Raw genomic sequence first — 454,270 nt, 5'->3', positions numbered from 1 at the left:
GTTCAACACAATCGATATTGCGGTCGAGTCGCATGCGGACGGAAATTCAGGCGAATTCGAGCGCCCCGCCTCATTCGCGCGTGAGCCGCGCCGACGCCTGCTATAATCCGCCGCTCATTGGGGAGTAGCCGCCCCGCGGCACGTCCGCCCGGCAATCAGCCCGGGCTCGGGAACGTGCGTTCGCGGGGGCGCCTGTCAACAGACTTGGCCGTTACGGCCATGGCAGCCGCAGCCTCTGGCCTGGCGAGACCGATGACCCACACCCCGTCGCAATTGGGCCCGGCGTGTCGTGGGTCGTCGCTCGTTCATATCTCGGCCCGAGGAATCAAAATAACGTGAACCACGCTTTTCTCATTTCGACCGGAGCGGTCGCGCTCGCCGAGATCGGCGACAAGACGCAACTTCTTTCGCTCGTCCTGGCCGCCCGTTATCGCAAGCCGCTGCCGATCATTCTCGGCGTGCTGGCGGCCACGCTCGTCAACCATGCGTGCGCGGGCGCGCTCGGCGCATGGCTCGGCTCGCTGCTCACACCGACCATCATGCGCTGGGCGCTGGCTATTTCCTTCGTCGGAATGGGCTTGTGGATTCTCGTGCCGGACAAACTCGGCGACGAAGAAGCCAATACCAATCGCACGCACTTCGGCGTGTTCGGCGCCACCGTGGTGACGTTCTTTCTCGCGGAAATGGGCGACAAGACGCAGATCGCAACCGTCGCGCTGGCCGCGCGCTTTCACGATTTCTTCGGCGTGGTGGCCGGCACCACGCTCGGCATGATGATCGCCAACGTGCCGGCGATCCTGCTCGGCGACCGCTTCGCGCACCGTCTGCCGACCGGGCTCGTGCACGGCATTGCCGCGGTGCTGTTCGTGGTGCTCGGGACAATGGCGCTGTTCGGCGTGGGCGTTTAAGCGCGGTGCTGATAAGCGGAGCGCTGACCGCCGCGCTTCTGCCGCTTCTGCCGCTTCTGCCGCTTCTGCCGCTTCTGCCGCTTCTGCCGCTTCTGCCGCTTCTGCCGCTTCTGCTGCTTCTGCCGCTTCTGCTGCTTCTGCCGCTTCTGCTGCTTCCGCTACTGAGACGCCTTCGCGCCCGACGCCGCAGCGGCGGGAACGGCGGTTTCGTTGGACGCGCCCGCGTTCTTGCCGAGCGGAATCTTGACCGTACGCACGACGCCATTGCCAAGCGGAAAATCGGCGAGCGCGCTGCGCGCCAGATACGGCATGGCCCGAACCAGCGACGACTCGCCACCCGAGTTGCGCGCCGTCACGTTGTAGACCTCCTTGCCGCTCGCGCGCTCGACGATCCGCACGCCGAGCAGATGCGTGAAGATCGGATAGCTCTGGTTCACATAGCCAGCCGGAAACGGACCCCACGGCCCCCACGGATCGAACGGACGGCCCCAGCCCCAGTAAGGCGCCGGCCACGGGTTGTAGTAGACCGGCTCGGCGACCGTCACCATGTCCGAGCGAATGCCGTACGAGAGACCGACCAGATAGCGCGCCTCCGCTTTGTCGACCTGGCGAAACGCATGCGTGGCGAGTTCGTTCGCGACAATGCGTTCGTACGTGGTGAGTTCCAGATTGCTCCGCTGATCGGGCTCGCGCGTGAATGCGTAGGTGCGGGTCGCGTCGCTGCCGCTCCAGTCGGAGAACGCGGTGACCTGCGTGCTCACGTAAGTCGTGCAACCGGACAGCAGCATGGTCAGCGCCGCAAGCAACAGCATGGCGCGGCGTGTCCATCGGTTCGTTTTCATGGTCTGCCTCGTGAAGCGTTGGTCCTGCTCGTATTTGTATTGTACGCAGACCGTCAGCCCTGTCGCGGCGTTGCGGTCCAGCGCCGTGCCGGGCTCTTTTGCACGGGCGCCCGCTCATACGCGGGCCTCGCCACCCCGTAAAAGGTCGGTCCGCACGATTCGCCGAGGCTTTGTACAATGGCTCGACAAGCCCGGCTCGCGTGCCCTGGTGCGCTGGCCGCTCGAGTACCACCACTACAGAACGCCATGGCCGATACCGCAACGCCCAATGTGATCCGCCGCGCCGATTACGCGCCGCCCGCTTTTCTGATCGACACCGTCGCGCTCGAGTTCGATCTGCTTCCCGAACGCACGCTCGTCAAGAACACCATGCGCGTGCGCCGCAATCCGGATGCGTCGCGCGCCGCGCACCTGGAGCTGATGGGCGAACAACTGGAGTTCGTCAGCGCCGCGATCGACGGCCAGCCGTTCGGCAACGCGCACCCGCACGAGCACGGCCTGCTGCTCGATAACGTGCCGGATCACTTCGAACTCACGCTCACGAGCATCTGCAATCCGGCTGCGAACACCACGCTCTCGGGCCTGTACGTGTCGAGCGGAAACTTCTTCACGCAGTGCGAGGCCGAGGGCTTTCGCCGCATCACCTATTTCCTCGACCGTCCGGACGTGATGGCGACCTACACCGTCACGCTGCGCGCCAACAAGGCCGACTACCCGGTGCTGCTTTCGAACGGCAATCTGCTCGAGGAAGGCGATCTGTCCGACGGCCGCCATTTCGCGCGCTGGGAAGATCCGTTCCGGAAGCCGAGCTATCTGTTCGCGCTCGTCGCCGGCAAGCTGGTCGCGCTCGAAGAGCGGGTGAAGACCAGCACGGGCAAAGAGAAACTGCTGCAAGTCTGGGTCGAGCCGCAAGATCTGGACAAGACCCGTCACGCCATGGATTCGCTGATCAACTCGATCCGCTGGGACGAGACGCGCTTCGGGCTCGAACTCGATCTGGACCGCTTCATGATTGTCGCCGTGAGCGACTTCAACATGGGTGCGATGGAGAACAAGGGGCTCAACATCTTCAACACGAAGTACGTGCTGGCGAACCCCGAAACCGCGACCGACACCGACTTCGCGAACATCGAGGCCGTGGTCGGGCACGAGTATTTTCACAACTGGACCGGCAACCGCGTGACGTGCCGCGACTGGTTCCAGCTGAGCCTGAAAGAAGGTCTGACGGTATTTCGCGATCAGGAGTTTTCCGCCGACATGGCGGGCGGCCAGACCAACGGCAACGACGAAGCCGCGCGCGCCACGAAGCGCATCGAAGACGTACGCGTGCTGCGCCAGATGCAGTTCGCCGAAGACGCCGGCCCGATGGCTCACCCGGTGCGCCCGGAAAGCTACGTCGAGATCAACAACTTCTACACGATGACGGTCTACGAGAAGGGCTCCGAAGTCGTGCGGATGTATCAAACGCTGTTCGGCCGCGAAGGTTTTCGCAAGGGCATGGACCTGTACTTCAAGCGCCACGACGGCCAGGCCGTGACCTGCGACGATTTCCGTCACGCGCTCGCCGACGCGAACGGCCGCGATCTCGCGCAATTCGAGCGCTGGTATAGCCAGGCGGGCACGCCGCGTGTGTCCGTGCGCACTCGTTACGACGCAGCACAGCAGCGCTATAGCGTGACGCTCGCGCAAGGTTACGGCGAGGCCGCGCCAGCCGCGCGCGACACGCAAAAGGGACCGCTGCTGATTCCGTTCGCGATCGGGCTGATCGGCAAGGACGGCAACGATCTGCCGCTGCAACTGGAAAACGAGGCGAAGGCGTCGGATTCCACCACGCGCGTGCTCGAACTTACCCAGACCGAACAGACCTTCACGTTCGTCAATGTGCAGCAGGAACCGCTGCCTTCGCTGCTGCGCAATTTCTCGGCGCCGGTGATCGTCGAATACGATTACTCGGCGGATCAACTGGCTTTCCTGCTCGCGCACGACAGCGATCCGTTCAACCGCTGGGAAGCCGGCCAGCGGCTCGCCACGCGCGAATTGCTGACGCTCGCCGGACGCGCCGCGACGGGCGACGGGCTGCAACTGGACGACTCGGTGGTCGCCGCGTTCGCGCGCGTGCTGACGGACGAATCTCTCTCGCCGGCGTTCCGCGAACTCGCGTTGATGCTGCCGTCCGAAGCGTACTTGGCCGAGCAGATGGCCGAGTCGAATCCGGCGGCCGTGCATGCGGCGCGGCAATTCGTGCGCAAGCGTCTTGCCAACGCGCTCAAAAACGAGTGGCTGAAGATTTACGAGCAGCACCGCACGCCGGGCGCGTATGAAGCCACGCCGAAGGCGGCCGGCCACCGCGCGCTGAAGAATCTGGCGCTCTCGTATCTCACCGAACTCGACGATCCGGCCGACACCGTGCGTCTCGCGTCCGCGCAATACGATGCCGCGAACAACATGACCGACCGTGCGGCGGCGCTCTCGGCGCTGCTCAACGCGTCGGCGGCCGCGGGCGGCAGCGGCGCGGCGCAAGACGCGCTCGACGATTTTTATCGGCGCTTCGAGAAGGAGCCGCTCGTGATCGACAAGTGGTTTGCGTTGCAGGCCACGCAGCGTGGCAGCGCGCAGCGTCCGGTAATCGAAATCGTACGCAAGCTGATGACGCATCCGGCGTTCAATCTGAAAAATCCGAACCGCGCGCGCTCGCTCATTTTCAGCTTCTGCGCGGCGAACCCTGCGCAGTTTCACGCCGAAGATGGCTCGGGCTATGCGTTCTGGGCCGATCAGGTGATCGCGCTCGACGCCATCAATCCGCAAGTGGCCGCCCGCCTCGCCCGCTCGCTCGAACTGTGGCGCCGCTTCACGCCAACGTTGCGCGAAGGCATGCGCGCGGCGCTGGAGAAAGTGGCCTCACAGGTGAAATCGCGCGACGTGCGCGAAATCGTCGAGAAGGCGCTCGCGTGACGCGCGCCTGAACCGCTTTGCACTGGGAAGAGCCGGCACGTGTTGCCGGCTTTTTACTGATTTCCAATCTGCCAATCGCCGACGATCCGCGCACCGCCACGGCAGCGGCGGGCGAGCAGCTCGAACCGTGCCTAAGGCAGATCGTCCGAAATTGCCTAAGGTATCGGCGGAACATGCATGGGCCGCGGCGCTCGCCGCGTGCGTGAGCGGCAGCGCCGCGCGCGTGAGCGGCAGCGCCGCGCGCAGGCACACGCCGGCGTAGAGCCTGAGCGCACTGCTCATTGCTTTTGTTCGCCACTACACCACGCGCCGTTTCGATGTCCGTCCAGTTGCTAAAAGCACGGAGCCGACACACCGAGCGGTTAAAATCGAGATATTCCTCAAGCCTCTGGAGTACAGCAATGTCCTTGCAACGTCGTACCACTCTCACGAAATACCTGATCGAGCAGCAGCGGGAAACCAATAACCTGCCGGCCGATCTGCGCCTGTTGATCGAAGTTGTCGCGCGCGCGTGCAAGGCGATCAGCTATCACGTCAGCAAGGGCGCGCTGGGCGATGCGCTCGGCACGGCAGGCAGCGAGAACGTTCAGGGCGAAGTGCAGAAGAAGCTCGACATTCTGTCCAACGAGATCCTGCTCGAAGCAAACGAATGGGGCGGCAACCTCGCGGGCATGGCGTCCGAGGAAATGGAACAGTTCTTCCCGATTCCCGCCAACTATCCGAAGGGCGAGTATCTGCTGGTGTTCGATCCGCTCGACGGCTCGTCGAACATCGACGTGAACGTGTCGATCGGCACGATCTTTTCGGTACTGCGCTGCCCGGACGGCCAGCAGCCCACCGAACAGTCGTTTCTGCAACCCGGCACGCAGCAGGTCGCGGCGGGCTATGCGGTGTATGGGCCGCAAACCGTGCTGGTGCTCACCACCGGCAACGGCGTGAACTGCTTCACGCTCGACCGCGAACTCGGTTCGTGGGTGCTCACGCAAAGCGACATGCGCATTCCGGTCGAGACGCGCGAGTATGCGATCAATGCGTCGAACGAGCGTCACTGGTATGCGCCGGTCCAGCAATACGTTGGCGAACTCAAGCAAGGCAAGGAAGGCCCGCGTCAGAGCGACTTCAACATGCGATGGATCGCTTCGATGGTCGCGGACGTGCACCGCATTCTGAATCGCGGCGGCATCTTCATGTATCCGGCCGATAAGCGCACGCCTGAGAAGCCCGGAAAACTGCGTCTGATGTACGAGGCGAACCCGATGGCATTTATTGTCGAACAGGCCGGCGGCGCGGCAACCAACGGCGAAAAACGCATTCTCGACGTTCAGCCGAAGGCGCTGCACGAGCGTGTGGCCGTGTTCCTCGGCTCGAAGAACGAGGTCGACCGGGTGACCCGCTACCATCTCGAAACAAAAAAGTGATCCAAGGGCTTGCCAAGCCAATAAAGAAGTCCCTATAATCTCGTTTCTCCTGATGCCGGAATAGCTCAGACGGTAGAGCAGCGCATTCGTAATGCGAAGGTCGGGGGTTCGATTCCTCTTTCCGGCACCATCAAGATTCAAGCAAAAAGCCCAGTCCTCGCGACTGGGCTTTTTGTTTTTCATCGCCGCAATGTGCTGCCCGTGGTCCGCGTGCCTGCCGGATTTGTCATGGGCCGACGAGGTTTTGGCATAAACCGACTACGCTCCTTTCCCCACTTTAAAAAGTGTCGCTCGCCGTCAACGGCGCTGGCCGTCGGTCGTTTACCCAAGTAATAGGGTTAATCCATGGAAAATGGCTGATCGGTAACAAACGAACGTTCGCCTTTAACCGGGGAAAATGATTCCGATGCGGCATCGCACAAATCGGATGTGAATGGGAATACTCGAAACGAATCAGCGCCGGTTCGGCAGAAAACCTCCGACGCATTGTGCGAGAGGCCCGTGCCACAAGCGTTACAGCCAATAAACCGAAGAATAAACGCGCGAACTGTACGCAGGACCGCAGAACACGAACTCGAAGGAATCTATAAATTTAATCAAAGACTCTGTTGGAATGGTGCGCTGTGCCGTTAAAGCAACAAAGACGCAGGAATGCGGTTCGGACACTGGTGCAAAACGGGGAACGAGGCCGATAATCAGTTTGTAAAGGAGAAAGATCATGGATGCCAAACCGCCGAAGATTCCGACCCCGGATAAAGTTTTTAGCCCGGATCCGGAACCTGCAGGTGTCGAATTCCTGGGGGCCGAACTGCCTGAGCATGTGCGCGCCTTTTTCGACGAACAACGCAAGTCGTGCGACTCGAAGTAACGGTTGTGCAGTGGCGCAGTGCGTTAGCGTTCCTTGTGCGTGTCGCACGAGGTGACGTGGCGCGCGCTCCGCAACTTCTTCAGCGCGCATTCTTCAACCGGACGGACCGGACGATCTAGCGTGCGCGCGCGCATAAAACGCATCGGGTGACGAGGCGCGCGCGTCCACGGTCGCCTCGCCGCTACAGGCAACCATGGCCCGCGAGGCGGCGAGAAGAGAACGCCAGAGTGAAGACGCATCGTCTATTCTTCTGGTTTTCTTTTGCGGCCGCCCGGCCAACGCCTAATCCATGAATCGTTCGTTCCGTTTTGGCGCGCCGTGCGCGCTCGTGTTGCTGCTCGTCACTTCCGCATTCGCGCCCACCCCTGCCCTCGCCGACGGCGACGACACTGCGCTGACCAACCTCATCGCGCTCGCCTCACAGCGCCTCGCACTCGCGGAGCCCGTTGCACGCTGGAAGTGGGCAAATCATCAGGCGATTACAGACACGCCGCGCGAAAAAGCGCTGCTCGCCGATGTCGAGAAACGCGCGGCAACGGCCAATGTGGACCCTGCGTTCGCGCACGCCTTCTTTCAGGATCAGATCGACGCCAGTAAAGACGTCCAGAACGCGCTGTTCGCGAACTGGCGCGCCACTCAGGCGCCGAAGGAGCCGGCGCCCGACCTCGCAACCAGCACTAGGCCGCAACTGGATCGCCTGACGAAATCGCTCATTGCCGGTCTTGCCCGCGTTCAGCCGATGCGCGGCGCGCCGGATTGCCCGTCGCGCGTGGCACAGTCGCTGGCTAACTGGAAGTCGATGACACGCTACGATTCGACGCGCTCAAGCGCGCTGACTCGCGCGCTCGGCCATGTGTGCGAAACCGGCGGCGTCGGCGCAACCGGCTAAAAGACGAGTTGAGCGGGAGACCCGCAACCCGCGCGTCGTCAGACCACGCCTGCAACGGGCACGACGCTCGACACGCTGAGCGGCATCACCCGCAAACCGCGCGCAAGGTGGCTTTGCAGAATACGGTACGTCGACAGTTCAAATGCGCGCGTCAGGTTCGATGCGTGCAATTCCGCCGCTTGCGCCAACGAAGGCGCATGGCCGATGTAGCACCAACGGTCGACCACATGAAACGCGCGCGCCGCTGAGGCCTCTTCACGCTCTTCGAAAACCACCGGGCCCTGGAACGGCCACGGTGCGTCCGCCGGATCGCTCTTCGCGACGCGCGGCACGCGGTTGTGCCCCGGTCGAAGCGTCGCGATCCACTGCGCCTCGGCGAGCATCGCGCCCAGTTCGCCACCCGTCGCGCGCCACTCGACACGTCTTACCTGCTGAGCGAGCCGAATATCTTTCGACGAACGCCGCTCACCTGTCAGATGCGCACGAAGTCTCTGACGGACGCGCACGCTGCGCCCGACATACAACGGCAGATCGCCCTCTCCATAAAACGCGTAGACGCCGCATCCGGCAGGCGCGGTATCGAGCAGATCCTCGGTGATGTCGCCCGCCAGCCGGTAACGCCGCGTGGTGCGGTCGATCTGCGCGCGCAAAACGTCGAGCGGCACGAGGCCGTGCAGACGCTGCCAGAACTGCCAGATCAGGTCGGCGTCGGCGAGCGCGCGGTGACGGTCGGACGGCACGAGCGCATGACGCTCGACCAGCGCATCGAGCCCGTGACGCTTCTCGGATGGAAACAACGCGCGCGACAGGCGCACCGTACACAGCACGTCCGGGTCGAATGCGAACCCCGCGCGCCGGAATTCTCCGCGCAGAAAACCGCGATCGAAGCTGACGTTATGCGCGACGAATAGTTTGCCATTGAGCCGCTTGAACAGTTCGGGCGCGATGACGTCGAACGTTGGCGCTCCGCGCACCATTGCGTTGGTGATGCCGGTGAGCTGCTGGATGAACGACGGGATCGGTTGCTGGGGATCGACGAGGCTGCTCCAGCGCGTGACGCCGGCCGGCCCGATTTCGACGACACCCACTTCGGTAATGCGGTGCTCGGTGGTCGAACCGCCGGTGGTTTCAAGGTCGACGAAGACGATTGGATCTTGCAGGGCCGGTTCGGCTAGAAACTGTTCAGACATGAAAGGGATGCTTGGACGCGTGGCTTTGCGGCAAGTATGCACTAGTTATTGGCCGTTTGAGCCGACGAGCATGTCGACGGGCGCATCGGGGCGCGTGTCGGGATTATCTGGCGGAAATTAAAAAAGCCCCGCGACATACGCGAGGGCTTTTCGTAGCCGGGTGCCTTGCGCGGCGCCTCGGTTCCTGAAGGCTCACAACGACTGGATGTTCGCCGCTTGCTTGCCCTTCGGACCTGCCTTGATGTCGAAGGAGACGCGCTGATTTTCCTTCAGCGATTTGAAGCCTTCCGCACGGATCTCCGAGAGGTGCGCAAAGAGATCGTCGCCACCCGAATCCGACGTAATGAAGCCAAAACCCTTAGCATCGTTAAACCATTTGACGATACCTGTTTCCATTTCCAGTTTTCCTTCGACGATTTATCAAAATCGGGCATTGCCCTCAATACCTGAATTCATTGCGGCTTTATCCACAGAGATATTCAAGCCCGACTGCGCAGCGAGAACGGCCACTGAACTTCGGTGTTGCCGTTAGACGGGGAGCCGAGATCATCGTCAAGTGAATTTTATGTCTTCTATAAACCGTGCTTTAAACAAGTAATTTCTGCATGAAAACGAAAAAGGAAGACGATATTGCCGCCCCCTTATCCGTCTTAATTACTGATATTCAGGGAAAAATCGAACGATCAGCAATATTTCCTCGCCCTATGCGCTGGAATTCGATCCGGTTTGGCACGGGGACCATCGGCAAAACCTGCTGTCGTCGCCCAAGGACGCGCGCCGCTATGTCATGGAAGACTGGAACGCACCAACGTGCCATCGAATGGTCGAATGCGGACCCTACGGCGCCAGCACGTTAATCGCTCCCTTCACGCTATCGCGAAATCGCGGGCAAAAAAAAGCGCGACTGGGAAGTCGCGCCGACAAAGGTTTGGAGATCTTTTTCGTCAACGAAAAAGTCTGCTTCGAAAAGCAGAACTTCCAGTATAGCCGCCTGATTGCAATTTGATTATTCACACAAATAACAATCGTCTGTTGCAGCAATAACAATAATAAGGGACACGATTGCGGCCTGTTGTTTTTTTACATCGATAAATACGTCGCAATTTAACAACGCGGCTCTCCTGAAATCATTGCGCGCCTTTCTGGCACACCCTCAAACCCTTATGCCACGGGGCTTGAGCAGAATTCGCATATCGTTTCCGCTGACGTAATACTTTATTGCACAAATCGAAACGTCCACTGGCTAAAGCACATCTCTACACTCTGCGTAACCGGAAACCAGCGCACTGTTTCAGCCGCGCACTTCACACGGATTACGCCTCTCGCAGCGCCCGCGTGAAGGGTTCCCGAAGCTGGATTCACTGCCCACTCTTGCTCTCGGAGTAACAAGATGAAAAAGACACTTATGGTCGCGGCCCTCACCGGCGTATTCGCAACCGCGGCGCACGCTCAAAGCAGCGTCACCCTGTACGGCCTGATCGACGCCGGCATCACCTACACCAACAATCAGCACGGCCATAGCAACTGGCAACAGACGAGCGGCTCGGTGAACGGCAGCCGTTGGGGCTTGCGCGGTTCTGAGGACCTGGGCGGCGGTCTCAAGGCAATCTTCACGTTGGAAAACGGCTTCGGCATCAATGATGGCTCGATGAAGCAAGGCAGCCGCGAGTTCGGCCGTCAGGCATTCGTCGGTCTGGCCAGCGAACAGTTCGGCTCCGTCACCCTCGGCCGTCAATACGACAGCATGGTCGACTTCGTCGGCCCGCTCGCGCTGACGGGCACGCAGTACGGCGGCACGCAATTCGCCCATCCGTTCGACAACGACAACCTGAACAACTCGTTCCGCGTCAACAACTCGGTCAAGTACACGAGCGCGAACTACGGCGGCTTCAAGTTCGGCGGCATGTACGGTTTCTCGAATCAGGCTGACGGCTTCGCCAACAACCGCGCTTACAGCGCCGGCGCGTCGTACAACTGGGGCGGCCTGAACGTCGGCGCGGCCTACCTGCAACTGAACAGCAACGGCGCGACCGGCGCGGCTGCAGCGTTCAACTCGGGCGGCGCGGTGTCGAGCGACAACACCTTCTTCGCTCGCCGCCAGCAAACGTGGGGCGCAGGCGCCAACTACGCGTTTGGCCCGGCAACTGTCGGTCTCGTGTACTCGCAAACGAACCTGCAAGGCCTCGCGGGCATCGGTGCGGGCGCATCGGGCCAATCGAACGGCATCGGCTTCCCGAGCAACAGCGCGCACTTCCAGAACTTCGAAGCCAATGCTCGCTACGCTCTGACGCCGGCCGTCAGCATCGCCGGTTCGTACACGTACACGCGCGGCAGCCTGGCCGGCACGCGTCCGCACTGGAACCAGTTCAATCTGCAAACCGCGTACGCACTGTCCAAGCGCACGGACGTCTACCTGCAGGGCGAATATCAGCAAGTCAACCAGAACGCGATCGTGGGCGCCGACATCAATGGTCTGGCGGCTTCGAGCAACAACAAGCAGGTTGCTGTCACGGCGGGTCTGCGTCACCGCTTCTAAAGCAGCGCGCAGGACTCATCGCAAGGAAGGCGCCGTTCGCGGCGCCTTTTTCTATTGCCCGTCGGCAGCGCGTGGCTTTTTGCTTGGCCGAGACGCCGGCGAACTCGCGCGCCGCTAGCCTCCGCTGTCGGGAGGTGGATATTTGACGTCGAGTATGTCGATGGGCTGCGGTCCAGCCGGCGTGAACAGCGTGACCGTATCGCCGATCTTCGCCTTGAGCAACGCCCGCGCGATGGGCGAAATCCAGCTCACGTGTCCGATGTCCAGATCGACCTCGTCGATGCCGACAATCGTCACGTTGTGCTCGTCGCCGTCTTCCGTTGCATAGTTGACGGTCGCGCCGAAAAACACCTGATCGACGTTCTCCTGCTTGCTACTGTCGACGACTTCCGCGAGGTCCAGACGTTTGGTCAGAAAGCGGATGCGCCGGTCGATTTCGCGCAGGCGGCGCTTGCCGTAAATGTAGTCGCCGTTTTCCGAGCGGTCGCCATTCGACGCCGCCCATGACACGAGCTTGACGACCTCCGGCCGCTCGACATCGATGAGATGCAGCAGTTCGTCACGCATGCGGCGGTATCCCGCTGGCGTGATGTAATTCTTGGTACCCGCGGGGATGTCCGGCTGGGCGACGTCGAGGTCGTCGTCGTTTTCTTCACTCGACTCTTTGACAAAGGCCTTATTCATGATGATCCATAAGCTGCAGCAAACGACTGTCTGACTAGGGTACACGATCATGGCAATGAGACAAATCGCAGTTACACCCTTCCATTTTGTGAAACCTTTGCTATAATCTCGTTTCTGCGTGCGGCTGTAGCTCAGTTGGATAGAGTACTTGGCTACGAACCAAGGGGTCGTGGGTTCGAATCCTGCCAGCCGCACCACTTATTCGAGGGCTTCCCTCCGGGGAAGCCCTTATGTTTTACCCAGTTTTGTTTTACCCAGTTTTAATGCATTAACTGCATCATCTGTTTCGCGTGCGGCTGTAGCTCAGTTGGATAGAGTACTTGGCTACGAACCAAGGGGTCGTGGGTTCGAATCCTGCCAGCCGCACCACCTCTGAAGGGCCTTCCAATCGGAAGGCCCTTTGTTTTTGTCCAGTCGATCCTGGTCCTTGGCGACGCAGTGATTGTCGCGCCACGCTTTTACTGGCGCGGCGGCGACTGAATATCGCCGATGTGCCCGTCCGGGCTCGGCAGGTCTTCATAGGCATCGTCTGCGGAGGCTTCGCCGATGCGCCGCGCCTTCGCGCCGGTCAACATTTGCGGTTCGTGCAGCATCTCGTCCACGCTGTCGCCAAACCGGCTTTCCACAAAAGCCCGCAATAGCGCCACCCGCAGCGAGTCCGCGCGCCCTTCCACGGCCCCACGGCCGCCTTCGAACTCCGCGACAAGATGTGCCGGGCTGTCTTCGCTGCGATCGAGCACTTCGAGCCGGCGCGCGCGCTCCAGCACCGCTGCCGCGGCGTCCCATGAAGCGCAAGGGGTGAAACGGCCGTCCCACGGGCGGCCGCGGTCGTTACCGCGAATCGCGACGGTCTCGCCGCTGTCGGTGAACTGGATTTCGCGCACGAAATCGTGGAGGCTGCGGGCCACCCAATAATCGAGCGCGAGGCCTTCGAGGTCAGCTACTTTCATCGGCGTTCTCCCTGAGTTTCCAGGTCAGACTCGCCGATGGCCGGCGCGTTCCGGCAGAACTCATGAGGTTTTTCGGATGCGGGCGCCGAAGCTCAATAATCGGCCCGCTCGCGCTCGATACGCATGCCGCCGTCATGCCGGTGATGCCCTTCGTCGCTCGGCCGTTCGCGCGCAATGCGCATCACGTCGGGATTCGTACGCACGCGGCGCATGACGTTGGCCAGATGGACACGGTCGCTGACCTGGATCACGAAGCGCAGAATTGTGGATTCCTGCGACAGGTCTTCGTCCATCGCGATGTGCACGATGTTTGCGTCCGCCGAGGTAATGTCTGCGGCCACGCGGGCAAACACGCCCTTGGTGTTCTTCACCAGCACCTTGACCGCGACATCGAACAGACGCCCCGGTTGCGGCGCCCACGCGACGTCGATCCAGCGGCCCGGATCGCGACGATGGATGCGTTGCGCGACGCGGCAGTCGGTAGTATGAATGGCCATGCCGAGGCCAATGCCGATATAGCCCATGATGTTGTCGCCCGGAATTGGACGACAGCACGCGGACAGTTGCACCGACATGCCCTCGGTGCCGGTGATGACGACCGGCGGCGCGTGAGGCAAACCCGACTCGGAACGCGAGCCGTCGTCGTCGGCATCGCGGCCGCTCATCAGCACTTCGATGCGCTTGGCCATGACCGCCGCGACGCGCCGGCCGAGACCGATGTCCGCGAAAATTTCCTGACCGTTCTTGTTGCCGGTCCACTGCACGAGCTTTTCCCATGCTTCCGGCGTCACGTCCGAGAGCGCGAGGCCGTAGCCCTTCAACGCCTGATCGACGAGGCGCTCGCCCAGCTGCACGGACTCGTTCAGGCGCATCGTCTTCAGATAATGGCGGATCGCGGAACGCGCCTTGCCGGTGCGCACGAACCCGAGCCACGCCGGATTCGGCTTGGAATACGGCGCCGTGATCACCTCGACGATATCGCCGCTCTTCAGCTCCGTGCGCAGCGGCAGCAGTTCGTTGTTGATCTTCACGGCGACGCACTGGTTGCCCAGGTCGCTGTGGATCGAATACGCGAAGTCGAGCGCGGTGGCGCCGCGCGGCAGCGCCATGATTTTCGACTTCGGCGTGAACACGTAGACCGCGTCCGGGAACAGATCGATCTTCACGTGTTCGAGGAATTCGCTCGAATCGCCGGCTTCGCTCTGAATGTCGAGCAGCGACTTGAGCCACTGATGCGCGCGCTTTTGCACGTCGTTCAGATCGGCGCTGCCGTTCTTGTAAAGCCAGTGCGCGGCGACGCCCGCTTCGGCGATTTCATGCATCTTGCGCGTGCGCACCTGAAACTCGATCGGCGCGCCAAACGGGCCTACGAGCGTGGTGTGCAGCGACTGGTAGCCGTTCACCTTCGGGATCGCGATGTAGTCCTTGAACTTGCCAGGCACCGGCTTATAGAGCGCATGCAGCGCGCCGATGCACGTGTAGCATTCCAGCGCGCTGTCGACCACCACGCGAAAGCCGTACACGTCGAGCACCTGCGAGAACGACAACTGCTTGTCGCGCATCTTCTTGTAGATGCTGAAGATGGTTTTCTCGCGGCCGGTGACCTCGGCGTCGATTTTCGCGTCGGCGATGGCGCGCTGCACCGACTCCAGAATCTTGCCGACCACTTCGCGCCGGTTGCCGCGCGCGGCCTTGACAGCCTTTTCGAGCGTGGCGTACCGATGCGGATTGAAGTTCGCGAAGCTCAGATCCTGAAGTTCGCGATAGGTATTGTTCAGACCGAGCCGGTGCGCGATCGGCGCGTAGATGTCCAGCGTTTCGCGCGCCACGCGGCGGCGCTTCTCGGGCGGCACCGCGCCGAGCGTGCGCATGTTGTGCAGCCGGTCGGCGAGCTTCACCAGGATCACGCGGACGTCGCGCGCCATGGCGAGCAGCATCTTGCGGAAATTTTCCGCCTGCGCTTCCTCGCGATTGCGAAACTCCATCTTGTCGAGCTTCGACAAACCGTCGACCAGTTCCGCGACCTTTGCACCGAAACGCTCGGCGAGCTCGGCCTTGGTCACGCCCTGGTCTTCCATCACGTCGTGCAGCAACGCGGCCATGATCGACTGGGCGTCGAGATTCCAGCCCGCGCAGATTTCCGCGACGGCAACCGGATGCGTGATGTACGGCTCGCCGCTCTGCCGGTACTGGCCGAGGTGGGCTTCGTCGCTGAAATGGAAGGCCGCCTTGACCTCCTTGATCTCTTCCGGCTGCAGATAGCCGGACAAGGCGGAGGTCAGCTTGGCAATGGAGACGACGTCATGCCGGCGCGGCTGCTCCGGCGTGGCGGTCGGCCCGAACAGATGGCGAAACGACTGTTCGAGGACAGCGTCGATGTACTTGCGTGCAGACGAGGGCGAGTCGGCGTCGTGCTCCACTTCCGTGGCGGTGGGCGGGGTGGTACTCATGTTCGCCTCCGTAGCGGTTGGGGGTGGACGCCGGTCTGCAGGGTAATGCAATCAGTACGGGAAACGAGTGCAGCAAGCGGGGTGTGACAGATCAGCGTGACAGCCCCGATCGAAAACGGAAACGGTGAGCCTTAAACAGGCACCTTCTTCAGCATTTCGACGCCGACCTGGCCGGCCGCGATTTCGCGCAGCGCGACGACCGTGGGCTTGTCACGGCTTTCGATCTTCGGCGTGTGACCTTGCGCGAGCTGACGCGCGCGATAGGTTGCGGCAAGCGCGAGTTCGAAACGGTTCGGGATCTGTTTGAGGCAGTCTTCGACGGTAATGCGGGCCATGTTGGGTTCCTTCTCAGTATGTTGCTTATTCTACCTTATGTGCTCGACACGCCACCGCGCTCAGGGGTGCGGGAGGTGAATGCCGAGCTGCACAAAAAGCTGCGTATGACGTGCGTATTGCGAGGCGAAGCGCGAACGCGTCGCGGCCACGAGACACTGCAGTTCGCCAAGCGCGCGATCGAAGTTCTCGTTGATCACCACGTACTCCGCTTCGGCCGCGTGCGCCATTTCGCTACCGGCCGCAAGAAGGCGGCGCGTGATCACATTCGGTTCGTCCTGGCCGCGCTTTTTCAGACGCTCTTCGAGCGCGTCGAGCGACGGCGGCAAGATGAAAATCTCGACCGCGTTGTGAAACTGTTTCTTCACCTGCTGCGCGCCCTGCCAGTCGATTTCGAGCAGCACGTCATGGCCGCTTTTCATCTGCCCCTCGATCCAAACGCGCGAGGTGCCGTAGTAGTTGCCGTGCACTTCCGCGCTTTCCAGGAACTCGCCCGCATCGTGACGCGCCATGAAGTCGTCGACGGTGGTGAAGTGATAGTGCTCGCCGTCCTGTTCCTTCGGACGCGGCGGGCGCGTCGTGTACGAGATCGACAGACGGATTGCGTCGTCGCCGGCGAGCAGCGCGTTCACGAGCGTCGATTTGCCCGCGCCCGAGGGGGCGACGACCATGAACAGGTTGCCGGGATAGGCGCCGGCGTATGGGTTGCGCGGCGCGCCGCTTTCGCGTGTGTGGTGGTCGGTCATGGTGATGCTCCAGCCTTATTCCAGATTCTGTACTTGCTCGCGCATCTGTTCGATGAGCAGCTTCAGGGTCATCGACGAATCCGCGAGTTCCTTCGCGGCCGCCTTCGAGCCGAGCGTGTTCGCTTCGCGATTGAGCTCCTGCATCATGAAGTCGAGTCGCTTGCCGACCTTGCCGCCCTTCTGGATCACGTGACGCGTTTCGTTCAGGTGAGCCGTGAGGCGCGACAGTTCTTCGGCGATGTCGATGCGGATGCCGTACATTGTCACTTCCTGGCGAATCCGCTCGTTGATCTCTTCGCGCGACACGATGGTCGCGGCCGTGTCGGGCGACGCGATGCCGAGCGCTTCCTGCAAACGTTCGACGATCTTCTGCTGATGTTTCGCGATCAGTTCCGGCACGAGCGGCGTGATCTTCGTGACGATCGCTTCCATCTCGGTGACGTTGGCGATCAGCATCGTGGCCAGTTGCGCGCCTTCGCGGGCCCGCACGTCGATCAGATCCGCGATGGCCTGCTTGCCGCACGCGAGCACCGCCTCGCGCAGCACCTCCGGCGCCACGCCCGTCTCGGCGAGCACGCCGGGCCAGCGCAGAATCTCCCCGGTGCGCAAACGCCCCGCGTCCGGAAACGTGGCGAGCACGGTGCGCTCGAGCAACGCGAGCTGCGTGAGCGCGTCATGATTGATCGAACCCGCGTTCGCGGTCTGTTCGCTGCGCTGCAGATTGATACGGATATCCACCTTGCCGCGCGACAGCTTGTTCATCAGCATTTCGCGCAGCGTCGGTTCGCAGACGCGCACGTCTTCCGGCATGCGGAAGTTGAGGTCGAGAAACCGCGAGTTTACCGTGCGCAGTTCCACCGACACACTCACGCCACCCGTGCCTGACGCCGCGACGAGTTCGCGGGTCGCGCTCGCATAGCCAGTCATGCTGTAGATCATCGTATTTCTCGCGATTGTGGCCCTGCGTGAGACGCCGGCCGAAGAGTCGAATCGCCCGGCGTGTACGAGACGCGAGGCGGGGAATCCGCATTATCCCATTTTTGGCGGCAAGACCCGTTGGAGAGCCATGGTGGACGCGGCTGGCCGCCCCACGCATGGCCGCCCCGATCGGCTGTAAAATCTCGCTTTCCCTTACGCATTTTTCCTGACCGAATCCAACATGACCGACACCACTCAACGCCCCAGCGGCCGCCCGGCCAATCGGCTGCGCGACGTGCGCATCACGCGCCACTACACGAAGCACGCGGAGGGCTCGGTGCTGGTCGAATTCGGCGACACGAAAGTGATCTGCACGGCGAGCATCGCCGAAACCGTGCCGTCGTTTCTGCGCGATCGCGGCCAAGGCTGGCTCACGGCGGAATACGGCATGCTGCCGCGCGCCACGCATACGCGCAGCGACCGCGAGGCCGCGCGCGGCAAGCAGACCGGGCGCACGCAGGAAATCCAGCGTCTGATCGGCCGCGCGCTGCGCTCGGTGTTCGACCTCGAAAAGCTCGGCGCGCGCACGCTGCATATTGACTGCGACGTGATCCAGGCCGACGGCGGCACCCGCACGGCGAGCATCACGGGCGCCTTCGTCGCCGCGCATGACGCGGTGAGCAAACTGCTGGCCGCGGGCCGCATCGAAACCACGCCGATCACCGATTTCGTCGCGGCCATTTCGGTGGGCGTGTACGACGGCGTGCCGGTGCTCGATCTCGATTACGACGAAGACTCGCAATGCGACACCGACATGAATGTCGTGATGACGGGCGCGGGCGGCTTCGTCGAAATTCAGGGCACCGCCGAGGGCGTGCCCTTCTCGCGCGACGAGATGAACGCGCTGATTGACCTCGCGAGCGACGGCATCGCCACGCTATTTGCGAAGCAGAAAGAAGCATTGGAGCATCGAGGTGAATGAAGTTCGTGAAGGCAATGGCGCGCCTCGATCGGCGTCGCCGTTGAACAAAGTGGTGCTCGCGTCGAACAACGCGGGCAAGCTGCGCGAGTTCGCGGCGCTGCTCGGCGCGGCGGGCATCGAGCTGATCGCGCAGGGCGAGCTTGGCGTGCCGGAAGCGGAGGAGCCGCATCCCACGTTCGTTGAGAATGCGCTCACGAAGGCGCGTCATGCGGCGAAGCTCACGGGCCTGCCCGCCCTCGCCGACGACTCCGGTCTCTGCGTGCGCGCGCTGCGAGGCGCGCCGGGCGTTTATTCGGCGCGTTACGCCCAGCTCGCCGGCGGCGAGAAAAGCGACGCCGCGAACAACGCGCGGCTGGTCGGCGCATTGCAAGGCGAGACCGATCGCCGGGCGTACTACTACTGCGTGCTCGCGCTCGTGCGTCACGCGGACGACCCCGAGCCGCTGATCGCCGAAGGCCGCTGGCACGGCGAGATGCTCGACACGCCGCGCGGCTCGCACGGCTTCGGCTACGACCCGTACTTCTTCCTGCCGTCGCTGAACGCGAGCGCCGCGGAACTCGAACCGGCGGTGAAAAACGCCAGCAGCCATCGCGCGATTGCATTGCGCCAGCTGCTTGCGCGTCTGACGGAGGATGCGTGATTCCGATCAAGCCGACACCCGCCGATATCGGCAACGGCGTCATCAAGGCGTTCACGTCGCCGGGCAGCATCCGCCTCACGTCGCTGCCGCCGCTTTCGTTGTATGTGCATTTTCCGTGGTGCGTGCGCAAGTGTCCGTATTGCGACTTCAACTCGCATGAATGGAAAGGCGACACGTTTCCCGAGAACGACTATCTCGACGCGTTGCGCGCCGATCTCGAGATGGCGCTGCCGCTCGTCTGGGGACGGCAGGTGCATACGGTGTTTATTGGCGGAGGCACGCCGAGTCTGCTTTCGGCAGCGGGGCTCGACCGCATGCTGTCGGACGTGCGCGCGCTGCTGCCGCTCGACGCCGACGCGGAAATCACGCTCGAAGCCAATCCCGGCACCTTCGAGGCCGCCAAGTTCGCGCAATTTCGCGCAAGCGGCGTGAACCGGCTCTCGGTGGGCATCCAGAGTTTCAACGAAGCGCATCTGAAGGCGCTCGGCCGGATCCACGATTCGACGCAAGCGCGCCATGCCGTCGAAGTGGCCGCCAGCACGTTCGACAATTTCAACCTGGACCTGATGTTTGCGCTGCCGCGGCAGACGCTCGCCGAGTGCCAGGCGGACGTGGAGACGGCGTTGTCGTTCGCGCCGCCACATCTTTCGCTGTATCACCTGACGCTCGAACCGAACACGCTGTTTGCAAAGTTTCCGCCCGCGCTGCCGGACGACGATGCGTCCGCCGACATGCATGACTGGATTCACGAGCGCACGGCCGCCGCGGGATATGAGCGCTATGAGGTGTCGGCGTATGCGAAGCCGCATCGGCAGAGCAGGCACAATCTGAATTACTGGCGCTTTGGCGACTACCTCGGCATTGGCGCGGGCGCGCATACGAAGCTGTCGTTTCCGAACCGCGTGTTGCGTCAGGCGCGCTACAAACATCCGGCCACGTTCATCGAGCAGGCGAAGACCGGCTCGGCGGTGCAGGAAGAAAACGAAGTGGGCGCGCGCGACCTGCCGTTCGAATTCATGCTGAACGCGCTGCGGCTGGTGGAAGGGTTTCCGGTGCACCGGTTCATCGAACGCACGGGTCTTTCGCTGACGTCGATCGAGCCGGCTTTGCAGGAAGCCGAACGCCGCAAGCTGATCACGCGCGACCATGAGAAGATTGCGCCGACGCCGCTTGGGCAAGCGTTCCTGAATGATCTGCAGGCGCTGTTTCTGAAAGATCCGCATTGATTGCAGACCGGGAGTGCGCCGCAGCGAATGTTTTTCAGGTTACAATTTGCGGCTTGGAGGTGTGGCCGAGCGGTTTAAGGCACCGGTCTTGAAAACCGGCGAAGGAGTGATCCTTCCGTGAGTTCGAATCTCACCGCCTCCGCCAGACATCCAATTAATACGGGCCTGTTGGCCCGTTTTTCATTTCTACCCGCCAAAGAACCCGCCAAAACCAAAATCGCCTTTCGCGGCTGATACCAAGTACAGTTACGCCCTAGAAGTAACAACTAAGGCCAGACGGGGAAGAGCATGGCTCTAATAAAGTGCCGGGAGTGCGGCACGGAGATAAGCGATAAGGCCGCAGCGTGCGTGAAGTGTGGTGCTCCTCCGCTGAAGCTAGCGAAGCCGAAGGGCAAGACCGGCTGCCTGCCAGTGATATTCGGCATCGTAGCGGTGTTCGCCGTGATCGGCGCGCTGTCGGGTGGTCATTCGGACGACAAGTCCAGCGGAAACAGCGCGCACGCTCCGAAAACCGAGGAATGCAAAGAGGATGATCTGCAGTGCCTTGGCGACAAGGGCATCGTGGGCGCCAGCGTGTACTGCAAAGATCATGTCGAGCGCATGGCCAGCCACAGCGTACGCTGGACTGACGGGACGTTCGAATTGAAGTTCAGCCGGTTTCGCTGGGCCAACCAAGCACCCGGCGAGATCACCTATATCGGCGACAAGGCAGAATTCCAGAATGGATTCGGCGCCTATACGCCCGTCACCTATGAATGCGACATGGCCGCCGATAACAAGACGGTCCTCGACGTCCGGGTCCGTGAAGGCCGACTGCCGGGCTAGCAGTGATCGTTGCATCGCGTCCCCGCGCGTTGCACGTCCCGATTCCGGACACCCGTCCCGATTCGGGACTAGCCAAGCCGTTGCTTCACCGTTACCGAAGCGTTACCGCTGCGATATCGAGGTGATATCAAGCCATCACCGAAGCCTACCTTTGGTGCGACCATGCTCGGAGCATTGCTTGGAGCACTGCTGTCCCATGGATGTCCCGTAGCTGTCCTGTGGGACAAGCGCTTGCGTCCTTGGTGACAACCTCTGTCACAGAGCGGCGACAGACTCTGTCACGGCGCTCGGATGCGGGATTGGCGCCTTTCTGGTTGCCAGATCAGCACCCGTCGTCAAAACAATAACCGTTGTTGAATCGACAACTGTTACGGCAGCGACGGATAACCGTCAACTCCGCGTCAGAGATGGCGTCAAGATGCCAAGTAATGGTCGTGCCGTCGTCGAATGCGACGAAAATGTCGTCGCCAACAACAGCTTGCTCCGTCGTCTCGAAGGTGATCCACTCACCAACAATGTGCCGCGGGTGCATATTCGCCTGGACGATCTTCGCCGCGTATGATGCGGCTTGAGCGAAGTGACGAGCATCGTTATGCATGGCAAACCTCCTCGGATTTGCAAAAAGCTTGGTCGCTTTTGAATTCGTTCCACGCGTCAAGATCCATAGGCCGCAAATAACCGTGCTCTGCGAAAAAAGAAAGCGCTGTGGTTATGCGATTGAGACCGTATTCGTCGATGCGATCGGCGGCCAGCAACGCCTCCCTCAATGAAACCATCCGCGAACGTCCGCTCTGGTCACTGAGGTTGATGAAAATCGGGTGATCGTTATTCATGCCGATATCGTCGCCAAGCCACTTGAGCGGTCCGACGAGATCAACGCAAAACGGACGATGCCTTGCAGACACGACGCCGATGACTGAGACGTCGTTGTCTGTAAGCTCAAACCCGGAGCGATCCGGAGATGTGTATTCAAAATATCGAACGCCGCGGCGAATGGTGAGTTTCATCAGCGATTGAAAACCATCTGAGGCGACGATCACAAAATCGCCATCCTCCGGGACGCGATCCGAGTTCACAGCAACGGTGTCACCCACCATGAACGAATCGCGTGGATGGGCCGCGTTGTACATGCTGTCCGAGGTAACCCGAAGAAACCTCGCAGGCTGAGTACTCTTAAACATGTCCGACCTCCATCTTCGCGATCATCGCGACTTCGATGAGGGCCGCGCCAGTGATGTCGAGCGCCGCCATGTATGTCGGTGCCATAGCTGCACGGCGAATGGCTTCGCGCGTGATCTCATCGATCAGCGCATGTCCACGATTGCTAGGGGTTGTGCTCATGTTATGCTCGCGCATGTTGATGCTCCTTTCCAGAGGGGACTTCTTCAGTTCACAACGCCTCGCCGGTTCCCGCCAGCGGGGCGTTTCCTTTTTCAGCGTCCAAATCGACGCCTGCCAACGAACTCTTTTCTAGCCGGAACACCACTTCAGCGTTGACGCTTCTACGATTGACCTCTGCCTGAGAGGTCAGCCAGTCTTTCAGCGTCTCCGGCAATCGAAGCTTCATCTGCGGAAGCTGTGCGGCCGTACTCATTTACACCTCCATTAAATGGACCACCGTGGTCCGTCAACTGAAAGATAGACCACCGTGGTCCTATTGTCAAGACCACGGTGATCCACCATCATTCGGCTTATGACACGCGAAGATCCACAGATGAAGCTTCGGCTCCCGCCTGATCTCAAGGATCGGCTTACCGAGGCGGCAGCAGCAAACAATCGGTCATTGAATGCTGAGGTTGTCTCTCGCCTCCAGGAAAGCTTTAGCGACCATGTTGGTCGAGCTGGACGAGTTAGCGAACACGCGCTCGACCTGTTCGCTGAAAAGGTCGGCCAGGTGTTAGATGAGCGGGAAAAAAAGCGTGCAAAGCGCTGATGACCAGATGAAATTAGACCGGGCCTATCAACGGAAATTGTTAGAAGAACTGGCGGCCAGCTACCCAGATCGGGTGAACTGGCGAAGCCGAGTAACGGACATGGACCCCAACGCTGTGGCGAGGTATCAGGCGAACCTTGCCTACCTGCACGAACACGGATTAGTGTCGTCGGAACTCGACGCCGGCCTTCAGTTTGACATGTCGAACAATCCGAAGATCACAGCTCGTGGCATGGACTTTCTTGCGGACGATGGTGGTCTGTCGGCAATCCTGGGTATGGTGACCGTCAAACTCCATGAGGACACGCTGAAAGAACTGATCGGCCAGCGGATAGTGGAATCCGATCTTCCGCAACCGGAAAAGAGCCGACTGCTCGATCAGCTTAAATCGCTGCCCGGGGAGACTATCAAGCATTTAACGCTCAAACTGGTCGACGCGGGCTTAGCGAATTGGCCCTTGGCCGTTCAAGCGATTGAGCATTTCGTCCACGCTCCCAAGTAGGAATATTTGGAGGGTTAATGGCGGGTCGGATAGGAAGACCAGCGCAGCGCTTGCGCCGATATTGTAGGTAAGGCGGAAGCAGGCTCAGCCCAGAGGCTGCATTGTCTACGAGCAGCCCAAGGATGCTATTGCATCGCCGATATAGCGAAGTGCCCGGAACGAGATGTCTTCGCACTGCGAAGCACAACGCAGCACCGAACACAGCGTTGAGATTGGCAAAGTCTGGCCAATCAAAGACGTGCGTCCGGCTTTAACGTGCAGAGACAAGTCGTATGAATCGAGAATCCTGACGCTATTAAACTCAACCCAGGATTCTTGAGGCAGACTGCCGCCCGGAATCCCTACAAAATAACCGGCCCGAGGCTCGCCAAGCGAACAGGCGGGGCTAACCGTCAAGCCGTTGGGTTTGGTGGTAAAAACGGCCGTTACGGCATCGTCGCCCTTCTCATTAACCGCCAGAATTAAAACGTATTTTCGCTCACAGGCGTTTGTTTCTTGATTCAGGTAATAGCAGTCATCACGCCAAATCTGACCGCATTGCAGCGCAATTTTTGTCATTGAACAGCATTCTGTTTTCGGGTTTCCTGAAGAGCGACTTGGTACATCTCTTCCTGTTGAGCGATGGCGAGGATATCGGCCCTGTTTTCCGCATCGTCGGGGATCGACAAGGCGTAAGGAATTTCTTTGAACCTTCCTTGGCCATCGTGCCAGATCTTGTCCCACGCACCGTTCTGCGCGTGGGTGACATCGATCATTGCGGGCGCGCGAGTACCGTGGAACTGTTCAACCAATTTCTGCATTATCCGCAACTCACGAGGCGTAAACTCGTCAGGGTCAAATTCGACGCCATGCTTAACCTTAACCGTTTGCCGGACGTAATCAATGACTCTTTCTTCTTCGATATAGACGACCCGCGCCAAATCTTCTCCGAGTTGTTCCCATTCTTCCATTAACTGGATAGGAACCGGGCCAAACTTCCACGCTTGATAGTCGGCGCCAGTGACGCTTTTCCCCGTCCTGCGGAACGTCTCAAAATCCATGAGATAAAGAAGCTTGAAAAGCTTGATTTTCCCGCAGGCATCCGTGTTTTTCGCGAAATAGATAATCGCATTTATAAGCCGATTCCGATTTATCGCATGCATGAAATCCCCCTTCTAGCGATTGCCGAACTAAGATCAGCAACCCACTGATTTTCCACAATTTTAGCACGCAGCCGCCTACTGTGCAGTAGCCGCCCGAAGGCGGCCCGCATCAGTCAAACGTCAGGCCCAAACAACGGCCTGCACGGCCGCCACATTCGTCGCCGCTTCGATCTGCGCCTTCAGCGTCGTGCGCTTCTGGAAGGCCGCCCATCCTTGCGCGAGGATCGTCGTATAGAGGCCCTGCAGATCCGCGAGCGTGAAGGGAACCAGCGTGTTGTCGGCCGCCTTCCAGTAGAAGCCGGCCGGCGTCGCGCCCGCGATCTGATAGCCCTGCGTCGCCTGCATCACTAGCGTCTGGCTGTCAGCGTCCGCCTGGAATGTCTTTGTGACGCCGGCTGCTGTCTTGAATGTGACGTTCTGCTGGATCGCGACGTAGTAGGCGGCATCGATGAGCGTGGACTGGCTCGCCTGCGCCGCTGAGAGTAACTGAGCGGGCGTCAGCGCTGCCGGCGCGTTGAGCGCACCGTTGGAAACGGTCCAACCGGGATTGGTAATGCACGTCTGCCACTGGGCATCAGTGATCTCGATGACCGTTGCTCCGGCCGGCGCCGGACTGTCCTCGGCGTCATAGAAGCCGGTGATTGCGCCGGTCGTATCGTATGCTGCAAATTTTTGACCCATATCGAACCCCTTAGCGACCGATTGCAATGTAGGAAGCGCCCAGACCGGTCGCTCGCGATCCACCGGCGTTCCAGGTGGAATATGGGAAACCGGTCAAAGTCGCTCCGCCATCCTGGGTAGCGAAAACGCCAGCGCCTGATGCCGAGACACTTCCGATCGACACCATGTAAAGAGAGTTCGGAAATGCGATCGGGAAGTTCACCGTGACCGCGCTGGACCCAGACGCGCCGGTGGGGCCCCACTGGACAATCAGGCCGCTAGGGAGCTTTTGATAACCTGCTGTGGCGAGCGACGAGCCGAACTGGCCTAGGTTCACTGCATGCAAGGTCTGAGTGCCTGCGGCGACTTGCTGTGCTCCTCCCGCACACTCCGTGAGCACGGCGATCGGGTTGCCGCTGTTCACGCTGGCGATGGTCGCGTGCATCAGCACGGCCGTACCGTTCAACGCGAGTTCGCCACCTTGCAACGGCTGAAGGCCGAGGCCATAGATCGGAATCGCGGTCAGTCCATCCGGAGCATAGGTCGACGCGCCTGTGTTGGCATGGGCGATCTTGACTTGCTGGATCACGCCATCGACCCAGGTTCCGGCGATGAGTGGGGGCGCATTGACTGCGGTGTAGGCGTTGGCCGCGCCGGTGTCGGCAAGGATGACGCCCGTCTTCGTCGCACTGCGGATCGCCGCTACGAGATTTGCTTCAAGCGTCGCGGTCGTGCCGTCATCGGTCGAATTGTTGCCCGAGTAGTCGGCGGCGAACTGAGCGAGCACGGCGGCCATGATGGAGCTTTGGCGCCATGTCTTGTTCATCTGCGCCGAGTTGGCGACGCCAGACTGATAGCCGCCAGACAGAACCGAAGTGAGCGCGACATACTGCGCTTGCGTCAGGACGTTGGCGCCGCCGCCATAGGCAAATGGCAGGAAGTCGTTAGTTGCCATCGCCAGCCTCCTTGCCATAGTTCGCGTCGGTCAGGGGCCGATCGAATCCGCCGCTAGGGTCGTCGAACGACATCATGTCGCGCCAAGAAAGAATTTCGCGCACCATGCTTACCTGGTAGCGCTGCAGGCCCAAGATGCCGACGGGCGCTGGAATGGCGCCGTCAGCGATCCGTCGGCGGATGGTGACATCGGAGACGTCAAGAAGCGCCGCCAATGTGCCGACTGACACGTAGGCCGAGTCAGGCATTAGATCAAAATTCAGCACGGCCGCATCAATGCCCGCTGCTTGTGGGTTGCTCATTGTTAGCTCACGCAACAGCTATTCGCGGGCTGAGTGTTTCTTTGTGCGTTTGCTGCCGCTAGTGGTCTAAAGTCTCAGCTTGATAGCGATAATATTGACCAGCATTCCAGATGGATAAAGGAGCTTAACCAGCTAAAACGCATGAATAACCTCCTTATTTTGGCGGGTTCTTTGGCGGGTATGCGACGATTGCGAGCACCCGTCCATTTGACGGCGGACCAACGCGGCGGAACGATGGTCCGCATATCAGGCGGCCACCGCCACGGATTGTGATTGGTCGGGTGCCGACGCATCGACAGCTAGGCAGATGAGATCGACGTACCACTCATTACCCCTGGTATCGCCGGTAAATTCAGCCGTCATTACGCGATACATGCCCGCGACAGTGGCAAGCGTCGCGCTCGGCAATGTGTTCGGGGCGGTCAGTCCGAACTGCTGCTGGGTGATGTGATTGATGTCGCCCTGTGCGATCCTGACGAGGCAGCCAATGCGGATCTTCGGATTGAGCAACGCCCGCGCCCTCACTCCGCCATCGCAGGCCTCAGGCACTCCAACAAGACCGGTGTCGGGCGACAGCACGACTGCCTCGCCGGGGCGGTAGCCGGTGATGGGCACAACGACGAACTCGCCGTTCTGGATCGACCACCGATAGCCATACTTGTCTGCCCAGTCGCGCAAATAATCGCGAGGCAGGCCAAAGATAGCCTTCCCCCTTGAGAGGCTCCGCTTCAGACCAGGTCCAACACCGACAATCAGCCCATCAACATCCTGAGCGAATTTGACGGGAGGCGTGCCGTTGATTGAGGGAGTATTGACGATCGCGTTGACGACCTGTTGGGGCGTATGTCCCGCTGCTAGCGACACACTGATAGCTGAGAAATTGTAGAAAGAATCGCCGTCTGCAGCCCACACATCCAGATAATTGTCGACGTTGCGCTCGCGACCTTTGGCGGTCTGCTTGATGGTCCCGCTGAAGATTATTCCGTAGCTATTTCCGTAGCCGGCCTGAAGGGTGATCGTGCTGAACTCGGCTCTTCCGTAGGTCCCGATTTTCGCCACCGTATGCGGCGAGAGGTTGTAGATCCGCACATACAGCGTGTTGGGCGTCTGCGCATCCGAGTTCGACGTCTTGAACGTGAAGCGGAGTTCTGAGAGATCCAGCCCGATCGTTCCCGTCGAGACTACCAGTGTCGCTTTGCGGCCCCATAGCGCGCTTTTCGGGACGGTCATTGTTGCTCCCCAAAGATCGAAAGCAGGGGCACTGAAAGCGGCGCGTCGAGTTCCGCGACCATCCTAATGATCGGGCCGTCCGGATTCTCAGCCCAAAGTTGAATATGCAGCGCACTCGCATCGGCCGCACTCATCGGGCCGTGGATCTTTCCATCGGCGTCGACCACCTTCCACAGTTGCTCGTCCAAACTGATTCTCCTAAGTTAAGGGATGCCGGCCGCGGCGTTTCCATGACGCCCGCCGGCTGTCGGGGTTTTCTTCTGGGGCGGCACTCGCCGACTAATCCGCCTGGACATCTCTAGCGCCTTCCCTTGGTTCGCAAGTGCGCGCGCATCATCGTCGGGATCTCGTCGACGTTGATGTGCAACGACGTCTTAGCGGCGCGATCAGCGGTGCGTCGCCGACGCGGAGTGCATTTCTCGCACTTCGGCGCGTTCGGACGTCGCGAGCAACCGCATGGCTTGCAATCGGTCGTGAAGGTCATGCGAAATCCTCCCTCACGGCGTTCGGATCGTTGCGAAGCGCGGCGCTGTATCGATGCCACGCCGCGGCTGCGGCGTCGACCGATAGGATTTCGATGTGCATCGCGTTCTGAGCCTCTATCGTTACCGGCACGTCGCTATACCGTGCAGCATCGATCGCGCTCGCGAGGGCTTGGTATTCGGCTTTGATGTCAATAAGGCGCTTCGTCATGGCATCGACGTCGGAGCGCTTCACAAACAGAACAGCGAGGCGCAACGCTGTCTCCGCGGATCTCAGCGCGCCTTCGGCCGCTTGCTGCTCCGTCTTCAGGTGGTCGAGCGCTGACCGTGCCGTGTCGCGGCGGATCTCAGCGTTGGCCACGGCGCGGCTATCGATGCACCGCTCCGCCTCGAGGACCGCGGCGCCCGTCTTCAGTGCTTCAGCCAAGTTCGCGCCGCTCGCCTCGATCTCGTTATCGCGCGCAGCCGTCAGGACGTCGAGCTCAAGCTGACGAGCGTCGACAAACGCCCTCGCCCGCTCCACAGCCTGGCCGGCGTGCGCAAGGCAGTCAGATGCCTTGCGATGCGCTTCGATCGCCTCCCGAAGAACCTCACGTTCCCCGCCGGGCTCGATCGTCGACAGCGCTTTAGAAACCGCCTGCTCTGCCGCGAATGCAGCCGCAATGGCGGGCGTCATGGCGTCCGCGTTGGCAGGCGGTGTGGCATCCATGCGTTCGCTGCGAAGGCCGGGAAATTGGCCGCCGCCCAGCATGATCGACATGAAAGCGTCGCACTGCGCCGAGGTCACACGACTGTGGTGCACGACGCCGGCTGCGTCGACAATCCGGAAAATTGCCGGTTCTTGCATATCAGACCTCCGCCTGCATCTGGTGCAGCGTTACTTGAATGTTGTGATGCTGAAACGTCGCCAACACGTCCGAAACCATCGACCACGCCAGGTGATCCGCCAGGATGCGGCCGTCCACGTCGCGGATTTGCCAGTAGGATTTCATTGCGTACTCCAAAATTTAAGTGATTCGGTAAGGCGCTCGAAAAATGAGTGCTTGGTGCGTTCGGCGCCTTCCAGCCGCACGGCACTGTCTACGTCGATTACGATCTGAGGTAGCTCACCGACGATCGGATTGGGCGAAAACGCCATTGACCCGATGATGCGCACGCGATCGCCGTGCCGAAGCGTCAGGACGTCCGCATAGCTGGCGCTGCGTGCTCGCGTGACGAGCTTCACGCTGATCTGGTTTCCTCTTGCGTCGAGCGCGATCAGTTTTGCCCGCAGCGTTCTTTGCAGCGGACTGCGTTGATGCGGGTCGTTGCGAAGCGTTCCCTCAATCGCCGCCCACATGCTGGCGTTGTTCTGGAGTTCGCTCATTGCCCACCCCTCTTCGAAACATCCCCATCAGATGGCATATCTAGAGGGTCACCGTCTGGCGGTGTAGAGAGAAGCCAGAAAACAGGCCTGATTGCACCGTCTCCCGGTGTAAGAGAGATGGCCTCTACACCGTCTCCCGGTGCAATGGAGAGGCTGTCTACACCGCCTGTCGGTGTAAGGGCTGTGTTTTCAGATAGGCGCTTCGCACAAAGCCGGCTGGCGCTCCTTGGTCGTACCCGTCGAGCTTGTCCAGGCTGAGCCATGTGAGCGCATACCAGCTCGCACGGTTCGGCCGACGACCCTTCACCGTCTCGTAAATGAGGCCAGCTTCCAGCAGTTCCTGCTTCGCCCGCTGTATCGTGTCGTAGGACGTCCAGCCCCGCGGCTTGAGGTGCGCTATGGTGACGATCATCCGCCCGTTGTCGTCCCCGTGAAACTGCCGTGCAATTTCCATGAGTAGCGCTTTGGCGGGATGCGAGAGGCCGAGATATGCGGGACTGTCCAGCACCATCCACGGTACCGGCACAAACCCTCCGGCATCGCGGCTCGACGTGCTGTGTCGCTTCGATTTGGCCATACATCACGCGGCCTCCATCATGTCGACGAGATCGAATTCGCGATCAATCAGGCTGTAGCGGGCGACGTTTGCATGGCTGAAGCCGTCGCTATCGATCGCAGTGACGCGATTCGAGTAGATGCGATAGCCAAGCTTGATAAGCTCTTTGACGCGCTGCGCGGGGTGGCTGATGCCTTTGGCGCGCAGGCTGTAGGTCGTCTGGCCATCGGCCTTCAGGTATTCAAGCACGCGCCTGCATTGCGCGGCGGCCGACATGTCTCTATGATTGACCGCGGTGGTCTTCTGGGTCGCGCTCTTGCCGGAGCTGCGGCCCTTTTCATTTGCGTTGGTGGTCATGCGCGCGCCTCCTTATGACCTATAGGCGGCTGCGCGCGATGCAAGCCAGTCGTTCAACTGCGATTCGAAAAAGATCGTGCAGCGAGGCGACAGCTTGACCGGCCTAGGGAAGTCGGGGATGGTTTTGGCGTAGCGCCAGAAGGTGGAGACGCCAATGCCGAGGTGTTCGGCGGCCTTCGAGGGGCGCAGGGCGCGCCCTTGTGCTTCTGCTGACATTCGAAACTCCTGTTCGTATCAGGTTGTTTCCCAAGACAATCAGTCTTGGTTGTCAGCAGTTTGGATTTTGTGCTGTCTTTAATCTAAAGGAGCTTAAAGCGCTATTTCTGCGCAATTCTCTCCTTAAACGATATCTCGGCTTCCCGAGCGTAGGCCGCAGGGCTGGCTTCAATGCGAAGTGCCTGAAACACGTCTTCGACAAGCTCAAAGAACGACCCGACACGCTCCCCGGAAAATGGATCGGTCGCCACCGCCGGGGTTTTTCCGGTCAACGTCCAGTAGTCGTGAGCCAAGATGTCGGCTACGCCTGTAGCCAAGTTATTTCTTGGCCTGCCGCGTCCTTGCACCTCCGGAACGTCCGAAAGATTTGCGCTCGCGGCTATCGCAGACACTTTGCGCAAGACTGCCTGTAAATCATAGGTTTTGGCATCGGTGATGCGTTCGCCGTTCGGCCCCAAAACAACCGCGACCTCGCGATGCTGCATCTGCAATAGGCCGCCATCGGCCAAAGCGATGATTGCCGGCTCGCAAAGGACGTCGAGCGCGCCCGCGAGCTTGTCAGCAAGAGCTGCGATCTCCTGAAGGTCTTTGCGCACGGCCTCGCGTCCTTTCAAACGAAACTCCGGCGGCGCAATGCCACTCTCGCCTTTAGGTATCAGAGATAGCGCGTGAACCATCACAGGAAGTTGCGATTCTGCGTCGGGGCCAATGTGTAATTTTCGGAACGCCGCTTCTATCTGCGAAGAGATATCTGTAGTCATTGCGCCCTCACGCAATAGCCCTCATTAGGGACCGCGCCAACCGGCGAGGGAGCCGGCTTTCGGGGATCAGCCTAGGCGCGGTTTGATCGGTTTAAGCGGTACGTTGCATAGATATCACGTTGCCGCTTGGAAACGGCCGCGAAATAAACGAAGCCCAGTCGTCCATCATGCGGCGCCGCTTCTCGAGTACGTCGCTACGCCAGTATGCTGCCTCAGTCGCATCGCCTTTAACGTGCGCTAACGCGACTTCTGCCAACTCGCGCGGGTAAGCGGTCATTTCGCCGGCCCAATCTCGGAATGTGCTGCGGAAACCGTGCGGTACGGCGTCGAGACCCATTCGACGAACGATCATTAGCAAGGTCATGTCGCTCATGGTCTTGCCGCGCGGACTTGGGAAAATCAGGTCTTGGTCCTTCACTCGTGGCATGGCTTTGAGCAAAGACACGGCGGCGCTCGAGAGCGGCACCCGATGTTCTTTCTTCGCTTTCATGCGGTCGGCCGGGACCTTCCAGACGGAGTTTTGCCAATCCATCTCACCGAATCTGGCGCCGCGGACCTCGCCCGATCGAGCCGCCGTCAGGATCGCGAACTCCAGACAGCGAGCGCCATTAGCTTCGATACCTCGCAGCGCAACCATAAAGTCGTGCATCGCCGACAAAGCGAGCGCCGGGTGATTGCGGACCTTCTGGACCTTGGAAGGGCGGGAAAGCAGGTTTTCGAGGTTTCCTCGCCACGAGGCCGGATTTTCGCCCGTGCGATAGCCCTTCACCTTCGCCCAATTGAGAATTGCCTCGATCCTTCCGCGGAGTCTCGATGCTGTCTCGTTCTTGGTTAGCCAGATTGGCTCCAAGACCTGCATCACGTGCTCTTGCTGAATGTGCCGAACGTACAAGCGCCCTATGAACGGGTACGCGTACTCACGCAGAGTATTGCGCCACTGATCACCGTGCTTCGGATTCTTCCACTCGGACGACTTGGCATCCATGAAGCGTTTGGCGGCGTCCTGAAACGTGATCTCCAGCGCCTGGCTCGCTTTAAGCCTGCTCGCCGCCTCCCGACGTTGCAGGATCGGATCGACGCCAGCGCTAATCTTATCGCGCTCGGCTTGCGCCTTCATCTGGGCGTCCTTGAGTGAAACGGACGGGTACGGCCCGAGGCCTATTTCCCGACGCCTCTCGCCCACCTTAACGCGCAAGATCCAAGAGCGGGCATTGGAGGCGCTGATCTGCAGATACAACCCGGCGACCTTACCGACCGGATGCATGCCCGGCTCACTCAACTTCGAAACCGCCAGAGCGCCCAGCTCTTTCGCGACCTTCGGCATGTTTACCCGCCTTCGTACCCGCCATTGATATTGAGATTCAATGATGCCACCGAAGGTCAAGGGAGACAATCAATATCGTGAATGCGCCGCTGGGTAAGGACTTTCAATCCCCCCTCGTTGTCTCTCTACATCTAAATTTGGCGGACACCGCCTCCGCCAGAACACCTCTACAAATACGGGCCGCGAGCCCGTTTTTTGTTTTTGGCGGCCATCCCGGTGAATCACCGCGAACCGACCATGCAAAGGCGCCTCGCGCCTTCACACACTCACCGCCTCAAGCCTCTCCCGCGCATCGGCGCAACGCCGGTTCAGGTCTCGATGCATCAACTGGCTCTCGAGCAACGCCGATACGTCGGTCAAACCGTAATCAAAGCGCAAGACATATTCGATGTCCGTGTAATCGTGATAGGCGCCGCTGTCGGCCAGCTTCTGCGCCTCGGCGAAAGCAGCGTGTTGCCGTTCGCCGTTCATCAAATCCCTGATCGCCATGATTGCCGCTCCGAGGAACAGTGCCCCCATCATAGCAACGCAAATCAACGCACAAGGTAGCGTGCGCGCAACACCTGGTGTTTTCCGGTAGAAGCGCGGGCTTTCACCGCGCGCGGCAGGCGCACGGCAGCGGGCATCGCGGCACGGCCTTTTCACGCCATCATTTTTGCGTCGTCTTCAGGCGGCCGCGACTGGCGCCTTCGTCCCATGCCATCTGACGACCAGAATCCGGCCGACGTAACACAGCGATCCCGCCACGCCCACCACGACGCCCATGCCTTTCGGCGAACCGTCCTGCCACAGTCCGACCGCGAGACTCGACAGCGCGCCGAGCGCCAGCTGCACTGCGCCGAACACAGCCGCCGCCGCGCCCGCATTCACCGGATAGCGATGCATCAGGTCGGTCGTGCAATTGGCCGAGAGCAGCCCCACGACGCCGACGACGAAGAAAAGGCCCGCCACGATCGACCACAAGCCGCCCCATCCCATGAGCGAAACAAGGCACACGAACAGCGACGCAATGCAGCTCACGGTCGCGGCAAAAGAAATGATCGGCAAGGAGCCGAGCTGCCCGACGAGCCGCGTATTCATGAAGTTGCCGAACATGATGCCGACGATGTTCAGCGCGAACAGAAACCCATAGTGTTGCGCCGACACGTGAAAGTACTGAATGTAGACAAACGGCGTCGCGGTGATGTACGCGAACATCGACGCGAACGCCATGCCGCCGCACAGCATGTGCCCCCACGCGACCGGATCGCGCAGCAATCGGCCATAGGCGGCGAACGATTGCAGCAGCGCCGAATGCGCCCGCTTCTCGCGCGGCCAGGTTTCCGGCACCTTGAGAAACGCGGTGATCGCGCACACCGTGCCGAACAGCGTCAGCGCGACGAAGACAACTCGCCAGCCGCCGAGCAGCAGCAACTGCCCGCCGATCAGCGGCGCGAGCAATGGCCCGATCGACGTGACGATGGCGAGCATCGACAGCACGCGCGCAGCGTCGGTCGGGCCGTGCGCGTCGCGCGCAATGGCGCGCGCGAGCACGGAGGCCGCGCCCGCGCCGAGCGCCTGCACGAAACGGCACGTGACGAGCGCGCCAATCGAAAACGACAGCGCGCACGCGACGCTCGCGAGTGCATACATGATGATGCCGCCGAGCAGCACCGGCCGGCGGCCATAGGTATCGGAAAGCGGTCCATAAAGCAACATGCCGATCGAAAAGCCGAACATGAAACTGGTGAGCGTGGTTTGCGCTGCGGCAGTGCTGATCGCAAACGCCTGCGCGATCGTCGGCAAGCTCGGCAAATACATGTCGATGGAAATCGGCCCGCATGCGGCAAGCGCACCGAGCAACAGAATCAGCCGGCCATCTGGCCGGCGTCCGTTGACGTGAGACATGGGAATCCAGGTGATGCGCGCGCCTTGATGCAAGCGGCGCGCGGCGAGATGAAAACCGCAAATGAGCGCCTCGATTGTACGCGACGGCTCACGCGTTCGCGGCGCCAGGCAGGCGCGGCCTATGACGGCTCGAGGCCTGCGGCAAGCGCGCCGGCGATCGGTTAAGCTGCCGCGTGAGCGATCGAGCGTCGCGCCAATAGGTTGCGGCGCCCTTCTCCATTCTTCCCGTGCAAAGCTGCGATGACTGCCTTCCTGCTGATCTGGAGCCCCAAGAAATGGCCGTGGCCCGAGCTGCCCGACGTGGCGAAACGCGTTGCCACGGGCGTCGCGGTCGCCGATGTCTGGGGCTGCGGTTTCGCGCGCGGCATTCTGCCCGGCGATCGCGTGTTTCTGCATCGGGTCGCCATGGAGCCGAAGGGCATTTTCGGCTCGGGCTATGTGACGCGCGCACCCTACGAAGTCCCCGACCCGGCGACGAAACGCGGCTACCGCCTGTGCATCGACTTCGTGTACGACTGGCTTGTCGATGCACATGACGCCGTGGTGATTCCGCGCGACGCATTGCGTGTGCATCCCTTTTCCGTGCAGACGTGGGACGCGCAAAGTTCAGGCACGGTGATCAAGCCGGTTGCCGAAGGCGCGCTTGAAAAACGCTGGGCCGAACTCACGGGCAAACGCAAGCCGCTCCGATTCGACGCGCCGCCGGGCCCGGCGCGCTCCGGCAAAGCCACGGCGCATGCGGCGGCGGCATCCGCGAACAGCCCGCCTGCAAGGACGTCGGCACGAAAACGGGCGCCGCAACGCTGAGCCCGCGTTCGACCAGGCTGCCCGCGCGCGAAACCCGTTCACACCGACTCCGGTACAATTTCCATCACCTGTTCAAGCGCCGCGCGAACCGCCCGAAAGGCAACCCGAAAGGCAACCCGAAAGGCAACCCGAAGGACAGCCCGCGCCGCTCTGCAACCCACTTCCAGTCATCGCCATGTCCAACAACCAGACCCTCTTCGACCGCGCACAACGCACCATTCCCGGCGGCGTGAATTCGCCCGTTCGTGCATTCCGTTCGGTCGGCGGCACGCCGCGCTTCATCGAACGCGCGCAAGGCCCGTATTTCTGGGACGCCGACGGCCAGCGCTATACCGACTACATCGGCTCATGGGGACCCATGATCCTCGGCCATGTGCACCCGGAAGTGCTGGAAGCCGTGCAGCGTGTGCTGGGCAACGGCTTTTCGTTCGGCGCGCCGACCGAGTCGGAAATCGAAATCGCCGAGGAAATCTGCAAGCTCGTGCCGTCGATCGAACAGGTGCGCATGGTGTCGAGCGGCACGGAAGCGACCATGAGCGCGCTGCGTCTCGCGCGCGGCTTCACGAATCGCAGCCGCATCGTCAAGTTCGAAGGCTGCTATCACGGCCATGCGGACAGCCTGCTCGTGAAGGCCGGCTCGGGCCTGCTGACATTCGGCAATCCGACCTCGGCGGGCGTGCCGGTCGACATCGCGAAGCACACCACAGTGCTGGAGTACAACAACGTCGCCGCACTCGAAGAAGCGTTCAAGGCGTTCGGCAACGAGATCGCCTCGGTGATCGTCGAGCCGGTTGCGGGCAACATGAATCTGGTGCGCGCCACGCCCGACTTCCTGCAAGCCTTGCGGCGCCTGTGTACCGAATATGGCTCGGTGCTGATCTTCGACGAAGTGATGTGCGGCTTTCGCGTCGCGCTCGGCGGCGCGCAAGAGGTCTACGGCATCACGCCCGATCTGACGTGTCTCGGCAAGGTGATCGGCGGCGGCATGCCGGCGGCGGCTTTCGGCGGACGGCGCGACATCATGGCCCACCTTGCGCCGCTTGGCGGCGTCTACCAGGCGGGCACATTGTCGGGCAATCCGATCGCGGTCGCCGCGGGTCTGAAGACGCTGCAACTCATCCAGGCGCCGGGTTTCTACGACACGCTCGCCGCGCGCACCCGCCGTCTCGCGCAAGGTCTCGCCAATGCCGCTCGCGAAGCCAACGTGCCGTTCTCGGCCGATTCGCTCGGCGGCATGTTCGGCCTGTACTTCACGAATGCGGTTCCGACGAGCTTCGCCGAAGTCACGAAGAGCGACGTGCCGCGCTTTAACGCGTTCTTCCACAAGATGCTCGACGCGGGCGTCTACTTCGCGCCGTCGGCGTACGAGGCGGGTTTCGTTTCGATTGCTCACGACGACGCGATCGTCGACGCGACGATCGAAGCCGCGCGTGGCGCGTTCGCGTCGCTCCTCGCCTAAGCACCGATGTTTTCGCAAACCGACTTCGTTCATATGGACCGCGCGCTCGCCCTGGCGAAGGGCGGCATGTACACGACCGACCCGAATCCGCGTGTGGGCTGCGTGCTCGTCAAGAACGGCGAGGTGATCGGCGAAGGCTTCACGCAACCCGCCGGCCAGGACCACGCCGAAATTCGCGCGATGAAAGACGCGCGTTCGCGCGGTCATGATCTGCGCGGCGCCACCGCTTACGTGACGCTCGAACCATGCAGTCACTTCGGCCGCACGCCACCGTGCGCGAGCGCGCTGATCGACGCGCAGGTCGCGCGCGTGGTGGCCGCGATGGAAGACCCGAATCCGCAGGTGTCCGGACGCGGTCTCGCCATGTTGCGCGACGCCGGCATCGAGGTGCGCTGCGGCCTGCTCGCCAGCGAGGCGCATGAACTGAACATCGGTTTCGTGTCGCGCATGACGCGCGGCCGCCCGTGGGTTCGCATGAAAGTGGCCGCCTCGCTCGACGGCCGCACCGGCCTGCCCTCCGGCGTCAGCCAGTGGATCACCGGCGAAGCGGCGCGCGCCGACGGCCATGCGTGGCGCGCCCGTGCATCGGCAATTCTGACGGGCATCGGCACGGTCAGGGAGGACGATCCACGCATGACCGTACGCGCCGTCGACACGCCGCGCCAGCCGCAACGCGTGTTGATCGACAGCCAGTTGGACGTGCCGCCGCAGGCGCAGATTCTGGCCGGCGCACCCACGCTGATTTTCTGCGGCAATCTGGATCAACGGCATGCCGAGCGCGCACAGGCGCTGCGCGATCGCGGCGCTGAAATCGTCGAGATGGCGAACGCAGCCGGCAAGGTAGATCTGCCGGCCATGCTGAAAGTGCTCGGCGAGCGCCAGGTGAACGAACTGCATATCGAGGCGGGCTACAAGCTGAATGGCTCCCTGCTCCGCGAAGGCTGCGTGGACGAACTGCTGGTTTATCTCGCGCCGAGTCTGCTCGGCATGGACTCGATGAGCATGTTCAGTCTCGGCGCGCCCGACACCCTCGAAGGCCGCGTCAAGCTGATTTTTCACAACGTCGAGCGGATCGGCGAAGATTTGCGGATTCTCGCGCGGCTGCTGCCGCCCGGCGCCGCCGCGCCCGGAACCGACAGCACGTCCCAACCCGTTTCGTTTTGATCAAGGATTAGCACGATGTTCACAGGAATCGTCGCGGCAGTGGGCCGCATCGAGTCGGTCAAGCCCCTCGGCACGAACGGCGACGCGGGCGTGCGCCTGAACGTGCAAGCCGGCGGCCTCGATCTCGCCGACGTACAACTCGGCGACAGCATCACCATTCAAGGCGCCTGCATGACCGTGGTCGCGAAAACCGACCACTCCTTCGAAGTGGACGTGTCGCGCGAAAGCCTGAATTGCACGGCGGGCCTCGGCGACGTGGGCGAAGTCAACCTCGAGAAGGCGCTGCGCGCGCACGACCGGCTGGGCGGCCATATCGTCTCCGGCCATGTGGACGGCTTAGGCCAGGTCACGCATTTCGCGCCGGTCGGCGAATCGCACGAACTGCGCGTGCTGGCGCCGCGCGAGATCGGCCGCTATCTGGCGTACAAGGGTTCCATCACTGTCAACGGCGTGAGTCTGACCGTCAACTCGGTTAAAGATCGCGACGATGGTTGCGAGTTCTCGATCAATCTCATTCCGCACACAGTCGAAGTGACCGCGCTCAAGCATCTGCGTGAAGGCACGCCGGTGAATCTGGAAATCGATCTGATTGCGCGCTACGTGGAGCGGATGCTCAACGCGCCGAAGTAACCGGCAATATCGCGGCAGCAACCCGGCAACAAGCTGCCAACAACGGCCACGCATGGGCTCCCGGCGGCGCCTTGCCGATTTCGGCCGGTTCATGCGTCTATCGTTTTCCCGAGCATAGCAACCGCGGATGGCTCATCGCCAGTCGGCCAAACGGCATATGCCATCCGGCGGAGGCGACTTGGCACCGCGCGTGGCGTAAAATACGCGCTTTCCCGAAAATCTCGCCAACATGACGCTCGCCTCCACTCCAGAGATCATTGCCGAACTCAAAGCCGGCCGGATGGTGATTCTCGTCGACGAAGAAGACCGCGAAAACGAGGGCGATCTCGTGATCGCCGCCGAATTCGTCACGCCGGAAGCGATCAACTTCATGGCTCGCTACGGCCGCGGCCTGATCTGCCTGACGCTGACGCAAGAGCGCTGCAAGCTGCTGAACCTGCCGCTCATGACGTATCGCAACGGCACCCAGTATGGAACCGCGTTCACCGTCAGCATCGAGGCGGCGGAAGGCGTGACCACCGGCATTTCCGCCGCCGACCGCGCCCGCACGATCGCTGCCGCGGTCGCACCGGACGCGAAGGCCGAGCACATCGTGCAGCCGGGCCACGTGTTTCCAATCATGGCCCAGCCGGGCGGCGTGCTGGTGCGCGCCGGCCACACGGAAGCGGGCTGCGACTTCACCGCGCTGGCAGGGCTCACGCCGGCCGCGGTGATCTGCGAAGTCATCAAGGACGACGGCACCATGGCGCGCCTGCCGGACCTGATGGAGTTCGCAAAAGAGCACGATCTGAAAATCGGCACGATCGCCGACCTGATCCACTATCGCAGCCGCACGGAATCCATCGTCGAGCGCATTAGCGAGCGCACCATGCAAACGGCGCACGGCGCGTTCCGGGCGGTCATGTACCTCGACCAGCCGAGCGGTCAGCCGCACATCGCGCTGGTGCGCGGCACCCCGAGCCCCGACCAGGAAACGCCGGTGCGCGTGCATGAGCCGCTCTCGGTGCTGGATCTGCTCGAAGTCGGCGAATCCACTCATTCGTGGACGCTCGACGCCGCCATGAAAGAAATCGCGTCGCGTGAACTTGGCGTGATCGTTCTGCTCAATTGCGGCGATTCGAAAGACCATCTGGTCGACGTCTTCAAGGCATTCGACTCGAAGGAAAAAGCAGACGCGCTCAAGCGCCGGCCAGTCGACTTCAAGACGTACGGCATCGGCGCGCAGATCCTGCGCGAGCTTGGCGTCGGCAAGATGCAGGTGCTGTCGAACCCGCGCAAGCTTGGCAGCATGTCGGGCTACGGGCTCGAAGTCACGGGCTTCATCCCCATGCCGGGCAGCACCGCGCAAGCTCCACAGCAAGGCTGATCCGACCATTCACGCGCCTCGCGCCCACCCAACACACTACGGAATTCACATGGAAATCGGACAATACCAACCAAACCTAGACGGCGACGGACTGCGCATCGGCATCGTCCAGGCACGCTTTAACGAACCGGTCTGCAACGGCCTCGCAGACTCCTGCATCGAAGAACTGGAACGCCTCGGCGTCACGGGCGAAGACGTGCTGCTCGTCACGGTGCCGGGCGCGCTGGAAATTCCGCTGGCGCTGCAAAAGCTCGCCGAAAGCGCGCAATTCGACGCGCTGATCGCGCTCGGCGCGGTCATTCGCGGCGAGACGTATCACTTCGAGCTGGTCTCGAACGAAAGCGGCGCGGGCATCACGCGTATCGGCCTCGACTTCGGCATCCCCGTTGCGAATGCCGTGCTGACCACGGAAAACGACGAGCAGGCGGTCGCCCGCATGACCGAAAAGGGTCGTGACGCGGCGCGCGTCGCTGTCGAAATGGCGAACCTCGCGGTCGCGCTCGAACAACTCGGCGGCGACGACGAAGAAGACGAAGAAGAGGAAGAGGCATGAAGAGCGCACGCCGACGCTCCCGCGAACTGGCCACGCAGGGGCTTTATCAGTGGCTGCTGTCGGGTTCGCCCGGCGGTGAGATCGACGCGCAATTGCGCGGCGCGCAGGGCTTCGACAAAGCGGACCACGAACATCTGGACGCCATTCTGCACGGCGTGATCCGCGATTCGGAGGCGCTGTCCGCCGACATCGCGCCGTGTCTGGACCGTCCGATCGAGCAGCTTTCGCCGGTCGAACGCGCGGTGCTGCTGGTGGCCGCGTTCGAACTGAAGAATCACGTCGATATTCCGTATCGCGTGGTAATCAACGAAGCCGTCGAACTCGCCAAGACGTTTGGCGGCGCCGACGGCTATAAGTACGTGAACGGCGTGCTGGACAAGCTGGCGGCGCAATTGCGCGTCGCGGAAACGGAAGCGGCTCGCAAGCGCTAGCGGCGGGCAGGCGGCGGGTCGTTGTGTGTGTCAGTATGGAACGCCCGCCGCAGCCGGATGGACCGTTTCAAAGACATCGTGCAGCGCGTGACTACGCGCAAGGCGCCGTCCTGCTTAAGTTTTGCATGTGCGTTTGAACTGGATCTGATCGTATGAACTCCGTGACCGAACCTCTTGTGCGGCTTGCCGCGCGCGTCGACTCCATTCAGCCTTTCTATGTGATGGAGCTTGCGAAGGAGGCGGCTGTCCTTGAGCGCAACGGGCGCGACATCATTCACATGGGAATCGGCGAACCCGATTTCACCGCGCCCGAACCGGTGATCGAGGCTGCGGCCAACGCGCTGCGTCGCGGCGTCACGCAATACACCAGCGCGCTCGGCCTGCACGCGCTGCGCGAAGCGATTTCGGTGCATTACGCGGATGTCTACGGCGTGACTGTCGATCCCGCGCGGATCGTCGTGACCGCGGGCGCTTCCGCTGCGTTACTGCTCGCCTGCGCGGCATTGGTCGATCGCGACGACGAAGTACTAATGCCCGACCCGTGCTACCCGTGCAATCGCCATTTCGTGATCGCCGCCGAGGGCAAGCCGGTGATGGTGCCAAGCGGCCCCGCCGAACGTTTCCAGTTGACCGCCGCCGACGTCGAACGGCTGTGGAACGAGCGCACCCGTGGCGTGCTCCTCGCGTCGCCGTCCAATCCGACCGGCACGTCGATCGAGCCAGCAGAACTCGAGCGCATTGTCAAGGCGGTACGCGCGCGCGGCGGCTTCACCATCGTCGACGAAATCTACCAGGGTTTGAGCTACGACGCGAACCCCGTGTCGGCGCTGTCGTACGGCGAGGACGTGATCACCGTCAACAGTTTCTCGAAGTACTTCAACATGACCGGTTGGCGGCTCGGCTGGCTCGTGGTGCCGCCCGGCATGGTCGGCGCATTCGAGAAGCTGGCGCAGAACCTGTTCATCTGCGCGTCGGCGCTCGCGCAACATGCCGCGCTCGCCTGCTTCGAGCCGGAAACCATCGCGACATACGAAGCGCGCCGCCTGGAATTCAAGCGCCGCCGCGACTTCATTGCGCCAGCGCTGGAATCGCTCGGCTTCGGCGTGCCGGTCATGCCGGACGGCGCCTTCTATGTCTACGCGGACTGCCGCACGGTCGCTCATCCGGCCGCCGGCGACAGCGCGGCCCTGACGAAGGCCATGCTGCATGACGCGGGCGTCGTGCTCGTCCCGGGCATGGACTTCGGCACCCACGCGCCGAAGGAATATATCCGGCTGTCATACGCAACCGCCTATCCGAAGCTCGAAGAAGCCGTCGAGCGACTTGGCCGGCTTTTCGGGCGACACTAGCCGGACACTCGGCCGTTGCGTCGACATGCGACGCATAGACGTAAAAAAGGACACCCTTGTGGGTGTCCTTTTTTTCTGGCGGCCACGCTCGGCTCAGACCATCAGGTTGAAGTCGGCCAGGCGATTCAGGCGCCCAACTCCGAATTCGACGCCACGTGCTTAGGCGCATTGGCGCTCGCGTCGTCCTGTTCCGACGCCGGTGCCTTGACGGGCGTCGAGGCGCTCAGCGGATGGCTTCCTTCGAGCGTAACCTGCACGCGCTTGTTGTTCGCGGCAGCCGACGCATTGTTCGATGCCGTGATCACGGGAGCCTGGGGCGCATTGATCGGCACCTTGCGGCCACGCGCCACGTCACGCAGACGACCGCGCTCGGCCATGACCTTGGCGCCGTAGCCGCCGTCGTCCTGCGAGGTCGAGCCCACATACAGGCGCAAGCCGCCCGGCAGCGAACCGCCGCGCGCGATGCAATCCTTCAGAACGAGCGCGCCCACCTTGATGTTCGCGACCGGTTCGAGCGCCGCGCTTTCGCCGCCGAAATACTGGAATTTGTCCGAATGCACCTTGGACATCACCTGCATCAGGCCTTGAGCGCCCACGCCGCTCTCGGCGTACGGGTTGAAACCGGATTCGATCGCCATCACCGACAGCAACAGCAGCGGGTCGAGACCGACTTCGCGGCCAGTATCGAACGCGGCCTTCACCAGCTCGCCGACCGGCTCCTGCGCGACGCGGTAGCGACGCGCCAGGTAGGAAGCGACCAGATTCTGTTCACGCGACGAAACCAGCACGCGGTCGTCGCGTGCGTCGGCGGAAACGCGCTGGGCCGGAATCAGGCGGGCCAGTGCGGCCACACTTTGCATGGTGCGCGGGTCGAGACCGTTCAGCGCCGCGATGCCCATGCCGGACGAGCCGGTGCCGTCGAACGCGCCGTCGTAGCTGGTGTTGGTGACGGTCACGGGAGCGTAGTTGACGCTATTTGCAGCATCCGCACCGTTCGAATTCGAGGACAGCGTTTCGTCTGAAACGTTGTGTCCCGGCGGCCCGAAAGCGGGCAGCGGGTTGCCTTGCAGCAGCCGCGCGGGGCCGGCTTGCACGGCGGCGGACAGGACCGGCATCAGCTTGGCCGCGAGGGTGCCGCGCCAGGTTGGCATGAGCCACAGTGCGAGTGCGAGCACAACCGCAACGCCACCGACGATGCTGAATAGGTGATGACTCATTCGCGTCCCGCGACGCACTACGCCGCGCATGATCTGCGCGATACGTTCGTCGGGACGCCACGATAACCAGGCGTTCATTCAGATCTCCCATGTTGCATGATCCGCGAATTTCGCCTGACAAATAGGCGGTAACACACATTCGCAGAGTCAAGACATCGCGCGCTCTGTCTGGTTAGGGCAGCAGCGACGTCGGGAAAACGGCAAATACCGTTTGTGGGGAGCCGTCCGAAAAGCGGTCCGCGGCATGCCAAAACATGCGGGCGGTGGCTCCCACGCGAAAAACCAGCGACAGTTAGCGCTGGTGAGGACATCAATAAGACCGACGGTACCGTGCAGGAATTCGGTAAGCGGTGACGCGTTGCGTCTGATGAACTTGGGGCGGTGGTAAAAAGGTTAGCGCCCTGCAACCAATGTGGACGGATTCTAGGGCACTGTTTTATAGATCGTCAACACTACAAATAGTCAAAAGTATAACTAATTGTAATAAGGAGGCCAACTCAGACGGGTCAAAACGCCGTACCAAGCGCCTTGACGGCAATTTCGCCTGCTCTTCCTTTCCTATGCCATTCGGCCGATCTACGTGCGCTAGCCAACGCAGGTAAAATCGACAATCTTTTCGGGCGCCTCGAACACCGTCGCGCCTTCCCTTTCTGCCGCTCGCGGCACTGAATCGCAACAGATGAAATACAAAGATTTGCGCGACTTCGTCGGCCGTCTCGAAACGACCGGAGAACTGCGCCGTATCCCGCAAAAGGTCTCGCCGATCCTGGAAATGACCGAGCTGTGCGACCGTGTGCTGCACGCGGGCGGCCCGGCTTTGCTGTTTGAGAACCAGGAACGGCATGCGTTCCCGGTGCTCGGCAACCTGTTCGGCACGCCGCGCCGGGTGGCGCTCGGCATGGGTATCGACGCCGACGCGGAACAAGGCGACAGCGCCGCGCTGGAATCGCTGCGCGACGTCGGCCGCTTACTGTCCGCGTTGAAGGAACCCGAGCCGCCCAAAGGGCTGAAGGACGCGGGAAAACTGCTTTCGCTGGCCAAGGCCGTGTGGGACATGGCGCCGAAAACCGTCAGCGCGCCGCCCTGCCAGGAAATCGTCTGGGAAGGCAGTGATGTCGACCTCGAAAAGCTGCCCATTCAGACCTGCTGGCCAGGCGACGCCGGGCCGCTGATCACGTGGGGTCTGACCGTCACGAAAGGCCCAAAGAAGAGCCGACAAAATCTCGGCATCTACCGCCAGCAATTGATCGGACGCAACAAGCTCATCATGCGCTGGCTCGCGCATCGCGGCGGCGCGCTGGATTTCCGCGAGTTCGCGCTGAAAAATCCGGGTCAGCCGTATCCGGTGGCGGTCGTGCTGGGCGCGGACCCGGCAACCATCCTCGGCGCGGTCACGCCGGTACCCGACACGCTTTCCGAATATCAGTTCGCCGGCCTGCTGCGTGGCGGCCGCACTGAACTCGCACGATGCCTCACGCCGGGCGTCGATGGCTTGCAGGTGCCCGCGCGCGCGGAGATCGTGCTGGAAGGCTTCATCTATCCGCAGGAAGGCGCGCCCTCGCCCGCTCCCGCCGGCGCGCCGCCGCGGCCCGCCAAGGGCGCGTCCGCCGCCTACGAGCACGCACTCGAAGGCCCATACGGCGATCACACCGGCTACTACAACGAACAGGAGTGGTTCCCCGTCTTCACCGTCGAGCGCATCACTATGCGCCGCGACGCGATCTATCACTCCACCTACACAGGCAAACCGCCCGACGAACCCGCCGTGCTCGGCGTCGCGCTGAACGAAGTGTTCGTGCCGCTGCTGCAGAAGCAGTTCACCGAAATCACCGACTTCTATCTGCCGCCCGAAGGATGCAGCTACCGCATGGCCATCGTGCAGATGAAGAAGAGCTACCCCGGCCACGCGAAGCGCGTGATGTTCGGCGTCTGGAGCTTCTTGCGGCAGTTCATGTACACGAAGTTCATCGTCGTGGTGGACGAAGACGTGAATATCCGCGACTGGAAAGAAGTGATCTGGGCCATTACCACTCGCATCGATCCGGCGCGCGATACGGTGCTGGTGGATCGCACTCCGATCGACTATCTCGACTTCGCGTCGCCGGTCGCCGGACTCGGCTCCAAGATGGGGCTCGACGCGACGAACAAATGGCCCGGCGAAACCGATCGCGAATGGGGCCGCCCGATCGAGATGGACGCGGCCGTCAAGCAGCGAATCGACGGTTTGTGGAACGAGCTGGGCCTCTGAGCGCGTCAAGCCGCAGTCAAAAAAACAGATTCCGGGAGCGGTTGCGCGCATGCATGCCTTTTCGATGATGTCGGACGGTTTTTTCCTGTCCTTGTCGCTGTGCCTCGACATCGGGCTCGTCAACGTCGCGATGATTTCGCTCGCGCTGTCGCACGGTTTCAAACCGGGCTTCTGGCTTGGCCTGGGGTCGTGTGTCGGCGATCTGATTTACGCGGCGCTCGCGCTCGCCGGCATGGCCGCGCTGCTCCAGTTCGAATCGGTGCGCTGGGTGGTGTGGATCGGCGGCGGCGCGATCCTGCTGTTTCTCACGTGGAAGATGGCCCGCGAAGCGATCTTCCCGGCCTTGGCGCCGCCGGTCGCCGGTGAGGCCAACGCCAATGCGCCGCATCTTTCGCCATGGCGCGGCTTTCTACGCGGCGTGCTGCTCGCGGTGTCGTCGCCGTCGGCGATTCTGTGGTTCGCCGCGGTGGGCGGCGCATTGATCGCGAAGGCCGGCGCCACGAGCGTCACGACTGCACCGGTGTTCCTTGGCGGTTTTTTTCTCGGCGGCCTTTGCTGGACGATCTTTATCTGCGGGCTCGGCAGCCACGGCCGCAAGCGCGCCGGCAGCGGTTTGCTGCGCGCCTGCCATGTGCTGTCCGCGCTGCTGTTCGCCTATTTCTCGTATAGCGTGATCGTGAACGGCTACCACGATCTGATTCTGCAAACCGCGCAACGCGCGTCGGCTGCACAAATGGCGAGCTGAAAAAAAGACCAGGAATAACGGCCCGCGTGGGCGGGCCGTCAACGGGCTTATCTTCGAGTAGATCAGGCGAGGTACTGAGCGAGTTTCTCGAGATCGACGTTACCGCCGCTCACCACCACGCCCACGCGCTTGCCCTTCACGGGCAACACGCCGTTCAGCACGGCTGCCGCGGCGAGGCAACCGGTCGGTTCGACCACGATCTTCATGCGCTGGGCGAAAAAGCGCATGGTTTCGATCAACTGCTCGTCGGTGACGGTTTCGATTTGCGCCACCAGTTTGCGAATGATCGCGAACGTGTAGTCGCCGAGATGCGTGGAGGCGGCGCCGTCGGCGATAGTGCGCGGCGTGTCGATATGCACGATTTCGCCGCGCGCGAGCGATTGCTGGCCATCATTGCCCGCTTGCGGCTCGATGCCGATCACGCTGCACGTCGGGCTCAATGCCGCCGCCGACAAAGCGCTTCCGCTAATCAGCCCGCCGCCGCCGAGGCACACGAACAACATGTCGAGCGGCCCGGTTTCGTCGATCAACTCCTTCACCGCGGTGCCCTGCCCCGCGATCACATGTGGATGGTCGTAAGGCGGAATCAAGGTCATGCCGCGCTCCTCGGCGAGCCGGCGGCCGATCTCCTCGCGGTTTTCCCGGTAGCGGTCGTAAGTGATGACTTCGCCGCCATAACCTTTGGTGGCGGCGACTTTAGCCGCGGGGGCGTCGTGCGGCATGATGATCGTCGCGCGGATGCCGGCAAGGCGCGCCGACAGCGCGATGGCCTGCGCATGATTGCCCGACGAATAGGTCAGTACGCCGGCCTTGCGTTGCTCCGCGTCGAAATGCGAGATCGCGTTGTAGGCGCCGCGAAACTTGAAGGCGCCCATCCGCTGGAAGTTTTCGCACTTGAAAAATACCGACGCTCCGGTGCGCTCGTTGAACGTGCTCGAACTCAATACCGGCGTACGATGGGCGACCCCTTCGAGGCGCGCGGCGGCGTCGAGTACGTCATCGTAAGTGGGAGAGGGAAGTGACTGTGCGGGCAGCATTGACGGAATTCCTGGGAGCGGTGAAGTAGCCATTCTCCCAGCTTCGCCATGGCTTTGGAACGGCGATAAACAGGCCACCGATAGTCAACCGATAGTCAACCGATGCTGCAAAAAAACAGCGTAACCCAGCGATCAAGCCCGCGTTACGCTGTTATTCCTTTTGGCTGCCCGAAGCGCTAAACCGGGCCATGCAATTCAGTTAGCGGCGATAGTAGCCGTGCCCGTAACCATAGCCGCGATAGTAGCCGTGGCGATAATACGGGCGGCCATAACCGTAGTAGCCGCCGACCACAACCGGCGGCGGCCCGTAGACCACCGGCGGCGGCGCGTACACGACCGGCGGCGGCGCATAGTACACCGGCGGCGGCGCAGCATAGACCGGATAAGCGGGCGCGATCGGCACCCCGATACCGATACCCACCGAAACATGCGCCTGCGCGGCAGAGGCAAGCCCCACGCCGAGTGCGGCAGCAACGACAAACGGAACTATCTTTTTCACTTTGTTCTCCTGGCGCGGCCCAGTGAAGGTCGCCGACTTCGCATGCCTTGCATGCTACGAAATCAATTTATCCAAAAAGGCCTCGTGACGCTGTTCGCATTTGTTGCAAATTGCAATTTATGGGAAGGCGAGGCGGCGCGGACCGTCGCACGGCGCCTTCGCGGGACTGTCAAGTTTGTTAGGAATCAAGGAACTGCGCGGACCGAAACCGGCGAGTGGAATGGCGGAATTGACCGATGCCGCTTCGACGGGCATCGCGTCGGTAATGTTTGATTACAAATTAGTTTCCACGCCGATGGCGCCGCGCAACGCCCAATAAAAATGCCCGGCGCGAGGCCGGGCATTCTCTGTCAGAAGAGCGATCGACTCAGCCGACTTTCACATACGCAAATTCGCGGGACACATTGGGCGGCACGTATGCGCCGCTGATCCGGACCCGTGGACTCAGGCGCTTTTTTTGATCCCACCAGCGACGGCGTTGGGCGTGCGTCAGAAACCGCAAGTGCTTCCGGTAAGAAAAGACGTTCATCGTTACCTCCCCGAATCCGATTGCGAAAATTGCGAAGCGAGTACCTATAAACAGCCACGTCCAAATCAGTCATGCGGAAATTGTGAGCAGTTTTCAAGCCTGCGGGGCGAACGGGGCGCCATGACGGACTGCGAGCGCCATATCGCTGGCGGACTCATCTGACGACCGCCGCGCCGCGTGTCCGCGCTCCAGCCGATGCGCGATACTGCTGCTTTTCCGTTCACGCCTCGTCTGGAGCACCTCGACATGTCCCAGTCTCATTTGCCGCGCGTCGGCTTCATCGGTGCCGGCCGGCTGGCGCGCTGCCTCGCGCTCGCCTTTTCGCGCGCCGGCTACCCGGTGACGGCCGTGGCAAGCCGCACGCCGGCTTCCGCCGCCCGGCTCGCCGCTCAAATTCCCGGATGCGCGGGATATGACGCCCCGCAACAGGTCGTCGACGCCGCCGATGTCGTCTTTTTAGCCGTTCCCGACGACAGCATCGGTACGACAGCGCACACATTGCGGTTCGAGCCGCGCGAAGTGTCGGCCAAGGCGCTTGTGCATTGCAGTGGCGCGTCGCCGGTCGAACTGCTCGCGCCCGCGCGCAGTCAGGGCGCGGCGATCGGCGGATTTCATCCGCTGTACCTGTTCGGCGGCGAGGCGGCGGATCTCGAACGCATCGCCGGCTGTTCGGTGACGATCGAGGCCGACGGCGCGCTGAAGGACACGCTGACGGCGCTCGCCGTGGCGCTGCGCTGCCACCCGCTGTCGATCCCGCCGGGCGGCCGCATGCTGTACCACGCGTCCGCGCACTATGCCGCGAGCTTCGCGCTGTGCAGCCTGGCCGAATGCGTCGCACTGTGGCGCACGCTCGGTTTCGCCGAGGACGACGCGCTCCGCGCGCTGCTGCCGATGCTCGCGGGCACCATCGAAACCGCTCGCGACAAGGGTTTGCCCAACGCGCTCGCCGGTCCTGTCTCGCGCGGCGACACGGGCGTCGTGCAGAAACAGCTGGCGCTACTCGAGGGCTTGGGCGGCGACCACGCGGCGCTCTACGGCTTGATGTCGCGACGCGCGGTCGCGCTCGCGCAGCGCCGCGTCACGCCACCGGCGGCGATCGGCGACATCGCCGAAGTGGTCGAAGAATCGTTGAGCCGCTCGCTGAATCAGGCCGCGGCAGGTGCAAGCGTCAAGTAAGCCGTGATAATGTGACGTCCGGCGCCGCGCGCCATCCGCCGGCGCCGCGCTTTAAGACCAACCGACGAGAACACACAATGATCAAGGTCAGCATCCTCTATCCGTACCGGGAAAACGGCCACTTCGACGTGGACTATTACTGCGCCACGCACATGCCGCTTGCGGCCGAATTGTTCGGGCCGTTGCTGAAGGGCTGGTCCGTCGACGTGGGCATCAACGCGGGGCCGCCGGGCACGCCGCCGCCGTACGTGGCCGCGGGCCACTTCCTGTTCGATAGCGCGGACGACTTCTACAAGGTCTTCAAGCCGGCGTCCGAGCGCCTTCTCGCCGACATTCCGAATTACACCGACGGCGGCAACGGCGCGATTCTGATCAGCGAGATCAAGATTTCGGTGTAACGCCGCGCGGCTGAGACAGCTTTCGCGGCGCGCGGCGCCCGCCCGTCGGCAAGCCGGCAAGTCAGAATGGGCGTGAAGCCGGACTCACGCCGCGTTGCCTCAGCCACTGTGCAATGCACGCGGGCGCACACACGGCAACCTGACGCGCGTGCAAGCTAACGAAACGCCGGCGCGCCAAACGGACAGCGCCAGCGCCCAGGCCGGTCAACGGCCGTCATCAGAAGCATAAGGACACGAGATGTTTGGCGATATCGCCCGTTTTCTGCTCAATACCGTATTCACCCTGTTCGGCGCGGCGTTGCTGCTGCGCGCCTGGCTGCAGGTCGTGCGCATGCCGCCGTACAACCCGGTCACGAACGCGGTGCTGCAGGCCACCAACTGGATCGTGCTGCCGCTGCGGCACATTCTGCCGAGCACGCGCAACATCGACTGGGCGAGCCTTGTCGCGGCGCTGATCGCGTCGATTGTTTATGTCGTGCTGATGGTGGTGCTCACGGGCGCCGATCCGCTCACGCTGTTGCCGACGCTGCTGATCGTCGCCGTGCTGACCGTGGTCAAGTGGGCGCTGAATCTGATCATCTGGATGACGATTTTGATGGCGCTGTTGTCGTGGCTCAATCCGCGTTCGCCGGCCATGCCGATTCTGTATCAACTAACCGCGCCGTTTCTGAATCCGCTGCGGCGTGTCGTCCCGCATCTCGGCGGCATCGATCTTTCGCCGATCCTTTTGTTCGTGATCGTGCAGGTGCTGCTGATGGTGGTCACGCGCGCGGCCGTGCAACTGACTTACTTCGTCATCTGACTTTCGATTTGATGCGACACAAGAAAAGGCAGCAGCGCAATTTGCGTTCGCTGCCTTTTCGCGAGTAAAATAGCGCGCTCTGCGGGCGTCGTATAATGGTAATACCCTAGCTTCCCAAGCTAGAGCCGTGGGTTCGATTCCCATCGCCCGCTCCAGAATTTTCTGGTTGTATCTCAGCCAATCCCCAGCGGCAAATCTCCCGAAAGCTTCAAATCCAGTCATTCGCCTCCCACGCCAAACGCGCGGACGCGGCATGGTGATAATGGCCAGGCGCCTATCGAATACCACTGCGGAAATCATCCACCGCATGTCCGGATAATTCGATTCCATTCGGATTCAACGCATATTGCGCAGGCAGCAATTGAAAAAGCCCGCGCGCGCCGGACTTCGGATTGCGCAGATTCACCGCGCCGCCCGACGCCCGCGCCATCGGCCACTGCAAATCGTTCGAATGCAATGTCAACGGTGGCCGCAATGGCCGCGTGCGGTGTTCACGAACCCGCGCCCTGTCTGGACGCACCCATTTGCGTTGTGCTACCTTACGCGCACTTGCAACGCCCGCTCCACCTTCCTGCTGAGCCTTCAGCGGAATCCAAGTACGAGCCGCCTCCACGAAGGCGGCTTTTTTATAGCGACGGCTGGCCGGCGCGGCAACTTACGGCGACGCGCGTCCCCGCAACCGGCACGCCCAAAGCGCGGCCCGGGCCGCGAGTTGCGACGAGGCGCCAGCACACGCCGCGCGCCGCGCCTGTCGCGAAGCCTTCACCCTTGTAGCAGCATCGACCATGATCCACGATCCAAACGACGCCGGCTTGCCCGACGAACTCCCGACGCCAGCAGCCGAAACCGCACCCGACACCGGACCAGAAACCGAAACCGCACCTTCCGACGCAGCTTTGCATCGTCGCCGTATCCGCAGCTTCGTCACGCGCGCGGGCCGCGTCTCGACCGGCCAGCGCCGCGCCATGGACGAATTCGGCCCGCGCTTCGTCGTGCCGTTCGCGCCGCAGCAGCGCGACTGGAACAGCGTGTTCGGCCGTGAAGCGCCGCGCGTGCTGGAAATCGGCTTCGGCATGGGCGCAACGACGGCGGAGATCGCCGCGCACCGTCCCGGCGACGATTTCCTCGGCGTCGAAGTGCACGAGCCGGGCGTCGGCGCCTTGCTGAAGCTGATGGGCGAACAGGCGCTGGCGAACATCCGCATCATCCAGCACGACGCCGTTGAAGTGCTCGAACAGATGATCGCGCCCGACAGCCTCGACGGCGTGCACATCTTCTTTCCCGATCCGTGGCACAAGGCGCGTCATCACAAACGCCGCCTGATTCAGCCGAAGTTCGTCGCGCTGCTCGCATCGCGTCTCAAACCCGGCGCCTATCTGCATTGCGCGACCGACTGGCAGAACTACGCCGAGCAGATGCTCGAGGTGCTGAGCGCCGAGCCGACGCTGCACAACACGGCGGACGGCTATGCGCCGCGCCCGGAGTATCGTCCGGTAACGAAGTTCGAGCGACGCGGTTTGCGCCTCGGTCATGGCGTGTGGGATCTCGTGTTCCGCAAACGCGACGCCGCCTGACAGCGTGCGCGGCCCGAACTTCGGCCGCCTATAACAAGGCTGCATCAAGCGAAAAGGTCCGCCAGCGTCACTGGCGGACCTTTTTTCATGGCCGCGCAAAGCGCGCGATAAGACTCAATCGGTCCAGCTCAGCGCGCCGCTGTAGCCGACCAGCAGAATCAGCAATCCGAAGCCGATCCGATACCAGGCGAACGCCGTGAAATCGTGCGCGGCGATATAGCGAAGCAGCCAGCGCACGCAGAAAAACGCGCTGACAAACGCCGCCACGAAGCCCAACGCGAAGACGCCGAGCGCGTCGACGGATAACGAGTGCCAGTCCTTGTACATCTCGTAGGCGGTCGCGCCGAACATGATCGGGATGGCGAGGAAAAAGGAAAACTCCGTGGCCACGCGCCGGTCGAGCCCGAACAGCATCCCGCCGATGATCGTCGAGCCCGAGCGCGACGTGCCGGGAAACAGCGCGAAACATTGAGCGAGACCGACTTTGAGCGCGTCCATCGCGCTCATGTCGTCCACGTGATGCACGCGCGCGACCTCTTTGTCCTGCCCGCCCTGCCCACGATGCCGCGCCTCGGCCCATAAGATCACGACGCCGCCCACCACCAGCGCGAACGCCACCGGCACCGGCGAAAAGAGCGCGGCCTTGATGGCTTTTTCGAACGACAGTCCGAGCACGACCGCGGGAATGGTCGCGATGATCACATTGAGCGTGAAGCGCCGCGCCTCCGGCCGGCTCGGCAAGCCCGCGACCACGCTGCCGATGCGCCGGCGAAACTCCCAGCACACGGCGAGAATCGCGCCGAGCTGAATCACGACGTCGAAGGTCTTCGCATGTTCGTCGGTGAAATTGAGCAGCGTGCCCGCGACGATCAGATGCCCCGTGCTAGACACCGGCAAAAATTCCGTCAAGCCCTCGACGACGCCCAGAACCAGCGCCTTGCAAGCCAATAACCAGTCCATCCATGCCCCTCTTCGCTATAGATTGTCGGAAGGAACAGGACCGGCACGATAACGCTGTGACGCTGCGCGCGGCCCCGCCGGCCGCGCGCAGCGTCATTTCTCGACGATCTGCACACGTATGCCGTTTGTAAGGATGGTGATTGTACCGGGTTCGTAATTCACTCCGGCAAATTGCAGTTGCTCGGGCTTGAATGTGTAGATCGGATAGTTAGTCAGCAACTGCGTGGCGAGCACGGCGGCGGCTGCGTTGATCTGTTGCGTATAGGCTTGCGCCTGCCCGCTCACGCTGACGTTGACCACATTCGGCGATTTCAGCACGACGGATCGGCTGGCGGCGTCGTACGCGAGTTCGCTCGACAGCGTGAACACGCCGTCCACCGGCTGCGGCATGAACGGGCTTTCGAGGTGCGCGTCGAGCTTCACCGAGACGCGGTTGGCGTCCGGCAGGAAACCGACCACCGGATGCGCCAGCGCGACATCGAATACTTGCGAAACCGTGCGCTGATACGGAAATTTCCGCTGCACGGCCTCCTGGACCTGCTGCTGTGAGAACGTGTAATGCGACGGGATGAACGGAAATGTCGGCGTGGCGCAGGCCGTCAGCGAGACGATACCCAGCGCGCCGCAACCGGTCAGCGCGGCGAGCAGGAAGCGGCGCCGTGCGGGCGCAGCGAGTCGAGTCATACGGAAACTCCAGATACGTGTTTGTTATTCGGGTCCAGGCTCATGTTCCGTGCTTTTCGCGCCTGACGTCACGAACGCCCGACCGCGTGCGGCCGGGTCTGCGCTTCCAGTTGCGTGAGCCACACGAGCGCTTCGTGCCGATTCGATCCGCACATGTCCGCCTGCGGTTGCAGCCCCGAGCAACAGGCCGGCCGCTCGGGCTGACCGAAGATCGCGCAGCGCAGGTCGTCGCCGAGTTGCACACAGCGCACGCCTGCCGGTTTGCCGTTCGGCATGCCAGGAATCGCACTCGAAATCGACGGCGCGATACAACAGGCGCCGCAATCGGGGCGGCACGCATGATCGGCGATATTGAATGCAGCCGCGCCTTTCACCTCGCGCTTCACCGGACGATTCGTCACATCACTCACAACCATTTTCCTGAACTCGAAGAAAGGCGCGAAAGCGCCAGACCCGCATTGTGCCACCGCATCGCGTGCGACCTTTTTACACAATCGGGCGCCCGGCGGCTCACGTAAACTCGGCTGAACCTCAAGGCCACGCAAAAGAGGCGCCCGCGCCGTTCCGGCCATATTGTGAAGCGTGCGCGCTCGCGCCTCTGACACGGCGGCCGTCAGACACGAGCCTCTCATGACCACCGCACATTCGCTGTTTCGCCCCGACCTGCTCGCCAAATACAGCGCGAACGGCCCACGGTATACGTCCTACCCAACGGCCCTTCAGTTCCGCGACGACTTCGACAGCAACGATTATCTGCGCGCTGCCGCCGACCCCGGCGCATCCGTTGCGGACCTCTCGTTGTACTTCCACATTCCGTTCTGCGACACGGTGTGCTTCTACTGCGGCTGCAACAAGATCGCGACAAAAAATCGCGCGCATGCACGCCCCTACCTCGACCAGCTCAAGCGCGAAATGGCCTTGCAGGCCGCGTGTTTCGACGCGCGCCGCCCGGTGTCGCAATTGCATCTGGGCGGCGGCACGCCCACGTTCATGTCGAACGATGAACTGGCCGAGTTGATGAGCGCGGCTCGCGAGCACTTCACCTTGTTGCCCGATGCCGCCGCCGAATATTCGATCGAAGTCGATCCGCGCGAGGCGTCGCCGGAGACCATCGCGCATCTGCGCAAGCAGGGCTTCAATCGCCTGAGTCTCGGCGTGCAGGATTTCGATCCGCTCGTGCAGCAGGCCATCAACCGGATTCAGCCGCTCGACATGACCGCGTCCGTCATGCAGGCCGCGCGGCACGCGGGCTTTCACTCGATCGGCGTCGATCTGATTTACGGGCTGCCGCATCAAACGGTGGAGAGCTTCAGCCGCACGCTCGACACGATGATCGAACTTGCGCCCGACCGTCTCTCGGTGTTCGCGTACGCGCACATGCCGCAGCTCTTCAAGATGCAGCGTCAGATGGACGCGGCCGCGCTGCCTTCTCCCACGGTGCGGCTCGCGATTCTGCAACGCGTGGTCGAGCGTCTGACGGCGGCGGGCTATGTCTACATCGGCATGGATCACTTCGCGCTGCCCACCGACGAACTGGCGCGCGCGCAGGCGCAGCGCACCTTGCATCGCAATTTTCAGGGCTACAGCACGCGCGCGGAATGCGATCTGATCGGCTTTGGCGCATCGTCGATCGGCAAGGTCGGCGACCTCTACGCACAAAACGCGAAAGATCTGCACGCGTATGGCGCGGCCATTGACGCCGGCCGGCTCGCGATCACACGCGGCGTGCGGCTCAGCGCCGACGACCGTCTGCGCCGCGACATCATCACCGAGTTGATGTGCAATCTGGAGTTGCGCTTCGACGAATTCGAAGCCATGTACGGCATCCGTTTCGCCGATACGTTCGAGCCCGAACTGGAGCACCTGCGCGGCTTCGAGCGGGACGGCCTTGTGTCGCTGAGCCATCGCAAGCTCGAAGTGCAGATGGCCGGGCGCATGCTTGTGCGCAACATCGCGATGGTGTTCGACCGCTATCTCGGCCAGCAAACGCTCGAACGATTTTCGCGCACGGTTTGACGGCGTTGCCGAGGGCGGCTGCAAGCGGCTTGCCCGTCGCCGGATTTTCGGCCATAATCTCCGTCTTCGCCGCGCGCCAGCTTCTCGCGCGCGTGCCGCAAGATCTGCCCAGGTGGTGAAATTGGTAGACGCAGGGGACTCAAAATCCCCCGCCGCAAGGCGTGCCGGTTCGATTCCGGCCCTGGGCACCAAGAACTCTCCCAACGCTCACAAGCGTTCGCAATTAAACCCCGCCGGACTTGGCTCCGCGGGGTTTTTTGTTGCAAAATCCCACAAACCTTTCCAACAGGAAACAACCCCTATCTGGGGGTTGCTGTGGGGGTTGCCTGCCACATCGCCCGCTCGCGACTCGAAAACAACCCCCGTACCGGACCCTCCGCACAGGAACCTGCATGGCTCTCACCGACCTGAAAATCCGTACAGCCAAGCCCACCGAAACCCAGCAAAAACTCTATGATGCCGGAGGCCTGCTGCTGCTGGTCACGCCTGCGGGAGGCAAGCGCTGGATCTTCAAATACCGGATTGGCGGCAAGGAAAAGAGTCTCGCGCTCGGCGTCTATCCGGATGTGTCGCTTGTCGAAGCCCGCAAACGGCGCGATGGCGCGCGCGAGAAGCTGGCGGCCGCCATCGACCCGAGCGAGGCCAAGAAGGCGGACAAGCGCGGCGCAAAGCTGGCGGCCACCAACTCGTTCGAAGCCGTCGCCCTGGCGTGGATGGAAGAACGCCGCTCGTCTGTCGAACCGGCTCAATACTCCAAGACGCTGGCGCGCTTCAAGGCCGACGCCTTCCCTTGGCTCGGCAAGCGGCCCATTACCGAAATTGACGCGCCGGAGATTCTGACGGCGCTCAAGCGGGTGGATGCACGCGGCGCGCGCTTTACCGCCCATCGGCTCCGCAGCGAGATCAGCCGGGTATTCCGCTATGGCATCAAGGAGGGGTATTGCAAGGCAGACCCGGCCAAAGACCTGACTGGGGCTATTCCGGCAGCGGTCACCACGCACTTTGCATCCATTACCGAGCCTGCCAGGGTCGCGGAAATGCTCCGGGCATTTGACGGATTCTCCGGCACCTTCCCGGTTCACTGTGCGCTCAAGCTTGCGCCGATGCTATTTGTGCGGCCGGGCGAGCTGCGTAAGGCAGAGTGGACGCAGATTGACCTGGACAAGGGCGAGTGGCGTTATCTGGTCACGAAGACGAAGACCGAGCACTTGGTGCCGCTGGCAACTCAGGCGGTGGCGATCCTGCGAGAACTGCACGCGCTGACCGGCAAGGGGTGCTATGTCTTTCCCGGTGCCCGTTCGGCATTGCGTCCGATGAGCGAAGCGGCGATCAATGCCGCGCTCCGACGTCTCGGCTACGACACCCGTACAGAGATAACCGGCCATGGCTTCCGGGCGATGGCGCGCACGATCCTGCACGAGGAGCTGGAGCAAAAGCCAGAAGTGATCGAGCATCAGCTTGCGCACACGGTGCCGGATAACCTCGGTTCGGCTTATAACCGTACCAAGTTCATCAAGGAGCGTCGGACCATGATGCAAAAGTGGGGCGACTACCTGGCCCAGCTCAAAGCCGGAGCACAGATAATTCCGATCGGGGCGGCCGCCGGCTGAGGCTGCTATCCACAGGATTCAGACCTTCCCGGCCGATACTGATGCGGGAGGTAGCGGCGGCCGCTCTTACTAGGAACTCTCGCCGCAGCAGCAGTCGGGCACGAGCGCGCTCATACCGTCCGGATGCTTGGCGATGTAGTTGTGCGCGAATCCGACGCAGCCTTGCAGTGTCAGGCACAGTGCGACGATGGCGGCGGTTTTCATTGCTCGTCGCCCTCTTCCGGATCGAACGGATAGGCTGGCGGCTCGCGCGGATACTTCTCGTCGCTGACCGCCTCGTCGTCGGTTTCCCACGGCAGGCCCAGCACGGCAAACGTCGCCATCTCGATTACGCCGTCGATCATCCATCGAAAATCATCTAGCCCCCGTTTCTCCGCACCGTCGATCACCTTGTAAACCTCGCCGAGATAGGCGAGCAGCACCGTAAAAGCCGCATGGTCTGCGCTTTGCAGGCCGTACGCCTCTTTCAGGTACTCGCCCATCTGCTCGACGCTGTTCCACAGCTGCACCGTGTACTCATCGGCCACATCACCCTTGCCCTCTAGCAGCTCGCCCAGTGCGCGCATGTCAGCCACGTCCTGCGCCGCCGCTTCAGGCGCATTGCCCGCGAAGTAATCGCCACGACGCGCGATCGCTTTCGCGAACGCGGCCCGGATTAGCTCGCTCACCACGTCGACCGAGGTGAGAGGCGGCTTCGCTGTCACAGGCTCCCGCTCTCGAGTCATCGGCTCAAGCAGCGCCTCACCCACATCGTCGTCCCTGGGCAGTCCAAGGAAAAACTCAGTGAAATCGCCCGCCACCGCCTCAAGCGTATAGACAATGTCTGCTGTATCAGCGGTTGGCGCGAACTGGCCCATATGCTTGTAAACATCGCGCAGGAGAATCGCGACCGCCTGCCGAATGGCGTCAACATCATCGTCTGCTGCGGGTTTGTGAAGATGCGCAGCGAGGATCCGGCGCACAAAGGAGGCGAGCCCATGTGGGTTCCAGTCGCCAGCCGTTTCATAGTTCGCGTTCTTGCCGGCGAGGATATCGGCGAGATCGAGGACCGCCGCCTTATCTGCCGCGATGGCGGCGGCGCGCCCGAGCGTGCCGCTGGCAACTTCTCGGACGCGGGTTGCGGACGCACCGACAAGCTGGCGGGTGAGACCGCCAATCACTTGCGGATCGCCAAGGTAAGGCTTGCCGCTGTTCGCGTTGGCGAGGTAAAGCCCGGATGAACCGGATTTTGTGGACGTGTCCATGCTGTCCCTTGCAGCCCGGCTGAGCAGGCGAGATATTGGGAAGGCCCGTCAATCGTGCTGGCAGCGGCTACCTTGTTGATTGTATCGTCTCGTGCACGATCGCGCCGCGCTGCCAGCATTGCCGGGACCTGCGTCTGCTCGTTGGGCTCCTACGCACGGCTGCCGATGGCTGCATGGCCGAGGATAGGAGGAAGCTCCTCGGCGATGTCTAGCCGCCTTTTAATTTGTGAGGCTCGGCGCAGGGAGATCAAAGGACACCCAACTCAAGGGCGAGCTCGCCGCAGAGAGCGCGCGTCTGGATCATATCGAGGCTAACCGGTTCGACACAACGGCGCGGATCTAGCGAAGGGCGAGCCGGAAGGTTTTCAGTGGGCGTTCGGCGAGAAGTGGGAATACACGGGAACGCAGAGCCTGCGCGTGGCGATCGACAACGAGATCGAGCTCGCCGCGGCAAACCCTGCCGGCGAACCGGTGATCACGGACGCCGATCGCGCAAAGGTGGCGCACATGCCGACCGACGAAGGTGAAGTTTCTTCGATACACCCGATCACTGCCTCGAGCACAAGGGGCAGCAATCGCCGGTACTGGCGCCGCGCCTCGTCGACGGCGAGATTGAGCGCCTGCGCCGCGTGGTGCGTGAGCGGGCCGGAGCCTGCGCGCTGGAAATGGGAGTACTCAGGTGCCGCGCAGCACGGCCGACCAGCTGGATCTGTTCTAACTGCAGGGGCTCGCCGGATCGGTGGCGAGGCGCACGAGATCAGCGCCTGTCACCGATCTGGTGTAGTAAGGCTGAACGCCCGCACGAACGCGCGTCGCGCCATCGCCAGCCGCGGCGATCACCACACGGCCGAGCACATGATCATTTCTCGCCTGAAACATGGCGCCTACGAGATAGAGATCGATCGTCTGCTCGCTGATATCCGGATAGAACTGCCCGTCAGGGATGCCCTTGCCAAACGAGCCACAGCGCCGCGCGCGCTCCATCACGCCGCGAAACACCTGCGCGGGTGTGGCTGATACGGTGGCTTGTTCCCACTTGAAGTCTGCGTCGGTGAGCTGGCCGGCGGGCGTAGCGCACGCGGCGAGCAGGGGCGGCAAGGCGAGCAGTGCGAAACGTTTCATCATCATCTCATTCGAAGTTATTGTCGGATGGCGATTATTGCGTCCGGCTGCGCAAACCTCCAGTCCATTCTTTCCCCGTTATGCGATATGCGCCCGGCCCCACCTTCCTTTTTACGGGTGTCAAATTTGGAAAGGCCATGAATTTGGCCGAAATACCGCCACACATACCTCTCGGCCGGTTTAGGTGTGTTTTTGCCTATGTTTTGGCGAAGTACCGCTCATTGGCCATCAAAACCCCTCGCCGCGCCACACCCACCTAGCGCGGCCCTCGCTACGGTCTCAGAACGCGCCGCCAGCCGCCGCTCATTGAAAGCGGTGAAGAGGCTGGTATCAGGTCCGACAGCGGGCCGCGAATGGCGCTGATTAGCCTGTCATCGCGGTAGCTGTCCGGTCAGCCCTCCAAACCGGCCCGCGCCTCGATCTTCGCCACCAGCTCCGCGCGTCTCCCGCACGTCGCCCGCCGTCATGCATGGCCCGCACCGGGCCCGTACTTTCTAACGTTTTCCCTTTCGATGCGTTCATCGTAGATTCCCGAAACGCTATATGTGTATGAAAACGACCGCCAACACCGCCAAACCGCCAACTCGGTTCACAAACCCTTATCCAGCAAGGGTTCGCTGTTGGCGATAGGTTGGCGGTCCTCGATTTCCACCGCCCACACGATCGCCGATGACAGTGCAAAATGTGATGCATCATAGTGAAACCGCCAACACCGCCAACAAACCGCCAACAGAGAAACCCTTACCCGGTAAGGCTTAGAGAGTAGAGTTGGCGGCTTGGCGGTGTGGGCGGTCGTTTCTCGCGTATACGTGCGCGAGAGAGCGAGGGGAGAGAGGCGACGCCGCAGCGCCTATTCGCCGCTTCCCTCCGTGTCGCCGTCCGCCTTGCGCAGATGCACCCGGTACACCATACCGGCCGGTTTGCCTCCATTGACCGTCCATGAGTCCCGCCGCCCCCGATCCAGCATCCCGGCCTCATGCAGCACCTGGCAGGCACGGCGCGGTTCGTAGCCAGCAATGACTTCCCCCTTGAACCCTGCGGGCAGCACCAGATATACCGGATCACCGTCGACATAGCGCCGATAGCCAAGGATGTTGTGCGTGGTCGGCTCGGCGGCCGGATCGATGGGCAGCAGCACGAAGCGCCCAAGCTCGTTGGCGCGGAGGATGCCGTCGACCTGCTCCAGCAACCGTTCGTTGTCTCGGTCGTGCGTTCCGAAGGCGTGCAGCCACCGCACCCACGCGACCATCACCCATGTACGCGCCTCATCCCGCGTCCATCCGGTGAGGCCTGCCTCAGACGCCATCTCGGCGGCGGCAACCAGCACGCCCCACTTGCGCGTAGCCCGCTTGGCTGGCGGCGCGGCTTCGGGGTGTTCCTCCTCCACGGCTTGCAGCAGTTCCGCCTGGGTCGATTCCACCCAATCCTTGACCTCGCCGCGATGCGCCGTCAGCCATTCGACAAAGGCCCGCCCCGTCGTGCCGTAGCTGGCGCGGGCGGCGGCGGTGAGCTCCTTCGCGAACACGTCGCCATCCTTGTACCCGTGGATGCTATCAAAGGCGCGGTACGCGCCCATGTCAGCAGGAACGTCGAGCAGGCGGATTTCCTGCCCGCCGCGCGGCGTCTGCCCCCCTTCAGCGAGGTATTGCGCCATGCTCACCTCGCCCGTGCTGACCATCGTCAGACGCCACGAGCGCGACGCCACCACACCGCCATCCTTGGTGCCCTGCAAGCGAGAGGTGCCATTCAACATGCTGTAAATCGCCGGACCGATTTTGCGGGCATCCCCGGCCCCGATTTCGTCCAGGTACAACAGCCCATCGTTGGCATATTCCGCCGTGCGGGTGAGGCCGTAGGAAGTGCCGTCCCATGTGTGCATCACTTCGGCAGGATTGCCCCAAACCGACGCGGCACAATCGCCCGCCGTACTTTTGCCGCTCGATGTCGTGGTGTACAGGTGCAGCCCGATGCCATCACGCGCCCCGATCAGCGACAGCAGCGGCCCGGCGAGCGCGCACGCAATAGCGGCGGCTATGAGCGGATTCTCCCGCGCCATGCTGCCTACGGTATCCCGCCACGTTTCAAGCGAGCCAGCGAGCTTGTAGGCCGATTGCTTTGGCGTTCCGCCGTTATAGAACAGCGGTCGCTCCGGTGTGCCGACGAACTCCCCGGACGGAAGGACATACGCGCCGTGCTGCCAACCGGTCAAACTGACGATTTCGTACCACGTCGCACCGCCCTCGCGCTGGATGTATTCGGCCAACTTGTACCGGGGGCGCTGCTCCGCTGCGACGTGCAAACCCAAGCCGCGCAGCACCGCCCATCCATCGCGCTCGCCTATCTCGCGTGCAGGCATGGCATGGCGGATGACCTCGCCGCTTCCGGCCCGCCTGAACTCCATCAGCCGGTATTGCTGCCCGCTGTCGTCCCGCCCCGTGCCGATCATTTCGAGCGGGCTACACAGCCACAGCGGCACCGTGTAGGAAGTCGCGCCGCTGTCCTTGTCACGCTTGACGCCGATGTAGTGCAGGCCACCGCTGAGGACGGCGTAGTAAGGCTCCGGCTCGCCAGCGTGCTCCCCTTCGCTCACGGTCGCCGCGCGGTCGTGCATTGACGCGGGCGGCGCGCGCCTGCCTCGTTTAGCGCTGGCCGGAAGCTCGGCGTCCACCTCTCGCACCGCCTCAATCACAGCCTCAATCGCCGCTTTCACGGCGTCCGCGCCGCGCACCGCGTGCATGTCGTTGAAGTCGGTCTGCGCTGGCTCGCGATTCGCACCGAAGGCCGGCACGGCCAGCTTGCAGCCGACCGCCTGCGCGGCCTTCACGGCTGTTTCGTGGGGTTCGCCGCTCGCCTTGTCCAGATCCGCCAGCAGCACCACTTCGGCATCCGGGTAACGCTCGCGCATCGCTTTCCCCGCCGCCACCATCTGGCCCACCGATAGTGACGCAATCGCCGGATAGCCCGTGCATTGGCTGGCGGATAGCGCCGTGGCGACGCCTTCCGCGATCAGCACTACCTCAAGCACATCCGGTATCTTCTGCGCGGCCCAGTAGCCCCCGGCCTTCACGCCGCCCGCCAACGCCGACTTCAGACCGTCGCCATCGATCATTTCGAGCGTGGACAGCTTGCCGCCTACCTTCACAGGCGCGATCAGGATGCGCGCCGCCAGCAGGTCGTCGCCGCGCTTCGGCGGATACCCGATCAGCGAGGCCAGGTTGCCCGCGTCAATCTCCCGCAGCGCGTCCACGGGTTGAACGCCCTTGCGCATCAGGTAGGGATGATCGGCACGGGCCGGCGTCGCTGCGCGCCACACCGTTTCGGCCAGCCCTGCCGCAGTGATGGCGCGCGTTTCGCGGTCACGGACTTCCTGCTCGGCGCGCTTCTCCCGCCCGATACGGCGGCGCTCCAGCTCGACAGGATTGACCGTCGCGATACCGGTGGCGCGGGCCTCGAAGCCTTGTTCTTTCGCGACGAAAAACAGCGTGGCAATCGTGATGCCACCGCCCGCCGACAGCGAACGCCATGTGCTGCGCGCGTCTGCTGCGCTGTAGTTCTCGCTGCGCTGGCTCCACGCATCGAACAGATCGAATCCGGCATCGCCCAGCTCATGCTTGAGTGCAGCACCAATTCGCGCCCACACATCGCGCGGCAAGTCAGCGGGGATGCAGGCAAGCGCCGCCTCAATGCGGTGGTTGTCAAGGACCTCGCTCATACGCAGTGGGCCTCCGTGCGATTGAGCCAGCCAGTCAGCGACTCCGTGAGTTCTTCGGCGGCCTCGTTGGCCTCCTGTGCGAGCTCGGCCAGAAGCCCCAGCAGCTCGGCGTGGAGATGCCGCGTAAGCGTGTCCGCCTCACTGCTGGCGGCGATGGTGGCGATTGCTGCAAGACGCGCAACCAGCGTTTGTAGGCTCTCGGCGGCCTCATACGGATCGGCTGCCTCTGGCATGGATGGAGCACCGACGAAAGCTGTGCACGGGTGATTACGCAGCATGGACTACTCCCATTTTCGAGAGTTCAGCAATGGCGATGAGCGCGCCGCCAAGAACGTCGATAGCGCCGTTGGGTGTAGGCTGTACAGCCGCGTCCCGCAGGGCGCGATTGATCTGGGTGAGGTCTTGCGGTTGCTCAGGACGAGCGGAAATTGGGCGCATTAAGCAGCCTCCGTGTGTGTTCATGGAGGCCCGCCGCTCATTTCCACATGAGGGGTGGCGGACCAGACGGCAAGGAGGTGGAAAAGAGGCACACACGGCGACCTCCCCAGCCGAAGCTGGCTCCTTACCCGGCCCGCCATTGATCGTGGGCGTGCTGGTGCGAACGGACGAAAAAAATGCCGCAATGGCGGCTGTCCGCCGTGTGTATCTCAGGTTTCCACGCCCGGTGCCCGTTGTCTCGGGCACGGCTGAAGTATAGCGCGCCGCCAAGGGCTTACAAGTACCGGCAACGTTCAGCATGTTCCGACCTCCGTCGCCTGGCTCAGGAAGTACACGCCGACCTTGTGCTGCACGCCTGATTCCGTTTCCTCGGCGCGCATCACGGTCGTGATTGCGTAGCCCGCCTTGCGCAGTTCGTGGATGCGCGGACGCGGATCGAACACGTCGAGATAGCGCATTGCCTCGAAGGTCGTCACGCTGCCAAGTTCCTGCTGCGCCATAAGCATCCGGACGCGCTGCATTGCGCTATCATTACCAGGCATCCGAGCAAGGATGTTTTTCAGGGCTGCTTCGCGTTGCGGGGCGGCCTTTTTATTTTCGTCCATCGCGCTTAGCCCTCCACCGTCTCAGCCGGCGTCCAGCCCGCCGGATCACTCATCCACGCATGGATTTCGCGATTTTTCCAGCAGCTTGATGCACCGATTTTGGTTCTCCGTGGGAATTTTCCCGCCAATTCCATTTGGCGGACCCACTCGCCCGAAAAGCCGATGTAGAGCCTGATCTGCTCCCAACGCGAAATTCCGTCCAGCGGCAGCGTGGCGGGCGTGGCCTGTGCTTCCAGTGCTTTTGGGCGCTTCGAGTGCTTCCCTCGCAACTTCCCTAGGCGCTGTTCCTGTTCGCTCGTTTCAGGCGTGCCCGTACCGGCGCGGCGCAGTGGGGCATCAATGTGGTGGGCGAGGGCCGAAGCGGCTTTGGGAGTGTGAGCCGCCTTCGCGGCGATATTCTTTGCAGGCATGTGTTTATCCCGGCCCGCGCAGCAATGCACGGGCGTTTAAAAACATCGGAAACCAACCGGCACCGTGCGCGCACGCGTGCGTACACGCAGCGACGGTTGATCGCTAACTGGATTTAACGGGGAGCCTGTGAAGAACTTCTACTGGCGCACGGTAGGGTTGACCTAGCCGCGATTCATTGCCAGTGGCCGAAAACGAAGATAAAACCTAGCGAAGGAGATAGTGCGGACTCAATGTGAGCGCAGACACCGGGGCGTATCTTAGACTAGTTGGGGCGGTTTGTGTCAGTTGGCACGCCATGCCTGCATGTGGCGCAGGATGGTGGCGGTTGTGCGCAAGGTTCAGCGCGCCGCCACGCCTGAGGCAGGTGATCGGGCGCGGTCTGTCAAACCTGCGCCTTCAGGTCGAGCGGCACCACGTGGGTACCAGCCCTCTGGTCGATGAAGCCTGCCCACCACTGCATCAGGCGGTGCCGCTCCGGGATCTATTTGGCGTAGTTATATGCGCCTTCCGTCTGGCTTTCTCCTTGTGCAATAGCTGCGCCTGCTTCAGCCTGAAGCGCCGCTTTCGCCGTCTTCTCTGAACGACCAGGTGCTTTTTGGTCGGTATTGGAATCGGCGGCGTATTGGTCTAGCCGAACAGCTTGCGAAGGTGCCCGATAGGCGTGGGCATTATCGCCTTCGGCAATATCCGGCTCTGCGTGCGGGCATATCTGGCCAAAGTCCGCCAAGCACCCCATATTCGGGGGTTGCTTTGGGGGTTGTTTCCGCCAGCAGCGGATGCCAAATCAATTCACATAATGGTTTCCGGAGTTTGTTTCATTCCGGCCCTGGCACCAAATACTTGTCGAGTCGATCACCGAGTCGGCCAAATGCTTGATCAAGGCTGCTTGATCAAGACTGCTTTATCAAGACTGCTTTATCCAGAATTTATCCCGCATTACCTGAGACGTACCGCCAAACCCGCGAGAGCATCAAGCTACGCGGGTTTTTTGTTTGAGTCGGCCGATCACGTTGAACAACCGCCGTCAGCGCGAGCGCAAACCCTCCGCGCTCGCGCCGCTCCGCACGCTTACCGCCCCGCCACCCGCGCCCCACTCTGCGTCGCCGCGCGACGGCGCTTGAACGCGTAGCCCGCCCACATCACCACGAGCCACACCGGCACGAGCCACACGGACACCGACAGACCCGGCGTCATCGCGAGGATCACGAGAATCAGCGCCATGAACGCGAGGCAGATCCAGTTGCTGACGGGAAACCAGAACGACCTGAAGACGAGCGTCTCGCCCGCCGCGACCATCGCCTTGCGCGACTTCAGATGCGTGAGGCTGATCAGCGCCCAGTTCAGCACGAGCGCCGCGACGACGAGCGCCATCAGCAAGCCCAGTGCTTCGGCGGGAATCAGATAGTTGATGATCACGCACGTGAACGTGGCGAGGGCCGACAGGCCGATCGCCATGTACGGCACGCCGCGCCGGTCGACCTTCATCAGCGCGCGCGGCGCATTGCCCTGCTCCGCGAGACCGTACAGCATGCGGCTATTCGCGTACACACCGCTGTTGTAGACCGACAGCGCCGCGGTCAACACGACCACGTTGAGCACGTTCGCGGTCAGCGTCGAACCGATCTGCGAGAAGATCATCACGAACGGGCTGCCGCCCGCCGCGACCTCGTTCCACGGATACAGCGAAAGCAGCACCGCGAGCGAGCAGATGTAGAAAATCAGAATCCGGTAGATAACCTGATTCACGGCCTTCGGAATGCTTTTTTGCGGCTCGTCCGCTTCGGCCGCCGTGATGCCGATCAATTCCAGCCCGCCGAACGAAAACATGATGGCCGCGAGCATCGTGAAGAGGCCATGAAAGCCGTGCGGGAAAAATCCGCCGTGGCTCCAGAGATTGCTGATCGATGCCTGCGGGCCGCCGTGGCCGCTAAAAAGCAGATAGCCGCCGAACAGAATCATGCCGATCACCGCCACGACCTTGATGATCGCAAACCAGAATTCGGTTTCGCCATAGGCCTTGACGTTGGCGAGGTTGATCGCGTTGATGCCGACGAAGCACACCAGCGCCGATACCCACGTCGGCACGTGCGGCCACCAGTAATGGACGTACGTGCCGACCGCCGTCAATTCGGCCATGCTGACGAGCACGTACAGCACCCAGTAATTCCAGCCCGACAGAAAGCCGGGGAAATCGCCCCAGTATTTGTACGCGAAGTGGCTAAACGAGCCGGCCACCGGCTCCTGCGCGACCATTTCGCCCAACTGCCGCATGATCATGAACGCGATGATGCCGCCGATCGCGTAGCCGAGAATCATCGACGGGCCGGCGGCTTGCAACACGCTCGCGGAGCCGAGAAAAAGGCCGGTGCCGATGGCGCCGCCCAGCGCAATAAGCTGGATATGGCGATTCTTGAGCCCGCGCTTCAGGCCGTCCTGCTGTAGTGCATTGTCCAAATTGCGCCCCAGTGTATGGATGTCGATCGCCCGAGCGGACTTGTGATCCGCCCCGGCAGAACCGCAAATTTTACCGCGGCCGATATTGTCCAAATACTGGTGTCAACCCGCGCTTGGTTGTGCGCCGCACTTTCGCGCGAGGATAGTGATTGTCACTGCTCTTTTGCTTCTGTATGTTGCCCTATTCGGTTTTGTGCTCCGGAGATTCGACATGTCGCCCAAACGTTTGCTGTGCGCCGCTGCCTTGTGTCTGTGCTTCGGAGGGACCGGCGCGTTCGCGCAAAATGCCACGCCGAACGCCACGCCGAAAGCGGCGAGCGCCGCTGCATCTCCCGCGCCGGATAAGGCGAGCGCCGCTGATTCAGGCACAGCCGCCAGCACAGCCCCCAACCCAGCCGCAGCCGCTCCCGCGAGCCCTGCCGCGGCGTCCCCCGCGCCGGCCGTCAAGTCTGCCGCCGCCGCGCCGATGGCCGGCCCCGTGCGCAACATCGTGCTGGTTCACGGCGCGTTCGTCGACGGGTCGAGCTGGAACGGCGTGGTCGCCAAACTGCAGCAGAAGGGTTATCGCGTGAGTTCGGTGCAAAATCCCCTGACTTCGCTCGCCGACGATGTCGCCGCCACGCGCCGCGTGCTGGCCCGCCAGGAAGGGCCGACGATTCTGGTTGGCCACTCGTGGGGCGGCGTCGTCATCACCGAAGCGGGCGCGAACGCGCCAAACGTCGCCGGCCTCGTGTATGTCGCGGCCATCGCGCCCGATCTGCACGAGTCGACGGCAGATCTGCTGAAGCGCGGCGCGCCGATGCCGTCCGGCCAGGACATCGCGAAAGACGCAAGCGATTTTCTCTGGCTCGACCGCGCGAAGTATCGCGCCGATCTCGCCGCCGACGTGCCCGAGAATCTGACGCGCGTGCTGGCCGCCGCGCAAGCGCCGATTTCCGCGAAGGCGTTCGGCGAAGCGGTCAGCCAGGTCGCGTGGAAGGAAAAGCCGTCGTGGTACGTGGTGACCACGAAAGACCGCGCGGTGTCGCCGGACGTCCAGCGATTCATGGCCGAGCGGATGGGCGCGAAAGTGGTGCCGGTCGCGTCGAGCCATCTTGCGCCGGTGTCGCATGCCGACGCGATTGCCAGCGTGATCGACCGCGCGGCGCGCGAGTGGAGCCGGCAGCAGTAGCCGCGCTATCAACGCTATCAGGCGATACAGCGATGCGCGTGAAGCCCGGCTGCCGGGCTAACGCAGCATGAACGACATCGCCGACAAACAATTGAGCATGCGCACCGCATGTTCCGCCGACGCCGCGTCAAAGCGCAGCGTGACCGCATCGACGCGCGTGACGGTGGGCCATTGGCAGAACAGATCAGCGAGCGCGCTGGTCTGCACGCGCAACTCGCATTCAACCGGTTTCGCGGCCACGCGCGTCGCATGCGGCGCATGACCGCTTGCGCGACGCTGCCGCACGACCTCGCGCGCGGCAGCTTCAATGGCTTCGCGGGCGCTCGCCGGCGATTGCGTGACGCCGCTCGCATGCCCGGTCGCGTTCTTGGTGACGACGAAACGCGCGCCCGGAAAACGCGGCGCGGTTTCTTCAGCGAAAACATCGTCGCCGGATAAAAGCGCGACCTGGGCGCCATATTCTTCCGCCAGCGCACCATACAGACCCGCTTCGCCGACCTCCACACCGTTCAGCGACACGCGCGCAAACGCGAAGCTGTTGATGGTGTGCGCGAGAATGCCGCGCGTTTGCGACATCGCGTGATAACCGATCATGAAGACGAGCGCCGCGCCGTATTCGAGCCCGGCCATCATGCCGAGCGTGCGCGGCTTGCCGAGCACGAGCTGGGCGCGCGCATCGAGCAGATCGGGCAGCAGATTGCGAAAGCCGCCGTGCGAATCGTTGACCCACACGTGCGTCGCGCCGCCCGCGAACGCGCCTTGAATCGCGGCGTTGGCTTCGAGCGTCATCCAGCGGCGCGCGGCGTCGTATTCGCCGTTGCCCGCGCGCGTCTGCTCGGGATGAAACACGCCGGCAATGCCTTCGATGTCGGCGGAAATGAGGACTTTCATCAGGTTGTGTGCTTGAGTAATCGCGCGAGGTCGGGGACGCTCTCGCGCAGTGATAGACGCCGATGGCTGTCGCGGCCGCTCACGGAATCGGCGCTCCATAACGCATCGACAATGGCCTGCTCGACGCTGTCCGCGCAGCCGCGAAAGAGCGGGTCCATCCGTTGATCGGCCAGCAACGGCGGGAGCGTGAAAAAATCCGCGCTGTGCGGCACCGTGTAGGCCGTTGAAAACGCGAGCGCGATGTCACCGCTGCCGTGGCCATACACCGAGCCGGTTCGCGCGAGACCCGCGGCGGCGCGCAACGAAAGACGCTTGAGCTGACGCGTGTCGAGCGGCGCGTCTGTCGCCACGATCATGATGATCGAGCCCTGCTCGGGCTTCGCGGCGTTCGTTGTCTGCGCGGCGGCATCTGCTTCGCGCTGCGTGAGGATGCGGCCAAGCGGCATGCCGTCGATCACCAGCATCGGCAAGCGCCCGAAGTTCGCCAGCACGAGCGCGCCGACGGTATAACGGCACCGCGCTATCTCGACCACGCGCGAAGCGTTGCCGATGCCGCCCTTCAGATCGAAGCACGACATGCCGCGCCCCGCCCCGACCGAACCGCTCGCCACGTTCGCGCTCGCCGCCGCGTAGGCCTGGTCGAAATGCTGTTCGCCGACGGCAAGCGCCCGAATATCGTTCAGGTACCCGTCATTGCATTCGAACACGAGCGGATTGACCGTCGGCCACTCTCGCCCGATGTGCGGATGCGCGGCGCACGCCGCGCGAATCTGCGCCTGCGCAACAGCCGCGACGCCGAATGTATTGGTCAACGCAATCGGCGTTTCGAGCGTGCCGAGTTCGTCGAGTTGCACGAGTCCAATGCTCTTGCCGAAACCGTTGATCACCGACGCCGCCGCCGGCACTTTATCGACAAACGGATCGCCGGCATGCGGACGAATCACCGTCACGCCGGTTTGCAGCGCGCCTTGATCGAGCGTGCAATGACCGACCGTCACGCCGTCTACGTCGGCAATCGTGCCGAGCGGGCCGCGCGGCAATTCGCCGATATGCGGCGCGGCCTGTGTGCCTTGTACACCTCGCGAGCGCGCGGCATTCATGCGCGGTCGAGCTTCGGATCGAGCGCGTCGCGCAAACCGTCGCCGAGCAGATTGAACGCCAGCACGGTCAGGAAAATCGCGAGACTCGGAAACAGCGCGATATGCGGCGCCGTGACCATATCCGCGCGCGCTTCGTTGAGCATCGCGCCCCACTCGGGCGTGGGCGGCTGCGCGCCGAGCCCGAGAAACGACAGGCTCGCGGCCGTGATGATCGACGTGCCGATACGCATCGTGAAATACACGACCACCGACGAAATCGTCCCCGGCAAGATATGACGCACGATGATGGTCCAGTCCGACGCGCCGATACTGCGCGCCGCCTCGATATAGGTGAGCTGCTTGAGCATCAGCGTATTGCCGCGCACAAGCCGCGCGAAGGCCGGGATACTGAAAATCGCCACCGCGCAGATCACATTGATCATGCCGTTGCCGAGAATCGCCACCACGCCGATGGCCAGCAAAATGCCGGGAAAAGCGAACAGCACGTCGGCCACGCGCATCGTGATGCGGTCCCACCAGCCTTCGTAATAGCCGGCGAGCAGCCCGAAGAACGTGCCGATCACCGCGCCGATCGCAACGGACAGAAAGCCGGCTTCGAGCGAGATGCGCGAGCCCGCCAGAATGCGGCTGAAAATATCGCGGCCCAGAGAATCGACGCCGAACCAGTGCGCCGCCGATGGCCCCGCGTTCAACGCGTCGTAGTCGAAGTAATTCTCGGGGTCGTACGGAACGAGATGCGGCGCGGCGATTGCGAGCGCCACCAGCAGCAGCACGAAAATGCCGGCGGCAAGCGCCACATGCTGCTTGCGGAACTTGCGCCAGAACTCGCTCCACGGGGTGCGGATCGCGCGTTCGGCGCGGGCGGGTTTGGCCGCATCCGGCTCGGTGGCTGTCGTGCTCATGCGGACCTCACTTGAAACGGATAGTCGGATTGATCACGGCGTACAGCACGTCCACGACCAGATTGATGATGATGAATTCGAGCGAGAACAGCAGCACCTCGGCCTGAATCACCGGATAGTCGCGCATGGAAACCGCATCCACCAGCAGACGTCCGAGGCCCGGCCAGTTGAACACGACTTCGACCACGATCGAGCCGCCGAGCAGGAAGCCGAACTGAAGTCCCATCATCGTGACGACGGGAATCATCGCGTTGCGCAGACAGTGTTTGACGATCACGAGCCGCTCGGGCACGCCTTTCGCGCGCGCGGTGCGCACGAAGTCTTCATTCATCACTTCGACGAACGACGCGCGCGTGAAGCGCGCCATCACTGCGGCGACGGCCGCGCCGAGCGTGAGCGACGGCAGGATGTAACTCTGCCACGAGCCGTCGCCGACAATCGGCAACCAGCCGAGCTTCACGGAGAAAATCTCCATCAGCAGCATGCCGAGCGCGAAGGCGGGAAACGAAATGCCCGACACCGCGAGCGTCATGCCGAGCCGGTCAGGCCAGCGATTGCGCCAGACCGCCGAGACGATGCCGATGCCCATGCCGAGCACGACCGCCCACGCCATGCTCGCGAGCGTGAGCAGCAGCGTCGGCATGAAACGCTCGCCGATTTCCTCGCTGACGGGCCGCTTGCTGCGCGTCGACGTGCCGAAGTCGCCGTGCGCGATCTTCACGAAGAAGCGCGCGAATTGCTGCGGCATCGGCTTGTCGAGTCCGAGGTCGGCGCGCACCAGCGCGACCGTCGCTTCGTCGGCATCGGGACCGGCGGCGAGCCGCGCCGGATCGCCCGGCAGCAGATGCACGAACAGAAACACCAGCACCGCGACGATGAAAAGCGTCGGCAGCAGGCCAAAAAGACGTTTGACGAGGAAGTTCAGCATTGAAGCTCATCCGGCAATGATGCAGACAACGAAGGATCGCTTGCGACACGAAAGCGGCGCGCCGCGCGAGCGCGCCGCAGGCTCATCACTTGATGGCGATGTCGTCGAAGTTGAACGAGCCGTCCGGCGCCACGTATGCGCCCGACAGACGCTTGCTGCGCGCATACACGACCTTTTCCTTCACGAGGAAAATCCACGGCGCGTCGGCCCAGATGCGCTTTTGCGCGTCGGTGTAGAGCGTGGCCTTCTGCTTGCGATCGGTGGTTTCGAGCGCCTGCTTCAGATCGCTGTCGACGGTATCGTTCTTGTAGTACGCGGTGTTGACCATCTTCGGCGGGAACGAGACGGACGCGAGCAGCGGCGTGATCGCCCAGTCGGCTTCACCCGTCGACGAAGACCAGCCCGCGTAGTACATGCGCACCGGCGCGGTCGCGGCGTCTTGCGCGCTTTCGACCTTGGCCACGCGCTGGCCCGCTTCGAGCGCTTCGACTTGCGCCTTGATGCCGACTTGCGCGAGCTGCTGCTGCACGAACTGGATCACCTTCTGCGCGGTCGAGTAGTTATACGCGGACCACAGCGTGGTTTCGAAACCGTTCGGATAGCCGGCCTCCTTCAGAAGCGCGCGGGCCTTCGCCGGATCGTACGGCCAGGGACCGAGCTTCACCGCATAATCGACGCCTTGCGGCACGACGCCGTCGGCCGGCGTTGCGTAACCCGCGAACACGACCTTGGTCAGCGCATCCTTGTTCACCGCGTAGTTCAGTGCCTCGCGCACCTTCGGATTGTCGAACGGCTTCTGGTTCACGTTCAGGCTGATATAGCGCTGAATGATCGACGGCGAAGCAATCAGATCGACCTTCGGGCTCGATTGCAATTGCGCGGCCTGCTCGAACGGCACCTGGAACGCGAAGTCCGCTTCGCCGGTGCGCATCAACGCGGCGCGCGTGTTGTTGTCGACCACCGGCTTCCAGTCGATTGCATCGATTCTGGGGTAGCCCTTCTTCCAGTAGCCGCCGAACTTCTTCACCGTCAGATCGCCTGCCGGGTCCCACTTCACGAGTTCGAACGGACCCGTGCCGACCGGATGAAACGCAATGTCCTTGCCGTATTTCTTCAGCGCGTCCGGCGAGATCATCACCGCCGACGGATGCGCGAGCACGTTGACGAATGCCGAGAACGGCGCCTTCAGCGTGATCTTCACCGTGTACGGATCGACCACTTCGGTCTTCTCGATGCGGTTGAACATGTTGTAGCGCTTGAGCTTGTTCGCCGGATCGGTCACACGGTCGAAATTCGCCTTGACCGCGGCCGCGTTGAAGTCGGTGCCGTCCTGGAACTTCACGCCATGACGCAGCTTGAACGTGTAGACGCGCGCGTCAGCGCTTGCTTCGTAACTGTCCGCCAGCACGTTGACGAGCTTCATGTCCTTGTCGAAGCCGAACAGCCCCTGATAGAACGACTTCGCGACGGCTTGCGAGAGCGTGTCGTTGGCGTCGTACGGATCGAGCGTCGTGAAGGTCGAGGCAACGGCCATCACCGCCGTGCTTTCGGCGTGCGCCACATTGCCCGCGAGCATGGCGAACACCATCGCGCCGCCGCTGACGAGCGCGCGCAAACGAAACGAAGAAGACGGGACCAGCAGGTTCATGAGTTGGCTCCAGGCTGCGAGTTGGAATGGTTCAGGTTAATACGCACCGCCGACGCGATGCTGTGCGACGAAGTGATCCGGTCCCACCGCGACGAGCGGCGCCACGGCGGGTTCATCGTTCAAGGCGCGGATCGGGCTCGGGATTTCATCGGCGGCGAGCATGCGTTTCGCGTGACGCCGCGCGGGATCGGCAACCGGCACCGCGCCCATCAGCTTTTTCGTATACGGATGCTGCGGCGCTTCGAACACCGCGCGGCGCGGACCGATTTCGACGATCTGCCCGAGATACATCACCGCGACGCGATGGCTGACGCGCTCGACCACCGCCATGTCGTGCGAGATGAACAGATACGCGACGCCGAGTTCGCGCTGCAAATCGAGCATCAGATTGACGATCTGCGCTTGCACGGAGACGTCGAGCGCGGAGACGGATTCGTCGGCGATCACTACTTTCGGATTCAGCGCGAGCGCGCGCGCAATTGCGATGCGCTGGCGCTGGCCGCCGGAAAATTCGTGCGGATAGCGGCGCGCGGCCTCGGGCGGCAAACCGACTTTGTCGAGCAGCCACGCCACGCGCGCCTGGGCCTCGGCACCTTGCGCGACGCCATGCACGAGCAACGGCTCCATGATCGAGAAGCCGACCGTCAAACGCGGATTGAGCGACGCGAACGGGTCCTGAAAAATAAACTGGATGTCGCGGCGCAGCGCCTGCAACGCGGGCCCCGTCAGCGAACTGATTTCCTTGCCGTCGAATTCGATCGAGCCGCTCTGGCTTTCCACGAGCCGCAGCAATGAGCGGCCTGTGGTCGATTTACCGCACCCGGATTCGCCGACGAGCGCGAGCGTCTCGCCCGGCCGCAAATCGAAGCTGACCTTTTCGACCGCATGCACGCGGCCCGTCAAGCGGCCAAAGAGACCGCTTTTGACCGGAAAGCGCGTGACCAGATCGCGCACGCGCAGAACAGGCGGCGTGCTGTCGGCGACCACCGGCTGCGCCTCCTTCGCCACGGCGGCGGCGGGCCGCACGGCTTCGTCCGCGCCGCCCGCGTCGGCCTGCTCGACCGTCAGAATCGGAAACTTCGCGGGTTGATCGGTGCCTTGCATCGCGCCCAGGCGCGGCACCGCCGCGAGCAGCGCCTTCGTATAAGGATGCGACGGCGCAGCGAAAAGCGCGTCGGACGCGCCCTCTTCCACCTTCTCGCCGCGATACATCACAAGCACGCGATCTGCCACTTCGGCGACCACGCCCATGTCGTGCGTGATGAAGATCACGCCCATGTTCATCTCGTCCTGCAAGCCGCGAATCAATTGCAGGATCTGCGCCTGAATGGTCACGTCGAGCGCGGTGGTCGGCTCGTCGGCGATCAGCAAGGCGGGCTTGCACGACAGCGCCATCGCGATCATCACGCGCTGACGCATGCCGCCCGACAGTTGATGCGGAAAGCGCGCCGCCACGCGCCGTGCCTCGGGAATCCGCACGAGTTCGAGCAGGCGCAGCGTTTCCGCGAAAGCCGCGGAACGGCTCTTGCCCTGATGCAGCGAAATCGCCTCGCTGATCTGATCGCCTACCGTGAAGACCGGATTGAGCGACGTCATCGGTTCCTGAAAGATCATCGCGATGTCGGCGCCGCGAATCGAACGCATCGTGCCGGACGACGCCCGCGCGAGATCGAGCACGCTGCCGTCGCGGCGCCGGAAAGCGATGCTGCCGCCGGCAAGGCGCCCACCACCATGCTCGATCAGCCGCATCAACGCGAGCGATGTCACCGATTTGCCCGAACCGGATTCGCCGACGATCGCGAGTGTTTCGCCGCGCTCGACAGTGAGCGACAGATTGCGCACCGCGTTGACCGTGGCCTCGCCGCTGCGAAACGCGACCGACAGGTTGTCCACCGCGAGCACGCGTTGCGGCGGCATGTTTTCGATGAGCGGACGGACAGTGTGCGATAAGCTCGGCACGGTGGTTCCTTTGAATTCTGGCGCTGACGGAGATTCGACAATAGTTAGGGTGACGAACTAACGATAGATCGCCGTCACCGGCGTTTCGCCGACTCGCGCGAACCCGCGGTACATGCCCTCGGTATTGAACGGCAGCGCGATGTTGCCGCGCGCATCGACGGCGATCAGACCGCCGCGTCCGTCGATTTTCGGCAGGCGGTTCATCACGACATCGTGCGCCGCTTCCTGCACCGAGACGTTGCGGTAAGCCATTTGCGCGGCGACGTCGTAAGCCGCGACCATGCGCATGAACATTTCTCCGGAACCCGTGGTCGAGACCGCGCACGTTGCATCGTCGGCATAGCAGCCCGCGCCGATCAACGGCGTGTCGCCGACGCGGCCCACCTGCTTGTTGGTCACGCCGCCCGTCGAAGTGGCCGCCGCCACGTGGCCGTGTTGATCGAGCGCTATCGCGCCCACGGTGCCGAACTTGCGGTTCGGATCGATCGGCTCGTGCGGCGTCGGCTCGTGCGGCGTCGGCTCGTTGCGGTTCGGGCCGGCGTTCGCGGTGTTCGAGTCGTTGTCCGTCGCGGACGACGAAGCGGCCAGCGTCGCGCCGTCGTGATCGAGCATCGCGCGTTGCTGGCCGCGCGCGAGCAACCATTGCCGATGACGCGCCTCGGTATGGAAATACGCCGGCTCGACGATTTCGAGCCCCTGCGCCGACGCGAACGCTTCCGCGCCCTCGCCGGTGAAGAGCACATGATCGCTGCGCTCCAGCACGCGGCGCGCGGCCAGAACCGGATTGCGCACGCGCTTCACGCAGCAGATCGCGCCGGCGTCGAGCGTGCTGCCGTCCATGATCGCCGCGTCGAGTTCATGCGTGCCGGCCGCCGTATACACCGCGCCGCGCCCCGCGTTAAAGAGCGGACAGTCTTCGAGCAGCCGCACGGCTTCGCTGACCGCGTCGAGCGCGCTGCCGCCGTCGGCGAGCACGCGCTGGCCGGCGCTGAGCACCGCATGCAAGGCCGCGTGATATTCGGCTTCGGCGCTCGCCGACATCGACGCGCGCAGGATCGTGCCCGCGCCGCCATGAATGGCAATGACTGCGTTTGTGTTCATCGTTTGTGTTTGGCTTTTGCTGGAGTAGTGCGAACGGTGCGCGACCCGGTGCGCTTGCTCGCGCGGGCCGTTTCGCGCGCGGCCTGTCCCGCCGGATTCGCGGATGCCGTTTGCGGATCGGTGAGCCAGGGCAACACGAATTCGGTGACTTCGGCGGCCGCCTTCACCGAGCGTTTCGCGCGATACGCCACGGCGTCGCACAGCGCTTCGATCACGGCGAGCACGGCGGCGTCGGCATTCGCCGCGAGACGCCGTTCCGAGCGCACATACAACGAGAGATCGGCGAATTGCGCGAGCGGTGAGCGCGGACCGTCGGTCAGCGCCAGCACGCGCGCGCCGCGAGTGGCCGCGCGGCGCGCGAGTTCGATGGTGTCGTCGACATAGCGCGGAAAGGCAATGCCGATCACGAGATCGCCCTTGTCGCAATTGAACAGACGGCGCGCCGCATGCGACGGTCCACCGATGAACGCGAGCGACTGCACGTTGTCGTGATACGCCATCAGGTTGTGTTCCATCAGCCCCGCGAGAAACGCGCTCGTGCCCGCGCCGAGCACGAAGACGCGGCGCGCGGCGAGGATCGCTTCGACGGCGGCTTCGGCGGCGGCGCGGTCGATGGCCGTGCGCGTGGAGTGCAGATTGCTGGCCGCCTGTTCGAGCGACGCATCGACGACGTCGTCGCCCGCGGCCAGCGACTCCTGCGCGCTGCGCAGCCGCTCGACCGGCGCGAGCGTCGCCTCGAAGCCGCGCACGAGCGCGTCACGAAACTGCGGATAGCCGTCGAAGCCGAGCGCGCGCGCAAAGCGATTGGCCGTTGCCACGGACGCGCCGACCACGCTGGCCAGTTCGTCGATCCGCATGGTGGCCGCGCGGAACAGATTGGCCAGCACGTATTCGCCCATGCGCCGATGAATCGGCGTGAGGATGGGCATGGCCGCCTCGATGCGCGCGGCGATGGCCTGCTCCGCAGCATTGGACACATGCGAAGCAACGGACGGTTGATGAGTCATGCAAGCGGCGCAGTGAGATCGATTTGTCCCGATCGCACTGCGCTCGGGCTGTCATGAAAATGCATGAAAGTATATTTACATGGAAACCTTCCAGAAAAAAATTCATTTTCATTTTCGAGGGTTTGTCCCGACCTCGTTTGCACAGGAAGCTGACCTTCAGCAAGCCGCCGCGCGCGGCTCGGGAATGGCGGCGAGCCGCGCCGCCGGCGACATCACGATGATCGACGCCTGCACGAGAAAGGCCGCGGCCGCCGCGACGAGACATGCGTCCACGTTCCAGCGCGCGCTGATCGCCGCGCCGAGCAGTGCGCCGAGCGGGCGGGCTCCGTAGGTGGCGGTGCTGTTGAGCGCGGAGACGCGGCCCATCATCCGTTGCGGCGTGATGGCCTGGCGCAGGGTGGTCGATCCGACCACCCACAGAATCGGTCCGACGCCGAGCAGGAAGAAGCTCAGCATCGCGAGCCAGAACGACGGCGCGACGAGCGTCGCCATCATCACGAGCGAGGCAAGCAGACCGCACGCGGGACCGATGATCAGCACGCGGCCGAATGCAAGGCGTCGCGCGATGGCAGGCGCGGCGAGTGCGCCGCATACCATGCCGACGCCATAGGCGCCGAGCGTGATGCCGACCGCCGACGCGGACAGTCCGAGCCGATGGACGGCATACGGCACATACACCGCTTGCAGCACGAAGAAGCCGAGGTTGAAAAACACCGCCGTCGCGAGCATGGGAAAAAGCAGCGCGTCGTGCAGCACGAAGCGCGTGCCGTCGCGCAACTCGTGCACGAAATGGCGCGCGGGCGTCGCGGCGCGCGCCGGTTCGCGCAAGCCCGCGAGCAAGGCGACGGCGAGCACGGATAACGCGGCCGCGCAACCATATGCCCAGCCCGCGCCGATCCAGCCGACCAGCAAGCCGCCCAGCGCCGGTCCAGCCGAATACGCGACGCTGCGCGCGAGTTCGAGACGGCCGTTGGCGCTCGCGTACGCGTCGCGCGAAACGATCGCGGGCACGAGCGACGGCGCCGCCACGTTGTAGGCGACCGTGCCGGTTGCGGCGATGAAGCCGAGCGCGGCGAGGAGCGGCAGGTTCAGCGCATGCGTCGTCAGGAGCAGCAACACGCACAGCAGCGCCGCCACGCGCGTGCTTTCGGCGAGCGCCATCAACGTGCGGCGCGAACGGCGGTCGGCCCAGACGCCAAGCGGTATCGACAGCAGAAGGAACGGCAGCGTCTGCGCGGTTTGCAAAAACCCGGTGCCGCGCGCATCGGCGCCGAGCGTGAACACCGCGACGAGCGGCGCGGCGGCCAGGCTGATCTGCTCGGCGGATTGCGCGACGAGATTCGACCACGCGAGCCGCTGAAAAGCAGCCGGCAAACGGACGCGGGATGAAGACGGCGTGGCGTGCATCGATGGCTCCTGCAACGGATTGGGAAGTGACCATCGTGAGCGCGAGCGCGCCGCGGCACGCTCCGCTTCTTGCGGTGTTATTCTTCGCTCGCCATGAATCTCGAAAGCATTCTCTTCACACAAGGCTTCGGCTCGCGCCGCCAATGCCGCGCGCTGATCGCCGATGCGCGCGTGAGCATCGGCGGCACGCTGTGCACCGACGCCGACGCCAATTTCCCGACCGACAGCGCCTCGCTCACCTTCAGCGTGGACGGCGTGCCTTGGCCGTATCGCGAGCGCGCTTATCTGCTGCTCAACAAGCCGGCGGGTTATGAGTGCTCACGCGATCCGCAGCATCATTTGAGCGTGTTCAGCCTGCTGCCGCCGCAGTTCGCGCAGCGCGGCGTGCAATGCGTGGGGCGGCTCGATCAGGACACGACCGGCCTTCTGCTTCTCTCCGACGACGGCAAATTCGTGCACCTGTTCACGTCGCCAAAACGCAAGGTGCCGAAGGTGTATGTGGCGACGACCCGTCATCCGGTCGACGACGCGCAGTTAAGCGCGCTGCGCGACGGCGTGCTGTTGCACGGGGAGTCGAAGCCGGTCGCGGCCGTGGAGGCGGACGCGCGCGGCGAGTGCTCGTTGGCGCTCACCGTGATGGAAGGCAAATACCACCAGGTCAAGCGGATGATCGCAGCGGCCGGCAACCGTTGTGAAGCGCTGCATCGCGAGCGGATCGGGGGGCTCGCGTTGCCCGCGACGCTCGCGCCGGGCGCGTGGCAATGGCTCGACGAAACCGACCTCGGATCTTTACGGAGCGGGTAAACCGCTAGAGGCCGCTTAAGCGTTTGACCCCATTAGAAAACCCATGTGCGCCGCCGCACATTCGGCCCGCGCGGCTCACGCCGGACGCTGCGCCGCAGCATGCCCTTCCTTGAGGCTCGCTCTATACTCGTTTAAACAAAGACTACAAAGCGTACAAGGAGGGGCCATGATCATCCTTAACGGAATCATGATCTCGTACACGATGGTGGCTTTCGTCTGCTTCGGGGTACTGTTGATCGGCGGATTGCTGATCACGATGCGGCTACGGCACAGCTACCATCCGAATCTGATCGGCGCGCTGATCGGCGCATTGCTGTGTTTCCTGCTGCTGGAGGCATTGCCGGCGCTGACGTGAGCGACGGCGCGCAAGGTGGCGCCGGCTCGCAGCTCTTCCGGGCAACGCCCGGCGCCGTGACTTTTTACCCTCCGCTTTGACTCTCTCTGCTTTGACTCTCTCTGCTTTGACTCTCTGCTTTGACTCTCTGCTTTGACTCTTTGCTTTACCCGCGCATGGCAGGCGTTTTCGCGTCAATGCGATGGCGTTATGTCCGCCTCGCGCTCACGGCTTCGCGCAAGAAATCCTCGACACGCGGATAGCGCAAGCGCACGCGCAACTCTTCTTTCAACCTGCGATTCACGAGCCGCCTCGACTCGCGCATAAACGACAGCAAGGTCGGTTCGATCTGCTTTTCCGCTTGAGCCCGCGTAATGCGCGGCGCGCGCGCGAGGTTGAACGCGTCGGCGACCCGATCGAAGTACTCGCCCATTTTCAGCGACGAGTCGTCGGACGCATGGATCACGCGCGCCGGCCGGCCATGTGTGGCGAGGCGCACCAGTATCGCGGCGAGGTCGTCGGCATGAATGTGATTGGTGTAGACGTCGTCGGCATCGACGAGCGCAGGCGTGCGTTTTTCGAGCCGCGCGAGCGGCAGCCGGTTCTCGGCATAAATGCCCGGAATCCGCGCGATGCAGGCCGCGACCGCGCCGCGAGCGGTCGCGCGCCGCAATTGCCGCTCGGCCGACACGCGGCGCTTCGCGCGCGCATTGGCCGGTTGCGTGGCGCGCGTCTCGTCGATCCACGCGCCGCCACAATCGCCGTACACGCCCGTGGTGCTCGCGTAGACGAAGCGCACGGGCGCGCGCGAAGCGGCGGCGCGGCGAAGACCGTCGGGTACAATATTGCGTGATTCAGCTTGTGCGCCTGCTTGTGCCAAGGCCCCGCGCGCGCGACGCAAACGCCCTACCGGCGCCATCGCGGCATGTGCGGCGCGCGCCGGTCGCAAACGCCGAAGCGCATTCGCGCCACGTGTGCCGAGGGTCGCGAGCAAGGCGCGGGTACGGCAGTCGTCGTCACCGGCTTTTTGCGGCGGCGCAAGATGCAGCACCGTCGGCGCAAGACCCGCGAGCCGTTTCAGGCTGCGGCGCTCGTCGAGGTCGCCGACTAGCGGCGAGACGCCCGCGGCGCGCAATTCGGCGCTGCGCTCAGCGTGACTCGTGAGCGCGAAGACGTGGGCGCGTGGCCGCAGCAGGGGCACGCAGCGCATGCCGACATCGCCGCAACCTACGATCAGCACGCGCGGTCGGCGGAAGTTTCGTGTCGCATTCATGGTGCACGCATTGTAGCCGTCAAGGGCGGCGGGCACCGGGCGGCTCGATCGCCTGTCCAATAACGATTACCGACTTTTCGATTTCGAACACTCTATGGCATTTAACGTCACGCTCCGGCAAAGCGGCCGGCAGTTTCAGGTAGAACAGGACGAACCGGTGCTCTCCGCCGCCTTGCGTCAAGGCATCGGCCTGCCGTACGGCTGCAAGAACGGCGCGTGCGGCTCGTGCAAAGGCACCGTGGCCAACGGCGAGATCGAGCAGCGCGCGCACTCGTCGTCGGCTTTGTCGAACGACGAAAAAACGCGCGGCATGGCGCTCTTCTGCTGCGCGACCGCGTGCTCCGATCTCGAGATCGATATCCGCGAAGTGGCGGGCGTCGGCGACGTGCAGGTCAAGAAGCTGCCCTGCCGCGTGAACGCCATTGAGCGCAAGGCCGACGACGTCGTCGTGCTCAAGCTGCAACTGCCCGCGAACGAACGTCTGCAATATCTGGCCGGCCAGTACCTCGAATTCATTCTGAAAGACGGCAAGCGCCGCAGCTATTCGATGGCGAGTGCGCCGCACGCCGAAGGCCCGATCGAACTGCATCTGCGCCACATGCCCGGCGGCGCGTTCACGGACCACGTGTTCAACACGATGAAAGAGCGCGACATCCTGCGCTTCGAAGCGCCGCTCGGCACGTTCTTCCTGCGCGAAGAGTCGGACAAGCCCATCGTGCTGCTCGCCTCGGGCACGGGCTTTGCGCCGCTGAAGGCCATCGTCGAACACGCGGTGCACAAGAACCTGAATCGCCCGATGACGCTGTACTGGGGCGCGCGTCGCAAGAAAGACCTGTATCTGCTCGAACTCGCCGAACAGTGGGCGCGCGAGATTCCGAACTTCAAGTTCGTGCCGGTACTGTCGGAGCCGGACGTGAGCGACGCGTGGACGGGCCGCGTCGGCTTCGTGCATCGCGCGGTAATTGAAGACCTGCCCGATCTGTCGGCCTATCAGGTGTATGCCTGCGGCGCGCCGGTGATGGTCGAGTCGGCCCAGCGCGACTTCACGCAGCATCACGGCCTGCCCGAAGACGAGTTCTATGCGGACTCGTTCACGAGCGAGGCCGATCTCGCGAACGCGGTCTGATATCGGCGTGAAGACAGGCGCGCATCTGGCCGGCCTCGCGCGCCTTGCCGTGAATCATCCAAATTCATGTGAATTCATGGTTTACACCAGCGCTTTCCTTGTCGTATTCTTTCGCGCATGAACCGCATCCAGTCCGAACTTCGACGTCGCCGCTCGCCGCTTCCCTAGGGACGCCGCCGGCTTCGTCACGGATTCGCGCTACAACAATGCGCTAGCTGTTCGAATCATGAAAGCCACGGCATGCCGTGGCTTTTTTGTTTTTCCGGCCCGTTCGCTGCATGGCTGACGGGCGCCAATGCCTCATCCACCCCTTACCCGCTGCCTGGAGCCTGCCGCTATGAATTTCAATGAGTATCCGATCGAGTCGCTGATGTACATCACGAACCGGCCCGAAATCGTTTTCACGCACGGCAAAGGCTCGTGGATCTACGACAACAACGGCCGGCGATATCTGGACTTCATTCAGGGCTGGGCAGTCAACTGCCTCGGTCATTGCAACGAAGGCATGATCGAAGCGCTGAACACGCAGTCGAAGCTGCTCTTCAATCCGTCGCCGGCGTTTTATAACGAGCCGATGGCGAAGCTCGCGGGCCTGCTCACGCAACATAGCTGCTTCGACAAAGTGTTCTTCGCGAACAGCGGCGCCGAAGCGAACGAAGGCGCGATCAAGCTCGCGCGCAAGTGGGGCAAGAAGTTCAAGGACGGCGCGTTCGAAATCATCACGTTCGATCACAGCTTCCACGGACGCACGCTCGCCACCATGTCGGCAAGCGGCAAGCCGGGCTGGGACACGATCTACGCGCCGCAAGTGCCGGGCTTCCCGAAGGCGGACCTGAACGACATCGCGTCGGTGGAAAAGCTCATCAACGCGAAAACGGTCGCGGTGATGCTCGAACCGATCCAGGGCGAAGGCGGCGTGATTCCCGCCACGCGCGAATTCATGCAGCAACTGCGCGAGCTGACGAAGAAGCACAACGTGCTGCTGATCGTCGACGAAGTGCAAAGCGGCTGCGGCCGTGCCGGCACCTTGTTCGCGTATGAACTGTCGGGCATCGAGCCGGACATCATGACGCTCGGCAAGGGCATCGGCGGCGGCGTGCCGCTCGCGGCGCTGCTCTCGAAGGCGCAAATCGCCGTGTTCGAAGCAGGCGATCAAGGCGGCACGTACAACGGCAACCCGCTGATGACGGCGGTCGGCTACTCGGTGATCTCGCAACTGACGGCGCCGGGTTTCCTCGAAGGCGTGCGCGCGCGCGGCGACTATCTGCGCGCGAAGCTGCTGGAATTGTCGGAAGAGCGCGGCTTCGAGGGCGAGCGCGGCGAAGGTCTGCTGCGCGCGCTGCTGCTCGGCAAGGACATCGGCAACCAGATCGTCGAAAAGGCGCGCGACATGCAGCCCGACGGCCTGTTGCTGAACGCGGCGCGCCCGAACCTGCTGCGCTTCATGCCGGCGCTGAATGTGACGAACGAAGAGATCGACCAGATGATGGCGATGCTGCGTTCGATTCTCGACACGCTGTAACACGCAATAAAACGCAATAAAACGCAGCCAGGAGGCACACATGACGACGACCGCGACGCTCCTGATCCGCCGCTTCGACGCGAGCGACACCGACGCCGTGGTCGCCCTCTGGCAAGCGGCCTTTCCCGAGTATCGCGACCGGACGAAGCCGCAGCGCAATCCGCATCTGTCGATTGCGAACAAGCTCGCCACGCAGCCTGAGCTGTTCTTCGTCGCGGTGCTGGGCGAGCGGATCGTCGGCACGGTGATGGGCGGATACGACGGCCATCGCGGCTGGCTCTACTCGCTCGCGGTGGACGAATCCGTGCGGCGGCATGGCATCGGCTCGCGTCTTGTCACCCATGTCGAAGCGGCGTTGACCGCGCTCGGCTGCCCGAAGCTGAATCTGCAGGTGTTGTCCGCGAAGCGCGACGTCCGCGCGTTTTACGAGGCGCTCGGTTATCGCGCGGATGCGGTGGTCAGTTTCGGCAAGCGTCTCGGCGCGCTGGCCGATCCGTCGGCGGCTTGACGGCTTGATTGCTTGAACTGTCGCGCGCCCTGCCTGAAAGAGAAAGGCCGCATGCGTTCGATTCACGCATGCGGCCTTTTTTTATCGGCAGATCTGTGCGGGCTTATTCACCCACTCATTCTCCGAGATAAGCCGCCCTCACCTTCGGATCATCCAGCATCTGCTTCGCGTCACCCGACATCGTGACCAGACCCGAATCCATCACATAACCACGGTTCGCGGCCTGCAACGCGAGACGCGCGTTCTGTTCGACGAGCAGCACCGTCATGCCTTCGCCCGAAATCGCGCGCACCACTTCGAAGATCTTCTCCACCATGATCGGCGAGAGACCCATCGACGGCTCGTCCAGCAGCAACAGCTTCGGACGCGAGATGATCGCGCGCGCCATCGCCAGCATCTGCTGTTCGCCGCCCGAAAGCGTGCCCGCGTATTGCGTGGCGCGCTCCTTCAGACGCGGGAAGAAACCGAACATGCGATCGACGTCCTTCTTGATGCCGTCCGCGTCGTTGCGCAGATACGCGCCCATCTGCATGTTCTCGACAATCGACATGCGCGCGAAGATGCCGCGCCCTTCCGGCACCATCGCGAGGCCGCGCTTGAGCAGCTCGTGCGGCGGCACGCCCTTGATCGACTGGCCGAGATACTCGATGTCGCCCGCCGAGTACGGCTTCAGACCCGTGATCGCCTTCATCGTCGTGGTCTTGCCCGCGCCGTTCGCGCCGATCAGCGTGACCAGTTCGCCCTGCCCGACTTCGAGGTCGATGCCCTTGACCGCCTGAATGCCGCCGTAATTGACCTGAAGGCCCTTGATTTTCAACATTGCTTGCGTCGTGGACATCAGTGGACTCCCGCACCCAGATAAGCTTCGATCACCTTCGGATCCTTCTGCACGTCTTGCGGCAGACCTTGCGCAATCACCTTGCCGTAGTCGAGCACCGTCATCTGGTTGCACAGACCCATCACCAGCTTCACGTCGTGCTCGATCAGCAGAATCGTCTTGCCATCCGCGCGAATCTTGTCGAGCAGGCGCGTGAGTTCCACTTTCTCCGTCGCGTTCATGCCGGCGGCGGGTTCGTCGAGGGCGAGCAGTTTCGGATCGGTCGCGAGCGCGCGCGCGATTTCGAGCCGGCGCTGGTGGCCATACGACAGGTTGCGCGACGTATAGTCCGCGTACTGCGCAATGCCGACGTACTCCAGCAGTTCGATCGCGCGTTCCTTGATCTCGCGCTCTTCCTGACGTTCGGCCGGCGTCTGGAACACTGCGCCGAGCAGGCCGTGTTTGGTGCGCACGTGACGGCCGACCATCACGTTTTCCAGCGCAGTCATGCCGCCGAACAGACGGATGTTCTGGAACGTGCGCGCGATGCCCGCCTTCGCCACCTGATACACCGCGGTCGGCGTGTAGTTCGTGCCGTCGAGCTTGAAGTCGCCCGAGTCCGGCGTGTAGAGGCCCGTGATCACGTTGAAGAACGTGGTCTTGCCCGCGCCGTTCGGGCCGATGAGACCGTAGATCGTGCCGGCCTCGATCTGAAGGCCGACGTCCGACAGCGCCTGAAGGCCGCCGAAGCGCTTGTTCACGCCCTTCACGGACAGACGGATTTGTTTGTCGCTCATATGTTTTCTCCTTGTCGACCAGAGTTGGCGCTTCAGCGCCTTACTCTGGTCCCATGCAGGGCTTCGCCCTGCACTGCCCGTTACGCGCGCGCCGGTTTCTTGCCGGCCCGCTTCGACAGTTTCGCAATCTTGTCTTCATGCTTCGGCGACGGCCACAGGCCTTCCGAGCGATACAGCATGATCAGCACCATCGCGAGTGCGTAGACCAGCTGACGGATCACTTCCGTATCGACGATTTCATGGCCGAAGATCATGTGTTGCAGCGGACCCATCGTCGAGCGCAGGAATTCCGGCAGCACCGCGAGCAGCACCGCGCCGAGAATCACGCCCGGGATGTGACCCATGCCGCCGAGCACCACGCACGCGAGCACCACGATCGACTCCGGCAGCGTGAACGATTCCGGCGACACGAAGCCCTGGAACGCGCCGAACATCGCGCCCGACAGACCGCCGAACGATGCGCCCATCGCGAACGCGAGCAGCTTCACGTTACGCGTGTTGATGCCCATGGCTTTCGCGGCAATTTCGTCTTCGCGGATCGCGGCCCACGCGCGGCCGATACGCGAGTGCTGCAGGCGCGTACACACCCAGATCACTACCAGCGCGGCGAGCACGAACAGGTAGTAGTACGAGTACACCGACGGAAACTGGAAACCGAACAGCGAGTGCGTCTGCGCGAGGCTGAAGTCGCCGACATGCACCGGGTCGATCCCCGTGATGCCCTTCGGGCCGTTGGTGATGTTCACCGGACGGTCGAGGTTGTTCAGGAAGATCCGCACGATTTCCCCGAAGCCCAACGTCACGATCGCGAGGTAGTCGCCGCGCAGACGCAGCGTCGGCGCGCCGAGAATCACGCCGAAGAACGCGGCGACGCCCATCGCGCACGGCACGATGATGAGGAACGGCACATGCAGCCCGTTCGGCGCGAGATGCGCGATCCACTCGAACTGCGAGCCGAGGTGCGGCGAGGACAGCAGCGCGGCCGTGTAGGCGCCGACCGCGTAGAACGCGATGTAGCCCAGGTCGAGCAGGCCGGCGAAGCCGACCACCACATTGAGGCCGAGCGCGAGCATCACGTACAGCATCGCGAAGTCGAGCACACGAACCCAGTAGTTGCCGCCGGCCGTGCCGATGATCATCGGCGCGGCGATCACGAACACGGCGGTGATGATGCCCACCGTCAGCGTCTTCGCCAGGTTGCGTTCGGGGATGAGCGTCGTGGACGGCTCGATCGGTTGAATTGAGGTCATTTGGTTTACTCCTTGGCCTGGATCAAGCGCGATCCGCAACGCGTTCGCCGAGCAGACCCGACGGACGGAACACCAGCACGATAATCAGCACGATGAATGCAAACACGTCCTGATAGTTACTGCCGAACACACCTCCCGTCAGGTTGCCGATGTAGCCGGCACCGAGCTGTTCGATCAGCCCGAGCACCACGCCGCCGACCATCGCGCCGCCGAGGTTGCCGATACCGCCGAGCACCGCCGCGGTGAAGGCCTTCAAACCGGGGATGAAGCCCATGTAGAAGTGCGCGTTGCCGTACTCGGACGCGATCATCACGCCGGCAAGAGCAGCAAGCGCCGAGCCGATCATGAAGGTGGCCGAGATCACGAAGTTCGGGTTCACGCCCATCAGCGAGGCGACGCCCGGGTTTTCGGCGATGGCGCGCATGGCGCGGCCGAGCTTGGTCTTGTGCACGAGCAGCAGCAGACCGGCCATCACGAGGAATGCGACCACGATGATCACGATTTCAGTCATCGAGATCACGGCGCCAGGTGTCGTGTCGGTGGCCTTGATCACGTTCAGCGGATCGGTGGGCAGAAGCTGCGGGAACGGCAGCGGGTTGCGCGACCAGATCATCATGGCGAGCGTCTGCAGGAGGATCGACACGCCGATTGCGGTGATCAGCGGCGCGAGACGCGGCGCCTTGCGCAACGGCCTGTACGCGAGCCGCTCGATCGCGTAGCCGACTATCGCGCAGACGATGGCGGCAATCACCAGCGCGATGCATAGCGTCGGCACATTGCCTAAGCCGGGGAAGTGGTTTTGCAACACGCCTATGGCGGACAGCGCAACCATCGCGCCGACCATCAACACATCGCCGTGAGCGAAGTTGATGATGCCCAGAATGCCGTAAACCATCGTATAGCCCAGTGCGATGATGGCGTAAACGCTGCCAAGCACCAGTCCGTTTAGGACCTGCTGGATGAAGATATCCATTTATTGCTCCTTAGCCCGTGCAACTGGATTCACGTTCTTCATCAGCCGGTGGGCGGTGATGCGTTACGCAATCTCAACGGCACTGCGGGTACTGATGTAAAAGACCGGTAAGGGTTTATCCGCCGCCGGTTTGCCCTCACGACTGGGTCACAGTCGCAGGCTCGCCTCAAGCGGATGCAAAAACGGCACCGTTGGGTGGTTCGGTGCCGTCAGGCTGAACGTCCCGTCATTACATCTTCACGACGTCGAGAACCGCTTTTTTGCCGTCCTTGAAGTCATAAAGCGTAATGGCGCCCTCTTTCAAATCACCCTTGTCGTCGAACGCGATGCGGCCGATTACCCCGTTGTAATCGGTGGACGGCATCGCAGCCAGCACCTTGGGCGCCTCGATCGAATTAGCGCGCTTCATTGCATCGACAATCACGTACACAGCGTCATACGTGAACGGCGCGTAAATCTGCACCGGCGTGTGGAAGCGGTCCACGTACTTCTTTTCGAAGTCCGCTCCCCTGTCCATTTTCGAAAGCGCGAGTCCCGCCTCCGAACAGACCAGGTTTTGCACGGCGGTTCCCGCCAGCTCACCCACCTTGTCGGTACACACGCCGTCGCCGCCAAGGATTTTTGCCCTGATACCGAGCGCCGCCGCCTGTTTGGCAAACGGCCCGCCCGTCGCGTCCATTCCGCCGAACATAATCGCGTCCGGATGAACACTCTTGATCTTTGTGAGAATGGCCCGGAAATCCGTGGCCCGGTCGTTCGTCGCTTCGCGCGCGACGACTTTCGCTCCGTTTGCCTCGGCGGTCTTCGCGAATTCGTCCGCGAGCCCCTTGCCGTAAGCGGTTGCATCGTCCACGACGGCGATGCGTTTGGCGCCCAACGCCTTCGTGGCGTAATTGGCGAGCGCCGGACCCTGCTGCGCGTCGGTCGCGACCACGCGATAGGTCGTCTTGAAACCCTGCTGTGTATACGCGGGATTCGTCGACGACGGCGAGATCTGCACGATGCTCGCATCGCTATAGATCTTCGAAGCCGGAATCGAGACGCCCGAATTCAGATGCCCGACGACCGCCACCACGTGATCGTCCACCAGCTTTTGCGCGACCGCCGTACCCACTTTCGGGTCGGCGGCATCATCTTGCGCGTCCAGTTGCAAGTCGATCTTGTGGCCGTCGATCGTCAGACCCTGAGCATTGATCTCCTCGACCGCCAGCCGCGCGCCGTTTTCGTTGTCCTTGCCCAGATGCGCAATGCCGCCCGTCAATGGGGCCGCATGGCCAATCTTCACGACAATCGCTTCGCTTGCCGGAGCCGCCGACGCCGCCACTGCCGCCGACGCACCTGCTCCCGCCTCGCCATCCTGTTTTTTGCCGCACGCGGTCAACATCGCAACCGCGGCCGCGATGGACACGGCGTAAGCAAACTTGACTTGCATTAAATAGGTCTCCCGCGCCTTGCAAAATCTATTGTTCGGGGCCCTAAGGCTTTGAGAACGCGCGCATTGTAACTCCAATTTTGCGACGGGCAATATTGTTGAAACGGCAGGGTTTTCCTGCATTGCAACCATATTTCGAGACAGAAATAACGCAAAAGGCGCAACCAGGTTGCGATTATTTTTCGTGCATCAGTTGCACCGCCATGGGAGCCCATGGCATCAACTGTTGCGAGTCATTCTTTCGAGGCCCGATGGCGCCGCGCTTTGCGTTACGTCGTACCTGAACGCCGCCAAGGGAAGCGACGCACCACGTTAGTGCGCGAAAGTTAACGGCACGTACAAAAAGAGCGTTAAAAACGGGGCCCCATCACCCGTAATTTAAAAAATACCCGATCAGTCTTCAAAAAAGATTATGCGGAAAATGGCCCGAAACCAAGTTTCTCGAATGATCTGGCACCTATAAAACGCGCCGACGTGAACATGAGGGCGAAAAAAAACGCGCCCGAAGGCGCGCTTTTGGCGATGGCCGCCTGGACCGTCACACAGGCAGGCCCAACCCGCGGGGCAGCGGGAATGCGATGTTTTCCTCGATGCCTTCGAGCGCACGCACATTGCGCACGCCCAGTTCACGCAAGCGGGCGATCACCGCCTGAGCCAGCACCTCAGGTGCCGACGCGCCGGCCGTCACGCCGATCCGGCGCTTGCCTTCGACCCATGCCGGGTCGATCTGGTCGGGCGAGTCCACCATATAAGAAGGCACGCCGAGCTTTTCCGCGAGCTCGCGCAGCCGGTTCGAGTTCGAGCTGTTCGGGCTGCCGACCACGATCACGACGTCGCACTGCGGCGCCATGAACTTGACGGCGTCCTGGCGGTTCTGCGTGGCGTAACAGATGTCCTGCTTCTTCGGCTCGCGGATCGCAGGATATTTGGCCTTCAGCGCGTTGATGATTTCCGCGGCGTCGTCGACCGACAGCGTGGTTTGCGTGACGAACGCAATCCGCTCCGGATCGGCCAGTTGCAGCGCTTTGACGTCTTCGATGTCTTCGACGAGATGCATGCCCTCGCCCGCCTGCCCCATCGTGCCCTCCACTTCCGGGTGTCCCTTATGGCCGATCATGACGATGTCGAAGCCGTCCTGGCGCATCTTCGCGACCTCGATGTGCACCTTGGTCACGAGCGGGCACGTGGCGTCATAGACGCGCAGCCCGCGCGACTGCGCCTCGCTGCGCACCGCTTTCGACACGCCGTGCGCGCTGAAGATGACCGTGTTGCCGGCCGGCACTTCTTCCAGCCGCTCGATGAAAATCGCGCCTTTCTTGCGCAGATCTTCAACGACGTAGGCGTTATGGACGATTTCGTGGCGCACGTAGATCGGCGAGCCGTGCAGCTTGATGGCGCGCTCCACGATCTCGATAGCCCGATCGACGCCGGCACAGAACCCGCGCGGCTGCGCCAGCAGGATCTCGGTTTCGGCAAGGGTCGTATCCGCGATGCTCATGTTTACAGAATCCCGATGATTTTCACTTCGAACGCCAGCGCCTGGCCAGCAAGCGGGTGATTGAAGTCGAACAGGGCCGACGTCTCGTTCACTTCTTTCAGAACGCCGGCGTAACGGCCGCCACCTGGCGCGTTGAATTCGACCAGGTCACCCGGCGAAAAATCCTCGCCGATCATGCTGTTTTCCCGCAGCGTGGCCAGCGACACGCGCTGGATCAGGTCCGGATTGCGCGGACCGAATGCAACGCCGGGGGCTAGCTGAAAGGTCGAATGGTGCCCGACCTTCAAACCCAGCAAAATGTCTTCCAGCGGCGGCGCGAGTTGGCCGGCGCCAAGCAGAAGCGTGGCGGGCTTGTCGTTAAAGGTGTTGATGACTTCGGCGCCATCGGCAAGGGAAAGCCGGTAGTGAAGCGTGACGTGTGAACCCGGCTTCACTTCGGAAATGTCGATGATGCTCATGCAATGCTCGCTCAGTCGAAGCGCGCTCTCACGCGTGCGCCGCGGGCGCAGCCGACGCGTGCGGCAAACCGTCGGTGTGCCGTGCGCAAAGCGTCTATTGTAAGCCACATAGCGGGGCTCGGCTTGCGTCCGTCGTGCGCATCAACCTGGAACCCGAGCGGAGGAATTGTCTGAATATGTCTGATTACGCGTCCACAATCGACGAACCACGGCCGGCTTTGGTCCGATCACCGCCCGCTCTACCGGCTCCTGAAGCGGCCGGCGCGCGTCGAAGACGCAAATGGCACAAGAGCGATATGCCGCGCGAGCGCCTGATCGACCTGGGGCCGGGCGTGCTGTCGGATACCGAAATGATCGTGCTCGTGCTCGGCTCCGGCCTGCCGGGTCACGATGTCTTCAGCATGGCCCGCGACCTGCTCGACCGCTTCGGCTCCTTGCGCGCGATGCTCGATGCGACCTATAGGGATTTCGACGGCCTGCGCGGCATCGGTCCCGCAAAAAAGGCGCAACTGCTCGCGATCATGGAAATGGCGCGCCGCTCGCTCGTCGAAAAAATGCGCCGGCGCTCGCTAATGAATTCGCCCGAAGCCGTGGAGAACTATTTGCGGCTCCTGATCGGCGGCCGTCCGCAGGAAGTATTCGTGTCGCTTTTTCTCGACGCCCGGCATCGGCTGATCCGCAGCGAGGAAAGCGCGCACGGATCGCTCACGCGAATGGCCGTGTATCCGCGCGAAATCGTGCGGCGCGCGCTGACGCTCAATGCAGCGAGTCTGATCGTCGCGCATAATCACCCGTCCGGCGCGGTGCGGCCGAGTTCGAGCGACTGCACGCTGACGCGCAGTCTGCGCGAAGCGCTGGCGCTGATAGACGTGCAGCTGGTCGATCATCTGGTGATCGGCGCCGACAGCGTTTATTCGTTCGCGCGCGCCGGCTGGCCTTGATGCCGGCCCGGACAGTGCGAGAAACGCGAGAACCTGGATGGGAAAGGCGTTGCGCCGTGTGGTGCTGCCGCAAATAAGGTTTGATTTTGCGGCTTTTTTTCTGCTAGAATTCCGGTTTGCCTATTTCCAACCCCCTGTTCCGAAGCCACCAAGGCGTTCCGGAAAGGATACGTGCCTGATTTCAGCGCGACTCTTTTCGGGAAACTTTCACGGCGTTCGAACTCAGAATTAGCGTATTAGGAGTGCTCTCATGGCACGCGTATGCCAAGTAACTGGGAAAGCGCCGATGAGCGGCAACAACGTTTCCCACGCGAACAACAAGACCAAGCGCCGGTTCCTGCCGAACCTGCAAAGCCGCCGTATTTGGGTGGAAAGCGAAAACCGTTGGGTGCGTCTGCGTATTTCGAACGCCGGCCTGCGCCTGATCGACAAGAACGGTATCGACGCTGTGCTCGCGGATCTGCGCGCACGCGGTGAAGCCTAAGGAGTAAATCATGGCGAAAGGCGCACGCGACAAGATCAAGCTGGAATCGACCGCAGGCACGGGTCACTTCTACACGACTACGAAGAACAAACGCAACATGCCGGAAAAGATGCTGATCAAGAAGTTTGATCCGGTCGTCCGTAAGCACGTTGACTACAAAGAAACCAAGATCAAATAAATCTTGGCTTCAGCCTGACGAAGGCAAAAGACATGCAAAAAGCCTCGCATTCGTGCGAGGCTTTTTTGTTTTCAGCTTGCGTTTTTCGCATTCGTTTTCATTACGCTTTTATAGCAGGCCAAAGCGTCCGGCCAATTCCACTTTTTGCGCGACAGCAACGTCTTAACACGTTCGGCCAGCTTTCCCTCGTCCGTCGCGGCGCGTATCCTCTCTCGTTTTAGCAGCGCGTGAACATCGGGCTGTCACAGCAAAACGATAGACGGAGATGCAAGCAATGGAATTCGATGTGGCGATTGTCGGTAGCGGTCTGGCCGGACTGAGTGTTGCGCTCAATCTGGCGCAGACGCGGCGGGTTGCGGTGATCGCCAAGCGGTCGATAACTGACGGCGCGAGCGACTGGGCACAAGGCGGGATCGCCGCAGTGCTCGATTCCGCGGACAGCATCGAAAATCACGTCAGCGATACGCTGATTGCCGGCGGCGGCCTGTGCGACGAAGCGGCGACGCGCTTCATTGTCGAACACGGGCGTGCGGCGATCGAGTGGCTGATCGAACAAGGCGTGCCGTTTACGAAAGACGACGCAGCCGAACTCGGCTTCCATCTGACGCGCGAAGGCGGCCACAGCCATCGGCGGATCATTCACGCTGCGGACGCAACGGGTCACGCGGTGGTCGCCACGCTGAGCGAGCGCGTGCGCCGGCATCCCAACATCACGCTGCTCGAAGATCACTACGCAATCGATCTGATCACGTCGGACCGCCTGGGGCTGCCTGGCCGCCGCTGTCACGGCCTGTATGCGCTCGATCTGCAAAGCGGCCGCACGGTCACGATCGAGGCGCCGCACACGGTGCTCGCCACGGGCGGCGCCGGCAAGGTGTATCTGTACACCACCAATCCCGACACCGCGACGGGCGACGGCATCGCAATGGCGTGGCGCGCAGGATGCCGCGTGTCCAACATGGAATTTATCCAGTTCCACCCGACCTGCCTGTTCCATCCGTACGCGAAGTCGTTTTTGATTTCCGAAGCCGTGCGGGGCGAAGGCGGCATTCTGAAGCTGCCCGACGGCACGCGCTTCATGCCGAATCACGACGAACGGGCTGAACTCGCGCCGCGCGACATCGTCGCGCGTGCGATCGACTTCGAAATCAAGAAGCGTGGCATCGATTGCGTGTATCTGGACATCAGCCATCAGCCGGCCGACTTCCTGCGCGAGCATTTTCCGACAATCCTTGCTCGCTGCCTCGAATTCGGCATCGACATTACGAAAGAACCCATTCCCGTGGTGCCGGCCGCGCATTACACGTGCGGCGGCGTCGTAACCGATCTCGCCGGCCGAACCGACCTCGCGGGTCTCTACGCGGTCGGAGAAACGTCCTGCACGGGCTTGCACGGCGCGAACCGCCTAGCCAGCAATTCGCTGCTGGAGTGCCTCGTGATCGGACGCTCCGCCGCGCGCGCCATCGAGGAAGAAGGCTTCAGCGCGGCCGTCCACGCGCCGTTGCCGGACTGGGACGAGAGCCGCGTTTCCGATCCGGACGAAGAAGTGGTGGTCGCGCACAATTGGGACGAGCTTCGCCGGCTCATGTGGAACTACGTCGGCATTGTGCGCACCGACAAACGGCTCGCGCGCGCCAAGCACCGGCTCGCCCTGCTGCGCGATGAGATTCACGAGTATTACGCGAACTTCAAGGTGAGCCGCGATTTGCTCGAACTGCGCAATCTGGTGGATGTGGCGTCGCTGATCGTCGAAGGCGCGCGGTCGCGGCGCGAAAGCCGCGGGCTGCATTTCAGCCGCGACTGGCCGGCGACTTTGCCCAAAGCGCTGCCCACGGTTCTATCGCCGGAGCATGTGCGCAACCGCAACGTGTAATCCAACGTGCGACTGAAACGAAAACGCCATCGCGGGCATGAACCGGCGATGGCGTTTTTCCTCTGTCCCGCTTTATTTTATTTCACACGATTCGCAACGAGTAGTCCGTCGCGCGAACGTCTTTCGTCAGCGCGCCAATCGACACACGGTCCACGCCCGTTTCCGCAATGGTTCGCACGGTCTCGAAGTTCACGCCGCCCGACACCTCCAGCACGGCGCGCCCAGCAGTGAGGCGAACCGCTTCGCGCATTGCGTCGAAAGAGAAATTGTCGAGCAGGATGGATTGCGCCCGATGCGCCAAGGCCGTTTCCAGTTGTTGCAGCGTTTCGACTTCGATCTGAATCGAGACGCCCGCATTGAGCGCAAGCGCCGCGTTCATGGCCGGCCCCACGCCACCGGCAGCAGCAATGTGGTTTTCCTTGATCAGGATGCCGTCGTAGAGAGCGAGCCGTTGATTCGCGCCGCCGCCCACCCGCACCGCGTACTTTTGCGCGAGCCGCAAGCCGGGCAACGTCTTGCGCGTGTCGAGAATGCGCGTGCGCGTATGGGCGACCGCGTCGACGTAGCGTCGCGTCGCGCTCGCCACGCCCGACAGAAGCTGAAGAAAGTTGAGCGCGTTGCGCTCGGCGGTGAGCAGCGCGCGGACCGGGCCGCGCAATTCGCACACTGGCGTATTCGCGGTCATCCGGTCGCCTTCGCGGTAACCCCACTGCACCTCGATCCGCGGATCGACTTGGCGCAGGACGGCGTTGAACCACGGCACGCCGCACAACACCGCATCCTCGCGAACGATAACCCGCGCGGTGCGCACTTCATCGGCGGGAACGAGACGGCCGGTCTGGTCGCCCGTGCCGATGTCTTCCGCCAGCGCGTCCGCGATGTTTCGCGCGAGTGCCGCGTCGAAAGCCGCGCCGTACTGCGCGTGAATCTCGCCGAACAGCGGCGACACCGCCTCTGCCGGGCTCAATGTTGCCGAGCTGGCCGTTGCCGAACATTCGACCGCCGAATTCATCACGCGGCTCCCACGTTCGAGTACAGCTGCGCGTCACGCGCGAGATCACCGCTGGCTTGCACGCGCTTCTTGTGACGCGCCGCAAAGTCCAGCATGCGGTCGATCGGCACGCGCGCCCGCTCGCCAATAGCGCGGTCGACGAAAATCTCGTTGTGACCGCGCTCGATCACATCGGCGAGATTCGCGAGGCCGTTCATGGCCATCCACGGACAGTGCGCGCAGCTCTTGCACGTCGCGCTGTTGCCGGCCGTGGGCGCGGCGATCAACGTCTTGCCAGGCGCAGCGAGTTGCATCTTGTGCAAGATGCCGAGGTCCGTTGCCACAATAAAGTGCGTCGCATCGAGCTTCTGCGCGGCGTCGATCAGTTGGGTGGTCGAACCGACCACGTCGGCTAGCGCAACGACATTGGCCGGCGACTCCGGATGCACGAGCACCTTCGCGCCCGGATATTCGGCACGCAGCAAATCCAGTTCGATGCCTTTGAATTCGTCGTGGACGAGACACGAGCCTTGCCACATCAGCATGTCGGCGCCGGTCTTGTTCTGAATGTAACCACCGAGGTGACGGTCCGGCGCCCAGATGATTTTTTCGCCGCGCGCGTGCAGATCGGCCACGATCTCCAGACCGATCGACGATGTCACCATCCAGTCGGCGCGAGCCTTCACGGCCGCGCTCGTATTCGCATAGACGACCACGGTGCGATCCGGATGAGCGTCGCAGAAGGCCGAGAATTCATCCACCGGGCAGCCGAGGTCGAGCGAACACGTCGCGTCGAGATCCGGCATGAGAATGCGCTTGTTGGGGCTCAGAATTTTCGACGTCTCGCCCATGAAACGCACACCTGCCACCACCAGGGTTTGGGCTTCGTGGTCGCGTCCGAAACGGGCCATTTCCAGCGAATCCGCGACACAGCCGCCTGTTTCGTCGGCGAGTTCCTGCAATTCGGCATCGACATAATAATGTGCGACGAGCACCGCCTTCTCGCGCTTGAGCAATGCGCGGATGCGCTCCTTCAACGCCGCCCTCTCTTGCGCCGACGGCCTGTCGGGCACCTTCGCCCACGCCTGCCCGATCCCGCAGGATGTGCCCTGCGCCTGTGGCCGGTCGTATTCGACGGTCCTGATCGCCTGCTGATCCATGATCTCCTCTGCCTCGCTCTGCCGCCGCGGACTGCCAATCAAGTCACGCTGCAATTTCCGCGTCCCAAAAAGCAAAACCCCGCCAACGCGGGGTTTTGTGACGTAACGAAATTTTAATGGATTTCGCGATCAAGCATAACGGCGCAGTCGCATCGCAAATTCCTGCAGCGCCTTGATCCCGCTTTGCTCGGCGCGATGGCACCAGTCCTGCAACTGCACCAGCAACTGGTCGCGCGACGCGTTGGAACGTTCCCACATGGCAGCAAGTTCATTGCGCATGTCGATGTAGGTCTTCAGCTTCTGGCTGTTCGCGAAAATCTGCGGCAACTGGCGCTTCTGCGGCTCGTCGAGCCCTGCTTCTTCCTTGTGGAACCAGCTACGCGCCCCGCGCATGACCTGATACTTTTCACGCGCGCCGACTTCCTTCAGATGCGCGAGTTCCTGACGATACGCGCGCTTGAGCGCCTTGCCATAGCGCGCCATCACTTCATAGCGATTGGCGAGAACGGCTTGCAGCGTGTCCTGATCCAGCACCAGCTTGCCCGTGGTGAGACGCGGCGTGGGCGCCACCTTCTTCACCTTTGCAAGGCGGAAAGCGGACATGATGCGGATGTACATCCAGCCGATGTCGAACTCGTACCATTTGTTCGACAACTTGGCCGACGTCGCGTAGGTGTGGTGATTGTTGTGCAACTCTTCACCGCCAATGATGATGCCCCACGGGAAAATGTTCGTGCTGGCGTCCGACGAGTTGAAGTTGCGATAGCCCCAGAAGTGCGCGAGGCCGTTGACCACGCCGGCCGCCCAGAACGGAATCCACACCATCTGCACGGCCCAGATCGTCAGGCCGGCCACGCCGAACAGCGCAATGTTCAGCACCATCATCAGGCTGACGCCGAGAATCGGGTACTTGGTGTAGACGTTGCGTTCCATCCAGTCGTTCGGCGTGCCGTGACTGAACTTGCGCAGCGTTTCTTCGTTTTTGGCTTCCGCGCGATACAGCTCCGCGCCTTCGAGCAGCACCTTCCAGATGCCGCGCGTTTGCGGGCTGTGCGGATCTTCTTCGGTTTCGCATTTGGCGTGATGCTTACGGTGAATGGCCGCCCATTGGCCAGTCAGCATGCCGGTGGTCATCCACAGCCAGAAGCGGAAAAAATGACTGACGACGGGGTGCAACTCCAGCGCGCGGTGCGCCTGGCAGCGATGCAGATAAACCGTCACGCCGATGATGGTGACGTGCGTCACCGCGAGCGTGTACAGCACAAGTTGCCACCACGAGAAATGCATCAGACCGTGGGCAAGGAAATCGAGCAAGGAATTCAACAAGGCAATTTACCTGTGGAACGAGAGACACGAGACACCCGCGAACTGCGCGTGTCAAGAAAGTGAAAGCATACAGCGGGATTGGACGACATTCTACTGGAAGCGTTCCAAGTGTTTGTAACAAATAGGGATTTTTTGTGCGGCATCAACAGGAAGAACGCGCGGCGAACGCTTTTTCGCTGCGCCGCGCGCTTGCTGAAGCCCGTCAGAGGGCGTTGTCCGCCTGATTGGCCGCCGCGGCGGTCATTGTTACCGTCTGCGGCAGCGCGCCGCCAACTTCCGCAAGGTTTCCCAGATTTCCAACAATCCGTACTTCGCGTTGCGCGAAGGGAATCGAGATGCCGTGCGCGGAAAAGAGCTGCCAGATATTGCGATTGACCGCCGAGCGCACCGCCGACGTGCCCGTGGCCGCATCCGCGATCCAGAAACCAAGCTCCAGATTGATGCCGTCCGCGCCGAAGCCGACCAGATAGGGAGCGGGCGCCGGCTCCGCCAGCACGCGCGGCACGCCTTCGGCGGCTTGGGCGAGCAGCGACATGGCGTGCTCGACATCGGACGTGTACGCGATCTGCACGGCCGCCTTCGCGTAACCGCGCGTCAGATACGAGGACTGGTTCTGCACGACATCCGTGATCAGCTTTTCGTTGGGAATCAGCGTTTCGATGCCGTCGAGGCCGCGCACCACGGTATAGCGCGTGCGGATCTGCGTGACCATGCCTTGCAGGCCGCTCACGTTGATCGTGTCGCCGATCCGCAGAGACCGGTCGATCAGAATGATGAAGCCCGAGACATAGTTGCTGGCGATCTTCTGAAGGCCGAAGCCCAGCCCCACGCCCAGCGCGCCGCCGAACACGCCGAGCACCGTGATGTCGATGCCCACCAGCGACAGGCTGATCAGCACCGCCGCCAGCACGAAGGCCGCGCGGCCGACACGCGCCACCACGACTTTCAGGTTGGCGTCGAGCGTCGTGGCGCGCATCAGGCGCTCCTCGAACGCGGAGCCGAGCCACATCGCGACGATCATCGTCACGCACACCCATAAAAGCCCGGTGACGAGCGACAGCAACGTCATATGCGCGTTGGCGACGCGAAAGTGCACGCTCGCCATCCACGCGATCACGTCGTCCTGAATGCCCATGACGGTCAGCGCCATGGCGACCCACACCGCCAGCGAGACGATCTTTTCGACAAGAAAAAGCCACGCGTGCGTCTCGCCGTCGTGGCTGAAAACGCGTCGCGCGAAGAAAAACACGATGTAAATCAAGCCGATGCCAAAGAGCGGCACCAATGCCAGCGCGAGCAGCGACGTGTGGATGAATTGGCCCGCGACGGCCCGCGCGAGCCACACGAGCACCGCGCCGATCAGCGGGAAAAACGCACGGTTCAGGCTTTCCGCGCCGAAATGCAGCGTCTGGTAGCGCGTTTGACGGCGCAGATCCAGCGTCCGGCGCAAGAGGCGCGCGAGCAGCCACGCGAGCGCGAGCGTCGCGGCCAGCACGCCGACCTGCCAGAGCATGACCGGTTGCCCGAAGTCGCGCGCGAGGTCGCCGAACAGATGGGAAAAAATACGGTTTTGCATGATGTGGACGAGGCGGCCGCGAGGGCCGGGATCACCGGCTCACGGTTCAGATAATCGATCCGCGAGCCGGCTGACGTACTCTCGCGCTCAGCTCTGGCGCTCGAGCACGGCGGCGAAAAAGCCGTCGGTCGCGTGGCGGTGCGGCCAGAGCGACAGGTAGTCGCCCATGTCGAGTTCGATGCGCTGGTCGGCCAGCACCTCGCGCGCCGGCACGAGCGCGAAATCCGGATGATCCGCGAGAAACTGCTGCACGACCGCTTCGTTTTCCGCTTCCAGAATCGAGCAGGTCGCGTACACGAGGCGGCCGCCCTTCTTCACGAGACGCGCCGCGCTCGCGAGAATCGACGCCTGCTTGGGCGCGAGTTCGGCAACCGATCCCGGCGACTGACGCCATTTCAGGTCCGGATTGCGGCGCAGCGTGCCGAGACCGCTGCACGGCGCGTCGACCAGCACGCGGTCGATCTTGCCCGCGAGCCGCTTGATCTTGGCGTCGTGTTCACTGTCGATCAGCACCGGGTTCACGTTCGACAAGCCGCTGCGCGCAAGCCGCGGCTTCAGTTTGGCGAGTCGCCGCTCGGAAATGTCGAATGCGTACAGACGACCGGTCGAGCGCATTGCCGCGCCCAGCGCCAGCGTCTTGCCGCCCGCGCCCGCGCAGAAGTCGACGATCATCTCGCCGCGCTTCGGCGCGACCAGCGAGCACAACAACTGGCTGCCCTCGTCCTGCACTTCGACCCAGCCTTGCTGGAACGCGTCGAGCTTGGTGAGCGGCGGCTTGCCGACCACGCGCACGCCGAACGGCGCGAACGGCGTGGCGCCCGCTTCGATGCCGGCCTTCGAGAGCGCGTTCAGCACGTCGTCGCGGGTTGCCTTGATCGGGTTCGCGCGCAGATCCAGCGGCGCGGGATAGTTCAGCGCGGCGGCCAGTTGCGCGAGTTCCGGGGCTTCGAAACGCTTCGCGAGCGCCTGATAGATCCAGTCGGGCAAATTCAGGCGAATGCGCAGCGGCAGGCTTTCCGGGTCGATCATCGCGACGTGCTCGAGCCATTTCGACTCCGCCTCCGACACGAACGGCTTGAGCGCGCTGCGGCCCGCCGTCTGCATCAGGCCGAGCAGCGCCATGCGGCGCGCGGGGCTGCCGGCGCCGCTTTCGGCCAGATGCGCGAACTCCATGCGCCGGCGCAGCACCGCGAAAACCGCCTCGGCGATCACGCCGCGCTCGCCGTGCCCGAGCTTCGGATGCGCGCGGAAAAAGCGGCTTGTGGTGGCGTCGGCGGGACCGTTCAGCCTTAGGACTTCGGCCAGCAAAGTCTCAGTTTGTCCAATCAGAAAACCATGTAATCTCATGCGCCCTCTCCGGCGGTGTGACCGGCAAAGAGCCATTGCGGCTCTGGCGGCGTGAGCGTGACACGCAGGCCGTCGAGGGCAAGACGCCCTTCGACGAACCAGCGCACCGCGCGTGGATAAATAATGTGTTCGGTTGCCAGCACGCGCTCGGCGAGCGTGGCGGGCGTGTCGCCGGTTTCGACGGGCACCGCCGACTGTACGACGATCGGCCCATGATCGAGCTGCGACGTGACGAAATGCACCGACGCGCCGTGCAGGCGCACGCCGGCGTCGAGCGCCTGCTGATGCGTTTTCAGACCCGGGAAGCTTGGCAGCAACGACGGATGCACGTTCAGCATGCGCCCCGCATAACGATCGACGAAACGGGCCGTCAGCACGCGCATGAAGCCGGCGAGCACGACGAGATCCGGCGCGAAGCCGTCGATCTGTTGGGCGAGCGCCGCGTCGAAGCCGTCGCGGTCGGGGTACTGGCGGTGGTCGATCACCGCCGTGGCAATGCCGTGCGACGCCGCGAACGCAAGGCCCGCGGCGTCAGGACGGTTGGCAATCACGGCGACGACCTGAGCCGGCCAGCCTTCGCGCTCGCAGGCGCGCACGATGGCTTCCATGTTGCTTCCCCGCCCCGAAATCAGGATGACGAGTTTTTTCATCCGCGGATTTTATCATTCGGGGACATCCAAACCGTGACGCGCCGCCGTCCGCTGCGCCGAGCGTTTATAATCGTTTGTTTTGCGGCACCCCGGCCGCCCTACCCCAACGCGCTATCGTGAGAGTCTTCCGCGGTCTTCCCAACGCTGAAAGCCGTGCGCCCTGCGCACTGACCATCGGCAATTTCGACGGTGTCCACCGCGGCCATCAGGCCTTGCTCGCCCATGTGCGCGCGGCGGCCGACGCGCGCGGCCTGCCCGTCTGCGTGATGACCTTCGAGCCGCACCCGCGCGAGTTCTTCAATCCGGCCGGCGCGCCGCCGCGCATCGCGATGCTGCGCGACAAGCTGGAGGCGCTGCGCACCAACGGCGTGGACCGCGTGGTGGTCGAGCACTTCAATCACACGTTCGCGGGTCAGTCGCCAGATGGGTTCGTCGAGCGGATCATCGTCAACGGGCTGCACGCGCGCTGGGTCATGATCGGCGACGACTTCCGCTACGGCGCGAAGCGCGCGGGCGACTTCGCGTCGCTGAAGGCCGCGGGGCAGCAGCACGGTTTCGAAGTCGAGCAGATGGCCACCGTCGCCGATCCCTCCGGCGCGCGCATTTCCAGCTCGGGCGTGCGCGCGGCACTGGTGGCGGGCGACCTCGACTCGGCGCGCGCCGCGCTGGGCCGCGACTATCTGATCAGCGGCCACGTCGTGCACGGCATGAAACTCGGCCGCGATCTCGGCTTTCCCACGCTCAATCTGCCGATCGCGCACAAGCGTCCGGCGCTCGCGGGCATTTTCGTCGTGCGCGTGCACGGCGTGGCGGACGAGCCGCTGCCTGGCGTCGCCAGCCTCGGCCTGCGCCCCACTGTCGACGACTCCGGCCGCGTGCTCCTCGAAGTGCATCTGCTCGACTGGCACGGCGACGCGTACGGCAAGCTCGTGCGCGTCGAATTCCTGAAAAAGCTGCGCGACGAGGAAAAGTTTGTCGACCTCGAAACGCTCACCGCCGCCATCGCGCGCGACGTGGCGAACGCCCGCGCGTGGTTCGCGGCCGTCGGCGCCGGCACGCCGGGCAGCCGCTCCACCGGTTTCGCCACGTCGGCCACCGACCGAATTAGATAACCGCCGCGGTTCATGTGCGCGCGCCGCGTGCCGCATGGACCTTCGCTGTGCGCATCGAAGGGCGTCCGTGCATCGCGCGACATGCCCGCCGGGCGCGCCCAACGCTCTCGCGCATCGTGCGCAACCCGCGCCCCGCTGCGCTTATAAAGAATTCACCGCGACCACATCATGAGCAACAAGAAAGCCGATTCGAAACCGCAATCACGCTACCCCGTGAACCTGCTCGACACACCGTTCCCGATGCGCGGCGACCTGCCCAAGCGCGAGCCGCAATGGGTCAAGGAATGGCAGGAACACAAGATCTACGACAAGATCCGCGCCGCCTCCAAAGGCCGCAAGAAGTTCATCCTGCACGACGGCCCGCCGTATGCGAACGGCGACATCCACCTCGGCCACGCGGTGAACAAGATCCTGAAGGACATGATCGTCAAGGCGCGCAACATGGCGGGCTTCGACGCGGTCTATGTGCCGGGTTGGGATTGCCACGGCATGCCGATCGAAATCCAGATCGAAAAGCAGTTCGGCAAATCGCTGCCTGCCGCCGAAGTGATGCAGAAGGCGCGCGCCTACGCGACCGAACAGATCGAGAAGCAGAAGGTCGGCTTCCGGCGCCTCGGCGTGCTCGGCGAGTGGGACAACCCGTATAAGACGATGAACTTCACGAACGAGGCCGGCGAAATCCGCGCGCTCGCGAAGATCCTGGAGAAGGGCTATGTGTTCCGCGGCCTGAAGCCGGTCAACTGGTGTTTCGACTGCGGCTCGGCGCTGGCCGAAGCGGAAGTCGAGTACAAGGACAAGACCGATCCGACCATCGACGTGCTGTTCAGCTTCGCCGAACCGGAAAAGACCGCGCACGCGTTCGACCTGAAGGCGCTGCCGCGCAACGAAGGCGGCATCGTGATCTGGACCACCACGCCGTGGACCATTCCCGCCAACCAAGCGCTGAACCTGCATCCGGAAATCGTCTACGCGCTCGTCGACACGCCGCGCGGCCTGCTGATCCTCGCCGAAGAACGCGTGGAAGCGTGTCTGAAGCTGTACGGTCTGGAAGGCTCGATCGTCGCCACCACGCCGGGCGAAAAGCTCGTCAACCTGCGCTTCAACCATCCGCTCGCGTCCGCGCATCCGGCGTACAAGCGCACCGCGCCGGTCTATCTCGGCGACTACGTGACAACCGAAACCGGCACGGGTGTCGTGCACTCGTCGCCGGCGTATGGCGTGGAAGACTTCGTGTCGTGCAAGGCGCACGGCATGGCCGATTCGGACATCATCAATCCGGTGATGGGCGACGGCCGTTACATCGAATCGCTCGCGCTGTTCGGCGGCCTGTCGATCTGGGCGGCCAATCCGCAGATCGTCGAGGCGCTGCAAGGCGCCGGCTCGCTGCTGCGCACCGAGAAATACACGCACAGCTACATGCACTGCTGGCGCCACAAGACGCCGATCATCTACCGCGCGACGTCGCAGTGGTTCGCGGGCATGGACGTGAAGCCGAACGACACGGACAAGACGCTGCGGGAAACCGCGCTCGAAGGTATCGAGAACACGGCCTTCTATCCGGCATGGGGCAAGCAGCGCCTTTTCAGCATGATCGCCAATCGCCCGGACTGGACGCTCTCGCGTCAACGCCAATGGGGCGTGCCGATGGCGTTCTTCGTGCACAAGGAAACTGGCGAGCTGCATCCGCGCACGCTGGAATTGCTGGAGGAAGTCGCTCAACGCGTCGAGAAATCGGGCATTGAAGCGTGGCAAACGCTCGATCCGCGCGAGCTGATCGGCGACGACGCCAATATGTACGAAAAGAACCGCGACACGCTCGACGTGTGGTTCGATTCGGGCACCACGCACTGGCACGTGCTGCGCGGCTCGCACAAAGACGAACTGCAATTCCCGGCCGATCTGTATCTGGAAGGCTCGGACCAGCATCGCGGCTGGTTCCATTCGTCGCTGCTCACGGCGTCGATGCTCGACGGCCGTCCGCCTTATAACGCGCTGCTCACGCACGGTTTCACCGTCGACGGCGAAGGCCGCAAGATGAGCAAGTCGCTCGGCAACGGCATCGATCCGCATGAAGTGGCGAACCGCCTCGGCGCGGAAATCATCCGCCTGTGGATCGCATCGACCGATTACTCGGGCGAGCTTGCCATCTCCGAGGAAATTCTGAAGCGCGTGACGGAAGGCTATCGCCGCATTCGCAATACGCTGCGCTTCCTGCTCGCGAATCTGTCGGACTTCGACTACGCGAAGAACGCGCGCCCGGTGGAAGACTGGCTGGAGATCGACCGTTACGCGGTGGCGCTCACGGCGAACCTGCAAAACGACATCCTGTCGCACTACGACAAATACGAGTTCCACCCGGTGGTCGCCAAGCTGCAAACGTTCTGCTCGGAAGACCTCGGCGGCTTCTATCTGGACGTGCTGAAGGACCGCCTGTACACCACGGCGGCGGATTCGGTCGCGCGCCGCTCTGCGCAGACGGCGCTGTACCACATCGCGCAAGGGCTGCTGCGCCTGATGGCACCGTTCCTCTCATTCACCGCCGAAGAAGCGTGGAAGGTGTTCCAGCCCAACAGCGAGACCATTTTCACCGAGACGTATCACGCGTTCCCGGCCGTGCCGGACGCCGGCGCGCTGCTCGACAAATGGACGCTGCTGCGCGCCGCGCGCGGCGACGTGACGAAAGCGCTGGAAGAAGCGCGGGTCGCGAACCTGATCGGCTCGTCGTTGCAGGCGGAAGTGGAAATCCGTGCGAGCGGCGCGCGTTACGACGCGCTGACGAGCCTCGGCGACGACCTGAAGTTCGTGCTGATCACCTCCGCGGCGACGCTCGTGAAGGTCGACAGCGAAGAGGAAGAAGGCGTCGAAGTGATCACGTCGAAGTATCTGAAATGCGAGCGCTGCTGGCACTATCGCGCGGACGTTGGCGCCGACGCCGAACACCCCACGCTGTGCGGCCGCTGCATTAGCAATCTGTTCGGCAACGGTGAAACGAGGAGCGCGGCATAATGGCGAGAACCATGGCGAAAACCCCATCCAAAGCTTCCGCCGGAAACGGTTCGCTGGCGCCCTGGCTGGGCATCGCGCTGATCGTCATTCTGTTCGATCAGTTGACGAAAATCGCGGTGCAGAAGGTCTTTGCCTACGGTGTCGCGCACGAGGTCACGTCGTTTTTCAACCTGATTCTCGTGTACAACCGCGGCGCGGCCTTCAGCTTCCTGGCCATGGCGGGCGGCTGGCAGCGCTGGGCGTTCACGGCGCTCGGCGTGGTCGCCGCGCTCGTGATCAGCTATCTGCTCAAGCGCCACGGCGCGCAAAAAATGTTCTGCACCGCGCTCGCGCTGATTCTGGGCGGCGCGCTCGGCAACGTGATCGACCGGCTCGCCTACGGCCATGTGATCGACTTTCTCGATTTCCATGTGCGCACGTGGCACTGGCCGGCGTTCAATCTTGCCGACAGCGCGATCACAGTCGGCGCGATTCTGCTCATCGTCGACGAGTTGCGGCGCGTACGCGGCTCGCGCTAACGGCGCCTCTTATAAACATAAACGCCCGAGGGCCGGGTCCGAGGTCCGCTTCGGCGCTCCGGCTCCGCGCCAGAAGTCCGCTTTGACGGCCGGCCACGGTGCGAGCGCGCCGCGAGCGGCCACCACGCTTTGTCGGAGGCTTTCGTTGGCAACCGCAGAACTCGCAGGAAAACATCTCGTCCTCGGCATGACGGGCGGCATTGCCTGCTACAAGATCGCCGAACTGACGCGGCTGCTGACGAAGGCCGGCGCGACTGTGCAGGTCGTCATGACGGAAGCGGCCACGCAGTTCATCACCCCGATCACCATGCAGGCGCTGTCGGGCCGTCCGGTCTACACGAGCCAGTGGGACGGGCGCGTGCCCAACAACATGGCGCACATCGATCTCTCGCGTGAAGCCGACGCGATCGTGATCGCGCCCGCCTCCACCGACTTCCTCGCCAAACTCGCGCACGGCATGGCCGACGACCTGCTCGCCACGCTGTGCGTCGCGCGCGATTGTCCGCTGCTCGTGGTGCCCGCCATGAACCGGCAGATGTGGCAGAACCCGGCCACGCAACGCAACGTCGCGCAACTGCGCGCGGACGGCATCGAAGTGCTCGGCCCCGACTCCGGGCCGCAGGCGTGCGGCGAAATCGGCGACGGCCGCATGCTCGAAGCGGCTGCAACCTATGAAGCAATCGCCGCCTTCTTTGCACCGAAGATCCTGTCCGGCCGCCGCGTGCTGCTGACCGCCGGGCCGACATTCGAACCGCTCGACCCGGTGCGCGGCATCACCAATCGTTCGAGCGGCAAGATGGGTTTTGCGCTCGCCCGCGCCGCGCAACAGGCGGGCGCGGAAGTGCATCTGGTGGCGGGGCCCGTCGCGCTCGAAACACCATGGGGCGTGTTCCGCGAAGACGTGCAAACCGCGCAGCAGATGCACGACGCCGTGATGCGCGCGGTCGCGGATACGGACATTTTCATCGGCGTCGCGGCGGTGGCCGACTGGCGCGTCGATCAGGCGAGCGACCACAAGATCAAGAAGACCGCCGCTCGGGCGCTGCCCACGTTTTCGTTCGTCGAAAATCCGGACATTCTGGCCACGGTCGCGAACCTGCCGCATCCGCCGTTTACAGTCGGATTTGCTGCGGAAAGCGGCGACCTCGAAGTGCACGGCGAAGAAAAGCGCGTGCGCAAGAACGTGCCGCTTCTGATCGGCAATCTCGGGCCGCTCACGTTCGGCATGGACGACAACGAGGTCATCCTGTTCGAAGCTGGCGGCGCCACCCGGCTGCCGCGCGCCGACAAGCAGACGCTCGCGCGCGCGTTGATCGAGGAAATCGTCAAGCGTCTGCCCGACACCAGTCTGATTCGCTGAGCTTGCCGCGCGGCGTTCATTCGCACTCGCCGCGCGTCGTCCTCGCGAGTGGATTCATCTGGAGCACACTGACATGACGCGACTTTCCGTGCTCGATCAAACGCCCGTGATCGCCGGACACTCGGCAGCGGATGCCATTGCCGCCACCGTCGAACTCGCGCAACTGGCCGACGACCTCGGCTACACGCGCTACTGGTGCGCCGAACATCACGGCTTGCGCGGCGTATCGAATCCCTGTCCCGAAGTGATGCTGGCGCGCCTTGGCAGCGTCACGCGACGCATCCGGCTGGGCTCGGGCGGCATCATGCTGCCGTACTACAGCCCGTTCAAGGTCGCCGAGCAATTCATGATGCTGGAGGCGCTGTTCCCCAATCGCATCGATCTCGGCGTGGGACGCGCGCCGGGCGGCGACATGCACACGGCTCAGGCGGTCGCCGCCGGCGACTACAAACGCGGCGAGCTTTTCCCGCAGCAAACAGCCGATCTGCTCGCGCTGATGCACGGCACCTTGCCTCCCGGCCATCTCGCGCAAGGCGCACTGTTGCAACCGCAAGTCCCGACCCGTCCGCAACTCTGGATGCTCGGCTCCAGCGAGTTCGGCGGCCTGCTTGCCGCGCAGTTGGGCATTCGCTTCGCGTTCGCGCATTTCATCAACGCGCATTTCGGGCATCAAGTGGCGCACGCTTATCGCGAGCGCTTCAGCCCGAGTCCGGAAGCGCAGCAATCGTATCTGGCCGCTGCCGTGTTCGTGATTTGCGCGGACACGGATCAGGAAGCGGCGGACCTGGAAAAGGCCGTCGATCTGCGTCGCGTGCAAATGGCGTATGGCCTGAACGAGCCGATCCCGACCATCGAGCAAGGCGTCGCGCAGGAGTACGGCGAGCGCGAGCAACTGGTGATCGACCGGGAGAAGCCGCGCAGCATCATCGGCACGCCGCCGGTCGTGACGGAGCGGCTACGTGCATTGCAGGAACAATTCAACGCCGACGAACTGATCGTGCTGACCGTCGCGGGCAGCTACCGCGCGCGTTTGCGTTCCTATGAACTTCTTGCCGACGCGTTCGAACTCGGGCGCGAGGCTCCTACTCCCTAAACCTTCGAACCTGCATGAAACTCGACCTGAAGATTCTCGATGCGCGCATGCGCGAACAACTGCCCGCCTACGCGACCACCGGCAGCGCGGGCCTCGATCTGCGCGCGTGCCTCAACGAACCGCTGACGCTCAAACCCGGCGAGACCACGCTGGTGCCGACGGGACTCGCGATTCACGTCGGCGATCCCGGCTATGCCGCGCTGATTTTGCCGCGCTCGGGTCTCGGCCATAAGCACGGCATCGTGCTCGGCAATCTGGTCGGCCTGATCGATTCGGATTATCAAGGGGAACTGATGATTTCGACGTGGAACCGCGGCGAGACCACGTTCGTGTTGAATCCGATGGAGCGTCTTGCGCAACTCGTGATCGTGCCCGTCGTGCAGGCCAGATTCAATATCGTCGACGATTTCGCGCAAAGCGAGCGCGGCGCGGGCGGCTTCGGCAGCACGGGCAAGCATTAAGCCAGCTTTGGGCTCGGGCTCGGGCTGCACAAAGAAAAACGGCGTGGACCTGGTCCACGCCGTTTTTGTTTTGCCCAGAAGGCTTCTTGCGCTTACTCGACTTCCACTGCTTCCGGATTCGGATTGCGCGGCGCCGGATGCTCGTCGAAGGTCAATTGCACCTTGTCTTCCGCATCCACGTCGACCGACACCCGGCCGCCGTTCATCAGTTTGCCGAACAGCAACTCGTCGGCCAGTGCGCGACGGATCGTGTCCTGAATCAGGCGCTGCATTGGCCGCGCGCCCATCAGCGGATCGAAACCGTGCTTGGCGAGATGCTTGCGCAGCGCGTCGGTGAAGAGCGCGTCGACCTTCTTCTCGTGCAGTTGATCTTCCAGCTGCATCAGGAACTTGTCGACCACGCGCATGATGATTTCCTCATCGAGCGAACGGAAGCTGATGGTCGCGTCCAGACGGTTACGGAACTCCGGCGTGAACATGCGCTTGATGTCGACCATCTCGTCGCCGGTTTCGCGGCGGTTCGTGAAGCCGATCACCGACTTGCCCATTGCCTCGGCGCCCGCATTCGTCGTCATGATGATGATGACGTTGCGGAAATCCGCCTTGCGTCCGTTGTTGTCCGTCAGCGTGCCGTGGTCCATGACCTGCAGCAGCACGTTGTAGATGTCCGGATGCGCCTTCTCGATTTCATCGAGCAGCAGCACGCAATGCGGCTTTTTCGTGACAGCTTCCGTCAGCAGGCCGCCCTGGTCGAAACCGACATATCCCGGCGGCGCGCCGATCAGACGGCTCACCGCGTGACGCTCCATGTACTCCGACATGTCGAAGCGGATCAGCTCGATGCCCAGCGTGAACGCCAGCTGCTTCGCCACTTCCGTCTTGCCGACGCCCGTGGGACCGGAGAACAGGAACGCGCCGATCGGCTTGTCCAGCTTGCCGAGACCCGCACGCGCCATCTTGATGGCGGCCGACAGCGCGTCGATAGCCGGATCTTGCCCGAACACCACGCTCTTCAGATCGCGATCGAGCGTTTGCAGCTTGCTGCGGTCGTCTTGCGACACGCTTTGCGGCGGCACGCGCGCGATCTTCGAGATGATTTCCTCGATCTCGTTCTTGCCGATGGTCTTCTTCTGCTTCGACTTCGGCAGGATGCGCTGCGCGGCGCCCGCTTCGTCGATCACGTCGATCGCCTTGTCCGGCAAATGGCGATCCGTGATGAAGCGTGCCGACAACTCAGCCGCCGCCGACAGCGCGCCCGACGAATATTTGACGCCGTGATGTTCTTCGAAACGCGACTTCAGGCCGCGCAGGATCGCCACGGTTTGCTCGACCGACGGCTCCGTCACGTCGACCTTCTGGAAACGGCGCGACAAGGCCGCGTCTTTTTCGAAGATGCCGCGATATTCCGTGAACGTCGTCGCGCCGATGCACTTGAGCGTGCCCGAGGACAGCGCCGGCTTCAGCAGATTCGAGGCGTCCAGCGTACCGCCCGACGCGGCGCCCGCGCCGATCAGCGTATGAATTTCGTCGATGAAAAGAATCGCGTGCGGACGTTCCTTCAATTCCTTCAGGACTGTCTTGAGGCGTTGTTCGAAGTCGCCGCGATACTTCGTGCCGGCGAGCAGCGCGCCCATGTCGAGCGAGTACACCTGCGCGTCGGCCAGGATGTCCGGCACTTCGCCGCGCGTGATGCGCCATGCGAGCCCTTCGGCGATCGCGGTCTTGCCGACGCCGGCCTCGCCGACCAGAAGCGGGTTGTTCTTGCGACGGCGGCACAGCACCTGCACCACGCGCTCCACTTCCGACTCGCGCCCGATCAGCGGATCGATGCGGCCGTCTTTCGCCATCTGGTTCAGATTCTGGGTGAACTGGGCCAGCGGCGTTTCTTTCTGGGCGGCGGCTTCGTCGGACTCGGCATTCGTGTCGCTCGCTTTCGCGGCGTCCGTGCTGCTCGTCTTGGCGATGCCGTGCGAAATGAAATTGACCACGTCAAGACGTGTCACGCCCTGCTGTTGCAGGTAGTACACCGCATGCGAATCCTTCTCGCCGAAGATCGCGACCAGCACATTCGCGCCGGTCACTTCCTTCTTGCCATTCGAGGTGGACTGCACATGCATGATGGCGCGCTGGATCACACGCTGGAAACCCAGCGTGGGTTGCGTGTCCACGTCGTCCGTGCCGGGCACGGTAGGCGTGTTGTCATGAATGAAGTTGCGCAGGTTCTGGCGCAGATCCTCGATATTGGCCGCGCATGCACGCAACACCTCCGCCGCTGTCGGATTGTCCAACAGTGCCAGCAAAAGATGTTCGACCGTTATGAACTCGTGCCGCGCCTGGCGTGCTTCCATGAACGCCATGTGCAGGCTGACTTCCAGTTCCTGGGCAATCATGCTTCCTCCATCACACACTGCAGCGGATGCCCGGCCTGCCGTGCGTGGGTAACGACTTGCTCGACTTTGGTCGACGCGATGTCCCGCGTATAGACCCCACAAACTCCCCTGCCCTCGCGATGCACCTTCAACATGACCTGCGTTGCGGTTTCACGATCTTTATTGAAGTATTCCTGCACGATCATCACGACAAATTCCATTGGCGTGAAGTCGTCATTCAGCAGCACCACCTTGTACATGGCCGGCGGCTTGAGCTTTTTCTCCTGCCGCTCCAGTACGGTGCCGTCCTGCTTGTCCGGGATAATCGCCATACACCCATTCTAAACAACTAGGACAGGCCCGCAATCCTGTCAAAACCCGGCCAACCGGCCAGTGAGCCCGAACGCTGCCGCCCGGCGGAAACTCACCGCCCGCGTGCGCCATTCACGAGCCGATTGCGGAGCCGGCCCCGATCCTGATCATGCGTCGCGGCCTTGTTGCGCCGCGGTCGGATCGAGTATCGCACAACCTGCCGGAGCTGGCTGACAGCAGCTCGCCATCGAAACACGGCGGGAACGGCCGGCAGAACAGCATGTGAGACGATTATGCGACTTTTCAAGATCGCCCGCTTGCGCAACCGCACATTACGAAAGCGGGAAAAACCCTGAAAACTGCCTGTTTGCAACGCCCGCCACGATGTCTCAAAATTTTCTTGACACTCGAATAAAGAGCCTCAACAATCAAGCTGGCACTTTTTTCACTGCGCCAAATTTCGAAAAAATGCCGATGGTGAGCTTGTGAGGAGGGGCGGCTGCATCGCGCGGTCGTCGAGCTTTTCGAGGGCTCGTGGTAGTGACATGAGTTACAGGGGAAGTTGGAATGGCAACTGGTACGGTCAAATGGTTCAATGACGCAAAAGGATTCGGATTCATCACGCCTGATGAAGGTGGTGAAGATCTGTTTGCACACTTCTCGGCCATCCAGATGAATGGGTTCAAGACCCTCAAGGAAGGCCAAAAGGTGACTTTCGAGGTCGTGCAAGGCCCGAAGGGCAAGCAGGCATCGAACATCCAGGCACCCGCCTGATACTTGTTCGATACCCGTCCTTTGAAACCCGGCCTCGCGCCGGGTTTCTTTTTGTGCGCCCGGTTTGTGATCCGTTGCGGATACATCTGCGTTGCGGATACATCCGTGTCCCAGATATCGGGCATGACCGCACGCTACCGCGCGATGCCGTGTGTCATTGCGCGCTGCACGGCGAGGCTGCGGGCGAGATCGCCCTCATAAACCGCGATGCCCTGGTGGCTCAGGTTGGAGCGCGTGTCGATGGCCGGCGTGATGCCAATGCGCGCGACAAGATCACAAAACCAGTAGTCCTCCGACAGATACACCCGTGTTTGCGGACAGATGCCCGTATCGAAAAACGCATAGAGAAATCCGGCGGGCTTGCCCTCGTCGAGTTCAGGCCGGCCGACAAACGGTGAGCGGTATTGCAGCTCCGGATAGCGCGCGATCAGCGCCAGAAAAACCTCGCGCCGGATCAGCATGAAACCGGTCGGCGCGTAGCGCGCGTCAAGGAAACCGTCCGCGTCCGGTTCGAGCGAAGCGCTGCGCGCCACGGCGGGATAAGTCGCATGGAGCGCGCGGAAATCGGCTTTGGTCGAACCCGCCGGCAGCGCCTGCGCGAGTCCGGCTGCCGGCCAGCCATCGTTCTTCAACGGATAGACGCCGGCCACGACGGGCCGCTCCGCTTGCAACAGACGCACCACGTCTTCGCCCTTGAAACCGATATCGCTATCGATCCACATCAGATGCGTGAAGCGCTCGTCCGCGAGGAACTCCGCGACCATGGTGTTGCGCGCCCGCGTGATGAGGCTGTCGAAACTGTTGAAGTTCACGCGGATGCCGAAGCCGTACGCCGACGACATATCGTAGAGATCGAGCAGTCCGAGTGTGTAGCCGGTGGTGACCACCGCGCCATAGCTGGGCGTGGCGACGTAGACGTTTGCGGCGATGGAGCCTGGGTTCATAGAGATCGTTATCTGAATTGCATGCGCAAGGCGGTTGCCATTCGCCGCGGCGTAACCGCGGCATAACTTAACCGAGCCGCCGCGCCACGCATCTCAATAACGGCACGCGAGCGGATGCAAGCCGATGCACGCGCATAAAAAAGCCCCGGCCGCGTAGAGCGCAACCGGGGCTTCCCGCACCGCACGCCAGGCTTCGGCCTGGCAGCGCGCGCACTCACATATTCTCGATCATCACCTGCCCGAACCCGGAGCACGAGACTTGCGTCGCGCCTTCCATCAAACGCGCGAAGTCGTAGGTGACGCGCTTTTGCAGGATCGACGTTTCCATCGACTTGATGATGAGATCCGCCGCCTCGAGCCAGCCGAGGTGACGCAGCATCATTTCAGCCGAGAGAATTTCCGAGCCCGGATTCACGTAGTCCTTGCCCGCGTATTTCGGCGCCGTGCCGTGAGTGGCTTCGAACATCGCCACCGAATCCGACATGTTCGCGCCCGGCGCGATGCCGATGCCGCCCACTTGCGCGGCGAGCGCGTCCGACACGTAATCGCCGTTCAGATTGAGCGTGGCGATCACGTCGTATTCGGCCGGACGCAGCAGGATCTGCTGCAGGAACGCGTCGGCGATCACGTCCTTCACGACGATGTCGCTGCCCGTTTTCGGGTTCTTGACCTTCATCCACGGACCGCCGTCGATCAGCTCCGCGTTGAACTCCTTCTGCGCGAGCGCATAACCATAGTCACGGAACGCGCCTTCCGTGTACTTCATGATGTTGCCCTTGTGCACGAGCGTAACCGAACGGCGGTCGTTGTCGATCGCGTACTGGATCGCCTTGCGCACCAGACGCTCCGTGCCCTCGCGCGACACCGGTTTGATGCCGATTCCCGACGTTGCCGGGAAACGGATCTTCTTCACGCCCATCTCATCCTGAAGGAACTTGATGACCTTTTTGGCCTGTTCCGATTCGGCCGGCCATTCGATGCCCGCGTAGATGTCTTCCGAGTTCTCGCGGAAGATCACCATGTTGGTTTTCTCCGGCTCGCGCACCGGCGAGGGCACGCCCTTGAAATACTGCACGGGACGCAGGCACACGTAGAGGTCCAGCTCCTGGCGCAACGCGACGTTCAGCGAACGGATGCCGCCGCCCACGGGCGTGGTGAGCGGACCCTTGATGGACACCACGTATTCCTTCAGCACCTGCAGCGTTTCTTCCGGCAGCCACACGTCCGGGCCGTAGACCTTGGTCGACTTTTCGCCCGCGTAGATTTCCATCCAGTGAATCTTCTTTTTGCCGGCGTAGGCTTTTTCCACCGCGGCGTCCACGACCTTGATCATGACCGGCGTGATGTCGAGACCGGTGCCGTCACCTTCGATAAACGGAATGATCGGCTGGTCGGAAACGTTGAGCGAGAAATCCGCATTAACGGTGATCTTGTCACCGCCGGTCGGAACCTTGATGTGCTGATACGGCATGATCGGACTCCAGTGAAGGCTGTGCTAAAAGCTGATGGGAGACTGCGAAAAAGGGCGCTCCTCGCTACGCGCTATGCCGGACGCTGCAAGCGGCCTGGCAGTTATTCTAGCCCACGAGACCGCCGCATCGAGACCGCTTCGGCTTGGGGTTTTCCAACATGAAGCAACGACGACGCACAAGCGCGGATTCATTGAGTCTTGTATAAGACTCGCGGGCGTTTCAGGCGCATTATGCTTTATCATCGCGCCTTGACTACAGGCACTGGCGCCTTCCAGTTTAGCGTGGGCGCTTGCCGCCGCGATGGGCGCCGCACGACTTCCATCAATCCTTATGCATCTTCTCGCCCTGAACAAGCCGTTTGGCACTATCTGCCAGTTCTCCGCGCACGAGACGCGCGCGTCGCTGGCCGACTGGGTGAAGGTGCCCGGCGTTTATCCGGCCGGCCGTCTCGATTCGGACAGCGAAGGCCTTCTCCTTCTCACCGACGACGGCGCGCTGCAAGCGCGTATTGCCGAACCGCGTCACAAGCTGGTGAAGCGTTATTGGGCGCAAGTGGAAGGCGCGGTCGATGCCGCGGCGTTGCAGAAGCTCGCGCGCGGCGTGGATCTCGGCGACTACGTGACGAAGCCGTGCCGCGCAACCCATGTCGAGCCCACCGATATGGCGATGGACAAGCTCTGGTCACGCACGCCGCCCATCCGCTATCGCGCGGCGATTCCCACCACCTGGATCGAGTTATCGATCACCGAGGGCAAGAACCGTCAGGTGCGCCGCATGACAGCGGCGGTCGGTTTTCCGACGCTGCGTCTCGTGCGCGTCGGCATTGGCGCGCTGGATATTTTTTCGCTCGGCCTGCAACCGGGTGAGAGCGTCGAATTGCCGCTCAATGCACCATGGGAAGGCGTCGCGTAATTCGCTTGTTCGCGCGCTAACTCGTTGTATGGGCGAACAAAACCGCCCGTGAAACTGTTTAGCACGAAGCCGTGAAACATTGACATGCGCACGCGCAAGCCAAAGCCTGGTTCACCTCAATGTCCGGCAGCGAAACTTTCTCGAAAATTTTCGTCAACCGGTGTGCGCGCTCACGCGTTATTCGACGCAGATGCCGCCCGAAGCTGTCCGGCATTCAGCCTTAAGGGCCTTGGTACAAGCCGCTCGCGCGGCAGGTGCAGGCAGTCTGAGCGCTCGGCAGACGTGTCGAAAATTTGTTCGATGCGGCTGTCAACCGAAAGGTGGATGGCACGTTTACCGACATGACTCAAACATAACCGGGTCATTTGGTTAATTAACTAAAGCTGAGGATTTTCAAAATGAACAAACTGATCGCCGCTCTGGTCGCTGGCCTCTTCGCAACGGCAGCATTCGCACAAGCTTCGGCACCGGCAGCAGCTTCGGCAGCTCCGGCAGCTCCGGCAGCAGCTTCGTCGGCAAAGAAGACCACGAAGCACGCTCACAAGAAGTCGCACAAGAAGGCAGCTGCTGCTGCAGCCGCTTCGGCAGCTTCGGAGTAAGTTTGTTGTAAAAACGCAGTCAAGAACTAGCTTCATTGCCGTTCTTACGGCGTTGAAAGGCAGATCACCGAAAGGCGATCTGCCTTTTTGTTTTTGACGCGCTCGCGTAACATTCCCCGGTTAAATTAAGCAAGGAGTCATGCCGTGCGATTTCCCATGCGCTCGTTGATCGCGCGTTTCGTCGTTGCCGCGATCCTGCCGTTCGCGGCCGTCTCGTTCACCGTCCTGAACGCGCTGCCCGCTCACGCGCAGCAAATGCCGGCCGGCGCAAAACAGCCGGGCGAGTTTCCGCGCGTGAAACTGACCGCCGGCATGTTCGTGATCGACGCAGCCGTCGCCGCCAACGATGCGGATCGCGAGCAAGGCCTCATGTATCGCACGAAGCTCGCGCCGAACGAAGGCATGCTGTTCGTCTTCAATGAAAATGCGGTGCATTGCTTCTGGATGAAGAACACGCTGATTCCGCTCTCCATTGCGTTCATGCGCGCGGACGGCACCGTGACCGACATCGACGAGATGCAGGCCGAAACCACCAACAATCACTGCCCGAAGAACAATGGCGTCTATGTGCTCGAAATGAGCAAAGGGTGGTTTACGTCAAAGGGCATCAAGCCGGGAATGAAGATTCAGGGCTTGCCGGCGGCACAGTAAGTTGCGATATAAGTCACGCGTCGATTCGCACGTCGAGCCGCGCTAACGAACCACCACTGAACCACCGCCCCACCTCGCCACCCATCGCAAAAGCCGGCGTCCTTTTTAGCAAGGCGCCGGCTTTTTTTGTTTCACGATGACTCCGGCCCCGGCACTTCGCTGAACTGCGCTGAAGCTAGATACAGCAGGTTTATCAAAACTTACGCGCGCCCCTCATATGCCGGTACTTTCTGAAACCTGATCCGGCATCCCCTCTCGCCGCTCCGATGTGACTCCTGGAACCGGGCCGTTCCGAAAAGTCCTCATGGCAAGCTACACCGGCCGATCGATTTATATCCGGATGTTATTGACAGTCACTTTTTACCCGGATAATATTCAATCATGCGCTTCGCACCGTGAAGATCAGTCGAGACATCGCTTTGTTTGAACGGCCGGCAATAGTCCTTTTTTTGAAGACGCGAGCCGAGCCCGGTTTTCGGATGACCTCCAATTGCTGAAAAGAGCTGGTCGCAAAATGGCCTTCAGGCGTTGCAAACAAAATTATCGTGCAGGCTGCTGAAGCATGTGCCGGGCACACACTCACCTCAAATGCGAGGAAGTCATGATGGACAAAGTCAGGCGAAAAGAACTCGCCAATATTTATAAACTCTCATTCCCATGCATGGGAATCTACTCAATTAGAAACAAAATAACTGGCAAACAGTTGATAGGAAAAAGCACCAATTTAAACGGCGCATTAAATCGCCATCGACTGGAGCTGCGGCTAGGCGTTCATCGAAATCCTGATTTATTGGCGGACTGGCGTTTGCTCGGTGAATCTCAATTCGCGTTTGAAATCATAGATCAGATCAAAGAACGCCCAGAACCGGATTTTGACTATCCATCCGAATTGGATAAGTGCATGGCAGTCTGGCGAGCAAAAATTCCGCCTGGCTCGTCACTCTCGTACCTTTGACATTCTGTTGGCCTGCCCTTTTGCCCTCCAATATTTTGGGTCCTGTGGGCATACCTTCCATAAGCAGCCCTCAGGGTTCGGAATCTCATCGCTGCATGGCCCCGCGATGTGCGCGATCCCGCCGCGCGACTTTCATTGATAGAAGAACCGCGTGGGTCATTGACCGCCGTTTCGGCCGCTGACATCAAGGAATCAAACAAATGACTATTTCATTTCCACATCCGCGCTATCTGGAGCCTACGCAGGAATCGGGTCGCGCGTTCGTAATGCGAGGAATACAGGGCAGCGTCATTATGCTAAACCTATTGCGCTTCCGCGAAACTGCCGATTATTCCGCCAATCCAGAGTTGGCACCAAAGACGCCGATCAGCGGTGCTGAGGCTTTTGATTGCTACATCCGCCACACGCTCCCATTCCTGCACGAAAGTGGCGGTGAACTTCTATTTCTCGGTGCCGGAGGTCTTCTCCTGGTCGGCCCCGAGCACGAACGATGGGATCTGATCATGATGATTCGTCAAAGCAGCGCTCAGTCGTTCCTCGCTTTTGCAGACAACAAAGACTACCTCGCAGGAATGGGTCACAGGACGGCTGCAATTGAAGACTCACGCATTCTTCCCATCACTCAGGTTGGTGGAGCCCAATTTCACAAGGAATAAGACTAATGGAATTCGTAAAAACAAACAGCGTTACCGTGGGCTATGAAAGTTTTGGCGATGAAGACGCCGAGGTCATTCTGTTGATCTCAGGCCTTGGCGCTCAGATGATTCGGTGGACAGCGCCGTTCTGTGAGAGCCTGGTGGCTAAAGGTTTTCGTGTGATCCGATTCGACAACCGCGATGCAGGTAGCTCGACGCATTTCACGCACTCCCCGGCACCCGATTTTTCGGCTTTGGCAAGTGCAATCGCAGCAGGCCGAACGCCGGATGTGCCTTACACACTCTACGACATGGTTGGGGACGCCATTGGGCTACTCGACGCCCTGCAAATCGACCGGGCACACGTCGTCGGAAGATCAATGGGCGGGATGATTGCCCAATTGATGTCCAGTGAGTATCCAGAACGGATTTTGTCGTTGACATCCATCATGTCCAGCACGGGGAATCCGAATCTTCCCTCTGCTGCACCAGACATCATGGCCATGCTAACGAAGCGATCGCCTCACCCATTCGAGGATGAAGCAGGGTTCCTGGAGCACAGCCTCGCATTTGCGCGGCGCATCGCAAGTCCTGGTTATCCCCTCGATGAGGAAGTACATCGAATCCTGGTGTTGGAAGAAGCCAGGCGTGCTTACGATCCGGCCGCGTTCGGAAGGCAAATCGGTGCGATAGCTGCAACCGGCGACATCCGCTCAAGGCTTGCCCGGATCGTAGCTCCGACCCTGGTTGTGCATGGGGTTGATGATCCATTGATACCTCTGGACTGCGGCAGGGACACGGCCATTTCCATCCCCGGAGCCGAATTCATGGCTGTTAACGGTATGGGCCACGATCTTCCCTCCGCGCTGTATCACACAGTAGCGGATGCGATTGACAGGACTGCGCGCCGGCAGAACCCAGGAAAGCCGGCCGTGAGTAGAGCGATGAGCCACTAGGATCAGCATGGCTTCGCCTGAGAGGTTGGACAAGGCGCTGCCCGCCTATTCGGTTGGCGTCAACAATGGCGTTACGTCACCTTCGTTGTTTTCTTGCGGCGTCCGAAGGGTTCCACTTCGCCCGTGCCGCTGAACGGCTGCACATCGAGCACTCTTCGCTATCGCGAGCGATCAAGGAACAGGAAGAAGGATTGGGCGTGGTGCTGTTCGCCCGCACCACGCGCAGCACGCGGCTGGCCCGTGCTGGCACGCTGTTCCTGGAACACGTGCGCCGCTGCGCTTTGTCGTTAGCGTGATGGTAGATTCGTCAGGACTGTTTGGGCGGGGCAACCTCGGCTGACGTTCCTTTCCTGAATTCCCGATCGCCAGCCCTGAACGCCTCCAGTATCGGCGGGATCAGTGTGGCCGCGTCCACCGCCTCGCCATACGGCTTGCGCGTATTGCAGCGTCGCGAACCGCTGTCCGGCATGGCCAGCGCGGCCTGGCAACATTCCTGCAAAAGACGGGCCGACGCGCTATCCTAGTATTCTCAGCAACCCAGCATCCCGCGGTCCGGGCAGCACAGACTGCCGCCCGGAAAGCGTTTCAGGCGCGCTATTCCAAGGAGGTTCACGTGCCCCGCAAGACTCCCATCGAGCGCTACCGGAATATCGGCATCAGCGCTCACATCGATGCCGGCAAAACCACCACCACTGAACGCATCCTGTTCTACACCGGCGTGACCCACAAGATCGGCGAGGTTCACGACGGTGCGGCGACGATGGACTGGATGGAACAGGAGCAGGAGCGCGGCATCACGATCACCTCGGCGGCCACCACCGCTTTCTGGAAAGGCATGGCCGGCAATTATCCGGAGCATCGGATCAACATCATCGACACGCCGGGACACGTGGATTTCACGATCGAGGTCGAGCGCTCCATGCGCGTGCTCGACGGCGCCTGCATGGTCTACGACTCGGTCGGCGGCGTGCAGCCGCAATCGGAAACCGTGTGGCGTCAGGCGAACAAGTACAAGGTGCCGCGCATCGCGTTCGTCAACAAGATGGACCGCGTCGGCGCGGACTTTTTCCGCGTGCAGCGTCAGATCGGCGAGCGCCTGAAGGGCGTCGCGGTGCCGATCCAGATTCCGGTCGGCGCGGAAGAGCATTTCCAGGGCGTCGTCGATCTCGTCAAGATGAAGGCGATCGTGTGGGACGACGAGAGCCAAGGCATCAAGTTCGAATACCAGGACATTCCGGCCGAACTCGCGGCCACGGCGAAGGAATGGCACGACAAGATGGTCGAGGCCGCCGCCGAAGCCAGCGAAGAACTGCTCGACAAATACCTGGGCGGCGAGACGCTGACCGAAGAGGAAATCAAGCACGGTCTGCGCGCGCGCACCATCGCGAATGAAATCGTGCCAATGCTGTGCGGCAGCGCGTTCAAGAACAAGGGCGTGCAGGCGATGCTCGACGCGGTGATCGACTACCTGCCCTCGCCGGTGGACGTGCCCGCGATTCTCGGCCACGACGAGCACGACAACGAAGCGGAGCGTCATCCGAACGACGACGAGCCGTTCTCCGCGCTCGCCTTCAAGATCATGACCGACCCGTTCGTCGGCCAGCTGATTTTCTTCCGCGTGTATTCGGGCGTGGTGAATTCCGGCGACACGGTCTACAACCCGGTGAAGGAAAAGAAGGAACGCCTCGGCCGGATCTTGCAGATGCACGCGAACGAGCGCAAGGAAATCAAGGAAGTGCGCGCGGGCGACATCGCGGCGGCCGTCGGCCTGAAGGAAGCGACCACCGGCGACACGCTGTGCGATCCGAACAAGGTCATCATCCTCGAAAAGATGATTTTCCCCGAGCCCGTGATCTCGCAGGCCGTCGAGCCGAAGACCAAGGCCGACCAGGAGAAGATGGGCATCGCGCTCAATCGTCTCGCGCAGGAAGACCCGTCGTTCCGCGTGCAAACGGATGAGGAATCCGGTCAGACGATCATCTCCGGGATGGGCGAGTTGCATCTGGAAATTCTCGTGGACCGGATGAAGCGCGAGTTCGGCGTGGAAGCGACCGTCGGCAAGCCGCAGGTGGCCTATCGCGAAACGGTGCGCAACAAGGTCGAAGACGTGGAAGGCAAGTTCGTCAAGCAGTCGGGCGGGCGCGGCCAGTACGGCCACGCGGTGATCACGCTCGAGCCCGCGGCGCAAGGCAAGGGCTACGAATTCGTCGACGCGATCAAGGGCGGCGTGATTCCGCGCGAATTCATTCCGGCCGTCGACAAGGGCATCGTGGAAACGCTGAAGGCCGGCGTGCTCGCGGGCTATCCGGTGGTCGACGTGAAGGTGACGCTGACCTTCGGTTCGTACCACGACGTCGACTCAAACGAAAACGCGTTCCGCATGGCCGGCTCGATGGCCTTCAAGGAGGCGATGCGCAAAGCGAAGCCCGTGCTGCTCGAACCGATGATGGCCGTCGAAGTGGAAACGCCGGAAGACTTCATGGGCAACGTAATGGGCGATCTGTCGAGCCGTCGCGGTCTCGTGCAAGGCATGGAAGACATCGCGGGCGGCGGCGGAAAACTGGTTCGCGCCGAAGTGCCGCTCGCGGAAATGTTCGGCTATTCGACGTCGCTGCGCTCGGCCACGCAAGGCCGCGCGACCTACACGATGGAGTTCAAGCACTACGCCGAGACGCCGAGCAACGTCGCCGAGGCGGTGATCAGCGCGAAGCACAAGTAAGCGCTTGCGCGGCCAACCGGGCTTAAAGCTCGAAAGCCCGTCCTTCGTGGACGGGCTTTTTTTGATCGTGTGAAAATGCCCAAGGCGTGCCAGCACGGCGCCACGGCCATCGCCGGAACTCACTCTCACGAGGAGACATGTCATGAGCCAGGATCACGAACATCCGCATTACAGCAACGAAAAGAACAAGGAGGCGGCGCCCGTCGATTGGCGCGAGCACGGCGTGAAGGTGATTCGCGGCGATCAGCTCGACGCGAACACGGCACAAACGCCAGGCATGAACCGCGCCGCCGCGATCAACGCCGCCCGCGTCGGCGCGCAAAAAATCTGGGCCGGCACGGTCACGATTCATCCGAACGCGAAGACCGGCGCTCATCATCATGGCGCGCTCGAAAGCGTGATCTACGTGGTGCGAGGCCACGCGCGGATGCGCTGGGGCGAGCATCTGGAATTCACCGCCGAAGCCGGTCCCGGCGACTTCATCTTCGTGCCGCCCTATGTGCCGCATCAGGAAATCAACGCGAGCACCGACGATCCGCTCGAATGCGTGCTCGTGCGAAGCGACAACGAAGCCGTCGTGGTCAACCTGAACATCGACGCCGTCGAAGCACCGGAGACCGTGTATTGGGTCGATCCGATTCACAAACATCCGCACGATCACTGATCCGCTTTCACGCGACTCATGACGCCGACCGCTTCGCTGCGCCCTCGCCTTGTCACGCTGTACACCGTTCTGATCGTCGCCAGTCTGGCCGCATGGACGTGGGCGCTGATCGCGTTTCGCCATTACCCGCTGCTGCTCGGCACCGCGTTGCTCGCCTACGGTTTCGGTCTGCGTCACGCGGTCGACGCGGACCACATCGCCGCCATCGACGCCGTCACGCGCAAGCTGATGCAAAGCGGCAAGCGGCCGCTCGGCGTGGGACTGGCGTTTTCGCTCGGGCATTCGACCATCGTGATGCTCGCGACGCTCGGCATCGCGTGGACCGCGCATTCGCTGCATGGGCGCTTCGACAGCTTCAGGGCCGTGGGCAGCATGATCGGCACGCTCGTCTCGGCGACTTTCCTGCTCGTGCTCGCCGCGGTGAACCTCGCGATTCTGCACGACGTGTGGCGCCGCTATCGCCGCCTCCAGCATGACGGCGAAGCCGCTGCTCACGCGCCAGATAGTGTCGCGCCTGCCGGCTTGCTCGCTCGCGCATTGCGCCCGCTCTTCCGGCTCGTGACGAAAAGCTGGCACATGTACCCCGTCGGCGTGCTGTTCGGCCTCGGCTTCGACACCGCGACCGAAATCGGTTTGCTCGCGATTGCCGCGTCCGAAGCAGGCAAAGGTCTGCCCGTCTATTCGATACTCGTCTTCCCTGCGCTCTTCACCGCGGGCATGACGCTTGTCGATTCGACGGACAACGTATTGATGGTCCACGCCTACGGCTGGGCAATGGACGACCCCAGGCGCAAGCTCTGCTACAACGCGAGCATCACGTTCGTTTCGGCGGTGGTGGCGATCGTGATCGGCGGCGTGGAAGTGCTGGGACTGCTGTCGGACAAGCTCGGCCTGAACGGCGGCTTATGGCGCGCGGCGGTCAGCGCGAACGAGCAGTTCGGCATGCTGGGCTACGGCATCGTCGCTATGTTCACGGCGTGCTGGATCGGCTCGGTGCTGCTTCATCGCTGGCGGCGGCCGGGCATCGAGGCGCGGTAATTGCAACCGCGTCGAAGCCACGCGAGCGGAGCGGCCGGTAAGCTTTCCACGCCGACTTGCCGGTTCATTCGCCGGAGCGTCGGCGGGCCGCAAGCGTATCGTGAGGAACGCGCTACACGCATCCGCTCAAGGCCGCCCCGACCGTTGTCCTGACGACACACAGCCGCCCTTTTATCCACCGATAGCAAACCTGAGGCGTCCTCAAGCGCTCCAATCCACGAGCAATCGCTTAAACTGAAGCGGCTTTGCATCGCCAGAAGCAACAGCGTCGCCTCGCAGTCAGCCTGTCGCGCATCCGGCGCGGCTTCTCAGAACCGGCAACCGAACGGACTGGACATTCAATCAATGAAGACTCCCGCTGACCGATTCCCCGCTCTCGACCTGGCCCGCCGCACCGCCGACGCCTACGGCAACCACGCAATCGACGAATTCCTCGCCGGCCGCATCACGCGCCGCGATCTGCTGCGCTATGCGAGCGTGATCGGGTTCTCGCTGGTGGGCGGCGGCGTGCTGAATGCGCCGCGCGCGTTCGCGCAAGGCGGCGCGAAACCCGGCGCGCCTTCCAGTCAGACGATTCGCGTCGCGCATCTGACGCCCGCGGGCGCAGTCGATCCGCTGACCGTGACCGACGCCGCGAGTCTCGCGCTGCTGAATCAAACAGGCGAATTCCTCATCGACGACGACGGCGAAAAGCTCATCCTGAAGCCCGCCCTCGCGCTCTCCTGGAAGCCGAACGACAAAGGCGACGTGTGGACTTTCAAGCTGCGCGAGAACGTCAAGTTCCACGACGGCCAGCCCTTCACCGCGAAGGACGTGGCCGCCACCTTCGACCGTCTCGCCGATCCCGCGAGCGGCTCGGCGGCGCTCTCGGTGTTAAAGGGCGTGCTCTCGAAAGGCGGCGCGAAAGTCGTCGACGACCACACGGTCGCGTTTCACCTCGACGCGCCCAACGGCAACTTCCCGTACTACGTTTCATCGGACAATTACAACGCCGTGATCCTGCCCGCCAACTACGCGGGCGGCTATGAAAAGAGCTTCATCGGCACCGGTCCCTTCAGGTTCGAAAAGTATCAGCCGAAGGTCGGCGCGTCGTTCGTGCGCAATTCCGATTACTGGGGCGACAAAGCGTTACCGCAGCGCGTACAGTTTTCCTTCTATGCCGATCAGCAGGCGCAACTGCTGGCACTGCAAGGCCATCAGGCCGACGTGATGGGCACCTTCACCGTGCAGGGCGGCGCGGCGATTCTGAACAATCCCGACTACAAGGCCGTCGGTGTGAAGTCGAGCGCGCATCGGCAGATTCATATGCGCAACGACAATCCGTTGTTCAAGGACAAGCGCGTGCGCCAGGCGCTCGCGTTATCGCTCGATCGCGACGTGCTGGTGCGCGGCCTCTTCAAGGGCCGCGCGCAACTCGGCAACGACAGTCCGTTCGCGCCGGTGTTTCCATCATCGGATGCGGGCGTTGCGCAACGCAAAATCGACATTGCGAAAGCCAGGCAACTGCTCGCGCAAGCCGGCGTGCCGAACGGTTTCGACGTCACGCTGACCACCGAAAAGTACATGGAGATTCCCGATCTCGCCGTCGTCGTGCAGAACGCGGCGAAGGCAATCGGCGTGCGCATCAATCTGAAAGTCGAGAGCCAGTCGCTGTATTACGGCGCGGGCACGCCGGGCAAATCCGACTGGCTCGACTCGCCGCTCGGCATCACCGATTACGGTCATCGCGGCGTGCCGAACGTGTTTCTGAATGCGCCGCTCACGAGCACCGGCACATGGAACGCGGCGCACTTCAAGAACCCGCAATACGATCAACTGGTCGCGCAATTCGTCGCGGCCGTCGACCTCGCATCGCAGAAAAAAATCTCCGGGCAGATCCAGACACTGCTGCTCGACGAAACGCCGATCATCATTCCGTTCTTCTACGACCAGTTGATCGCGATGCGCAAGGGCGTGAACGGCGTGCGCTTCACCGCGCTCGCGCAGCTCTATTTCGACCGCGCGGTGTTGAGCGCGTAAGCGGCTCGCGCAAGCGCCGCTATTCACCGGCCAGACGTTCACGATGTCGAGCACAGTGAATCCTCCCGCCTCCGCGCCGAACGGCAACGCCGGGCGCGTCGCGCGTTTTCTCGCGACGCGCGTCGCGCTCTCGCTGATCACACTGTGGCTCTTGTCCGTGATCGTGTTCGCGGGCGGACAACTGCTGCCGGGCGACATCGGCCGCGCGGTGCTCGGCCCGCTCGCCGACGCGCGCGCGGTTGCCGCGCTGAATCATCAACTCGGCGCCGACCGTCCGCTGATGACGCAATACGCCGACTGGATTTCGCATTTCGTGCGCGGCGACATGGGGCTCTCGTACGCGTATCGCGAAGCCGTGGGCCCGTTTATCGCCGACGCCCTCGCGCATTCCGCGAAGCTCGGCTTGCTTGCGTTCATCGTGGTCGTGCCGCTCGGCATCGCGGGCGGCGTGTGGTCCGCCATGCACGCGGGACGCTGGCTCGATCGCACGATCAGCATTGCCGGATTATCGGCGACCGTGGTGCCGGAATTCGTGTCGTCGATCGTGCTGATTCTCGGGTTCGGCGTGTGGCTGCGCTGGCTGCCGATTGAGGCTTCGTATCCGCCCGACGCTGGCGCGCTCGAACAATTGCGCCATCTGATTCTGCCGGTGCTGCCGCTCGTGCTGGTGTTCTTCGGCTATATCGCACGGATGGCGCGCGCCGGTACTGTCGAAGCGCTCGACGCCGATTACACGCGCACCGCGATCCTGAAGGGCTTGCCGCGCCACATCGTGATCTGGCGGCACGTGTTGCGCAACGCGTTGCTGCCGACCATCACCGTGGCCGCCACGCAGCTAGGCTACATGATCGGCGGGCTCGTGGTGGTCGAGACGCTGTTCCGCTATCCGGGCATCGGCTCGCTGATCTACAACGCCGCGAAAGCGAAGGACTTCCCCATGCTCGAAGCCGGCGTGCTGACCATCGGCGTGGTCTACACCGTCGCCAATCTGATTGCCGATGCGTTGCACGTGCTGCTCAATCCGCGCCTGCGCGTGAGGAGCGCCGAATGAGCACGATCGTCCCGCCCGCCGCGCCGCGTGTCGCGAGCGAGCCGCGCTTTCATCAGTTGCGTGTGCTGCTGCGCTCGCCGACATTCGTGGTGGGCGCGGTCATCGTGTTGTGGTGGATCGTGTGTGCGATTGCCGGGCCCTGGTTCGTGCCCGTCGATCCGTATGCGTCCGATCCGCTCAATTCGCTGACGCCGCCCGACCACGCGCACTGGTTCGGCACGGATCAACTCGGCCGCGACGTGTTTTCGCGCGTGATCGTGGGCGCGCGCGACATTCTCACCATCGCGCCGCTCGCGACGCTGCTCGGCACCGTGGCGGGCACGGCGCTGGGTTTGATGGTCGGCTACTTCGACGGCTGGGTCGACGACGTGGTGGGCCGCGCAATCGACGCCGTGCTCGCGTTGCCGCTCGTGATCGTCGCGCTGCTCGCGCTGGCCGCCGTGGGCGCGTCGAACTTCACGGTGATACTCGTCATCGGCATCACGTTCACGCCGATCACCGCGCGCACCGTGCGCGCCGCCGTGTTCGCCGAGCGGCATCTGGACTACGTGGCCGCCGCGCAGCTACGCGGCGAGCGCGCGCCGTACATCATGTTCGCGGAAATTCTGCCGAACGTGCTGCCGCCGATCATCGTCGAGGCCACCGTGCGGCTCGGCTACGCGATCTTCGCGGTGGCCACGCTGTCGTTTCTCGGCTTCGGCATTCAGCCGCCGTCCGCCGACTGGGGCCTCACGCTGTCCGAGTCGTACACGCTGATGGCGGGCGGCGCATGGTGGACCGTCGTGTTCGCGGCCGGCGCGATCGCCACGCTGGTGGTCGGCGTGAACCTGATCGCCGACGGCGTGCAAGGTGTGCTCGACCGATGAACGGACCGCCGCCCTCCTCTTTCCCCGCCTTCGACGTGTCGAAGAGCGACCGCACGGATGCGCTGACCGTGGTCGGCCTCACGGTCACCTACCGGATGCGCGGACGCGACCGCGAAGTGCTTCAGGACGTTTCATTTCGCGTGCGGCGTGGCGAAGCGTATGGCCTCGTCGGCGAATCGGGCTGCGGCAAATCCACGGTTGCGATGGCGGCGCTGCGCTATCTGCCGCGCAACGGCAAGGTGAAGGCGGGCAAGATCGTGATCGCCGGCGCGGATGTGCACAAGCTCGACGCCGACGCGCTGCGCACGATGCGCGCCAATACGATCTCGATGGTCTATCAGGACCCCGGCCGCGCGCTGAATCCTTCGCTGACGATTGCGCGGCAAGTGTCCGAAGCCTTCGAGGCCGCCGGGCTCGCGCGCGACGAAGCCTTGCAACGCGCGCTGGAGATGCTGCACCGCGTGCGCATTGCATCGCCCGAACGCGTGATGGACAGCTATCCTCATCAATTGTCGGGCGGCATGCAGCAGCGCGTCGTGATCGCCATGGCGCTCGCGTCGAACCCGGCGCTCCTGATTCTCGACGAGCCGACCACCGGCCTCGACGCCACCGTCGAAGCGGAAGTGCTCGACCTCGTCGCGCACTTGCGCGCGGAACTCGGCACGGCCATTTTGTTCATCAGCCACAATCTCGCGGTGATCGGGCGCATGTGCGAGCGCGTCGGCGTGCTGTACGCGGGCAAGCTCGTCGAGGAAGGCGCGACAGAAGACGTGTTCACGCGGCCGCGTCATCCGTACACGGTCGGGCTGTTGCGCTGTCTGCCCACGGCGGGCCGCAGCAAGGACATCGAGCGGCTCGACACGATTGCCGGCGGCCTGCCGCCGCCGGGTTCGGTGACGCAAGGCTGCATCTACGCGGAGCGCTGCCGTCTCGCCGACGACCGCTGCCGCCGCGAAGCGCCGCCGCCGTATCGCGTGAGCGCGGCGCATGGCGATCAGATGTCGCGTTGCCACTATCACGAGCGCGCCATCGAGCTGCCGCGCGCGAGCGCGCAAGCGCTGCCTCGGCAAGACGGCGCGGACGCCGGCGCGAAACCGCGCGTGCCGGTGCTGCGCGCCGAACAATTGTCGAAGACGTTCCATGTGTCCGGCGCCGCGCTGCGCGCCGTCGATCGCGTCTCTCTCGACCTCGCGGCCGGCGAGACGCTCGGGCTCGTCGGCGAATCCGGCAGCGGCAAGACCACGCTCGCCAAGCTGATGCTCGGCCTGCTCACGCCCGACGCCGGCAGCGTGCTCGAACTCGACGGCGCGCCGCTCGCCGCGCGCGTCACGCGGCGCAACGGCGAGCAGGTCAAGTCGTTGCAGATCGTGTTCCAGAATCCCGACTCCGCGCTGAACCGCGCGCATTCGGTGAAGCGGCTGATTGGCCGCGCGTTGTCGCGTCTGGCCGCGCTGCGCGGCGCCGCCATCGACGAACGGCTGGCCACGCTGACCGCCGCCGTGCGTTTGCCGGAGCGTTATCTCGGCGCGCGCACGCGGCAGCTTTCCGGCGGACTCAAGCAGCGTGTGGCGATTGCGCGCGCGTTCGCGGGCGAGCCGCGCGTGGTGGTGTGCGACGAGCCGACGTCCGCGCTCGACGTTTCCGTGCAGGCCGCGATTCTGAACCTGCTCGCCGAACTGCAACGCGAGCGTGGCGTGAGCTATGTGTTCATCTCGCACGATCTGCATGTCGTGCGCTATCTGGCGGATCGCATCGCGGTGCTGTATCTCGGCAGGCTGCTCGAAATCGGACCGGCCGCGGCGGTGTTCGGCGGCCCGCAGCATCCTTATACGGAGGCGCTGTTGTCTTCCGTGCCGACACTCGACGGCCCCGCAAGCAAGGCTCGCATTTGCCTCTCGGGCGATCTGCCGAGCGCCGCGTCGCCGCCGTCCGGCTGCGTGTTTCATACGCGCTGCCCGCGCAAGCTCGGCGCGATCTGCGAGCAGCAAGATCCGCCGTTTGCCGAGGCCGGCGACGGCGCCACGCATCTGATCCGCTGCCACATTCCCGCCGATGAGTTGCGCGTGCTGCAAGCCGCCTCGCGCGACGAGGCGAACAACGTTCCGGACGACAGCCAGCCGGTTCGGTAAAAACGCCGGACGCGGCGCGTCGGCGAAGGTGCACGGCGCTCGCCGCGCCTGGAACCAAAGCGCGGCAATTGCCTCATATCAGATTCAACGTTCGATATGAGGGCACCACAACATGCAACGAAACGTCCCCCGCTGCGCGCCGCGCGCGGTCACCGGCCTCGTCATGGCCGCGGCACTCGGCCTCGCATCGCTCGCTCATGCGCAAACCGGCGCGCAACCAGCCGCACCGGCGGCTCAGCCGATGTCGCCCACGTTGTCGCAAGCCGCGCCGCCAGTCGATCCCAGCTTCTCCGCCTATTCGCTCGCGCAAACCTGCAAGCAGAAAAGCGATAACGTCGCGCAAGGTCAATGTGTCGGCGCGATCCGCGGCATCATTCACGGTTATCAGTACGGCGTGCTGTTCCTCGGCCAGCGCACGGCCTTGCCCGCCAACGAAACGCAGCGCGTGTCGCTGTGTCTGCGCAATACGCCAGTCTCGTCGATCGTCGACGAATTCGTCGCGGACGCGGGTCAGGTCAACGAAGATTCCCTCAAGCACACGCCGGCCGAAGTCGCGGTGCTCGGTTCGGTCCACATGCATCACAGTTGCAACTGACCGTGCGCGGCGAACCTCACGCGGCGAGCGCCGCGCTCACAGCATTTCCAGCGGACGCTTGCCGCGCGGCGGCTTGAAGTAGCCGTCGATGGCGGCGACTTCTTCCGGATCGAGCCGCAGTTGCAGCGCGCGATAGTTGTCGCGCACATGCTCGACGCGGCTCGCTTTCGGAATCGCGACCACGTCCGGCCGCGTCAGCACCCACGCGAGCGCCACCTGAAACACCGAGACGCCGCGCGCGCTTGCAATGTCGTCGAGCGGCGAGCGCTTCGGCAGACGCGCGTGATCGACGGGGCTGTAGGCCATGGCCGGCATCCTGTGTGCTGCGAGCCACGGCAGCAGGTCGAACTCCGGCCCGCGCCGCGCGACGTTGTAGAGAATCTGGTTGGTCGCACATGCCGCGCCGCCGGTCGTCGCGACGAGTTCTTCCATGTCGTCGGTATCGAAGTTGCTCACGCCCCAGTAGCGAATCTTGCCCGCCTCGCGCAGCGCCTCGAAACCCGCGACCGTCTCCGCGAGCGGCACCGACCCGCGCCAGTGCAGCAGATACAGATCGAGCCGGTCGGTCTTCAGACGTTTGAGACTCTGCTCGCACGCCGCGATCACGCCGCGCCGGCTGGCGTTATGCGGATACACCTTGCTCACGAGAAAAACCTGTTCGCGCAGTCCCGCTAGCGCTTCGCCCAGCAGCGACTCCGTCGCGCCGTCGCCGTACATTTCGGCGGTGTCGATCAGCGTCATGCCGAGTTCGACGCCGCAACGCAGCGCGTCGATTTCAGCCGCGCGGCGCGACGGCTGCTCGCCCATTTCCCACGTGCCCTGGCCGAGTTTCGGAATGCGCTCGCCGTCGGGCAAGCTCACGTTTGCGATATCGCTCGTCATGCTGACTCCCTGAAGTGGCTGAAGGTGGCTGCGGTGGCTGAATAGGCGGCTGCAAAATTCGTATCGACGAGTTTAGCGGTTGCGGCGGCATCGAACCGGGCACCAGGCAAAAGCCCGCTATAACGCGCGGCGCCGATGTCTTAGAATTGCTCCTCGCCCTTCTTGCGTAAGCCCCATGACCTCTGCCTCGGAAGACCGCTGGCGCGACCTGCGCCCGGACCCGGAAAACGACACGCCGCTCTATCTGCAACTTGCTCGCAAGCTCGGCACGGCGATTCACGAAAACCGCTGGAACGCCGGCGAAGCGCTGCCTTCGGAGCGCGTGCTCTCGGAAGCGCTCGGCGTCTCGCGAATCACCTCTCGCAAGGCGATCGCGCTGCTCGTCGAGCAAGGCTTGATCCGGCGCACGCAAGGCGCCGGCAGTTTCATCACGCCGCGCTATGAAGATCCGCTATCGCGTCTGTCGAGCTTCAGCGAAATGCTGCGGCGGCGCGGTTTCACGCCGAGTTCCCAGTGGCTCTCGCGCGAAATCCTGCCGGCCAATCGCGAAGAAGTGATCCAACTCGGGCTTTCGCCGGCTGCGGCCGTGACGCGTCTAAGGCGCTTGCGTCTAGCCGACGGCATTGTGATGGCCGTCGAAAATTCGACTTTTCCGGCAGCGGTGATTCCCGATCCGCAGGCTATCGGCGATTCGCTGTACACGTATCTCGAACATCGCGGACTGACGATCGTCCGCGCGCTGCAACATTTCCGTGCGGTGAACGCGAACGAAGAGATCGCGCAGCAGATGAGCATCGCGCCGAACGAAGCGCTGCTGCTCATCACGCGCGTGGGCTACACCGCCGATCAGCGCGCGATCGAATTGACCGACACGTATTGCCGCAACGATTACTACGACTTCGTGGCGGAGTTGCGCAAGTAGTCGCGCGGCGGCGCATCAAACCCACTTCGCCTCATGCGCGCCGATCCGCGACGGCGGTAGCGCGAAGAATGCCGGTGTCTCTTCGAGCTGTTCGGCCGGCCGCACGGCCTCGACACGGCCGAATTCGGATTGCACGGTATCGAGGCAATCGCGCACGCCATCGTGCGAGACATCGGGCGCTCTAAAGCCCTCGGCCATTTGCCCGAACGATTGCAGCCAGCGGCCTGTCTGCGCGAGCGACACCTTCACGTGCCAGCTTCCGCCTTCGGCCGCGCGCCGCGCCAACGCGGCCATTGCGCCGAACGCGGCGAGATAGCCCGTCGCGTGATCGAGCGCCTGACAAGGCAGGTGCTTCGGCTCGCGCCAACCCGCCGCCTGCTGTTCGGTAAAGGCAATGCCGCTCGCGGACTGCACGAGACTGTCGAAGCCGCGCCGCGACGCCCACGGTCCCTCGTATCCATACGCGCACACCGACACATAGACGATGCCGGGGCGCAAGCGCGCGATATCGTCGGGACCGAAGCCGCGCGCGGCCAGTGCGCCCGGACGATAGGCCTGCAGAAAGACATCGGCATCGCACGTCAACGCGCCCAGCGTTTCACGCCCGGTTGCGTCGCGCAGATCCACCAGGGCAGAGCGCTTGCCGCGCCCATTGTCGATCACCAGCGGCGCGATGTTCGGCAGATGCGGACCGTTGATAGTCAACACCTGGGCGCCATGCTGCGCGAGCGCCCGCCCGGCCACCGGTCCCGCGATAATGCGCGACAGATCCAGCACGCGCACGCCCGACAGCGGGCGGCTTGCGCCGTTAAGCGAGGGCATTGCGGACGTTGCGGGTGGTTCGGACGGTTCGGCGCCGATTCGCTCGATCTCGAAGAGCGGCATGCGCGCGATGGCTTTTGCCTGGTCGAGCGCGGCCCATTCGTCGAGCGTGCGGATCAGCGCGGCGCACAGGCCCGCATCGGCGAGCGTCTGGTCGAGCGTCGCGCCGTCCCAGCCGCGAATTGCCGCCGCCACCGCCGCGCGGTCGTTCCCGCAGCCGAGCACCGTCAACACGCCTTGCAGATGATGCGCGAAATTCGTATGCAGTTGAATCCAGCGGCCGTCCCGCGTCTCATAGAAGCCCGTGACGGGATCGCGCAGCACGGGCGGCGGACCGTCGTCGATACGCAGATACCGCTCGCTGCGAAACGAAGCGAGCGCGCGCCGCATGTCGACCGTCACGCGCTGCCTGCGCCCCGTTCGCAACCGATGAAATTCCGCCGCCGCCAACCCCGTCGCGCCGATGGTCGCCAAAGCCAGCGCGCCGACGCGATAAACCGACGGCAGCCCCGGCTCCGAGCCGATGAGCGAAATCGAGCGAAGCGCGGCGGGGTCGCAGCCGGCGAGCGTCCAGATGTGGTCGAGCGCGAGTTCGGGCGTCATGGTCTTTACGCTTGAGCAGAGGGCGTGACCTGAGTGTAGGCCAGGTTTCAGGCCGCGCCGAGCCAGCGCGGCAACCGGTCCCGCGCCGGCACGCCCGGCTTCGCCTTCGTCTTGCCTCGCTCCGAACCGCTGGCGAGCGCGAAGCGCGCGCCAGCTTGCCCGGCGCTGATCCACGCCACCGCCCGCCGGGACAGCTCGACCGATTCGCCGGTCGCGAGCCAGTAATCCGCGCTGTCGCCTTCGACGGTCAGCCAGATTTCGCCCGAAATCACCTTGAAAGTCGACGGGCGCGCGACACGCCACGCCGACGTGGGCTCGTCATGTTCCAGCTCGAAAATTCGCACTTCACGCATGGCCGTTCTCCTTCAAAGAACTTTTCTGTTGTACCGATTATTGACGTGCGATGATCGGAGACCCATGCACACTTCCGAACACTTTCATCGGAACTGTTCAGTCGAAAAACCGGACAGTTGGCCACGCGCCATTGTTCGGAGAAGGAAAAACGTATGCGACTCCAGATTCAGCTTGATCGAGAGAATGGCGTACCGCTCACCGAGCAGATCGTGGCGGGCGTCACCACTTGGATACGCTCGCGCAGTGCGCATCCCGGCTCGAAGTTGCCGTCGATCCGCCAGTTCGCCGCCGATTTCGGCGTGAGCCGCTTTCCGGTTATCGAGGCTTATGACCGGCTGGTGTCGCTCGGTTACGTCGACTCGCGTCACGGTTCGGGCTTCTATGTGGCCGACCGGCCGCCGGGCGGCACGCCGTGCGACGGCACCTCGGACCCGCGTCGCGCCGAGGACGAATCCGACCATTTGCTCCAGCAGTTCAACCATCCCGGCGAAACGCTGAAGCTCGGCAGCGGCTTTATTCCCGAAACGTGGCGGGACACGGACGGCATCGCCCAGGCGATCCGGCACGTGTTGCGCACCGACCCCGCGAGCATGGTCGACTACGCGACGCCGCTCGGCAATCTGAGCTTGCGCGAACATTTGCAGGCGCGAATCGCGCAACTGGGAATTCGCGCGGACACGTCGCAGATTGTGATCACCAACGGAGCGAGCCAGGCGTTCGATCTGCTGATGCGCTACATGCTGAAGGCGGGCGACACGATCTTTGTCGAAGACCCCGGCTACTACAACCTGTACGGCCTGCTGAAGCTGCACGGCGTGCGGCTGATCGGCATTCCGCGCACGCGCAGCGGTCCCGATCTCGACGTGATGCAGGCGCAATTGAAGCTGCACCGGCCGAAGCTCTTCTTCATCAACACGGTGTTCCACAATCCGACGGGAACCACGGTTGCGCCGCCCGTGGCGTTCCGGCTGCTGCAACTGGCACGAGAGCACGGCTTTACGATCATCGAAGACGACATCTACGCCGATTTTCAAACCGACATCACGGACCGGCTCGCCACGCTCGATCAACTCGAACATGTGATTTATATCGGCGGGCTGTCGAAGACGCTGTCGTCGTCGTTGCGGATCGGCTGCGTGGTGGCGAGCCACGCGATCATCAAAGATCTCGTCGACATCAAAATGCTGACGAGCATCGGCGGCTCGCTCTTCGCGGAAGTGGTGACGGCGTCGTTGCTGGAGCGCGGCGCCTATCGCAAATACCTCGAACGATTGCGCCGCCGCATGCGCGACGCGCTCGGCTCGACGATCCAGACGCTCGAAGATTGCGGCTGGGAAGTGTTCGAGAAGCCGGTGGGCGGCAAATTTCTGTGGGCGCGGGTGCCGCACGTGGACAATGCCGAACGTCTCGTGGAATGCGGCGCGCCGTTGGGCGTCACTGTTGCGCCGGGCAGCTACTTCCGGCCGGCCATGGAAGTGAGCCCGTGGATCCGAATCCATGCGGCCTTCGGCAATGAGCCGCGCGCGCAGGCGTTTTTTCGGGCGGCGGCGGCGTTGGGGGGATAGAGGGCGAGGGTTTGGGGTTGGCTTGACACCCTTCGCCCGGTTCCCGACGCGTGGCCTTCCCTGCGTCGGCAGCGGCTTTTCCCTAGAATAGCGAGTCCTCGCCCGCCCCTCTGCGTCTATGCCTACGCCGCCGACTTCGCCCGCCTCCGCAACTGCCGCACCCATCGCGGCTTCCGCCCGCTCGCTCACAGTCATGCTGTGGCTCGTCGCCACCGGCTTTTTCATGCAGACGCTCGATTCGACCATCGTCAACACCGCGCTTCCCGCGATGGCGACGAGCCTCGGCGAGTTGCCCTTACGCATGCAGTCAGTGGTGATCGCCTATTCGCTGACGATGGCCGTGATGATTCCCGTGTCCGGCTGGCTCGCGGACAAACTCGGCACTCGGCGGGTGTTCTTCAGCGCGATCCTCGTGTTCGCGGTCGGCTCGCTGCTATGCGCGAACGCCCATACGCTGAACCAGCTTGTGGTGTATCGCATCATGCAAGGCGTGGGCGGCGCCATGCTTCTGCCGGTCGGGCGGCTCGCGGTGCTGCGCACCTTTCCGGCAGAGCGCTATTTGCCGGCGCTTTCCTTCGTTGCCATCCCCGGATTGATCGGTCCGCTGATCGGTCCGACGCTGGGCGGCTGGCTCGTCAAGTTCGCGTCGTGGCACTGGATCTTTCTGATCAACGTGCCGGTGGGCGTCGCCGGATGCATCGCCACGTTCGTCTTCATGCCGGATAGCCGGAACGAACAGGTCAGCAAGTTCGACGTCAAAGGCTATCTGCTGCTGATTGTAGGCATGGTGGCGATCTCGTCCGCGCTCGACGGTCACACCGAATTCGGCATCCAACACGCCACCGTGCTGGTACTGCTGATTCTGAGCCTTGCCTGTTTTGTCGCTTACGGCTTGCATGCCGTGCGCGAACCGGCGCCCATTTTTCCGCTCGATCTCTTCAAGATTCACACGTTCAGCGTCGGACTGCTGGGCAATCTCTTTGCGCGGATTGGCACCGGCGCGATGCCTTATCTGATCCCTTTGCTCTTGCAGGTGAGTCTTGGCTATAGCGCATTCGAAGCCGGCATGATGATGCTGCCGGTCGCGGCCGCGGGTATGGCGTCGAAACGGCTCGTGACGAAACTGATCGTTCGGTACAGTTATCGCAGCGTGTTGATGGTCAACACCATCCTTGTCGGTTTGATGATGGCAAGTTTCTCGCTCACAAGTTCGGGGCAGCCTCTGTGGCTGCGGGTTGTACAACTGGCGATCTTCGGCGGCGTCAACTCGATGCAGTTCACCGCGATGAACACATTGACGCTCAAGGATCTCGGCACCGGCGGCGCAAGCAGCGGCAACAGCTTGTTCTCGCTAGTGCAGATGCTCTCGATGAGCCTCGGCGTGACCGTTGCCGGCGCGCTGCTCGCCACTTTCACCGGCCTTTTGCCGCGCGTGACTGCAGCAAACTCGCTGCCCGCCTTTCACGCGACGTTCCTGTGCGTCGGCATCATTACCGCGGGCTCGGCGTGGATCTTCGCGCAACTGTCGCCAGACATTCGCACTCCGGCCAAGAAGACGGACCCGTCCGAGCGCACCTAACCTTTTCCCGCCGTACTCACCTCTGACTCACAACGGGGCGCTACCCGCACCAGCACGGTGCGAATAACGACGCCAGCGCCCTTCTTGACGCACAATTGACAGGGCGCGCGCCGACCATGGCGCTCGCACGCGGTCTTTCTGCATGCGCATAAATCTTGCTCGGCTATCCTATAAACTTACGTATCACGCGTGCACGCCTCTCCTTCAGCGTGCAATGGCGGCGCCACTCACACGACTGACATGATGAGCATGATCGAACTCGATCCTCCCGGCTTCCAGCCTCCCCGTCCGATGGCCGGCGACGAGGGCTCCCGGCGCACCGTTCTGTACGGCGGCTACACCGTCTTCAGCGTATTTCAGCCGGTTTTCTCCGTGTCGCACCGGCGCGCGATCGGCTACCACGCATCGCTGCGCGCGCACGACGAACATACACACCAGGTTCCCTCGCACGAGGTCTTCACTCAAGCCGCGCGCCGCGGCGACCTGCTCGAACTCGGCCGGTTGGCGGAGTCGCTCCATCTCGGCAACTTCAATGCGTTCGACAGTCACGACGAATGGCTCTTTCTGAGTCTGCATCCTGCCGCGCTGATGGACACCAGTTACGGCGACGCGCTCCTCGCCGGTCTCAAGGCACTGGGTTTGCCACCGCAACGGGTGGTGCTTGAGGTGTCCGAACAGGCTGGCGGCGAGACCACGCGATTTGCTGAAATCATCGATGCGTTGCGCAAGTCCGGCTTCCTGATCGCGCTGGACGGTTTCGGCGCGAAGCATTCGAACATTGACCGTGTGTGGAATCTGCGCCCGGACATTGTCACGCTCGATCGCTGCATTCTTGCTCAAGCCAGCGAGCACTCGCACATTGAACGCGTGCTGCCCGGACTGGTCTCGCTGTTGCATGAGTCCGGCCAGCTGGTGCTGATGGGCGGGCTGACGACTGAACGCGATGCGCTGATCGCCCTCGAATGCAACGTGGATTTCGTGCAAGGCGCGTTCTTTGCAGGCCCGAGCGTCGAGCCGGTGAAGCAGCAAACGGCGACCGGCTTGATGGACGCGCTCTCCGCAGCGCTGCGCAAGCGCGTTGCAGCGCGCGAGCGCGCGCAGTCGGCGCGTCTCGCACCGTACGTGAGCGCGCTCGAAACAGCAGCAGCACAGCTGGTGGCCGGTCATTCTGCCGCCGACGCGACCGCTCCTCTGCTCCATCTCGGCGAGACGGCGCGTTGCTTCATTCTGGATGGTTCCGGCCGGCAGATCGGCGATAACGTGCTGCCGCCAGGACGGGCCTCCCAACGCGCCAAACGCTTTCGCCCGCTGTTGCATTCGGAAGGCGCAAGCTGGGAGCGCCGGCCCTATTTCATCCACGCGATGCGCGTGCCCGGTCAGGTGCACCTCACTCCTCCTTATTTGTCGATCAATGAAGCGCATCTGTGTGTGACTGCCTCGATTGCCGCGCACACGCCAGGCGGCACGCAGGTGCTATGCGTAGACATCAACTGGGACGTCGCGGCTCATCGCAACTGAGTTCAGCGGCCGCTGCCTGATTCGCTCCAGCAGGTTCGTGACGGCCGTGCGGCCCAGCACGCGGTTTGCGGCCTGCAATCGCGCGGCGCTCGTCACGGCGCGCAACGAAACAATCTTTTGAGAGCCACCGATCGGGCCACAGCCCGCACCTGGCAGTTCGTCTTTCGTCGCGCGCCGTTTGCCGCCTGTCACACCGTTCTGCCAAGTTTCCGTGGACACGTCGATCAGCGCGACGACCTGGCCCTCGACAAGCAACGCGATGGACGGCGCTCCGTCTACCGACACCAGTTCAGCATGACTCGCCTGACGCGCGAGCGACGTCAACCGCTCCATCCAATCGCCTGACGCGGATTCGTGATCGCAGGTGAACGCGTGCGTCGACGCGAGGGCGATGGCCTGCGCTCGTGCGCTTGCCGCCGCATGGGCTGCGGCCTTTGCCGGCGCAAGTGCCGACGTCAGCGCGCGCGAACCTGCCGGCCTATTCATCAGCCCATCCACCGGCTCGTCGCTGACCACTTCCGGCGCGTCGCTAAACAGGTTGAGCAGGCCCGCGCGGTCTTGCGCCTCAAGCGCCGTACGCAAGCGTTCGACGATCCGTGCATGCGCCTCCGGATCGGGGCGCCGCAACGGCGCACCCGCGCGCTGCAAACGCGTTCTTGCACGATGAACTAACTGCCGGCAACTGGCCGACGTGCGCTCCAGAATTTTGCCGATCTCCGCGTAGTCGCAATCGAACGCTTCATGCAGCACGAAGGCAGCTCGCTCGTCCGGTTTAAGACGCTCCAGCAACAGCATCACGCCGTACGACATTTCCGCCGCGCGCAAAGCAAGTTCTTCCGCCGATGGCGCGACTTCGTCAAGCCAGGGCTCGGGTAGCCAGCCCGTGGATTGAGTCGCCCGTTCGCGCTGCACGTTTCGCAAACGGTCGATCGCCGCGCGCGTGGTGAGCGTGGTGAGCCACGCAGCCGGGGTCTGCACCCCGCGGGTATCGGCAAGATGCCATTTCAGCCAGACGTCCTGCACAACGTCTTCCGCTTCCGCGCGACTGCCGAGCATTCGGTACGCCAACGCGAGCAGACGGGCGCGCACCGCCCCGAAGCTGGATGCCTTGTCGATTTCCTGTTCTTTCATGCGTGGACCTCCAGATCGTGCGTGGTGAAAAGCGCGTGCGCTGCCTTGACTCTCCGGCGCGCGCCGCAAAAAGGCATCCGTTGCAGCTTGACGGTTGGGCGCGGCGCTGCGTGACACGCCTGCGAAAAAATATTTTCTGTCACATCGCCGCCGGCGGGAACGTCATAGGGACAGCAGCCCACTTCCACGAGGCAAACATGCATTCCAGCCATCCACCTATCACCGGTCTCGGTCTCGTGCCAACCGTGATCGAGCAATCCGGCCGCGGCGAGCGGGCGTATGACATCTATTCACGTCTGCTGCGCGAGCGCATCGTGTTTCTGGTCGGGCCGGTCAGCGAGCAATCGGCCAGCCTGATTGTCGCGCAATTGCTGTTTCTGGAATCCGAAAATCCCGACAAGGACATTTCGTTGTACATCAATTCGCCAGGCGGGTCCGTGTACGACGGCCTCGCCATTTACGACACCATGCAGTTCATCAAGCCGGAGGTGTCCACGTTATGCACCGGCTTCGCGGCCAGCATGGGCACATTCCTGCTGTGCGCGGGTCAGCGCGGCAAGCGATACGCATTGCCCAACGCGCGCATCATGATCCATCAACCTTCGGGCGGCGGGCAGGGCACGGCGGCGGACATCGAGATTCAGGCGAAGGAAGTGCTCTATTTGCGAGAGCGCCTGAATGCCATGATGGCCGAACGCACTGGGCACAGCATCGAAGAAATCGCTCGCGACACCGACCGCGACAATTTCATGTCGGCGCTTGCTGCAAAAACATATGGCCTCGTCGACGAGGTTCTGAATACGCGAGCGGCGCTGAGTTCCCCGCCAATTGCATCAGGCACACGTCATGACGTGTAGTCTGCCGCTCAATTCGCCGATCGCATGGTCGAAACGCTCATGGCCTGGAGGGTCGCTGGGCGCGTCATCGGCACACACGCCGTTCAGACAAAAGCTGATCACCTTCGCTGGAATCGCTATCATGGTCGCGATTCGTCGAACTTCGACGACCGCTTCAATGGAGATATACATGGCGGCATCCAACGAAACCGTCAGCATGGCGCTGTTTTGCGACTTCGAAAACGTCGCGCTGGGCGTGCGTGACGCGAAGTACGACAAGTTCGATATCAAGCTGGTGCTCGAGCGTTTGCTGCTCAAAGGCAGCATCGTCGTGAAGAAGGCGTATTGCGACTGGGACCGCTACAAGAGCTTCAAAGGCGCAATGCACGAGGCCAATTTCGAGTTGATCGAGATCCCGCACGTGCGCCAATCGGGTAAGAACTCAGCGGACATCCGGCTCGTGGTCGACGCGCTCGACCTTTGCTACACGAAGTCACACGTCAATACATTCGTGATCATCAGTGGCGACTCTGATTTTTCGCCGCTGGTCTCGAAACTGCGTGAGAACGCCAAGCAGGTGATTGGGGTTGGCGTGCAGCAATCCACTTCAGACTTGCTAATCGCAAATTGCGACGAGTTCTTTTTCTACGACGACCTCGTGCGGGAAAGTCAGCGCGCCGTCGCCAAACGGGAATCGTCGCGTCCGCAGAAAGCCGCCCAGCCGACAGCCAAGCCATCACCGGACGAAGAGAAAAGCCGGAGCAAGGAAGACCTCGAAAAACGCCGCACCAAAGCCGTCGAGATCGCGGTGCAAACGTTCGACGCGCTCGCGTCCGAGCGAGGCGACAGCGGCAAGATCTGGGCATCGGTACTGAAGAACGCGATAAAGCGCCGCAAGCCTGATTTCAACGAGACGTACTATGGTTTTCGCGCATTCGGCAATCTGCTCGAAGAGGCGCATGCGCGTGGGTTGCTGGAATTCGGCCGTGACGAAAAGTCAGGCGCGTATGTATATCGGAGCACGGGCCCGCACTTACCGAGTGAAAACGCGGGCGAGGCTGTCGATACTGCAGACGTACCCGAACAGGTTGATGAGCCGCAGCTTGTGGAAGCAGTGACCACGGAGACGACCGGAAAGCAGGATTCGCGCCGTCGCGGCCGAGGCAATCGAAAAGGAGGCCGGACCCACGAAGGTGCTGTCGAAGGTGCTGTCGAAGGTGCAATCGAAGGTGCGCCTGAAGCTGCGCAGGATGTCGCGAAAAGGCCAGTTCAAGCCGGACGCGCTGAGAATGAGTACAGTGCGACGGCCCATCGCAATGCGGATACCGAGCCTGATCACAGGCAAGCGCACCTCAGCGCAAAGCGTTCGTCCGAGTCCGAGTCACCGCAAGCGCCGGCAGGCGCGGAACTCCTGACCGATTTACCGCAAGCACATGCGGTACAACCGGACAACGCGCTCGCTCAAGCAGATATCGCCGCAAGCGCCGAAGTGCACAATGCCGAGAACACGCCGCGGGGGCGTCGCAAGCCGCGGGAACCACGCAAGCCGGCGGCGAAGAACACAAAAAGGACGAAAGCCGGAGAATCGGCTGACATCGTGGAAACCGCGCTACCCGTAGCGGAGCCTTCAGCCATCGAGCAGGAAGCTCCCGCGCCAAAGAAGAAAGCCGGGCGCAAAACAGCGCCGCCTCGCAACCGCCGGCCGCGCAAGACTGCGGTAAGCAACGACGCCGAATAAGCGCAACGAGAGAGTAGACGCATCGTGCATGTAGTCCCATGCAGTCCCATGCACGATGCTCCACTTGAAACCCCGCTGCATCCCAAGCGCCGCGATCTCGCCTAATCGCTCAGCGGCTCACCATCAGTAGTACGGATAAGGCGCATAAATGACAGGCGGCGGCCCGTAATAGCGCGGCCGCGGCGCCATATAGACCGGCGGGGGTGCATACATGGGCTGCGGCACATAGACCGGCACTTGAGGCTGCGAGATCGTGTTGCCCTTGGACGTCATGCACTGCGCGTAGGCGGCGTCGTAGCGTGCCTGCAGGCTGTTCGCCGAATACTGCGCGCCGTTTGCGCCCGCAGCGCCGCCGACCAGCAAGCCACTACCCGCGCCGATTGCCGCGCCCGCCCCCGCGTTTCCGGCTGCGGCCCCAATCAGCGCGCCGACGGCCGCGCCGCCCCATGTGCCGACGGCTGCGCTGTTCACGCTATTCGTGGTCGCGCTCTGCGAGGCTCCGGTGACATCGGACGAATGGAAGGCGTAGTCACGACAAGCGTAGTCGTCTTGCTGGAACTGACTCAGCGGCTCGCCGCTATGCGGCATCGCCACGATCGAAGGGCCGTTTGGCGGGACGACGGCACAGCCGCCAAGCAGCGCGAGCGCAACGGCCCCCACAGGCAGCGCGATGCGTACCGGCTTTAGAGTTGAAATCATGATGGCGCGGATAGCTTGAGTTTGGAAAACACACGTTAGGCCAATCTACGCGAATGATGTTTACCGAACAGTTACCGTATGTTTGGCGCTACCGCGCAAAGCAGCGCCAATGGATCGAGCCGCGCGTCGCATTTTCCGGCGAGGTTACGAACGGTGACAAAGATTGTGTAAGCACAGGAACCACCGCACACAGGCAACGCGTCCGAAAAGCAAAAAGCCCTCACATGGAGGGCTTTTCTTCGTGCATGCAGTGGTGGTCAGCGCGAGGAACACAACGACGCCGTAGCCAGGCGCTTGTCAGCAACTCACGCGAAATTCTTCGACGCGAATTCCCAGTTGACGATGTTCCAGTAAGCTTCAACGAACTTCGGACGCGCGTTGCGATAGTCGATGTAGTAAGCGTGTTCCCACACGTCGATCGTGAGCAGCGCCTTGGCGTCCGTGGTCAGCGGCGTAGCGGCGTTGCTCGTCGACACCAGGTCGAGCGAACCGTCCGCCTTCTTCACGAGCCATGCCCAGCCCGAACCGAACGTGCCGACTGCGGTCTTCGCGAACTCTTCCTTGAACTTGTCGAACGAACCCCACTTGGCGTTGATCGCGTCAGCCAGCGCGCCGGTCGGCGCACCGCCACCTTGCGGCGACAGGCTGTTCCAGAAGAACGTGTGATTCCACACTTGAGCTGCGTTGTTGAACATGCCGCCCGACGACTTCTTCACGATTTCTTCGAGCGACAGGTTCTCGAAGTCCGTGCCCTTGATCAGATTGTTCAGGTTGGTCACATAGGTCTGATGATGCTTGCCGTAGTGAAACTCAAGCGTCTCTTCCGACATGTGCGGAGCGAGTGCGTTTTTCGCGAACGGCAGCGGCGGGAGCGTATGTTCCATGGTGCTTTCCTTCTCGGTATCTGTTGTGGGGAGTCTGCGGATAACGCTGTAGAGCACTCGATTGTAGGCGACTTGGAATAACCCCGCAAACCAACGGACTTTATGCCCGGCATCCGCGATGAGCCCGTAAAAACCGCGTAATTCCTGCTTGCGCGCAGCGTGTCGCTGCTCGCGCGGACAGTCAAAAGTACGCGCGCGCAATGTGTCGGTGCAATGTCAGAAACCGTCGGCGAGACGCGGCTGCACGTCGGCAAGTGAGACGTCCGCCGTGCCTTCGGCGAGATGCACCGTCAAGCGTCGCCCCGGTTTCAGTGACGATGGCGCACGCACCGCGCGGCCGGTTTGCGCGTCGAGCACCGCGGCATAGCCGCGCTCCAGCGTACGCTGCGGACTCAGCACTTCGAGCCGCGCCGCCAGCGTGGCGATACGCGCGCCCTGGCGTTCATGCTGACGCAACAACGCGGCGTCGAGCCGGTGTGCGAGATTGCCGAGCTTTGCCTCATGCGCGGCGAGGTCGGGACGCCAGCGCTGCCAACGCATCTGCAGCAGCGAAAAGCGCGCGCGCGCATCGCGCACCGGTCTCGCACCCGCGGACGCCAGCCGCGCGCTCAATTGCTGCAAGTGCGTGCGTTGCCGTGCAAGACGCTCGGCGGGCGAGACGAGCCGCCGCGCAAGCCAGTCGAGTTGCTGCGCGCGCCGCTCCATCATGCGGCCAAAGCCGCGTGCCAGTGTGGCGTGCCGATGGTCGAGTTCGCGCAACAACAGCACGCGTTGCGGGCTCACCAGTTCGGCTGCGCCTGTGGGCGTCGGCGCACGCACGTCGGCGGCGAAATCGGCAATCGTGAAGTCGGTTTCGTGACCTACGCCGCTCACGACCGGAATCGCGCTCTCAGCAATCGCGCGCGCCAGTACTTCTTCGTTGAAGGCCCAGAGATCCTCGATCGAGCCGCCACCGCGGCACACGATCAGCACGTCGACCTCGCGCCGCGCGCTGGCCGCCTCGACCATCGCGGCGAGCTTCGCGCTCACGCCGACGCCTTGCACCGGCGCGGGATAGACGATCACCGGAATATGCGGCGCGCGACGCGACAGCGTAGTGAGCACATCGCGCAACGCGGCCGCCTGCAACGAGGTGACGATACCGATGGCTCGCGGATGCGTCGGCAGCGCGCGTTTGCGTTCCGCGGCGAAGAGCCCTTCGGCTTCGAGTTGCGCCTTCAGCCTCAGGAACGCTTCGTAAAGACGACCCTGGCCGGTCCGCCGCACGGCTTCCACGTTCAGTTGCAGCTCGCCGCGCGGCTCGTACATCGTGACGAGCGCCCGCACTTCGATACGGTCGCCTTCCTTCGGCGTGAACTCGGCGTACTGCGCGCGGCCGCGGAACATCACGCAACGCATTTGCGCCTGCGCGTCCTTGATCGAAAAGTACCAGTGACCGCTCGCGGCGCGCGTGAAGTTCGAGACTTCGCCGGCGACCCACACGAGCGGAAACGAGCGTTCGAGCATCGCGCCGATTGCGCGATTGAGAGCGGAAACGGGAACGACGACGTCGCCGCCGGGCATCGTCGACGAAGTAAAGGGGCTATCGGAATTCATGCGGAGGATCTATGTGACTGGCCGGACAGACGATAGACCGAGCGGCCAGTCACGTCCAGCAGGGCACGCAAATTGTTAAAAGTGTCCACATGTCGGGAGCGGCAAGGCAGATCCCGCCAAAAGGCTCGGCAAACGCCAAAAAGACGCAGCATCCCATTGATTTATATGCGTTTTATAATCAATCAACGACGCATGCCGCCGATACAAAGCGCGTCCAACGGCACTTTCGGCCCTGCGCCCGGCCTATTCTCCACAGAGTTATCCACAGGACGCGGACACGGCGCGCGCCGAAGACGAGGCGTAGCGCGCCGCGCCGGCGACTTGCAGCCCGGGACGCGTGCGCGCTAGAGTGGCGGGTTTGGCAGGACGACAAAGTTGCGCGGCGTCGTGCGCATCGGGCGATGCGTGCATCGCGCACTGTTGCAGCTCCCTCTCTCGCTTCATTGTTCGACCGTCCGGAGAATCGCGTTGATGCCTGTCCCGCGCATTGCGCCTCGCGCGCCCTCTTTCCCCATCCGGCGCCCGCGCCGACCCTCGAACGGCGCGCACCTCGCCCGCCCGGCCTGCCGATGAGCGGAATCCTCGATCGCCTGGAAACGCGTTTCGCGCGCGAATGGCAACAGCGCGGACCGTTCGCATGGTCGCTGACGCCGCTCGCCTGCGTGTTCGGCGCAATGGCCGCGCTGCGACGCACCGCGTTCCAGCTCGGCTGGTTGAAATCGGTGCGCGTGGGCGTGCCCGTCGTGGTGGTCGGCAATGTGACCGTCGGCGGCACGGGCAAAACGCCGACCGTCATCGCGCTCGTCGAAGCCTTGCGCGCCGCCGGCTTCACGCCCGGCGTGGTGTCGCGCGGCTACGGCGCGCGCGTGAAGGCGCCGACGCCGGTCATGGCGGCATCGGCCGCGAGCGTCGGCGGCGACGAACCGCTGCTGATCGCGCGTCGCACGGGCGCGCCGGTCTGGGTGTGCCCCGACCGCGTCGCGGCCGCGCAGGCGCTGTGCGCGGCGCACCGCGACGTCGACGTGATCGTCAGCGACGACGGCCTTCAGCACTACCGCCTCGAACGCGACGCCGAACTGGTCGTGTTCGATCACCGGCTCGGCGGCAACGGTTTTCTTTTGCCGGCCGGTCCGTTGCGCGAGCCGCTGTCGCGTCGTCGCGACGCGACGCTGGTCAACGATCCCTACGCACGCACCTTGCCGCCCTGGCCGAACACCTTCGCGCTGCAACTCGCTCCCGCCGACGCGTGGCATCTCGACAGTCCCGCGTTGCGCCGTCCGCTCGCGCAGTTCGCGGGCGAGCGCGTGCTGGCCGCCGCGGGCATCGGCGCGCCGGAGCGTTTTTTCGCCACCTTGCGCGCCGCGGGACTCACGCCCGAGACTCGCGCGCTGCCGGATCATTACGCGTTCGAGCGCAATCCTTTTACGGATGTCGTTGCCGACGCGATCCTGATTACGGAAAAGGATGCGGTAAAATTAGGGTCTTGGCGCGACGCGCGCATCTGGGTTGTGCCCGTCGAAGCCGCGCTCGATCATCGCCTCATTGCATTAGTTGTGGAGAAAGTCCGTGGACGCTCGCCTGCTTGAAATTCTCGTCTGCCCGATCTGCAAGGGCCCGCTCAGCTACGACCGTTCCGCGCAGGAGCTGATCTGCAACGCGGACAAGCTCGCGTATCCGATCCGCGACGGCATTCCGGTCATGCTGGTCGACGAGGCACGACAAACGGTCGAAGGCACGCCGGTCGATTTGAATCCGGGCTCCGTGGCCTGAGCGAGCCGCGCCGCTTCAGCGGAAAGCGTCTTCGCTTGCGTTGATCCGCGCGGCCCGCGCCTCGGCCCCCGTTCAGTCATCCTGATCCGCAGTGTTTTCCCGGCGCGTGCGTTGTGCGTTGTGCGTTGTGCGATGTCTGCGCGAGCGCCTGACGCCGGACCCGCTGTCCGTTCGTGTGTCGTCCGGTTAGCTTGCCTTCCGCCTCACGAGCATTCAACTTCATCCTTCCGCTCATCTCTCCGATGACTCACGCCAACTCCGCCACTTCCCCGTTCGTTGCCGTCGTGCCCGCGCGTCTCGCGTCGACGCGCTTGCCCAACAAGCCGCTCGCCGACATCGGCGGCAAGCCGATGGTGGTGCGGGTCGCCGAACGCGCGCGCGAGTCGGGCGCCGAGCAGGTGTTGATCGCGTCGGACGCGCAGTCGGTACTCGACGCGGCTCGCGAGCATGGCTTCGAAGCCGTATTGACCCGCGCCGATCATCCGTCGGGCACGGACCGTCTCGCTGAAGTCGCGGCGCGCTACGGTTGGAGCGACGAAACGATCGTCGTCAACGTGCAAGGCGATGAACCGTTGATCGATCCGGCTCTGGTGTGCGGCGTCGCGTCGCACCTCGCGGCAACGGGCGATTGCGCGATCGCCACCGCCGCGCATCCCATCGCCGACGCGGCCGACATCTTCAATCCGAACGTGGTGAAAGTCGTGCTGGACGCGCGCAGCGTGGCGCTCTACTTCTCGCGCGCGCCGATTCCATGGGCGCGCGACGCCTACCAGCCGCACTGGCCCAATGTCGCGTCGATGCCCGCGCCGCCCGCGCCCGCGGTGGTTCATCGGCATATCGGGCTCTATGCATATCGCGCGAAATTCCTGCGCACGTATCCCGATCTCGCGATCTCGCCCATCGAACAGGTCGAGGCGCTCGAACAATTGCGCGCGATGTGGCACGGCGAACGCATCGCGGTACTGGTCACCCGCGATGTCCCGCTGCCGGGCGTCGACACGCCCGCGGATCTCGCGCGCGTACGGGCTTTATTCGGGTCTTAAGCGCAAAAACCCATGGCATAATCGGACGCTTGTGCGCGCCTCCCGTTGTTCGTCGTTATTTGCGAGTACCAGGGTTTGCCCGGTCGCACCGCACTTGTCTTGCAGCGCCGTCATGAACGTGCAGCGCGAGATCTGAACGGTAGCCGATGCGGGTCCCTCGCGCCTCGTGGGATGCCCCAGCGCCACCAAGAATTCACATAGTTCTGGAGATACACATGCGTTTGATCCTTTTGGGTGCACCCGGCGCGGGCAAAGGCACTCAAGCAAACTTCATCAAGGAAAAATTCGGGATTCCGCAAATTTCCACCGGCGACATGCTGCGCGCGGCCGTCAAGGCAGGCACGCCGCTCGGCCTCGAAGCAAAACGCTTCATGGACGCGGGCGAACTGGTCACAGACGAACTGATCATCAATCTGGTGAAGGAACGTCTGCAACAGCAAGACTGCGCCCACGGCTATCTGTTCGACGGCTTTCCGCGCACCATTCCGCAAGCCGAGGCCATGAAGCAGGCCGGCGTCGCGATCGACTACGTGCTCGAAATCGACGTGCCGTTCGACGAGATCATCGTGCGCATGAGCGGCCGCCGCTCGCACGCCGCGTCGGGCCGCACGTATCACGTCAAGTTCAATCCGCCGAAGGTCGAAGGTCTCGACGACGTGACCGGCGAGCCGCTGATCCAGCGCGAGGACGACAAGGAAGAAACGGTCAAGAAGCGTCTGCAAGTGTACGAATCGCAAACCAAGCCGCTGATCGAGTACTACAACGGCTGGGCAAAGAGCGGCGACGCCGCGACTTCGCTGAAAGCGCCCGCGTACCGCCGCATCTCCGGCCTCGGCACGGTCGAGGAAATCCGCGACCGCGTATTCGACGCGCTGAAATAAGCCCTGCGCAGCATGTGCTGGCAAGAAAAACCCGCCTTTTCTGGCGGGTTTTTTGTTTTCAGCACGATCGTTCTAATTTAATCTTGTGCCATCGCGATGTGGGATTATCAATGCAATGGGCGAACAGACGTTCGATCTGAATTGTGATTAACGTTTCAAAGGAAAGGAGAAGACATGGAGATTCGTGACAATGCATTTCTGATCACCGGCGGCGCGTCCGGCCTCGGCGCGGCCACGGCGCGCGTGATCGCCGAAAACGGCGGCAAAGTCGTGCTGGCCGATCTGAATCAGGATGCAGGCGAGGCGCTCGCGAAAGAGCTCGGCGGTGTCTTCGTGAAATGCGACGTGAGCCGTGAAGACGACGCGACGCAGGCAGTCGAAGCCGCGACGAAACTCGGCACGCTGCGCGGCCTCGTCAATTGTGCGGGCGTCGCGCCCGCCACCAAGACGGTCGGCAAAGACGGCCCGCATCCGCTCGACTCGTTCACGCGCACCGTCTCCATCAATCTGATCGGCACGTTCAACATGATTCGTCTCGCGGCCGCGGCCATGTCGAAGAACGAGCCGAATGCGAACGGCGAGCGCGGCGTGATCATCAACACAGCCTCGGTTGCCGCCTATGACGGCCAGATCGGTCAGGCGGCTTACGCGGCGTCGAAGGGCGGCGTGGTCGGCATGACGCTGCCCATCGCGCGCGACCTCTCGCGCAACGGCATCCGCGTCATGACGATCGCACCGGGTCTGTTCGAAACGCCGATGCTGCTCGGCATGCCGCAAGAGGTGCAGGACGCGCTCGGCGCCATGGTGCCGTTCCCGCCGCGACTCGGAAAGCCGGTGGAATACGCGATGCTCGCCAAGCAGATCTTCGACAACCCGATGCTCAATGGCGAAGTGATTCGCCTGGACGGCGCGATTCGGATGCAGCCGAAGTAACCCACGCGCCGGGTTGCGATTTCGCAGCTGTCAAAATAAAAACGCCTGCGCATGTCTCATGCGCAGGCGTTCTGTTTTGAAGCGCTCAGAAGCGCGCGTGCTAGTCGCGATCGTTGTGCTGCGTGCGCTGCCGCAGTTCCTGCAACTGCGATTCGACGACCGTCGCATCTTCGGCATCCGGACACTCGCCGAGATAACGCTCAAGGTCTTCGAGCGCGGGCCGCAGATAGTCGAGGCGTGCGTAGGCGAAACCGCGATCGCGCACCTCGTCGATACTTTCCGGCAACAGAATCACGAGACGCTGCTGCACGGCAAGCAGGCGCTGCCAGCGCTCGGTCTGGAGATAGGTGGACTTCAGATTGCGCAACATCCGCGCGATGATCTCGCGGCGCGTGGCCGGCTGAAGCAGCATGCGCAACGCCCGGCTCACCGATTCGCCCGCCGACGCGACATAGGGCTCCAGCATCTCGACCATCTCGGACTCCGAAAGCGAATGTCCACTCGTGGGATCGAGCATGACGTCGCCGTCGGGCGTGGTGACACGCAGCAGGAAATGGCCTGGAAACGATACGCCGCGCACCGGAATGCCGATCTGCTCGGCCATCTCCAGATACAGCACCGCCAGCGAAATCGGAATGCCGCGGCGACGCTTGAGCACGGCATTCAGATGGCTGTTGTCCGGGTCGTAATAGTCGTTCAGGTTGCTGGCGAAACCCAGCTCGCGGAAGAAAAAGCGGTTCAGAATGCCTACCTTCTGACGGATGTCCGCGTCTTCCGGCATGCGGCGCTGCAGGCGCACCACGAGTTCGTCGATCTCGGCCAGCGTGCCTTGCAGATCGAGGTCGGGATAAGCGTCCTGCGCGAGCGAGAGCGCCGCCTCTGTCAGGGGCAAGCTGTCGTCTTCGGCCACGAGCGTGCTGAAATAGTCGAGAACCCGCGTCATCGTTATCACTTCACTCGCCTTTTGAAATACGCGTATTTGAAGCCCATCAGCCAAAGCATACCGAAATACAGCGCGGCGAACAGCACGAGGCAGGCGGCGAGGAGCGCGATGCGATCGAGCGGCCGGTCATGCATGCCGATCCAGTCGAAGTTCAGCGCGAGCCAATGCATGACGCCCGCGAGCACGAGACACGCGCCCAGCAATTGCACGAAAAACTTGAGCCAGCCACTCGACGGCGTGTAGATGCCGCGCTTGCGCAAACCGAGGAACAACAGCAGCGCGTTGCCGCAAGCGCCGAGTCCCACGCTCAGCGTGAGCCCCGCGTGCGCGAAGATCGGCACGAACACGTAATTGCTCAACTGCGTGAGAACCAGTACGCCGATGCCGATCTTCACCGGCGTCTTGATGTCCTGCTTCGCGTAAAAACCGGGTGCGAGAATCTTGATCAGAATCAGACCGATCAGGCCGACGCCATAAGCGGCCAGCGCGCGCCCCACCATGACGACCGCGTTGCCGTCGAACTTGCCGTAGTGAAACAGCGTGGCCGTCAACGGCTGCGCAAAAAAGAACAGCGCGACCGCGCTCGGCGCGGCGAGCAGGAACGTCACGCGCAAGCCCCAGTCGAGCAGCGACGAATATTCGTGCGTGTCCGCATCGACGTGCGCCTTCGAGAGACTCGGCAGCAGGATCGTGCCGAGCGCGACGCCGAGAAGCGCGGTGGGGAATTCCATCAGCCGGTCGGCGTAATTGATCCACGACACGGCGCCCGGCCCGATGCGCGAAGCAATGTTCGTGTTGATGATGAGACTGATCTGCGCGACGGACACGGCGAACATCGCCGGCACCATTTTCGACAGGACGCGCTTCACGCCGCGATGCGCCAGGGCCCGCACGGGGTTCAGGCCGATGCGCGGCACCATGTCGATCTTCCTCAGCCCCGGCAATTGCACGACGAACTGCAACAAGCCGCCGACGATCACCGCCCATGCGAGCGCATAAACCGGCGTGTGCAGCCGCGGTGCGACGAACACGGCGGCGACGATGAACGCCACGTTCAGCAAGACCGGCGCGAATGCGGGCAGCGAAAAATTCCGGTACGTGTTCAGGACGCTCGACGCGAGCGACGTCAGCGAAATGAAAATGATGTACGGGAACATGATGCGCGTCATGGTGACCGCGAGCGCGTACGCCTGACCTTCATGCGCGAGGCCCGACGCGACCACGAACACGACGCCCGACGCGCCCAGCACGCCGATGATCGACAGCACCGCGAGCGCCCACGCGAGCACCGCGGAAGTGGCGTCGACGAGCGCTTTGGTGGCGTCGTGGCCTTGCTGGTTCTTGAACTCCGCGAGGATCGGCACAAAGGCCTGCGAGAACGCGCCCTCGGCGGAAATGCGGCGCAGCAGGTTCGGGATACGGAAGGCGACGTAGAACGCGTCAGTGTATTGACTGGCGCCGAACGCGCGAGCGATCAGCGTTTCGCGGGCCAGTCCGGTCACGCGCGACAACAGCGTGAAGCCGCTGACCGTCAGCAGGGCTCGGAATAGATTCATGGGGCGCTTATTATACGGGTGCCGCAAAGGCGGACGACGAGCCGGGAAGCGATTCGGACCGATTTGCTCCGCAGACGTTCGGTTCGGGCAGCGAATTCCGTCGTTTTTATTGCGCGCCGCGATAAAGGCCACGCATCCGCCGCGTGGGCGGTTCCGCTTTGAAGCGCTTGCGCTTTGCGGCTGCGGTGTCAGGCTCGCGGCCGCGGCCGATTGAGCAGCGGCGGATTTCCGTTGCCACGTCCCTGATTTTGTTGCTATAATCGCCGGTTTCGAAGCTCGCTCAGTTCTCGGGCGGTTCTCGGACAATGTCCGGTCAAGGTTCAAGTCGGCAACCAGGTTGCCTGCCCGCATCCTTGAAAACACCGGAAACCGGAACACCGTCAGTTCGGGCGCGCCTTCGCGTAGTTCGATCGTTTTTCGACACTTTTGCGCTCTTGGGCAATCGCTTCCAAGAGTTCGGATCTAAAAGCAGCACCTCACCACTTGAAGGTCAGGTACTGGAAACAGGAACAGGATAAGGAACCGTCATGGCTAACTCCGCACAAGCACGCAAGCGCGCCCGCCAGGCCGCCAAGGCAAACTCGCACAACTCGGCACTGCGCTCGAAGTTCCGCACGGCTATCAAGGCTGTCCGCAAGGCGATCGACGCCGGCGACAAGGCTAAGGCCGCAGAAATCTTCCAGGCATCGTCGAAGACCATCGACATCATCGCCGACAAGAAAATCGTTCACAAGAACAAGGCTGCTCGTCATAAGAGCCGCCTCGCCGCAGCCATCAAGGGTCTGCAGGCGTCGGCAGCACAGTAATTCCGGTCAGCCCGCTTCGGCGGGCTACCTCCTGTTTCCGCTGCACGGAAAAGCCCGCTTTGGCGGGCTTTTTTGTTTGGGCCGCACATATCGGCACCGTTGCCGCAGCGATTCGTCGCGGCGCGCTCGCGAGTTGAAACGAACCCTGTCGCTCCAACAGCGCGCATAAAAAAACCCGCTGATCGATCGCGGGTTTTTGTTTTTCGGAGCCGGCGCGGCTTGCCTCAGATGATGTGCCGCTTGGCTTGCGGCGCGGGAGCGTGCTCGAGTTCCAGCTCGCACGCTTCGGTCACGACGAGGTCATTGTCTTTCGCGAAGTTAAGGACGAAGTCGAAAGCCATGGGTTCGATGTCGCGCAAGCGCGAGTCGAGAATCACGCACTTGAGGTCGCCAATCATGGTTGGCCGGACATACAACGAGTACTGCATGTAGGCGTTCGGACCCTTTCGCGCGCCCGGGCCGAAAGATGACATTACGCCCGCGAGTCGCTCCGACCAATCGCTCGGCCGGAATTTTCTTCCCGTCGATGTAATGCCCTGGATGAAATATTCGGTTGGAGCTGCTTCGGCCATGTAGGAATACCTGTGTGACTGCTCAGCGGATGACGACGACAGCAAGCGAAAAGACAGATTTCGAAACTGCGCCCGGCGCGTACGCCGCTTTCCTGTGAGCCGCGCCGCCGGAACCACGAAGGGCCGGCCGAGCCGCTGTGGCGCACACCTTGACGGCGTGCCGCGAACTCGCTCGGCGCACGGCGCGAGTGATGAGAACCGTGCCCCGCCAAGCGGAGGACTGGTCTGCTGAGCCTTGGAATAACCCGCAGATTATAGCGCAGCACGACTTTTTCCGCAGTGCACACAAGCTTGATCTGACAGGCGCATGAGGCTTTCAAAGCGCTTTCCCGGCCTTTTGGCCGACTCGTCAAACGAGGCGAAATCCTTTATGCTGCATTGAGTTACCACATAACGACGGCGGCGCCGTCCGGCAATCCTGCCGGGTGAGACCGCCGTATTTGTTTCATGACCGCCAAGAAAATTCGCCACTATCTGCAGTTCAAGGATTTCTCGCTCGACGACTACGAGTACGTGCTTGAGCGCGCGCGAATTCTCAAGCGCAAGTTCAAGAACTACGAGACTTATCATCCGCTGCACGACCGCACGCTGGCCATGATCTTCGAGAAGAATTCGACGCGCACGCGCCTGTCGTTCGAAGCAGGCATTTTCCAGCTGGGCGGACACGCCGTCTTCATGAGCACGCGCGACACGCAACTGGGTCGCGGCGAACCGATCGAAGACGCGGCGCAGGTCATCTCGCGCATGGTGGACATCATCATGATCCGCACGTTCGGTCAGGACATCATTCAGCGCTTCGCCGAAAATTCGCGCGTGCCGGTGATCAACGGGCTGACCAACGAATATCACCCCTGTCAGGTGCTGGCGGACATTTTTACGTATTTCGAGCATCGCGGCCCGATTCGCGGCAAGACGGTCGCATGGGTCGGCGACGCGAACAACATGCTGTACACGTGGATCGAAGCCGCGCAGATTCTCGGCTTCAGACTGCGCCTGTCCACGCCGCCGGGCTACAAGCTTGATCGCGCGCTGGTCGCCGCCGAAAGCGCCCCGTTTTACGAAGAATTCGACGACCCGAACGAAGCCTGCGCGGGCGCCGATCTCGTCACCACCGACGTCTGGACGAGCATGGGTTTCGAAGCCGAAAACGAAGCGCGCAAGAAGGCTTTCGCCGACTGGTGCGTTGACGCGGAAATGATGGCGCGCGCCCATGCAGACGCGCTCTTCATGCACTGCCTGCCGGCCCATCGCGGTGAAGAAGTGAGCGCGGAAGTGATCGACGGCCCGCAAAGCGTCGTGTGGGACGAGGCGGAAAACCGCCTGCACGTGCAAAAGGCGTTGATGGAATATCTGCTGCTCGGCAAGCTCAATCACTGAGCCAACGGCTGCGCAGCACTTGCGCGAAGCGCGACGGGGCCTTGATTACGAGGCAAGGCATCCACGTCGGCGCCGCGCATCCGGCCGGCGCGCACCGCTGCAAAGCGATCCCGGCAATCTTCGTCGCCAACGCCCAAAAAAGCGGGCAAGCGCCGATTTAGTGTCAAAATAGTTGTTTTCCGCGCTCCGGAACCGCCGGCGCGCCTTGTTTTCCCGCTTTCTCCAGCTACGAGTTCACCATGAGCGATATCAAGAAAGTCGTGCTCGCCTATTCGGGCGGTCTCGACACCTCCGTCATCCTGAAGTGGTTGCAGGACAACTACGACGCCGAAGTCGTCACGTTCACGGCCGACATCGGCCAGGGCGAAGAACTGGAGCCGGCGCGCAAGAAGGCACTGCAACTCGGCATCAAGCAGGACAACATCTTTATCGAAGACCTGCGCGAGGAATTCGTGCGCGACTTCGTGTTCCCGATGTTCCGCGCCAACACGATTTACGAAGGCGAGTACCTGCTCGGCACGTCGATCGCGCGTCCGCTGATCGCCAAGCGTCAGATCGAGATCGCGCGCGCCACCGGCGCGCACGCGGTGTCGCACGGCGCGACCGGCAAGGGCAATGACCAGGTTCGCTTCGAACTCGGCTACTACGCGCTGGAACCGGGCATCAAGGTGATCGCACCGTGGCGTGAATGGGATCTGCTGTCGCGCGAAAAGCTGCTCGCGTACGCGGAAAAGGCCGGCATTCCGATCGAAATGAAGCACAAGCAAGGCGGCGCACCGTATTCGATGGACGCGAACCTGCTGCACATTTCGTTCGAAGGCCGTCACCTGGAAGACCCGAAGGCGGAAGCCGAAGCCGATATGTGGCGCTGGACCGTGTCGCCGGAACAGGCGCCGGACCAGGCTGAATACATCGACATCGAGTACGAGCACGGCGATCCGGTCGCGCTCAACGGCAAGCGCCTGTCGGCGGCTGAAATGCTGACCGAACTGAACCGTCTGGGCGGCAAGCACGGCATCGGCCGTCTGGATCTGGTGGAAAACCGCTACGTCGGCATGAAGTCGCGCGGCTGCTATGAAACGCCGGGCGGCACGATCATGCTGAAGGCGCACCGCGGCATCGAGTCGATCACGCTCGACCGTGAAGTGGCGCACCTGAAAGACGACCTGATGGCCCGCTACGCATCGCTGATTTACAACGGCTACTGGTGGAGCCCGGAGCGCCGCGCGATCCAGGTGCTGATCGACCACACGCAGGATAAGGTCAACGGCTGGGTTCGCGTGAAGCTGTACAAGGGCAGCGTGTCTGTTGTCGCTCGCGATTCGAAGGAAACGCTGTTCGACAAGACCATTGCCACGTTCGACGACGACGGCGGCGCCTACAACCAGGCCGACGCCGGCGGATTCATCAAGCTGAACGCGCTGCGTATGCGCATTGCGGAAAACGCGCGCCGTCAGCGCGGCTAACGGCAGGCGTTTCAGCAGACGTAAAAAAGGCGCCGGGGTGGAAACCCCGGCGCCTTTTTTACTTCCTACGTGACGGACATCATATGCAAACCGGCTCGGCCTCCAGGGCCACGCCGAATCGCTCCAGCACTTCGCGCTGAATCGCGCGGGCAAGCGCCAGCACTTCAGCCCCGCGCGCGCCGCCACGATTGACCAGCACCAGTGCCTGACGCTCGTGCACACCGGCCGCGCCCATCGCGCGCCCCTTCCAGCCGCATCGGTCGATAAGCCAGCCCGCCGCGAGCTTCACCCGCCCGTCGGGCTGCGCATAAGAAACCAGGTCCGGCTCGCGCTCTTTCAGCGCCTCGAACTGTGCGGCATCCACCACCGGATTCTTGAAAAAGCTCCCCGCGTTACCCAGCTCGAGCGGATCGGGCAGCTTCGCGCGACGCACCGCGACCACGGCATCGAATATGGCCTGCGCGTCGGGCTGCTTACCATCCGCAGCAAGTTCCCGCGCGAGATCCGCATAGCCGGCGCGCGGCTCCCACGCCTTCGGCAAACGAAAAGTGACTGACGTAATCACAAAGCGATCGCGCCCTTCCCGCTTGAAAAAACTGTCGCGATAACCGAACGCGCAAGCCTGCGCATCGAGTTCGATTGTCTCGCCGGTGGCAAGCTCCACCGCGCGCAACGACGCGAAGCGCTCGCACATTTCCAGCCCGTATGCGCCGATGTTCTGGATCGGCGCCGCGCCCACCGTGCCCGGAATCAGCGCGAGGTTCTCCAGGCCCGGCACACCTTGCGACAACGTCCACGCAACGAACTCATGCCACGGTTCGCCGGCGGCCGCCTCGACATACACGGCGTCGGCGTCCTCGCGCAAAATGCGGCGTCCGCGCAACGCCACCAGCAGCACGAGTCCCGCGAAGTCGCCGGTCAGCACGACATTGCTGCCGCCGCCGAGCACGAGGCGCGGCAAGCCGGCCGCGCGCGGATCGCGCACCGCGGCCATCAGTTGCGCTTCGCGCTCGATGCGGCACGCCCACTGCGCACGGACGTCGAAGCCGAAGCTGTTATGCGCCTTCAGCGGATAAGCGGCAATGAACCCGGCGGAATCGGTTTGAGACATCGGCGTGGAAACTATGAGACGGACAGGGAAACGGCTTCGGACTTCGGCGCGCGTATCGCGCGCCGTCCTTGGGCAAATGGAAGCGGCGTCGGTAAAATGACGTCGGTCCGTGATTATAGCGAGTGCCCCGCGACGAGCCGCCCGGCTGCGTCAGCCACCGCTGCACTATTGGGAGAAAACAATGCCATCGTTCGACGTCGTCTGCGAAGCGAACATGATCGAAGTGAAAAACGCGATCGAGCAATCCAACAAGGAAATTTCAACCCGCTTCGACTTCAAGGGGTCGGACGCGCGCGTCGAGCACAAGGAAAACGAAATCACCGCCTATGCGGACGACGACTTCAAGCTCGGCCAGGTGACAGACGTCCTGCTGTCGAAAATGGCCAAGCGCAATGTGGACGTGCGCTTCCTCGACTACGGCAAGATCGAGAAGATCGGCGGCGACAAGGTCAAGCAAGTCATCAAGATCAAAAAAGGCGTGTCCGGCGACCTGTCGAAGAAAATCGTGCGCCTCGTGAAGGACAGCAAGATCAAGGTCCAGGCGAGCATTCAGGGCGACGCCGTGCGCATCACCGGCGGCAAGCGCGACGACCTGCAAAGCGTGATCGCGATGCTGCGCAAGGACGTGACCGACACCCCGCTCGACTTCAACAACTTCCGCGACTAAACCCTGCGGCCAGGCCTTTGTCGCAACCCGGCGCCTGGCCTCACCGGCGCGGCGGTTGCAACGGGACTCGCCGCCGCTCAGCGATCTTCACTGGCCGGACTCGCAGCCGCGGGCGCCTTTTTTTTGTCGCCGATGCGGCTTTCCTCGCCGCGCATCAGCTTGGCGATATTGCCGCGATGACGCCACACGAGCAGCGAACTCATCACGACGATAGCCAGCGCGATGATGTGCGGCCCGAACAGGAAGCCGTCGAAGACCGGCGCGAACACGGCTGCCGCCAATGCCGCCAGCGACGAATAGCGCGTGAAGAACGCCACGATCAGCCAGGTCAGCAAGGTCGCCACGCCGAGAATCGGGTTGGTGGCGAGCAGCACGCCTGCCGCCGTCGCCACACCCTTGCCGCCCTTGAAGCGGAAAAACACCGGGTAAAGGTGGCCGAGAAACACGGCGACGGACGCGATGGCCACCGAAGTGTCGTCGAGCCCAAAGCGCGCGCCGAAATGCACGACGAACCACACGGGCAGCCAGCCCTTGAAGGCGTCGCCGATCAGCGTGAGAATCGCGGCCTTCTTGCTGCCGCTGCGCAGCACGTTGGTCGCGCCGGGGTTGCCGGAGCCGTACGAGCGCGGGTCGTCGAGCCCCATCGCGGCGCTCACGATCACGGCGAACGACACCGAGCCGATCAGGTAGGCAACGACGGCAACGATCAGGTTTTGCATCTGTGACTCTTATAAGGACCGGCGGTCTGCAACTGAACAGCACAACCGCCACAGGAAACGGAACGCGAAACAAAGCGGCGCACATTCTACCGAACGCGCGCGTCCGGGAAACATTCAGACAAACGTCAATCCACGCTCGCGCACTGCACCGCCTTCGCCGCCAGCAATTGCGTGAGCACTTTCGGCTCGATGCTGACGAGAAAGCCGCGCCGGCCGCCGTTCAGCCAGATTCTGTCCATCTCGAGGATGCTCGACTCCACATACACCGGCATCTGCTTGCGCGTGCCGAAGGGCGACGTGCCGCCGATCAGATAGCCGGAATGCCGGTTCGCCACCTCGGGCTTGCACGGCTCGACGCGCTTCGCGCCGATCTGCCGCGCGAGCTTCTTGGTGCTGACGGTACGGTCGCCGTGCATGAGGACGATCAGCGGCTTCGCGTGCTCGTCTTCCATGACGAGCGTTTTCACCACATGATGTTCGTCCACGCCGAGCTGGCGCGCCGATTCGCCGGTGCCGCCGTGCTCGACATACTCATAAGGATGCTCGCCGAACGCGACGCCGTGACGGCGCAGAAGCTGCGTCGCGGGCGTTTCGGAAACGTGTCTGGATTTGCTCATCGGCGCATTGTAATGGCGAGTTTGCGCAACGGCTATTTGCCGAACGGCCGATTGTGCGGGCCGAACCGTTGTGGCACGATCGTTCGCAAATCTTCCGGCGCGACGTACGCCGGGCCTTTCAGGAGACAACGTTGAGCGCCATTTCGTCTGCCCGTTCCACTCTGGACATTCCCGCATTGCTGGCCGCGCTGCCCGCGCGCATCGCCGACATTCCGGCGCTGGCCGCCGCGCGCGATCCGCAGCACATCGCGTTGATCGAAGATGCGCGTCGCCTCTCGAACGCGCAGCTGCTGCAGGCCATCGATGCCACCGCCGCCATGCTGCAGGCGCACGGCGTGCGCGGCGGCGACCGCGTGATGATCGTCGCGGAAAACAGCATCGCGCAAATCGTGCTCCTGTTCGCCGCCGCGCGGCTCGACGCGTGGGCGATCGTGTCGAATGCGCGCCTCTCGGCGGCGGAACTCGACGCGATCCGCGCCCACGCGAGGCCGCGCGTGACCGCCTACGTGGTGGAAAGCTCCGCAGAGGCCGGCCAGCACGCGCAGCGTCATCAGGCAATCCAGGCGCCCGTGATCGAGCCCGACATCGGCGCATGGTCCTACACCGTGGATGCCGCCGCGCAAGCCGAACCGGTCGAAGCCGCAAACCACCGCCAATGCGCGGCGCTCATCTATACGACCGGCACCACGGGCGCGCCGAAGGGCGTGATGCTGTCGCACCGCAACCTGCTGTTCATCGCCGCGGTGTCGAGCCGTCTGCGCCAGGTGCGCCCGGAAGATGTCGTGTATGCCGTGCTGCCCATCTCGCATGTGTACGGCTTCGCGTCCGTGTGTCTCGGCAGTCTGCACGCCGGCGCGACCTTGCGCCTCGCGCCGCGCTTCGCGCCGGAAGCTGTGCGCCGCGCGCTCGCCGGGGAACGCGTGTCGATCCTCCAAGGCGTGCCCGCCATGCACGCCCGGTTGCTCGAACACATGGAGACCCACGGTCACACGTGGTCCGCGCCGCATCTGCGCTTCGTTTATTCGGGCGGCTCGCCGCTCGACGCGGCGCTGAAAGCGCATGTCGAAAGCGTCTACGGTCTGCCGCTGCACAACGGTTACGGCATGACGGAGAGCAGTCCGACCGTCTCCCAGACCATGCTCGACGCGCCGCGCAGCGACTGTTCGGTCGGAGAAATCATTCCGGGCGTCGAGGTGCGCTTCGTCGGGCTCGACGGCGCGGACGTGGCGCGAGGCGAAGTCGGCGAACTCTGGGTGCGCGGCCCGAATGTCATGCTGGGCTACTACCGCAATCCGGAGCAAACGCGCGCCGCCGTGACGGAAAACGGCTGGCTCAAGACCGGCGACCTCGCGCAGCAGGGCGCGGACGGCGCGCTGCATATCGTGGGGCGCAGCAAGGATCTGATCATCCGCTCGGGCTTCAATGTCTATCCGGCCGAAGTCGAGCATGTGCTGAACGCGCATCCGCAAGTCGTGCAGTCGGCGGTGATCGGGCGTCCGGTCGAGGGCAATGAAGAAGTGGTCGCGTTCGTCGAGCTGACGGCAAGCGCGAGCGTGACCCCGGCCGAACTGATTGCGTGGTGCGCCGAGCGGCTCGCGCCGTACAAGCGGCCCGCCGAAGTGAAAGTGCTGGCCGCGCTGCCCGCTGCATCAACGGGGAAAATCCTCAAGCACCGCTTGCGCGACTTTGTTTGAAGCCCCTGTAGCGGCAAACACAACGATTGCCGCTCAAGCCAGCATCACCCGCGCGGATGATGCTGCGCGTGCAGCGACTTCAGCCGTTCGCGGGCCACGTGCGTGTAGATTTGCGTGGTCGAAATGTCGGTGTGGCCGAGCAGCAGTTGCACCACGCGCAGGTCGGCGCCGTGATTCAGCAGATGCGTCGCGAACGCGTGCCGCAACGTGTGCGGCGACAGCGGCGCATGCACGCCCGCCGCCGCCGCGTGCCGCTTGATGATGTTCCAGAACTGCTGGCGCGTCATGCCCTCCGCGCGGTTCGTGACGAACAGCGCGTCCGCCGCGCGCGCGCCGAGCAGCGCCGGCCGCGCGTCGCGCAGATAGCGCTCGATCCACCCATGCGCCTCTTCGCCGAATGGAATGAGCCGCTCTTTCGAGCCTTTGCCCATCACGCGAACCACGCCTTCGTTCAGCCCGACTTCCACGGTTTTCAACGTGACGAGTTCGGTGACGCGCAAACCGCTCGCGTACATCAGCTCCAGCATCGTGCGATCGCGCAGGCCCAAGGGCGTGTCAATGTCGGGGGCGCCGAGCAGCGCCTCGACTTGCGCTTCACTGAGCGTGGACGGAAAACGCGGCGGCTGTTTGGCCGAACGGATGCGCAGCGTCGGATCGACTGTCGCGCGATGCTCGCGCACGGCCCAGCCGTAATAACGGCGAAACACCGAGAGGCGCCGGTTCGCGGACGTCGATTTGTCTTGCCGGCGCGCCGCGCTGTAGGCGTTCAGATCGGCTTCGCTGGCGGTGTCGAGCGACGCATTGCGAGCTTGCGCGAGCCATTCGCTGAACAGACGCAGATCGCGGCGGTACGCGTCGAGCGTGTTGCGCGACAAGCCGTGTTCGAGCCACAGCGCGTCGCAGAACGCGTCGATCGACGCGGAGCTCGTCGCGAACAAAGGCGACGACAAAGCGGCGGCGCTCGCGTCTCCAACCAGGGTATCGCTCATGCGTAGGGAATGCCTTCATGCGCCAGCAGCCAGCGCTTGACGTTGCGAAAGAAACCATCTTCGGCGTGATGCGCGAATCCGCCGATGCCGCTCGAACTCACCACCCGATGACACGGAATCACAATCGGAAAACAGTTATCGCCGCACGCCTGGCCGACCGCGCGCGGCACGCTGCCGAGTTGCTTCGCCAGTTGGCCGTAGGTCACGACAACCCCGGGCGGAATCTCGCGAAGCGCCTGCCAGACGCGCCGCCGGAACTCGGTGCCCACCGGCGCGAGCGGCAATTCGAAGCTCGCCGAGGCCTGCTCGAAGTAGCGCCGGATCTGTTGCGCCGCCTGTTGCGCCAGCGGCGTGTCGGGCGCGACGCTCTGCATCGACGCCGGCAAATAGACGATCTCGCGCACGGCCTCGCCTTCGAGGCAAATGCCCACTTTGCCGAACGGCGCGTCGATCACTGCGTTGAACATGTCGCCTCCTTGCCCGCCGCAACGGACTCGCGAATTGCCGATACTTTACGCCGCTTCGAGCGCCCATTGCACATGCTCGCGCACCACGGCGGAAGCGTCGTCGGCACGCCTGACGAGCGCCTCCACAATCGCCTCGCGAGCGGCGGCGCGCAACGTTTCACGCGGCGCGCGCAGCGCGTTGCCCATGCCCACGGCGAGATTGCGCAGCCAGCTTTCATAACCGATACGTCGAATCGCGCTGCCCTGCATGCGCGTGTCGAAATCTTCCGCGCTCCAGCCGAATAGTTCCACCAGCGACGCGCGATCGAGACCATGCCGCACATCGAAATCGTCGACCGGCGCGGCCTGCGCGAACTTGTTCCATGGACACACGAGCTGGCAATCGTCGCATCCATACACGCGGTTGCCGACGAGCGGACGCAGCTCGACAGGAATGCTGCCCTTCAGTTCGATCGTCAGATAGGAAATGCAGCGGCGCGCATCGACCTTGTAGGGTCCGACAATCGCACCTGTCGGACATGCGCCGATGCAGCGCGTGCAACTGCCGCAATGCGAGCCCGGCGTTTCGGGCGCGACTTCGGGCGACGTGTCGGCGTCGGTCGGCAAAGGCAGGTCGACATAGATCTCACCGAGAAAGAACAGCGAACCCGCATCGCGTTGCAACAGCAGCGTGTGTTTGCCGCGCCAGCCGATGCCCGCCTTCTGCGCAAGCTCGACTTCGAGCACCGGCGCGGAATCGGTAAACACGCGATAACCGAAGACGCCGATCTCCGCCTGAATTTTCTCTGACAGATGTTGCAGACGGTTACGCATCACTTTGTGATAGTCCCGGCCGCGCGCATAAATTGACACCACGGCCGCCGTCGGATCGGCGAGCCGCGCATGCTCGGCGGCCCGCCAGTCCTGCGTGAGCGGCCCTTGGTGCGCCTCGCTTTCGTGCGGTTTTCCGCTCGATGCATGAGCGGGCAAATAGGCGATGCGCGCGGTGATCACGCGTAGCGTGCCGGCCACAAGCTCGGCAGGCCGCGCGCGTTTCATGCCGTGTTTCGCCATATAATCCATCTCGCCGTGGCAACCCGCTTCCAGCCACGCTGCAAGCGGCGCTTCGGCAGCGGAGAGATCGGTATCGCTAATGCCGATTGCCCCGAAACCCAGTTCACGGCCCCACGTTTTGATGTTCCGCGCGAGCGCATGCAGCGCCGCTTCATCAAGTTGACGCTCGGCACGCGCATCGTCGCACGATGCGGGCGCAGGTGATCTTGCGGATACAGGGGACTGCTGACGTTGGTTCATCACGCCATTTTACGAGAATGCCCGACAATTCCGATCGCGCAATCGCGCCGCCCGCCGAAGTTCTGCTCGACCGCTTCTTCGCGTTCGCAGACGAAGCCGCCACACTCGCATTCGGCGAGCGCTTCGCGCGGGCAATCGAAGGCGTGGCCTTTGGCAGCAACGTCCAAGGCTCCGTCCGCGGCTCGGGCACTCAGGCATTCCACGGTCTGCAAGTACAACTGGTCGGCGATCTCGGCGCCGGCAAAACCACGCTCGTGCGCGCCACGTTGCGCGGGCTCGGCCACGCCGGCCGGGTGCGCAGTCCCACGTACACGCTGGTCGAGCCCTACGTGCTCGAACGGCCTGCCGGGGAACTCACGCTCTATCACTTCGATCTGTACAGATTCACCGATCCGGCCGAATGGGCCGACGCGGGCTTTCGCGAATATTTCGACAGCGGCGCGGTTTGCCTCGTCGAATGGCCGCAGCGCGCGGGGCCGCTTCTGGGCGTACCGGATCTCGTCTTCTCGCTCGACCTGGCCAGCGAGGGCGACGGCCGCGTACTCGTCGCACGGGCCTACAGCGCAACAGGAAAGGCATGTCTCGAAAGATGTTGATCAAACCGTTCCGCTCGATCGAATCGGCGGCCACCGCAACGCATAACTGGCGGCGTCGGCAGATTCTGCGCGCCGGCGCGTCGACGCTCGTGCTCGGCCTCGTCGCTCCGCGCCTCGCGCACGCCAGTTCGGTGCTCGGCGTGCGCGTGTGGCCCGCGCGCGACTACACGCGCGTGACGATCGAATCCGATCAACCTCTGCAGAACGCCCAGCAATTGCTTCAGAGCCCGGACCGGCTCGTGGTCGATCTGAACGGGCTCGATCTCGACCAGGCGCTGAAAGATCTCGTATCGAAAATCACGCCGAACGATCCGCAGATCCAGTCGGTGCGCGTCGGTCAATTCCAGCCGCACGTCGTGCGCATGGTGTTCGACCTGAAGGGCTCGGTGAAGCCGCAGGTGTTCACGTTGCCGCCCGTCGGCGCGTACAAATACCGGCTCGTGTTCGACCTGTATCCGGCCGTCGCGCCCGACCCGCTGATGGATCTGCTCGCGCAGAGCGAGCGCAAGCAGCAAACGCTGAACGAAGAAAACAACGCGACGCCCGCGCCGCCGCCCGCGACGTTGAGCGGCCCCGGCACGACGCCGCCCGCGGGCGACAACAGCGAAGCGTTCTTCGAGCGTTATGCGCAGAACGGCGGCAGCGGGTCGTCGTCGAACGCGCCGCATGCGCCTTCGCATGGCGCGCCGCCCGCGCCGCCCATTCTCGCGAAACCGTCCATGCCGGGCGCGCCTGCCGCGCCGCCCACGGCGATTGCGCGCAACAAAGGCAGCGGCGCCAGCACGGCTAAGCGTCCCGACAATGGCGACCATACCGAGGACAGCGACACCGAAGACACCTACGCGTTCACCGCGCCGAAGTCGGGCAAGAGCAACACGGTGCGCCTTCTGACCGTCGCGATCGACCCCGGCCATGGCGGCGAAGATCCTGGCGCGATCGGCGGCTCGGGCACTTACGAAAAGCATGTCGCGCTCGACATCGCAAAGAAGCTGCGCGCGAAGATCGATGGTCAGCCGAACATGCGCGCCATGATGACGCGCGACGCCGACTTCTTCGTGCCGCTGAACGTGCGTGTGCAAAAGGCGCGGCGCGTCGGCGCGGATCTGTTCGTGTCGATTCACGCCGACGCGTTCACCACGCCCGAGGCGCGCGGCTCGTCGGTGTTCGCGTTGTCGGAGCACGGCGCGACGAGCGCGGCCGCGCGCTGGATGGCGAACAAGGAGAACTCGTCGGATCAGATCGGCGGCATCAACATCAAATCCGCCGACGCCACCGTGAATCGCGCGCTGTTCGACATGTCCACCACGGCGCAGATTCGCGACTCCATGCGTTACGGCAACTTCGTGCTGAAGGAGATCGGCGGGATTAACAAGCTGCACAAAGGCTCGGTCGAACAGGCCGGCTTCGCGGTGCTGAAGGCGCCGGACATTCCGTCGATCCTCGTGGAAACCGCGTTCATCAGCAATCCAGACGAAGAGCGGCGCCTTAACGACGACGCGTATCGCGACAAGATGGCCGACGCGATCATGAGCGGCATCAAGCGTTATTTCGCGGCGAATCCGCCGCTCGCCAAGAACCGCATGACCTGATGCGCTCGCAGACGGGACAGACGGTACATCCGGCCCCTAAGGCACCTACGACACGCCAATGAAAAACGGCCGCAGCAATGCGGCCGTTTTCTGTTTGCGCCGGCGATTCAACGCATTGACGAGTCAACGCGCCGGCGAAAGCCGCTGCACGACCCAGCCGCCGAACACGTTGACCGCGAGGCCCGCCATGACCAGCACCGCGCCGGCCACCTGCGCGGCGGACAGTTGCTCATCGAGAAAGAGCGAGGCGGACGCGAGGCCGACAATCGGCACGAGCAGTGAAAACGGCGCGACCTGGCTCGCCGGATAGCGCGACAGCAGGCGGCTCCACAAACCGTAGCCGATCAGCGTGGCGACAAACGCGAGATAGACCACGGCGAAAATCGACGTTGCGCTGATGCCAGACAGCGCCGCGGCGATCCGCTGCGGGCCCTCGAACGCATACGAGAACGCGAAGAACGGCAGCGGCGGAATCAGGCTGCCCCACACCACCAAGCCGACGAGATCGACCTTGCCCACTTTCTTCGTGACGATATTGCCCAGCGCCCACGAGCACGCGGCGCACAGCGTGAGCACAAAGCCCGCGAGCGTCATGGCGTGGCCGCCTTGCATGCCGATCACCGCAAGGCCCGCGGCCGCGATCAGCAAACCGGCGACGTTCGGCAAACGAAAGCGCTCGCCCAGAAAACACGCGGCGAAGATCAGCGTGAAAAACGCCTGTGCCTGCAACACGAGCGACGCGAGCCCGGCGGGCATGCCGACATACATGGCCGAGAACAGGAAGGCGAACTGCCCCAGCGAGATAGTCAGGCCATAGGCAAGCAGCCAGCGCCACGGCAATTTCGGCCGCTTGACGAAAAACACCGCCGGGACGGCGGCGAGCGTGAAGCGCAGCGCGCCGAGCAGCATGGGCGGCACGCCATGCAAGCCCACTTTGATCACGACAAAATTGACGCCCCACGCGATCACGACGACCAGCGCGAGCAACAAGTCCCTGGGCGACATCCCAGCTTCTCCAATTGATTGTTCGACCTGCCAGTTTAACGGAGCGCGGCGCGGCCCGCGCTTGACGACGCTACGGGTTTCCGGAGCGCCGGGGGCCGCGAGACGTCGTGATTTCGCCCTCCGCAGTAGAATCGTCCATTGAGAAATTTCTTCATTCCTCTTCAGCCGAGCCATTCATGACCTCCTCGATCAAAGCCGTTCTTAAACCGCATTTACGCGACGTCGGCAGTCTGACTGTGCGGCGCGTGCTGCCGGCCATGGCCGCGCGTCTGGTCGGCCCGTTCATCTTCTTCGATCACATGGGCCCCGCGACGCTCGAACCGGGCGTCGGTCTCGACGTGCGTCCGCATCCGCATATCGGTCTCGCCACGGTCACCTATCTGTTCGAAGGCGCGATCATGCATCGCGACAGCCTCGGCTCGGCGCAGAAGATCGTGCCCGGCGACGTCAACTGGATGACCGCCGGACGCGGCATCGTGCATTCCGAGCGCACGCCCGCCGAAGACCGCGTGAAGGGCCACACGATCCACGGCATTCAAACCTGGGTCGCGCTGCCGCTCGAAGACGAAGACGTGGAGCCGTCGTTCGCGCATCACGCCGCCGACACCCTGCCGGTGGTCGAGCGCAACGGCGTGAAGCTGCGCGTGATCGCCGGCACGGCCTTCGGCGCCAGCTCGCCGGTCACGACGTTTTCCGGCACGCTGTATGTCGCCGGCGAATTCGCGCCGGGCAGCGCGTTCGCGCTCGAACCGGAGCATGAGGAACGCGGCGTGTATCTCGTGGAAGGCGATCTGGAGATCGACGGCACGCCGCTCGAAGTCGGCCAGATGGCGGTGCTCGCGCTCGACGAAACCGTCACGCTTGCGAGCACGCACGGCGCGCGCGTGATGGTGCTCGGCGGCGAGAAACTCGAAGGCGAGCGCTTTATCGAATGGAATTTCGTGGCGAGTTCGCGCGAGAAGATCGAGGCCGCGAAGCGCGCCTGGACGAATCAGGACATGGGCAAGGTGCCGGGCGAAACCGAATGGATTCCGCTCCCGGAAAAGAAATGACCGCCGCAATGACCGCCGGATCGACGGCGAACCCGCGGCACGCCGTGGCGCATTGAATCCGCGCCGTTCGGCCCCACGTAACACACACCGTTTATCGACGAGGACGCAATGGACACCACTCTGGCCACATTTGAACAAGACGTGATCGCCGCGTCGACACTGGCCCCCGTGCTGGTCGATTTCTGGGCGCCATGGTGCGGCCCCTGCAAGACGCTCGGCCCGATGCTCGAAAAGCTCGAAGCCGAAGCGGCCGGCAAATGGAAGCTGGTCAAGGTCAACGTGGACGAGAATCAGGAACTCGCCGGGCACTTCCAGGTGCGCAGCATTCCGCACGTGATGGCGTTCGCGGACGGCCAGCCGGTCGATCAGTTTGTCGGCGTGCTGCCCGAAGGCCAGTTGCGCGAATTCATCGAACGGCTCGTGCCGCAAGGCGCGGATGCCGCGCGTCTCGACGCGCAGGCCGCGCTTGCCGAAGGCCGCCGCGAAGACGCTTACGAGGCGTTGCAAGCCGCGCTCGCGTTCGACCCCGGGTTCGACGAAGCGCGCCTCGACCGCATCGAAATGCTGCTCGACGATCACCGTACGGACGAAGCGCGCAACGAAGTCGATCTGCTGTCGCCGAAAACCACGCAAGGCATCGACGCGCGCTACAACGCGATCAAGACGCGGCTCGACGCCGTGGATGCCGCCGCCGATCTGCCGCCCACAGACGCACTGGAGGCGCGCGTCGCGAGTCATCCGGAAGATCTCGAAGCGCGTTTCGATCTGGCCAGCGCGCTGATTGCACGCCGCAAATATGCGGGCGCGCTTGAACATCTGCTCGCGATCGTGCAACGCGACCGCACGTTCCGCGACGACATCGGCCGCAAGACGATGCTCTCGGTGTTCGATCTCGCCGCGCATCAGCCGGAGCTGGTGGCGCAATGGCGGCGCAAGCTGAGCGCCTCGCTTTACTAAACCGGGCGGTTTTCGCGTGCGGCGTTTTCACAGGCGCCGCACGCTTCAATCACGCTTCAATCACGCTTCAGTCACACGTCAAGCCCACGTCACGCGGCACTCAGCTCGCCGCTTTCGCCAACGCCCGCAGCACATGCGCGGCGGCGGCGAATCCGAAGCTCGCCGTCACGCACACGCTCGAACCGAATCCGGCGCAGTTCAGGCCGACCGGCCCCGTATGTCCCGGCGATGTCGTGACGTGCTCTGCTTCCGTGTCGATATCGCAGACCGCGGCTTCCGGATAAATGAGCGGCTCGTCCGAATACACCGCGCTCACCTTGAACTTCGCTTTCGGGCCGCGCGGAAAACCGTGCTGCTTGCGTAGCTGTCCGCGCACTTTCGAGAGCAACGGGTCTTGTATCGTCAAGGCCAGATCGTCGATACGAATGCGCGTTGGATCGAGCTGGCCGCCCGCGCCGCCAATCGTGATCAACGGCTGCTTGCGCTCGACGCACCATGCGATCAACGCGGTCTTGGTGCGCACGCTGTCGATCGCGTCGATCACGTAGTCGAAGCCGCCGCCCAAAGTCGCAGCGAAATTGTCGGGCTCCACGAAGTCTTCCACGAGGCGCACGTCGCAAAACGGATTGATCGCGGCGATCCGCTCGGCCATCGCCGCGACCTTCGGTTTTCCGTAGTTGCCGTCGAGCGCGTGGATCTGCCGGTTCGTATTGCTTTCAGCAACATTGTCGAGGTCGATCAGCGTCAGGGTGCCCACCGCGCTGCGCGCCAACGCTTCAGCGACCCACGAGCCGACTCCGCCGATGCCGATCACCGCGACGTGCGCGCCTTCGAACGCGGCGAGCGCCGGCGCGCCGTACAGACGCGCAATGCCGCCGAAGCGCCGCGCGCGGTCGGCGGTTTCACTCCCGTCGAGGCTGGTAGTAAGATCGGATTGCGCGGCGGTGGTGGACATGATGGAACTCGTTGAAGAAGCAGGACACTGAAGGCGCGTTTGATTCGCGCAGTCGGTATTTTGCCTGAACGCATCGATCCGCATTGCCGCAGGCAGCCGCCGGATCGCGCGGGAGTTACGCGTGAGTTACGCGTGAGCAGTGCGTGAGAAGCGCGTGAGCAGTGCGTGAGAAGTGCTTGAGAAGCGCGCCGAATCCTCGCGCGATGCTCATCAACGCGTGCAGGCTTGATGTGGCTGCGCGCAAAAAATCGGCTCCCTGGCTATACTGGCCTGACTGTAGTGTTCGCATAACAACATGACCTCACTCGCCGAACTTCGAAAAAATTATTCGCTGGGTTCTCTGGACATCGGCGATGCCGACCGTGACCCCTTCCGGCAATTCGACGTGTGGTTTCAACAAGCTGTCGAAGCAAAACTGCCCGAACCGAACACCATGACGCTCGCCACGGTCGACGCGCACGGCCGGCCTTCGGCACGCATCGTGCTAATCAAGGGCGTCGACGAACGAGGCTTCGTGTTCTTCACCAACTACGAAAGCCGCAAGGGCCGCGAGCTGGCCGCCAATCCCTACGCGAGTCTTCTCTTCTACTGGATCGAACTGGAGCGTCAGGTGCGCATCGAGGGGCGTGTCGTCAAAACGAGCGCGGAAGAAAGCGACGCGTATTTCCTGTCACGTCCGGTCGGCTCGCGTATCGGCGCGTGGGCGTCGAATCAGAGTCAGGTGATTGAAAGCCGTTCGCAGCTCGAAACACGCGAACGCGAAATGCGCCTGCAATTCGGCGACGAACCGCCGCGGCCGCCGCATTGGGGCGGCTATCGTTTGGTACCCGAAGCAATCGAATTCTGGCAAGGCCGGCCGTCGCGTTTGCACGACCGCCTGCTCTACACGCGTTCTGGCGAAACCAGCGACTGGCAGATCTCCCGCCTCTCGCCTTGATTGCGCATAAACAACGCCGCCAGCGTGTTGCCGAACCAGCAGCGCGCGGCGGCCGGGTTGCATCTCGCGGCAGGGGATGTACGCCGCTTTGAGCTGCGATCCACACGAGCTTCGCTTTAATTCAACGGACACGGAGAAATCGCATGTTCTGGGAGAAAAAGCTGGCGCAGTGGGTGGAAGAAGTCAAAACCAAGGCCGACCTGCCGGCGCGTCTCGTGTTGTGGGACGGCCAGCAACATGACTTCGGGCGGTTCGCCGCGCCTCAGGTCACGTTGCATGTGAAAAGCGCCACGGCGCTGCCCTACCTGCTCGAACCGAGCCTCGACAATCTGGGCGAGGCGTACGTGAAGGGCAAGATCGATATCGAGGGCAAGCTCTCGGACATCATCAACGTCAGTTATCAACTCGCGCGCAACACCGTCACCAGCGCGGGCAAGCTCGCGCGCATGCGGCGCTATTTCCAGCACTCGAAAGCGTCGGACAGGAAGGCGATCCAGTATCACTACGACGTCTCAAACGAGTTTTACAAGCTGTGGCTCGACGAGAACATGGTGTATTCGTGTGCGTACTTCGAGAACGGCGACGAGGATCTCGGCACCGCGCAACTCAAGAAAATCGACCACATTCTCACCAAGATTCAGGTGCAACCGGGGCAGCGGCTGCTCGATATAGGCTGCGGCTGGGGCGCGCTCGTGCTGCGCGCGGCGCAGAAATTCGGCGCGCAGTGTCTGGGCGTGACGCTGTCGCAGAACCAGTTCGATCTCGCCACCGCGCGCGTGAAGGCCGCGGGGCTCGAAAACCAGATCGAGATCCGTTTGCAGGATTATCGCGACATCGACGGCCAATTCGACCGCATCACCAGTGTGGGCATGTTCGAGCATGTCGGCCGCAAGAATCTGCCCGGCTATTTCCAGAAGATGCACGACCTGCTCGCCGACGACGGCATCGCGCTGAATCACGGCATCACGTCGAGCGATTCGGACAGCGGCGAGACCGCGCTCGGCGGCGGCGAGTTCATCGACCGCTATGTGTTCCCGGACGGCGAGCTGCCGCACATCAGCCTCGCGCTCGAATCAATGCAGCGCGGCGGGCTCGAAGCGGTTGACGTCGAAAGCCTGCGCCGTCACTATGCGCACACGCTCGATCTCTGGGCGGAAAATTTCGAGGCGCAGGCGGACGAAGCCCGCAAGCTCGTCGACGACGAAAAATTCCGCATCTGGCGCGTGTATCTCGCCGGCTGCGCGTACGCGTTCGAAAGCGACGACGTCTCCATTTATCAGGTCGTCTGCCGCAAGGCCGGCCGCAGCGCGAAAACCCTGCCGTGGTCGCGCCGCTACATGTACGAGAAACCGCTGTGACGAATGCGCCGCGGCCGCGTGCATGAGCGCGCCGCCGCGGCGCAACTCTTGAACAGCAGGTCGAATCTCGATGGGCCAGAGCGGCACAAGCGAAGTAGAACAGGCGGTCGGCGAATCCGGCGCGCACGGGCAAGCGCAAACCGAAACGGTGCAGTTCGATCTGTTCGGGATGCCGGTGGAGGGGTCGTCCAGTGCGGCTGCGGATGTCGCTGCGCTTGACGTCACGGCCGGGGTCGGAGCCGCGGCCGGGGCCGCCGGAGCCGTCGCGGCGAAATCCGAACGCCGTCGGCCGCCGCGCGCCAAAGTTGCCGCGCCCACCACGCCCGCTGCGCCCGCCGCTTCGCTGTGGCAAGAAGCGTCGCCGGAAAATCCGCCGACCGGCTCCGTCCAGACCGACGACCTCGCAAACGTCCCGGCAAACGTCCCCGCCGCCGCGCCCAAAAAGCGCCGCGCTCGCGAAATCCTTGCCGCGCCGCCCTCGCAAGACGTCCTCGCACTCGCCGCGAAACTGCCGCCGAATGTGCACCTCGGCACGTCGACGTGGTCGTTTCCCGGCTGGAACGGCATTGTCTACGGCGACGAATACAGCAACAGCAAACTGTCGCGCGACGGTCTCACGGCCTACGGCGCGCATCCGCTGCTGAAGACGGTCAGCATCGACCGGTCGTTTTATCAGGCGCTCACCGTCACCGACTATCTGCGTTACGCGCAACAGGTGCCCGAGCATTTCCGCTTCATCGTCAAGGCGCCGATGACCGTCACCGACGCCACCGTGCGAGCCGAACGCGGCGAACCGGTGTCGCTGAACCCGTGCTTTCTGAACGCGGAAATGGCAATCGACGATTTCGTCACGCCGTGCGTCGAAGGTCTTGGCGCGAAGGCGGGCGCGCTGGTGTTTCAGCTCTCGCCGCTGCCCGATCAGATGCTTGCGCAGCCGGCGGCGTTCATCGAACGGCTGGCCGAGTTTCTGATGGCGCTGCCGAAGCTGCCGGACGGCACTTGCTACGCGATCGAAATCCGCGACGGCAGTTTGCTGACGCCGCGCTTCATTCGCACGCTGAAGGCCGCGGGCGTGCGCTATTGCGTGGGCATTCACGCGCGGATGCCCGAGCCGCTGCGCCAGGCGGCGGCGCTCGCGCTGCTGGACGGCGAACCGGCCGGACCGCTGATCGTGCGCTGGAGCCTGCATGGCGGCTTCAAATACGAACAGGCGAAGGCGAAATACGAGCCGTTCAATCAGCTCGTCGATCATGATCCGGCCACGCGCGCCGCCCTTGCCGAACTGGCCGCGCGCTATGCGCTTGCCGGCCAGCCGGTGGTCATCGCAGTCAACAACAAGGCGGAAGGTTCGGCGCCGTTGAGCTGCATCGAGCTGGCGCGCGAAATCATCGAGGCCTATGCGCGCCTCGCGCACGACCCGGACGATGAGGCGGCACAGGCCGACGCGGAGCCGCAGGTCGCGCCGGTCGAAGGCGGTGAAGCGGAAGCGCTGGAAGCGCCGGAAACGCCCGATGCATCGGGAACTCCTGAAGCACCGGAAGCGCTGGAAATGCCGGCAGCACCGACAGCACCGGAAGCACCGGAGACACCCGAAGCCCCCGAAGCACCCGAAGCACCCGAAGCACCGCGAAGATTTGACCGGAACAACGGCGAAGCCACCTAAGCCTTTGACCCGCCGCTACCACGCACACCGCGCCGCTTCGCCCCCCCAAATCCGGCCGACCGCCCTTCCCGCTAGCCGCCCTTATCAGGTCGCCTTGATCCGGTGAGCAAATTTCTGACGAAATTTTGCGACCTTCGGCGCCACCACGAACGAGCAATAGCCCTGGTTCGGGTGCTGCGCAAAATAGTTCTGATGATAGGCCTCGGCGGGCCAGTAATTGCCGTCGAGCGGCAACACCTGCGTGACGATCTGCGCGTCGTAAATGCGCTCGTCGCCGATCTCGCGGATCGCCTGCAATGCGGTTTCGCGCTGCGCGTCGGAGTGCGTGAAAACCACCGAGCGGTATTGCGTGCCGACGTCGTTGCCCTGCCGGTTCAATTGCGTCGGATCGTGAATCGCGAAGAAAATGTCCAGGATCTCGCGATAGCTGATTTTCGACGGATCGAAGTCGACTTTCACCACTTCAGCATGGCCCGTCACGCCGTCGCACACCTGCTCATAGGTCGGGTGCTGGCGCGTGCCGCCCGCGTAGCCCGACTCCACCGAGTTCACGCCATCGACGCCCAGATAAACCGCTTCGAGGCACCAGAAACATCCGCCACCGAGGGTGGCGACTTCGCCTGTCTGACTCATGCTACTCGCTCCTTCAACTCGTGATCGGCCGATTCCGCTTGCGCATCGCCGCAACGCGCTTGCCACCGGGGGTGGCCTTCCAGCTTAGCGGGTTTTGCATTCACCGGTTTGCGTCGCGGCCAGCGCGCCGCGATTGCAGTTAAAATTGGGACAAATCGACGATTTTCACTATGACTTTCGAATCATCTGAATCATCTGTCTTCCGCCGCGCGCGCAAAAGCCTAAATCCGGCTTCCGGCCGCCTTGCATCAACGGCTTACGCGCAATGAAACACGCCAGCCCACCCAACTTCGATCAGTCCGCCTTCAGACAGGCGCTCAGTCAATTCGCCACCGGCGTCACCGTCATCACGACGCGTGCGGCGTCGGGCCAGCTGATCGGCATCACGGCCAGTTCGTTCAATTCGGTTTCGCTCGATCCGCCGCTCGTGCTGTGGAGTCTCGCAACGCGCTCGGCCTCGATGCCGGTGTTCCGCGCGAACAGTCACTATGTCGTCAATGTGCTGGCCTCGTCGCAACTCGATCTGTGCAAACGCTTTGCGACCGTGAAGGGCGACCGCTTCGAAGGCGTGTCGCATGCCGCGGGCGACAGCGGCATGCCGGTGCTCGACGGCGCGCTCGCCTGGTTCGAGTGTCATAACCGCAGCCGTTACGATGAAGGCGACCACGTGATTTTCGTCGGCGAAGTGGAGCGCTGCGGCGTGCACGACAATGCCGCGGACATTGCGCCGCTCGTGTTTCAGAACGGCCAGTTCCACGGACTCAAGCCAGTATGAGCGCTGCGGATGCCGTAGGCGATGTACGCGCTGCGCATGCCGTAAGCGCTGCTGAACGCGTAGAGGCCGAAAAAGCGCGGCGGCGCTAACGCGGCAGCGGCAGCGGCATCACCGTCAGCGCTCGTTGTGCGGCGCCCCGTGCCCGCCGGTTTTAGTGACGAGCGAAACCGGCACGCCCGAATCTTCCTTCAACGTCTGCAGCACGATATTCGAACGAATATCCATCACGCCCGGCGCCTTGTAGAGACGCTCCAGCACGAAATCCGAATAGTGCTTGAGGTTGTGCGCGAGAACTCGCAGCAAATAGTGCGTTTCCCCCGTCACGACAAATGCGCCGACCACTTCCGGCCAGTCCCGCAGCGCCTCGGCGAAGTGCTCGTGCCAGTTCTGCTGGTCGTTGCGCATCGACACCTGCACGAATGCCTCCAGCTCGAAACCCAGCACCTCGCGGTTCAGACACGCGCGGTAGTGCTCGATCACGCCCTGCTCTTCCAGTAGACGCAGCCGGCGCAGGCATGCCGACGGCGAGAGCGAAATGCGCTCTGCGAGATCGAGATTGCTGATTCGTCCTTCTTGCTGAAGCACCGTCAAAATACGGCAATCGGTGGCGTCGAGCGAGATCGCGTTCATATTCGGTCTCCCTTTCCCATTTGACTCAAATTATGTTCCAAGACAGGGCTCAGAAGGAGATTTTTTCGCAACCACATTTCACGACCAGGCACCTATCATTCCCTATAGACATGAAGCGCAGATGGAGACATGCAAACACTTTGGGACATCACCCCGGCCGTGGATTCGGCGACGCCCGTCTGGCCGGGCGACACGCCGGTCGGCATAGAACGCGTCTGGCGCATCGAGGCCGGCTCGCCCGTCAATGTGGCGCGGCTCACGTTGTCGCCGCACACGGGCGCGCACACCGACGCGCCCTTGCACTATGACGTCGAAGGCGCAGCGATCGGCCATGTGCCGCTCGACACCTACCTCGGGCGATGCCGCGTGATGCATTGCATCGGCGCCGCGCCTGTTGTCACGCCACAACACCTGACCGGTTCGCTCGACGACCTGCCGGCGCGAGTCTTACTGCGCACTTACAAAAGCGCGCCCACCACGGCGTGGGACGGCGCGTTCTGCGCCGTCGCGCCGGAAACCATCGACCTGCTCGCGGCGAAAGGCGTGAAGCTGATCGGCATCGACACGCCGTCGCTCGACCCGCAGGAATCGAAGACGATGGACGCGCACCATCGCATCCGCGCGCACGGCATGGCGATTCTCGAAGGCATCGTGCTCGACGACGTCGCGCCCGGCGACTACGAACTGATCGCGCTGCCGCTGAAGCTGACCACGCTCGACGCGAGCCCCGTGCGCGCGGTTCTGCGCGCGCTGCCCGACACCACCGATTTCCCATCCGCATCACGCGACCGAACGAGACTCTCATGAACCACCGCGAAGAAGCATTGGCGCTCGACAGCGCCGACCCGCTCGCCACGCTGCGCGACCAGTTCGCGCTGTCGCCGACCACCATCTACCTCGACGGCAATTCGCTCGGCGTGCCGCCGGCCGCCGCCGCGCAACGCGCGCAGACCGTGATCGCCGCCGAATGGGGCGAAGGCCTGATCCGCAGCTGGAACGCGGCCGGCTGGTTCGCGCTGCCGCGCCGGCTCGGCAACAAGCTCGCGCCGCTGATCGGCGCGGCCGAAAACGAAGTGGTCGTGACCGACACGATTTCCATCAATCTCTTCAAGCTGCTGTCCGCCGCGCTGCGGCTCGCGCATGCCCGCGACCCGAAGCGTCGCGTGATTGTTTCGGAGCGGTCGAACTTTCCGTCGGATCTGTACATCGCGCAGGGTTTGATCGAGCAACTCGATCGCGGCTATGAACTGCGTCTCGTCGACGATCCGTCGGAGCTGCCCGAGGCTATCGGCGACGACACGGCCATCGCGATGATCACGCATGTGAACTACCGCACCGGCTATATGCACGACATGGCCGCGCTGACGAAGCTGATCCACGACAAGGGCGCGCTCGCGCTGTGGGACCTCGCGCATTCGGCGGGCGCGGTGCCGGTCGATCTGAACGGCGTCGGCGCGGATTACGCGGTCGGCTGCACGTACAAGTATCTGAACGGCGGCCCGGGTTCGCCCGCGTTCGTGTGGGTGCCCAAGCGTCATCAGAACGAGTTTGCGCAGCCGCTGTCCGGCTGGTGGGGACATGCCGCGCCGTTCGAGATGAACCCGACGTATCGGCCCGACGAAGGCGTCGGCCGCTACCTGTGCGGCACGCAGCCGATGGTGTCGATGGCGCTCGTCGAATGCGGTCTCGACGTGTTCCTCCAAACCGACATGCAGGCGATCCGCCGCAAGTCGCTCGCGCTCACGGATCTCTTTATCGAGCTTGTCGAGACGCGTTGCAGCGAATTCCCGTTGAAGCTCGTCACGCCGCGCGCGCATTCGCAGCGCGGCTCGCATGCGAGCTTCGAGCATCCGCACGGCTATGAGGTGATGCAGGCGCTGATTGCGCGCGGCGTGATCGGCGATTATCGCGAGCCGCATGTGTTGCGCTTCGGCTTTACGCCGCTATACACGCGCTTCGTCGATGTATGGGATGCCGTCGAAACATTGCGCGACGTGCTCGCGCGCGAAACCTGGCGCGCGCCGGAATTCGCCGCGCGCGGCGCAGTGACCTGAGGAGCACGCCATGAACGATCACATGCAAACGCCGGGCTTGCCGGAAGAGCAGCCCGCGCAAGGCTGCCCGTTCGGGCACGGACAGGCGGCGCCGAGTGGTGCTTCGAGTGGCCACGCCGCGCTTGGCGAGGCTTCGGCTGCGACGGCTGCCGGCGAGGGCTGGCACGACGCGCAACTCGACTTCTCCAGGTCGATGAGCTACGGCGATTATCTGTCGCTCGGCACGGTGCTGGAGGCGCAGCATCCTTTGTCGCCGGATCACAATGAGATGCTGTTCATCATTCAGCATCAGACGAGCGAATTGTGGATGAAGCTCGCGCTCTACGAGTTGCGTGCCGCGTTGAAAGCGGTGCATCGCGACGAGTTGCCGCCGGCGTTCAAAATGCTCGCGCGCGTCTCGCGAATCATGGAGCAACTGGTGCAAGCCTGGAGCGTGCTCGCGACCATGACGCCGTCCGAATACACGGCGATGCGCCCTTATTTGGGCAGCTCTTCGGGGTTCCAGTCTTATCAGTATCGGCAGATCGAATTCTTGCTTGGCAACAAGAACGAGCAGATGTTGAAGCCGCATGCGCATCGGGCCGATGTGTTTGCCGAGGTCAAGGCTGCGCTGGAGTCGCCCTCTTTCTATGACGAAGTGGTGAAGCTGCTGGCACGTCGCGGGTTTGCGATTTCGCCTTCCAGGTTGGAGCGGGACTGGACGCAGCCCACGGTTCACGATGCTTCCGTCGAAGCGGCCTGGCTGGAGGTTTATCGCAATCCTTCGCAGCATTGGGAGCTGTATGAGATGGCCGAAGAGCTGGTCGATCTGGAGGATGCCTTCCGGCAATGGCGGTTCAGGCATGTGACCACGGTTGAGAGGATTATCGGGTTCAAGCAGGGAACGGGTGGGACCAGTGGAGCGCCTTATCTCAGGAAGATGCTGGATGTGGTTTTGTTTCCTGAGCTTTGGCATGTTAGGACTGTGTTGTAGCGGTTCTTTTTGCCTGTGGCGGGTTGGTTTTTTTGGGGGGCTTTTCTTGTTGTGTTAGTGGTCTATTGGTGTTGCCCCTGTGCGGGGCGGCACTCACTTTCTTTGCGGCCGCAAAGAAAGTAAGCAAAGAAAGCGGCTCACACCGCTAGCTCTTAGGCGGGACCCTTGGCTTGGAGTGGGCAGTGGCTCATCTGGAATCCGTGTCTTCGCACACTCCGCACCTGTGACAAGGCAGTCATTCTTCCGCCGGCGCTGCGCGCGCCGTGTGGTCGTTCTTTACATTCCTCTGCTGAGTTTTCCTTGGGTGTCGCCGCGCGACTCTTCTGCAGCCAGGCTGCAACGCGCCTCGCGTAGTTTCCTATTGTTTTTTCTGAAATTTCCTCGCAGACAGTGGTGTGCGCTTTCTGCAATAATATTTTTTGCATACCTAATTAAATCAAAACCTGAGAGGTAAGGAAGTCGCCCTATGCACGGAATAGCGAATGGACCCGCGCCTGCTTGAACACTACAGCCGGGAACTGCTCTACCTGCGCGAACTCGCAGCCGAATTTGCGCAAGCGCATCCAAAGGTCGCACGGCGCCTAGGCATGCAAGCGGGCGACATTGCCGACCCGTACGTCGAGCGCCTGATCGAGTCGTTCTGTTTCATGGCCGCGCGTATGCAATTGCGCATCGACGACGCATTTCCGATGCTGTCGCAAGCACTGCTCGAAACGGTCTACCCGAACTACGTTCGGCCCACGCCCTCAATCACGGTTGCCCGTGTCTACCCCGGCCATAAAAGTGGACACCTCGGCACGGGCTTCCTGATACCGCGCGGTACCGCGTTTCACTCTCGCACGCCCGCTGGCGAAGCCACGCTCTGCGAATGGCGCAGCAGCCAGGCGGTGCACGTCTATGTGCCGCGCGGCTTCATGATCGGATAGCAATACGGTCCAGGATGCGCGCCACGCACGTCCAGTTCATTGCGATCGCCGATCACCGACCAGTCCAGCGTCGCGGCGTGCGGCCGCGATCCCGAAATCGGATTGCACAATCCGCCTCCATGCTCCATCAAGCCACTCCCGCAGAATCCCGCTGCCCTTCGGGTTGTAGAGCGAAAAATAGCCTTCAAACGCGCGAGCCACCACTAAAAATGAAAACCTCCGACCGATACTTTTTTGCATTCGGATAAGTCCCGAGCCGCGCGACGTCACGAATGATGCAATGCAAAACAGGCGACGAAGCGCGTCCCGCGGGCTCGCATCGCGCAATTCGTCTCGCGCCATGCCTCAGCCGCGCCGCGCCGCGCCACGAAAACCCTGCGCCGTTGCCTTGACTTTCGATTCGGCGGGTACGATCATTCGCTCACATACAGAGCAAATGCTCTATAGCGAATCGCTCACGGTAACGCGCGGGATTCACGCGCGCGACAAGCCGCGCGGGCCCGGACAGCAAAACATCAATTGCAAGAGACCGGCGTAGGCGCCGAAGCGCCGAGACTGGCCGACATTGGAGACGCATATGAGCAGCGGGCAAGGCAGCGGCGCGGCCGCACACGTGATCCTGCACATCGGCGCGGGATCGTTTCATCGCGCGCATCAGGCGTGGTATCTCCACAAGCTGAACGAAGCGAAGCTGCCGGGAGAGCCGCATTGGTCGCTCACTGTCGGCAATATTCGCAGCGACATGAACGCGGTGCTCGAAGCGCTCGCCGCGCAAGACGGCGTCTACACGCTTGAGACTGTCACGCCGCAAGGCGCGCGCGCATACGAGACGATCCGCTCGATCGAGCGCGTGGTGCCGTGGACCGAAAGCCTCGACGCGCTGATCGAAGCGGGCGCCGATCCCGCTTGCAAGATCATTTCGTTCACGGTCACCGAAGGCGGCTATTACCTCGACGAACACGACCAGCTCGACACGGCCAATCCCGATCTCACGGCCGACCTCGAAGGCGGACACACGACCATCTACGGCGCGCTCGCGGCAATTCTCGACGCGCGCATGAAAAACGGCGCAGGCCCCGTCACGCTGCAAACCTGCGACAACCTGCGCCGCAACGGCGAGCGCTTTCATGCAGGCATGAGCGCGTTTCTCGAACTGCGCGGCGCGGACGATCTCGCGCAATGGTTCGACGACAACACCGCGTGTCCGAGTTCGATGGTGGACCGCATCACGCCGCGCCCGACGCCGGACGTGCGCGAGCGCGTCAAGGCCGCGACCGGCGTGGACGACGCCTGCCCGGTGATGGGCGAAGCGTTTATCCAATGGGTGATCGAGGAGCGCTTCATTGCGGGCCGTCCCGCGTGGGAAAAAGCCGGCGCGGAGCTGGTGGACTCCGTATTGCCTTATGAGGAAGCGAAGATCCGCATCCTCAACGCGACGCATAGCTGCATTGCGTGGGCAGGAACGTTGGTGGGGCTGAACTACATTCACGAAGGCACGCACGACGCGGACATCCGCCAGTTCGCATTCGACTACGTGACCGAAGATGTGATTCCCTGTCTGTCGCCGAGTCCGCTCGATCTCGAACGCTATCGCGACGTCGTGCTCGAACGCTTCGGCAATCCTTATATCCAGGACACGAACCAGCGCGTCGCGGCCGACGGCTTTTCGAAGCTGCCCGGCTTCATCGCGCCCACGCTCGCCGAGTGTTTCGAGCGCGGCGTCACGCCCGCGGCCACCGCGATGCTGCCCGCGTTGTTCTTCCGCTTTCTCGAACGCTGGCAGGCGGGCACGCTGCCCTACACGTATCAGGACGGCGTGATGGACGAGCGCGTCGCGCGCGGTTTCTTCGCCGCGCCCGATCCATTGCAGGCGTTCGCGGCAGACCGGCTGCTGTGGGGCAGCATAGGGCAGACGCCGGAACTCCAATCCGCGTTGGCGGGCGCGCTCGCGCGCGTCGACGCGTGGCTCGCCCAACGCGGGCAGGCCTAGACAACACCGCACATTCACGGCCGCTTCATTTGAGCGTCGTGCCCGATTCCCACGCGCTGCCAGGCTTAATGCGCATGGCAGCGCGCGGCACGTGCGGCTAAAGTAGCGCATCTCTAACGACGAAGGTTTCGCGCCCATGTATCTCGGCATCGACCTCGGCACGTCCGAAGTGAAAGTCCTGCTGCTCGACTCCACCGGACGTGTGATCGGCACAGCGGGCTCGCCTTTTACCGTTTCGCGTCCGCATCAGCGCTGGGCCGAACAGAATCCCGCAGACTGGTGGACCGGCACGCGAAGCGCGCTCGCCGCGTTGCGCGCGAAAAATCCGGACGAATTCGCGCGGATTCGCGGCATCGGCCTCTCGGGACAGATGCACGGCGCCGTGCTGCTCGACGCCGAAGACCGCGTGTTGCGCCCCGCGATTCTGTGGAACGACATGCGCAGCGACAAGGAATGCGCCGAACTCACGGAGCGCGCGCCGGACTTGCACAGCGTCGCCGGCAATCTCGCGATGCCAGGTTTCACCGCGCCGAAGCTGCTCTGGGTCGCGCGTCACGAGCCCGACATCTTTGCGCGAACCGCATGCGTGCTGCTGCCGAAAGATTATTTGCGTCTGCAACTGACTGGCGGCAAGGTGTCCGATCCATCGGATGCGGCCGGCACGTTGTGGCTCGATGTCGCCAAACGCGACTGGTCCGATTCGCTGCTCGCGGCCTGCAACATGACGCGCGCGCAGATGCCGGGCCTCGCCGAAGGCAGCGCGCCTTCCGGCACGTTGCTGCCCGAAGTCGCGCGTGAATTCGGCTTGAGCGACGGCGTGATCGTCGCGGCCGGCGGCGGCGACAACGCGACGAGCGCGATCGGCATCGGCGCGACGCAACCCGGCGACGGCTTCGTGTCGCTCGGCACGTCGGGCGTGTTGTGCGTGGTCGGCGACAGCTTCAGGCCCAATCCCGCTTCGGCCGTGCACGCGTTTTGCCACGCGATTCCTGACCGCTGGCATCAGATGAGCGTGGTGCTCTCGGCGGCAAGCTGCTTGCGCTGGGTCTGCAAGCTCACCTCGACCGACGAACCCACGCTGCTCGCCGAAATCGAAGCACTTCCCGCCGACGCGCTCAACACCGCGCCGCTCTTTTTGCCTTACCTGTCCGGCGAACGCACGCCGCACAACGACCCTTATGCACAAGGCGTTTTCTTCGGCATGAATCACGCAACAGATCGCGCGCTGCTCGGCTACGCGGTGCTCGAAGGCGTGACGCTTGCGCTGACCGACGGCCTCGATGCACTGCGCGCGGCCGGCACCGAGGCGAAGGCGCTGTCGCTGCTCGGCGGCGGCGCACGCAGCGATTACTGGGCGCAGTTGCTCGCCGACGCGCTCGACACCGCCACGCGCAAGCACGGCGGCGGCGAGACCGGCGCGGCGCTCGGCGCGGCGCGCCTCGGCTGGCTCGCGGCGGGCGGCGATCCGGCCACCGTGCTGAGCAAACCGCCGATTGAAAAGGAGTTCACGCCGAACCCGCGCCGCCATGCCGAATTGCGCGCGCGGCTCGACGCGTATCGCGCGCTGTTCCGCCACGTGCGGCCGCTCTTCGACCCGGCGCGCGAGCGGCTCGCCTGAAATCGCACAGCGCGCGCAAGGCACAGCCCCAACCCGCAGCCGGCCGCGTCGAAACGCGCAGACCGGCTGCTATCATCGGCGCACTTCAAGCGAATTGTCACCGTGCCCAGATCCACAGAAAAACTAGACCTTGCTACTCGCGCCGCGTGGCTCTACTACGTCGCGGGGAATACGCAGAATGAAATTGCCGAGAAGCTTCAGGTGTCGCGCCCGGTCGCGCAACGGCTCGTCGCTTTCGCGGTGGAAAAGAATCTGATTCGCGTGCGCGTCGATCATCAACTGGCCGACTGCCTGTCGCTCGCCGATCAACTGTCGAAACGCTACGGCCTTGCGATGTGCGAAGTGGTGCCGATCGACAGCGACACACCCGAGGAAGTCGACCGCAAACTCGCGGTGGCCGGCGCCCAGGTGATGGAGCGTTATCTCGCGGAAGAAAAGCCCATGGTGGTCGCCGTGAGCAGCGGCCGAACCTTGAAGGCCGCCGTCGATCAGGTCGCGCAACTGGACCGTCCGCAGCATCGGTTGGTATCCATGGTCGGAGCGATCGCTCAGGACGGCTCCTCGAACCGCTACGACGTCGCGCTGCACATTTCTGAAAAGACCGGCGGCAAGCATTTTCTGCTGCCCGCGCCGTTGATCGCCGATAGCGAAGCCGAGCGCGCGCAATGGTGCAATCACCGGCTCTACCGGATCGTCGAATCGCTGTCGGCGCAAGCGGATGTGGCGTTCGTCGGCATCGGCAATATCGGGCCGAAATGCCCGCTGCACGAAGACGGCTTCATCACGTCGGCGGAAGTGAAGGAGTTGATGCAGAACGGCGCGGTGGCCGAAATGCTCGGACTGCCGATCGACGCAGCCGGCGCGCGCGTCGAGTCGCCCACCGGCCGGCGCGTGACCAGTATCGCAATCGACTCGCCGCCGCATCGCCCGACCATCGGTTTCGCGGGTGGCCAGCGCAAACGCGACGCATTGATTGCCGTGCTCAAGGGCGGGTGGCTATCGGGGCTCGTCACCGACGAACTCTGCGCACGCGCGGCGCTGGAGGTGTGAAAAAGGCGTGGGCTGCGCTCGCATCCCGGGCCGCCCGCTTTGCATGAATGGAAAGATCGGCGGGAAGGCAACGTGCCTTCCCGCAATCGTTCAGGCCGCCAGCACTTCGACGATCTTGCGCTGGAACGCCTTGCCATCGCTATCGAACAAATGACAGTGATCGGGCGTCGCGCCGAGCTTTTGCATGTCGCCCTTCGCGTGCCGTTCGAGCGGCGGAATGCGCGCGATCAAACCGTCCGGCGCCACGCTCGACTCCGCGTAGAGATACGCCGCGTCGCCTAGCGATTCGACGGCCATCGTGCGGGCCGACACGCCGTCTTCGATGCCGACATGCAGATGCTCGGGGCGAATGCCGACCGTCACCTTGTCGCCCTGCTTGACCGAACCCGGTTCCACCGCGGCGCGCTGCGTCTCGCCGGTTTCGTAGCGCACCGTCACGCCGTCGTGCGCGACGGACTGCACGACGCCTTCCATGAAATTCATTTTCGGCGACCCGATGAAGCCCGCCACGAAGCGGTTGGCGGGCGCGTGATACAGCATCGTCGGACTGCCGACCTGTTCCAGATTGCCCGCCGACAACACGACGATCTTGTCGGCGAGCGTCATCGCTTCGACCTGATCGTGCGTCACGTAGATCATCGTGGTCTTCAGTTCGTCGTGCAGACGCGCGAATTCCAGGCGCATTTTCACGCGCAACGCGGCGTCGAGATTCGACAGAGGTTCGTCGAACAGAAACACCTTTGGCTTACGCGTGATCGCGCGGCCGATCGCGACGCGCTGCCGCTGGCCGCCGGATAGCTGCTTGGGTTTGCGGTCGAGCAGATGATCGATATGCAGGATCTTCGCGGCGTTGCGCACGGCCGCGTCGATCTCCGGCTTCTTCGTGCCGGCGAGCTTGAGGCCGAACGCCATGTTGTCGTACAGCGTCATGTGCGGATAAAGCGCGTACGACTGGAACACCATCGCAATGCCGCGCTTGGCGGGCGGCACCTCGTTCATGCGTGTGCCGTCGATGGTGAGGTCGCCGCTGCTGATGTCCTCCAGACCGGCGATCATCCGCATCAATGTCGATTTGCCGCAGCCGCTTGGCCCCACGAACACGACGAACTCGCCGTCCGCAATGTCGAGGTTGATGTCGCGCATCACCTCGGTGTCGTCATAGGCCTTCCGGATGTTGCGCAGAGTTACGCTTGCCATGATGTGTCTCCGTGTAATGCTATGTGTTGCTTGTGCGTTCGCTTGCGTGCTGGTCGTGATGCGTCCGCGCTTACGGCGCCGCGGCTGTCGCGCTCAGCGTCCATTGCGCGACGAGTTCCGGCAACTGCTCCATGTCGTCGAACACATGGCGCGCGCCTGCTGCGTGCAGCTTGTCGATCTGCGCGTCGCTTGCATGACCGCCGCCGATAAAGCCCAGCACCGTCATGCCCGCCGCGCTTGCCGCCGTGACACCGGTCACGCTGTCTTCAACCACGAGGCACGCCGACGGCGCAAGACGCAATCCCCTCGCGGCAGCCAGATAGACATCGGGCGCGGGCTTGGGATTGGGCACGCTATCGGCGGTAAAAAGACGGTCGCCGAAAAACCGCGCGAGTCGCGTACGCGAGAGAACAGTCTCCACGTAAGGCCGGAAGCTGTTGCTCGCGCAACCTTTGACGAGCGGCACCTGCGCCAGCGCCTGCTCGATCCCCTCGACGGGCGGCGCCTGCATCGCCGCGGCTTCCACGGAACGGCGAATCGCGTCGATGTCGTCAAGACCAAGACTCTTGCCGAGTTGCATTGCCGTGCCCTCCAGCACTCTTTCAATGCGCAGGCCGAGTAGCGGCAACACCACCGGCTCGACATCGGCGCCGGGCCAGCGCGCTTCCAGCTCATGCACGAGCATGCGCGCCGCCACCGCTTCGCTGTCGATCAGCACACCGTCGCAATCGCAGATCAGCGCGAAATTCGCCGAACCCATGCCTGGCGTCATTTGACCGCCCCGAACGTGAGGCCGCGCACGAGTTGCTTCTGCGACAACCAGCCGACGATCAGAATCGGCGCCACCGCCAGCAGCGAAGCCGCGGACAGCTTGGCCCAGAAAAGGCCTTCAGGGCTCGAGTACGACGCGATAAACACCGTCAGCGGCGCAGCGTTCGAACTCGACAGGTTGATGCTCCAGAATGCTTCGTTCCACGAAAGAATTACGAGCAGGAGCGCCGTGGAGGCAAGTCCGGGCAACGCCATCGGCATCAGCAGATAGACGATTTCCTGCCATGTCGCCGCGCCGTCGATCCGTCCCGCTTCGAGAATGTCGCGCGGAATTTCAGCGAAATACGTGAACGCCATCCACACCGCAATCGGCAGATTGATCAGCGTGTAGACGATCACGAGACCCGACACCGTATCGAGCAAACCGCTGTTTTTCCACAACAGATAGATCGGCACCAGCACGCCGACCGACGGCATCATCTTGGTGGAGAGCATCCATAGCAGCACTTTTTGTGTGCGGCGTGTCGGGAAGAACGCCATCGCATATGCCGCGGGCACGGCGAGAATCAGGCACAGCACCGTGACGCCGACCGAGATCAGGATCGAATTCCACGCGAACAGAAAGTAATTGCTGCGCGCGAAGACCTCGCGAAAACTGTCGAGCGTTGGCGTGAAAAATAGCGACGACGAGTACGCCTGCTGTTCCGTCTTGAATGCGGTGATCGTCATCCAGAAGATCGGGAAGAACAGCAGCAATGAAACCAGCCACGCGAGCACGCCGGGAATGCCGCGGCGAATGACATCGAACGGAGACTTGGTCGGCACGGTGACGGGCGTCGTGTTCGACGCCGGAGTAGAGGCAACATGGCTCATTTTTCGTACTCCCCTTTGAGGTTCTTCGCGAGCATCCGCACGAGGAAGAACGACACGATGTTGGCCAGCACGACAGCGAGAATGCCGCCCGCCGATGCGAGACCGACGTCGAACTGTTGCAGGCCGAGCGAATAGATCAGGTACGACAGGTTCGTGGTCGCGGTGCCCGGACCGCCGCCGGTCGTCGTGTAGATTTCGGCGAAGATGGACAGCAGAAAAATCGTCTCCATCATCACCACGACGGCAATCGCGCGTTTCAGGTGCGGCAGCGTGATGTAGAAGAACATCGCGAACGGACCTGCACCGTCGATGCGCGCCGCTTCCTTCTGCTCCTGATCGAGCGACTGGATCGCCGTGAACAGAATCAGAAACGCGAACGGCAGCCATTGCCACGCGACGATCATGATGACCGCCGTCAACGGATATTCGGCGAACCAGTCGATCGGCTGCATGCCGAGCGCGCGCATGCCCTGCGCGATCAGGCCGTACACCGGATGCAGGATCATGTTCTTCCAGATCAGCGCGCTGACGGTCGGCATCACGAAGAAAGGCGCAATGGCAAGCAGTCGCGCGACGCCCTGGCCGTAGAACTTCCGATCGAACAGAATGGCCATCAGCACGCCGCCGCCCACCGTGATCACGAGCACCGACACGATCAACTGGAGCGTGTGAAGAATCGACGGGCCAAACGACGGATCGCCGGCAAGGAACTGATAGTTGTCGAAGCCGGCAAAGCCCTTCAGATCCGGGTTCAACAGGTTGTAGCGCGAGAACGAAAACCAGATCGTCATCGCGAGCGGGATCGTCATCCATAACACCAGGACCGCGACCGACGGCGACACGAGCCAGCGCGCGGAATTTGCCTTGCGCGTTTCGCGTTCTTTTTCTGTCTGGGGATGGGCATGCATGAGAGGCAGGCGCAGAGGACGCATGATTGACCACCTGTTCGATAATGCCCGGGCGGCACGAGCCGCGTGAGCCGCGATGTCGCTACAAATACAACTCGACGAGACGGCGTGGGCGCGGCCATGACGGCCCGCTGTGCTGCGTGAGCCGGCTGACGGGCGTCAGCCGGCGCGTGCCACTCGAATGCAGTGGCGTGGTGCTGAATTACTTCTGATACCCGGCCTGCTTCACCGCGCGATCCGCGGTCGCCTGGCCTGCCGCGAGCGCCTGATCGACCGTCATCTGGCCGGCAATCGCGCCGGAGATGCTCTGACCGACCACGGTGCCGAACGACTGGAATTCAGGAATCCCAACGAACTGAACTCCGGTGTACGGAACAGGCTTGAGCGTCGGATGATCCGGATCAGCCGTTTCAATCGCCTTCAGCACGAAGTCGCCGAACGGTGCGGCCTGCTTGTACTCGGGGCGCGCGTAGGTCGATTGGCGCGTTCCCGGCGGCACCGAGGCCCAGCCTTCATCCTTCGCGACAAGTTCGATGTACTGCTTCGACGTGGCCCACGCGATGAACTTCTTCGCCGAGTCGGCCTGCTTCGACGACTTCGGAATGGCCAGCGCCCACGCCCACAGCCAGTGCGAACCCTTCGGCGTGACCGCCACCGGCGCTGCGGCGAAACCGACCTTGTCCGCGATCTGCGACTGCTGCTTGTTGTACAGGATGCCGGCCGCCACCGTGGCGTCGATCCACATCGCGCATTTGCCCGACGACATCAGCGTGAGGTTTTCGTTGAAGCCATTCGAACTCGCTCCCGGAGGGCCGTCTTTCTTCAGCAGATCGACATAGAACGTGATGGCCTTTTTCCATTCCGGCGACGTGAGTTGCGCGTGCCACTTTTCGTCGAACCAGCGGCCGCCGAACGTGTTCACCACGGTCGTGCCATAAGCCATGTTTTCGCCCCAGCCCGCCTTGCCGCGCAAGCAGATGCCGTACACGCCATTGGCTTTGTCGGTGAGCTTGTCGGCAAATTGCGCGATCTGGTCGTAGGTGGGCTGATCGGGCATCTTCAGGCCCTTCGCCGCGAACAGGTCTTTGCGGTAGTACGTCATCGAGCTTTCGACGTAAAACGGCAGCGCGTACAACTGGCCGCCGGCGGAGAGCCCGTCGCGCGCGGTCTTCACGACGTCGTTCAGATCGTAGTCGGCGGGCAGGTTCGTAAGCGGCGTGAGCCAGCCGCGCTTGCCCCATTGCGGCGTTTCGTATGCGCCGATCGTCATCACGTCGAACTGGCCGCTGCCGGTCGTGATGTCGGTCGTGGCGCGCTGACGCAGCACGTTTTCTTCGAGAATCACCCAGTTCAGCTTGATGTCCGGATTCGCCTTTTCGAATTCGGGCGACAGCTTTTTCAGCTCGATCATGTCCGGATTGTTCAGCGTCGCGATCGTCACCGTGGCCGCCGACGCGTTCAGCGCGAAGCATGCAACAGCGCCGGCGCTCGCCGCCTTCAGCGCGTATTTCAGGGCTGGCTTCATGTGTTGTCTCCTTTCTCGTGCGTTTGTGATGCTGCGTTTGTTCTACGAAAATGGCACTGGCTAACGCGGCCTCGGCCGCTCAACTCATCCAGTTGCCGCCGTCGACGTTCAGGGTTTGCGCGGTGATGTAGTCCGCGTCCGACGATGCGAGAAACAGGGCCGCGCCGGTCAGGTCTTCCGGAACGCCCATGCGCCCAAGCGGCACCGCTTCACCGACAAGGCGCTTCTTCTCGCCGAGCGGCCGGTTTTCATAACGGGCGAAGAGCGCGTCGACGTCCTTCCACATGGGTGTATCGACGACGCCCGGCGCGATGCCGTTCACATTGATCTTATGCGGCGCAAGCGCCAATGCCGCGGATTGCGTGTAGCTGAGCACGGCGGCCTTGCTCGCGCAGTAGTGCGAGACGAGCGCTTCGCCGCGCCGCCCGGCTTGCGACGACATATTGATGATCTTGCCGCCGCGGCCCTGCTCGACCATCTGCCGCGCGACGGCTTGCATGAGAAAGAACATGCCCTTCACGTTGACGGCGAAGAGGCGGTCGAACACGTCCCAGGATTCGTCGAGGATCGGGCGCATGTCGAAAAGCGCCGCATTGTTGAACAGAATATCGACGTGGCCGAAACGCTCGAGCGTGCTACTCACGATTCCGTCGATATCCTCGCGGCGCGTCACGTCCGCACTGAGCGTCAGCACGCGCTCGCCGTGCGAGGCGCGCAGCGTGTCGCCGAAACTGTCGGCCGGCTTCACGTCGACCAGCACGCATTGCGCGCCCTCATCCAGATAACGCCGCGCGACGGCTTCACCGATTCCGCTCGCCGCGCCCGTCAAGATAGCCACTTTGTCTTGCAATCGTGCCGCCACTGCATGTCTCCGGTTCGTTTCGCTTTTCGAGTCGCAGTGAGCGAACGCTCATTGCACGATCAATTGCTCTGTTTGTGAACGAATCATCGGACACGCATCGGGTCATGTCAAGGCGCGCAATCAGATTTCGATGGTGCAGCGCGGAAGGCGCCGCCCTGCCTGCTGCGGCGCAATTCCATGTGTCCGCTGACAAAAATTCGAGATACGTTATATCATTGCGACCTCGCCGCATGACCGGTCCTTGCAGCGGGCTTTCATCTTCGACAGGAGATTTGCGCCGATGGCTACATCGATGGCAGAACATCACGCCGTGCGGCTCGCGCACGCCGAAGCGCATGCCGCGTTGCACGGCTTGTCGCTCACGCCGTTGCGCCGGCAGGTGTATGAGGCGATCGTCGCGAGCGAACGCCCTATCGGCGCGTATGAAGTGCTCGACGCACTGCAACCGCAGCGCGGCCGTGTGCCGCCCACCACCGTCTATCGCGCGCTCGACTTTCTGCTCGCGCATGGCTTCGTGCATCGGATCGAGTCGAAGAACGCGTATGTGGCGTGCTGCGAAGTCGGCGTGCCGCATTGCAGCCAGTTTCTGATGTGCGACGGCTGCGGCGCGACCGTCGAAATCCCCGGCGACGCCTTCGCCGGCCAGCTCTCGCACAGCGCGCCGGCACATGGCTTCGAAGTGCATCGCCAGATCGTGGAATTGAGCGGTCTTTGCGCGCTCTGCGCCCGCGCGTCGCGTGCGTCGTGTGCATCGGCCTGATCGCACCCTCTCACGTTTGTGATCCATTCAACCCTCACGCCGCAGGACACACGATGAAGAAGACCGGCACCATGTTGCTCTCCCAGTATGTCGCCGCAGTCACAGCCGCGTTCGCCTTAAGCCATGCCGCGTTCGCCGCAGATGCGAAAATACCGGTGGTCGCGGCGGAAAACTTCTACGGCGACGTCGTGCAGCAACTGGGCGGCGATCGCGTCGACGTCACGAGCGTGCTCAGCAATCCGGACCAGGACCCGCATCTGTTCGAAGCGAGCCCGAAGACGGCGCGCGCGTTGCAGCATGCGAGCCTTGTGGTGTACAACGGCGCCGACTACGATCCGTGGATGGCGAAATTGCTGGCCGCTTCGAAGGGCGCGAAACGCACCACGATCGTGGCCGCCGAGCTGACCGGCCGGAAGAGCGGCGACAATCCGCATCTCTGGTACGACCCGGCGACCATGCCCAAGGTGGCGCGCGCGGTGAAGGAGGCGCTCGTCACCGCCGACCCGGCGCACAAGTCCGCGTACGATGCGAACCTCGCGAAATTTCTCGCGTCGCTGAAACCGGTGGACGCCAAGGTCGCCGAACTGCACGGCCGCTATGCGGGCACGCCGGTCACGGCGACGGAGCCGGTGTTCGGCTATATGTCGGATGCGGTCGGCCTCAGCATGCGCAACCAGCGCTTCCAGCTCGCGGCCATGAACGACACCGAGGCCAGTGCGGCCGACATCGCCGCATTCGAGCGCGATCTTCGCGAAAGGCGCGTGCGCGTTCTGATCTATAACAGCCAGGCAACCGAGGCCCTGACCAAACGCATGTTGAAACTCGCGCAGCAATCGAAGGTGCCGACCGTCAGCGTCACCGAGACCGAGCCCGCCGGCAACACCTATCAAACGTGGATGCTGACCCAGCTCGACGCGCTCGGCGCCGCGCTGGCACAGGGCGATGCGGGCGCGACCGGCAGCGCGAATGCACCGGCCTCCGGCGTCAAAGGAAAAACCCAATGAATCCGACTGGCGGCAGCACGCCGGCTCCCGCGAGCGCGAGCGCCAACACAAACCCAGCGACGAGCGCGCCACGCGCGGCGCCCGTGCTCGAACTCGATCACGTCACGCTCGAACTCGGCGGCCGCACGATTCTGCGCGACACGGGCTTCGTCGTGAACCAGGGCGAATTCATCGGCGTGCTCGGGCCGAACGGCGCCGGCAAGACCACGCTGATGCGCGCGGTGCTCGGTCTCGTGCCGGCTGCGAGCGGCGCGATCCGCGTGCTCGGGCAGCCGGTCGAGCGCGGCAATGCGTCGATTGGATATATGCCGCAGACGCGCAGCGCACTCGCCGGACGGCGCGTGCGCGGCCGCGATTTCGTCGCGATGGCGGCCGACGGCCACCGTTGGGGCGTGCCTCACGCCGACGCGAAAACGCGCGCGGACGTGCAGCGCGTGCTCGACCTCGTGGGCGGCGCCAAGCTCGCCGACCGGCCGCTGTCGGAACTCTCCGGCGGCGAGCGTCAGCGCTTGCTCCTCGCGCAATGCCTGCTCGGCGATCCGAAACTGCTGCTGCTCGACGAACCGCTGATCAGTCTCGACCCGCATCATCAGAAGAGCGTGGTCGAACTCGTGCGGCGCGTGCAGCGCGAACTCGGCATTGCCGTACTGTTTTCGGCGCACGAACTGAATCCGCTGCTGAACTCGCTCGATCGCGTGCTGTATCTCGGCAGCGGCGTGGCGGCGCTCGGCACCGTCGATGAAGTGATCACCCGGCCCGTTCTCTCGCGCCTGTACGGTTCGCCGATCGACGTGATGCGCGTGAACGGGCGCATCTTCGTGATGTCGGGCGGCGTCGAAGTCGAAAAGCACGATCACGAGCACGAACACGACGACGACAGCGGGCACTCGCATTCGCACGGCGCTTCACATGGCCCCACGCACGGCCACTCACATCAGCACGACTCACGCGACGGACACACGCACGATGTTTGAATACGACTTCATGGTGAACGCATTCGCGGCGTCGGGGATCGTCGCGGTGCTCGCGGGCGTGGTCGGCTATTTTCTCGTGATGCGCGGACAAACCTTCGCGGGCCACGCGCTCTCGCACGTCGGCTTCACCGGCGCGACCGGCGCGGTGCTGATCGGCATTTCGCCGATCTGGGGGATGATCGGCTTCACGCTCGCGGCGGGCGTCGGCATGGGCGCGCTCGGCGAACGCCTCGCCGGACGCGATGTGGCGATCGGCGTGATTCTCTCGCTGTCGCTCGGCTTCGGCCTGCTGTTTCTGCACTTCTTCACGGCCTACGCGACGCAGGTCACCGCGCTGCTGTTCGGCAACGTGCTCGGCGTGAACGTATCGACGCTCGGCGTGCTCGCGGCCTTGGGCGTCATCAGCCTGCTCGCGCTCGCGGCGATCATGCGGCCGTTGCTGTTCGCCTCGTTGCAGCCGGAACTGGCCGAAGCCAAGGGCGTGTCGCTGCGTCTCGTGTCGGTGCTGTTTCTCGCGATTGCCGCGCTCGCGGTGGCGGCCTGCACGCAGATTGTCGGCGTGCTGCTGGTCTTCACGCTGATGGTCGGCCCGGCCGCCGCTGCGCAAAACATGACGACGCGGCTTTCCGCCGGCCTCGTGCTCGCCGCGGCATTCGCGCTGCTGCAAGCGTGGCTGGGACTGACGCTCGCCTTCTACACCGATTGGCCGACGAGCTTCTGGATCACCGCGCTCTCCGCGGTGGTGTATGGCGTGAGTCTGCTGAAGCGCCGCTAAGCGCATTCGTTCGATGGCGGCCCGCGAAAGGCGCCGCCATCGACATGAAAAAACTCAGCCGAGCAACACCTTCGCGTGATGCGCGATGTGATCCTCGACGAAGCTCGAGATGAAGTAGTAGCCGTGGTCGTAACCCGCATGACGGCGCAAGGTCAGCGGCTGACCGGCGGCCTTGCACGCCGCTTCGAACACGTCGGGGTTCAGCTGCTCGGCGAGGAACTGATCCGCGAGTCCCTGATCGACCAGAATCCCTTCCGCGAATTTCCGCGACGCCCGCGCCACGAGTTCGCTTGCGTCGTACGCTTTCCACGCCTCGCGATCCGCGCCGAGATAACCGCTCAACGCCTTCTCGCCCCACGGGCAACGCGTGGGCGCGGCGATCGGCGCGAACGCCGACACCGAGCGGTAAATCTCCGGATTGCGCAGTGCGAGCATCAACGCGCCGTGGCCGCCCATCGAGTGGCCGAAGATGCCGAGCTTCGAGCCGTCCACGGGTAGTTCGTTCAACACCGTTTCGCGCAGCTCGTTCCGCACATACGAGTACATCCGGTAGTGCTGCGCCCACGGCGCCTCGGTCGCGTCGACGTAAAAGCCCGCGCCCACGCCGAAATCCCATGCCGCGCTCTCGCCCGGCACGCCCGCGCCGCGCGGGCTCGTATCCGGCGCGACGAGCGCCACGCCGTGTTGCGCGGCGAAGCGCTGCGCGCCGGCCTTGATCGCGAAGGTTTCCTCGGTGCAGGTCAGCCCCGCGAGATAGAACAGCGCGGGCACCTTCGCGCCGGGCTGCAAGGCCTGCGGCGGCAGATACGCCGAGAAGCGCATCGGCAGTCCGATGACTTGCGATTCGTGCCGGTAGAAACGCTGCTCGCCGCCATGACAGGCGTGCGACGACAATAGCTCAAGCATCGTCAGGCTCCTGGTTGGCCGCGTCAATAAATCACGACGGAGCGGATCGACTCACCTTTCTTCATCAGATCGAAGCCGTCGTTGATCTGTTCGAGCTTCAGATGATGCGTGATCAGATCGTCGATATTGATCTTGCCTTCCATGTACCAGTCGACGATTTTCGGCACGTCCGTGCGCCCGCGGGCGCCGCCGAACGCCGAGCCTTTCCACTCGCGGCCGGTCACGAGCTGGAACGGACGCGTGCTGATCTCCTCGCCTGCCGCCGCCACGCCGATGATGAACGACTGGCCCCAGCCCTTATGCGTACATTCGAGCGCCTGACGCATGAGCTTCACGTTGCCGACGCATTCGAAGGAATAGTCCGCGCCGCCATCGGTGAGCTGCACGATGTGATCGACCACGTTCTCGACTTCATTCGGGTTGATGAAGTGCGTCATGCCGAACTTCTTCGCGAGTTCGACGCGGCCCGGATTGATGTCCACGCCGATGATCTTGTCCGCGCCGACCATCTTCGCGCCCTGAATCACGTTCAGCCCGATGCCGCCGAGCCCGAACACCACGACGTTCGCGCCCGCCTCGACCTTCGCCGAATACACGACCGCGCCGACGCCCGTCGTCACGCCGCAGCCGATGTAGCAGATCTTGTCGAACGGCGCGTCTTCGCGCACTTTCGCGACCGCGATTTCCGGCACGACGATGTAGTTCGAAAACGTGGACGTGCCCATGTAATGGAACAGCGGCTTGCCGTCGAGCGAGAAGCGCGAGGTCGCGTCTGGCATCAGGCCCTTGCCTTGCGTCGCGCGAATCGCCTGACACAGGTTGGTCTTGCGCGACAGACAGAACTTGCACTGGCGGCATTCCGGCGTGTAGAGCGGAATCACGTGATCGCCCTTCTTCAAGGTGCCCACGCCCGGCCCCGTATCGACGATCACGCCCGCGCCTTCATGGCCGAGAATCGCCGGGAAGATGCCTTCCGGATCGGCGCCCGACAGCGTGTAGTAATCGGTGTGGCAGATGCCCGTCGCTTTCACTTCGATCAGGACTTCGCCGGCGCGCGGCCCTTCGAGATCGACTTCCTCGATGGTCAACGGTGCGCCGGCTTTCCATGCGATTGCTGCTTTGGTCTTCATCGTGAATGCTCCTCTGAGTCGGTGAATGCTGACGCGCGTCGCGCTGCGTGGCGAGCCACGGCGTCGCGGCGCGCGAGAATCCGGATCATGCGGTCGATGCCTTCGCCGCGCGAGCGATAGCCTACCGCGCGAAAAGCGTCATGGTATTGCAAAGTGCGTCACTGCATTGTCAGTACCTGACATTGCAGTGGTTATGGTGTGTCATCGTTTCTCGTCGTCAGACGCGGCGGCGTCGAACCAGGTTTCGACGCGGCCATACAGATCGAGAAATCGCGCGTAACGGCCGGCGAGCGCCGCATCGCCTTGCGGGCTCGCCACGCGTGTCGCGCCAGGCGCGAGCCCGGCCAGATCGTGCCCGTGCCAGTGACCGCTCGCAATGCCCGCGAGAATCGCCGCACCGCGCGGGGCCGCATTCGGACAATCGACCGCGTGCAGTTCCGCGTTCAGCGCGTCGGCGAGCAACTGGCGCCAGCGTGCATCGACGGAACCGCCTCCTGCAAGTTTCAATGTTGTCACCGTGACGCCGCTCGCGCGAATCGCGTCGAGCCCCGCGCGCAACGAAAAGGCGACGCCTTCGAACGCGGCGCGCATCATCGCGCCGCGCGTGTGATCGAGCGCGAGGCCGAGCCAGCCGCCGCGCGCCGCCGGATTGAGCCAGGGCGTGCGCTCGCCGGTGAGATAGGGGAGAAAAGTCGGCGCCGCGTCGGCGGTTAGGCCGGATGCGTGGCCGGTCTGATCCCCGAACGCTTCGTTATAGGCATCGGCCCATTCGTACGACAACCACGCGCGCGCGCGCTCCAGTGCAATGCCGACGTTTTGCATCGCCGCCATCCGATACCAGTGATCGCTCGCGGCCCGATAGCGATGCAAGCCCCTGACCATCGCGGGCTCATGCTCGGCCAGCACGACGATCTGCCCGCCGGTGCCGGTGGTGAGCAGCGCGTCGCCGTCGCGCGCGAGTCCGCTGCCGAGCGCGGCACACGGCGTGTCGGCGGCGCCCGTGGCGAGCACGATGCCCGCGCGCAAACCGAGCGCCTGCGCCGCGTGCTGCGACAACACACCCGCCGCGGCATACGACGGCCCCAACGGCGCGAACCACTCGGACGGAATATCGAGCCGCTGCAGCAGCGCGGCGTCCCACACGCCATCAGGATCGGCGAGCGCGGTCGCGCAGGTGTCGGAAGGATCGGTGGCGACCGCGCCGCCGAGCGCGACGCGCAGCCAGTCTTTCGGTTGCAGCGCCCAGCGGGTGCGGCGCGCGGACTCCGGTTCGTGCCGAACGATCCAGCGCAGCAGCGGACCGGCCATGCCGGGCGCGACCGGATTCGGCTGCGGCTCGGGCCACTCGTCGAGCAAGGCCCGCGCGCGCGTGTCGGGCCACAGCATGGCGGGACGCACGGCTTCGCCCGCTTCGTCGATCAGCACGACGCCGTGCATCTGCCCCGACAAGCCGATCGCTTTCACCTCGCGACGCAATCCGTCGGGCAGGCGCGCCGCCGCTTCGCCCAGCGCGCGCCACCAGGTTTGCACGGACATTTCCGCCCAACCCGCGTGCGGCGTTTCGAGTGCATAAGCGACGCTCGCGGCGGCCTGCTGCCCGCCGTTTTCATCGACGATTGCGACTTTGAGGGAACCGGTGCCGAGGTCGATGCCGAGAAAACTCATGGGCGGGAAATGTCGTCGGTTGAGGGAGGAAGATGCGCCTGCCGAAGATGCGCAACGCGTATTGTTGCCGGCCGCGCGCGGCGCGCAAAACGGCTGCGGCGGCGCGCCGGAAATCGGCGAATCGCGGGTAAACCCCGCTACGCCGTGAGCCGCATGAAAACATCACTATGCGCCGCCCCAGATACACCTCATTGATTCTCACATATATCGCAGCGGCTGGCGCGCGCCGCGCGCGTCGCCCGGCATCGCGGCCAGCAGGGGCTGTGCGCCGATGAAACGGCCGCCCGCCCCGATTTCGCGCTGCAAATGAGGGGGCGGCATATCGTCGCCGGGAATGCCGGAATAGGCGCCAGCGGTCTTGTTGCGCCTTTTCGTCCCCGATACCTTGGAGCCATCCCAAAACTAGATGGTGGAGAGAGACGATATGCAATCGAACACGGTTCACCCGTGCGACGAGCGGCTGCCCGCGGGCCAGTTGCTCACCCTCGGCATTCAGCACGTTTTGGTGATGTATGCCGGCGCCGTCGCCGTCCCTCTGATCGTCGGCGCGGCGCTCAAGCTGCCGAAAGACCAGATCGCCTTTCTGATCAGCGCCGACCTGTTTTCCTGCGGCATCGCCACGTTGATCCAGACGCTCGGCTTGTGGATCTTCGGCATCCGCCTGCCGGTGATCATGGGCTGCACGTTCGCGGCCGTCGGTCCGATGGTCGCGATCGGCACCAATCCGTCGCTCGGCATTCTCGACATCTTCGGCTCGACGATCGCCGCCGGCGTGATCGGCATCGTGCTCGCGCCCGCCGTCGGCAAATTGCTGCGCTTCTTCCCGCCGGTGGTGATCGGCGTGGTGATCTCGGTGATCGGCTTGTCGCTGATGGGCGTCGGCATCAACTGGGCGGCGGGCGGCCTGGGCAATCCCGACTACGGCAACCCGGTCTATCTCGGCCTCTCGCTGTTGGTGCTGATGCTGATTCTGCTCATCAACAAGTTCGCCAGGGGCTTTCTCGCGAATATCTCGGTGCTGCTCGGCATTATCGCGGGCTTCGCGATAGCGCTGGCGCTCGGCCGCGTCAACATGGACGGCGTCACGCATGCGCCGTGGGTCGGCTTCGTGATGCCGTTCCACTTCGGCCTGCCGCACTTCGACCCGCTCTCGATCGCGACGATGGTCACCGTGATGTTCGTCACCTTCATCGAATCGACGGGCATGTTCCTCGCGGTCGGCGACATGGTGGACCGTCCGGTCGATCAGAAGACGCTGGTGCGCGGCCTGCGCGTGGACGGCCTCGGCACGCTGATCGGCGGCATTTTCAACTCGTTCCCGCATACGTCGTTCTCGCAGAACGTCGGGCTGATCGGCGTGACGGGCGTGAAAAGCCGCTTTGTCTGCGCGATGGGCGGCGTGATTCTCGTGCTGCTCGGCCTGTTCCCGAAGATGGCGCAAGTGGTCGCGTCTGTGCCGGCTTTCGTGCTGGGCGGCGCGGGCATCGTGATGTTCGGCATGGTCGCGGCAAACGGCATCAAGGTGCTGTCGAAAGTCGATTTCGTGAAGAACCACCACAACCTGTTCATCGTCGCGGTGAGCATCGGTCTGGGCCTCGTGCCGGTCGTGTCGCCGCACTTTTTCTCGAAGCTGCCGGCCGCGTTGTCGCCGCTGCTGCATAGCGGGATTCTGCTGGCTTCGGTTTCCGCGGTCGTGCTGAATCTGATCTTCAACGGCGTGAAGAGCGAGAAGAAAGCGCAGTGCGAAATTCGCAAAGCCGGCCATGATTTCGACGGACGCGGCGGCAACGAACCGCCGCGCGACGACATGCTGCGCGCGGCGGATCTGCATTGAGACGGCTCCGGGCCACTGAAATTTCTGACGCAACGCGCTGAAAGCAGCAACACGGCGTCGGACGATTTCTCACCGTGGCCCGAACAGCCGCTGCGGATATAAAAAAAGCCACGGCATTGCCGTGGCTTTTTTCCTTGCAGCTCGATCTGCTTGCGTCGGGAAACTCAGCCGGCGTTAGCTGCCGACGTCGCAACCGGCGCACTCGCCGCGCCGTAGTCCACCGGCGCGTCGGCCGGGCGCGGCTGATCGCCGGTGTGTTCGATCCAGCCGCCGCCCAGTTCCTGGTACAACGTGACCAGGTTCTGCAGACGCTCCATGCGCGCGGTAATCAACGACTGCTGCGACGAATACAGATCGGTCTGCGCGGTCAGCACCGCCAGATAACTATCGACGCCGTTCGTATAGCGCAGATTCGACAGATCCAGCCGACGCTGTTGCGCAAACGTATTGCGCTCCAGCGCCTGGATCTGCTGATCGTAGGTGCCGCGAGCGGCCAGCGCGTCGGCCACCTCGCGGAAGGCCGTCTGGATCGCCTTTTCATACGTGGCGATCTGGACATTCTTCTGGATGTGGGCGAGATCGAGGTTGGCCTTGTTCTGGCCGCCTTCGAAAATCGGCAGCGTGATGGACGGCGCGAAGCTCCACGCCGCCGAACCCGGCTTGAACAATCCGCCGAGTGTCGGGCTCAGCGTGCCGAAGCTGCCGGTGAGCGACACCTTCGGGAAGAACGCCGCGCGCGCCGCGCCGATATTCGCGTTGGCCGCGAGCAGACTCTCTTCGGCCTCCATGATGTCCGGACGACGCGTCAGCAAATCAGACGGCAAACCCGCCGGAATATCCGTGAGGAGATTCTGGTCGCTCAACGTGAGCCCCGGTGGCAAGTCGGCCGGCAACGGCTCGCCGATCAGCAGCACGAGCGCGTTCTCGGCCTGAGCCCGCAAACGCTCCTGCGCCTGCAGGTTCGCGCTCGCCTGCTCGACCACGGTCTGCGCCTGGCGCAGATCGAGTTCGGAGCCCGTGCCGTTGTCGAACTGCAGCTTCGTGATGCGGTACGACTCCTGCGCCGTCTTCAGCGTGTTTTGCGTGACCGTCAACAGATCGTCGAGTTCGAGCACTGTCAGATACTGATTCGCCACTTGCGAAACCAGCGAAATTTCCGCCGCCTTGCGCGCCTGTGTCGTAGCCAGATACTGAGCCAACGCCTGATCTTTCAGGCTTTGAATGCGCCCGAAGAAGTCGATTTCCCACGACGCATTCAGACCGACCGAATACGAGTTGGAGATTGTGTGGCCGGACACCGACAGATCTTTCGGCGTACGCGACTTGCTTTGCGAAGCCGCGGCGTCGAGCGTGGGGAACAGACCCGCGCGAACGATCCGGAACTGCGCCTGCGACGCCTGCATGTTCAATACCGACACACGCAGATCGCGGTTGTTCTTCAGCGCGATGTCGATCAATCGCTGCATGCGCGGATCGACGAAGAAATCGCGCCAGCCGATGTCGGCCGCAGCCTGGCCGTTCGCGCTGCGCGCGCCGGCCGCATCCGGCTGGGTCGCGCCCGGCTGCGTGGCATACACGCCACCGGTCGGGAAGGTGCCCGTCACCGGCGCGGCGGGGCGCTCGTACTTCGGCGCCATCGTGCAACCGGCGGCGAGCAACGCGACCGCCACTGCAATCAAAGAGTGTTTTTGCATCTCAATGTCCGTCCTTGCCCGAGCCATTGCCGTCCGGATCATGCGGATGGTGCTGGTTGTAGTGTGCGAGCGCCTCATCCGGGTCTTCCTTCTCGCCGCCGAACTTCGCGCGGATCACGACGAAGAACATCGGGATCATGAAAATCGCGAGGAAGGTCGCCGTCAACATGCCGCCGATCACGCCCGTACCGATGGCGTGCTGGCTGGCGGAGCCGGCGCCGTTGCTGATCGCGAGCGGCATCACGCCGAGAATGAACGCAAGCGAGGTCATCAGAATCGGGCGCAGCCGCAGACGCGCCGCTTCCAGCGCGGCCTCGATCGGCCCCATGCCCTCGCTCTGCTGCAACTCGCGCGCGAATTCCACGATCAGAATCGCGTTTTTCGCCGACAAGCCCACCGTGGTCAGAAGACCGACCTGGAAGAACACGTCGTTTTCGAGCCCGCGCAGCGTGGCGGCCAGCAGTGCGCCGATCACGCCGAGCGGCACCACCATGATCACCGAGAACGGGATCGACCAGCTTTCATACAGCGCCGCGAGACACAGGAACACAACGAGGATCGAGATGCCGTACAGAATCGGCGCCTGCGAACCGGACTGGCGCTCCTGCAGCGACAGACCCGTCCATTCGTAGCCGATACCCGCGGGCAGCTTCGCCACGAGCGCTTCCATGGCCGACATGGCCTGACCGGTCGACTTGCCCGGTGCGGCCGCGCCCTGGATTTCCACTGCGGAAATGCCGTTGTAACGCTCGAGCTTCGGCGAACCGTAAGTCCACTGGCCGCTTGCGAACGACGAGAACGGCACCATGCCACCCGCCGTGTTGCGCACGTACCAGGCGTTCAGGTCTTCCGGCTTCATGCGGAACGGCGCGTCGCCCTGGATGTACACCTTCTTGATCCGGCCGTCGGTATCGAGGAAGTTGTCCACGTATTGCGAGGCCCACGCGATCGAGAACGTCTGGTCGATCGCCGACAGCGACACGCCGAGCGCAGCCGCCTTTTCGTGATCGATGTTCACCTTGAACTGCGGCGTGTCGTTCAGGCCGTTCGGACGCACCTGCGCCAGCGTCGGATCTTTCGACGCCATGCCGAGCAGCATGTTGCGTGCTTCCATCAGCTTGTCATGGCCGACGCCCGCGCGATCCTGCAGCTCGAAGTCGAAGCCCGCGGCCGTGCCGAGTTCGGGAATCGACGGCGGATTCACCGGATACACCAGCGCGCCCTTGTAGCTGCCGAAGTGCATGAAGAGGCGCCCCACCAGCGACTGCACCTTTTCGTCCGCGTGCTGACGCTGCGCGTAATCTTTCAGGCGCACGAACACGAGACCGGCGTTCTGACCGCGACCCGCGAAGCTGAAGCCGTTCACCGTGAAGGTGGATTCGACGATCGCCTTTTCGCTGTCGAGCAGATAGTCGGAGACATCTTTCAGCGCGCGCGCCGTGGTTTCCTGCGTCGAGCCCGACGGCGTTTGCACCAGCACGAACATCGTGCCCTGGTCCTCATCGGGCAGGAACGACTTCGGCAAGCGCACGAACAGCAGGCCGACCGCGAAAATCACCACCATGTAGATGATCAGCCAGCGGCCCGAGCGCTTGATCACGTGGTGCACGCCCGAGTGATACTTGTCGCGGCTCTTGTTGAAAGTACGGTTGAACCAGCCGAAGAAGCCCTTCTTCTCTTCGTGATGACCTTGCGGAATCGGCTTGAGAATCGTCGCGCACAGGGCCGGCGTCAGAATCAGCGCGACCAGCACGGACAGCACCATCGCCGCCACGATCGTCAGCGAGAACTGCCGGTAGATCGCACCGACCGAACCGCCCGAGAACGCCACCGGCACGAACACCGCCGACAGCACGAGCGCCACGCCGACGAGCGCGCCGGTAATCTGGTCCATCGCCTTGCGGGTGGCTTCGCGAGGCGAGAGCCCCTCTTCCGCCATCACCCGCTCGACGTTTTCGACCACCACGATCGCGTCGTCCACGAGCAGACCGATGGCCAGCACGAGCCCGAACATGGACAGCGTGTTGATGGAGAAGCCCACCACGCTCATGATCGCGAACGTGCCCAGCAGCACCACCGGCACGGCGATCGTCGGGATCAGCGTGGCCCGCAGGTTCTGCAGGAACAGGTACATGACGAGGAACACCAGCACGATGCCTTCGAGCAGCGTCTTGACCACTTCCTCGATCGACAGACGCACGAACGGCGTGGTGTCGTACGGGTACTTCACGACGAGACCGTGCGGGAAGTACTTCGACAGTTCGTCGATCTTCGCGCGCACTGCCTTCGCGGTGGCCAGCGCATTCGCGCCGGTGGCGAGCTGGATACCGAAGCCGGCGGTCGGCTGACCGTTGTACTTGGTGTCGAAGTTGTAGTTTTCGCCGCCCAGCTCGACGCGCCCCACGTCCTTGATACGGACCTGCGAACCGTCGGCATTGACTTTCAGCAGCACGTTGCCGAACTGCTCGGGTGTATTGAGCAGCGTGGCTTCCGTAATCGTGGCCTGCAATACCTGCCCCGGCACCGAAGGCGTGCCGCCGAGCGAGCCGCCGGCGACCTGCACGTTCTGCGCCTGCAACGCAGTCTGCACGTCCACCGGCGTGAGGCCGAAGTTGGTCAGCTTGTTCGCGTCGAGCCAGATGCGCATGGCGTACTGCGAGCCGAACAGCGTGACCGTGCCGACGCCGTCGATACGGCTGACCGCATCCTGAATGTTCGACGCGACATAGTTCGCCAGGTCGTACTTGTTCATGCTGCCGTCTTCGGACACGAACGCCATGACCAGCAGGAAGCTGCTGCTCGACTTCGTGACCTTGGTGCCGAGCTGCTGCACGGCTTGCGGCAACAGCGGCGTGGCGAGCTGCAGTTTGTTCTGCACCTGAACCTGCGCGATGTCAGGATTGGTGCCGGCCGCGAACGTCAGCGTGATGGTTGCGGTACCCGAGTCGTCCGACGTGGACGACAGATACAGCAAGTGGTCGAGACCACTCATCTGCTGCTCGATCACCTGCGTGACGGTGTTTTCCACCGTCTTCGCCGACGCGCCCGGATACGTTGCGCTGATCTGCACGGCCGGCGGCGCGATGGTCGGGTATTGCGCGATCGGCAACGTGAACACCGACGCGATACCCGCGAGCATCAGAATGATGGCAATCACCCATGCAAAAATCGGGCGATCGATAAAGAACTTTGCCATGTGGCGGGCTCCCTGTTATTACGCGCCCGATGCAGCGGAGGCAGGTTGAGCCGCCTGTCCGCCGCTGGCGGCCGGCGCGCCTTGAGCGGCTGCGCCTGAGGCGGGCGTGGCGGGAAGTTGCGCGGCAACGGCCTTGACCTGCATGCCGGGGCGCGCTTTGTCGGTACCTTGCACGATCACGCGGTCGCCGGCTTTCAGGCCGCTCTCGACCACCCAGTTCGGACCGTACGTGCCCGCCGTGACGAGCTGACGCAGTGCGACCTTGCTGTCGTCGCCGACCACGAGCGCGGTCGGCTGCCCCTTCTGGTCATGCGTGATGCCCACTTGCGGCACGACGAGCGCGTTTTCGTTCACGCCTTCTTCGATCTTCGCGCGCACGAACATGCCCGGCAGCAGCACCTTGTCCTTGTTCTGGAAGATCGCGCGAACCGTGACCGAACCGGTGCTCTGATCGACCGTCACGTCGGTGAACTGCAGCTTGCCCTTTTCCGAATACGTGCGGCCGTCTTCGAGAATCAGCGAAACCTTCGCGGCGTCAGGACCGTTAGTCTTGAGACGCCCTTCCTGCATTTCGCGGCGCAGCTTCAGACCGTCGAGGCTCGATTGCGTCAGGTCGACATAAACCGGGTCGAGTTGCTGGACAGTGGCGAGCAGCGTCGCGGCGCTCGCCTGCACATACGCGCCCGGCGTGACTTGCGACACGCCGATCTGGCCCGTCACCGGCGAGGTCACGTCGGTATAGCCGAGATTGATCTGCGCGGTTTCGACCGCGGCCTTGCCGGCGGCGACGTCGGCCGCGGCCTGGCCTTGCGCGGCCACGGCGTTGTCGTAATCCTGCTTGCTGACCGCGTTGGCGGCCACCAGCACCTTGTAGCGGTTTGCCTGCGCCGTGGTGGACGCGAGGTTGGCCTGGGCCTTGGCGAGCGTCGCCTTCGCGTTGTTCAGCGTGGCGAGATACGGCGCCGGATCGATCTTGTACAGACGCTGGCCCGCTTTGACCTGACCGCCTTCGGTGAACTCGCGGCGCAGCACGATGCCGTCGACCCGTGCGCGCACTTGCGCGACGAGGAAGGCGCTGGTGCGGCCGGGCAATTCGGTGATAACAGGGACGGTAGTCGGCTGGATGGTGACGACGCCCACTTCAGGCGTCTGTTGCGGCGGGGCAGATTGTTTTGGTCCGCATGCTGCCAGCAATATGGCAGCCGTCGCGGCACTGATTAAGCGGAATGGAACCCGTTCGACGCGCATGGAGCGACCTCTGTCTATGACTGAGAAGAAAAAGTGCGCGCATCCCTACCCCGGGGACGACAGCGCACACATGCGTCTTGCGACGCTCGACCGGAAGCCCCATGGATGCGCACCGAAGCTGCGAGGCGCGCTGAGCGAAATGCGCCGTACCGGGAAATGCCGCGCGGCGCTGCCTTTGGAGCACGGCGCAGTGAAGTTCTCGCAGTTACGTTCTGAAAGGCAACAGTGACGGATATTAACCGGTCGTCACGGCTTGGGCTATCCGATCGTGGGGTGCTATTATATATACATTCACGAATGGATGTAAAAGTACGTTAATTCTCTTGCGGCGCGGGGACTCGCAAGAAAGTTTCACCAAACGCTTTCAGTACAAACGGATTGTCATCGGGCGGACTTAATTGGCGCTCGGGAAACCCAGAATCAGGGCAGGTCATATAAACATGGTCCGAAGAACCAAAGAAGAAGCGCTGGAGACGCGCAACAGCATTCTCGACGCAGCCGAGCAGGTCTTCTTCGAAAAGGGTGTGTCTCGCACTTCTCTGGCCGACATCGCGCAGGCGGCAGGCGTCACGCGCGGCGCCATCTATTGGCATTTTTCGCACAAGAGCGACCTCTTTACCGAGATGTTCGACCGCGTACTGCTGCCGCTCGACGAACTCAAGGCGGCCTCGCTGGACCCGAACGAGCCCGATCCGCTCGGGCGTCTGATGGAAATCTGCATTGTCTGTCTGCGCGACACGGCGAACGATCCACGCCGCCGCCGCGTGTTCGACATTCTGTTTTTGAAGTGCGAACTGGTCGAAGAAATGGGACCGGTAATGGTCCGCTATCAGACCAACATGCGCGAAGCGCTGACGAAGATCGAAGGCGGCTTTCGCAACGCGATCTCGAAGGGACAGTTGCCCGCGGATCTGGACGCGAAGCTGGCCGCCGCCATGGTGCACGCGTTTGTCGGCGGCTCGCTGCGCGACATGTTGTTTCTCCCCGATGCAACGGATTTCACCGCGCTCGGCGAGCGGATGGTGCAAGGCATGTTCGACGCGCTGCGCATGAGTCCGGCTCTGCGCAAGTAAGCGCCGGGCTGCGGCCCTCCGACCGCAGCCCCGGAAGTTCGCTCAGCGATTCCTGTTTCGCGCCGTCTGATTCGACGCATAAATATTCCCGCGTTCGAGCGGCACGCCGTCCTTCACGGCCGCAAGCCATTCCTTCGTGCTCGCCACCGCCGCGAAGCGCGACTGCAACACTACGCTGAAGACCCGATGAATGTCCTCGGCGCTCGCAAAGCCCGCGCTGTTTTCGTACGGCACCGAGCCCGTCGCGTCGTGCAGAAACTCGACCGCGAGCCCGGCATGGACGGCGTGAATGACGGTCGAGGCATCGCAGTTGTGCGTCATGTAGCCGACGACCGTCAGCGTGTCGATTTGCCGGGCGTTCAGCCAGTCGGCGAGATCGGTGCCGGCAAAGGCGCTCGGCAGCGACTTTTCCACGTAGTGATCGTGCTCACGCGAAGCGACGACCGGATGCAACTCCGCCGCCGCGCTGCCGCGCGCAAAGAGCGGCGAGGTAGCCGGAGCGAAATTCTGCACGACCACCACGGGGACGTCCGCGGCGCGCGCCGCGTCCATCGCGCGGCCGATATTGACGAGCGAACCTTGCACGTCCGGATATTCGATCGGCAGGTCGCCGCTCACGTACTCGTTTTGTACATCGATGACGATCAGCGCACGGCGCGGTGTGGACATGGCAAGACTCCTTCGAAAGTTTCAGTGGGGTCGCACCGTCTGGGAGAACCCGCGAGAACCAGCGGCGATGACGCATTGTTCTCCCGCTCCCGAATCGGCGACAGCGGCCCGTTTGACAATATTCGCTAGAATCGGGCCATCGTCGTCGTCGTCGTTGTGTCACGAGGTGATCCGCTCATGGCTGCGCCCGCTCTATTCGACCTGTCTGCTTCGCCGGCTTCACCCGCCTCGCCCGCTTTACCCGCTTTACCCGCTTTACCCGCTTTACCCGCTTTACCCGCTTTACCCGCTTTACCCGCTTTACCCGCTTCACCCACTTCACCCGCCTCGCCCGCTTCATGCGCTGCTAAGCACGTCGTCGCGGTGGTCGCGTTCGACCGCATCAGCCCGTTTCATCTTTCCGTGCCGTGCGTAGTGTTCGGCGAGAACCGCAGTGGCAGCGGCGCGCCCGACTTCGACTTTCGCGTCTGCGCGGCCGAAGCCGGCCCGCTTACGACCACCGCGGGATTTTCGATTGCCGTGACGCACGGCCTCGAAGCGCTCGACGACGCGCACACGATCGTTGTGCCGAGCTGGCGCGATCCTGCCGAAACGCCGCCCGCCGCGCTGCTCGACGCCTTGCGCGCGGCCCACGCGCGCGGCGCGCAACTCGTCGGGTTGTGCCTCGGCGCGTTCGTGCTGGCCGCCGCGGGCATTCTCGACGGCCGCCCGGCCTCCACGCATTGGGCGTGGGCCGACGATTTCGCGCGCCGCTATCCGCGCGTGCGGCTCGACCGCGACGTGCTCTACGTCGACGACGGCAACGTGCTGACCTCGGCGGGCACGGCGGCAGGGCTCGATTGCTGTCTGCACGTGCTGCGCAAGATGTGCGGCGCGGAGGTGGCGAACTTCGTCGCCCGCCGGCTGGTGGTGCCGCCGCACCGGCAAGGCGGCCAGGCGCAGTACATCCAGCAGCCGGTGCCGCCAAACGTCCGCGAAGACCGCCTGTTGGGCCTGCTCGACTGGGTGCGCGGGCACCTCGATACGCCTCATACACTCGACAGTCTCGCTGGACGCGCGCTGATGAGCCGCCGCACCTTTACTCGGCGCTTCCGGCTCGCAACCGGCACAACCGTCGGAACATGGCTGCTCGGAGAGCGGCTCGCGCGTGCGCAGGAGTTGCTCGAAAGCACGGATGAATCGGTGGAAGCGATCGCCGGCATTGCCGGGTTCGGCTCGGCGGCGTCGCTGCGTCAACATTTCTCGGACGCGTTTCGCACGTCGCCATCGGCATGGCGGCGGGAGTTTCGTGGCGTGTGAGGCAAAGCGCGGCGAAGGAATCGCGCGGATGCGAGCGCGGCGTCCGCCGGCACGCCCTTTCGTAGTCAGTCACCGCGATTTCGTAGTCGCGCGGATGCGACACCGATTACCGCGATCGCCGCGCTCACCGCGCTCACCGCTCGCTAATCCAGCGCGCGACATACAACAGCAGCGCGACGAGAAAAATCATCGCGGCCCACGCCCAGTTCGGCACGGCATGCGGACTCGGCTCGGGATGCGACACGCCAGACGACGCGCTCGCCGCCCGTCCCGTCAGCGCACTGCCGTGTTCCGCGCGTGTGCGCCGCGCGATGCCGCCGAGCGTGATCGGCCGCAGAAACACATGCTGGCGGCGCGCCGCCGTGCCGCGCGCGCGGTTCGGGCCCTGCCCATGCTTCGCGCGCACCACCGCGCTGAATTCGGCGAAGAAATCGTCGGCGAGATGATGAAGCGCGTGTTCGAGCTGGCGCGCCGGCAGTTCCGCGAGCGGCCCCGAGGACGTCGCCCAGATCGTGTAGTCGATCCGCGTGCCGCGCTCCCGGCCGCCGAGCGCGCCGTCTTCCGCGCGCAGGCGCACTTCGATCTGTCCGCGCAGCGAGCCGATACCTTCGGCGCGTGCCTTGAAGTTGATGGTGCGGCGCTCCGCATCGGCCGGCCCGGAATCCTGGCCGGCGACGTGCGCGCGCGCTTCGTACCGCGCGCGAAGCGGCCCGAGCGGGACCGTCAGGGCGAGCGCATATTCACCATGCGACAGACGCGTGAACGACTCGCAGTTATCGAGGCTGGCGCGCAGCAGCGCGAGGTCTTGCAACGCGGCCCAGACATCGGACGGCGCAAGCGGAATCCGTAACGCGTCGTTCAATTCCATCCCAGCCTCCCGATGAACACGCGCGCGCGAATCACGACGTCTGATCGATGCGGTCGACGCGCGATGCGTAAAACGCGAGATACCCCTTGATCTGTGCCGCCTGCTCGAACGGCGTCTCGTAGCTCCAGACGGCGTTTTCGATCAGGCCGTCTTCGGTGCGCAGATGGTAGTACGACGCGTCGCCTTTGAACGGGCAGTGCGAGCTGTGCGTGGAGCGTTCGAGCCGCGCCATGTTGACGTCGTCGCGTGGGAAATAGAACACGTCGGGCAGACCGGTTTCGCTGAGTGTCAACGCTGCGTGCGTGTCGGCCATCGTCACGCCGCCGTGTATCACGCGCACTCTGTGATGATTGCCCGCGATCGCGATAGCGTGCCCGCCGGTGGATTTGCCCGGGCTTGCGTGAGGTGTCAAGGCATCGCTCATGTCTCGGCTCCGTGAAAGTGTGCGGTCGTGCAAACCGAAAAGCCACGGGACGCGCCCGTGGCTTCATTATCGGTCAAACTTCTGCCGATTGTGCGACCTCTCATGCCGCGGCTTTGCGCGAGCGAGGCGCTTATTGCGTGTTCCAGTAGAACGCGGCCTTCGCGGTGCCCTTGGCCGGCACCGTCAGCGCCTTCGACTGATCGCGGTCCTTGTACGCCGCATGCACGGTGTAGCGCCCCGGGCGCAGCTTCACGAGCATGTACGGCCCACGCGACGCGGTGTTCAGCACTTCGCCGTTGTGTGCATCCACGATCCGCACCTGGACGTCAGCGAGATAGTCCGAGCCCGGCCCCGTAAAGCGCAGCGACAGCGGCCACTGGCTTTGCGCCTGCTGTAGCGCCTTCGATTCGTCGAGACCGACGCCGCCCGACACGAACGAGACGTCGCCCTGCTGCTGAACCTGCGGCAGACCGCCACCGTTGGCGTTGCCTGCGCTCGTCTGGTCGGTGGTGCTGCCGCCGGTGACTTCGCTCGCCTGCTGCGCGTACGCGCCGCCCACCAGACCGAGAGTGAGCGCCACGCTGGCCGCGGCGGCTACGATCTTTCGCTGAGTGCGTTGGTTTTTCATCGGTTCGCTCCTTGTTGACATCGGTTCCCGGTGTCTATCGACGGGACCGGATTCAAGATTGATGCAACCCGCGTGCCATGCGGCCGCCGAAGCCGCCTGAGAGCCGCTGGTTCGCACGCCACGTGCCGCGAGCGCCTGCTTCGCGAGATTCGTAAGAAAGAAAAAAAGCCGGCCTGTTTGCAGTAAGTGCAAACAGGCCGGCAAGCCTTACTTCATGCGCGAAGTCTGGATCAGACGTCGATCAACCCAGATCGACCGGCACGAAAATCTGCGCGTTGTCGCGCTGGATCAGCAACGCGATGCTGCTGCCCGCGCCCGCGATCATCTGCTTCAACTGATCGACGCTCGTCACCGGCCGGCCGTTGACCGCGAGAATCACGTCGCCCGGTTGAATGCCCGCGCTTTCCGCCGCGCCGCCCGACTGCTGCACGAGCAGCCCGTGCGAGATCGACGCGCTGCTCTTTTCTTGCGGCGTGAGCGGCCGCACCGCGACGCCGAGGCGGCCTTGCAGTTGCGTCGGCTGATCGGCTTTATCCGATGCCGCCTTCGTGTCCGACAACGATCCGATCGTCACCTTCAGATCCCGGGTGCCCTTGTCGCGCCACACTTGCACCGTGGCCGAGCTGCCCGGCGAAAGACCCGCGATCTGCGAAGGCAGCGCCGAGGAATCGCTCACCGCCTCGCCGTTCACCGACAGAATCACGTCGCCCGGCTGCAAACCGGCCTTCGCGGCCGGGCCGCCCGGATCGACGGAACTGACGAGCGCGCCTTGCGGCTTCTGCATGCCGAACGAATTGGCGAGCGTCTGGTTCATGCCCTGCACCGCGACGCCGAGCCGCCCGCGGCTCACGTGCCCGGTCTTGACGATGTCGTCCTTGACCTTGATCGCCTCATTGATCGGGATTGCGAACGAAAGCCCCTGGAAGCCGCCGGTCTGCGAGTAGATCATCGAGTTGATGCCGATCACTTCGCCTTGCAGATTGAAAAGCGGGCCGCCGGAATTGCCGGGGTTCACCGGCACGTCGGTCTGAATGAACGGCGTGTAGTTTTCGTTCGGCAGCGAACGTGACTTCGCGCTGATGATGCCCGACGTCACCGTATTGTCGAAACCATACGGCGAGCCGATCGCGACAACCCACTGGCCGACCTTGCTCTGATTCGGATCGCCGATCTTCACGGTCGGCAGATTGCTCGCGTCGATCTTCAGCACGGCGACGTCGGACTGCTTGTCGGTGCCGATCACTTTCGCCTTGAATTCGCGCTTGTCGGTGAGCTTCACCGTCACGACGTTCGCGCCGTCCACGACGTGCGCGTTGGTGAGGATATAGCCGTCGTTGCTGACGATAAAGCCCGAGCCGAGGCTTGCGCTCGGCTGGTCGGGCGCATCGCCGCCGTCGCCGCCCTGCATGCCGGGCATGCCGCCGAAGAAGTGCTTGTAGAACTGATAAAACGGGTCGCTCGGATCGATCGGCAACTGATTGCCGCCGCCCATGCCGCCATTGCCGCCGTTACCACGAAGAGCCGTCTGCTTGACGACATGCTTCGCGCTGATGTTGACGACAGCCGGCCCGTACGTTTCGACGAGACCGGAGAAATCGGGAATGCCGGTTTTCGCGGCGGCTTCCGCGGGCATCATCGCGGCCTGCGCCGGCGTGATGACCTGCGGCGCGGGCACGTCGCGATGGCCCGCCACATAGCCGGCGGAAAGCGCGACGGCGACAGCTACTGCAACAGCGCTGCGGGACAAGGTTTTCGCGTTCATCGTGTACTCCTGACTGGAGAAAGAAATCTGGATGTCAGGAAGCGTACGGGGCATCGCTTAAAAGAGTCTTAAGCAGAGTCAGATCGCGTTTTGCGCCTGTTTCAAGGGCTCTTTCGCAGTTTTTGCCTTGTCCGCGACAAGCAAAATGAAAGCTTCGCGCCGGTATTGCGCTCAGCAGGCTCGGAAACACACAGTGACTTGCAAGCCGCCCGCCGGCGATTCGTCGAGCGACACCGCCGCGTGATGTTGCGTGGCGATGCGGCGCACGATCGCGAGGCCGAGTCCGCTGCCGGCCACGTCGGTGCGCACGCGGTTCGCGCTCGCGCCCGCGCGATAGAAGCGGTCGAACACGCGCTCGCGCTCGGCCGGCTCGATGCCCGGCCCGCTGTCGGCGATACGCACCACCGGATGCCCTTCCTCGATTTGCAGACTCACGTCGACGCGTCCGCCGCGCGGCGTGTACTTGGTTGCGTTATCCACGAGATTGTTGAACATCACGCGCAACGACTCGGCGTCGCCGATCACGGTGGCCGCTTCGCTCGCCTCGATGCCGAGATCGACGCCGCGATTCAGCGCCAGCGGCGAGTACGCCACCACGCAGTCCTGCAACAGCGCGCGCAAGTCGATGGCATCGGTCACGGCGAGGCCATCCGGTTCCGAGCGCGCGAGCGCGAGCAGTTGCTCGGCGAGGCGCGTCGCGCGCATCACGCCCGCTTGCAGATCGGCGAGCGCCTCGCCGCGCGTGGCGTCGTCTTTCGCGCGCGCCACCAGTTGCGATTGAATCTGCACCGCGGCGAGCGGCGTGCGCAATTCGTGCGCGGCATCGGCGACGAATGCCTTCTGAATGTCGAGCGCCGTGGCGAGCCGCTGCAACAGTCCGTTCAGCGCGCGCACGAGCGGCTGCACTTCGAGCGGCAAGCGCTGATCGGGCAACGGATCGAGCGCCTCGGGATGACGCGTGTCGAGCGCGCTCGTCAGGCGCCGCAAAGGCCGCAATCCGCGTCCGATGATCACCCACACCGCGAGCCCGAGCGCCGGCAGCAGCACGATCAGCGGCCACAGCGTGCGCAATGCGACATTGGCGGCAAGACGGTTGCGCACCGAAAGCGGCTGCGCGAGCTGCACCACGTTATCGCCGACGATCGCGCCGTACACGCGCCAATCGCCGCGCTCCGTGTGCTCGGTCGAGAAGCCGAGTTCGGCGCGCGGCGCGAGCGGCGCGCGCGGACGCGAGTAGTACATCAGCACGCCATTGCGATTCCAGATTTGCAGCACGATGCCTTCGTCGCCGGTATCGCGCGAGCCGAGCACTTGCGAAAACGGCTCGGACGGCAGCGCTGCGGCGATCTGCTCCAGTTGGTAATCGAACAGTTCGTTGGCTTCGGCGAGCGCCTGCCGGTAAATCAGCCAGCCCGCGATGCCGACGCCGAGCAGCACGAGCGCGAGCAGCCACACCAGCAATTGACGGCGGATTGAACGCATCGGCTCAGGCTTCCTTCGCGATCATGTAGCCGAGGCCGCGCACGTTGCGGATCAGCTCGGCGCCGAGCTTCTTGCGCAGCGCGTGAATGTAGACCTCGACCGTATTGCTGCCGATCTCCTCGCCCCATCCATACATTTTTTCTTCGAGCTGACTTTTCGACAACACCGCGCCCGGACGCGCGAGCAGCGCTTCGAGCAGCGCAAACTCGCGCGCGGACAAGGCGACCGGCGCGCCGTCGAGCGTGACCTGATGCGACGCGGGATCGAGCGTCAGATTGCCGTGGCGGATCGTCGAATCGCTGCGGCCCGCCTGGCGGCGGATCAGCGCCCGCATGCGCGCGCCGAGTTCGTCGAGATCGAAAGGCTTGACGAGGTAGTCGTCGGCGCCGGCATCGAGACCCTTCACGCGGTCCGCCACCGCGTCGCGCGCGGTGACGATCAGCACCGGCAACGCGTGGCCACGCGAGCGCAGCGTGCGCAGCACTTCGAGGCCGTCGCGCTTCGGCAAGCCGAGATCGAGCAGCACGAGATCGTAAGGCTGGCTCGCCGCCGCGCTGAGCGCCGCTTCGCCGTCTTCCACCCAGTCGACCGCGAAGCCTTCGCCGCGCAGCGCCTTGCGCACGCCTTCGGCGATCATCCGGTCGTCTTCGACTAGCAAGATGCGCATGGTGTCACTTCCCTCAACATTCGATGATGCCGCATTCTAGCGCCCGCCCCGGCATGCGCGCCGTGTGGCGCTTTTTTCACCGCAGCCGCACGGCATGTCACTACAATGGGCGCTTTGCGTCGCGCGGCGGATCTGGCTGCGGCGTGACGCGCGATACTCTGCCCCGCTTTGAATGGCGGCGTTCCCCACGCCCTGACATTTTGCTTTTTCGCCCGTTCATGACGCACGCTTTCCTGTCTTCCGTCGCACGCCATCTTCGTCATGCGGCGCTGCGGTCACGCTCCGCTTCCGCTTCCGCTGTCGCTGCCTGCACTGCCGCTTCGTCTGCCGCTTCGTCTGCCGCTTCGTCTGCCGATTTTTCCGCCGCTTGCGCCGCCGATGCTTTGGCCGCGCGCCTCGCGCGGCGCGCGCGCGTGTCGCTACTCGTCTGCGCCGCGCTGGCCGGCGGCGTGTCGCTGCCGCATCTCGCCCACGCGCGCGCCAAGGCCTTGCATCCGAGCGTCAACGTCAGCACGGTGCTGCCGCCATCGGTCATGGCCGGCTTGCAGCACGCGCACGTGCCGTTGTCGTCGATCAGCGTGGTCGTCGAGAAAGTGGGCGACCGCACGCCGATCGTCGCGCTGAACGCCGGCAAGCCGATGATGCCCGCCTCGACGATGAAGCTCGTCACCACCTATTCCGGCCTGTCGATCCTCGGCCCGGACTATCGCTGGCGCACCAACGCCTACAGCGACGGCTCGCTGGACGCGAACGGCGTGCTGCACGGCAATCTGTACATTCAGGGCACGGGCGATCCGAAGCTCGTGCCCGAAGAACTCATCGACCTCGTGCAGAAGATCCACAAGGCGGGGATTCGCGGCATCGACGGCGCGCTCGTGCTCGACAAGCGCTACTTCGATCCGTCGACGCGCGACCTGCCGCCCTTCGACGACGACACCAACGCGCCCTACAACGTCGGCCCCGATCCGCTGCTGTATGCATTCAAGTCGCTGTCGTTCACGCTCACGCCTTCGCCGGAGGGCACCGTCGCCATCGACGTGCTGCCCGCCCTCGCGCAGTTGCAGATCGACAATCAGATGCACGCGGTCAACGGTCCGTGTCGAGGCGAGGCGGCCTCCGTCTCGCCCACGATCACGCCGAGCCCGAACGGCACCGTCGTCGCCTCATTCGCGGGCGAGTATGCCGTGCGCTGCGGCCCGCGCACGATCAACGTCGCGGTGCTTGATCATTCGGCGTTTTTCGCGGGCGGCTTCCTTGCGTTGTGGCAGCAAACCGGCGGCACTTTCAACGGCGCGACGCGCGAAGGCGCGGTGCCGACCGGCGCGAGACTCGTCGCCACGCACCAGGGGCCGATGCTGTCCGACATCGTTCGTGACATCAATAAATTCAGCAACAACACGATGGCGCGCAACCTGTTCCTGTCGATCGGCGCGGCCGAGGAAAAGGGGCCTGCCACGCCCGCGAAAGCCGCGCGCACCATCGAGGCGTTCCTGCGGCGCGACAGCATCGACATGGAATATCTGACGCTCGACAACGGCTCGGGCCTCTCGCGCGAGGAGCACATCACCGCGCTCTCGCTCGCCGATCTCCTGCAGCGCGCCAACGCCAGTCCGGTCGCTCAGGTGTTCGTGCAGTCGCTGCCGATCGCGGGCGTGGACGGCACCATGCGCAACCGCCTGACGCACCAGGGCGCGGGCGGCAACGCGCAGATCAAGACCGGCACCTTGCGCGACGTGCGCGCGATCGCCGGCTACGTGGCGTCGGCGGACGGCAACAGCTATGTCGTGGTGAGTTTCATCAACGATCCGCATTCGGAAGCCGCGCGCGCCGCGCACGACGCGCTGCTCGAATGGATCTATGGAGGGCCGAACGAGGGCTTCACGAAAGTTTCGGCTCCAGTCGCCGAAGCGGCGAGCGCGGTGCCGCGCGGCAAGCCCAGGAAAAACCCGCACAAACGCGGCGCCCATTGAGGATTCCTTCTAGCGAAGGCGCGCGCGCTCCGAGCTTAAGCGTGTACGCTGTCGGGCAATGTTCGCCGCGCAACATGCCCGAACAATAACGAGCACACACGATAAAACCCCGCGGCACGCAACGCGGAGGCAAGGGACCACGGAGGAAGACACCATGCAATTCGATGCCGAATTGCTGCTGCTCGCCATGGCGCCAGTCTTTCTCGCATGTATCGGCTGGGAGGCGTGGCACCTGCGGCGAACGCGCCCCGACTCGGCGCTCTACAGCTGGCGCGACACGCTGTGCAATGTAGCGCTCGCGCTCATGCAGCAGGCCGCCGACAAGCTCGCGTGGCTCGTCATCATTCCCGTCTATGCGTTTTTCTACGACCACTGCCGCGTCTACACGTGGCATGCCGGCTGGGTCTCGTTCGCGGTGCTGTTCGTCGCGCAGGATCTGCTCTACTACGTGTTTCACCGTTGCAGCCATCGCGTGCGCTGGCTGTGGGCGGCGCATGTGGTGCATCACTCGTCCGAGCGCATGAATTTTTCCACGGCGTTCCGTCAGAGCCTGATGTATCCGGTCGCGGGCATGTGGCTTTTCTGGGTTCCGCTTGCCGTGTTTGGCTTTCCGCCGAAGCAGATCGTCGCCGTCGTGCTCGTCAATCTCGGCTTTCAGTTTTTCGTGCACACGCAGGTCATCGGTCGATTCGCCGGCAAGCTCCGCTGGGTCGAATACGTGTTCAACACGCCGTCGATTCATCGCGTGCACCACGCGCGCAACGACTGCTACATCGACCGCAACTATGCTGGCGTGCTGGTGATCTGGGATCGCCTGTTCCGCAGCTACGTCGACGAAGATCCGCGCGAGCCGCCCGTCTACGGCATCGTCGAGCCGCTTCATACGTACAACCCGCTCAAGGCGACGTTTCACGAATGGGCGTCGATGGCGCGCGACTTCGCGAGCGTGCGCGGCGCGCGCAACAAGCTGCGCGCACTGTTTGCGCCGCCCGCGTGGGCGGCGGATTATCACGCGCGCCGCGGCGTCGCGCGAACGGGCACCGAAACGCACACAACCATCAACGACAACAACGATATGGCCGCGTTTTAAGCACGACGCAGACCATAGAAGATTCTGTAAGCTGTCGTCACGCCGCCGACGCGGCGGGCGCAGCCTGCAATAAATGGCGCAAGGGCCAAACATTCGAGGAGATGTAGCCAGCATGAAGCAAACAGCATCGAGGAAACAACATTGGTCGCGCGTCACGCAGATTGCCGTCGCAAGCGCCGCATTCGCGCTGCTCGCCGCTTGCGGCGGCGGTGGCGGCGGTGACAACAACGCCAGCAGCAACACGCCGGCGGGCGGCGTCAAATTGCAGGTGGTGTCGTTCGGCGACAGCCTGTCGGACGTGGGCACGTATGCGCCGGTGATCCAGTCGAGCTTCGGCGGAGGCCGCTTCACGACCAATCCGGGTGAGGTGTGGACGCAGAAGGTCGCGGAATATTACGGCGACACGTTGAAGCCGGCCTACCTCGGCGGCTTCGGCCAGCCGCTGGTCGCGGCCGGCGGCTACGGTTACGCGCAGGGCGGCTCGGACGTCGTCAACGCGCAGGGCGAAGGCTGGGCGCCGAACAGCATGGCGGCGACGACCGTACCGGTCGTGACTCAGGTGGCGAACTACGTGAGCGCGCATACGAGCTTCAACTCGAACCAGCTCGTGCTGGTGAACGGCGGCGCGAACGACATCTTCCAGTTCGCGGACAACACCGCGAATCTGACCGCGCTTGCCACCGCGCTACAGACGCAGTATCCGCTGCTCGTGCAGGCCGGCACGCTGCCGAACTCGCAGGCGGGTCAGGTTGCGTTCATCGTCGGCTACCTGCAGCAACTGGCTAATCCTCAGGTGGCGAACGCGGCGGTCCAGCTCGCCGCGCAAGTCCAGGCCATCGTCAACGCGGGCGCGACGCACGTGGTGATCTCGACGGTGCCGGATATCGGCAATACGCCGCTCGGCGTCGCGGCCAACGTGAAAACGCCCGGCTCGGCTGCGCTGCTGACGGGGATCACCGCGGCGTACAACTATCTCCTCGTGCAACAACTGACCACGCGCGGCCTCCTGGGTACGGGCAAGGTCATCGTGGCCGATGCGTTCACGTGGCTGGATCAGCAGTTGCCGAACTACCAGGCGCTGGGCTTCACCGTGTCCAACACCGGCACGGCGTGCAATCTGACCGCCATGGAGACCAACGCGACCGCTTACGCCAAGGCCAATCCGGGCGCGACAAACGGGCTGACCCCGGAGCAGTACGGCGCCCAGTTCGGCTCGTCACTGTTCTGCTCGCCGCAGACCTACACGGTGGCCGGCGCCGACCAGACCTACATGTTCGCGGACTCGGTGCACCCGAGCACGCACACGCACGCGTTGTTCGCGCAATACGTGCAGCAACTGGTCGCGGCGACGGGGCTGGGAAAGTAAGTTGAGCATCGCCGCCTGGCGGCGGCACGTTGGGGGCGGCGCTGCGAAGGCCGCCCTTATGCTTGCGCTTCGAATGCAGCCGCGGCGCGGCCAAGCCGGTCATTCACCGCGATCCATTCGATCGTATCCGGCAGCTTCTCGATCAGAATGCGCGTGACGTTCGCGCGATCGAGCGCTCGCAACAAGCTGTACAACTCACGCGCGTAGATGTGCGGATCTTCGGGCGCGGCGATGAAATGCACGCCTTCGGCGTCGGCCCAATGCCCCGCTCGCGATGCACGCGCGACCAGCGCGACGCGCTCGCCCACTTCCCGCGCGGCCAGCAACGGCTCCAGCGCATTGAACGGCAACAACGCAAGCGGCGTGCGCGGCGCGTAATGCGCCTTCAGCGTGCCGGAAGCGCGCGGCGCGGTGGCGTCCGAGCCGTCCGGCAAGCGCGGCGCCTCGCCGAGCACATCGGCGATGTCTTGCGGCGTCACACGGCCCGGCCTCAATAACGCAGGAAAGCCGCGCGACAAATCCAGAATGGTCGATTCGATGCCGACGTCCGACGCGCCGCCGTCGAGCACGTGAATCTCGCTGCCGAACTCGTCGCGCACATGCTGCGCGGTGGTCGGGCTCACATGTCCGAACCGGTTCGCCGAGGGCGCCGCGACGCCGCCGTGCCCGCCGCGCAATGCGCTGAATGCCTCCAGCAGCGCTTGCGCCACCGGATGCGACGGACAGCGCAAGCCGACGGAATCCTGCCCACCGCTCACCGCCGCGGGGATGCGCGCGGCGCGCTTCAGGATGAGCGTGAGCGGGCCGGGCCAGAACGCGTCGATCAGACGCTGCGCCTGACCAGGCAAATGATCGACCCAATAGTTCGGATCGCCCTGCGGCGCGAGATGCACGATCACCGGATGATTCGCCGGCCGTCCCTTCGCCGCGTAGATGCGCGCGATGGCCTCCGGATTTTCCGCGTCGCCGCCAAGGCCGTAGACCGTTTCCGTGGGAAACGCGACAAGACCGCCCGCGTCGAGCAGCGCCGCCGCGTGCTCGATCTGCGCGGCGCTCACCGGCAGCGCGTTCCCGGCCGGTTCGCCGGGTTGGACGGGTTTCTGTTGATCGGGCATGGCGCGCGCGTCAGTTCGTGGCGATATGCAGAAGCCGCGCGCAATCGCGCGCCGCCGTGCGGGCTTCTTCGAGCGTCGCGGCCGTGAAGTTCACGTGGCCCATCTTGCGGCCGCAACGCGCCTCTTCCTTGCCATACAGATGCAGACGCGCCGCCGGCATCGCCGCGACCTCGTGCCATGGCGGCGTGACCGACGCGCCTTTCGGGCCGCCCGGGAACCACACGTCGCCGAGAATGTTCAGCATCACCGCGGGCGAATGCTGACGCGTGTCGCCAAGCGGCATGCCGGTCATGGCGCGCACCTGCTGTTCGAACTGGCTGGTCGCGCACGCGTCGACGGTGTAATGCCCCGAGTTGTGCGGACGCGGCGCCATTTCATTGGCCACGAGCGAGCCGTCTTCGAGAATGAAAAACTCCACGCACAGCACGCCCACATAGCCGAGCTTGTCGGCGATCTGCAGCGCGGCCTGTTGCGCCTGCCCGACGAGCGTCGAGCTCGCGTCCGGCGCCGGGACGATGGTGTGCGCCAACACGCCGTCGCGATGCGTGTTCTGCGCGAGCGGATACACGACCGACGCGCCGGTCGCCGCGCGCGCGATCAGCGCGGAGACTTCGAACTTGAGCGGCAGACGCTTTTCCAGCACGCACGGCACGCCGCCGAGCGATGCATGCGCCTCGCGCACTTCCTCCGCGTTGCGCACGCGGATCTGGCCTTTGCCGTCGTAGCCCATGCGGGCCGTTTTCAGAATGCCCGGCAGCAACGCTTCGAGTTTCGTATCGTCAAAGGCGGCGAGCGCGTCCGACGATTCGATCACGACGTGCGGCGCGACCGTCACGCCCGCCGACGCGATAAAGCGCTTCTCGGCGATGCGGTCTTGAGCAACGGCGACGCAACGGCCCGCCGGACTCACGAAGGTAGTCTTCGCGAGGAAATCGAGGCTCGCGGCCGGCACGTTCTCGAATTCGGTCGACACCGCCGCGCACAGGCGCGCGAGTTCGGTCAGCGACGCTTCGTCGTCGTAGGCAGCGCGCAGATGCCGGTCGGCGACCGCGCCCGCCGGACTGTTTTCGTCCGGATCGAGCACGGCGACGCGATAGCCCATGGCCTGTGCGGCAAAGCAGAACATACGGCCGAGCTGGCCGCCACCGACCATGCCAAGCCATGCGCCGGGCAGAATCGGTGAAACCGGTGTGTTGTCTGGGTTCATCTTAGTGGTCGGTCGCGGCCGGTGTGCGTGCCGTCGTGAACGGCAAGCACCCGGCCGGTAGGTCGGACAGGGGACTTCTATCGAGGTCCGTCGCTCGGCGCTTACAGCGCCGGCAGCACCATCGCGTGGGCCGCTTCGTTCTGGCGCACGCGGAACGCCGCCAGCTTCTCCGCATACTCGGCGCTCGTGCCGCTCAAAACAGATACCGCGAACAGCGCCGCATTCGCCGCACCTGCCTCGCCGATAGCAAACGTGGCGACGGGCACGCCCTTGGGCATCTGCACGATGGAATGCAACGAGTCGACGCCCTTCAGATACTTGCTCGCCACCGGCACGCCGAGCACCGGCACAGTGGTCTTGGCCGCCAGCATGCCCGGCAGATGCGCCGCGCCGCCCGCGCCCGCGATGATCGCGCGGATGCCGCGCTCACGCGCGCTTTCAGCATAGGCGAACATTTCGTCCGGCATGCGGTGCGCGGACACCACCTTCGCTTCGTACGGCACGCCGAATTCCTGCAGAATCGCGACGGCGTTTTTCATGACTTCCCAGTCGGAACTGGAGCCCATCAACACGCCGACAACCGGCGCGCCATGCGTATGGGCGGTTTGTGCTTCACTCATCTTGCGGCTTCCCTGTTTCCGGATTCGATCAGGCGAGCTTGTGCCCGGTCAGACGTTCGAGCGCTTCCTGATATTTCTCGCCGGTCTTCTGGACCACGGCGTCCGGCAGCTTCGGCGCAGGCGGCTCCTTCGCCCAATCTTGCGTTTCGAGCCAGTCGCGCACGAACTGCTTGTCGAACGACGGCGGATTGGTGCCCACCTGATACTCGTCCGCCGGCCAGAAGCGCGATGAATCGGCGGTCAGCGCCTCGTCCATCAGATACAGCTTGCCGTGGTCGTCCAGACCGAATTCGAACTTGGTATCCGCGATGATGATGCCGCGCGTTGCCGCGTAATCCGCCGCTTCCTTGTACAGCTTGATCGAGATGTCGCGGATCGTGGCCGACAGTTCCGTGCCGATGCGGCGCTCCATCTCGTCGTACGTGATGTTTTCGTCGTGATGGCCCATTTCGGCCTTGGCCGCCGGCGTGAAGATGGGCTCGGGCAGCTTCTGCGCGTTTTGCAGGCCCGGCGGCAGTTCGACGCCGCACACCGAACCGGTGGCCTGGTAGTCTTTCCAGCCGCTGCCCGCCAGATAGCCGCGCACCACGGCTTCGACGAGAATCGGCTCAAGGCGCTTCACCACGACCGCGCGGCCTTTCACCTGCTCCGCTTCGTCTGTCGCGACCACGGACTCGGGCGCCACGCCCGTCAGGTGATTCGGCACCACGTGCTTGAGCTTCTCGAACCAGAAGTTCGCCATCTCGTTGAGCACGCGCCCCTTATTCGGAATCGGCTCGCCCATGATGACGTCGAACGCCGACAGACGGTCGGTCGTGACGATCAGCAACTGGTCATTGCCCACCGCATAGTTGTCGCGGACTTTACCGCGGCCGAGCAGCGGCAGCGAGCGGAGCGTGGATTCGTAGAGGGTAGACATCGTCGTGGTTCGCTAAAAATGAGGCAAAAAGTGTGACCGGAACAAAAGGGAAACGCCGTTCCCCGGATGATGCGGGAACGGCGATCTGACGACAACCTGGCCAAACGGCCAGGCGCGGAGCCAAACGTTGAAGCAAATGCCGCTTAGCGGACGACTTGCGCCAGCTCGCCCGACTTGTATTTCTCCGCGATTTTATCAAGCGAAACCGGCTTGATCTTGCCGGCCTGGCCTTCGCAGCCGAATTGCGTGTAGCGCTCGATACAGATTTTCATCGCGGCTTCGCGCGCCGGCTTCAGGTAATCGCGCGGATCGAACTTGCCCGGATTGGTCGCCATGTAGCGGCGGATCGCGCCGGTGATCGCGAGACGCAGGTCGGTGTCGATATTGACCTTGCGCACGCCGTGCTTGATGCCTTCCTGGATTTCCTCGACCGGCACGCCGTAGGTTTCCTTCATGTCGCCGCCGAATTCGCGGATTTCCGCGAGCAGCTCCTGCGGCACCGACGACGAACCGTGCATCACCAGGTGCGTGTTCGGAATGCGCTGGTGAATTTCCTTGATGCGCTGGATCGACAGAATGTCGCCCGTGGGCTTCTTGCTGAACTTGTACGCGCCGTGGGACGTGCCGATCGCGATGGCCAGCGCGTCGCACTGGGTCAGCTTGACGAAGTCGGCAGCCTGCTCCGGATCGGTCAGCAGTTGTTCGCGGGTCATCGTGCCTTCCGCGCCGTGGCCGTCTTCCTTATCGCCCTTCATGGTTTCCAGCGAGCCGAGCACGCCCAGTTCGGCTTCGACCGTGACGCCGATCGAATGCGCCGCTTCGACCACTTTGCGCGACACGTCGACGTTGTACTCGTAGGACGCGACCGTCTTGCCGTCGGCTTCGAGCGAACCGTCCATCATCACGCTGGTGAAGCCGCTGCGGATCGCCGCCATGCAGACCGCCGGCGACTGGCCGTGGTCCTGGTGCATCACGACCGGAATGTGCGGATACGACTCGACCGCTGCTTCGATCAGGTGGCGCAGGAACGCCTCGCCCGCGTACTTACGCGCGCCGGCCGAAGCCTGCATGATGACCGGTGCGTTGACCTTGTCGGCCGCCGCCATGATCGCCTGCACCTGTTCCAGGTTGTTCACGTTGAATGCCGGAAGCCCGTAGCCGTTTTCGGCGGCATGGTCCAGCAGTTGACGCATTGATACGAGAGGCATGCTGTAACTCCTTAGATTGAAACGAATTCTTGTGCCGCCGGCATCTTTTGGGCGATCTTATCGCGAAGCAAACCGCATGCCCGTCGCACTGCGGCTCGGACTATGAGCCGGTGCGCCGCCTCTCGCGGGGCATGGCAGCCTGCTTCGCTCAATCCAGCCTGTACCGGTCGAGCAGTCGCTGACCGATCAATACGGCTCGCCGACCCGTACGATCTTCAGCGTATTCGTGCCGCCGGCCTGCCCCATCGGCTCGCCGACGGTCAGCACGACCATGTCGCCGCGCGACGCGTAACCCTTGCTCACCACGGTTTCCAACGCCTGCTGCAACGCGGTGTCGCGGTCGGTGTTGGTGTCCAGATGCAGCGAAGTCACGTTGCGGTATAGCGCCATGGCCCGCTCGCTGCCGACCCGCGGCGTGAGCGCGAAAATCGGCACGTGCGTCCAGTGACGCGACATCCACAGTGCGGTCGAGCCGGATTCGGTCAACGCCACGATCGCCTTGGCGCCGAGGTGGAACGCCGTGAACAGCGCGCCCATCGCGATGGACTGGTCGATGCGCGTGAACGTGCGGTCGAGGAAGTCCTTGTCCAGCTCCGACTGCTCCGACTTCTCGGCTTCGACGCAGATCGCCGCCATCGTCTCGATGGTCTGCACCGGATACTTGCCCGCTGCCGATTCCGCCGACAGCATGACCGCGTCCGTGCCGTCGAGCACCGCGTTCGCGACGTCCGACACTTCGGCGCGGGTCGGCACCGGCGCGTAGATCATCGACTCCATCATCTGGGTCGCGGTGATCACAAACTTGTTCGACTCGCGCGCCATCCGGATCATGCGCTTTTGCAGCGCCGGGACTGCGGCATTGCCCACTTCCACGGCGAGATCGCCACGCGCGACCATAATGCCGTCCGACGCGTCCAGGATACCCTGCAGCGCCGGAATGGCTTCCGCGCGCTCGATTTTGGCGATCATCTTCGGCTTGATGCCGTACGGCGCGCCGGCGATGTTCGCCAGTTGGCGCGCCATTTCCATATCGGTCGCATTCTTCGGGAACGACACCGCGACGAAATCGACGCCGAGCGACATCGCGGTGCGAATGTCTTCCATGTCTTTCGCGGTCAGCGCGGGCGCCGAGAGGCCGCCGCCCTGGCGGTTGATGCCCTTGTTGTTCGACAGATCGCCGCCGATCTTCACGATCGTATGGATTTCGTTGCCGATCACACGCTGAACGTTCAGCACGATCAGGCCGTCGTTCAACAGCAGCACGTCGCCCGGCTTCAGGTCGCGCGGCAGGTCCTTGTAGTCGAGACCGGCGCGCTCCTGGTTGCCCAGCTCGCACTCGGCGTCGAGGATGAACGGCTCGCCGGCGGTCAGCGCGACCTTGCCGTTTTCAAACTTGCCGACCCGGATCTTCGGGCCTTGCAGATCCGCCATGATGGCGACCTCGCGGCCTGCCTGGCGCGCCGCTTCGCGCACGAATTCGGCACGCTGGCGGTGGTCGTCGGCGGTGCCGTGCGAGAAATTGAGCCGCACCACGTCGGCTCCCGCCTGAATCATTTGCAGCAGGATCTCCGGCGTGCTGGAAGCCGGTCCGATGGTAGCGACAATCTTGGTGGCGCGATGCATGAGTCTCCTCGTCTGGATGGGATCGCTGGAAAGAGCGCTGCGAGTCGGATGCGGAGGCTGCGCACCGAAAGATGCTGCCGGGGGCTGCGCGCCGGTTGAAACCAGCGTCGCTTTATGGGGTGAAGCGGTGTTCGATACCAGCACGCGGGGCGCCGGCGGGGGTGCGAGCGCGACTTGCGCGGCCGGGAGTTCTGCCGGGGACTGGGCGGATTCGGCAGCCTCTGCGCTGAACGATTCCGCTGCGCCGGCGGCAGTGGTCGACTCCATGGCCGCTAAAGGCGGCTCGGATGTTTCTGGCTGGCTGCCAGCCAGTCTGGCTTCACCGACAGTTTCGAGCGCGGCGGCAACCGTGTCCGCGACTGTCGATTCGGTTGCCGACGCGGCTTCAGACGCAGCCTCAAGCACGGCTTCGGGCGCCGCTGCGTCCGGCGCGCCGGAGGGCGCTGTGCGCTCCCCCGCCGCCGTTCTTGCGGTGTCGCGCGGCTTGCCGCGCTGACCGTTCGCCTTTGCCGACTTTGCCGTTGGGGAGCGCGCCGCCACGTTAAGCCCGCGATTCCAGAACTTCGAGGGCCGGCAGCTTCTTGCCTTCGAGGAACTCAAGGAAGGCGCCACCGCCTGTCGAGATGTAGCTGACCTTGTCGTGGATGCCGTACTTGGCGATCGCGGCCAGCGTATCGCCGCCGCCCGCAATCGAGAACGCCGACGATCTGGCAATCGCGTCGGCCAGCGTCTTCGTGCCGTTGCCGAACTGGTCGAATTCGAACACGCCGACCGGACCGTTCCACACGATGGTGCCGGCTTTTTCCAATTGCGCGGCGAGCGCTTTCGCGGTTTCCGGTCCGATGTCGAGAATCATGTCGTCGTCCTGCACGTCGGCGACGGCCTTGATTTCGGCCTTGGCGGTCGGCGAAAACTCTTTGGCCGTGACCACGTCGGTCGGGATCGGCACCGAGGCGCCGCGGGCTTTTGCGGCGTCGATGATGGCTTTGGCTTCCGCCACGAGATCCGCTTCGGCGAGCGACTTGCCGATCTTCAGACCCGCGGCCAGCATGAACGTATTGGCAATGCCGCCGCCGACGATCAGCTGATCGACCTTGTCGGCGAGCGACTTCAGAATGGTCAGCTTGGTCGACACTTTCGACCCCGCGACGATCGCCACCAGCGGACGCTTCGGCGCGCCCAGCGCCTGGCCGAGCGCCTCGAGTTCGGCGGCCAGCAGCGGCCCGGCGCACGCCACCGGCGCATATTTCGCGATGCCGTGCGTGGTGGCTTCGGCGCGGTGCGCGGTGCCGAATGCGTCGTTCACGTAGATATCGCAAAGCTTCGCCATTTTCTGCGCAAGCTCGTCGGAATCCTTCTTTTCGCCCTTGTTGACGCGGCAGTTTTCCAGCAGCACGACGTCGCCCGGCGCGACGTTCACGCCGTTTTCCACCCAGTTCGCGACGAGCGGCACGTCGCGGCCGAGCAGTTCGGCGAGACGCTTCGCGACCGGCGCGAGCGAGTCTTCCGGCTTGAAATCGCCTTCAGCCGGACGGCCCAGGTGCGATGTGACCATCACGGCGGCGCCTGCGTCGAGCGCGGCCTTCACAGCCGGCACGGACGCGCGGATGCGGGTGTCTTCGGTGATGTTGCCTTGATCGTCCTGCGGCACGTTCAGGTCGGCGCGAATGAACACTCGTTTGCCGGATAGCTTGCCTTCGGCGATCAGATCGGAGAGACGCAATACCTTGTTCATGGGCGTTTGTGTGCGAGTTGATGAGAAGGCGGTGGCGGACGGCGCACACGGCTTTAAGCGCGGCGAACTCCCGCGCGTCGGCCCGGCGGCCCCGTAATGTCGAGGGCCGGCGGCAAGGCCGCGGCGCGGGCGCCAGGCATCGGCGCGGTCATCCCGGAAAGCGCCATTTTAACTGATCCCCACTGCCTTCTGACCCGCGAGCGGGCGAATGTCCCGTATTTGAACGCCACGCCGCGCGTGCCGCAGCGCAGCATTCGCGGCGCGCCCCCACTACACCCCGACTACATGAGCAGCCGCAGGAGCGTGAACACGAGCATGCCGACGACAATCGTCCCGAGCATGGTGCGCCGCCACAAAAGCCACGCCAATCCGGCGAGCGTCGCGTAGAACTCGTGGTTCGACGGCGCGAAGGAAAGACCTTCCGGCGTTCCCAGCACGTCGGGCAGGACCACGGCGGCCAGCGCCGCGGCTGGCGCGTAGCGCAGCATGCGCTGCACGCGCGCAGGCAAAACCGTGCGCTCGCCGCCGATTAGAAACATCGCGCGCGTCAGTGCGGTGACGAAAGTCATGCCGAGAATGGCGAGCCAGATTTCCGTGGATGTCATCGCGAATCTCCCGCGCTGTTGCGGATGCGGCGCAAGTCGGCGCGCTCGGCCAGCAGGTCGGCGGCGCTGCCCGCCATGATCGCGGCGATCACCGCCAGCGGCAGCCCGAGCCGGTACGGCAGGTCGAAGGCCAGAAGCGCCACGATGCCCGCGATGCAGACCGCCACCATCGTGGAGCGCGTCGCGATGGCCGCGACCATGATGGGCAGCAGCGCGAGCGTGCCCGCGAGCCCGAGCCCCCAGTTGTCCGGAATCAGGCTGGCGAGCAGGATGCCCGCTATCGACGCCACCTGCCACGACACCCAGCTGCTGACCGCCATGCCCCAGAAGTAGGCCTCCTTGCCGGGCACATAGCCGGTCTGGAAGTTCTTCTTCACGAACAGCAGATAAATCACGTCGCCGTTGAAGTAGCCGAGCAGGATGCGCCGCCACATCGGCAGATAGGAAAAGTGCGGCGCGAGGCCCACGCTGAAGATCACGAAACGCGTATTGACCATGGCCGCCGTGAGCAGCACGGTCCAGACCGGCAGCTTGGCGGCGAGCAGCGGCAGCACCGCCAGCTGCGACGACCCGGCGTAGCACAGCAGCGACATGGCGAGCGCCTGAGGCAGCGTGAGCACGGACTTGCTCATCGCGACGCCGGTGACGAGGCCCCACGAGGAAATTGCCATGAGCGTGGGCGCGTAGTCGCGCGCGCCCTCACGGAAGGCGCGGCGATCGGTATCTGACAGACGAGCGAGCATGAGGCGAAAAGCGCCGGCGCTGGAGGCCGCGATGAAGGAAATCGGCGCCAGGTCGTCAAGCACCCGCTGGCGCATCCGGATTTGAATTATGCGTGCGCCGAATTATAGCGCCCGAAGTGCGTCCAAATGCCCGTTCCGTGTGCAAAAGACGCTAAAATACGGGTCTTCGCCGCACCCCACCGAAATTTCGGGCGCGCCCCGGCTTTCCCGGCCCTCACGGGAACCCGGCGCGAGACGACGGGTCTTGGGGGCTCACACAAACACGCACCTGCTGGAGAATCGTATGTCAATGGCCGACCGCGACGGCAAGATCTGGATGGATGGCAAGCTGATCGACTGGCGCGATGCCAAGATCCATGTGCTGACCCACACGCTGCATTACGGCATGGGCGTTTTCGAAGGCGTGCGCGCCTACAAGACGGCAGACGGCGGCACGGCGATTTTCCGTTTGCAGGAGCACACCAAGCGTCTGCTGAACTCGGCCAAGATTTTCCAGATGGACGTACCGTTCGACCACGAAACGCTCGCCGCCGCGCAGCGCGAAGTGGTCCGCGAAAACAAGCTGGAATCCTGCTATCTGCGCCCCATCATCTGGGTCGGTTCGGAAAAGCTCGGCGTGTCGGCCAAGGGCAACACCATCCACGTGGCGATCGCCGCCTGGCCGTGGGGCGCCTACCTTGGTGAAGACGGCATTGCCAAGGGCATCCGCGTGAAGACTTCGTCGTTCACGCGCCATCATGTGAACGTGTCCATGGTCCGCGCCAAGGCATCGGGCTGGTACGTGAACTCGATCCTCGCGAACCAGGAAGCCGTTGCCGACGGCTACGACGAAGCCCTGCTGCTCGACGTGGACGGCTACGTGTCGGAAGGCTCGGGCGAAAACTTCTTCCTCGTGAACAACGGCAAGCTGTACACGCCGGACCTGTCGTCGTGCCTCGACGGCATCACGCGCGACACGGTCATCACGCTCGCGCGCGACATGGGCATTCCGGTGATCGAAAAGCGCATCACGCGCGACGAGGTCTACACCTGCGACGAAGCGTTCTTCACCGGCACCGCCGCCGAAGTCACGCCGATCCGCGAACTGGACAACCGCACGATCGGGGCCGGCGCACGCGGCCCGATCACGGAGAAGCTGCAATCGGGCTTCTTCGACATCGTGAACGGCAAGAGCGAAAAATACGCGCACTGGCTGACCAAGATCTAACGCGCACTGCGCCGGGCTTTTCCCAACCCGGCGCACCGCACGCACCCTGCATACAACGAGAAAGTCTCATGAGCGATATCAAGGAAATGCCGCTGGTCGAGCTGACGGCAAAAGACCTCCCGGCATACTGTCCCAATCCGGCCATGCCGCGCTGGAGCGCGCATCCGCGCGTCTTTATCGACGTCACGCACGGCGAAGCGCGCTGCCCGTATTGCAGCACGCGTTACAAGCTGCGTGACGGCGAAGTCGTCAAGGGCCATTGAACCTGGCGCCCTGACGCTGTTCGCCCGCGGCGTTGGCCGCTCACCGTTTCCGGGCTTGTGAAGTTTTCGCCGCGACGCGTGTCGTGGCGAAATCCCGGCGCAATTGCGCCACCCGGCTAACGGTTTTCCCCTTTTTACTTTGACTTATCCGAAGCGCCACGCGCATCGCGCGCGGCGCTTCGTTTCGATACCGGACACTCACTCTGATGCGTCGCGCGTTGGTTATCGCACCGAACTGGATCGGTGACGCATTGATGGCGCAGCCGCTGTTTGCGCGCCTCGTGAAACTGCACCCCCGCATCGTCATCGACGCGGTCGCGCCTTCGTGGGTCGCGCCCGTGCTCGAACGCATGCCGGAAATCCGCGACGTCTACGCCACCGACCTCGCGCACGGCAAGCTGCAAATGCTGCGCCGCTGGCAACTGGCGAGCGACTTGCGCGACGTGGGCTACGACGCCGCCTATGTGCTGCCGAACTCGCTCAAATCCGCGCTGATTCCGTGGATGGCGAGCATCCGCCTGCGCATCGGCTATACCGGCGAGAGCCGCTACGGCATGCTGAACGTGCGTCACGCGAATCCGCGCAAGGACGAGCGCCCGCCGATGGTCGGCCATTACGCCGCCCTCGCGTACGCGCCGGGCGCGAAGATTCCCGACGACCTGCCCATGCCGCGGCTCGACGCGGACCTGAACGAAGCGTCGCGCGTATCGGCGCGCTTCAATCTCGACACGCGCGTGCCGCTGCTCGTGTTCTGCCCCGGCGCCGAATACGGCCCGGCCAAGCGCTGGCCGCCCGAGCATTTCGCGGCGCTCGCGCAAATGGTCGGACAGTCGTTCCCGTACACGCAGATCGTCGCGCTCGGCTCGCCGAAAGACGCGCCGCTCGCACAAGCCATTGCCGAGAAGGCGCCGAATGTACGCAATCTGTGCGGCCAGACCGCGCTCGGTGAAGCCTGCGCGCTGATCTCGCGGGCCAATGCCGTCGTCACGAACGACTCGGGACTGATGCACGTCGCCGCCGCGCTGCGCCGGCCGCTCGTGGCCGTCTACGGTTCGACCGATCCGCGCCACACGCCGCCCTTGTCCGAGCTCGCGAAGGTACAATGGCTTCATCTCGAATGCAGCCCCTGTTTCCAGCGCGAGTGTCCGCTCGGCCATCTGAACTGTCTGAAGCAGTTGAGCGCCGAGCAGGTTTTCGGCGATCTGCGCGGCATGTTGCTCGCGCAGCGCTGAGCAGACTGACACTTGCACGCAACACCGCACGCCCTGAGCGCGTCGCGTCATGTTCGCGCCTTGCGGCGCGGGCATTCTGGCGCTCGGGTGCGACGGCCCAGTTCGGGCCGCTTTGCTGACCGCTGACTTGCAACCGCGCGCCGCGCACAAGAGACTGACGAGCCATGCCACGTTTTGCCCACATCTTCGAAGCCGCCGCCGATACCCTCAACGCCTATTACCAGGCCGTCGCCGAGGTCAATATCGACAGCCTGATGGGCCTGTGGATCGATGAAGAGTTCGTGAGCTGCATTTGCGCCGACGGCTCGCATCTGCATGGCCTCGACAGCATTCGCGCGGGCTTGCAGATCCAGTTCGAAGCCGCGCCGGTCTCGATCGAACCGCTCGACATTCGCGTCTACGACAGCCTCGGCACCGTCGTCTACGCCATCGCCGAAGCGCATCGTCCGGTCGACCCGAAGGCCGCGCCCGCCATGGTCTTCACCACCTACGTGATGGTTCACGAACGCGGCGAATGGCGCATCGCGCACATTCACGCGAGCCCGATGCCGAATGACGCAGCCAGCCAGTTCGCCACGAAAATGCGGCATGGTCAGGGGCCGCTCCACTAACGCGCGGTCCGCGCCGCCACACTTTCGCTCGAAGCCGGCATGAGCACGCCCCGCAGCAAGTCCCCTTGGGGGACCGTAGAAGATCAACCCGCCTCCGCGCGCGCCGGGGCCGCCGTCGAGGCGACCCTCGAGCTGCTCTACCGCGCGCCGCTCTGGTTGCCGAACAAGCATGTGCAGACCATTGTGCCTTCGCTGTTTGCACGGCGTCCGGCGGTGTCGTTTCGTCGTGAGCGATGGGACACGCCTGACGGCGACTTCATCGATCTCGACTGGGTTCAGCACGACAACGCGCCAACCTCTGTCATTACAGCGGACGCGGCACGTCAGATTCCCGCCGCCGACGCGCCGCTCTTCGTCCTGTTCCACGGACTCGAAGGCAGTTCCGCATCGCACTACGCGTCTTCGTTGATGGCGGCCGCGCGCGAGTGCGGCTGGCACGGCGTGGTGCCGCACTTTCGCAGTTGCAGCGGCGCGCTGAACCGCTTGCCGCGCTTCTATCATCTCGCCGACAGCAATGAAGTCGATTGGGTTTTGCGACGTCTGCGCGCCGCGCATCGCGGGCCGCTCGTCGCCGCGGGCGTGTCGCTGGGCGGCAATGTGCTGCTGCGCTGGCTCGGCGAGCGGCGCGAGGACGCGGCGTCGGTCGTCTCGGCGGCCGCCGCGATCTCCACGCCCATCGACGTCCACGCCGGTGGACGCGCGTTGTCGCAAGGCTTCGGCATGGTCTATACGCGCAGCTTTCTCAAGACACTCAAGCAGAAAGCCGAGCAGAAGCTGGTGCAGTTTCCTGGCCTCTTCGACCGCGACGCGATGCTCGCGAGCCGCACGATGTACGAGTTCGACAACGTCGTGACCGCGCCGCTACACGGCTTTCGCAATACCGACGAATACTGGAGCGTGGCGACCACGCGGCCGTTGCTGCCGCACATTCAGGTGCCCACGCTCGTGCTGAACGCGCGCAACGATCCGTTTTTGCCGGCCGAGGCGCTGCCGTCGCGGCAACAGGTGTCGGCGGCGGTGGAACTCGACCAGCCGAGGCACGGCGGCCACGCCGGCTTCATGACCGGGCCGTTTCCGGGGCGCATCGACTGGCTGTCGCGGCGCGTGTTCGGCTATCTGGAGCAGCACGTCGATCATGGATGACATCGTCAGACAGGCTTTGGCCAAATGGCCGAACGTACCCAGTTGCACCGGCTGGCTGATGCTCGACCGGCGCGGCAACTGGCGCATGCGCGACGAAGCCGCGCAGGCGAGCGGTTCGCCCGGCGTGCCGGTCCGGCACGAGGCGTTGCTCGGCTTCATCAACCGGAACTACGACTGCGACGAACGCGGGCAATGGTTCTTTCAGAACGGGCCGCAGCGCGTGTATGTCGAGCTGGGCTACACGCCGTGGGTCGTGCGTTTGTCGGCCGATGCCGAAGGCGCGCTCGCGCTGAAAGATCAGGCGGGCAACGCCTTTGAAGCATCGGCCGTTTTTGCCGACGACCACGGCGGCATTCTTTTCGCCGACACGTCCACGCCGCCGAGAATCGCCGTGCTGCACGATCACGATCTGGAAATATTCGCCGATCACGCACACCTCGCCGACGATTCACTGAGCGGCGAGTTTCGCTGGAATAGCGGCGTAGTGCTGCCGCTCGAACCGCTACGGCGGGACGATGTCGCGTCGCGCTTCGGGTTTGTGCAGAGTCCGGCGGCGAACGCCTGAGGCTTGAGCCGGCCTCAGCCGCCAGGCGCCGACTCGCGGCGCTCACCCTGCCGGAGCCTAACTTTTCTCGTCGAGCCGCTCTTCCTTGTAGCGGCTCTCCATCTCGTGCAGCCTGGCGTCGACGGTAGCCAGGTCGTAGTAGCCGATGCTCTTCATATCGCGCGCGTCCTTCAGTTGACGGATCGCGGACGGCCACGCGCCTTCCAGCGCGAACTTTTCAGCCAGCGCCCGATGCCGCGTCAGCGCGTCGCCGCTGCCCGCACAGGCCTGCGCGAGATACAGCCACCACGCCGGCTGATCGGGCTGCACGCGCGTCTCCTGTTGCGCGAGCGCCTGCGCTTCGCCAAAGCGCCGCAAGGTCAGCAAGGTGCGGATGTGCATGTCGATGGCGGCATTCGATCGAGGCCAGCGCTTCTGCGCGAGGTCGGCAAGACGCACCGCTTCGGCGTCGCGACCGGCGCGCCGCGCGATGTCGGCGGCCAGCACGTCGAGGCTCGGCGAGCTGCGCGCCGCTTCGTCTTGCGCCTGGGCGCCCGCCAGCAGCGCCGCACGCGACGACACCAGCGACGCGGCCGCGTCGTCGTAACGTTCCAGCAGCATCTGGCCGTACGCAATGCCGTACCAGTTCGCGGCGACATTCAGCGCGGTGCGGTCTTCGATCTCCGAGCGCATGCGCGAAATCTCGTCGGCATATTCGCTGCGCGAGCGGTCCTGCAGAAGACGCGCACGCGCTCGCACGAAACCATATTCGGATGATTGGTGCGGTTGCCGGTAAGGCGCGCGGCGCGCGCGGTCCTCCATGTCGGCGATCCGCTCGCCCGTCAGCGGATGGGTGCGCGCGTACGCGGGTATGCCGGTGTCGCTCATCGCCGCACGGTCGAGGCGGCCGAAGAACGTGGGCATCGCGTACGGATCGAAACCCGCGCCGGCGAGCAGAAGAAAGCCGACGCGGTCCGCTTCCTGCTCGGCGGATCGCGAAAAACGCAGTTGGTTGTCGATCGCGTAAGCCTGGCCGCCGACCGCAATTGCGCTGCCGAGATCGCCGCTGTGCGCAAGCACGCCCGCGAGCACGCCGAACAGCATGCCGGCGAGCGCGGCGTAGGTGCTGCGCTCGCCGGTGGTGATCATCCGCGAAATGTGGCGTTGCAGGACGTGTCCCATTTCGTGGCCGAGCACGGACGCGAGTTCCGATTCGGTTTGGGTCGCGACGATCAAACCCGTGTTCACACCGATGAACCCGCCGGGCAGCGAGAACGCATTGATCTGCGGGTCGCGCACGGCAAAGAGATCGAAGTCCGGCCGATAGCCGCCGATGTACAGCGCGTTCGCCGCCGCAGCCAGTTTTCCGGCGACGGAGCCGAGGTAGTCGCGCACCAGCCAGTCGTCGAGATAGTCGGGGTCGCGGCGCACTTCGCGCATCACGCGCTCGCCGAGCTTGCGCTCCGCTTGCGGCGTCAGCGAACCCGCGCCGCCGCTGCCGAGGTCGGGGAGTTGCTGCGTCGCGATCGGCGCGCGCCAGCCGCCGCCGGCGCCCCGATGCGCGCCATCGTTGGCGGAAAAACGGCTTTGCGCGCCGCCGTACACGCCGAAGACGCCTTGCGCGATAGCGGGCGGCACCGCTGGATCGGCATACGACTCCTCCTGCCCGCTGACGAGAGGCGGCTCGGCGGATTGCGCTTGCACGCCGGGCGCGGCCCGTGCTTGCGCGAATGCACCGGGCGGCGTCGATAGCGCGACACACAGCAACGCAGCAAGAAAGCGTTTCGGACGCATTGCAAGTTCGTCTGACGGAGTCGGAAAGCGACGCCCGCCGCACGGACTAAGATAGCGGGCTATGGTGCGATTGTAATCAGTCGCCGCGCGGCTCCGAGGTGCCTCGGGCGTGCGCGAGCGAGCCGGACGCCCGCACCGCACTGCTATGATAGGCGCCCTCTGAAGGAGCCAGACATGCCTGAACTCACTCATTTCGATGCCGCCGGCCAGGCGCATATGGTGGACGTCGGCGGCAAGCAGGAAACGAAGCGCATTGCAGTCGCGCGCGGTTCGATCCGCATGCTGCCGGAAACCTTCGCGCTGATCCGCGACGGCAATGTCAAAAAGGGCGACGTGATCGGCATTGCGCGCATCGCCGCGATTCAAGGCTCGAAACGCACTGCCGATCTGATTCCGCTGTGTCATCCGCTCGCGCTGACGCGTGTCAAAGTGGATTTCGAACTCGACGACACCCTGCCCGGCGTGCACTGCACTGTTCAGGTCGAAACGCTCGGCAGAACCGGCGTGGAGATGGAAGCGCTAACCGCCGTGCAGGTCGGGCTGCTGACGGTGTACGACATGTGCAAGGCGGTGGATCGGGGGATGATCATCACCGATGTGCGGGTGATGGAGAAGCATGGGGGGAAGTCGGGGGATTGGGTGGCGGGCTGACATCCTCGCCCACCCGCCCTTTCCACCATTCCACCATTCAACTATTTCCGCAAACGACAGCGCGACTTATTCCTCGTCGCTGTCGTCGTCTTCATTGACGCCGCCCGGCGGCATGCCGTAGCGCTTGATCAGTTCCGTCTTGAAGCCCGCCAGCGTCTTTTGCTCATCGCAGAGCTGATACAGGTAGTTCAATTGCGACGGCCAGTCCTTCAGTTCCTCGGCGAAAATTTTCAGACGCGCGACGGTATCGAACGCTCCCGCCGTGTCGCCACTCAACGCCTGCAGCACTGCATAACGACGCAGCACGGTTTCGCCGGGCAAGAGCGCCATCGCCTGACGGTGCATCGCGAGCTTGTGTTGCAGATCCATTGAGTTCATCGGCAGGAGCGTCGCCATGCCATACTCGCCCCACGCCCGGAAGAGGAACGACGGGTCCGCGCGATACTGCTCGGCCGGACGCGAGCCGTAGTACAGCACCTCGGCGCGCGCGTAATCGCGGTACACCGGATACAGCGCCGCTATCCCGCCGAACACGATCACCGCGAACGCGCCGAACGACAGACGCCCCGGCACGAGGCGCAACGCGCGCGTGTCGAGCAAGCCGAACACGAACATCGCCGGCAACAGAAAGAACATGTACTGCTGCGGATATTCGACCAGCGCATGCATGACAAGCACGCCGATCAACGCGATGCCGAAAACCCGCGCCGCGCTCTGCGGCGCGCGCACCACGCGCACGAGCCACATGATCAGGCCGAACAGCACGATCGCGACGCCGATCAAGCCGGTCTTTGCGAGCAGATCGATAAAAATGTCGTGCGAATTATTGGCGATCTCGACCCCGCCAAGCGTCTTGGCAAACTGATATTGATAGCTCGGAAACTCGCCCCAGCCGACACCCATCAGCGGATGCGTCTTGAACATCGTCCAGCCGTACTTCCACAACGCGAGGCGCGGCGCGATCTGGCCGGCGTCCTGGAAACGCTCGGCGGCGGACTGTCCGAGCTCCAGGTGATAGCGCACGTTGGCCCAGCGAATCAGCGCGTTCACGACGAAAAACAGCACCGCGAGCGCCGCTGGAATGAGCCACTGACGATAGCCGCGATGCATCTGCGGCTCGCCGCGAGCCTGCGCGAACGCCATCCAGAAACCGGCCACGACAATCACGCCCATTTGCAGCCACGGGCCGCGCGAAACAGTCAGCGCAAGGCCGACCGCGAAAATGGTCGACACCAGCGCCCAGATGCCGACGGCAATGCGGCGCGTCTGCACAAGGTACAGCGCGCCCGCCATCGCGAACGCGATATACGTGGCGAGATGGTTCGCCTGCGCCATATTGCCGAACGGCCGGCGCTCGACGGCCACGTTGTACGCCACGACCAGCGGCGAGACCCGCGCCTCGAGATGAAAAAGCTGGATCACCTGGCAGAACACCGCATACAGGCCGCCGACGATCAGCGCGCCGGCCGCCCAGCGCAACGCCGTCTCCGCGAGCTTCGCGCGCGCGAAGCCGTAGCCCACATGCGTCGCCATGAAAGCGGCGAGCAGGAAACCGCCGCCGAGCCAGTTCATCGAAGGTTGCGAAACGGGCAGCAGCACCGATTGAGCCACGAGCAACAGCCCGAACGCCAACGGCACGAGCGCGACGACAGGCGACGCGAAACTGATGCGCGGTTTCGCGCCCGCGACCATTAGCACGACGCCCGCGCCCGTCAGCAGGTAAAGCGCGAGCGCGGTGAACTCTGCGTAGAACGTCGGAATCGGATACGTATGGTTGACGACTGCATAAGGCAGCACCAACGCGAGAGACAACAGAACGAGAGACAGGTAACGCGCGAATGGGGTGGGCATCGAGTAAGCGGTGGGCGTCAGCAACCGGCGCACTATACAAAAAAATTCTTACACTGTGCGCCGGCTGGGCTGAAATATCCCCTAAATCAGCGTTTTACGTTCGAACGGCAAACTTTCCATTCGTTCACACGGCGTCACGCACGGCACTCCGGCGGGGCAAGATTCGACGGCAAGGTCGGCGCGTTGACAGGAATCGGTCCCGCGCCAGGCGCGGGCAACGAAGAGGCCGCTTTGCCCCCGGCAAAACACTCCCACGCGAGCGCGCCTGCCTGCACCGAACCCTGCGTCAGCGCGACGCGCGCGGTGGGCGCATCGACGTTGTCGGGAACCGAAGGCACCAGCGTGATCGTGTTGGAACCGGCGGGCGCGACGCGCGTCGTGAACGCGACGGTGATCTGGCCTGAGTCGTCGTCGACATGAACGGACTCGACGTTGCGCGTGGCGGGCGGCGACGCATAGCCGCCGCTGAACGCGTTGCCGCTCGCGGCGTTTTCGGACACCGCGAGCCGCGCCGACGCCGCGAGCGACAAGCCCTCGCCCACCCGGCTGCGCGCGAGATAGTCCTGATATGCCGGGATCGCATAAGCGGCGATCACGCCGACTATAGCGAGGACGATCATCAACTCGATCAGCGTGAAGCCGGGAGCGCCGCGGAAACCGAAGCGCACGCCGACACTGCGGCACGCTCGCGCGAGCCGCGCGGACCAGCGCGCTCGCGTCGAATCCGAACGCGCGGCGAGTGTGGAATGGGAATAAGGGGAATAAGGCAAGGTGACGATCATCGGCAGACTCCTGAAACGAAAAACGCGTGGCCCAAAGATCGGGACAGGCGTTTCCATCGTAGCGAGCCGGGTTCGTGTCACACAGTCAGCCGAATGGCCAATGTGCAGGCGGCGCGGCTCGTGTTACGGTCGCGCGTTGCAGCGCCTCAGGCGGCTGCGCGATGCGCATTGCGGCGCTTGATCACATAACCGAGGATCACGACGAACAGCGCGCCGGCGACGCTCATGCCGTATTCGGCCATCGGCGTATCGAGGATCGGCCAGCGATCGCCGGCCGGGTCGTTGACGATCAGCCCGCCCGCAATCCATCCGAGCAGCGCGGCGCCGAGCGTGATGACGATCGGAAAGCGATCGAGCAGTTTCAGCACGAGCTGACTGCCCCACACGATCAACGGAATGCTCACCACGAGACCGAAGATCACGAGCGCGAGACGATGCTGCGGATCGGCGGTTTCGGCCGCGCCCGCGATCGCGATCACATTGTCGAGACTCATGACGGCGTCCGCGACGATGATCGTCTTGATCGCCGACAGCAGCTTGTCCGCGGGCTTCACGTTCTCATGCACGTCATGCGCCGGCGCCATCAGACGAACGCCGATCCACAGCAGCAGCAGGCCGCCCGCGAACTTCAGCAGCGGCACGTCGAGCAGCGCGACCGCGAACGCAATCAGTATCACCCGCAGCACGATCGCGCCCGCCGTGCCCCACAGCACGCCCTTCGTGCGCTGATCGGGCGGCAGATTGCGGCAGGCGAGCGCGATCACGACGGCGTTGTCGCCACCCAGCAGGATGTCGATGACGACGATCTGAACGACTGCGCCCCAATGAAGCGTGGCGAGGAACTCGAGCATGAGCACACGAATAAGAAGGAATGAGATGCGCGGCGAAAAAAAAGCGGGGGAGTCTTCACTCCCCCGCTTTCGGGACCGCACGCCAACGAAAGGATCTCGTAAGCGTATCAAAAAAGGCGCGCCAACTGGGCGCCAGTTTCGATTTACAGCATCGCCTTCAGAAGACGCGCCATTTCCGACGGGTTCTTCGTGACCTTGATGCCGCAGGCGTCCATGATTTCCAGCTTCGCTTCAGCCGTGTCCGCACCGCCCGAGATCAGCGCGCCGGCGTGGCCCATGCGCTTGCCCGGAGGCGCGGTCACGCCAGCGATGAAGCCGACCACCGGCTTCTTCATGTTGCCCTTGATCCACTCAGCCGCGTTGGCTTCGTCCGGACCGCCGATCTCGCCGATCATGATGACGGCGTCCGTATCCGGATCGTCGTTGAACATCTTCATCACGTCGATGTGCTTCAGACCGTTGATCGGGTCGCCGCCGATACCGACTGCCGACGACTGGCCGAGGCCGATCGCCGTCAGCTGGCCGACTGCTTCATACGTCAGCGTGCCCGAACGCGACACGACGCCGATACGGCCCTTGCGGTGGATGTGACCCGGCATGATGCCGATCTTCAGTTCGTCCGGCGTGATCGTGCCCGGGCAGTTCGGTCCGAGCAGCAGCGTCTTGCGGTTTTCGCGACGCATGCGGTCCTTGATCTCGATCATGTCGCGGACGGGAATGCCTTCCGTGATACAGATCGCGAGATCCAGGTCGGCTTCGACGGCTTCCCAGATTGCAGCAGCAGCGCCTGCCGGCGGAACGTAAATCACCGACACGGTCGCGCCCGTTTCAGCCTTGGCTTCAGCGACGCTTGCGTAGATAGGAATGCCTTCGAAATCTTCGCCGGCACGCTTCGGGTTCACGCCTGCAACGTACGCTTCGCGGCCGTTTGCGTATTCGCGGCAAGCACGCGTGTGGAACTGACCGGTCTTGCCGGTGATGCCCTGCGTGATGACCTTGGTGTCTTTGTTAATCAGAATCGACATGTATTGACCTCTGTTCGTTTGGCGTCGCGCGGTGGCGCGTTGGCGCGGTGCGGCGGGATGTTCTCCGCCCGCGCCGCGCATGCGTTACGCGCGCGCCGCCATTCGTAATCCTGGAAAAAGCGCCTGGTAAACGCGGCGAGACGAGGCTTACGCCTTGCCCGATGCGGCCGCGACGACCTTCTGAGCCGCTTCTTCCATGCTGTCAGCCGCGATGATCGGCAGACCGGATTCGGCGAGCATCTTCTTGCCCAGGTCTTCGTTCGTGCCCTTCATGCGGACGACGAGCGGCACCTTCAGCGACACGGCCTTCGACGCCGCGATCACGCCTTCCGCGATCACGTCGCAGCGCATGATGCCGCCGAAGATGTTGACCAGAATCGCGGTCAGGTTCGGGTTCTTCAGCATGATCTTGAACGCTTCCGTGACCTTCTCGGTCGTAGCGCCGCCGCCCACGTCGAGGAAGTTCGCCGGTTCGCCGCCGAACAGCTTGATGGTGTCCATCGTTGCCATCGCGAGGCCTGCGCCGTTCACGAGACAGCCGATGTTGCCGTCGAGCGAGATGTACGCGAGGTCGAACTTCGACGCTTCGACTTCAGCCGGATCTTCTTCGTCCAGATCGCGATACGCGACGATTTCCGGGTGACGGAACAGCGCGTTCGAGTCGAAGTTGAACTTGGCGTCGAGCGCGATGACCTTGCCGTCGCCGGTCAGGATCAGCGGATTGATTTCGGCGAGCGATGCGTCGGTTTCCCAGAACGCCTTGTACAGGCCTTGCAGGATGGCGCGCGCTTGCGGGATCGACGCGTCGGGCACGCCGATCTTCTTCGCGAGGTCGTCGGCTTCGGCGTCCTTCAGGCCGGTCGACGGATCGACGGCAACCTTGTGGATCAGCTCGGGCGTCTTTTCAGCGACTTCTTCGACGTCCATGCCGCCTTCGCTCGATGCCATCACGACGATCTTCTGCGAAACGCGATCGATCACGAGGCCGACATACAGTTCCTTCTTGATGTCGGCGCCTTCTTCGATCAGCAGGCGATTGACCTTCTGGCCTTCCGGACCGGTCTGGTGCGTGACGAGCTGCATGCCGAGGATCTGGTTCGAGTATTCGCGAACCTGATCCAGCGACTTGGCGACCTTCACGCCGCCGCCCTTGCCACGGCCACCCGCGTGGATCTGAGCCTTCACGACCCATACCGGGCCGCCAAGCTCTTCCGCGGCCTTGACCGCATCATCCACCGAGAAGACCGGCTTGCCGCGCGGTACCGCGACGCCGAATTTCCGCAGGATTTCCTTACCCTGGTACTCGTGAATCTTCATGCGTGATTCCCTTCAGTCTGAGAGTTGGATTGAACTTCGTTTCCGCTACCGTCGATCATGCCGGGCGCATTGCCCCTGCCTTCGTGGCGGGCCGCCCCGTTGTCTGGCGATGCCGGGCGGTCTGCTGGGCGTGGCGCGTGGCCATACCAGCGCGGGTAAAACTTCTGCACTGCCTCCCCGTCGAAACGCAGCGCGTGGCAGCGTCCCAACTGGAATGGCGGTTTTTCGTTTAAACGTTCGCCGGCCTTGTCAGCCGATTCGTTTCCTGAACTCGCACTCGCGCCTGCCGTGCTGTCACCGGTACTCCATACGTCGCCGGCGAACGCCTGAATCGCGGCCGTCGGCAAGACGGCGCACAACTCGGTGAGATGCGTGCAGCCAGCCGTGCCGCCCAGCAAACGGGCGGCCTCGCGACGGAAGTTGTGACGGAGATTGAGCCCGATGAGGGCACGATAGGCGGGATTGCTGACTTGGCACACGCCAGGATAGGGCACCCAGTCGGACGACGCCTCGGCGTCGACGACATTGAGCTTGCGATCGATGGTGAGGCGAAGCCAGAGTTCATGGATCGGTTGACCATTGGGCCGAACGCCCGACGCAAGGACCACATCGCGCGGCTTTTCGTCGGTCAAGCACGCTTCCACATCCCACAGGCCATCGGCTCGCTCATAAGCTTCCGCTCTGATTGCGCGACGATGGCGCAATTGACGGGGCACTGGCGGGGAAAGCGGCATGCGGAAAGGAAAGGCCAGATTGGAAAACCCGTTAATTTTAGCATACTGGGTATTTGAGACAGGCCGGAATACGCTGAGACGGCCCGCGAGCCGCTGTGGGCCGGTTCGAGCCAGCTCTGCTGTCGCAAATCCGATGCTCGCCAGCGGTGAGGGGCGGCGCTATTCGCTGTTATTGGCTGCGACTCACGCCTACTCACCGCACTACTCTTCGTCGATTCCTTTGAGAATTTTCCCTATCGTTGCCGCCGAAAATCCGCGCGACGCCAAGAAGCGCGCCTGCTTCGCGCGCTCCGCCTGCGTTTCGGGAAGCTGGCCGAATTTCTTGCGCCATACGGCTTGAGCGCGGGCAAGTTCGGTTTCCCGCAATTGAGCACTGGCTTCTTCGACGAGCGTCTGATCGAGCGCATGCTGCTTCATTTCACCGACGATCCGGCTCGCGCCCAGGCGCGACGAGCGCCGATGGATCAGGCTTTCGGCAAAGCGGGAATCGGACAGCCAGTTTTCCGCTTCGAGCGTGTCGAGCAAGGTATCGAGCGAATCGGTTTCTTCGACGAAGGGCTTGAGCTTGCGCGCAAGCTCGCTGCGGCTATATTCGCGGCGCGACAGATAACCCAGCGCGCGCCCTTTGAGCGACCGTTCGGGACGTTGGGATTTTTTTGCTTCGTTTTGCCCAGGCTCGGCGTGGCTGGATGTACGGCTTGAGTTGCGCGAGTTGCTTGGGTCACGTGATCCACGCGAGCGGGTATAGGTTGGCTCGGTGGGCTCGGCGGAAGGGCTTTGAAACTGCGCGTGCTGCGGGCCGCGGCCCGCAGCACGGTCATGTGCGTCGAACGATTCGAAGGGATCGAACGAATCGCTGTCATCATTACGCGGGCCGTCCGCGTTGCTTCCGGTATCGGACAATGGCCGGCCCTTGCGTATCACGTAATGGTTACTCTTCGTCCGCGACTTCTGCGCCTGCGCCGGTCACTGCGTCGGCCATTGCATTCACGCCCAGCGATTCGCGGATACGGTTTTCGATTTCACGAGCAATGTCCGGATTCTCGCGCAGGAATTCACGCGCGTTGTCCTTGCCCTGGCCAATACGCTCACCGCTATAGCTGTACCAGGCGCCGGCCTTGTCGACGATCTTGGCCTGCACGCCCAAGTCGATGATTTCGCCCTGACGCGAAATGCCCTCGCCGTACAGGATGTCAAAGATCGCTTCGCGAAACGGTGGCGACACTTTGTTTTTAACCACCTTCACGCGCGTTTCGTTGCCGATCACTTCGTCGTTCTTCTTGATCGAACCGATGCGGCGAATATCCAGGCGCACCGACGCGTAGAACTTCAGCGCGTTACCGCCGGTGGTGGTTTCCGGATTGCCGAACATCACGCCGATCTTCATACGGATCTGGTTGATGAAGATCACGAGGCAGTTTGTGCGCTTGATCGTGCCGGTGAGCTTGCGCAGCGCTTGCGACATCAGACGCGCTTGCAGACCCGGCAGCGAGTCGCCCATTTCGCCTTCGATTTCGGCCTTCGGCACGAGTGCCGCGACCGAGTCGATCACGATCATGTCGATCGAGCCCGAACGCACCAGCGCGTCAGCGATTTCAAGCGCCTGTTCGCCCGTGTCCGGCTGCGAGACCAGCAGGTCGCTCACGTTCACGCCGAGCTTGCCCGCGTACTGGATGTCCAGCGCATGTTCCGCGTCGATAAACGCTGCCGTGCCGCCGAGTTTCTGCATTTCGGCAATGACTTGCAGCGTCAGCGTGGTTTTACCCGACGACTCCGGACCGTAAATTTCGACCACGCGGCCACGCGGCAAACCGCCAACGCCCAGTGCGATGTCGAGGCCGAGCGATCCGGTTGAAACGACCTGGATGTCTTCGACTGCCTCACCTGCGCCGAGCCGCATGACCGACCCTTTGCCGAACTGCTTTTCGATCTGCGCGAGGGCGGCAGCGAGTGCCTTGCTCTTTTCAGCAGTCAGTCCAGCCGAGCCTTTCTTGCTTTCTTCCATGAATCGTCCTTTGCTATGATGAACGGCGTCTGAGGCAGATGTGTCGTCCATTTTTGAAGGACAGCACACGAAACCCAGACACTGTATAAAAAAACAGTAGTTTTGGCAAGCGCGATTCTCATGCGAACGCGCATTTTTACCTTCCCGCTGCCCAAACCACCCACAATAATTTTCGGAGACCGCTGTGCGCCGCGGGGACACCCGAGGTGCCGGCCAAGGCCTTGAGCTGGCGCACCATGCGAATTCTGATTGCCGAAGACGACAGCATACTCGCGGACGGTCTGGTTCGATCACTCCGCCAATCGGCCTATGCGGTCGATCACGTGAAGAGCGGCGTCGAGGCCGACACCGCGCTGTCCATGCAAAGCTTCGACCTGCTGATTCTCGATCTCGGCCTGCCGCGCATGTCCGGGCTAGAAGTGCTGCGCCGCCTGCGCGCCCGCAACTCCAATCTGCCCGTGCTGATCCTGACCGCCGCGGATAGCGTCGACGAACGCGTGAAGGGCCTCGATCTCGGCGCCGACGACTACATGGCCAAGCCGTTCGCGCTCAACGAACTCGAAGCGCGCGTGCGCGCGCTCACGCGGCGCGGCGCGGGCGGCGGCCCGACGGTCGTGCGGCACGGTTCGCTGTCGTTCGATCAGGTCGGCCGGATCGCTTATGTGAACGAGCAGGTGATCGAGCTTTCCGCGCGCGAGCTGGGACTGCTCGAAGTGCTGCTGCAACGAATCGGCCGGCTGGTTTCGAAGGAGCAACTGGTCGACCACCTGTGCGAATGGGGCGAGGAAGTCAGCAACAACGCGATCGAGGTCTACGTGCACCGGCTGCGCAAAAAGATCGAGCCGAGCGGCGTGCGCATCATCACCGTGCGCGGCCTTGGCTACTGCCTTGAAAAGGCGGCGGCGCCCGCGAATGGCGGCACGGGCGCGAATGCCGCCGCGGCGCCCGCTTCCACCGAGCCTGAATCTGAAACGCCGCCGCCGGGGCCATCCGAGCAGTCTTCCGCTGGGATGCCGGCGAGTCATCACTACAAGTAGAGCACGCTTATGTCCGCACCCGCCGATCGCGCGACGCCCCGCGCGGCGGACCTCGACGAGGCGCGTGACGAGCGCTACGCCAATCCGTTCGCCCCACCCGACGAAACCGAAGCCGCCGCCGAGGCGCGCCCACGCTCGTTGTTCGGCGAAATTCTCGACTGGATGCTGGCGCCGCTGCTGCTGCTCTGGCCGATGAGTCTGGCGGTCACGTATCTGGTCGCCAAGTCGATTGCAAACGGGCCGTTCGACCGCGCGCTCGAAACCGACGCCTATGTGCTCGCGCGCCAGATCCATCCGGTCAACGGCGTGGCCGAGCTGACGCTGCCCGACTCCACGCGCGACTTTCTGCGCGCGGACAACGTCGACAGTGTGTTCTATCAGGTGCTCGGCACGCGCGGCGAACTGGTGGCCGGCGAGCGCGACATGCCGCTGCCGCACGAAGACGACCGGCCGCAGCCGGGCCTCGTCGCATTCCGTGACGACATGCTGCGCGGCAACGACATCCGCGTGGCCTATACGACCGTCGAATTTCCGCAGACGCCCGGCGCGGAGCCCGTGCTGGTGCAGGTCGCCGAGACGCTCGACAAACGCAGCCAGCTCGCCAACGACATCATCAAAGGCGTGATCCTGCCGCAGTTCGTGATTCTGCCGCTCGCCATTCTGCTCGTGTGGTTCGGGCTGTCGCGCGGCCTCGCGCCGTTGCACGCGCTGCAAGCGCACATCCGCGCGCGGCGTCCGGACGACCTGTCGCCGCTCGAAGCGCGTCGCGCGCCGCCGGAAATCGAGCCGCTCGTGACATCGTTCAACGATCTGCTGACGCGTCTCGAACAGAACATGGAGCTGCAAAAGCGCTTTATCGCCGACGCCGCGCATCAGATGAAAACGCCGCTCGCGGGCTTGCGCACGCAGGCGGAGCTGGCGCTGCGGCAAGACGCGTCGGCGGAAGTGCATCGCTCGCTCGAACAGATCGCCACCAGTTCGGAACATGCGGCGCGCCTCGTCACGCAACTGCTGGCGCTGGCGCGCGCGGAAAACCGCCTGTCCGGCCAGGTTTTCACGCCCGTGGAGGTGACGGAAGTGGCGCGCAACGCCGTGCGCGATTGGGTGCAAGCCGCGCTCGCCAAGCAGATGGACCTTGGCTACGAAGGGCCCGACGAGCCCGTGCAGGTCGAGGGAAATCCGGTCATGTTGCGCGAAATGCTGTCGAATCTGATCGACAACGCCATTCGCTACACGCCGCCCGGCGGCCGCATCACGGTCAGAGTGAGGCCCGAGACGACGCGCGAGACGGCGCACGGTACCGACGCGGACCTCGTGCATCTCGAAGTCGAAGACACCGGGTTGGGCATTCCGGCCGCCGAACGTTCGCGGGTAATCGAGCGCTTTTACCGGATTCTCGGCCGCGAGGGCGACGGCAGCGGCCTCGGGCTCGCGATCGTCCGTGAAATTGCGACGATGCACGGCGGCAAACTGACCATTGGCGACAACGTCTATCAAACCTCGCCGCGGCTCGCGGGAACGCTCGTGCGCGTCAGTTTGCGCGTGCTAGAACGGGACAGGACTTACCCTAACGCGCATTGACTTCGCTCAGCGACGAAAAGCAGGTCGCGCGGCGTTCCAGACAGACTGCGCGCCGTTTCACGCAACTTAGCCTGTTTTACGCGCGGCGCGCCGTCGCGCGGGAAAGCGTCGGCCAGGCGTTTCGCGTCAGTGGGCCGTAAGTTTCCGCTCCAATAATCGGTTGCACGGAACGCCTTGGCGGCGCACCGCGTGAATATCAATATTGGAGACTTCATATGGCTACCGTTGGCGGACACCTTGCGCCCGTGCCCATGACGCGCGATGAGAAGCGGGTGATCTTCGCATCGTCGCTAGGGACGGTTTTCGAGTGGTACGACTTTTATCTGGCCGGCTCGCTCGCGGCCTACATCAGCAAGAGCTTTTTCTCCGGCGTCAATCCGACCGCCGGGTTCATTTTCACGCTGCTCAGCTTCGCGGCGGGTTTCGCGGTCCGGCCGTTCGGCGCGGTCGTGTTCGGGCGGCTCGGCGATCTGGTCGGCCGCAAGTACACGTTCCTCATCACGATCGTGATCATGGGCCTGTCGACGTTCCTCGTCGGCTTCCTGCCGGGATATGCCGCTATCGGCATGGCTTCGCCGGTGATCTTCATCGCGATGCGCATGCTGCAAGGCCTCGCGCTCGGCGGCGAATACGGCGGCGCGGCAACTTATGTGGCGGAACACGCGCCCACGGGACGCCGCGGCTTCTACACCGCGTGGATCCAGACCACCGCCACGCTCGGCCTGTTCCTGTCGCTGCTGGTGATTCTCGGCGTGCGCACGGCCATGGGCGAAGACTCGTTCGGCGCGTGGGGCTGGCGCATTCCGTTCATCGCGTCGATCCTGCTGCTGGCCGTTTCCGTGTGGATTCGCCTGCAACTGCATGAATCGCCGGTGTTCGAGCGCATCAAGGCCGAGGGCAAGACGTCCAAGGCGCCGCTCTCCGAAGCGTTCGGCCAGTGGAAGAACCTGAAGGTCGTGATTCTCGCGCTGATCGGCTTGACCGCCGGCCAGGCCGTGGTGTGGTACACGGGCCAGTTCTACACGCTGTTCTTCCTGACGCAGACGCTGAAGGTGGACGGCGCCACGGCCAATATCCTGATCGCGATTGCGCTTCTGATCGGCACGCCATTCTTCCTGTTCTTCGGCTCGCTGTCGGATCGCATTGGCCGCAAGCCGATCATCATGGCCGGCTTGCTGATCGCCGCCGTGACGTACTTCCCGCTCTTCAAGGCGCTGACTCACTACGCCAACCCGGCGCTGGAAACGGCCACGTCGAAGGCGCCGATCGTCGTGATCGCGAATCCGGACGAGTGCTCGTTCCAGTTCAATCCGGTCGGCACGTCGAAGTTCACGACTTCGTGCGACATCGCGAAGAGCGCGCTTTCGAAGGCCGGTTTGAATTACGAGAACGTCGCCGCGCCCGCCGGCTCGCTCGCGCAGATCAAGGTCGGCGACACGGTGGTCGGCACGTATGACGGCAAAGCCGCCGACGCCAAGGACCAGGCGAAGTCGTTCGACAAGACGCTGGCGAGCACGCTGAAATCCGCCGGCTATCCGCCGAAAGCCGACCCGTCGCAAATCAACTGGCCGATGAGCGTGGCCATCCTGACGATCCTCGTGATCTACGTGACCATGGTCTACGGGCCGATCGCGGCCATGCTCGTGGAGATGTTCCCGACCCGGATTCGCTACACGTCGATGTCGCTGCCGTATCACATCGGCAATGGCTGGTTCGGCGGCTTCCTGCCGGCCACGGCGTTCGCGATCGTCGCGGCGAAGGGCAACATCTACTCGGGCTTGTGGTATCCGATCGTAGTTGCAGTCGCGACGTTCGTGATCGGCATGCTGTTCGTCCGCGAAACCAAGGACTCGGACATCTACGCGAAGGATTAAGACGCCTCCCGGCGACAGCGACTAAAAAAGTTGCGCGCCGGGGGTTGACAGCTTCCGGCGCCATCCGCATAATCTCGCTTCTTTCGGCGAATTAGCTCAGTTGGTTAGAGCGACGGAATCATAATCCGCAGGTCCGGGGTTCGAGTCCCTGATTCGCCACCAGTTGCACTAAGCCCTTGAATCTTCTAACGAAGTTCAAGGGCTTTTTACTTCTGGCGTCACGGTCGGTGTCACGGGTGCCGACTCGACACCGCGCAACACCTCTCACGCCCATCCGGAGCCGACGCCAACTGACCTCCAGTCGTTTGACGTGCGGCTCCCGCGCCGAGCTACTGCAAATCCAGCGCGACGTCGACGATCATGTCCTCCTGGCCGCCAACCATCTTGCGCCGCCCGAGTTCAATGAGAATGTCCACCGTCCTCAACCCGTACTTGGCCGCCGCTCGCTCCGCATGGAGCAGGAAGCTCGAATAAACGCCCGCATAGCCGAGCGCCAGGGTCTCGCGGTCCACCCGCACCGGGCGGTTCTGCATCGGGCGCACAAGATCGTCGGCGGCGTCCATCAGCCGGTAGAGATCACAGTCGTGGCGCCAACCCTGCCGCTCGGCAGCCGCGATGAAGACTTCCAGCGGCGCGTTGCCGGCGCCGGCCCCCATACCCGCGAGGCTCGCGTCGATGCGGTCGCAACCTTCCTCGACCGCCACCAGCGAATTGGCAACGCCAAGACTCAGATTATGGTGCGCGTGGATGCCTGTTTCGGTTTCCGGTTTCAGCACATTCTTGAAAGCGCGGAAACGATCGCGCACATCGGTCATGCCCAACGCGCCGCCGGAGTCGACCACATACACGCAACTCGCGCCATACCCTTCCATTAACTTCGCCTGTTCAGCCAGCTTTTGCGGCGTCGTCATGTGGCTCATCATCAGGAAGCCGACCGCATCCATGCCCAGTTCACGCGCGTATTCCAGATGCTGCCGCGATACGTCCGCCTCGGTGCAATGCGTGGCCACGCGCACCACGCGCGCCCCTGCGTCATAGGCATTGCGCAGGTCATGGATGGTGCCGATCCCCGGAATCAGCAGCGTCGCGATTTTCGCGCTCGGCGCACTCTCAGCCGCCGCCGCGATCCACTCGACATCGCTGTGCGCGCCAAACCCGTAATTGAAGCTCGATCCTTCGAGACTATCGCCGTGCGCAACCTCGATGCTGTCGACACCGGCCTGATCGAGCGCCGATGCAATGGCCCTGACGTTGGCGAGACTGTACTGATGCCGGATTGCGTGACTGCCGTCGCGCAACGTCACGTCGGAAATGTAGAGAGCCTTGTCGGCGGCGTTCATTGTGCAATCTCCTTGCGACGACGGGCGATGCCGGCATCCATCCGGCGACGGGCCATGAGGTCGCCACACGCGAGCGCGGCGGACGTCATGATGTCAAGATTGCCGGCATATGACGGCAGGTAATGCGCTGCTCCCTCCACCTCGAGGAATACCGAGGTGCGCAGGCCATGAACCGGGCCCAATCCCGGCACGTTGACGGGATGCTCTGCCGAAATCACCTCGAACTGCACTTTCTGCTTGAGCCGGTAGCCGGGTACGTAGCTTTGCACGCTGGCGGCCATCCGCTCGATGCTGTCTTCGATCGCCCGTAGATCAGCGAGATCGGACAGAACGAAAACCGAATCACGCATGATCAGCGGCGGCTCGGCCGGATTCAGAATGATGATCGCCTTGCCGCGTGTTGCGCCGCCGATCCGCTCGATCGCGCTGCGCGTCGTCCCAGTGAATTCGTCGATGTTCGCGCGCGTGCCGGGGCCGGCCGAACGGCTCGCTATCGAGGCAATGATTTCCGCGTAATGAACCTTCGCGACACGCGAAACGGCCGCGACGATCGGAATCGTCGCCTGGCCGCCGCACGTGACCATGTTCATATTCGAGGCATTCTCAGCATCGAGATTAATCGCCGGAATCACGTAGGGCCCGATCGCCGCCGGCGTCAGGTCGATCACCTGGATGCCGTGCCCCTGCAGGATCTCGTTGTGCCGCGCATGCGCACCCGCCGAAGTCGCATCGAACACGATGTCGATCTCATCGAATACCCCCAGCTTCAAGAGACCGTCGATACCTTCGGCAGTCGTGGCGACACCGAGCCGCGCGGCCCGCGCGAGGCCGTCCGAGTTCGGATCAACCCCCACCATCGCGCCCATCTCCAGATTCCGGCTATTGCGCATCACCTTGATCATCAGGTCGGTACCGATGTTGCCCGGTCCGATGATCGCCACCTTCACCTTGTCATTCATGCCCATCCTCCTTGTTCCTTGATATCGATCGCGAGCGAACCGTGAGTCGGTTCAGCGCGTGACGCGAAAACCCGCGCTGCCGAGCCGCTCGACCTCGACGGACACGTATTGCCCAAGGTGGACCCATTCGGCCGGCGTCGCGCCGCCCGCCATCACGATCCAGCCCGCCTGCAGCGGTTCGCCGGCCTGGGCCGACAGGCGCGCGGCGGCCACCAGCGAGCGCAACGGATGGCCAAGCAGCGCGGCACTGGAGCCAATCTGTGCCGGGCGGCCATCGATCTTCATCACCATGCCGAGATTCGAGAAATCGACGTGCGGGTCATGCCACGGGCCAATCACGAAGCCGCTCGACGAAGCGTTGTCAGCAATCACTTCCGGTAGCGTGAATTTGAAATCGCGGTAGCGTGAATCGATGATTTCGAGCGCTGGCGCAATCGCTTCAACGGCCGCCAGCGCCTCGGGCGCCGTCACGTCTCCCGCCAACGGCGCCTTCAGGATGAAAGCGATTTCCGGCTCGACGCGCGGATGAATAAAGCGCCCGAAATCGACCGACGTATCCTCCTCGATCTGCATCGACGATGTCAGTCGCCCCCAGATCACGTCGGACAGTCCCATCTGGATCATCTTGGCGCGGCTTGTAAAACCCATCTTCACGCCGACCCGCCGCTCGCCGCGAGCAATACGGCACGCGATCGACGCGGCCTGAATCGCATAGGCATCGTCGAGTGACAGACGGCCCTCGCGGTCGAACTGCTCGACCGCCTCGCCGTTCAACGCGGCCGTATCGAGCAGCGTCGCGTATTCAGTGATAGGGCTCATGCGCGCACCTCGTTCGGATCGCGATCGAACATCGCCCGCACCGAGCCGAGGCCGTTGATGCGAGTTTCGAAAACATCACCGGGCACAACCGGCACCATCGGCCCGAGCGCGCCGGACAGCACGAGGTCGCCAGCACGCAACGGCATGCCGTGCGCGGCCATGGTTCTCGCAAGCCAGACCACCGCGTTGAGCGGGCTGCCAAGGCAGGCCGCTCCCGCGCCGACCGACACCGGTTCGCCACGTCGCTCCGTCACCATCCCGCACAGCCGCGCGTCGAATGCCGACAGCTTCACCGGCGTGTTACCGAGCACGAACGCGCTCGATGAGGCGTTGTCGGCAATCGTGTCGACGATCCGGATGTTCCAGTTCGCAATCCTGCTGCCGACGATCTCAAGCGCGGGTAGCGCGTAATCGATCGCGCCAATCACATCGAGCGTGCCTGGACGATCGGCCGCCAAATCGCGGCCCATCACGAAGGCAATTTCGGCCTCGATCTTCGGCTGCATCAGGATCGAGGCGGGAATCGGTTCGCTGTCGCCATACCCCATGTCGTCGAACAGCACGCCAAAATCGGGCCGGTCGACGCCGAGCTGCGCCTGCACGGCGGCCGACGTCAGACCAATCTTGCAACCGATCCGCCGGCGGCCCTGCGAGAGGCGCCAACGCATGTTCTCCTGCTGGATCGCGTACGCCGATTCAATCGACATGTCGGGCCACGCGTCGCGCAAAGGCGAGATGGCTTCGCGCTTCGCCTCGGCCGCGCGCAGCATCGCCGCCGCCTGCCGAATCTGTTCCCCGGTCATATCAAACCTCCGTGGCCGGCTCGGGCGCGGGCTCGTCCCTGGTGCGGCCGCCAATGGCCCAATGTGCAGGCGGCGTCTGGGTCGCGTAGACGCGAATGCTCTCCAGCGGGGCACCGAGCGTTTCATGCACGGTGCGCGCGACCGCTTTCACGCAAGCCTTGACCACTTCGTCGCTGCGTCCCTCGACGAGCGAGATATGTACGATTGGCATCATGTTCCTTGCAATGGGGAATCAAACCAGCGCGATGAACGTCATCGCATGCGCCGATATTGGGATCGCGGCGACATACCGTCCAATACTGTTTTTTTGCTATACGATACCGATTCGGTATGGATAGACAGATGACGATGGATCTCAAGCAGATGCGGTATTTCCAGGCGGTAGCCGAGGAACGGAACTTCGGACGCGCGGCAGAACGGCTTCATATTGCGCAGCCGCCGCTGACGCGGCACATTCAGGCACTGGAAGCGCAGTTGGGTGTCACGCTGTTCCTGCGCTCGTCACGAGGCGCGGAACTGACCGAAGCGGGCGAAACGCTGCTGGCCGAGGTGCCCAACATCCTTGCCCTCGCAAAACGCGCGGAAGAACAGACACAACTCGCCGGCCAGGGGCTGACCGGCCGGCTCGACGTCGGCATCTTCAGTGCGGGCATCCTGCAGGCGATCCCGCAACTGCTGGCGGCCTTCCATACCGAACGCCCGCAAGTGAAGATCGGGCTGCACAACCTGACGAAGATGCAGCAGCTCGACGCGTTGCGCGAGCGGCGCATCAACATCGGCTTCAACCGGCTCGTACCGATGGCCGACGACATCGCGGTAGAAACGGTACTGGAGGAGCCCTACCTCGTGGCGCTCTACGAAGGGCATTCGCTTGCCACGAAAGACGCGATACGGCTGGGCGATCTCGATGGAGAGCGGATGATCCTGTATCCGAACGCGCCAGTACATGGACTGGCCCAGGAAATCGCAGCGGCTTTTCACGATGAGCGGATCACATTGCGGGTCGAGCAGGAAGTCGAAGACGTCGTGACCTGCATCGCACTCGTCGCGAGCCGCTTCGGCGTATGCATCACAACCGCCTCTGCGGCGAACTTGCGCCTGCCTGGCGTCGTCTACAAACCGTTGCACTCGGCGCGGTTGCGCCACATCGCATTGAATTGCCTGTATCGGCGCGGCGACGAATCACCCACGCTACATGGCTTTCTTGAGGTTATCGACCGGTTCCGGAGCGCGACCGCGTCGTCGTAACGAGAAGAGCGAGCTGTGCGCGGCAACGGAATATCATGACGACGCGGCACTTTCCGTCGTCCCTTGCCGTCGAACCATGTCATGACTTTCATGTCCAGACCGTAGTCCTGGCTACCCACAGCGACATCCGCAACTTCAAGGAGCTTTCCTGATGACGTTTCGCATCGCCGCGCGCGCCGTGGCCACCGTATCGATTGCGCTTTTCGGCGCCGCTTCCGCGCCCGCCCTGCACGCGCAAAATTCGACCGACAATCAGTGGCGCGCCAGCCAGAGCACGTTATCCACGCTGCTGCAAAACGGCTACAAGATCGTCGCCGTGGTGAACACGCCTCACGGCGATAGCGGCCCGGCCGATACCATTTTCGTTCAGCGCGATCAGAGCGCGTTCAAGTGCATCGACCCGCAAACGCCGGATGCCGGCAAGAAAGCGCCCGGCTGCTATGAGCTGGCGCCATCGACGGGACCGGCCGCGGGCTCGGAAGCCAAATAAGCGAACCGTTCGAAGCCGGCCCAAAACAACCGCAACCCGGCGGCTAGCGGTCCACGAGCCGGCTCAAATTGCCGCGCACACGCTGCAATAGCGCGATGAGCTGCGCGGCTTCTTCATCGGTGAAGCCGTTCAGCGCTTCCAGCGCGACTTCGTCACCTACCTTGCGGGCCTTGCCGAGCGCGCGCTCCGCCTTTGGCGTCATGCGCACCTGATGCTCGCGCCGGTCCTGCGGATTGGCCGCGCGCTCGATCCAGCCGCCCTCTTCCATGCGGTCCAGCAGACGCCCGGCCGAAATCGGCGCGACCTCCAGCAGATCCGCGAGCCGCGCCTGGTTGATGTCGCCGTAGTGCGCGAGATAAGCGAGCACGCGGCACTGCGCGCGCGTCAGATCGACCGACGACTTCGCGAGATCGTCGAAACGCTTGCCGCTCAAACGGCCGACGTCGGAAATCAGAAAGCCGAAGCGCTCTTCGAGTTGGGTTTTCATGCGCGGATTATACGAAAGCCTGGCGCGCCGCCGCCTTGGCCGGCGCACACCGGCGCATATTGGAACGGGCAATTCAGCCTCCGCATAACTCCCGATGCCGGAGCACACCGGCAGCCGATATAATAAGCATGCTTAGTATATCGACGACCCCAACTCATTCATGTCTTCCGACTCTTCGCCGTCGAGCACAGCCGCGCCGCTCAACCGGCCGATGATCACCATCTCGATCATGCTCGCGACGCTGATACAGACGCTCGACAGCACGATCGCCAACGTCGCGCTGCCTCACATGCAGGGCACGCTGTCCGCGTCGCAGGACGAAATCACGTGGGTGCTGACCTCGTATATCGTCGCGGCGGCTATCGCCACGCCGCTCACCGGCTGGCTGGCCGATCGCCTGAGCGTGAAGCGTCTTCTGCTGATCGCGATCGGCGGCTTCACGGTGTCGTCGGCGCTGTGCGGCTTGTCGGAGACGCTCACGCAGATCGTCGCGTCGCGTTTGCTGCAAGGCGTGTTCGGCGCGTCGCTCGTGCCGCTTTCGCAATCCATCCTGCTCGACATCAATCCGCGCGAGAAGCAAGGCCAGGCGATGGCCGTGTGGGGCATGGGCGTCATGGTCGGGCCGATTCTCGGACCAACCCTCGGCGGCTGGCTCACCGACAGCTACAACTGGCGCTGGGTCTTCTTCATCAACGTGCCGATCGGTGCATTCGCGCTGTTCGGCGTCGCGACGTTTCTGCCCGCGCGCGAGCCGAAACCCGACGCGAAATTCGACGCGTTCGGCTTCGCGACGCTCGGCCTCGCGATCGGCGCACTGCAAGCCATGCTGGATCGCGGCGAGCAACTCGACTGGTTCGGCTCGCACGAGATCGTCATCGAGGCGCTGATCGCGGCGATCAGCTTCGCGTTCTTTCTCGTGCACACGGCGACCGTCGGCAAAAAGTCGTTCTTCAAATACGAATTGCTGAAGGACGCGAACTTCGCGACGGGCACGTTTTTCATCTTCGTGATCGGCGCGGTGCTGTATGCGACACGCGCGCTATTGCCGCCGATGCTGCAAAACCTGATGAACTATCCGGTCGCCACCACGGGCCTTGTCACCGCGCCGAGCGGCGCCGGGACGATGGTCGCGATGCTGTTCGCCGGGCGGCTCCTGAAGCGGATCGACGCGCGGCTCATGCTGCTTGCCGGTTTCCTGATCTCCGCGTTCGCGCTCTGGCAGATGATGCACTACACGATCGTGCTGTCGGCGGCGGACATCGTGTGGCCCGGCGTGATTCAGGGTTTCGGCCTCGGGCTCGTGTTCGTGCCACTGAGCGCGCTGACGTTTTCGACGCTCACGCCCGAGTTGCGCGCGGATGGCACCGCCACTTACAGCCTGATGCGCAATATCGGCAGCAGTATCGGCATTTCGATCGTGCAGACGCTGATGACGCGCAACACGCAGGTTTCGCACGCGGACCTCGCGGCGAATGTCACAGCGTTCAACCCGGCCATCCAGCCGATGCTCAGCAGCGGCTCGAACTACGACATCGCGGCACTGAACGCGTCGATCACGCAGCAGGCGTCGATGATCGCTTATCTGAACGACTTCAAGCTGATGTTCGTCGCGACACTGCTCGTCATTCCGCTGCTGCTGATGATCCGCCCAGGACACCGGGCACCGGATGCGTCGGCGGCTCATGCCGCGATGGACTGATCACGCCTCGATCCGCCCGCGCGTCACGCCGAGCAGGCGCGCCATCGCGTCGCGCGCGGCGGCGGCGTCGCGGGTGCGAATGGCGTCGAACACCGCCGTGTGCTCGGCGAGCGACGCGTTGAAAACGTCCGCGCGTTTCGCATTCAGCCGAAGCTGCGCTTCGAGCGTGCGCTCGATCAGCGTGCCGAGCGGAATCAGCAACTCGTTGCTGCAAGCGCTCAGCACGCTCAGGTGAAATTGCAGATCGGCGCGCACCCATTCATCGACATTGCGCGCGGCCACCATGGCCGAATGCGCGGCGGCCAACGCGCCGAAGGTGTCGTCCGAATGCGAGGCGGCCGCGAGAGACGCGGCATATGGTTCGATCATCTCGCGCATTTCCTGCAGCTTGAGCGCGAACGCCAACGGCTCGGCGACGCGCGAATACCAGTCGAGAAGATCGACATCCAGCAGATTCCACGCGGATTTGGGCCGCACGCGCGTGCCCACGCGCGGCCGCGATTCGATCAGACCTTTCGACGTCAGCGTGCGCAACGCCTCGCGCAGCACCGTGCGGCTCACGCCGAATGTCTCCATCAGTTTCGCCTCGCGCGGCAGGATCGAATCGGGCGCGTAGTCGCCGCGCAGAATCGCGGTCGCGAGCAGATGGGCGACGCGCCCATGCAGATCATGTTGAATAGCCTTCTCCCACGGCGTCGCCGCTCAATATCTGGCAAATAATACTATTAATAGTATTTAAATTCCCGTTTGTTGTAGCATGGAATCCCTCGAATATTTCGCCCTGGCAGGAGACGCACCATGAAAATCACCAAGCTCGAAACCTTCGTCGTTCCGCCGCGCTGGTGCTTCCTGAAGATCGAGACCGACGAAGGCATCGTCGGCTGGGGCGAGCCGGTGGTCGAAGGCCGGGCGCACACAGTGGCTGCGGCGGTCGAAGAGCTGTCGGACTATCTGATCGGCAAAGACCCGCTGCTAATCGAAGATCATTGGCAGGTCATGTACCGCGCGGGTTTCTATCGCGGCGGCCCGATTACGATGAGCGCGATCGCCGGCGTCGACCAGGCGCTGTGGGACATCAAGGGCAAGCATCACGGCGTGCCGGTTCACGCGCTGCTCGGCGGCCAGGTGCGCGACAGGATCAAGGTGTATTCGTGGATCGGCGGCGACCGTCCGGGCGACGTGGCGAACAATGCGCGCGCCGTGGTCGAACGCGGCTTCAAGGCCGTGAAGATGAACGGCTCGGAAGAGTTGCAGATCATCGACACCTTCGACAAGGTGCAAGGCGTCATCAACAACGTCGCGGCGGTGCGCGAGGCGGTCGGGCCGAACATCGGCATCGGCGTGGATTTCCATGGCCGCGTGCACAAGCCGATGGCGAAGGTGCTGGCGAAAGAACTCGACCCGTACAAGCTGCTGTTCATCGAAGAACCGGTGCTTTCCGAAAACGCGGAAGCGCTGCGCGACATCGTCAATCAGACCAGCACGCCGATCGCGCTCGGCGAGCGCCTCTATTCGCGCTGGGACTTCAAGCACATTCTGTCGGGCGGCTACGTGGACATCATCCAGCCGGACGCGTCGCACGCGGGCGGGATCACCGAGTGCCGCAAGATCGCGTCGATGGCCGAAGCGTACGACGTGGCGCTCGCGCTGCACTGCCCGCTCGGCCCGATCGCGCTCGCCACCTGCCTGCAGATCGACGCGGTGAGCTACAACGCGTTTATCCAGGAACAGAGCCTCGGCATTCACTACAACCAGGGCAACGACCTGCTCGACTACATCCGCAACCCGGAAGTCTTCAAATACGAAGACGGCTTCGTATCGATTCCGCAAGGCCCGGGCTTGGGCATCGAAGTCAACGAAGAAAAAGTGCGCGAAATGGCGAAGGTCGGACACCGCTGGCGCAATCCGGTCTGGCGTCACGCGGACGGCAGCGTCGCCGAGTGGTAAGCACGCGAATCGCGCCGCCTGCGGGCGGCGCTTTCTTTCGAGCGATGCAACTCGCGCGTTACGGTGTGGCGACGCGCGCGCGTCGCAGTAACGTTACATCGCGGACGAAACAGCCCCGAGCGGCGCTGTAACGAGCCGCGCGCCGCTTCGCCCCGCTCGGGGCAAAGGCTTGCCGGCAAAGGCTTCCACGCCGTTTGTTCGGCATCAGACAGATACATGGCCTGCTCCTTGCTCAAATGCATTCGAACAATGAATGCTTCGGGGAGCAACATGGGCGAATTCCTTCCAGACTATCTACTGCGCGAACAAGCCGCCGTTGGTGCGCTCGTCCTGTTCGGCGTGTTGCGCGTGATCGGCGCGGCCGTTGCGTACGAACGCGAATGGCGCATCGGCGCGATCGAGAAATGGTTCATCGTCGCGGCGCTCGTCTATTGCCTGCCGCAACTTTTCGACTTGCTCACGCATCTCTACGGCGCGCACGCAGCGGCCGCCGAACTCGAAGGCAAAGCCGCGGGCTGTGCAATCGCGCTCTTCTGCGCGCCGATTCTCGGACATCGGCTGGGCTTCGAATGAATCCGTCGAGCGGCCGGCTATCGGACATGCCACTGTCCACACGACTTGCCAGATCTGTGGGACACGCACAACCGGCGTATCGCGTCGGCGACGTGCTGAAACTCAAATCCGGCGGATGCGCGATGACAGTCACGTGGAGCGGTCCTGTGCTGTTCGCGCCGGGCAACTGGCTCATTTGCCAGTGGTTCGGCGAGACCGGCGAGTTGATGCAGGACATGTTTCCCGAGGAGACGCTCGAACGGCAACGCGCGACGCGCTCGTAAAAGCGCGTCGGACACAGAGCAATAGCGGTCCCTTTGGCAGAACGCCGGGCGACTGTGTGTGTTGCGCCGCACGCTAACAATGTGCGGCGCTTTTTTTATGCGGCGCGGCCGCGCCTTTATCCATGAAACACGGCGGCGATCCATGCGTGCGAGCACGGCACGGCAGGGCAGGGCACGGCGCAGAAGCCGCAACGCGCGGCAACGCTCAACCGAGCGCGGCGAATGCCGGCACGCTATGCGACAGCGCGGCGGCTGCAACGAAGACCCCGATCATGGTCAGCGCTTCCAGATACAGCACGTTGACGAAGGTGTGCGCGTCCATCGTCGATGCGGTGCGCCGCAAACGCGGCAGCGCGAGAAAACGGTTAAGACCGCCCAGCACGAGCGCGAGCGCGACGAGCAGGAGCTTGAGCGTCAATACGTGACCCCATGTGCTGATCGCGATGGCCTCGAACGAGCCTCCCGAACCGCGTGCGGCATTGAAGGCGCCGGTGAGCAGCACGAACCCGACCGAGACCAGCGACACGTTCGACACCTGCGTCGCCGTCCGGATCAGCACGCCCCGGGCAATCGAAGCGCCGAGCGCCGGCAGCACGGCGAGCCCGGAAGCCATCGCGAGACCGCCCCACACGCCCGTGACGAGCACATGCAACGTCTGCATGGCGACCGCCGCCGAGGCCGGCCCGGCGTCGGCGGCGTGTCCGAGCGATGCCTTGCCCGCGGCGATCACGATCACCGACAGCCACAAGAGCGCGTTGCGCAACGTGCCGCCGTGACCCGTCAAGGCCGTGCCGAGGAGGACCAGCGCGCCCGCGAACGCAATGCTCCAGCCATAGCCGACGTGCGTTTGCGCAAGCACCGTCGGCACCACGCCGAACGCGGCGGGCAAGGCCACGCCGCTCATCGACGCCGCCTGATACAGCAGCCAGCCGAGGTCCGCGAGCACCAGTACGACGCTGGCGGTGAGCATCGAGCGTTGCGCGCGCAACCAGGCGGGGCGCGCGGGCGCGATCTTCGCCTGAGCATCCTTCGTGAGCCACGCACCGAGCAACGCCGAACCGACCGCAAACGCAAACGCGACATTCATGAGCGCGGCCATGGCGACCTGCCCGATCCACAATCCGTCGAAGCTCATTTGACAATGAACGCGAAGTCGCCTTGCGTGCGATGGCCGTCGGTCGCTACCGCCGTCCAATGCACCGCGTAATGCCCCGCGCCCAATTTCGGCAACGGCAGATGCATGATGCGCGCGTCCCGCTTGTCGACTTGCGACGCGCCCGGCGCCGCCGGCTTGCCGTTCGCATCGGCCAGCGTGGCCTTGCTGAAAGCCGGCTCGAGCGGCTCGGTGAAATGGAGCGTCACTTCTGCGGGCGCGGCGACTTCGGCATTCGCGGCCGGCTCACTGGAGACGAGATGCGCATGCGCGAATGCCGTGGCACTCACCAGCAGCGCCGCGGCGCCGAACGCGCGACCAAGCTGCGCCGGACGGAAAAAATGGATTAGCTTCATGTAAGGCCGATAGCGAATGTAGCGTGTGAACAGGAAAATCGGTCGACGCGGCCAGAGCGGCTGCAACGGAATCGCTCTGCGTGAGACGACCCGGCAGCCCGACCCGGCAGCCCCGGTAGCTCTTTTTGCCGGGCCTTTGCCGGCCCTGGCGCGCCCCGAAGTGTACGCTTCGATGGCTCACGCGCGCGCGGGTTCAACCTCGCTGGCGCGAAAGTTCGGCCAGGTATGGCGCTTGCAACCTTACGACGCGCAGAAGCGCAAGAAGACGCGAAGACGCGCGAGTTCCGCGCGGCCCCGCGCGTCAAACTGTCGCACGCCCGTGATAGCCGCAATCGGGTCGTTTGCGACAAATAGTCATCATCACCCTTCGATGATAGAATGCTGCGTCGCCGCAGCGCCGGCTGCCCTTCACACCGAGCCGCTCGAAGTTCGGTCAGGTCCCCGATTTTGATGGAGTTACGCGTGTCTTCAAGACGCATTTTCCGCCCGTTGCTTGCCCTTCTGCTGATCGGCTCCGCGGGTGTCTATAGCGCTGCGAAAGCGCAGACTCAACCGAAGGCCCCCGATACGATGGAAGCGCGTGTGCAAGGTTGCACCGCGTGCCACGGCACGCACGGCCAAGGTACTGACAACGACTACTTCCCGCGCCTCGCGGGCAAGCCGGCCGACTATCTGTACAACCAGTTGCAGAATTTCCGCGAGGGGCGTCGGAAGTATCCGCCCATGAATTACCTCGTCACGTATCTGTCTGACGACTACCTGCATCAGATCGCCACGTACTTCTCGAAGCAGCGTCCGCCGTATCCGCAGCCGGCCAAGCCGACCGTGTCGTCGGCCACCATCGCGCGCGGCCAGCAGATCGTGCTGAACGGCGACGCGTCGAAGCAGATTCCGGCTTGCGCAGCTTGCCACGGCAAGGGCTTGACCGGCATGGAGCCGGCCATTCCGGGTCTGGTCGGTCTGCATTCCGATTACATCAGCGCGCAGCTCGGCGCATGGCGTTCGGGCTCGCGTCACGCCATCGCGCCTGACTGCATGCACACCATCGCCACGCGTCTGACGGACGAAGACGTGAACGCGGTCGCTGCATGGCTTTCCACGCAACAGGCTCCACAAAACCCCGTGCCGGCTCCGGCCCGCTCGATGAAGACTCCGCTTGCCTGCGGCAGCGAACCGCAATAAGGCACCGGGAGAGACACTCAAATGAAACGCAAGTCTTTGTTCGCCCTCTCGGCAGTTGTCGTTGTCGCGGCTGCTGCACTCGTTCCCGTCCTGTGGTCGGGCGGCGACAACCTGCATAACGGCTCGGCCATGGCGGCAACGCCCGCCGACCAGGCCGCGCTCGTCAAGAAAGGCGAGTACCTCGCCCGCGCCGGCGACTGTATCGCCTGTCACACGGTGCGCGGCGGCAAGCAGTTCGCCGGCGGCCTGCCCATGGCCACGCCGTTCGGCACGATGTTCACGCCGAACATCACGCCCGACGACGAAAACGGCATCGGCAAGTGGACGCAGGACGACTTCTACCGCGCCATGCATACCGGTCGTTCGAAAGACGGCAGCCTGCTCTATCCTGGCTTCCCGTTCACGAGCTACACGAAGGTCACGCGCGCCGACTCGGACGCGATCTACGCGTACTTGCGCTCCGTCGCGCCGGTCGCGGTGCCGAGCCGTCCGCACGAACTCAAGTTCCCGTTCAACCAGCGCAACATGCTGATCGGCTGGCGCACGCTGTTCTTCCGTGAAGGCGAGTACAAGGCGGACCCGACCAAGTCGGTCGAATGGAATCGCGGCGCTTACCTGATCGAAGGCCTCGGCCATTGCGGCATGTGCCACACGTCGATTAACGCCATGGGCGGTCCGGTCAACTCGGCGGCGTTCGCCGGCGGCCTGATCCCGCTGCAGAACTGGTACGCACCGTCGCTCACGTCGAACAAGGAAGCCGGCCTCGGTGACTGGGAAACCAAAGACATCGCCGATCTGCTGAAGACGGGCGTGTCGAACCGCGGCGCAGTGTTCGGTCCGATGGCCGAAGTGGTTCACAACAGCCTGCAATACATGAGCGACGCGGACATCAACGCGATGGCCACGTACCTGAAGACCATTCCGCAGAAGAGCGAGGCACCGGAGCCGCTGCAACTCGAAACGTCCGAAAAGTTCGGCGGCGAACTCTTGAAGCAAGGTCAGAAGATCTACGCTGACAACTGTGCGAAGTGCCACGCGGAAAATGGCCTCGGCATGCCGTCGTCGTTCCCGCCGCTCGCGAACAACCAGTCGATCCAGATGCCGTCGGCGGTCAACCCGATCCGCATGGTGCTGAACGGCGGTTATCCGCCGAGCACGGACGCGAACCCGCATCCGTACGGCATGCCGCCGTTCGCGCAGTCGCTGTCGAATCAGGAAGTTGCAGCCGTCGTGACGTACATCCGTATGTCCTGGGGCAACCACGGCACCGCCGTGTCGCCGCAGCAAGTGTCCGATCTGCGTTCGGCGCCGCTCGACTAAGCAGCGTTCGTTGCACCTGGGGCGCGGCCCGCGACATTCGCGGCCGCGCCCTTGTTTTTTGAGGACCGGTATCATGGGCAACAGTCGCCCGATGAAACCGTGCAGGAGGACAGACCCGTGCATGTCGGTGAGCGTTTCAACAGCATTTCCCACCTCGTCGGCGCCGTGCTGTCGGTGGCGGGGCTGGCAACGCTCGTGACAATGGGCGCGGTCGACGGCGACGCGTACAAGGTGGTCAGCTTCAGCGTGTACGGTGCGATGCTGTTCGTGCTGTATGCTATCTCGACGCTCTACCACAGCGTGCGCAATCCGCGCGTCAAGGCAGTGCTGCAGAAATGCGATCATTCGGCGATCTATCTGCTGATCGCCGGAAGCTACACGCCGTTCACGCTTGTCACGTTGCGCGGGCCGTGGGGCTGGTCGCTGTTCGGCGTGAGCTGGGGGCTTGCCGCTCTCGGCATCGTGCAGGAACTGACGCTCGGGCGACGCACCCGCAGCGTTTCAATGGTGTTGTATGTCCTGATGGGATGGCTCGCGCTCGTTGCCGTCCGTCCGCTGCTTCAAGCCTTACCGGCAGCGGGCACTGCCTGGCTCGTGGCCGGCGGGGTCATCTACAGCGTCGGCATCTACTTCTTCATCAACGACGAGCGCATCCGGCACGGACATGGTATCTGGCACCTGTTCGTACTGGCGGGCAGTCTGTGTCAATTCGTCAGCGTCGCGCGCTATGTCGCATGACGTCCACGGCGGCGAAATGCAACTTAAGGCCAGTCAACGTGTCTTCATAGCGCGTTGAAGCATTCGGCACGCATACGAGCGTGCCGCCGATTTCTCAGCGAACGGAACCAGGCTTCAGCCTCGATCTCGATCACGCCATGCGGCGCCTTCGCGCCGCATGGATGCCGCATTCGTGCCCGCCGGGCCCCTGTGTGCCGTTCGCGAAACTGCATTGCAAAGAGCTTTTATGTCTTTTGATTCCCTCGGCTTGTCCGAACCCCTGGTCCGCGCCGTACACGAACTCGGCTACACCACTCCGACGCCCATTCAGACGCAAGCCATCCCCGCCGTGCTCAATGGCGGCGACCTTCTCGCCGGCGCGCAGACCGGCACGGGCAAGACGGCCGGCTTCACACTGCCCATCCTGCAGCGCCTGCACGCCATGCCCGCGCTCGCCACGACGTCCGGCAAGCGCGCGGTGCGCGCGCTGATCCTCACGCCGACGCGCGAACTGGCCGCACAGGTCGAAGAAAGCGTGCGCGCCTACGGCAAGTATCTGAAACTGAAGTCGACCGTGATGTTCGGCGGCGTCGGCATCAATCCGCAAATCGGCGCGCTCAGGAGCGGCGTGGACATCGTCGTGGCCACGCCCGGCCGTTTGCTCGACCACATGCAGCAGAAGACCATCGACCTGTCGCATCTCGAGATTCTGGTGCTCGACGAAGCGGACCGCATGCTCGACATGGGCTTCATCCACGACATCAAGCGCGTGCTCGCCAAGCTGCCGCCGAAGCGTCAGAACCTGCTGTTCTCGGCCACTTTCTCCGACGAGATCAAGGCGCTCGCCGACAATCTGCTCGACTCGCCCGCGCTGATCGAGGTCGCGCGCCGCAATACGACGGCGGAAACCGTCGCGCAAAAAATCCACCCGGTGGATCGCGACAAGAAGCGCGAGTTGCTCACGCATCTGATCAAGCAGCACAACTGGTTTCAGGTGCTGGTGTTCACGCGCACGAAGCACGGCGCCAATCGCCTCGCCGAACAGTTGACGAAGGACGGCATCAGCGCGCTCGCGATTCACGGCAACAAGAGCCAGTCGGCGCGTACGCGCGCGCTCGCCGAGTTCAAGGACGGCACGCTCCAGGTGCTGGTCGCGACGGACATCGCGGCGCGCGGCATCGATATCGATCAACTGCCGCACGTGGTCAACTACGATCTGCCCAACGTGCCGGAAGACTACGTGCACCGCATCGGCCGCACGGGTCGCGCGGGCGCGACGGGCGAAGCCGTGTCGCTCGTGTGCGTCGACGAACTGCAATTGCTGAAGGACATCGAAAAGCTGATCAAGCGCCCGGTGCCGCAGGAAGTGATCGCCGGATTCGAGCCGGACCCGACTGCGAAGCCCGAGCCAATTCTGCGTCGCGGCCAGGGCGGCGGCGGCGGACGTTCGCCGCGTCAAGGTCAGGGTGCGCCGAAGGGTGGCAACGGCGGCGCGGCAAGACCGGCTCAAGGACAGACGCAAGGTCAGGCTCCGCGCCAAGGCCAGGGCCAGCGTCAAGGTCAACGCGCAGGACAAAATCCGGCCAATGGCCAGCAGCAGCCGAGAGCGCAAGGCGCAAAGCCGGCCGGTAACGGCGGTCAGCCGCGCCGCGAAGGTCAGCGTCACGACGACCGTCCGCGCGCTGTCGCGCATGAAGGCGGCGGCGCGCAGCACGCGCCGCGCAAGCCGCAAGGCAGCAATCCGGGTGCATTGCTGGGCGGCGCCAAGCCGCGCAGCGACGCGCCGCGTGGCGCGCATCCTGTGCGCAGCGGACAGCGCGGCCGCTAGGTCTAGCCGCGGCTCACCCCGCCGCCGCGGCGGCTCGCTTCAGGTGCTCGATCTGCCGTTCCCATCGGTCGAGCACCTTCCCCCTCTCTCCTTCCAGTTCGAACGTGATGCCGCTCGTCAGGCGCGCATAGCGCACGCTTTGCGTCTCGGCCGAATCGATCGAGCAATTCATATACACGAGGCCGCTGTCATCGCCATCGGCGGGCGGCAGCGTCGCGGCAAGCAACTGCACCTGATAAAACGCGTCTTCGAAGACGAAGCAAAGCGCCGCGCGTCCGCTTTGCGCCATGGCGCGCGCCGCTCTCGCTTGCGGCCACAACGCGATGCACAGCGTGCGCGAATCGGGCGCGTACAACTCGCCCGCGCCGAGCAGCGACGTGCGGATATGCCGGTTCGCATCGACGGTCAACAGCGACGCCGTAAAACCTGTCTTGCTCGCGAGCGACGAGCCGTCGAAGAGCGCACGCACCGCGTCGGGCCATTCGTCGAAGGCGGTTTGGTCGAGCGGGCGCTGGGGCAAGGATGAATCGCTCATTGCAGGTGTCCGGTTGGAAGTGGCAACACGCCATGATGCCTCGAAACAAAAATGGCCCGCAGTTGCGGGCCATCCGTTCAACACCAGGGCGTTCAGCGGAAAAATACGTGCTGCGTGATCTTCGTGAGAGGGTAATGTACGCCGGGTTGAATCTTCGCCGGCAGATCGAGCGGCTTGAGCAGCATCTTCACGCACATGTCGGCCGACAGATTGTGCCGCACGAGCGCATTGATGCGCGCAGCGCGATCGCGATTGTAGGCCTGATCGCGCACGCGCTCGGGATAGCGAATCGCGAACACGTGGCGCAGCGCGATCTCCGAATCTTCGTTCTTGATCTCCATCACGCGGCGCATCAACGCGCCGAGCACGGCGAGCCGGCCATTGCCTTCGATCTTGTTGTACTTCTTGAAGTACTTGAAAAAGTGCTTGTAGTGACGCACTTCGTCGGTGCGAATGTTGTCGGTAATCTCCTTGAGCACCGGTTCGTCCGAGCATTCGCCAATCGCGCGATACAACGTTGCCGTACCCGTTTCGACGACACAGCGCGCCACCATTTCAAGCGCGCGAGTCTTTTCGAAATCTTCCACGGAACAGGTTAGCGAATACTCGTCCATGAAATTGCGAAACGCGATGTCCCAATCGAATTCGGGCCACACGTAGGCGATATACGTTTTGAGCGCGCGGCCGTGCTGCATTTCCTCCGGCTCCCACTCGTTGTTCAGCCACGCGGAAACTTCCGGATCGCCGTCGAAGAACTGGCTCAGATTACTGGTGTAAAGATCGGTGCCGCTTTCGATGAAAGAAGCGGCGCAGAGCAGCAACAGCAGGTCTTCGTTAGCGACCGCCTTCTGACGATCAATGCGCGTGAGGTCGATATCCTCGATCCGCCAGGGCATGACATGGTTCAGCTCGGTGTGCATCGTGTGTTGCTCCGAAAACTGCATCGACTCGTGAAGCATGCTCGAAACCGCTGCTATGGCAGTGCATTGCGTTGCGGCTCGCCGTGTCGGTACAGCGCCGTGAATTAGAGTTACCCCCTTGTCTGCATCTTAGCCGCTGTTGTGCAACTCTGCAGACAACCCAGCACAGACCTTGCCGATTTGCCGCAGTTCCAATTCCACGATAGACGAAAGTTTCTGTGAGGCAAGCGTAAGCGCGGCAGGCGATAAAAAAGACAGCTCAACGAGCTGGCTTTTTTGCTTCGCGCAAAGCGAGGAAGTGAGAAGTCCGCAGCCAATCCGTCGTGGAAACATCGCCGCGCTCCGCATGGAGATGTCCATGTCCGGCACGAGGATGCCCGAGCCGAGGCCCATGTAGTTCGACTGAATAAATAAAGCTGAGCATCATGCCGCGCTCGTCCATGTCGCACGAGTTGGCGGACTCGCCGCGCGATGGTCTTACAATACCCGCACCCTCGTTCACGCATTTCTGCCGCGCGCCGTGCGAGCGGCGGGCAAGCGCCGATAAAAACCCCACGACCCGAGACCCATGACCCGAGACCCCCGCCTGACTCTCAACGCCCGGCAACAGGAACTGCTGGAGTGGGTGCAACGCGACGGCTTCGTGACCGTGGACGACCTCGCGGCGCACTTCGACGTGACGCCGCAGACGATCCGCCGCGACGTCAACTGGCTCGCCGACATGAACCTGCTGCGCCGCTATCACGGCGGCGCAAGCCTGCCGACCAGCTCCGAAAATGTTTCGTACACGGCACGGCAGCGCATGTTCCACGACGAAAAGCGGCGCATCGCGGCGCTAGTAGCCACTCACATTCCCGATCAGGCGTCGCTTTTCATCAATCTCGGCACGACCACCGAGGAAGTGGCCCGCGCGCTCAACCGCCATCGCGGCCTGCGCGTGATCACCAACAATCTGAACGTCGCCAGCATGATGAGCGGCTATCCCGACTGCGAAGTGCTGGTGACGGGCGGCATCGTGCGGCCGTGGGACAAAGGCATCGTCGGCGAACTGGCGATCGACTTCATTCGCCAGTTCAAGGTGGATTTCGCGATCATCGGCACATCGAGCATCGAAACGGACGGCACGCTGCGCGATTTCGACACCCGCGAGGTGCGCGTAGCGGAGGCGATCATCCAGCACGCGCGCACGGTTTTTCTCGCCGCCGACAGTTCGAAATTCGGCCGCCCGGCGCTGGTTCGCCAAGGCCATCTCGATCAGATCGACGCACTCTTCACCGACGCCGCCCCGCCCGCCGACATGGCCGAAACGCTCAACGCCGCCAATTGCCAGGTTTACGTGGCCGACTGACCAGGCGTTCGCGGCCATGTTGCAGCGCACGCGAAACTTCAAGTGAAATCAAGGATTTGCCCCACGCTTCGAACCGCCTCTCGTGCCGACAATTGTCAAAGGGAAAATTTACGGGGGCCGGTTTGGCGTTTAACGTTCGCTTGACTACACTCCAGTTCCCCGGCGTCCGTTACGCGCATTCGCGTGCCGCCGGCCAGTGAAGTGAACCAGTCGTAAGCCGTACCCTCCCGCCCGAACTTTTTGCGGACCATCTGGCAGCCACTGCCAGTCGCCTGCACGGCCGTCCGCGTTTGCTTGACATGGAGAGAAACGATGCTGAGTCCGCACGAATTCGCCACGTTGTTGCTCGTCAAGGACGCTCCCAATCAGGTGGACATGGAGCGAGAAGAACTCGACGCCCTGCTTGAACGCCAGCTCGTGGAGCTGGAACGGCTCGCGTCGGGCAATGAACAATGGCGGGTAACGGAATCCGGCGATAGCGCACTTCGAGCCATCAAACGTCTTTCCTGAAAGCGGCCCCGGCGGATTGCCGGGATGTTGGCCCGCGCGTCCAGCGGCTAAAGTCGCGCGCGGCTATCCAGGCTGCCGGCCTGGAACCGGGCGCCCATTGCGGCGCCCGCTTTCATTTGTGGACATTGCGTTTGTGGCGATTGCGTTTGTGGCAATTGTTGGTGGCCACGGCCAAACGGGCACATTAGCGCCGCCAGTTCTCCACCAGACGCTCAGCCGCTGCGCAACGTGGGATCGACCGCAGCACGCCAGCTCAGCGCTTTGGCCCGCTGCTCGGTGAAGAACGCGACCCATTGATTGCGCACCTGCGGGTCTGCGCTCGCGCCTTGGCTCGTGTAGCGCTGCGCGATCGACGTCTGGAACGCGCAGTAATCGTCCTTCGACAGGCGGCCGTGCCGGTTCGCCACATACGCATCGAACAGCGTCGCATACACGCCTTGCGCGTCGTTGCCGTAGTCGACCGCCTGCGCACTGCACATTTGCTGCAACGAGACGAACGACGGCGCGCCCATCGTTCCGCTCAGGCTCGGCGAGCCGACGCATCCGGCGAGCAACGCGGCGGCCCCCGCCATGAAAAGTCCACGCATGAATTTCACCTCGAATTGACTGCTGCCCAAGAGTATCGTCCGTGGCCGCCTGTTGCGCTACTCTCCTGGCCATCCGGTCGAGGCCACTTAGGGCGTCCGAACTTTACTTTTTCGAATATGTTCATTAAAGTTCGAAAACGAACACAAACTGTTCGCATGGGTTCGGCATGGTGGGACAAGGTTTGCCCGATTTCCAGATGGTTTTCCCAACGAGGCAGGAGACGCAGCAGGTGACGCAAGGCACGAGATTCGATTTGCTCGTCGTGGGTGGCGGGATCAACGGCGCGGGCATCGCACGCGATGCCGCGGGCCGCGGCCTGTCCGTGCTGCTCTGCGAACAGGACGACCTGGCGGCGCACACGTCGTCGGCGAGTACCAAGCTGATTCACGGCGGCTTGCGCTATCTCGAATACCGCGAGTTCGGACTGGTGCGCAAAGCCTTGCAGGAGCGCGAAACGTTGCTGCGCGCCGCGCCTCACATCATGTGGCCACTGCGTTTCGTGATGCCGCACATGCCCGATCTGCGTCCGGCGTGGCTGATCCGCGCGGGTCTTTTCCTTTACGATCATCTGGCTCGGCGCGAACTGCTGCCCGGCTCGCGCGGCATCGTGATGCGCAATCATCCGGCTGGCGCGCCGCTCGTCGATTCGATCAAACGCGGCTTCGTGTATTCGGACGGCTGGGTCAACGACGCGCGTCTCGTCGTGCTCAACGCGCTCGACGCCGAGGAGCACGGCGCGAAAATTCTCACGCGCACGAAGCTGATCAGCGCGGTGCGCGTGGGCGGCGAATGGCGCGCGCAACTCAAGCGCGCGGACGGCAGCACGTTCGACGTGCGCGCCGCGTCGATCGCGAACGCGGCCGGCCCGTGGGTCGGCGCGCTGCTGCAAGGCGCGCTGGGCCGCCCGGCCTCGCACAGCGTGCGGCTCGTGAAAGGCAGCCACATCGTCACGCGGCGTTTGTTCGAACACGATCACGCGTACATCTTCCAGAATCCGGACAAGCGGATCATCTTTGCGATTCCGTACGAACACGACTACACCCTGATCGGCACGACCGATCTCGAATATCGCGGCGATCCCGCCAAGGTCGCGATCAACGCCGACGAAGCGCAATACCTGTGCGACTCGATCAATCGCTACTTCAAGCGGAAAATTTCGCCGGCCGACGTGCGCTGGACCTATTCCGGCGTGCGGCCGCTGCTTGAGGAAGAAGGCGCGGACAATCCGTCCGCCGTCACACGCGACTACTCGCTCGAACTCGACGCGCCCGCCGGCGAAGCGCCGCTGCTGTCGGTGTTCGGCGGCAAGATCACGACCTTTCGCAAGCTCGCCGAAGAAGCCGTCGACAAACTCGCGGCCGCGCTCGGCAACAGCGCGCCTTCGTGGACGGCCCGCGCGCCCCTGCCCGGCGGCGACATCCCCGGCGCGAACTTCGAGCGTTTTCTTGCCGAACTCAAGCGCCAGCACCCGTGGTTGCCGGCGGATCTCGCGCACCGCCTCGCGCGCGCTTACGGTACACGCGTGAAGCACGTGCTCGGCCACGCGCGCGCGCTCGCCGATCTGGGCCGCGCATTTGCGCCGGGCCTTTACGAAGCCGAACTGATCTATCTGCGCGACACCGAATGGGCGCGCAGCGCGCACGACGTACTGTGGCGCCGCTCGAAGCTCGGCCTGCACCTCGAGCCGGGCACGCTGGAGCCGGTCACGCGCGACATCGACGCATGGTTCGCCCGCGAACCCGAGCGACAGAGCGCGTAACGCCGTTCATCGCCCGCACGCTCGCTACAGCAATAAAAATCGCTTCATTTCCGGCTTGATCGAGCCGGCCGCCCGCCACGCACGGTCACGGCCGGCTCGACGCGACAAGCCGCTTCCGCCGCCGTAAGCTGTACGGCAATTCATAAAATGCATGGAGAAGAGACAATGCAGGATCAGTACATCCTCGCGCTTGACCAGGGCACCACGAGTTCGCGTGCCATGCTGTTCGACCGCTTAGGCAATGTCGTGTCGACGGCGCAGAAGGAGTTCCAGCAGATTTACCCGCGTCCGGGCTGGGTCGAGCATGACCCGCAGGAAATCTGGTCGACGCAAGCGGGCGTCGCCGCCGAAGCCGTGACGCGCGCCGGCATGAACGGCACCTCGATCGCCGCCATCGGCATTACGAATCAGCGCGAAACCACGATTGTGTGGGATCGCGAAACCGGTCATCCGATCTATAACGCGATTGTCTGGCAGGACCGCCGCACCGCCGATTTCTGCGACCAGCTCAAGGAACAAGGCCTCGAAGCACAAGTTCGCGCGAAGACCGGCTTGCCGATCGACGCTTATTTTTCGGCGACCAAGATCCGCTGGATTCTCGACAACGTCGAGGGCGCGCGCGACAAGGCGAAGCAAGGCCGCCTCGCGTTCGGCACCGTGGATAGCTGGCTCGTGTGGAACTTCACGAAGGGCGGCCTGCACGTCACCGACGTGACCAACGCGTCGCGCACCATGCTCTTCAACATCCACACGCTGAAGTGGGACGACGAACTGCTCGACGCGCTCGACATCCCGCGCGGCATGTTGCCCGAAGTGCGGCCGTCGTCGGAAATCTATGGGCCGACCAAAACCACCGTGTTCGCCTCGAAGATTCCGCTCGCGGGCATCGCCGGCGATCAGCACGCCGCTCTGTTCGGCCAGATGTGCACGCAATCCGGCATGGTGAAGAACACCTACGGCACCGGCTGCTTCCTCGTGATGAACACCGGCGACAAGCCGATCGAATCGAAAAACAATCTCGTCACGACCATCGCCTGGCAGATCGGCGACCAGATCCACTACGCGCTCGAAGGCAGCATCTTCATTGGCGGCGCGGTCGTGCAATGGCTGCGCGACGGGCTGGGCATCATCAAGAACGCGGCGGAAATCGAAACGTTGGCGCGCGGCGTGCCGCATTGCGACGGCGTGTATCTGGTGCCCGCCTTCGCCGGCCTCGGCGCGCCGCACTGGAATGCCCGCGCTCGCGGCACGCTGTTCGGCGTGACGCGCGGCACGACGTCGGCGCATATCGCGCGCGCGGCGCTCGATTCGATCGCGTATCAGTCGCTCGACGTTCTCAAGGCCATGGAAGCCGACTCCGGCATTCGCATCGGCGAATTGCGCGTGGACGGCGGCGCGTGCGCGAACAATCTGCTGATGCAATTCCAGGCGGACATTCTCGGCGTGGACGCGGTGCGGCCCAAGGTTTCGGAGACCACGGCGCTGGGCGCGGCGTATCTCGCGGGTCTCGCCGTCGGCTACTGGAAAGATGTGGACGAACTGCAAAGCCAGTGGAAGCTTGACCGCCGCTTCTCGCCCGAGCTTCAACAGGCGGACGTCAAGGATTGCCTCGACGGCTGGCAGCGCGCGATCCGCGCCGCGAAGGCTTGGGCCGACACGCCCTGAGCGCGGCCGTTGCGGACAGGCATCAGCCATCAAGTCACGCAAACCAAACCGAACACAACCGTAACGAAGCCGCTCGCCTCGCGGCTTCCCTGACAACAATATTTCGGATACCAAACCATGTCACCTTACATTGCGGAATTCATCGGCACGGCGCTAGTCGTTCTGCTCGGCGACGGCGCAGTCGCCAACGTGCTGCTCGCGCGCACCAAGGGCAAGGGCGCGGACCTGATCGTGATCGTCATGGGCTGGGCGATGGCAGTGTTCATCGCGGTCTATGTCACCGCGTCGTTTAGCGGCGCGCACCTGAATCCGGTCGTCACCGTGAGCCTCGCGCTTGCCGGCAAGTTCGCGTGGACCAAAGTGCCGGGCTATGTGGCGGCGCAAATGCTCGGCGGCATGGCGGGCGCGCTGCTCGTGTGGATCGCGTATCGCCAGCACTTCGCGAAGGAAGGCGACGCCGACGTGAAGCTCGGCGTGTTCTGCACCGCGCCCGCGATCCGCAGCGTCCCGCACAACCTGCTGACCGAAATGATCGCCACCTTCGTGCTGATTCTCGGCGTGCTGTATCTGGCTTCGCCGCAAGTCGGCCTCGGCGCGCTCGACGCCCTGCCGGTCGGCCTGCTCGTGCTCGGCATCGGCATCTCGCTCGGCGGTCCCACGGGTTACGCGATGAGCCCGGCGCGCGATCTCGCGCCGCGTTTGATGCACGCGTTGCTGCCCATTCCCGGCAAGCGCGACAGCGACTGGCGCTACGCGTGGATTCCAGTGTGTGGTCCGCTCCTGGGCGGCGCGGTGGCGTCGGGTCTCTATCTGCATCTGCACGCGGGTTGAAGGCGGCGCGAAGAAGCGGAAAGCGGCGGCGCGGGCGCACACCGCGCCAAAGCACGTATCATGGCGCTTTCATCCGGTGTGCATAAGTTAGCTACTTGTTGCCCACGCGTCCTCGCTTTCCGTTCCTTCAGGCATGATCGACCACCTCATTTGCGATTGCGACGGCGTACTCGTCGACAGTGAAGTCATTGCTGACCGCGTCATGGTCGAGACGCTCTCCGCCACCTTTCCCGGCCTCGACTTCGAGCCGGTCGTCAAGACGGCATTTGGCCAGCAAACCTCACGTTTTCTCGAAGGCATCGAGAAGTCCTTCGACATTACGCTGCCTGCCGATTTCCTGAACACCATCGAGCACAACGTCGAGCTTGCGCTCGCGGCATCGCTCAGTCCGATCAACGGTGTGCGCGACGCTTTGCACCGCGTGACGCTGCCGGCCGCGGTCGTGTCGAACAGCCGTATGGCGCGCGTGAGCGCGTCGGTGCGGCGCGCCGGATTGCAGCAGATTTTCGGCGAGCGCATTTTCAGCGCCGAACAGGTCGCGCGGCCCAAGCCTTTTCCCGATGTGTATCTGTTCGCCGCGCAAACGCTCGGCGTCGAGCCATCGCGATGCATCGTCGTGGAAGACAGCGTGGCAGGTCTGAACGCGGCGCGCGCCGCGGGCATGAAGACGATTGCGTTTGTCGGCGCGAGTCATATTCCCGCCGGCTATGCGGACGCGCTGCGCAACATGGGCATGACACGCATCATGATGCACATGGACGAACTGCCCGCGCTGATCGAAGCCGGCGTGCGCGGCGAGTTTGGCGACGTGCAGTCGTAGTCACCGCAGCAGCCAGGACACTGGCTCCCGCAACGAAAAAGGCCGACAGCTTACGCAGTCGGCCTTTTGATTTTCAGGCGGCGCGTGTCGGATCAAAACGCGCCGCAGCGTCCGAAAATATCAGGCCTCGTCGGCGACACACTCGCGCGCCTGCGCCAACGCCTCACGGAATTCGACCAGCTCGGCGATTGTCAGCATCGGCAAATCGTGTTGCGCGGCGAAGCGTTCGACGTCCGCGCCGCGCGTCATCGTGCCGTCGGCGTTCATCAATTCGCACAGCACGCCCGCCGGCTTCAGGCCCGCGAGAATCGCGAGATCCACCGTGCCCTCGGTATGTCCGCGCCGAGCGAGCACGCCGCCAGGCATGGCGCGCAGCGGGAATACGTGGCCCGGACGCACGATGTCGGCGGGCTTTGCGGTGTCGGCAATCGCGGCGCGAATCGTCGTCACGCGGTCGAGCGCGGACACGCCGGTCGTCACGCCGTCGCGCGCCTCGATCGACACCGTGAACGCGGTGCCGTGGCGGCTTTCGTTATTGACGGCCATCGGCGGAAGTTCGAGCGCGCGGATTTTTTCGTCGGGCAGACACAGACACACGATGCCGCTGCACTCGCGGATCAGCAGCGCCATGGTTTCGACGGAAAGACGTTCGGCGGAAACGATCAGATCGGCTTCGTTCTCGCGGTCGTGGTCGTCTTGCAGGACGACGGCGCGGCCCTCGCGCAGCGCTTGCAGCGCGGCGGCGATACGCGGCGGAACGGCTTCAGTGTCGAGCAGCGGGAGATCGGCGAATGCGTCCGGCGCAATGGTCGACGGAGCGGGAAAAGTAGCAAGGGACATAGTTGAAACGCTCATCGCAAAAGTTGGGCGAGAAACGTTTCAGGGCATTGCAAACAGACAAAGACGCGCCGTGAAGCGCCGCGAGACGTGCCAGCGGCGCCACGGAACGAACATGACTATCTGCACATCTTCTTCCATCCGGACTATGACCGTCGGCTCTGGCTTCTCACCAGATCTGCTGACCCCGCGGCGGCTTCCGGTTCGCGGAAAGCCACACGATTGCGGGCGCTCGCGGGCTCGCCGGCTCACGCTTTCGCGCTGCCGGCATACCGCCGGTGGGGAATTTCGCCCCGCCCTGAAGACGCACTGATTGCCGGACGAACCGGCGGGCCAAGCATACAGCAGCCGCGCGCGAACTGCAGCGCAACCCTACTGCGCGGACGGGATCTCAAGTCGGGCATCGGGCGCGCCGGGCCGCCTGCCTTCGATCAAACCGGCGCGGCCACGCGCGCCGCGTCGTGCTGCGGCGCGGGCACGTCCCAGCGCGGCGGCGTCTCGGCCTTCAGCGTGACGCGAAACGCACGCGCTTCGGTATCGCCGGGATTGCGCAGGCTGTGCGGCTGATCGGCGTCGAACACGATGGCGTCGCCGGTTGCGAGCAACTGACGCTGATCGTGCACGCTGACTTCGAGCGTGCCTTCGCTCACGACGAGGTTCACCGTCGTGCCCGGCGCGCGCCGCGTGCCCGTCTCCGTGTGCAGCGGCGCAATCCGCAGCTCGTGAAATTCGGCGACGGTCGGTTCGTTGTCGGGATAAAGCGGACGCGCCGAGTAGCGGCCATCCGAACTGACGACCCGCGACGCGCGCTCCGCCGGCAAATGCTCGAAGCCGTTGATCGCGTGACGTCGCAGGAAGGCCGCGACCGACACCTTCAGCGCGGCGGCCACCTTGCACAACACCTTGATCGAGGGCACGCTGCGCGCCGACTCGATCTGCGCGAGCATGGCGCGCGACACGCCCGAGGCGCGGGCCAACGCGTCGAGCGACAACTGACGCTCGGCGCGCAAACGCGCGAGATTCACGCCGACGAGATGTTCGAGTGCATCGGAAGGTTCGGCGGCACGCGGCGGCGTATCGGCATCGGCTGTGGGATCGCGAACCAGCGCAAGCGGGGAATGCATGATTGCCTCCAGAAGCGCCGCCGGACGGCGGGCGAGCAGTGAGTGGAAGCAAGATAGCATCGCGCGCCGCCGCGCCCAACGAAGTTATCTTCACACTGTTATCAGCATCGCGGAGGACGTTTCTCGGCATGCGTGTGCGGATTTTCATAGGCGCGCGAGTTCGCCGGAGCATGTCGACGAACCCGACGCGTTCGCGCGTTGACCTGCTTACAGCGCATCACACGCGCATCTAACGCACCACACACACGCGCCTCACACGCGCCTCACACGCGCTCGCGCACCTGCACGACGCCCCGGTTCGCCGGCCGCGCCGCCGGCCGATCCATGCGCGACGCGAACCACGTCAGCAGCAAGGCGGCGACACTGACCGCCGCCGCGACCCATGGCAACGTATCGAGCGAATGGCCGTGACCGATGACGAGACCGCCGAGCCACGCGCCGCCCGCATTGCCGACATTGAACGCGCCGATATTGAGCGTCGAAGCGAGATTCGGCGCCCTGGCCGCCTTCGCGACCACGCGCATCTGCAACGGAGGCACCGTCGCGAACGCCGCGATGCCCCACACGAACACCGTGATCGCCGCGGCCATCTGCGAATGACTCGTGCGCGCGAAGATCGCCATCACCACCGCGAGCGCCGCGAGAATGCCCATCAGCGACGGCATCAGCGCGCGGTCCGCGAGCTTGCCGCCCACGGTGTTGCCGACCGTGAGGCCCACGCCGAACAGCACGAGGATCAGCGTGACGCCGCGCGGCGAGAAGCCGCTCACCTGTTCGAGGATCGGCGCGATATACGTGAACACGACGAACACGCCGCCAAAGCCCAGCACCGTCATCGCGAGCGCGGTCCACACTTGCGGGTCTTTCAGCACGCGCACTTCGTGACCGAGACCGGCCGGACCGGCATCGTGCCGAGCGGGCACGAGCGCCGTCACGCCCGCGAGCGACAGCACGCCGAACCCGCTGACAATCCAGAAGGCCGCGCGCCAGCCGAATTCCTGGCCGACGAACGTGCCGAACGGCACGCCGAGCACGTTGGCGAGCGTGAGGCCGGTGAACATCAGCGCAATCGCGCTCGCGCGCTTTTCGGACGGCACGAGCGAGGCCGCCACCACCGCGCCGATGCCGAAAAACGAGCCGTGCGCGAACGACGTCACCACGCGCGCGATCATCAGCACCGAATAGCTCGACGCCAACGCACACAGCGTATTGCCGACGATGAACACGCCCATCAGCAATTGCAGCGCGAGCTTGCGCGGCATTTTGCTCGTCACGACGGCGAGGAGCGGCGCGCCGACCGCGACGCCGAGCGCGTAGCCGCTCACGAGCAAGCCCGCCGACGGAATCGACACCGCCAGATCGCGCGCGACGTCGGGCAACAAACCCATGATGACGAATTCAGTCGTCCCGAAGGCGAAGGCGCTGATCGCGAGCGCCAGTAGTGGAATAGGCATGCGAATTCTCCAGAATTTACGGTTGAGCGTGATGCAGCGCCGTCACGAACTCGACGACGACGCCCGGCGCGAGCGCCACGAAAATCTGCGCTTCGGCGCGTTGCGGGGCCATCGGCGGCACTTGCGCGCGCTGATACTCGACGCCGGTTGCACCCAGGCGCGCGAGCAGCGCCTGCCATTCGGTGGCGCTGTCCAGCCGGAACGCAACGTGGTCGATGCGCGGCGCGGCGCTCGCCGGCGTTGCCGCACTCGTCGCCGGCGTAGAAGTCGCGCGGATCAGATGCACCACCGCGCGGCCGTCCGCGTATAGCCAGTAGCCGTCGACGGAAACCGGCGGACGCGGGCCCTCCGTCAAGCCGGCCACATCGACGAAAAAACGCCAGGCGGCGTCGAGATCGGCGGTGACGATGGTCGCGTGATCGAGTTGCATGATTTCGGGCGGCTGACTGCGCCGCATCGGGTTTTCGAGGGCTGGATTGTCGCGGCGCGACGAGGATTTGATAATTGGCGTAGCATTTGAAGCATTTTCAAATGGCATTTGAAGAACGCAATGGACAACCTCGGCGACATTCGCCTTTTCGTCGAAGCCGCGCAGTTGGGCAGCCTGTCGGCGGCGGGCCGCAAGATGGGACTCACGCCCGCCGCCGCGAGCGCACGCCTCGCGAAACTCGAAACCGGCCTGAAGGCGCGCCTGTTCGAGCGCACCACGCGCCAGTTGCGGCTCACCGACGAAGGGCGTCTGTATCTGAACTGCTGCCGTCAGGCGCTGCAATCGCTCGACGACGCCAAAGCCGCGCTGCAAGCGGGCCAAGGCGTGGTGCGCGGCAAGGTGCGCATTTCCGCGACGTCGGACTTCGGCCGCAATCTGCTGATGCACTGGCTCGACGAATTCAATGCGCTCTATCCCGAAGTGACGTTCGCGCTGACGCTTTCCGACTCGCTGTCGAATCTCGTGCAGGAGGACATCGATCTGGCGATCCGCTTCGGCGTGCCGCAGGACAGCTCGCTCGTCGCGCGCAAGCTGGCGCCGAACCGGCGCGTGCTGTGCGCGTCGCCGGAATACATCGCGCGCAAGGGCGAGCCGGAAGATCCGCACGATCTGGCGCGTTTCGACTGCATCGTGCTCAGCACCGGTTCCGGGCCGGTCAACGAGTGGCGCTTCACGCGCGGCGACGAGGTGCAGCACTACACGGTGCCGCTCGAAACCGCGCGCGAGACGAATGACGGCGCCGTCGCCCGCGAATGGGCGGTACGCGGCTACGGCATTGTGATCAAGTCGATGTGGGACGTGGAAGCGGATCTGCGCGCCGACGGCCTGAAAATCCTGCTGCCGCAATGGCGCTATCCCGACGCGCCGTTGCACGCGCTTTATCATCGCAACCGCTTCATGGCGCCGCGCGTGCGCGTGCTGCTGGATTTCCTGAGCGAGCGCTTCGCGCGGGTATCGGACGAACTGGAAAGGCTGCTGGGCTTGCCGCCGGAGCCGCCGCGCGCCGCAGCGGGCGCGGAAAGCGTATCCGTCGAAGGGCTATAATATTGTGTTACACGGCAAGCGTGCGCAGACCGCGGCCCATCCAGCACCACCTGAGCCGCCCGATGCTGAAAGCGCCGTTCCACGGGCTTCGCGCACGTTTTCGCCTCTCCTTGACCTTTTATACAGCGCCCCCAGGTTAACCACTGCGACCGGCGAAATTCGATGACCAAGAAAGTTTATGTAAAAACCTTTGGCTGCCAGATGAACGAGTACGACTCCGACAAGATGGTCGACGTACTCGGCGCGGCGGAAGGCCTCATCAAGACGGACACGCCCGAAGACGCGGACGTCATTCTGTTCAATACCTGCTCGGTGCGCGAGAAAGCCCAGGAGAAAGTCTTCTCCGATCTCGGCCGCGTGCGCGAACTGAAAGAAGCGAATCCTGATCTGATTATCGGCGTGGGCGGCTGCGTGGCGAGCCAGGAAGGCGCGTCGATCGTGGCGCGCGCGCCGTACGTCGATCTGGTGTTCGGTCCGCAAACGCTGCACCGTCTGCCGCAAATGATCGACAAGCGCCGCGAAAGCGGCCGCGCTCAGGTTGACATCACGTTCCCGGAAATCGAAAAGTTCGACCACCTGCCGCCCGCGCGCGTGGACGGTCCGAGCGCGTTCGTGTCGATCATGGAAGGTTGCAGCAAGTACTGCAGCTATTGCGTGGTGCCCTACACGCGCGGCGAAGAAGTCTCGCGTCCGCTGGACGACGTGCTGACGGAAATCGCCGGTCTCGCCGATCAGGGCGTGCGCGAAGTCACGTTGCTCGGTCAGAACGTGAACGCTTATCGGGGCGCGCTGACGCTCGGTTCGTCGGAAATTGCCGACTTTGCGACGCTGATCGAATACGTCGCCGACATCCCGGGTATCGAACGGATTCGCTACACCACGTCGCATCCGAAGGAATTCACGCAGCGCCTGATCGACACCTATGCGAAGGTGCCGAAGCTCGTGAGCCACCTGCATCTGCCGGTGCAGCACGGCTCCGACCGCATTCTGATGGCCATGAAGCGCGGCTACACGGTGCTCGAATACAAGTCCGTGATCCGCAAGCTGCGCGCCATTCGTCCGGATCTGTCGCTGTCCACGGACATGATCGTCGGCTTCCCCGGCGAAACGGAAGAAGACTTCGAGAAAATGATGACGCTCGTGCACGAAATGAAGTACGACACGAGCTTTTCGTTCATTTACAGCCCGCGTCCGGGCACGCCGGCGGCGAATCTGCACGACGACACCCCGCGCGAGGTCAAGCTCAAGCGCCTGCAACACCTGCAAGCCACGATCGAAGAGAACGTGCAGCGCATCAGCGATTCGATGGTCGGCAAGGTGGAGCGCATTCTGGTCGAACGCCCGGCGCGTAAAGACCCGAACGAACTCGCGGGCCGCACCGAAAACAACCGCGTGGTGAATTTCCCGGCGCCGGTGGCGTCGCACGCGCGGCTGATCGGTCAGATGGTCGACGTGAAAATCGTCAAGGCGTACCCACATTCGCTGCGCGGCGAACTCGTGCTGGTGCATGACCGCGCGGAAAACGGCGCGAGCGCCACGACCCACTGACCGACGCTCTTTCACGACCAGTGTCCGACGCACTGCGCGGTGCGGCGCGAACCCACGCAACACCCGCGCCGCCCGCGTACCGAAACCGACAGGATCGACTCATCGCCTTGAAAACCACTCAGCCGCATCTGGAATTCACCGCTCCGCGCGAGGACAACGCGCGGCTCGCCAACCTCTGCGGTCCGCTCGACGAAAACCTGCGGCAAATCGAGCAGGCGCTCGACGTGACGCTGCAACGCCGCGGACACCGCATCACGATTCGCGGGCGCGGCGCGAAACTCGCGCTCACCGCGCTCGAAAACTTCTACAACAACGCGCGCGATCCGCTGTCGGTCGACGACATCCAGCTCGCGCTCGTCGAAGTGCGCCATCCGGCGCGGCATCGCACGAACGGCAATGGCAATGGCGACGAAGCCGGCGAGCCCGGCTTTCCCGGCAATCCCGACCATCCGTTCGACCAGCCCGCCGACGTCGGCGAAGACGACGTGGAAGAACTCGGCCCGAAGCTGTACACGCGGCGCGCCGATCTGCGCGGCCGCACGCCGGCGCAGCGCGAGTATCTGAAGCAGATCGTCTCGCACGACGTCACCTTTGGCGTCGGTCCGGCCGGCACCGGCAAGACCTATCTCGCGGTGGCCTGCGCGGTGGACGCGCTGGAGCGCGACCAGGTCAAGCGTATCGTGCTGACGCGGCCGGCCGTCGAAGCGGGCGAGCGGCTCGGCTTCCTGCCCGGCGATCTCGCGCAAAAGGTCGATCCGTATCTGCGTCCGCTGTACGACGCGCTCTACGATCTGCTCGGCTTCGACAAGACCACGAAGATGTTCGAGCGCCAGATGATCGAAATCGCGCCGCTCGCGTACATGCGCGGCCGCACGCTGAATCACGCGTTCATCATTCTCGACGAGGCGCAGAACACCACGCCGGAACAGATGAAAATGTTCCTCACGCGGATCGGCTTCGGCTCGAAAGCCGTGGTGACCGGCGACACAACGCAGATCGACTTGCCGCGCGGCCACAAGAGCGGGCTCATCGAGGCGCAGCAGGTTCTGTCGGACGTGCGCGGCATCGCGCTCACGCGCTTCACGAGCGCGGACGTGGTGCGGCATCCGCTCGTCGCGCGAATTGTGGAGGCGTACGATGCGCATTCGCAGAAAGCCGCCAGCCCGGTGGATTCCCGCTGATGCGGCGGGACGCGCGCCTCGCTGCACTGAGACTGCCGCGGCCTGACCCGCGGCAGTTCGAGCAGAACCGCGCAGCGTGTGGCGAGCCACGTCACGCACCCAACGCGATACAACCTGCCATACAACCCGCAGCCCAACCCGCCGCGCATTGCGCCGCGCAATACTTCGAACAAGCATGAGCCGCGCCCCGAAACTGACGCTGAATCTGCAATTTCCGGCCGCCAAGGCATGGCCCGAACACAAGGCGCTGCTGCCGCGCGCCACGGTGGCCGGCTGGATCAAAGCCGCGCTTTTCGCCGACGGCGAACTGACCGTGCGTTTCGTGGACGCCGAAGAAGGCCGCACCCTGAACCGCACCTATCGCGGCAAGGATTATTCGACCAATGTGCTGACCTTCGCGTACGCGGAATCGGAAGACGATCCCGTGACGGGCGATCTGATTCTCTGCTGCCCGGTCGTCGAAAAAGAAGCCGCCGAACAAGGCAAGCCGCTGATCGCGCATTACGCCCATCTGCTCGTGCACGGCACGCTGCACGCGCAGGGCTACGACCACGAAGTCGAGGAAGAAGCCGAGGAAATGGAAGCGCTCGAAACCGAGATTCTCGGCAAGCTCGGTTTTCCCGACCCGTATCAATAACCGCCAGACAACCGTCGCCGGACCGAACCGTGAGCCCCTTTTCTCCCGATGCCGACACCCGAACGCCCTGCCCGGACTATCCGCCCGCGCTCGGCGACTCGCGTCTCCTGACGGACGAGGAATTGCGGGCGTCGCTCGAATGCACGTTGCGCGACTGGGACCGCCAGAACGACTTGTGGCTGTTCGGCTATGGCTCGCTGATCTGGAATCCCGGCCTGCCGACCGTCGAAGCAATGCGCTCGAAAGTGCACGGGTATCATCGCGGGCTGTATCTGTGGTCGCGCGTCAATCGCGGCACGCCGGAACAGCCGGGGCTCGTGCTCGCGCTCGATCGCGGCGGCTCGTGCTCGGGCATCGCGTTTCGTCTCGCGGCGCAGGGCGCGATGCCGCATCTGGAAGCGCTGTGGCGCCGTGAAATGGCGATGGGCTCCTACCGGCCCGCATGGCTGCCCTGCGTGCTCGCCGACGGCCGGCGCGTCGACGCGCTCGCCTTCGTGATGCGCCGCGACGTGCCGAGCTACACCGGCAAACTCCGCGACGACATCGTCAAAACCGTGTTCGACTGCGCATGCGGCCGCTACGGCACGACGCTCGACTACGTGAGCCGCACGGTTCACGCGCTGCGCGACAGCGGCATGCCCGACCGCGCGCTGGAAGCGCTGCTGGCACGCTGCCAGGCCGACAATCGCGCGCCCGATGCCGCGCGCGCCGAACGGCGGACCGCGCCGCAAGCGGACAAATAAGCGCCAGTAAAAAAGCGCCGGACACGCGCTTCGCCTCGCCATTTTTTCTCCGAAACGCTTTTCCGGGCGTTATCAGTTAGGATGGACCCATGGTCCGCGCCTCGCCGCGGGCCAGTGTCAGTCCCGTTTCACTCATCGCCCGGCCAGGCGGGACACGGTCCTGCCATGTGCCTGGTGTATCCTTAATGCTCTGCAACAGCGCGCCCAGTCTCGCCGGGCGCTCTACCATGAACGACACGTATCCCAGTCGACGCCATACCGACAAACCACACGAAAAACGCTCGCTGCTTGAGCGTCTGACCGATTTCATCTCGCCCGAGCCCGACTCGCGCGCGGAACTTCTGGAAATTCTGCAGGACGCGCACGAGCGCAACCTGATCGACGCCGACTCGCTGTCGATGATCGAAGGTGTGTTCCAGGTTTCCGAACTCAGCGCGCGCGACATCATGGTGCCGCGCGCCCAGATGGACGCGATCAACATCGCGGACAATCCCGCCGAATTTATCCCGTACGTGCTGGAAAAGGCGCACTCGCGCTATCCGGTCTACGAAGGCAATCGCGACAACGTGATCGGCGTGCTGCTCGCGAAAGACCTGCTGCGCTACTACGCCGAAGAAGAGTTCGACGTGCGCGGCATGCTGCGGCCCGCCGTGTTCATCCCCGAATCGAAGCGCCTGAACGTGCTGCTGCACGATTTCCGCGTGAATCGCAATCACCTCGCGGTGGTGGTCGACGAATACGGCGGCGTGGCAGGGCTGATCACGATAGAAGACGTGCTGGAGCAGATCGTCGGCGACATTGAAGACGAATACGATTTCGACGAGGAAAGTGGCAACATCATCGCCTCGCCGGACGGCCGCTTCCGCGTGCGCGCGCTGACCGAGATCGAGCAATTCAACGAAGCCTTCGGCACGCATTATTCAGACGAAGAAGTGGACACCATCGGCGGCCTGGTCACGCACCATTTCGGGCGCGTGCCGCATCGCGGCGAAAAGGTGCGCATTGACGATCTGATCTTCGAGATTCTGCGCGGCGACGCGCGTCAGGTGCACATGCTGCTGGTGCGGCGCGATCCGCTGGCCGGCCAGCGCGAGCGCGAAGCACAGCACGTGCAGACCTGAACGGCCTCGCTTGCCGCTCACACCTGAGCTTTCCCAACTTGCCACTCATCACGCCGACCGCGCAACAATGGCCGACCCGATCACTTCCTCTTCGCGCCGCGGTGTGAGCGCGCCCGCCGCCGGGCGCGCGCGCGCGCGCACGCTGCCCCGCTGGCATTACCTCGTCGCGCTCGTCGCCGGCGCGGCCAACACGCTGTCGTTCGCGCCCACGCCGCACGGCGGCTGGCTCGAACTCGCGATCTTCGTGTTCTTCTTCGGCTGGCTCACGCGCAGCACCGGCTGGAAGAGCGCCGCGCTCACGGGCGGGGCGTTCGGCTTCGGCAACTTCGTCACCGGCGTCTGGTGGCTTTACGTCAGCATGCATTTTTACGGCGGCATGCCCGCACCGCTCGCGGGCACGGCGCTCGTGCTGTTTTCGCTTTACCTCGCGCTATATCCGGCTTTGGCCGCGGGCATCTGGTCGTTCTGCGCCGGCCACGCGCGCAACGGCGCGTCCGCCACCTTTGCCGCGGACCTGCCGTTCTCGCCGACATGGCACGGCGCGCTGGCTTTCGCGAGCGCGTGGGCGATTGGCGAATGGCTGCGCGGCACCGTATTCACCGGCTTTCCCTGGCTCGCGAGCGGCTATGCGCAAGTCGATGGCCCGCTCGCCGGCTTCGCGCCGCTGGCGGGCGTGTATGGCGTCGGCTGGGTGCTGGCGCTCGTCGCCGCACTGATCGTGCAGGCGCTGCTGCCGCGGCTTCACCGTGCGCGCAAGCCGCGCGACCCTGCCGCCGACAGCGCCGACGTTCCGCGCAGCGCGGCTCACGGCGCGCTGCCCGGCGCGATCGCGCTGGCGCTGATCGCGGCGGGCCTGCTGCTGCCGCTCGCCAGGTGGACCACGCCGGCCAACGCGCCGCTGACCGTGCGTCTGCTGCAAGGCGACGTCAAACAGGACATGAAATTCGAGGAAGCGGGCGTGCGCGCCGCCATCGACCAGTATCAGCAGATGATTACCTCGAAGCCCGCCGATCTGATCGTCACACCGGAAACCGCCATTCCCGTGCTCGCGCAGCAGTTGCCCACGCCGTTTGCCGCGGCGGTGCGCAACTTCGCGGACTCGACGGGCAGCGCGATCCTGTTCGGCGCGATCGGCGGCTCGATCACGCCGGAAGGCCGCGTGGTCGACTACACCAACAGCCTGTTCGGCGTCACGCCGGGTTCGCGCGACATCTATCGCTACGACAAGCACCACCTCGTGCCATTCGGGGAATTCGTGCCGTGGGGCTTCCGCTGGTTCGTCAACCTGATGAACATTCCGCTCGGCGATTTCGCGCGCGGCACGCCGGTGCAAAAGTCGTTCGTCGTGCACAACCAGCCGGTCGCCGTCGATATCTGCTACGAAGACATTTTCGGCGAAGAGATTGCGCGCACCATTCGCGAGAGCGACACGCCGGCGGGCGTGCTGGTCAACTCGACCAATCTCGCGTGGTTCGGCGACACGATCGCGCTCGACCAGCACTTGCAGATCGCGCGCATGCGCTCGCTCGAAACCGGCCGGCCGATGTTGCGCGCGACCAACACGGGCATGACCGCCGCCATCGACGCAAACGGCAAGGTTCTCGGCAAGCTCACGCCCTACACGATCGACTCGCTCGATGTCACCGTGCAAGGCACCACCGGCCGCACGCCTTACGTGACGAGCGGCAATAACACCGTGCTGGCCGTTTCGTTGCTGCTGCTGGCTTTCGGTTTCGCATTCGGTCCGGGCACGACAAGGCGCAGGAACGGCCAGTCCGAAAACAACACCCATTAAGCCGCAATAAAAAACGCGCGCTGCGGCATTGCCGCAAGCGCGCGTTTATTCCGCCCTCGATCCTTATTGATTCGACGCAATACGCTGCTGAATATGTTGCGCACGCGCCGGCGAAGCAGGATGCGAACTCAGCATGCTGGATTTACCGCCGTCCATTTGCGCGATTTTATTGAACGCCGTGACCAGGCCGGACGGATCGAGATTCTTCTTTTTCTGTAAATCAAACGAATAATCGTCGGCTGCGCTTTCCTGCGTTTGCGAGAATTGCGCGTTAATCAGCTTTTCCGAGAATTCCCCCAATTGCGAGCCGGACAGCGCGCCGGCAATTCCACCCGCCGACGACGCCACCGAACGCACCGCCGACGTCGCATACGCAACCTGCATCGCCTTCTTTGTGTGGCCGAGCGCGACGTGGCCCATTTCATGGCCGACCACGCCACGCACTTCGTTGTCGTTCATCAAGTCCATCAAGCCGCTATACACGCGCACGCAGCCGTTCGCCATGGCCCACGCATTGACGTCTTTTGTCATGTACACCTTGTAATTCACCGGCGTGCCGTTGATGTTGTCGCCCAGTTGCGCGGCAATCCTGTTCAAGCGCTTCTGGTATTTGCTGCCGGCCGGCGCGATGGTGTTTTCGCTGTCGAGCTGCGCGCACGACTTGTCGGTCAGCGCGCGCACGTCGGCGTCCGTGAGGGTGGCGGCCTGCGTGGCCAACTGGCCGGACTGGATCAGCGCGGACGGGTCCAGGCTGCCGACATTGGAGCAGGCGGCAAACAGCGCACATGCGCAAGCGGCAATAAGAAAGCGATACGGTTTCATGATGAAAGTCTCTTTATGGTGTTATTCGTTTCGATAACGACAGACGAAAAAAAGCGCCTGACGGGAGGCGCTTTTCTACCACGAATGAAAGCTTCAAATCATGATCTTGAAAGACCGATTAACGCAATTTTGCAAACCTGCCGATTTATTAAGCGATTCGATTATCGGCGCTTTAATCAGTTAGCCGGCGCGGTATCAATAAACGACTGGCGCAGCGAAAGTTTCTGAAAATGCTTATCGAGATTCGGATGCGATTCGCGCCAGTTCAACTCGGGCATGCGGAAGTCCAGATAGCCCAATGCACAGCCCACCGCGATGTCGGCGAGCGTGTAGTGGTTGCCCGCGCACCACGGCTTGCTGCCCAGTCCCTGCGACATGGCGAGCAGCGCTTCGTCGATCTTGCGCTGTTGCCGCGCGACCCATGTATCGACGCGTTGCTCCGGCGTGCGCTGCGTGCTTTCCAGGCGAATCAGCACGGCCGCGTCCAGCAGGCCGTCGGCGAGCGCTTCCCAGCACCGCACCTCGATACGCTCGCGCCCGGCTGGCGGAATCAGCTTGCCGACCGGCGACAGCGTATCCACGTACTCGCAGATCACGCGCGAATCGAACACCGCTTCGCCGTCTTCCATCACGAGGCACGGCACCTTGCCGAGTGGATTGAAGGTATGAATGCGGGTGTCCGACGCCCAGACGTTCTCGGGCACCAGCTCGTAGTCGATCTTCTTGTCGGCCAGCACGATGCGCGCCTTGCGCGCGAACGGACTGGCGAGCGAACCGATGAGTTTCATCATTGCCATCTGCCTTTTTCTGAATCCGGCGAAAGTATAAGTGCTGGGCGGCGCGCGGGAACACCACTCGCGCGCTTCGCGAACCGCATGCGCGCTCGCTGTGGATGGATTGCAACATTGCCGCGCGCCACGCTTGCTGTCCAGCCGGCCGAATGGGCAATGTTGGGTGGATGTGCGGGGCGATGCGCGGAGCGAATCCACGGCGTATTTGGTGGCTTCATCCGCGGCTTCATCCACGGCGTCACCGCCGCCGCATCCGCGCAAAATGAGTCCGTGCATTGGGCGCTACAATCGCACGATGAACCAGCCGACCGAACCCACCATCGCCATCGACGTCTACCGCGCGCGCCGCGAGCGCGTACTCGCCGCGCTGCGCGCAGCGGGCGGCGGCGTCGCCATCGTGCCGACGGCGCCCGAAGCGCTGCGCAACCGGGACGCCGATTATCCGTACCGACACGACAGCTATTTCTACTACCTGACCGGCTTCACCGAACCCGAAGCGCTGCTCGTGCTCGACGCGAGCGCCGCGCACGGCGAGCCCGCGGCGATCCTGTTCTGCCGCGAGAAGAACATCGAGCGCGAGACGTGGGAAGGCTTTCGTTTCGGACCCGACGGCGCGCACGTCGCGTTCGGTTTCGACGCGGCCTTTCCTTTCGGCGAAATCGACGCGCACCTGCCGCGCATCCTCGCTGACAAACCCGCGCTGCACTACGCGCTGGGCGCCTCGGAGAAACTCGACGGCCAGGTGCGCGGCTGGCTCGACGCCGTGCGCATGCAAGGCCGCAGCGGCATGGCCGCGCCAGCCGCCGCGCGCGATCTGATGCCGCTGCTCGACGACATGCGGCTCGTCAAAGACGACCATGAACTCGCCATCATGCGCCGTGCCGGCCAGATTTCCGCGCAGGCGCACCGCCGGGCGATGGCGGCGTGCCGCCCCGGCGTGCGCGAGTACGAACTCGAAGCGGAATTGCTCTACACGTTCCGCAAGTTCGGCGCGCAGGCACCCGCTTACACGTCGATCGTCGCGGCGGGCGCGAACGCGTGCGTGCTGCACTACCCGGCCGGCAATGCGATCGCGCAAGACGGCGACCTCATTCTGATCGACGCGGCCTGCGAACTCGACGGCTACGCGTCCGACATCACGCGCACGTTTCCCGCGAGCGGCCGCTTCACCCCGGCGCAGCGCGAGCTTTACGACATCGTGCTGGCCGCGCAGCAGGCCGCCGTCGACGCGACGCGCGCGGGCGTCACTTTCGACGATCCGCATCAGGCCGCCGTGCGCGTGCTGTCGCAAGGCTTGCTGGACACGGGCATTCTCGACCGTACGAGATTCGCCTGCGCCGACGACGTGATCGCCGAGCGCGCCTACGCGCCCTTCTATATGCACCGCACCGGCCACTGGCTCGGCATGGACGTGCACGACGTGGGCGACTATCGCGAGCGCGCCGCGCCGCGCGACGAAGCGGGCGCGCTGCCGTGGCGCACCTTGCGTGCCTCGATGACGCTGACCATCGAGCCGGGCCTGTATATCCGGCCGGCCGCAGGTGTGCCGGAGCGCTACTGGAACATCGGCATCCGCATCGAGGACGACGCCATCGTCACGCCCACCGGCTGCGAGCTGATGACGCGCGACGTGCCGGTCGCCGCCGACGAGATCGAGGCGCTCATGCAGGAAGCGCGCGCGGCTCACGAAACAAGGAAGTAATCCGCCATGAACGACGCTTTCCAGTCGACGTTGATTCTGAAGCCCGCCGCGCCCGATCACTCATTCGATTTCGACGTGACGATTGTCGGCGCCGGACCGGTCGGGCTTGCGCTCGCCGGTTGGCTGGCCCGGCGCAGCGCGACGCGCGCGCTGAAAATCGGGCTCGTCGACGCGCGCGAGCCGGAGGACTCGATTGCCGATCCGCGCGCGATCGCCGTCTCGCACGGCAGCCGCATGATCCTGGAGCCGTTGCGCTGGCCCGCCGACGCCACCGCGATCCAGCGCATCCACGTATCGCAGCGCGGACACTTCGGCCGCACGCTGATCGATCACGGCGAGCACGGCCTGCCCGCGCTCGGCTACGTGCTGCGCTACGGCTCGATCGTGCACGGTCTGGCCCAGGCGGTGCACGCCACGCCGGTGCACTGGTTCCGCTCCACGTCCGCCGCCGCGCCGGTTCAGGAAGACGACGGCGTGACGCTCGCCATTGAAACCGCGGGCGTCACGCGCAAGCTGCGCACGCGGATTCTGGTGAACGCCGAAGGCGGCTTGTTCGGCGATCAGGCCGCGGGGAAAAATGCCGGAAAAAGTGCAGGCGAGCGCGGCCCAGGCGCCACGGCCGACGAAGCTCCCGAGCACATCGCCGGCGATCAGGCCGGACAGCGCGCCGGCAAGAACGGCTCGCGCGATTACGGCCAGACCGCGCTCGTCGGCACGGTGAGCGTGTCGGCGCCGCAGCCGCATGTGGCGTGGGAGCGCTTCACGTCGGAAGGTCCGATTGCCTTGCTGCCGATGGGCGGCGTGCGAGGCGCCGACTACGCGCTCGTCTGGTGCTGCTCGCCCGACGAAGCCGCGCGCCGCGCGCAACTCTCCGACGACGCCTTCCTCCACGAACTCGGCGCCACATTCGGCGGCCGCATGGGCCGCTTCACGCAGATCAAGGGCCGCGCGTCGTTCCCGCTCGGGCTGAACGCCGTCGATACGCTCGTGAAGGGCCGCGTCGTCGCCATCGGCAACGCGGCGCAAACGCTGCATCCGGTCGCGGGCCAAGGGCTGAACCTCGGTTTGCGGGACGCGCACGCGCTCGCCGACGCGTTGTCCACCGAAGGCCCCACGCCGCTCGCGCTCGCCAGCTTCGCGCAGCGCCGCGCGCTCGACCGGCGCATGACGATCGGCGCCACCGACACGCTCGCGCGTCTTTTCACCGTCGACTTCGCCCCGCTCGCAGTTCTGCGCGGCCTCGCGCTCACCGCGCTCGAATTCGCGCCGCCGGTGAAAACCGCACTCGCGCGTCAGATGATGTTCGGACAGCGCCGCTGAGCACGGCGCCCGCTCGCGGCGCGCGCGGCCCAAACCGCCCGCCGCGAGCACTTTCATAGAAGATTTAATGAGTTACAACGACTGCATGTCGGGTGCGGGCTAATTGTTAACGCTAAAATAGCGGTTTTCCCCCGCATTTCGCGAACGCTCCGATTGACAGGCCGGGCTGCCGGATTCAACCCCAGCACGCCACTTCAGCATTGAGCAATCGTCCGCGCGCGCTTTCACGTCATGCCCATTCTCGGCTCCCACAATCTGCGTAATAACCTGTTCGTCGCGCCCATGGCCGGCGTCACCGACCGTCCGTTCCGGCAATTGTGCAAACGGCTGGGCGCGGGCTATGCGGTGTCGGAAATGGTCGCCTCGAACGCGCAGCTGTGGAAGAGCGAAAAGACCATGCGCCGCGCGAACCACGCGGGCGAAGTCGAGCCGATCTCCGTGCAGATCGCCGGCGCGGACCCCGCGATGATGGCCGAAGCGGCCCGCTACAACGTGGCGAACGGCGCGCAGATCATCGACATCAACATGGGCTGTCCGGCCAAGAAAGTCTGCAACGTGGCCGCCGGTTCGGCTCTGCTGCAGAACGAGCCGCTCGTGCAGCGCATTGTCGAGGCGGTGGTGGGCGCGGTGGGCGTCGGGCCCGACGCGGTGCCCGTCACGCTGAAAATCCGCACTGGCTGGAATCGCGAGAACAGGAATGCGCTGAATGTCGCGCGTCTCGCCGAAGCCGCCGGCATTTCCATGCTGACCGTGCATGGCCGCACGCGCGCCGACCTGTATCACGGCGACGCCGAATACGAGACCATCGCCGCCGTGAAGGCCGCTGTGCGCATTCCAGTGGTGGCCAACGGCGACATCACGTCGCCGGAAAAAGCGCGCCACGTGCTCGCCGTCACCGGCGCGGACGCCATCATGATCGGCCGCGCGGCGCAGGGCCGCCCGTGGCTGTTCCGCGAGATCGAGCATTTCCTGCAAACGGGCGAGTTGCTGCCGCCGCCGCGCATCGACGAAATCCAGCAGGTCATGAACGAGCACCTCGAAGATCACTACGCGTTCTACGGCGAATTTACAGGTGTTCGCACTGCGCGCAAGCACATCGGCTGGTACACTCGCGGCCTTTCCGGCGCCAATGTGTTCCGGCATCGCATGAATACGCTGGACACCACGCGTGAACAACTCCTCGCCGTCAACGAGTTCTTCGACGCACAAAAGGCCATTTCCGACCGCCTCGTCTACGTCGACGAAACGCCCGAGAACCAGGGCGAGGACCAAACCGACCGACTAGCAGCATGAGCAAGAACAACATCGAACAATCTGTCCGCGACAGCCTGGGCATCTATTTCCAGGATCTCGACGGCTCCAATCCGCACGACGTCTACGACATGGTGATCTCGTGCGTTGAAAAACCCCTGCTCGAAGTGGTGCTCGAGCAGGCCGGCGGCAATCAGTCGCTGGCCGCCGAGTATCTCGGCATCAACCGCAATACGCTGCGCAAGAAGCTGCAACAGCACGGTTTGTTGTAGCGTGTAGTTTTCTCGCGCCCTGCCACGTTTCCCTTCGGCTTTTCGTCTTCATCATGATCAAGCAAGCGCTCATCTCCGTTTCCGACAAGTCCGGCATCGTCGACTTCGCCAAGTCGCTGTCGGGGCTCGGCGTCAAGATCCTGTCGACCGGCGGCACCGCGAAACTGCTCGCGGACGCGGGTCTTTCCGTGACCGAGGTCGCCGATTACACGGGCTTCCCGGAAATGCTCGACGGGCGCGTGAAAACGCTGCATCCGAAGGTGCACGGCGGCATTCTGGCGCGCCGCGACCTGCCGGAACATATGGCGGCGCTTGAAAAGCACGACATTCCGACCATCGACCTGCTGGTCGTGAACCTGTACCCGTTCGTGCAGACGGTGTCGAAAGAAGAGTGTTCGCTGGAAGACGCGATCGAGAACATCGACATCGGCGGCCCGACCATGCTGCGTTCGGCCGCGAAAAATCACCGCGACGTGACAGTGGTGGTCGATCCGGCCGACTACGCGGTCGTGCTCGATGAAATGCGCGCAAACAGCAACGCCGTCTCGTACAAGACGAACTTCCGGCTCGCGACCAAGGTGTTCGCGCACACCGCGCAATACGACGGCGCGATCACGAACTATCTGACAAGCCTGACCGACGAACTTCAACACTCGTCGCGCAACGCTTATCCGGCCACTTTCAACCTGGCCTTCAACAAGGTGCAGGACTTGCGCTACGGCGAAAATCCGCACCAGAGCGCGGCGTTCTACCGCGATCTTTCCGCTCAGCCCGGCACGCTCGCCAACTACGAGCAGTTGCAAGGCAAAGAACTGTCCTACAACAACATCGCGGATTCCGACGCGGCGTGGGAATGCGTGAAGACCTTCGACGTGCCGGCGTGCGTGATCGTCAAGCACGCGAATCCGTGCGGCGTGGCGGTGGGCGCGGACGCAAACGAAGCGTATTCGAAGGCGTTCCAGACCGATCCGACTTCGGCGTTCGGCGGCATCATCGCGTTCAATCGCGAAGTGGACGAAGCTGCTGCGCAAGCGGTGGCGAAGCAGTTCGTCGAAGTGCTGATCGCGCCGTCGTTCAGCGCCGAGGCGCGCCAGGTTTTCGCGGCGAAGCAGAATGTGCGTCTGCTGAAAATCGCTCTGGGCGAAGGCCATAACGCGTTCGACCTGAAGCGCGTCGGCGGCGGTCTGCTGGTTCAATCGCTCGATTCGAAGAACGTGCAGCCGCGCGAACTGCGCGTGGTCACGAAGCGTCATCCGACGCCGAAGGAAATGGACGATCTGCTGTTCGCGTGGCGCGTGGCGAAGTACGTCAAGTCGAACGCCATCGTGTTCTGCGGCAACGGCATGACGCTCGGCGTCGGCGCGGGCCAGATGAGCCGCGTGGACTCGGCGCGCATCGCGAGCATCAAGGCGCAAAACGCTGGCTTGACGCTGAACGGTTCGGCGGTCGCGTCGGATGCGTTCTTCCCGTTCCGCGACGGTCTCGACGTGGTCGTGGCAGCGGGCGCGAGCTGCGTGATCCAGCCCGGCGGCTCGATGCGCGACGACGAAGTGATCAACGCTGCAGACGAGCACAACATCGCGATGGTGTTGACCGGCGTGCGCCACTTCCGGCATTGAGCCGGCATTTGCGGCGACGCCTGCCGTAAGACACAGTGAAGCGGCCCAGCGGAATTTTCCGCTGGGCCGTTTTCTTTGAAGGCCGCGCTGCGACGACGCGCGTATCAGTCCGGGTCCGGTGGATCTTTGCGCTCGTAGCCGTCCCTCACTTCCGGGTGTTGACTGATGTAGGTGGCAAGGCCCTCGCCTCGTGTCGCGAGACGCTTGAGTTCGGCCAGGTGTCGCGTGCCGACGCTCTTTTTCGTGTACCGGTAAGTCACGCCGGAGTTGAACCGCGCAGCGACAAAGTCATCGCCGATTTCGTACGCGACGATGCCCGATTTCCCACTGATATTCCCATAACGCTGCATAGGCGATCGACTCCTTCCGACAGGCACAGCAGTTTTTATTCCGCCCGCCTGCCTGCATGCCGAGCGCCACGCGGCGCGTGTGTTGTAGTATCGCAGGCACCTGGTTTTAACCGCATGTGCGGCACTTCATGAGAATTCTCGGCATCGACCCCGGCCTGCGCGTGACCGGCTTCGGCGTGATCGACCAAAGCGGACACACGCTCAGTTATGTGGCGAGCGGCGTCATCAAGACCGCGGACGCCGATCTGCCGTCGCGTCTCGGCACCATTTTCGACGGCATCTCGACGCTGATTCGCCAGCACTCGCCGGATCAATCCGCGATCGAAAAGGTGTTCGTCAACGTCAATCCGCAGTCCACTTTGCTGCTCGGCCAGGCGCGCGGCGCGGCCATTTGCGGGCTTGTCGCCGGGGGCGTGCCGGTCGCCGAATACACAGCCTTGCAGTTGAAGCAGAGTGTGGTCGGCTACGGCCGCGCGACCAAGGAGCAGATGCAGCAGATGGTCGTGCGCCTGCTCAATCTGTCCGGCGTGCCGGGCACCGACGCCGCCGACGCGCTCGGCATGGCGATCTGCCATGCGCACGGCGGCACGACACTGAGCACGCTCGGCGGCATCGCGCCTTCGCTCGCGAAAAAAGGCCTGCGCGTGAGGCGCGGACGTCTGGTGGGATGAACGCCATTGTGCCGCGCGCCCTGCGCTACACTCGCCCTTTCTCTCAAGATTGAATTGCCATGATCGGTCGCATTGCCGGCGTTCTGCTGGAAAAAAACCCGCCGCATCTGCTCGTCGACTGCAACGGCGTGGGTTACGAAGTCGATGTGCCGATGAGCACGTTCTACAACCTGCCTTCAACCGGCGAACGCGTGGTGCTGCTCACGCAGATGATCGTGCGCGAAGACGCGCATCTGCTTTACGGCTTCGGCACCACCGAGGAACGCTCGACCTTCCGCGAGCTGCTGAAAATTTCCGGCATCGGCGCGCGCATGGCGTTGGCCGTGCTGTCGGGCATGAGCGTGCACGAACTTTCGCAGACGGTCACGCTTCAGGACGCGGCGCGCCTCACGCGCGTGCCGGGCATCGGCAAGAAGACGGCCGAGCGGCTGCTGCTCGAACTGAAGGGCAAGCTCGGCGCCGACCTCGGCGCGATGGCCGGCGCGGCGTCGGCATCCGATCACGCGTCCGACATCCTGAATGCGCTGCTCGCCTTGGGCTACTCGGAAAAAGAAGCTTTGGCGGCGATCAAGAACGTGCCGGCCGGCACGGGCGTTTCCGAGGGTATCAAACTCGCGTTGAAGGCGTTGTCCAAGGCTTGAGGCGGTGCGCGAGGACGCTCGACGGATAAAGCTTCGCGCACTCCCGCGCGCCGCGCACCTTGGCCGTTTGGCCGAGTTTCGCGAGGAGCCGTGCGCGGTACAATGGCCGGATGATCGAAACCGACAAACTCGCCGCCGAGCGCATCATCGCGGCCACGCCCGTCTCGCCGAACGAAGAAGCGTTCGAGCGCGCATTGCGCCCGCGCCAGCTCGAAGAATATGTCGGGCAGGAAAAGGTGCGCGGCCAGCTCGAAATTTTCATCGAGGCCGCCAAGCGCCGCTCTGAATCGCTCGACCACGTGTTGCTGTTCGGGCCGCCGGGTTTGGGCAAGACCACGCTTGCGCACATCATCGCGCGCGAAATGGGTGTGAATCTGCGGCAAACGTCGGGACCCGTGCTGGAGCGCGCCGGCGACCTCGCCGCGCTGCTCACCAATCTCGAAGCCAACGACGTGTTGTTCATCGACGAAATCCACCGGCTCTCGCCGGTCGTTGAAGAAATCCTGTACCCGGCGCTGGAGGATTACCAGATCGACATCATGATCGGCGAAGGGCCGGCCGCGCGCAGCGTGAAGCTCGATTTGCAGCCGTTCACGCTGGTCGGCGCGACCACTCGCGCGGGCATGCTGACCAATCCGCTGCGCGATCGCTTCGGCATCGTCGCGCGGCTGGAGTTTTACAACGCCGAGGAACTGGCGCGCATCGTCACGCGCTCGGCTTCGCTGCTGAATGCGCAGATTCATCCGGACGGCGCGTTCGAAATCGCGAAGCGCGCGCGCGGCACGCCGCGTATCGCCAATCGGCTGCTGCGGCGCGTGCGCGACTACGCGGAGGTCAAGGCCGACGGCAACATTACCGCGCAAGTGGCCGACGCGGCGCTGCGCATGCTCGACGTCGACGCGGTCGGCTTCGACCTGATGGACCGCAAGCTCCTCGAAGCAATCCTGCACAAGTTCGACGGCGGCCCGGTCGGCGTCGACAACCTGGCGGCGGCTATCGGCGAAGAGCGCGACACGATTGAAGACGTGCTCGAGCCGTATCTGATCCAGCAAGGCTTCCTGCAACGCACGCCGCGCGGCCGCGTCGCCACGCTGCTCACTTACCGTCACTTCGGGCTGGCGGCTCCGGACTCGTCGAGCGCGCTGCCCGGCTTGTGGGATTCGGCTGCGACCTGAGCGGCCAGGGAGCGAGCCCGATTCAGGATGTCCGACGAGACAAGGCAATACCAGACTCCCCGCCGACAACCACAGCGCTCGCCCGCCAGGTTCGCGCGGTGGCTGACCGGCAAGCTCCGCTCCCGGCTCGCGGCAGGCGTCACGCATCTCACGACCGGCAGCGGCCCCACGCTCGACTACTCTTCGCCGCCCGGCGATCCCGGCTTGTTCGGCCCGGATTCCATGTGCTGGAAAGTTCACGCCGATTTCACATCCATGATGACCGGCGGCATCAGCGCGCTCATGCTTCAGGCGCTGCATCCGCTGGCGCTGGCCGGCGTATGGGATCACTCCATGTTTCGCACCGATATTCTCGGGCGCCTGCGGCGCACCGCGACGTTCATCGCCGGCACGACGTTCGGCAGCCGGCATGACGCGCTCGCGCTGATCGAACGCGTGAAGCGCATCCACCTTGGCGTGAGCGGAATGGCGCCGGATGGCCGGCCCTATCGCGCGAGCGAGCCCGCGCTTTTGACGTGGGTGCACGTGGCCGAAGTGTCCAGCTTCATGACCGCGCATCTTCGGTACGTGAACCCGGCGCTTTCCGTCGTGGCACAGGACCAGTACTTCGAGGAAACCGCGCAGATCGCGCACATGCTCGGCGCGGCGGATGTTCCTCGCTCGCGCACCGAAATCGACGCTTACCTGCTCGCCATGCAGCCGGAACTGATTGCGAGCGAGCGCACTCGCGAGCTGGTCGGCATTCTGACGAACGCGCCGGCGCCGAGCGCCGCGATGCGCCCTGCCGGCGCGCTGATGTTCAACGCCGGTGTCGATCTTCTGCCCGACTGGGCTCAAACGATGTTGGGATTCGAGCGCTATGCGTTGATTCGCCGGGCGGTGGCGAGGCCCGGCGTGCGGCTCGTCGCGCCCGTGATCAGATGGGCGCTCGTGAACGGCGTCTCGAAGCGGGCGCGCCGCCGCGTTGCCGCCACGAGTGACGTGGACGGCTCACGCTGAGCTGAGCCGCGCCGCGTGATTAACGTCCCGGTTGCGGGACTTTCTTGAAAGTGTCGTCGGCGCTGGGCGCGTCGAGATGCGCGATGTCGCCCCACGACACGACGCTCGCGCGCCCGTTGTCGAAGTCCACCACGTTCACGCTCGTGTTCAGCAGCGTGTAGTCGCGCGGAGCATCGAGCGACAAACCGCACGCAAAGCGGCGCACGCAGTCGAGCACGCCGCCATGCGCGACGCACGCGATGCGCCCGCCCGGATGCGCGGCGACGAGCGGCTCGATCGCGTGCAATACGCGGTGATAGAACGCGCGCTGCGACTCGCCTTCGGGCGGCGTGAAACCGGGGTCACGCGTTTGCCAGTGCGCGTATTCATCGGGGAAACGCGCGGCGATTTCATCGCTGTCGTGGCCTTGGAACGCGCCGTAGGAGCGCTCGCGCAGAGCTTCGCTCAGATGCACGGGCAAGCCGAGCGCGTCGGCGAACGGTTGCGCGGTTTGCCGCGCGCGCTGCAGGTCGCTCGAATAGATCGCATCGAGCCGCGCGCCGTGCTTCACTTCATCGACGATGCGGCGTGCCAGGCTTTGCGCCTGCGTGACGCCCACCTCGGCGAGCGGAATGTCGATATGCCCTTGAATGCGCTTGATGCGGTTCCAGTCGGTCTCGCCGTGCCGGATAAACAGAATCTGCGTGGTCATGGATCAGAAGAGGCGCGGGTCGCCGGTTGTGCGGAGCCGCTATTGTCGCAAGAACTGCGGCCGCGCGAATGGTGCGAAAAACTGCATGAAATGCAGCGCGAAATTCAGGCGTTGGTTTGCAGCCAGAACGTGACGGGCCCGTCGTTCACGAGCGACACCTGCATGTCGGCGCCAAACTCGCCCGTTTCGACGATCGAATGTTTCGCGCGCGCCGCCGCAACGAAGTAATCGAACAGACGCTGGCCTTCAGCCGGCGGCGCGGCGGGGGTGAAGCTCGGACGCAGGCCACTGTTGGTGTCCGCGGCCAGCGTGAACTGCGAAACCAGCAGCAAACCGCCCGCGCGCCCAGCGCCGTCCAGATTCTGCACGGACAGGTTCATCTTGCCCGCTGCGTCGCTGAACACGCGGTAGCCGAGCACCTTCGCGAGAAGCCGGTCGGCCGCCGCTTCGGTGTCGCCGCGCTCGGCGCACACGAGCGCGAGCAGGCCGGCGTCGATTGCGCCGGTCACGCGCTCATTGTCACCGTCCACCACGCGCACCTCGGCGCGCCGCACGCGTTGGATCAAGGCGATCATCGGGCCGGCTCCGGCTGCGCGGTTCGGCTCATCAGGCTGTCAGGGTGACGCGCGCGAAGCGGCGCTTGCCGACCTGCACCACGTACTCGCCTGGCTCGACCTTCAGGCCCTTGTCGGACACCGTTGCGCCGTCGATCTTCACGCCGCCCTGCTCGATGTTGCGCAGCGCTTCGCTCGTGGACGGCACCAGGTTCGCCTGCTTGAGCAATTGACCGATCGCGAGCGGCGCGCCCGCCAGCGTGACCGCCGCGATGTCGTCCGGCACGCCGCCCTTCGCGCGGTGGTTGAAGTCTTCGAGCGCACGCTCGGCGTCCGCCTGTGAATGGAAGCGCGCGACGATTTCCTGGCCGAGCATCACCTTGAAATCGCGCGGATTGCGGCCGGCTTCGATTTCCTTCCTGAAGCCGGCGATTTCGTCCATCGGACGGAACGACAGCAGTTCGAAGTAACGCCACATCAGCACGTCGGAAATGCTCATCAGCTTGCCGAACATATCTGTCGGCTTTTCGCTGATGCCGATGTAGTTGTTCTTCGACTTCGACATTTTTTCGACGCCGTCGAGCCCTTCAAGCAGCGGCATCGTCAGAATGCACTGCTGCTCCTGGCCATACTGCTTCTGCAATTCACGGCCGACCAGCAGGTTGAACTTCTGGTCCGTGCCGCCGAGTTCGAGGTCGGCATTCAGCGCGACCGAGTCGTAGCCTTGCATCAGCGGATACAGGAATTCGTGGATCGAAATCGGCACGCCGCCCTGGAAACGCCTGGTGAAATCTTCGCGCTCGAGAATTCGCGCCACCGTGTAGCGCGACGCGAGCTTGATCATGCCGTCGGCGCCGAGCGGCATCGACCACTCGCTGTTGTAGCGGATCTCCGTCTTGTCGCGGTCGAGCACGAGTGCGGCCTGCTCGAAATACGTCTTCGCGTTCGATTCGATCTGTTCGCGCGTGAGCGGCGGGCGCGTGGCGTTGCGGCCCGACGGGTCGCCGATCAGCGACGTGAAATCGCCGATCAGGAAGATCACGGTGTGACCGAGGTCCTGCAACTGGCGCATCTTGTTCAGCACGACCGTATGGCCGATGTGGATGTCGGGCGCGGTCGGATCGAGCCCGAGCTTGATGCGCAGCGGCGTGCCGGTCGCCTCGCTTTTCGCGAGCTTCTGTGCGAATTCTTCTTCGATCAGCAATTCGTCGACGCCGCGCTTCGTGACGGCGAGCGCGTGACGGACCTGGTCGGTGATCGGAAAAGCGGAGGCGGGATTGGGCTTGTTGGACTCGGTGCTCATGCTGGAAACGTGAAGTCGCGAAAAAAACAGATTGTCCCATAGATGCGCGCCGCCGCGCCTCATCAAGCGGCCAGGAGCGCGCCACGCGCGCAAGTTTTCGGCGCGACGGGCCGGCCGCGCGCGACGCGCCGCGCTTCCGCTTCGGGCGCGCTTGCGCGGATAATCTGCTACCACCATCGCTAGAGCAGTGGCCATGAACCCGCAACGAAATATCGACAGGAGCAACAACGTGGCGCAAGACCCCGCAGACGGCGTCTATTTTGGCTTGATGTCCGGCACGAGCATGGACGGCGTGGACGGCGTGGCCGTCCGGTTCGCCAAGGGGAGGCCGCCCGTGGTGCTGGCGGAGGCGTTCGTCGGCTTCGCCGCGGGATTGCGCGACGCGCTGTTCGCGCTGCAACAGCCGGGCGAGAACGAGATCGAACGCGAGTCGCTCGCCGCCAATGCGCTCGCCACGCGCTACACCGTGTGCTGCCACGAACTGCTGCGCAACTGCCACGTGTCAGCCGCCGAAGTACGCGCGATCGGCGTGCACGGGCAAACGGTGCGGCATCGGCCGGAAAAGGGCTATACGCGACAGATCAACAACCCCGCGCTGCTCGCGGAAATGACGCATATCGACGTGGTCGCCGACTTCCGCAGCCGCGACGTCGCGGCCGGCGGCCAAGGCGCGCCGCTCGTGCCGGCTTTTCACGCGACCGTGTTCGGCGCGAAGAACGAAACGCGCGTGGTCTGCAACTTGGGCGGCATCAGCAACATCACGATCCTGAACGCGACGGGCAGCGTGCGCGGCTTCGATTGCGGGCCGGCCAACGCCCTTCTCGACGAGTGGGCGCAGCGCCATCTCGGCAAGCCGTTCGACGAAAACGGGCATTTTGCGGCAGCTGGCCAAGTGGACCGGACGCTGCTGAACGCCCTCCTGGACGAGCCGTTCTTCGCGCAGCAACCGCCCAAGAGCACCGGCCGCGATCTGTTCAACCCGGAATGGCTCGCCGCGCGGCTGCGGCCGTTTGCGGACCTCGCTCCCGCCGACGTCCAGGCGACGCTCGTCGCGCTCACCGCGGTGACGGTCGCGCGCGAAATCGAGCGGCATGCGTCCGACGCCCAAGCGGTTTATGTATGCGGCGGCGGCGCGCGCAATCCGGAGATTCTGAAGTCGTTGCAGCAGGCGCTGGAGGACAGCGGTGTTGGCGGCGTACCGGTGATGACCACCGACGCGCTCGGCGTGCCGCCCAGCCAGGTCGAACCGCTGGCGTTCGCATGGCTCGCGATGCGCTGCGTCGCACGTCTGCCGGGCAGCCTGCCGGCCGTGACGGGCGCGAGCGCCGAGCGTGTGCTGGGTGCAATTTATCCGCGCTGAGGTCGGATTCAGTGGAGCGCGGCGCGAGTTTCGTTGCAAGCGCACGCGTCAGGGTAAAAGGCGAAAGCAATAAAAAACGGGGCCGAAGCCCCGTTTCGTGTGTGTTGCTGCTTATGTGCTTCTTAAACCGAAAACGACGAACCGCAACCGCAGGTGGTCGTGGCGTTCGGATTCTTGATCACGAACTGCGCGCCGTTGATGTCGTCCTTGTAGTCGATCTCAGCGCCGACCAGGTACTGGTAGCTCATCGAATCGATCAGCAACTGGACGCCGCTCTTGTTCATGACGGTATCGTCTTCGTTGACGGCTTCGTCGAACGTAAAGCCGTACTGAAAGCCCGAGCAGCCGCCGCCCTGCACGAAAACGCGCAGTTTCAGGTCAGCATTGCCTTCTTCTTCGATCAGTTGCTTGACCTTGTCAGCCGCTGCGTCGGTAAAAACGAAGGGGGCGGGCATCTCGGTCACGGGTGTTTCGGTGACTGCGTTCATTCGAACTCTCCAAAAAGCTTCTAGCCGGTATTGTAGGGCTGATCTCGATATCGTGCTGAAGCCCACAAAATCAATGGGTTCTTATGGGAATCGCGATTGACGGCGCGCTCGCGCGCGCAGCGCCGCTGCACGGAACCATCGGCCATAAAAAAAGCCGCCTTCGCGACAGCGTTGGCGGCTTTTTCTGCGCTCCAGCAAGAAGCCGGTTCGCACCCGAAGCGATTAACGCTTCGAGAATTGCTTCCTGCGACGTGCCTTGTGGAAGCCGACCTTCTTACGTTCGACTTCACGGGCGTCACGCGTAACGAAGCCAGCCTTCGACAGTTCCGGCTTCAGCGTTGCGTCGTAGTCCATCAGCGCGCGGGTGATGCCGTGGCGAACCGCACCGGCTTGACCCGTTTCACCGCCACCCGTCACGTTGACCTTGATGTCGAACGTGACGCCGTGGTTCGTGAGTTCCAGCGGCTGACGCACGATCATCAGCGAGGTTTCGCGCGAGAAGTAGTCGGCGATGGGCTTGCCGTTCACAACGATATCGCCCTTGCCTGCCTTGATGAACACACGTGCGACGGCGCTCTTGCGGCGGCCCGTGCCGTAATTCCAGTTACCGATCATGTGGGCTCCCCTTAGATCTCGAGCGCTTTCGGCTGTTGTGCCGAATGCGGATGCGTTGCTTCAGCGTAGACCTTCAGCTTCTTGATCATCGCGTAGCCGAGCGGGCCCTTCGGCAGCATGCCCTTGACCGCTTTCTCGAGCGCGCGGCCCGGGAAGCGTTCTTGCATCTTGCCGAACGTCGTTTCATAGATACCGCCGGGGTAGCCCGAGTGGCGGTAGTACTTCTTGTCAGTCGTCTTGTTGCCCGTGACCTTCAGCTTGCCGGCGTTGATAACGATGATGAAATCACCGGTGTCGACGTGGGGAGTGAATTCAGGCTTGTGCTTGCCGCGAAGACGGTGTGCCACTTCGCTGGCGACACGCCCGAGAACCTTATCCGTCGCGTCAATCACGTACCATTCGCGCGTCACCTCATGGGCTTTTGCGGAAAACGTCTTCATGATCGATCCAAAAAAATTGCTGCGCCCAATGTGTTTTTTCCTGCTTGTAGTGTGCGCATCGAGGCGCGTGCAGGCTCTCCCTGTTCTTCCTCCGCGGGCGCGGATGCGGAAAAGCCCTGAATTATAAAGGAATTTGTGGCGTCAAGTCAAAAATGTCCGGGACGTGACCTTAAAAGGCGTTCCGGCGACCATTGAATCGGCGAAATGCGGGCGAAAAAAAACCCGAACAAGTGGTTCGGGTTTAATCCACCAAAGGAGGAGGTGGAGGAGACAGCGGAGGTTGCGCACTGCTGCAACCGATGAGGCAATTATATGAAGCATCCTTGTGCAACGCAAGAACATTTGCAATGTGAAATTGAATTTCATATTGTGACAACGCGACCCGGCATGCGCCGAAACCGGCGTCCCATTGTGCGTCAACGGTTCGCGGCATTTCTCGCGACCGGTTCCGGCACGACAACTAGAGTGAAACCCCTAAATTCCGCCGATGCGAAGCCATCTCCGACAGCATGCCGCGGCGCAGCATACAAGCCCTCGTCGCGCATAATTTGCGGCCGAAGTCGCTTCGGGCGGATGCCTAAAGGCCGGGCTACAATGCCGTCTCGATATAGCGAAGCGCGGTGGAGCACAGCATGGAATGCAAAGTAAGCTGGATGGGGCAAGACGGCATGGCGTTCGCCGCCGAAACGGGCAGCGGCCACCTGGTTGCAATGGACGGCGCGCCCGAAGGCGGCGGCCGTAACCTCGCGCCGCGTCCAATGGAAATGGTGTTGCTCGGCACGGGCGGCTGCACCGCTTACGACGTCGTGATGATCCTGAAGAAAAGCCGTCAGGAAATCGCCGGCTGCTCGGTGACGCTGAAGGCCGAGCGCGCAAGCGAAGATCCGAAGGTGTTCACCAAGATCCACTTTCACTTCACCGTGACCGGCAAGAATCTGAATCCGGCAACCGTGGAGCGCGCGATCAATCTGTCGCACGACAAATACTGCTCGGCGTCGATCATGATCGCCAAAACGGCGGAACTGACGCACTCGTTCGATATCGTGGCGAACTGAGCACGTCCGGGATTCAAGCCCGGAGCGCATCCATGAAAAATGCCGGCGTCCCGAAAGACGCCGGCATTTTTTTGTGAGGTGGCAAAGCAGGCCGATAAGCCGGATTCTGTGCACGCGCAGCGCCCGAAGGCGCGGCGCGCGTGGCAGCCATTCCTCTAGGCGCGTCATTGCTGACGCGCTCAAGCTTCCTACCCGCAGACGAGACGGGGGCCCCGCCCTGCATCTCGAAGATGCGCGCCTGCCTACTTGGAATTGCTCCGGGTGGAGGTTACCGTGCCGGTCTGCCTTGCAGCAGCCGCGGTGCGCTCTTACCGCACCGTTTCACCCTTACCTGATCCCGGCTTGCGCCGGGCCATCGGCGGTTTGCTTTCTGTTGCCCTGTTCCGCGTGTCGCCACGGATGGCCGTTAGCCATCACCCTGCCCAGTGGAGTCCGGACTTTCCTCGCCCTCGTTGGCCGAAGCCGCCGAGGCCGCGACTGCCTGGCCTGCTTTGCTGGCGCCGATTTTAACATCTGAACGGCGGCCCGCGCGGAACACGGACTTGTCGTCGTAAAAGGCGGGTTCTTCGTTCTCGGGCCACCAACCGGGAATGCCCAGTACCGGAAGCGGCGCGAAAAGGCGGCTCGTGAGCGCGTCCGTGTTCAGCAAGGCGGCGCTGACCGCCGCGTCCAGCCATGCGTCGCGCGCGTCGGCGTCCCATTCGAAGTACGCCGACGGCACGTCGACGATCCACGCATGGCCCGTGCAGGCCTTGAACGGCGCGATCAGCTTTTCCAGCAGCGCATGGCCGAAGCAGCGCACCTCGCAGCTCGCGCCCCACGCAGCGCGCCGCGCCAGCAGCAGCGTCCGCCAGTCGAAGCCGCGCAGCGCGGCGCTCAAAGCGGGATCGGCACAGGCGAACAGCAGCGCGTTTTCGTCGAAGAGAGTCAGCGCGTCGCGCACGCCGCCGCGCGTCGCGCCGACGCCGAGCCGGTCGATTGCCGCCGACTGCCGCGCGTTCAGCGCCGCCTTGATGCGCGGAAAGGCAAACCACATCGACGCGTTGAAGAAGTCGTGCAGATTGTGGCGCGTCGGCACGCAGCCGGTCGCCGCGATATGCGCCTCGTAGGCCGCGCCCGGCGGCAAGTCGTCTTGCGCGATGAACGCGAGACGCTGGCCGCGGCCCGTGGTTTGGCGCGCGCGGCCGGTGTCGGCGTTCATTTCGGCGAGCAACGCCGCGTAGCTGGTGAGCGCGGCCTGCTGCCAGCGCTGGCCGCGCTCGGCAAATTGCGCGAACCAGGGCTTCGACCAGTCGATGGCGGCGAAACCCGGCGGCGCGTCAATTTCCGCGCGTGGTCCGGACGTTGCTCTCGCCGCTTGCTCCGGCGTGTCAGGCGCTCCCCGCTCAGGCATCTAACTGCCTCAAACCAGACGCCAACCAATCGACTCGCCGCCGCGCAGCGGCACGACCGGCGTATCGCCAACCGGAAGTTCGGCAGGCAGCGTCCATTCCTCGCGACGCAGCGTGACCTTCTCCTCGCTGCGCGGCAGGCCGTAGAAATCCGCGCCGAAGAAGCTCGCGAAACCTTCGAGCTTGTCGAGCGCGCCCGCTTTGTCGAAGGCTTCGGTGTAAAGCTCCAGCGCGTGCAGCGCCGTGTAGCAGCCCGCGCAGCCGCACGCGTGCTCTTTCAGGCCCTTCGGATGCGGCGCGCTGTCGGTGCCGAGGAAGAAGCGCGGATTGCCCGACGTGGCCGCCTCGACCAGCGCGAGGCGATGCGTTTCGCGTTTGAGCACCGGCAGACAGTAGTAGTGCGGACGGATGCCGCCCTGGAAAATCGCGTTGCGGTTGTACAGCAGATGGTGCGCCGTGATCGTTGCGCCCAGCAGTTCAGGCGGTGCGCCGGCTTCGCGGATATAGTCGACCGCATCTTTCGTGGTGATGTGCTCGAACACCACTTTCAGCGCCGGAAATTCGCGGCGCACCGGCGCCATGACGCGGTCGATAAACACTTTTTCGCGGTCGAACAGATCAATCGACGAATCCGTCACTTCGCCGTGCACGAGCAGCGGCATGCCCACTTCCTGCATCGCTTCGAGCGTTTTCGCGCACTTCATGATGTCGGTCACGCCCGCGTCCGAGTTGGTCGTGGCGCCCGCCGGATACAGTTTCACGCCGTGCACGAAGCCGCTTTCGCGCGCGCGGCGGATTTCGTCGGGCGGCGTGTTGTCGGTCAGATACAGCGTCATGAGCGGCTCGAACTTCGCGCCGGCCGGAATCGCGGCGACGATCCGCTCGCGGTAGGCCTGCGCCATGGCCGTGGTCGTGACCGGCGGCTTCAGGTTCGGCATGATGATCGCGCGGCCGAACTGGCGCGCCGTGTCCGGCAACACGGCAGCGAGCATCGCGCCGTCGCGGACGTGCAGATGCCAGTCGTCCGGGCGGGCAAGCGTGATCGAGTCGCGGGAATGTTGGGAAGCGTTGGAAGCGGTCATGGCGAGAGAGGAACGAGAGGCGGCGGCAAATACCAGCGATGCGCCATGGATGCGGTCAAACCGTCATGTTGCGGCCTGAACACCCGTCAATTTTGCTATTTGGCGCTTCTGGCTCGGTGATATGCTTGGAAAATCATCATTGTAACGGCTCGCCCGTTCACAGGCTTACCCGCAACATGTGCCAACTTCTAGGAATGAACTGCGCCGCGCCGACGGACGTCACGTTCTCGTTCACCGGCTTTGCGGCGCGCGGCGGCGTCACCGATCACCACGCCGACGGCTGGGGCATCGCTTTCTTCGAAGACAAGGCGTGTCGCCTCTTCATCGACCATCAATCGTCGGCCACCTCGCCGATCGCCGAGATGGTCAAGCGTTACCCGATCAAATCGAAGAACACCATCGCGCATATCCGCAAGGCGACGCAAGGGCACATCCTGCTGGAAAACTGCCACCCGTTCATGCGCGAACTGTGGGGGCGTCACTGGATCTTCGCGCACAACGGCGATCTCAAGGAATATTCGCCGGTGCTCTCCGGCGTCTATCAACCGGTCGGCACGACCGACAGCGAACTCGCGTTCTGCGCGTTACTGGAAGGTTTGCGCAAGGCATTTCCCGGCGCGCAGCAACCGCCGCTCGTGGAACTGTTCGGCGCGCTCGAAACGCTCACGCGCGAAATCACGCAGTTCGGCGTGTTCAATTTTCTGATGTCGAATGGTCAGGCGCTGTTCGCGCATTGCTCCACTCACCTGCACTACATCGTGCGGCGCTGGCCTTTTTCCACCGCGCATCTGGTGGATGCCGACGTGTCGATCGACTTCGCCAAATACACGACGCCGGAAGACCGCGTCGCGGTGATCGCCACGCAGCCGCTCACCGACAACGAAGTGTGGAGCGCCTTCGAACCCGGCGACCTGATGATGTTCCAGCACGGCGATGTGATCGGCCGCGTCAACGTGCCGGTGCCGCCCTCGGTGCTGGAAAAATTGCGCAATCCGGCGCTGGACGCGTCCGCTTCGGCGAGCACGATCGCGGCTTCGGCACCGTCCGCGCAGGTGGCGTCGAGCGTCGAACTCGACCTCGAAGCCGCGGACGACGCGGCGGCTTTCGAATCATCCTGATCCGCTTCGGAAACTCCGTCACAGCAATAAAAAAGCCGCTCTTTCGAGCGGCTTTTTTGCCTTGCGGCAGCGAGAACGTCAGTGCAGGATCTTCGCCAGGAAATCCTTCGCGCGATCCGACTTCGGATTGGCGAAGAAGTCTTCCTTGCGGTCGTCTTCGACAATCAGGCCCTTGTCCATGAAAATCACGCGATGCGCGACCTTCTTCGCAAAGCCCATTTCGTGCGTGACGCACATCATGGTCATGCCTTCCTGCGCGAGTTCGACCATCACGTCGAGCACTTCGTTGATCATTTCCGGATCGAGCGCCGACGTGGGTTCGTCGAACAGCATCGCGATCGGGTCCATCGACAACGCGCGCGCAATCGCCACACGCTGCTGCTGACCGCCCGACAACTGTCCCGGAAATTTGTCCGCATGCGCGCGCAGACCCACGCGGTCGAGCAGCTTCAGGCCCTTCGCCGCCGCCTCGTCTTTCGAGCGGCCGAGCACCTTGATCTGCGCGAGCGTGAGGTTCTGCACAATCGACAGATGCGGAAACAGCTCGAAGTGCTGGAACACCATGCCGACCTTCGAACGCAGCTTCGACAGATTGGTTTTCTTGTCGGTCAGCGACTGGCCGTTGATGACAATCTCGCCCTTCTGGAACGGCTCCAGGCCGTTGACGGTTTTGATCAACGTGGACTTGCCCGAACCCGACGGCCCGCACACCACGACTACTTCACCCTTTTTGACTTCCGTCGTGCAGTCGGTGAGCACCTGAAACTGGCCGTACCACTTCGAAACATTCTTGATAGAGATCATCTTGCGACCTTTTTCTGAAGACCTTTGACAAGGCTCGACGCGATCACGCAGATCACGAAATAACACGCGCCCGCGAACAGTACCATTTCGACATTCGTGCCGTCACGATCGCCAATATTCGTGGCGGTGCGGAAGAAGTCGGCAAGGCTGATCACGTAGACGAGCGACGTATCCTGAAAGAGCACGATGCCTTGCGTGAGCAGCAGCGGCACCATCGCGCGGAACGCCTGCGGCAACACGATGAGGCGCATGGCCTGACCGTAGCTCATGCCGAGCGCGAATGCCGCGTTGACCTGCCCGCGCGGCACCGCCTGAATGCCCGCGCGGATGATCTCCGAGTAATACGCGGCCTCGAAGAGCGAGAAAGCGACCATGGCGGACGCGAGACGAATGTCGATATCCGGCGACAGCCCCAGCACGTTCTGCAACACCTGCGGCACGATCAGGAAGAACCACAGCAGAACCATCACGAGCGGGATCGAACGGAAGATCGTGACGTAGCCCTTCGCGAACCACTCGAAAGGCTTGAACGACGACAGCCTCATCATGGCGAGGACCGTGCCCCAGACAATCCCGATCACGATGGCGATCAGGGTGATCTTGAGCGTGACGATGGCGCCGGTCCACAGCGTAGGCAGTGCGCCCGGAATACCGCTCCAGTCGAAATGGTGCATCACTTGCCTCCGATATAGCCGGGCAACCGGGTTTTTGCTTCGATCCAGCGCATGAGTTGCATCACGACCAGATTGATCAGCAGGTAAGCGACCGTGACCGCGATAAACGACTCATACGTCTGCGACGTGTAATCGACGAGCTGACGCGCCTGCGCGGACAGATCCAGCAGACCGATGGTCGACGCCACCGCCGAGTTCTTGAAGATATTCAGAAACTCGGACGTGAGCGGCGGCACGATGATCCGGTACGCGACCGGCAGCAGCACATAGCGGTACGTCTGCCATTGCGTGAAGCCCATGGCGAGACCCGCGGCGCGCTGACCGCGCGGCAACGCGTTGATGCCCGAGCGCACCTGCTCGCACACGCGCGCGGCGGTAAACAGCCCGAGACAGACGATCGACGACGAGAAGAACTGCGCGCCAGGCGGCAGTTGCTTGAACCAGTTGCCCATGGAGACCGGCAGCAGTTCCGGTATCACCAGATACCAGATGAAGAACTGCACGATCAGCGGAATGTTGCGGAAAATCGCGACGTAAACCGTGCCGGCGCCCGACGCCCATTTGTTCGGCACCGTGCGCAGCACGCCAAAAAACGAACCGACGATCAGCGCGATCACCCATGCCGACAGCGACACGGTAATCGTGACCCAAAAGCCCGACAGCAACCAGCCCAGATAGGTGGTCGGCTCGCCGGTGGAAACCGGACTCAGCAAAATGCCCCAGTTCCAGTGATATGACATGACCAAGACTCCCGCAAAAAGAAACGGAAGAAGCACGGGGCCCCTTCCGTTTCGTTCAGCATTTCAAAAAAACAGCTAAGGTTTAATCGATTGCCTTGTCATTCGGGCTCTTGAAGAGCGCCTTCATGTCGTCGCTTTCCGGGAAGTTCAGATTCAGGCCCTTCGGCGGAATCGGCGATTCGAACCACTTCTTGTAGATCTTGTCGGCTTCGCCCGAGGATTCGACCTTCGCGATGGCCTCGTCGACGACCTTCTTGAACTCCGGATCGTTCTTGCGCAGCATGCAGCCGTACGCTTCATGCGACTGCGGCGCACCGACGATCACGAAATCGCCCGGATTGTTCGACTTGGCGCGCTCGCCGGCGAGCAGCGCGTCGTCCATCATGAACGCGGCGGCGCGGCCGGTGGACAGCGTCAGGAACGACTCGCCGTGGTCCTTCGCGCTGATGATGTTCATGCCCATGCTCTTGTCCTGGTTCATCTTGCGAAGCAGGCGCTCGGAGGTGGTGCCGGCGGTCGTGACGACCGTCTTGCCCTTCAGGTCGGCCCAGTCTTTAATGCCCGAGTCTTTCTTGGTCATGAGACGCGTGCCGATCACGAAGATCGTGTTCGAAAACGCGACTTGTTGCTGGCGCTCTGCGTTGTTCGTGGTGGAGCCGCATTCCATGTCGACGGTGCCGTTCTGCACCAGCGGAATACGGTTTTGCGACGTGACCGGCGTCAGCTTCACTTTCAGGTTCGGCAGGTTCAGTTTCTGCTTGACGGCATCAACCACCTTCAACGCGAATTCCTGCGAATAGCCGATCACATTCTGCTTTTCGTCGTAGTAGGAAAACGGAATCGACGATTCGCGATGACCCAGCGAAATGACACCCGTGTCCTTGATTTTTTTCAGCGTGCCGGCGTCCTGCGCGTGCGCGCCAACGGTGAATAATCCGAGAGTCGCGAGCAGCAGCGCAGCTTTTTTAACCTTCATGTTTGATCTCCTTGGCAAGAACCGGCGCCAGTGTAGCAAAGTAATTATTCTGAAAGTATGGCTATAAACCATGGCTGTTGCGTGTACGCCGCGATGGATTCGCGCGCCGTTTCGCACAGCCCGCACGCCCTTGCGGACATGCGAAGGCGGGCGGCATCTGTACGATGCCGCCCGCCGGGTCCAACACGTGCTCTTGTGGAGCGCGTTCAAGCATGCGCATTCACCTGTAATGCGCGGCGCGCCCGCGAGGTAGCGGAAGCGCCGTTTCTTTTGACAGCAACTTGATCAGGGATACAGGCCGCGCATTTCGCGCGCTTGCAGAATCCGCTTACACGCGACGATAAACGCCGCCGTCCGCACCGACACGTTCTGCTCGCTCGACACTTGCCACACCGCGGCGAAGGCTTCGCGCATCACGCGCTCGAGGCGCTGGTTGATCTCGTCTTCGGTCCAGAAGAAGCTCGAGAAGTCCTGCACCCACTCGAAGTACGACACCGTCACGCCGCCCGCGTTGGCCACCACGTCCGGAATCACGAGGATGCCGCGATCGTGCAGGATGTCGTCGGCCGCCGTGGTGGTCGGACCGTTCGCGCCTTCCACGATGATCTTCGTCTTGATCTTCGCCGCGTTCTTTTCGGTGATCTGGTTTTCCAGCGCGGCCGGAATCAGGATGTCCGATTCGACGGTCCAGAACTCTTCGTTCGTCACCGAATCGGCTTCAGGGAAGCCGCCGACGCCGCCCGTCTTCGCCACGTGGTCGAGCAACGCGACCGCGTCGATACCTGTCGACTTGTAGAGCGAACCGGTGTGATCCTGCACCGCCACGACCTTCGCGCCGGCTTCCTGGAACAGACGTGCGGCGATCCCGCCGACGTTGCCGAAACCCTGCACCGCGATGCGCGCGCCTTCGATATCGAAGCCGATGCGGCGCGCCGCTTCGCAGCCGACCACGAACACGCCGCGGCCCGTCGCTTCGCGGCGGCCCAGCGAACCGCCGAGCGTGATCGGCTTGCCGGTCACGACGCCGGTTGCCGTTTGGCCCTGGTTCATGGAGTACGTGTCCATCATCCACGCCATGATCTGCTCGTTCGTGTTCACGTCCGGCGCGGGAATGTCGGTATTCGGTCCGATGATGATGCCGATTTCGCTGGTGTAGCGGCGCGTGACGCGCTCCAGCTCACCACGCGAGAGCTTGCGCGGATCGAGACGGATACCGCCCTTCGCGCCGCCGTAGGGAACGTTCACCGCAGCGTTCTTCACCGACATCCACGCGGACAGCGCCATCACTTCCGAGAGCGTCACGTCCTGGTGATAACGCACGCCGCCCTTGCCCGGACCACGCGACACGTTGTGCTGCACACGGTAGCCCTCGAAGTGCGCGACGGTACCGTTATCGAGTTCGATGGGCACATCGACGATCAGAATGCGCTTCGGGCGCTTGAGGGTTTCGAGCCACCGGGACAGCGAGCCGAGGTACGGCGCGACGCGGTCGACCTGACGCAGGTAGTTGCCCCACGGGCCGAGGTCTTCGCTATTGAGGTAGGAGGGAACGGACTGCAACGATGAGGCGGATTGGGCGACTTGCTGCTGGGAAGACATGAACGCTCCGGCGTTGATCGAATACGAGCATTGTCGAAAAACGCCGTTTTGAAATCCAATGCCGTTTCCTTATCCGATTATGTTTTTTTTGCATAATCGCCCCGAAGCTGCAAATTTGCGTCGTGGACACGCAGGTTTTTCAGGCGCCCCCGTGCGCCAGTTCTTCCGATACCACCTCCCACAACTGCCGCACGAGAATCTGCCGCGCATCGTCGCTCTTCGCGGCCAGCTTGTCGCGATAGAGGCGTATCTCCATGGTGAGCGTGAGCTGCCCTTCCGGCGTGCCGCGTGTCGCGCGGTCGAGGCGGATCAGCTTGCCGTCCGCCACCGCGTCTTCCACGGCGCTGTGCGGCAGGAACGCGATGCCGTGGCCGGCCAGCGCCATCGCCTTCAGACCTTCCGCCATGTCGGTTTCATACAGCCGGTCCAGACACAGGCGCTCGGGCGCGTTGGCGAGAATCACCTCGGTCATGCGGCCGAGATACGCGTTCGGCGTATACGACAGATAGGGCGTGGGCGCTTCGGCGGTGCCCGGCAGCGTGTGGCGCGGACGGCCCGCGCGCCCTGGCGCCGAGAACGGGCTGATCGGCTCGTTGCCGAGCGTCAGCATGTCGTAGCGCCCTGGATCGAGCGCGACCGGGTGACTCGGATGGTGATAACCCATCATCAGATCGCAACCGCCTTCCACCAGCGAGAGCGCCGCGTCGTGCACGTTGAGCGCGCGCAGACGCGTATGAATCGGTCCCATCTGCGCTTCGATGCGTTGCAGCCAGCGCGGGAAGTACGTGAGCGACAGCGTGTGCGGCACAGCGAACTCGATGGTCGCCTGCGGCGTCGCGGTATGGCCGCGCAACAGCGCGCGGGCCTCGTGGAACTGCGAGAGCATCGCGAGCGCCTGCTCGTTAAAGACCTGCCCCGCCGCCGTGAGGCGCGTCGGATAAACGGAGCGGTCGATCAGCTCGGTGCCGAGCCACGCCTCCAGCGCCTGGATGCGCCGCGAGAACGCCGGCTGCGTGACGTGGCGCAATTCAGCCGAGCGGCTGAAGCTACGCGTCTCCGCGAGCGAAACGAAGTCTTCGAGCCATTTCAGTTCCATGCGAAGCCTGCTGCCGGCGAGAAAGAAGAAGTCAGCATTCTAGTGGGTGTCTCGCCGCGCGCCACCGCGCGGCCACTGCGACTCGGTCGCGCTTGCGTCGAAAAAATCGGATTCCGCCGATAGGTCGGCGAGTCGCGTGCCGCTATCTTGCGTCGGCCGGAACCCGCGGCACTCCGCTGCGCGCGCCGCGAACGACAAGCCGCGCCCCATTCACCGCTCTCACTGACGCCGCCGCGCAAGACGGCGCCCGCTCATGCCGCCACTCGTCTCCATCATCACGCCTACCGCTCATCGCGAACATTTGCTGCCGGCTATTGCGCGCTGCGTGTTGCGTCAACGAGTCGACTGGGAGTGGCTGATTCTCGACGACAGCGCAACACCGAGCGCGTACCTTCGCGCGCTGGCATTGCAAGACCCCCGCGTGCGCTATTTTCATTCGCCGACGCGCATGTCGATCGGCGCGAAGCGCAATCGTCTGATCGGCGAGGCGCGCGGCTCGGTGATCGCGCATTTCGACGACGACGACCATTACGCGCCGCATTACCTCGCGCACATGATCACGACGATGCGCGAGAACCAGGCCGATCTGATCAAGCTGTCGGGCTTTTTCATGTATGCGCCGCACACGCAATTCTTCGGCTACATGGATCTCAACGCGAAGGTCGGCCTGCATTACGAGCTGAGCGGCCAATCCGTGAATCACATCGAATTCCACGAGAAAATGCAGATCGGCGCCGACTTCGTGCTGTTCTACGGCTTCTCGTACGTGTACAAGAAGTCGCTCGCCGCGGTGTCGGCCTTCGGCGATATCGATCTGTGCGACGACGAAAGCTTCATCCGTCCCGTGGTCGAAGCGGGCCGCAAGGTGATTGCCGTCGACGATCCGCAGTCGAGTTGCCTGCACATCGTTCACCCAGGCTCGACCTCGCGCTGTTTCTCGCGCTACTCCATGCCCGCGTTCGTGCTGCCCACGCTGTTTCCCTGCTACGAAGGCTTGCCGGCTTGAGCGGCGCCTGCGGCCGGCGTATCCGGGCCAATCTCGTCTGGTGGTAAAATTCGCGGTTCCCTCCGTTCCGATCCGCTCGCCGAGCGCCCGCCAGGCGCTCAATGGGCGCTCAACGCTTAGACCCTGCCGCCATCATGTCCGACACACGCCCCGACACCCTGTTCGCGCTGAACGCGCTCTCCCCGCTCGACGGCCGTTATGCGTCGAAAACCGAAGCCCTGCGTGACTGGCTCTCGGAAGCCGCTTTCATGCGCAATCGCGTGACGGTTGAAATTCATTGGCTGATCGCGCTCTCGCGCGCCGGTTTCGCCGAAGTGCCGCGCTTCTCCGAAGCCGCGGAGCAATTCCTGCTGCAACTGGCCGAGCGCTTCACCGCGCACGACGCCGCGCGCATCAAGGACATCGAGCGCGTGACGAACCACGACGTGAAAGCGGTCGAATACTGGCTGAAGGAGTCGGTGAAAGGTCAGGAAGAACTGGAGCGCGCGAGCGAGTTCATCCATTTCGCGTGCACGTCGGAAGACATCAACAATACGTCGCATGGCTTGATGCTCGCGGGCGCGCGCGAACACGTCATCCTGCCGGCGCTGCGCACGGTGCATCAGAAGCTCGTCGCGCTGGCTCACGCGCACGCCGCTCAACCCATGCTCTCGCGCACGCACGGCCAGCCGGCCAGCCCGACCACGCTCGGCAAGGAAATCGCCAACGTGGCCGCGCGTCTCGCGCGCGCGATCGAGCGCATCGCGAACGTCGAACTGCTGGGCAAGATGAACGGCGCGGTCGGCAACTTCAATGCGCATCTGTCGGCCTATCCGGAGTTCGACTGGGAAGCGTTCTCGAAGGAAGTGGTCGAACAGCGGCTGAAGCTCACCTTCAATCCGTACACGATCCAGATCGAGCCGCACGACTACATGGCTGAACTGTTCGACGCCGTCGCGCGCGCGAACACGATCCTGCTGGATCTGGACCGCGACGTGTGGGGCTACATCTCGGTCGGCTACTTCAAGCAACGCACGAAGGCGGGCGAGATCGGTTCCTCGACCATGCCGCACAAGGTCAACCCGATCGACTTCGAAAATTCCGAAGGCAACCTCGGTCTCGCGAACGCCACGCTGCGTCATCTGGCGGACAAGCTGCCGGTGTCGCGCTGGCAGCGCGACCTCACGGATTCGACCGTGCTGCGCAACATGGGCGTCGCATTCGGTTACTCGCTGCTCGCGTACGACTCGCTGATCCGCGGTCTCGACAAGCTCGAAGTGAACGCACAGCGTCTGAACGAAGACCTCGACAATTGCTGGGAAGTGCTGGCCGAGCCGGTGCAAACCGTCATGCGCCGCTACGTCATCGAGAATCCGTACGAGCAATTGAAGGAACTGACGCGCGGCAAGGGCATCACGCGCGAGGCGCTGCAAACGTTCGTGAGCGGCCTCGCCATTCCGCAAGACGCGAAAGAGCGCTTGCTCGCCATGACGCCCGCATCGTACATCGGCAAGGCAGTCGAACTGGCGAAGCGCATCGGCTAACGCCGGCTTCGTTCGAGGCAAAAAAGCCGCTCCGAGGAGCGGCTTTTTTTCATTTGGGCAGCGAACTCGCGCGGTTCGGCGCCTGCCCTACCAATTGTTTTACCGCTCGTCGACCTGCTTCAACACCTCGTCGACAATCGCTTCCGGCGACAGTTCGATGTTCACCGTAATCGCCTCGTCCGCGCCCGGTTCTTCGAGCGTGTCGAGTTGGCTTTGCAGCAGCGACGGGTCGAAGAAGTGCCCGGTACGCGTCGTCAAACGTTCTTCGAGCAACTGGCGCGAACCCTTCAGATAGACAAAGCACACGTCCTTGTCGCCGTCACGCAGGATGTCACGATACGAGCGCTTCAGCGATGAACACGTGAACACCGCCGTCTCGCCCGCCTTCTGCTTTTCTTCGATCGCGGCGCGGATAGTTTTCAGCCACGGCCACCGGTCTTCGTCGGTGAGCGGAATGCCGTGGTGCATTTTCTCCTTGTTGGCTGCGCTATGAAACGCGTCGCCGTCGGTGAACGCGCAGTGCAGGCGTTCCGCCAGCATCTCGCCAATTCTCGTCTTGCCGGCGCCCGACACGCCCATTGCGATCAGAATCATCGAAAACTCCTTACAGGACCGCCGCTAGCGCGAAGGTCAAGCCTAAACCCATCAATGAAATGATGGTCTCGAGGAGCGACCATGTCTTGAAGGTCTGCCCCACCGTCATACCGAAATATTCCTTGATCAGCCAGAAACCGCCGTCGTTCACGTGCGAGAAGATCAGCGAGCCCGAGCCTGTGGCGAGCACCAGCAATTCCGGCTTGACCTGCACGCCGCTTGCCGCCGCGATCGGCGCGACGATGCCGCACGCGGTCGTCATGGCGACCGTCGCCGAACCCGTTGCAAGACGGATCAGCGCCGCCACGAGCCAGCCGAACAGCAGCGGCGACAGATGCGCCGCCGTTGCCGCATTGACGATTTCCTTCGAAATGCCGCTATCCATCAGCACGCGGCCAAAACCGCCGCCCGCGCCGACGATCAGCGTGATGCCCGCGATCGGCGCAAGACATTCGCCGCAGAACTTCTGGATCTGCTCGCGATTGAACCCGCGGCTCGCGCCGAAGGTCCAGAAGCTAACCAGCACCGCGATCAACAGCGCGACGTCCGAATTGCCGACGAAATGCAGCAGATCGTTCGCGAGGGTCTTCGGCGCGAACACGAGGTCGGCCCAGCTGCCGACCAGCATCAGAATCACCGGCAACAGAACCGTGAACAGCGTGACGCCGAAGCTCGGCAGTTCGCGCCGCGGTGCCGCTTTTGCGCCGCCCTGCGTGGCTGACAGCGGGACTTCGTCCTTATTGAGGAATTGCGCGGCGAGCGCGTTGTCTTTCGGCAGCTTCACGGTGCGGTGAATCAGCAGCGCGAACAGCGGACCGGCGACGATGGCGGTCGGCACGCCGACGATCAGGCCGTACGCAATCGTCTTGCCAATGTCCGCGTGATATTGCTGCACGGCGAGCATCGCGGCCGGGTGCGGCGGAATCAGCCCGTGCACGACGGACAGGCCCGCGACCATCGGCAAGCCGACCAGCAGCAGCGACTTGTTGGTACGCTTCGCGACGTTGAAGGCAATCGGAATCAGCAGCACGAAGCCGACTTCGAAGAACACCGGCAAACCGACGATGATCGCGACGACCATCATGGCCCAGTGAATGTTCTTCTCGCCGAACCAGTTGATGAGCGTCGTGGCGATCTGCTCGGCGCCGCCGGACTCGGCCATCATCTTGCCGAGCATCGTGCCGAGGCCCACCACCACCGCGATGTGGCCGAGCGTGTTGCCGTTGCCGGTCTCGAACGATTTGACGATGGTCGCCATCGGCATGCCGGACGCGAGGCCGAGCAGCAGCGACACAATGATCAGGACGAGAAACGGATAGACCTTGAAGCGGGTAATCAACAAGATCAGCAAGGCGATGGCGATCACCCCGTATACCAGCAGCATGCTGCCGTGAACAGCTTCCATGAAGCTCCTCCTTTGGGTTATTGATTGTGGGTGCGGACGATGACAGCACCTCGGCTCCTGGGGATCGGTGCGGCGCGTGAAGCGGATACGCCGCGTGGACGCTGAATTTTACTGTTTGTCGTGTCGAAAAGCCCGAGAAACCAGCACGCATGATTGCAACAAAGCCCCGTCGATACAACCGGCAGGCTGTATCGACGAGGCTTTTTATTGCCTGGCTCGCCGACTGCGAAGAGTGCGGCGGGCAGACTGGAACTAATGCGCGGGCGCCGCCAACTGACTCGCGGCGCGTGCGAGACGCGTGACTTCTTCCCAGTTTTCGGCGGCCAGCGCGGCTTTCGGCGTGAGCCACGAGCCGCCGACGCACACCACATTCGGCAGCGACAGGAAATGCGTCGCCGTTTCCGCCGTGATGCCGCCGGTCGGGCAGAACTTCAGCGTCGGGAACGGACCGTGAAAAGCTTGCAGCATCGGCACGCCGCCCGCTTGCTGCGCGGGAAAAAATTTCACGATTTCATAGCCGAGTTCGAGCGCGGCGATGATGTCGCTCGGCGTCATCACGCCTGGCAGGAGCGGCAGGCCGGCGTCCTGCGCGGCTTTGTGCATGTCTTTGGTGAGGCCCGGCGAGACGCCGAACTGCGCGCCTGCCTTCTTCGCCTGAGCACAGTGCTCGGGCTTCGTGATCGTGCCGACGCCCACGACGATGTCCTCGGCCAACTGGCTCGCGCGCTCGATCGCCTGCAGACCGGCCGCCGTGCGCAGCGTGATTTCGAGCACCTTCACGCCACCCGCATGCAACGCGCGCGACACGTGTTCGCCCTGCTCGACGGAATCGAACGCGAGTACCGGAATCACCGGACCGAGGCGCACGATCTCGCTTACTGTTTTCGACGTCATAGTGAAACTCCTTGGTTCTGTAACCGTCTGGCTGGCCTGTTGGCCCGATTAGCGGGCTTGAGTCGTGCCGGCATGGGCTTCGCCGTGATGGCCCGCGTGCTTCGCGGCCGGCGCGGCGTGCTCGCCATGCTGCGCGGCGCGCTCGCCCACCATCGGGCCGAACACCGACGCGCCCTGCTCCGCCGGCGCCGCCGCCGCGCGGAACACGCCGAACAGCTCGCGGCCGAAGCCGACCTCGTTGTCCGCCTGATGCAGCGGCGCGGCGCCCGGCCGTGCGACCCATTCGGCGGCGTCGATTTCGATGTCGAGCACGCCGGCTTCGGCGTCGATCACCAGCATGTCGCCGGTGCGGACCTTGCCGAGCGGGCCTTGCAGCAGCGCTTCCGGCGACAGATGGATCACCGCCGGCACCTTGCCCGACGCGCCCGACATGCGGCCGTCCGTGACCAGCGCGACGTGGAAACCTTGATCCTGCAACACACCGAGGAGCGGCGTCAAACGATGCAGCTCGGGCATGCCGTTTGCCCGCGCGCCCTGAAAACGCACGACGGCAATGAAGTCGCGCTTCAGTTCGCCGTTGTCGAATGCTTCCTGCACGGCTTCCTGCGAATCGAACACGATCGCGGGCGCCTTCACCTGACGATGCTGCGGCGCGACCGCCGAGATCTTGATCACGCCGCGCCCCAGCTTGCCCTGCATCAGACGCAAGCCGCCGTCCGGCTGGAACGGCTCCTTGATGCTGCGCAGCACCGCGGTGTCTTCGCTGGCTTGCACGCCCGGCACCCATTGCAGCTTGCCGTCGATCAGCTTCGGTTCTTCGGTGTAGTGCGTCAGACCTTTGCCCACGACCGTGTTGACGTCTTCGTGCAGCAAACCGCCTTCGAGCAGATTGCGCACGAGGAACGCGACGCCGCCCGCCGCGTGGAAATGGTTCACGTCGGCCTTGCCGTTCGGGTAGATTTTCGCGAGCAGCGGCACGGCTTGCGAGAGCGTGTCGAAGTCGTCCCAGTCGATCACGATGCCCGCCGCGCGCGCAATCGCGACGAGGTGCAGCGTGTGATTGGTCGAGCCGCCCGTCGCGAGCAACGCGACGATGCCGTTGACAATCGCCTTTTCGTCGATCACATGGCCGATCGGCATGTAATTGCCGCGTTCGACGGTCATGTCGAGCACGCGGCGCGCGGCCTGCGCAGTCAGCGCGTCGCGCAGCGGCGTGTGCGGATGCACGAAAGCCGAGCCCGGCAAATGCAGGCCCATGACTTCCATCAGCATCTGATTGCTGTTCGCGGTGCCGTAAAACGTGCAGGTGCCGTGCCCGTGATAGGCGGCGGCTTCCGCTTCGAGCAGCGCGTCACGGCCGCATTGGCCGGTCGCGAACCGCTGGCGCGTCTTCGCTTTGTCGTCGTTCGAGAGGCCGCTCGTCATGGGGCCGGCCGGCACGAAGATGGTCGGAAGATGGCCGAATTGCAGCGCGCCGATCAGAAGGCCCGGCACGATCTTGTCGCAGATGCCGAGGCACAGCGCCGCGTCGAACATGTTGTGGGTGAGCGCGACCGCCGTGCTCATCGCGATCACTTCGCGCGAGAACAACGACAGCTCCATGCCCGCATTGCCTTGCGTGATGCCGTCGCACATGGCCGGCACGCCGCCCGCGAACTGCGCGACGCCGCCGTTTTCGCGCGCGGCTTGCTTGATGATGTCCGGGTAGTTTTTGTACGGCGCGTGCGCCGACAGCATCTCGTTATACGAGGACACGATGCCGACGTTCGGCTCGCGAATCTGCTTGATGACGAGCTTGTCGTTACCTTCGAGGCCCGCGAACCCGTGGGCCAGATTGGCGCACGAGAGCGCGCCGCGCGCGGGGAACTTGCCCTGCGCCTGATGAATGCGGGCGAGATAGGCCTCGCGGGTGGGCTTGCTGCGTTCGATCACGCGCTGCGTGACATTCAACAATTGCGAATGCGGGGAAACCATCGGAGCTCCTTCGTCGCTGGCGGCAGGCGCGCGGCACTATGCCAGGTAAGTATCGCGGGGGAGTCGGTTCAACCGACGACGGCCATGTTAGTAGAAAAACTACACGATCGCAATCAGTATCCTTGCTGCGGCGCGGCATCTGTCAATTCCTCAAAACCGGCTTTCTGCCTGCATTTAAAGGGATACTGACTAACGCATAGGGATAACACCTACGTCGCAAATGTAGTTTTTGTACCTACTCTGCAATCAGCTATAGTCCACGCATTCTTCAGCATAGTGCGAGTTTTCCAATGATGCTGTCCCAAGTCGAAGAGATGCGCGAGCAATTGCGCCCGTCCGAGCGCAAGCTCGCCGACTACGTGATCGAGGCGCCGCGCGAAGTGCTCGACCTGTCGATGACGGAAGTCGCCGCCCGCGCGGGCGTGAGCCAGCCGACCATCGCGAGGTTTTGTCACGCGCTCGGCTTTTCGGGGTTTCGCGAGTTCAAGATCCGCCTCGCGCAAGGCATCGCCACCGAAGTGCCGGCCGTCTATCGCGACGTGCGCCCCGACGAACCCGCGCCGGGCGTCGCCGCGAAGGTGTTCGACCGGACCATCGGCGCATTGATCCAGGTGCGCAACAATCTGTCGTCGGATAGCGTGGCGGCCGCGATCGAGGTGCTCGCGCAGGCGAAGCGCATCGAGTTCTACGGCGCGGGCGGTTCGGGCATCTCTGCGCTCGACATGCAGCACAAGTTCTTCCGGCTCGGCATGCCGAGCGTCGCGTATTCCGATCCGCACACGTTCCTGATGTCGGCGGCGATGCTCGGCGAAGGCGACGTCGTGGTGGCCATTTCGAACACGGGCCGCACGCGCGATATTGTCGATGCCGTGAAGTCGGCCGTCGCGGGCGGCGCCAAGGTGATCGCGATCACGCACGGCAATTCGCCGCTCGCGCGCGTCGCGTCGGTCGGACTTTTTGCCAACGTCGACGAAGACACGGACATTTTTTCGCCGATGACCTCGCGCACTTCACATCTTGCGATCGGCGATATTCTGGCGGTCGGCGTCGCGCTGCAACGCGGGCCCGAACTGGCGGAAAAGCTGGCGGGCGCGAAGGAACTGATTTCGCGCCGAAGGATTGGCGCAGAAGGCTGAAGGCCCGGCGATGCATAAATGAAAAAGGGACTCCCGAGGGAGTCCCTTTTGCTGTGTGCCGGTTGCGCCAAAATCGAGGCGGCTACAAATCGCCGCCGTCGGAGTTCAGCGCCGTCAGCAAACGGCCGCGAACGCGCGCGACGACTTCCGACCAGTCGCCGCCGGGGAGTTTGCGGAAGAGCCGCATGGCCGGATACCACGGGCTATCGTCGCGCGTGTAGTGCCAGCGCCAGTCGCCGAAGAACGGCAGCATCAGCCACGTCGGCTTGCCCATTGCAGCCGCGACATGCGCGACGGACGTATCGACGGTGAGCACGACGTCGAGCGCGGCGATCGCGTTCGCGGTTTCGTCCATGCTATTCAGCGATGCGCCTACATCATGGAAGTTCGGCAGGCGCCTCGCGTAGTCCGCCGCTTCGTCGGCTCCCGCGCCTTTCTGCAGACTGAAGAATTCCACGCAATCCACTTTGAAGAGATCGTCCAGCACCGACAGCGAAGGCAGCGAGCGCTGCTTGTCGTTCTCATGCGTCGGCGCGCCCTTGAACGCCACGCCGACTTTGAGCTTGCTCTTACTCTGCGTCAGCGCCGCGAATCCTGTTTTTCCCGGCGCATGCAGATAGGGCACCGACTGCGGCAGCGCCTCCAGATCCAACGCGACGTGCGCGGGAATCGCATGCGGAAACACCCAGTAATCGTGCAGCGGCAAGTCGGCGGCCTGAGCGACGCTGTACACCGCGTCGGCCTCATGCGAGCGATCGAACAGCGTGACGAGCGGCGTCTGGCACATCACCGAGACGCGCGCGGCGCCGCAACGCTCGCGAAGTATTCGCGCGAAGCGCAGGAAGAAGATTTCGTCGCCGAGACCGAACTCGCTCCAGATGACGATCGACTTTCCGTCTAGCGGCTCGCCGTGCCACGCGGGCATGGTTGACGGCGGCTGCGCTGTCGTGCGGCGTTGCCAGCCGAACTTGCGCATCCACGCTTCGCGTATCCGGAAGCCCTCCTGAAGCTTCCCGCTCGCGATGGTGTGCAGCGCGTGATAGAGCCGCGGCAAGTGCTGGTCCGGCAGACATTCCACGCATTTCGCCCACAAGCCGCCGATCTCGTCGATCAGATTCCAGCGCAGCCATGCCAGCATCGCGCCGTGGTAGACCTCGAAGCGATACGGGTACGTCTTCATGGCGAGCCGCCACGTGCGCAGACTTTCCTGCGCGTCGCGCGCTTTGGCGGCGGTGCTCATCATGTCGCGAGCGCTCGGCACCGCGCGCTTGCGCAGCACGATTTCGATCGCGCATTCGGCAAGACCGCGCGCCGTCTGGTCGACGTTCGCGCGCCGCTCGTCGTAATTCTCACGCACCAGCGAGACGCGCTCGCAGGAGGCGACAGACGACAACGCGCACACCAGATCCAGCACGTTCACCGAGCCGGGCAAGGTCTTCTCCGGCTTGCAGATCGTGAAGCTGACCTTGTGCTCGCGGTTGAACGGGCTCGGCCATCGGCCCTTCTCATAGAGATCTTCATCCGGGACCGTCAGGATGGCGTAGCCGCCTGGCTTCAGCAGTTCGAGCCATCTGGCGAGGCCCTGAAACGGATTGGCCAGATGTTCGAGACAATGGCTCGAGTGCACGAAATCGAACGACGCGTCCTCCGCGCCCGCCATGCGCAGCGCGTCGCCCTGCGCCTTGTCCCACGACACGATCTCCGTCACGCGCGGGAAAACGTGCGCGTGGGCCTTCAGGGGATCGTCACCGGCGCCGATATCGATGCCCTTGCCCACGAAGTAATGCTGCTGGAAGGCGGGATCGCGCGCGCGACGCATCGCCGATTTACTCGTTTCGTTCATGTCCGTCTCACTTCGCGTGGTGCAGCTTGTCGAGCCACAGCGCTTGCATCCGCTTGCCGAGAATTTCCGGGCGCCCCTGGAAAATCAGCTTTTCGATCGCCTTCGGGCCGGCCAGCGACGCGCTCAGTTCGCGACGCTCGTCAGCGTTTTCGATCAGACGCAGCGCGGCGGCTTTGTATTCGTCGTTGGTCTTCGCGATGGTCCACTCGGGAAAACCGAGGCGGCGGAACATGCCTTCGTCGATATGCTCGTGCACCTCGCGTCCCGTCTTGCAGACACCGACGAGTCCTGCCCACACGGTATCGACGATTCCATTCGTATTGCCGAACGGGAACGGATTCAGGAACATGTCGCAATCCGCGATCACCTTCATGTAACCGGCGTAGCCCTGATGCTTGTGCACGACCGCGTTCTTGCCGATCAGACGGCGGATCAGGTTGCGCACCTGCGGGAACACGAGACCCGTTGCCTGGCCGACGAGAAAGTGAAATTCGACCGGCACACTGGCCTCGCGCGCGATCGCCGCGCAGGTGTTGAGGAAGCCGGGATTCAGCTTGATCGTCGTGCCCGCCACCGCGATCTTCAACACATTCGACGGCGTCTTTTCCTTCGGCAAATCGAGTTCGAGCATGGCGGCCGGGGCGCGGTACGGCATGCCGTCCGACGGCAGCTTCAGCAGCTTTTCGCTGAAGCATGCTTCGTCGCCCACATAATCTTCTTCGACAACCACGTAATCCATCGCGTGCCCGTGGGTCGTGGCCGGATGACCGAGCGCCATGAGTTGCAACGGCGCGACGCGCAGGCACGCGAGCACCATCGTGATCGGGAACATGCCGACGCTCGGCATGTACATCATCTGCGCGTTGCGCGCTTCGCTCGTGTCGCGCACGTGACGCGCGGCTTCCCACACGTTGCCGCCCTCCAGCGGAATGAACTCGTGGAAGACGGCCTTGCCGGCGTCATCGACACGGCCGTCGTAGCCCATGCCGACCAGATGAAACTTGTCGCGCATCGCGACCAGCGTTTGCGAGTGCGTGCGGTAGATCGAATGGTTTTTCGAGAACCATTCGAGCACGACCAGCAAGACCGGTTTCTCGCCTGCGACACGAACCGCCGGGCGCGTCACGTCATGGATGCCGAGTTGCGCGAGCTTGCGGCGGATCAGCGCGTTGATCGGCTTCTTGATGTCGTGCTTGGCCGGCATGTCCGCATAGCTGCAATGCATGTAGACGTCGTGCAGGACGCCCATCGGCAGCGAATCGATGCTGTCGATCTGCTCCAGCCGCCCGGGCAACCAGCGCAATAGCAATTCGCGTTTCTGATGCGCCGACGGCGTGCCGAGAAAGCGCGACGACATGATGGTCATGGCGAGCGATGCGGCCATCGTTTTGTCGATCTTCCACAGCGCGTCCCAGTCAAGACGCACTTCCGACTCGGGCAGATAGAAAAGCTGGAACTTGCGGATTTCGCTGTTGCGCAATTCGATGGCGTTGCGCGCGAGTTCATCGACGCCAAGCGAACGAAGAATGTGATCCGCGTTCCGGAAAGGGCTCGCCGCGAACATGGCGGCGAGCCAACGCTGGAACAATGCCGTGCGCAGAATGCCTGCGTCGGAGAAGGTGAACTTCGGATCGGTCACGAGACTCGTGATCGCCGACGTGAGGCGCGCGAGCAGGTGGTCGTCCATGATGTCCTGCGCTTCGTTGGACTGCGCCCATACGTCGATATCCATCAGGACGCCATAATGCTGGTCGATCTTGTTGAGCAGTTGCAGCAGCTCGCGGCTCGCCTTTTCGTGTTCGCGGCGGTAGCAAAGGTATTCGAATTTGTTGATGCTGAATTTCATGACACTCTCCGGGAGAAATAACGTGATGCTTGCGATGAGGCAATCGGCGCGAAAGGCGCCACAGATAATTAGTGCTTCCAGGCAACCGACAGCCAGTACTGCAGCGGCTTCTTGCCGGGCTCGACCCACGAGGCCGATGAAAAACCGTAGGGTTTCGATATCGAGGCCGACACCGTCGCACCGACCGGCGTGAGCCAGTCGACGCTCGCGCCGTAGCCCGCGAGCGTGCGCGTGTTGGTGACGCCCGGCACGCCGACGTAGCTCTTTTCCCAGTTGGCCCACGGCGAGTGATTGACGCGGCCAATGGCGAAATCGGAGAAAACGCCCAGTTGAAGCTGGTGGCCGGTCGCGACCGGGAAGCGCTGATACAGGCCCGCGTTGATGACGACGCCTTCGTCGAAGGAAACTTCGTCGGCTCGATAGGCGCGCACCGCGTCCGGGCCGCCGGCGGCGAGCTTTTCACTCGAATCGAGGTTGCGGCTCGCCAGTTGCGAATTGATGCGGCCCGTCAGGAACAGATTGCCGCTGCGCGTGAGCGCATAGGTGCCGAAGCCGAAGCCCGTGAGCTTCGCGTAGTTGCCGGCGCGCTGCGGCCCGGCGTCGAGCGCGTGGTCGTCGTTACGCTGATGACCCAGCGTCAACGCGGCCTGCCCGCTCAGGATGTTCGTGCGCAGTTGCTGCGGACGGTCGCCGTTGTCGGCCTGAACCGAGAAGCGCACCGAGTCGAGCGTGCTGTGCGAGGCGAAGCCGAAGGCCTTGTAGGTCGTCGCGGCCTGACTGTGCAGAAGCGATGCGCCGCCCCACAGGTTCGTATCGAGACCTCGCATGAACGGATACAGCACGCCGGTCTGGGCGGTCGTGGCGACACCCGCGACGGGCGTCCCTGCGTTGATCGTGTACTGCTGGCGCGTGAGTCCGCCAGTCAGGCGCAGGCCGTCGTCGAAGATCGGTACGCTGCCGGCGAGCGAGCCGGTCCACATCTTCTTGTCGGTGCTCATCAGCGTGAACGCGTAGCTCTCGCCGGCGCCGAAGTAGTTGTTACCGGATGCGGTCAGACCGAAGCGATAGGCGCCCGTCGACTCGATACCCTGGTTGTCCAGGATCAGGTCCACCTGCATCGGCCTGCCTTTGGCAGCGATGCTGAACACCACGTCGATGTCGCCGACGCCAGCGCCGGACGAAAACTGCGGCGCTTTTTCGATCGCGACGCCTGGCACATCCTGAAGCAACTGCGTCGCGCGTTCGAGGCGCGGCATGTTGAGTACGCAGACGCCATGGGTCGAATCGCTGCCGCACATTGCATGCGAGACGAGGCGCTGCAAGCGGGCGTCGTCGACGCGCGATTTGTTCTGCACGAGGATCTTGCCGATCCTGCCCGGATAGACGGCGAACACCGGTTCGGCGCCCTTCTGCGCGGCGCGCCAGTCGTCGTCGGTCATCAGCGCCTGCGCGACGGGAAAGCCACCTTGACGCAGCGCGTCGGTGAGACGTTCCGACCAGCGGTTCACATCGTCAAGGTTGGCCGGAGCGTTGCCGAGCGTTGCCGCCCTGTCGCGCAACAGCTTCATCATCGCTGCCTCGTCGCGGCTGCCCGCGGGAATCACCTTGAAGGAAACGGCTGCCTTAACCGCGGGCAGACTGGAAGGGACAGTTGCGACAGGCTCTGCGTGAGCGACTCCTGTCATCAACAACGGCAACACCCACATTGCGCGAGTGAGCTGCCGGTTTACTGCGTTTTTGCGCGACAACATTGAATTAACCTTGCACTCCGATTAAATACGATGGCGCCACGATTTGCGGACTTTCCAGAATGCCGAAACTGCGTCGCCCCATAGATAAGAGATTACGAGCGCGACATTGAGAAACGAATAGGATTATTCCAAAAAAAATCCGAAACCCATGGAGGACTTTTCGGATGTGGCTACGGCTTGCGCACCTGAATTCTGGGCATTCAACAAATTGCTCTGATTTTCCTGATTAAAAAAATAAGAATATTCCTAAATCACTTGATATACGGCCCAGTCTTTAGCGTCTTTATCGTTTTAGACTATTTAGTTAGATTGCGCGCAATTATTTGACTTCGGCGCTCCTTCATTTTCTAAAGCGAAATAAAAAAAGGGCGATGCGCGTGGCACCGCCCTTCACTGACCCAAACGGGGAGCGTCGGCCGATCGTCCCACAAGGGGACGATCAACCAGCAGCCTCGTTATCGCACCCCGCGCATGTCTTGCACGCGAGGCGCGATAAGAGCATTACATTGCGCCGTTGATGGTCGCGCGCCCCGTACTGCCGACAGGCGCGATGCCCATCTTCAGCCAGCCGTGCGACTTCACTACGTACACCTTGCCGTCCCTCACACCGCTTTCCGTGTAGAAGTACTCGTGCGTCTGCATGTTCACGGACAAGTCCGCCTTCGTCTTCTGCTGCGGATCTTCGTACGTGAAGTGCTTCACGCCCTCGGCGCCGTCGCGGTAAGCCAGATGACGGTCCAGCGTGCCGGCGTGCGTGAACAGTTGTACATCGGCGGAGTTCGTCGTCATGTCGACCGTGACGTGCTCCAACTCTGCGTCGGCCCAGAATATCGGGTCGCCCGACTCGAGCATCAGCGCCTGCTCGGCTTCCAGGTACCAGTGCGCCGATACCATATCGCCCATGAAGTAGGCCGCTGCGCCACCCACACCGATTGCGCCGACCACACCCGCAGCGATGCCACCGCTGCCGCCGCCGGAGCCACCGATTGACGGCGTGTTGTCGGGGTTGCCGCCGTTGCCGCCGCCGTTGCCGCCGCCGTTATCACCGCCGTTGCCGCCGTTGCCGCCGCCGTTGTCAGGAGGCGTGTTGCCGCCGTTGTCGATCGGCGTATCGCCGCCGTTGCTGCCGCCGTTGTCGCCAGGCTTCAGCACCGTGCCGTTGTCGATGATCACGATCGTGCCGTTGTCCGTCGTGTTCACACGACCGTCGATGATCGTGCCATTGCCGTTCGTCGAATTGCCCGAAATCTCACCCGAGCCGTTGCCCGAGATATTGATCGAACCGTTCGGGTCGCCGCTGATGTTGATCGTGCCGTTGTCCGTCGTGTTGATCGAACCGTTGATGTCCGTGCCGGTACCGTTGGTCGAATCACCCGAGATATTGGTCGAGCCGTTACCCGAGGTGTTGATCGAACCATTCGGGTCAACGATCACGCCGGTGCCATCAGTCGAGTTGCCGCTGATGTTGATCGTGCCGTTGTCCGTCGTGTTGATCGAACCGTTGATGTCCGTGCCGGTACCGTTGGTCGAATCACCGCTGATGTCGGTCGAGCCATTACCCGAGGTGTTGATCGAACCGTTCGGATCGACGATCACGCCCGTGCCATCAGTCGAGTTACCGCTGATGTTGATCGTGCCGTTGTCCGTCGTGTTGATCGAACCGTTGATATCCGTGCCGGTACCGTTGGTCGAGTCACCGCTGATATTGGTCGAGCCATTACCCGATGTGTTGATCGAGCCGTTCGGGTCAACGATCACGCCCGTGCCATCAGTGGAGTTGCCGCTGATGTTGATCGTGCCGTTGTCCGTCGTGTTGATCGAACCATTGATATCCGTGCCGGTACCGTTGGTCGAGTCACCCGAGATATTGGTCGAGCCGTTACCCGAGGTGTTGATCGAGCCATTCGGATCGACGATCAGCCATTCGCCCGCCTTGCCTTCCGGCGCTGCTGCGCTCACCTGACCTTGCACGTCGAGGCTATGACCCGACGTCTCCACAAAGCCGCCGTTACCATGCGCCGAACCCGCGTTGACCGTTGCGCCCGCATCGACCTGCGTGAAGTTCGCGAACTGCACGCCATCCTGCAGCATGCCTTGCGCTTGCGTGCCAGCGAGCTTGTGCAGACTATCGCCGCCGATGATCACCTTGCCGCCCTGCGTCGCGCCGCTCGCATCGATCGATGCATTGCCGAACACGCCCACGCGATCGCCCGACAGCACCACCGTGCCGCCCTGGCCCGCTGCGTTCGACGCATCGACCTTGCCCGTCACCGCGACATCGCCCGTGTTGCCTGCATCGGCGACCACCGTGCCCGCGCGCACCACGCCTGAGAGATTCACCACCGTGTTCAGCAGCGTGTTGCTGCCGCGTGCCGTCAGCAGCACTGCGCCGTTATCGGCCTTGATCGTGCCGCTGTTTTCCACCAGCGCATTCGCCGACGCGTTCGTCAGCGTCAACTGGATGCCCTGGCCGTTCGGCAGCGCGACCATAGCCGCGTCGCCCGCCGCGAGCGCCACCTGGCCGCCCTGCGCCGTCGTGATCGTGCCGCTGTTGCGCACCTGGTCGCCCATCATGACGACGTAGCCCTGCGCGTTGACCGTGCCGTCGTTGACCACGCTCGCATTCGTGCCCGTGGCACTCAGCGCCAGCGGGTTGCCCGCCATGAACGCATTCGAATCGATCGACTTCGTGGTCGCCAGCAGCGAGCCGACGTTCACCACGGCGCTCTTGCTGAACAGCACGCCGTTCGCGTTCTGGATCAGCACCTGACCGTTGGCCAGCAGCGAACCCTGAATATTCGACGGCATGCTGCCCGTCACGCGGTTCAGTGCCTGCGCCTGCGCGTTCGGCTGGTTGAACTGGACGGTGTTGCCTTGGCCGACGTCGAACGAATTCCAGTTGATCACGGCACGTTGCGTGCCCTGATTGATGGTCATTGTGTTGGGATTGGTTTGCGAGATGCTCGCCTGACCCGCCATCACCTGGCCGTTGGTCGGCAGTGACTGCGCGCTACTCAACGACGGATGCAATGCAACCAGCGCGAGTGCGAAAGCGCTCATCGACGAGATGACGCCGAGTTCGCGGCCCGAAGCACCGACGCCCGAACTTTCCCCTGCCTGTTTTCCCTGGCTCGTCACATTTTCTGCAACCGCGACCAGCATGCCGAGACGTTTGCTGAATACTCGGCGAAATCGATTCTTGTTCATTAAGACTCACAAATTGTAGGAAACGCGATAACCACACACTGCGGCTCGACACTGAGCGAAGCGGGCTACGGCCGTCATGCTTGGCTAATGTTCGGAGTCAAGAATATGAGACGCGCTCTACAGACAGAATCAGACAAGGACTAAAGTGACTTACGAATATCTGTTTTTCGCAGATAAATCTGAAAGACAATGCTGCGGGTTGAGACTTACAGAAGGGCGTGAGGTCGCGCCGTCAAGCGGCGAAAGAAGGAATGTCGTGACGCGTTTACGCGAGACGCGCAAGCGATTGAGAAAATGCGAAGGGAGATTGTGAAACGTCAGCAGTAGATCTGCCGCGCATCCGACAAACGCGACGAAGATGTCGCGCGTCGATTAGGAAAAGTCTTACTATGGCCGCAGAAAAGCAGCCACCCGCCAGCAATATGAAACTTAGAAGGGTTTAATGACCACCAACGCGACTGCGGCCAGCATTCCAAGCACGGGCAATTCGTTGAACATGCGATACCACTTATCCGAGCGACGGTTTTCCCCGCGCTCGAAAGTCCGCAGCAGCACGCCGCAATAAGCGTGATAAATGACCAGCAGCACGACCACGCCGACCTTCGCGTGAATCCATCCCTGACCTTGGCCGATTCCCACGACGAGCCACAGCCACAATCCGCAAGCAATCGCCGGCACCGCGATAAACGACATGAAACGGAACAGCTTGCGCGCCATGATGAGGAGACGCTTCACTGCAGCCGGCTCGGTTTCCATCGCGAGATTGACGAAGATGCGCGGCAAATAGAACAGGCCGGCGAACCAGGAAGCGATCAGAACGATGTGAAACGTCTTGATCCAGAGCATCGCGTGTCCTTGGGATGGGGGTGAGTTGTTGTTAAGCGCGCCGGCGATAGTGCCCGCCGCGCATTGCGACGTGAAGTGAGCGTGGGTCGCGGCAAATAATAATGACGCGTGGCCGCGTTGCACGGCCACGCCTTGCATGACGTTCGCGCTTACTGGCGCCCTTCGCCATGCCCGAGCACGACATACTTCAGCGACGTCAGGCCTTCGAGGCCGACCGGACCGCGCGCATGAAGCTTGTCGTTGGAAATGCCGATTTCCGCGCCGAGACCGAACTCGAAGCCATCCGCGAAACGCGTCGACGCGTTCACCATCACACTCGCCGAATCCACTTCGCGCAGAAAGCGCATGGCGCGATCGTGGTCTTCGGTGACGATTGCGTCGGTATGCTGCGAGCTGTATGTGTTGATGTGCTCGATGGCCGCGTCGAGATCGTCCACCACCTTGATGGCGAGCACGGGCGCGAGGTATTCGGTGCGCCAGTCTTCTTCGGTCGCGTCGACGAGCGGGCTCACGCCCGCGTCGGTCAGCACCGCGCGCGCCGCCGCGTCCACGCGCAGCTCGACGCTCTTCTCGCGATACAGCCTGCCGAGCGGCGGCAACACGGCCGAGGCAATGCCGCGCGCGATCAGCAGCGTTTCCATTGTGTTGCACGTGCCGTACCGGTGCGTCTTGGCGTTGTCGCACACGGTCAGCGCCTTCGCCAGATCGGCGCGGTCGTCCACATACACGTGGCAGATGCCGTCAAGGTGCTTGATCATCGGCACGCGCGCTTCGTTCACGAGCCGCTCGATCAGGCTCTTGCCGCCGCGCGGCACGATCACGTCCACGTACCCGGTCATGGTGATCAGCTTGCCGACCGCGGCGCGGTCCGAAGTGGCGACCACCTGCACGGCGTCTTGCGGCAAACCGGCCGCCTGCAATCCTTCGCCGATCAACCTGGCCAGCGCGGTATTGCATTCGAGCGCTTCGGAACCGCCACGCAGAATCGTCGCGTTGCCGGACTTCAGGCACAGCGCGGCGGCGTCGATCGTCACGTTGGGACGCGATTCATAGATGATGCCGATCACACCCAGCGGCACGCGCATCTGTCCGACCTGGATGCCGCTCGGCCGGTACTTGAGGTTGCTGATCTCGCCAATCGGATCGGCCAGCGCCGCGACCTGGCGCAGACCTTCGACCATCGTCTTCAGCGCCTTGTCGGACAAAGTCAGCCGGTCGATAAAAGCCGCGTCATGGCCTTTCTCGCGTGCACGCGCGACATCGCGCGCGTTGGCCTCCTTGAGCAACGCGGCATCGCGCTCGATGCCCTCCGCGACCGCCGCCAGCGCGGCGTTCTTCGCGGCCGTCGACGCGCGCGCCATCGCACGCGAAGCCTGGCGGGCGCGGCGGCCGAGGTCGGTCATGTACTGGTCGATATCCATGGTGATTCTCGTGGTGCCGCGCACGCCGGCGTGCGGCGATAGGCGGACTAGCTGATTAGCTGATTAGCGAAAGATTCAACGATTGTAAGTCGGGGCAATACGCTTTGCTCGCGGCCCGCTTTATGCCGCTTTATGCCGCTTGATCGTGCTTTATGCCGCGTGCGGCTCCAGGCGGCGAGCCGCTGCATTCGCTGCACACGGCCTGCTGTTGCGCGTTGCGCTCAAAAACCGGCGCTTCGCCCCGCAACCTGCCTCAAGCCGGCCTTCGCGCGCCCGCAGCGGCCCCGACCCGAGGTCGCGGCGGCGGCGCCGCGGACATTTTCGGCGCAGCCACCGTCATGGCCAGCTCGAACAGGCCGTCCCACGGATCGGGCGGCGGATCGTTGCGATGATTGCCCGGCGTGCCGCCCGACAAGCCCTTGACCTGCCGATCCAGCCGCGCAGCCAGCGCCAGCGCTTTTTCCAGCGCGGCTTCGGTGACGCGCGACAAAGCCGGGCCAATGAGCCGCTCACGCGGACCCCAGACGCGGTTTTCTCGCACGAGCATCGCGAGAGGCTTGCCCGCCGCGACGCCGCGCTTGATGCGCAACAGCGTGCGCAATTCTTCGACGACGGCCCACAGCACCAGCACCGCCGCCTCGCCTTCGCCGCGCAAACCGTCGAGCATGCGCGCGAGGCGGCCGACGTCGCCGGCCAGCATGGCCTCATTCAGCTTGAACACGTCGTAACGCGCGACGTTGAGCACGGCGTCGTGAATCTGTTCGAAGCTCAACGAGCCTGCCGGATACAGCAGCCCGAGCTTCTGGATTTCCTGATGCGCAGCGAGCAGATTGCCTTCGACACGTTCCGCGATAAACGCCAGCGCGCGCCGCCCTTCCTCGCCGGCGGCAACCCGCTGGTTTTGAGCCGCGAGCCGCTGGCCGACCCAGTTCGGCAATTGCGCGCGTTCGACCGGATCGATTTTCAACGCGACGCCCGCGTCGGCGAGCGCAGTGAACCACGCGGACTTTTGCGTGGCCGCGTCGAGCCGCGGCAGCGTGATCATGGTCAGCACGTCGTTATTGACAGTGGCCGCGAGCGCCTTGAGCGCGTCCGCGCCTTCCTTGCCCGGCTTGCCGGACGGTATGCGCAATTCGACCAGTTGACGGTCGCCGAACAGCGACATCGACTGACTCGCGCCGAGCAGCGAACTCCAGTCGAAACCGCGCTCGACGGTGAACACCGACCGGTCGGTGAAACCCGCCGCGCGAGCCGCCGCGCGAATGCGGTCGGTCGCTTCCTGCGCGAGCAGGTGCTCGTCGCCGTACACGACGTACAAACCGGCGAGTCCCTTGGCGAGATGCGCTTCGAGCGCGTCAAGTCGCAGTTGCATGGCTACGTGTCTGTCAGATCGGATCGACGCGCGCCGCTCACAGCGGCGGCGGCGGCAACGGCGCGCGCGGCGCGACGCCCGGCACCTGCTGACCCGGCGCCGGATGCAACGATCGCACGTTCGAAAGACGGCGCGTGAGCTGGTCGATCGCGTCGTTCTCCATGTCGGCAAACAGAATTTCCGATTCGGAGATCTTGGCCTGCGTGTACTGATCGCTGTACGTCATCGCGCGATTCAGCGCGATCACGCTCGGCGGAATCAGCACGGTGCCGTCCTTGCCGACCAGCGTGTAGTTCAGGTTGAGATTCAACTGATACTCTTCGACGACGCCCAGCGAGTTCAGCGTGAGCGTGCTCATGCCGCGGCCTTCGGACATTTGCAGCGTGGCGTCGGCGTTGGCCACCGATTGCACCACCACCGTGTCGCTGCCGCCCTGCACCATGCGCGCCAGCCGCGCGCCCGCCGCTTGCGAACCGCCGGCAATGTAAAGGCGCTTGAACGCGTAGTCCTGCTGACCGCGCAACTGGAAGCCGCAAGCGGACAACATGAGTACGCTGCAAGCCAGCGTCAAAATCGATCTGCGAGTCACATTGGCTCCTGGTTCGCAGTAAATCCGGCGAGAGACAAACGCCGCCGCGCGACGGCGCTTCTCAGCTCACACGATGTGTTGGCGGCTCGTCAAACCACAACGTTCACGAGGCGCCCCGGCACCACGACGATCTTCTTCGGTGCTTTGCCTTCGCTGAATTTGGCGACCATTTCGTGAGCGGCCGCGAGCTGTTCGATCGACTCGCGCGACGCGTCTTTCGCCACCGTGATCGCGCCGCGCACCTTGCCGTTCACCTGCAGCACGAGTTCGATCTCCGATTGCTCCAGCGCTTTCTCGTCGACCTTGGGCCACGGCGCGTCGAGCAGCGAACCGAATTCGTCGGCATAACCGAGTTCCTGCCACAACTGGAATGTGAGGTGCGGCACGACCGGATACAGCACGCGCAGCATCACGCCGTAGGTTTCGCGCAGCACGCCCGGCTGCGCGCCCTTCGCGCTGTCGAGCGCGTTGAGCATTTTCATGGCCGCCGACACCACCGTGTTGTACTGCAAACGCTGGTAGTCGAAATCAGCCTGCTTGAGCACACTGTAGATTTCGCGGCGCAGCAGCTTGTCGGCGTCGGCGAGCTGCGCGGCGTCGAACTGGCCGCCCGCGCGCAACGCTGCTTCGTTCGCCTGACCGAAGCTCCACACGCGGCGCAGGAAGCGGCTCGCGCCTTCCACGCCCGAACCGGACCATTCGAGCTGCTGCTCCGGCGGAGCCGCGAACATGACGAACAGACGCGCGGTGTCCGCGCCGTGCTGATCGATCAGCGATTGCGGATCGACGCCGTTGTTCTTCGACTTCGACATTTTCTCGACGCCGCCCAGCACGACCGGCTGCCCGTCCGAATTGAGCACGGCGCCGACCGGACGGCCCTTGTCGTCGAACGACACGGTGACATCCGCCGGGTTGTACCAGGTCTTCTTGCCGGCTGCGTCTTCGCGATAGTAGGTTTCGTTGAGCACCATGCCCTGCGTGAGCAGGTTCTTCGCCGGCTCGCCGAACTTGACGAGCCCGAGGTCGCGCATCACCTTCGCCCAGAAACGCGAGTACAACAGGTGAAGAATGGCGTGCTCGATGCCGCCGATGTACTGGTCCATTGGCGCCCAGTAGTCGGTGCGCTCGTCGACCATGGTCTTTGCATCCGGCGACGCGTAGCGGTAGAAGTACCACGACGAATCGACGAACGTGTCCATTGTGTCGGTTTCGCGTTTGGCCGCGCCGCCGCATGCCGGGCAGGTGCAGTTCACAAATGCTTCGGACTTTGCGAGCGGGTTGCCCGTCCCGTCCGGCACGAGATCTTCGGGCAGCACGACCGGCAGGTCTTTTTCCGGCACCGGCACGTCGCCGCACGTCGGGCAGTGGATGATCGGAATCGGCGTGCCCCAGTAACGCTGACGCGACACGCCCCAGTCACGCAGACGCCACGTGATCTGCTTGTCGCCGAGGCCGAGCGCCTTCAGGTCGGCGGCGATCGCGTCCACGGCCTGTTCGTAATCGAGGCCGTTGTATTTGCCGCTGTTGACGAGCGTGCCCGTCTTCTCGCCGTACCATTCCTGCCAGGCTTGCGTCGAGAATTCCTTGCCTTCGACCGCGACCACCTGTTTGATCGGCAGGCCGTACTTCTTCACGAACGCGAAATCGCGCTCGTCGTGCGCCGGCACGCCCATCACCGCGCCTTCGCCGTAGCTCATCAGCACGTAGTTGCCGACCCACACTTCGACACGTTCCTGCGTGAGCGGATGCGTGACGAAAAAGCCGGTGCCCATGCCCTTCTTTTCCATCGTCGCGACGTCGGCTTCGGCGACGCCGCCGCGCTTGCATTCGTCGATGAAAGCCTGCAACTCCGGCTTGCCTTTCGCGAGGCGCGTGGCGAGCGGATGCTCGGCGGCGATCGCGCAGAAGGTCACGCCCATGATCGTGTCGGCGCGCGTGGTGAACACGCGCAAGAGCTTTTCTTCGCCGTCGATTTCATACGGGAAACCGAAGTTCACGCCGAAGCTCTTGCCGATCCAGTTCTGCTGCATGATCTTCACGCGCTCGGGCCAGCCGAGGCCGTCGAGGTCGTTCAGCAGCTCGTCCGCGTACTGCGTGATACGCATGTAGTACATCGGGATTTCGCGCTTTTCGACGAGCGCGCCCGAGCGCCAGCCGCGGCCGTCGATCACCTGCTCGTTTGCGAGCACGGTCTGGTCGACCGGGTCCCAGTTGACGGTGCCCGTTTTCTTGTACGCGATGCCCTTTTCCAGCATCTTCAGGAACAGCCACTGGTTCCACTTGTAGTAGTCCGGGCTGCACGTGGCGACTTCGCGCGACCAGTCGATGGCGAGGCCCATGGACTGCATCTGCTTCTTCATGTAAGCGATGTTGTCGTAGGTCCACTGCGCGGGCGGCACGTTGTTGGCCATCGCCGCGTTTTCCGCCGGCATGCCGAACGCGTCCCAACCCATCGGCATCAGCACGTTGTAGCCGTTCATCCGCAGATAGCGGTACATCACGTCGTTGATCGTGTAGTTGCGCACGTGGCCCATGTGCAGCTTGCCCGACGGATACGGCAGCATCGAGACGCAATAGAACTTGGGCTTGTCGGTGGATTCCGTCGTCTTGTACGCGTCGATGGCGCGCCATTGCCCTTGCGCGGTGGATTCGACGTCGGAGGGAACGTATTTTTCGTGCATGGTGTGATGGGGTCGCTGGGTTCGGTGCTTTCGCACCGGCCGCTAAGACTGTGGTGCTTTGCTGGATGAAAATGGCGTCGTTTCCCCTTCTGCCGGGGAAAGGGCTGATTATACCGTTCGCGGACGCCAACGCCGCGTGGCGACGTAGGCGGCGAATCGCGCGGCTAATGCTGCGCGGGCGGCGGCGGGTCCGTCACGAAGCCGATCCGCTCGAGACCGGCCTGCTGCGCGGCGCCCATGACCTGCGCGATCACTTCGTAGCGTGTATTGCGCTCCGCGTGGAGGTGAATGTCGGGCGGTTCGGCCTCTTTGCCCGCTTGCGTGAAACGCGCGCGCATCTGTTCCTGCGTGATGACGCTGCCGTTCCAGTAGAGCTTGCCCGCCGCGTCGATGGAAAGCGAAATGGTCTGCGCCGTTTCGCGCGCGGGCGACGCCGCGACCTTCGGCAGATCGAGCCGGATGGCGTGCGTGAACAAAGGCGCGGTAATGATAAAAATCACCAGCAGCACCAGCATCACGTCGATCAGCGGCGTCATGTTGATGTCGGCCATCGGCGCGGCCGTCTGCCTTTTTTCGAGTCCGCCGAATGCCATGCCGCCTCCTGTCGCCGTGCCGCGCGCCGCTTGAGTTCAGTGCCTGTTCAGTGAGTCGTGGCCTGCTGGCCGCGCGCCGGCGCCTGGCCCGCGGGCGCGCACACGTACGCGTGCAGGTCGTGCGCGAAGCCGTCGAGTTCTTCGGACAGCTGCCGCACGAGACGCCCGAGCACGTTGTAGGCGAGTACGGCAGGAATCGCGACCACGAGGCCGAAGGCCGTCATGATGAGCGCCTCCCCGACCGGGCCGGCGACGTTTTCAATCTGCGCCTGACCGCTCGCCGCGATGCTGCCGAGCGCGTGATAAATGCCCCACACGGTGCCGAGCAAGCCGACGAAAGGCGCCGTGCTGCCCACCGACGCCAGCAGCACCTGGCCGAATTCGAGCCGCCGCTGCGACGCATTGAGCGCCTGGCGCAGCGCTCTCAGCACGCGTTCGCTGCGCTCGACGCGCGCGAGCAACGCGCCGGGAATATCGACTTCGACGGCATGGAGCGCCGCTTCGGCGAGCGGCGCGAAGACGCGCTCGCGGTCGTCGCGCTTCAATACCGCGACGCCCTCGGCCAGCGTGGACGCCTGCCAGAACCGCGCGACCGCGCGCGTGGCCTGACGTTTCGCGCGCACGAGCACCCAGGTCTTGACGATCAGAAAGCACCAACTCGCTATCGACATCGCCAGCAATACGTAGGCGACGCCATGCGTGATCGCGTCGCTAGTTTGCAGGTAATGGATGATGCCGCTGCCGCCTGCCATCTGACCTCGCCGTGGAAAAGTACGCCCGGGCCGCTGAATGCTCAGCGCAGGCCGAGCACGTCCTGCATGTCGAAGAAGCCGGTCTGATGGCCTTCCAGGAAGCGCACCGCACGAAGCGCGCCCTGCGCGTACGACAGGCGGCTCGCCGACTTGTGCGTGATTTCGATGCGCTCGCCGATGCCCGCGAACAGCACCGTGTGGTCGCCGACGATGTCGCCGCCGCGAATCGCCGAAAAGCCGATGGTGGACGGATCGCGTTCGCCGGTCACGCCTTCGCGGCTGTAGACCGCGCAGTCGTCGAGATTGCGGCCAAGCGCATTGGCGATCACTTCGCCCATGGTCAGGGCGGTGCCGGACGGCGCATCCACCTTGTGACGATGATGCGCCTCGATGATCTCGATGTCGTAGCCGGTCGCGAAATGCTTCGCCGCGAATTCGAGCAGCTTCAACGTGACATTCACGCCTACGCTCATATTCGACGCGAACATGATGGCGATCTTGTCCGCCGCGTCACGCAATTGCGCCTTTTGCGCGTTGTCGAAGCCGGTCGTGCCGATCACCATTTTCACGTTGTGACGCTGCGCCGCTTCCAGATGCATCAGCGTGCCTTCGGGGCGCGTGAAGTCGATCAGATAATCGGACTCGGCGAACACGCGCTCGATGTCGTCGGTCAGCGTGACGCCCGTCTGTTTGCCGAGAAAGGCGCCGGCGTCCTGGCCGAGTTGCGGCGCGCCGGCACGGTCGAGCGCGCCGGACAGCGTGGCGTCGGAATCGTTGAGAACGGTTTCGATGAGCATGCGGCCCATACGGCCCGATGCGCCAGCAATCGCAATTTTCATGGCTACGAGGGTTCGAAAGACACAGCCCGGCGGAAGCGGGCAAAAGCGGCGGCGGGCAGCACGCCCTCGCGCCGCGCATAACGGGAACAGCCAGGATGCGGACGGCGCCGCGCGAGGCCCGAAGTAATCCGCAGCGGTTACTTCACGGCGGGCTCCGCACGACGGCCGTCTTTAAAACAAGGACAGCGGGATTACTGGCTCGTTCCCGAAGTGGACGACGGCGCGGTAAGCGGCGCGTTGTACGTCGGGCCGTTGCTGCCTTGCGAGCCCGTGGGTCCGACCGGATTTTCCTGCGACGACGACTGCGGCGGCGGCGGACGGTGGAACTGGAACTGCGGTTGCCCGCCGGACGTCGGACCCTGCGAAGGAATACCGCCCGCGCTCGCCGTGGGCGCCGTGGAGCGCACCGACGACTGCGCGTTGCGGCCAGGCGCCTGCACCGCATTCATCGCACGATTGGCGGCTTGCGCGGCTTCCGCGTTCGCGTCGGTGGACGGCGCGGCCGCAGCCGACGCGCCCTCGACGGACGGCGAACGTGCCGTGTCGACCGTGGCCGGCGCTGCGGCGGCAGCCGACGCGCTCGCACCCGCCGCGCTGCTCGCGACGTTTGGCACGGCGGCCTTCTTGCCCCGCTTGTCGCCGTCGATTTCGGCCAGCAGTTCGAGGTTCGACGGCAGATCTTCGCCGCCGCTCCAGCTCGCGACGCGGTCGCCGGAGAACTGGATCACGAAGTCACGCTGCTGCACGACGCTCGTCGAGCCGCGCTTGAAATAGAACACGTAGTCCCAGCGGTCCGCGTGGAACATGTCGGTGAGAAGCGGCGTGCCGAGCAACTGACGCACCTGCGCGCGCGACATACCCACCTGCATTTGCGCAGCGGCTTCTTTCGACACGAAATTGCCCTGCACAACGGTAATCCGGTACGGCGTGATGCTTTGAGCAACCCGCTGCGTGAGGCTGTCGTACGTGGAGCATCCTGCAAGAATCGCGACAGCCGCAACAGCCGCAACAGCGATCAAGGTACCCCGCATGCGGCTCCCCCGGTAGATCAGTTGAGATTTTGAAATCATTTCACTCACCGTGCGGGCCCGCTGACGAGCCGCGCGAGTTTCATTCCATCGAAGATGACCAGAACGGCAAAAACACATTACTATGAGAGCCTAGCATTGTACTCTAGGGATCCCTTGTCATGACCAATCCAACCGATCTCAAGAATATCGGGCTCAAGGCGACCCTTCCGCGCCTCAAAATCCTTGAGATTTTTCAGCACAGCCCCGTGCGCCATCTGACGGCCGAAGACGTGTATCGCAACCTCCTTCATGAGGAACTCGATATCGGTCTCGCCACCGTCTATCGCGTGCTGACCCAGTTCGAGCAAGCCGGCCTGCTTTCCCGCAGCAATTTCGAATCGGGCAAGGCGGTGTTCGAACTGAACGAAGGGTCGCATCACGACCATCTGGTGTGCCTCGACTGCGGTCTTGTCGAAGAATTTTTCGACTCCGAAATCGAGAGTCGTCAGCAGTCCATCGCGAAGGAACGCGGCTTCAAGCTGCAGGAACACGCGCTGGCGCTGTACGGCGCGTGCACGAAGGAAAACTGCCCGCATCGCAAGCATTGACGCGGCTTCGGCCGTGTCGGGGGGCGCGGCCGGACGCTTCGCAACGAGCAGCAAAATGGCCCAGCCGGTGTGAATCGGCTGGGCCATTTTTTTGGGCGGACGCGGCCCGCGACAGGCCCGCGCCGCGCTCATTTCACTCGCTTACTCCACCGTCTCCGCGCTCCGCGCGAACGCGAGCCGCCATGGCTCGTCGAGCGTTTGTTCGTCGCAATTCGGCTGCTCTCCGCCGCGATCCACGACCAGAAAATCGCTCACCTGATCCAGCGCCAGCAACGGATGATGCCAGACGCCTTTCGCGTAATTGACGCCCTGCCAGGCGTCGGTCCAGAAGCCGCGCATCTGCGTCGCATCCAGTTCGCCGGCAGGCGCGACCACGATCAGATAGCGGCATCGCGTTAAGGGAATGAAAGCCTGGCTGCCGAGCGGATGCCGCTCCATCATCGCGATTTCGACCGGAAGCGCGCGCGGCTGCGCCCGAAACAGGTTGATCAGCGGACGGCCGCCCTGCTCCGTCACGTCGACTTGCGCGAGGTCGTGATAGCGCTCGGTCGTACCGCCGTTGATGGCGAAATGGCGCGCGCCGTCGAGTTCGATCACGTCGCCGAACGGCGCGAAGGACGCGCGCGTCAGACGCTCCATGTGCAATGTCTTCATGCGTGACACTCCGTTACGCGATTTCGCCCCACAGGCGCAGCCGCGAGACGCCGCCATCGGGAAAAATATTGAACCGCACGTGCGTGACCGGACCGAGCGAGGCAAGGCCGTTCTCGAACGTGTGGACGTGATCCATCTGCAACTTCTGCTCGTCGAGAAGCACGGGCCAGAACATGGCTTGCGTGACGAGGGAATCGTCGGTGCCGCCCGTCACGCTCGCGGCTTGCAGCGAGCAGCGATCGGGGAAATTGCCCTTGAAGTGCGCGGTATCCACCTCGATTTTGCGAATCACGCCCGGCCGCGCCAGCGCGACGATCGCCCAGTCGTTGCCCGGCTCGCGACGGCGCCGCGTCTCCCAACCGTCGCCCATGTTGACGCCGCGGCCGGGCATCAGCATCTGGGAGGCCGGACCGAAATGCTGGTTGTTGGCCGCGACCAGATATGCGCCGTTTTCGACGGCCGCGAGATCCAGCAGCGTGCCGCGCTCCACGCGCTCCCAATCGCGCTTTGGCTGGCCGTACACGCGCAGACGCGCGAGGCCGCCGTCCGGATACAGATTCACGCGCAGATGCGTGAATGCGCGCGCGTCGTTCACTTCGACGTAATGGTGCTGGTTGCCTTGCAGCGTCGTCGCGGGTACGAGCGTTTGCCAGTCGGCGCTGTCGGGCGGCACGTCGCCGTCCACGTGACAGGCGTCGATCGACGCCGCAGGCGGAAAGTTGCCGGTGAAGTGGCTCGTATCGAGATCGACCCCATGCACGACACCCGGCCGCGCGAGGCGGATCACGCAGTGATCGTGGCCGGTGGTGCGCTTGCGGCGCGTTTCCCAGCCGTCCATCCATTTGCCGTGGTCGTCGTATTTGCCGGGGATGAACACCGCCGGTTGCGGTTCGAGCATGCGCTCTTTCGGCGCGAAGAAGTCGTCGCTGGCGAAGAGCGCCTTCGCGCCGAGCCGCGGATCGGCGAGGTTCATGTAGCGACGGGTGAAAGCGGGAGCGTTCGGGTCGAGGATCAGATTGGCCATGGTTTCCAGTCAGACGACAAAAGGTTGAGGATGCACACGCGCGGTTGTCCGCGCGCCGTTTTCAAACCGCCGGTGCGCCCTTCGCGCTGACGGGTTCGACGCCCGCGTCTTCTCCGGCGGCGACGTAGCGGAAATCAGCGTCCTGGTTCAGCACGCGACGCGCACGCGCCCGGTCGATATCGTGTTCCCACACCGCGACGACCACCGTCGCCACGCAGTTGCCGATCAGATTCGTCAACGCGCGGGCAATGCCGACAAACCAGTCGACGGGAAGAATCAACACGAGGCCGAGCACGGGAATCGCCGGAATCGCGGACAAGGTCGCGGCCAGAATCACGATGGCCGAGCCGGGAATGCCGTGCGCGCCCTTCGACGTCACGAGCGACACCAGCACCACAACGATCAGATCGTGGAGGGAGAGCGGCGTGTTGGTCGCCTGCGCGATGAAGATCACGGCGAGCGTGAGATAGATCGAGAAGCCGTCGAGATTGAATGAGTAGCCGGTGGGAATCACGAGACCGACCGTCGAGTCCTTGACGCCCATCCATTCGAGCTTGCGCATGACTTGCGGCAGCACGGCATCCGAAGAAGCGGTGCCGAGGACGATCGACAGTTCTTCGCGCAAATAGCGCATCAGCTTGAAAATGCTGAAGCCCGCAAGCCGCATGACGACGCCCAGCACCACCACCACGAACACGATGCAGCTCGCGTAGAACACGAGCACCAGCATGCCGAGCTGCTTCAGCGATTCGACGCCGTAGGTGCCGGTGGTGAACGCGATCGCGCCGAGCACGCCGAGAGGCGCGAGCTTGATGATGAACCCCATCACGCGGAAAAAGACCTGCGCAAGTTCGTCGATCATGTTGCTCACGCGCTGCCCCTTCGCGCCGAGCAACGACAGCGCCGAGCCGAACAGCACCGAAAACACGAGAATCTGCAGGATGTCGCCGGTCGCAAAGGCGTTGAACGCGGTGTCCGGAATGATCTTCAGCAGAAAGCCCGCGGTGTCCTTCAGGCTCTTGGCGTGTTCCGTGTAGGTCGACAGCGAAGCCGGATCGAGCGAGTGCACATCGATGTTCATGCCGACGCCGGGCCGCGTCGCGTAGGCGAGCACCGCGCCGATCACGAGCGCGATCGTCGTCATCACTTCGAAGTACACCACCGCCTTGAGTCCCACGCGGCCAACCTTGCGTAGATCGCCCGCGTGCGCCATGCCGCTGACCACGACGCAAAAGACAATCGGACCGATCACCATCTTGATCAGCTTGAGAAAGCCGTCGCCGAGCGGACGCAGCGATTGGGCGAAATGCGGATAAATCGCGCCGATCACCACGCCGACCACCAGCGCGATCACGACCCGGCCAAACAGCGAGTTAAAGAATTTCAGCACGGCTTCCTCCTGAGTTCGACTTCCATCTGTTCAGACTGGTCCGACCAGAACTGTTATGGTGGATAGTAGGAAGCCGATATACTGGAGTCAAGGAATCATGGAACGGTGTTTACCCGCGATTTCCCGGAGAGGTTCGGGCGGGTTTTGAGGCGTCGCGAGAACAGTCGCACGTCCGTTTAACCTGCGTACTACAATACTGGTCAGACCGCACTTTCATGTGAGCTTTGATGAAAAATGTCCCGCACACCGTTACCGATGCCGCCATCGCGACCATCCGCGAACGGATCGAAGCGGGCGTTTATCCGGTGGGCAGCCTGCTGCCGGCGCAACGCCAGCTTTCGGAAGAACTGGCCATTAGCCGCGCGTCGCTGCGCGAGGCGCTCTCCACGCTGGAAGCCTTGGGTCTGCTGGTCATCCGGCCCGGCAAGGGCGTGTACGTGGAACGCGCGAAGGCCGCTGCGGCGCAGTCCTGGCGCTTCGCCGCGCAGTCTTCATTGCCCGACACGTATCAGATGCGCTACGCGCTGGAGGGCTTTATCGCGCGGATGGCCGCGCTCGCCGTCAGCGATTCGGACCTCGCGTGGTTGGAGGAGAACATCACGGCCATGCAAACAGCGCTCGCGTGCGACGAACTCGACGAAGCCGCGCGCCTCGACTATGACTTCCACATGCGGATCGTGGGCATTGCGGGCAACGCCGCCATTGAGTCGATTCTCAGCAGCAGCGCGGAAATCATGAAGGAGAGCCAGCGCATGCCGTTTTATCGGCGCGAGCTGGTGTTGTCCACGTACACCGAGCACCGCGCGATTCTCGACGCGCTCAAGGCGCGCGATTCGGCCGCGGCCGGCAAGGCCATCGAAACTCATATTTCCAATGCCGCGCAGCGCGCAGGCGTTTATTTCCCGACTCCGCAGGCATAAAAAAACCGCTCCGAAGAGCGGTTTTTTTGGCGCAGACGCGGCTTACTTCGCGTTGGCGAGCGCAACAGCCGTATCCAGCATGCGGTTCGAGAAGCCCCACTCGTTGTCGTACCAGCTCGACACCTTGACCAGACGGCCCGACACCTTGGTCAGCGTCGCGTCGAACGTCGAGGAAGCCGGGTTGTGGTTGAAGTCGATCGACACCAGCGGCGCGTCGTTATAGCCGAGGATGCCCTTCAGCGCGCCTTGCGACGCTTCCTTCATGATCGCGTTGACTTCTTCGACCGTCGTGTCGCGTGCGGCGATGAACGACAGATCGACCACCGACACGTTGATGGTCGGCACGCGAATCGCGTAGCCGTCCAGCTTGCCGTTCAGTTCCGGCAGCACGAGGCCGACAGCCGAAGCCGCGCCCGTCTTGGTCGGGATCTGGCTGTGCGTGGCCGAGCGCGCGCGGCGCAGATCTTCGTGATACACGTCGGTCAGAACCTGGTCGTTCGTGTACGCGTGGATCGTGGTCATCAGGCCGTTCACGAGGCCGATCTTGTCGTTCAGCGGCTTGACGAGCGGCGCGAGGCAGTTCGTCGTGCACGATGCGTTCGAGATCACCGTGTCCGATGCCTTCAGCACGTTGTGGTTCACGCCGTAGACGATGGTCGCGTCGACGTCCTTACCGCCCGGCGCCGAGATGATCACCTTCTTTGCGCCGCCGCGGATGTGCGCGCTGGCCTTTTCCTTGGTCGTGAAAAAGCCCGTGCATTCCAGCACGACGTCGACCTTCAGCTCGCCCCACGGCAGTTCAGCCGGGTTGCGGTTGGCCAGCACGCGAATCTTGTCGCCGTTCACAACCAGGTAGTCGCCATCCACCGACACCTCGCCCGGGAACTTGCCGTGCGCGGTGTCATATTGCGTGAGGTGAGCGTTGGTTTTGGCATCGCCGAGATCGTTGATGGCGACGATTTCGATATCGTGCTTCTTGCCGTTTTCATAGAAGGCGCGCAGCGTGTTGCGGCCGATCCGGCCGTAGCCGTTGATTGCGACGCGAATCGTCATGGTCTATCTCCTGATGGCTGAAAAAATACGTCGATGTTTCGTCTGACCGGCCGCGTTGCCGCGCGTTCATCTCTTCCTTCACGCAGGCGGCAACGCTTTGCTCAAGATCAGCCGAGTGCGGCTTTGGCCGTCTCCACCACGTGCTCGACGGTGAAGCCGAAATGCTTGAACAGAACGCCGGCCGGGGCGGATTCGCCGAACGTGTCGATACCCACCACGCCGCCTTCCAGACCCACGTACTTGCGCCAGAAATCCGTCACGCCCGCTTCGATCGCCACACGGCGCACGCCGTGCGGCAACACGCGTTCGCGGTAGTCGGCGTCCTGCTTGTCGAACACCGTGGTCGACGGCATGGAAACCACGCGCGCCGCGATGCCTTCACGCGCGAGCGGCTCGATCGCCTTGAGCGCCAGTTCGACCTCCGAACCCGTGGCGATCAGTATGATCTTGCGCGCGACGATTTCGTCGTTCCAGTCGCGCAGCACATAGCCGCCCTTCTCGATGTTCGCGATCTGCGCGTCCGTACGCTCCGAGAACGGCAGATTCTGACGGCTGAAGATCAGGCACGACGGGCCGTGATGTTCAACCGCGTGCGTCCAGGCCACCGCGGTTTCGACAGTATCCGCCGGGCGCCACACCTGCAGATGCGGAATCAGACGCAGGCTCGCGACGTGTTCGATGGACTGGTGCGTCGGGCCGTCTTCGCCGAGACCGATCGAGTCGTGCGTGAACACGAAAATGGACGGCGCCTTCATCAGCGCGGCGACACGCAGCGCGTTGCGGCTGTAGTCGGAGAACGTGAGGAACGTGCCGCCGAATGCCTTGAAGCCGCCATGCAGCGCGACGCCGTTGATCGCGGCGCTCATGCCGAATTCGCGCACGCCGTAATTCACGTAGTTGCCCGCCGCGTGGCCATTCTCGTTCACGCGCACCGGCTTGGCGGCCTTCCAGTTGGTCAGGTTCGAACCGGTCAAGTCGGCGGAACCGCCGAGCAGTTCGGGCAGAACAGCCGACAACCCTTCGATGGCCTGCTGCGACGCCTTACGCGTTGCAACCGTTTCCGCGCGCTCGTTCGCGCCGGCGATGATCGCCTTCGCCTTTTCCTTCCAGTCCGCCGGCAATTGCTTCGCGTCGCGACGCTTGAATTCAGCCGCTTCGTGCGGATATTTCGCTGCGTACGCGGCGAACGCCTTGTCCCAGTCGGATTCGAGGCGCGCGCCGGCTTCCTTCGCGTCCCACGCCGCATAGACTTCCTGCGGAATCACGAACGGCTCCCACTTCCAGCCGATAGCCTCGCGGGTCGCCGCGATTTCCTTGTCGCCGAGCGGCGCGCCATGCGAATCGTGACTACCCGCCTTGGTCGGCGCGCCTTCGCCGATCACGGTTTTGCAGCAGATCAGCGTCGGCTTGTCGGACTGCTTCGCCTGCTTGATGGCGGCGTCCACGGCGTCGACGTTGTGGCCGACCACGTTCGGGATCACGTTCCAGCCGTAGGCTTCGAAGCGCTTCGGCGTGTCGTCGTGGAACCAGTGAACGACTTCGCCGTCGATCGAAATGCCGTTGTCGTCGTAGAACGCAATCAGCTTGTTCAGCTTGAGCACGCCGGCGAGCGAGCAGGCTTCGTGCGAAATGCCTTCCATCAGGCAGCCGTCGCCGACGAACACATACGTGTGGTGGTCGACGATCTTCGCGTCAGGCTTGTTGAATTCGGTAGCGAGCAGCGACTCGGCGAGCGCCATGCCGACCGCGTTCGCCAGACCCTGGCCGAGCGGGCCGGTGGTGGTTTCGACGCCCGGCGTGATGCCGTATTCCGGGTGGCCCGGCGTCTTCGAATGCATCTGGCGGAAGTTCTTCAGCTCGCCGATCGGCAGGTCGTAGCCGGTCAGGTGCAGCAGCGAGTACAACAGCATGGAGCCATGGCCGTTCGACAGCACGAAACGGTCGCGGTCGGCCCATTGCGGGTTCTTCGGGTTGTGACGCAGATGGCGCGACCACAGGGCCACGCCGATTTCGGCCATGCCCATCGGCATGCCGGGGTGGCCGGAATTCGCTTGTTGAACGGCGTCCATGGCCAACGCGCGGATTGCGTTGGCCATCAGGGAAGTGTGTGCGGGAGACGGGGTCGTCATGTCGAGTCCGGAGACAGAGTCAAAAAGCGGTGCGCGCTTTCCGGGAGCTCGGCGGCCAGTCCGCTTCGGCGCACGATGCGGCGCCGGGAGACGCGAAACGGGCAGAGCAAACGGACAAGGCTGAAAGCGTGACATTCTAACAGAACGTTGTCGGGCTCCCGGTGCGCAAAGCCGCGCAACGGCGCGGCCCCGTGGCGGTCTTCGCGCCCGCATTCGTCGGATGTTCGCGGGACCGCGCCGCGCATCGCCTTTACAATCAGAGGACTGAAACCAACCGTCCCAGGCAGGCACGCCGCCTTGAGCGATCCTTTGCTATTCCATCCGTGCCCCGGCGCCGTCTACGGTTTTCCGGACGCGTCGCTCGTTGCGCGCGTCGATTCGCCCTATCAGCGGATCGAGGTGTGGGACACGCGCGAGCTTGGCCGGCTCTTCACGCTGGACGGCCGTCCTATGACGTCCACCGGCGACGAGTTCATCTATCACGAGTGCATGGTGCATCCGGCGGCGCTTGCGCATCCGTCGCCGAAAGCCGCGCTGGTGCTGGGCGGCGGCGATGGCGGCGCCGCGCGGCAATTGCTCGCGCATCCGGGCATCGAAAAAATCGTTGTGGCCGAACTCGACGCGCAAGTGGTTCGCGCGACGCGCGAGCATCTGCCGCAAGTGCAAGGCGGCGCTTTCGACGACCCGCGCGTCGAACTCGTGATCGGCGACGCCGCGCATTACGTGGCGGCCGCCGCCGACACGCAATCCGCGAATTTCGACCTGATCGTCTTCGACCTGACACCGCCCGATTCGCCGGCCGCCAGCCTGTACACAACCGCCTTCTACGGGCAGCTCAAGCGAATCATGAGCCGGGACGCGGCGGTCTCGCTCCATCTTGGCTCGCCGTATTTCCATGCCCAACGGATGGCGGGACTGCTCGCCGATCTGCGCGGCGCGTTCGCCGTCGTGCGCACGATGAGCGCGTTTGTTCCCCTCTACGGCTCGTTGTGGATGATGGCGATGGCCAGCGACACCCTCGACCCCGCCGCGCTGTCAGCGGATGCCGTGGCCACGCGCCTCGCCTCGCGCGGCATCGCCGCCTTGAAACACTACGGCGCGGCCACGCACGCCGGGCTGTTTGAGGTATCGCCGTCGGTGCGCGATAAACTAAGTCAATTCTTAAAGCCGCCAGGCTAACGCACGGGCAAAATGCACGCCTTGGTCGCAGAGCGCTATTCCATTTGCATACCGGGCCCGCTGCCAGCTTCAAGGCACGCGTCCAACAACCCATCGATCTGGAGAACCCCATGACCACCCCTCGTCCAGCCGGTGTGCCCTGGTTGACCCCCTATCTGACCGTGCGCGACGCGCGCGCCGCGACCGCGTTCTATACCGCGGCGTTCGGCTTCGAATTGCGCGACAGCGTGCAGGACGACGGCGCCGTCATGCACGTCGAGATGACGTATCAGGGCCAGTTGATCGTGATGTTCGCGCCCGAAGGCGCGTTCGGCTCGACCGCGAAAACACCCCGTAGCGCGGGCGCGATCGCGCCGCAATCCTTCTATGTCTACGTCGACGATGTCGACACGATCTACGCCCGGGCGCTCGCTGCCGGCGCGAAATCCTTGAGCGAGCCGCAAGATCAGTTCTGGGGCGACCGCTTCGCCCAGGTCGAGGATATGGACGGCTACCGTTGGGCGCTCGCTCGTCATCTTTCGTGAACTAATGAGTATTTTTCTGATGCCTCGCTTCTTCGTCGGTACGCCTCTTTCGCCCGGCGACCTCATGCCACTTCCTGATGACGTCGTGCGGCACATCCTCGTGCTGCGCTTGCAGACGGGCGACTCCATCGTGCTTTTCAACGGAGAAGGCGGCGAGTACAGCGCTGAACTCGTCGGGATCGAACGTCGCGCGGTGACGGTGAAAGTGGGCGAGTTCCGCGACATCGAGGTCGAGCCGCCGTACCGGCTCACGCTCGCGCAGGGCATTGCGAGCGGCGACAAGATGGACTGGCTGATCGAGAAGGCCGTCGAACTCGGCGCGTTCAGCTTCGTGCCGCTGACCACCGCACGCAGCGTCGTGCGTCTGTCCGGCGAGCGCGCACTGCGCCGGCATGCACATTGGGAAGGCATCGTGCGGGCGTCGTGCGAGCAGTGCGGGCGCAACCGTCTACCGGAAGTCATGCCCGTGCGCGAAATCGCCACGTGGCTCGGCGCGATGCCGCGCGTGCCTGCGGAGGGGGAATTGCGCATTTTGCTGTCGCCGCGCGCGAGCATCCAATTTTCGGCTCTGCCCGCTACGCCGCCTAAAGGCTCCGTCACGGTGCTCGTCGGCCCTGAAGGCGGTTTTTCCGCCGCCGAAGAAGCCGCCGCGCTCGATCACGGATTTGAGGCGGTGGGTCTCGGACCGCGCGTGTTGCGCACCGAGACTGCCGGCATGGCGGTCCTGTCGGCGCTTGCGGCTGTGTGGGGCGGCTGGTGAGCGGCCGAACTCGCAGCCTGTAAGCCGCGCCAGTGATGGCCGCGCTTGCATGGCGAACCGGAAGCGCCAAAAAGAAAGGCCCGCCAGTTGGCGGGCCTTTCTTTTTTCAACCTGCGATCAAACCGGATTCAGACAGCGCGTTCAGGCGAACGAATAGAACACGCGGAAAGCAACCTTGCGTTCGGCCCAGAATTCTGCCGCTTCGCGGAACACGTCCAGCAGCGTCTCGCGCCCTTCCTTGTCGAATTTTTGCGCGACAGGCAATTGCTCAAGCACGATCACGAAGCCCGGCTGCGCACCCGCCTTATGGACCAGATCGGTCAGGCAGTCGTAGAGCGCGTCATAATTTTTGCCGAAATGTTTCGGAAACAGGAACGACGTCGCGATGGTCTCCAGAACTTCCTGCTTCGACTGCGCGTTGGCGCAGTATGCATAGAGAAAGTGCTGTTGGAGTTGATTTGCCTCGTCCGCGAGATCCTGAACGCGGAACGCGCGGATCGACTGTACGATGTTCGGTCGTACGGTCTTGAAAAGACTCATGGGCTCCTCGTTCGATGAAACCACACTGTCAGGCTCGCTCCGGTTCTCCCGGCTCTGATCGCCGGCGCGCATCTGCATGACGCGCTGGAACAGGTTGCCGTCGCCGGCCGCGAAAAGATCCGTCGCGACTCCGGTGTCGTGCGCGTAGACGTTGTCGCTCATGCCGTTCATCCCGATGTCATTCAACAATACGATTAAAACTGGTGTAGTGGTCGTCCGAGTAGTAACAATTGTCAGTCCGCCTGAGCGGACCTCCGCAGACGATGCGGCGCGCCCCGCGATTCCGTGAGCGAGGCGTGGGAACGGTGTATTCGTGGTAATAGCCGCGCCGGTTGGGCGGCAGCAACCGTTCGCGGTTGCCGAACACGACGCCGTCCTTCTCATACGGGTAAGGCCCACCCGCGGCAATCAAGTTCAATGTATTGACCGCTTCGCGAGGCAACTGCGCCAGCGCGACGGCACCCTCTGCCCGTGCATTCGTGTCGGCGGGTGCCGTGAAGTTGCGCGCGCTGGCGTGAGGCACGGGGCCACAGAAAGCGCACAGCGCAACAGCACCGATCAGCACGCCCTTAATGCGCTGCCAACTGCGTGCCATGTACCAATTCCCGGCTGTTAGATCACGAGTTTGACGACCATGAAAGACGTAAGGGTATCGCTAATGGTCCCCGGAATCAACGTTCGCCGGGCTTGCAAACGCCCGCAATAAGGTGCGAAAGCCCCACCGGCCGTGCTTTGACGACATTTGACAGAATATTTATCGCACTCGGGATAACATTAGCTCAACCAAGCAAAAATCTTGTGGCCCAAGTCTTCCACGAGAAGATTCAAGCGCTAAAGGTCTTTGCGTGGAAGCCTGTTGTTTGCCGTTTTTGGGCGGCTATCCCCTGTTCGCCCTCAGGCGTGCCCATCGCGGGTACGCCTTTTTTTCTCGGACGAACCGAGCCGAGACACGTGTCCGGCGCTGGTCAACGACGCTGGTTATGGTGCTAACCAACGGCGCGAATCAACGGCGCAATCCCACAGGAATCACGCCGCATCGCACTCCATCTGCGCTCAACGCGCAGCGATCACATCCGCAACCAGCAGCGCCGTCATGTTGACGATGCGTCGAACCGTCGCAGAAGCCGTCAGCACGTGCACCGGCTGCGCCGCGCCCAGCAGCATCGGCCCGATGGCGATGTTGTTGCCGGCCGCCGTCTTCAGCAGGTTGTACGAGATGTTGGCCGCGTCGATATTCGGCAGCACCAGCAGGTTCGCGTCGCCTTCGAGCGTCGAGTCGGGCAGGATTTCGCGGCGCAGATTGGCGTCGAGTGCAACGTCGCCGTGCATTTCACCGTCCACCTGCAACTCCGGCGCACGCTCGCGCAGGATAGCGAGCGTATCGCGCATTTTCTGCGCGGTCGGCGCGTGGCTCGAACCGAAGTTCGAGTGCGACACCAGCGCGACCTTCGGCTCGATACCGAAACGGCGCACTTCTTCGGCGGCCATGAGCGTGATTTCGGCCAGTTGCTCAGGCGTCGGATCGACGTTCACGTGCGTGTCGACCAGGAAAATCTGGCGATTCGGCAGGACCAGCGCGTTCATCGCGGCGTAGACACCGCAGCCTTCACGCTTGCCGATCACCTGGTCGATGAAGTGCAGGTGGCGGTGCGTGGTGCTAACCATGCCGCAGATCATGCCGTCGGCTTCGCCCTTTTTCACCAGCATCGCGCCGATCAGCGTGGTGCGGCGGCGCATTTCCAGCTTCGCCATTTGCTGCGTGATGCCCTTGCGCGACATCATTTTGTAATATTCCTGCCAGAAATCGCGGTAACGCTCGTCATGATCCGTATTGACGACCGTGTAGTCCTGCCCCGCGACGAGACGCAGGCCGTAGCGCGCAATGCGTTGCTCGATCACCGCCGGACGGCCGATCAGAATCGGCTTCGCCAGCTTTTCATCGACGATGATCTGCATGGCGCGCAGCACGCGCTCCTCTTCGCCTTCCGCGAACACGATACGCTTCTTCTCCGGCTCCACGCCGCGCGCGAGCTGGAAGATCGGCTTCATCGTCGTGCCGCTGTGATACACGAACTGCTGCAAATGCTGCTGGTACGCTTCCATGTCCTCGATCGGACGCTCGGCCACGCCGGAATCCATCGCAGCCTTCGCCACCGCGGGCGCGACCTTCACGATGAGACGCGGGTCGAACGGCTTCGGAATCAGATATTCCGGACCGAACGAGAGGTCCTGAATGCCATAAGCCGTCGCAACGATGTCGCTCTGCTCCTGGCGCGCCAGTTCGGCAATCGCGTTGACCGCGGCGATTTCCATTTCCCGCGTGACCGTGGTCGCGCCCGCGTCCAGCGCGCCGCGGAACAGGAACGGGAACACCAGCACGTTGTTCACCTGATTCGGGTAATCCGTGCGGCCCGTGCACAACACGGCGTCCGGGCGCACTTCCAGCGCCAGTTCCGGCAGGATTTCCGGCGTCGGGTTGGCGAGCGCCAGAATCAGCGGACGTTCCGCCATCTGCTTGACCATGTCCTGCTTGAGCACGCCGCCGGCCGACAGACCGAGGAACACGTCCGCGCCGCCGATCGCCTCAGCCAGCGTGCGCGCCTCGGTTTCGCGCGCGAAGCGCTCCTTGTCCGGGTCCATCAGCTCGACGCGGCCCTTGTAGACCACGCCGGCCAGATCGGTCACGAGAATGTTTTCGAGCGGCAAGCCCAGATCGACCAGCAGATCCAGACACGCCAGCGCCGCCGCGCCCGCGCCCGAGGCGACCAGCTTCACTTCCTTGATGCTTTTGCCGACCACCTTCAGGCCGTTGGTAACGGCCGCCGCGACGACGATCGCCGTGCCGTGCTGGTCGTCGTGGAAAACCGGAATCTTCATGCGCTTGCGGCATTCCCGCTCGACGATGAAGCAGTCCGGCGCCTTGATGTCTTCCAGATTGATGCCGCCAAAGGTCGGTTCGAGCGCGGCGATCACCTCAACCAGCTTGTGCGGGTCCGATTCGTTCAGCTCGATATCGAACACGTCGATGCCGGCGAACTTCTTGAAGAGGACGGCCTTGCCTTCCATAACCGGCTTGGACGCGAGCGGTCCGATGTTGCCGAGACCCAGCACGGCCGTGCCGTTCGTGACGACGCCGACCAGGTTGCTGCGCGCGGTAAATCGCGCCGCGTTCATCGGATTTTCGACGATTTCCTCGCACGCGAACGCAACGCCCGGCGAGTAGGCCAGCGCGAGGTCGCGCTGGTTGATCATCTGCTTGGTCGGGGTGATCGCGAGCTTGCCCGGCGTGGGAAACTCGTGGTAATCGAGGGCGGCTTCGCGGAGTTTGCTATTGGCGGGAGTCGACATAGGGCGGGCTTCGAAGTGCGGATTAGAATAGACGTTCGACGGCATTGTAGCCCCAATTGCCGGCTCGATTCCTTCAATACGGGTACAACTGCCGCGACTGAAACGTAGCGAAAGGCGGTCGTCCCTGCACTTATTCTCACAATGCTCTCTGAGTTTTCGCTGATCGAACGTTTCTTCGCGCGCCGCGCGGCAGGCCATTTATCGGCCGCTCAGGACGGCTCGCTCGGCATCGGCGACGACTGCGCGCTGCTCGCGCCGCATCCCGGCGAGATGCTGGCCATTTCGACGGACATGCTGGTGGAAGGCCGCCATTTCTTCGCCGATATCGATCCCGAGGCGCTCGGTCACAAGGTGCTCGCCGTCAATCTGTCGGATCTCGCCGCCATGGGCGCGCAGCCGCGGGCTTTCACGCTCGCCTTCGCGCTGCCGAAAGCCGACGAAGCGTGGCTCGCCGCATTCAGCGAAGGCCTTTTTGCACTGGCCGAACGCCACGATTGCGCGCTGATCGGCGGAGATACGACTGGCGGGCCGCTGAATCTGTGCCTCACCGTGTTCGGCAGCGTGCCGCCGCAAGCGGCTCTGCGACGCGACGCCGCACAACCGGGCGACGACATCTGGGTATCCGGCACGCTCGGCGACGCACGCGCCGGCCTGGGCGTGCAGCGCGGCGAATGGATCGTGGAGGCCGGCGACGCCGCCGCGTTTCGCCGCGCGCTCGAACGCCCGGAGCCGCGCGTCGCGCTCGGCCTCGCGCTGCGCGGCATCGCGCGCGCCGCGCTGGACGTGTCGGACGGACTCGCCGGCGATCTGAAGCACATTCTCGATCGCTCGAACGTGCGCGCCACGGTCAACGCCGATGCCGTGCCCCGCTCCGCCGAACTTCGCCGACTGCCGCTCGACACCCAGCGGCGCTGCACGCTCGCGGGCGGCGACGATTACGAACTCTGCTTCACCGCGCCGGCCGCCGCGCGCGACGCCGTGGAAGCCGCCGGCCACAAGGCGGCCGTTCCGGTCACCCGCATCGGTACAATAAGCGCTCTCCAAAACGCGGCGGACCGCCCGGCGATCGACTGGCGCGATGCCGCCGGCGCGCCGCTCACTCTGACGTTGCAAGGCTTCGACCACTTTCATGCAGACTGATCCTCCGCTTCCGCCCGCCGGCAATCTGGTCGGCGGTCAGCCGCCCAAGCCGGAGCGCCCGCAGCCGCGCCGCGCGACCGCGCGCTTCATGCTTTCGCATCCGCTGCATATTCTGTCGCTTGGTTTTGGCAGCGGCTTGTCGCCTTTCGCGCCCGGCACCTTCGGCACGCTGTTCGCGTGGGCCTCGTTCGCCGTGCTGAGCCGCTATCTGACCGTGGTCGAGTGGGGCATTCTGATCGGCGCAGGCTTTGTCGGCGGCATCGCGATTTGCGGCTTTACCGCGCAGAGGCTCGGCACCGACGACCCGTCGCCGGTCGTGTGGGACGAAATCATCGCGTTCTGGCTGGTCATGCTGATCGTCACGCCCGTCACGCTGATGGGCCAATTGTGGGCGTTCATCCTGTTCCGTTTTTTCGACATGGTGAAACCGCCGCCCATCGGCTATTTCGATCGCCGGTTGAAAGGCGGTTTTGGCATCATGTTCGACGACCTCGTCGCCGCGTTTTTCACCTTGCTCGTGATTGCGCTCTGGCGCATGTCCGTTTAACCGCCCCGCCCCGTTCCGGATTGACGCCATGCCTACCGATTCCGTCGTTCACCAGCTCGCGATCCGCGTAAGCAACCGCCTGCGCGACGGGCGCCTGATGCTCGTCACCGCCGAGTCCTGCACGGGCGGCATGGTCGCGACCGCGATCACCGACATTTCCGGCAGCAGCGGCTGGTTCGAGCGCGGCTTCGTCACGTATTCGAATCAGGCGAAAAGCGAAATGATCGGCGTGCCCGCGGACATGATCGAAAGACACGGCGCGGTCAGCGAGCAAGTGGCGCGCGCGATGGCCGAAGGCGCGCTGCGCAACAGCCGCGCGCAGGTGTCGCTGGCGATCACCGGCGTCGCGGGCCCCGGCGGCGGCACCGACACCAAGCCGGTCGGCCTGGTGTGGTTCGGCTGGAGCAACCGGCTGCATACGTCGGTGGAAACCAGGATTTTCAAGGGCGACCGCGAACAGATCCGCGTGCAGGCCGCGGCGCACGCGCTGCGCGGCGTTCTCGCGCTACTTGACGAGCGCGAACATTGATTGCGTGCAAGGCGGAATTCCGATGCGCGATTCGCATGCAGCCCAGGACGAACTGATTCGCCGCTTCGATCTGAAGCCGCACCCGGAAGGCGGATTTTTCAGCGAGACGCACCGCTCGGCGCAGCGCGTGAGCCGCGCCGATGCCTCAAACCCAACGCCCGCGCATTCGGCCTCCACCGCGATCTACTACCTGTTGTGCGACGGCGCGCATTCGGCGTGGCATCGGATCCAGTCCGACGAAGTCTGGCATTTCTACGCGGGCGCGCCGCTTCTCGTGCACATGCTCGATGAGACCGGCGGGCTTGTCACGCACCGGCTCGGCAATGCACTGACGCATCCCGGGACGGTTTTTCAGGCCGTGGTGCCGGCCGGTTGGTGGTTCGCCGCCGAATGCGCGGACCCGGCGACGTTCGCGCTCGCGGGCTGCACCGTCGCGCCCGGTTTCGAATTCAGCGAGTTCGAACTGGCGGATATCGGCGCGTTGCAGGCGCAATTCCCGCGGCATGCCGCGTTGATCGAGCGATTGGGACCGGCGGCCGGTTAAGGCGCCGCCGCCCTGCTTCATTGCCGCGCGCGATCAGCGGAATGCGTTGATCCGGTCGCGCGTTTCCATCGCGGCCCTGGCTGCTGCCTGAGCGAAGTCCTCGCCCTTGCCCGCATAGATGATCGCGCGAGACGAGTTGATCAGCATGCCCGTCCCGTTCGCGGTTCGGCCCGCGCCGACGGTCGCCTGGACATCGCCGCCTTGCGCGCCGATGCCCGGAATCAGCAGCGGCATATCGCCGACAATGCCGCGCACCACTTCGATTTCCTTCGGGAAAGTCGCGCCGACCACGAGACCGAGCTGGCCGCTCGCGTTCCACTTGTCCGCCGCCAGTTGCGCGACGACCTGATACAGCGGCCGCCCGCCCGTCTCCAGGAATTGCAGATCGGAACCGCCCGCGTTCGACGTGCGGCACAACACGATCACGCCCTTGCCTTCGTGCTGCAAATACGGCTCGATCGAATCGAAGCCCATATACGGATTCACGGTCACCGCGTCCGCCTGGTAACGCTCGAACGCCTCGCGCGCGTATTGCTCGGCGGTGCTGCCGATGTCGCCGCGCTTCGCGTCCAGAATCACCGGCAAACCCGGATGATGCGCATGAATGTGGGCGATCAGCTGTTCGAGCTGGTCTTCCGCGCGATGCGCCGCGAAGTACGCGATTTGCGGCTTGAATGACGACGCATACGGCGCGGCCGCATCGACGATCTCGCGGCAAAAATCGAAAATCGCGTCAGCGCGGCCCGCGAGCGCGCCCGGAAACTTGCTGGGCTCGGGATCGAGGCCGACGCACAGCAGCGAGTCGGTGCGCTGCCAGGCGTCGTTGAGTGTCTGGATGAAATTGGACATGGTGGGTCTCGCGGCGAGCCGGTAATCGGAAGAGGCGCGTATTTTACCCGTCCCGCGTGGCCGCCTGCCGCGCCCGCGCCGCTACTGCCGGCGCCGCGATCCTCGCGCACCCGGCATGGAACGCAAACCGGTCCGCTCTACGGCGAAGCGGAAGCTGCGCGTGAGGCGCTCGCCGCGTCCCAGCAGCGTCATGCCGTTTTCGGATGCGCCGCCGGCCAGATTCATCGCGTTGATCGGATGATCCACCGGCTCGAAGCAGAAGAAATCTTCGCCGGGCGGCGTGTAGAGCACGTAGTAATCGGTGTCGGCGGCAATGTTCAGCGACAGCCGGCGCTTCGGCCACACCACCGCCGCCTGCCCGCTCCAGCCCGTGAACGCGTGATTGACGATGGTGTCCGGCAGCGGATACGCCACGCCGAACTGCCACGCGGGCGGCGCCTGCACGTGGCGCACCGGCAGCCAGTCGTCGCCGGCGAGCCAGAGACCGCCCGCCGCCGCCGACAGCTCCGTATCCGCGTCGCGCACGAAAAACGGATGCACGCCGAGCCCGAAAGGCAACGCCTCGCGGCCCGCGTTCTCGATTTCGAGCGTGATGACGAGCGTCGGGCCGTCCAGCTTGTAGGTCTGTGCCGCGCGAAACGCGTAGGGCTTGCCGTCGCGGCGGTCGAGCGTCAGGCGCACATTTTCGCGGTCCGAATCGACGACTTGCCACGCGGATTGCCAGCCGTCGCCATGAATGGGAAACGGTTCGTCGGCGCAATTACGCGGCACGTCCACACGCCGCCCCGCGATATTGAAATAACCGCCGCCGATGCGATTCGAATACGGCAGCAGCGGATAGCAGGCGAGTTCGTTCGGTTGCGTGTCGGCGGCGACATGACGGCAACGCCGGAAAATCGGCGTGAGCGCGCCGTCGTCGCGCCAGTCGAAACGCGTGATGCCGCCGCCGAGCGTCGGCGCCACGTCGAGGCGCAAATGCGCATTCGCGAGCGTGATGCACGCGACGTCGCCAGCCGGCGCTTCGCCGACCGCCACCGCCGACGTGCTCGGCCCGGGCAGCACCGGATTGGCCGCCGCCGCGAGCCGCGAGCGCCGGCTCTGCGTGCTGGGGGAAGTCTGGGACGAGGCGGAAACAAGATTCGCAACAGTCATATCTGGCTCCTTCGAGAGGCTTGGGACGTTGCCGTCATGGCTCACGGATGCTGCCGGGCGATTTTCTTGAAACCGGTCGCCTCTGGTCCGAACTCTGCGTGTTACCGATTTATACCGCGGGTTGGCTGGGTTTTACTGCCGATCATCGCGACAATCGCTTCCGATGCTTTCACTGCGTCATCTCGCACGAAGCAGCGTCATTCTGCGCTACGCCGGCGCGCCGAGAAACACCGGCTCCGGCAAACCGCGCCGGCCGGGCGTGGCAATGAACACGCCGCCCGCGCGCGAATCGCCGGCCAGCGCGGCTGCGTCGAGACCGATGCGCGCGCTCGTGATGTACAGCGTGCCAAGTTGCGCGCCGCCCAGCGCGACGCAGCTCGGCTGCACGGTCGGCACATCGACGCGCTCCGTTTCGACGCCGTCCGCGCCGTAACGCACGACGCGCGCGCCGCCCCACTGTGCATTCCACACACCGCCGTCGCGATCGACGGTCGAGCCGTCGGGCTCGCCGCTCGCGTCGGTGAGGCGCGTGAACAACCGGTCGTTGGCGATGCCGCCGTCCGCGAGATAGTCGCACGCGCGGATTTCACGCGTCGGCGAATCGCAGTAGTACATCGTGGCGCCGTCCGGACTGAACGCGATGCTGTTCGAAATAGCCGGCGCGGGCAGCGGCAAACGCTCCAGCGACAAATCGTGATTCAGCCGGTAAAAGCCGCCAACCGGCCGCACCGGCGAGCCTTCGTCTTTCGTGCCGAACACGAAGCGCCCCTGACGATCGCAGCGGCCGTCGTTCACGCGCATATTCAGAGCCTGCTCGACATCGACGATGCGGCGCGTCTTGCCCGTCGCCAGATCGAAAAAGGCGAGATGCGAGGCGAGGCCGAGCAGCAGGTAATGCGGGTCGGCGCATAGCGCAAACGTGGCGAGACGCTCGGGCATCGTCCAGAACGTGCTGCGGCCGTCGCCCGGGTCGTGGCGCCACAGGCGCGCGCCTTCAATATCCGTCCAGTAGAAGCGGCCGGTTTTCGCGCACCACGTCGCGCCTTCGCCGAGCGTGCATTTGCTGTCGATCAGCAGCGCCGCGCGCGGCGTGCGCAGAGTCGTGCGCAAACCAGCGCTCGCCGTCACGCCCAGCCTCCATCCACGACGATGTCCTGCGCGGTGATCATGCGGCTGTCGTCGGCGGCGAGGAAAAGCGCCATGCGCGCCAGGTCGGCGGGCTCCAGTTCCGCGTCGATGCACTGCCCTTCCTTGATCTGACGGCGGCCCTCGTCGTCGAGCCACAAACGCTTCTGCTTGTCCGTCATCACCCAGCCCGGCACCAGCGTATTCACGCGGATGTCGAAGTGCCCGAGATCGCGCGCGAGACCGCGCGTCAAACCCTGCACCGCCGATTTCGACATCACGTACACCGGATAGCCGCCATTTTTCAGCATCCAGCTGATCGAGCCGAGGTTGATGATCGAGCCGCTCCTCGCGGCCTTCATGTCGTCCATCACCGCCTGCGCCGCGAAAAACTGATGCCGGATATTCACCGCGATGCCCGCGTCGAAGAACTCGCGCGTGACTTCGCCGATCGTATGACGCCGGTCGTTCGCGGCGTTGTTCACGAGCACCTGAATCGGGCCGAGCGCGCCTTTGACGTCGGCGATCGCTTTTTGCAGCGCGTCGATGTCGGTCAGATCGCACGGCAGAAACAGCGGCTTGTGCTTCGAGTCGCCGAGTTCGTCGGCGAGCGCTTCGCCCGCCGTCGCGTCGATATCGAAGAACGCGATGCGCGCGCCTTGCGCCGCGAAATGCTCGACGAACGATGCGCCGATGCCGGTCGCGCCGCCCGTGATCAACACCGTGCGATCGGCGAGACTCGGATAGCGCGCGAAAGTGTGGTTCGCGAGACGCTCGTTTGCGTTGGCCGGAGACGACATCGTTCGATTCCTTTTTGGGCGAAGTGAAATGAGCCTGGCTTAGTCCCGCGTTCCGCGGTTCTTCAACTGGTCGAGCAGCACGGCGGCGAGCAGGATCGCGCCGCGCACGAGGTATTGATAGAACGCGTCGATGTTCATGAGGTTCATCACGTTCTCGACCGTGCCCATGATCAGCACGCCGATCACGACGCCGGAGATCGTCGCGCGTCCGCCGAGCAGCGACACGCCGCCGAGCACGCACGCCGAAATCACGTTCAGCTCGAAGCCTTCGGCCGCGTTCGGCTGACCCGACGTGATGCGCGACGCGAGAATCACACCCGCGAGCGCGGTCACCGCGCCTTGAATCAGGAAGATGTAGACACGCGTGCGTTCCACATTGATCCCCGCGAGCCGCGACGCCTCGGGATTGCCGCCGATGGCCAGCGTATTGCGCCCATACACGGTCTGATTGAGCATCACGCCGAACACGATGAAGCACAGGAGCGTGACCCAGATCGGCAGCGACACGCCGAAAAAGCTCAAGCCGCCCAAGGCGATGAACGTATCCGACGACACGCCCACGGCCTGGCCATGCGACACGATAAAGCCGAGGCCGCGCACGATTTCCATCGTCGCGAGCGTGGTGATCAGCGCGTTGATCCGCAGATACGCGATCACCGCGCCGTTGACGAAACCGATCAACGCGCCCGCCGCCACCGCCGCAATGATGGCGATAAACGTGTTGTTCGTCGCGTTGAGCACCATCGCGCACAACACGCCGGCGAACGCGACGGTCGAACCGACCGAGAGGTCGAAGTCGCGCGAGGCCAGACAGAACATCATCGTGCACGCGACCATGCCGATCTGCGAAATGGACAGCGCGAGGCCGAGCATGTTCTCGATCGAGAAGAAGTGATCGACGGTCAGCGACATCGTCAGGAACATCACCACGAAGATCAGGATCAGGCTGTACTCGGTGATCTGCTGCCACCATTTCGCCTTGTCGCTCGTCTGCGGAATCAGCGCTTCGGCGGCGCTTTTGGCGGCCTGTTGCGCGAGGTTTTCTCTAGCTTGCATGTTGAAGACTCCTCCCGTTCCCCACGGGTTGCCGGACTTTCGTCCAGATGATGTTCAGGCCGCCTGTTGGGCGGCGGTTCCGGTTCCAGGCAGCGCGGTCGAGCTTTGCGGCAACGCGAGGCTCAACACCGCCTGTTCGTTCGCGTCCTTGCGCGCCAGCTCGCCGGAAATGCGGCCCTGACGCATCACGACGATGCGGTCGGACACGCCCAGCACTTCCGGCAGTTCCGACGAGATCATCACGATCGCGCAGCCGCGTTCGGCGAGCTGATAGATCACGTTATAGATTTCGTGCTTCGCGCCGACGTCGATGCCGCGCGTCGGTTCGTCGAGAATCACCACTTTCAGATCGGGTTCGGCGAGCCAGCGCGACAGAATCGCTTTCTGCTGATTGCCGCCCGACAGAAAGCGGATTTTCTGGCGGCGGCTCGGCGTCTTGATCTTCAGCAGCTTGATGAAACGGTCGGCGGTGTCGGCTTCTTTCTTGCGGTCGAGGAACACGCCGCCACGCAGATAATGGCGGCGGCAACTAATGTTGATGTTTTCCGACACGGTCGCCATCGCGACGATGCCTTCTTCCTTGCGGTCTTCCGGGCACAGCACGATGCCGTGACGAATCGCTTCGCCCGCGCTCCTCACCTTGACCGGCTTGCCGTCGAGCAGCAGTTCGCCGCCCTTCTTGTGATCGGCGCCGTACACCAGATGCATCAGTTCGCTGCGGCCCGCGCCCACGAGTCCGAAGAAGCCGACGATCTCGCCGCGCCGCACCTCGAAACTGGCCGGCTGTGCGAGCGCGTGGCCTTCGATCGCCTTCGCCGCGAAGCGCACTTCGCCGAGCGGCCGCGGCGAATAGTTGTAGATATCCGAAATTTCACGCCCGACCATTTCACTGACGATGGTGTCGCGCGACACGCCTTCGAGCGTCGCGTGCGAGGCGACCTTGCGTCCGTCGCGAAAGATCGTGCACGCGTCGCACAGTTCGTAGATCTCGTCCATGCGATGCGAGATGTAGATCATCGCGCGATTGTCGGCGCGCAGATCGCGCACCAGCTTGAACAGCACTTCCGTCTCGCGATGCGACAGCGAGCTTGTCGGCTCGTCGAGCGCGATCACGCGCGCGTTGCGCAACAGCGCCTTGCAGATTTCCACCATCTGCCGTTGCGCGATGGAAAGCTTGCGCAGCTTCGCGTTGGGATCGAGCGCCACGCCCATCGCTTCGAGACGCTCGCGCACGAAGCGCTTCGCGTCGCGCTTGTTGACCCAGCCGAACGAGTTCGGCAACTGGCCGAGCAGCAGATTTTCCGCGACCGTCAGATCGGGCACGTATTGCAGTTCCTGGTGAATCACCGCGATCCCGGCCGCAATCGACGAAGCCGCGCTCGTGAAGCGCACTTCTTTTTCGTCGATCATCACGCGGCCCGAGTCGGGCTGATATTCACCGCCGAGTATCTTCAGCAGGGTCGATTTCCCTGCGCCGTTCTCGCCCATCAGGCCGTGCACCTGGCCGACGTTGACGTCGAAGGACACACCGTCGAGCGCGCGCACGCCTGGAAAGACCTTGCCGATATTGTCAAAACGTAGCGTCGCTGACACTTCGCCTCCGTTCCCATGCAGATTGTTGCTGTTTCATGTGAGCCGCGCGCAGTCGCGCCCGGCTGTCTGTCTCAACTGCTCGTCTTTTATTGCTGCTGCCGGCGCGTTGGCCCGCGTGAACGCGGAACACGACGCGCCGGCAGTCCACTTCAGGGCGCGGCGATGAAGAGACGCCCGCGCGCTTACTTCGAGGCGAGGCCCATCTTTTCGCGGACTTCGCCGACGTTCTCACGCGTGGCCAGCATGCCGGTCGTCAGCGTGAGCGCGGGCGGCGCCTTGCCTTGCGTGATCCAGTCGTACATCAGCGTCGAGGTTTCCTCGCCGTGGCGCTTCGGGCTGATGATGACCGTGCCGAAGAAGCCGGTCGGATTCGGCTTCTTGAACTCGTTCAACGCCGAGTCCGAACCGCCGATGCCGATGCCGATCATGTTGTCCGTCTTGAAGCCGCGGCCTTCCGCTGCGCGCACTGCGCCGAGCACGGCTTCGTCGTTCAGGCCGTAGGCGATCCAGTGCTTGAAGTTCGGGTTCTTCGTCAGCGCGATGTTGGCGGCGTTAAAGGCGTTTTCCGTGTCGGTCTTCGCTTGCGGCGCGGCAATCACGTTGGCTTTCGGGAAGCCGGCGGCGAGGAGCGCGTCGGTTGCGCCGCTCGTGCGGTCATGCGCGGTCGGCAACTGTTCGTAGGTCACGTCGATCGCGCCCACGTCCTTCATGTCCCAGCCGCGCTTCTTGATTTCGGCTGCGAGTCCGTCGCCGACCTGCTTGCCGATGTTGTACGCCGAGATGCCCATGTGCGGCACCGACGCGATCGGCTTGCCCGCGCCGTCCACGAGACGATCGTCCACGGTCATCATCTTCAGGCCGTCGGCCTTCGCCTTCGCGACGATGCCCGGTCCGAGCTTGACGTCAGGCGTGCAGATCACGAAGCCCTGGGCCTTTTGCGCCGACAGGTTGTCGATTGCGCTCATCACCTTTTCGCCCGACGGCGCGCCGATCTTCACGAGCGTGAAGCCCTTCTCCTTGGCCGCGATTTCGGCGAACTTCCATTCGTCCTGGAACCACGGCTCTTCCGGCTGCTTGACGAGGAAGCCGATCTTCACCGGATCGGCGGCCTGCGCGACCGGCGCGTTGAAGAGCACACCCGCCGCCGCCGCTGCCAGCGTGAGGAAAATTCTGCGTTTCATGTTGCGTGTCTCCTGACTAATTGATAACGAGAAGGTATCGGCCGCGTCTTCTTGTACCGGTAATGACACACGCGGCCAGCGCGTCGTCCGGTGAAACGGTGCTGCGTTGTTCTGCGTTCTCTGCTGCCTGGTTTTTTTCAGTCGTGGTACAGCACGGAGCGGCCGCCATCGACGGTGATGCAGGTGGCGTTGATGAACGGCGCTTCATCCGATGCGAGGAACACCGCGGTCATCGCCACTTCTTCCGGGCGGCCGATGCGTTTCATCGGCTGCAAATCGATGGTCGCCTGCCGCGCCGCCGCCGGGTCGGGCTGCTCGTTCCACCAGTCGTGCGTCAGTTGCGTTTCGATATAGCCCGGCGCGATGGCATTGACGCGCACATTGCGCGGCGCGTATTCGATGCCGAGCGCGCGCGTCAGACCAATCACCCCATGCTTCGCGACCGGGTACGGAAAACAGCCCGGAATGATCTTGAACGCATGCGTGGACGCGATATTCACGATGCTGCCCGCGCCGCGTTCGACCATGCCCGGCAACGCCGCGCGGCAACCGTTCCACACGCCGTCGAGATCGACCGCGAAGCAGCGGCGCCAGTCGTCGTCGGTCATGGTGAGCGGGTCGCGGAACACGTTGATGCCCGCGTTGTTCACCAGCACGTCGAGCGGGCCGAGCGCGTCTTGCGCGTCGCTCACCGCGCGCTGCATCGAAGCCGATTGCGTGACGTCGGTATGCACCGCCAGCACGCGCGCGCCGGTTTCCTCACTGATCTGCCGCGCCGTCTGCCGCGCCGTGTCGATGTCCAGTTCAGCCAGCGCGAGCGCCGCGCCCTCGCGCGCGAAGGCGAGCGCGATCGCCGCGCCGATGCCGCGTCCGGCGCCGGTGATCAACGCGACTTTGCCAGCGAGCCGTGTCATTTCTTCGCACCCGCGCGCGCAATGCGCAAACCGTTGATGAACGCCTTCGCGTGCGAAGCCGTCACTGCCGCGCTCTGGCCCGGCTTGTACAGCGCCGAGCCGAGGCCGAAGCCGTTCGCGCCCGCGGAGAGGAACGGTCCCATGTTGTCGGGCGTGATGCCGCCGACCGGCACGAGCGGCACCTGCGCCGCGATCACCGCGCGCCAGGCTTTCACGACCTGGCAGCCGAGCTGTTCGGCGGGGAACATCTTCAGCACGTCGGCGCCGTTTTTCAGCGCGATGAACGCTTCGGTCGGCGTCGCCACGCCGGGCGCGCAGGCCATGCCTTGCGCTTTCGCCGCGCCGACCACTTCGGGATCGCTATGCGGCATCACGATCAGTTCGCCGCCCGCCGACTTCACGTCGTTGACGAACGACGCATGCAGCACCGTGCCCGCGCCGACGATGGCATCCGCGGGCAACACCTTGCGGATCGCGGCGATGCTGTCGAACGGCTGCGGCGAATTCAACGGCACCTCGACGATGCGAAAACCGGCCTCGTACAGCGCCTGGGCGTGATCGGCCGCATCGGCGGGCGTCACGCCGCGCATGATCGCGATCAGCGGACATGCCTCGAAGGCCGCGATCAAACCCGCGTGCGGCATGTACGGAGCGGGCAGATTGATGTGAGGTTGCATGTCGATTCCCTGTTTCGTGGAGGGCGAGCGCGCCGCCTAGCCGGCGCGCGCCGCGTGGGCCGCCGGGTTGACGAGTCCCGCCTGCGAGGCGATGCGCCACAAGCCGCGCTCGGTTGCGTGCCTGACGAGCTTCGCGTCGGTGCAGCCGAATTGCACAAGCGCGACGCGATAGCGCTCGCACAGCGCTTCATTGCCAATGAGACGCAGACTCTGGCCCGCGAGCGAGCTTTGCTGCTGTTCGAGCAGGGCTTCGAGACCCGCCAGTTCGTGGCCGATCAGCAAACCGGACAAATAGTCCGGCTGCTGCTCGCGCGACAGTTCTCCCGTGAGACCGAGCGTGCGCGAACTGAAAACGGTGGCGAGCAAGCCCGCCTGTCCCTTGTTGCGCGCGATATTCACGCCGCGCAAAAATGCTTCGGAATCCGGACGATCTGGCGTCACCATCGTGCGGCCCAGAATCGTGTGTTCGCGCAGTGCGCCGAACACTTCGCCCGTCATGAACGTATGAAATCGTTCGATGCGGCCCGCCTGCACCATCGCCCACTTCGCGTGCGTGCCGGGCAAGCCGATCAGCGCGCGTTGGCCGCTGTTCGTGTCGCCGGCATCCTGACCCAGCGCGCCGAAAATCTGCGTTTCTTCGCCGCGCATCACGTTGGGCAATTCGCCGCGTTGCAGCACGCCGGGCACGATGTGAAGCGTCGCGCCGCACGCCGCCTTCACACGGACAATGCCGGCCGCGAGCGCGTCGGCGCTGGCAGGCGCGTCGACATACGGCGCCTCGACCCAGCCTTGCGCGCTGCCGACCATGCCCGCCGCCACGACCGGCGCACCCGGCGCGGCGTCGAGCCACGCGCCGCAGGCGTCTTCGAAGGCGGCGTCGAAACCGCCCTCGCCGGCGCCGCGCGGCAGGTTCATGATGCCGGCCGTCGAGGCGCGCGTCCCCAGCACGTTGCCGGACGCGTCGTACAGATACGCGCGCAGCGAGGTGGTGCCCCAGTCGAGCGCGATCAGCGCTGCCAGCGGCGCTTGTGGCGTGTGTGCCGCTTGTGGCGTGTGTGTCGCTTGTGCCGCCTGCACGTCTGCGTCGGCGGTGACCTCAGGCGCGCCCGCCGCGAGACGGTGGTCCGATGGTGTGGGAGAACCCGCCTGTTTCATCGCTTGATCCTGCGAGTGGTGGGTTGCGGAGCGCGCCAGCCGAGTTCTTCCGAGATCGCGCGCGCTTCGCGCTGCACGACCGGGATCAGTTCGTCCATGCGTTCGAGCGGCATGTACGGAATCGTGCTCGCCACCGACAGCGCCGCGACGATCGCGCCGGACGCGTCGCGCACCGGCGCCGCGACACAGCGAATCGACACTTCGTTTTCTTCGAGGTCGAAGGTGTAGCCGCCGGCGCCGTAGTTCGTCATGCGCTGCATGAAGGTCTGCGCGTCGGGGCGGTTGTCCGGCTTGAACGTGACGCCGGCGAGCGCACGCCGCGATGCTTCGAAGAGCGACTGCCACTGCTCGGGCGCGAGGTCGAGCATCATGGCCTTGCCGATACCCGTCGACGCGAGCGGCATCCGGTGACCGACGCGCGAGCGCATTTCGAGGCCGCGTGTGCCGGGAATCTTGTCGATGTAGAGGACGTCGTCGCCGTCGCGCACGCCGAGGTGAATCGTGTCGAGCGTCTGTTCCGCGAGCGATTCGAGATGCGGGCGCGCGACCGCCGTGAGCGGCATCTGTTCGAGCGCGATGGTGCCGAGTTCGATCAGTTTCGGCCCGAGCAGATAACCGCCTTGCACCTGCCGCAGATAGCGCGCCTGCACGAGGCTGCTCACCAGCCGATGCGTGGTGCTGCGCGTCGTGCCGAGCGCGGCGCCGAAGGTGCGCAGATCGCGCACGCCCGCGGCGGCGGCTTCGAGAATCGCGAGACCGCGCAGGAGCGTCTGGGTGCCGGCTTGCTGCGGCGTGATGTCGAGCAGCGTGCTCGGCAGCGCGATTTCATTGACGAGCGCGGGTTGAGCAGCGGCGCGCGGCGCTTTCGCGGCGGCGGCGGGCGCCGTGCGCGGCGCGGCGCTCGACCCATGATCGGCGCGGGGCGCCAGTTCGGCTTCGGCCGGGCTCTCGGCGTGGTTAGGCATCGCTTTGTTCATGGCGATTCGCTTTTGGATGATTTTTGCGCTTACAGCGCGGGACCGGAGAGCGGGCCTTGGCCTTGAGTGCGCGCGATAGCGCGGGCGCGGGGGTGCTGCCTGATAGCCGTGTTGGGCATGGCTTGTCTCCAGGTTTTTTGCTTGTGCAGGATGTGTTTCTGCTTTGTTGGAGTGGATTGTAGGGCGGTTTTTGAGAAAGCTCCAATATGTGATTTGCGTGGTCAGATAATGGGATTTTTTGGTTGCCGTGGCTTGGGGTTTGGGTTGGGCTTTTTGGCTCTTTGGTTTTTTGGCTTTTGGCGTTTTCTTTTGTTTGTGGTCTATTGGGGTTGCCCCTGCGCGGGGCGGCACTCACTTTCTTTGCGGCCGCAAAGAAAGTAAGCAAAGAAAGCGGCTCACACCGCCAGCTTATAAGCGGGTCCCCTGGCCTGGAGTGGCCCGTGGCCCATCTGGAATCAGTGTCCTCGCGCACTCCGCGTTCGTGACAAGACTGTCATGCTTCCCGCCTCGCACTGCGTGCTCGCCGGAAGGGCCGCTCCTCGACCTATGGCTTCGTTTTGGTCTTTTGGGGCCATCGGCTTCGCCTCGGCGAGGAGCCGGAGGTGGCCGTGGGCTTTAGCGTGGGGAGCTTAATGGCGCGCGGTCGGGCGCGCGCCGACCGCGCGGCGGTCGTGGCCGAGCAATGGTTTTGAGGAACGACCGTTGCGGCGCGCGCAGCGCCGCCGGAAGAATGACGGCCTTGTCACGAGCGTGGAGTGCGCGAGGACATTGATTCCAGATGGGCCACGGGCCACTCCAGGCCAGGGGACCCGCTTATAGGCTGGCGGTGTGAGCCGCTTTCTTTGCTTACTTTCTTTGCGGCCGCAAAGAAAGTGAGTGCCGCCCCGCACAGGGGCAACACCAATAGACCACTAAGAAAAGAAAATACCAAAGAACAAAAGAGGCCAAAAACCCAAAGGCAAAAGGCAAAAGGCAAAAGGCAAAAAAACCCGCGACAACAGAAAGCCCCCGCAGGCTTATTGCGGCAACTCCGCCGCCCCCATCCTGCGAGCAATCACCCGCGACCTCTGCGCGAGATACCCCGACCCGCGATGCTCATCGAAATACCTCGGCTGCGGCAGCATCACCGCCAATCGCGCCGACTGCGCCGCCGTCAACTTGCTGGCCGACGTCCGGTAGTAATAACGCGCCGCCGCCTCGGCGCCATAAACCCCGTTGCCCCACTCAACCGAGTTCAGATAGATCTCGAAGATCCGCTCCTTGTCCATCAAGAACTCGAGCATCCACGTAATAATCAGCTCCTGCCCTTTGCGGATATAACTCTTCTCACGCGATAAAAAGAGATTGCGCGCCAACTGCTGCGTGATCGTCGAGCCGCCCCGAACGATCTTGCCCTTCGCCTTGTTGCGCTCCCAGGCCTGCAAAATCGCGTCGGTTTCGTAGCCGTTGTTATTGACGAAATTCGCGTCCTCGGAGGCGATGATCGCGCGCTTCAGGTTGCGCGAAATCTGCTCGTACGGCGCCCACGTGCGCTGCACGGAAAGATCCGGCCGCTCCTGCGACAAACGCCATGCGTCCGAGCGCATGAACGCCGTCGAGCGCGGATTGACGTAGTTCCAAACCGCAATCTGCGCGAAGTAAAACACTTGCGTCGCAAACCACGCGAAGACAAGCACCGCGACCGCATAAACGATCCATCGCGCCGGACCCGGCCGGCTCGCGCGCCGCGCTGTTGTCATCGTGCTGTCAGTCCTGAGGTCGGTATCCGGAGAGTCGTTCGTCGGGCGAAGCGCACGTCAGGCGTGCTTCAAGCGTGGGATGGCGCGCTCAGCAGCGCGCGCAATTCCGCCAGCACAGGCGCGCCGTCGGGCCGCACGCCGCGCCACACGTAGAACGATTCCGCCGCCTGCTCGACCAGCATGCCGAGACCATCGGCGCCGCGCGCGCCGAGCTTGCGCGCGTGCTCCATGAACACCGTGGGATGCGCGCCGTACATCATGTCGTAGGCGAGCGTGCCGCCGCCGAACGCGCGGTCGTCGCATTCGGGCAACGACGCCTCAAGACTGCCCGCCGTCGCGTTGACGATCACGTCGTATGCGCCTGGCTCGATCGCACGCGCATTGCCGCCGCTCAGGCGGCACGCGGCCTCGCTCGCGGCTTGCGCGAACTGCTCGACCAGCGCCTCGGCCTTCGCCGCCGTCCGGTTGACAATGGTCAGCGTGTGCGGCGCGCGATCGAGCATCGGCAACACCACGCCGCGCGCGGCGCCGCCCGCGCCGAGCAACAGAATGCGCGCGCCCTTCAGCGACACGCCCAGATTCACCTCGATGTCGCGCACGAGCCCGAAGCCGTCGGTGTTGTCGCCGTAGACGCCGTTCGCGTCGATGCGCAACGTATTCACCGCGCCCGCCGCAGCCGCGCGCGGCGACAGGTGATCGGCAAAAGCGTGGGCGTCGAGCTTGAACGGCACGGTCACATTGAGCCCGCGACCGCCGGCTTCGACAAACGCGCGCACGTGCGGCACGAAAGCGTCCACTGGCGCAAGCAGCGCGCCGTACTCGACCGGCTCGCCGGTCTGCGCGGCGAAGCGCCCGTGTATGAACGGCGACTTGCTATGGCCGATCGGATTGCCGATCACCGCATAACGGTCTTTCATGTCTGCCCCGCTCATCGTCCCGGTTCCGTGATGTGCTGCCCGGCGTCCGCCGCGCTCGCACTGTCGCCTTCGTTTTCGTTTTCGTTTTCCGACGCGCTTTCGTTTTCCGACGCGCTTTCGGCATCCGCTTCGGCATCCGCTTCGGCTTGCGCCTCGGCTTCGCTTCCGGCGCTTTCATCGGACGCATCGACGATGTCCTCTTCGCCTTCGTCAACTTCTTCGGCTTCGCCGCTCGTGACGGTCGGCGCGTCGAGCACATGCAGAAGTCGCACCGACGCCTCGATGGTCAGTTCGTCGATCGACATCACTTCCATTTGCAGGCGCGTGCCGCGCGCATGCACGCCGAGGCCCGGCACGTGCAGCAGTAGCGGAATTTCTTCGAGCCGCACCAGGTCGCCCTTCACGACCGACGCCACCACCTGCTTGCGATTTTCCTGCTTGAGCCAGCGCAAACACCAGAAATATTCCATGCGCCGCTGATGATCGGCGTACGCGCTGTAGGTATCGTCGAAACCTTGCACGACGGCGAACAGATCGGCGTCTTTCGGCTTGAACGGCGCGGCCAGTTTGGCCGTCACACCATGCTGCACGCACGCGAGCAACTGCCACTGGTTCACGAGGTCGACGTATCGGCGCAGCGGCGACGTGCTCCACGCATATTGCGCGACGCCGAGCCCTTCGTGCGGCGCCGCGTTGGTCTGCATGCGCGTGCGCTTCGGCCCGCTCGGCGCGCCGAACGCGCGCTGCGTGCGATAGATGCCCGGCACGCCGTGGTCGTGCAGGAACGCGCCCCACGACGAGTTCGCGAGAATCGCCAGCTCGGCGACGATCGTATCGAGCGGCGAACCGCGGCGGCGCGGCGTGATCGTGATGTGCTCGCCGTCCACGTAAAAATTGAAGTCGGTATTGCGCTGCACTTCGCGGCGCAAACCATAACCGGCCCGCGCGGCCTGACGCTTCTCGAACAGCGCCTGCGCGAACGGCCACAACACGGCGATGTCTTCCTTGTGCGGATACTCGCCCGTGCCGGCGGCGAGCGCTTCTTCGGTGACGAGTTCGTCGAGCGTGTTGTGACGCAGATTATTCTTCACGAACACGCGCTCGGCGCGCGTTTCGCTCGCGACGATGTCCTGCGTCTCTCGATTCACGATCACATACAGCGACAGCGCCGGGCGCAAGCCGCCTTCGGCGAGCGTGAACGCATCGACGACGCTGTCGGGCAGCATCGTGATCTTGTCGCCCGGCATGTAGACGGTCGACAGACGCGTGCGCGCGATCGCGTCCACGTCGTCGCCGCGCTGAATGCCGAGCGCCGGCGCGGCAATGTGCACGCCGATCCGCACGCGGCCGTCCGAGAGATGCTCGACGGAAAACGCATCGTCGATTTCGGTGGTCGTGATGTCGTCGATCGAGAAGGCCTGCACGGCGGCTTCGGGCAAATCCTCAGGCAGGCTGCCGGGTGTGACCGCCTGAAAACCGGTGCCGTGCGGGAAAAACTCCGACAGGAATCTGGCCTCGTGCAGCGCGCGCGCAGACGGAATCGCGCCGCATTCGAGCATCAGACGCGCCTGCGAAATGCCGCGCGCGGCGGCCGCCGCTTCGAGCGCCTTGTACTCGATCGTGTTCTTGTCGGGCCTCGTGAGCAACGCGAGCGCGGTCTTGCCGGCCAACGCCTCGGGCAGGCGGCCCGCCTTCAGTTCCTCTTCGTAGCCTTGCTGCACGAGCGCCTGCTGGCGTTTGCGCTCAAGGCCCGCGAGCGCCATCTTCAGTTGCTCCTGCGGCGCGCGCTGATACATGCCGCGACCCTTGCGGCGGAAATAGACCGGCGCGCCGTGCATGCGCAGCACGAGCGCCGCGCGTTCGGTCGGGCCGAAGCCGTCGCCGAAATATTCCGCGCCGAGCGCGGCGAACGGAAATTCGTCGTCGGGCGCGCATTCCCACAGGAAGTCCAGGTCGATTTCCTGCGCGAGCGCGTCAGCCTGCTGCATCAGTTCAGCCGCGCCCGGCTTGTCGAACTCGATCAGCACGTCTTTCGCGCGCACCTTGGCGCGCCGGCCGCCCGGCAACTCGACCTGAAACGCGTCGCCCTGGCGCGACAGCACGCTGCCTGCCTTGAAACTGCCCGATTCCTCGAAGAAAACGTTCACTCAATACTCTCGTCTGACTTGCATGCGCCGGCGTGCGCGGCACGGCAACGTGTTCGTGATAATGGACCGCCGCGCGCGACGCGCGCTTGCGGCATGAATCTGATGACCGGCGGCACTTTCGCCGCCGCGCGGGCCCGCTTGCAGGCCCGCATGGGATCTGTCCCCCGCGTTTCTCACGCGGCCTCGCGCGGCGCCGGCGGCTTTGCGTGTCCGGCGTCGCAGAAAGCCAGCACGTCGTCGATGTAGTCGGCGAACTCGCTGATCGCGTGGTCGCTTCCTTCGATCAGCGTAGTCTGCGCGCCCGGATAGTGCGCGAGCATTTCGCGGTAGTCGAGCACTTCGTCGCCGGTGGCGGCCAGCAAATAATAGCGTTCGGGCCGCGTGATCGACGCCACGCCCAGCGCGCGCAGTTCATCCAGATGATGCGCTTCGACGACGATGCTGCCGCCGCCATGCCACAACGGCTGCTCGCCGAGATAGGCGCTCAGGTCGCGCTGCGGCACGACCGCCGGGTTCAGCAGCACGGCCGGCCAGCCGTGCTTTTCCGCGAGATGCGTGGCGAAGTAGCCGCCGAGCGAACTGCCGATCACCGTCACGCGCTTCGTTGCGGCTGTCGCGACCAGCGACTCCACAAGCGCGATCGTCTCGACAGGCGAAACCGGCAGCGTCGGGCAGCACCATTCGTCGGCGCGGCCGAGTTCGGCGAGCCGCGCCGCCATCAGCCGCGCCTTGAACGAATTGGGCGAAGAACGGAAACCGTGCAGATAAAGAATCACGAAGCGCCTCGCGCGGAGAGTGCGTCGAGCAGTTTCTGATGCACGCCGCCGAAGCCGCCGTTGCTCATCACCAGAATCTGATCGCCGGGACGCGCCGCACGGACTACCGCTTTGACGAGCGCGTCGAGATTGTCGAAGGCTTGCGCCTTGCCGCCGAGCGGCGCGAGCGCTTCGCCGAGATTCCAGCCGAGCGCGTCGCGCCCGCTCGGCGCGCCGTAGCCGAACACCAGATCGGCTTCGGCGAGACTCGCCGGCAACTGCGCCTTCATCACGCCGAGCTTCATCGTGTTCGAGCGCGGCTCCAGCACGGCGAGAATCCGCGTATTGTCCCGGCCGACGCGCGCGCGCAGGCCGGCCACCGTGGTGTCGATCGCGGTGGGATGATGCGCGAAGTCGTCGTAGACGGTCACGCCGTCGACGCTGCCGCGCACTTCCATGCGCCGCTTCACATTGCGAAAGCTCGCCAGCGACTTCGCGGCCTGCGCCGGCGGCACGCCGACATGGCGCGCGGCGGCGATGGCGGCAAGCGCGTTCATACGGTTGTGTTCGCCCTGCACCTGCCACTCGACCACGCCGACGCGCTCGCCGTTGTGATACACGGCGAAACGTTCGTCGACCGGCACGCCGTCTTCCGCAGGCAGCGTTTCCCAGCCGCCTTGCACGCCGAAGCGCTCCACTTCGCTCCAGCAGCCGCGTGTGAGCACACGCTCGAGCGCGTCTTCGCGGCCGTTCGTCACCACGCGGCCGAGGCGCGGCACGGTGCGGATCAAGTGATGAAACTGCGTCTCGATCGCCGCCAGATCGGGGAAGATGTCGGCATGATCGAATTCGAGGTTGTTCAGAACAGCGGTTTTCGGCCGATAGTGAACAAACTTCGAGCGCTTGTCGAAGAAGGCCGTGTCGTACTCGTCGGCTTCGATCACGAAGAAGCTCGAATCGGTGAGCCGCGCGGACACGCCGAAATTGAGCGGCACACCGCCGATCAGAAAGCCGGGATTGAGGCCCGCGTCTTCGAGCAGCCAGGTGAGCATGGAACTCGTGGTCGTCTTGCCGTGCGTGCCGGCCACCGCGAGCACCCACTTGCCGTTCAGCACGTGCTCGCCGAGCCATTGCGGACCGGAGACATACGGCAGGCCGCGGTCGAGAATCGCTTCCATCAGCGGATTGCCGCGCGACACCACGTTGCCGATCACGAACAGGTCCGCGTTCAGGCCGTTCAGTTGGTCCGCGTCGTAGCCCTCGATCAGCCGGATGCCTTGCGCCTCGAGTTGCGTGCTCATGGGCGGATAGACGCCGGCGTCGCAGCCCGTCACGGTGTGGCCCGCGCCGCGCGCGAGAACTGCGAGACCGCCCATGAACGTGCCGCAAATACCGAGGATGTGGATATGCATAAGCCTGTCGCGCCGCGCGGGCGTTTTTCCTGGGAAGAGCCCCCTGACCTGCCGCCTGACGCCAGGCGCCCCGGAGGGGCAAGAAAACCTGCGGCTGCCCGGCGTTTTCTCAAGAGGATGGGAGAGCACGGAGCGGCCGAAATGGCCGTCCACAAAGGACGCTATTGTAACCGACCCGTGCCGGCTACCTAAGCGCAGTCGCCCGTGGCGAGTCGGCCGGGAAGCGCTGCGCGACGCGCCCGAGCCGGCCCAAAAGGGCTGTCATCAATCTCTAGTATGATTGACGGATGGTTCGCAAATCACATTTTGATCCGCAGCGCGTGCGCGAGGAAATTGCCATCGCGGCTGCGCGACTCATCGCCGAAGACGGTCTCGACTACGCCACGGCCAAGCGCAAAGCGGCCCGGCAGGTGGTCGGGGAAAGCCGTGTTGCAGGCGAATGGCTGCCGGATAACGATCAGATCGAAGAAGAAATCCGCGAATACCAATCGCTCTTTCAGGGCGACAGCCAGCCGGCGCTGTTGCGGCGCCTGCGCCGGATCGCGGTCGAATGGATGGAGCGGCTTGCGCCGTTCAATCCGTACCTGACGGGCGCGGTGCTCGGCGGCACGGCGGGCGAGCACTCGGATATTCATCTTCAGGTGTTCTGCGACAACCCGAAAGAAGTCGCCATTTACTTTCTGAACGCGAATATTCAGTACGACGTGTCGGAGACGCGCCACTTCGCCGGGCGCGGTTATGTCGAGACGCTGAGTTTTCTGTGGCGGCCGGCGGACGAAGGGCGCGACGCGGAGCCGGCCGGCGTCCATGTCGCGCTGTACGAGGCGGACGATCTGCGCGGCGCGGTCAAGGCCGACGCGCGCGGCCGCACGGCGCGCGCCAATCTTCAGGCGGTTCAGTCGCTGCTGGAAAGCGGCAACGTCACCCCTTCAACTAACTAGACACGCATGATGAACATGAGACGGATTCTGACCGGCGCGCTGGTGGCCGTGATCGCGGCCGCGGGCGGCGTGCTGGCCAATCACTGGCTGAACGGCGACAAGGGCGGCGAAGGCGTCGGCCTCGGCGAAGTCGCGCACGCGGAGCAGCCCGCGTCGAAGGAAAGCGCCGTGGCGCAACTGTGGACGGCGCCGGTCACGAGCGTCGACGGCAAATCGCAATCGCTATCCGTGCTCAAAGGACGCCCGATCGTCGTCAACTTCTGGGCGTCGTGGTGCGGCCCGTGCGTCGAGGAAATGCCCGAGCTGTCGCAACTCCAGCGCGACTACGCGAAGAAAGGCATCCAGTTCGTCGGACTCGGCGTGGATTCCGAAAAGAACGTCCAGAGCTTCCTGCAGAAGGTCAAGGTGGCGTACCCGGTTTATGTCACGGGCTTTGGCGGCGCGGATCTCGCGCGCTCGTTCGGCAACACCGCCGGCGGTCTGCCGTTCACCGTCGTAATTGACGCCAACGGCAACATTCGCTCGACAAAATTAGGTCAAATCGATCCAACCGCGTTAAAACAGACACTCGACGCGCTCTAAGTTTCACAAACTTTTGACAGTCGTTTGGTCGCGGAACGCCCGAAATTAGGCACAAATGGGCAGAAATTAGGAGAAATTGAGGGGCCGGGCGGATACTAAAAATGCGCCGGCGCTGGCTCCTTCGCGCAGGAAACTAGACAAGTTTCTCTAATCAGCGCTAAAGTGCGCGCAATTCCACGGAAAAAGAAGCGACCATGACGCGACTGCTGGTACTGCACGGCCCCAACCTCAATCTTCTCGGCACCCGGGAACCCGAGGTCTATGGGCGCGTGACCTTGCCGCAGATCGATCAGGCGCTGGCCGACCGCGCAGCGGACGCCGGCGTCGAACTGGCGTCGTTCCAGAGCAACCACGAAGGCGCGCTCGTCGATCGCATCCAATTCGCCCGGACCGAAAAGACCGATTTCATACTCATCAATCCCGCCGCGTACACGCACACCAGCGTGGCGATTCGGGACGCACTGGCGGGGGTCGGCATCCCGTTCGTCGAGATTCATCTGTCGAACGTGCATCGCCGCGAACCGTTCCGGCATCACTCGTATTTCTCCGACCAGGCGGAGGGCGTCATTTGCGGCCTCGGCTGGAAGGGTTATCTGTACGCGCTCGAATTCGCGCTCGACCGGCTCGCCGCCGGTTCGTCGCGCGGCTGAATTCACAACACGTCTAATTTGTGCCGGCCGCACGCGCGCTGGCACTTCACGCATTGAAAGGGGCTTCCTGATGGATCTACGTAAACTGAAAACTCTGATCGACCTCGTGTCGGAGTCCGGTATCTCCGAACTCGAAGTGACCGAGGGTGAGGGCAAGGTCCGCATCGTCAAGAATGCGCCGCCGGTTTACGTGCAATCGTCCGCCCCCTACGCGCCGCAGCAGTTCGCGCCAGGCGCGCCGGCTCTCGGCGGCGAAGCTCCGGCCGCGGCAGCGGGCGCCCCGGCTACGCCGGCAGCCGCCGCGCCGCAAGGCCACGTCGTCACGTCGCCGATGGTCGGCACGTTCTACCGCGCGCCGTCGCCGGGCGCCGATCCGTTCGTCCAGGTCGGCGACACGGTCAAGGAAGGCCAGACCATCTGCATCATCGAAGCAATGAAGTTGCTCAACGAAATCGAGTCGGACAAGTCCGGCGTCGTGAAAGAAATCCTCGTCGAAAACGGCCAGGCGGTCGAATACGGCCAACCGCTGTTCGTGGTCGGCTAACGCGGCGCGCACTGCGCTTGCAGAAGCGCATGCCGCCCGCGCGCCCGTTGCACACGGCGCGCGCCCGATCCTCTGAGGCAGCCGTCGTTGTGAGCAACGCGGCGCCCATTGATGAGTCGAAAACCCGCTATGTTTGAAAAAATCCTCATTGCCAATCGTGGCGAGATCGCGCTTCGTATCCAGCGCGCCTGCCGCGAACTCGGCGTCAAGACGGTCGTCGTCTATTCGGAAGCCGACAAGGAAGCGAAGTACGTCAAGCTCGCCGACGAGGCGGTTTGCATCGGCCCGGCGCCCTCGAATCTCAGCTACCTGAACATGCCCGCGCTGATCAGCGCGGCCGAAGTCACGGACGCCGAAGCGATTCACCCCGGCTACGGCTTCCTGTCGGAAAACGCCGACTTCGCCGAGCGTGTCGAGCAATCCGGCTTCACCTTCATCGGTCCGCGCCCGGAAACCATCCGGATGATGGGCGACAAGGTCACGGCCAAGCAGACCATGATCAAGACCGGCGTGCCCTGCGTGCCGGGTTCTGAAGGCGCGTTGCCGGAAGATCCGAAAGAGATCGTGAAAATTGCGCGTCAGGTCGGCTATCCGGTCATCATCAAGGCCGCCGGCGGCGGCGGTGGCCGCGGCATGCGCGTGGTCCACACCGAAGCGGCGCTCGTGAACGCGGTCAACATGACGCGCGAAGAAGCCGGCCGTGCATTCGGCAACCCGCAGGTCTACATGGAGAAATTCCTGGAGAACCCGCGGCACATCGAAATTCAGGTGTTGTCCGATTCGTTCAAGAATGCGATCTGGCTCGGCGAGCGCGATTGCTCGATGCAGCGCCGTCACCAGAAAGTGATCGAAGAAGCGCCGGCGCCGGGCATCGCGCGCCGTCTGATCGACCGGATCGGCGATCGTTGCGCGGACGCGTGCAAGAAGATGGGCTATCTTGGCGCGGGTACGTTCGAGTTCCTGTACGAAAACGGCGAGTTCTATTTCATCGAGATGAACACGCGCGTGCAGGTCGAGCATCCGGTGACCGAACTGATTACGGGCGTCGACATCGTGCAGGAACAGATCCGCATTGCGGCCGGCGAAAAGCTCGCCTTCCGTCAGCGCGACATCGTGTTCAAGGGCCATGCGATCGAATGCCGGATCAACGCCGAAGATCCGTTCAAGTTCATTCCGTCGCCGGGTCGTCTGACTTCGTGGCACATGCCGGGCGGCCCCGGCATCCGCGTCGATTCGCACGCGTACAACGGCTATTTCGTGCCGCCGAACTATGATTCTATGATCGGCAAGCTGATCGCTTACGGCGCGACGCGCGAACAGGCGATCAAGCGGATGCGCATTGCGCTGTCGGAAATGGTCGTGGAAGGCATTCAGACGAACATCCCGCTGCACCGCGAGTTGATGCTGGACGCGAAGTTCGTCGAAGGCGGCACGAGCATTCACTACCTCGAAAACCGGTTGGCCGCGAAGCAGCAGGTCGCGCCGGAAGAAGCATAAGTCATGAGTTATCGGGAACTGGTCGCCGAATTGGCACGCGAGCACGCGGAGGAGCTGTCCGACGCGCTGCTCGAGTTGGGCGCGTTGTCCGTATCGGTTGAAGACGCGGACGCCGACACGCCCGACGAGCAGCCGCTCTTCGGCGAGCCCGGTCTCACGCCGGACCACACGGCATGGCAGCGCTCGCGCGTGATCGCGCTGCTCGCGCCGGAACACGAACCGGCGGTGCTGCTCGCCGCCGCGTCGAACGAAGTGGGCCTCGCGGCCACGCCGTCGTTCACCGTGCGTGAAGTCGAGGAACAGGATTGGGTGCGGCTCACGCAGTCGCAATTCGATCCGATTCCGATCGGCGAGCGCATCTGGGTGGTGCCGTCGTGGCACGACGCGCCCGATCCAGGCGCATTGGTGCTCGAACTCGATCCGGGCCTCGCGTTCGGCACAGGCAGCCATCCGACCACGCGCCTGTGCATGGAATGGCTCGAGCAAGCGGTGAAGCCCGGACAGTCCGTGCTCGACTACGGTTGCGGCTCCGGCATCCTCGCGATTCTCGCTAAAAAGTGCGGCGCCGATCCGGTTTATGGCATCGACATCGATCCGCAAGCGGTCGAGTCGGCGCGCCACAACAGCGAGCGCAATCGCGCCGACGTCACCTACGGTCTGCCCGACGAATGCCCTGGCGGCGAATTCGACATCGTGGTCGCCAATATCCTGTCCAATCCGCTCAAGCTGATGGCGTCGATGCTCTCGTCGAAGGTCAAGCCCGGCGGCCGCATTGCGCTGTCCGGCGTTCTGGCGCGGCAAGCCGACGAAGTCGCGCAGGTCTACGCGCGGTGGATCGATATCAGCGTGTGGCGCGAACACGAAGGCTGGGTATGTCTAAGCGGAACGCGCCGAGAAAGCCATTAGAATAAGGCGTATTGTCCAACCAACGGCCTTTCGGCTACCCGGCTCAATATGCTTCTGGCCACGCGCTGCCCCTTCTGCGAAACCGTTTTCCGCCTGCAATCGGCGCAATTGTCATTGCGCCGTGGCCTCGTGCGCTGCGGACAATGCCAGGAAGTCTTCGACGCCTCCAACAGCCTCTTCGACCTCGGCGAAGGCGGCGACTTCTCCACGGCGAAACCGGTCTCCGCAGCCGCGGCGATCGAGGCGCTCTCCGGCGTGCATCCCGCCGGCGACGACTTCAGCGCCGCCGCGTGGGACCCGTGGGCGCCGCGGCCCACGCCGCTCTTCGAGGAGCGCTTCACCCACAACGCGGAGAGCGTGACAGCCGCGCCAGGCGTTGCCGGTGCGCACGCTTTTGTCGAACCGGTGCACGCCGCCGCCGCGCAGCCCGGCTTGCCCACCGGCGCGGCGAGCGCCGCCGCGCTGCCCGACAACGAACCCGTGCTCGCGGACGCGCCGCTCGAACCCTTCGCCTACGAAGCCGAGCCGCCCGCCGAAGAAGCGCCGCGCGTCTGGCGCAAGAGCGAGCGCGCTGCGCAATCCTCACCCGACGAACCGGTGCTGAACAAGTCGGCGGCATTTCGCGGATTCCCTGACAACGAGCCGCACTTCGGAACGGCCGGCGTAGGCGCGGCAGGCCTCGGCGCGGCGCATCAGCAAGATGACTTCTCCGACGATCCCGATCTGCGCCGTCCGGTTCGTGCGGCGGCCACGCCGAGCGGCGAGCCGTTCTCGGTCAATCCCGTGAACGACGACGTCGATCCTTTCCAGATGGTGCGCGAAACGCGTCCGGGCGAACCGCGGCGCCTTGCGTGGATCATCGGCGGATCGGTCGCGGCAGTATTGCTCGTGATCGCGCTGCTCGCGCAGCTCGCCTGGTGGCAGCGCGAAACCGTGCTCGTCTACTTCCCGCACACGCAAATGCTGTACGCGAAAGCGTGCGGTGTATTCGGCTGCCAGGTGTCGGCGCCGCACGACATCGACGGGTTGCAGGTCGAGCCGTCCGATCTGCGTCAGATCGACGGGCCGCACAAGCTCGAATTGCGGATGCCGCTGCGTAACCGCTTCAACGTGTCGCTCGCCTATCCGGCCATCGAACTCACGCTGCTCGACGATCAGAACAATGTCGCGCTGCGCCGCATACTCCAGCCGCAAGACTATGTGGCGCCCGGCACGGTCATCGCGGCCGGCCTGCCGCCGCACATGACGCAAACCATGATCGTGCATCTCGATACGGGCAATGCGGTCGCGTCCAATTTCCGCGTGCAGATTTTCTATCCGTAACGCATCCCCGCGCGCCCGGCATGACGGGCGCGCTCACCGTCATCACTGACGAACTTTCGGAGCACAACAACATGAGTCAAGTCACGCTGGGTGGTAACCCGATCGAAGTAGCCGGCACGTTTCCGTCGGTGGGCCAGTCCGCGCCCGCTTTCTCGTTGATCGGCAAGGATCTGAAGCCGCTGTCGCTCGCCGATTTCGCCGGCAAGCGCAAGGTGCTGAACATCGTGCCGAGCCTCGACACGCCGACCTGCGCCACGTCGACCCGCAAGTTCAACGAAGCAGCAGCGAAGCTGAGCAACACGGCGGTGATCGTCGTGTCGGGCGACCTGCCGTTCGCCGCCTCGCGTTTCTGCACGACCGAGGGCATCGAGAACGTCGTCACGGCCTCGACGTTCCGCGGCCACGAATTTGCGCAAGCGTACGGTGTCGACGTGACGAGCGGCCCGCTGACGGGCCTGACCGCGCGCGCCGTTGTCGTGCTCGACGAGAACGACAAGGTCGTGCACTCGGAACTGGTCGGTGAAATCAAGAACGAACCGAACTACGACGCAGCGCTTGCCGCACTGAAGTAAAACCCGCGCGTACGAACCCTCCGGCGCCGCGCTTTATGCGCGGCGCTGTCACATCGTCGCTTCGATCTCTTTATCGTTTTTTACAGGAACGCTCGCCTTGGCTACGCTGATTTGCGGCTCGCTCGCCTACGACAACATCATGACCTTCGAAGGCCGTTTCCGGGAGCACATCCTGCCGGAGCAGGTCCACATCCTGAACGTGAGCTTTCTCGTGCCGACGATGCGTCGCGAGTTCGGCGGCTGCGCGGGCAACATCGCGTATTCGCTGAATCTGCTCGGCGGCGACGCGCGCATCATGGGCACGCTCGGCGAAGTCGACGCGCAACTCTACATGGACCGCTTCAGGCAACTCGGGCTCTCGACGGAGCACGTGCTGGTGGTGCCGGGCACCTATACGGCGCAGGCCATGATCACCACCGACCTGGAAAACAATCAGATCACTGCGTTCCATCCGGGCGCGATGATGCAGTCGCATCTGAACCGCGCGGACCAGGCGCCAGGCATCACGCTCGGCATCGTCGCGCCCGACGGCTACGACGGCATGGTGCAGCATTCGGAGCATCTGGCGGCGGCAGGCGTGCCGTTTATCTTCGATCCAGGTCAAGGTTTGCCGCTCTTCGACGGCCCTTCGCTGCGGCGCATGATTGAACTTGCGACTTACGTTGCTGTCAACGATTACGAAGCCAAACTCGTGAGCAACAAAACGGGATGGTCGATCGAGGAAATCGCAGGCAAGGTCGAAGCGCTGATCGTCACGCTCGGCGAACACGGTTCGCAAATTCATCACGCGGGCGGCGTCGAAGAAATCCCGGCGGTGAAGGCGCAGCAAGTGCTCGACCCCACCGGGTGCGGCGACGCGTTTCGCGGCGGCTTGCTGTATGGCATCGAGAACAAGCTCGGCTGGGCAACCACCGGGCGTCTCGCGGGCCTGATGGGCACACTGAAGATCGAACACCAGGGCCCGCAAAACTATGCGCCCACCCGGACGCAGATCAACGAACGGTTCAAGCAGGCGTTCGGGTACGACCTGCCGTAATACCGGAAGCTATTGGAGTAAGGGAATGAGAACAAGGAGTCGCCTGATAGTGGCCGCCCTGATCGCCGGTTCGCTGGCTCTGTCAGGGTGCGCGTATAACAGCAGCTCTGCGGACGTCTATACCTCGTCGCAGGCACAGCGCGAAGAAACGGTCCGCATGGGCACGGTCGACAGTGTGCGCGCAGTCAAGATCAGTTCGAACAACGGTCAGCCGAGCGGTCTCGGCGCGATCGGCGGCGGTGCGCTCGGTGCGGTGGCGGGCAGCGCGATCGGCGGCGGACGCGGCTCGATCGTCACGGGCATCATCGGCGGTCTCGCGGGTGCGGTTGCAGGCAACTCGGTCGAGAACAGCGTGGCGGTGCGCGACGGGCTCGAAATCACGGTGCGACTCGATAACGGCGACATCCGCGCCATCACGCAAAGCTCGACCGGCGAGATTTTCCGCGCCGGCGAGCGCGTGCGGCTTCTCTCCAGCGGCGGCGTCACGCGCGTCACGCATTAGTTTTCCCCTCTCGAGCGGCCAGTTTGAACGCGCCGCATCGACCTCACACGCATGCCCTCCCCTGTGCATGCGTTTTTTTTCGCCTGTGAGCCGCAGCGTCCTTGCATGCGTGCATCGGCCAAGACGTACGCCGCGCTTTGCATCGACGAAAAAAATCCCGCTGCCGGAAACCGGCAACGGGACCCTGAGCGGGTAGCGCTCGCCAAACGACGTTAAGCGCTACCCGATCATCGGACACATCGAACGATGTGTCGAAGTGCTTTCACTGCTTACGGACGGCTGCCCGTCGGGAACGGCCATGCCGCTGCCGGGTTCAGCGCGGTCTTCACCGTCGCCGCCGGTGCGCTCGAAACAGAAGTCGCAGCGGGTGCAGGCGCAGCCTTCTTGGCGACAGCCTTCTTCGCGGGTGCAGCCTTCTTCGCAGGCGCAGCGGCCTTCTTCGCAGGCGCAGCGGCCTTCTTCGCAGGAGCAGCCTTCTTGGCAGGCGCAGCCTTTTTAGCAGCAGCCTTTTTCGCAGGCGCAGCCTTCTTGGCGGCAGCCTTTTTCGCGGGCGCAGCTTTCTTCGCAGCAGCCTTCTTAGCCGGTGCAGCCTTCTTCGCTGCGACCTTCTTCGCGGCCGGTGCTGCCTTCTTCGCAGCAACCTTCTTAGCCGGTGCGGCCTTCTTCGCTGCGACCTTCTTCGCCGGCGCTGCCTTCTTCGCTGCTACCTTCTTTGCCGGTGCTGCTTTCTTCGCGGCGACCTTCTTAGCCGGTGCAGCCTTCTTCGCTGCAACCTTCTTCGCCGGGGCTGCCTTCTTGGCTGCTACTTTCTTTGCCGGCGCTGCGGCCTTCTTCGCCACTACTTTCTTTGCCGGAGCGGCCTTCTTTGCCGGAGCTGCCTTCTTCGCTGCGACCTTCTTCGCTGCAGGCTTCTTAGCGGCGGCTTTCTTTGCAGTTGCCATCATTTTCTCCTTCAGGTTTTCAGATGAGAGTCAGTTCAAACTACACCCTTCGTCAAAACCCGCTTCCCGCGGACGCTTCTCAGGGCGCGCGCTACGAAGCGGGCTATTCATCGGCGTACGCAGGTGCTGCGCGCTTACGCTAATGAATGCGGTAAGGCGCGCCGTGCCGAAAGGCACCGCGCGCCAAATGTCATCGGCGTTGGGTTTCAACGCCGGTAATTGCTTGATCGAACCGCCGGCGATCACGCCAGCGGCTTTTTCCGGGGGGAAGTTTGCCCATCCCACTGAAGGGTTCGCAAAGTGCCGGTCATGTTTGTGGGCCGCGAAAGCACGCGGCGCACGGGGCACGCTTTGCATCAGGCGGTTAAGCTCCTAAACATAATTGCCGCGGCCAAGGCCCACGGCATCCCCATCGATGAATGCATCTACGACACGGCCCCGGATCACTCCCAGGTCAGCGCGCCGCCAGTCTGATATTCGATCACACGCGTCTCGAAGAAGTTGCGCTCCTTCTTCAGGTCGATCATTTCGCTCATCCACGGGAACGGGTTTTCCTCGTTCGGGTACAGCGGATCGAGACCGATCTGCTGGCAACGGCGGTTGCAGATGAAACGCAGATAGCTCTTGAACATCGACGCGTTGAGGCCAAGCACACCGCGCGGCATCGTGTCTTCTGCGTAACGATATTCGAGCTCGACCGCCTGCTGGAAGATCTCGCGGATTTCCGCGCGGAACTCAGCGGTCCAGAGTTGCGGGTTTTCGAGTTTGATCTGGTTGATCAGGTCGATGCCGAAGTTGCAGTGCATCGACTCGTCGCGCAGGATGTACTGATACTGTTCCGCGGCGCCGGTCATCTTGTTCTGGCGGCCGAGCGCCAGGATTTGCGTAAAGCCGACGTAGAAGAACAGACCTTCCATCACACAGGCGAACACGATCAGCGAGCGCAGCAGCGTCTGGTCTGCTTCGAGCGTGCCGGTCTTGAAGGCCGGATCGGTCAGCACGTGGATGTACGGAATGAGGAATTCGTCTTTCGCGCGGATCGAGGAGACCTCGTGATACGCGTTGAAGATCTCGCCTTCGTCGAGGCCCAGCGATTCGACGATGTACTGATAGGCGTGCGTGTGGATCGCCTCTTCGAACGCCTGCCGCAGCAGGAACTGGCGGCATTCGGGCGCCGTGATGTGGCGGTAGGTGCCCAGCACGATGTTGTTGGCGGCGAGGGAGTCGGCCGTCACGAAGAAGCCCAGGTTGCGCTTGACGATGCGGCGCTCGTCTTCGGTCAGACCGTTCGGGTCTTTCCAGAGGGCGATGTCGCGCGACATGTTCACTTCTTGTGGCATCCAGTGGTTGGCGCAACCAGCCAGATACTTTTCCCAGGCCCACTTGTATTTGAACGGCACCAACTGATTGACGTCGGTCTGGCCGTTGATGATGCGCTTGTCGGCGACATTCACTCGCGCTTCGGAAACCGCGGGGGTTCCGGCAGCGGAAGCAACGGGAGCGACAGCGATGTCGTTCGCGAAGATGTCTTGAGCCGAGGGAGCATGAGGAGCGGAACGCGATCCGGCTTGCGAACCGACAGCCGATCCCGCAGCGTTGCGCAACACGTTCTGTTGCGTAGCGCTCGAGGGAGTTACGGCAGTGATCTCGTCATCCCAGTTGAGCATAAATGTCACCATCAATTTAGAACGGTTTGTACCATCTTTTCACGAGCGATAAAAGGGCTCGCTCGCGAAAAATCCTGTTTTCGAATCGCGTTGCTACGTTCATACAACACTTTGTTCAACAGAGTGTGTGCATCACCTCATGTGCAGCGTGTTGAACGTGTGTTGTCGAGGTGCTTCGCGAGTCGAAGAGCAACGTGTTCATGCGACGTTTCGCTGCTCTATCTATCTGTATTGCGGAGTGCGTTTGCTGTGTCTCGCACGTGTTGCGCGTTGCCGATTCGTCAGCGCTAGCGAGATGAAGTTCAATGCAATGTCGAGCGATGCATGTGACCGACTAGTGACGCTCGCCTCATCGAACGAGGCTTTCGTGAAGCGCGCGCCTTGCATGTGTCGCGCGCGTCGTGAGGTGCTGACTTACTGCTGCGCTGCTTTCGATGTGCGATGCGGCCGCGCCTCTTTCTTCCATCTCGCTCGCCGCGCCGCTCTTCGGCTTTACATCTGCTTCATCTCTAGCGGGTTCGTCGATCGCTGCATGCGGGTGATTACCTACGACCCATCACCCACCCGTCAGCAAACAACGAACCCGCTTGCTGCTCGCCGCTTACTGGCAAGCCTCGCACTCGTCGAAGCCAGGGTCGCCCGGACGCATCATGCACACCGGACCATCCGCTTCCGGCGCTGCTTCGACTGCGACCGCCGGTGCCGCCGCTGCTGCCTGAATGCCGCCCGAGGCCGCGCCACCGCTTGCGCCGAAGCCGCCGGCCGCGCCACCTGCCGCACCGCCCGAACCTTCACCGCCGCCCGAGCTGACCGCGTTCAGCGCGCCGTGAGCGACCGTCGATTTCTCGACGTGCGTTGCCGCCATCGTGCGGAGGTAGTACGTGGTCTTCAGGCCGCGCACCCATGCGAGCTTGTAGATCTCGTCGAGCTTCTTACCCGATGCGCCGCCCATGTAGATGTTCAGCGACTGCGCCTGGTCGATCCACTTCTGACGACGCGACGCCGCTTCGACCAGCCACTTCGGATCGACTTCGAACGCGGTCGCGTAGATCGCGCGCAGGTCGGTCGGAATGCGGTCGATGCGCGAGAGCGTGCCGTCGAAGTACTTCAGGTCGGCGACCATCACTTCGTCCCACAGGCCGCGCGCCTTCAGATCGCGCACCAGGTAGTCGTTGACCACCGTGAACTCGCCCGACAGGTTCGACTTCACATACAGGTTCTGGAATGTCGGCTCGATGCAAGCCGACACGCCGATGATGTTCGAGATCGTCGCCGTCGGCGCGATGGCGACGCAGTTCGAGTTGCGCATGCCGTAGGTGGCGATGCGCGAACGCAGTTGCGTCCAGTCCATGGATTCGCTCGAATCGACTTCGACATAGCCGCCGCGCGCTTCGGCCAGCAGTTTGACCGAGTCTTGCGGGAGGATGCCGCGATCCCACAGCGAGCCGCGGTAGCTCGAGTAACGGCCGCGCTCTTCCGCCAGCTCCGTCGACGCGTAGTAAGCGTAGTAGCAGACCGCTTCCATCGACGTGTCGGCGAACGCCACCGCTTCTTCCGACGCGTACGGCGTGCGCAGCAGATGCAGGCAGTCCTGGAAGCCCATGATGCCCATGCCGACCGGACGGTGCTTCAGGTTCGAGTTACGCGCCTTGGCCACCGCGTAGTAGTTGATGTCGATCACATTGTCGAGCATGCGCATCGCGACGCTGACCGTGCGCTTGAGCTTGTCGTGATCGAGCGCGAGCGTGCCGTCGGCCTGTTCCTTCAGGTGCGCGACGAGGTTCACCGAGCCCAGGTTGCAGACGGCGATTTCGGCGTCGCTCGTGTTCAGCGTGATTTCCGTGCACAGATTCGACGAGTGGACGACGCCGACGTGTTGCTGCGGCGAACGCACATTGCACGGGTCCTTGAACGTGATCCACGGATGGCCGGTTTCGAACAGCATGCCGAGCATCTTGCGCCACAGTTGTGCAGCCGGAATCTTCTTGAACAGCTTGATCTCGCCGCGCGCGACCTTGTCTTCGTAAGCCGTGTAAGCCGCTTCGAATTCCGCGCCGAACTTGTCGTGCAGATCCGGGCAGGTGGACGGCGAGAACAGCGTCCAGTCGCCGCCTTCCATCACGCGCTTCATGAACAGGTCGGGAATCCAGTTCGCCGTGTTCATGTCGTGCGTGCGGCGACGGTCGTCACCGGTGTTCTTGCGCAGTTCGAGGAATTCCTCGATATCGAGGTGCCACGTTTCCAGGTACGCGCACACCGCGCCCTTGCGCTTGCCGCCCTGGTTCACGGCGACCGCCGTGTCGTTGACGACCTTCAGGAACGGCACGACGCCTTGCGACTTGCCATTGGTGCCCTTGATGTGCGAGCCGAGCGCCCGCACGCGCGTCCAGTCGTTGCCGAGACCGCCGGCGAACTTCGAGAGCAGCGCGTTTTCCTTCAGTGCTTCGTAGATGCCGTCGAGGTCGTCGTCGACGGTGGTCAGATAGCACGACGACAGTTGCGAGCGGCGCGTGCCCGAGTTGAACAGCGTCGGCGTGGACGACATGAAGTCGAAGCTCGACAGCACGTTGTAAAACTCGATCGCGCGCGCTTCACGGTCGATCTCGTTCAGCGACAAACCCATCGCGACACGCATAAAGAATGCCTGCGGCATTTCGATGCGCACGTTGTCGTGATGCAGGAAGTAACGGTCGTACAGCGTTTGCAGACCGAGGTAGCCGAATTGCAGGTCGCGGTTGTTGTCGAGCGCGGCGCCCAGACGCTTCAGGTCGAACTGCAGCAGCTTGTCGTCGAGCAGCTCGGCTTGCACGCCGCGCTTGATGAACTGCGGGAAGTACTCGGCATAGCGCTCGCCCATTTCGGCTTGCGTGACTTCTTCTTCGAGAATCTCGCGGCGGATCGTGTGCAGCAGGATGCGCGCGGTGACCTGGCTGTAGGCCGGATCTTTTTCGATCATCGTGCGCGCGGCGAGAATGGCCGAGTCGTAGACCTGGCTCATCGGCACGCCGTCGTACAGGTTCTTCACCGTTTCGGCGACGATCGGCTCGGCGCTCACGGCGTCGCCCAGGTTCGCGCACGCGGACTCGATGATGCCGCGCAGCGCGGCCATATCCAGCGGACGCGTCACGCCGTTGTCGGTGACGTTGAGGCCCGGCGCGCTGCCGGCCGCCTGCTCGTCATGGCCGCGCGCCTGCGTGCGCTTCTCGCGATACAGCACGTAAGCACGCGCGACGTTGTGCTCGCCGCCGCGCATCAGCGCGAGTTCGACCTGATCCTGAATGTCTTCGATGTGGAACGTGCCGCCGTTCGGACGGCTGCGCAGCAATGCGCGCACGACGTTCTGCGTCAGTTGCTCGACCAGCTCGCGCACACGCGCCGACGCCGCGCCTTGACCACCGTTGACGGCCAGAAATGCCTTCGTCACGGCGATGGCGATCTTGGACGGTTCAAACGACACCACGCTGCCATTACGACGGATCACCTTGTAGTCGGCGTAGGTCGCTTGCGGCGCGAGCCCTTGAGCGCCTTGTGCCTGGCCGAAAGACTGGCCAGTCGGTGAGCCCTCATACCGGGTCGTCACATTGTCGGTGGTTTGCATGTGCAAAGCTCCTGGTCCTGGAAATGTTTGCGGCGATTGCCGCGGATTAAAACGAACGCTGCGCCGCCGCGTGCGCATGCGAGGAGGTGCAGGAAAAAGACCGGCCGGGCCGGATGCCGGAACGCGACTGCGTTGAAGCCTGATTCGAATTGATGACGGTCTTCGTGGTAGGTGTCGCGATCATTTTTGTGGCCCCTCTTCCTGGGTGCTACCGATACTTCTGGATGCCGCCGGTTGGTCTGGACCGGCCGCCCCGCAGGAATTTTTTTGTGCTGCCCGGAATGCTTGCGGCGCCGTGCTCTGAGAGCGGGGCGCCGCGGACTTATTCACGCTTTATGCACTATTTGTGCACTCGGTTATTCACATGGTTATGCACAGGGGAACACAACATCTAGTGCACAACTCAGTTTGTGGCACCAAGTATAGTGGACTTTCAAGACAGTTCAAACGGTTTTATTTGCCTTGCACGTATTGACTTTTGGCTCGCGCGACGCGCAGCCGTCTCCCCGGAGAGCGAGGCTCCGCCTTGCTCTCCTCGCATCGGGCGAACTCGCGTGAAGGGTCGTTACGACGCGCTGGAAAACTTGAGATAGGGGAAATACCGATCCGCGAGCGACGTGTCGCGCTTAAGACGCGGCCACTCGAAATGAGGACCGGGATCGGTCTTGCGGCTAGGCGCAATGTCGGAGTGTCCCGCGAGTGCTTCGATCGGATAGCGCGCCTTCAGCGCGTTCACGAGCGCGCCGAGCGTGCAGTATTGCGCCGCCTCGAAAGCAGTGGTGTCGCTGCCTTCCAGCTCGATGCCGATCGAGAAATCATTGCAGCGCTCGCGGCCGAAAAAATTCGACGGCCCCGCGTGCCACGCGCGCTCGTTGCACGACACGAACTGTTCGAGCGCGCCGTCGCGATGAATCACAAAATGCGCGGACACGCGCACGCCGCGCAGATGCGCGTCGTAGTACGGATGCGCGTCGCAATCGAGTGTGTTCTGGAACAGTTCGGCGATCGCCGTCCCGCCGAACTCGTTGGGCGGCAGGCTGATGTTGTGAACCACGATCAACGAGGGCACCGCGCCTTGCGGCCGTGATTCGTAATTCGGCGATGGCAGTTTGCGGGCCGCTTCGACCCAACCGTCTGCGTCGACGGCGAATTCGACGCTCATCGAGCGTCGCGGCCCGTGGGGCGCGCGCCGTGCCGCTGCGCGTGCGCGGCGCTGCAGAACGTCTGACCGGCGACCATCACCGAGTCGCTCTTCGGCGCATGCACGCCGCACTCGACGCAACGGATCATCGGCTCGGCAAGCTGCGGCGGCTCGGCGGGACGCGCCGCGCCGTTTGCCCTATTTGCACCGTTGGCACTGTTCGCGGCGCCCGTGCGTTGCGCCGCGTGCGCGTCATGACGACGCAGCGCCTTCACCAGCCACTGGCCGACGACGAACAACAGGATCAGCAGAAATATTTGTCGCATGGGACGCTCACACTACAGCACGGTGCAACAGCACCTCGAAAACAAAACGGCTGCCGACGTACGCCAGCAACAACGCGACGAACGACGCCAGCACCCAGCGCAATGCGGCACGGCCGCGCCAGCCGGATACCTTGCGCGCCGTCAGGAGCGCGCCGAACATCAGCCAGGAAAGAATCGCGAACACGGTCTTGTGATCGAGCCGCAGCGCGCGGTCGACCAGTTGCTCGCTAAACAGAATGCCCGACAGAAGCGTCAACGTGAGCAGCACGAAGCCCGCGCCGATCAGACGGAACAGCAGCTTTTCGAGCGTGAGCAGCGGCGGCAGCGTGTCGAGCCAGCTGGACAGCCAGCCGTTGCCCGCCGCCGGCGCATGCCGCTGCGCGATGCCGCCGCGCATGGCATGAAGACGCCGTTCGACCAGCAGCATCAGAATGGCGTGCAGCGCCGCGATGGCGAACAGACCATAGGCAATGTTGGCAATCAGGAAGTGCAGCTTGAACATGGGCGCGGCCGAATACGGCAGCACGCGCACGCCGTTGAACGCGAGCGGCAAGAGCGACGCGACGCAGGCGAGCGGCAGGACTAGCAGACGCAGTCCGTCGAGCGGAAAGAAAAAGCTTTCAATCCAGTAGATGCCCGCGCCGAGCCAGAACATGGCGGACAGCGCGAACGCGAAGCCGAACACCATGGCGTTTTGCGGGAAGATCGTGGTGTGCAGCAGCACGCCGTGCGCGAGCAGCGCGACGAACAGCAACGCGCGGCCAGAAGAACTCATGCCCGACGCGGCGGCGCCGGCCAACCCGGCGCGCGCGTGGCCGCCCGCCGTGGCGGTTGCCGGCATGGGCGAAACGCTTTCCAGCACGGGGCGCGACGCGGCGTGCCGATGCGAGCGCCAGCCGGCCACGGCAAGTCCGCCGTAGAGGAGCGCGGTGAGGGCATACAGTACAATATCCATATTCGAAGTTTACACTAGGCCCCTGCTCCGCGACGTCTTCCACTTCGCGCCCGCCCGGGCCGCACTGTTCATCGCTCCCCATGCTCGACAATCTGACTCAACGGATGGCGCGCGTCGTCAAGACGCTGCGCGGCGAAGCCCGGCTCACCGAGGCGAACACCCAGGAAATGCTGCGCGAAGTGCGTCTCGCACTGCTCGAGGCGGACGTGGCGCTGCCCGTCGTGCGCGAGTTCATCGCGAAAGTGAAGGAAAAGGCGCTCGGCGAGGAAGTCATCAGCAGCCTGTCGCCGGGTCAGGCGCTCGTCGGCGTGGTGCAGCGCGAGCTGACCGCGGTGATCGGCGGCGACTACGAAGGCAAGGCGTCCGAGCTGAATCTCGCCGTCACGCCGCCGGCCGTCATCCTGATGGCGGGCCTGCAAGGCGCCGGTAAAACGACCACGGTCGGCAAGCTCGCCAAACTGCTGCGCGAAAAGTACCGGAAAAAAGTCCTGACCGTTTCGTGCGACGTCTACCGCCCCGCCGCTATCGCGCAGTTGAAGACGGTGACCGAGCAGGTCGGCGCGGACTTCTTCCCGTCGGAGCCCGATCAGAAACCGGTCGACATCGCGCGCGCCGCCGTCGATTGGGCGAAGCGTCACTATCACGACGTGCTGCTCGTCGACACGGCCGGCCGCCTCGGTATCGACGAAGCAATGATGCAGGAAATCACCGCGCTCCACAGCACGTTGAAGCCGGCGGAAACGCTCTTCGTCGTGGATGCGATGCTCGGCCAGGACGCGGTCAACACCGCGAAGGCGTTCAGCGACGCGCTGCCGCTCACCGGCGTGGTCCTCACCAAGCTCGACGGCGACTCGCGCGGCGGCGCGGCGCTTTCCGTGCGCCACGTCACGGGCAAGCCGATCAAGTTCGTCGGCGTCGCGGAAAAGCTCGACGGCCTCGAAGTGTTTTATCCGGATCGGATGGCGAACCGGATTCTCGGCATGGGCGACATTCTCGCGCTCGTCGAAGAAGCGCAGAAGGGTGTCGACGTCCAGGCCGCGCAGAAACTCGCCGACAAGGTCAAGAAGGGCGGCGACTTCGACCTCAACGATTTCCGCGCGCAACTGACGCAAATGAAGGGCATGGGCGGCCTGTCGTCGCTGATGGACAAGCTGCCCGCGCAGTTCCAGCAAGCCGCCGCCGGCGCCGACATGAGCCAGGCCGAAAAGCAGATGCGCCGCATGGAAGGCATCATCAATTCCATGACGCCGCTCGAACGCGCCAAGCCCGATCTGATCAAGGCCACGCGCAAGCGCCGCATCGCCGCGGGCGCGGGCGTGCAGGTGCAGGAAGTCAACCGCATGCTGAACCAGTACGACCAGATGCGCACCATGATGAAGAAGCTGAAGGGCGGCAATCTGCAAAAGATGATGCGCGGCATGAAAGGCATGTTGCCCGGCATGCGCTAAGCTTTAGCAAGACAGCGGCGCGCGGGTCTCGCACCCGAGCTGCGGCCGCCGTCCCGAAAGAGAACGGCCTTCGGGGCGTTCTCACTCACACTATGTATACAGTCACCGCCCGTCAGACGTCATGAACCGCGAAGAAGCTCTCCACATTTTCAGCCACTCCGAAGAAATCGTTTCGGCCGACGACGTCAAGGCGTCGATCAGCGGCATGGCGACCGCTATCCGCAGCGAAATGAGCGAGGACTTCCCGCTCGTGTTGTCGGTGATGGGCGGCGCGGCGGTGTTCACCGGCATGCTGTTGCCGCACCTCGATTTCCCCCTCGAGTTCGATTACATCCACCTGACCCGTTATCGCAACACCACGAAAGGCAGCAACGAGATGCAATGGCGCGTCGCGCCCGCCGAGTCGGTGAAGGATCGCGTGGTGCTGGTGCTCGACGATATCCTCGACGAAGGCGAGACGATGGCTGCGATCCGCGACCGCATTCTCGCGATGGGCGCCAAGCGCTTCCTCAGCGCCGTGCTGTGCGAGAAGATCATTCCGAAGGCGAAGCCGTTGCGTCCGGATTACTGCGGCTTCGAAGTGCCGGACCGCTATGTGTTCGGCTGCGGCATGGACGCGAAAGGCTATTGGCGCAACCTGCCGACCATTCGCGCGCTGACCGAAGGCGCTTGAGGCTGGTTGCAGTCTGGTTTGAGCTTGCCGGAAGTTGCGTCGCGCACACGGCGCACACGGCGAAAAAAACCCACGCCAATGCGTGGTAATGCCGTTCAGTTAAGCGACTGAACGGCATTTTTGTTTCCGGCGCAAAGTAGTTGTAAACGGGGCGCGGCGAGGTTAACTTGCATCGCCATGCTGGTTGATGATCTGCGCCTTCTTGTCGAATCACAGCCGCCGCTCGAATGGGGACGGCTGGGTCAGCACCTGCCGTACGAATGGATCGAGTCTGCCGTACAGGCGAGTGGCAGTGCCAGCGTTCGTCGGCGTCGACTGCCCGCGCAACAGGTCGTCTGGCTTGTGATCGCGCTCGCGCTGTACCGGCACCAGTCGATCAGCGAGGTCGTCGATGATCAAGGGATTCTCGCTGTTCGCGATGGATGGCACCACGCTGCGCACCGCCGACAGTGCCGCCAACCGCAGGCATTTCGGCGCCTCGGTCGCCGTTCATGGCCGCATTGGCAGCTATCCCCAACTGCGTGCGGTTACGCTCACCGCGCTTGCCACGCATCTGGTGCGTGATGCGGTGTTCGGGCCTTACAACATCAACGAAATGGTCTCTGCGCGCGAACTCGTTGCCCGTGTGCCGGCCCATTCCATCACCGTATTCGACAGGGGGTTCATGTCGGCCCAACTCCTGTGCAATCTGGTCTCGGGCGGTGAGAACCGGCATTACATCATCCCGGCCAAATCCAATCTTTGGTACGAGGTCGTGAGCGGGCGCGACGGTGACCAGATCGTGCGTATGCGCGTCTCACCGCAGGCCCGCACGAAGTGCCCCGAACTGCCTGAATTCTGGCAGGCGCGCGCCGTGCTCGCCGTGGATGCAAGTGGGCGGCAACGCATGCTGCTGACGTCCCTGACCGATCGAAGGCGTTTCAGGGCGGCCGACATTGTGTCGTGTTACGAGCGTCGCTGGCAGATCGAGACCAGCTACCACGAGTTCAAGCAGTCGATGCTGGGCATGGAGCTGACCCTTCGCAGCCAGACCGTGGAAGGCGTCTATCAGGAATTCTGGGGCGCCCTGATCGCCTATAACCTGATCCGCCTGGAGATGGCCAAAGCGGCGATCGACGCCGGGCACGCGCCCGATGAACTGAGCTTCACCCGCGCGTTCCACACTTTCCAGTACGAAATGACCTGGGCGGCCGTGACGCGCTCGTACGGCAAACTGCCCGCGCTGCTCAAGCGCCTGCGCGAGCGGCTCAAACAACTTCCCAATGAGAAACGGCCCGCGCGCAGTTGCGCCCGAGCCGTCAAATCGCGACCGTCCCGTTATACCGTTCGAGTCCTTAAAAGAAACCTTAACTGAACGGCATTAGGCCCACGGGCCGCTTTTTTATTGGCAATAACGCATTGGCAAAACCGCCGGCTTTACAGTTGATGCACAAACGCGCGGATTCCGCCGAGCATCATCTCCACCGAAATCGCGACGAGCACGAGTCCCATTAGCCGCTCGAACGCCATCATGGTGCGCTCGCCGAGCCACGCCTGAATGCGTTCGGCCAGCATCAGCACGACTGCGCACACGACCATCGTGACGGTCAGCGCGCCGATCCACTCGAACATTTTGCCTGGCGCCTGCGACGTCAGCAGCATCACCGTGGCGAGTGCCGACGGTCCGGCCAGCGCCGGAATAGCGAGCGGCACGATCAGCGGCTCGCCGCCGCGCGTGTCGCCGCCGAACGGGCCATCCGGATGCGGAAACACCATGCGCAGCGCGATCAGAAACAACACGATTCCGCCGCCGATGCGCAATGACTGGTCGGTGAGACTCATCATGCGCAGAAACGCGTCGCCGACCACCATGAACACCAGCAGGATCGCAAAGGCGATCGCGACCTCGCGCAGAATCACGGCGGTGCGCCGCTCGGGCGACACACCGCGCAGACAACTGATGAAGAGCGGAATGTTGCCGAGCGGATCGGTGATCAGAATCAGCAGGATGGTCGCGGACAGGAAGGTGTACTCCACCGTCCGCCCCGCTTAGCGCGCCAGCGCCGCGTGGACTTTCGCGATCACCGTTTGCGCGGCGTCTTCGACCGGCAGCAAGGTCGCCTCGGCGTCGCGGCGACCTTGATATTCGAGCTTGCCGTCTTTCAGCCCGCGGTCGCCGATCACGAGACGATGCGGCACGCCGATCAGCTCCCAGTCGGCGAACATCACGCCGGGGCGCTCGCCGCGATCGTCGAGAATCACGTCGATGCCCGCTTCGACCAGCTCCGCGTGCAGCTTGTCGGCCTGTTCGCGCACGGCTTCGCTGCGGTCATAGCCCATCGGGCACAGCACGACTTCGAACGGCGCAATCGATTCCGGCCAGATGATCCCCTTCTCGTCGAAATTCTGTTCGATCGCGGCGCCCAGAATCCGCGTGACGCCGATGCCGTAGCAGCCCATTTCCATGGGCTGGGGCTTGCCGGTTTCGTCGAGGCAGGTTGCGTTCATCGCTTCGGAATACTTGGTGCCGAGCTGAAACACATGTCCGACTTCGATGCCGCGGCAAATGTCGATTTCGCCCTTGCCGTCCGGCGACGGGTCGCCCTTCCTCACATTGCGGATATCCGCGACAACCGGTTCCGGCAGATCGCGGCCCCAGTTCACGCCAGTGGTGTGGTAGTCCAATTCGTTCGAGCCGACCACGAAGTCGCTCATGTTCGCGACCGTGCGGTCCGCGACGACTTTGACCGGCTTCTTCGTGTTCAGCGGGCCGAGATAGCCCGGCGGCGTGCCGAAGGTTTCGATGATTTCCGCCTCGGTCGCCATGCGGAAGTCGGCGAGGCCCGGCAGCTTGCTCGCCTTGATCTCGTTCAGATCGTGATCGCCGCGCAGCATCAGCAACCAGATGGTCGGCTCGACGCCTTCGTTTTCGCTTGCGAGCACGATCGACTTGATGGTTCGCTCGAGTGGAATATTCAGGAATTCGGCCACGGCCTCGCACTTCGCCTTGCCGGGCGTGGCCGTCTTTTTCAGGTCCTCGGCCGGAGCCGCGCGCTCGGCGTACAGCGGCAGCGCTTCGGCCGCTTCGACGTTTGCGGCGAATTCCGAGGTCGGGCAATAGGCGATGGCGTCCTCGCCGGTTTCGGCGATCACATGGAACTCATGCGAGCCGCTGCCGCCGATCGAACCGTTGTCTGCCGCCACCGCGCGGAAATCGAGGCCGAGGCGCGTGAAAATGCGCACGTACGCGTCATACATCTTGCGATACGTCTCGCGCAGGCCCGCCGCGTCTTTATCGAACGAGTACGCGTCTTTCATGATGAACTCGCGGCCGCGCATCACGCCGAAACGCGGGCGGATTTCGTCGCGAAACTTCGTCTGGATCTGATAGAAGTTCACCGGCAACTGACGGTAGCTTTTGATCTGATTGCGCGCGATGTCCGTCACCACTTCTTCGTGGGTCGGTCCGATCACGAAATCGGACTGTTTGCGGTCCTTGAAACGCAGCAACTCGGGGCCGTATTTCTCCCAGCGGCCCGACTCCTGCCACAACTCGGCCGGCTGCACGGCCGGCATCAGCAATTCGATCGCGTCCGCCCGGTTCATTTCCTCGCGCACGATGGCTTCCACCTTGCGGATCGAACGCAGGCCGATCGGCAGATAGTTATAAATGCCGCCGGCGACGCGGCGGATCATGCCGGCACGCACCATGAGCTTGTGGCTGACGATTTCGGCGTCTGCCGGAGCTTCTTTCAGGGTACCGATAAAGAAACGGGAAGCTTTCATTCAGATTTTCCAAAAGCGGCGGCTCGCGAGGGACCGCCCGACAAGGTGAAAACGGGGGAAGTTCGCTACAGATGCGGCACCGGCAAAAGTCCGCCGCCGAGGCGCCGAAGCCGCCGCGCAAAGCCTTGCACAAGGGATCAGGCACGGGAAGGCTGACAGGCCGCCGCGAACACAGGCCTTTTGCGGCGAATCGTTCCATTCTGGTGCGAATCGGTGCGTCAGGTCCGTTATCTGTTTATAATCAAAGCAATTTTAAAGGATTCGAAGGTGGTTGTATGCTGGATCGTGAAGGCTTTCGCCCGAACGTCGGCATCATCCTCTTGAACGCGCACAACGAGGTGTTTTGGGGCAAACGGCTCCGTGAACATTCCTGGCAGTTTCCGCAAGGGGGCATCAAGTACGGAGAGACCCCCGTGCAAGCGATGTATCGGGAGTTACACGAAGAAACCGGTCTGCTTCCTGAGCACGTCAAGGTGATTGGTCGCACGCGCGACTGGTTGCGTTATGAGGTGCCTGACAAGTTCATCAAGCGCGAGGTACGCGGTCATTACCGCGGCCAGAAACAAATCTGGTTTTTGCTTCGAATGGTTGGACGCGATTGCGACATCTGCTTGCGCGCCACCGACCACCCGGAGTTCGATGCCTGGCGTTGGAACGAGTACTGGGTGCCGCTCGACTGTGTGATCGAGTTCAAGCGGGATGTGTATCAGTTGGCGCTGACGGAACTATCCCGTTTCATGCGCCGGACTGCGCCGCGTGCGGAAAAACCCGGCGGGCACCATGGGCCGCGTTATCCCCGGATAGCGTCGTCAATGGAGAATCCGCCGGATTCCACGATAATGTCGGTGACTTCGGTAACCACCGTCAGAATCGAAACTTCGGTTCACACAACAAGCGCGTCCGATTGCGGCGGCAACGCCGGCTCCGGAAACGAGGCCGGCGCGGCATCGGAACTCGAAGACGAATCGGCTCATCGAGCCGCCGCCTCGATGCTCCGCCACGGCACGCGCAATTAGTCATTCTGTGCGGCTATCCATGTCGCCTGTGCGGGCGCGGCTCCTGAAACCCTGGGAGCCGCGCCCGTTTTTCAAGGAATTCATATTGAAAGCACTTGCTCTCGTCGTGGCGTGCGTCGCCACGAGCGCCCTGCTGGCTGGCTGTTCGAGCGCCGGTAAACCAACCAACAAGGACGACAGCGAGTTTGCCTACCTGCTCGACCGGCCGAGCAATTGGGTGGAAAACAAGGTCGACACCTTGCCGCCGCTTCCGCAAGAATCGAATCTGTTGCCGTTCGAGGTGTCGGGCAACACGCCCTTGCAGTTCGCGATCGATCGCAACTCCCTGACTGTGGGTTCGGACGGCGTGGTGCGCTACACCGTGGTCGTGACGAGCCCGAGCGGCGCGCACAATGTGAACTACGAAGGCATCCGCTGCGACACGTATGAATGGCGCCTGTATGCCGGCCTGAACGCGGACCACGACGGTTGGGACCGGACAGTTGCGAACGACTTCACGCGCATAGAGAACGGCGCGCTGAACGCGTATCACGCGGTGCTGTACCAGGATTATCTGTGCGCGAACAAACTGCCTACGGGCAGCGCCAAGTCGATCGTTGAGAACATCCGCTATAAGCGCACGGCGGCGTCCCTCGTTCATTGAGTTTTTGACGACGCACTAAACAAAAAGCCGCTCCAGCAATAACTGGAACGGCTTTTTTTACGTACCGCCGAGGTGCTATGCGCGAGCCGGTTGGTCGATCAAACCAGCACCAGGTTGTCGCGATGAATCAGTTCGGGTTCCAGCATATAGCCGAGCACTGATTCGATTTCGCCGCTAGGACGCCGCTGGATCAGCTTGGTCTCCGCGCTGCTGTAATTGGTGAGGCCGCGCGCCACTTCCCTTCCCACGCCATTGAGGCACGCGATCACCTCGCCGCGAGCAAACGCGCCCTGCACGCCCACGATGCCGATAGGCAGCAAGCTCTTGCCGCCTTCGGTCAGTTTCTGGACTGCGCCGTCGTCGATCACGACATGGCCACGCACCTGCAAGTGGTCGGCCATCCATTGCTTGCGCGCCGCCATACGCGCGGTGCGGGCGATCAGTTGCGTGCCGATCGCTTCCCCGGACGCCAACCGCGACAATACGTCCGCTTCGCGCCCGCTTGCGATCACCGTGTTCGCGCCACTATGCGCCGCGCGCTTGGCGGCGAGAATCTTGGTCAGCATGCCGCCGCGGCCCAGGCTCGAACCCGCGCCGCCAGCCATGGCTTCCAGGTCCGGCGCGCCGGCATCGGCCTGCTGGACCAAGGTAGCATTCGGATCTTTCCGCGGATCGGCGGTGAAAAGCCCTTGCTGATCGGTGAGGATGACAAGCGCGTCGCCCTCGATCAGGTTTGCGACCAGCGCGCCCAGCGTGTCGTTATCGCCGAACTTGATCTCGTCGGTCACGACCGTGTCGTTCTCGTTGATGATGGGGACCACGCCAAGCCGCAACAGTGTGAGCAACGTGGAGCGCGCATTCAGATAGCGCTCGCGGTCGGCCAGGTCGGCGTGGGTCAGCAGAATTTGCGCGGTTTGAATCGAATGCTCGGCGAAGCGGCTTTCGTACACCTGGGCGAGGCCCATTTGACCGACGGCCGCTGCCGCCTGCAACTCGTCGATCTCACGCGGCCGTTTGGTCCAACCGAGCCGCTGCATGCCTTCCGCGATGGCGCCCGAACTCACAAGCACCACTTCCTTGCCTTGCGCGCGCAGAGCGGCAATCTGCGCCGCCCAGCGGCCGATGGCAGCATGATCGAGGCCGCGCCCGTCGTTCGTAACAAGGCTCGAGCCGACTTTCACTACCAACCGCCGTGAATCTGCGATGACGGAACGCATTGTGCGCAGCCTCCCAAGATAACGCCTGACGCTCGCCGGCAGCCGCCCACGGCCCGGCGCCCGAATTGTTTAGTCGCGCGGACCGCCACTGGATTCGTCTGCGACGGACGGTGCTTCCGGCTTGTCGCGAAAACGCACGTCGGCGGCGAGATCTTCGGCTTCGGCCGCGCGCTGCGCGTCCGAGTGCGCGGCGATGTAGTCGAACACGGCGTAGCAGAGATTCTCGCAACCCTGGCCGGTCAACGCCGAAATTTCGAAAACCGGGCCGTCCCAGCCAAAGCCTTCGAGGAATGCCGACACGCGTGCTTCACGCTCGTCCTCAGGCACCATGTCCAGCTTGTTAAGCACGAGCCAGCGCGGCTTCTGATACAACTGGTCGTCGTACTTGCGCAGTTCGTTGACAATCGCCTTGGCTTCCGCGACCGGATCGACCGATTCGTCAAACGGCGCGAGGTCGACGATATGCAGCAGCAACCCGGTGCGCTGCAAGTGGCGCAGGAACTGGTGGCCGAGCCCCGCGCCTTCTGCCGCGCCTTCGATCAGGCCCGGAATGTCCGCGATCACAAAGCTGCGGCTCGGTCCGACTCGCACCACGCCGAGATTCGGCGCGAGCGTGGTGAACGGATAGTCGGCGATTTTCGGCTTCGCGTTCGATACCGACGAGATAAAAGTCGACTTGCCCGCGTTCGGCATGCCGAGCAAACCGACGTCGGCCAGCACCTTCAGTTCGAGGCGCACCATGCGGCGCTCGCCCGGCTTGCCGTCGGTCTTCTGACGCGGCGCGCGGTTGGTGCTGGATTTGAAATGCAGATTGCCGAGACCGCCTGCCCCGCCTTCCGCGATTTGCACGCTCTGATTGTGCTCGGTCAGATCGGCGATCAACTCGCCGGTTTCCATGTCGGTGATGGTGGTGCCGACGGGCATGCGCAACGTGATATCGTCGCCGCCCTTGCCGTAGCAGTCCGCGCCACGGCCATTCTCGCCGTTTCGCGCCAGATGTTTTTTCGCGTAGCGATAGTCGATCAGCGTGTTGATGTTGCGGTCCGCGACCGCGATCACGCTGCCGCCCCGCCCGCCGTCGCCGCCATCCGGGCCGCCGAACGGAACGAACTTCTCGCGGCGCATCGACGCGCTGCCATCCCCTCCGTCGCCGGCGATGACTTCAATCCTCGCTTCGTCAATGAACTTCATGCGTAACTCCGTCCCGTGGTGTACTGCCTGATGGTGCTGCCAGATTTAATGCAAATAAATACGACTGAATGCTGCTATTTTGCCGCGCCCGCCACCTGCCGATCAATCGACTGAACGGCATAGGGCGGCACCGGAATTCTGGTGCCGGCGGCTGCTGCAATAAAAAAAGCCCCGCTAACTTCGCGGGGCCTTTTCCGGTCCTGAAGCCCGTGCCTGAGCGAACTCAGACTGCTGCCGGGACGACGCTGACCGTATGCTTCTTTGCGGCGCCTTTCGTCGAGAACTGAACGTGACCGTCCGCCAGCGCGAACAAGGTGTGATCCTTGCCGATGCCGACGTTCTCGCCAGCGTGCATGCGCGTGCCACGTTGACGAACGATGATGCCGCCGGCGTTGATAGCCTGACCGCCGTACACTTTCACGCCAAGTCGCTTCGACTCGGAGTCGCGGCCGTTCCGGGACGATCCGCCTGCCTTTTTGTGTGCCATTTGATTTGCTCCTTAACCGGTGCGCTTACGCGTTGATCGCGTCGATGCGCAGTTCGGTATAGTTCTGGCGGTGGCCGCCATGCTTCTGGTAGTGCTTCCGGCGACGCATCTTGAAGATGGTCACTTTTGCGTGACGACCTTGCGACACGACGGTAGCCTTGACGGAAGCCCCACTGACCAGCGGCGTACCGAACTTAATCGATTCGCCTTCGCCCACTGCGAGAACCTGGTCGAGCGTGATTTCAGCGTCAATGTCTGCCGGTATCTGTTCTACTTTAAGTTTTTCGCCGACAGCAACTTTATACTGCTTGCCACCGGTTTTTATGACCGCGTACATTGAGAACCTCACTCTGTGTTCATTTTTTCCACGCACCGCGCGCGGAAACCTGTGATTATACATAGAGTTAGCTGCTCGGTCAAAACACTTGAGAGCCGCCTCGCGTTCCGCGCGGGCAACGCGCAGCCCGGCGCAAAGCGCCGCTTGGCGGCGACTTCGAGCGCGCCGCGCGGCAGTGCGCGACCGGAACAACCGCGATTCGCCTTATAATTCGCGGCACTACCCAATTCAGCCATCATGTCGTCGACTGCCACCCCCTCCTCCAACGCCACCAGCCTGCTTGCTCCGATTGCCGGAGACATGCAGCAGGTCAATCGCGTCATCCGGCACCGTCTTGCGTCCGAGGTGATGCTGATCAACCAGATTTCCGAGTACATCATCAGCGCCGGCGGCAAGCGGCTGCGGCCCGCGCTGCTCCTGCTGGTGGCGGGCGCGCTCGGAGAAACCACGGGGCACCGGCACGAACTGGCGGCAGTCGTGGAATTCATTCACACGGCAACGCTGCTGCACGACGACGTGGTCGACGAATCCGATCTGCGGCGCGGCCGCCAGACCGCCAACGCACTGTTCGGCAACGCGGCGAGCGTGCTGGTCGGCGATTTTCTCTATTCGCGCTCGTTCCAGATGATGGTCGGCGTGGGCAAGATGCGCGTGATGGAAATTCTGTCGGAAGCGACCAACATCATTTCCGAAGGCGAGGTGCTGCAACTGCTGAACATGCACGACGCCGACGTCGACGAAGCCCGCTACATGCAGGTGATTCGCTACAAGACGGCCAAGCTGTTCGAGGCCGCGGCCCAGCTCGGCGCGGTGCTGGCCGGCGCGGACGCCCGCACGGAAGCGGCCGCCGCGGAATTCGGCCGGCGTATCGGCACCGCCTTCCAGATCATGGACGACTGGCTCGACTACACGGGCACGGCCGAGTCGATGGGTAAAAATGCTGGCGACGATCTGCGTGAAGGCAAGCCCACGCTGCCGCTCATCTATCTGATCGAGCGCGGCACGCCAGAACAGTCGGCGCTCGCCCGCGAGGCCATCGAACAAGGCGGCACGGACCGTTTCGACACGATTTTCGAAGCAATCACGCGTTCCGGCGCGCTTGATCACACGCTCGAATGTGCGAAACAGGAAGCTCAAGCGGCCGCAGCAGCAATTTCTTCGTTTCCCGATTCCATTTACAAAGAAAGCCTGCTAGAATTATGTTCTTACTCGACGGCGAGACAGTCTTAAACAAGACCGAAACGCTGGCTTAGTCTGAATCGAGTCCGCAGTACAAATCGGGGTGTAGCTTAGCCTGGTAGAGCGCTACGTTCGGGACGTAGAGGCCGGAGGTTCGAATCCTCTCACCCCGACCAGATTCGCCTTGTTAGTTCGAGGCTCAAAAAACCGCCGCAGCGTGCTCGGCGGTTTTTTGTTTTTGCGGCGCATTTTTCGTCGGCGCCTTTCGCGCCGATGTGCAGTTCGAGCCCCAGGACGCCTGCTGTGGCACTCCATACGGGCGGCTTGCGCGGCCCCCTCTGCTATATTCTCTCCATCCTCCTTCCCTCTTTCCTTCACGACGCGTGGAACAACTTCCCTTATGGGCGCAGATTGGCGCCGTCTTCCTGCTGCTGATCTGCTCGAGCTTCTTCTCGATTTCCGAAACGGCGATGATGGCGCTCAACCGCCATCGCCTGAAACATCTTGCCAGCAAGAACGCGCTCGGCGCGAAGACCACTCAGGGTCTACTGGCGCACACCGATCAACTGCTGAGCGTCGTGCTGATCGGCAACAATCTGTTCAACACCATTATTCCGGTGCTGACCACGTCGATCGCGTTGCACACGTTCGGCCGCAACAACCTGGTGTTGTCGGTCGCAACCGGTATCGTCGCGTTCCTGATCATCGTCTTTGCCGAGATCACGCCGAAAATTGTCGGCGCGACCTTCCCTGAAAAGATCGCGCTGCCGGCCAGCCTGCTGATCGCGCCGATGATGCGCGCCGCCAGGCCGCTCGTCTGGTTCGTCAACCTCTTCGCCACCGGCATCTTGCGTGTGCTGCATATCAACACGAAGGGCGCGCGCGACCAGCGGCTTTCCATGGAGGAGTTGCGCACCATCGTGCTGGAGTCCGGCAGCTTCATGCCGACCAAGCACCGCAGTATTCTGCTGAACCTGTTCGACCTCGAAAATATTTCCGTCGACGACGTGATGATCCCGCGCCGCCGCATCGAGGCGCTCGACTACGACGCGCCGTTCGAACAGATCCTGCATCAACTCGAAACCTGCTATCACAACAAGCTGATTGTCTGTCAGGGCGACATCGACCGCGTGCTCGGCGTGCTCCACGTGCGCAAGACACTCGCCGCTCTGCACAACCAGGAACTGGAGCGCGAGACGCTGCGCGAACTGCTCACCGAGCCTTACTTCGTGCCGAGCGGCACGCCGGTGTTCCAGCAGCTTCAATACTTCCAGGAGAGCCGCCATCGCATCGCGCTCGTCGTCAACGAATACGGCGAAGTGCAAGGGCTCGTCACGCCGGAAGACATTATCGAGGAACTGATCGGCGAATTCACCACGTCGATCCCGCGTAGCGCCAATTCGCGCGGCGGCTGGAACGAGCATGGCGAGTGCATCGTCGCGGGCAGCATGCCGCTGCGCGAGTTGAACCGCTGGCTGCAGATCGCGCTGCCCACGGACGGCCCGAAAACGCTCAACGGCCTCATTCTCGAAATTCTCGAAGACATTCCGGACGGCGACGTGTGCGTGCAGATCCGCGACGTCAAGCTCGAGGTGATGCGCAGCGACGATCAGGCCATTCGCACGGTCAAGCTGTTCAAGCCGCCATTGCGCGCAAAAACCGGCAAGGCGTTGCTCGGTTAGAAGCCGTTCGTCACACCTGCACGCGCAGCATCGCACAGTCAAATGGCGCGTGCCATTAGCCGAATGGCCGAGTGGCAGTAGGCACCTGTCTTGCCGGAAGATGACGCCGTCGTGTTCTACAGGCGGCTCATCACCGGCATTTCATGCAAGCTTCTTTTCAACCTGCGGCGCTGCCGCGGCCTCAGCCTCCCGATCCCGAAAACACGGCTCGTGGCGCGTCGAACGCGTTCATCGCCGAGCCCCGTGCGGCAGCGCTAAACGATCCCGACAACGCCCCCGCCGTGCGTCTTTTGACCGACACGTTGCGGGAAGCGACGCGCCGAAATGCGTCGGACCTGCACATCGAGCCGGCGGAGCACGGCTGGCGTGTGCGCTTGCGCATCGACGGCGTTCTGCATGAACTCGCGCCGCCGCCGGCGCACCTGCGCGACGCGTTCATTACCCGTGTGAAGGTGCTCGCGCGCATGGACATCGCCGAGCGGCGCGTGCCGCAGGACGGCCGGCTGCGAATCGCGACCTCGCCCGGACGGCTCGAAGACTACCGCGTCAACTCGCTGCCGACGCTATTCGGAGAAAAGCTCGTGTTGCGCAGGCTCGACGCGCTTCCAGCGGATCTTTCGCTCGACTCGCTCGGGCTCGACGCGCGGCAGCGCGAAACCGTCGATGCCGCGATCCGCGCGCCGCATGGCCTCGTGCTCGTCACGGGGCCGACTGGCAGCGGCAAGACGCTGTCGCTGTACTGCTTCCTGAATCTGCTCAATAGCGAGGCGCGCAATCTGTGTTCCGTCGAGGACCCAGCGGAGATCCAGTTGGCGGGCATCAATCAGGTGAGCGTGCGCGAAAAGGCTGGTCTGACTTTCGCGGTGGCGTTGCGCGCGTTTCTGCGCCAGGACCCGGACGTGATCATGGTGGGCGAAATACGCGATGAGGAGACCGCCGACGTCGCCGTGAAAGCCGCGCAAACCGGCCACCTGGTTCTCTCCACCTTGCATACGAACGACGCGCCCGCTGCGGTGGCGCGTCTGATCGACATCGGCGTGGCGCCCTACAACCTCGCGGCCGCACTGCGCATGGTGACTGCGCAGCGACTGGTGCGGCGGCTGTGCACGGCGTGCCGCGCGCCCGCGCCGCTCTCGGCGGCGGCGCTTCGAGCCGCGGGCTTCGCCGGGAATCAGATCGACGGCTGCGCACCGTATTCGGCGACTGGCTGCGCGGCTTGCCATGGCATCGGGTATCGGGGGCGCATCGGCGTTCACCAAGTCATGCCTGTGTCGGACGCGATGCGTGAGCTGATCGTCGCACGCGCGGGCACCCACGAACTCGCGCGACAGGCGCACAGCGAACACGTCGGCACGCTGCGCGAGGCCGCGTTGGCGTTGGTGCGCGACGGCACGACGAGTCTCGCCGAAGCGCTCGCGGCCACGGAGGTCGCATGAGCACGCCGGCCACAATCCGCGCTGCCCCAACTGATACGCGCTTCCGCTGGCGCGGCGTCGATGCGGACGGCACGCGCAAACAGGGCGCTCTGATCGCGCCGGACGCCGGCACCGCGCGGGCGCGGCTCAAACGCGACAATCTGTTCGTGTCCGAACTCACGGCGCACGGACCGGCGCCGCGCCCTAAAACTCACACCGCCGATGTCACGCTGTTCACGCGTCAACTCTCAAGCCTGCTGCGCGCCGGCTTGCCGCTCGCGCCCGCGCTGGAGTTGCTGGCGCAAGCGCTAGGCTCACGCCGTCAGGGCATGCCGCGGATCGTCGGTGCACTGGCGCGCGACATCACGAGCGGCTTGCGGTTTTCCGCGGCGTTGCAACGGCATCCCGCGCAATTCAACGCGTTGTATTGTCAGCTCGTGGAAGTCGGCGAGGCCGCCGGCGCGCTCCCCGCGGTTCTCGCGCGAATCGCCGACGACCGCGAACGCGCCGCCGCCCAGCGCGCGAAAGTACGCGCGGCATTGACCTATCCGGTCGCGATTCTTCTGCTTGCACTGGCCATCACCGGGGCATTGCTCGTGTGGGTCGTGCCGACTTTCAAACAGATCTTCGAGGGCTTCGGCGCCCGTTTGCCCGCACCGACTCAGTTCGTGCTGGCGCTATCGTCCGGTGCGGCGACATGGAGCATCCCAGCCGTCGGCGCGATCGTTTCGGCATGTTCGGCGCTGACGTTTCTCCTGCGACGTTCCGAAGCAGCGCGCATCCGCTTCGCGCGTTTGTCGCTGAAAATGCCGGTCGCCGGTCCGCTGCTCGTCACGCTTTGCGCGGCGCGCTGGAGCCGCGCGCTCGGCACGTTGCTGTCGGCCGGCACGCCGCTCGCCGACGCGTTCGATTCCCTGACTCATGCCACCGGCAACGCGTTCTTCGACCGCGCCACCGTGGATATCGCGGCGCGGCTTCGGCGCGGCGAACGGCTCGCGGCTGCCATGCGCGCGGCACGCTGCTTCCCGCCCGAAGTCGTGCAGCCGGTCGCGGTTGCCGAGGAGTCCGGAGCAATCGACACCATGCTTCTCGACGTGGCCTCGCTCGCCGATCGACAGGTAGACGAAAAAATCGGCACATTGTCGAGTCTGTGCGAACCGCTCGTCATCGTCGTGCTGGGCGCGCTGGTCGGCGGCCTTGTCATCGCGATGTATCTTCCCATCATTCAACTCGGCAACGTGGTGTAGCATCGCAGCCGAATCCACCGTTTATCTATGCAGGCAACTCCTTCACTCGTGTCAGAAACCTCCTCCAGCCTGCTCTCGGGCCCGTTTTCGACTCTGCTGACCGGCCACTTCGCGAGCGGGCTCGGCGAGCAGTTCGGCAGCTTGCCCCCCGCCTTGCAGTTCGGGCTGGCGATTGTGTTCGGCCTCGTAGTCGGCAGTTTCCTGAACGTGGTCGTGCATCGGCTGCCGATCATGCTCGAACGTGCATGGCGCGAGGAAGTCAGCGAAGCGACCGACCAGCCTCTCGAAGAAGACGGTCTGCCGGCACGCTACAACCTTTGGGTGCCGCGCAGCGCGTGTCCTCATTGCGGGCACGTGCTGCATGCGTGGGAAAACCTGCCGGTGCTGAGCTATGTACTGCTGCGCGGCCGCTGTTCGGCATGCAAGACTCGCGTGAGCCTGCGTTATCCGCTACTGGAAATCGCAAGCGCGGCGCTCGCCGCAGGCGCGCTGGCGCTTTTTGGGCCGACGCCCACCGCGCTTGCCGCGTTCGGACTGTGCGCGGCCCTCGTCGCGATGAGCGCGATCGACATCGACACACACCTGCTGCCCGACTCCATGACGCTGCCGCTTTTGTGGGCGGGCATCATCGTCAACTTCAACGGCATGTTCGCGAGCCTTCGCGATGCCGTGCTCGGCGCCATCTTTGGCTATCTCGTGCTCTGGGCCGTGCATTGGCTGTTCCGGCTCGTGCGCGGCATCGACGGCATGGGTTACGGCGACTTCAAACTGCTCGCGGCGCTCGGCGCATGGCTCGGCTGGCTCGCGCTTCCGCAGATCGTGGTGATCGCGGCAGTGGCGGGCGCGGTCGTCGGTCTCCTGGCGACGTGGCGCGGCCGCATGCGTTTCGAAGAGCCGCTGCCGTTCGGGCCGTTTCTCGCGGCAGCCGGCGTCCTCACCTTGTTTCTCGGCACACCGCTTTACCTGGCTTTGGGAGGCTGAAGCATGTTTGTTGTGGGACTCACCGGCGGCATCGGCAGCGGCAAATCGACGGTGGCAGACCTGTTTGCGGCGCACGGCGTGCCGCTCGTCGACACGGACGTGATCGCGCATCGCATCACCGCGCCGCACGGCATCGCCATGTCGCCCATCGCGGCCGAGTTCGGCGATGAGTTCGTCGCCGCCGACGGCTCGCTCGACCGCGCCCGCATGCGCTCGCTTGTTTTCAGCGACGACGCCGCTCGCAAACGCCTCGAAAACATCACGCATCCGTTGATCCGCGCGGAGACCGAACGCGAGCAGCGCGAGGCGAAAGGGCCGTATGTGATTGTCGTGGTGCCGTTGCTGGTCGAGTCGGGAAGCTGGAAAAATCGCGTGAACCGTGTGCTGGCAGTGGATTGCAGCGTCGAGACGCAGATTGCGCGCGTGATGAATCGCAACGGTTTCGGCCGCGAACAGGTGCTCGCGATCATCGCGCGGCAGGCCACGCGCGAAGCGCGCCTCGCCGCCGCAGACGACGTGATTGTCAATGACAACGCTCCGGCAAGCGCGCTGGCCGCACAGGTCGACGCGCAGCATCGGGCGTATCTGGCGCTCGCGGGCGTATGAAAAGAGCCACCCGTTTCGCGCGAAATATGAAACGGGGCGCACGGGCCGTGCCTCGTGCGTCGGCGTGGATCGTCGAACTTTGGCGCTGCCTGCATGCGGAAGCAGCGGCAAACAGCTGAAAGTCCGCGGAAAAATTCGCCAAAGCGCGCTCGAAAAGTGCGTGATTGCTAGGGTAGTCGCACGGCATTAGAATGTCCTGCATTCCCGTCACCGACCACGCCCGAGGCGAGCCCGCTTGATCCTTTACGAGTACCCCTTCAACGAGCGAATCCGGACGCTACTGCGCCTCGAAGATCTGTTCGAGCGCTTCACGTTCTTTCTGTCTCAGGAAGACGCCAGGGAACATCACGTCGCACTGACCACGCTGTTCGAAATCTCCGAGGTTGCGGGTCGCGCGGATCTGAAGTCGGATCTGATGAAGGAACTGGAGCGGCAGCGGCAAACGCTCGCGCCGTTTCGCGGAAACCCCGGCATCGAGCAGAACGCGCTGGAAGCCGTGCTCGGCGAAATCGAGCAGACGCTCGCGGGACTTTCGCAAATGCAGGGCAAGACGGGCCAGCATCTTGCAGAGAACGAGTGGCTTGCCAGCATCCGCAGCCGCGCGATCATTCCGGGTGGCACCTGCAAGTTCGATCTGCCGTCCTACTATGCGTGGCAGCAGATTCACCCCGATCAGCGTCGTCAGGACATCGCCAAGTGGGTCTCGCCGCTGCTGCCGCTGCGCGACGCGGCCACCATCGTGCTACGGCTCGCGCGCGAGTCCGGCCAGGCGTCGAAGGTCATGGCCATGGCGGGCAGCTATCAGCAAATGCTGTCGGGCCGCTCATATCAATTGATGCAGGTGCGCGTGGCGCCTGAACTGCGCGTGATTCCCGAGGCCAGCGCCAACAAATACATGCTGTGGGTGCGCTTCACCGTGCAGGACGGCGATCTGCGTCCGCGCGCGGTGGATGTCGACGTGCCCTTTCAGCTCACGCTGTGCAGCCTGTAAGCAGGCCTGTCACCCTCGTTGCTGGATAGATTCGAAGCGGGCGCTCGCTGGTGCTCACTTCGACCGCGCCTTTGAAGCGGCGAAAAATGTCCCTATATTCGATACTTGTTCCATTCGCATCGACTGCCTGACTGTATGCCAACCGTCGTCAAATGCCCCACTTGCGCAAAGGATGTCCGCTGGACTCCCGAAAACCCGTTTCGCCCGTTCTGTTCCGAGCGCTGCAAGCAGATCGATCTCGGCGCCTGGGCGGCTGAAAAGTACAAGATCGGCGGGACCGATCAGGAAGCGTCGTCGGACGAGACGCGTGACGGGGAACACAACCCGCATTGAGCGCGCGAGCCGGCGCCCCGCCAAACCGCCGGGCAGGCCAGCGCCGCCATCCGCGCATTGTCACGCTTCAGCTTTTCTCAGCCGCGAGCCATTCGAGCACCGGAATGGTCGCCGGCAATAACGGCGACACCTCGGCAGGAAGCGCCTGCCAGACAAACGCCTGACCTTCGCGGCCATGCGGCTCGCCCTTCCACTGCGTCACCTTGCAGAAAAAGAGCCGCACATAGGCGTGCGGATAGTCGTGTTCGAGCGTGTGCCAAAGGTGGCTCGCCTCGACGTCGATACCCAGTTCCTCGTGCAACTCGCGGGCAAGCGCCGCCTCGACGGATTCGCCCGCTTCCAGCTTGCCGCCCGGAAACTCCCAATAGCCCTCGTACGGCTTGCCCGCCGGACGCTGCGCCAGCAGATAGCGCCCGTCCGGTTGAACCAGCACGCCGACGGCAACTTCCGTCAACGGCCGGCCGGCCGCGTTTTTCTGCGAGTTGCTCATGCCTCGGATTTCCGGCCGGACCAGTCGCGCGCGAACTGCCACGCGACACGCCCCGAACGCGAGCCGCGCTCAAGCGCCCAGACCAGCGCGTCGCCCCGCGCGGCCTCGACTTCGGCGTCGTTACAGCCGAAATGCCGCAGCCAATGCGCGATGATCGACAGGTAGTCGTCTTGCTTAAACGGATAGAAGCTCACCCACAGCCCGAAACGTTCTGACAGCGAAATCTTTTCTTCGACGAGTTCGCCGGGATGAATCTCACCGTCAGCCGTGTGCTTATACGTCTCGTTGTCGCTCATGTATTCCGGCAACAGATGTCGCCGGTTCGACGTCGCGTAAATCAGCACGTTGTCCGATTGCGCGGCGACGGAGCCGTCGAGCGCGACCTTCAGCGCCTTGTAGCCCGACTCGCCGTCTTCGAACGAGAGATCGTCGCAGAACACCACGAAACGCTCCGGCCGCATCGCGATCAGATCGACGATATCGCCGAGATCGTGCAGATCGTCTTTGTCGACTTCAATCAGGCGCAGACCGTCTTTGGCATGCGCGTTCAGACACGCCTTGATCAGCGACGACTTGCCGGTGCCGCGCGCGCCCGTCAGCAACACGTTATTGGCCGGCAGTTTGTGCACGAACTGGCGCGTGTTCTGCTCGATCAGGCCTTTTTGCCGATCGATGTTTTGCAGGTCGTCGAGCGTGATTGTGGAAATGGCCGGCACCGGTTGCAGATAGCCGCGCCCCTGGCGCTTGCGCCAGCGAAAAGCGACCGCCGCCGACCAGTCGATCTCGGGCGCGGCGGGCGGAAGCATGGCTTCCAGACGGACCAGCACGGCTTCGGCGCGGGTCAGAAACTGTTCGAGTTTGTCCATGACAATGAGTGAGCGGCCCAAAGCCGCATGATGAACCTGATTACGAGCGGTAGTCGGCGTTGATGCTCACGTAGTCGTGCGACAGATCGCAAGTCCAGATCGTGGCTTGCGCATCACCGCGGCCGAGTACGACGCGAATGCCGATCTCGCTCTTCTTCATGACGCGCTGGCCGTCTTCTTCACGGTACGCCGGATTGCGGCCGCCGGCAGTCGCGACCAGCACGTCGTCCAGATATAGATCGATCTTGCCGACGTCGAGATCGTCCACGCCGGCATAGCCGATGGCCGCGAGGATGCGGCCGAGGTTCGGATCCGATGCATAGAAAGCCGTCTTCACGAGCGGCGAGTGGCCGATCGCATATGCGATCTGGCGACACTCGCCGGCGCTCGAACCGCCTTCCACATGCACCGTCATGAATTTCGTCGCGCCTTCGCCGTCGCGCACGATCAGTTGCGCGAGCGTCTGGGCGACGTCGGTCACCGCGTCGCGCAGCGCTGCATAAGCGGGCGAATCGGTGGACGTGATCGCGGGCAGGCTCGATTTGCCCGACGCGATCAGGATGAACGAATCGTTGGTCGACGTATCGCCGTCGATCGTGATGCAGTTGAACGAGCGGTCCGCCACATGCTTGACCAGCGCGTCGAGCACCGGTTGCGCGAGCGCCGCGTCGAACGCGAGGAAGCCGAGCATGGTCGCCATGTTCGGCTTGATCATGCCCGCGCCCTTGCTGATGCCCGTCAGCGTGACCGTGTGGCCTTCAATCGTGACCTGGCGCGACGTTGCTTTCGGCAGCGTGTCGGTGGTCATGATGGCCTGCGCGGCGTCGTACCAGTGGGCTTCCTTGCGGTTCGCGAGCGCGGCCGGCAAACCCGCCTTCAGACGATCGACCGGCAACGGTTCGAGGATCACGCCCGTCGAAAACGGCAGTACCTGTTCCGGCGCGATGTCCGCGAGACGCGCGAGTTCGGCGCAGGTTTCGCGCGCCGCCACCATACCCGGCTCGCCGGTGCCCGCGTTGGCGTTCCCCGTGTTGATCACGAGCGCGCGAATCGGCTTGCCGCCGGCGCGCACGCGCTCCAGATTTTCGCGGCACACGGTGACCGGCGCGGCGCAGAAACGGTTCTGCGTGAAGACGCCGCCGACCGTCGCGCCTTCGCCGACGGAAATGACCAGCACGTCCTTGCGGTTCGGCTTGCGAATGTTCGCCTCCGTCCAACCGAGCGTGACGCCGGCGACGGGATGCAGTTGAGTGGGATCGATCGAGGGGAAATTGACAGCCATGGTCGCGACCTGTCGAAGAAAATGCCGGCGGGCGCCGGCATTGTGGGAAACGGAACTGATGGCCCGGGCAAGATGCCGGACCACCGCGAAATCAACAACGAAACACGCTACAGAACGGACGATGCAAAGCGAGGCGGCGCGCTCAGAAGCGCGCCGCGTTCATCATGCGATCTTGCCGTGACACTGCTTGTACTTCTTGCCGCTGCCGCACGGGCACGGGTCGTTGCGGCCGACCTTCGGCACGTTGTCCAGGCTCACGTTCACATTCGCCGACGCCGCCGACGACGAGCCGTGGCTCATCGCGTCGCCGATCATGGCAGCGGTGGCGGCTTCAGCCGCAGCGGGCGCCGCGGATTCAGCGAATTCGGCGTGGCGGAACTCGACGTGTTCGAGGTGGCTGCCCTGCTCTTCCATCTGCTCGGCCGCCTGTTCCAATTGCTCCGGCGACTGAATCTGCACGTTCACCACCACGCGGGTGACTTCGAGCTTCACGGCGTCGAGCATGGCGGCGAACAGTTCGAACGCCTCGCGCTTGTATTCCTGCTTCGGGTTTTTCTGCGCATAGCCGCGCAGATGGATGCCCTGACGCAGGTGATCCAGCGCGGCCAGATGTTCGCGCCAGCTACGGTCGAGCGTTTGCAGCATGATCGAGCGCTCGAACGCGCTGAACGACTCGCGGCCGACCAGTTCGACCTTCGCCTCGTAGGCTTCGTCCGCGGCGGCTTCTACCGCTTCCAGGATCTCGTCGGCTGTAATCGAGTTCGACTCGTTGATCATTTCCTGGATCGCGAGGTCGAGCTGCCATTCGTTGCGCAGCACTTCTTCCAGCTCAGGGACGTCCCACTGCTCTTCAATGCTGCCCGGCGGCACGAACTGATGAACGATGTCGGCAATCACGCCATGACGCATTGCGCCGATGGTTTCCGTAATGTCGTTCGCTTCGAGCAGTTCATTGCGCTGCTGATAGATGACCTTGCGCTGGTCGTTCGACACGTCGTCGTATTCGAGCAGTTGCTTACGAATGTCAAAGTTGCGCGCTTCGACCTTGCGCTGCGCCGATTCGATGGAGCGCGACACGATGCCCGCTTCGATCGCCTCGCCTTCCGGCATCTTCAGGCGGTCCATGATCGCGCGCACGCGGTCGCCCGCGAAAATGCGCAGCAGCGGGTCTTCGAGCGACAGGTAGAAGCGCGACGAACCCGGATCGCCCTGACGTCCCGCACGGCCGCGCAACTGGTTGTCGATCCGGCGCGATTCGTGGCGCTCGGTGCCGATGATGTGCAGACCGCCTGCGGCCTTCACCTGATCGTGCAGCGCCTGCCACTCGTCGTGCAGCTTCTGGATGCGGCGCTGTTTTTCGTCGTCGGGAACGGTTTCGTCCTGTTCGATGAACGACGCCTGCTTCTCGGCATTGCCGCCGAGCACGATGTCCGTGCCGCGACCGGCCATGTTGGTGGCGATCGTGATGCGCTTCGGGCGGCCCGCTTCCGCGACGATCTCCGCTTCACGCGCGTGCTGCTTCGCGTTCAGCACTTCGTGAGGCAAGCCGGACTGCTTCAGCAGATGCGACAACAGTTCCGAGTTTTCGATCGACGTGGTGCCGACCAGCACCGGTTGACCGCTCTCATAGCACTCGCGGATGTCGCGGATCACCGCGTCGTAGCGCTCCTTCGCGGTCTTGTAGATCTGATCTTGCTTGTCGATCCGCTTGGGCGGACGGTTGGTCGGGATCACGACCGTTTCGAGACCGTAGATCTCGTTGAATTCGTACGCTTCGGTGTCGGCCGTGCCGGTCATGCCGGCCAGCTTCGCGTACATACGGAAGTAGTTCTGGAACGTGATCGAAGCGAGCGTCTGGTTTTCGCTCTGGATCTTGACGTGTTCCTTCGCCTCGACGGCCTGGTGCAGCCCGTCCGACCAGCGGCGCCCCGCCATCAGACGGCCGGTGAATTCGTCGACGATGATCACTTCGCCGTTCTGCACCACGTAGTGCTGATCCTTGTAGAACAGCGTGTGCGCGCGCAGCGCCGCGTACACGTGGTGCATCAGCGTGATGTTCTGCGGCGCGTAGAGGCTTTCGCCCTCGCCGATCAAGCCCCACTCGGCGAGCAGGCGCTCAGCCTTTTCGTGGCCCGATTCCGTGAGGAACACCTGGCGGCCTTTTTCGTCCAGCGTGTAGTCGCCCGGCTTTTCGACGCCGGTGCCGTCCGCCTTCTCCTCGCCGATCTGGCGTTCGAGCAGCGGCGGCAGCGCGTTCATGCGCACATACAGTTCGGTGTGATCTTCCGCCTGGCCGGAGATGATGAGCGGCGTACGCGCTTCGTCGATCAGAATCGAGTCCACCTCGTCGACCACCGCGAAGTTCAGCGCCCGTTGCACGCGCGCTTCCGGCTCGTAGACCATGTTGTCGCGCAGGTAGTCGAAGCCGAACTCGTTGTTCGTGCCGTACGTGATGTCAGCGGCGTACGCCTGCTGCTTCATCTCGTGGTCCATCTGCGACAGATTGATACCGACCGACAGCCCGAGGAAGTTGTACAGGCGCGCCATCCACTCGGCGTCGCGCTGCGCGAGGTAGTCGTTGACGGTGACGACGTGAACGCCGCGGCCCGACAGCGCGTTCAGATACACCGGCAGCGTGGCGACGAGCGTCTTGCCCTCGCCCGTCCGCATTTCGCCGATCTTGCCGTAATGCAGCACCATGCCGCCGATCAGCTGCACGTCGAAGTGGCGCATTTTCAGCACCCGCTTGCTGGCCTCGCGGCAGACCGCGAAGGCTTCCGGCAGGATCTTGTCGAGCGACTCGCCACTCGCGACGCGCTGGCGGAATTCATCCGTCTTGGCGCGCAGTTGATCGTCCGTCAATTGCTCGATCTGCGGCTCGAGCGCATTGATCGCCGCGACGGTCTTTTGATATTGCTTGACTAGCCGCTGGTTGCGGCTGCCAAAAATCTTCTGTAGAAAACCGGTGGTCATCGGATCGGTGTCTGCGTCGCGGCTTCGGCTGGTTTGCGGCGTGCAGTTCGGCACGCGCGCTCCGGGGTCGGAAGGGCCTCGGCGGCTTAGTCCAAGAGTGAATTGTCGGGTAGCCCGACCTTCTTACGAAGATCGGGCCCCCCGAGAACCGTACGTGCGAGTTTCCCCGCATACGGCTCAAATCTACAAACAAAGTTCTGTCTACGACAGAACCGGCTTAGTTACTGCAAGTTTACCAACGTGTACCTGCTGGTGACAGTGCGGGTGAAGCAGAACCCGGTTGGACAACTTGTCTGACCCGCCGTGCATCCGATACTCCAGATGATGGTCGTGCCAGCCTGTGTCGTCCGTCAAGGCACAGCCGCAGTGCGCACACAACCCGCGCTGCGACATGTACAGCTTTGCCCACTGCTTCCGGTAACGCATCGAATCCCACAGACGCGTCTGCCGCAGTTGCTCGCCATACTGCTCCCATTTCGGATCGAAGGGATTAAATTCCCCTTGGATCTTCTTGTGTCGCCTGATCGCCGTACCGCTGAGTTGGTACAACTCGGTCAGGCCCCAACTGCCATCGTCGCGAACCGTCCGGACCGCGAACACCCATTGTCGAGCCTCGACTGAATGGAAATACTTCTTTCGCACCCAGTTGCTGCTCTTTTGCGGATGCCGCCGCTTGGACCACCGCCAGAGCCTCTGAAACACCAGATGCTCCATGCGGGTGTACGCCTTTTTCGCCGTAACCGGATGGTGATACTGCGCCCACCCACGCAACATTGGGTTCAACAAGTGGATCAACTCCTCCTGCTTCGCCGTCTTGTTGCTGCTGATCGTTTCCGCCACCTTGCTATAGAACGCTTGCGCGTTCTTCTTACTCGGCTTTATGAGCAGCTTTCCCTTGTACTTCCGGAAATTCCACCCTAGGAAATCGAAGCCTTCGTCAATGTGTGTGATCCGCGTTTTCTCTTCCGATAACTGCAGTCCCCGAACCGCAAGGAATGCCTCTACCCAAGGTCGGACCTCGTACTCCAGCAACTCACGCGAGTCGCCGGTGATTACAAAGTCGTCCGCGTACCGCACTACATTCACTTTGAGCCTTCGAGCTTTCATGATCCCTAGTTTTGCACCGAGGTGCACTTCCAGTTCTCGCTCCAGCCCGTTCAGCGTTACGTTCGCCAACGTCGGGGAGATGATGCCTCCCTGCGGCGTACCGGCCTCAGTCGCCTGTAGCTGCCCCTTATAAATCAGGCCAGCCTTCAACCATTTCCGGAGGATCACTCTGTCCATCGGGACATTGTTTTCCAACCAGTCATGACTGATGTGGTCAAAGCACCCCTTGATATCCGCTTCGAGGACCCATTTGGCAGAAGCCTCTTGGGACATACAAACGCGGATTTGGGCCATCGCATCAGCTGTCGAACGATTTAGCCTGAACCCGTAGGAATTCAGGTCACTCGTCGACTCTGATACTGGCTCCAAGGCCAGCAGATACAGGGCCTGCATCGCCCTGTCCCGCATGGTTGGGATACCCAAAGGGCGTTCCTTCCCATTGGCCTTGGGGATAAAGACTCTCCGTAATGGCAGAGGCTTGTATCCGCGCCGCTTCAACCTGCCGATGGCTTCCCACCGGCTTTCAGGCGAATCCCACAGCTCGCGATCGACTCCAGCCGTTCGCGCACCCTGGTTTTGCGTAACACGTCGTACCGCATACAGCTTCGCAGACAACGTGCGGGTCAGCATCCGTTGCAGGGCTTTCACCCTTCGCCAATCGCCTTCCCGCGTCGCCTTCGCAATTCGAATCTGCATCCCTCTCACGTTCCGCTCAACCCGTCGCCAGTCTATGGCGTACCAGTTGTCCGGCGCGTGGGAAAGCGCAGATCCGGTCTTTCGACCAGATACTTTCATGCTGCTCTCCTACCTGGAAAAGTCCCCAGACAGAAGGCGCATCTCCCCCAGCGGGGTAGATACACCCCGCTGGGGAACAACAAAACTCAATGCAGGCGCATGCACCTGCATCTGACCAAGTTACAGAGGGTAGTCAGCCGTCTTGCGACGGTAGACCAGACGGAAGTCTGCCCGCTTTCGCGTGGGGTAATGTTCCAACCCCTATCCGAACCATTACAGCCCGGCTTTCGCTTTGTCCGTCCTCCCATACCTGCACAATCAACAGCGTCCCTTGCGGTTCGCCTGCCAGCCTTACTGCGCTGGCAACCATACAGGCTTACCACGTTCCCGGCATGTCACACGACTGACTTAGGTTCTGCCTATTCCCCGGCGGTATCACGGACGACGTAACCCGAGATTCGAGCGGGCTATCCAACCGCATACCTTTTGGTTAGTGCCTATCAGCAGCTTTGGCACACAATGCTAACGAGGTTTATCAGCAGTTCACTTCCGTTAACCCTATCAGCCAGCCTAGCGCCTTACCCCCTTGCTGCTAGGAGTATCCAGACCGCCTCCTCGCGGAACCAATCTGCCCGAAACGTCCGGGGGCTACATTGTCAGAAGAGCTTCACACCCCACCGTTGCCAGTGACGCATGTCTTCCTAGGCTACTGCTGGTCGTACAGCAGGTTCACTACCCTCATCTTCAGCAACGAGGTCGAACAATGACACACCGAGCTTTCGCTCGTATCGTTTAGCGAAACCCTTGCCTGAGGGCTCGGGAATTGCAAACATCACCCCGCCCTGTCGGCGGAGGTGAAGCCGCTGACTGGGCGGGACCTGACGGTAATCAAGTCCATGCAACAAGGTCCCCGGCTGATTGCTCCGGTTTCCCATTTCACTACAAGGATGCTTCCCATAGGGTCGCATCTGCTTCTTAAAGTGCAGCCCACAAGGGGGCCGCCTGCGGAGGGCATGGTGAGTTGCCTCAATAACCCTCTAGTCGATGCTCCGTAACGTGGAGCCGCCGGACACGAGCGTGCGTGTCGCACCGAATCGGGCATTTTAGCACGCGCCCCCGCCCGCGCCGATGTCAGCGGCGCGACGCCTGCCGGGCATCAAAGCCCGCCGCGCCGACCTTTGACGGCGCGCATGCAGCCGGGTCGCGGCCCATCCCGCGCGGTACAATCTCGACGTGTTCGCGCATCGGGTGCGAACGCGCCGCTACCGTCAAACATGAGCCGTTTTCCCTCGTTTTCAAGGCCGCCGCCCAAGCAGTTCGGCGTGCGCCGTCCGCAGCCGGTCGCCGAAGTGCTCGATCGCACCGACGCGTTTGCTGCGCTGCGCGCCGGCGTCGAGCAGATCGCGGCGCTGGAAAAAGACTTGCGGCAATTGCTGCCCGACTATCTGGCGACAAGCGTGGAACCCGGCTTCATCAAGGAAGGCGTCCTTGCGCTCTTTGCCGCGCACAACGCGCTGGCCGCGCGGCTGCGGCATCTGGAGCCAAGGCTGCTGTCGGATTTGCAGCAACGCGGCTGGCCGGTGAACGCGCTGCGCATCCGCGTGCGGCCGCAGCCCGCCAAGGAGCCGCCGCCGGTGAAGCAGGCGCGCATGACGCCCGTGGGCGCCGACGCGCTGCACGCGCTGAGCGAATCACTCGCGCCTTCGCCTTTGCAGGAAGCGCTGGCGAGAATGGCGGCGCGGCATCGGCGAAATCGCTGAACGAAAAAAAAACGGCTCGTGTGAGCCGCTTTTTTCGCCCGCTCCGGAAATTTCACCGAAGACCTGGAGCCAATTCCTTACGCAAAAGCCGTCTGCGTTTCATACGCAAAGCCGCGGGGCGCCTTCTGCGTGTCGTCGAACGTGACGATTTCGTAGGAGTCTTCATGCGCCAGCAACTCGCGCAGCAACGCATTGTTCAGACCGTGGCCCGACTTGTACGCGTTGTACGACGCCAGCAACGGATGGCCGACCACATACAGGTCGCCGATCGCGTCGAGCATCTTGTGCTTCACGAACTCGTCGTCGTAACGCAGACCGTCGTTGTTCAGGATGCGGTATTCGTCGAGCACGATCGCGTTGTCCATGCTGCCGCCGCGCGCGAGACCCAGCTCACGCATCATTTCGACTTCGTGCGCGAAGCCGAAAGTGCGGGCACGCGCGATTTCACGCACATACGACGTATTGGCGAAATCGACTTCCAGCGCCTGACCGGTTTTATCCACGGCCGGGTGACGGAAATCAATCGTGAATTTGAGCTTGAAACCGAAATACGGATCGAGGCGCGCGAATTTATCGCCGTCGCGAATCTCGACTGGCTTGGTGACCTTAATGAATTTCTTCGCTGCGTTCTGTTCCTCGATTCCCGCCGACTGAATCAGAAACACGAAAGAGCCCGCGCTGCCGTCCATGATCGGAATTTCTTCGGCAGTGACGTCGACATACAGATTGTCGATGCCAAGACCCGCGCACGCGGACATCAAATGCTCGATGGTCGAAACGCGCGCGCCGTCTTTCTGCAACACCGAAGCGAGACGCGTGTCGCCGATCGCCATGGCCGACGCAGGAATGTCCACCGGCGTGGGCAAATCCACGCGCGAAAACACGATGCCCGTGTCCGGCGCCGCCGGGCGGAGCGTCAGGTCGACTTTACGGCCCGAGTGCAACCCGATGCCGACCGTCTTGACGATTGATTTAATGGTGCGCTGCTTCAACATGGTGAACTTTTATTCGATTGAAAATCCCAATCGGGATTTTTTATTCCATAGCACGAATTATACTCCATAACCCTAAGAAACGTCTTCGCGCGGAAGGTATCAATCTGTTTCGCTGCATTACCCATTGGGCGCCCGTTAGGGAAAGCGTGACGGGCCGACGTCCGGAACGGAGGCGTTTCCGGTTGTCGGCCCGCGTAACGGCCTCTCACAAAGCGTCGTTTTCACCGTTGCCGCGGCGCAACGCGTTCGAACGCGTGCCAGGGCGAAGGCGATGACGCTGCCGTAACTAGCTCAACGTAGCGAGGATACTCCCTGCATCGCTGACTTCGAATTTGCCGGCAGCCTCGACGTTCAACGTCTTGACCACGCCGTCGTCGACTACCATCGCGTAGCGCTGGGAACGGATTCCCATGCCGCGCGCCGACAAATCCTGCTCGAGACCGAGCGCTCGTGTGAAAGCCGCACTTCCGTCCGCCATCATGCGCACCTTGCCCGAGGCGTGCAGATCGCGTCCCCACGCGCCCATCACGAACGCGTCGTTCACGGACACACACCAGATTTCGTCGATTCCAAGAGCGCGCAGCTGCTCGGCATGCTCGACATAACCCGGCACATGTTTGGCCGAACAGGTCGGCGTGAATGCGCCCGGCAATCCGAAGATCACCACGCGCCTGCCGGCCGTCTGCTCGCGCACGTCGAAGCTGTTAGGCCCGATCGTGCAGCCCGCCCGCTCGTCTTCGACATACTCGAAGAGCGTTGCGGCGGGCAGCTTGTCACCAGCTTGAATCATGCTCAGTCCTTTGCATCGATGCGGGGCATCGCTCGCACGTTATCGTGTCGCAGTGAATCGGCGACAGTGGCCCAATCCGCTTCGCGATTCCGAAGAGGGCACTTGTCCTTGCCGCGAATCCGACGATACGCGGCTTGTTTGCCGTTCACCCGCCACGCTCGTGCATTCGTCCGCCAACGCCGGTGAAACGGCGCGGCAGCGATAGCCTGCCCTTGCGCTCAGTCCGCCTGCTTGCGCAGGAACGCCGGAATGTCGTACGTATCGACGCCCTTTTCCTGCAGCGCCTGCACGTGCGAAGCCGCGGTGTCGCGCGAGGTGCGCCACACAGCCGGCGTATCCAGGGCGCCGTAGTCGGCGGTGCTTGCGTGCGACGGCGTGGCATACGAAGCGTGCTGTGCGGCGATCGGCTGGTTGTCGGTGCCGGTGCGCAGCAGCGTCATCGGTGCCGATTGCTGCTTCTTCGCCGCACGGCCCAGACCCGTTGCCACGACCGTCACGCGCAGCGCGTCGCCCATTGCGTCGTCGTACACCGCGCCGAAAATCACCGTGGCGTCTTCAGCAGCGTAGCTCTTGATCGTGTTCATCACTTCGCGCGTTTCCGACAGACGCAGCGAACGGCTCGACGTGATGTTGACCAGCACGCCACGCGCGCCCGACAGATCCACGCCTTCCAGCAGCGGGCTGGCGACTGCCTGCTCGGCGGCCAGACGCGCGCGATCGACGCCGGCAACCGTCGCCGTGCCCATCATTGCCTTGCCCTGCTCGCCCATCACCGTCTTCACGTCTTCGAAGTCGACGTTCACCAGACCGTCGACGTTGATGATTTCAGCGATGCCGGCCACAGCGTTGTTCAGAACGTCGTCAGCGCACTGGAAGCACTTGTCCATTTCGGCGTCGTCGCCCATCACCTCGAACAGCTTGTCGTTCAGAACGACGATCAGCGAGTCGACGTGATCCTCCAGTTGCTGCGAACCGGCTTCTGCCACACGCATGCGCTTGCCGCCCTCGAATTCGAACGGCTTGCTGACCACGCCAACAGTCAAAATACCCATTTCCTTGGCGATCTGCGCGACCACGGGTGCTGCGCCCGTGCCCGTGCCGCCGCCCATGCCGGCCGTGATGAAGACCATGTGTGCGCCGCGCAGTGCGTCGGAGATGCGCTCACGTGCTTCTTCCGCTGCGGCGCGGCCCATTTCCGGCTTGGCGCCGGCGCCGAGACCCGTGTTGCCCAACTGGATCACCGCGGTGGCGCGCGAACGCGACAAAGCTTGCGCGTCCGTGTTCATCACGATGAAGTCGACGCCTTGCACGCCTTTGTTGATCATGTGCTGAACGGCATTGCCGCCAGCGCCACCTACTCCGACCACCTTGATGATGGTGCCGTTCGTTTCGGTTTCCAGCATCTGGAATTCCATGTTGCCTCCGTCAAGATAAAAAATTACAGCCACTTCGGCCGTTATTCGGCAGGAGATCGGGCAACCCCCTGTCGCGCGCCGGCCGCCGGCACCAGCGCGAGTTTTTCAAAGCGAATTCGTTAGAAGTTGCCGAGGAACCAGTCCTTCATGCGCGTGAACACCTGTCCCATCGACCCCGACTGCACCGCGACCTTGCGCCCGCGCATGCGTTGCGAGCGTCCTTCGACGAGCAGGCCCATCGCCGTCGAATAGCGCGGATTGCGCACGACGTCCGCGAGACCGCCCGCGTATTCCGGCACGCCGATGCGCACAGGCTTCAGGAAAATGTCCTCGCCCAGCTCGACCATGCCGAGCATCATCGACGCGCCGCCGGTCAGCACCACGCCGGAGCTCAGCAGTTCCTCGTAACCCGACTCGCGCACCACCTGCTGCACGAGCGAAAACAGTTCTTCGACACGCGGCTCGACCACAGCCGCCAGCGCCTGGCGCGACAACGTGCGCGGACCGCGCTCGCCGAGACCCGGCACTTCGATCATCTCGTCCGGATCCGCGAGCGCCTGCTTGGCGATGCCGTAATCCACCTTGATGTCTTCCGCGTCCGGCGTCGGCGTGCGCAAGGCCATGGCGATGTCGCTCGTGATCTGGTCGCCGGCGATCGGAATCACCGCCGTGTGACGGATCGCGCCTTCGCTGAAAATCGCGATGTCGGTCGTGCCGCCGCCGATATCGACGAGCACCACGCCCAGTTCCTTTTCGTCTTCCGTCAGCACCGCGAGCGACGACGCGAGCGGCTGCAGAATCAGATCGTTCACTTCGAGCCCGCAGCGGCGCACGCACTTCACGATGTTCTGCGCCGCGCTCACCGCGCCGGTGACGATATGCACCTTCACTTCGAGCCGGATGCCGCTCATGCCGATCGGCTCGCGCACATCTTCCTGACCGTCGATGATGAATTCCTGCGTCAGGATATGCAGCACCTGCTGATCGGTCGGGATGTTGATCGCCTTCGCCGTTTCGATCACGCGCGCCACGTCGGCCTGCGTGACTTCCTTCTCCTTGATCGCCACCATGCCGCTCGAATTGAAGCTGCGGATATGGCTGCCGGCGATCCCGGTGAATACGTTCGTGATCTTGCAGTCGGCCATCAGCTCGGCTTCTTCGAGCGCGCGCTGAATGGACTGCACGGTGGCTTCGATATTCACCACCACGCCTTTCTTGAGCCCCTTCGATTCGCTCTGGCCGAGGCCGATCACCTCGTAGTGACCTTCGCCCTTCAGCTCGGCGACGATGGCCACCACCTTCGACGTCCCGATGTCGAGGGCGACCAGCAAGTCTTTATAGTCTTTACTCATAGCGTGCTCATTGCGTGTGATGTCCCTTTACTTCTTGCCCTTGTCGGGTTCGCTGATAAAGCGCATGCCAGCGGCGCGAATCGCGAAACCGTTCGGATAGCGCAAGTCCGCATACTCGATATCCTTTCCCCAACGCTGCGTCACCACGTTCCAGGCCGCGGTCAGGCGCTTGCTCCGGTCGAGCAGCGTGTCCTGATTGCGCTCGCGTCCCAACTCCACCTGCATGCCGTTCGACAGCTTCACCGTCCATGCGTAGCGCGGCGAAAGCGTCACTTCGTCGGGCGTGGCGTTGAGCGGCGCGAACCACTTCTGGAAGTCGTGATAACGCGCCACCACTTCTTTCGCCGTGCCGTCCGGGCCGTCGAACGCGGGCAGCTCCTGGTCCAGTTCGCCCTGATTCGCGGTGAACAGCTCGCCGTCCGTGCTCACCAGCTGATCGCTGCCCCACGTGCCAAGCGGTTTGTACTCTTCGAGCGTGACAGCCAGCGCATTCGGCCAGACCCGCCGCACGCTCGCGTGACGCACCCACGGCATCTGCTCGAACGCCTGGCGCGCGACGTCGAGATCGACCGTGAAAAAGTTGCCTTTCAGCCGTCCTACTACGCCCGCGCGAACCGTCGGCGAATTGATGTGCTCGGTGTCGCCGTCGATCTGGATCTCGCGCAGCGCGAAATTCGGGCGCTGGATCAGCCAGTAACCGCCCGCCGCCAGCAGCACGAGCACCAGCAACGCATGCAATGCGTTGGCGGCGAAATTGAGCTGGCGAACGTTGTTCCACATGGTGTTGCTTTCGGGTTGCCCCGCGTAGTGCTTCGAATTAGTCCTTCAACGTCAGCGCCAATACGCCGACAACCAGTTCCTGATAGCTGATGCCCACCGCGCGCGCCGCTTTCGGCGGCAGCGAGTGATCGGTCATGCCAGGCGCCGTGTTCACTTCCAGAAAGTACGGATTGCCGTCCGCGTCGAGCATGAAATCGGCGCGGCCCCAATCGGTGCAGCCGAGCACGTCGAACGCGCGGCGCGCCAGCACTTTCAGATGCGCTTCTGCGTCCGGCGTCAAACCGCACGGAATCAGATACTGCGTGTCGTTCGCGATGTATTTCGCGTGGTAGTCGTAGAACTCGCCGGCGGGCACGATGCGGATCACCGGCAAATCGAGATTGCCGGCGATGCACGCGGTGTATTCGCCGCCGCCTTCGATGCTCTTCTCGACCACGACGATCCGGTCGTACCTGAGCGCCTCGACGAGCGCCGCCGGCAATGCGTCCGCGCTCTTCACCTTGATCACCGCGACGCTCGAACCTTCGCTCGCCGGCTTCACGAAGAGCGGCAAGCCGAGCTTCGCGACGATTTCCTGCGCGCGCGCTTCGTAGTCGTCGCCGCGCAGCACGGCTTCGAACTGCGGCGTCGGAATGCCGAGTTGCTGCCACACGAGCTTGGTGCGGAATTTATCGAGCCCGAGCGCCGAGCCGAGCACGCCGCTGCCGGTGTACTTGATGCCGTAAAAGTCGAGCGCGCCCTGAATCTGGCCGTTCTCGCCATAGCCGCCGTGCAGCGCGTTGAACGCGCGCACGAAGCCTTCTTCCTTCAATGCGGCGAGCGGACGCTCGGCCGGATCGAACGGATGCGCGTCGACGCCCGCGTCGCGCAGGCCCTGCAGCACGAGACGCCCCGAATTGAGCGACACCTCGCGCTCGGCGGAATTGCCGCCGAGCAGCACTGCCACCTTGCCGAACTGTTTGGCGAGTTGATCCGAATTGATACTGCTCATCTCACACCTTCGTTTCGAGCGCGAGGCGACCCGGCACACCGCCGATCGAACCCGCGCCCATCGTGATCACCACATCGCCGTCGCGCACCACTGCTGCGAGCGCGCCCGGCACTTCATCCACCGTATCGACAAACACCGGCTCGACCTTGCCCGCGACGCGCAGCGCACGGGCGAGCGCGCGGCCGTCGGCGGCGACGATCGGCGCTTCGCCGGCGGAATAGACTTCGGTCAGCACGAGCGCGTCGACCGTCGACAGCACCTTCACGAAGTCTTCAAAACAATCGCGCGTGCGTGTGAAGCGGTGCGGCTGGAACGCGAGCACCAGACGCCGCCCCGGAAACGCGCCGCGCGCCGCCGCCACCGTGGCCGCCATTTCGACCGGGTGATGGCCGTAGTCATCGACCAGCGTGTAGTTCCCTGTTGCGTTGCCTTCGGTCACGACCGGCACTTCGCCGTAGCGCTGGAAGCGTCGGCCCACGCCGTTAAAATCTGCCAGCGCTCGCTGGATATCGGCATCTTTCACTTCAAGTTCAGTCGCAATTGCAATTGCGGCCAGCGCGTTCTGCACGTTGTGCTCGCCCGGCAGGTTCAACGTGATGTCGAGCGGCGCCGCGTCTTCGCGCATCGCGGTGAAATGCATCTTGCCGTCGCGTGCCTCGACGTTCACCGCGCGGACCTGCGCGTCGGGCGCGAAGCCATAACGGATGATCGGCTTCGACACGAACGGCAGAATTTCCTTCACGTTCGGGTCGTCGACACACAGCACCGCAATGCCATAAAACGGCAGACGGTGCGTGAATTCGATGAACGCCTGCTTGAGCCGCGCGAAGTCGTGGCCGTAGGTGTCCATGTGATCGGCGTCGATGTTCGTGATGACTTCGATCACCGGGAACAGATTCAGGAACGACGCGTCCGACTCGTCCGCTTCGGCGACGATGAAATCGCCCGTGCCGAGCCGCGCATTCGCGCCCGCGCTGATCAGCCGGCCGCCGATCACGAAGGTCGGATCGAGTCCGCCGGCCGCGAGCACGCTGGCCACGAGCGAGGTGGTCGTGGTCTTGCCGTGCGTGCCGGCAATCGCGATGCCCTGCTTCAGGCGCATCAGTTCCGCGAGCATCACCGCGCGCGGCACGATCGGAATGCGGCGATGACGCGCGGCCAGCACTTCCGGGTTGTCGCTGCGCACCGCGGTCGAGACGACCACGGCGTTCGCGCCTTCGATGTTCTCCGCCGCGTGGCCGATCGAGATGCGCGCGCCGAGCGCCGCGAGCCGCTCGGTGACGGCGTTGCCCGACAGATCGGAGCCGCTCACCTGATAACCGAGGTTGACCAGCACCTCCGCGATGCCGCTCATGCCGACACCGCCGATGCCGACAAAGTGAATGTGTTTGACGATGTGTTTCATTGCTTTCCTTCTGGGCTCGCGCCCGAAAACGAACCCGCCACGGTCGCGCAAATCTGGGCGACCTGTTCCGTGGCGTCGGGTTTCGCGAGCGAGCGCGAACGCTCCGCCATTTCCGCGAGACTTTCCCGCGTCTGGCTGCGCAACCAGCCAGCGAGTTTTTCCGCCGACAAATCGCGTTGCTGCACGACCAGCGCCGCGCCGTTCTCGGCGAGAAACGCTGCGTTAGTGGTTTGGTGATCGTCGACCGCGTACGGGAACGGCACGAACAACGCCGCCACGCCCACCGCCGAAATCTCCGACACCGTCATGGCGCCCGAGCGGCAAATCACGAGATCGGCTTTCGCGTAAGCGCTCGTCATGTCGTCGATGAACGGCACGAGTTGCACGTCCGCGCCGGTTTGCAAACCCGCTGCCGCGTAGTTTTCGCGCAGCGCGTCGATATGCTTCGCGCCCGCCTGATGCACGATGCGCGGCCGCTCATTGGAGCCGAGCAGCGCGACCGCGCGCGGCACGACTTCGTTGAGCGCCGCAGCGCCCAGACTGCCGCCGACCACCAGCACGTTCAGCGGACCGATGCGTTCTGCATAGCGTGCTTTGGGCGCAATCGCGCGCGCAAGTTCCGCACGAATCGGATTGCCGGTCCATTCGCTGTGCGGCAATGCATTCGGAAACGCAACGAGCACGCGTTTGGCGACCTTCGCGAGCACCTTGTTCGCGAGACCCGCAATCGAATTCTGTTCATGCAGCACGAGCGGACGGCCGCTCAATGCCGTCATCAAGCCGGCCGGAAACGTGATGTAGCCGCCCATGCCGAGCACCACATCCGGCTTCACGCGACGCAGCACGCTCAGACTCTGCGTGCAGGCGCGCAGCAAAGTGAGCGGCAACATCAGCTTCGTTTTCAGGCCTTTGCCGCGCAGCCCGCCGAAGCGCACGTATTCCATCGGGATGCCGTGCTTCGGCACAAGCGTGGCTTCCATGCCCGCGGGATTGCCAAGCCAGACGACCTTCCAGCCCCACGCCTGCATCAGATGCGCGACCGCGAGCCCCGGGAACACGTGTCCCCCGGTGCCGCCGGCCATCACCATCAGCGTGCGTTGCTGCGTGAGGGTCATACTTTTCCTCCGCGCATCAGCACACGATTTTCATAGTCGACACGCATCAACACCGCGATCGCGACGCAATTCAGCAAGATGCCCGAGCCGCCGTAACTGACGAGCGGCAGCGTCAGACCTTTGGTCGGCAGCAAGCCCAGATTCACGCCCATGTTGATGAAGGTCTGCGCGCCGAACCAGATGCCGATGCCCTTCGCGACCAGACCCGCGAACGTGCGATCGAGCGCGAGCGCCTGACGGCCGATTTCGAACGAGCGACGCACGATCCAGTAGAACATCAGGATCACGACGAGCACGCCGACAAAACCGAGTTCCTCACCAATCACGGCAAGGATGAAGTCGGTATGCGCTTCCGGCAGATAGTTCAGCTTTTCGACGCTGCCGCCCAGGCCCACGCCGAACCACTCGCCGCGTCCGAAAGCGATCAGCGAGTGCGTCAATTGATAGGCCTTGCCCTGCGCGTAACGGTCGTCCCACGGATCGAGGTACGCGAAAATCCGCTCGCGACGCCACGGCGACGCCCACACCAGCAAGCTGAACGTGCCGACCGCCGTGGCGACGAGGCCGCCGAACAGCTTGCCGTTCACGCCGCCGAGAAAGAGCAGCCCCATTGCGATCGCCGCGATCACCATGAACGCGCCCATGTCCGGCTCGAGCAACAGCAACGCGCCGACGAAGCCGACCGCCATGGCCATCGGCAAAAAGCCTTTGGCGAAGCTGTGCATGTATTCCTGCTTGCGCACCGTGTAGTTCGCCGCGTAGATCGTCACCGCGAGCTTCATGATTTCCGACGGCTGCATGTTCGTGATGCCGAGCGGAATCCAGCGGCGCGCGCCGTTCACGCCCTTGCCGATGTGCGGAATCAGCACGATCACGAGCGCGACGATCGAGATCAGAAAGAGCTTCGGCGCGTACTTGTCCCACGTCGAAATGGGAATGCGGAACGACACAACGCCGACCACCGCGCCCATCACCACGAAGATGATCTGACGCATGAGGAAGGCGTAGTCGTGATACGACGCGTACTTCGGCGAATCGGGCATGGCGATCGACGCCGAATACACCATCACGACGCCGAGCCCGAGCAACGCGACCACCACCCACAGCAGCGAGTGATCGTAGTCGAGCATGCGCGAGCGTAGCGGACGCACGCCGCTGACGGCGCTCGCGAGACCGCTGCCGCCCGCGCGTCCGGCGACGCGCGCGGCACCGCCGGTGTCGCCGTTGCCCGCGACGCGCGAACCGAATCGTTCCGACCAGCTCATATCATCGTCCCCCGTTCGGCCGCGATGTCTTCCACCGTGCTGCGAAATACCGCGGCACGATGCGCGTAACCCTTGAACATGTCGAAGCTCGCGCAAGCCGGCGACAACAGCACGGCGTCGCCCGGTTGCGCCAGCGCGGCGGCGGCACGCGTCGCTTCTTCGAGCGTGGCGTGGTTCGTGATGGCAATGCCGGTGTCTTCCAGCGCGGCGCGAATCTGCGGCGCGTCGCGGCCGATCAGCATTACCGCGCGGCACCAGCGCATGACCGGCGCGGCGAGCGGCTCGAAGTCCTGGCCTTTGCCATCGCCGCCGGCAATCAGCACGGCGCGCTGCGCGAGACCGTCGAGCGCGGCAACCGTCGCGCCCACGTTGGTGCCCTTGCTGTCGTCCACGTAGTCGACGCCATCGATCGACGCGATCAATTCCACGCGATGCGGCTCGCCGTGATACTCGCGCAAGCCGTGCAGCAGCCGCGCGCCCGGCAGGCCGATTGCGCGCGCGAGCGCATAGGCCGCGAGCGCGTTCGCCGCGTTGTGCAAACCGCGAATGCGCAACGCGTCGGCGGGCATCAGACGCTTCAACGCAATGTTCGGCGGCACAACCACTTCATTCTTGCGACGGCGCTTCGGCGCCGGTTCGTCGCTCGCGTCCTGATCGCGCGCTTCGACAAGCCAGATCATGCCGCTCTCGCGCAGCAGACCATAGTCGCCGTCGTTCTTCGGCTCGGTTACGCCGAAGGTGACCATCTCAGCTTCACTCGCCTCGGAAGGCGCGAGCGCCATGACGCGCGCGTCGTCGCGATTCAGCACGCGCACGGTCTGTGTACCGAAGATGCGGCCCTTCGCGGCGGCGTAGGCGTCGAGGCCGCCGTGCCAGTCGAGGTGATCCTGCGTGATGTTGAGAATCGCGGCCGCGTCCGGCTCGAACGTGTGAGCGGTTTCGAGCTGGAAGCTCGACAGTTCGAGCACCCACACATTGGGCAGCGCGGTGTTGTCGATGGCTTCGGCAAGCTTGTCGAGCAGCGACGGGCTGATATTGCCCGCGACCGCCACCTTCTTGCCCGCGCGTTCGCACAGGAGGCCCGTGAGGCTCGTCGTGGTGGTCTTGCCGTTGGTGCCCGTGATCGCGACGACCTTCGGCGCATAGCCGCTTTCGCCGAGCGTTCTGAGCGCTTGCGAGAACAGTTCGAGTTCGCCCCACACGGGGATGCCCTGCTCGCGCGCCGCTGTGATCAGCGGCAGCAGATCCGCGGCGAGCGGCGACAGACCGGGGCTGATTGCGACAAGCTCCACGCCTTCGAGCAGCACCGGCGAAAACGGGCCGCCGACAAACGCGGCGTCGACGCCGTGCGCTTCCAGCGCGGACAGGTTCGGCGGCACTTCGCGCGTGTCGGCCACACGCAGCCGACAGCCGTGCCGCGCGCACCAGCGCGCCATGGCGAGACCGGATTCACCCAGTCCCAGCACGAGCACCATCGGCTTTTGCCGATCCCGAAACTTCTCGCCGAACATCGCCTGCTTCCTTTAATACTTGCTGCTTAACGCAGTTTGAGCGTGGACAAACCGAACAGACACAGCATCAACGTGATGATCCAGAAACGCACGACCACTTGCGTTTCCTTCCAACCCGACAATTCGAAATGGTGATGCAGCGGCGCCATCTTGAAGAGACGCCGCCCTTCGCCGAAACGGCGTTTGGTGAACTTGAACCAAGTGACCTGCAACATCACCGAGACGGTTTCCGCGACGAAGATGCCGCCCATGATGAACAGCACGATTTCCTGACGCACGATCACCGCGACGGTGCCGAGCGCGCCGCCGAGCGCGAGCGCGCCGACGTCGCCCATGAACATCTGCGCCGGGTGCGTGTTGAACCAGAGAAACGCGAGCCCCGCGCCGCCCATCGCGGAACAGAAAATCAGCAACTCGCCGGCACCGGCGATATGCGGAAACAGCAGATATTTCGAGTAGACCGAACTGCCCATCACGTAGGCAAACACGCCGAGCGACGCGCCGACGAGCACGACCGGCATGATCACGAGGCCGTCGAGGCCGTCCGTCAGATTGACCGCGTTGCTCGCGCCGACGATCACCAGATACGTCAACACGATGAAGCCCCACACACCGAGCGGATAGCTGATCGACTTGAAGAACGGCAGCATCAGGTCGGCGCGCGCGGGCAAGCCCATCGACAGACCGCTGCGCACCCACGCCATGAAGAGATCGAACACGCGCACATTGCTCGCCTCGGACACGCTGAACGCGAGGTACACCGCCGCGAACAGCCCGATCAGCGACTGCCAGAAATACTTCTCGCGCGAGGACATGCCGCGCGGGTCCTTGTAGACGACCTTGCGGTAATCGTCGACCCAGCCGATCACGCCGAAGCCGAACGTGACGAGCATCACGATCCAGATGAAGCGATTGGTCAGATCGGCCCACAGCAGCGTCGCCACGGCGATGCCGAGCAGAATCAGCACCCCGCCCATGGTCGGCGTGCCGGATTTCACGAGGTGCGTTTGCGGACCATCTTTACGGACAGCCTGACCGACCTTCATGGCGGTCAGCTTGCGGATCACCGCCGGGCCGCAGACGAGCCCGATCAGCAACGCGGTGATGGTGGCCATCACCGCGCGGAAAGTCAGGTAACTGAACACGCGCAAGAAGCTTGCGTCATTCTGCAGCCATTGCGCCAGCGCCAGTAGCATGCTTCGGTCCTTCTATTTCAGTGTGCGGCGGGCGCGCTGCCCGCTGCGTTGGGTTGTGGACTCGTCACGGCGTCCACCACGCGCTCCATTTGCATGAAGCGCGAGCCTTTCACGAGAAGCGTTGCAGCCGGGCCGAAGCCGGCGTGCTGCAATTGCGCGACCAGCGTGCCGACATCGGCGACGTGGTGCGCGTTTGCGCCGTATGCCGCACAGGCGTCGCGCGAGGCGTCACCCATGGCGTACAGCGCGTCGATACCGCGTTCCTTGGCGTAAGCACCCATTTCGCGGTGGAATTCAGGACCGTTGTCGCCGGTTTCGCCCATGTCGCCCATCACCAGCACGCGCGGCGAAGCATGCGACGCGAGCACGTCGATCGCGGCGCGCATCGAATCGGGATTGGCGTTGTACGTGTCGTCGATCACGGTCGCGCCGGCGAGCGAGCCGAGCGCGCCGCGCTTGACCTGCAAGCGGCCTTTCACGGCGCCGAACGATTCGAGGCCGCGCCTGATCGCATCGAGCGACACGCCCGCGGCGAGCGCCGCCGCACTCGCGGCCAGCGCGTTATGCGCGTTGTGATTGCCGAGTACCTGCAGCGCGGCTTGCACCGAACCTTCGGGCGTATCGATGCTGAGCACCTTGCCGTCGAACGTCCCGGTGACAGCGGCTTCGGTTGTGCGTTCCGCCGTGTTGAGGGCGAAGTCGACGATCCGGTTGCCGGTGGCCGCCACGCGCCAGATGCTTGCGTAGGCGTCGTCGGCGGGGAAGACAGCGACGCCTTCCGGGCTCAGCACGTGAATCACGCTGGCATGTTCGAGCGCGACCGCTTCGACGGTCGCCATGAATTCCTGATGCTCGCGCTGCGCGTTGTTCACCACGGCGACGGTCGGCTCCGCGATTTTCGCGAGCAACGACGTTTCGCCAGGATGATTCATGCCGAGTTCGACCACAGCGAGCCGATGCGCGGCATGCAGACGGAACAGCGTGAGCGGCAAGCCGATGTCGTTGTTGAAGTTGCCCGCGGTGGCGAGGCGCGCGTCGGCGCCCACGGCGGCGGCGAAGATCGACGCGATCATTTCCTTGACCGTGGTCTTGCCGTTGCTGCCCGTCACCGCGACGAGCGGCATGCTGAACTCGCGGCGCCAGCCACGCGCCAGCGCGCCCAATGCGGCGCGCGTGTCGGCAACGCGCACGGCGGGCACGTTCCAGCCGTCGGGCGTGCGCGCGACGAGTGCCGCCGACACATTGCGCGCCGCGACTTCGGCAAGGAAGTCGTGCGCGTCGAAACGGTCGCCCTTGATCGCGACGAACAGATCGCCGGGGCCGGCGCTGCGGCTGTCGGTCGAGACCCGTTCGAACGTGACGTCACCATTGCCGGTCACGCTGGCGCCCGGAATCAGCGCGGCGGCTTCGCGCAGCGAAAACATGGCGTGTGCTGGCCGGCTCATTCGCCACCTCCGCGTGCCTGAGTCGCCCGCGCGGCAAGCGCGAGACGGGCGTGATCCTGATCGGAGAAAGCGCGCTTCTTGCCCATGATTTCCTGTGTGGCTTCGTGCCCCTTGCCGGCCAGCACGATGACGTCTTCGCGCGCGGCGCTACGGATTGCCTGAAGGATCGCGCTCGCGCGGTCTTCAATGCGGCGCGCCTTCGACGCGTCTTTCATTCCGGCCGCGATCTGCTCGATGATCGATTGCGGATCTTCACTGCGCGGGTTGTCGCTCGTGACCACGACGCCGTCTGCGATTTTTTCGGCGATCGCGCCCATCAGCGGACGCTTGGTCGCGTCGCGGTCGCCGCCGCAGCCGAACATGCAGATCAGTTCGCCGCCGCGCGCGGCCGCCATCGGGCGCAGCGCTTCGAGCGTTTTTTCGAGCGCGTCGGGCGTGTGCGCGTAGTCGATCACGACGAGCGGCTCGTCGTTCTGCAAGCGGCCGCCGAGACGCTGCATGCGGCCATTCACCGATTCGAGTCTGGCCAGTTCGGCGAGCGCGGCGTCGAACGGAATGCCGGCGGCGAGCAGCGCGCCCAGCACCCCAAGCAGATTGCTCACGTTGAATGCACCGAGCGTTTGCACTTCGACGTCCGCATCGCCCCAATCGGACGTGCTCAGATGAAACGCGGTGCCTGTCGCGGTGGCGCGCACGTCGGAGGCGAGCAGCAGCGCATCGGCTTGCGGCACGCCTGCCGACGCGTCTTGCGACGCCGGTTCGAGACCGTAAGCGATGGTGCGCGCGCGGCCTTGCGTGCTGGCGAGCAGACGGCGGCCAGCCGCGTCGTCGCGATTGATCACCGCCGCGCGCAGTTCCGGCCACGCGAAAAGGCGCGCCTTGGCGGCTTCGTAGGCTTCGAACGTGTGGTGATAGTCGAGATGGTCTTGCGTGAGATTCGTGAACACGGCGATGTCGAACGCCGTGCCGTTGACCCGCCCCTGGTGCAGCGCATGCGACGACACTTCCATCGCGACGGCCTGTGCGCCGGCGTCGCGCAATTGCGCGAGACTACGTTGCAATTGCGGCGCGTCGGGCGTCGTGAAGCCGGTGTGCACGAGCTGTCCCGGCAAACCCGTGCCGAGCGTGCCGATGATCGCGCAGCGCTTGCCGAGCGCCGTGAGCGCCGCCGAAATCCACTGACTGCACGAGGTCTTGCCGTTCGTGCCGGTCACGCCGACCGTCAGCAGGCTGTCGCTCGGATCGTTGTACCACGCGCTCGCGATGGAACCGGCCAGTTCGTTCAGCGCCGGGACGGCGAGCGTGGTGGACGCGTCGATTGCGCCGCCGAATCCTTCGGACTGCACGAGCACCGCCGCGGCGCCGCGTTCGAGGGCCGCGCCGATGAACGGGCGGTTGTCCGCGCCTTCCACCGCGTAGGCGAAGAAGGCGTCGCCGGCCGCGAGCGAACGCGTGTCGGCGTGCAGATGCGCGCCCGGCTGCACATGAGCGCGCAGCCAGTTCAAAGCCTCGGCGATCTGCCGGTGTGCCGGATGATTCTTGCGCAGCGCGTTCATCGAACGACTCCCGGATGGCTCTTCGCGTTGGCGGCAATCGTCATCTTCTTCGCGCTCGCGTTGGTCGCGATCTTCTTCGCCGCCGACGGCGCGGGCGTGGCCGAAGGCGCCGCGGACGCGGAATCGTCCGACACCACCATCTGCTTGACCGGCATTTGCGGCGGCACGTTCAGCGAGCGCAGCGTGTCGCCGACGATGCCCGAGAACACCGGGCCCGACACCTGACCGCCGAAGTGGCTGCCCGCCGTCGGTTCGTCGACGGAAACCGCGACCACGATGCGTGGATTGGGCATCGGCGCCATGCCGACGAACGACGCGCGATATTTCGAGTGGTCGTAACCGTGAGGGCCGTGCTTGTACGCCGTGCCGCTCTTGCCGCCGACGCGATAGCCCGGCACCGCCGCATCGGGCGACGTGCCGCCCGCCGAGACGACGGTTTCGAGCATCGCGCGCACTTCGCGAGCGGTGGTCGGCGAAAAGATTTGCGGTCCGGTGGCGGGTTGTTCACCCGGCGAGCGGAAAATCGACACCGGCATGATCTGGCCGTCGTGCGCGATCGCGGTGTACGCGCGGCCCAGCTGGAATAGCGACACCGACAGGCCATAGCCGTACGACATGGTCGCCTGCTCGATGCGGCGCCAGCTCTTCCACGGACGCAGACGCCCCGCCGCCGCGCCCGGGAACCCGACCTTCGGCGCCTGGCCGAGGCCGATGCTCGTGTACATGTTCCACATCTCTTCGGGCTTGAGCTGCATGGCGATCTTCGTCGCGCCGATGTTGCTCGACTTCTGGATCACACCGCCGACGGTCAGCACACCGAACGCGCTGTCGTCGGTAATCGGCGCGCCGTCAAGCACGAAGCGGCCGCCGCCCGTATCAACCAGTGTAGTCGGCGTGACGCGGTGCAGATCGAGCGCGAGCGAGACCGTGAACGGCTTCATGATCGAACCGGGCTCGAACGTGTCGGTCAGGATGCGGTTGCGCAACTGGTCGCCGGTCAGGTGGGAGCGATCGTTCGGGTTGTACGTCGGGTAATTGACGAGCGCGAGCACTTCGCCCGTGCGCACGTCGATCACCATGGCCGCGCCGGCTTTTGCCTTGAACTTCTCGACCGCCGCTTTCAGGTTCGCATAGGCGATGTACTGGATCTTGCTGTCGATCGAGAGATCCACGTCCTGGCCGTTGTGCGGCACGACCTGCTCGTCCACGTCCTCGATGATGTGGCCCATGCGGTCCTTGATCACGCGACGGCTTCCCGACATGCCCGCGAGCAGCTTCTGGTCGCCGAGTTCGACGCCTTCCTGGCCTTCGTCCTCGACGTTCGTGAAGCCGATCAGGTGAGCCGTGATTTCGCCTTCGGGATAGAAACGCTTGTATTCGTCGCGCGCATAGATGCCGGGGATGTCGAGCGCCTTCACCTTGTCGGCAATGTCCACCGGCACCTGGCGTTTGACGTACACGAAGGTCTTGTCTTCCGACAGCTTCGTGCGCAATTCCTTATTGGTCATGCCGAGCAGTTTGCCGAGCGCGTCCAGCTTGTCGGCGCCGAGGTCATCCGGCACCGATTCGGGAATCGCCCAGATGGCGCGCACCGGCAGGCTCGTGGCGAGCACGAGACCGTTGCGGTCGAGAATCTTGCCTCGCGTGGCCGGCAGTTCGAGGCGGCGCTGATAGCGGATTTCGCCCTGCTTCTGATAGAACGCGTTGCCGGGGCCTTGAATCCAGAACGCGCGCGCGGTCAGCGCGACGAACGCCATGAAAAGCAGGAACACGACGAGCTTCGAGCGCCACATCGGCAGGCGCACGGACAGGATCGGATTGGCCGAGAAGGCGACGCTCTTGCGAGCCGACGATTTTTTCATCGCACGCCTCGGCTACGGTTGGTCGCGACCGGCGCCGACGCCGGACCGGAAGTCGGGATCGGCGCGTCTTCCGCCTTCGCGGCGCCCGGATCGAGCGTCAGGTATTGCGTGCGGCCCGTCGTGACCGGCTGCATCTTCAGCGACGCGGTGGCGGTCTGCTCGATGCGCGACGTTTTCGACAGCGCGCTCTGCTGATATTGAAGCTGCGAGTAATCCTGCTGCAACTGACGCTCCTGCGACTGCGCACGCTGCAACTGAATGAATATGTGGCGCTGCTGATTGGTGGCGTTGATGACAGACAAGGCACAGCCCATCACGATGATCAGCAGGAAAATGTTGAGACGATTCATGGTGCGATTCGCTCCGCCACGCGCATCACGGCAGAACGGGCGCGCGGATTGGCGGCGACTTCAGCGTCGCTCGCAAACACGCGGCCGATGATTTTGAGCGGGGGACTCGGCAGATCGACAGCACGAATCGGCAGGCGACGATCCACCGCAGGCGTACTTGCATACGCCTGCATGAATCGCTTGACGATTCGGTCCTCGAGCGAATGAAAGCTGATCACCACCAGCCGCCCCCCTTGCTCCAGCAGCGATAACGCTGCTTCTAAAACGACTTGCAGCTCCGCAAGCTCTTGATTGATGTGAATCCGTATAGCCTGAAAGGTGCGGGTTGCCGGGTCCTTGCCCTTCTCACGGGTTTTGACGACGTTAGCCACGATTTGGGCAAGCTCGCCCGTGCTGACGAGAGGCCCAAGACGGTCGGACTCTGCCCGGCGAGCAACAAGCGCCTTTGCAATCTGAAAAGCAAACCGTTCTTCCCCATAATCTCGTATCACCTCCGTCAATTCCTGCACCGTGGCCCGCGCCAGCCAGTCGGCGGCGGACTCGCCGCGCGTCGGGTCCATCCGCATGTCGAGCGGGCCGTCGGCGCGGAAACTGAAACCCCGCTCCGGATCGTCGACTTGCGGCGACGACACGCCCAGATCCAGCAAAACGCCCGACACCTGTTCAATCCCGCGCTGCGCAATCGCGCCGCGCAGTGAAGCAAAACTCTCGTGCACGATGCCAAAGCGCGGGTCTGCGATCTGCTGCGCCGTGGCGATGGCAAGCGGATCTTTGTCGAACGCGATCAGACGCCCCGCTTCGCCCAACTTCTCCAGCACCAGACGGCTGTGACCGCCGCGCCCAAACGTGCCGTCCACATACACGCCGTCCGCGCGCGTGACCAGCGCATTTACCGCTTCTTCGAGCAGCACCGTGCGATGCTGCAATTCGTTTCTCATCGCCGATGCCATAGTTGTTAGCCGCGATCAGAACGTGAAATCTTTCAATGCGTCGGGCATGCCCTCGGCAATCGCCGCCTGTTCCTTCGCAGCGTAAATCTGCGCGTCCCACAATTCGAAGTGGCGCCCCATGCCGAGCAAGGTCACTTCTTTTTCCAGCGAGCCGGCCGCGCGCAATTCCGGCGACACGAGCACGCGACCCGCGCCGTCCATATCGACGTCCATGGCATTACCGAGAAAAATGCGCTTCCACCAGGCTGCGTTCATGGGCAGCTTGTCGACTTTGTCGCGGAAGACTTCCCATTCCGGGCGCGGAAAGAGCAACAGGCAGCCGTCCGGGTGCTTGGTGATCGTCACCCGGCCCTCTGCCTGTGTTTGCAGCGCATCCCGATAGCGGGACGGAATGGACATCCGCCCTTTCGCATCGAGCGTCAGCGCCGACGCCCCTTGGAACACTTCGCTCTCCCTCTTGACCAGCGCTTTTCGCTGGCTGCCCGATTCGTAAAAATCTACCCGAAACCGCTTGTTAGATCACACAAAAATACACTTTCTCACACTGTCTCCCACTTTAGAGGAACGCTAAACGGGGGTCAAGGGAGAGAAGCGGTTTTTGAGCGAATTTTGTTTGTTAGAACAAGGACTTAGCGCGACTCCTTCACGTCAGACGTAAAACGGAAAACCGTTATAAATGAAAGAGCTACTGAAGCTTCTGAAGGTGATACGTGAAAAGTACGAGGGAAAGGCGCGGATCGTAAGCGATCGTGAAGGCGATCTGGAAGATGTTCGGCGGGGATTCTGCGGGGACGGGCGGACGGCGCGTGTGGCGCCGCCCCACTTCAGGCAGTGAACGACGAGGACTCCGGTTTCCTGCTTGCGCTTCCTATATGTAATACGCGGTGCGCGTCATGACTTTCGACATCGCGCGCATCAGTGCGCGCGCCGGAAACGGCAGCTCGATGCCGCCGGCATCCATGGCGGCTTTTCCGTGCGCGGCTTCGTCCACGCGCATCTGCTCGACGATCGCACGCGACTCGCGGTCGGCGGCGGGCAAGCGATCCATATGACTATCCAGATGACGCTCGACCTGACGCTCGGTCTCCGCCATGAAGCCGAGGCTCACGCGGTCGCCCAGGCGTCCCGCCGCGAGGCCGATGGCGAGCGCGCCGGCGTACCAGACCGGATTCAGCAGACTCGGACGCGAATCCAGCGCTTCGAGACGCTTCGCAGTCCACGCGAGATGATCTTCTTCCTCCACGGCAGCCCGATCGAACACGGCGCGCAACGAGGGCGACCGCGTGGCGAGCTTCTGCGCCTGGTAAAGCGCCTGGGCGCAGACCTCGCCGACGTGATTCACGCGCATCAGACCGGCGGAATGGGCGCGTTCGGCCTGCGAGAGTTCGGGCGTGTCCGCCGACACCGCCGATTCTTGCGGAACCGGCAACGGACGGCTCATTCGCGAGACGCCCGTCATTGAGCGTAAACCCCGATCAAATTCGGTAATCAACTCGTCCAGAAACATTCAGCACTCCCAGATTCAACAACCGGCTTGCCGGCGACGGCGGCCCGTGCGACAAGGCTTTCCGAGGAAAAATAGGCCTTCGTTCGCCTTTTCATCCGGCCGAAAAAGGCATGAAGATTTCAATTTTAGAGCATGTTGCGTAAACGAAACAGGAGGCTTCCTGGCGGTCTGCTTTTTCTTTGTGCTAATTAGGCCTTTTGTTACATTACGTGCAACTTCTCGCGAAGTTGGACAAGCAAGGCCTCAACGCTACATAAATATTTGCCTTGTACAAAAGATTCGTATTCCTTGGAGATCATTCGATGAAAAAGTCGCTTCTCGCTCTCGCAGCACTGGGCGCATTCGCAGGCGTCGCACATGCTCAGAGCAGCGTGACCCTGTACGGCATCATTGACGAAGGCTTCAACATCAACACCAACTCGGGTGGCAAGCACCTGTACAACCTGTCCAGCGGCGTCATGCAAGGCTCGCGTTTCGGCCTGCGTGGCACGGAAGATCTGGGCGGCGGTCTGAAGGCCATCTTCGTGTTGGAAAACGGCTTTGACGTGAACAACGGCAAGCTGGGTCAAGGCGGCCTGATGTTCGGTCGTCAAGCATATGTCGGTCTGTCGAGCCAGTTCGGCACGGTCACGCTGGGTCGTCAGTACGACTCCGTCGTCGACTACGTCGGTCCGCTGGAAGCCGGCGACCAGTGGGGCGGCTACCTGGCTGCTCACCCGGGCGACCTGGACAACTTCAACAACGCATACCGTACGAACAACACGGTCAAGTACACGAGCGCTGACTACAACGGCCTGAAGTTCGGCGGCACGTACAGCTTCGGCGGCGTGGCAGGCAACTTCTCGTCGAACCAGATCTGGTCGTTGGGCGCTGGCTACAACAACGGTCCGCTGGTTTTGGGCGTCGGTTACTTGAACGCACGTACCCCGGCAGCTTCGGGCGGCCTGTTCAACAACGGCGGCACGATCGCGACGAACACGCCGGCTACGGCTACGGCTGCTGCAAACTTCGCAGTGACCTCGCCGGTCTACGCTGGCTTCGCATCGGCTAACACGTACCAGGTCGTCGGTGCAGGCGGTGCATACACGTTCGGCGCGGCAACGGTCGGCCTGACGTACTCGAACGTCCGTTTTGCGAACCTCGGTGCGACGTACGCATCGCCGTTCAAGGGCCAAACGGCTACGTTCAACAACGCAGAAGTCAACTTCAAGTATCAGTTGACTCCGGCATTGCTGGTCGGCGCAGCGTATGACTACACGCGCGGCACGGAAATCAACGGCAACTCGCGTGCTCAGTACCACCAAGGCTCGCTGGGCGTGGACTACTTCCTGTCCAAGCGCACCGACGTCTATGTGATCGGCGTGTACCAGCACGCTACGGGTGAAACCGTGAGCGCGACGGGCAGCGTGGTCGCAGCAACGGCTGGCATCAACGGTCTGACGGGCTCGTCGAACCAGAACCAGCTCGCAGCTCGCGTCGGCATCCGCCACAAGTTCTAATAAGTCGTAAAAACGCAGTTTGCCTCAAAGGCGCCTTCGGGCGCCTTTTTTTATGGCGACGAGCAACGAGAAAGGCCCGGCAGATTTGCGGTCTGCCGGGCCTTTCCTCTTGTGCTGCACTTCCGCGCTATTCGTTGGTTTCAATCATGCGAAAGTGCGTGTCCTATGCGCTCATGCACGCCCGTCGCGCAACTCGCGGCGCAGGATCTTACCGACGTTGCTTTTCGGCAGTTCCGTGCGGAACTCGACGATTTTCGGCCGTTTGTAGCCAGTTAGCCGCGCTTTACAGTAAGAAAGAATGTCGGCATCGGTCAGCGCCTCGTCTTTCCTGACGACGAAAAGCTTCACCGCTTCGCCGGAATGCGAGTCCGGCACGCCGACCGCGGCGACCTCGAAGACACCGGGAAGTTTGGCGACCACGTCTTCGATCTCGTTCGGGTACACGTTGAAGCCCGAAACCAGAATCATGTCCTTCTTGCGATCGACAATCTTCACGAACCCGCGTTCGTTCATGAAACCTACATCGCCCGATTTGAAGAAGCCGTCCGGCGTCATGACCTTGGCCGTCTCATCCGGCCGGTTCCAGTAGCCGGCCATGACCTGCGGGCCGCGGATGCAGATTTCACCGGGCTGGCCGAGCGGCACTTCCGCGCCGTCGTCGTCGCGAATGGACACTTCCGTCGATGGTAGCGGCAAGCCGATCGTGCCGCTGTATTCGGTGACCGTGACCGGGTTGCAGGTCACGCACGGCGACGTCTCGGACAAACCGTAGCCTTCGATAATCGGCGTATGCGTATGCTCGAACCAGCGTTTGGCGACCGCCTCCTGCACCGCCATTCCGCCGCCATTGGCGGCGATCAGCTTCGAAAAATCGAGCTTGTGGAAATCCGGGCTATTCAGCAGCGCGTTGTACAACGTGTTGACTGCGGGAATCGTCGTGATCGGATAGCCATCCAGCGCTTTGATCATGCCGGGAATGTCGCGCGGATTCGGGATCAGCACGCCGAGACCGCCGGTACGAATCGTGAGCAACCCGCACACGGTCAGCGCGAACACGTGATAAAGCGGCAGCGCGACAACGGTGATGAATTGCTGGATGTCCGCGCGACCCGCGCGCACCGGATCGAGCCAGATTTCCGACTGCAACACGTTCGCGATCAGGTTCCGATGCAGCAGCGTCGCGCCCTTGGCCACGCCTGTCGTACCGCCGGTGTACTGCAGAAAGGCAACGTCGTCCGGGCCTTGCTGGGCCGGCTTGAAACTTTGACGGGCGCCCTCGGCGATTGCCGTATTGAATTTGACATGGCCGGGCAAGCTCCAGTCCGGCACCATCTTCTTCACCTGACGCACGACGAAGTTGACGACAGCGCCCTTGACGCCCATCAAATCGCCCATTGCCGCGACCACTACGTGTTTGACTGCGGTATTGCGGACGATCGCCTGCAACGTGACGGCGAAGTTTTCGAGCAGGACGATGGCCTCGGCGCCGCTGTCCTTCAACTGGTGTTCGAGTTCGCGCGGCGTGTAGAGCGGGTTCACGTTCACGACAACATAGCCCGCGCGCAGAATGGCCGCGATCGCCACCGGATATTGCAGCACGTTCGGCATCATGATCGCGACGCGCGCGCCACGTGCGAGTCCCTTCGACTGAAACCACCCGGCCAGCTTGCGCGACAGCGCGTCGAGCTCGCCGTAGCTGATTTCCTTGCCCATGCAGACGAAGGCCGGCTTGTCGCAATGCTCGCGAAACGCCTCTTCCAGAAGCTCGGCGACGGACGAATAGCGGCTCACGTCGATCTCTGCGGGAACGCCGGGCGGGTAGGATTTCAGCCAGATTTTGTCCATGCAGCGTCTCCTTAATTATTTTCGAATGGTCGTGCTAAAAACGCATCGTAGCATGGGCACCTCTGCGCTATTCGCGAAAATCGCGTGGGTTAGACTGCTGCCTCGAAGCGTCAAAACCCTTGCTGGCGAGGCTTGCAGGAGGCAGCAGCGTACGTCAGGCGCGCTCGACCTGGACGAGGCAGTCGTAGAAAGTGGCCGATCCGCCGAGGTCCGTGAGCGCCTGGCTCGTGACCTGATTGGCGTTGCGGCCGTCAGGGGCGAGCTTTTTCCACCAGATCGACAGGCCGACCACGAGCCCTTGACGGGCGCGGTCGGTGACGCGGGCGCGCGCCTGCATCGAGCCGCGATCGTTGAAAATGCGCACCTGGTCGCCGTCGACGATACTTCGCGACTGGGCGTCCGCCGGGTGAATGTCCAGATGCGGCTCGCCTTCCGTGGAGCGCAAGCTTTCGACATTCACGAACGTACTGTTCAGGAAGTTGCGAGCAGGCGGCGAGATCATCGCGAGCGGATAGCGGGCGGCGAGTTCTGGCGCGGCCTCGGCGGATTCATAGGGCGGCAGATAGTCCGGAAGCGGATCAAGCCCTTGCTGCGCGAGCCGCTCACTATAGAACTCGCACTTGCCTGACGGCGTTCGAAAGCCGCCCTCGGCAAACGGCGCGTCGGGCAGATTCAGCTTGGCCCAGCCCGTCTGTTTGAGCGCGTCCCAATCCACGCCTTCGAGCGTCTTGTCTTGCCAACGGAATGCGCTGCGCGCGACGGCCTCGTCGCTTTCGAACAGCGCCGGTTCGTCGAGCCCCATAGAACGCGCGAAGCCGCGAAAAATCTCGGTGTTCGGACGCGCCTCCCCCACCGGCGGAATCGCCGGCAAGTTGACCATGACGTGCGTGTGGCCATAGGACTTGTGCACGTCGAGGTGCTCCAGTTGCGTCGTGGCGGGCAGTAGCAGATCGGCATAATCGGCGGTGTCGGTGCGGAAATGCTCGAGCACGATTGTGAACAGGTCTTCTCGCGCAAAGCCCGCCGCGACGCGCTCCGAATCCGGCGCGACGGCAACCGGGTTCGAGTTATAGACGACGATCGCTTCGATTTTCGGGCCGAAGGCGGCGTCGCCCGCCTGCAGCAACGCGTCGCCGATTGCATTCATGTTGATCACGCGGCTCGGATTCGCGGGCCAGCCCGGCATCAAATCAGGACGCTGCAGCGCGTGCGAGTCGATCGGCGCCCATCCCGCCGACGACAGCAAAGCGCCGCCCGCCCGCTCGCGCCATGCACCGGTCAACGACGGCAGGCATGCAATCGCACGCACCGCATTGCCGCCGCCGCGCACCCGTTGCAGGCCGTAGTTCATGCGGATCGCGGCTTTCCGGGTGCTGCCGTAAAGTCGCGCAAGTTCGACGATAACTCGCTCTTCTATGCCGCAACTCTCCGCAACGCGCGACGTCTGGTAATCGAGCGCGCGGGCTTTCAGTTGCTCGAACCCTAGTGTATGTTCGGCGATGTACGCGTGATCCAGCAGGTTTTCGGAGATCAGCACGTTCATCATGCCGAGCGCCAGCGCACCGTCGGTACCCGGCTTCAAGGCGATGTGCTGATGGCACTTCTCCGCGGTCAGCGACCGATACGGGTCAATCGCGATGAGGCGCGCGCCGCGACGCTTGGCTTGCTGGGCGCGCGTCCAGAAGTGCAGGTTAGACGCAATCGGATTCGAGCCCCAGATCAGGATGACCTCGCTCTCCTCGAAAAATTCGGTGAGCATGCCGAGGCTCGCGCCATACGTATATTTCAAGCCGGCCGCGCCCGCCGCTGCGCAAATCGTGCGATCCAGCTGGGAAGCGCCGAGCTTGTGAAAGAACCGTTGCGCGATGCTGTCGCCCTGGATCAGCCCCATCGTCCCGGCGTAGCTGTAGGGCAGGATCGCTTGCGGCGCGCGGCGCGCGATTTCCGACAGACGGTTCCCAGCCAGCTCGAACGCTTCTTCCCAACTGATCGGTTGAAAGCGGCCCTCGCCCTTGCGGCCGATACGCTTCATCGGCGTTGTCAGGCGTTGCGGGTGATGCACTCGTTCCGCGTAGCGACTGACCTTGGTGCACAGCGCGCCTTGTGTCGGCGAATGATCCGGGTCGCCGACGACTTTAACCGCCCGCCCTCCCTCCACTGTCACCCGCATCGCGCAGGTATCGGGGCAGTCATGCGGGCACACGGCGCGCGCGAAATCGGTCGGAGCGTTCATTGGGACACTATTCAGAGGACGGTAGGCAGGCAGGATGCAATGCCGGATTTTATTACGTCCATTGGCGGTTGCCTGCATGGTGCCGTCAAAAAGCCTTCGGCGTAGAATCGTTACCACTGCGTCCGGGCACACGTCGCCCGAGCGATTCCACGCAAATCAAGCGCAAGCCATCGGCACTCAACTATGAAACTGATCCCCGAAATTCAAGCTGCCCACGGAGAGATTCAAACCCTTCGACGAACGATCCACGCCCATCCCGAATTGCGTTACGAGGAAACTGCGACTGCGGAGCTGGTTGCAAGAACCCTCGAATCCTGGGGCATAGAAACTCACCGCGGATTGGGCAAAACTGGCGTGGTTGGCGTGCTCAGGCGCGGGAATGGTACACGCGCCATCGGACTGCGTGCCGACATGGATGCGTTGCCGATTCAGGAGTTGAACAGCTTCGAACACCGGTCGAAACACGAAGGGAAAATGCACGCTTGCGGCCATGACGGGCACACAGCGATGCTGCTCGGCGCAGCCCGACATTTCGCTAAACATGGCGATTTCGACGGGACAATCGTGTTTATCTTCCAACCGGCCGAAGAAGGCGGCGCTGGCGCGAAAGCCATGATCGACGACGGCCTCTTCGACAGATTTCCGGTTGACGCAGTGTTCGGCATCCACAACTGGCCGGGCATGGCGGCGGGAAAATTCGGCGTCACTGAAGGCCCGATCATGGCCTCCAGCAACGAATTCCGTATTGAAATCAAAGGCGTTGGGGCGCACGCAGCGCTTCCGCACAATGGACGCGACCCTGTGTTTACGGCGGTGCAGATCGCAAATGGGCTGCAAAGCATCATCACGCGGAACAAGAAACCGCTCGATACCGCTGTGCTGTCGATTACCCAGATTCATGCCGGCGATGCAGTCAATGTCGTTCCAAACGACGCGTGGCTCGCGGGCACAGTACGCACTTTTACGACTGAAACGCTCGACTTGATCGAAGCGCGCATGCGAAAAATCGCTGAAAGTACGGCGGAGGCTTACGATTGCGCAGTCAACATCCACTTTCACAGGAACTATCCACCCACCATCAACAGCAATGAGGAAGCGCGCTTTGCCGCAGCCGTCATGAAGGAGATTGTCGGAGCAGAGAACGTGGACGACTCAGTCGAACCGACGATGGGCGCCGAGGACTTTTCCTTTATGTTGCTGGCAAAACCGGGATGTTATGCGTTCTTGGGTAACGGCGACGGAGGTCACCGGGACGCCGGCCACGGCGCAGGTCCGTGCATGCTGCATAACGCAAGCTACGACTTCAACGATGAGTTGTTGCCGATCGGGTCGACATATTGGGTGCGACTTGCCCAGCGATTTCTTGCGGAAAACTAATAGATGGAACTACGGGAGCGGCGCACGGCAATTTGCATGCGCCGTCGCTTCGCGTGGGGCGATGCTTGTGGGAGGTACCGGTGGCGAGGTTGGTCTAGTTGCGACTCACGTGTGTTCTTCTGAATCGAAGGCGCTTTTCGCCGCCGTGAACGCAGAAACCCCACCTTGAAGGGGTGGGGTTTCTGATGCTGCTGGGGAGCCTGACGATTACCTACTTTCACACGGGCAATCCGCACTATCATCGGCGTGGAGTCGTTTCACGGTCCTGTTC

The 454,270-nt window shown here is 63.4% G+C and carries 426 protein-coding genes, 8 tRNA genes, 1 other RNA gene, 5 pseudogenes and 2 riboswitches; of the genes and pseudogenes, 193 read left to right on the top strand and 247 right to left on the bottom strand.

Features of this window, described 5'->3' with window-relative positions; all coding sequences use genetic code 11:
* Window positions 1-107: 107 nt before the first annotated feature.
* Window positions 108-324, top strand: a riboswitch (yybP-ykoY riboswitch).
* Between the two features lie 11 nt (window positions 325-335).
* Window positions 336-908 carry a TMEM165/GDT1 family protein gene (locus tag VOM14_RS06195; protein WP_327627849.1) on the top strand — a complete coding sequence of 191 codons (573 nt, stop codon included), beginning with the start codon at window positions 336-338 and terminating at the stop codon, window positions 906-908.
* A gap of 158 nt (window positions 909-1,066) precedes the next feature.
* On the opposite strand, the gene VOM14_RS06190 is transcribed toward VOM14_RS06195, so the two are convergent.
* Window positions 1,067-1,750: a DUF4136 domain-containing protein gene (locus VOM14_RS06190; RefSeq protein ID WP_327627848.1), complete on the bottom strand. Its 684-nt coding sequence runs from the start codon at window positions 1,748-1,750 to the stop codon at window positions 1,067-1,069.
* A 246-nt stretch (window positions 1,751-1,996) separates the two neighbouring features.
* Between VOM14_RS06190 and pepN the strand changes: the two genes are divergently transcribed.
* The 5 genes from pepN to VOM14_RS06165 all read left to right on the top strand — a co-directional run bounded on the left by pepN (window position 1,997) and on the right by VOM14_RS06165 (window position 7,877).
* Entirely contained in the window at window positions 1,997-4,702 is a 2,706-nt protein-coding gene (pepN, locus tag VOM14_RS06185) for an aminopeptidase N (RefSeq protein WP_327627847.1), read from the top strand.
* Between the two features lie 401 nt (window positions 4,703-5,103).
* Window positions 5,104-6,120, top strand: coding sequence for a class 1 fructose-bisphosphatase (locus tag VOM14_RS06180; RefSeq protein WP_327627846.1), 1,017 nt, complete (start codon window positions 5,104-5,106; stop codon window positions 6,118-6,120).
* 54 nt (window positions 6,121-6,174) lie between these two features.
* Window positions 6,175-6,250 (top strand) — tRNA-Thr (locus VOM14_RS06175).
* Window positions 6,251-6,838: 588 nt separating this feature from the next.
* Complete coding sequence (locus tag VOM14_RS06170) at window positions 6,839-6,988, top strand: hypothetical protein (RefSeq protein ID WP_028200145.1); 150 nt, start codon at window positions 6,839-6,841, stop codon at window positions 6,986-6,988.
* A 289-nt stretch (window positions 6,989-7,277) separates the two neighbouring features.
* Window positions 7,278-7,877: a chorismate mutase gene (locus tag VOM14_RS06165; protein WP_327627845.1), complete on the top strand. Its 600-nt coding sequence runs from the start codon at window positions 7,278-7,280 to the stop codon at window positions 7,875-7,877.
* Between the two features lie 38 nt (window positions 7,878-7,915).
* On the opposite strand, the gene VOM14_RS06160 is transcribed toward VOM14_RS06165, so the two are convergent.
* Window positions 7,916-9,067 carry an exonuclease domain-containing protein gene (locus VOM14_RS06160; protein ID WP_327627844.1) on the bottom strand — a complete coding sequence of 384 codons (1,152 nt, stop codon included), beginning with the start codon at window positions 9,065-9,067 and terminating at the stop codon, window positions 7,916-7,918.
* A 192-nt stretch (window positions 9,068-9,259) separates the two neighbouring features.
* Window positions 9,260-9,463 carry a cold-shock protein gene (locus tag VOM14_RS06155; protein ID WP_327627843.1) on the bottom strand — a complete coding sequence of 68 codons (204 nt, stop codon included), beginning with the start codon at window positions 9,461-9,463 and terminating at the stop codon, window positions 9,260-9,262.
* A 391-nt stretch (window positions 9,464-9,854) separates the two neighbouring features.
* On the opposite strand from VOM14_RS06155, the gene VOM14_RS06150 reads away from it, so the two are divergent.
* Entirely contained in the window at window positions 9,855-10,073 is a 219-nt protein-coding gene (locus VOM14_RS06150; protein WP_327628132.1) for a hypothetical protein, read from the top strand.
* 384 nt (window positions 10,074-10,457) lie between these two features.
* The gene (locus VOM14_RS06145) at window positions 10,458-11,603 is read left to right on the top strand and encodes a porin (protein ID WP_327627842.1); all 1,146 of its coding nucleotides are present in this window, start codon (window positions 10,458-10,460) and stop codon (window positions 11,601-11,603) included.
* A 114-nt stretch (window positions 11,604-11,717) separates the two neighbouring features.
* Here the strand turns inward: VOM14_RS06145 and greB are convergent, their stop codons facing one another.
* Complete coding sequence (greB, locus tag VOM14_RS06140) at window positions 11,718-12,287, bottom strand: transcription elongation factor GreB (protein WP_327627841.1); 570 nt, start codon at window positions 12,285-12,287, stop codon at window positions 11,718-11,720.
* Window positions 12,288-12,407: 120 nt separating this feature from the next.
* Between greB and VOM14_RS06135 the strand changes: the two genes are divergently transcribed.
* Both VOM14_RS06135 and VOM14_RS06130 read left to right on the top strand, forming a co-directional pair.
* Window positions 12,408-12,484, top strand: a tRNA-Arg gene (locus VOM14_RS06135).
* 95 nt (window positions 12,485-12,579) lie between these two features.
* Window positions 12,580-12,656: transfer RNA gene (locus VOM14_RS06130), tRNA-Arg, on the top strand.
* Window positions 12,657-12,745: 89 nt separating this feature from the next.
* On the opposite strand, the gene VOM14_RS06125 is transcribed toward VOM14_RS06130, so the two are convergent.
* The 5 genes from VOM14_RS06125 to VOM14_RS06105 form a co-directional block, all read right to left on the bottom strand.
* A complete protein-coding gene (locus VOM14_RS06125; protein ID WP_327627840.1) occupies window positions 12,746-13,237 on the bottom strand; it encodes a phage protein NinX family protein in 492 nt (163 codons plus the stop codon).
* A 92-nt stretch (window positions 13,238-13,329) separates the two neighbouring features.
* A complete protein-coding gene (locus VOM14_RS06120) occupies window positions 13,330-15,687 on the bottom strand; it encodes a RelA/SpoT family protein (protein ID WP_327627839.1) in 2,358 nt (785 codons plus the stop codon).
* A gap of 131 nt (window positions 15,688-15,818) precedes the next feature.
* Window positions 15,819-16,022: a DNA-directed RNA polymerase subunit omega gene (gene rpoZ, locus VOM14_RS06115; RefSeq protein WP_006025620.1), complete on the bottom strand. Its 204-nt coding sequence runs from the start codon at window positions 16,020-16,022 to the stop codon at window positions 15,819-15,821.
* Window positions 16,023-16,082: 60 nt separating this feature from the next.
* The gene (gene gmk / locus VOM14_RS06110) at window positions 16,083-16,766 is read right to left on the bottom strand and encodes a guanylate kinase (RefSeq protein ID WP_327627838.1); all 684 of its coding nucleotides are present in this window, start codon (window positions 16,764-16,766) and stop codon (window positions 16,083-16,085) included.
* Between the two features lie 15 nt (window positions 16,767-16,781).
* On the bottom strand, window positions 16,782-17,705 hold the full coding sequence (locus VOM14_RS06105; protein ID WP_327627837.1) for a YicC/YloC family endoribonuclease: 924 nt from the start codon (window positions 17,703-17,705) through the stop codon (window positions 16,782-16,784).
* A gap of 220 nt (window positions 17,706-17,925) precedes the next feature.
* Between VOM14_RS06105 and rph the strand changes: the two genes are divergently transcribed.
* The 5 genes from rph (at window position 17,926) to VOM14_RS06080 (ending at window position 21,357) form a co-directional block, all read left to right on the top strand.
* Window positions 17,926-18,666: a ribonuclease PH gene (gene rph, locus VOM14_RS06100; protein ID WP_327627836.1), complete on the top strand. Its 741-nt coding sequence runs from the start codon at window positions 17,926-17,928 to the stop codon at window positions 18,664-18,666.
* Window positions 18,659-19,306 (top strand): RdgB/HAM1 family non-canonical purine NTP pyrophosphatase, encoded by a 648-nt coding sequence (gene rdgB, locus VOM14_RS06095; protein ID WP_327627835.1) that lies wholly within the window; start codon window positions 18,659-18,661, stop codon window positions 19,304-19,306. Before rph ends, rdgB begins: the two co-directional genes overlap by 8 nt.
* Window positions 19,303-20,532: a radical SAM family heme chaperone HemW gene (gene hemW, locus VOM14_RS06090; protein WP_327627834.1), complete on the top strand. Its 1,230-nt coding sequence runs from the start codon at window positions 19,303-19,305 to the stop codon at window positions 20,530-20,532. Before rdgB ends, hemW begins: the two co-directional genes overlap by 4 nt.
* Window positions 20,533-20,587: 55 nt before the next feature.
* Window positions 20,588-20,677: transfer RNA gene (locus VOM14_RS06085), tRNA-Ser, on the top strand.
* A gap of 143 nt (window positions 20,678-20,820) precedes the next feature.
* Window positions 20,821-21,357: a zinc-ribbon domain-containing protein gene (locus VOM14_RS06080; RefSeq protein WP_327627833.1), complete on the top strand. Its 537-nt coding sequence runs from the start codon at window positions 20,821-20,823 to the stop codon at window positions 21,355-21,357.
* Window positions 21,358-21,679: 322 nt separating this feature from the next.
* Here the strand turns inward: VOM14_RS06080 and VOM14_RS06075 are convergent, their stop codons facing one another.
* From VOM14_RS06075 to VOM14_RS06060, 4 genes are read right to left on the bottom strand one after another with little or no spacing between them, the layout of a single operon-like run.
* Complete coding sequence (locus tag VOM14_RS06075; RefSeq protein ID WP_327627832.1) at window positions 21,680-21,955, bottom strand: hypothetical protein; 276 nt, start codon at window positions 21,953-21,955, stop codon at window positions 21,680-21,682.
* A complete protein-coding gene (locus tag VOM14_RS06070; RefSeq protein ID WP_327627831.1) occupies window positions 21,948-22,538 on the bottom strand; it encodes a LexA family protein in 591 nt (196 codons plus the stop codon). Before VOM14_RS06070 ends, VOM14_RS06075 begins: the two co-directional genes overlap by 8 nt.
* Window positions 22,531-22,713, bottom strand: coding sequence for a hypothetical protein (locus VOM14_RS06065; protein ID WP_327628131.1), 183 nt, complete (start codon window positions 22,711-22,713; stop codon window positions 22,531-22,533). The genes VOM14_RS06070 and VOM14_RS06065 overlap by 8 nt, the downstream gene beginning before the upstream one ends.
* Window positions 22,714-22,747: 34 nt before the next feature.
* Window positions 22,748-22,951: an Arc family DNA-binding protein gene (locus VOM14_RS06060; protein WP_327627830.1), complete on the bottom strand. Its 204-nt coding sequence runs from the start codon at window positions 22,949-22,951 to the stop codon at window positions 22,748-22,750.
* Between the two features lie 99 nt (window positions 22,952-23,050).
* On the opposite strand from VOM14_RS06060, the gene VOM14_RS06055 reads away from it, so the two are divergent.
* Both VOM14_RS06055 and VOM14_RS06050 read left to right on the top strand, forming a co-directional pair.
* Window positions 23,051-23,290 (top strand): Arc family DNA-binding protein, encoded by a 240-nt coding sequence (locus VOM14_RS06055; protein WP_327627829.1) that lies wholly within the window; start codon window positions 23,051-23,053, stop codon window positions 23,288-23,290.
* Window positions 23,277-23,792, top strand: coding sequence for a hypothetical protein (locus VOM14_RS06050; protein ID WP_327627828.1), 516 nt, complete (start codon window positions 23,277-23,279; stop codon window positions 23,790-23,792). The genes VOM14_RS06055 and VOM14_RS06050 overlap by 14 nt, the downstream gene beginning before the upstream one ends.
* A 105-nt stretch (window positions 23,793-23,897) precedes the next feature.
* Here VOM14_RS06050 and VOM14_RS06045 read toward each other — a convergent pair whose 3' ends face one another.
* The 17 genes from VOM14_RS06045 to VOM14_RS05965 form a co-directional block, all read right to left on the bottom strand.
* Entirely contained in the window at window positions 23,898-24,350 is a 453-nt protein-coding gene (locus tag VOM14_RS06045) for a hypothetical protein (protein WP_327627827.1), read from the bottom strand.
* Entirely contained in the window at window positions 24,347-24,934 is a 588-nt protein-coding gene (locus VOM14_RS06040; protein WP_327627826.1) for a Panacea domain-containing protein, read from the bottom strand. The genes VOM14_RS06045 and VOM14_RS06040 overlap by 4 nt, the downstream gene beginning before the upstream one ends.
* A gap of 120 nt (window positions 24,935-25,054) precedes the next feature.
* Complete coding sequence (locus VOM14_RS06035; RefSeq protein WP_327627825.1) at window positions 25,055-25,678, bottom strand: DUF4376 domain-containing protein; 624 nt, start codon at window positions 25,676-25,678, stop codon at window positions 25,055-25,057.
* Window positions 25,626-26,549: a gp53-like domain-containing protein gene (locus VOM14_RS06030; protein WP_327627824.1), complete on the bottom strand. Its 924-nt coding sequence runs from the start codon at window positions 26,547-26,549 to the stop codon at window positions 25,626-25,628. Before VOM14_RS06030 ends, VOM14_RS06035 begins: the two co-directional genes overlap by 53 nt.
* Window positions 26,539-26,850, bottom strand: coding sequence for a helix-turn-helix transcriptional regulator (locus VOM14_RS06025; protein WP_327627823.1), 312 nt, complete (start codon window positions 26,848-26,850; stop codon window positions 26,539-26,541). The genes VOM14_RS06030 and VOM14_RS06025 overlap by 11 nt, the downstream gene beginning before the upstream one ends.
* Window positions 26,851-27,096: 246 nt before the next feature.
* Window positions 27,097-28,080 carry a phage protein gene (locus VOM14_RS06020; protein ID WP_327627822.1) on the bottom strand — a complete coding sequence of 328 codons (984 nt, stop codon included), beginning with the start codon at window positions 28,078-28,080 and terminating at the stop codon, window positions 27,097-27,099.
* Window positions 28,077-28,268 (bottom strand): hypothetical protein, encoded by a 192-nt coding sequence (locus VOM14_RS06015; protein WP_327627821.1) that lies wholly within the window; start codon window positions 28,266-28,268, stop codon window positions 28,077-28,079. Before VOM14_RS06015 ends, VOM14_RS06020 begins: the two co-directional genes overlap by 4 nt.
* Window positions 28,269-28,560: 292 nt before the next feature.
* Window positions 28,561-29,409, bottom strand: a complete 849-nt coding sequence (locus VOM14_RS06010; RefSeq protein WP_327627820.1) for a hypothetical protein — start codon at window positions 29,407-29,409, stop codon at window positions 28,561-28,563.
* A gap of 1 nt (window position 29,410) precedes the next feature.
* Window positions 29,411-29,554 (bottom strand): hypothetical protein, encoded by a 144-nt coding sequence (locus VOM14_RS06005; RefSeq protein ID WP_327627819.1) that lies wholly within the window; start codon window positions 29,552-29,554, stop codon window positions 29,411-29,413.
* Complete coding sequence (locus VOM14_RS06000; protein ID WP_327627818.1) at window positions 29,551-29,928, bottom strand: hypothetical protein; 378 nt, start codon at window positions 29,926-29,928, stop codon at window positions 29,551-29,553. The genes VOM14_RS06005 and VOM14_RS06000 overlap by 4 nt, the downstream gene beginning before the upstream one ends.
* 157 nt (window positions 29,929-30,085) lie before the next feature.
* A complete protein-coding gene (locus tag VOM14_RS05995; RefSeq protein WP_327627817.1) occupies window positions 30,086-30,505 on the bottom strand; it encodes a hypothetical protein in 420 nt (139 codons plus the stop codon).
* A 3-nt stretch (window positions 30,506-30,508) separates the two neighbouring features.
* A complete protein-coding gene (locus tag VOM14_RS05990) occupies window positions 30,509-30,841 on the bottom strand; it encodes a helix-turn-helix domain-containing protein (RefSeq protein ID WP_327627816.1) in 333 nt (110 codons plus the stop codon).
* 12 nt (window positions 30,842-30,853) lie between these two features.
* The gene (locus VOM14_RS05985) at window positions 30,854-31,057 is read right to left on the bottom strand and encodes a helix-turn-helix transcriptional regulator (RefSeq protein WP_327627815.1); all 204 of its coding nucleotides are present in this window, start codon (window positions 31,055-31,057) and stop codon (window positions 30,854-30,856) included.
* A 101-nt stretch (window positions 31,058-31,158) separates the two neighbouring features.
* Window positions 31,159-31,818 carry a hypothetical protein gene (locus tag VOM14_RS05980; RefSeq protein WP_327627814.1) on the bottom strand — a complete coding sequence of 220 codons (660 nt, stop codon included), beginning with the start codon at window positions 31,816-31,818 and terminating at the stop codon, window positions 31,159-31,161.
* 91 nt (window positions 31,819-31,909) lie between these two features.
* Window positions 31,910-33,142, bottom strand: a complete 1,233-nt coding sequence (locus VOM14_RS05975; RefSeq protein WP_327627813.1) for a tyrosine-type recombinase/integrase — start codon at window positions 33,140-33,142, stop codon at window positions 31,910-31,912.
* Between the two features lie 258 nt (window positions 33,143-33,400).
* Window positions 33,401-33,631 (bottom strand): hypothetical protein, encoded by a 231-nt coding sequence (locus VOM14_RS05970; protein WP_327628112.1) that lies wholly within the window; start codon window positions 33,629-33,631, stop codon window positions 33,401-33,403.
* Window positions 33,632-33,808: 177 nt separating this feature from the next.
* Window positions 33,809-35,029: a Bcr/CflA family multidrug efflux MFS transporter gene (locus VOM14_RS05965; protein WP_327627812.1), complete on the bottom strand. Its 1,221-nt coding sequence runs from the start codon at window positions 35,027-35,029 to the stop codon at window positions 33,809-33,811.
* 240 nt (window positions 35,030-35,269) lie between these two features.
* Here VOM14_RS05965 and VOM14_RS05960 point away from each other — a divergent pair, with 240 nt between their 5' ends.
* From VOM14_RS05960 to VOM14_RS05925, 8 genes are all read left to right on the top strand, one after another.
* Window positions 35,270-35,836 carry a hypothetical protein gene (locus VOM14_RS05960; RefSeq protein ID WP_327627811.1) on the top strand — a complete coding sequence of 189 codons (567 nt, stop codon included), beginning with the start codon at window positions 35,270-35,272 and terminating at the stop codon, window positions 35,834-35,836.
* A 175-nt stretch (window positions 35,837-36,011) separates the two neighbouring features.
* Window positions 36,012-37,295 carry a glutamate-1-semialdehyde 2,1-aminomutase gene (hemL, locus tag VOM14_RS05955; RefSeq protein ID WP_327627810.1) on the top strand — a complete coding sequence of 428 codons (1,284 nt, stop codon included), beginning with the start codon at window positions 36,012-36,014 and terminating at the stop codon, window positions 37,293-37,295.
* A 6-nt stretch (window positions 37,296-37,301) separates the two neighbouring features.
* Window positions 37,302-38,459: a bifunctional diaminohydroxyphosphoribosylaminopyrimidine deaminase/5-amino-6-(5-phosphoribosylamino)uracil reductase RibD gene (gene ribD, locus VOM14_RS05950; RefSeq protein WP_327627809.1), complete on the top strand. Its 1,158-nt coding sequence runs from the start codon at window positions 37,302-37,304 to the stop codon at window positions 38,457-38,459.
* Window positions 38,460-38,474: 15 nt separating this feature from the next.
* Entirely contained in the window at window positions 38,475-39,089 is a 615-nt protein-coding gene (locus VOM14_RS05945; RefSeq protein ID WP_327627808.1) for a riboflavin synthase, read from the top strand.
* Between the two features lie 229 nt (window positions 39,090-39,318).
* Complete coding sequence (gene ribBA, locus VOM14_RS05940; protein WP_327627807.1) at window positions 39,319-40,455, top strand: bifunctional 3,4-dihydroxy-2-butanone-4-phosphate synthase/GTP cyclohydrolase II; 1,137 nt, start codon at window positions 39,319-39,321, stop codon at window positions 40,453-40,455.
* A 49-nt stretch (window positions 40,456-40,504) separates the two neighbouring features.
* Entirely contained in the window at window positions 40,505-41,008 is a 504-nt protein-coding gene (gene ribH / locus VOM14_RS05935) for a 6,7-dimethyl-8-ribityllumazine synthase (protein ID WP_027801498.1), read from the top strand.
* Window positions 41,005-41,439: a transcription antitermination factor NusB gene (gene nusB, locus VOM14_RS05930; protein WP_327627806.1), complete on the top strand. Its 435-nt coding sequence runs from the start codon at window positions 41,005-41,007 to the stop codon at window positions 41,437-41,439. Before ribH ends, nusB begins: the two co-directional genes overlap by 4 nt.
* Window positions 41,440-41,591: 152 nt before the next feature.
* Complete coding sequence (locus VOM14_RS05925; RefSeq protein WP_327627805.1) at window positions 41,592-42,788, top strand: pyridoxal phosphate-dependent aminotransferase; 1,197 nt, start codon at window positions 41,592-41,594, stop codon at window positions 42,786-42,788.
* 125 nt (window positions 42,789-42,913) lie between these two features.
* Here VOM14_RS05925 and VOM14_RS05920 read toward each other — a convergent pair whose 3' ends face one another.
* Window positions 42,914-44,083, bottom strand: coding sequence for a lytic transglycosylase domain-containing protein (locus tag VOM14_RS05920; protein WP_327627804.1), 1,170 nt, complete (start codon window positions 44,081-44,083; stop codon window positions 42,914-42,916).
* A 601-nt stretch (window positions 44,084-44,684) separates the two neighbouring features.
* Between VOM14_RS05920 and VOM14_RS05915 the strand changes: the two genes are divergently transcribed.
* Together VOM14_RS05915 and VOM14_RS05910 are read left to right on the top strand one after the other, a co-directional pair.
* On the top strand, window positions 44,685-46,253 hold the full coding sequence (locus VOM14_RS05915) for a UbiD family decarboxylase (protein ID WP_327627803.1): 1,569 nt from the start codon (window positions 44,685-44,687) through the stop codon (window positions 46,251-46,253).
* A 49-nt stretch (window positions 46,254-46,302) separates the two neighbouring features.
* A complete protein-coding gene (locus VOM14_RS05910) occupies window positions 46,303-46,998 on the top strand; it encodes a LysE family translocator (protein WP_327627802.1) in 696 nt (231 codons plus the stop codon).
* Window positions 46,999-47,060: 62 nt separating this feature from the next.
* Here the strand turns inward: VOM14_RS05910 and VOM14_RS05905 are convergent, their stop codons facing one another.
* Together VOM14_RS05905 and VOM14_RS05900 are read right to left on the bottom strand one after the other, a co-directional pair.
* A complete protein-coding gene (locus VOM14_RS05905; RefSeq protein WP_327627801.1) occupies window positions 47,061-48,035 on the bottom strand; it encodes a threo-3-hydroxy-L-aspartate ammonia-lyase in 975 nt (324 codons plus the stop codon).
* A gap of 199 nt (window positions 48,036-48,234) precedes the next feature.
* Window positions 48,235-48,534, bottom strand: coding sequence for a hypothetical protein (locus VOM14_RS05900; protein WP_327627800.1), 300 nt, complete (start codon window positions 48,532-48,534; stop codon window positions 48,235-48,237).
* 775 nt (window positions 48,535-49,309) lie between these two features.
* On the opposite strand from VOM14_RS05900, the gene VOM14_RS05895 reads away from it, so the two are divergent.
* From VOM14_RS05895 to VOM14_RS05880, 4 genes are all read left to right on the top strand, one after another.
* Window positions 49,310-50,239, top strand: a complete 930-nt coding sequence (locus tag VOM14_RS05895; protein WP_327627799.1) for a Rossmann-like and DUF2520 domain-containing protein — start codon at window positions 49,310-49,312, stop codon at window positions 50,237-50,239.
* Between the two features lie 77 nt (window positions 50,240-50,316).
* Window positions 50,317-50,637 (top strand): EthD family reductase, encoded by a 321-nt coding sequence (locus VOM14_RS05890; protein WP_327627798.1) that lies wholly within the window; start codon window positions 50,317-50,319, stop codon window positions 50,635-50,637.
* Between the two features lie 238 nt (window positions 50,638-50,875).
* Entirely contained in the window at window positions 50,876-51,439 is a 564-nt protein-coding gene (locus VOM14_RS05885; RefSeq protein WP_327627797.1) for a YggT family protein, read from the top strand.
* A gap of 81 nt (window positions 51,440-51,520) precedes the next feature.
* Window positions 51,521-51,594: transfer RNA gene (locus VOM14_RS05880), tRNA-Gly, on the top strand.
* 119 nt (window positions 51,595-51,713) lie between these two features.
* On the opposite strand, the gene VOM14_RS05875 is transcribed toward VOM14_RS05880, so the two are convergent.
* Window positions 51,714-52,052 (bottom strand): hypothetical protein, encoded by a 339-nt coding sequence (locus VOM14_RS05875; RefSeq protein WP_327627796.1) that lies wholly within the window; start codon window positions 52,050-52,052, stop codon window positions 51,714-51,716.
* Between the two features lie 172 nt (window positions 52,053-52,224).
* Between VOM14_RS05875 and trmB the strand changes: the two genes are divergently transcribed.
* Complete coding sequence (gene trmB, locus VOM14_RS05870; RefSeq protein WP_327627795.1) at window positions 52,225-53,013, top strand: tRNA (guanosine(46)-N7)-methyltransferase TrmB; 789 nt, start codon at window positions 52,225-52,227, stop codon at window positions 53,011-53,013.
* Window positions 53,014-53,127: 114 nt separating this feature from the next.
* Here trmB and VOM14_RS05865 read toward each other — a convergent pair whose 3' ends face one another.
* From VOM14_RS05865 to VOM14_RS05855, 3 genes are all read right to left on the bottom strand, one after another.
* Window positions 53,128-53,973 carry an undecaprenyl-diphosphate phosphatase gene (locus VOM14_RS05865; protein WP_327627794.1) on the bottom strand — a complete coding sequence of 282 codons (846 nt, stop codon included), beginning with the start codon at window positions 53,971-53,973 and terminating at the stop codon, window positions 53,128-53,130.
* Between the two features lie 93 nt (window positions 53,974-54,066).
* Window positions 54,067-54,657, bottom strand: a complete 591-nt coding sequence (locus VOM14_RS05860; protein WP_327627793.1) for a DUF1439 domain-containing protein — start codon at window positions 54,655-54,657, stop codon at window positions 54,067-54,069.
* A gap of 68 nt (window positions 54,658-54,725) precedes the next feature.
* Complete coding sequence (locus VOM14_RS05855; protein WP_327627792.1) at window positions 54,726-55,073, bottom strand: YkgJ family cysteine cluster protein; 348 nt, start codon at window positions 55,071-55,073, stop codon at window positions 54,726-54,728.
* Window positions 55,074-55,287: 214 nt separating this feature from the next.
* On the opposite strand from VOM14_RS05855, the gene hemN reads away from it, so the two are divergent.
* The 3 genes from hemN (at window position 55,288) to VOM14_RS05840 (ending at window position 58,283) form a co-directional block, all read left to right on the top strand.
* The gene (gene hemN, locus VOM14_RS05850) at window positions 55,288-56,673 is read left to right on the top strand and encodes an oxygen-independent coproporphyrinogen III oxidase (protein ID WP_327627791.1); all 1,386 of its coding nucleotides are present in this window, start codon (window positions 55,288-55,290) and stop codon (window positions 56,671-56,673) included.
* Between the two features lie 106 nt (window positions 56,674-56,779).
* Window positions 56,780-56,864, top strand: a tRNA-Leu gene (locus VOM14_RS05845).
* Between the two features lie 201 nt (window positions 56,865-57,065).
* The gene (locus tag VOM14_RS05840; protein ID WP_327627790.1) at window positions 57,066-58,283 is read left to right on the top strand and encodes a tyrosine-type recombinase/integrase; all 1,218 of its coding nucleotides are present in this window, start codon (window positions 57,066-57,068) and stop codon (window positions 58,281-58,283) included.
* 69 nt (window positions 58,284-58,352) lie between these two features.
* On the opposite strand, the gene VOM14_RS05835 is transcribed toward VOM14_RS05840, so the two are convergent.
* The 8 genes from VOM14_RS05835 to VOM14_RS05800 form a co-directional block, all read right to left on the bottom strand.
* Entirely contained in the window at window positions 58,353-58,487 is a 135-nt protein-coding gene (locus tag VOM14_RS05835; protein WP_327627789.1) for a hypothetical protein, read from the bottom strand.
* Window positions 58,484-59,527: a hypothetical protein gene (locus tag VOM14_RS05830; RefSeq protein WP_327627788.1), complete on the bottom strand. Its 1,044-nt coding sequence runs from the start codon at window positions 59,525-59,527 to the stop codon at window positions 58,484-58,486. The genes VOM14_RS05835 and VOM14_RS05830 overlap by 4 nt, the downstream gene beginning before the upstream one ends.
* Window positions 59,528-60,241: 714 nt before the next feature.
* Window positions 60,242-60,649 (bottom strand): hypothetical protein, encoded by a 408-nt coding sequence (locus VOM14_RS05825; RefSeq protein WP_327627787.1) that lies wholly within the window; start codon window positions 60,647-60,649, stop codon window positions 60,242-60,244.
* Between the two features lie 850 nt (window positions 60,650-61,499).
* On the bottom strand, window positions 61,500-64,361 hold the full coding sequence (locus VOM14_RS05820; protein WP_327627786.1) for a DUF927 domain-containing protein: 2,862 nt from the start codon (window positions 64,359-64,361) through the stop codon (window positions 61,500-61,502).
* Window positions 64,358-64,639, bottom strand: a complete 282-nt coding sequence (locus VOM14_RS05815) for a hypothetical protein (protein ID WP_327627785.1) — start codon at window positions 64,637-64,639, stop codon at window positions 64,358-64,360. The genes VOM14_RS05820 and VOM14_RS05815 overlap by 4 nt, the downstream gene beginning before the upstream one ends.
* Before the next feature lie 453 nt (window positions 64,640-65,092).
* On the bottom strand, window positions 65,093-65,404 hold the full coding sequence (locus VOM14_RS05810) for a helix-turn-helix domain-containing protein (protein WP_327627784.1): 312 nt from the start codon (window positions 65,402-65,404) through the stop codon (window positions 65,093-65,095).
* 5 nt (window positions 65,405-65,409) lie between these two features.
* Window positions 65,410-65,814, bottom strand: coding sequence for a helix-turn-helix transcriptional regulator (locus VOM14_RS05805; protein WP_327627783.1), 405 nt, complete (start codon window positions 65,812-65,814; stop codon window positions 65,410-65,412).
* Window positions 65,815-66,883: 1,069 nt separating this feature from the next.
* A complete protein-coding gene (locus tag VOM14_RS05800) occupies window positions 66,884-68,269 on the bottom strand; it encodes an amino acid permease (protein ID WP_327627782.1) in 1,386 nt (461 codons plus the stop codon).
* A 211-nt stretch (window positions 68,270-68,480) separates the two neighbouring features.
* Here VOM14_RS05800 and VOM14_RS05795 point away from each other — a divergent pair, with 211 nt between their 5' ends.
* Entirely contained in the window at window positions 68,481-69,440 is a 960-nt protein-coding gene (locus VOM14_RS05795) for an alpha/beta fold hydrolase (RefSeq protein WP_327627781.1), read from the top strand.
* A gap of 57 nt (window positions 69,441-69,497) precedes the next feature.
* On the opposite strand, the gene VOM14_RS05790 is transcribed toward VOM14_RS05795, so the two are convergent.
* The 9 genes from VOM14_RS05790 to VOM14_RS05750 all read right to left on the bottom strand — a co-directional run bounded on the left by VOM14_RS05790 (window position 69,498) and on the right by VOM14_RS05750 (window position 80,383).
* Window positions 69,498-70,331 carry a M55 family metallopeptidase gene (locus VOM14_RS05790; protein WP_327627780.1) on the bottom strand — a complete coding sequence of 278 codons (834 nt, stop codon included), beginning with the start codon at window positions 70,329-70,331 and terminating at the stop codon, window positions 69,498-69,500.
* Window positions 70,331-71,431, bottom strand: a complete 1,101-nt coding sequence (locus VOM14_RS05785) for a DmpA family aminopeptidase (protein ID WP_327627779.1) — start codon at window positions 71,429-71,431, stop codon at window positions 70,331-70,333. Before VOM14_RS05785 ends, VOM14_RS05790 begins: the two co-directional genes overlap by 1 nt.
* Window positions 71,428-72,333 carry a glutathione ABC transporter permease GsiD gene (gene gsiD, locus VOM14_RS05780; protein WP_327627778.1) on the bottom strand — a complete coding sequence of 302 codons (906 nt, stop codon included), beginning with the start codon at window positions 72,331-72,333 and terminating at the stop codon, window positions 71,428-71,430. The genes VOM14_RS05785 and gsiD overlap by 4 nt, the downstream gene beginning before the upstream one ends.
* Window positions 72,334-72,340: 7 nt before the next feature.
* Window positions 72,341-73,261, bottom strand: coding sequence for a glutathione ABC transporter permease GsiC (gene gsiC / locus VOM14_RS05775; protein WP_327627777.1), 921 nt, complete (start codon window positions 73,259-73,261; stop codon window positions 72,341-72,343).
* Window positions 73,262-73,346: 85 nt separating this feature from the next.
* Window positions 73,347-74,909: a glutathione ABC transporter substrate-binding protein GsiB gene (gsiB, locus tag VOM14_RS05770; protein ID WP_327627776.1), complete on the bottom strand. Its 1,563-nt coding sequence runs from the start codon at window positions 74,907-74,909 to the stop codon at window positions 73,347-73,349.
* Window positions 74,910-74,945: 36 nt separating this feature from the next.
* Complete coding sequence (locus tag VOM14_RS05765; RefSeq protein ID WP_327627775.1) at window positions 74,946-76,868, bottom strand: dipeptide ABC transporter ATP-binding protein; 1,923 nt, start codon at window positions 76,866-76,868, stop codon at window positions 74,946-74,948.
* Window positions 76,869-76,925: 57 nt separating this feature from the next.
* Window positions 76,926-77,969, bottom strand: coding sequence for an isoaspartyl peptidase/L-asparaginase family protein (locus VOM14_RS05760; protein ID WP_327627774.1), 1,044 nt, complete (start codon window positions 77,967-77,969; stop codon window positions 76,926-76,928).
* Window positions 77,966-78,976 (bottom strand): MurR/RpiR family transcriptional regulator, encoded by a 1,011-nt coding sequence (locus tag VOM14_RS05755; protein WP_327627773.1) that lies wholly within the window; start codon window positions 78,974-78,976, stop codon window positions 77,966-77,968. The genes VOM14_RS05760 and VOM14_RS05755 overlap by 4 nt, the downstream gene beginning before the upstream one ends.
* A 156-nt stretch (window positions 78,977-79,132) precedes the next feature.
* Window positions 79,133-80,383: an MFS transporter gene (locus tag VOM14_RS05750; RefSeq protein ID WP_327627772.1), complete on the bottom strand. Its 1,251-nt coding sequence runs from the start codon at window positions 80,381-80,383 to the stop codon at window positions 79,133-79,135.
* Window positions 80,384-80,476: 93 nt separating this feature from the next.
* Here VOM14_RS05750 and VOM14_RS05745 point away from each other — a divergent pair, with 93 nt between their 5' ends.
* Window positions 80,477-81,187, top strand: coding sequence for a pseudouridine synthase (locus tag VOM14_RS05745; RefSeq protein ID WP_327627771.1), 711 nt, complete (start codon window positions 80,477-80,479; stop codon window positions 81,185-81,187).
* Between the two features lie 166 nt (window positions 81,188-81,353).
* On the top strand, window positions 81,354-81,542 hold the full coding sequence (locus VOM14_RS05740; protein ID WP_327627770.1) for a hypothetical protein: 189 nt from the start codon (window positions 81,354-81,356) through the stop codon (window positions 81,540-81,542).
* 187 nt (window positions 81,543-81,729) lie between these two features.
* Here the strand turns inward: VOM14_RS05740 and VOM14_RS05735 are convergent, their stop codons facing one another.
* A complete protein-coding gene (locus VOM14_RS05735) occupies window positions 81,730-82,794 on the bottom strand; it encodes an NAD-dependent epimerase/dehydratase family protein (protein ID WP_327627769.1) in 1,065 nt (354 codons plus the stop codon).
* A 94-nt stretch (window positions 82,795-82,888) separates the two neighbouring features.
* Between VOM14_RS05735 and VOM14_RS05730 the strand changes: the two genes are divergently transcribed.
* From VOM14_RS05730 to VOM14_RS05720, 3 genes are all read left to right on the top strand, one after another.
* On the top strand, window positions 82,889-83,920 hold the full coding sequence (locus VOM14_RS05730; RefSeq protein WP_327627768.1) for a CDP-6-deoxy-delta-3,4-glucoseen reductase: 1,032 nt from the start codon (window positions 82,889-82,891) through the stop codon (window positions 83,918-83,920).
* Window positions 83,921-84,257: 337 nt separating this feature from the next.
* Window positions 84,258-85,442 carry an acetylornithine transaminase gene (locus tag VOM14_RS05725; protein WP_327627767.1) on the top strand — a complete coding sequence of 395 codons (1,185 nt, stop codon included), beginning with the start codon at window positions 84,258-84,260 and terminating at the stop codon, window positions 85,440-85,442.
* Between the two features lie 40 nt (window positions 85,443-85,482).
* Complete coding sequence (locus VOM14_RS05720; protein ID WP_327627766.1) at window positions 85,483-85,950, top strand: GNAT family acetyltransferase; 468 nt, start codon at window positions 85,483-85,485, stop codon at window positions 85,948-85,950.
* Window positions 85,951-86,065: 115 nt separating this feature from the next.
* Here the strand turns inward: VOM14_RS05720 and VOM14_RS05715 are convergent, their stop codons facing one another.
* From VOM14_RS05715 to VOM14_RS05685, 7 genes are all read right to left on the bottom strand, one after another.
* A complete protein-coding gene (locus VOM14_RS05715) occupies window positions 86,066-86,770 on the bottom strand; it encodes an ABC transporter ATP-binding protein (RefSeq protein WP_414696420.1) in 705 nt (234 codons plus the stop codon).
* A 17-nt stretch (window positions 86,771-86,787) separates the two neighbouring features.
* A complete protein-coding gene (locus VOM14_RS05710; RefSeq protein ID WP_327627764.1) occupies window positions 86,788-87,564 on the bottom strand; it encodes an ABC transporter ATP-binding protein in 777 nt (258 codons plus the stop codon).
* Window positions 87,565-87,644: 80 nt separating this feature from the next.
* On the bottom strand, window positions 87,645-88,814 hold the full coding sequence (locus tag VOM14_RS05705) for an ABC transporter permease subunit (protein ID WP_327627763.1): 1,170 nt from the start codon (window positions 88,812-88,814) through the stop codon (window positions 87,645-87,647).
* A 22-nt stretch (window positions 88,815-88,836) separates the two neighbouring features.
* Window positions 88,837-89,787, bottom strand: coding sequence for a branched-chain amino acid ABC transporter permease (locus tag VOM14_RS05700; RefSeq protein WP_327627762.1), 951 nt, complete (start codon window positions 89,785-89,787; stop codon window positions 88,837-88,839).
* Between the two features lie 229 nt (window positions 89,788-90,016).
* Window positions 90,017-91,219: a branched-chain amino acid ABC transporter substrate-binding protein gene (locus VOM14_RS05695; protein ID WP_327627761.1), complete on the bottom strand. Its 1,203-nt coding sequence runs from the start codon at window positions 91,217-91,219 to the stop codon at window positions 90,017-90,019.
* Window positions 91,220-91,757: 538 nt separating this feature from the next.
* A complete protein-coding gene (gene ispH / locus VOM14_RS05690; RefSeq protein ID WP_327627760.1) occupies window positions 91,758-92,717 on the bottom strand; it encodes a 4-hydroxy-3-methylbut-2-enyl diphosphate reductase in 960 nt (319 codons plus the stop codon).
* A gap of 2 nt (window positions 92,718-92,719) precedes the next feature.
* Complete coding sequence (locus VOM14_RS05685) at window positions 92,720-93,175, bottom strand: FKBP-type peptidyl-prolyl cis-trans isomerase (RefSeq protein WP_327627759.1); 456 nt, start codon at window positions 93,173-93,175, stop codon at window positions 92,720-92,722.
* A 176-nt stretch (window positions 93,176-93,351) separates the two neighbouring features.
* Here VOM14_RS05685 and radC point away from each other — a divergent pair, with 176 nt between their 5' ends.
* The 4 genes from radC to nadB all read left to right on the top strand — a co-directional run bounded on the left by radC (window position 93,352) and on the right by nadB (window position 96,651).
* Window positions 93,352-94,116: a RadC family protein gene (radC, locus tag VOM14_RS05680; RefSeq protein WP_327627758.1), complete on the top strand. Its 765-nt coding sequence runs from the start codon at window positions 93,352-93,354 to the stop codon at window positions 94,114-94,116.
* A 250-nt stretch (window positions 94,117-94,366) separates the two neighbouring features.
* Window positions 94,367-94,600: a 50S ribosomal protein L28 gene (rpmB, locus tag VOM14_RS05675; protein ID WP_006050117.1), complete on the top strand. Its 234-nt coding sequence runs from the start codon at window positions 94,367-94,369 to the stop codon at window positions 94,598-94,600.
* Window positions 94,601-94,610: 10 nt separating this feature from the next.
* Window positions 94,611-94,778 (top strand): 50S ribosomal protein L33, encoded by a 168-nt coding sequence (gene rpmG / locus VOM14_RS05670; protein ID WP_006050116.1) that lies wholly within the window; start codon window positions 94,611-94,613, stop codon window positions 94,776-94,778.
* Window positions 94,779-95,052: 274 nt separating this feature from the next.
* Window positions 95,053-96,651: an L-aspartate oxidase gene (gene nadB, locus VOM14_RS05665; RefSeq protein WP_327627757.1), complete on the top strand. Its 1,599-nt coding sequence runs from the start codon at window positions 95,053-95,055 to the stop codon at window positions 96,649-96,651.
* A gap of 82 nt (window positions 96,652-96,733) precedes the next feature.
* Here the strand turns inward: nadB and nadC are convergent, their stop codons facing one another.
* The 6 genes from nadC to purN form a co-directional block, all read right to left on the bottom strand.
* Window positions 96,734-97,663, bottom strand: a complete 930-nt coding sequence (gene nadC, locus VOM14_RS05660; protein ID WP_327627756.1) for a carboxylating nicotinate-nucleotide diphosphorylase — start codon at window positions 97,661-97,663, stop codon at window positions 96,734-96,736.
* The gene (gene nadA / locus VOM14_RS05655) at window positions 97,663-98,802 is read right to left on the bottom strand and encodes a quinolinate synthase NadA (RefSeq protein ID WP_327627755.1); all 1,140 of its coding nucleotides are present in this window, start codon (window positions 98,800-98,802) and stop codon (window positions 97,663-97,665) included. The genes nadC and nadA overlap by 1 nt, the downstream gene beginning before the upstream one ends.
* Window positions 98,803-98,931: 129 nt before the next feature.
* On the bottom strand, window positions 98,932-100,128 hold the full coding sequence (locus tag VOM14_RS05650) for a DesA family fatty acid desaturase (protein ID WP_327627754.1): 1,197 nt from the start codon (window positions 100,126-100,128) through the stop codon (window positions 98,932-98,934).
* A 202-nt stretch (window positions 100,129-100,330) separates the two neighbouring features.
* Window positions 100,331-101,704, bottom strand: coding sequence for a mechanosensitive ion channel family protein (locus VOM14_RS05645; RefSeq protein ID WP_327627753.1), 1,374 nt, complete (start codon window positions 101,702-101,704; stop codon window positions 100,331-100,333).
* A gap of 87 nt (window positions 101,705-101,791) precedes the next feature.
* Entirely contained in the window at window positions 101,792-103,051 is a 1,260-nt protein-coding gene (locus tag VOM14_RS05640; RefSeq protein WP_327627752.1) for an RsmB/NOP family class I SAM-dependent RNA methyltransferase, read from the bottom strand.
* Window positions 103,048-103,701, bottom strand: coding sequence for a phosphoribosylglycinamide formyltransferase (gene purN, locus VOM14_RS05635; protein ID WP_327627751.1), 654 nt, complete (start codon window positions 103,699-103,701; stop codon window positions 103,048-103,050). Before purN ends, VOM14_RS05640 begins: the two co-directional genes overlap by 4 nt.
* Window positions 103,702-103,817: 116 nt before the next feature.
* On the opposite strand from purN, the gene VOM14_RS05630 reads away from it, so the two are divergent.
* The 6 genes from VOM14_RS05630 to dut all read left to right on the top strand — a co-directional run bounded on the left by VOM14_RS05630 (window position 103,818) and on the right by dut (window position 111,251).
* Window positions 103,818-104,813, top strand: coding sequence for a bifunctional riboflavin kinase/FAD synthetase (locus VOM14_RS05630; protein ID WP_327627750.1), 996 nt, complete (start codon window positions 103,818-103,820; stop codon window positions 104,811-104,813).
* Window positions 104,814-104,981: 168 nt separating this feature from the next.
* Entirely contained in the window at window positions 104,982-107,819 is a 2,838-nt protein-coding gene (gene ileS / locus VOM14_RS05625) for an isoleucine--tRNA ligase (RefSeq protein ID WP_327627749.1), read from the top strand.
* An 11-nt stretch (window positions 107,820-107,830) separates the two neighbouring features.
* Window positions 107,831-108,337 carry a signal peptidase II gene (gene lspA, locus VOM14_RS05620; RefSeq protein WP_442955517.1) on the top strand — a complete coding sequence of 169 codons (507 nt, stop codon included), beginning with the start codon at window positions 107,831-107,833 and terminating at the stop codon, window positions 108,335-108,337.
* 145 nt (window positions 108,338-108,482) lie between these two features.
* Complete coding sequence (gene coaBC / locus VOM14_RS05615; RefSeq protein ID WP_327627747.1) at window positions 108,483-109,697, top strand: bifunctional phosphopantothenoylcysteine decarboxylase/phosphopantothenate--cysteine ligase CoaBC; 1,215 nt, start codon at window positions 108,483-108,485, stop codon at window positions 109,695-109,697.
* 73 nt (window positions 109,698-109,770) lie between these two features.
* Window positions 109,771-110,790: an LLM class flavin-dependent oxidoreductase gene (locus VOM14_RS05610; protein WP_327627746.1), complete on the top strand. Its 1,020-nt coding sequence runs from the start codon at window positions 109,771-109,773 to the stop codon at window positions 110,788-110,790.
* Between the two features lie 14 nt (window positions 110,791-110,804).
* Window positions 110,805-111,251 carry a dUTP diphosphatase gene (gene dut / locus VOM14_RS05605; RefSeq protein ID WP_327627745.1) on the top strand — a complete coding sequence of 149 codons (447 nt, stop codon included), beginning with the start codon at window positions 110,805-110,807 and terminating at the stop codon, window positions 111,249-111,251.
* Window positions 111,252-111,343: 92 nt separating this feature from the next.
* Here the strand turns inward: dut and clpA are convergent, their stop codons facing one another.
* Together clpA and clpS are read right to left on the bottom strand one after the other, a co-directional pair.
* Complete coding sequence (gene clpA / locus VOM14_RS05600; protein WP_327627744.1) at window positions 111,344-113,641, bottom strand: ATP-dependent Clp protease ATP-binding subunit ClpA; 2,298 nt, start codon at window positions 113,639-113,641, stop codon at window positions 111,344-111,346.
* Window positions 113,638-113,952 (bottom strand): ATP-dependent Clp protease adapter ClpS, encoded by a 315-nt coding sequence (clpS, locus tag VOM14_RS05595; RefSeq protein WP_074765375.1) that lies wholly within the window; start codon window positions 113,950-113,952, stop codon window positions 113,638-113,640. The genes clpA and clpS overlap by 4 nt, the downstream gene beginning before the upstream one ends.
* 547 nt (window positions 113,953-114,499) lie before the next feature.
* On the opposite strand from clpS, the gene VOM14_RS05590 reads away from it, so the two are divergent.
* Window positions 114,500-114,706, top strand: coding sequence for a cold-shock protein (locus VOM14_RS05590; protein WP_007180614.1), 207 nt, complete (start codon window positions 114,500-114,502; stop codon window positions 114,704-114,706).
* Between the two features lie 134 nt (window positions 114,707-114,840).
* Here VOM14_RS05590 and VOM14_RS05585 read toward each other — a convergent pair whose 3' ends face one another.
* Window positions 114,841-115,650 (bottom strand): hypothetical protein, encoded by an 810-nt coding sequence (locus VOM14_RS05585; RefSeq protein WP_327627743.1) that lies wholly within the window; start codon window positions 115,648-115,650, stop codon window positions 114,841-114,843.
* Between the two features lie 214 nt (window positions 115,651-115,864).
* Window positions 115,865-117,121, bottom strand: coding sequence for an NADP-dependent isocitrate dehydrogenase (gene icd / locus VOM14_RS05580; RefSeq protein ID WP_327627742.1), 1,257 nt, complete (start codon window positions 117,119-117,121; stop codon window positions 115,865-115,867).
* Window positions 117,122-117,452: 331 nt separating this feature from the next.
* Here icd and VOM14_RS05575 point away from each other — a divergent pair, with 331 nt between their 5' ends.
* The 7 genes and pseudogenes from VOM14_RS05575 to VOM14_RS05545 all read left to right on the top strand — a co-directional run.
* Entirely contained in the window at window positions 117,453-118,034 is a 582-nt protein-coding gene (locus VOM14_RS05575; RefSeq protein ID WP_327627741.1) for a pseudouridine synthase, read from the top strand.
* Between the two features lie 398 nt (window positions 118,035-118,432).
* Entirely contained in the window at window positions 118,433-118,633 is a 201-nt protein-coding gene (locus tag VOM14_RS05570; protein WP_327627740.1) for a hypothetical protein, read from the top strand.
* 144 nt (window positions 118,634-118,777) lie between these two features.
* Window positions 118,778-119,284, top strand: coding sequence for a DUF192 domain-containing protein (locus VOM14_RS05565; protein WP_327627739.1), 507 nt, complete (start codon window positions 118,778-118,780; stop codon window positions 119,282-119,284).
* A 601-nt stretch (window positions 119,285-119,885) separates the two neighbouring features.
* Window positions 119,886-120,239, top strand: a complete 354-nt coding sequence (locus VOM14_RS05560; RefSeq protein WP_327627738.1) for a GIY-YIG nuclease family protein — start codon at window positions 119,886-119,888, stop codon at window positions 120,237-120,239.
* 200 nt (window positions 120,240-120,439) lie between these two features.
* Window positions 120,440-120,895 carry a DUF1330 domain-containing protein gene (locus VOM14_RS05555; RefSeq protein ID WP_327627737.1) on the top strand — a complete coding sequence of 152 codons (456 nt, stop codon included), beginning with the start codon at window positions 120,440-120,442 and terminating at the stop codon, window positions 120,893-120,895.
* Window positions 120,896-120,900: 5 nt separating this feature from the next.
* Entirely contained in the window at window positions 120,901-121,830 is a 930-nt protein-coding gene (locus VOM14_RS05550) for an alpha/beta fold hydrolase (RefSeq protein WP_327627736.1), read from the top strand.
* A 65-nt stretch (window positions 121,831-121,895) separates the two neighbouring features.
* A pseudogene (locus VOM14_RS05545) lies at window positions 121,896-122,105 on the top strand (LysR family transcriptional regulator); the annotation flags it as partial.
* 32 nt (window positions 122,106-122,137) lie between these two features.
* On the opposite strand, the pseudogene VOM14_RS05540 reads toward VOM14_RS05545, so the two are convergent.
* Window positions 122,138-122,257: pseudogene (locus VOM14_RS05540) on the bottom strand (DUF2274 domain-containing protein); the annotation flags it as partial.
* A 186-nt stretch (window positions 122,258-122,443) separates the two neighbouring features.
* Between VOM14_RS05540 and fusA the strand changes: the two are divergent.
* The 8 genes from fusA to VOM14_RS05500 all read left to right on the top strand — a co-directional run bounded on the left by fusA (window position 122,444) and on the right by VOM14_RS05500 (window position 132,911).
* On the top strand, window positions 122,444-124,549 hold the full coding sequence (fusA, locus tag VOM14_RS05535) for an elongation factor G (RefSeq protein WP_327627735.1): 2,106 nt from the start codon (window positions 122,444-122,446) through the stop codon (window positions 124,547-124,549).
* A 142-nt stretch (window positions 124,550-124,691) separates the two neighbouring features.
* Window positions 124,692-125,213, top strand: coding sequence for a cupin domain-containing protein (locus VOM14_RS05530; RefSeq protein ID WP_327627734.1), 522 nt, complete (start codon window positions 124,692-124,694; stop codon window positions 125,211-125,213).
* 18 nt (window positions 125,214-125,231) lie between these two features.
* The gene (locus VOM14_RS05525) at window positions 125,232-126,251 is read left to right on the top strand and encodes a HoxN/HupN/NixA family nickel/cobalt transporter (RefSeq protein WP_327627733.1); all 1,020 of its coding nucleotides are present in this window, start codon (window positions 125,232-125,234) and stop codon (window positions 126,249-126,251) included.
* Between the two features lie 345 nt (window positions 126,252-126,596).
* Entirely contained in the window at window positions 126,597-128,270 is a 1,674-nt protein-coding gene (locus tag VOM14_RS05520) for an ABC transporter substrate-binding protein (protein WP_327627732.1), read from the top strand.
* Window positions 128,271-128,313: 43 nt separating this feature from the next.
* Window positions 128,314-129,321, top strand: coding sequence for an ABC transporter permease (locus VOM14_RS05515; protein ID WP_327627731.1), 1,008 nt, complete (start codon window positions 128,314-128,316; stop codon window positions 129,319-129,321).
* Window positions 129,318-130,187: an ABC transporter permease gene (locus VOM14_RS05510; protein ID WP_327627730.1), complete on the top strand. Its 870-nt coding sequence runs from the start codon at window positions 129,318-129,320 to the stop codon at window positions 130,185-130,187. The genes VOM14_RS05515 and VOM14_RS05510 overlap by 4 nt, the downstream gene beginning before the upstream one ends.
* Window positions 130,184-132,316, top strand: coding sequence for an ABC transporter ATP-binding protein (locus VOM14_RS05505; RefSeq protein ID WP_327627729.1), 2,133 nt, complete (start codon window positions 130,184-130,186; stop codon window positions 132,314-132,316). Before VOM14_RS05510 ends, VOM14_RS05505 begins: the two co-directional genes overlap by 4 nt.
* 112 nt (window positions 132,317-132,428) lie before the next feature.
* A complete protein-coding gene (locus VOM14_RS05500) occupies window positions 132,429-132,911 on the top strand; it encodes a hypothetical protein (protein ID WP_327627728.1) in 483 nt (160 codons plus the stop codon).
* A 36-nt stretch (window positions 132,912-132,947) separates the two neighbouring features.
* Here VOM14_RS05500 and VOM14_RS05495 read toward each other — a convergent pair whose 3' ends face one another.
* Window positions 132,948-133,793 carry an aldo/keto reductase gene (locus VOM14_RS05495; RefSeq protein ID WP_327627727.1) on the bottom strand — a complete coding sequence of 282 codons (846 nt, stop codon included), beginning with the start codon at window positions 133,791-133,793 and terminating at the stop codon, window positions 132,948-132,950.
* Window positions 133,794-133,968: 175 nt separating this feature from the next.
* Between VOM14_RS05495 and VOM14_RS05490 the strand changes: the two genes are divergently transcribed.
* A complete protein-coding gene (locus VOM14_RS05490; RefSeq protein WP_327627726.1) occupies window positions 133,969-134,715 on the top strand; it encodes a GntR family transcriptional regulator in 747 nt (248 codons plus the stop codon).
* Window positions 134,716-134,730: 15 nt separating this feature from the next.
* Here VOM14_RS05490 and VOM14_RS05485 read toward each other — a convergent pair whose 3' ends face one another.
* A complete protein-coding gene (locus VOM14_RS05485; RefSeq protein WP_327627725.1) occupies window positions 134,731-136,140 on the bottom strand; it encodes a CoA transferase in 1,410 nt (469 codons plus the stop codon).
* 47 nt (window positions 136,141-136,187) lie between these two features.
* On the bottom strand, window positions 136,188-136,493 hold the full coding sequence (locus VOM14_RS05480) for a DUF2917 domain-containing protein (RefSeq protein WP_327627724.1): 306 nt from the start codon (window positions 136,491-136,493) through the stop codon (window positions 136,188-136,190).
* Between the two features lie 153 nt (window positions 136,494-136,646).
* On the opposite strand from VOM14_RS05480, the gene VOM14_RS05475 reads away from it, so the two are divergent.
* The 3 genes from VOM14_RS05475 (at window position 136,647) to VOM14_RS05465 (ending at window position 141,156) form a co-directional block, all read left to right on the top strand.
* Window positions 136,647-138,059, top strand: a complete 1,413-nt coding sequence (locus tag VOM14_RS05475) for an aminotransferase-like domain-containing protein (RefSeq protein ID WP_327627723.1) — start codon at window positions 136,647-136,649, stop codon at window positions 138,057-138,059.
* A 118-nt stretch (window positions 138,060-138,177) separates the two neighbouring features.
* The gene (gene mdtD / locus VOM14_RS05470; RefSeq protein WP_327627722.1) at window positions 138,178-139,638 is read left to right on the top strand and encodes a multidrug transporter subunit MdtD; all 1,461 of its coding nucleotides are present in this window, start codon (window positions 138,178-138,180) and stop codon (window positions 139,636-139,638) included.
* Between the two features lie 243 nt (window positions 139,639-139,881).
* A complete protein-coding gene (locus VOM14_RS05465) occupies window positions 139,882-141,156 on the top strand; it encodes an EAL domain-containing protein (protein WP_327628111.1) in 1,275 nt (424 codons plus the stop codon).
* Here VOM14_RS05465 and VOM14_RS05460 read toward each other — a convergent pair.
* The gene (locus VOM14_RS05460; RefSeq protein ID WP_327627721.1) at window positions 141,112-142,287 is read right to left on the bottom strand and encodes a sigma-70 family RNA polymerase sigma factor; all 1,176 of its coding nucleotides are present in this window, start codon (window positions 142,285-142,287) and stop codon (window positions 141,112-141,114) included. The genes VOM14_RS05465 and VOM14_RS05460 overlap by 45 nt on opposite strands.
* A gap of 197 nt (window positions 142,288-142,484) precedes the next feature.
* Here VOM14_RS05460 and clpP point away from each other — a divergent pair, with 197 nt between their 5' ends.
* Complete coding sequence (gene clpP / locus VOM14_RS05455) at window positions 142,485-143,144, top strand: ATP-dependent Clp endopeptidase proteolytic subunit ClpP (protein WP_327627720.1); 660 nt, start codon at window positions 142,485-142,487, stop codon at window positions 143,142-143,144.
* On the opposite strand, the gene VOM14_RS05450 is transcribed toward clpP, so the two are convergent.
* Window positions 143,121-143,315: a hypothetical protein gene (locus VOM14_RS05450; protein WP_327627719.1), complete on the bottom strand. Its 195-nt coding sequence runs from the start codon at window positions 143,313-143,315 to the stop codon at window positions 143,121-143,123. The genes clpP and VOM14_RS05450 overlap by 24 nt on opposite strands.
* On the opposite strand from VOM14_RS05450, the gene VOM14_RS05445 reads away from it, so the two are divergent.
* Window positions 143,314-144,861 (top strand): NYN domain-containing protein, encoded by a 1,548-nt coding sequence (locus tag VOM14_RS05445; RefSeq protein ID WP_327627718.1) that lies wholly within the window; start codon window positions 143,314-143,316, stop codon window positions 144,859-144,861. The genes VOM14_RS05450 and VOM14_RS05445 overlap by 2 nt on opposite strands.
* Window positions 144,862-144,984: 123 nt before the next feature.
* On the opposite strand, the gene VOM14_RS05440 is transcribed toward VOM14_RS05445, so the two are convergent.
* From VOM14_RS05440 to xseA, 3 genes are all read right to left on the bottom strand, one after another.
* A complete protein-coding gene (locus VOM14_RS05440) occupies window positions 144,985-145,560 on the bottom strand; it encodes a glycine zipper family protein (RefSeq protein WP_327627717.1) in 576 nt (191 codons plus the stop codon).
* 305 nt (window positions 145,561-145,865) lie between these two features.
* Window positions 145,866-146,444 (bottom strand): superoxide dismutase [Fe], encoded by a 579-nt coding sequence (gene sodB, locus VOM14_RS05435; protein WP_327627716.1) that lies wholly within the window; start codon window positions 146,442-146,444, stop codon window positions 145,866-145,868.
* Window positions 146,445-146,660: 216 nt separating this feature from the next.
* Window positions 146,661-148,040 (bottom strand): exodeoxyribonuclease VII large subunit, encoded by a 1,380-nt coding sequence (gene xseA, locus VOM14_RS05430; protein WP_327627715.1) that lies wholly within the window; start codon window positions 148,038-148,040, stop codon window positions 146,661-146,663.
* A gap of 569 nt (window positions 148,041-148,609) precedes the next feature.
* Here xseA and lpxK point away from each other — a divergent pair.
* The 5 genes from lpxK (at window position 148,610) to VOM14_RS05405 (ending at window position 152,667) form a co-directional block, all read left to right on the top strand.
* The gene (gene lpxK, locus VOM14_RS05425) at window positions 148,610-149,626 is read left to right on the top strand and encodes a tetraacyldisaccharide 4'-kinase (RefSeq protein WP_327627714.1); all 1,017 of its coding nucleotides are present in this window, start codon (window positions 148,610-148,612) and stop codon (window positions 149,624-149,626) included.
* Complete coding sequence (locus VOM14_RS05420) at window positions 149,607-149,810, top strand: Trm112 family protein (RefSeq protein WP_006050060.1); 204 nt, start codon at window positions 149,607-149,609, stop codon at window positions 149,808-149,810. The genes lpxK and VOM14_RS05420 overlap by 20 nt, the downstream gene beginning before the upstream one ends.
* A gap of 242 nt (window positions 149,811-150,052) precedes the next feature.
* Window positions 150,053-150,853 (top strand): 3-deoxy-manno-octulosonate cytidylyltransferase, encoded by an 801-nt coding sequence (gene kdsB, locus VOM14_RS05415; protein WP_327627713.1) that lies wholly within the window; start codon window positions 150,053-150,055, stop codon window positions 150,851-150,853.
* A 215-nt stretch (window positions 150,854-151,068) separates the two neighbouring features.
* The gene (gene adk / locus VOM14_RS05410; RefSeq protein WP_327627712.1) at window positions 151,069-151,734 is read left to right on the top strand and encodes an adenylate kinase; all 666 of its coding nucleotides are present in this window, start codon (window positions 151,069-151,071) and stop codon (window positions 151,732-151,734) included.
* A gap of 174 nt (window positions 151,735-151,908) precedes the next feature.
* On the top strand, window positions 151,909-152,667 hold the full coding sequence (locus VOM14_RS05405; protein ID WP_327627711.1) for a 3-hydroxyacyl-CoA dehydrogenase: 759 nt from the start codon (window positions 151,909-151,911) through the stop codon (window positions 152,665-152,667).
* Window positions 152,668-152,767: 100 nt separating this feature from the next.
* On the opposite strand, the gene VOM14_RS05400 is transcribed toward VOM14_RS05405, so the two are convergent.
* Both VOM14_RS05400 and murJ read right to left on the bottom strand, forming a co-directional pair.
* A complete protein-coding gene (locus VOM14_RS05400; protein ID WP_327627710.1) occupies window positions 152,768-153,610 on the bottom strand; it encodes a SirB1 family protein in 843 nt (280 codons plus the stop codon).
* A 5-nt stretch (window positions 153,611-153,615) separates the two neighbouring features.
* The gene (gene murJ / locus VOM14_RS05395; protein ID WP_327627709.1) at window positions 153,616-155,166 is read right to left on the bottom strand and encodes a murein biosynthesis integral membrane protein MurJ; all 1,551 of its coding nucleotides are present in this window, start codon (window positions 155,164-155,166) and stop codon (window positions 153,616-153,618) included.
* 527 nt (window positions 155,167-155,693) lie between these two features.
* Here murJ and rpsT point away from each other — a divergent pair.
* The gene (gene rpsT / locus VOM14_RS05390; RefSeq protein WP_020069158.1) at window positions 155,694-155,972 is read left to right on the top strand and encodes a 30S ribosomal protein S20; all 279 of its coding nucleotides are present in this window, start codon (window positions 155,694-155,696) and stop codon (window positions 155,970-155,972) included.
* Between the two features lie 224 nt (window positions 155,973-156,196).
* Here the strand turns inward: rpsT and VOM14_RS05385 are convergent, their stop codons facing one another.
* On the bottom strand, window positions 156,197-156,544 hold the full coding sequence (locus tag VOM14_RS05385; protein ID WP_327627708.1) for a DUF3579 domain-containing protein: 348 nt from the start codon (window positions 156,542-156,544) through the stop codon (window positions 156,197-156,199).
* Between the two features lie 447 nt (window positions 156,545-156,991).
* Here VOM14_RS05385 and argF point away from each other — a divergent pair, with 447 nt between their 5' ends.
* The gene (gene argF, locus VOM14_RS05380; RefSeq protein ID WP_327627707.1) at window positions 156,992-157,921 is read left to right on the top strand and encodes an ornithine carbamoyltransferase; all 930 of its coding nucleotides are present in this window, start codon (window positions 156,992-156,994) and stop codon (window positions 157,919-157,921) included.
* 239 nt (window positions 157,922-158,160) lie between these two features.
* A complete protein-coding gene (locus VOM14_RS05375) occupies window positions 158,161-159,387 on the top strand; it encodes an argininosuccinate synthase (RefSeq protein WP_327627706.1) in 1,227 nt (408 codons plus the stop codon).
* A gap of 79 nt (window positions 159,388-159,466) precedes the next feature.
* Here the strand turns inward: VOM14_RS05375 and murB are convergent, their stop codons facing one another.
* Window positions 159,467-160,498: a UDP-N-acetylmuramate dehydrogenase gene (murB, locus tag VOM14_RS05370; protein WP_327627705.1), complete on the bottom strand. Its 1,032-nt coding sequence runs from the start codon at window positions 160,496-160,498 to the stop codon at window positions 159,467-159,469.
* Between the two features lie 181 nt (window positions 160,499-160,679).
* Here murB and VOM14_RS05365 point away from each other — a divergent pair, with 181 nt between their 5' ends.
* Entirely contained in the window at window positions 160,680-161,165 is a 486-nt protein-coding gene (locus VOM14_RS05365; protein WP_064268707.1) for a YajQ family cyclic di-GMP-binding protein, read from the top strand.
* A gap of 77 nt (window positions 161,166-161,242) precedes the next feature.
* On the opposite strand, the gene plsY is transcribed toward VOM14_RS05365, so the two are convergent.
* Window positions 161,243-161,884, bottom strand: a complete 642-nt coding sequence (gene plsY, locus VOM14_RS05360) for a glycerol-3-phosphate 1-O-acyltransferase PlsY (protein ID WP_327627704.1) — start codon at window positions 161,882-161,884, stop codon at window positions 161,243-161,245.
* Window positions 161,885-162,009: 125 nt separating this feature from the next.
* Window positions 162,010-162,501 carry a Cys-tRNA(Pro) deacylase gene (gene ybaK / locus VOM14_RS05355; RefSeq protein ID WP_327627703.1) on the bottom strand — a complete coding sequence of 164 codons (492 nt, stop codon included), beginning with the start codon at window positions 162,499-162,501 and terminating at the stop codon, window positions 162,010-162,012.
* A gap of 131 nt (window positions 162,502-162,632) precedes the next feature.
* Here ybaK and VOM14_RS05350 point away from each other — a divergent pair, with 131 nt between their 5' ends.
* The gene (locus tag VOM14_RS05350) at window positions 162,633-164,195 is read left to right on the top strand and encodes a class I adenylate-forming enzyme family protein (RefSeq protein WP_327627702.1); all 1,563 of its coding nucleotides are present in this window, start codon (window positions 162,633-162,635) and stop codon (window positions 164,193-164,195) included.
* Between the two features lie 44 nt (window positions 164,196-164,239).
* On the opposite strand, the gene xerD is transcribed toward VOM14_RS05350, so the two are convergent.
* From xerD to queG, 3 genes are read right to left on the bottom strand one after another with little or no spacing between them, the layout of a single operon-like run.
* Window positions 164,240-165,184 carry a site-specific tyrosine recombinase XerD gene (gene xerD / locus VOM14_RS05345; RefSeq protein WP_327627701.1) on the bottom strand — a complete coding sequence of 315 codons (945 nt, stop codon included), beginning with the start codon at window positions 165,182-165,184 and terminating at the stop codon, window positions 164,240-164,242.
* On the bottom strand, window positions 165,181-165,651 hold the full coding sequence (locus VOM14_RS05340) for a methylated-DNA--[protein]-cysteine S-methyltransferase (RefSeq protein ID WP_327627700.1): 471 nt from the start codon (window positions 165,649-165,651) through the stop codon (window positions 165,181-165,183). The genes xerD and VOM14_RS05340 overlap by 4 nt, the downstream gene beginning before the upstream one ends.
* Before the next feature lie 45 nt (window positions 165,652-165,696).
* A complete protein-coding gene (gene queG / locus VOM14_RS05335; RefSeq protein ID WP_327628110.1) occupies window positions 165,697-166,944 on the bottom strand; it encodes a tRNA epoxyqueuosine(34) reductase QueG in 1,248 nt (415 codons plus the stop codon).
* Between the two features lie 17 nt (window positions 166,945-166,961).
* Between queG and tsaE the strand changes: the two genes are divergently transcribed.
* Window positions 166,962-167,540, top strand: a complete 579-nt coding sequence (gene tsaE / locus VOM14_RS05330; RefSeq protein WP_327627699.1) for a tRNA (adenosine(37)-N6)-threonylcarbamoyltransferase complex ATPase subunit type 1 TsaE — start codon at window positions 166,962-166,964, stop codon at window positions 167,538-167,540.
* Entirely contained in the window at window positions 167,522-169,129 is a 1,608-nt protein-coding gene (locus VOM14_RS05325) for an N-acetylmuramoyl-L-alanine amidase (protein ID WP_327627698.1), read from the top strand. Before tsaE ends, VOM14_RS05325 begins: the two co-directional genes overlap by 19 nt.
* Window positions 169,130-169,252: 123 nt before the next feature.
* Here VOM14_RS05325 and VOM14_RS05320 read toward each other — a convergent pair whose 3' ends face one another.
* Window positions 169,253-170,134 (bottom strand): EamA family transporter, encoded by an 882-nt coding sequence (locus tag VOM14_RS05320; protein WP_327627697.1) that lies wholly within the window; start codon window positions 170,132-170,134, stop codon window positions 169,253-169,255.
* 176 nt (window positions 170,135-170,310) lie between these two features.
* Between VOM14_RS05320 and VOM14_RS05315 the strand changes: the two genes are divergently transcribed.
* Both VOM14_RS05315 and trxA read left to right on the top strand, forming a co-directional pair.
* On the top strand, window positions 170,311-171,186 hold the full coding sequence (locus VOM14_RS05315; RefSeq protein ID WP_327627696.1) for a pirin family protein: 876 nt from the start codon (window positions 170,311-170,313) through the stop codon (window positions 171,184-171,186).
* A 108-nt stretch (window positions 171,187-171,294) separates the two neighbouring features.
* Window positions 171,295-172,143 carry a thioredoxin gene (gene trxA / locus VOM14_RS05310; RefSeq protein ID WP_327627695.1) on the top strand — a complete coding sequence of 283 codons (849 nt, stop codon included), beginning with the start codon at window positions 171,295-171,297 and terminating at the stop codon, window positions 172,141-172,143.
* 100 nt (window positions 172,144-172,243) lie between these two features.
* Here trxA and tcdA read toward each other — a convergent pair whose 3' ends face one another.
* A complete protein-coding gene (gene tcdA / locus VOM14_RS05305; protein WP_327627694.1) occupies window positions 172,244-173,098 on the bottom strand; it encodes a tRNA cyclic N6-threonylcarbamoyladenosine(37) synthase TcdA in 855 nt (284 codons plus the stop codon).
* 295 nt (window positions 173,099-173,393) lie between these two features.
* Here tcdA and pdxH point away from each other — a divergent pair, with 295 nt between their 5' ends.
* The 3 genes from pdxH (at window position 173,394) to VOM14_RS05290 (ending at window position 177,056) form a co-directional block, all read left to right on the top strand.
* A complete protein-coding gene (pdxH, locus tag VOM14_RS05300; RefSeq protein WP_327627693.1) occupies window positions 173,394-174,035 on the top strand; it encodes a pyridoxamine 5'-phosphate oxidase in 642 nt (213 codons plus the stop codon).
* Window positions 174,036-174,178: 143 nt separating this feature from the next.
* Window positions 174,179-175,393: a cyclopropane-fatty-acyl-phospholipid synthase family protein gene (locus tag VOM14_RS05295; protein WP_327627692.1), complete on the top strand. Its 1,215-nt coding sequence runs from the start codon at window positions 174,179-174,181 to the stop codon at window positions 175,391-175,393.
* A 70-nt stretch (window positions 175,394-175,463) separates the two neighbouring features.
* Window positions 175,464-177,056: a DUF72 domain-containing protein gene (locus VOM14_RS05290; RefSeq protein WP_327627691.1), complete on the top strand. Its 1,593-nt coding sequence runs from the start codon at window positions 175,464-175,466 to the stop codon at window positions 177,054-177,056.
* Window positions 177,057-177,140: 84 nt separating this feature from the next.
* On the opposite strand, the gene msrA is transcribed toward VOM14_RS05290, so the two are convergent.
* Entirely contained in the window at window positions 177,141-177,689 is a 549-nt protein-coding gene (gene msrA / locus VOM14_RS05285) for a peptide-methionine (S)-S-oxide reductase MsrA (protein ID WP_327627690.1), read from the bottom strand.
* A gap of 265 nt (window positions 177,690-177,954) precedes the next feature.
* Here msrA and VOM14_RS05280 point away from each other — a divergent pair, with 265 nt between their 5' ends.
* Window positions 177,955-178,464 (top strand): flavin reductase family protein, encoded by a 510-nt coding sequence (locus VOM14_RS05280; protein WP_327627689.1) that lies wholly within the window; start codon window positions 177,955-177,957, stop codon window positions 178,462-178,464.
* A 114-nt stretch (window positions 178,465-178,578) separates the two neighbouring features.
* Here the strand turns inward: VOM14_RS05280 and VOM14_RS05275 are convergent, their stop codons facing one another.
* Complete coding sequence (locus VOM14_RS05275) at window positions 178,579-179,094, bottom strand: Lrp/AsnC family transcriptional regulator (RefSeq protein ID WP_327627688.1); 516 nt, start codon at window positions 179,092-179,094, stop codon at window positions 178,579-178,581.
* Window positions 179,095-179,223: 129 nt separating this feature from the next.
* Here VOM14_RS05275 and kynB point away from each other — a divergent pair, with 129 nt between their 5' ends.
* The 4 genes and pseudogenes from kynB to VOM14_RS05255 all read left to right on the top strand — a co-directional run.
* Entirely contained in the window at window positions 179,224-179,901 is a 678-nt protein-coding gene (gene kynB / locus VOM14_RS05270; protein WP_327627687.1) for an arylformamidase, read from the top strand.
* Window positions 179,898-181,148 carry a kynureninase gene (gene kynU, locus VOM14_RS05265; protein ID WP_327627686.1) on the top strand — a complete coding sequence of 417 codons (1,251 nt, stop codon included), beginning with the start codon at window positions 179,898-179,900 and terminating at the stop codon, window positions 181,146-181,148. The genes kynB and kynU overlap by 4 nt, the downstream gene beginning before the upstream one ends.
* Window positions 181,149-181,158: 10 nt before the next feature.
* Complete coding sequence (kynA, locus tag VOM14_RS05260; RefSeq protein ID WP_327627685.1) at window positions 181,159-182,121, top strand: tryptophan 2,3-dioxygenase; 963 nt, start codon at window positions 181,159-181,161, stop codon at window positions 182,119-182,121.
* 482 nt (window positions 182,122-182,603) lie between these two features.
* A pseudogene (locus VOM14_RS05255) lies at window positions 182,604-183,020 on the top strand (type VI secretion system baseplate subunit TssF); the annotation flags it as partial.
* Between the two features lie 63 nt (window positions 183,021-183,083).
* Here VOM14_RS05255 and VOM14_RS05250 read toward each other — a convergent pair.
* Window positions 183,084-183,287: a hypothetical protein gene (locus VOM14_RS05250; RefSeq protein WP_327628130.1), complete on the bottom strand. Its 204-nt coding sequence runs from the start codon at window positions 183,285-183,287 to the stop codon at window positions 183,084-183,086.
* Window positions 183,288-183,624: 337 nt separating this feature from the next.
* Between VOM14_RS05250 and dalD the strand changes: the two genes are divergently transcribed.
* The 3 genes from dalD to VOM14_RS05235 all read left to right on the top strand — a co-directional run bounded on the left by dalD (window position 183,625) and on the right by VOM14_RS05235 (window position 187,705).
* Window positions 183,625-185,037 (top strand): D-arabinitol 4-dehydrogenase, encoded by a 1,413-nt coding sequence (dalD, locus tag VOM14_RS05245; RefSeq protein WP_327627684.1) that lies wholly within the window; start codon window positions 183,625-183,627, stop codon window positions 185,035-185,037.
* 136 nt (window positions 185,038-185,173) lie between these two features.
* Window positions 185,174-186,655, top strand: coding sequence for a xylulokinase (xylB, locus tag VOM14_RS05240; RefSeq protein WP_327627683.1), 1,482 nt, complete (start codon window positions 185,174-185,176; stop codon window positions 186,653-186,655).
* 102 nt (window positions 186,656-186,757) lie between these two features.
* Window positions 186,758-187,705 (top strand): sugar-binding transcriptional regulator, encoded by a 948-nt coding sequence (locus VOM14_RS05235; protein WP_327627682.1) that lies wholly within the window; start codon window positions 186,758-186,760, stop codon window positions 187,703-187,705.
* 90 nt (window positions 187,706-187,795) lie between these two features.
* Here VOM14_RS05235 and VOM14_RS05230 read toward each other — a convergent pair whose 3' ends face one another.
* From VOM14_RS05230 to VOM14_RS05205, 6 genes are all read right to left on the bottom strand, one after another.
* Entirely contained in the window at window positions 187,796-188,902 is a 1,107-nt protein-coding gene (locus VOM14_RS05230) for an ABC transporter ATP-binding protein (RefSeq protein ID WP_327627681.1), read from the bottom strand.
* 70 nt (window positions 188,903-188,972) lie between these two features.
* Window positions 188,973-189,674: an HAD family hydrolase gene (locus tag VOM14_RS05225; RefSeq protein ID WP_327627680.1), complete on the bottom strand. Its 702-nt coding sequence runs from the start codon at window positions 189,672-189,674 to the stop codon at window positions 188,973-188,975.
* Complete coding sequence (locus VOM14_RS05220; protein ID WP_327627679.1) at window positions 189,671-190,546, bottom strand: carbohydrate ABC transporter permease; 876 nt, start codon at window positions 190,544-190,546, stop codon at window positions 189,671-189,673. The genes VOM14_RS05225 and VOM14_RS05220 overlap by 4 nt, the downstream gene beginning before the upstream one ends.
* Window positions 190,543-191,478, bottom strand: coding sequence for a carbohydrate ABC transporter permease (locus VOM14_RS05215; RefSeq protein ID WP_327627678.1), 936 nt, complete (start codon window positions 191,476-191,478; stop codon window positions 190,543-190,545). Before VOM14_RS05215 ends, VOM14_RS05220 begins: the two co-directional genes overlap by 4 nt.
* Before the next feature lie 178 nt (window positions 191,479-191,656).
* Window positions 191,657-192,979 (bottom strand): ABC transporter substrate-binding protein, encoded by a 1,323-nt coding sequence (locus VOM14_RS05210; protein ID WP_327627677.1) that lies wholly within the window; start codon window positions 192,977-192,979, stop codon window positions 191,657-191,659.
* A gap of 79 nt (window positions 192,980-193,058) precedes the next feature.
* Complete coding sequence (locus VOM14_RS05205) at window positions 193,059-193,841, bottom strand: L-iditol 2-dehydrogenase (protein WP_327627676.1); 783 nt, start codon at window positions 193,839-193,841, stop codon at window positions 193,059-193,061.
* Window positions 193,842-194,121: 280 nt separating this feature from the next.
* On the opposite strand from VOM14_RS05205, the gene VOM14_RS05200 reads away from it, so the two are divergent.
* From VOM14_RS05200 to VOM14_RS05185, 4 genes are read left to right on the top strand one after another with little or no spacing between them, the layout of a single operon-like run.
* On the top strand, window positions 194,122-194,601 hold the full coding sequence (locus VOM14_RS05200) for a Fur family transcriptional regulator (protein ID WP_327627675.1): 480 nt from the start codon (window positions 194,122-194,124) through the stop codon (window positions 194,599-194,601).
* Window positions 194,602-194,654: 53 nt separating this feature from the next.
* Window positions 194,655-195,605 (top strand): metal ABC transporter solute-binding protein, encoded by a 951-nt coding sequence (locus tag VOM14_RS05195; RefSeq protein WP_327627674.1) that lies wholly within the window; start codon window positions 194,655-194,657, stop codon window positions 195,603-195,605.
* Window positions 195,602-196,579 carry an ABC transporter ATP-binding protein gene (locus VOM14_RS05190; RefSeq protein ID WP_327627673.1) on the top strand — a complete coding sequence of 326 codons (978 nt, stop codon included), beginning with the start codon at window positions 195,602-195,604 and terminating at the stop codon, window positions 196,577-196,579. The genes VOM14_RS05195 and VOM14_RS05190 overlap by 4 nt, the downstream gene beginning before the upstream one ends.
* The gene (locus VOM14_RS05185) at window positions 196,572-197,354 is read left to right on the top strand and encodes a metal ABC transporter permease (protein WP_327627672.1); all 783 of its coding nucleotides are present in this window, start codon (window positions 196,572-196,574) and stop codon (window positions 197,352-197,354) included. Before VOM14_RS05190 ends, VOM14_RS05185 begins: the two co-directional genes overlap by 8 nt.
* Before the next feature lie 54 nt (window positions 197,355-197,408).
* Here VOM14_RS05185 and fghA read toward each other — a convergent pair whose 3' ends face one another.
* From fghA to VOM14_RS05165, 4 genes are all read right to left on the bottom strand, one after another.
* Window positions 197,409-198,260 (bottom strand): S-formylglutathione hydrolase, encoded by an 852-nt coding sequence (gene fghA / locus VOM14_RS05180; RefSeq protein ID WP_327627671.1) that lies wholly within the window; start codon window positions 198,258-198,260, stop codon window positions 197,409-197,411.
* Between the two features lie 23 nt (window positions 198,261-198,283).
* Window positions 198,284-199,390: an S-(hydroxymethyl)glutathione dehydrogenase/class III alcohol dehydrogenase gene (locus tag VOM14_RS05175; protein ID WP_327627670.1), complete on the bottom strand. Its 1,107-nt coding sequence runs from the start codon at window positions 199,388-199,390 to the stop codon at window positions 198,284-198,286.
* 201 nt (window positions 199,391-199,591) lie between these two features.
* Complete coding sequence (locus VOM14_RS05170; RefSeq protein ID WP_327627669.1) at window positions 199,592-201,055, bottom strand: xylulokinase; 1,464 nt, start codon at window positions 201,053-201,055, stop codon at window positions 199,592-199,594.
* A 198-nt stretch (window positions 201,056-201,253) separates the two neighbouring features.
* On the bottom strand, window positions 201,254-201,376 hold the full coding sequence (locus tag VOM14_RS05165) for a hypothetical protein (RefSeq protein WP_327627668.1): 123 nt from the start codon (window positions 201,374-201,376) through the stop codon (window positions 201,254-201,256).
* A 103-nt stretch (window positions 201,377-201,479) separates the two neighbouring features.
* On the opposite strand from VOM14_RS05165, the gene VOM14_RS05160 reads away from it, so the two are divergent.
* On the top strand, window positions 201,480-202,889 hold the full coding sequence (locus VOM14_RS05160; protein ID WP_327627667.1) for a nucleobase:cation symporter-2 family protein: 1,410 nt from the start codon (window positions 201,480-201,482) through the stop codon (window positions 202,887-202,889).
* A gap of 164 nt (window positions 202,890-203,053) precedes the next feature.
* Here the strand turns inward: VOM14_RS05160 and VOM14_RS05155 are convergent, their stop codons facing one another.
* From VOM14_RS05155 to VOM14_RS05145, 3 genes are read right to left on the bottom strand one after another with little or no spacing between them, the layout of a single operon-like run.
* Window positions 203,054-204,583, bottom strand: coding sequence for an efflux transporter outer membrane subunit (locus VOM14_RS05155; protein ID WP_327627666.1), 1,530 nt, complete (start codon window positions 204,581-204,583; stop codon window positions 203,054-203,056).
* A 1-nt stretch (window position 204,584) separates the two neighbouring features.
* The gene (locus VOM14_RS05150) at window positions 204,585-207,779 is read right to left on the bottom strand and encodes an efflux RND transporter permease subunit (RefSeq protein ID WP_327627665.1); all 3,195 of its coding nucleotides are present in this window, start codon (window positions 207,777-207,779) and stop codon (window positions 204,585-204,587) included.
* An 18-nt stretch (window positions 207,780-207,797) separates the two neighbouring features.
* Window positions 207,798-209,027 (bottom strand): efflux RND transporter periplasmic adaptor subunit, encoded by a 1,230-nt coding sequence (locus VOM14_RS05145; protein WP_327627664.1) that lies wholly within the window; start codon window positions 209,025-209,027, stop codon window positions 207,798-207,800.
* Window positions 209,028-209,467: 440 nt separating this feature from the next.
* Between VOM14_RS05145 and VOM14_RS05140 the strand changes: the two genes are divergently transcribed.
* A complete protein-coding gene (locus VOM14_RS05140) occupies window positions 209,468-210,100 on the top strand; it encodes a TetR family transcriptional regulator (RefSeq protein ID WP_327627663.1) in 633 nt (210 codons plus the stop codon).
* 42 nt (window positions 210,101-210,142) lie between these two features.
* Here the strand turns inward: VOM14_RS05140 and VOM14_RS05135 are convergent, their stop codons facing one another.
* The gene (locus VOM14_RS05135; protein WP_327627662.1) at window positions 210,143-210,769 is read right to left on the bottom strand and encodes a cysteine hydrolase family protein; all 627 of its coding nucleotides are present in this window, start codon (window positions 210,767-210,769) and stop codon (window positions 210,143-210,145) included.
* Between the two features lie 363 nt (window positions 210,770-211,132).
* Here VOM14_RS05135 and VOM14_RS05130 point away from each other — a divergent pair, with 363 nt between their 5' ends.
* On the top strand, window positions 211,133-212,068 hold the full coding sequence (locus tag VOM14_RS05130; protein ID WP_327628109.1) for a helix-turn-helix domain-containing protein: 936 nt from the start codon (window positions 211,133-211,135) through the stop codon (window positions 212,066-212,068).
* A 133-nt stretch (window positions 212,069-212,201) separates the two neighbouring features.
* Here VOM14_RS05130 and VOM14_RS05125 read toward each other — a convergent pair whose 3' ends face one another.
* From VOM14_RS05125 to VOM14_RS05100, 6 genes are all read right to left on the bottom strand, one after another.
* A complete protein-coding gene (locus tag VOM14_RS05125; RefSeq protein ID WP_327627661.1) occupies window positions 212,202-212,936 on the bottom strand; it encodes a CoxG family protein in 735 nt (244 codons plus the stop codon).
* Window positions 212,937-212,967: 31 nt separating this feature from the next.
* Window positions 212,968-213,360, bottom strand: coding sequence for a DUF427 domain-containing protein (locus tag VOM14_RS05120; protein WP_327627660.1), 393 nt, complete (start codon window positions 213,358-213,360; stop codon window positions 212,968-212,970).
* A 130-nt stretch (window positions 213,361-213,490) separates the two neighbouring features.
* Window positions 213,491-213,988: a carboxypeptidase regulatory-like domain-containing protein gene (locus tag VOM14_RS05115; protein WP_327627659.1), complete on the bottom strand. Its 498-nt coding sequence runs from the start codon at window positions 213,986-213,988 to the stop codon at window positions 213,491-213,493.
* Between the two features lie 241 nt (window positions 213,989-214,229).
* Window positions 214,230-215,750: a DegQ family serine endoprotease gene (locus tag VOM14_RS05110; RefSeq protein ID WP_327627658.1), complete on the bottom strand. Its 1,521-nt coding sequence runs from the start codon at window positions 215,748-215,750 to the stop codon at window positions 214,230-214,232.
* A 171-nt stretch (window positions 215,751-215,921) separates the two neighbouring features.
* On the bottom strand, window positions 215,922-217,232 hold the full coding sequence (locus VOM14_RS05105) for an ATP-binding protein (RefSeq protein ID WP_327627657.1): 1,311 nt from the start codon (window positions 217,230-217,232) through the stop codon (window positions 215,922-215,924).
* 4 nt (window positions 217,233-217,236) lie between these two features.
* Window positions 217,237-217,899, bottom strand: a complete 663-nt coding sequence (locus VOM14_RS05100) for a response regulator (protein ID WP_327627656.1) — start codon at window positions 217,897-217,899, stop codon at window positions 217,237-217,239.
* Between the two features lie 218 nt (window positions 217,900-218,117).
* On the opposite strand from VOM14_RS05100, the gene dacB reads away from it, so the two are divergent.
* From dacB to VOM14_RS05085, 3 genes are all read left to right on the top strand, one after another.
* Entirely contained in the window at window positions 218,118-219,869 is a 1,752-nt protein-coding gene (gene dacB, locus VOM14_RS05095; protein WP_327627655.1) for a D-alanyl-D-alanine carboxypeptidase/D-alanyl-D-alanine endopeptidase, read from the top strand.
* A gap of 154 nt (window positions 219,870-220,023) precedes the next feature.
* A complete protein-coding gene (locus tag VOM14_RS05090) occupies window positions 220,024-220,959 on the top strand; it encodes a sterol desaturase family protein (protein ID WP_327627654.1) in 936 nt (311 codons plus the stop codon).
* A 112-nt stretch (window positions 220,960-221,071) separates the two neighbouring features.
* A complete protein-coding gene (locus tag VOM14_RS05085; RefSeq protein ID WP_327627653.1) occupies window positions 221,072-222,325 on the top strand; it encodes an SGNH/GDSL hydrolase family protein in 1,254 nt (417 codons plus the stop codon).
* Between the two features lie 56 nt (window positions 222,326-222,381).
* Here VOM14_RS05085 and VOM14_RS05080 read toward each other — a convergent pair whose 3' ends face one another.
* The 9 genes from VOM14_RS05080 to VOM14_RS05040 all read right to left on the bottom strand — a co-directional run bounded on the left by VOM14_RS05080 (window position 222,382) and on the right by VOM14_RS05040 (window position 232,100).
* Window positions 222,382-223,440, bottom strand: coding sequence for an L-threonylcarbamoyladenylate synthase (locus VOM14_RS05080; RefSeq protein WP_327627652.1), 1,059 nt, complete (start codon window positions 223,438-223,440; stop codon window positions 222,382-222,384).
* Window positions 223,441-223,450: 10 nt separating this feature from the next.
* On the bottom strand, window positions 223,451-224,647 hold the full coding sequence (locus tag VOM14_RS05075; protein WP_327627651.1) for a 5-(carboxyamino)imidazole ribonucleotide synthase: 1,197 nt from the start codon (window positions 224,645-224,647) through the stop codon (window positions 223,451-223,453).
* A 101-nt stretch (window positions 224,648-224,748) separates the two neighbouring features.
* Entirely contained in the window at window positions 224,749-225,267 is a 519-nt protein-coding gene (purE, locus tag VOM14_RS05070) for a 5-(carboxyamino)imidazole ribonucleotide mutase (RefSeq protein WP_327627650.1), read from the bottom strand.
* A gap of 28 nt (window positions 225,268-225,295) precedes the next feature.
* Complete coding sequence (locus VOM14_RS05065; protein WP_327627649.1) at window positions 225,296-226,186, bottom strand: phosphoribosylaminoimidazolesuccinocarboxamide synthase; 891 nt, start codon at window positions 226,184-226,186, stop codon at window positions 225,296-225,298.
* A gap of 143 nt (window positions 226,187-226,329) precedes the next feature.
* Window positions 226,330-227,394 (bottom strand): class II fructose-bisphosphate aldolase, encoded by a 1,065-nt coding sequence (fba, locus tag VOM14_RS05060; protein WP_020069232.1) that lies wholly within the window; start codon window positions 227,392-227,394, stop codon window positions 226,330-226,332.
* 186 nt (window positions 227,395-227,580) lie between these two features.
* Window positions 227,581-229,017 carry a pyruvate kinase gene (gene pyk / locus VOM14_RS05055; RefSeq protein WP_327627648.1) on the bottom strand — a complete coding sequence of 479 codons (1,437 nt, stop codon included), beginning with the start codon at window positions 229,015-229,017 and terminating at the stop codon, window positions 227,581-227,583.
* A gap of 541 nt (window positions 229,018-229,558) precedes the next feature.
* Complete coding sequence (locus VOM14_RS05050) at window positions 229,559-230,752, bottom strand: phosphoglycerate kinase (RefSeq protein WP_327627647.1); 1,194 nt, start codon at window positions 230,750-230,752, stop codon at window positions 229,559-229,561.
* A 281-nt stretch (window positions 230,753-231,033) separates the two neighbouring features.
* On the bottom strand, window positions 231,034-231,357 hold the full coding sequence (locus VOM14_RS05045; protein WP_327627646.1) for an AzlD domain-containing protein: 324 nt from the start codon (window positions 231,355-231,357) through the stop codon (window positions 231,034-231,036).
* Window positions 231,354-232,100, bottom strand: coding sequence for an AzlC family ABC transporter permease (locus VOM14_RS05040; RefSeq protein ID WP_327627645.1), 747 nt, complete (start codon window positions 232,098-232,100; stop codon window positions 231,354-231,356). Before VOM14_RS05040 ends, VOM14_RS05045 begins: the two co-directional genes overlap by 4 nt.
* A 283-nt stretch (window positions 232,101-232,383) precedes the next feature.
* On the opposite strand from VOM14_RS05040, the gene VOM14_RS05035 reads away from it, so the two are divergent.
* The 6 genes from VOM14_RS05035 to VOM14_RS05010 all read left to right on the top strand — a co-directional run bounded on the left by VOM14_RS05035 (window position 232,384) and on the right by VOM14_RS05010 (window position 237,121).
* Window positions 232,384-233,307 carry a branched-chain amino acid transaminase gene (locus VOM14_RS05035; RefSeq protein WP_327627644.1) on the top strand — a complete coding sequence of 308 codons (924 nt, stop codon included), beginning with the start codon at window positions 232,384-232,386 and terminating at the stop codon, window positions 233,305-233,307.
* 68 nt (window positions 233,308-233,375) lie between these two features.
* Window positions 233,376-233,570: a zinc-finger domain-containing protein gene (locus tag VOM14_RS05030; protein WP_128591877.1), complete on the top strand. Its 195-nt coding sequence runs from the start codon at window positions 233,376-233,378 to the stop codon at window positions 233,568-233,570.
* Window positions 233,571-233,776: 206 nt separating this feature from the next.
* Window positions 233,777-234,802, top strand: a complete 1,026-nt coding sequence (waaF, locus tag VOM14_RS05025; RefSeq protein WP_327627643.1) for a lipopolysaccharide heptosyltransferase II — start codon at window positions 233,777-233,779, stop codon at window positions 234,800-234,802.
* Between the two features lie 164 nt (window positions 234,803-234,966).
* Window positions 234,967-235,413 (top strand): nuclear transport factor 2 family protein, encoded by a 447-nt coding sequence (locus VOM14_RS05020; RefSeq protein WP_327627642.1) that lies wholly within the window; start codon window positions 234,967-234,969, stop codon window positions 235,411-235,413.
* Between the two features lie 39 nt (window positions 235,414-235,452).
* Complete coding sequence (locus VOM14_RS05015) at window positions 235,453-236,556, top strand: YheT family hydrolase (protein WP_327627641.1); 1,104 nt, start codon at window positions 235,453-235,455, stop codon at window positions 236,554-236,556.
* Complete coding sequence (locus VOM14_RS05010; protein WP_327627640.1) at window positions 236,549-237,121, top strand: DUF2946 family protein; 573 nt, start codon at window positions 236,549-236,551, stop codon at window positions 237,119-237,121. The genes VOM14_RS05015 and VOM14_RS05010 overlap by 8 nt, the downstream gene beginning before the upstream one ends.
* Window positions 237,122-237,178: 57 nt before the next feature.
* On the opposite strand, the gene VOM14_RS05005 is transcribed toward VOM14_RS05010, so the two are convergent.
* Window positions 237,179-238,894 (bottom strand): M48 family metalloprotease, encoded by a 1,716-nt coding sequence (locus VOM14_RS05005; RefSeq protein ID WP_327627639.1) that lies wholly within the window; start codon window positions 238,892-238,894, stop codon window positions 237,179-237,181.
* A gap of 174 nt (window positions 238,895-239,068) precedes the next feature.
* Between VOM14_RS05005 and moaC the strand changes: the two genes are divergently transcribed.
* A complete protein-coding gene (gene moaC, locus VOM14_RS05000; protein ID WP_327627638.1) occupies window positions 239,069-239,545 on the top strand; it encodes a cyclic pyranopterin monophosphate synthase MoaC in 477 nt (158 codons plus the stop codon).
* A 66-nt stretch (window positions 239,546-239,611) separates the two neighbouring features.
* Here the strand turns inward: moaC and VOM14_RS04995 are convergent, their stop codons facing one another.
* The 8 genes from VOM14_RS04995 to recA form a co-directional block, all read right to left on the bottom strand.
* Window positions 239,612-241,396: a PglL family O-oligosaccharyltransferase gene (locus VOM14_RS04995; protein ID WP_327627637.1), complete on the bottom strand. Its 1,785-nt coding sequence runs from the start codon at window positions 241,394-241,396 to the stop codon at window positions 239,612-239,614.
* Window positions 241,397-241,530: 134 nt separating this feature from the next.
* Entirely contained in the window at window positions 241,531-242,178 is a 648-nt protein-coding gene (locus tag VOM14_RS04990; RefSeq protein WP_327627636.1) for a pilin, read from the bottom strand.
* Between the two features lie 146 nt (window positions 242,179-242,324).
* Complete coding sequence (locus VOM14_RS04985) at window positions 242,325-243,029, bottom strand: TerC family protein (RefSeq protein ID WP_327627635.1); 705 nt, start codon at window positions 243,027-243,029, stop codon at window positions 242,325-242,327.
* Between the two features lie 143 nt (window positions 243,030-243,172).
* Window positions 243,173-244,054, bottom strand: a complete 882-nt coding sequence (gene sucD / locus VOM14_RS04980; RefSeq protein ID WP_008920420.1) for a succinate--CoA ligase subunit alpha — start codon at window positions 244,052-244,054, stop codon at window positions 243,173-243,175.
* A 147-nt stretch (window positions 244,055-244,201) separates the two neighbouring features.
* The gene (gene sucC, locus VOM14_RS04975) at window positions 244,202-245,371 is read right to left on the bottom strand and encodes an ADP-forming succinate--CoA ligase subunit beta (RefSeq protein ID WP_095418308.1); all 1,170 of its coding nucleotides are present in this window, start codon (window positions 245,369-245,371) and stop codon (window positions 244,202-244,204) included.
* Window positions 245,368-246,105: a DUF2889 domain-containing protein gene (locus VOM14_RS04970; RefSeq protein WP_327627634.1), complete on the bottom strand. Its 738-nt coding sequence runs from the start codon at window positions 246,103-246,105 to the stop codon at window positions 245,368-245,370. Before VOM14_RS04970 ends, sucC begins: the two co-directional genes overlap by 4 nt.
* 201 nt (window positions 246,106-246,306) lie before the next feature.
* Window positions 246,307-247,029 (bottom strand): recombination regulator RecX, encoded by a 723-nt coding sequence (gene recX, locus VOM14_RS04965; protein WP_327627633.1) that lies wholly within the window; start codon window positions 247,027-247,029, stop codon window positions 246,307-246,309.
* Between the two features lie 7 nt (window positions 247,030-247,036).
* The gene (gene recA / locus VOM14_RS04960) at window positions 247,037-248,110 is read right to left on the bottom strand and encodes a recombinase RecA (protein WP_327627632.1); all 1,074 of its coding nucleotides are present in this window, start codon (window positions 248,108-248,110) and stop codon (window positions 247,037-247,039) included.
* A gap of 236 nt (window positions 248,111-248,346) precedes the next feature.
* Between recA and VOM14_RS04955 the strand changes: the two genes are divergently transcribed.
* The 4 genes from VOM14_RS04955 (at window position 248,347) to VOM14_RS04940 (ending at window position 252,764) form a co-directional block, all read left to right on the top strand.
* Window positions 248,347-249,147 (top strand): response regulator transcription factor, encoded by an 801-nt coding sequence (locus VOM14_RS04955; protein ID WP_327627631.1) that lies wholly within the window; start codon window positions 248,347-248,349, stop codon window positions 249,145-249,147.
* A gap of 9 nt (window positions 249,148-249,156) precedes the next feature.
* Window positions 249,157-250,728, top strand: a complete 1,572-nt coding sequence (locus VOM14_RS04950; protein ID WP_327627630.1) for a sensor histidine kinase — start codon at window positions 249,157-249,159, stop codon at window positions 250,726-250,728.
* Window positions 250,729-250,943: 215 nt separating this feature from the next.
* Entirely contained in the window at window positions 250,944-252,602 is a 1,659-nt protein-coding gene (locus VOM14_RS04945; RefSeq protein ID WP_327627629.1) for an MFS transporter, read from the top strand.
* 85 nt (window positions 252,603-252,687) lie between these two features.
* Window positions 252,688-252,764, top strand: a tRNA-Met gene (locus VOM14_RS04940).
* A gap of 167 nt (window positions 252,765-252,931) precedes the next feature.
* Here VOM14_RS04940 and dmpG read toward each other — a convergent pair.
* The 5 genes from dmpG to VOM14_RS04915 are packed head-to-tail and all read right to left on the bottom strand — an operon-like array spanning window position 252,932 to window position 256,737.
* On the bottom strand, window positions 252,932-253,942 hold the full coding sequence (gene dmpG, locus VOM14_RS04935) for a 4-hydroxy-2-oxovalerate aldolase (RefSeq protein ID WP_327627628.1): 1,011 nt from the start codon (window positions 253,940-253,942) through the stop codon (window positions 252,932-252,934).
* The gene (locus VOM14_RS04930; RefSeq protein WP_327627627.1) at window positions 253,939-254,901 is read right to left on the bottom strand and encodes an acetaldehyde dehydrogenase (acetylating); all 963 of its coding nucleotides are present in this window, start codon (window positions 254,899-254,901) and stop codon (window positions 253,939-253,941) included. The genes dmpG and VOM14_RS04930 overlap by 4 nt, the downstream gene beginning before the upstream one ends.
* 51 nt (window positions 254,902-254,952) lie before the next feature.
* On the bottom strand, window positions 254,953-255,720 hold the full coding sequence (locus VOM14_RS04925) for a 2-keto-4-pentenoate hydratase (protein ID WP_327627626.1): 768 nt from the start codon (window positions 255,718-255,720) through the stop codon (window positions 254,953-254,955).
* Complete coding sequence (locus VOM14_RS04920; RefSeq protein ID WP_327627625.1) at window positions 255,717-256,523, bottom strand: 2-keto-4-pentenoate hydratase; 807 nt, start codon at window positions 256,521-256,523, stop codon at window positions 255,717-255,719. The genes VOM14_RS04925 and VOM14_RS04920 overlap by 4 nt, the downstream gene beginning before the upstream one ends.
* Before the next feature lies 1 nt (window position 256,524).
* Complete coding sequence (locus VOM14_RS04915) at window positions 256,525-256,737, bottom strand: 2-hydroxymuconate tautomerase (RefSeq protein ID WP_327627624.1); 213 nt, start codon at window positions 256,735-256,737, stop codon at window positions 256,525-256,527.
* A gap of 134 nt (window positions 256,738-256,871) precedes the next feature.
* Between VOM14_RS04915 and VOM14_RS04910 the strand changes: the two genes are divergently transcribed.
* Window positions 256,872-257,771, top strand: a complete 900-nt coding sequence (locus VOM14_RS04910) for a LysR family transcriptional regulator (RefSeq protein WP_327628108.1) — start codon at window positions 256,872-256,874, stop codon at window positions 257,769-257,771.
* 151 nt (window positions 257,772-257,922) lie between these two features.
* Window positions 257,923-258,261, top strand: a complete 339-nt coding sequence (locus VOM14_RS04905; protein WP_327627623.1) for a hypothetical protein — start codon at window positions 257,923-257,925, stop codon at window positions 258,259-258,261.
* 43 nt (window positions 258,262-258,304) lie between these two features.
* Here the strand turns inward: VOM14_RS04905 and VOM14_RS04900 are convergent, their stop codons facing one another.
* On the bottom strand, window positions 258,305-258,748 hold the full coding sequence (locus tag VOM14_RS04900) for a MarR family winged helix-turn-helix transcriptional regulator (protein ID WP_327627622.1): 444 nt from the start codon (window positions 258,746-258,748) through the stop codon (window positions 258,305-258,307).
* A gap of 160 nt (window positions 258,749-258,908) precedes the next feature.
* Here VOM14_RS04900 and VOM14_RS04895 point away from each other — a divergent pair, with 160 nt between their 5' ends.
* Window positions 258,909-260,447: a DHA2 family efflux MFS transporter permease subunit gene (locus VOM14_RS04895; RefSeq protein WP_327627621.1), complete on the top strand. Its 1,539-nt coding sequence runs from the start codon at window positions 258,909-258,911 to the stop codon at window positions 260,445-260,447.
* Here VOM14_RS04895 and VOM14_RS04890 read toward each other — a convergent pair whose 3' ends face one another.
* A complete protein-coding gene (locus VOM14_RS04890; RefSeq protein ID WP_327628107.1) occupies window positions 260,448-261,125 on the bottom strand; it encodes a FadR/GntR family transcriptional regulator in 678 nt (225 codons plus the stop codon).
* Between the two features lie 120 nt (window positions 261,126-261,245).
* Here VOM14_RS04890 and dgoD point away from each other — a divergent pair, with 120 nt between their 5' ends.
* From dgoD to VOM14_RS04875, 3 genes are all read left to right on the top strand, one after another.
* Window positions 261,246-262,394, top strand: a complete 1,149-nt coding sequence (gene dgoD / locus VOM14_RS04885) for a galactonate dehydratase (protein WP_327627620.1) — start codon at window positions 261,246-261,248, stop codon at window positions 262,392-262,394.
* Between the two features lie 270 nt (window positions 262,395-262,664).
* Entirely contained in the window at window positions 262,665-262,967 is a 303-nt protein-coding gene (locus tag VOM14_RS04880; protein ID WP_327627619.1) for a hypothetical protein, read from the top strand.
* A 26-nt stretch (window positions 262,968-262,993) separates the two neighbouring features.
* Window positions 262,994-263,230, top strand: a complete 237-nt coding sequence (locus tag VOM14_RS04875; RefSeq protein WP_327627618.1) for a YodC family protein — start codon at window positions 262,994-262,996, stop codon at window positions 263,228-263,230.
* 205 nt (window positions 263,231-263,435) lie between these two features.
* Here the strand turns inward: VOM14_RS04875 and VOM14_RS04870 are convergent, their stop codons facing one another.
* Both VOM14_RS04870 and copC read right to left on the bottom strand, forming a co-directional pair.
* Entirely contained in the window at window positions 263,436-264,365 is a 930-nt protein-coding gene (locus VOM14_RS04870) for a CopD family protein (RefSeq protein ID WP_327627617.1), read from the bottom strand.
* Window positions 264,362-264,739, bottom strand: a complete 378-nt coding sequence (gene copC, locus VOM14_RS04865) for a copper homeostasis periplasmic binding protein CopC (RefSeq protein WP_327627616.1) — start codon at window positions 264,737-264,739, stop codon at window positions 264,362-264,364. Before copC ends, VOM14_RS04870 begins: the two co-directional genes overlap by 4 nt.
* 450 nt (window positions 264,740-265,189) lie before the next feature.
* On the opposite strand from copC, the gene VOM14_RS04860 reads away from it, so the two are divergent.
* The 4 genes from VOM14_RS04860 (at window position 265,190) to VOM14_RS04845 (ending at window position 269,786) form a co-directional block, all read left to right on the top strand.
* The gene (locus VOM14_RS04860) at window positions 265,190-265,921 is read left to right on the top strand and encodes a c-type cytochrome (RefSeq protein ID WP_327627615.1); all 732 of its coding nucleotides are present in this window, start codon (window positions 265,190-265,192) and stop codon (window positions 265,919-265,921) included.
* 21 nt (window positions 265,922-265,942) lie between these two features.
* On the top strand, window positions 265,943-267,241 hold the full coding sequence (locus tag VOM14_RS04855) for a c-type cytochrome (protein WP_327627614.1): 1,299 nt from the start codon (window positions 265,943-265,945) through the stop codon (window positions 267,239-267,241).
* Window positions 267,242-267,358: 117 nt separating this feature from the next.
* Window positions 267,359-267,979 carry a PAQR family membrane homeostasis protein TrhA gene (gene trhA, locus VOM14_RS04850; protein ID WP_327628106.1) on the top strand — a complete coding sequence of 207 codons (621 nt, stop codon included), beginning with the start codon at window positions 267,359-267,361 and terminating at the stop codon, window positions 267,977-267,979.
* A 226-nt stretch (window positions 267,980-268,205) separates the two neighbouring features.
* Window positions 268,206-269,786 (top strand): DEAD/DEAH box helicase, encoded by a 1,581-nt coding sequence (locus VOM14_RS04845; RefSeq protein ID WP_327627613.1) that lies wholly within the window; start codon window positions 268,206-268,208, stop codon window positions 269,784-269,786.
* 13 nt (window positions 269,787-269,799) lie between these two features.
* On the opposite strand, the gene VOM14_RS04840 is transcribed toward VOM14_RS04845, so the two are convergent.
* From VOM14_RS04840 to VOM14_RS04830, 3 genes are all read right to left on the bottom strand, one after another.
* Window positions 269,800-270,321, bottom strand: coding sequence for a hypothetical protein (locus VOM14_RS04840; RefSeq protein WP_327627612.1), 522 nt, complete (start codon window positions 270,319-270,321; stop codon window positions 269,800-269,802).
* Window positions 270,322-270,413: 92 nt separating this feature from the next.
* Window positions 270,414-271,241, bottom strand: coding sequence for a ferritin-like domain-containing protein (locus tag VOM14_RS04835; protein ID WP_327627611.1), 828 nt, complete (start codon window positions 271,239-271,241; stop codon window positions 270,414-270,416).
* A 129-nt stretch (window positions 271,242-271,370) separates the two neighbouring features.
* The gene (locus tag VOM14_RS04830; RefSeq protein ID WP_327628129.1) at window positions 271,371-271,634 is read right to left on the bottom strand and encodes a hypothetical protein; all 264 of its coding nucleotides are present in this window, start codon (window positions 271,632-271,634) and stop codon (window positions 271,371-271,373) included.
* 175 nt (window positions 271,635-271,809) lie between these two features.
* On the opposite strand from VOM14_RS04830, the gene VOM14_RS04825 reads away from it, so the two are divergent.
* Window positions 271,810-272,589: a DeoR/GlpR family DNA-binding transcription regulator gene (locus VOM14_RS04825; RefSeq protein WP_327627610.1), complete on the top strand. Its 780-nt coding sequence runs from the start codon at window positions 271,810-271,812 to the stop codon at window positions 272,587-272,589.
* A gap of 312 nt (window positions 272,590-272,901) precedes the next feature.
* A complete protein-coding gene (locus VOM14_RS04820) occupies window positions 272,902-273,099 on the top strand; it encodes a hypothetical protein (RefSeq protein WP_327627609.1) in 198 nt (65 codons plus the stop codon).
* A gap of 212 nt (window positions 273,100-273,311) precedes the next feature.
* On the opposite strand, the gene VOM14_RS04815 is transcribed toward VOM14_RS04820, so the two are convergent.
* Window positions 273,312-273,686 (bottom strand): hypothetical protein, encoded by a 375-nt coding sequence (locus tag VOM14_RS04815; RefSeq protein ID WP_327627608.1) that lies wholly within the window; start codon window positions 273,684-273,686, stop codon window positions 273,312-273,314.
* Window positions 273,687-273,916: 230 nt separating this feature from the next.
* On the opposite strand from VOM14_RS04815, the gene glpD reads away from it, so the two are divergent.
* From glpD to VOM14_RS04795, 4 genes are all read left to right on the top strand, one after another.
* Window positions 273,917-275,446 (top strand): glycerol-3-phosphate dehydrogenase, encoded by a 1,530-nt coding sequence (glpD, locus tag VOM14_RS04810; RefSeq protein WP_327627607.1) that lies wholly within the window; start codon window positions 273,917-273,919, stop codon window positions 275,444-275,446.
* A gap of 165 nt (window positions 275,447-275,611) precedes the next feature.
* Complete coding sequence (glpK, locus tag VOM14_RS04805; RefSeq protein ID WP_327627606.1) at window positions 275,612-277,111, top strand: glycerol kinase GlpK; 1,500 nt, start codon at window positions 275,612-275,614, stop codon at window positions 277,109-277,111.
* A 117-nt stretch (window positions 277,112-277,228) separates the two neighbouring features.
* The gene (locus VOM14_RS04800) at window positions 277,229-277,942 is read left to right on the top strand and encodes an MIP/aquaporin family protein (protein WP_327627605.1); all 714 of its coding nucleotides are present in this window, start codon (window positions 277,229-277,231) and stop codon (window positions 277,940-277,942) included.
* Window positions 277,943-278,075: 133 nt separating this feature from the next.
* On the top strand, window positions 278,076-278,762 hold the full coding sequence (locus tag VOM14_RS04795; RefSeq protein ID WP_327627604.1) for an HAD family hydrolase: 687 nt from the start codon (window positions 278,076-278,078) through the stop codon (window positions 278,760-278,762).
* A gap of 120 nt (window positions 278,763-278,882) precedes the next feature.
* On the opposite strand, the gene ribB is transcribed toward VOM14_RS04795, so the two are convergent.
* From ribB to VOM14_RS04775, 4 genes are all read right to left on the bottom strand, one after another.
* Window positions 278,883-279,602: a 3,4-dihydroxy-2-butanone-4-phosphate synthase gene (gene ribB, locus VOM14_RS04790; protein ID WP_327627603.1), complete on the bottom strand. Its 720-nt coding sequence runs from the start codon at window positions 279,600-279,602 to the stop codon at window positions 278,883-278,885.
* A gap of 122 nt (window positions 279,603-279,724) precedes the next feature.
* A riboswitch (FMN riboswitch) is annotated at window positions 279,725-279,909 on the bottom strand.
* A 121-nt stretch (window positions 279,910-280,030) separates the two neighbouring features.
* A complete protein-coding gene (locus VOM14_RS04785) occupies window positions 280,031-280,723 on the bottom strand; it encodes a helix-turn-helix domain-containing protein (protein WP_327627602.1) in 693 nt (230 codons plus the stop codon).
* A gap of 263 nt (window positions 280,724-280,986) precedes the next feature.
* Entirely contained in the window at window positions 280,987-282,177 is a 1,191-nt protein-coding gene (locus tag VOM14_RS04780) for an MFS transporter (protein WP_327627601.1), read from the bottom strand.
* 16 nt (window positions 282,178-282,193) lie between these two features.
* A complete protein-coding gene (locus VOM14_RS04775) occupies window positions 282,194-282,607 on the bottom strand; it encodes a VOC family protein (RefSeq protein ID WP_327628105.1) in 414 nt (137 codons plus the stop codon).
* 120 nt (window positions 282,608-282,727) lie between these two features.
* Between VOM14_RS04775 and VOM14_RS04770 the strand changes: the two genes are divergently transcribed.
* The 7 genes from VOM14_RS04770 to lnt all read left to right on the top strand — a co-directional run bounded on the left by VOM14_RS04770 (window position 282,728) and on the right by lnt (window position 290,736).
* Window positions 282,728-283,711 carry a LysR family transcriptional regulator gene (locus VOM14_RS04770; protein ID WP_327627600.1) on the top strand — a complete coding sequence of 328 codons (984 nt, stop codon included), beginning with the start codon at window positions 282,728-282,730 and terminating at the stop codon, window positions 283,709-283,711.
* 162 nt (window positions 283,712-283,873) lie between these two features.
* The gene (gene miaB, locus VOM14_RS04765) at window positions 283,874-285,259 is read left to right on the top strand and encodes a tRNA (N6-isopentenyl adenosine(37)-C2)-methylthiotransferase MiaB (RefSeq protein WP_327627599.1); all 1,386 of its coding nucleotides are present in this window, start codon (window positions 283,874-283,876) and stop codon (window positions 285,257-285,259) included.
* 107 nt (window positions 285,260-285,366) lie between these two features.
* The gene (locus VOM14_RS04760; protein ID WP_327627598.1) at window positions 285,367-286,440 is read left to right on the top strand and encodes a PhoH family protein; all 1,074 of its coding nucleotides are present in this window, start codon (window positions 285,367-285,369) and stop codon (window positions 286,438-286,440) included.
* Between the two features lie 175 nt (window positions 286,441-286,615).
* A complete protein-coding gene (gene ybeY / locus VOM14_RS04755; protein ID WP_327627597.1) occupies window positions 286,616-287,077 on the top strand; it encodes an rRNA maturation RNase YbeY in 462 nt (153 codons plus the stop codon).
* Window positions 287,078-287,106: 29 nt separating this feature from the next.
* The gene (locus VOM14_RS04750) at window positions 287,107-287,820 is read left to right on the top strand and encodes a gamma-glutamylcyclotransferase (RefSeq protein WP_327627596.1); all 714 of its coding nucleotides are present in this window, start codon (window positions 287,107-287,109) and stop codon (window positions 287,818-287,820) included.
* 227 nt (window positions 287,821-288,047) lie between these two features.
* Complete coding sequence (locus tag VOM14_RS04745) at window positions 288,048-288,941, top strand: HlyC/CorC family transporter (RefSeq protein WP_327627595.1); 894 nt, start codon at window positions 288,048-288,050, stop codon at window positions 288,939-288,941.
* Between the two features lie 67 nt (window positions 288,942-289,008).
* Window positions 289,009-290,736 (top strand): apolipoprotein N-acyltransferase, encoded by a 1,728-nt coding sequence (lnt, locus tag VOM14_RS04740; protein ID WP_327627594.1) that lies wholly within the window; start codon window positions 289,009-289,011, stop codon window positions 290,734-290,736.
* A gap of 63 nt (window positions 290,737-290,799) precedes the next feature.
* On the opposite strand, the gene VOM14_RS04735 is transcribed toward lnt, so the two are convergent.
* Window positions 290,800-291,558, bottom strand: coding sequence for a M48 family metallopeptidase (locus VOM14_RS04735; protein WP_327627593.1), 759 nt, complete (start codon window positions 291,556-291,558; stop codon window positions 290,800-290,802).
* Window positions 291,559-291,734: 176 nt separating this feature from the next.
* Window positions 291,735-292,349, bottom strand: a complete 615-nt coding sequence (locus tag VOM14_RS04730; RefSeq protein ID WP_327627592.1) for a glutathione S-transferase C-terminal domain-containing protein — start codon at window positions 292,347-292,349, stop codon at window positions 291,735-291,737.
* Between the two features lie 295 nt (window positions 292,350-292,644).
* Between VOM14_RS04730 and VOM14_RS04725 the strand changes: the two genes are divergently transcribed.
* From VOM14_RS04725 to purH, 5 genes are all read left to right on the top strand, one after another.
* Window positions 292,645-294,051 carry an aminopeptidase P N-terminal domain-containing protein gene (locus tag VOM14_RS04725; RefSeq protein WP_327627591.1) on the top strand — a complete coding sequence of 469 codons (1,407 nt, stop codon included), beginning with the start codon at window positions 292,645-292,647 and terminating at the stop codon, window positions 294,049-294,051.
* Window positions 294,052-294,057: 6 nt separating this feature from the next.
* A complete protein-coding gene (locus VOM14_RS04720; protein WP_327627590.1) occupies window positions 294,058-295,371 on the top strand; it encodes a UbiH/UbiF/VisC/COQ6 family ubiquinone biosynthesis hydroxylase in 1,314 nt (437 codons plus the stop codon).
* 231 nt (window positions 295,372-295,602) lie between these two features.
* Entirely contained in the window at window positions 295,603-296,664 is a 1,062-nt protein-coding gene (gene dusB, locus VOM14_RS04715) for a tRNA dihydrouridine synthase DusB (protein WP_327627589.1), read from the top strand.
* The gene (locus tag VOM14_RS04710) at window positions 296,661-296,894 is read left to right on the top strand and encodes a Fis family transcriptional regulator (protein WP_006049915.1); all 234 of its coding nucleotides are present in this window, start codon (window positions 296,661-296,663) and stop codon (window positions 296,892-296,894) included. The genes dusB and VOM14_RS04710 overlap by 4 nt, the downstream gene beginning before the upstream one ends.
* A 53-nt stretch (window positions 296,895-296,947) precedes the next feature.
* Window positions 296,948-298,513, top strand: a complete 1,566-nt coding sequence (gene purH / locus VOM14_RS04705; RefSeq protein WP_327627588.1) for a bifunctional phosphoribosylaminoimidazolecarboxamide formyltransferase/IMP cyclohydrolase — start codon at window positions 296,948-296,950, stop codon at window positions 298,511-298,513.
* 104 nt (window positions 298,514-298,617) lie between these two features.
* Here the strand turns inward: purH and VOM14_RS04700 are convergent, their stop codons facing one another.
* Window positions 298,618-298,863: a hypothetical protein gene (locus VOM14_RS04700; protein ID WP_327627587.1), complete on the bottom strand. Its 246-nt coding sequence runs from the start codon at window positions 298,861-298,863 to the stop codon at window positions 298,618-298,620.
* Between the two features lie 128 nt (window positions 298,864-298,991).
* On the opposite strand from VOM14_RS04700, the gene ruvC reads away from it, so the two are divergent.
* From ruvC to VOM14_RS04680, 4 genes are all read left to right on the top strand, one after another.
* A complete protein-coding gene (gene ruvC, locus VOM14_RS04695) occupies window positions 298,992-299,534 on the top strand; it encodes a crossover junction endodeoxyribonuclease RuvC (protein ID WP_327627586.1) in 543 nt (180 codons plus the stop codon).
* Between the two features lie 59 nt (window positions 299,535-299,593).
* Window positions 299,594-300,175: a Holliday junction branch migration protein RuvA gene (gene ruvA / locus VOM14_RS04690; protein ID WP_020069298.1), complete on the top strand. Its 582-nt coding sequence runs from the start codon at window positions 299,594-299,596 to the stop codon at window positions 300,173-300,175.
* A gap of 110 nt (window positions 300,176-300,285) precedes the next feature.
* Complete coding sequence (gene ruvB / locus VOM14_RS04685) at window positions 300,286-301,350, top strand: Holliday junction branch migration DNA helicase RuvB (protein ID WP_327627585.1); 1,065 nt, start codon at window positions 300,286-300,288, stop codon at window positions 301,348-301,350.
* A 27-nt stretch (window positions 301,351-301,377) separates the two neighbouring features.
* Window positions 301,378-302,349, top strand: a complete 972-nt coding sequence (locus VOM14_RS04680) for an oxygenase MpaB family protein (protein ID WP_327627584.1) — start codon at window positions 301,378-301,380, stop codon at window positions 302,347-302,349.
* Window positions 302,350-302,368: 19 nt separating this feature from the next.
* Here the strand turns inward: VOM14_RS04680 and VOM14_RS04675 are convergent, their stop codons facing one another.
* The 3 genes from VOM14_RS04675 to tyrS all read right to left on the bottom strand — a co-directional run bounded on the left by VOM14_RS04675 (window position 302,369) and on the right by tyrS (window position 304,897).
* On the bottom strand, window positions 302,369-303,040 hold the full coding sequence (locus VOM14_RS04675; RefSeq protein ID WP_327627583.1) for a histidine phosphatase family protein: 672 nt from the start codon (window positions 303,038-303,040) through the stop codon (window positions 302,369-302,371).
* Between the two features lie 104 nt (window positions 303,041-303,144).
* A complete protein-coding gene (gene dtd / locus VOM14_RS04670; RefSeq protein WP_327627582.1) occupies window positions 303,145-303,615 on the bottom strand; it encodes a D-aminoacyl-tRNA deacylase in 471 nt (156 codons plus the stop codon).
* A gap of 31 nt (window positions 303,616-303,646) precedes the next feature.
* Window positions 303,647-304,897, bottom strand: a complete 1,251-nt coding sequence (gene tyrS, locus VOM14_RS04665) for a tyrosine--tRNA ligase (protein WP_327627581.1) — start codon at window positions 304,895-304,897, stop codon at window positions 303,647-303,649.
* Between the two features lie 229 nt (window positions 304,898-305,126).
* Between tyrS and VOM14_RS04660 the strand changes: the two genes are divergently transcribed.
* A complete protein-coding gene (locus VOM14_RS04660; RefSeq protein WP_327628104.1) occupies window positions 305,127-306,257 on the top strand; it encodes an anhydro-N-acetylmuramic acid kinase in 1,131 nt (376 codons plus the stop codon).
* Window positions 306,258-306,379: 122 nt separating this feature from the next.
* On the opposite strand, the gene erpA is transcribed toward VOM14_RS04660, so the two are convergent.
* The 3 genes from erpA to rplM form a co-directional block, all read right to left on the bottom strand.
* Entirely contained in the window at window positions 306,380-306,745 is a 366-nt protein-coding gene (erpA, locus tag VOM14_RS04655) for an iron-sulfur cluster insertion protein ErpA (protein ID WP_013340463.1), read from the bottom strand.
* 222 nt (window positions 306,746-306,967) lie between these two features.
* Window positions 306,968-307,360, bottom strand: coding sequence for a 30S ribosomal protein S9 (gene rpsI / locus VOM14_RS04650; protein ID WP_011489810.1), 393 nt, complete (start codon window positions 307,358-307,360; stop codon window positions 306,968-306,970).
* A gap of 11 nt (window positions 307,361-307,371) precedes the next feature.
* Window positions 307,372-307,800 carry a 50S ribosomal protein L13 gene (gene rplM, locus VOM14_RS04645; protein ID WP_007587440.1) on the bottom strand — a complete coding sequence of 143 codons (429 nt, stop codon included), beginning with the start codon at window positions 307,798-307,800 and terminating at the stop codon, window positions 307,372-307,374.
* Between the two features lie 632 nt (window positions 307,801-308,432).
* Here rplM and VOM14_RS04640 point away from each other — a divergent pair.
* On the top strand, window positions 308,433-308,855 hold the full coding sequence (locus tag VOM14_RS04640) for an OsmC family protein (RefSeq protein WP_025602559.1): 423 nt from the start codon (window positions 308,433-308,435) through the stop codon (window positions 308,853-308,855).
* A gap of 79 nt (window positions 308,856-308,934) precedes the next feature.
* On the opposite strand, the gene rnpB is transcribed toward VOM14_RS04640, so the two are convergent.
* The 3 genes and pseudogenes from rnpB to pyrC form a co-directional block, all read right to left on the bottom strand.
* Window positions 308,935-309,348, bottom strand: an RNA gene (gene rnpB / locus VOM14_RS04635) — RNase P RNA component class A.
* 87 nt (window positions 309,349-309,435) lie between these two features.
* A pseudogene (locus tag VOM14_RS04630) lies at window positions 309,436-310,056 on the bottom strand (DUF3025 domain-containing protein); the annotation flags it as partial.
* A 201-nt stretch (window positions 310,057-310,257) separates the two neighbouring features.
* Window positions 310,258-311,328 (bottom strand): dihydroorotase, encoded by a 1,071-nt coding sequence (gene pyrC, locus VOM14_RS04625; RefSeq protein WP_327627580.1) that lies wholly within the window; start codon window positions 311,326-311,328, stop codon window positions 310,258-310,260.
* Between the two features lie 176 nt (window positions 311,329-311,504).
* Between pyrC and VOM14_RS04620 the strand changes: the two genes are divergently transcribed.
* Entirely contained in the window at window positions 311,505-312,446 is a 942-nt protein-coding gene (locus VOM14_RS04620; protein ID WP_327627579.1) for a class II glutamine amidotransferase, read from the top strand.
* A gap of 78 nt (window positions 312,447-312,524) precedes the next feature.
* On the opposite strand, the gene VOM14_RS04615 is transcribed toward VOM14_RS04620, so the two are convergent.
* The 6 genes from VOM14_RS04615 to VOM14_RS04590 form a co-directional block, all read right to left on the bottom strand.
* Entirely contained in the window at window positions 312,525-313,250 is a 726-nt protein-coding gene (locus VOM14_RS04615) for an amino acid ABC transporter ATP-binding protein (protein ID WP_013340469.1), read from the bottom strand.
* A complete protein-coding gene (gene gltK / locus VOM14_RS04610; RefSeq protein WP_327627578.1) occupies window positions 313,247-313,924 on the bottom strand; it encodes a glutamate/aspartate ABC transporter permease GltK in 678 nt (225 codons plus the stop codon). Before gltK ends, VOM14_RS04615 begins: the two co-directional genes overlap by 4 nt.
* The gene (locus VOM14_RS04605; RefSeq protein WP_327627577.1) at window positions 313,924-314,664 is read right to left on the bottom strand and encodes an amino acid ABC transporter permease; all 741 of its coding nucleotides are present in this window, start codon (window positions 314,662-314,664) and stop codon (window positions 313,924-313,926) included. The genes gltK and VOM14_RS04605 overlap by 1 nt, the downstream gene beginning before the upstream one ends.
* An 82-nt stretch (window positions 314,665-314,746) precedes the next feature.
* A complete protein-coding gene (locus VOM14_RS04600; RefSeq protein WP_327627576.1) occupies window positions 314,747-315,640 on the bottom strand; it encodes a glutamate/aspartate ABC transporter substrate-binding protein in 894 nt (297 codons plus the stop codon).
* 285 nt (window positions 315,641-315,925) lie between these two features.
* Window positions 315,926-317,239 (bottom strand): Glu/Leu/Phe/Val family dehydrogenase, encoded by a 1,314-nt coding sequence (locus VOM14_RS04595; RefSeq protein WP_327627575.1) that lies wholly within the window; start codon window positions 317,237-317,239, stop codon window positions 315,926-315,928.
* Window positions 317,240-317,378: 139 nt separating this feature from the next.
* Window positions 317,379-318,335 (bottom strand): LysR family transcriptional regulator, encoded by a 957-nt coding sequence (locus tag VOM14_RS04590; RefSeq protein ID WP_327627574.1) that lies wholly within the window; start codon window positions 318,333-318,335, stop codon window positions 317,379-317,381.
* Between the two features lie 253 nt (window positions 318,336-318,588).
* Here VOM14_RS04590 and VOM14_RS04585 point away from each other — a divergent pair, with 253 nt between their 5' ends.
* Together VOM14_RS04585 and purB are read left to right on the top strand one after the other, a co-directional pair.
* Window positions 318,589-319,341, top strand: a complete 753-nt coding sequence (locus VOM14_RS04585; RefSeq protein WP_327627573.1) for a glycosyltransferase family 2 protein — start codon at window positions 318,589-318,591, stop codon at window positions 319,339-319,341.
* Between the two features lie 134 nt (window positions 319,342-319,475).
* Window positions 319,476-320,864: an adenylosuccinate lyase gene (gene purB / locus VOM14_RS04580; protein WP_327627572.1), complete on the top strand. Its 1,389-nt coding sequence runs from the start codon at window positions 319,476-319,478 to the stop codon at window positions 320,862-320,864.
* A gap of 99 nt (window positions 320,865-320,963) precedes the next feature.
* On the opposite strand, the gene VOM14_RS04575 is transcribed toward purB, so the two are convergent.
* From VOM14_RS04575 to edd, 4 genes are all read right to left on the bottom strand, one after another.
* The gene (locus tag VOM14_RS04575; RefSeq protein WP_327627571.1) at window positions 320,964-321,458 is read right to left on the bottom strand and encodes a gluconokinase; all 495 of its coding nucleotides are present in this window, start codon (window positions 321,456-321,458) and stop codon (window positions 320,964-320,966) included.
* A 10-nt stretch (window positions 321,459-321,468) separates the two neighbouring features.
* Complete coding sequence (locus VOM14_RS04570) at window positions 321,469-322,863, bottom strand: GntP family permease (protein WP_327627570.1); 1,395 nt, start codon at window positions 322,861-322,863, stop codon at window positions 321,469-321,471.
* A gap of 252 nt (window positions 322,864-323,115) precedes the next feature.
* The gene (eda, locus tag VOM14_RS04565) at window positions 323,116-323,757 is read right to left on the bottom strand and encodes a bifunctional 4-hydroxy-2-oxoglutarate aldolase/2-dehydro-3-deoxy-phosphogluconate aldolase (RefSeq protein ID WP_327627569.1); all 642 of its coding nucleotides are present in this window, start codon (window positions 323,755-323,757) and stop codon (window positions 323,116-323,118) included.
* Window positions 323,758-323,805: 48 nt separating this feature from the next.
* Window positions 323,806-325,731 carry a phosphogluconate dehydratase gene (gene edd / locus VOM14_RS04560; RefSeq protein WP_327627568.1) on the bottom strand — a complete coding sequence of 642 codons (1,926 nt, stop codon included), beginning with the start codon at window positions 325,729-325,731 and terminating at the stop codon, window positions 323,806-323,808.
* Between the two features lie 290 nt (window positions 325,732-326,021).
* Between edd and VOM14_RS04555 the strand changes: the two genes are divergently transcribed.
* The gene (locus VOM14_RS04555; RefSeq protein WP_327627567.1) at window positions 326,022-326,867 is read left to right on the top strand and encodes a MurR/RpiR family transcriptional regulator; all 846 of its coding nucleotides are present in this window, start codon (window positions 326,022-326,024) and stop codon (window positions 326,865-326,867) included.
* Between the two features lie 82 nt (window positions 326,868-326,949).
* Here the strand turns inward: VOM14_RS04555 and VOM14_RS04550 are convergent, their stop codons facing one another.
* The 13 genes from VOM14_RS04550 to bamE form a co-directional block, all read right to left on the bottom strand.
* Window positions 326,950-328,710, bottom strand: a complete 1,761-nt coding sequence (locus tag VOM14_RS04550) for a methyltransferase domain-containing protein (RefSeq protein ID WP_327627566.1) — start codon at window positions 328,708-328,710, stop codon at window positions 326,950-326,952.
* A gap of 7 nt (window positions 328,711-328,717) precedes the next feature.
* Window positions 328,718-330,556: a peptide transporter gene (locus VOM14_RS04545; RefSeq protein ID WP_327627565.1), complete on the bottom strand. Its 1,839-nt coding sequence runs from the start codon at window positions 330,554-330,556 to the stop codon at window positions 328,718-328,720.
* A 68-nt stretch (window positions 330,557-330,624) separates the two neighbouring features.
* On the bottom strand, window positions 330,625-332,127 hold the full coding sequence (locus VOM14_RS04540; protein ID WP_327627564.1) for a ShlB/FhaC/HecB family hemolysin secretion/activation protein: 1,503 nt from the start codon (window positions 332,125-332,127) through the stop codon (window positions 330,625-330,627).
* A gap of 681 nt (window positions 332,128-332,808) precedes the next feature.
* Complete coding sequence (locus VOM14_RS04535; protein WP_327627563.1) at window positions 332,809-335,514, bottom strand: beta strand repeat-containing protein; 2,706 nt, start codon at window positions 335,512-335,514, stop codon at window positions 332,809-332,811.
* A 429-nt stretch (window positions 335,515-335,943) separates the two neighbouring features.
* Complete coding sequence (locus VOM14_RS04530) at window positions 335,944-336,360, bottom strand: CopD family protein (protein WP_327627562.1); 417 nt, start codon at window positions 336,358-336,360, stop codon at window positions 335,944-335,946.
* Window positions 336,361-336,509: 149 nt separating this feature from the next.
* On the bottom strand, window positions 336,510-337,781 hold the full coding sequence (locus VOM14_RS04525) for a glutamate-5-semialdehyde dehydrogenase (RefSeq protein ID WP_327627561.1): 1,272 nt from the start codon (window positions 337,779-337,781) through the stop codon (window positions 336,510-336,512).
* 253 nt (window positions 337,782-338,034) lie between these two features.
* On the bottom strand, window positions 338,035-339,153 hold the full coding sequence (holA, locus tag VOM14_RS04520) for a DNA polymerase III subunit delta (RefSeq protein WP_327627560.1): 1,119 nt from the start codon (window positions 339,151-339,153) through the stop codon (window positions 338,035-338,037).
* A gap of 37 nt (window positions 339,154-339,190) precedes the next feature.
* Window positions 339,191-339,742 carry an LPS-assembly lipoprotein LptE gene (locus tag VOM14_RS04515; protein WP_327627559.1) on the bottom strand — a complete coding sequence of 184 codons (552 nt, stop codon included), beginning with the start codon at window positions 339,740-339,742 and terminating at the stop codon, window positions 339,191-339,193.
* A gap of 89 nt (window positions 339,743-339,831) precedes the next feature.
* A complete protein-coding gene (gene leuS, locus VOM14_RS04510; RefSeq protein WP_327627558.1) occupies window positions 339,832-342,423 on the bottom strand; it encodes a leucine--tRNA ligase in 2,592 nt (863 codons plus the stop codon).
* Window positions 342,424-342,587: 164 nt separating this feature from the next.
* Window positions 342,588-343,016 (bottom strand): ExbD/TolR family protein, encoded by a 429-nt coding sequence (locus VOM14_RS04505; protein WP_327627557.1) that lies wholly within the window; start codon window positions 343,014-343,016, stop codon window positions 342,588-342,590.
* A 47-nt stretch (window positions 343,017-343,063) separates the two neighbouring features.
* Window positions 343,064-343,768, bottom strand: a complete 705-nt coding sequence (locus VOM14_RS04500; RefSeq protein WP_327627556.1) for a MotA/TolQ/ExbB proton channel family protein — start codon at window positions 343,766-343,768, stop codon at window positions 343,064-343,066.
* A 41-nt stretch (window positions 343,769-343,809) separates the two neighbouring features.
* Complete coding sequence (gene dapB / locus VOM14_RS04495; protein WP_327627555.1) at window positions 343,810-344,607, bottom strand: 4-hydroxy-tetrahydrodipicolinate reductase; 798 nt, start codon at window positions 344,605-344,607, stop codon at window positions 343,810-343,812.
* 191 nt (window positions 344,608-344,798) lie between these two features.
* Window positions 344,799-345,638, bottom strand: a complete 840-nt coding sequence (gene bamE, locus VOM14_RS04490) for an outer membrane protein assembly factor BamE (RefSeq protein WP_327628103.1) — start codon at window positions 345,636-345,638, stop codon at window positions 344,799-344,801.
* 158 nt (window positions 345,639-345,796) lie between these two features.
* Here bamE and fur point away from each other — a divergent pair, with 158 nt between their 5' ends.
* The gene (gene fur / locus VOM14_RS04485; protein WP_012434340.1) at window positions 345,797-346,225 is read left to right on the top strand and encodes a ferric iron uptake transcriptional regulator; all 429 of its coding nucleotides are present in this window, start codon (window positions 345,797-345,799) and stop codon (window positions 346,223-346,225) included.
* 141 nt (window positions 346,226-346,366) lie between these two features.
* Here fur and VOM14_RS04480 read toward each other — a convergent pair whose 3' ends face one another.
* The 3 genes from VOM14_RS04480 to VOM14_RS04470 all read right to left on the bottom strand — a co-directional run bounded on the left by VOM14_RS04480 (window position 346,367) and on the right by VOM14_RS04470 (window position 349,293).
* Window positions 346,367-346,879: an ureidoglycolate lyase gene (locus VOM14_RS04480; RefSeq protein WP_327627554.1), complete on the bottom strand. Its 513-nt coding sequence runs from the start codon at window positions 346,877-346,879 to the stop codon at window positions 346,367-346,369.
* 13 nt (window positions 346,880-346,892) lie between these two features.
* The gene (gene alc / locus VOM14_RS04475; RefSeq protein WP_327627553.1) at window positions 346,893-347,903 is read right to left on the bottom strand and encodes an allantoicase; all 1,011 of its coding nucleotides are present in this window, start codon (window positions 347,901-347,903) and stop codon (window positions 346,893-346,895) included.
* A 61-nt stretch (window positions 347,904-347,964) separates the two neighbouring features.
* Complete coding sequence (locus VOM14_RS04470) at window positions 347,965-349,293, bottom strand: C4-dicarboxylate transporter DctA (protein ID WP_327627552.1); 1,329 nt, start codon at window positions 349,291-349,293, stop codon at window positions 347,965-347,967.
* 227 nt (window positions 349,294-349,520) lie between these two features.
* Between VOM14_RS04470 and VOM14_RS04465 the strand changes: the two genes are divergently transcribed.
* Window positions 349,521-350,213 carry a FadR/GntR family transcriptional regulator gene (locus VOM14_RS04465; protein WP_327627551.1) on the top strand — a complete coding sequence of 231 codons (693 nt, stop codon included), beginning with the start codon at window positions 349,521-349,523 and terminating at the stop codon, window positions 350,211-350,213.
* Between the two features lie 42 nt (window positions 350,214-350,255).
* Here the strand turns inward: VOM14_RS04465 and gap are convergent, their stop codons facing one another.
* The gene (gap, locus tag VOM14_RS04460) at window positions 350,256-351,266 is read right to left on the bottom strand and encodes a type I glyceraldehyde-3-phosphate dehydrogenase (RefSeq protein WP_327627550.1); all 1,011 of its coding nucleotides are present in this window, start codon (window positions 351,264-351,266) and stop codon (window positions 350,256-350,258) included.
* A 107-nt stretch (window positions 351,267-351,373) separates the two neighbouring features.
* Entirely contained in the window at window positions 351,374-353,395 is a 2,022-nt protein-coding gene (gene tkt, locus VOM14_RS04455) for a transketolase (RefSeq protein WP_327627549.1), read from the bottom strand.
* A 297-nt stretch (window positions 353,396-353,692) separates the two neighbouring features.
* On the opposite strand from tkt, the gene speE reads away from it, so the two are divergent.
* From speE to VOM14_RS04440, 3 genes are all read left to right on the top strand, one after another.
* Window positions 353,693-354,574, top strand: a complete 882-nt coding sequence (gene speE, locus VOM14_RS04450; protein WP_327627548.1) for a polyamine aminopropyltransferase — start codon at window positions 353,693-353,695, stop codon at window positions 354,572-354,574.
* 110 nt (window positions 354,575-354,684) lie between these two features.
* The gene (locus VOM14_RS04445; RefSeq protein WP_327627547.1) at window positions 354,685-355,098 is read left to right on the top strand and encodes a VOC family protein; all 414 of its coding nucleotides are present in this window, start codon (window positions 354,685-354,687) and stop codon (window positions 355,096-355,098) included.
* Between the two features lie 19 nt (window positions 355,099-355,117).
* Window positions 355,118-355,858 (top strand): 16S rRNA (uracil(1498)-N(3))-methyltransferase, encoded by a 741-nt coding sequence (locus VOM14_RS04440; RefSeq protein ID WP_327627546.1) that lies wholly within the window; start codon window positions 355,118-355,120, stop codon window positions 355,856-355,858.
* Window positions 355,859-355,999: 141 nt separating this feature from the next.
* Here the strand turns inward: VOM14_RS04440 and VOM14_RS04435 are convergent, their stop codons facing one another.
* The 3 genes from VOM14_RS04435 to VOM14_RS04425 all read right to left on the bottom strand — a co-directional run bounded on the left by VOM14_RS04435 (window position 356,000) and on the right by VOM14_RS04425 (window position 359,791).
* Window positions 356,000-356,569: a barstar family protein gene (locus VOM14_RS04435; protein WP_327627545.1), complete on the bottom strand. Its 570-nt coding sequence runs from the start codon at window positions 356,567-356,569 to the stop codon at window positions 356,000-356,002.
* Window positions 356,570-356,576: 7 nt separating this feature from the next.
* Window positions 356,577-356,993 (bottom strand): ribonuclease, encoded by a 417-nt coding sequence (locus VOM14_RS04430; RefSeq protein WP_327627544.1) that lies wholly within the window; start codon window positions 356,991-356,993, stop codon window positions 356,577-356,579.
* A 458-nt stretch (window positions 356,994-357,451) separates the two neighbouring features.
* Entirely contained in the window at window positions 357,452-359,791 is a 2,340-nt protein-coding gene (locus VOM14_RS04425) for an NADP-dependent malic enzyme (protein WP_327627543.1), read from the bottom strand.
* Between the two features lie 96 nt (window positions 359,792-359,887).
* Between VOM14_RS04425 and thiL the strand changes: the two genes are divergently transcribed.
* From thiL to VOM14_RS04405, 4 genes are read left to right on the top strand one after another with little or no spacing between them, the layout of a single operon-like run.
* A complete protein-coding gene (gene thiL / locus VOM14_RS04420; protein WP_327627542.1) occupies window positions 359,888-360,886 on the top strand; it encodes a thiamine-phosphate kinase in 999 nt (332 codons plus the stop codon).
* Entirely contained in the window at window positions 360,876-361,433 is a 558-nt protein-coding gene (locus VOM14_RS04415) for a phosphatidylglycerophosphatase A family protein (protein ID WP_327627541.1), read from the top strand. Before thiL ends, VOM14_RS04415 begins: the two co-directional genes overlap by 11 nt.
* A 28-nt stretch (window positions 361,434-361,461) precedes the next feature.
* The gene (locus tag VOM14_RS04410; RefSeq protein ID WP_327627540.1) at window positions 361,462-361,962 is read left to right on the top strand and encodes a CinA family protein; all 501 of its coding nucleotides are present in this window, start codon (window positions 361,462-361,464) and stop codon (window positions 361,960-361,962) included.
* A 22-nt stretch (window positions 361,963-361,984) separates the two neighbouring features.
* A complete protein-coding gene (locus VOM14_RS04405) occupies window positions 361,985-362,506 on the top strand; it encodes a cupin domain-containing protein (protein WP_327627539.1) in 522 nt (173 codons plus the stop codon).
* 33 nt (window positions 362,507-362,539) lie between these two features.
* On the opposite strand, the gene pyrF is transcribed toward VOM14_RS04405, so the two are convergent.
* From pyrF to mpl, 16 genes are all read right to left on the bottom strand, one after another.
* The gene (gene pyrF / locus VOM14_RS04400; RefSeq protein ID WP_327627538.1) at window positions 362,540-363,355 is read right to left on the bottom strand and encodes an orotidine-5'-phosphate decarboxylase; all 816 of its coding nucleotides are present in this window, start codon (window positions 363,353-363,355) and stop codon (window positions 362,540-362,542) included.
* Window positions 363,356-363,436: 81 nt separating this feature from the next.
* Window positions 363,437-364,507, bottom strand: coding sequence for an aldose 1-epimerase (locus VOM14_RS04395; protein WP_327627537.1), 1,071 nt, complete (start codon window positions 364,505-364,507; stop codon window positions 363,437-363,439).
* A 207-nt stretch (window positions 364,508-364,714) separates the two neighbouring features.
* Entirely contained in the window at window positions 364,715-365,635 is a 921-nt protein-coding gene (locus VOM14_RS04390; RefSeq protein WP_327627536.1) for an SMP-30/gluconolactonase/LRE family protein, read from the bottom strand.
* Window positions 365,632-366,432, bottom strand: a complete 801-nt coding sequence (locus VOM14_RS04385) for an SDR family NAD(P)-dependent oxidoreductase (RefSeq protein ID WP_327627535.1) — start codon at window positions 366,430-366,432, stop codon at window positions 365,632-365,634. The genes VOM14_RS04390 and VOM14_RS04385 overlap by 4 nt, the downstream gene beginning before the upstream one ends.
* 39 nt (window positions 366,433-366,471) lie before the next feature.
* A complete protein-coding gene (gene araH, locus VOM14_RS04380) occupies window positions 366,472-367,488 on the bottom strand; it encodes an L-arabinose ABC transporter permease AraH (RefSeq protein WP_327627534.1) in 1,017 nt (338 codons plus the stop codon).
* 54 nt (window positions 367,489-367,542) lie between these two features.
* Window positions 367,543-369,081 carry an L-arabinose ABC transporter ATP-binding protein AraG gene (araG, locus tag VOM14_RS04375; protein ID WP_327627533.1) on the bottom strand — a complete coding sequence of 513 codons (1,539 nt, stop codon included), beginning with the start codon at window positions 369,079-369,081 and terminating at the stop codon, window positions 367,543-367,545.
* Between the two features lie 182 nt (window positions 369,082-369,263).
* The gene (locus tag VOM14_RS04370; RefSeq protein WP_327627532.1) at window positions 369,264-370,262 is read right to left on the bottom strand and encodes an arabinose ABC transporter substrate-binding protein; all 999 of its coding nucleotides are present in this window, start codon (window positions 370,260-370,262) and stop codon (window positions 369,264-369,266) included.
* Between the two features lie 137 nt (window positions 370,263-370,399).
* Window positions 370,400-371,176, bottom strand: coding sequence for an SDR family oxidoreductase (locus VOM14_RS04365; protein WP_327627531.1), 777 nt, complete (start codon window positions 371,174-371,176; stop codon window positions 370,400-370,402).
* On the bottom strand, window positions 371,173-371,853 hold the full coding sequence (locus VOM14_RS04360) for a 2-dehydro-3-deoxy-6-phosphogalactonate aldolase (RefSeq protein ID WP_327627530.1): 681 nt from the start codon (window positions 371,851-371,853) through the stop codon (window positions 371,173-371,175). The genes VOM14_RS04365 and VOM14_RS04360 overlap by 4 nt, the downstream gene beginning before the upstream one ends.
* A gap of 36 nt (window positions 371,854-371,889) precedes the next feature.
* Window positions 371,890-373,008, bottom strand: coding sequence for a 2-dehydro-3-deoxygalactonokinase (locus VOM14_RS04355; protein WP_327627529.1), 1,119 nt, complete (start codon window positions 373,006-373,008; stop codon window positions 371,890-371,892).
* Window positions 373,005-373,985 (bottom strand): IclR family transcriptional regulator, encoded by a 981-nt coding sequence (locus VOM14_RS04350; protein WP_327627528.1) that lies wholly within the window; start codon window positions 373,983-373,985, stop codon window positions 373,005-373,007. The genes VOM14_RS04355 and VOM14_RS04350 overlap by 4 nt, the downstream gene beginning before the upstream one ends.
* A gap of 1,016 nt (window positions 373,986-375,001) precedes the next feature.
* Window positions 375,002-375,724: a monofunctional biosynthetic peptidoglycan transglycosylase gene (gene mtgA / locus VOM14_RS04345; RefSeq protein WP_327627527.1), complete on the bottom strand. Its 723-nt coding sequence runs from the start codon at window positions 375,722-375,724 to the stop codon at window positions 375,002-375,004.
* 68 nt (window positions 375,725-375,792) lie between these two features.
* Window positions 375,793-376,656 carry a shikimate dehydrogenase gene (gene aroE / locus VOM14_RS04340; protein ID WP_327627526.1) on the bottom strand — a complete coding sequence of 288 codons (864 nt, stop codon included), beginning with the start codon at window positions 376,654-376,656 and terminating at the stop codon, window positions 375,793-375,795.
* Window positions 376,653-378,788: a ribonuclease catalytic domain-containing protein gene (locus tag VOM14_RS04335; protein ID WP_327627525.1), complete on the bottom strand. Its 2,136-nt coding sequence runs from the start codon at window positions 378,786-378,788 to the stop codon at window positions 376,653-376,655. Before VOM14_RS04335 ends, aroE begins: the two co-directional genes overlap by 4 nt.
* Before the next feature lie 173 nt (window positions 378,789-378,961).
* Window positions 378,962-379,564, bottom strand: coding sequence for a YqiA/YcfP family alpha/beta fold hydrolase (locus VOM14_RS04330; RefSeq protein WP_327627524.1), 603 nt, complete (start codon window positions 379,562-379,564; stop codon window positions 378,962-378,964).
* Complete coding sequence (mpl, locus tag VOM14_RS04325; RefSeq protein ID WP_327627523.1) at window positions 379,561-380,955, bottom strand: UDP-N-acetylmuramate:L-alanyl-gamma-D-glutamyl-meso-diaminopimelate ligase; 1,395 nt, start codon at window positions 380,953-380,955, stop codon at window positions 379,561-379,563. The genes VOM14_RS04330 and mpl overlap by 4 nt, the downstream gene beginning before the upstream one ends.
* A gap of 287 nt (window positions 380,956-381,242) precedes the next feature.
* On the opposite strand from mpl, the gene VOM14_RS04320 reads away from it, so the two are divergent.
* The 10 genes from VOM14_RS04320 to VOM14_RS04275 all read left to right on the top strand — a co-directional run bounded on the left by VOM14_RS04320 (window position 381,243) and on the right by VOM14_RS04275 (window position 389,508).
* Window positions 381,243-381,896 (top strand): UDP-N-acetylmuramate--alanine ligase, encoded by a 654-nt coding sequence (locus VOM14_RS04320; RefSeq protein WP_327627522.1) that lies wholly within the window; start codon window positions 381,243-381,245, stop codon window positions 381,894-381,896.
* Between the two features lie 9 nt (window positions 381,897-381,905).
* Window positions 381,906-382,478 (top strand): TlpA family protein disulfide reductase, encoded by a 573-nt coding sequence (locus tag VOM14_RS04315; RefSeq protein ID WP_327628102.1) that lies wholly within the window; start codon window positions 381,906-381,908, stop codon window positions 382,476-382,478.
* Window positions 382,479-382,672: 194 nt separating this feature from the next.
* Window positions 382,673-383,128, top strand: coding sequence for a type II 3-dehydroquinate dehydratase (gene aroQ, locus VOM14_RS04310; protein ID WP_327627521.1), 456 nt, complete (start codon window positions 382,673-382,675; stop codon window positions 383,126-383,128).
* A gap of 70 nt (window positions 383,129-383,198) precedes the next feature.
* Window positions 383,199-383,672, top strand: a complete 474-nt coding sequence (gene accB / locus VOM14_RS04305) for an acetyl-CoA carboxylase biotin carboxyl carrier protein (protein WP_327627520.1) — start codon at window positions 383,199-383,201, stop codon at window positions 383,670-383,672.
* 129 nt (window positions 383,673-383,801) lie between these two features.
* Window positions 383,802-385,169, top strand: a complete 1,368-nt coding sequence (gene accC / locus VOM14_RS04300; RefSeq protein ID WP_327627519.1) for an acetyl-CoA carboxylase biotin carboxylase subunit — start codon at window positions 383,802-383,804, stop codon at window positions 385,167-385,169.
* 3 nt (window positions 385,170-385,172) lie between these two features.
* On the top strand, window positions 385,173-386,075 hold the full coding sequence (gene prmA / locus VOM14_RS04295) for a 50S ribosomal protein L11 methyltransferase (protein ID WP_327627518.1): 903 nt from the start codon (window positions 385,173-385,175) through the stop codon (window positions 386,073-386,075).
* A 48-nt stretch (window positions 386,076-386,123) separates the two neighbouring features.
* Window positions 386,124-387,398 carry a DUF3426 domain-containing protein gene (locus VOM14_RS04290; RefSeq protein ID WP_327627517.1) on the top strand — a complete coding sequence of 425 codons (1,275 nt, stop codon included), beginning with the start codon at window positions 386,124-386,126 and terminating at the stop codon, window positions 387,396-387,398.
* Between the two features lie 71 nt (window positions 387,399-387,469).
* Entirely contained in the window at window positions 387,470-387,970 is a 501-nt protein-coding gene (gene tpx / locus VOM14_RS04285) for a thiol peroxidase (protein WP_327627516.1), read from the top strand.
* A gap of 97 nt (window positions 387,971-388,067) precedes the next feature.
* Window positions 388,068-389,006, top strand: a complete 939-nt coding sequence (locus tag VOM14_RS04280; protein ID WP_327627514.1) for a carbohydrate kinase family protein — start codon at window positions 388,068-388,070, stop codon at window positions 389,004-389,006.
* Window positions 389,007-389,031: 25 nt separating this feature from the next.
* A complete protein-coding gene (locus tag VOM14_RS04275) occupies window positions 389,032-389,508 on the top strand; it encodes a glycine zipper 2TM domain-containing protein (protein WP_327627512.1) in 477 nt (158 codons plus the stop codon).
* Between the two features lie 269 nt (window positions 389,509-389,777).
* Here VOM14_RS04275 and VOM14_RS04270 read toward each other — a convergent pair whose 3' ends face one another.
* From VOM14_RS04270 to VOM14_RS04240, 7 genes are all read right to left on the bottom strand, one after another.
* Window positions 389,778-390,449: a histone H1-like DNA-binding protein gene (locus VOM14_RS04270; protein ID WP_327627510.1), complete on the bottom strand. Its 672-nt coding sequence runs from the start codon at window positions 390,447-390,449 to the stop codon at window positions 389,778-389,780.
* A 30-nt stretch (window positions 390,450-390,479) separates the two neighbouring features.
* Window positions 390,480-390,806, bottom strand: coding sequence for a hypothetical protein (locus tag VOM14_RS04265; protein ID WP_327627509.1), 327 nt, complete (start codon window positions 390,804-390,806; stop codon window positions 390,480-390,482).
* A gap of 86 nt (window positions 390,807-390,892) precedes the next feature.
* A complete protein-coding gene (locus tag VOM14_RS04260; protein WP_327627508.1) occupies window positions 390,893-392,116 on the bottom strand; it encodes a ribonucleotide-diphosphate reductase subunit beta in 1,224 nt (407 codons plus the stop codon).
* 601 nt (window positions 392,117-392,717) lie between these two features.
* The gene (locus VOM14_RS04255) at window positions 392,718-395,714 is read right to left on the bottom strand and encodes a ribonucleoside-diphosphate reductase subunit alpha (RefSeq protein WP_327627507.1); all 2,997 of its coding nucleotides are present in this window, start codon (window positions 395,712-395,714) and stop codon (window positions 392,718-392,720) included.
* Window positions 395,715-396,279: 565 nt separating this feature from the next.
* A complete protein-coding gene (gene ampD, locus VOM14_RS04250) occupies window positions 396,280-396,876 on the bottom strand; it encodes a 1,6-anhydro-N-acetylmuramyl-L-alanine amidase AmpD (protein WP_327627506.1) in 597 nt (198 codons plus the stop codon).
* Entirely contained in the window at window positions 396,873-397,181 is a 309-nt protein-coding gene (locus tag VOM14_RS04245; protein WP_327627505.1) for a PP0621 family protein, read from the bottom strand. Before VOM14_RS04245 ends, ampD begins: the two co-directional genes overlap by 4 nt.
* Window positions 397,182-397,188: 7 nt before the next feature.
* The gene (locus VOM14_RS04240) at window positions 397,189-398,136 is read right to left on the bottom strand and encodes a cytochrome C assembly family protein (protein ID WP_327627504.1); all 948 of its coding nucleotides are present in this window, start codon (window positions 398,134-398,136) and stop codon (window positions 397,189-397,191) included.
* Between the two features lie 80 nt (window positions 398,137-398,216).
* Between VOM14_RS04240 and ffh the strand changes: the two genes are divergently transcribed.
* The 3 genes and pseudogenes from ffh (at window position 398,217) to VOM14_RS04225 (ending at window position 401,611) form a co-directional block, all read left to right on the top strand.
* A complete protein-coding gene (gene ffh / locus VOM14_RS04235) occupies window positions 398,217-399,584 on the top strand; it encodes a signal recognition particle protein (protein ID WP_327627502.1) in 1,368 nt (455 codons plus the stop codon).
* Between the two features lie 121 nt (window positions 399,585-399,705).
* On the top strand, window positions 399,706-400,257 hold the full coding sequence (locus VOM14_RS04230; RefSeq protein ID WP_327627500.1) for a hypoxanthine-guanine phosphoribosyltransferase: 552 nt from the start codon (window positions 399,706-399,708) through the stop codon (window positions 400,255-400,257).
* A 177-nt stretch (window positions 400,258-400,434) separates the two neighbouring features.
* Window positions 400,435-401,611 (top strand): annotated as a pseudogene (locus tag VOM14_RS04225) (IS4 family transposase).
* Between the two features lie 62 nt (window positions 401,612-401,673).
* Here the strand turns inward: VOM14_RS04225 and VOM14_RS04220 are convergent.
* Both VOM14_RS04220 and VOM14_RS04215 read right to left on the bottom strand, forming a co-directional pair.
* Complete coding sequence (locus VOM14_RS04220; protein ID WP_327627499.1) at window positions 401,674-402,273, bottom strand: MarC family protein; 600 nt, start codon at window positions 402,271-402,273, stop codon at window positions 401,674-401,676.
* 12 nt (window positions 402,274-402,285) lie between these two features.
* Entirely contained in the window at window positions 402,286-404,022 is a 1,737-nt protein-coding gene (locus VOM14_RS04215) for a proline--tRNA ligase (RefSeq protein ID WP_327627498.1), read from the bottom strand.
* Window positions 404,023-404,297: 275 nt separating this feature from the next.
* Here VOM14_RS04215 and VOM14_RS04210 point away from each other — a divergent pair, with 275 nt between their 5' ends.
* Together VOM14_RS04210 and VOM14_RS04205 are read left to right on the top strand one after the other, a co-directional pair.
* The gene (locus VOM14_RS04210) at window positions 404,298-405,038 is read left to right on the top strand and encodes an RNA pyrophosphohydrolase (RefSeq protein ID WP_327628101.1); all 741 of its coding nucleotides are present in this window, start codon (window positions 404,298-404,300) and stop codon (window positions 405,036-405,038) included.
* A gap of 85 nt (window positions 405,039-405,123) precedes the next feature.
* The gene (locus tag VOM14_RS04205) at window positions 405,124-405,681 is read left to right on the top strand and encodes a CNP1-like family protein (RefSeq protein WP_327627496.1); all 558 of its coding nucleotides are present in this window, start codon (window positions 405,124-405,126) and stop codon (window positions 405,679-405,681) included.
* Between the two features lie 98 nt (window positions 405,682-405,779).
* Here the strand turns inward: VOM14_RS04205 and proB are convergent, their stop codons facing one another.
* The 4 genes from proB to rplU all read right to left on the bottom strand — a co-directional run bounded on the left by proB (window position 405,780) and on the right by rplU (window position 408,913).
* The gene (gene proB / locus VOM14_RS04200; RefSeq protein WP_327627495.1) at window positions 405,780-406,898 is read right to left on the bottom strand and encodes a glutamate 5-kinase; all 1,119 of its coding nucleotides are present in this window, start codon (window positions 406,896-406,898) and stop codon (window positions 405,780-405,782) included.
* A 69-nt stretch (window positions 406,899-406,967) separates the two neighbouring features.
* Window positions 406,968-408,089 carry an Obg family GTPase CgtA gene (gene cgtA / locus VOM14_RS04195; protein WP_327627494.1) on the bottom strand — a complete coding sequence of 374 codons (1,122 nt, stop codon included), beginning with the start codon at window positions 408,087-408,089 and terminating at the stop codon, window positions 406,968-406,970.
* Window positions 408,090-408,312: 223 nt separating this feature from the next.
* Window positions 408,313-408,576: a 50S ribosomal protein L27 gene (rpmA, locus tag VOM14_RS04190; protein WP_327627493.1), complete on the bottom strand. Its 264-nt coding sequence runs from the start codon at window positions 408,574-408,576 to the stop codon at window positions 408,313-408,315.
* Window positions 408,577-408,601: 25 nt separating this feature from the next.
* The gene (rplU, locus tag VOM14_RS04185; protein ID WP_007180329.1) at window positions 408,602-408,913 is read right to left on the bottom strand and encodes a 50S ribosomal protein L21; all 312 of its coding nucleotides are present in this window, start codon (window positions 408,911-408,913) and stop codon (window positions 408,602-408,604) included.
* Between the two features lie 237 nt (window positions 408,914-409,150).
* Between rplU and VOM14_RS04180 the strand changes: the two genes are divergently transcribed.
* The 9 genes from VOM14_RS04180 (at window position 409,151) to yacG (ending at window position 417,347) form a co-directional block, all read left to right on the top strand.
* Window positions 409,151-410,143 (top strand): polyprenyl synthetase family protein, encoded by a 993-nt coding sequence (locus VOM14_RS04180; protein WP_327627492.1) that lies wholly within the window; start codon window positions 409,151-409,153, stop codon window positions 410,141-410,143.
* A gap of 48 nt (window positions 410,144-410,191) precedes the next feature.
* Window positions 410,192-410,268, top strand: a tRNA-Pro gene (locus VOM14_RS04175).
* A 207-nt stretch (window positions 410,269-410,475) separates the two neighbouring features.
* Window positions 410,476-411,774, top strand: coding sequence for an HlyC/CorC family transporter (locus tag VOM14_RS04170; RefSeq protein ID WP_327627491.1), 1,299 nt, complete (start codon window positions 410,476-410,478; stop codon window positions 411,772-411,774).
* 143 nt (window positions 411,775-411,917) lie between these two features.
* Window positions 411,918-413,210, top strand: a complete 1,293-nt coding sequence (locus VOM14_RS04165) for a GspE/PulE family protein (protein WP_327627490.1) — start codon at window positions 411,918-411,920, stop codon at window positions 413,208-413,210.
* Window positions 413,207-414,436: a type II secretion system F family protein gene (locus tag VOM14_RS04160; protein WP_327627488.1), complete on the top strand. Its 1,230-nt coding sequence runs from the start codon at window positions 413,207-413,209 to the stop codon at window positions 414,434-414,436. Before VOM14_RS04165 ends, VOM14_RS04160 begins: the two co-directional genes overlap by 4 nt.
* Window positions 414,437-414,463: 27 nt before the next feature.
* Window positions 414,464-415,417 carry a prepilin peptidase gene (locus VOM14_RS04155; RefSeq protein WP_327627486.1) on the top strand — a complete coding sequence of 318 codons (954 nt, stop codon included), beginning with the start codon at window positions 414,464-414,466 and terminating at the stop codon, window positions 415,415-415,417.
* Between the two features lie 3 nt (window positions 415,418-415,420).
* Window positions 415,421-416,023 carry a dephospho-CoA kinase gene (coaE, locus tag VOM14_RS04150; protein WP_327627485.1) on the top strand — a complete coding sequence of 201 codons (603 nt, stop codon included), beginning with the start codon at window positions 415,421-415,423 and terminating at the stop codon, window positions 416,021-416,023.
* Window positions 416,024-416,258: 235 nt separating this feature from the next.
* Entirely contained in the window at window positions 416,259-417,014 is a 756-nt protein-coding gene (zapD, locus tag VOM14_RS04145) for a cell division protein ZapD (protein ID WP_327627484.1), read from the top strand.
* 135 nt (window positions 417,015-417,149) lie between these two features.
* Entirely contained in the window at window positions 417,150-417,347 is a 198-nt protein-coding gene (gene yacG, locus VOM14_RS04140; RefSeq protein ID WP_327627483.1) for a DNA gyrase inhibitor YacG, read from the top strand.
* Window positions 417,348-417,414: 67 nt separating this feature from the next.
* On the opposite strand, the gene VOM14_RS04135 is transcribed toward yacG, so the two are convergent.
* The 5 genes from VOM14_RS04135 to ltrA form a co-directional block, all read right to left on the bottom strand.
* Complete coding sequence (locus VOM14_RS04135; RefSeq protein ID WP_327627482.1) at window positions 417,415-417,837, bottom strand: NUDIX domain-containing protein; 423 nt, start codon at window positions 417,835-417,837, stop codon at window positions 417,415-417,417.
* Window positions 417,834-418,703 carry an ATP-binding protein gene (locus VOM14_RS04130; RefSeq protein WP_327627481.1) on the bottom strand — a complete coding sequence of 290 codons (870 nt, stop codon included), beginning with the start codon at window positions 418,701-418,703 and terminating at the stop codon, window positions 417,834-417,836. The genes VOM14_RS04135 and VOM14_RS04130 overlap by 4 nt, the downstream gene beginning before the upstream one ends.
* 40 nt (window positions 418,704-418,743) lie before the next feature.
* A complete protein-coding gene (gene argJ / locus VOM14_RS04125) occupies window positions 418,744-419,985 on the bottom strand; it encodes a bifunctional glutamate N-acetyltransferase/amino-acid acetyltransferase ArgJ (protein ID WP_327627480.1) in 1,242 nt (413 codons plus the stop codon).
* A 162-nt stretch (window positions 419,986-420,147) separates the two neighbouring features.
* Window positions 420,148-422,958, bottom strand: coding sequence for a preprotein translocase subunit SecA (secA, locus tag VOM14_RS04120; protein WP_327628100.1), 2,811 nt, complete (start codon window positions 422,956-422,958; stop codon window positions 420,148-420,150).
* 201 nt (window positions 422,959-423,159) lie between these two features.
* Complete coding sequence (gene ltrA, locus VOM14_RS04115; RefSeq protein WP_327627479.1) at window positions 423,160-424,860, bottom strand: group II intron reverse transcriptase/maturase; 1,701 nt, start codon at window positions 424,858-424,860, stop codon at window positions 423,160-423,162.
* A 1,214-nt stretch (window positions 424,861-426,074) separates the two neighbouring features.
* On the opposite strand from ltrA, the gene VOM14_RS04110 reads away from it, so the two are divergent.
* Window positions 426,075-426,560, top strand: coding sequence for a DciA family protein (locus VOM14_RS04110; protein ID WP_327627478.1), 486 nt, complete (start codon window positions 426,075-426,077; stop codon window positions 426,558-426,560).
* A gap of 77 nt (window positions 426,561-426,637) precedes the next feature.
* On the opposite strand, the gene lpxC is transcribed toward VOM14_RS04110, so the two are convergent.
* The 18 genes from lpxC to coq7 form a co-directional block, all read right to left on the bottom strand.
* Window positions 426,638-427,555, bottom strand: a complete 918-nt coding sequence (gene lpxC, locus VOM14_RS04105; RefSeq protein WP_027802319.1) for a UDP-3-O-acyl-N-acetylglucosamine deacetylase — start codon at window positions 427,553-427,555, stop codon at window positions 426,638-426,640.
* 286 nt (window positions 427,556-427,841) lie between these two features.
* On the bottom strand, window positions 427,842-428,345 hold the full coding sequence (locus VOM14_RS04100) for a peroxiredoxin (RefSeq protein WP_327627477.1): 504 nt from the start codon (window positions 428,343-428,345) through the stop codon (window positions 427,842-427,844).
* Between the two features lie 218 nt (window positions 428,346-428,563).
* Entirely contained in the window at window positions 428,564-429,760 is a 1,197-nt protein-coding gene (gene ftsZ / locus VOM14_RS04095) for a cell division protein FtsZ (RefSeq protein ID WP_327627476.1), read from the bottom strand.
* A gap of 119 nt (window positions 429,761-429,879) precedes the next feature.
* Window positions 429,880-431,112: a cell division protein FtsA gene (ftsA, locus tag VOM14_RS04090; protein WP_012434417.1), complete on the bottom strand. Its 1,233-nt coding sequence runs from the start codon at window positions 431,110-431,112 to the stop codon at window positions 429,880-429,882.
* A gap of 27 nt (window positions 431,113-431,139) precedes the next feature.
* A complete protein-coding gene (locus tag VOM14_RS04085; protein WP_327627473.1) occupies window positions 431,140-431,892 on the bottom strand; it encodes a cell division protein FtsQ/DivIB in 753 nt (250 codons plus the stop codon).
* 37 nt (window positions 431,893-431,929) lie between these two features.
* On the bottom strand, window positions 431,930-432,883 hold the full coding sequence (locus VOM14_RS04080) for a D-alanine--D-alanine ligase (RefSeq protein WP_327627471.1): 954 nt from the start codon (window positions 432,881-432,883) through the stop codon (window positions 431,930-431,932).
* Between the two features lies 1 nt (window position 432,884).
* On the bottom strand, window positions 432,885-434,288 hold the full coding sequence (gene murC / locus VOM14_RS04075) for a UDP-N-acetylmuramate--L-alanine ligase (RefSeq protein WP_327627470.1): 1,404 nt from the start codon (window positions 434,286-434,288) through the stop codon (window positions 432,885-432,887).
* Window positions 434,285-435,403, bottom strand: coding sequence for an undecaprenyldiphospho-muramoylpentapeptide beta-N-acetylglucosaminyltransferase (murG, locus tag VOM14_RS04070; RefSeq protein ID WP_327627468.1), 1,119 nt, complete (start codon window positions 435,401-435,403; stop codon window positions 434,285-434,287). Before murG ends, murC begins: the two co-directional genes overlap by 4 nt.
* Entirely contained in the window at window positions 435,400-436,668 is a 1,269-nt protein-coding gene (gene ftsW / locus VOM14_RS04065) for a putative lipid II flippase FtsW (RefSeq protein WP_327627467.1), read from the bottom strand. The genes murG and ftsW overlap by 4 nt, the downstream gene beginning before the upstream one ends.
* Complete coding sequence (gene murD, locus VOM14_RS04060; protein ID WP_327627466.1) at window positions 436,665-438,179, bottom strand: UDP-N-acetylmuramoyl-L-alanine--D-glutamate ligase; 1,515 nt, start codon at window positions 438,177-438,179, stop codon at window positions 436,665-436,667. The genes ftsW and murD overlap by 4 nt, the downstream gene beginning before the upstream one ends.
* A 26-nt stretch (window positions 438,180-438,205) precedes the next feature.
* Entirely contained in the window at window positions 438,206-439,375 is a 1,170-nt protein-coding gene (gene mraY / locus VOM14_RS04055) for a phospho-N-acetylmuramoyl-pentapeptide-transferase (RefSeq protein ID WP_327627465.1), read from the bottom strand.
* 17 nt (window positions 439,376-439,392) lie between these two features.
* A complete protein-coding gene (locus VOM14_RS04050; protein WP_327627463.1) occupies window positions 439,393-440,820 on the bottom strand; it encodes a UDP-N-acetylmuramoyl-tripeptide--D-alanyl-D-alanine ligase in 1,428 nt (475 codons plus the stop codon).
* Window positions 440,817-442,376 (bottom strand): UDP-N-acetylmuramoyl-L-alanyl-D-glutamate--2,6-diaminopimelate ligase, encoded by a 1,560-nt coding sequence (locus tag VOM14_RS04045; RefSeq protein ID WP_327627462.1) that lies wholly within the window; start codon window positions 442,374-442,376, stop codon window positions 440,817-440,819. Before VOM14_RS04045 ends, VOM14_RS04050 begins: the two co-directional genes overlap by 4 nt.
* Window positions 442,373-444,238: a peptidoglycan D,D-transpeptidase FtsI family protein gene (locus tag VOM14_RS04040; protein WP_327627460.1), complete on the bottom strand. Its 1,866-nt coding sequence runs from the start codon at window positions 444,236-444,238 to the stop codon at window positions 442,373-442,375. The genes VOM14_RS04045 and VOM14_RS04040 overlap by 4 nt, the downstream gene beginning before the upstream one ends.
* Window positions 444,235-444,588, bottom strand: coding sequence for a cell division protein FtsL (ftsL, locus tag VOM14_RS04035; RefSeq protein ID WP_327627459.1), 354 nt, complete (start codon window positions 444,586-444,588; stop codon window positions 444,235-444,237). The genes VOM14_RS04040 and ftsL overlap by 4 nt, the downstream gene beginning before the upstream one ends.
* On the bottom strand, window positions 444,585-445,538 hold the full coding sequence (rsmH, locus tag VOM14_RS04030) for a 16S rRNA (cytosine(1402)-N(4))-methyltransferase RsmH (protein ID WP_327627458.1): 954 nt from the start codon (window positions 445,536-445,538) through the stop codon (window positions 444,585-444,587). The genes ftsL and rsmH overlap by 4 nt, the downstream gene beginning before the upstream one ends.
* 15 nt (window positions 445,539-445,553) lie before the next feature.
* The gene (mraZ, locus tag VOM14_RS04025; RefSeq protein WP_062124835.1) at window positions 445,554-445,982 is read right to left on the bottom strand and encodes a division/cell wall cluster transcriptional repressor MraZ; all 429 of its coding nucleotides are present in this window, start codon (window positions 445,980-445,982) and stop codon (window positions 445,554-445,556) included.
* 424 nt (window positions 445,983-446,406) lie between these two features.
* Complete coding sequence (gene coq7, locus VOM14_RS04020) at window positions 446,407-447,045, bottom strand: 2-polyprenyl-3-methyl-6-methoxy-1,4-benzoquinone monooxygenase (RefSeq protein ID WP_327627457.1); 639 nt, start codon at window positions 447,043-447,045, stop codon at window positions 446,407-446,409.
* A 302-nt stretch (window positions 447,046-447,347) separates the two neighbouring features.
* Between coq7 and VOM14_RS04015 the strand changes: the two genes are divergently transcribed.
* Window positions 447,348-448,544, top strand: coding sequence for a porin (locus VOM14_RS04015; RefSeq protein ID WP_327627456.1), 1,197 nt, complete (start codon window positions 447,348-447,350; stop codon window positions 448,542-448,544).
* Window positions 448,545-448,715: 171 nt separating this feature from the next.
* Here the strand turns inward: VOM14_RS04015 and VOM14_RS04010 are convergent, their stop codons facing one another.
* Together VOM14_RS04010 and VOM14_RS04005 are read right to left on the bottom strand one after the other, a co-directional pair.
* Window positions 448,716-450,389, bottom strand: a complete 1,674-nt coding sequence (locus tag VOM14_RS04010; protein WP_327627455.1) for a long-chain fatty acid--CoA ligase — start codon at window positions 450,387-450,389, stop codon at window positions 448,716-448,718.
* Window positions 450,390-450,543: 154 nt separating this feature from the next.
* Window positions 450,544-452,622: a molybdopterin-containing oxidoreductase family protein gene (locus tag VOM14_RS04005; protein WP_327627454.1), complete on the bottom strand. Its 2,079-nt coding sequence runs from the start codon at window positions 452,620-452,622 to the stop codon at window positions 450,544-450,546.
* A gap of 183 nt (window positions 452,623-452,805) precedes the next feature.
* On the opposite strand from VOM14_RS04005, the gene VOM14_RS04000 reads away from it, so the two are divergent.
* Entirely contained in the window at window positions 452,806-453,999 is a 1,194-nt protein-coding gene (locus VOM14_RS04000) for a M20 aminoacylase family protein (RefSeq protein ID WP_327627453.1), read from the top strand.
* Window positions 454,000-454,270 lie beyond the last annotated feature (271 nt).

This window comes from Paraburkholderia sp. MPAMCS5 (genome assembly GCF_036016995.1).
Taxonomy (GTDB): Bacteria; Pseudomonadota; Gammaproteobacteria; order Burkholderiales; family Burkholderiaceae; genus Paraburkholderia.
This window is presented reverse-complemented; position numbering and strand designations above follow the sequence as displayed.

Bases quoted from the DNA above. Each gene is read 5' to 3' on its own strand.
- VOM14_RS06190 (WP_327627848.1), bottom strand. From the start codon at position 1,750: ATGAAAACGAACCGATGGACACGCCGCGCCATGCTGTTGCTTGCGGCG.
- pepN (WP_327627847.1), top strand. From the start codon at position 1,997: ATGGCCGATACCGCAACGCCCAATGTGATCCGCCGCGCCGATTACGCG.
- VOM14_RS06180 (WP_327627846.1), top strand. From the start codon at position 5,104: ATGTCCTTGCAACGTCGTACCACTCTCACGAAATACCTGATCGAGCAG.
- VOM14_RS06170 (WP_028200145.1), top strand. From the start codon at position 6,839: ATGGATGCCAAACCGCCGAAGATTCCGACCCCGGATAAAGTTTTTAGC.
- VOM14_RS06165 (WP_327627845.1), top strand. From the start codon at position 7,278: ATGAATCGTTCGTTCCGTTTTGGCGCGCCGTGCGCGCTCGTGTTGCTG.
- VOM14_RS06160 (WP_327627844.1), bottom strand. From the start codon at position 9,067: ATGTCTGAACAGTTTCTAGCCGAACCGGCCCTGCAAGATCCAATCGTC.
- VOM14_RS06155 (WP_327627843.1), bottom strand. From the start codon at position 9,463: ATGGAAACAGGTATCGTCAAATGGTTTAACGATGCTAAGGGTTTTGGC.
- VOM14_RS06150 (WP_327628132.1), top strand. From the start codon at position 9,855: ATGGAAGACTGGAACGCACCAACGTGCCATCGAATGGTCGAATGCGGA.
- VOM14_RS06145 (WP_327627842.1), top strand. From the start codon at position 10,458: ATGAAAAAGACACTTATGGTCGCGGCCCTCACCGGCGTATTCGCAACC.
- greB (WP_327627841.1), bottom strand. From the start codon at position 12,287: ATGAATAAGGCCTTTGTCAAAGAGTCGAGTGAAGAAAACGACGACGAC.
- VOM14_RS06125 (WP_327627840.1), bottom strand. From the start codon at position 13,237: ATGAAAGTAGCTGACCTCGAAGGCCTCGCGCTCGATTATTGGGTGGCC.
- VOM14_RS06120 (WP_327627839.1), bottom strand. From the start codon at position 15,687: ATGAGTACCACCCCGCCCACCGCCACGGAAGTGGAGCACGACGCCGAC.
- rpoZ (WP_006025620.1), bottom strand. From the start codon at position 16,022: ATGGCCCGCATTACCGTCGAAGACTGCCTCAAACAGATCCCGAACCGT.
- gmk (WP_327627838.1), bottom strand. From the start codon at position 16,766: ATGACCGACCACCACACACGCGAAAGCGGCGCGCCGCGCAACCCATAC.
- VOM14_RS06105 (WP_327627837.1), bottom strand. From the start codon at position 17,705: ATGATCTACAGCATGACTGGCTATGCGAGCGCGACCCGCGAACTCGTC.
- rph (WP_327627836.1), top strand. From the start codon at position 17,926: ATGACCGACACCACTCAACGCCCCAGCGGCCGCCCGGCCAATCGGCTG.
- VOM14_RS06080 (WP_327627833.1), top strand. From the start codon at position 20,821: ATGGCTCTAATAAAGTGCCGGGAGTGCGGCACGGAGATAAGCGATAAG.
- VOM14_RS06075 (WP_327627832.1), bottom strand. From the start codon at position 21,955: ATGCATAACGATGCTCGTCACTTCGCTCAAGCCGCATCATACGCGGCG.
- VOM14_RS06070 (WP_327627831.1), bottom strand. From the start codon at position 22,538: ATGTTTAAGAGTACTCAGCCTGCGAGGTTTCTTCGGGTTACCTCGGAC.
- VOM14_RS06065 (WP_327628131.1), bottom strand. From the start codon at position 22,713: ATGCGCGAGCATAACATGAGCACAACCCCTAGCAATCGTGGACATGCG.
- VOM14_RS06060 (WP_327627830.1), bottom strand. From the start codon at position 22,951: ATGAGTACGGCCGCACAGCTTCCGCAGATGAAGCTTCGATTGCCGGAG.
- VOM14_RS06055 (WP_327627829.1), top strand. From the start codon at position 23,051: ATGACACGCGAAGATCCACAGATGAAGCTTCGGCTCCCGCCTGATCTC.
- VOM14_RS06045 (WP_327627827.1), bottom strand. From the start codon at position 24,350: ATGACAAAAATTGCGCTGCAATGCGGTCAGATTTGGCGTGATGACTGC.
- VOM14_RS06040 (WP_327627826.1), bottom strand. From the start codon at position 24,934: ATGCATGCGATAAATCGGAATCGGCTTATAAATGCGATTATCTATTTC.
- VOM14_RS06030 (WP_327627824.1), bottom strand. From the start codon at position 26,549: ATGGCAACTAACGACTTCCTGCCATTTGCCTATGGCGGCGGCGCCAAC.
- VOM14_RS06025 (WP_327627823.1), bottom strand. From the start codon at position 26,850: ATGAGCAACCCACAAGCAGCGGGCATTGATGCGGCCGTGCTGAATTTT.
- VOM14_RS06020 (WP_327627822.1), bottom strand. From the start codon at position 28,080: ATGACCGTCCCGAAAAGCGCGCTATGGGGCCGCAAAGCGACACTGGTA.
- VOM14_RS06010 (WP_327627820.1), bottom strand. From the start codon at position 29,409: ATGCAAGAACCGGCAATTTTCCGGATTGTCGACGCAGCCGGCGTCGTG.
- VOM14_RS06005 (WP_327627819.1), bottom strand. From the start codon at position 29,554: ATGAAATCCTACTGGCAAATCCGCGACGTGGACGGCCGCATCCTGGCG.
- VOM14_RS06000 (WP_327627818.1), bottom strand. From the start codon at position 29,928: ATGAGCGAACTCCAGAACAACGCCAGCATGTGGGCGGCGATTGAGGGA.
- VOM14_RS05995 (WP_327627817.1), bottom strand. From the start codon at position 30,505: ATGGCCAAATCGAAGCGACACAGCACGTCGAGCCGCGATGCCGGAGGG.
- VOM14_RS05990 (WP_327627816.1), bottom strand. From the start codon at position 30,841: ATGACCACCAACGCAAATGAAAAGGGCCGCAGCTCCGGCAAGAGCGCG.
- VOM14_RS05985 (WP_327627815.1), bottom strand. From the start codon at position 31,057: ATGTCAGCAGAAGCACAAGGGCGCGCCCTGCGCCCCTCGAAGGCCGCC.
- VOM14_RS05980 (WP_327627814.1), bottom strand. From the start codon at position 31,818: ATGACTACAGATATCTCTTCGCAGATAGAAGCGGCGTTCCGAAAATTA.
- VOM14_RS05975 (WP_327627813.1), bottom strand. From the start codon at position 33,142: ATGCCGAAGGTCGCGAAAGAGCTGGGCGCTCTGGCGGTTTCGAAGTTG.
- VOM14_RS05970 (WP_327628112.1), bottom strand. From the start codon at position 33,631: ATGGCGATCAGGGATTTGATGAACGGCGAACGGCAACACGCTGCTTTC.
- VOM14_RS05965 (WP_327627812.1), bottom strand. From the start codon at position 35,029: ATGTCTCACGTCAACGGACGCCGGCCAGATGGCCGGCTGATTCTGTTG.
- VOM14_RS05960 (WP_327627811.1), top strand. From the start codon at position 35,270: ATGACTGCCTTCCTGCTGATCTGGAGCCCCAAGAAATGGCCGTGGCCC.
- hemL (WP_327627810.1), top strand. From the start codon at position 36,012: ATGTCCAACAACCAGACCCTCTTCGACCGCGCACAACGCACCATTCCC.
- ribD (WP_327627809.1), top strand. From the start codon at position 37,302: ATGTTTTCGCAAACCGACTTCGTTCATATGGACCGCGCGCTCGCCCTG.
- VOM14_RS05945 (WP_327627808.1), top strand. From the start codon at position 38,475: ATGTTCACAGGAATCGTCGCGGCAGTGGGCCGCATCGAGTCGGTCAAG.
- ribBA (WP_327627807.1), top strand. From the start codon at position 39,319: ATGACGCTCGCCTCCACTCCAGAGATCATTGCCGAACTCAAAGCCGGC.
- ribH (WP_027801498.1), top strand. From the start codon at position 40,505: ATGGAAATCGGACAATACCAACCAAACCTAGACGGCGACGGACTGCGC.
- nusB (WP_327627806.1), top strand. From the start codon at position 41,005: ATGAAGAGCGCACGCCGACGCTCCCGCGAACTGGCCACGCAGGGGCTT.
- VOM14_RS05925 (WP_327627805.1), top strand. From the start codon at position 41,592: ATGAACTCCGTGACCGAACCTCTTGTGCGGCTTGCCGCGCGCGTCGAC.
- VOM14_RS05920 (WP_327627804.1), bottom strand. From the start codon at position 44,083: ATGAACGCCTGGTTATCGTGGCGTCCCGACGAACGTATCGCGCAGATC.
- VOM14_RS05915 (WP_327627803.1), top strand. From the start codon at position 44,685: ATGAAATACAAAGATTTGCGCGACTTCGTCGGCCGTCTCGAAACGACC.
- VOM14_RS05910 (WP_327627802.1), top strand. From the start codon at position 46,303: ATGCATGCCTTTTCGATGATGTCGGACGGTTTTTTCCTGTCCTTGTCG.
- VOM14_RS05905 (WP_327627801.1), bottom strand. From the start codon at position 48,035: ATGCTGCCCGCACAGTCACTTCCCTCTCCCACTTACGATGACGTACTC.
- VOM14_RS05895 (WP_327627799.1), top strand. From the start codon at position 49,310: ATGTCCCAGTCTCATTTGCCGCGCGTCGGCTTCATCGGTGCCGGCCGG.
- VOM14_RS05890 (WP_327627798.1), top strand. From the start codon at position 50,317: ATGATCAAGGTCAGCATCCTCTATCCGTACCGGGAAAACGGCCACTTC.
- VOM14_RS05885 (WP_327627797.1), top strand. From the start codon at position 50,876: ATGTTTGGCGATATCGCCCGTTTTCTGCTCAATACCGTATTCACCCTG.
- trmB (WP_327627795.1), top strand. From the start codon at position 52,225: ATGATCCACGATCCAAACGACGCCGGCTTGCCCGACGAACTCCCGACG.
- VOM14_RS05865 (WP_327627794.1), bottom strand. From the start codon at position 53,973: ATGGACTGGTTATTGGCTTGCAAGGCGCTGGTTCTGGGCGTCGTCGAG.
- VOM14_RS05860 (WP_327627793.1), bottom strand. From the start codon at position 54,657: ATGACTCGACTCGCTGCGCCCGCACGGCGCCGCTTCCTGCTCGCCGCG.
- VOM14_RS05855 (WP_327627792.1), bottom strand. From the start codon at position 55,073: ATGGTTGTGAGTGATGTGACGAATCGTCCGGTGAAGCGCGAGGTGAAA.
- hemN (WP_327627791.1), top strand. From the start codon at position 55,288: ATGACCACCGCACATTCGCTGTTTCGCCCCGACCTGCTCGCCAAATAC.
- VOM14_RS05840 (WP_327627790.1), top strand. From the start codon at position 57,066: ATGGCTCTCACCGACCTGAAAATCCGTACAGCCAAGCCCACCGAAACC.
- VOM14_RS05835 (WP_327627789.1), bottom strand. From the start codon at position 58,487: ATGAAAACCGCCGCCATCGTCGCACTGTGCCTGACACTGCAAGGCTGC.
- VOM14_RS05830 (WP_327627788.1), bottom strand. From the start codon at position 59,527: ATGGACACGTCCACAAAATCCGGTTCATCCGGGCTTTACCTCGCCAAC.
- VOM14_RS05825 (WP_327627787.1), bottom strand. From the start codon at position 60,649: ATGAAACGTTTCGCACTGCTCGCCTTGCCGCCCCTGCTCGCCGCGTGC.
- VOM14_RS05820 (WP_327627786.1), bottom strand. From the start codon at position 64,361: ATGAGCGAGGTCCTTGACAACCACCGCATTGAGGCGGCGCTTGCCTGC.
- VOM14_RS05815 (WP_327627785.1), bottom strand. From the start codon at position 64,639: ATGCTGCGTAATCACCCGTGCACAGCTTTCGTCGGTGCTCCATCCATG.
- VOM14_RS05810 (WP_327627784.1), bottom strand. From the start codon at position 65,404: ATGGACGAAAATAAAAAGGCCGCCCCGCAACGCGAAGCAGCCCTGAAA.
- VOM14_RS05805 (WP_327627783.1), bottom strand. From the start codon at position 65,814: ATGCCTGCAAAGAATATCGCCGCGAAGGCGGCTCACACTCCCAAAGCC.
- VOM14_RS05795 (WP_327627781.1), top strand. From the start codon at position 68,481: ATGTCGCCCAAACGTTTGCTGTGCGCCGCTGCCTTGTGTCTGTGCTTC.
- VOM14_RS05790 (WP_327627780.1), bottom strand. From the start codon at position 70,331: ATGAAAGTCCTCATTTCCGCCGACATCGAAGGCATTGCCGGCGTGTTT.
- VOM14_RS05785 (WP_327627779.1), bottom strand. From the start codon at position 71,431: ATGAATGCCGCGCGCTCGCGAGGTGTACAAGGCACACAGGCCGCGCCG.
- gsiD (WP_327627778.1), bottom strand. From the start codon at position 72,333: ATGAGCACGACAGCCACCGAGCCGGATGCGGCCAAACCCGCCCGCGCC.
- gsiC (WP_327627777.1), bottom strand. From the start codon at position 73,261: ATGCTGAACTTCCTCGTCAAACGTCTTTTTGGCCTGCTGCCGACGCTT.
- gsiB (WP_327627776.1), bottom strand. From the start codon at position 74,909: ATGAACCTGCTGGTCCCGTCTTCTTCGTTTCGTTTGCGCGCGCTCGTC.
- VOM14_RS05760 (WP_327627774.1), bottom strand. From the start codon at position 77,969: ATGAACACAAACGCAGTCATTGCCATTCATGGCGGCGCGGGCACGATC.
- VOM14_RS05755 (WP_327627773.1), bottom strand. From the start codon at position 78,976: ATGACTCATCAACCGTCCGTTGCTTCGCATGTGTCCAATGCTGCGGAG.
- VOM14_RS05750 (WP_327627772.1), bottom strand. From the start codon at position 80,383: ATGCACGCCACGCCGTCTTCATCCCGCGTCCGTTTGCCGGCTGCTTTT.
- VOM14_RS05745 (WP_327627771.1), top strand. From the start codon at position 80,477: ATGAATCTCGAAAGCATTCTCTTCACACAAGGCTTCGGCTCGCGCCGC.
- VOM14_RS05740 (WP_327627770.1), top strand. From the start codon at position 81,354: ATGATCATCCTTAACGGAATCATGATCTCGTACACGATGGTGGCTTTC.
- VOM14_RS05735 (WP_327627769.1), bottom strand. From the start codon at position 82,794: ATGAATGCGACACGAAACTTCCGCCGACCGCGCGTGCTGATCGTAGGT.
- VOM14_RS05730 (WP_327627768.1), top strand. From the start codon at position 82,889: ATGGCATTTAACGTCACGCTCCGGCAAAGCGGCCGGCAGTTTCAGGTA.
- VOM14_RS05725 (WP_327627767.1), top strand. From the start codon at position 84,258: ATGAATTTCAATGAGTATCCGATCGAGTCGCTGATGTACATCACGAAC.
- VOM14_RS05720 (WP_327627766.1), top strand. From the start codon at position 85,483: ATGACGACGACCGCGACGCTCCTGATCCGCCGCTTCGACGCGAGCGAC.
- VOM14_RS05715 (WP_414696420.1), bottom strand. From the start codon at position 86,770: ATGTTGAAAATCAAGGGCCTTCAGGTCAATTACGGCGGCATTCAGGCG.
- VOM14_RS05710 (WP_327627764.1), bottom strand. From the start codon at position 87,564: ATGAGCGACAAACAAATCCGTCTGTCCGTGAAGGGCGTGAACAAGCGC.
- VOM14_RS05705 (WP_327627763.1), bottom strand. From the start codon at position 88,814: ATGACCTCAATTCAACCGATCGAGCCGTCCACGACGCTCATCCCCGAA.
- VOM14_RS05700 (WP_327627762.1), bottom strand. From the start codon at position 89,787: ATGGATATCTTCATCCAGCAGGTCCTAAACGGACTGGTGCTTGGCAGC.
- VOM14_RS05695 (WP_327627761.1), bottom strand. From the start codon at position 91,219: ATGCAAGTCAAGTTTGCTTACGCCGTGTCCATCGCGGCCGCGGTTGCG.
- ispH (WP_327627760.1), bottom strand. From the start codon at position 92,717: ATGAGCATCGCGGATACGACCCTTGCCGAAACCGAGATCCTGCTGGCG.
- VOM14_RS05685 (WP_327627759.1), bottom strand. From the start codon at position 93,175: ATGAGCATCATCGACATTTCCGAAGTGAAGCCGGGTTCACACGTCACG.
- radC (WP_327627758.1), top strand. From the start codon at position 93,352: ATGTCTGATTACGCGTCCACAATCGACGAACCACGGCCGGCTTTGGTC.
- rpmB (WP_006050117.1), top strand. From the start codon at position 94,367: ATGGCACGCGTATGCCAAGTAACTGGGAAAGCGCCGATGAGCGGCAAC.
- rpmG (WP_006050116.1), top strand. From the start codon at position 94,611: ATGGCGAAAGGCGCACGCGACAAGATCAAGCTGGAATCGACCGCAGGC.
- nadB (WP_327627757.1), top strand. From the start codon at position 95,053: ATGGAATTCGATGTGGCGATTGTCGGTAGCGGTCTGGCCGGACTGAGT.
- nadC (WP_327627756.1), bottom strand. From the start codon at position 97,663: ATGAATTCGGCGGTCGAATGTTCGGCAACGGCCAGCTCGGCAACATTG.
- nadA (WP_327627755.1), bottom strand. From the start codon at position 98,802: ATGGATCAGCAGGCGATCAGGACCGTCGAATACGACCGGCCACAGGCG.
- VOM14_RS05645 (WP_327627753.1), bottom strand. From the start codon at position 101,704: ATGCAAAACCGTATTTTTTCCCATCTGTTCGGCGACCTCGCGCGCGAC.
- VOM14_RS05640 (WP_327627752.1), bottom strand. From the start codon at position 103,051: ATGAGATTACATGGTTTTCTGATTGGACAAACTGAGACTTTGCTGGCC.
- purN (WP_327627751.1), bottom strand. From the start codon at position 103,701: ATGAAAAAACTCGTCATCCTGATTTCGGGGCGGGGAAGCAACATGGAA.
- ileS (WP_327627749.1), top strand. From the start codon at position 104,982: ATGAGCAACAAGAAAGCCGATTCGAAACCGCAATCACGCTACCCCGTG.
- lspA (WP_442955517.1), top strand. From the start codon at position 107,831: ATGGCGAAAACCCCATCCAAAGCTTCCGCCGGAAACGGTTCGCTGGCG.
- VOM14_RS05610 (WP_327627746.1), top strand. From the start codon at position 109,771: ATGACGCGACTTTCCGTGCTCGATCAAACGCCCGTGATCGCCGGACAC.
- dut (WP_327627745.1), top strand. From the start codon at position 110,805: ATGAAACTCGACCTGAAGATTCTCGATGCGCGCATGCGCGAACAACTG.
- clpA (WP_327627744.1), bottom strand. From the start codon at position 113,641: ATGATTGCCCAGGAACTGGAAGTCAGCCTGCACATGGCGTTCATGGAA.
- clpS (WP_074765375.1), bottom strand. From the start codon at position 113,952: ATGGCGATTATCCCGGACAAGCAGGACGGCACCGTACTGGAGCGGCAG.
- VOM14_RS05590 (WP_007180614.1), top strand. From the start codon at position 114,500: ATGGCAACTGGTACGGTCAAATGGTTCAATGACGCAAAAGGATTCGGA.
- VOM14_RS05585 (WP_327627743.1), bottom strand. From the start codon at position 115,650: ATGAACCCAGGCTCCATCGCCGCAAACGTCTACGTCGCCACGCCCAGC.
- icd (WP_327627742.1), bottom strand. From the start codon at position 117,121: ATGCCGTATCAGCACATCAAGGTTCCGACCGGCGGTGACAAGATCACC.
- VOM14_RS05575 (WP_327627741.1), top strand. From the start codon at position 117,453: ATGCATCTTCTCGCCCTGAACAAGCCGTTTGGCACTATCTGCCAGTTC.
- VOM14_RS05570 (WP_327627740.1), top strand. From the start codon at position 118,433: ATGAACAAACTGATCGCCGCTCTGGTCGCTGGCCTCTTCGCAACGGCA.
- VOM14_RS05560 (WP_327627738.1), top strand. From the start codon at position 119,886: ATGATGGACAAAGTCAGGCGAAAAGAACTCGCCAATATTTATAAACTC.
- VOM14_RS05555 (WP_327627737.1), top strand. From the start codon at position 120,440: ATGACTATTTCATTTCCACATCCGCGCTATCTGGAGCCTACGCAGGAA.
- VOM14_RS05550 (WP_327627736.1), top strand. From the start codon at position 120,901: ATGGAATTCGTAAAAACAAACAGCGTTACCGTGGGCTATGAAAGTTTT.
- VOM14_RS05530 (WP_327627734.1), top strand. From the start codon at position 124,692: ATGAGCCAGGATCACGAACATCCGCATTACAGCAACGAAAAGAACAAG.
- VOM14_RS05525 (WP_327627733.1), top strand. From the start codon at position 125,232: ATGACGCCGACCGCTTCGCTGCGCCCTCGCCTTGTCACGCTGTACACC.
- VOM14_RS05520 (WP_327627732.1), top strand. From the start codon at position 126,597: ATGAAGACTCCCGCTGACCGATTCCCCGCTCTCGACCTGGCCCGCCGC.
- VOM14_RS05515 (WP_327627731.1), top strand. From the start codon at position 128,314: ATGTCGAGCACAGTGAATCCTCCCGCCTCCGCGCCGAACGGCAACGCC.
- VOM14_RS05510 (WP_327627730.1), top strand. From the start codon at position 129,318: ATGAGCACGATCGTCCCGCCCGCCGCGCCGCGTGTCGCGAGCGAGCCG.
- VOM14_RS05505 (WP_327627729.1), top strand. From the start codon at position 130,184: ATGAACGGACCGCCGCCCTCCTCTTTCCCCGCCTTCGACGTGTCGAAG.
- VOM14_RS05500 (WP_327627728.1), top strand. From the start codon at position 132,429: ATGCAACGAAACGTCCCCCGCTGCGCGCCGCGCGCGGTCACCGGCCTC.
- VOM14_RS05495 (WP_327627727.1), bottom strand. From the start codon at position 133,793: ATGACGAGCGATATCGCAAACGTGAGCTTGCCCGACGGCGAGCGCATT.
- VOM14_RS05490 (WP_327627726.1), top strand. From the start codon at position 133,969: ATGACCTCTGCCTCGGAAGACCGCTGGCGCGACCTGCGCCCGGACCCG.
- VOM14_RS05485 (WP_327627725.1), bottom strand. From the start codon at position 136,140: ATGACGCCCGAACTCGCGCTCGACCACATCTGGACGCTCGCCGGCTGC.
- VOM14_RS05480 (WP_327627724.1), bottom strand. From the start codon at position 136,493: ATGCGTGAAGTGCGAATTTTCGAGCTGGAACATGACGAGCCCACGTCG.
- VOM14_RS05475 (WP_327627723.1), top strand. From the start codon at position 136,647: ATGCGACTCCAGATTCAGCTTGATCGAGAGAATGGCGTACCGCTCACC.
- mdtD (WP_327627722.1), top strand. From the start codon at position 138,178: ATGCCTACGCCGCCGACTTCGCCCGCCTCCGCAACTGCCGCACCCATC.
- VOM14_RS05465 (WP_327628111.1), top strand. From the start codon at position 139,882: ATGAGCATGATCGAACTCGATCCTCCCGGCTTCCAGCCTCCCCGTCCG.
- VOM14_RS05460 (WP_327627721.1), bottom strand. From the start codon at position 142,287: ATGAAAGAACAGGAAATCGACAAGGCATCCAGCTTCGGGGCGGTGCGC.
- clpP (WP_327627720.1), top strand. From the start codon at position 142,485: ATGCATTCCAGCCATCCACCTATCACCGGTCTCGGTCTCGTGCCAACC.
- VOM14_RS05445 (WP_327627718.1), top strand. From the start codon at position 143,314: ATGGCGGCATCCAACGAAACCGTCAGCATGGCGCTGTTTTGCGACTTC.
- VOM14_RS05450 (WP_327627719.1), bottom strand. From the start codon at position 143,315: ATGTATATCTCCATTGAAGCGGTCGTCGAAGTTCGACGAATCGCGACC.
- VOM14_RS05440 (WP_327627717.1), bottom strand. From the start codon at position 145,560: ATGATTTCAACTCTAAAGCCGGTACGCATCGCGCTGCCTGTGGGGGCC.
- sodB (WP_327627716.1), bottom strand. From the start codon at position 146,444: ATGGAACATACGCTCCCGCCGCTGCCGTTCGCGAAAAACGCACTCGCT.
- xseA (WP_327627715.1), bottom strand. From the start codon at position 148,040: ATGAATTCCGATAGCCCCTTTACTTCGTCGACGATGCCCGGCGGCGAC.
- lpxK (WP_327627714.1), top strand. From the start codon at position 148,610: ATGAGCGGAATCCTCGATCGCCTGGAAACGCGTTTCGCGCGCGAATGG.
- kdsB (WP_327627713.1), top strand. From the start codon at position 150,053: ATGACTCACGCCAACTCCGCCACTTCCCCGTTCGTTGCCGTCGTGCCC.
- adk (WP_327627712.1), top strand. From the start codon at position 151,069: ATGCGTTTGATCCTTTTGGGTGCACCCGGCGCGGGCAAAGGCACTCAA.
- VOM14_RS05405 (WP_327627711.1), top strand. From the start codon at position 151,909: ATGGAGATTCGTGACAATGCATTTCTGATCACCGGCGGCGCGTCCGGC.
- VOM14_RS05400 (WP_327627710.1), bottom strand. From the start codon at position 153,610: ATGACGCGGGTTCTCGACTATTTCAGCACGCTCGTGGCCGAAGACGAC.
- murJ (WP_327627709.1), bottom strand. From the start codon at position 155,166: ATGAATCTATTCCGAGCCCTGCTGACGGTCAGCGGCTTCACGCTGTTG.
- rpsT (WP_020069158.1), top strand. From the start codon at position 155,694: ATGGCTAACTCCGCACAAGCACGCAAGCGCGCCCGCCAGGCCGCCAAG.
- VOM14_RS05385 (WP_327627708.1), bottom strand. From the start codon at position 156,544: ATGGCCGAAGCAGCTCCAACCGAATATTTCATCCAGGGCATTACATCG.
- argF (WP_327627707.1), top strand. From the start codon at position 156,992: ATGACCGCCAAGAAAATTCGCCACTATCTGCAGTTCAAGGATTTCTCG.
- VOM14_RS05375 (WP_327627706.1), top strand. From the start codon at position 158,161: ATGAGCGATATCAAGAAAGTCGTGCTCGCCTATTCGGGCGGTCTCGAC.
- murB (WP_327627705.1), bottom strand. From the start codon at position 160,498: ATGTCTCAAACCGATTCCGCCGGGTTCATTGCCGCTTATCCGCTGAAG.
- VOM14_RS05365 (WP_064268707.1), top strand. From the start codon at position 160,680: ATGCCATCGTTCGACGTCGTCTGCGAAGCGAACATGATCGAAGTGAAA.
- plsY (WP_327627704.1), bottom strand. From the start codon at position 161,884: ATGCAAAACCTGATCGTTGCCGTCGTTGCCTACCTGATCGGCTCGGTG.
- ybaK (WP_327627703.1), bottom strand. From the start codon at position 162,501: ATGAGCAAATCCAGACACGTTTCCGAAACGCCCGCGACGCAGCTTCTG.
- xerD (WP_327627701.1), bottom strand. From the start codon at position 165,184: ATGAGCGATACCCTGGTTGGAGACGCGAGCGCCGCCGCTTTGTCGTCG.
- VOM14_RS05340 (WP_327627700.1), bottom strand. From the start codon at position 165,651: ATGTTCAACGCAGTGATCGACGCGCCGTTCGGCAAAGTGGGCATTTGC.
- queG (WP_327628110.1), bottom strand. From the start codon at position 166,944: ATGAACCAACGTCAGCAGTCCCCTGTATCCGCAAGATCACCTGCGCCC.
- tsaE (WP_327627699.1), top strand. From the start codon at position 166,962: ATGCCCGACAATTCCGATCGCGCAATCGCGCCGCCCGCCGAAGTTCTG.
- VOM14_RS05325 (WP_327627698.1), top strand. From the start codon at position 167,522: ATGTCTCGAAAGATGTTGATCAAACCGTTCCGCTCGATCGAATCGGCG.
- VOM14_RS05320 (WP_327627697.1), bottom strand. From the start codon at position 170,134: ATGTCGCCCAGGGACTTGTTGCTCGCGCTGGTCGTCGTGATCGCGTGG.
- VOM14_RS05315 (WP_327627696.1), top strand. From the start codon at position 170,311: ATGACCTCCTCGATCAAAGCCGTTCTTAAACCGCATTTACGCGACGTC.
- trxA (WP_327627695.1), top strand. From the start codon at position 171,295: ATGGACACCACTCTGGCCACATTTGAACAAGACGTGATCGCCGCGTCG.
- tcdA (WP_327627694.1), bottom strand. From the start codon at position 173,098: ATGTCCACCACCGCCGCGCAATCCGATCTTACTACCAGCCTCGACGGG.
- pdxH (WP_327627693.1), top strand. From the start codon at position 173,394: ATGACCTCACTCGCCGAACTTCGAAAAAATTATTCGCTGGGTTCTCTG.
- VOM14_RS05295 (WP_327627692.1), top strand. From the start codon at position 174,179: ATGTTCTGGGAGAAAAAGCTGGCGCAGTGGGTGGAAGAAGTCAAAACC.
- VOM14_RS05290 (WP_327627691.1), top strand. From the start codon at position 175,464: ATGGGCCAGAGCGGCACAAGCGAAGTAGAACAGGCGGTCGGCGAATCC.
- msrA (WP_327627690.1), bottom strand. From the start codon at position 177,689: ATGAGTCAGACAGGCGAAGTCGCCACCCTCGGTGGCGGATGTTTCTGG.
- VOM14_RS05280 (WP_327627689.1), top strand. From the start codon at position 177,955: ATGAAACACGCCAGCCCACCCAACTTCGATCAGTCCGCCTTCAGACAG.
- VOM14_RS05275 (WP_327627688.1), bottom strand. From the start codon at position 179,094: ATGAACGCGATCTCGCTCGACGCCACCGATTGCCGTATTTTGACGGTG.
- kynB (WP_327627687.1), top strand. From the start codon at position 179,224: ATGCAAACACTTTGGGACATCACCCCGGCCGTGGATTCGGCGACGCCC.
- kynU (WP_327627686.1), top strand. From the start codon at position 179,898: ATGAACCACCGCGAAGAAGCATTGGCGCTCGACAGCGCCGACCCGCTC.
- kynA (WP_327627685.1), top strand. From the start codon at position 181,159: ATGAACGATCACATGCAAACGCCGGGCTTGCCGGAAGAGCAGCCCGCG.
- VOM14_RS05250 (WP_327628130.1), bottom strand. From the start codon at position 183,287: ATGCAAAAAAGTATCGGTCGGAGGTTTTCATTTTTAGTGGTGGCTCGC.
- dalD (WP_327627684.1), top strand. From the start codon at position 183,625: ATGAGCAGCGGGCAAGGCAGCGGCGCGGCCGCACACGTGATCCTGCAC.
- xylB (WP_327627683.1), top strand. From the start codon at position 185,174: ATGTATCTCGGCATCGACCTCGGCACGTCCGAAGTGAAAGTCCTGCTG.
- VOM14_RS05230 (WP_327627681.1), bottom strand. From the start codon at position 188,902: ATGGCAAGCGTAACTCTGCGCAACATCCGGAAGGCCTATGACGACACC.
- VOM14_RS05225 (WP_327627680.1), bottom strand. From the start codon at position 189,674: ATGACGCCAGGCATGGGTTCGGCGAATTTCGCGCTGATCTGCGATTGC.
- VOM14_RS05220 (WP_327627679.1), bottom strand. From the start codon at position 190,546: ATGAGCCATGTTGCCTCTACTCCGGCGTCGAACACGACGCCCGTCACC.
- VOM14_RS05215 (WP_327627678.1), bottom strand. From the start codon at position 191,478: ATGCGTCCTCTGCGCCTGCCTCTCATGCATGCCCATCCCCAGACAGAA.
- VOM14_RS05210 (WP_327627677.1), bottom strand. From the start codon at position 192,979: ATGAAGCCAGCCCTGAAATACGCGCTGAAGGCGGCGAGCGCCGGCGCT.
- VOM14_RS05200 (WP_327627675.1), top strand. From the start codon at position 194,122: ATGGCTACATCGATGGCAGAACATCACGCCGTGCGGCTCGCGCACGCC.
- VOM14_RS05195 (WP_327627674.1), top strand. From the start codon at position 194,655: ATGAAGAAGACCGGCACCATGTTGCTCTCCCAGTATGTCGCCGCAGTC.
- VOM14_RS05190 (WP_327627673.1), top strand. From the start codon at position 195,602: ATGAATCCGACTGGCGGCAGCACGCCGGCTCCCGCGAGCGCGAGCGCC.
- VOM14_RS05185 (WP_327627672.1), top strand. From the start codon at position 196,572: ATGTTTGAATACGACTTCATGGTGAACGCATTCGCGGCGTCGGGGATC.
- fghA (WP_327627671.1), bottom strand. From the start codon at position 198,260: ATGCTTGAGCTATTGTCGTCGCACGCCTGTCATGGCGGCGAGCAGCGT.
- VOM14_RS05175 (WP_327627670.1), bottom strand. From the start codon at position 199,390: ATGAAGACCAAAGCAGCAATCGCATGGAAAGCCGGCGCACCGTTGACC.
- VOM14_RS05170 (WP_327627669.1), bottom strand. From the start codon at position 201,055: ATGAGTTTTCTCGGCATCGACCTCGGCACCGGTTCCCTCAAAGTCGCA.
- VOM14_RS05165 (WP_327627668.1), bottom strand. From the start codon at position 201,376: ATGCCGCCCCCTCATTTGCAGCGCGAAATCGGGGCGGGCGGCCGTTTC.
- VOM14_RS05160 (WP_327627667.1), top strand. From the start codon at position 201,480: ATGCAATCGAACACGGTTCACCCGTGCGACGAGCGGCTGCCCGCGGGC.
- VOM14_RS05155 (WP_327627666.1), bottom strand. From the start codon at position 204,583: ATGCAAAAACACTCTTTGATTGCAGTGGCGGTCGCGTTGCTCGCCGCC.
- VOM14_RS05150 (WP_327627665.1), bottom strand. From the start codon at position 207,779: ATGGCAAAGTTCTTTATCGATCGCCCGATTTTTGCATGGGTGATTGCC.
- VOM14_RS05145 (WP_327627664.1), bottom strand. From the start codon at position 209,027: ATGCGCGTCGAACGGGTTCCATTCCGCTTAATCAGTGCCGCGACGGCT.
- VOM14_RS05140 (WP_327627663.1), top strand. From the start codon at position 209,468: ATGGTCCGAAGAACCAAAGAAGAAGCGCTGGAGACGCGCAACAGCATT.
- VOM14_RS05135 (WP_327627662.1), bottom strand. From the start codon at position 210,769: ATGTCCACACCGCGCCGTGCGCTGATCGTCATCGATGTACAAAACGAG.
- VOM14_RS05125 (WP_327627661.1), bottom strand. From the start codon at position 212,936: ATGGAATTGAACGACGCGTTACGGATTCCGCTTGCGCCGTCCGATGTC.
- VOM14_RS05120 (WP_327627660.1), bottom strand. From the start codon at position 213,360: ATGAGCGATGCCTTGACACCTCACGCAAGCCCGGGCAAATCCACCGGC.
- VOM14_RS05115 (WP_327627659.1), bottom strand. From the start codon at position 213,988: ATGAAAAACCAACGCACTCAGCGAAAGATCGTAGCCGCCGCGGCCAGC.
- VOM14_RS05110 (WP_327627658.1), bottom strand. From the start codon at position 215,750: ATGAACGCGAAAACCTTGTCCCGCAGCGCTGTTGCAGTAGCTGTCGCC.
- VOM14_RS05105 (WP_327627657.1), bottom strand. From the start codon at position 217,232: ATGCGTTCAATCCGCCGTCAATTGCTGGTGTGGCTGCTCGCGCTCGTG.
- VOM14_RS05100 (WP_327627656.1), bottom strand. From the start codon at position 217,899: ATGCGCATCTTGCTAGTCGAAGACGACCGGATGATCGCCGAAGGCGTG.
- dacB (WP_327627655.1), top strand. From the start codon at position 218,118: ATGACGCACGCTTTCCTGTCTTCCGTCGCACGCCATCTTCGTCATGCG.
- VOM14_RS05090 (WP_327627654.1), top strand. From the start codon at position 220,024: ATGCAATTCGATGCCGAATTGCTGCTGCTCGCCATGGCGCCAGTCTTT.
- VOM14_RS05085 (WP_327627653.1), top strand. From the start codon at position 221,072: ATGAAGCAAACAGCATCGAGGAAACAACATTGGTCGCGCGTCACGCAG.
- VOM14_RS05080 (WP_327627652.1), bottom strand. From the start codon at position 223,440: ATGCCCGATCAACAGAAACCCGTCCAACCCGGCGAACCGGCCGGGAAC.
- VOM14_RS05075 (WP_327627651.1), bottom strand. From the start codon at position 224,647: ATGAACCCAGACAACACACCGGTTTCACCGATTCTGCCCGGCGCATGG.
- purE (WP_327627650.1), bottom strand. From the start codon at position 225,267: ATGAGTGAAGCACAAACCGCCCATACGCATGGCGCGCCGGTTGTCGGC.
- VOM14_RS05065 (WP_327627649.1), bottom strand. From the start codon at position 226,186: ATGTCTACCCTCTACGAATCCACGCTCCGCTCGCTGCCGCTGCTCGGC.
- fba (WP_020069232.1), bottom strand. From the start codon at position 227,394: ATGCCTCTCGTATCAATGCGTCAACTGCTGGACCATGCCGCCGAAAAC.
- pyk (WP_327627648.1), bottom strand. From the start codon at position 229,017: ATGCATCGCGCCACCAAGATTGTCGCTACCATCGGACCGGCTTCCAGC.
- VOM14_RS05050 (WP_327627647.1), bottom strand. From the start codon at position 230,752: ATGAACAAGGTATTGCGTCTCTCCGATCTGATCGCCGAAGGCAAGCTA.
- VOM14_RS05045 (WP_327627646.1), bottom strand. From the start codon at position 231,357: ATGACATCCACGGAAATCTGGCTCGCCATTCTCGGCATGACTTTCGTC.
- VOM14_RS05040 (WP_327627645.1), bottom strand. From the start codon at position 232,100: ATGCTCGCTCGTCTGTCAGATACCGATCGCCGCGCCTTCCGTGAGGGC.
- VOM14_RS05035 (WP_327627644.1), top strand. From the start codon at position 232,384: ATGTCAATGGCCGACCGCGACGGCAAGATCTGGATGGATGGCAAGCTG.
- VOM14_RS05030 (WP_128591877.1), top strand. From the start codon at position 233,376: ATGAGCGATATCAAGGAAATGCCGCTGGTCGAGCTGACGGCAAAAGAC.
- waaF (WP_327627643.1), top strand. From the start codon at position 233,777: ATGCGTCGCGCGTTGGTTATCGCACCGAACTGGATCGGTGACGCATTG.
- VOM14_RS05020 (WP_327627642.1), top strand. From the start codon at position 234,967: ATGCCACGTTTTGCCCACATCTTCGAAGCCGCCGCCGATACCCTCAAC.
- VOM14_RS05015 (WP_327627641.1), top strand. From the start codon at position 235,453: ATGAGCACGCCCCGCAGCAAGTCCCCTTGGGGGACCGTAGAAGATCAA.
- VOM14_RS05010 (WP_327627640.1), top strand. From the start codon at position 236,549: ATGGATGACATCGTCAGACAGGCTTTGGCCAAATGGCCGAACGTACCC.
- VOM14_RS05005 (WP_327627639.1), bottom strand. From the start codon at position 238,894: ATGCGTCCGAAACGCTTTCTTGCTGCGTTGCTGTGTGTCGCGCTATCG.
- moaC (WP_327627638.1), top strand. From the start codon at position 239,069: ATGCCTGAACTCACTCATTTCGATGCCGCCGGCCAGGCGCATATGGTG.
- VOM14_RS04995 (WP_327627637.1), bottom strand. From the start codon at position 241,396: ATGCCCACCCCATTCGCGCGTTACCTGTCTCTCGTTCTGTTGTCTCTC.
- VOM14_RS04990 (WP_327627636.1), bottom strand. From the start codon at position 242,178: ATGATCGTCACCTTGCCTTATTCCCCTTATTCCCATTCCACACTCGCC.
- VOM14_RS04985 (WP_327627635.1), bottom strand. From the start codon at position 243,029: ATGCTCGAGTTCCTCGCCACGCTTCATTGGGGCGCAGTCGTTCAGATC.
- sucD (WP_008920420.1), bottom strand. From the start codon at position 244,054: ATGTCGATTCTGATTAACAAAGACACCAAGGTCATCACGCAGGGCATC.
- sucC (WP_095418308.1), bottom strand. From the start codon at position 245,371: ATGAAGATTCACGAGTACCAGGGTAAGGAAATCCTGCGGAAATTCGGC.
- VOM14_RS04970 (WP_327627634.1), bottom strand. From the start codon at position 246,105: ATGCCGCTTTCCCCGCCAGTGCCCCGTCAATTGCGCCATCGTCGCGCA.
- recA (WP_327627632.1), bottom strand. From the start codon at position 248,110: ATGGAAGAAAGCAAGAAAGGCTCGGCTGGACTGACTGCTGAAAAGAGC.
- VOM14_RS04955 (WP_327627631.1), top strand. From the start codon at position 248,347: ATGCGAATTCTGATTGCCGAAGACGACAGCATACTCGCGGACGGTCTG.
- VOM14_RS04950 (WP_327627630.1), top strand. From the start codon at position 249,157: ATGTCCGCACCCGCCGATCGCGCGACGCCCCGCGCGGCGGACCTCGAC.
- VOM14_RS04945 (WP_327627629.1), top strand. From the start codon at position 250,944: ATGGCTACCGTTGGCGGACACCTTGCGCCCGTGCCCATGACGCGCGAT.
- dmpG (WP_327627628.1), bottom strand. From the start codon at position 253,942: ATGAACGCCGCCGACAAGGCTCTCTACATTTCCGACGTGACGTTGCGC.
- VOM14_RS04930 (WP_327627627.1), bottom strand. From the start codon at position 254,901: ATGAATGACAAGGTGAAGGTGGCGATCATCGGACCGGGCAACATCGGT.
- VOM14_RS04925 (WP_327627626.1), bottom strand. From the start codon at position 255,720: ATGAGCCCTATCACTGAATACGCGACGCTGCTCGATACGGCCGCGTTG.
- VOM14_RS04920 (WP_327627625.1), bottom strand. From the start codon at position 256,523: ATGACCGGGGAACAGATTCGGCAGGCGGCGGCGATGCTGCGCGCGGCC.
- VOM14_RS04915 (WP_327627624.1), bottom strand. From the start codon at position 256,737: ATGATGCCAATCGTACATATCTCGCTCGTCGAGGGACGCAGCGACGAA.
- VOM14_RS04910 (WP_327628108.1), top strand. From the start codon at position 256,872: ATGGATCTCAAGCAGATGCGGTATTTCCAGGCGGTAGCCGAGGAACGG.
- VOM14_RS04905 (WP_327627623.1), top strand. From the start codon at position 257,923: ATGACGTTTCGCATCGCCGCGCGCGCCGTGGCCACCGTATCGATTGCG.
- VOM14_RS04900 (WP_327627622.1), bottom strand. From the start codon at position 258,748: ATGAAAACCCAACTCGAAGAGCGCTTCGGCTTTCTGATTTCCGACGTC.
- VOM14_RS04895 (WP_327627621.1), top strand. From the start codon at position 258,909: ATGTCTTCCGACTCTTCGCCGTCGAGCACAGCCGCGCCGCTCAACCGG.
- dgoD (WP_327627620.1), top strand. From the start codon at position 261,246: ATGAAAATCACCAAGCTCGAAACCTTCGTCGTTCCGCCGCGCTGGTGC.
- VOM14_RS04880 (WP_327627619.1), top strand. From the start codon at position 262,665: ATGGGCGAATTCCTTCCAGACTATCTACTGCGCGAACAAGCCGCCGTT.
- VOM14_RS04875 (WP_327627618.1), top strand. From the start codon at position 262,994: ATGCCACTGTCCACACGACTTGCCAGATCTGTGGGACACGCACAACCG.
- VOM14_RS04870 (WP_327627617.1), bottom strand. From the start codon at position 264,365: ATGAGCTTCGACGGATTGTGGATCGGGCAGGTCGCCATGGCCGCGCTC.
- copC (WP_327627616.1), bottom strand. From the start codon at position 264,739: ATGAAGCTAATCCATTTTTTCCGTCCGGCGCAGCTTGGTCGCGCGTTC.
- VOM14_RS04860 (WP_327627615.1), top strand. From the start codon at position 265,190: ATGGAGTTACGCGTGTCTTCAAGACGCATTTTCCGCCCGTTGCTTGCC.
- VOM14_RS04855 (WP_327627614.1), top strand. From the start codon at position 265,943: ATGAAACGCAAGTCTTTGTTCGCCCTCTCGGCAGTTGTCGTTGTCGCG.
- VOM14_RS04845 (WP_327627613.1), top strand. From the start codon at position 268,206: ATGTCTTTTGATTCCCTCGGCTTGTCCGAACCCCTGGTCCGCGCCGTA.
- VOM14_RS04840 (WP_327627612.1), bottom strand. From the start codon at position 270,321: ATGAGCGATTCATCCTTGCCCCAGCGCCCGCTCGACCAAACCGCCTTC.
- VOM14_RS04835 (WP_327627611.1), bottom strand. From the start codon at position 271,241: ATGCACACCGAGCTGAACCATGTCATGCCCTGGCGGATCGAGGATATC.
- VOM14_RS04830 (WP_327628129.1), bottom strand. From the start codon at position 271,634: ATGGGCCTCGGCTCGGGCATCCTCGTGCCGGACATGGACATCTCCATG.
- VOM14_RS04825 (WP_327627610.1), top strand. From the start codon at position 271,810: ATGACCCGAGACCCCCGCCTGACTCTCAACGCCCGGCAACAGGAACTG.
- VOM14_RS04820 (WP_327627609.1), top strand. From the start codon at position 272,902: ATGCTGAGTCCGCACGAATTCGCCACGTTGTTGCTCGTCAAGGACGCT.
- VOM14_RS04815 (WP_327627608.1), bottom strand. From the start codon at position 273,686: ATGCGTGGACTTTTCATGGCGGGGGCCGCCGCGTTGCTCGCCGGATGC.
- glpK (WP_327627606.1), top strand. From the start codon at position 275,612: ATGCAGGATCAGTACATCCTCGCGCTTGACCAGGGCACCACGAGTTCG.
- VOM14_RS04800 (WP_327627605.1), top strand. From the start codon at position 277,229: ATGTCACCTTACATTGCGGAATTCATCGGCACGGCGCTAGTCGTTCTG.
- VOM14_RS04795 (WP_327627604.1), top strand. From the start codon at position 278,076: ATGATCGACCACCTCATTTGCGATTGCGACGGCGTACTCGTCGACAGT.
- ribB (WP_327627603.1), bottom strand. From the start codon at position 279,602: ATGTCCCTTGCTACTTTTCCCGCTCCGTCGACCATTGCGCCGGACGCA.
- VOM14_RS04785 (WP_327627602.1), bottom strand. From the start codon at position 280,723: ATGCATTCCCCGCTTGCGCTGGTTCGCGATCCCACAGCCGATGCCGAT.
- VOM14_RS04780 (WP_327627601.1), bottom strand. From the start codon at position 282,177: ATGCCTATTCCACTACTGGCGCTCGCGATCAGCGCCTTCGCCTTCGGG.
- VOM14_RS04775 (WP_327628105.1), bottom strand. From the start codon at position 282,607: ATGCAACTCGATCACGCGACCATCGTCACCGCCGATCTCGACGCCGCC.
- VOM14_RS04770 (WP_327627600.1), top strand. From the start codon at position 282,728: ATGGACAACCTCGGCGACATTCGCCTTTTCGTCGAAGCCGCGCAGTTG.
- miaB (WP_327627599.1), top strand. From the start codon at position 283,874: ATGACCAAGAAAGTTTATGTAAAAACCTTTGGCTGCCAGATGAACGAG.
- ybeY (WP_327627597.1), top strand. From the start codon at position 286,616: ATGAGCCGCGCCCCGAAACTGACGCTGAATCTGCAATTTCCGGCCGCC.
- VOM14_RS04745 (WP_327627595.1), top strand. From the start codon at position 288,048: ATGAACGACACGTATCCCAGTCGACGCCATACCGACAAACCACACGAA.
- lnt (WP_327627594.1), top strand. From the start codon at position 289,009: ATGGCCGACCCGATCACTTCCTCTTCGCGCCGCGGTGTGAGCGCGCCC.
- VOM14_RS04735 (WP_327627593.1), bottom strand. From the start codon at position 291,558: ATGAAACCGTATCGCTTTCTTATTGCCGCTTGCGCATGTGCGCTGTTT.
- VOM14_RS04730 (WP_327627592.1), bottom strand. From the start codon at position 292,349: ATGATGAAACTCATCGGTTCGCTCGCCAGTCCGTTCGCGCGCAAGGCG.
- VOM14_RS04725 (WP_327627591.1), top strand. From the start codon at position 292,645: ATGAACCAGCCGACCGAACCCACCATCGCCATCGACGTCTACCGCGCG.
- VOM14_RS04720 (WP_327627590.1), top strand. From the start codon at position 294,058: ATGAACGACGCTTTCCAGTCGACGTTGATTCTGAAGCCCGCCGCGCCC.
- dusB (WP_327627589.1), top strand. From the start codon at position 295,603: ATGCCCATTCTCGGCTCCCACAATCTGCGTAATAACCTGTTCGTCGCG.
- VOM14_RS04710 (WP_006049915.1), top strand. From the start codon at position 296,661: ATGAGCAAGAACAACATCGAACAATCTGTCCGCGACAGCCTGGGCATC.
- purH (WP_327627588.1), top strand. From the start codon at position 296,948: ATGATCAAGCAAGCGCTCATCTCCGTTTCCGACAAGTCCGGCATCGTC.
- VOM14_RS04700 (WP_327627587.1), bottom strand. From the start codon at position 298,863: ATGCAGCGTTATGGGAATATCAGTGGGAAATCGGGCATCGTCGCGTAC.
- ruvC (WP_327627586.1), top strand. From the start codon at position 298,992: ATGAGAATTCTCGGCATCGACCCCGGCCTGCGCGTGACCGGCTTCGGC.
- ruvA (WP_020069298.1), top strand. From the start codon at position 299,594: ATGATCGGTCGCATTGCCGGCGTTCTGCTGGAAAAAAACCCGCCGCAT.
- ruvB (WP_327627585.1), top strand. From the start codon at position 300,286: ATGATCGAAACCGACAAACTCGCCGCCGAGCGCATCATCGCGGCCACG.
- VOM14_RS04680 (WP_327627584.1), top strand. From the start codon at position 301,378: ATGTCCGACGAGACAAGGCAATACCAGACTCCCCGCCGACAACCACAG.
- VOM14_RS04675 (WP_327627583.1), bottom strand. From the start codon at position 303,040: ATGACCACGCAGATTCTGTTTATCCGGCACGGCGAGACCGACTGGAAC.
- dtd (WP_327627582.1), bottom strand. From the start codon at position 303,615: ATGATCGCCTTGATCCAACGCGTGCGGCGCGCCGAGGTGCGCGTGGTG.
- tyrS (WP_327627581.1), bottom strand. From the start codon at position 304,897: ATGAGCACCGAGTCCAACAAGCCCAATCCCGCCTCCGCTTTTCCGATC.
- erpA (WP_013340463.1), bottom strand. From the start codon at position 306,745: ATGAACGCAGTCACCGAAACACCCGTGACCGAGATGCCCGCCCCCTTC.
- rpsI (WP_011489810.1), bottom strand. From the start codon at position 307,360: ATGATCGGTAACTGGAATTACGGCACGGGCCGCCGCAAGAGCGCCGTC.
- rplM (WP_007587440.1), bottom strand. From the start codon at position 307,800: ATGAAGACGTTTTCCGCAAAAGCCCATGAGGTGACGCGCGAATGGTAC.
- VOM14_RS04640 (WP_025602559.1), top strand. From the start codon at position 308,433: ATGGAATGCAAAGTAAGCTGGATGGGGCAAGACGGCATGGCGTTCGCC.
- pyrC (WP_327627580.1), bottom strand. From the start codon at position 311,328: ATGACCGCTTCCAACGCTTCCCAACATTCCCGCGACTCGATCACGCTT.
- VOM14_RS04620 (WP_327627579.1), top strand. From the start codon at position 311,505: ATGTGCCAACTTCTAGGAATGAACTGCGCCGCGCCGACGGACGTCACG.
- VOM14_RS04615 (WP_013340469.1), bottom strand. From the start codon at position 313,250: ATGATCTCTATCAAGAATGTTTCGAAGTGGTACGGCCAGTTTCAGGTG.
- gltK (WP_327627578.1), bottom strand. From the start codon at position 313,924: ATGCACCATTTCGACTGGAGCGGTATTCCGGGCGCACTGCCTACGCTG.
- VOM14_RS04605 (WP_327627577.1), bottom strand. From the start codon at position 314,664: ATGTCATATCACTGGAACTGGGGCATTTTGCTGAGTCCGGTTTCCACC.
- VOM14_RS04600 (WP_327627576.1), bottom strand. From the start codon at position 315,640: ATGAAGGTTAAAAAAGCTGCGCTGCTGCTCGCGACTCTCGGATTATTC.
- VOM14_RS04595 (WP_327627575.1), bottom strand. From the start codon at position 317,239: ATGTCTTCCCAGCAGCAAGTCGCCCAATCCGCCTCATCGTTGCAGTCC.
- VOM14_RS04590 (WP_327627574.1), bottom strand. From the start codon at position 318,335: ATGGAACTGAAATGGCTCGAAGACTTCGTTTCGCTCGCGGAGACGCGT.
- VOM14_RS04585 (WP_327627573.1), top strand. From the start codon at position 318,589: ATGCCGCCACTCGTCTCCATCATCACGCCTACCGCTCATCGCGAACAT.
- purB (WP_327627572.1), top strand. From the start codon at position 319,476: ATGTCCGACACACGCCCCGACACCCTGTTCGCGCTGAACGCGCTCTCC.
- VOM14_RS04575 (WP_327627571.1), bottom strand. From the start codon at position 321,458: ATGATTCTGATCGCAATGGGCGTGTCGGGCGCCGGCAAGACGAGAATT.
- VOM14_RS04570 (WP_327627570.1), bottom strand. From the start codon at position 322,863: ATGGAAGCTGTTCACGGCAGCATGCTGCTGGTATACGGGGTGATCGCC.
- eda (WP_327627569.1), bottom strand. From the start codon at position 323,757: ATGACGTCGAAAACAGTAAGCGAGATCGTGCGCCTCGGTCCGGTGATT.
- edd (WP_327627568.1), bottom strand. From the start codon at position 325,731: ATGGTTTCCCCGCATTCGCAATTGTTGAATGTCACGCAGCGCGTGATC.
- VOM14_RS04555 (WP_327627567.1), top strand. From the start codon at position 326,022: ATGATGCTGTCCCAAGTCGAAGAGATGCGCGAGCAATTGCGCCCGTCC.
- VOM14_RS04550 (WP_327627566.1), bottom strand. From the start codon at position 328,710: ATGAACGAAACGAGTAAATCGGCGATGCGTCGCGCGCGCGATCCCGCC.
- VOM14_RS04545 (WP_327627565.1), bottom strand. From the start codon at position 330,556: ATGAAATTCAGCATCAACAAATTCGAATACCTTTGCTACCGCCGCGAA.
- VOM14_RS04540 (WP_327627564.1), bottom strand. From the start codon at position 332,127: ATGATGAAGCTGTTGCGCGACAGGGCGGCAACGCTCGGCAACGCTCCG.
- VOM14_RS04535 (WP_327627563.1), bottom strand. From the start codon at position 335,514: ATGAACAAGAATCGATTTCGCCGAGTATTCAGCAAACGTCTCGGCATG.
- VOM14_RS04530 (WP_327627562.1), bottom strand. From the start codon at position 336,360: ATGCTCTGGATCAAGACGTTTCACATCGTTCTGATCGCTTCCTGGTTC.
- VOM14_RS04525 (WP_327627561.1), bottom strand. From the start codon at position 337,781: ATGGATATCGACCAGTACATGACCGACCTCGGCCGCCGCGCCCGCCAG.
- holA (WP_327627560.1), bottom strand. From the start codon at position 339,153: ATGCAACTGCGACTTGACGCGCTCGAAGCGCATCTCGCCAAGGGACTC.
- leuS (WP_327627558.1), bottom strand. From the start codon at position 342,423: ATGCACGAAAAATACGTTCCCTCCGACGTCGAATCCACCGCGCAAGGG.
- VOM14_RS04505 (WP_327627557.1), bottom strand. From the start codon at position 343,016: ATGGCATTCGGCGGACTCGAAAAAAGGCAGACGGCCGCGCCGATGGCC.
- VOM14_RS04500 (WP_327627556.1), bottom strand. From the start codon at position 343,768: ATGGCAGGCGGCAGCGGCATCATCCATTACCTGCAAACTAGCGACGCG.
- dapB (WP_327627555.1), bottom strand. From the start codon at position 344,607: ATGAAAATTGCGATTGCTGGCGCATCGGGCCGTATGGGCCGCATGCTC.
- bamE (WP_327628103.1), bottom strand. From the start codon at position 345,638: ATGCGGGGTACCTTGATCGCTGTTGCGGCTGTTGCGGCTGTCGCGATT.
- fur (WP_012434340.1), top strand. From the start codon at position 345,797: ATGACCAATCCAACCGATCTCAAGAATATCGGGCTCAAGGCGACCCTT.
- VOM14_RS04480 (WP_327627554.1), bottom strand. From the start codon at position 346,879: ATGAAGACATTGCACATGGAGCGTCTGACGCGCGCGTCCTTCGCGCCG.
- alc (WP_327627553.1), bottom strand. From the start codon at position 347,903: ATGGCCAATCTGATCCTCGACCCGAACGCTCCCGCTTTCACCCGTCGC.
- VOM14_RS04465 (WP_327627551.1), top strand. From the start codon at position 349,521: ATGAAAAATGTCCCGCACACCGTTACCGATGCCGCCATCGCGACCATC.
- gap (WP_327627550.1), bottom strand. From the start codon at position 351,266: ATGACGATTCGCGTCGCAATCAACGGCTACGGCCGGATCGGCCGCAAC.
- tkt (WP_327627549.1), bottom strand. From the start codon at position 353,395: ATGACGACCCCGTCTCCCGCACACACTTCCCTGATGGCCAACGCAATC.
- VOM14_RS04445 (WP_327627547.1), top strand. From the start codon at position 354,685: ATGACCACCCCTCGTCCAGCCGGTGTGCCCTGGTTGACCCCCTATCTG.
- VOM14_RS04440 (WP_327627546.1), top strand. From the start codon at position 355,118: ATGCCTCGCTTCTTCGTCGGTACGCCTCTTTCGCCCGGCGACCTCATG.
- VOM14_RS04435 (WP_327627545.1), bottom strand. From the start codon at position 356,569: ATGAACGGCATGAGCGACAACGTCTACGCGCACGACACCGGAGTCGCG.
- VOM14_RS04430 (WP_327627544.1), bottom strand. From the start codon at position 356,993: ATGGCACGCAGTTGGCAGCGCATTAAGGGCGTGCTGATCGGTGCTGTT.
- VOM14_RS04425 (WP_327627543.1), bottom strand. From the start codon at position 359,791: ATGCCGTCGAACGTCTATTCTAATCCGCACTTCGAAGCCCGCCCTATG.
- thiL (WP_327627542.1), top strand. From the start codon at position 359,888: ATGCTCTCTGAGTTTTCGCTGATCGAACGTTTCTTCGCGCGCCGCGCG.
- VOM14_RS04415 (WP_327627541.1), top strand. From the start codon at position 360,876: ATGCAGACTGATCCTCCGCTTCCGCCCGCCGGCAATCTGGTCGGCGGT.
- VOM14_RS04410 (WP_327627540.1), top strand. From the start codon at position 361,462: ATGCCTACCGATTCCGTCGTTCACCAGCTCGCGATCCGCGTAAGCAAC.
- VOM14_RS04405 (WP_327627539.1), top strand. From the start codon at position 361,985: ATGCGCGATTCGCATGCAGCCCAGGACGAACTGATTCGCCGCTTCGAT.
- pyrF (WP_327627538.1), bottom strand. From the start codon at position 363,355: ATGTCCAATTTCATCCAGACACTCAACGACGCCTGGCAGCGCACCGAC.
- VOM14_RS04395 (WP_327627537.1), bottom strand. From the start codon at position 364,507: ATGACTGTTGCGAATCTTGTTTCCGCCTCGTCCCAGACTTCCCCCAGC.
- VOM14_RS04385 (WP_327627535.1), bottom strand. From the start codon at position 366,432: ATGTCGTCTCCGGCCAACGCAAACGAGCGTCTCGCGAACCACACTTTC.
- araH (WP_327627534.1), bottom strand. From the start codon at position 367,488: ATGCAAGCTAGAGAAAACCTCGCGCAACAGGCCGCCAAAAGCGCCGCC.
- VOM14_RS04370 (WP_327627532.1), bottom strand. From the start codon at position 370,262: ATGAAACGCAGAATTTTCCTCACGCTGGCAGCGGCGGCGGCGGGTGTG.
- VOM14_RS04365 (WP_327627531.1), bottom strand. From the start codon at position 371,176: ATGACACGGCTCGCTGGCAAAGTCGCGTTGATCACCGGCGCCGGACGC.
- VOM14_RS04360 (WP_327627530.1), bottom strand. From the start codon at position 371,853: ATGCAACCTCACATCAATCTGCCCGCTCCGTACATGCCGCACGCGGGT.
- VOM14_RS04355 (WP_327627529.1), bottom strand. From the start codon at position 373,008: ATGAAACAGGCGGGTTCTCCCACACCATCGGACCACCGTCTCGCGGCG.
- VOM14_RS04350 (WP_327627528.1), bottom strand. From the start codon at position 373,985: ATGAACAAAGCGATGCCTAACCACGCCGAGAGCCCGGCCGAAGCCGAA.
- mtgA (WP_327627527.1), bottom strand. From the start codon at position 375,724: ATGACAACAGCGCGGCGCGCGAGCCGGCCGGGTCCGGCGCGATGGATC.
- aroE (WP_327627526.1), bottom strand. From the start codon at position 376,656: ATGAGCGGGGCAGACATGAAAGACCGTTATGCGGTGATCGGCAATCCG.
- mpl (WP_327627523.1), bottom strand. From the start codon at position 380,955: ATGCATATCCACATCCTCGGTATTTGCGGCACGTTCATGGGCGGTCTC.
- VOM14_RS04320 (WP_327627522.1), top strand. From the start codon at position 381,243: ATGGTTCGCAAATCACATTTTGATCCGCAGCGCGTGCGCGAGGAAATT.
- VOM14_RS04315 (WP_327628102.1), top strand. From the start codon at position 381,906: ATGAACATGAGACGGATTCTGACCGGCGCGCTGGTGGCCGTGATCGCG.
- aroQ (WP_327627521.1), top strand. From the start codon at position 382,673: ATGACGCGACTGCTGGTACTGCACGGCCCCAACCTCAATCTTCTCGGC.
- accB (WP_327627520.1), top strand. From the start codon at position 383,199: ATGGATCTACGTAAACTGAAAACTCTGATCGACCTCGTGTCGGAGTCC.
- accC (WP_327627519.1), top strand. From the start codon at position 383,802: ATGTTTGAAAAAATCCTCATTGCCAATCGTGGCGAGATCGCGCTTCGT.
- prmA (WP_327627518.1), top strand. From the start codon at position 385,173: ATGAGTTATCGGGAACTGGTCGCCGAATTGGCACGCGAGCACGCGGAG.
- VOM14_RS04290 (WP_327627517.1), top strand. From the start codon at position 386,124: ATGCTTCTGGCCACGCGCTGCCCCTTCTGCGAAACCGTTTTCCGCCTG.
- tpx (WP_327627516.1), top strand. From the start codon at position 387,470: ATGAGTCAAGTCACGCTGGGTGGTAACCCGATCGAAGTAGCCGGCACG.
- VOM14_RS04275 (WP_327627512.1), top strand. From the start codon at position 389,032: ATGAGAACAAGGAGTCGCCTGATAGTGGCCGCCCTGATCGCCGGTTCG.
- VOM14_RS04270 (WP_327627510.1), bottom strand. From the start codon at position 390,449: ATGGCAACTGCAAAGAAAGCCGCCGCTAAGAAGCCTGCAGCGAAGAAG.
- VOM14_RS04265 (WP_327627509.1), bottom strand. From the start codon at position 390,806: ATGCAAAGCGTGCCCCGTGCGCCGCGTGCTTTCGCGGCCCACAAACAT.
- VOM14_RS04260 (WP_327627508.1), bottom strand. From the start codon at position 392,116: ATGCTCAACTGGGATGACGAGATCACTGCCGTAACTCCCTCGAGCGCT.
- VOM14_RS04255 (WP_327627507.1), bottom strand. From the start codon at position 395,714: ATGCAAACCACCGACAATGTGACGACCCGGTATGAGGGCTCACCGACT.
- ampD (WP_327627506.1), bottom strand. From the start codon at position 396,876: ATGAGCGTCGAATTCGCCGTCGACGCAGACGGTTGGGTCGAAGCGGCC.
- VOM14_RS04245 (WP_327627505.1), bottom strand. From the start codon at position 397,181: ATGCGACAAATATTTCTGCTGATCCTGTTGTTCGTCGTCGGCCAGTGG.
- VOM14_RS04240 (WP_327627504.1), bottom strand. From the start codon at position 398,136: ATGGATATTGTACTGTATGCCCTCACCGCGCTCCTCTACGGCGGACTT.
- ffh (WP_327627502.1), top strand. From the start codon at position 398,217: ATGCTCGACAATCTGACTCAACGGATGGCGCGCGTCGTCAAGACGCTG.
- VOM14_RS04230 (WP_327627500.1), top strand. From the start codon at position 399,706: ATGAACCGCGAAGAAGCTCTCCACATTTTCAGCCACTCCGAAGAAATC.
- VOM14_RS04215 (WP_327627498.1), bottom strand. From the start codon at position 404,022: ATGAAAGCTTCCCGTTTCTTTATCGGTACCCTGAAAGAAGCTCCGGCA.
- VOM14_RS04210 (WP_327628101.1), top strand. From the start codon at position 404,298: ATGCTGGATCGTGAAGGCTTTCGCCCGAACGTCGGCATCATCCTCTTG.
- proB (WP_327627495.1), bottom strand. From the start codon at position 406,898: ATGCGTTCCGTCATCGCAGATTCACGGCGGTTGGTAGTGAAAGTCGGC.
- cgtA (WP_327627494.1), bottom strand. From the start codon at position 408,089: ATGAAGTTCATTGACGAAGCGAGGATTGAAGTCATCGCCGGCGACGGA.
- rpmA (WP_327627493.1), bottom strand. From the start codon at position 408,576: ATGGCACACAAAAAGGCAGGCGGATCGTCCCGGAACGGCCGCGACTCC.
- rplU (WP_007180329.1), bottom strand. From the start codon at position 408,913: ATGTACGCGGTCATAAAAACCGGTGGCAAGCAGTATAAAGTTGCTGTC.
- VOM14_RS04180 (WP_327627492.1), top strand. From the start codon at position 409,151: ATGTCGTCGACTGCCACCCCCTCCTCCAACGCCACCAGCCTGCTTGCT.
- VOM14_RS04165 (WP_327627490.1), top strand. From the start codon at position 411,918: ATGCAAGCTTCTTTTCAACCTGCGGCGCTGCCGCGGCCTCAGCCTCCC.
- VOM14_RS04160 (WP_327627488.1), top strand. From the start codon at position 413,207: ATGAGCACGCCGGCCACAATCCGCGCTGCCCCAACTGATACGCGCTTC.
- VOM14_RS04155 (WP_327627486.1), top strand. From the start codon at position 414,464: ATGCAGGCAACTCCTTCACTCGTGTCAGAAACCTCCTCCAGCCTGCTC.
- coaE (WP_327627485.1), top strand. From the start codon at position 415,421: ATGTTTGTTGTGGGACTCACCGGCGGCATCGGCAGCGGCAAATCGACG.
- yacG (WP_327627483.1), top strand. From the start codon at position 417,150: ATGCCAACCGTCGTCAAATGCCCCACTTGCGCAAAGGATGTCCGCTGG.
- VOM14_RS04135 (WP_327627482.1), bottom strand. From the start codon at position 417,837: ATGAGCAACTCGCAGAAAAACGCGGCCGGCCGGCCGTTGACGGAAGTT.
- VOM14_RS04130 (WP_327627481.1), bottom strand. From the start codon at position 418,703: ATGGACAAACTCGAACAGTTTCTGACCCGCGCCGAAGCCGTGCTGGTC.
- argJ (WP_327627480.1), bottom strand. From the start codon at position 419,985: ATGGCTGTCAATTTCCCCTCGATCGATCCCACTCAACTGCATCCCGTC.
- secA (WP_327628100.1), bottom strand. From the start codon at position 422,958: ATGACCACCGGTTTTCTACAGAAGATTTTTGGCAGCCGCAACCAGCGG.
- ltrA (WP_327627479.1), bottom strand. From the start codon at position 424,860: ATGAAAGTATCTGGTCGAAAGACCGGATCTGCGCTTTCCCACGCGCCG.
- VOM14_RS04110 (WP_327627478.1), top strand. From the start codon at position 426,075: ATGAGCCGTTTTCCCTCGTTTTCAAGGCCGCCGCCCAAGCAGTTCGGC.
- lpxC (WP_027802319.1), bottom strand. From the start codon at position 427,555: ATGTTGAAGCAGCGCACCATTAAATCAATCGTCAAGACGGTCGGCATC.
- VOM14_RS04100 (WP_327627477.1), bottom strand. From the start codon at position 428,345: ATGATTCAAGCTGGTGACAAGCTGCCCGCCGCAACGCTCTTCGAGTAT.
- ftsZ (WP_327627476.1), bottom strand. From the start codon at position 429,760: ATGGAATTCCAGATGCTGGAAACCGAAACGAACGGCACCATCATCAAG.
- ftsA (WP_012434417.1), bottom strand. From the start codon at position 431,112: ATGAGTAAAGACTATAAAGACTTGCTGGTCGCCCTCGACATCGGGACG.
- VOM14_RS04085 (WP_327627473.1), bottom strand. From the start codon at position 431,892: ATGTGGAACAACGTTCGCCAGCTCAATTTCGCCGCCAACGCATTGCAT.
- VOM14_RS04080 (WP_327627471.1), bottom strand. From the start codon at position 432,883: ATGAGCAGTATCAATTCGGATCAACTCGCCAAACAGTTCGGCAAGGTG.
- murC (WP_327627470.1), bottom strand. From the start codon at position 434,288: ATGAAACACATCGTCAAACACATTCACTTTGTCGGCATCGGCGGTGTC.
- murG (WP_327627468.1), bottom strand. From the start codon at position 435,403: ATGACCCTCACGCAGCAACGCACGCTGATGGTGATGGCCGGCGGCACC.
- ftsW (WP_327627467.1), bottom strand. From the start codon at position 436,668: ATGAGCTGGTCGGAACGATTCGGTTCGCGCGTCGCGGGCAACGGCGAC.
- murD (WP_327627466.1), bottom strand. From the start codon at position 438,179: ATGTTCGGCGAGAAGTTTCGGGATCGGCAAAAGCCGATGGTGCTCGTG.
- mraY (WP_327627465.1), bottom strand. From the start codon at position 439,375: ATGCTACTGGCGCTGGCGCAATGGCTGCAGAATGACGCAAGCTTCTTG.
- VOM14_RS04050 (WP_327627463.1), bottom strand. From the start codon at position 440,820: ATGAGCCGGCCAGCACACGCCATGTTTTCGCTGCGCGAAGCCGCCGCG.
- VOM14_RS04045 (WP_327627462.1), bottom strand. From the start codon at position 442,376: ATGAACGCGCTGCGCAAGAATCATCCGGCACACCGGCAGATCGCCGAG.
- VOM14_RS04040 (WP_327627460.1), bottom strand. From the start codon at position 444,238: ATGAAAAAATCGTCGGCTCGCAAGAGCGTCGCCTTCTCGGCCAATCCG.
- ftsL (WP_327627459.1), bottom strand. From the start codon at position 444,588: ATGAATCGTCTCAACATTTTCCTGCTGATCATCGTGATGGGCTGTGCC.
- rsmH (WP_327627458.1), bottom strand. From the start codon at position 445,538: ATGGCATCGGCGATGAGAAACGAATTGCAGCATCGCACGGTGCTGCTC.
- coq7 (WP_327627457.1), bottom strand. From the start codon at position 447,045: ATGTTTCTGGACGAGTTGATTACCGAATTTGATCGGGGTTTACGCTCA.
- VOM14_RS04015 (WP_327627456.1), top strand. From the start codon at position 447,348: ATGAAAAAGTCGCTTCTCGCTCTCGCAGCACTGGGCGCATTCGCAGGC.
- VOM14_RS04010 (WP_327627455.1), bottom strand. From the start codon at position 450,389: ATGGACAAAATCTGGCTGAAATCCTACCCGCCCGGCGTTCCCGCAGAG.
- VOM14_RS04005 (WP_327627454.1), bottom strand. From the start codon at position 452,622: ATGAACGCTCCGACCGATTTCGCGCGCGCCGTGTGCCCGCATGACTGC.
- VOM14_RS04000 (WP_327627453.1), top strand. From the start codon at position 452,806: ATGAAACTGATCCCCGAAATTCAAGCTGCCCACGGAGAGATTCAAACC.